The 454,574-nt window shown below is 44.7% G+C and carries 495 protein-coding genes, 25 tRNA genes and 1 riboswitch (2 of these 521 only partly in view); of the genes, 201 read left to right on the top strand and 319 right to left on the bottom strand.

Annotation, left to right across the window (positions count from 1 at the left end; all coding sequences use genetic code 11):
* The 10 genes from dnaE to uvrB form a co-directional block, all read right to left on the bottom strand.
* Positions 1-3,561, bottom strand: the 5' portion of a protein-coding gene (dnaE, locus tag VLA77_02975; GenBank protein ID HSE29522.1) for a DNA polymerase III subunit alpha. Its footprint begins 81 nt before the window's first position; 3,561 of the gene's 3,642 nt are visible here — the first part of the coding sequence; it begins with the start codon at positions 3,559-3,561; its stop codon lies off the left edge, out of view.
* A 16-nt stretch (positions 3,562-3,577) separates the two neighbouring features.
* The gene (locus VLA77_02970; protein ID HSE29521.1) at positions 3,578-3,853 is read right to left on the bottom strand and encodes a DUF5665 domain-containing protein; all 276 of its coding nucleotides are present in this window, start codon (positions 3,851-3,853) and stop codon (positions 3,578-3,580) included.
* A 2-nt stretch (positions 3,854-3,855) separates the two neighbouring features.
* Positions 3,856-4,221: a YtxH domain-containing protein gene (locus tag VLA77_02965; protein HSE29520.1), complete on the bottom strand. Its 366-nt coding sequence runs from the start codon at positions 4,219-4,221 to the stop codon at positions 3,856-3,858.
* A 2-nt stretch (positions 4,222-4,223) separates the two neighbouring features.
* Positions 4,224-4,487: a hypothetical protein gene (locus tag VLA77_02960; protein ID HSE29519.1), complete on the bottom strand. Its 264-nt coding sequence runs from the start codon at positions 4,485-4,487 to the stop codon at positions 4,224-4,226.
* Positions 4,488-4,517: 30 nt separating this feature from the next.
* Positions 4,518-5,408, bottom strand: coding sequence for a UTP--glucose-1-phosphate uridylyltransferase (locus VLA77_02955; protein ID HSE29518.1), 891 nt, complete (start codon positions 5,406-5,408; stop codon positions 4,518-4,520).
* A 54-nt stretch (positions 5,409-5,462) separates the two neighbouring features.
* Positions 5,463-6,920 carry an Asp-tRNA(Asn)/Glu-tRNA(Gln) amidotransferase subunit GatB gene (gene gatB, locus VLA77_02950; GenBank protein ID HSE29517.1) on the bottom strand — a complete coding sequence of 486 codons (1,458 nt, stop codon included), beginning with the start codon at positions 6,918-6,920 and terminating at the stop codon, positions 5,463-5,465.
* The gene (locus VLA77_02945; GenBank protein ID HSE29516.1) at positions 6,917-7,333 is read right to left on the bottom strand and encodes a hypothetical protein; all 417 of its coding nucleotides are present in this window, start codon (positions 7,331-7,333) and stop codon (positions 6,917-6,919) included. The genes gatB and VLA77_02945 overlap by 4 nt, the downstream gene beginning before the upstream one ends.
* Before the next feature lie 5 nt (positions 7,334-7,338).
* Positions 7,339-8,754: an Asp-tRNA(Asn)/Glu-tRNA(Gln) amidotransferase subunit GatA gene (gene gatA, locus VLA77_02940; GenBank protein ID HSE29515.1), complete on the bottom strand. Its 1,416-nt coding sequence runs from the start codon at positions 8,752-8,754 to the stop codon at positions 7,339-7,341.
* Entirely contained in the window at positions 8,751-9,041 is a 291-nt protein-coding gene (gene gatC, locus VLA77_02935; protein ID HSE29514.1) for an Asp-tRNA(Asn)/Glu-tRNA(Gln) amidotransferase subunit GatC, read from the bottom strand. The genes gatA and gatC overlap by 4 nt, the downstream gene beginning before the upstream one ends.
* Positions 9,042-9,744: 703 nt before the next feature.
* The gene (gene uvrB, locus VLA77_02930; protein ID HSE29513.1) at positions 9,745-11,712 is read right to left on the bottom strand and encodes an excinuclease ABC subunit UvrB; all 1,968 of its coding nucleotides are present in this window, start codon (positions 11,710-11,712) and stop codon (positions 9,745-9,747) included.
* A 285-nt stretch (positions 11,713-11,997) separates the two neighbouring features.
* Here uvrB and VLA77_02925 point away from each other — a divergent pair, with 285 nt between their 5' ends.
* The gene (locus VLA77_02925) at positions 11,998-12,153 is read left to right on the top strand and encodes a hypothetical protein (protein HSE29512.1); all 156 of its coding nucleotides are present in this window, start codon (positions 11,998-12,000) and stop codon (positions 12,151-12,153) included.
* Between the two features lie 208 nt (positions 12,154-12,361).
* On the opposite strand, the gene VLA77_02920 is transcribed toward VLA77_02925, so the two are convergent.
* The 8 genes from VLA77_02920 to VLA77_02885 are packed head-to-tail and all read right to left on the bottom strand — an operon-like array spanning position 12,362 to position 19,648.
* The gene (locus VLA77_02920; protein ID HSE29511.1) at positions 12,362-12,967 is read right to left on the bottom strand and encodes a hypothetical protein; all 606 of its coding nucleotides are present in this window, start codon (positions 12,965-12,967) and stop codon (positions 12,362-12,364) included.
* A 39-nt stretch (positions 12,968-13,006) separates the two neighbouring features.
* Positions 13,007-13,984, bottom strand: coding sequence for a linear amide C-N hydrolase (locus VLA77_02915; protein HSE29510.1), 978 nt, complete (start codon positions 13,982-13,984; stop codon positions 13,007-13,009).
* Positions 13,984-15,261 (bottom strand): hypothetical protein, encoded by a 1,278-nt coding sequence (locus VLA77_02910; GenBank protein HSE29509.1) that lies wholly within the window; start codon positions 15,259-15,261, stop codon positions 13,984-13,986. Before VLA77_02910 ends, VLA77_02915 begins: the two co-directional genes overlap by 1 nt.
* On the bottom strand, positions 15,261-16,226 hold the full coding sequence (locus VLA77_02905) for a carbohydrate kinase family protein (GenBank protein ID HSE29508.1): 966 nt from the start codon (positions 16,224-16,226) through the stop codon (positions 15,261-15,263). The genes VLA77_02910 and VLA77_02905 overlap by 1 nt, the downstream gene beginning before the upstream one ends.
* Positions 16,223-17,128 carry a class II fructose-bisphosphate aldolase gene (locus tag VLA77_02900; protein HSE29507.1) on the bottom strand — a complete coding sequence of 302 codons (906 nt, stop codon included), beginning with the start codon at positions 17,126-17,128 and terminating at the stop codon, positions 16,223-16,225. The genes VLA77_02905 and VLA77_02900 overlap by 4 nt, the downstream gene beginning before the upstream one ends.
* Positions 17,125-17,778, bottom strand: a complete 654-nt coding sequence (locus VLA77_02895; protein ID HSE29506.1) for a hypothetical protein — start codon at positions 17,776-17,778, stop codon at positions 17,125-17,127. Before VLA77_02895 ends, VLA77_02900 begins: the two co-directional genes overlap by 4 nt.
* Positions 17,779-17,783: 5 nt before the next feature.
* Complete coding sequence (locus VLA77_02890) at positions 17,784-18,767, bottom strand: transketolase family protein (protein ID HSE29505.1); 984 nt, start codon at positions 18,765-18,767, stop codon at positions 17,784-17,786.
* Positions 18,767-19,648, bottom strand: coding sequence for a transketolase (locus tag VLA77_02885; protein ID HSE29504.1), 882 nt, complete (start codon positions 19,646-19,648; stop codon positions 18,767-18,769). Before VLA77_02885 ends, VLA77_02890 begins: the two co-directional genes overlap by 1 nt.
* Before the next feature lie 109 nt (positions 19,649-19,757).
* Here VLA77_02885 and VLA77_02880 point away from each other — a divergent pair, with 109 nt between their 5' ends.
* A complete protein-coding gene (locus VLA77_02880; protein HSE29503.1) occupies positions 19,758-20,159 on the top strand; it encodes a hypothetical protein in 402 nt (133 codons plus the stop codon).
* 73 nt (positions 20,160-20,232) lie between these two features.
* On the opposite strand, the gene VLA77_02875 is transcribed toward VLA77_02880, so the two are convergent.
* The 4 genes from VLA77_02875 to VLA77_02860 form a co-directional block, all read right to left on the bottom strand.
* Positions 20,233-20,874 (bottom strand): hypothetical protein, encoded by a 642-nt coding sequence (locus VLA77_02875; GenBank protein HSE29502.1) that lies wholly within the window; start codon positions 20,872-20,874, stop codon positions 20,233-20,235.
* On the bottom strand, positions 20,871-21,320 hold the full coding sequence (locus tag VLA77_02870; protein ID HSE29501.1) for an RpiB/LacA/LacB family sugar-phosphate isomerase: 450 nt from the start codon (positions 21,318-21,320) through the stop codon (positions 20,871-20,873). Before VLA77_02870 ends, VLA77_02875 begins: the two co-directional genes overlap by 4 nt.
* Complete coding sequence (gap, locus tag VLA77_02865; protein ID HSE29500.1) at positions 21,320-22,336, bottom strand: type I glyceraldehyde-3-phosphate dehydrogenase; 1,017 nt, start codon at positions 22,334-22,336, stop codon at positions 21,320-21,322. Before gap ends, VLA77_02870 begins: the two co-directional genes overlap by 1 nt.
* 103 nt (positions 22,337-22,439) lie before the next feature.
* Entirely contained in the window at positions 22,440-22,967 is a 528-nt protein-coding gene (locus tag VLA77_02860; GenBank protein ID HSE29499.1) for an inorganic diphosphatase, read from the bottom strand.
* Between the two features lie 110 nt (positions 22,968-23,077).
* Here VLA77_02860 and VLA77_02855 point away from each other — a divergent pair, with 110 nt between their 5' ends.
* Positions 23,078-23,749 carry a glycerophosphodiester phosphodiesterase gene (locus VLA77_02855; protein HSE29498.1) on the top strand — a complete coding sequence of 224 codons (672 nt, stop codon included), beginning with the start codon at positions 23,078-23,080 and terminating at the stop codon, positions 23,747-23,749.
* A 61-nt stretch (positions 23,750-23,810) separates the two neighbouring features.
* Here VLA77_02855 and VLA77_02850 read toward each other — a convergent pair whose 3' ends face one another.
* The 6 genes from VLA77_02850 to VLA77_02825 form a co-directional block, all read right to left on the bottom strand.
* Entirely contained in the window at positions 23,811-24,068 is a 258-nt protein-coding gene (locus VLA77_02850) for a DUF397 domain-containing protein (GenBank protein ID HSE29497.1), read from the bottom strand.
* Between the two features lie 78 nt (positions 24,069-24,146).
* A complete protein-coding gene (locus tag VLA77_02845; protein HSE29496.1) occupies positions 24,147-25,106 on the bottom strand; it encodes an FAD-dependent oxidoreductase in 960 nt (319 codons plus the stop codon).
* Between the two features lies 1 nt (position 25,107).
* On the bottom strand, positions 25,108-25,371 hold the full coding sequence (locus VLA77_02840; GenBank protein HSE29495.1) for a glutaredoxin family protein: 264 nt from the start codon (positions 25,369-25,371) through the stop codon (positions 25,108-25,110).
* 75 nt (positions 25,372-25,446) lie between these two features.
* On the bottom strand, positions 25,447-25,983 hold the full coding sequence (locus VLA77_02835) for an FKBP-type peptidyl-prolyl cis-trans isomerase (GenBank protein HSE29494.1): 537 nt from the start codon (positions 25,981-25,983) through the stop codon (positions 25,447-25,449).
* Positions 25,984-26,018: 35 nt separating this feature from the next.
* Positions 26,019-28,481: a phenylalanine--tRNA ligase subunit beta gene (pheT, locus tag VLA77_02830; GenBank protein ID HSE29493.1), complete on the bottom strand. Its 2,463-nt coding sequence runs from the start codon at positions 28,479-28,481 to the stop codon at positions 26,019-26,021.
* A complete protein-coding gene (locus VLA77_02825; GenBank protein ID HSE29492.1) occupies positions 28,481-29,488 on the bottom strand; it encodes a phenylalanine--tRNA ligase subunit alpha in 1,008 nt (335 codons plus the stop codon). The genes pheT and VLA77_02825 overlap by 1 nt, the downstream gene beginning before the upstream one ends.
* Positions 29,489-29,539: 51 nt before the next feature.
* Between VLA77_02825 and VLA77_02820 the strand changes: the two genes are divergently transcribed.
* Complete coding sequence (locus tag VLA77_02820; GenBank protein ID HSE29491.1) at positions 29,540-29,959, top strand: hypothetical protein; 420 nt, start codon at positions 29,540-29,542, stop codon at positions 29,957-29,959.
* Here VLA77_02820 and VLA77_02815 read toward each other — a convergent pair.
* The 3 genes from VLA77_02815 to VLA77_02805 are packed head-to-tail and all read right to left on the bottom strand — an operon-like array spanning position 29,922 to position 31,227.
* Positions 29,922-30,539: an NAD(P)H-dependent oxidoreductase gene (locus VLA77_02815; GenBank protein HSE29490.1), complete on the bottom strand. Its 618-nt coding sequence runs from the start codon at positions 30,537-30,539 to the stop codon at positions 29,922-29,924. The genes VLA77_02820 and VLA77_02815 overlap by 38 nt on opposite strands.
* 2 nt (positions 30,540-30,541) lie before the next feature.
* Positions 30,542-30,778, bottom strand: a complete 237-nt coding sequence (locus VLA77_02810; GenBank protein ID HSE29489.1) for a hypothetical protein — start codon at positions 30,776-30,778, stop codon at positions 30,542-30,544.
* 17 nt (positions 30,779-30,795) lie between these two features.
* Positions 30,796-31,227 carry a peptide-methionine (S)-S-oxide reductase gene (locus tag VLA77_02805; GenBank protein ID HSE29488.1) on the bottom strand — a complete coding sequence of 144 codons (432 nt, stop codon included), beginning with the start codon at positions 31,225-31,227 and terminating at the stop codon, positions 30,796-30,798.
* Positions 31,228-31,315: 88 nt separating this feature from the next.
* Here VLA77_02805 and VLA77_02800 point away from each other — a divergent pair, with 88 nt between their 5' ends.
* Positions 31,316-32,026 carry an aquaporin gene (locus VLA77_02800; protein HSE29487.1) on the top strand — a complete coding sequence of 237 codons (711 nt, stop codon included), beginning with the start codon at positions 31,316-31,318 and terminating at the stop codon, positions 32,024-32,026.
* Between the two features lie 6 nt (positions 32,027-32,032).
* On the opposite strand, the gene VLA77_02795 is transcribed toward VLA77_02800, so the two are convergent.
* From VLA77_02795 to VLA77_02785, 3 genes are read right to left on the bottom strand one after another with little or no spacing between them, the layout of a single operon-like run.
* Positions 32,033-33,094: a DNA recombination protein RmuC gene (locus VLA77_02795; GenBank protein HSE29486.1), complete on the bottom strand. Its 1,062-nt coding sequence runs from the start codon at positions 33,092-33,094 to the stop codon at positions 32,033-32,035.
* Entirely contained in the window at positions 33,091-33,576 is a 486-nt protein-coding gene (locus VLA77_02790; GenBank protein HSE29485.1) for a hypothetical protein, read from the bottom strand. Before VLA77_02790 ends, VLA77_02795 begins: the two co-directional genes overlap by 4 nt.
* Positions 33,577-33,608: 32 nt before the next feature.
* The gene (locus VLA77_02785; GenBank protein ID HSE29484.1) at positions 33,609-34,091 is read right to left on the bottom strand and encodes a phosphatase PAP2 family protein; all 483 of its coding nucleotides are present in this window, start codon (positions 34,089-34,091) and stop codon (positions 33,609-33,611) included.
* A gap of 28 nt (positions 34,092-34,119) precedes the next feature.
* On the opposite strand from VLA77_02785, the gene VLA77_02780 reads away from it, so the two are divergent.
* Entirely contained in the window at positions 34,120-34,962 is an 843-nt protein-coding gene (locus VLA77_02780; GenBank protein HSE29483.1) for an LssY C-terminal domain-containing protein, read from the top strand.
* A 23-nt stretch (positions 34,963-34,985) separates the two neighbouring features.
* On the opposite strand, the gene VLA77_02775 is transcribed toward VLA77_02780, so the two are convergent.
* Entirely contained in the window at positions 34,986-35,426 is a 441-nt protein-coding gene (locus VLA77_02775) for a MarR family transcriptional regulator (protein ID HSE29482.1), read from the bottom strand.
* Positions 35,427-35,506: 80 nt separating this feature from the next.
* Here VLA77_02775 and VLA77_02770 point away from each other — a divergent pair, with 80 nt between their 5' ends.
* Together VLA77_02770 and VLA77_02765 are read left to right on the top strand one after the other, a co-directional pair.
* A complete protein-coding gene (locus tag VLA77_02770; protein ID HSE29481.1) occupies positions 35,507-35,941 on the top strand; it encodes a YbhB/YbcL family Raf kinase inhibitor-like protein in 435 nt (144 codons plus the stop codon).
* 32 nt (positions 35,942-35,973) lie between these two features.
* The gene (locus VLA77_02765) at positions 35,974-36,321 is read left to right on the top strand and encodes a hypothetical protein (GenBank protein HSE29480.1); all 348 of its coding nucleotides are present in this window, start codon (positions 35,974-35,976) and stop codon (positions 36,319-36,321) included.
* On the opposite strand, the gene VLA77_02760 is transcribed toward VLA77_02765, so the two are convergent.
* The 5 genes from VLA77_02760 to VLA77_02740 all read right to left on the bottom strand — a co-directional run bounded on the left by VLA77_02760 (position 36,318) and on the right by VLA77_02740 (position 40,625).
* Complete coding sequence (locus VLA77_02760; protein HSE29479.1) at positions 36,318-37,214, bottom strand: NAD(P)-binding domain-containing protein; 897 nt, start codon at positions 37,212-37,214, stop codon at positions 36,318-36,320. The two genes, VLA77_02765 and VLA77_02760, sit on opposite strands and share 4 nt — an antisense overlap.
* A 27-nt stretch (positions 37,215-37,241) precedes the next feature.
* Positions 37,242-38,600, bottom strand: coding sequence for a ferric reductase-like transmembrane domain-containing protein (locus VLA77_02755; GenBank protein ID HSE29478.1), 1,359 nt, complete (start codon positions 38,598-38,600; stop codon positions 37,242-37,244).
* A gap of 1 nt (position 38,601) precedes the next feature.
* Positions 38,602-39,048, bottom strand: coding sequence for a plastocyanin/azurin family copper-binding protein (locus VLA77_02750; GenBank protein ID HSE29477.1), 447 nt, complete (start codon positions 39,046-39,048; stop codon positions 38,602-38,604).
* A complete protein-coding gene (locus VLA77_02745; protein HSE29476.1) occupies positions 39,045-40,190 on the bottom strand; it encodes a polymer-forming cytoskeletal protein in 1,146 nt (381 codons plus the stop codon). Before VLA77_02745 ends, VLA77_02750 begins: the two co-directional genes overlap by 4 nt.
* An 87-nt stretch (positions 40,191-40,277) precedes the next feature.
* On the bottom strand, positions 40,278-40,625 hold the full coding sequence (locus tag VLA77_02740; GenBank protein HSE29475.1) for an RNA-binding protein: 348 nt from the start codon (positions 40,623-40,625) through the stop codon (positions 40,278-40,280).
* 169 nt (positions 40,626-40,794) lie between these two features.
* Between VLA77_02740 and VLA77_02735 the strand changes: the two genes are divergently transcribed.
* Complete coding sequence (locus tag VLA77_02735; protein ID HSE29474.1) at positions 40,795-41,184, top strand: metallopeptidase family protein; 390 nt, start codon at positions 40,795-40,797, stop codon at positions 41,182-41,184.
* Here VLA77_02735 and VLA77_02730 read toward each other — a convergent pair.
* Positions 41,181-42,920 (bottom strand): carboxypeptidase-like regulatory domain-containing protein, encoded by a 1,740-nt coding sequence (locus tag VLA77_02730; GenBank protein HSE29473.1) that lies wholly within the window; start codon positions 42,918-42,920, stop codon positions 41,181-41,183. The genes VLA77_02735 and VLA77_02730 overlap by 4 nt on opposite strands.
* A 55-nt stretch (positions 42,921-42,975) precedes the next feature.
* Positions 42,976-43,605 (bottom strand): hypothetical protein, encoded by a 630-nt coding sequence (locus tag VLA77_02725; protein ID HSE29472.1) that lies wholly within the window; start codon positions 43,603-43,605, stop codon positions 42,976-42,978.
* A gap of 74 nt (positions 43,606-43,679) precedes the next feature.
* Here VLA77_02725 and VLA77_02720 point away from each other — a divergent pair, with 74 nt between their 5' ends.
* On the top strand, positions 43,680-45,029 hold the full coding sequence (locus VLA77_02720; protein HSE29471.1) for a hypothetical protein: 1,350 nt from the start codon (positions 43,680-43,682) through the stop codon (positions 45,027-45,029).
* A gap of 104 nt (positions 45,030-45,133) precedes the next feature.
* Here the strand turns inward: VLA77_02720 and VLA77_02715 are convergent, their stop codons facing one another.
* The 24 genes from VLA77_02715 to VLA77_02600 form a co-directional block, all read right to left on the bottom strand.
* A complete protein-coding gene (locus VLA77_02715) occupies positions 45,134-45,430 on the bottom strand; it encodes a hypothetical protein (GenBank protein HSE29470.1) in 297 nt (98 codons plus the stop codon).
* Between the two features lie 545 nt (positions 45,431-45,975).
* Positions 45,976-46,051: transfer RNA gene (locus VLA77_02710), tRNA-Gln, on the bottom strand.
* 75 nt (positions 46,052-46,126) lie between these two features.
* Positions 46,127-46,543 (bottom strand): hypothetical protein, encoded by a 417-nt coding sequence (locus VLA77_02705; GenBank protein HSE29469.1) that lies wholly within the window; start codon positions 46,541-46,543, stop codon positions 46,127-46,129.
* A complete protein-coding gene (locus tag VLA77_02700) occupies positions 46,509-46,811 on the bottom strand; it encodes a S26 family signal peptidase (protein HSE29468.1) in 303 nt (100 codons plus the stop codon). Before VLA77_02700 ends, VLA77_02705 begins: the two co-directional genes overlap by 35 nt.
* A gap of 1 nt (position 46,812) precedes the next feature.
* Positions 46,813-47,220, bottom strand: a complete 408-nt coding sequence (gene sodN, locus VLA77_02695) for a superoxide dismutase, Ni (GenBank protein HSE29467.1) — start codon at positions 47,218-47,220, stop codon at positions 46,813-46,815.
* A 337-nt stretch (positions 47,221-47,557) separates the two neighbouring features.
* The gene (gene trmD / locus VLA77_02690; protein ID HSE29466.1) at positions 47,558-48,217 is read right to left on the bottom strand and encodes a tRNA (guanosine(37)-N1)-methyltransferase TrmD; all 660 of its coding nucleotides are present in this window, start codon (positions 48,215-48,217) and stop codon (positions 47,558-47,560) included.
* A 19-nt stretch (positions 48,218-48,236) separates the two neighbouring features.
* Positions 48,237-48,761, bottom strand: coding sequence for a GrpB family protein (locus tag VLA77_02685; GenBank protein ID HSE29465.1), 525 nt, complete (start codon positions 48,759-48,761; stop codon positions 48,237-48,239).
* 129 nt (positions 48,762-48,890) lie between these two features.
* Positions 48,891-49,325: a KH domain-containing protein gene (locus tag VLA77_02680; protein HSE29464.1), complete on the bottom strand. Its 435-nt coding sequence runs from the start codon at positions 49,323-49,325 to the stop codon at positions 48,891-48,893.
* Between the two features lie 148 nt (positions 49,326-49,473).
* Positions 49,474-49,848 carry a 30S ribosomal protein S16 gene (gene rpsP / locus VLA77_02675; protein ID HSE29463.1) on the bottom strand — a complete coding sequence of 125 codons (375 nt, stop codon included), beginning with the start codon at positions 49,846-49,848 and terminating at the stop codon, positions 49,474-49,476.
* A 46-nt stretch (positions 49,849-49,894) separates the two neighbouring features.
* Entirely contained in the window at positions 49,895-50,071 is a 177-nt protein-coding gene (locus VLA77_02670) for a hypothetical protein (GenBank protein HSE29462.1), read from the bottom strand.
* A 48-nt stretch (positions 50,072-50,119) separates the two neighbouring features.
* Complete coding sequence (gene rnc, locus VLA77_02665) at positions 50,120-50,818, bottom strand: ribonuclease III (protein HSE29461.1); 699 nt, start codon at positions 50,816-50,818, stop codon at positions 50,120-50,122.
* Entirely contained in the window at positions 50,805-51,308 is a 504-nt protein-coding gene (locus VLA77_02660; protein HSE29460.1) for an NUDIX domain-containing protein, read from the bottom strand. The genes rnc and VLA77_02660 overlap by 14 nt, the downstream gene beginning before the upstream one ends.
* On the bottom strand, positions 51,289-51,750 hold the full coding sequence (gene nusB / locus VLA77_02655) for a transcription antitermination factor NusB (GenBank protein ID HSE29459.1): 462 nt from the start codon (positions 51,748-51,750) through the stop codon (positions 51,289-51,291). Before nusB ends, VLA77_02660 begins: the two co-directional genes overlap by 20 nt.
* A 30-nt stretch (positions 51,751-51,780) precedes the next feature.
* A complete protein-coding gene (locus VLA77_02650) occupies positions 51,781-51,939 on the bottom strand; it encodes a hypothetical protein (protein ID HSE29458.1) in 159 nt (52 codons plus the stop codon).
* A gap of 115 nt (positions 51,940-52,054) precedes the next feature.
* Positions 52,055-54,976 carry a class I tRNA ligase family protein gene (locus VLA77_02645; GenBank protein HSE29457.1) on the bottom strand — a complete coding sequence of 974 codons (2,922 nt, stop codon included), beginning with the start codon at positions 54,974-54,976 and terminating at the stop codon, positions 52,055-52,057.
* Positions 54,977-55,142: 166 nt separating this feature from the next.
* Positions 55,143-56,417, bottom strand: coding sequence for a UDP-N-acetylmuramoyl-tripeptide--D-alanyl-D-alanine ligase (gene murF / locus VLA77_02640; protein ID HSE29456.1), 1,275 nt, complete (start codon positions 56,415-56,417; stop codon positions 55,143-55,145).
* A gap of 56 nt (positions 56,418-56,473) precedes the next feature.
* Positions 56,474-56,550, bottom strand: a tRNA-Ala gene (locus VLA77_02635).
* A 229-nt stretch (positions 56,551-56,779) separates the two neighbouring features.
* Positions 56,780-57,484, bottom strand: a complete 705-nt coding sequence (locus tag VLA77_02630; protein ID HSE29455.1) for a hypothetical protein — start codon at positions 57,482-57,484, stop codon at positions 56,780-56,782.
* A gap of 5 nt (positions 57,485-57,489) precedes the next feature.
* Positions 57,490-59,505: an NAD-dependent DNA ligase LigA gene (ligA, locus tag VLA77_02625; protein ID HSE29454.1), complete on the bottom strand. Its 2,016-nt coding sequence runs from the start codon at positions 59,503-59,505 to the stop codon at positions 57,490-57,492.
* On the bottom strand, positions 59,502-60,398 hold the full coding sequence (locus VLA77_02620) for a hypothetical protein (protein ID HSE29453.1): 897 nt from the start codon (positions 60,396-60,398) through the stop codon (positions 59,502-59,504). Before VLA77_02620 ends, ligA begins: the two co-directional genes overlap by 4 nt.
* A gap of 2 nt (positions 60,399-60,400) precedes the next feature.
* Entirely contained in the window at positions 60,401-61,273 is an 873-nt protein-coding gene (locus VLA77_02615) for a M48 family metallopeptidase (protein ID HSE29452.1), read from the bottom strand.
* A 6-nt stretch (positions 61,274-61,279) separates the two neighbouring features.
* Entirely contained in the window at positions 61,280-61,837 is a 558-nt protein-coding gene (locus VLA77_02610; GenBank protein ID HSE29451.1) for a LemA family protein, read from the bottom strand.
* A gap of 54 nt (positions 61,838-61,891) precedes the next feature.
* Positions 61,892-62,380 (bottom strand): DUF2569 family protein, encoded by a 489-nt coding sequence (locus VLA77_02605; protein HSE29450.1) that lies wholly within the window; start codon positions 62,378-62,380, stop codon positions 61,892-61,894.
* Positions 62,381-62,399: 19 nt separating this feature from the next.
* Positions 62,400-62,487 (bottom strand) — tRNA-Leu (locus VLA77_02600).
* Between the two features lie 128 nt (positions 62,488-62,615).
* Here VLA77_02600 and VLA77_02595 point away from each other — a divergent pair.
* Positions 62,616-63,158, top strand: coding sequence for a hypothetical protein (locus VLA77_02595; protein ID HSE29449.1), 543 nt, complete (start codon positions 62,616-62,618; stop codon positions 63,156-63,158).
* Between the two features lie 74 nt (positions 63,159-63,232).
* On the opposite strand, the gene VLA77_02590 is transcribed toward VLA77_02595, so the two are convergent.
* Both VLA77_02590 and VLA77_02585 read right to left on the bottom strand, forming a co-directional pair.
* A tRNA-Cys gene (locus tag VLA77_02590) sits at positions 63,233-63,306 on the bottom strand.
* 41 nt (positions 63,307-63,347) lie between these two features.
* On the bottom strand, positions 63,348-64,145 hold the full coding sequence (locus VLA77_02585; GenBank protein HSE29448.1) for a helix-turn-helix domain-containing protein: 798 nt from the start codon (positions 64,143-64,145) through the stop codon (positions 63,348-63,350).
* 50 nt (positions 64,146-64,195) lie between these two features.
* Between VLA77_02585 and VLA77_02580 the strand changes: the two genes are divergently transcribed.
* The 3 genes from VLA77_02580 to VLA77_02570 all read left to right on the top strand — a co-directional run bounded on the left by VLA77_02580 (position 64,196) and on the right by VLA77_02570 (position 66,549).
* Positions 64,196-64,777: a hypothetical protein gene (locus VLA77_02580; GenBank protein ID HSE29447.1), complete on the top strand. Its 582-nt coding sequence runs from the start codon at positions 64,196-64,198 to the stop codon at positions 64,775-64,777.
* Complete coding sequence (locus tag VLA77_02575) at positions 64,774-65,766, top strand: FAD-dependent oxidoreductase (protein HSE29446.1); 993 nt, start codon at positions 64,774-64,776, stop codon at positions 65,764-65,766. Before VLA77_02580 ends, VLA77_02575 begins: the two co-directional genes overlap by 4 nt.
* A 138-nt stretch (positions 65,767-65,904) precedes the next feature.
* On the top strand, positions 65,905-66,549 hold the full coding sequence (locus VLA77_02570; GenBank protein ID HSE29445.1) for a hypothetical protein: 645 nt from the start codon (positions 65,905-65,907) through the stop codon (positions 66,547-66,549).
* 53 nt (positions 66,550-66,602) lie between these two features.
* Here the strand turns inward: VLA77_02570 and VLA77_02565 are convergent, their stop codons facing one another.
* The 5 genes from VLA77_02565 to VLA77_02545 all read right to left on the bottom strand — a co-directional run bounded on the left by VLA77_02565 (position 66,603) and on the right by VLA77_02545 (position 71,205).
* Positions 66,603-67,421 carry a pentapeptide repeat-containing protein gene (locus tag VLA77_02565; protein ID HSE29444.1) on the bottom strand — a complete coding sequence of 273 codons (819 nt, stop codon included), beginning with the start codon at positions 67,419-67,421 and terminating at the stop codon, positions 66,603-66,605.
* A gap of 9 nt (positions 67,422-67,430) precedes the next feature.
* Positions 67,431-67,760 (bottom strand): PadR family transcriptional regulator, encoded by a 330-nt coding sequence (locus tag VLA77_02560; protein HSE29443.1) that lies wholly within the window; start codon positions 67,758-67,760, stop codon positions 67,431-67,433.
* 100 nt (positions 67,761-67,860) lie between these two features.
* Complete coding sequence (locus VLA77_02555) at positions 67,861-68,607, bottom strand: 3-oxoacyl-ACP reductase family protein (protein ID HSE29442.1); 747 nt, start codon at positions 68,605-68,607, stop codon at positions 67,861-67,863.
* A gap of 21 nt (positions 68,608-68,628) precedes the next feature.
* Positions 68,629-70,761, bottom strand: coding sequence for a heavy metal translocating P-type ATPase (locus tag VLA77_02550; protein HSE29441.1), 2,133 nt, complete (start codon positions 70,759-70,761; stop codon positions 68,629-68,631).
* A gap of 63 nt (positions 70,762-70,824) precedes the next feature.
* Complete coding sequence (locus VLA77_02545; GenBank protein HSE29440.1) at positions 70,825-71,205, bottom strand: DUF1428 domain-containing protein; 381 nt, start codon at positions 71,203-71,205, stop codon at positions 70,825-70,827.
* A gap of 231 nt (positions 71,206-71,436) precedes the next feature.
* Here VLA77_02545 and VLA77_02540 point away from each other — a divergent pair, with 231 nt between their 5' ends.
* Positions 71,437-71,916 carry a cysteine peptidase family C39 domain-containing protein gene (locus VLA77_02540; GenBank protein ID HSE29439.1) on the top strand — a complete coding sequence of 160 codons (480 nt, stop codon included), beginning with the start codon at positions 71,437-71,439 and terminating at the stop codon, positions 71,914-71,916.
* Here the strand turns inward: VLA77_02540 and VLA77_02535 are convergent.
* From VLA77_02535 to VLA77_02505, 7 genes are all read right to left on the bottom strand, one after another.
* A complete protein-coding gene (locus VLA77_02535; protein ID HSE29438.1) occupies positions 71,903-72,382 on the bottom strand; it encodes a hypothetical protein in 480 nt (159 codons plus the stop codon). The genes VLA77_02540 and VLA77_02535 overlap by 14 nt on opposite strands.
* A 615-nt stretch (positions 72,383-72,997) precedes the next feature.
* On the bottom strand, positions 72,998-73,843 hold the full coding sequence (locus tag VLA77_02530) for a hypothetical protein (protein ID HSE29437.1): 846 nt from the start codon (positions 73,841-73,843) through the stop codon (positions 72,998-73,000).
* A gap of 257 nt (positions 73,844-74,100) precedes the next feature.
* A complete protein-coding gene (locus VLA77_02525; GenBank protein ID HSE29436.1) occupies positions 74,101-74,619 on the bottom strand; it encodes a hypothetical protein in 519 nt (172 codons plus the stop codon).
* 16 nt (positions 74,620-74,635) lie between these two features.
* Positions 74,636-75,247 carry a flavin reductase family protein gene (locus VLA77_02520; GenBank protein ID HSE29435.1) on the bottom strand — a complete coding sequence of 204 codons (612 nt, stop codon included), beginning with the start codon at positions 75,245-75,247 and terminating at the stop codon, positions 74,636-74,638.
* A 2-nt stretch (positions 75,248-75,249) separates the two neighbouring features.
* Entirely contained in the window at positions 75,250-75,693 is a 444-nt protein-coding gene (locus VLA77_02515) for a deaminase (GenBank protein HSE29434.1), read from the bottom strand.
* 5 nt (positions 75,694-75,698) lie between these two features.
* Positions 75,699-76,622, bottom strand: coding sequence for an NAD(P)-dependent oxidoreductase (locus VLA77_02510; protein ID HSE29433.1), 924 nt, complete (start codon positions 76,620-76,622; stop codon positions 75,699-75,701).
* A 14-nt stretch (positions 76,623-76,636) separates the two neighbouring features.
* Positions 76,637-77,119 (bottom strand): JAB domain-containing protein, encoded by a 483-nt coding sequence (locus VLA77_02505; GenBank protein ID HSE29432.1) that lies wholly within the window; start codon positions 77,117-77,119, stop codon positions 76,637-76,639.
* 344 nt (positions 77,120-77,463) lie between these two features.
* Here VLA77_02505 and VLA77_02500 point away from each other — a divergent pair, with 344 nt between their 5' ends.
* Positions 77,464-77,688 carry a hypothetical protein gene (locus tag VLA77_02500; protein HSE29431.1) on the top strand — a complete coding sequence of 75 codons (225 nt, stop codon included), beginning with the start codon at positions 77,464-77,466 and terminating at the stop codon, positions 77,686-77,688.
* Positions 77,681-79,234: a recombinase family protein gene (locus VLA77_02495; protein HSE29430.1), complete on the top strand. Its 1,554-nt coding sequence runs from the start codon at positions 77,681-77,683 to the stop codon at positions 79,232-79,234. Before VLA77_02500 ends, VLA77_02495 begins: the two co-directional genes overlap by 8 nt.
* Here VLA77_02495 and VLA77_02490 read toward each other — a convergent pair.
* Positions 79,212-79,287 (bottom strand) — tRNA-Gly (locus VLA77_02490). The genes VLA77_02495 and VLA77_02490 overlap by 23 nt on opposite strands.
* A 160-nt stretch (positions 79,288-79,447) precedes the next feature.
* Here VLA77_02490 and VLA77_02485 point away from each other — a divergent pair.
* Positions 79,448-80,002: a hypothetical protein gene (locus VLA77_02485; protein ID HSE29429.1), complete on the top strand. Its 555-nt coding sequence runs from the start codon at positions 79,448-79,450 to the stop codon at positions 80,000-80,002.
* A gap of 123 nt (positions 80,003-80,125) precedes the next feature.
* On the opposite strand, the gene VLA77_02480 is transcribed toward VLA77_02485, so the two are convergent.
* Together VLA77_02480 and VLA77_02475 are read right to left on the bottom strand one after the other, a co-directional pair.
* The gene (locus VLA77_02480) at positions 80,126-80,779 is read right to left on the bottom strand and encodes a hypothetical protein (protein HSE29428.1); all 654 of its coding nucleotides are present in this window, start codon (positions 80,777-80,779) and stop codon (positions 80,126-80,128) included.
* A gap of 54 nt (positions 80,780-80,833) precedes the next feature.
* Positions 80,834-80,909 (bottom strand) — tRNA-Phe (locus tag VLA77_02475).
* Positions 80,910-80,975: 66 nt separating this feature from the next.
* Here VLA77_02475 and VLA77_02470 point away from each other — a divergent pair.
* A complete protein-coding gene (locus VLA77_02470) occupies positions 80,976-81,527 on the top strand; it encodes a DUF1697 domain-containing protein (GenBank protein HSE29427.1) in 552 nt (183 codons plus the stop codon).
* 3 nt (positions 81,528-81,530) lie between these two features.
* Here the strand turns inward: VLA77_02470 and VLA77_02465 are convergent, their stop codons facing one another.
* Positions 81,531-82,283, bottom strand: a complete 753-nt coding sequence (locus VLA77_02465) for a slipin family protein (GenBank protein HSE29426.1) — start codon at positions 82,281-82,283, stop codon at positions 81,531-81,533.
* A 154-nt stretch (positions 82,284-82,437) separates the two neighbouring features.
* On the opposite strand from VLA77_02465, the gene VLA77_02460 reads away from it, so the two are divergent.
* Positions 82,438-82,884 (top strand): hypothetical protein, encoded by a 447-nt coding sequence (locus VLA77_02460; protein ID HSE29425.1) that lies wholly within the window; start codon positions 82,438-82,440, stop codon positions 82,882-82,884.
* 115 nt (positions 82,885-82,999) lie between these two features.
* Here VLA77_02460 and VLA77_02455 read toward each other — a convergent pair.
* Together VLA77_02455 and VLA77_02450 are read right to left on the bottom strand one after the other, a co-directional pair.
* Positions 83,000-83,076: transfer RNA gene (locus VLA77_02455), tRNA-Val, on the bottom strand.
* A 119-nt stretch (positions 83,077-83,195) separates the two neighbouring features.
* Positions 83,196-83,675, bottom strand: coding sequence for a hypothetical protein (locus tag VLA77_02450; GenBank protein HSE29424.1), 480 nt, complete (start codon positions 83,673-83,675; stop codon positions 83,196-83,198).
* 119 nt (positions 83,676-83,794) lie between these two features.
* On the opposite strand from VLA77_02450, the gene VLA77_02445 reads away from it, so the two are divergent.
* The gene (locus tag VLA77_02445) at positions 83,795-84,463 is read left to right on the top strand and encodes a hypothetical protein (protein HSE29423.1); all 669 of its coding nucleotides are present in this window, start codon (positions 83,795-83,797) and stop codon (positions 84,461-84,463) included.
* Here VLA77_02445 and VLA77_02440 read toward each other — a convergent pair.
* Positions 84,457-84,936, bottom strand: a complete 480-nt coding sequence (locus tag VLA77_02440) for a hypothetical protein (protein ID HSE29422.1) — start codon at positions 84,934-84,936, stop codon at positions 84,457-84,459. The genes VLA77_02445 and VLA77_02440 overlap by 7 nt on opposite strands.
* A 72-nt stretch (positions 84,937-85,008) precedes the next feature.
* On the opposite strand from VLA77_02440, the gene VLA77_02435 reads away from it, so the two are divergent.
* A complete protein-coding gene (locus VLA77_02435) occupies positions 85,009-85,548 on the top strand; it encodes a hypothetical protein (protein ID HSE29421.1) in 540 nt (179 codons plus the stop codon).
* 148 nt (positions 85,549-85,696) lie between these two features.
* Here VLA77_02435 and VLA77_02430 read toward each other — a convergent pair whose 3' ends face one another.
* The 10 genes from VLA77_02430 to VLA77_02385 form a co-directional block, all read right to left on the bottom strand.
* Complete coding sequence (locus VLA77_02430; GenBank protein ID HSE29420.1) at positions 85,697-85,969, bottom strand: hypothetical protein; 273 nt, start codon at positions 85,967-85,969, stop codon at positions 85,697-85,699.
* A gap of 10 nt (positions 85,970-85,979) precedes the next feature.
* Positions 85,980-86,065 (bottom strand) — tRNA-Leu (locus VLA77_02425).
* An 82-nt stretch (positions 86,066-86,147) separates the two neighbouring features.
* Positions 86,148-86,549, bottom strand: a complete 402-nt coding sequence (locus VLA77_02420) for a helix-turn-helix transcriptional regulator (protein ID HSE29419.1) — start codon at positions 86,547-86,549, stop codon at positions 86,148-86,150.
* 54 nt (positions 86,550-86,603) lie between these two features.
* Positions 86,604-88,241 (bottom strand): FAD-binding oxidoreductase, encoded by a 1,638-nt coding sequence (locus VLA77_02415; GenBank protein HSE29418.1) that lies wholly within the window; start codon positions 88,239-88,241, stop codon positions 86,604-86,606.
* Positions 88,242-88,286: 45 nt separating this feature from the next.
* Positions 88,287-88,616, bottom strand: coding sequence for a MazG nucleotide pyrophosphohydrolase domain-containing protein (locus tag VLA77_02410; GenBank protein ID HSE29417.1), 330 nt, complete (start codon positions 88,614-88,616; stop codon positions 88,287-88,289).
* 32 nt (positions 88,617-88,648) lie between these two features.
* The gene (locus tag VLA77_02405) at positions 88,649-90,427 is read right to left on the bottom strand and encodes a peptide ABC transporter substrate-binding protein (GenBank protein HSE29416.1); all 1,779 of its coding nucleotides are present in this window, start codon (positions 90,425-90,427) and stop codon (positions 88,649-88,651) included.
* Positions 90,428-90,434: 7 nt separating this feature from the next.
* A complete protein-coding gene (gene secG, locus VLA77_02400; GenBank protein HSE29415.1) occupies positions 90,435-90,650 on the bottom strand; it encodes a preprotein translocase subunit SecG in 216 nt (71 codons plus the stop codon).
* Positions 90,647-91,039, bottom strand: coding sequence for a phage holin family protein (locus VLA77_02395; GenBank protein ID HSE29414.1), 393 nt, complete (start codon positions 91,037-91,039; stop codon positions 90,647-90,649). Before VLA77_02395 ends, secG begins: the two co-directional genes overlap by 4 nt.
* A gap of 27 nt (positions 91,040-91,066) precedes the next feature.
* The gene (locus VLA77_02390) at positions 91,067-91,618 is read right to left on the bottom strand and encodes a hypothetical protein (protein ID HSE29413.1); all 552 of its coding nucleotides are present in this window, start codon (positions 91,616-91,618) and stop codon (positions 91,067-91,069) included.
* A 29-nt stretch (positions 91,619-91,647) separates the two neighbouring features.
* Positions 91,648-93,150, bottom strand: coding sequence for an excinuclease ABC subunit UvrC (locus tag VLA77_02385; GenBank protein ID HSE29412.1), 1,503 nt, complete (start codon positions 93,148-93,150; stop codon positions 91,648-91,650).
* A gap of 29 nt (positions 93,151-93,179) precedes the next feature.
* Here VLA77_02385 and VLA77_02380 point away from each other — a divergent pair, with 29 nt between their 5' ends.
* Positions 93,180-93,881 carry a TraX family protein gene (locus VLA77_02380; GenBank protein HSE29411.1) on the top strand — a complete coding sequence of 234 codons (702 nt, stop codon included), beginning with the start codon at positions 93,180-93,182 and terminating at the stop codon, positions 93,879-93,881.
* Here the strand turns inward: VLA77_02380 and VLA77_02375 are convergent.
* Entirely contained in the window at positions 93,846-94,754 is a 909-nt protein-coding gene (locus VLA77_02375; protein HSE29410.1) for a rhodanese-related sulfurtransferase, read from the bottom strand. The two genes, VLA77_02380 and VLA77_02375, sit on opposite strands and share 36 nt — an antisense overlap.
* 150 nt (positions 94,755-94,904) lie before the next feature.
* Between VLA77_02375 and VLA77_02370 the strand changes: the two genes are divergently transcribed.
* Both VLA77_02370 and VLA77_02365 read left to right on the top strand, forming a co-directional pair.
* Positions 94,905-96,671, top strand: coding sequence for an ABC transporter ATP-binding protein (locus tag VLA77_02370; GenBank protein ID HSE29409.1), 1,767 nt, complete (start codon positions 94,905-94,907; stop codon positions 96,669-96,671).
* A 102-nt stretch (positions 96,672-96,773) separates the two neighbouring features.
* The gene (locus VLA77_02365; protein HSE29408.1) at positions 96,774-97,211 is read left to right on the top strand and encodes a hypothetical protein; all 438 of its coding nucleotides are present in this window, start codon (positions 96,774-96,776) and stop codon (positions 97,209-97,211) included.
* Positions 97,212-97,363: 152 nt separating this feature from the next.
* Here VLA77_02365 and VLA77_02360 read toward each other — a convergent pair whose 3' ends face one another.
* Entirely contained in the window at positions 97,364-98,044 is a 681-nt protein-coding gene (locus tag VLA77_02360; GenBank protein ID HSE29407.1) for a 50S ribosomal protein L25, read from the bottom strand.
* A 59-nt stretch (positions 98,045-98,103) separates the two neighbouring features.
* Here VLA77_02360 and VLA77_02355 point away from each other — a divergent pair, with 59 nt between their 5' ends.
* Both VLA77_02355 and VLA77_02350 read left to right on the top strand, forming a co-directional pair.
* On the top strand, positions 98,104-98,769 hold the full coding sequence (locus tag VLA77_02355; GenBank protein HSE29406.1) for a DedA family protein: 666 nt from the start codon (positions 98,104-98,106) through the stop codon (positions 98,767-98,769).
* 110 nt (positions 98,770-98,879) lie between these two features.
* The gene (locus tag VLA77_02350; GenBank protein HSE29405.1) at positions 98,880-99,428 is read left to right on the top strand and encodes a hypothetical protein; all 549 of its coding nucleotides are present in this window, start codon (positions 98,880-98,882) and stop codon (positions 99,426-99,428) included.
* Here the strand turns inward: VLA77_02350 and VLA77_02345 are convergent.
* The gene (locus VLA77_02345; protein HSE29404.1) at positions 99,425-99,997 is read right to left on the bottom strand and encodes a hypothetical protein; all 573 of its coding nucleotides are present in this window, start codon (positions 99,995-99,997) and stop codon (positions 99,425-99,427) included. The genes VLA77_02350 and VLA77_02345 overlap by 4 nt on opposite strands.
* Positions 99,998-100,064: 67 nt before the next feature.
* The gene (locus VLA77_02340; GenBank protein ID HSE29403.1) at positions 100,065-100,913 is read right to left on the bottom strand and encodes a hypothetical protein; all 849 of its coding nucleotides are present in this window, start codon (positions 100,911-100,913) and stop codon (positions 100,065-100,067) included.
* 161 nt (positions 100,914-101,074) lie between these two features.
* On the opposite strand from VLA77_02340, the gene VLA77_02335 reads away from it, so the two are divergent.
* Positions 101,075-101,506 (top strand): hypothetical protein, encoded by a 432-nt coding sequence (locus VLA77_02335; protein ID HSE29402.1) that lies wholly within the window; start codon positions 101,075-101,077, stop codon positions 101,504-101,506.
* An 18-nt stretch (positions 101,507-101,524) separates the two neighbouring features.
* Here the strand turns inward: VLA77_02335 and uvrA are convergent, their stop codons facing one another.
* A complete protein-coding gene (gene uvrA, locus VLA77_02330) occupies positions 101,525-104,335 on the bottom strand; it encodes an excinuclease ABC subunit UvrA (protein HSE29401.1) in 2,811 nt (936 codons plus the stop codon).
* 132 nt (positions 104,336-104,467) lie between these two features.
* Here uvrA and VLA77_02325 point away from each other — a divergent pair, with 132 nt between their 5' ends.
* A complete protein-coding gene (locus VLA77_02325; protein HSE29400.1) occupies positions 104,468-104,977 on the top strand; it encodes a hypothetical protein in 510 nt (169 codons plus the stop codon).
* Positions 104,978-105,064: 87 nt separating this feature from the next.
* On the top strand, positions 105,065-105,322 hold the full coding sequence (locus VLA77_02320; GenBank protein ID HSE29399.1) for a PGPGW domain-containing protein: 258 nt from the start codon (positions 105,065-105,067) through the stop codon (positions 105,320-105,322).
* Here VLA77_02320 and sbcB read toward each other — a convergent pair.
* The 7 genes from sbcB to VLA77_02285 all read right to left on the bottom strand — a co-directional run bounded on the left by sbcB (position 105,319) and on the right by VLA77_02285 (position 113,962).
* Positions 105,319-106,725: an exodeoxyribonuclease I gene (gene sbcB, locus VLA77_02315; GenBank protein ID HSE29398.1), complete on the bottom strand. Its 1,407-nt coding sequence runs from the start codon at positions 106,723-106,725 to the stop codon at positions 105,319-105,321. The two genes, VLA77_02320 and sbcB, sit on opposite strands and share 4 nt — an antisense overlap.
* Before the next feature lie 53 nt (positions 106,726-106,778).
* A complete protein-coding gene (obgE, locus tag VLA77_02310; protein HSE29397.1) occupies positions 106,779-108,059 on the bottom strand; it encodes a GTPase ObgE in 1,281 nt (426 codons plus the stop codon).
* 41 nt (positions 108,060-108,100) lie between these two features.
* Complete coding sequence (locus tag VLA77_02305) at positions 108,101-109,186, bottom strand: CHAP domain-containing protein (protein HSE29396.1); 1,086 nt, start codon at positions 109,184-109,186, stop codon at positions 108,101-108,103.
* 275 nt (positions 109,187-109,461) lie between these two features.
* Positions 109,462-110,652: an endolytic transglycosylase MltG gene (gene mltG / locus VLA77_02300; GenBank protein HSE29395.1), complete on the bottom strand. Its 1,191-nt coding sequence runs from the start codon at positions 110,650-110,652 to the stop codon at positions 109,462-109,464.
* A complete protein-coding gene (ruvX, locus tag VLA77_02295) occupies positions 110,649-111,044 on the bottom strand; it encodes a Holliday junction resolvase RuvX (protein ID HSE29394.1) in 396 nt (131 codons plus the stop codon). Before ruvX ends, mltG begins: the two co-directional genes overlap by 4 nt.
* A gap of 1 nt (position 111,045) precedes the next feature.
* Positions 111,046-112,689, bottom strand: coding sequence for a hypothetical protein (locus VLA77_02290; GenBank protein HSE29393.1), 1,644 nt, complete (start codon positions 112,687-112,689; stop codon positions 111,046-111,048).
* Position 112,690: 1 nt separating this feature from the next.
* On the bottom strand, positions 112,691-113,962 hold the full coding sequence (locus tag VLA77_02285) for a cell division FtsA domain-containing protein (GenBank protein ID HSE29392.1): 1,272 nt from the start codon (positions 113,960-113,962) through the stop codon (positions 112,691-112,693).
* A 98-nt stretch (positions 113,963-114,060) separates the two neighbouring features.
* Between VLA77_02285 and VLA77_02280 the strand changes: the two genes are divergently transcribed.
* A complete protein-coding gene (locus tag VLA77_02280) occupies positions 114,061-114,225 on the top strand; it encodes a hypothetical protein (GenBank protein HSE29391.1) in 165 nt (54 codons plus the stop codon).
* Positions 114,226-114,755: 530 nt separating this feature from the next.
* Here VLA77_02280 and VLA77_02275 read toward each other — a convergent pair.
* The 12 genes from VLA77_02275 to VLA77_02220 all read right to left on the bottom strand — a co-directional run bounded on the left by VLA77_02275 (position 114,756) and on the right by VLA77_02220 (position 126,605).
* The gene (locus VLA77_02275; GenBank protein HSE29390.1) at positions 114,756-116,726 is read right to left on the bottom strand and encodes an alanine--tRNA ligase; all 1,971 of its coding nucleotides are present in this window, start codon (positions 116,724-116,726) and stop codon (positions 114,756-114,758) included.
* Between the two features lie 68 nt (positions 116,727-116,794).
* Complete coding sequence (locus VLA77_02270) at positions 116,795-117,034, bottom strand: hypothetical protein (protein HSE29389.1); 240 nt, start codon at positions 117,032-117,034, stop codon at positions 116,795-116,797.
* A 53-nt stretch (positions 117,035-117,087) separates the two neighbouring features.
* A complete protein-coding gene (locus VLA77_02265) occupies positions 117,088-118,317 on the bottom strand; it encodes a PQQ-dependent sugar dehydrogenase (GenBank protein HSE29388.1) in 1,230 nt (409 codons plus the stop codon).
* Positions 118,318-118,349: 32 nt separating this feature from the next.
* On the bottom strand, positions 118,350-119,390 hold the full coding sequence (gene mnmA / locus VLA77_02260; protein HSE29387.1) for a tRNA 2-thiouridine(34) synthase MnmA: 1,041 nt from the start codon (positions 119,388-119,390) through the stop codon (positions 118,350-118,352).
* On the bottom strand, positions 119,387-120,034 hold the full coding sequence (locus VLA77_02255; GenBank protein ID HSE29386.1) for a YdcF family protein: 648 nt from the start codon (positions 120,032-120,034) through the stop codon (positions 119,387-119,389). The genes mnmA and VLA77_02255 overlap by 4 nt, the downstream gene beginning before the upstream one ends.
* Before the next feature lie 83 nt (positions 120,035-120,117).
* Positions 120,118-120,570 carry a hypothetical protein gene (locus VLA77_02250; protein HSE29385.1) on the bottom strand — a complete coding sequence of 151 codons (453 nt, stop codon included), beginning with the start codon at positions 120,568-120,570 and terminating at the stop codon, positions 120,118-120,120.
* 116 nt (positions 120,571-120,686) lie between these two features.
* Entirely contained in the window at positions 120,687-121,826 is a 1,140-nt protein-coding gene (locus tag VLA77_02245; protein ID HSE29384.1) for a cysteine desulfurase family protein, read from the bottom strand.
* A 3-nt stretch (positions 121,827-121,829) separates the two neighbouring features.
* On the bottom strand, positions 121,830-122,252 hold the full coding sequence (locus VLA77_02240; protein ID HSE29383.1) for a hypothetical protein: 423 nt from the start codon (positions 122,250-122,252) through the stop codon (positions 121,830-121,832).
* 2 nt (positions 122,253-122,254) lie between these two features.
* Positions 122,255-122,509 (bottom strand): hypothetical protein, encoded by a 255-nt coding sequence (locus VLA77_02235; protein ID HSE29382.1) that lies wholly within the window; start codon positions 122,507-122,509, stop codon positions 122,255-122,257.
* Positions 122,510-122,546: 37 nt separating this feature from the next.
* Complete coding sequence (locus VLA77_02230; GenBank protein ID HSE29381.1) at positions 122,547-123,326, bottom strand: TatD family hydrolase; 780 nt, start codon at positions 123,324-123,326, stop codon at positions 122,547-122,549.
* The gene (gene metG / locus VLA77_02225) at positions 123,326-124,801 is read right to left on the bottom strand and encodes a methionine--tRNA ligase (GenBank protein HSE29380.1); all 1,476 of its coding nucleotides are present in this window, start codon (positions 124,799-124,801) and stop codon (positions 123,326-123,328) included. Before metG ends, VLA77_02230 begins: the two co-directional genes overlap by 1 nt.
* A gap of 157 nt (positions 124,802-124,958) precedes the next feature.
* A complete protein-coding gene (locus VLA77_02220) occupies positions 124,959-126,605 on the bottom strand; it encodes an ABC-F family ATP-binding cassette domain-containing protein (GenBank protein HSE29379.1) in 1,647 nt (548 codons plus the stop codon).
* A 181-nt stretch (positions 126,606-126,786) separates the two neighbouring features.
* On the opposite strand from VLA77_02220, the gene VLA77_02215 reads away from it, so the two are divergent.
* A complete protein-coding gene (locus VLA77_02215; GenBank protein HSE29378.1) occupies positions 126,787-127,050 on the top strand; it encodes a BldC family transcriptional regulator in 264 nt (87 codons plus the stop codon).
* 50 nt (positions 127,051-127,100) lie between these two features.
* On the opposite strand, the gene rsmA is transcribed toward VLA77_02215, so the two are convergent.
* The 9 genes from rsmA to VLA77_02170 form a co-directional block, all read right to left on the bottom strand.
* A complete protein-coding gene (gene rsmA / locus VLA77_02210; protein ID HSE29377.1) occupies positions 127,101-127,871 on the bottom strand; it encodes a 16S rRNA (adenine(1518)-N(6)/adenine(1519)-N(6))-dimethyltransferase RsmA in 771 nt (256 codons plus the stop codon).
* Entirely contained in the window at positions 127,858-128,451 is a 594-nt protein-coding gene (locus VLA77_02205) for an L-threonylcarbamoyladenylate synthase (GenBank protein ID HSE29376.1), read from the bottom strand. Before VLA77_02205 ends, rsmA begins: the two co-directional genes overlap by 14 nt.
* Positions 128,451-128,876, bottom strand: coding sequence for a PPC domain-containing DNA-binding protein (locus VLA77_02200; GenBank protein ID HSE29375.1), 426 nt, complete (start codon positions 128,874-128,876; stop codon positions 128,451-128,453). Before VLA77_02200 ends, VLA77_02205 begins: the two co-directional genes overlap by 1 nt.
* A gap of 9 nt (positions 128,877-128,885) precedes the next feature.
* Positions 128,886-130,025 (bottom strand): ubiquitin-like domain-containing protein, encoded by a 1,140-nt coding sequence (locus tag VLA77_02195; protein HSE29374.1) that lies wholly within the window; start codon positions 130,023-130,025, stop codon positions 128,886-128,888.
* Between the two features lie 39 nt (positions 130,026-130,064).
* Positions 130,065-130,196: a hypothetical protein gene (locus VLA77_02190; protein HSE29373.1), complete on the bottom strand. Its 132-nt coding sequence runs from the start codon at positions 130,194-130,196 to the stop codon at positions 130,065-130,067.
* A gap of 92 nt (positions 130,197-130,288) precedes the next feature.
* The gene (locus VLA77_02185) at positions 130,289-130,798 is read right to left on the bottom strand and encodes an NUDIX hydrolase (protein ID HSE29372.1); all 510 of its coding nucleotides are present in this window, start codon (positions 130,796-130,798) and stop codon (positions 130,289-130,291) included.
* A gap of 115 nt (positions 130,799-130,913) precedes the next feature.
* Positions 130,914-131,651, bottom strand: coding sequence for a hypothetical protein (locus VLA77_02180; protein ID HSE29371.1), 738 nt, complete (start codon positions 131,649-131,651; stop codon positions 130,914-130,916).
* Positions 131,648-132,271 carry a hypothetical protein gene (locus tag VLA77_02175; GenBank protein HSE29370.1) on the bottom strand — a complete coding sequence of 208 codons (624 nt, stop codon included), beginning with the start codon at positions 132,269-132,271 and terminating at the stop codon, positions 131,648-131,650. Before VLA77_02175 ends, VLA77_02180 begins: the two co-directional genes overlap by 4 nt.
* A gap of 222 nt (positions 132,272-132,493) precedes the next feature.
* On the bottom strand, positions 132,494-132,829 hold the full coding sequence (locus VLA77_02170) for a hypothetical protein (GenBank protein ID HSE29369.1): 336 nt from the start codon (positions 132,827-132,829) through the stop codon (positions 132,494-132,496).
* A gap of 175 nt (positions 132,830-133,004) precedes the next feature.
* Here VLA77_02170 and VLA77_02165 point away from each other — a divergent pair, with 175 nt between their 5' ends.
* Positions 133,005-133,559 (top strand): hypothetical protein, encoded by a 555-nt coding sequence (locus tag VLA77_02165; protein HSE29368.1) that lies wholly within the window; start codon positions 133,005-133,007, stop codon positions 133,557-133,559.
* Between the two features lie 60 nt (positions 133,560-133,619).
* Here the strand turns inward: VLA77_02165 and VLA77_02160 are convergent, their stop codons facing one another.
* The gene (locus VLA77_02160) at positions 133,620-135,776 is read right to left on the bottom strand and encodes a UvrD-helicase domain-containing protein (protein ID HSE29367.1); all 2,157 of its coding nucleotides are present in this window, start codon (positions 135,774-135,776) and stop codon (positions 133,620-133,622) included.
* Positions 135,777-135,892: 116 nt separating this feature from the next.
* Positions 135,893-136,651 (bottom strand): hypothetical protein, encoded by a 759-nt coding sequence (locus tag VLA77_02155; GenBank protein HSE29366.1) that lies wholly within the window; start codon positions 136,649-136,651, stop codon positions 135,893-135,895.
* Between VLA77_02155 and VLA77_02150 the strand changes: the two genes are divergently transcribed.
* The gene (locus VLA77_02150; GenBank protein ID HSE29365.1) at positions 136,545-137,078 is read left to right on the top strand and encodes an ATP-binding protein; all 534 of its coding nucleotides are present in this window, start codon (positions 136,545-136,547) and stop codon (positions 137,076-137,078) included. The two genes, VLA77_02155 and VLA77_02150, sit on opposite strands and share 107 nt — an antisense overlap.
* Positions 137,079-137,144: 66 nt before the next feature.
* On the opposite strand, the gene VLA77_02145 is transcribed toward VLA77_02150, so the two are convergent.
* From VLA77_02145 to VLA77_02130, 4 genes are all read right to left on the bottom strand, one after another.
* Positions 137,145-137,675, bottom strand: a complete 531-nt coding sequence (locus VLA77_02145; protein HSE29364.1) for a hypothetical protein — start codon at positions 137,673-137,675, stop codon at positions 137,145-137,147.
* Between the two features lie 143 nt (positions 137,676-137,818).
* Complete coding sequence (locus VLA77_02140; protein ID HSE29363.1) at positions 137,819-138,868, bottom strand: hypothetical protein; 1,050 nt, start codon at positions 138,866-138,868, stop codon at positions 137,819-137,821.
* An 11-nt stretch (positions 138,869-138,879) separates the two neighbouring features.
* Positions 138,880-139,647 carry a triose-phosphate isomerase gene (gene tpiA, locus VLA77_02135; GenBank protein ID HSE29362.1) on the bottom strand — a complete coding sequence of 256 codons (768 nt, stop codon included), beginning with the start codon at positions 139,645-139,647 and terminating at the stop codon, positions 138,880-138,882.
* 230 nt (positions 139,648-139,877) lie between these two features.
* Positions 139,878-141,101 carry a phosphoglycerate kinase gene (locus VLA77_02130; GenBank protein HSE29361.1) on the bottom strand — a complete coding sequence of 408 codons (1,224 nt, stop codon included), beginning with the start codon at positions 141,099-141,101 and terminating at the stop codon, positions 139,878-139,880.
* Positions 141,102-141,220: 119 nt separating this feature from the next.
* Between VLA77_02130 and VLA77_02125 the strand changes: the two genes are divergently transcribed.
* Positions 141,221-141,724 carry a hypothetical protein gene (locus VLA77_02125; GenBank protein ID HSE29360.1) on the top strand — a complete coding sequence of 168 codons (504 nt, stop codon included), beginning with the start codon at positions 141,221-141,223 and terminating at the stop codon, positions 141,722-141,724.
* Between the two features lie 86 nt (positions 141,725-141,810).
* Entirely contained in the window at positions 141,811-142,344 is a 534-nt protein-coding gene (locus VLA77_02120) for a hypothetical protein (GenBank protein ID HSE29359.1), read from the top strand.
* A gap of 69 nt (positions 142,345-142,413) precedes the next feature.
* On the opposite strand, the gene pyk is transcribed toward VLA77_02120, so the two are convergent.
* Positions 142,414-143,829, bottom strand: a complete 1,416-nt coding sequence (gene pyk / locus VLA77_02115) for a pyruvate kinase (protein HSE29358.1) — start codon at positions 143,827-143,829, stop codon at positions 142,414-142,416.
* A 209-nt stretch (positions 143,830-144,038) separates the two neighbouring features.
* Between pyk and VLA77_02110 the strand changes: the two genes are divergently transcribed.
* The 3 genes from VLA77_02110 to VLA77_02100 all read left to right on the top strand — a co-directional run bounded on the left by VLA77_02110 (position 144,039) and on the right by VLA77_02100 (position 145,937).
* Positions 144,039-145,070, top strand: a complete 1,032-nt coding sequence (locus tag VLA77_02110) for an SPFH domain-containing protein (protein HSE29357.1) — start codon at positions 144,039-144,041, stop codon at positions 145,068-145,070.
* Positions 145,071-145,228: 158 nt separating this feature from the next.
* A tRNA-Glu gene (locus VLA77_02105) sits at positions 145,229-145,303 on the top strand.
* A gap of 310 nt (positions 145,304-145,613) precedes the next feature.
* The gene (locus VLA77_02100) at positions 145,614-145,937 is read left to right on the top strand and encodes a DUF6270 domain-containing protein (protein HSE29356.1); all 324 of its coding nucleotides are present in this window, start codon (positions 145,614-145,616) and stop codon (positions 145,935-145,937) included.
* A 4-nt stretch (positions 145,938-145,941) separates the two neighbouring features.
* Here VLA77_02100 and VLA77_02095 read toward each other — a convergent pair whose 3' ends face one another.
* Positions 145,942-146,562, bottom strand: coding sequence for an NUDIX domain-containing protein (locus VLA77_02095; protein HSE29355.1), 621 nt, complete (start codon positions 146,560-146,562; stop codon positions 145,942-145,944).
* Between the two features lie 458 nt (positions 146,563-147,020).
* Between VLA77_02095 and VLA77_02090 the strand changes: the two genes are divergently transcribed.
* The 3 genes from VLA77_02090 (at position 147,021) to VLA77_02080 (ending at position 149,422) form a co-directional block, all read left to right on the top strand.
* The gene (locus VLA77_02090; protein HSE29354.1) at positions 147,021-147,275 is read left to right on the top strand and encodes a zeta toxin family protein; all 255 of its coding nucleotides are present in this window, start codon (positions 147,021-147,023) and stop codon (positions 147,273-147,275) included.
* Between the two features lie 88 nt (positions 147,276-147,363).
* Positions 147,364-147,579, top strand: a complete 216-nt coding sequence (locus VLA77_02085; GenBank protein HSE29353.1) for a hypothetical protein — start codon at positions 147,364-147,366, stop codon at positions 147,577-147,579.
* A 91-nt stretch (positions 147,580-147,670) separates the two neighbouring features.
* Positions 147,671-149,422 (top strand): translation factor GTPase family protein, encoded by a 1,752-nt coding sequence (locus VLA77_02080; GenBank protein ID HSE29352.1) that lies wholly within the window; start codon positions 147,671-147,673, stop codon positions 149,420-149,422.
* Positions 149,423-149,600: 178 nt separating this feature from the next.
* Here the strand turns inward: VLA77_02080 and VLA77_02075 are convergent, their stop codons facing one another.
* Positions 149,601-150,194, bottom strand: a complete 594-nt coding sequence (locus tag VLA77_02075) for a DUF998 domain-containing protein (GenBank protein HSE29351.1) — start codon at positions 150,192-150,194, stop codon at positions 149,601-149,603.
* Positions 150,195-150,466: 272 nt separating this feature from the next.
* Here VLA77_02075 and VLA77_02070 point away from each other — a divergent pair, with 272 nt between their 5' ends.
* The 3 genes from VLA77_02070 to VLA77_02060 all read left to right on the top strand — a co-directional run bounded on the left by VLA77_02070 (position 150,467) and on the right by VLA77_02060 (position 153,441).
* Positions 150,467-151,030: an alpha/beta hydrolase gene (locus tag VLA77_02070; GenBank protein ID HSE29350.1), complete on the top strand. Its 564-nt coding sequence runs from the start codon at positions 150,467-150,469 to the stop codon at positions 151,028-151,030.
* A gap of 511 nt (positions 151,031-151,541) precedes the next feature.
* Entirely contained in the window at positions 151,542-152,663 is a 1,122-nt protein-coding gene (locus tag VLA77_02065; protein ID HSE29349.1) for a hypothetical protein, read from the top strand.
* 52 nt (positions 152,664-152,715) lie between these two features.
* Positions 152,716-153,441 carry an alanine--tRNA ligase-related protein gene (locus VLA77_02060; protein ID HSE29348.1) on the top strand — a complete coding sequence of 242 codons (726 nt, stop codon included), beginning with the start codon at positions 152,716-152,718 and terminating at the stop codon, positions 153,439-153,441.
* 266 nt (positions 153,442-153,707) lie between these two features.
* Here the strand turns inward: VLA77_02060 and VLA77_02055 are convergent, their stop codons facing one another.
* The 5 genes from VLA77_02055 to VLA77_02035 form a co-directional block, all read right to left on the bottom strand.
* On the bottom strand, positions 153,708-154,754 hold the full coding sequence (locus VLA77_02055; protein ID HSE29347.1) for a metallophosphoesterase: 1,047 nt from the start codon (positions 154,752-154,754) through the stop codon (positions 153,708-153,710).
* Between the two features lie 39 nt (positions 154,755-154,793).
* Positions 154,794-155,639, bottom strand: coding sequence for a hypothetical protein (locus VLA77_02050; GenBank protein HSE29346.1), 846 nt, complete (start codon positions 155,637-155,639; stop codon positions 154,794-154,796).
* Between the two features lie 225 nt (positions 155,640-155,864).
* Positions 155,865-156,281: a lasso peptide biosynthesis B2 protein gene (locus tag VLA77_02045; GenBank protein HSE29345.1), complete on the bottom strand. Its 417-nt coding sequence runs from the start codon at positions 156,279-156,281 to the stop codon at positions 155,865-155,867.
* Positions 156,278-156,547 (bottom strand): hypothetical protein, encoded by a 270-nt coding sequence (locus VLA77_02040; protein HSE29344.1) that lies wholly within the window; start codon positions 156,545-156,547, stop codon positions 156,278-156,280. Before VLA77_02040 ends, VLA77_02045 begins: the two co-directional genes overlap by 4 nt.
* Positions 156,544-158,313: an albusnodin/ikarugamycin family macrolactam cyclase gene (locus VLA77_02035; protein ID HSE29343.1), complete on the bottom strand. Its 1,770-nt coding sequence runs from the start codon at positions 158,311-158,313 to the stop codon at positions 156,544-156,546. Before VLA77_02035 ends, VLA77_02040 begins: the two co-directional genes overlap by 4 nt.
* 343 nt (positions 158,314-158,656) lie before the next feature.
* Between VLA77_02035 and VLA77_02030 the strand changes: the two genes are divergently transcribed.
* Positions 158,657-159,106, top strand: a complete 450-nt coding sequence (locus VLA77_02030) for a peroxiredoxin (protein HSE29342.1) — start codon at positions 158,657-158,659, stop codon at positions 159,104-159,106.
* Between the two features lie 25 nt (positions 159,107-159,131).
* Here the strand turns inward: VLA77_02030 and VLA77_02025 are convergent, their stop codons facing one another.
* Positions 159,132-159,686 carry a dihydrofolate reductase family protein gene (locus tag VLA77_02025; protein HSE29341.1) on the bottom strand — a complete coding sequence of 185 codons (555 nt, stop codon included), beginning with the start codon at positions 159,684-159,686 and terminating at the stop codon, positions 159,132-159,134.
* An 82-nt stretch (positions 159,687-159,768) separates the two neighbouring features.
* Entirely contained in the window at positions 159,769-161,175 is a 1,407-nt protein-coding gene (locus VLA77_02020; protein HSE29340.1) for an Nramp family divalent metal transporter, read from the bottom strand.
* Between the two features lie 90 nt (positions 161,176-161,265).
* Between VLA77_02020 and VLA77_02015 the strand changes: the two genes are divergently transcribed.
* From VLA77_02015 to VLA77_01965, 11 genes are all read left to right on the top strand, one after another.
* Positions 161,266-162,390: a PAS domain-containing sensor histidine kinase gene (locus VLA77_02015; protein HSE29339.1), complete on the top strand. Its 1,125-nt coding sequence runs from the start codon at positions 161,266-161,268 to the stop codon at positions 162,388-162,390.
* The gene (locus tag VLA77_02010) at positions 162,374-162,757 is read left to right on the top strand and encodes a response regulator (protein HSE29338.1); all 384 of its coding nucleotides are present in this window, start codon (positions 162,374-162,376) and stop codon (positions 162,755-162,757) included. Before VLA77_02015 ends, VLA77_02010 begins: the two co-directional genes overlap by 17 nt.
* Positions 162,744-164,411: a GspE/PulE family protein gene (locus tag VLA77_02005; protein ID HSE29337.1), complete on the top strand. Its 1,668-nt coding sequence runs from the start codon at positions 162,744-162,746 to the stop codon at positions 164,409-164,411. Before VLA77_02010 ends, VLA77_02005 begins: the two co-directional genes overlap by 14 nt.
* Positions 164,408-165,469: a type II secretion system F family protein gene (locus VLA77_02000; GenBank protein HSE29336.1), complete on the top strand. Its 1,062-nt coding sequence runs from the start codon at positions 164,408-164,410 to the stop codon at positions 165,467-165,469. The genes VLA77_02005 and VLA77_02000 overlap by 4 nt, the downstream gene beginning before the upstream one ends.
* Positions 165,466-165,885 (top strand): prepilin-type N-terminal cleavage/methylation domain-containing protein, encoded by a 420-nt coding sequence (locus VLA77_01995; protein HSE29335.1) that lies wholly within the window; start codon positions 165,466-165,468, stop codon positions 165,883-165,885. Before VLA77_02000 ends, VLA77_01995 begins: the two co-directional genes overlap by 4 nt.
* Positions 165,885-167,300, top strand: coding sequence for a hypothetical protein (locus VLA77_01990; GenBank protein HSE29334.1), 1,416 nt, complete (start codon positions 165,885-165,887; stop codon positions 167,298-167,300). Before VLA77_01995 ends, VLA77_01990 begins: the two co-directional genes overlap by 1 nt.
* Entirely contained in the window at positions 167,297-167,794 is a 498-nt protein-coding gene (locus VLA77_01985; GenBank protein HSE29333.1) for a hypothetical protein, read from the top strand. Before VLA77_01990 ends, VLA77_01985 begins: the two co-directional genes overlap by 4 nt.
* The gene (locus tag VLA77_01980; protein ID HSE29332.1) at positions 167,794-168,165 is read left to right on the top strand and encodes a hypothetical protein; all 372 of its coding nucleotides are present in this window, start codon (positions 167,794-167,796) and stop codon (positions 168,163-168,165) included. Before VLA77_01985 ends, VLA77_01980 begins: the two co-directional genes overlap by 1 nt.
* A gap of 46 nt (positions 168,166-168,211) precedes the next feature.
* Entirely contained in the window at positions 168,212-168,634 is a 423-nt protein-coding gene (locus VLA77_01975) for a type II secretion system protein (GenBank protein ID HSE29331.1), read from the top strand.
* 78 nt (positions 168,635-168,712) lie between these two features.
* Positions 168,713-169,174, top strand: coding sequence for a pyridoxamine 5'-phosphate oxidase family protein (locus VLA77_01970; GenBank protein ID HSE29330.1), 462 nt, complete (start codon positions 168,713-168,715; stop codon positions 169,172-169,174).
* A complete protein-coding gene (locus VLA77_01965) occupies positions 169,164-169,937 on the top strand; it encodes an SDR family NAD(P)-dependent oxidoreductase (protein HSE29329.1) in 774 nt (257 codons plus the stop codon). The genes VLA77_01970 and VLA77_01965 overlap by 11 nt, the downstream gene beginning before the upstream one ends.
* Before the next feature lie 211 nt (positions 169,938-170,148).
* Here the strand turns inward: VLA77_01965 and VLA77_01960 are convergent, their stop codons facing one another.
* A complete protein-coding gene (locus VLA77_01960; GenBank protein HSE29328.1) occupies positions 170,149-171,324 on the bottom strand; it encodes an MFS transporter in 1,176 nt (391 codons plus the stop codon).
* A gap of 24 nt (positions 171,325-171,348) precedes the next feature.
* Between VLA77_01960 and VLA77_01955 the strand changes: the two genes are divergently transcribed.
* Entirely contained in the window at positions 171,349-171,906 is a 558-nt protein-coding gene (locus VLA77_01955; GenBank protein ID HSE29327.1) for a CGNR zinc finger domain-containing protein, read from the top strand.
* Between the two features lie 61 nt (positions 171,907-171,967).
* Here the strand turns inward: VLA77_01955 and VLA77_01950 are convergent, their stop codons facing one another.
* Entirely contained in the window at positions 171,968-173,311 is a 1,344-nt protein-coding gene (locus VLA77_01950) for an MFS transporter (protein HSE29326.1), read from the bottom strand.
* 144 nt (positions 173,312-173,455) lie between these two features.
* Between VLA77_01950 and VLA77_01945 the strand changes: the two genes are divergently transcribed.
* Both VLA77_01945 and VLA77_01940 read left to right on the top strand, forming a co-directional pair.
* Entirely contained in the window at positions 173,456-173,896 is a 441-nt protein-coding gene (locus VLA77_01945) for a helix-turn-helix domain-containing protein (protein HSE29325.1), read from the top strand.
* 38 nt (positions 173,897-173,934) lie between these two features.
* Positions 173,935-174,246 carry a YdeI/OmpD-associated family protein gene (locus tag VLA77_01940; protein ID HSE29324.1) on the top strand — a complete coding sequence of 104 codons (312 nt, stop codon included), beginning with the start codon at positions 173,935-173,937 and terminating at the stop codon, positions 174,244-174,246.
* 83 nt (positions 174,247-174,329) lie between these two features.
* On the opposite strand, the gene VLA77_01935 is transcribed toward VLA77_01940, so the two are convergent.
* The 5 genes from VLA77_01935 to umuD all read right to left on the bottom strand — a co-directional run bounded on the left by VLA77_01935 (position 174,330) and on the right by umuD (position 177,816).
* The gene (locus VLA77_01935) at positions 174,330-174,881 is read right to left on the bottom strand and encodes a hypothetical protein (GenBank protein HSE29323.1); all 552 of its coding nucleotides are present in this window, start codon (positions 174,879-174,881) and stop codon (positions 174,330-174,332) included.
* A gap of 125 nt (positions 174,882-175,006) precedes the next feature.
* Positions 175,007-175,543 carry a hypothetical protein gene (locus VLA77_01930; protein ID HSE29322.1) on the bottom strand — a complete coding sequence of 179 codons (537 nt, stop codon included), beginning with the start codon at positions 175,541-175,543 and terminating at the stop codon, positions 175,007-175,009.
* Between the two features lie 137 nt (positions 175,544-175,680).
* Positions 175,681-176,964, bottom strand: coding sequence for a Y-family DNA polymerase (locus tag VLA77_01925; GenBank protein ID HSE29321.1), 1,284 nt, complete (start codon positions 176,962-176,964; stop codon positions 175,681-175,683).
* Positions 176,952-177,398, bottom strand: a complete 447-nt coding sequence (locus VLA77_01920) for a pyridoxamine 5'-phosphate oxidase family protein (GenBank protein HSE29320.1) — start codon at positions 177,396-177,398, stop codon at positions 176,952-176,954. The genes VLA77_01925 and VLA77_01920 overlap by 13 nt, the downstream gene beginning before the upstream one ends.
* A gap of 7 nt (positions 177,399-177,405) precedes the next feature.
* A complete protein-coding gene (gene umuD / locus VLA77_01915; protein ID HSE29319.1) occupies positions 177,406-177,816 on the bottom strand; it encodes a translesion error-prone DNA polymerase V autoproteolytic subunit in 411 nt (136 codons plus the stop codon).
* 124 nt (positions 177,817-177,940) lie between these two features.
* Between umuD and VLA77_01910 the strand changes: the two genes are divergently transcribed.
* The 4 genes from VLA77_01910 to VLA77_01895 all read left to right on the top strand — a co-directional run bounded on the left by VLA77_01910 (position 177,941) and on the right by VLA77_01895 (position 180,918).
* Positions 177,941-179,353 carry a PKD domain-containing protein gene (locus tag VLA77_01910; GenBank protein ID HSE29318.1) on the top strand — a complete coding sequence of 471 codons (1,413 nt, stop codon included), beginning with the start codon at positions 177,941-177,943 and terminating at the stop codon, positions 179,351-179,353.
* A gap of 68 nt (positions 179,354-179,421) precedes the next feature.
* A complete protein-coding gene (locus VLA77_01905; protein HSE29317.1) occupies positions 179,422-179,637 on the top strand; it encodes a hypothetical protein in 216 nt (71 codons plus the stop codon).
* A gap of 76 nt (positions 179,638-179,713) precedes the next feature.
* On the top strand, positions 179,714-179,926 hold the full coding sequence (locus VLA77_01900; protein ID HSE29316.1) for a hypothetical protein: 213 nt from the start codon (positions 179,714-179,716) through the stop codon (positions 179,924-179,926).
* A gap of 68 nt (positions 179,927-179,994) precedes the next feature.
* Entirely contained in the window at positions 179,995-180,918 is a 924-nt protein-coding gene (locus tag VLA77_01895) for a hypothetical protein (protein HSE29315.1), read from the top strand.
* On the opposite strand, the gene VLA77_01890 is transcribed toward VLA77_01895, so the two are convergent.
* Genes VLA77_01890 through VLA77_01875 form a run of 4 tightly spaced genes read right to left on the bottom strand, consistent with a single transcriptional unit; the run spans position 180,896 to position 185,710 of the window.
* The gene (locus VLA77_01890) at positions 180,896-183,043 is read right to left on the bottom strand and encodes an ATP-binding protein (GenBank protein ID HSE29314.1); all 2,148 of its coding nucleotides are present in this window, start codon (positions 183,041-183,043) and stop codon (positions 180,896-180,898) included. The genes VLA77_01895 and VLA77_01890 overlap by 23 nt on opposite strands.
* 47 nt (positions 183,044-183,090) lie before the next feature.
* Positions 183,091-184,377, bottom strand: a complete 1,287-nt coding sequence (locus VLA77_01885; GenBank protein ID HSE29313.1) for a hypothetical protein — start codon at positions 184,375-184,377, stop codon at positions 183,091-183,093.
* 2 nt (positions 184,378-184,379) lie between these two features.
* A complete protein-coding gene (locus VLA77_01880) occupies positions 184,380-185,492 on the bottom strand; it encodes a type III PLP-dependent enzyme (GenBank protein ID HSE29312.1) in 1,113 nt (370 codons plus the stop codon).
* Positions 185,492-185,710: a hypothetical protein gene (locus VLA77_01875; protein ID HSE29311.1), complete on the bottom strand. Its 219-nt coding sequence runs from the start codon at positions 185,708-185,710 to the stop codon at positions 185,492-185,494. Before VLA77_01875 ends, VLA77_01880 begins: the two co-directional genes overlap by 1 nt.
* A gap of 136 nt (positions 185,711-185,846) precedes the next feature.
* On the opposite strand from VLA77_01875, the gene VLA77_01870 reads away from it, so the two are divergent.
* A complete protein-coding gene (locus tag VLA77_01870; GenBank protein HSE29310.1) occupies positions 185,847-186,233 on the top strand; it encodes a response regulator in 387 nt (128 codons plus the stop codon).
* Here the strand turns inward: VLA77_01870 and VLA77_01865 are convergent.
* The 3 genes from VLA77_01865 to VLA77_01855 are packed head-to-tail and all read right to left on the bottom strand — an operon-like array spanning position 186,230 to position 188,568.
* A complete protein-coding gene (locus VLA77_01865; GenBank protein ID HSE29309.1) occupies positions 186,230-186,487 on the bottom strand; it encodes a hypothetical protein in 258 nt (85 codons plus the stop codon). The genes VLA77_01870 and VLA77_01865 overlap by 4 nt on opposite strands.
* A 31-nt stretch (positions 186,488-186,518) precedes the next feature.
* Positions 186,519-187,319 (bottom strand): bifunctional 5,10-methylenetetrahydrofolate dehydrogenase/5,10-methenyltetrahydrofolate cyclohydrolase, encoded by an 801-nt coding sequence (locus VLA77_01860; protein ID HSE29308.1) that lies wholly within the window; start codon positions 187,317-187,319, stop codon positions 186,519-186,521.
* 37 nt (positions 187,320-187,356) lie between these two features.
* Positions 187,357-188,568, bottom strand: coding sequence for an L-histidine N(alpha)-methyltransferase (locus tag VLA77_01855; protein ID HSE29307.1), 1,212 nt, complete (start codon positions 188,566-188,568; stop codon positions 187,357-187,359).
* A 151-nt stretch (positions 188,569-188,719) separates the two neighbouring features.
* Between VLA77_01855 and VLA77_01850 the strand changes: the two genes are divergently transcribed.
* Positions 188,720-189,136: a hypothetical protein gene (locus VLA77_01850; protein ID HSE29306.1), complete on the top strand. Its 417-nt coding sequence runs from the start codon at positions 188,720-188,722 to the stop codon at positions 189,134-189,136.
* Here the strand turns inward: VLA77_01850 and VLA77_01845 are convergent.
* The 18 genes from VLA77_01845 to VLA77_01760 form a co-directional block, all read right to left on the bottom strand.
* Positions 189,113-189,385, bottom strand: coding sequence for a DUF2277 domain-containing protein (locus VLA77_01845; GenBank protein ID HSE29305.1), 273 nt, complete (start codon positions 189,383-189,385; stop codon positions 189,113-189,115). The genes VLA77_01850 and VLA77_01845 overlap by 24 nt on opposite strands.
* Before the next feature lie 40 nt (positions 189,386-189,425).
* The gene (locus tag VLA77_01840) at positions 189,426-189,620 is read right to left on the bottom strand and encodes a PspC domain-containing protein (protein ID HSE29304.1); all 195 of its coding nucleotides are present in this window, start codon (positions 189,618-189,620) and stop codon (positions 189,426-189,428) included.
* Positions 189,621-189,623: 3 nt separating this feature from the next.
* Complete coding sequence (locus VLA77_01835) at positions 189,624-190,547, bottom strand: NAD(P)-dependent oxidoreductase (protein ID HSE29303.1); 924 nt, start codon at positions 190,545-190,547, stop codon at positions 189,624-189,626.
* Positions 190,548-190,640: 93 nt separating this feature from the next.
* A tRNA-Lys gene (locus VLA77_01830) sits at positions 190,641-190,717 on the bottom strand.
* A gap of 55 nt (positions 190,718-190,772) precedes the next feature.
* Positions 190,773-191,255, bottom strand: coding sequence for a hypothetical protein (locus VLA77_01825; protein ID HSE29302.1), 483 nt, complete (start codon positions 191,253-191,255; stop codon positions 190,773-190,775).
* A 37-nt stretch (positions 191,256-191,292) separates the two neighbouring features.
* Positions 191,293-192,198 carry a 30S ribosomal protein S6--L-glutamate ligase gene (rimK, locus tag VLA77_01820; GenBank protein ID HSE29301.1) on the bottom strand — a complete coding sequence of 302 codons (906 nt, stop codon included), beginning with the start codon at positions 192,196-192,198 and terminating at the stop codon, positions 191,293-191,295.
* Positions 192,195-192,641 (bottom strand): RimK/LysX family protein, encoded by a 447-nt coding sequence (locus VLA77_01815; GenBank protein HSE29300.1) that lies wholly within the window; start codon positions 192,639-192,641, stop codon positions 192,195-192,197. The genes rimK and VLA77_01815 overlap by 4 nt, the downstream gene beginning before the upstream one ends.
* A complete protein-coding gene (locus VLA77_01810) occupies positions 192,638-193,582 on the bottom strand; it encodes a hypothetical protein (protein HSE29299.1) in 945 nt (314 codons plus the stop codon). Before VLA77_01810 ends, VLA77_01815 begins: the two co-directional genes overlap by 4 nt.
* A 48-nt stretch (positions 193,583-193,630) precedes the next feature.
* A complete protein-coding gene (locus tag VLA77_01805; GenBank protein ID HSE29298.1) occupies positions 193,631-194,830 on the bottom strand; it encodes a glycosyltransferase family 4 protein in 1,200 nt (399 codons plus the stop codon).
* A gap of 117 nt (positions 194,831-194,947) precedes the next feature.
* Positions 194,948-196,477, bottom strand: coding sequence for a hypothetical protein (locus VLA77_01800; GenBank protein ID HSE29297.1), 1,530 nt, complete (start codon positions 196,475-196,477; stop codon positions 194,948-194,950).
* Positions 196,478-196,541: 64 nt separating this feature from the next.
* Positions 196,542-197,645 (bottom strand): molecular chaperone DnaJ, encoded by a 1,104-nt coding sequence (gene dnaJ, locus VLA77_01795; protein ID HSE29296.1) that lies wholly within the window; start codon positions 197,643-197,645, stop codon positions 196,542-196,544.
* A 9-nt stretch (positions 197,646-197,654) separates the two neighbouring features.
* Entirely contained in the window at positions 197,655-197,945 is a 291-nt protein-coding gene (locus VLA77_01790) for a hypothetical protein (GenBank protein HSE29295.1), read from the bottom strand.
* A 14-nt stretch (positions 197,946-197,959) separates the two neighbouring features.
* The gene (locus VLA77_01785; GenBank protein HSE29294.1) at positions 197,960-198,355 is read right to left on the bottom strand and encodes an NUDIX hydrolase; all 396 of its coding nucleotides are present in this window, start codon (positions 198,353-198,355) and stop codon (positions 197,960-197,962) included.
* Complete coding sequence (dnaK, locus tag VLA77_01780) at positions 198,355-200,238, bottom strand: molecular chaperone DnaK (protein ID HSE29293.1); 1,884 nt, start codon at positions 200,236-200,238, stop codon at positions 198,355-198,357. Before dnaK ends, VLA77_01785 begins: the two co-directional genes overlap by 1 nt.
* Positions 200,239-200,428: 190 nt before the next feature.
* The gene (locus VLA77_01775) at positions 200,429-200,824 is read right to left on the bottom strand and encodes a hypothetical protein (protein ID HSE29292.1); all 396 of its coding nucleotides are present in this window, start codon (positions 200,822-200,824) and stop codon (positions 200,429-200,431) included.
* Between the two features lie 915 nt (positions 200,825-201,739).
* The gene (locus VLA77_01770; GenBank protein HSE29291.1) at positions 201,740-202,180 is read right to left on the bottom strand and encodes a nucleotide exchange factor GrpE; all 441 of its coding nucleotides are present in this window, start codon (positions 202,178-202,180) and stop codon (positions 201,740-201,742) included.
* Positions 202,181-202,286: 106 nt separating this feature from the next.
* On the bottom strand, positions 202,287-202,982 hold the full coding sequence (locus tag VLA77_01765) for a transcriptional regulator (protein ID HSE29290.1): 696 nt from the start codon (positions 202,980-202,982) through the stop codon (positions 202,287-202,289).
* A gap of 32 nt (positions 202,983-203,014) precedes the next feature.
* On the bottom strand, positions 203,015-203,662 hold the full coding sequence (locus tag VLA77_01760; GenBank protein HSE29289.1) for a hypothetical protein: 648 nt from the start codon (positions 203,660-203,662) through the stop codon (positions 203,015-203,017).
* Positions 203,663-203,749: 87 nt separating this feature from the next.
* Here VLA77_01760 and VLA77_01755 point away from each other — a divergent pair, with 87 nt between their 5' ends.
* Genes VLA77_01755 through VLA77_01740 form a run of 4 tightly spaced genes read left to right on the top strand, consistent with a single transcriptional unit; the run spans position 203,750 to position 205,844 of the window.
* Positions 203,750-203,926: a hypothetical protein gene (locus VLA77_01755; protein ID HSE29288.1), complete on the top strand. Its 177-nt coding sequence runs from the start codon at positions 203,750-203,752 to the stop codon at positions 203,924-203,926.
* Between the two features lie 57 nt (positions 203,927-203,983).
* Complete coding sequence (tatA, locus tag VLA77_01750) at positions 203,984-204,160, top strand: twin-arginine translocase TatA/TatE family subunit (GenBank protein HSE29287.1); 177 nt, start codon at positions 203,984-203,986, stop codon at positions 204,158-204,160.
* A gap of 26 nt (positions 204,161-204,186) precedes the next feature.
* Positions 204,187-205,152: a twin-arginine translocase subunit TatC gene (tatC, locus tag VLA77_01745; protein HSE29286.1), complete on the top strand. Its 966-nt coding sequence runs from the start codon at positions 204,187-204,189 to the stop codon at positions 205,150-205,152.
* A 59-nt stretch (positions 205,153-205,211) separates the two neighbouring features.
* Positions 205,212-205,844: a nucleoside monophosphate kinase gene (locus VLA77_01740; GenBank protein ID HSE29285.1), complete on the top strand. Its 633-nt coding sequence runs from the start codon at positions 205,212-205,214 to the stop codon at positions 205,842-205,844.
* On the opposite strand, the gene lepA is transcribed toward VLA77_01740, so the two are convergent.
* Positions 205,841-207,619: a translation elongation factor 4 gene (lepA, locus tag VLA77_01735; GenBank protein HSE29284.1), complete on the bottom strand. Its 1,779-nt coding sequence runs from the start codon at positions 207,617-207,619 to the stop codon at positions 205,841-205,843. The two genes, VLA77_01740 and lepA, sit on opposite strands and share 4 nt — an antisense overlap.
* A complete protein-coding gene (gene murJ, locus VLA77_01730) occupies positions 207,616-209,247 on the bottom strand; it encodes a murein biosynthesis integral membrane protein MurJ (GenBank protein ID HSE29283.1) in 1,632 nt (543 codons plus the stop codon). Before murJ ends, lepA begins: the two co-directional genes overlap by 4 nt.
* A 134-nt stretch (positions 209,248-209,381) precedes the next feature.
* Here murJ and VLA77_01725 point away from each other — a divergent pair, with 134 nt between their 5' ends.
* On the top strand, positions 209,382-209,681 hold the full coding sequence (locus VLA77_01725; protein ID HSE29282.1) for a hypothetical protein: 300 nt from the start codon (positions 209,382-209,384) through the stop codon (positions 209,679-209,681).
* 63 nt (positions 209,682-209,744) lie between these two features.
* Here the strand turns inward: VLA77_01725 and ftsH are convergent, their stop codons facing one another.
* Positions 209,745-211,595, bottom strand: a complete 1,851-nt coding sequence (gene ftsH, locus VLA77_01720) for an ATP-dependent zinc metalloprotease FtsH (protein HSE29281.1) — start codon at positions 211,593-211,595, stop codon at positions 209,745-209,747.
* A gap of 40 nt (positions 211,596-211,635) precedes the next feature.
* Entirely contained in the window at positions 211,636-212,526 is an 891-nt protein-coding gene (gene tilS, locus VLA77_01715) for a tRNA lysidine(34) synthetase TilS (GenBank protein ID HSE29280.1), read from the bottom strand.
* A 53-nt stretch (positions 212,527-212,579) separates the two neighbouring features.
* Between tilS and VLA77_01710 the strand changes: the two genes are divergently transcribed.
* Both VLA77_01710 and VLA77_01705 read left to right on the top strand, forming a co-directional pair.
* Positions 212,580-212,655: transfer RNA gene (locus tag VLA77_01710), tRNA-Arg, on the top strand.
* Between the two features lie 53 nt (positions 212,656-212,708).
* Complete coding sequence (locus VLA77_01705; GenBank protein HSE29279.1) at positions 212,709-213,479, top strand: hypothetical protein; 771 nt, start codon at positions 212,709-212,711, stop codon at positions 213,477-213,479.
* Between the two features lie 81 nt (positions 213,480-213,560).
* Here the strand turns inward: VLA77_01705 and VLA77_01700 are convergent, their stop codons facing one another.
* Entirely contained in the window at positions 213,561-214,169 is a 609-nt protein-coding gene (locus tag VLA77_01700) for a lactate utilization protein (GenBank protein HSE29278.1), read from the bottom strand.
* 69 nt (positions 214,170-214,238) lie between these two features.
* Between VLA77_01700 and VLA77_01695 the strand changes: the two genes are divergently transcribed.
* Positions 214,239-214,589, top strand: coding sequence for a helix-turn-helix domain-containing protein (locus VLA77_01695; GenBank protein HSE29277.1), 351 nt, complete (start codon positions 214,239-214,241; stop codon positions 214,587-214,589).
* A 14-nt stretch (positions 214,590-214,603) separates the two neighbouring features.
* Here the strand turns inward: VLA77_01695 and VLA77_01690 are convergent, their stop codons facing one another.
* Positions 214,604-215,719, bottom strand: a complete 1,116-nt coding sequence (locus VLA77_01690; GenBank protein ID HSE29276.1) for a hypothetical protein — start codon at positions 215,717-215,719, stop codon at positions 214,604-214,606.
* Positions 215,720-215,782: 63 nt separating this feature from the next.
* Between VLA77_01690 and VLA77_01685 the strand changes: the two genes are divergently transcribed.
* On the top strand, positions 215,783-216,160 hold the full coding sequence (locus tag VLA77_01685) for an STAS/SEC14 domain-containing protein (protein HSE29275.1): 378 nt from the start codon (positions 215,783-215,785) through the stop codon (positions 216,158-216,160).
* Here the strand turns inward: VLA77_01685 and VLA77_01680 are convergent.
* Positions 216,157-217,218, bottom strand: coding sequence for a polyprenyl synthetase family protein (locus VLA77_01680; GenBank protein HSE29274.1), 1,062 nt, complete (start codon positions 217,216-217,218; stop codon positions 216,157-216,159). The genes VLA77_01685 and VLA77_01680 overlap by 4 nt on opposite strands.
* Before the next feature lie 106 nt (positions 217,219-217,324).
* Between VLA77_01680 and VLA77_01675 the strand changes: the two genes are divergently transcribed.
* Genes VLA77_01675 through VLA77_01665 form a run of 3 tightly spaced genes read left to right on the top strand, consistent with a single transcriptional unit; the run spans position 217,325 to position 219,678 of the window.
* The gene (locus VLA77_01675; GenBank protein ID HSE29273.1) at positions 217,325-218,209 is read left to right on the top strand and encodes a zinc ABC transporter substrate-binding protein; all 885 of its coding nucleotides are present in this window, start codon (positions 217,325-217,327) and stop codon (positions 218,207-218,209) included.
* The gene (locus VLA77_01670) at positions 218,124-218,891 is read left to right on the top strand and encodes a metal ABC transporter ATP-binding protein (GenBank protein HSE29272.1); all 768 of its coding nucleotides are present in this window, start codon (positions 218,124-218,126) and stop codon (positions 218,889-218,891) included. Before VLA77_01675 ends, VLA77_01670 begins: the two co-directional genes overlap by 86 nt.
* Complete coding sequence (locus VLA77_01665) at positions 218,884-219,678, top strand: metal ABC transporter permease (protein ID HSE29271.1); 795 nt, start codon at positions 218,884-218,886, stop codon at positions 219,676-219,678. Before VLA77_01670 ends, VLA77_01665 begins: the two co-directional genes overlap by 8 nt.
* A gap of 539 nt (positions 219,679-220,217) precedes the next feature.
* Here the strand turns inward: VLA77_01665 and VLA77_01660 are convergent.
* Both VLA77_01660 and eno read right to left on the bottom strand, forming a co-directional pair.
* Positions 220,218-220,294: transfer RNA gene (locus tag VLA77_01660), tRNA-Lys, on the bottom strand.
* A 94-nt stretch (positions 220,295-220,388) separates the two neighbouring features.
* Positions 220,389-221,660: a phosphopyruvate hydratase gene (gene eno / locus VLA77_01655; protein HSE29270.1), complete on the bottom strand. Its 1,272-nt coding sequence runs from the start codon at positions 221,658-221,660 to the stop codon at positions 220,389-220,391.
* Between the two features lie 78 nt (positions 221,661-221,738).
* Here eno and VLA77_01650 point away from each other — a divergent pair, with 78 nt between their 5' ends.
* A complete protein-coding gene (locus tag VLA77_01650) occupies positions 221,739-222,395 on the top strand; it encodes a 2,3-bisphosphoglycerate-dependent phosphoglycerate mutase (GenBank protein HSE29269.1) in 657 nt (218 codons plus the stop codon).
* Positions 222,396-222,400: 5 nt separating this feature from the next.
* Here VLA77_01650 and VLA77_01645 read toward each other — a convergent pair whose 3' ends face one another.
* Entirely contained in the window at positions 222,401-222,922 is a 522-nt protein-coding gene (locus VLA77_01645; protein ID HSE29268.1) for a hypothetical protein, read from the bottom strand.
* A 15-nt stretch (positions 222,923-222,937) separates the two neighbouring features.
* Here VLA77_01645 and murB point away from each other — a divergent pair, with 15 nt between their 5' ends.
* Complete coding sequence (gene murB / locus VLA77_01640; GenBank protein HSE29267.1) at positions 222,938-223,957, top strand: UDP-N-acetylmuramate dehydrogenase; 1,020 nt, start codon at positions 222,938-222,940, stop codon at positions 223,955-223,957.
* Here the strand turns inward: murB and VLA77_01635 are convergent.
* From VLA77_01635 to glyA, 3 genes are read right to left on the bottom strand one after another with little or no spacing between them, the layout of a single operon-like run.
* Complete coding sequence (locus VLA77_01635; protein ID HSE29266.1) at positions 223,954-224,301, bottom strand: hypothetical protein; 348 nt, start codon at positions 224,299-224,301, stop codon at positions 223,954-223,956. The genes murB and VLA77_01635 overlap by 4 nt on opposite strands.
* The gene (locus VLA77_01630) at positions 224,302-224,799 is read right to left on the bottom strand and encodes an ImmA/IrrE family metallo-endopeptidase (GenBank protein ID HSE29265.1); all 498 of its coding nucleotides are present in this window, start codon (positions 224,797-224,799) and stop codon (positions 224,302-224,304) included.
* Between the two features lie 25 nt (positions 224,800-224,824).
* A complete protein-coding gene (glyA, locus tag VLA77_01625) occupies positions 224,825-226,102 on the bottom strand; it encodes a serine hydroxymethyltransferase (GenBank protein HSE29264.1) in 1,278 nt (425 codons plus the stop codon).
* Between the two features lie 152 nt (positions 226,103-226,254).
* Here glyA and VLA77_01620 point away from each other — a divergent pair, with 152 nt between their 5' ends.
* Entirely contained in the window at positions 226,255-227,964 is a 1,710-nt protein-coding gene (locus VLA77_01620) for a UDP-N-acetylglucosamine 1-carboxyvinyltransferase (GenBank protein ID HSE29263.1), read from the top strand.
* A gap of 9 nt (positions 227,965-227,973) precedes the next feature.
* On the opposite strand, the gene VLA77_01615 is transcribed toward VLA77_01620, so the two are convergent.
* Together VLA77_01615 and VLA77_01610 are read right to left on the bottom strand one after the other, a co-directional pair.
* Positions 227,974-228,243, bottom strand: a complete 270-nt coding sequence (locus VLA77_01615) for a DUF2164 family protein (protein ID HSE29262.1) — start codon at positions 228,241-228,243, stop codon at positions 227,974-227,976.
* A gap of 20 nt (positions 228,244-228,263) precedes the next feature.
* A tRNA-Arg gene (locus VLA77_01610) sits at positions 228,264-228,340 on the bottom strand.
* Positions 228,341-228,412: 72 nt separating this feature from the next.
* Between VLA77_01610 and VLA77_01605 the strand changes: the two genes are divergently transcribed.
* From VLA77_01605 to VLA77_01590, 4 genes are all read left to right on the top strand, one after another.
* On the top strand, positions 228,413-229,966 hold the full coding sequence (locus tag VLA77_01605) for a hypothetical protein (protein ID HSE29261.1): 1,554 nt from the start codon (positions 228,413-228,415) through the stop codon (positions 229,964-229,966).
* 45 nt (positions 229,967-230,011) lie between these two features.
* Positions 230,012-230,088: transfer RNA gene (locus VLA77_01600), tRNA-His, on the top strand.
* A 97-nt stretch (positions 230,089-230,185) separates the two neighbouring features.
* Positions 230,186-230,773 carry a hypothetical protein gene (locus tag VLA77_01595; protein ID HSE29260.1) on the top strand — a complete coding sequence of 196 codons (588 nt, stop codon included), beginning with the start codon at positions 230,186-230,188 and terminating at the stop codon, positions 230,771-230,773.
* A 118-nt stretch (positions 230,774-230,891) separates the two neighbouring features.
* A complete protein-coding gene (locus VLA77_01590; protein ID HSE29259.1) occupies positions 230,892-232,493 on the top strand; it encodes a hypothetical protein in 1,602 nt (533 codons plus the stop codon).
* Positions 232,494-232,537: 44 nt separating this feature from the next.
* Here the strand turns inward: VLA77_01590 and VLA77_01585 are convergent, their stop codons facing one another.
* The 5 genes from VLA77_01585 to VLA77_01565 all read right to left on the bottom strand — a co-directional run bounded on the left by VLA77_01585 (position 232,538) and on the right by VLA77_01565 (position 236,688).
* The gene (locus VLA77_01585) at positions 232,538-233,131 is read right to left on the bottom strand and encodes a hypothetical protein (GenBank protein HSE29258.1); all 594 of its coding nucleotides are present in this window, start codon (positions 233,129-233,131) and stop codon (positions 232,538-232,540) included.
* A gap of 122 nt (positions 233,132-233,253) precedes the next feature.
* Positions 233,254-233,328 (bottom strand) — tRNA-Gly (locus tag VLA77_01580).
* 95 nt (positions 233,329-233,423) lie between these two features.
* Entirely contained in the window at positions 233,424-233,984 is a 561-nt protein-coding gene (locus VLA77_01575; protein HSE29257.1) for a VIT1/CCC1 transporter family protein, read from the bottom strand.
* A complete protein-coding gene (locus VLA77_01570; protein HSE29256.1) occupies positions 233,981-236,371 on the bottom strand; it encodes an AAA family ATPase in 2,391 nt (796 codons plus the stop codon). The genes VLA77_01575 and VLA77_01570 overlap by 4 nt, the downstream gene beginning before the upstream one ends.
* Positions 236,368-236,688 (bottom strand): hypothetical protein, encoded by a 321-nt coding sequence (locus tag VLA77_01565; protein ID HSE29255.1) that lies wholly within the window; start codon positions 236,686-236,688, stop codon positions 236,368-236,370. The genes VLA77_01570 and VLA77_01565 overlap by 4 nt, the downstream gene beginning before the upstream one ends.
* Before the next feature lie 84 nt (positions 236,689-236,772).
* Between VLA77_01565 and VLA77_01560 the strand changes: the two genes are divergently transcribed.
* From VLA77_01560 to VLA77_01550, 3 genes are read left to right on the top strand one after another with little or no spacing between them, the layout of a single operon-like run.
* A complete protein-coding gene (locus VLA77_01560; GenBank protein HSE29254.1) occupies positions 236,773-238,047 on the top strand; it encodes a MurT ligase domain-containing protein in 1,275 nt (424 codons plus the stop codon).
* Entirely contained in the window at positions 238,044-238,757 is a 714-nt protein-coding gene (locus tag VLA77_01555) for a glutamine amidotransferase (protein ID HSE29253.1), read from the top strand. The genes VLA77_01560 and VLA77_01555 overlap by 4 nt, the downstream gene beginning before the upstream one ends.
* 49 nt (positions 238,758-238,806) lie before the next feature.
* Positions 238,807-240,246 (top strand): L,D-transpeptidase family protein, encoded by a 1,440-nt coding sequence (locus tag VLA77_01550; protein ID HSE29252.1) that lies wholly within the window; start codon positions 238,807-238,809, stop codon positions 240,244-240,246.
* Here the strand turns inward: VLA77_01550 and VLA77_01545 are convergent.
* Genes VLA77_01545 through VLA77_01485 form a run of 13 tightly spaced genes read right to left on the bottom strand, consistent with a single transcriptional unit; the run spans position 240,230 to position 253,805 of the window.
* On the bottom strand, positions 240,230-241,435 hold the full coding sequence (locus VLA77_01545) for a hypothetical protein (protein ID HSE29251.1): 1,206 nt from the start codon (positions 241,433-241,435) through the stop codon (positions 240,230-240,232). The genes VLA77_01550 and VLA77_01545 overlap by 17 nt on opposite strands.
* An 18-nt stretch (positions 241,436-241,453) precedes the next feature.
* Positions 241,454-241,933 carry a type II secretion system protein gene (locus tag VLA77_01540; GenBank protein ID HSE29250.1) on the bottom strand — a complete coding sequence of 160 codons (480 nt, stop codon included), beginning with the start codon at positions 241,931-241,933 and terminating at the stop codon, positions 241,454-241,456.
* Between the two features lie 52 nt (positions 241,934-241,985).
* A complete protein-coding gene (locus VLA77_01535) occupies positions 241,986-242,516 on the bottom strand; it encodes a hypothetical protein (GenBank protein ID HSE29249.1) in 531 nt (176 codons plus the stop codon).
* Positions 242,517-242,900 (bottom strand): hypothetical protein, encoded by a 384-nt coding sequence (locus VLA77_01530; protein ID HSE29248.1) that lies wholly within the window; start codon positions 242,898-242,900, stop codon positions 242,517-242,519.
* Positions 242,897-243,385, bottom strand: coding sequence for a type II secretion system protein (locus VLA77_01525; GenBank protein ID HSE29247.1), 489 nt, complete (start codon positions 243,383-243,385; stop codon positions 242,897-242,899). The genes VLA77_01530 and VLA77_01525 overlap by 4 nt, the downstream gene beginning before the upstream one ends.
* Positions 243,382-245,889 carry a prepilin-type N-terminal cleavage/methylation domain-containing protein gene (locus VLA77_01520; GenBank protein HSE29246.1) on the bottom strand — a complete coding sequence of 836 codons (2,508 nt, stop codon included), beginning with the start codon at positions 245,887-245,889 and terminating at the stop codon, positions 243,382-243,384. The genes VLA77_01525 and VLA77_01520 overlap by 4 nt, the downstream gene beginning before the upstream one ends.
* Positions 245,879-246,349, bottom strand: coding sequence for a type II secretion system protein (locus tag VLA77_01515; protein HSE29245.1), 471 nt, complete (start codon positions 246,347-246,349; stop codon positions 245,879-245,881). The genes VLA77_01520 and VLA77_01515 overlap by 11 nt, the downstream gene beginning before the upstream one ends.
* Positions 246,350-247,396 carry a type II secretion system F family protein gene (locus VLA77_01510; GenBank protein ID HSE29244.1) on the bottom strand — a complete coding sequence of 349 codons (1,047 nt, stop codon included), beginning with the start codon at positions 247,394-247,396 and terminating at the stop codon, positions 246,350-246,352.
* A gap of 1 nt (position 247,397) precedes the next feature.
* Positions 247,398-249,098 carry a GspE/PulE family protein gene (locus tag VLA77_01505; protein ID HSE29243.1) on the bottom strand — a complete coding sequence of 567 codons (1,701 nt, stop codon included), beginning with the start codon at positions 249,096-249,098 and terminating at the stop codon, positions 247,398-247,400.
* Positions 249,099-249,115: 17 nt separating this feature from the next.
* Entirely contained in the window at positions 249,116-249,484 is a 369-nt protein-coding gene (locus VLA77_01500) for a response regulator (protein ID HSE29242.1), read from the bottom strand.
* Entirely contained in the window at positions 249,462-249,899 is a 438-nt protein-coding gene (locus tag VLA77_01495) for a response regulator (protein HSE29241.1), read from the bottom strand. Before VLA77_01495 ends, VLA77_01500 begins: the two co-directional genes overlap by 23 nt.
* Before the next feature lie 46 nt (positions 249,900-249,945).
* On the bottom strand, positions 249,946-252,153 hold the full coding sequence (locus tag VLA77_01490; GenBank protein HSE29240.1) for an ATP-binding protein: 2,208 nt from the start codon (positions 252,151-252,153) through the stop codon (positions 249,946-249,948).
* Positions 252,150-253,805 carry an ATP-binding protein gene (locus tag VLA77_01485; protein ID HSE29239.1) on the bottom strand — a complete coding sequence of 552 codons (1,656 nt, stop codon included), beginning with the start codon at positions 253,803-253,805 and terminating at the stop codon, positions 252,150-252,152. The genes VLA77_01490 and VLA77_01485 overlap by 4 nt, the downstream gene beginning before the upstream one ends.
* Positions 253,806-253,899: 94 nt before the next feature.
* Here VLA77_01485 and VLA77_01480 point away from each other — a divergent pair.
* Positions 253,900-253,975 (top strand) — tRNA-Pro (locus VLA77_01480).
* 184 nt (positions 253,976-254,159) lie between these two features.
* Here VLA77_01480 and VLA77_01475 read toward each other — a convergent pair.
* The 7 genes from VLA77_01475 to VLA77_01445 all read right to left on the bottom strand — a co-directional run bounded on the left by VLA77_01475 (position 254,160) and on the right by VLA77_01445 (position 259,902).
* Positions 254,160-254,960 (bottom strand): TIGR00282 family metallophosphoesterase, encoded by an 801-nt coding sequence (locus tag VLA77_01475; GenBank protein ID HSE29238.1) that lies wholly within the window; start codon positions 254,958-254,960, stop codon positions 254,160-254,162.
* 5 nt (positions 254,961-254,965) lie between these two features.
* Positions 254,966-255,349, bottom strand: a complete 384-nt coding sequence (locus VLA77_01470; GenBank protein HSE29237.1) for a hypothetical protein — start codon at positions 255,347-255,349, stop codon at positions 254,966-254,968.
* Positions 255,350-255,446: 97 nt separating this feature from the next.
* A complete protein-coding gene (gene rny / locus VLA77_01465) occupies positions 255,447-256,964 on the bottom strand; it encodes a ribonuclease Y (GenBank protein ID HSE29236.1) in 1,518 nt (505 codons plus the stop codon).
* Positions 256,965-257,151: 187 nt separating this feature from the next.
* Positions 257,152-257,541, bottom strand: a complete 390-nt coding sequence (tsaB, locus tag VLA77_01460; GenBank protein ID HSE29235.1) for a tRNA (adenosine(37)-N6)-threonylcarbamoyltransferase complex dimerization subunit type 1 TsaB — start codon at positions 257,539-257,541, stop codon at positions 257,152-257,154.
* Complete coding sequence (gene tsaE, locus VLA77_01455) at positions 257,525-258,004, bottom strand: tRNA (adenosine(37)-N6)-threonylcarbamoyltransferase complex ATPase subunit type 1 TsaE (protein HSE29234.1); 480 nt, start codon at positions 258,002-258,004, stop codon at positions 257,525-257,527. The genes tsaB and tsaE overlap by 17 nt, the downstream gene beginning before the upstream one ends.
* Positions 258,005-258,034: 30 nt before the next feature.
* Positions 258,035-258,496: a prepilin-type N-terminal cleavage/methylation domain-containing protein gene (locus VLA77_01450; protein ID HSE29233.1), complete on the bottom strand. Its 462-nt coding sequence runs from the start codon at positions 258,494-258,496 to the stop codon at positions 258,035-258,037.
* 59 nt (positions 258,497-258,555) lie between these two features.
* Positions 258,556-259,902: a GspE/PulE family protein gene (locus tag VLA77_01445; protein HSE29232.1), complete on the bottom strand. Its 1,347-nt coding sequence runs from the start codon at positions 259,900-259,902 to the stop codon at positions 258,556-258,558.
* 76 nt (positions 259,903-259,978) lie between these two features.
* On the opposite strand from VLA77_01445, the gene VLA77_01440 reads away from it, so the two are divergent.
* Positions 259,979-260,551, top strand: coding sequence for a PRC-barrel domain-containing protein (locus VLA77_01440; GenBank protein ID HSE29231.1), 573 nt, complete (start codon positions 259,979-259,981; stop codon positions 260,549-260,551).
* A 1-nt stretch (position 260,552) separates the two neighbouring features.
* On the opposite strand, the gene VLA77_01435 is transcribed toward VLA77_01440, so the two are convergent.
* Both VLA77_01435 and recA read right to left on the bottom strand, forming a co-directional pair.
* Positions 260,553-261,197: a RecX family transcriptional regulator gene (locus VLA77_01435; protein ID HSE29230.1), complete on the bottom strand. Its 645-nt coding sequence runs from the start codon at positions 261,195-261,197 to the stop codon at positions 260,553-260,555.
* 1 nt (position 261,198) lies between these two features.
* Positions 261,199-262,230: a recombinase RecA gene (gene recA / locus VLA77_01430; protein ID HSE29229.1), complete on the bottom strand. Its 1,032-nt coding sequence runs from the start codon at positions 262,228-262,230 to the stop codon at positions 261,199-261,201.
* Between the two features lie 125 nt (positions 262,231-262,355).
* Here recA and VLA77_01425 point away from each other — a divergent pair, with 125 nt between their 5' ends.
* Positions 262,356-262,748 (top strand): prepilin-type N-terminal cleavage/methylation domain-containing protein, encoded by a 393-nt coding sequence (locus VLA77_01425; GenBank protein HSE29228.1) that lies wholly within the window; start codon positions 262,356-262,358, stop codon positions 262,746-262,748.
* Here the strand turns inward: VLA77_01425 and VLA77_01420 are convergent.
* The 5 genes from VLA77_01420 to VLA77_01400 all read right to left on the bottom strand — a co-directional run bounded on the left by VLA77_01420 (position 262,745) and on the right by VLA77_01400 (position 266,391).
* Positions 262,745-263,482, bottom strand: a complete 738-nt coding sequence (locus VLA77_01420; GenBank protein HSE29227.1) for a hypothetical protein — start codon at positions 263,480-263,482, stop codon at positions 262,745-262,747. The genes VLA77_01425 and VLA77_01420 overlap by 4 nt on opposite strands.
* Positions 263,483-263,491: 9 nt before the next feature.
* Positions 263,492-264,514, bottom strand: a complete 1,023-nt coding sequence (ruvB, locus tag VLA77_01415) for a Holliday junction branch migration DNA helicase RuvB (GenBank protein HSE29226.1) — start codon at positions 264,512-264,514, stop codon at positions 263,492-263,494.
* Between the two features lie 87 nt (positions 264,515-264,601).
* The gene (gene ruvA / locus VLA77_01410) at positions 264,602-265,171 is read right to left on the bottom strand and encodes a Holliday junction branch migration protein RuvA (GenBank protein HSE29225.1); all 570 of its coding nucleotides are present in this window, start codon (positions 265,169-265,171) and stop codon (positions 264,602-264,604) included.
* Between the two features lie 39 nt (positions 265,172-265,210).
* Positions 265,211-265,678, bottom strand: coding sequence for a crossover junction endodeoxyribonuclease RuvC (gene ruvC, locus VLA77_01405; protein ID HSE29224.1), 468 nt, complete (start codon positions 265,676-265,678; stop codon positions 265,211-265,213).
* Positions 265,678-266,391 carry a YebC/PmpR family DNA-binding transcriptional regulator gene (locus VLA77_01400; GenBank protein HSE29223.1) on the bottom strand — a complete coding sequence of 238 codons (714 nt, stop codon included), beginning with the start codon at positions 266,389-266,391 and terminating at the stop codon, positions 265,678-265,680. Before VLA77_01400 ends, ruvC begins: the two co-directional genes overlap by 1 nt.
* Before the next feature lie 70 nt (positions 266,392-266,461).
* On the opposite strand from VLA77_01400, the gene VLA77_01395 reads away from it, so the two are divergent.
* From VLA77_01395 to VLA77_01350, 10 genes are all read left to right on the top strand, one after another.
* A complete protein-coding gene (locus VLA77_01395) occupies positions 266,462-267,010 on the top strand; it encodes a histidine phosphatase family protein (protein ID HSE29222.1) in 549 nt (182 codons plus the stop codon).
* A gap of 56 nt (positions 267,011-267,066) precedes the next feature.
* Positions 267,067-267,891, top strand: a complete 825-nt coding sequence (locus VLA77_01390; protein ID HSE29221.1) for a hypothetical protein — start codon at positions 267,067-267,069, stop codon at positions 267,889-267,891.
* Between the two features lie 9 nt (positions 267,892-267,900).
* Complete coding sequence (locus tag VLA77_01385) at positions 267,901-268,500, top strand: hypothetical protein (GenBank protein ID HSE29220.1); 600 nt, start codon at positions 267,901-267,903, stop codon at positions 268,498-268,500.
* Positions 268,497-268,961, top strand: a complete 465-nt coding sequence (locus VLA77_01380; protein ID HSE29219.1) for a F0F1 ATP synthase subunit delta — start codon at positions 268,497-268,499, stop codon at positions 268,959-268,961. Before VLA77_01385 ends, VLA77_01380 begins: the two co-directional genes overlap by 4 nt.
* Positions 268,954-270,378: a sodium-transporting two-sector ATPase gene (locus VLA77_01375; protein ID HSE29218.1), complete on the top strand. Its 1,425-nt coding sequence runs from the start codon at positions 268,954-268,956 to the stop codon at positions 270,376-270,378. The genes VLA77_01380 and VLA77_01375 overlap by 8 nt, the downstream gene beginning before the upstream one ends.
* Positions 270,375-271,220 carry a F0F1 ATP synthase subunit gamma gene (locus VLA77_01370; GenBank protein ID HSE29217.1) on the top strand — a complete coding sequence of 282 codons (846 nt, stop codon included), beginning with the start codon at positions 270,375-270,377 and terminating at the stop codon, positions 271,218-271,220. The genes VLA77_01375 and VLA77_01370 overlap by 4 nt, the downstream gene beginning before the upstream one ends.
* Complete coding sequence (locus VLA77_01365; protein ID HSE29216.1) at positions 271,217-272,518, top strand: F0F1 ATP synthase subunit beta; 1,302 nt, start codon at positions 271,217-271,219, stop codon at positions 272,516-272,518. The genes VLA77_01370 and VLA77_01365 overlap by 4 nt, the downstream gene beginning before the upstream one ends.
* The gene (locus VLA77_01360; GenBank protein ID HSE29215.1) at positions 272,518-272,769 is read left to right on the top strand and encodes a hypothetical protein; all 252 of its coding nucleotides are present in this window, start codon (positions 272,518-272,520) and stop codon (positions 272,767-272,769) included. The genes VLA77_01365 and VLA77_01360 overlap by 1 nt, the downstream gene beginning before the upstream one ends.
* A gap of 86 nt (positions 272,770-272,855) precedes the next feature.
* Positions 272,856-273,305 (top strand): hypothetical protein, encoded by a 450-nt coding sequence (locus VLA77_01355; protein ID HSE29214.1) that lies wholly within the window; start codon positions 272,856-272,858, stop codon positions 273,303-273,305.
* A 64-nt stretch (positions 273,306-273,369) separates the two neighbouring features.
* Positions 273,370-274,869, top strand: coding sequence for a PIF1 family DEAD/DEAH box helicase (locus VLA77_01350; GenBank protein HSE29213.1), 1,500 nt, complete (start codon positions 273,370-273,372; stop codon positions 274,867-274,869).
* Between the two features lie 88 nt (positions 274,870-274,957).
* On the opposite strand, the gene VLA77_01345 is transcribed toward VLA77_01350, so the two are convergent.
* Together VLA77_01345 and VLA77_01340 are read right to left on the bottom strand one after the other, a co-directional pair.
* Entirely contained in the window at positions 274,958-275,521 is a 564-nt protein-coding gene (locus VLA77_01345) for an MFS transporter (GenBank protein HSE29212.1), read from the bottom strand.
* 136 nt (positions 275,522-275,657) lie between these two features.
* A complete protein-coding gene (locus tag VLA77_01340) occupies positions 275,658-276,239 on the bottom strand; it encodes an NUDIX domain-containing protein (GenBank protein ID HSE29211.1) in 582 nt (193 codons plus the stop codon).
* A 117-nt stretch (positions 276,240-276,356) separates the two neighbouring features.
* Here VLA77_01340 and VLA77_01335 point away from each other — a divergent pair, with 117 nt between their 5' ends.
* The gene (locus VLA77_01335; protein ID HSE29210.1) at positions 276,357-276,947 is read left to right on the top strand and encodes a non-canonical purine NTP pyrophosphatase; all 591 of its coding nucleotides are present in this window, start codon (positions 276,357-276,359) and stop codon (positions 276,945-276,947) included.
* On the opposite strand, the gene VLA77_01330 is transcribed toward VLA77_01335, so the two are convergent.
* The gene (locus VLA77_01330; protein HSE29209.1) at positions 276,924-277,301 is read right to left on the bottom strand and encodes a hypothetical protein; all 378 of its coding nucleotides are present in this window, start codon (positions 277,299-277,301) and stop codon (positions 276,924-276,926) included. The two genes, VLA77_01335 and VLA77_01330, sit on opposite strands and share 24 nt — an antisense overlap.
* 276 nt (positions 277,302-277,577) lie before the next feature.
* Here VLA77_01330 and VLA77_01325 point away from each other — a divergent pair, with 276 nt between their 5' ends.
* A complete protein-coding gene (locus VLA77_01325) occupies positions 277,578-278,495 on the top strand; it encodes a hypothetical protein (GenBank protein HSE29208.1) in 918 nt (305 codons plus the stop codon).
* Positions 278,496-278,666: 171 nt separating this feature from the next.
* Here VLA77_01325 and VLA77_01320 read toward each other — a convergent pair whose 3' ends face one another.
* The 3 genes from VLA77_01320 to VLA77_01310 all read right to left on the bottom strand — a co-directional run bounded on the left by VLA77_01320 (position 278,667) and on the right by VLA77_01310 (position 284,130).
* A complete protein-coding gene (locus VLA77_01320) occupies positions 278,667-278,930 on the bottom strand; it encodes a hypothetical protein (protein ID HSE29207.1) in 264 nt (87 codons plus the stop codon).
* A 316-nt stretch (positions 278,931-279,246) separates the two neighbouring features.
* Positions 279,247-283,128 carry an AAA domain-containing protein gene (locus tag VLA77_01315; protein HSE29206.1) on the bottom strand — a complete coding sequence of 1,294 codons (3,882 nt, stop codon included), beginning with the start codon at positions 283,126-283,128 and terminating at the stop codon, positions 279,247-279,249.
* A gap of 126 nt (positions 283,129-283,254) precedes the next feature.
* On the bottom strand, positions 283,255-284,130 hold the full coding sequence (locus VLA77_01310; GenBank protein HSE29205.1) for a hypothetical protein: 876 nt from the start codon (positions 284,128-284,130) through the stop codon (positions 283,255-283,257).
* A gap of 340 nt (positions 284,131-284,470) precedes the next feature.
* Here VLA77_01310 and VLA77_01305 point away from each other — a divergent pair, with 340 nt between their 5' ends.
* Positions 284,471-284,608 (top strand): hypothetical protein, encoded by a 138-nt coding sequence (locus tag VLA77_01305; protein HSE29204.1) that lies wholly within the window; start codon positions 284,471-284,473, stop codon positions 284,606-284,608.
* Entirely contained in the window at positions 284,598-284,801 is a 204-nt protein-coding gene (locus tag VLA77_01300) for a hypothetical protein (GenBank protein ID HSE29203.1), read from the top strand. Before VLA77_01305 ends, VLA77_01300 begins: the two co-directional genes overlap by 11 nt.
* A gap of 1,531 nt (positions 284,802-286,332) precedes the next feature.
* On the opposite strand, the gene VLA77_01295 is transcribed toward VLA77_01300, so the two are convergent.
* Together VLA77_01295 and VLA77_01290 are read right to left on the bottom strand one after the other, a co-directional pair.
* Positions 286,333-286,409: transfer RNA gene (locus VLA77_01295), tRNA-Met, on the bottom strand.
* Between the two features lie 70 nt (positions 286,410-286,479).
* Positions 286,480-287,412, bottom strand: coding sequence for a hypothetical protein (locus VLA77_01290; protein HSE29202.1), 933 nt, complete (start codon positions 287,410-287,412; stop codon positions 286,480-286,482).
* A gap of 62 nt (positions 287,413-287,474) precedes the next feature.
* On the opposite strand from VLA77_01290, the gene VLA77_01285 reads away from it, so the two are divergent.
* Positions 287,475-288,080, top strand: a complete 606-nt coding sequence (locus tag VLA77_01285; protein ID HSE29201.1) for a methyltransferase domain-containing protein — start codon at positions 287,475-287,477, stop codon at positions 288,078-288,080.
* 181 nt (positions 288,081-288,261) lie between these two features.
* Here the strand turns inward: VLA77_01285 and VLA77_01280 are convergent, their stop codons facing one another.
* Positions 288,262-290,979, bottom strand: a complete 2,718-nt coding sequence (locus tag VLA77_01280) for a calcium-translocating P-type ATPase, PMCA-type (protein ID HSE29200.1) — start codon at positions 290,977-290,979, stop codon at positions 288,262-288,264.
* 60 nt (positions 290,980-291,039) lie between these two features.
* Between VLA77_01280 and VLA77_01275 the strand changes: the two genes are divergently transcribed.
* The 7 genes from VLA77_01275 (at position 291,040) to VLA77_01245 (ending at position 295,986) form a co-directional block, all read left to right on the top strand.
* Positions 291,040-291,924: a hypothetical protein gene (locus tag VLA77_01275; GenBank protein ID HSE29199.1), complete on the top strand. Its 885-nt coding sequence runs from the start codon at positions 291,040-291,042 to the stop codon at positions 291,922-291,924.
* Positions 291,925-292,629 carry a hypothetical protein gene (locus tag VLA77_01270; GenBank protein HSE29198.1) on the top strand — a complete coding sequence of 235 codons (705 nt, stop codon included), beginning with the start codon at positions 291,925-291,927 and terminating at the stop codon, positions 292,627-292,629.
* A gap of 2 nt (positions 292,630-292,631) precedes the next feature.
* The gene (locus tag VLA77_01265) at positions 292,632-292,913 is read left to right on the top strand and encodes a hypothetical protein (GenBank protein HSE29197.1); all 282 of its coding nucleotides are present in this window, start codon (positions 292,632-292,634) and stop codon (positions 292,911-292,913) included.
* A gap of 9 nt (positions 292,914-292,922) precedes the next feature.
* Positions 292,923-294,308 carry a dihydrolipoyl dehydrogenase gene (gene lpdA / locus VLA77_01260; GenBank protein ID HSE29196.1) on the top strand — a complete coding sequence of 462 codons (1,386 nt, stop codon included), beginning with the start codon at positions 292,923-292,925 and terminating at the stop codon, positions 294,306-294,308.
* A 62-nt stretch (positions 294,309-294,370) separates the two neighbouring features.
* Positions 294,371-294,637, top strand: coding sequence for a TfoX/Sxy family DNA transformation protein (locus VLA77_01255; protein ID HSE29195.1), 267 nt, complete (start codon positions 294,371-294,373; stop codon positions 294,635-294,637).
* The gene (locus VLA77_01250; protein HSE29194.1) at positions 294,634-295,440 is read left to right on the top strand and encodes an RNA methyltransferase; all 807 of its coding nucleotides are present in this window, start codon (positions 294,634-294,636) and stop codon (positions 295,438-295,440) included. Before VLA77_01255 ends, VLA77_01250 begins: the two co-directional genes overlap by 4 nt.
* Before the next feature lie 150 nt (positions 295,441-295,590).
* Positions 295,591-295,986 carry a hypothetical protein gene (locus VLA77_01245; GenBank protein ID HSE29193.1) on the top strand — a complete coding sequence of 132 codons (396 nt, stop codon included), beginning with the start codon at positions 295,591-295,593 and terminating at the stop codon, positions 295,984-295,986.
* A 111-nt stretch (positions 295,987-296,097) separates the two neighbouring features.
* On the opposite strand, the gene VLA77_01240 is transcribed toward VLA77_01245, so the two are convergent.
* From VLA77_01240 to treF, 3 genes are all read right to left on the bottom strand, one after another.
* A tRNA-Met gene (locus tag VLA77_01240) sits at positions 296,098-296,172 on the bottom strand.
* A 44-nt stretch (positions 296,173-296,216) separates the two neighbouring features.
* Positions 296,217-296,627, bottom strand: a complete 411-nt coding sequence (locus VLA77_01235) for a hypothetical protein (protein ID HSE29192.1) — start codon at positions 296,625-296,627, stop codon at positions 296,217-296,219.
* Complete coding sequence (treF, locus tag VLA77_01230) at positions 296,627-298,183, bottom strand: alpha,alpha-trehalase TreF (GenBank protein ID HSE29191.1); 1,557 nt, start codon at positions 298,181-298,183, stop codon at positions 296,627-296,629. Before treF ends, VLA77_01235 begins: the two co-directional genes overlap by 1 nt.
* Before the next feature lie 104 nt (positions 298,184-298,287).
* Here treF and VLA77_01225 point away from each other — a divergent pair.
* A tRNA-Ile gene (locus VLA77_01225) sits at positions 298,288-298,363 on the top strand.
* Between the two features lie 77 nt (positions 298,364-298,440).
* Positions 298,441-298,830, top strand: coding sequence for a DUF4383 domain-containing protein (locus VLA77_01220; GenBank protein ID HSE29190.1), 390 nt, complete (start codon positions 298,441-298,443; stop codon positions 298,828-298,830).
* A 46-nt stretch (positions 298,831-298,876) separates the two neighbouring features.
* Here VLA77_01220 and VLA77_01215 read toward each other — a convergent pair whose 3' ends face one another.
* Positions 298,877-299,092 carry a hypothetical protein gene (locus tag VLA77_01215; GenBank protein HSE29189.1) on the bottom strand — a complete coding sequence of 72 codons (216 nt, stop codon included), beginning with the start codon at positions 299,090-299,092 and terminating at the stop codon, positions 298,877-298,879.
* A 102-nt stretch (positions 299,093-299,194) separates the two neighbouring features.
* Complete coding sequence (locus VLA77_01210; protein ID HSE29188.1) at positions 299,195-299,815, bottom strand: hypothetical protein; 621 nt, start codon at positions 299,813-299,815, stop codon at positions 299,195-299,197.
* Between the two features lie 52 nt (positions 299,816-299,867).
* Here VLA77_01210 and VLA77_01205 point away from each other — a divergent pair, with 52 nt between their 5' ends.
* Entirely contained in the window at positions 299,868-300,698 is an 831-nt protein-coding gene (locus VLA77_01205; protein ID HSE29187.1) for a mechanosensitive ion channel family protein, read from the top strand.
* Here the strand turns inward: VLA77_01205 and VLA77_01200 are convergent.
* Positions 300,695-301,039 carry a hypothetical protein gene (locus tag VLA77_01200; protein ID HSE29186.1) on the bottom strand — a complete coding sequence of 115 codons (345 nt, stop codon included), beginning with the start codon at positions 301,037-301,039 and terminating at the stop codon, positions 300,695-300,697. The genes VLA77_01205 and VLA77_01200 overlap by 4 nt on opposite strands.
* Positions 301,029-301,565: a hypothetical protein gene (locus VLA77_01195; protein HSE29185.1), complete on the bottom strand. Its 537-nt coding sequence runs from the start codon at positions 301,563-301,565 to the stop codon at positions 301,029-301,031. Before VLA77_01195 ends, VLA77_01200 begins: the two co-directional genes overlap by 11 nt.
* 85 nt (positions 301,566-301,650) lie before the next feature.
* On the opposite strand from VLA77_01195, the gene VLA77_01190 reads away from it, so the two are divergent.
* On the top strand, positions 301,651-302,781 hold the full coding sequence (locus VLA77_01190; protein HSE29184.1) for an NADP-dependent malic enzyme: 1,131 nt from the start codon (positions 301,651-301,653) through the stop codon (positions 302,779-302,781).
* On the opposite strand, the gene VLA77_01185 is transcribed toward VLA77_01190, so the two are convergent.
* From VLA77_01185 to VLA77_01175, 3 genes are all read right to left on the bottom strand, one after another.
* Positions 302,778-303,446 (bottom strand): DUF5668 domain-containing protein, encoded by a 669-nt coding sequence (locus tag VLA77_01185; GenBank protein HSE29183.1) that lies wholly within the window; start codon positions 303,444-303,446, stop codon positions 302,778-302,780. The two genes, VLA77_01190 and VLA77_01185, sit on opposite strands and share 4 nt — an antisense overlap.
* 31 nt (positions 303,447-303,477) lie before the next feature.
* Positions 303,478-304,788 carry an aspartate--tRNA(Asn) ligase gene (gene aspS, locus VLA77_01180; protein ID HSE29182.1) on the bottom strand — a complete coding sequence of 437 codons (1,311 nt, stop codon included), beginning with the start codon at positions 304,786-304,788 and terminating at the stop codon, positions 303,478-303,480.
* 155 nt (positions 304,789-304,943) lie between these two features.
* The gene (locus VLA77_01175; protein ID HSE29181.1) at positions 304,944-305,888 is read right to left on the bottom strand and encodes a CBS domain-containing protein; all 945 of its coding nucleotides are present in this window, start codon (positions 305,886-305,888) and stop codon (positions 304,944-304,946) included.
* A 22-nt stretch (positions 305,889-305,910) separates the two neighbouring features.
* Here VLA77_01175 and VLA77_01170 point away from each other — a divergent pair, with 22 nt between their 5' ends.
* Positions 305,911-306,597 carry a thioredoxin domain-containing protein gene (locus tag VLA77_01170; protein HSE29180.1) on the top strand — a complete coding sequence of 229 codons (687 nt, stop codon included), beginning with the start codon at positions 305,911-305,913 and terminating at the stop codon, positions 306,595-306,597.
* Between the two features lie 382 nt (positions 306,598-306,979).
* Here VLA77_01170 and VLA77_01165 read toward each other — a convergent pair whose 3' ends face one another.
* From VLA77_01165 to VLA77_01155, 3 genes are all read right to left on the bottom strand, one after another.
* Positions 306,980-307,906: a magnesium transporter CorA family protein gene (locus tag VLA77_01165; GenBank protein HSE29179.1), complete on the bottom strand. Its 927-nt coding sequence runs from the start codon at positions 307,904-307,906 to the stop codon at positions 306,980-306,982.
* Between the two features lie 37 nt (positions 307,907-307,943).
* Positions 307,944-309,518, bottom strand: a complete 1,575-nt coding sequence (locus VLA77_01160; GenBank protein HSE29178.1) for a hypothetical protein — start codon at positions 309,516-309,518, stop codon at positions 307,944-307,946.
* A 60-nt stretch (positions 309,519-309,578) separates the two neighbouring features.
* A riboswitch (cobalamin riboswitch) is annotated at positions 309,579-309,683 on the bottom strand.
* Positions 309,684-309,743: 60 nt separating this feature from the next.
* Complete coding sequence (locus VLA77_01155) at positions 309,744-310,142, bottom strand: hypothetical protein (protein ID HSE29177.1); 399 nt, start codon at positions 310,140-310,142, stop codon at positions 309,744-309,746.
* An 81-nt stretch (positions 310,143-310,223) separates the two neighbouring features.
* Between VLA77_01155 and VLA77_01150 the strand changes: the two genes are divergently transcribed.
* Genes VLA77_01150 through VLA77_01135 form a run of 4 tightly spaced genes read left to right on the top strand, consistent with a single transcriptional unit; the run spans position 310,224 to position 312,919 of the window.
* Positions 310,224-310,643: a Fur family transcriptional regulator gene (locus tag VLA77_01150; protein ID HSE29176.1), complete on the top strand. Its 420-nt coding sequence runs from the start codon at positions 310,224-310,226 to the stop codon at positions 310,641-310,643.
* A gap of 57 nt (positions 310,644-310,700) precedes the next feature.
* Positions 310,701-310,946 (top strand): AbrB/MazE/SpoVT family DNA-binding domain-containing protein, encoded by a 246-nt coding sequence (locus VLA77_01145; GenBank protein ID HSE29175.1) that lies wholly within the window; start codon positions 310,701-310,703, stop codon positions 310,944-310,946.
* Positions 310,946-312,583: an MDR family MFS transporter gene (locus VLA77_01140; GenBank protein HSE29174.1), complete on the top strand. Its 1,638-nt coding sequence runs from the start codon at positions 310,946-310,948 to the stop codon at positions 312,581-312,583. Before VLA77_01145 ends, VLA77_01140 begins: the two co-directional genes overlap by 1 nt.
* 12 nt (positions 312,584-312,595) lie before the next feature.
* A complete protein-coding gene (locus tag VLA77_01135; protein ID HSE29173.1) occupies positions 312,596-312,919 on the top strand; it encodes a hypothetical protein in 324 nt (107 codons plus the stop codon).
* Here the strand turns inward: VLA77_01135 and VLA77_01130 are convergent.
* Both VLA77_01130 and VLA77_01125 read right to left on the bottom strand, forming a co-directional pair.
* Complete coding sequence (locus VLA77_01130) at positions 312,916-314,097, bottom strand: hypothetical protein (protein ID HSE29172.1); 1,182 nt, start codon at positions 314,095-314,097, stop codon at positions 312,916-312,918. The two genes, VLA77_01135 and VLA77_01130, sit on opposite strands and share 4 nt — an antisense overlap.
* A gap of 43 nt (positions 314,098-314,140) precedes the next feature.
* On the bottom strand, positions 314,141-314,692 hold the full coding sequence (locus VLA77_01125) for a DUF308 domain-containing protein (protein ID HSE29171.1): 552 nt from the start codon (positions 314,690-314,692) through the stop codon (positions 314,141-314,143).
* Between the two features lie 97 nt (positions 314,693-314,789).
* On the opposite strand from VLA77_01125, the gene VLA77_01120 reads away from it, so the two are divergent.
* Positions 314,790-315,320: a hypothetical protein gene (locus VLA77_01120; protein HSE29170.1), complete on the top strand. Its 531-nt coding sequence runs from the start codon at positions 314,790-314,792 to the stop codon at positions 315,318-315,320.
* Between the two features lie 33 nt (positions 315,321-315,353).
* On the opposite strand, the gene VLA77_01115 is transcribed toward VLA77_01120, so the two are convergent.
* The 4 genes from VLA77_01115 to VLA77_01100 are packed head-to-tail and all read right to left on the bottom strand — an operon-like array spanning position 315,354 to position 318,584.
* Positions 315,354-315,650: a hypothetical protein gene (locus tag VLA77_01115; GenBank protein ID HSE29169.1), complete on the bottom strand. Its 297-nt coding sequence runs from the start codon at positions 315,648-315,650 to the stop codon at positions 315,354-315,356.
* Positions 315,651-316,151: a hypothetical protein gene (locus VLA77_01110; GenBank protein ID HSE29168.1), complete on the bottom strand. Its 501-nt coding sequence runs from the start codon at positions 316,149-316,151 to the stop codon at positions 315,651-315,653.
* A 48-nt stretch (positions 316,152-316,199) separates the two neighbouring features.
* On the bottom strand, positions 316,200-317,858 hold the full coding sequence (locus VLA77_01105) for a lipocalin-like domain-containing protein (protein ID HSE29167.1): 1,659 nt from the start codon (positions 317,856-317,858) through the stop codon (positions 316,200-316,202).
* Positions 317,859-317,912: 54 nt separating this feature from the next.
* Positions 317,913-318,584: a GAP family protein gene (locus VLA77_01100; GenBank protein HSE29166.1), complete on the bottom strand. Its 672-nt coding sequence runs from the start codon at positions 318,582-318,584 to the stop codon at positions 317,913-317,915.
* Positions 318,585-318,711: 127 nt separating this feature from the next.
* Here VLA77_01100 and VLA77_01095 point away from each other — a divergent pair, with 127 nt between their 5' ends.
* From VLA77_01095 to VLA77_01075, 5 genes are read left to right on the top strand one after another with little or no spacing between them, the layout of a single operon-like run.
* Positions 318,712-319,470 carry a Ku protein gene (locus VLA77_01095; GenBank protein HSE29165.1) on the top strand — a complete coding sequence of 253 codons (759 nt, stop codon included), beginning with the start codon at positions 318,712-318,714 and terminating at the stop codon, positions 319,468-319,470.
* 36 nt (positions 319,471-319,506) lie between these two features.
* Positions 319,507-321,024 (top strand): non-homologous end-joining DNA ligase, encoded by a 1,518-nt coding sequence (gene ligD, locus VLA77_01090; protein HSE29164.1) that lies wholly within the window; start codon positions 319,507-319,509, stop codon positions 321,022-321,024.
* A 2-nt stretch (positions 321,025-321,026) separates the two neighbouring features.
* A complete protein-coding gene (ligD, locus tag VLA77_01085; GenBank protein ID HSE29163.1) occupies positions 321,027-321,902 on the top strand; it encodes a non-homologous end-joining DNA ligase in 876 nt (291 codons plus the stop codon).
* 42 nt (positions 321,903-321,944) lie between these two features.
* Complete coding sequence (locus tag VLA77_01080) at positions 321,945-322,565, top strand: hypothetical protein (protein ID HSE29162.1); 621 nt, start codon at positions 321,945-321,947, stop codon at positions 322,563-322,565.
* A 9-nt stretch (positions 322,566-322,574) separates the two neighbouring features.
* A complete protein-coding gene (locus VLA77_01075) occupies positions 322,575-323,210 on the top strand; it encodes a VTT domain-containing protein (protein HSE29161.1) in 636 nt (211 codons plus the stop codon).
* A 26-nt stretch (positions 323,211-323,236) separates the two neighbouring features.
* Here the strand turns inward: VLA77_01075 and VLA77_01070 are convergent, their stop codons facing one another.
* The 4 genes from VLA77_01070 to VLA77_01055 are packed head-to-tail and all read right to left on the bottom strand — an operon-like array spanning position 323,237 to position 324,807.
* Positions 323,237-323,803 (bottom strand): hypothetical protein, encoded by a 567-nt coding sequence (locus tag VLA77_01070; GenBank protein HSE29160.1) that lies wholly within the window; start codon positions 323,801-323,803, stop codon positions 323,237-323,239.
* A 52-nt stretch (positions 323,804-323,855) separates the two neighbouring features.
* The gene (locus tag VLA77_01065; protein ID HSE29159.1) at positions 323,856-324,080 is read right to left on the bottom strand and encodes a DUF167 domain-containing protein; all 225 of its coding nucleotides are present in this window, start codon (positions 324,078-324,080) and stop codon (positions 323,856-323,858) included.
* Positions 324,081-324,115: 35 nt separating this feature from the next.
* Positions 324,116-324,508 (bottom strand): hypothetical protein, encoded by a 393-nt coding sequence (locus tag VLA77_01060; protein ID HSE29158.1) that lies wholly within the window; start codon positions 324,506-324,508, stop codon positions 324,116-324,118.
* The gene (locus VLA77_01055; GenBank protein HSE29157.1) at positions 324,505-324,807 is read right to left on the bottom strand and encodes a Dabb family protein; all 303 of its coding nucleotides are present in this window, start codon (positions 324,805-324,807) and stop codon (positions 324,505-324,507) included. The genes VLA77_01060 and VLA77_01055 overlap by 4 nt, the downstream gene beginning before the upstream one ends.
* A 191-nt stretch (positions 324,808-324,998) precedes the next feature.
* Here VLA77_01055 and VLA77_01050 point away from each other — a divergent pair, with 191 nt between their 5' ends.
* Positions 324,999-325,493, top strand: coding sequence for a leucine-rich repeat domain-containing protein (locus VLA77_01050; GenBank protein ID HSE29156.1), 495 nt, complete (start codon positions 324,999-325,001; stop codon positions 325,491-325,493).
* 84 nt (positions 325,494-325,577) lie between these two features.
* Here the strand turns inward: VLA77_01050 and VLA77_01045 are convergent, their stop codons facing one another.
* From VLA77_01045 to VLA77_01020, 6 genes are all read right to left on the bottom strand, one after another.
* A complete protein-coding gene (locus VLA77_01045; protein ID HSE29155.1) occupies positions 325,578-325,904 on the bottom strand; it encodes a hypothetical protein in 327 nt (108 codons plus the stop codon).
* Between the two features lie 227 nt (positions 325,905-326,131).
* Entirely contained in the window at positions 326,132-326,872 is a 741-nt protein-coding gene (locus tag VLA77_01040; GenBank protein ID HSE29154.1) for a hypothetical protein, read from the bottom strand.
* A gap of 135 nt (positions 326,873-327,007) precedes the next feature.
* Positions 327,008-327,352 (bottom strand): hypothetical protein, encoded by a 345-nt coding sequence (locus tag VLA77_01035; GenBank protein ID HSE29153.1) that lies wholly within the window; start codon positions 327,350-327,352, stop codon positions 327,008-327,010.
* A complete protein-coding gene (locus tag VLA77_01030; protein ID HSE29152.1) occupies positions 327,349-327,837 on the bottom strand; it encodes a hypothetical protein in 489 nt (162 codons plus the stop codon). Before VLA77_01030 ends, VLA77_01035 begins: the two co-directional genes overlap by 4 nt.
* 28 nt (positions 327,838-327,865) lie before the next feature.
* A complete protein-coding gene (locus VLA77_01025) occupies positions 327,866-328,669 on the bottom strand; it encodes a hypothetical protein (protein ID HSE29151.1) in 804 nt (267 codons plus the stop codon).
* Positions 328,670-328,839: 170 nt separating this feature from the next.
* Positions 328,840-328,914 (bottom strand) — tRNA-Asn (locus VLA77_01020).
* Positions 328,915-329,081: 167 nt separating this feature from the next.
* On the opposite strand from VLA77_01020, the gene VLA77_01015 reads away from it, so the two are divergent.
* Complete coding sequence (locus tag VLA77_01015) at positions 329,082-329,525, top strand: NUDIX hydrolase (protein HSE29150.1); 444 nt, start codon at positions 329,082-329,084, stop codon at positions 329,523-329,525.
* On the opposite strand, the gene VLA77_01010 is transcribed toward VLA77_01015, so the two are convergent.
* From VLA77_01010 to VLA77_01000, 3 genes are read right to left on the bottom strand one after another with little or no spacing between them, the layout of a single operon-like run.
* A complete protein-coding gene (locus tag VLA77_01010) occupies positions 329,517-329,972 on the bottom strand; it encodes a hypothetical protein (protein ID HSE29149.1) in 456 nt (151 codons plus the stop codon). The two genes, VLA77_01015 and VLA77_01010, sit on opposite strands and share 9 nt — an antisense overlap.
* Positions 329,969-330,418: a GtrA family protein gene (locus VLA77_01005; GenBank protein ID HSE29148.1), complete on the bottom strand. Its 450-nt coding sequence runs from the start codon at positions 330,416-330,418 to the stop codon at positions 329,969-329,971. The genes VLA77_01010 and VLA77_01005 overlap by 4 nt, the downstream gene beginning before the upstream one ends.
* Positions 330,415-331,728, bottom strand: coding sequence for an O-antigen ligase family protein (locus VLA77_01000; GenBank protein HSE29147.1), 1,314 nt, complete (start codon positions 331,726-331,728; stop codon positions 330,415-330,417). The genes VLA77_01005 and VLA77_01000 overlap by 4 nt, the downstream gene beginning before the upstream one ends.
* A 33-nt stretch (positions 331,729-331,761) precedes the next feature.
* On the opposite strand from VLA77_01000, the gene VLA77_00995 reads away from it, so the two are divergent.
* The gene (locus tag VLA77_00995) at positions 331,762-333,195 is read left to right on the top strand and encodes a sugar transferase (GenBank protein ID HSE29146.1); all 1,434 of its coding nucleotides are present in this window, start codon (positions 331,762-331,764) and stop codon (positions 333,193-333,195) included.
* A complete protein-coding gene (locus VLA77_00990) occupies positions 333,195-334,322 on the top strand; it encodes a glycosyltransferase (GenBank protein HSE29145.1) in 1,128 nt (375 codons plus the stop codon). Before VLA77_00995 ends, VLA77_00990 begins: the two co-directional genes overlap by 1 nt.
* Positions 334,323-334,372: 50 nt before the next feature.
* Here VLA77_00990 and VLA77_00985 read toward each other — a convergent pair whose 3' ends face one another.
* Complete coding sequence (locus VLA77_00985; GenBank protein HSE29144.1) at positions 334,373-336,058, bottom strand: VCBS repeat-containing protein; 1,686 nt, start codon at positions 336,056-336,058, stop codon at positions 334,373-334,375.
* Between the two features lie 153 nt (positions 336,059-336,211).
* Here VLA77_00985 and VLA77_00980 point away from each other — a divergent pair, with 153 nt between their 5' ends.
* Positions 336,212-336,769, top strand: coding sequence for a hypothetical protein (locus VLA77_00980; protein ID HSE29143.1), 558 nt, complete (start codon positions 336,212-336,214; stop codon positions 336,767-336,769).
* 150 nt (positions 336,770-336,919) lie between these two features.
* Here VLA77_00980 and VLA77_00975 read toward each other — a convergent pair whose 3' ends face one another.
* The gene (locus tag VLA77_00975; protein HSE29142.1) at positions 336,920-337,963 is read right to left on the bottom strand and encodes a mannose-1-phosphate guanylyltransferase; all 1,044 of its coding nucleotides are present in this window, start codon (positions 337,961-337,963) and stop codon (positions 336,920-336,922) included.
* Positions 337,964-338,099: 136 nt separating this feature from the next.
* Between VLA77_00975 and VLA77_00970 the strand changes: the two genes are divergently transcribed.
* Both VLA77_00970 and VLA77_00965 read left to right on the top strand, forming a co-directional pair.
* Entirely contained in the window at positions 338,100-338,639 is a 540-nt protein-coding gene (locus VLA77_00970) for a hypothetical protein (protein HSE29141.1), read from the top strand.
* The gene (locus tag VLA77_00965; GenBank protein ID HSE29140.1) at positions 338,626-340,710 is read left to right on the top strand and encodes a hypothetical protein; all 2,085 of its coding nucleotides are present in this window, start codon (positions 338,626-338,628) and stop codon (positions 340,708-340,710) included. Before VLA77_00970 ends, VLA77_00965 begins: the two co-directional genes overlap by 14 nt.
* Here VLA77_00965 and VLA77_00960 read toward each other — a convergent pair.
* Positions 340,697-342,898 (bottom strand): hypothetical protein, encoded by a 2,202-nt coding sequence (locus VLA77_00960; GenBank protein ID HSE29139.1) that lies wholly within the window; start codon positions 342,896-342,898, stop codon positions 340,697-340,699. The two genes, VLA77_00965 and VLA77_00960, sit on opposite strands and share 14 nt — an antisense overlap.
* Complete coding sequence (locus tag VLA77_00955) at positions 342,895-343,911, bottom strand: glycosyltransferase family 2 protein (GenBank protein HSE29138.1); 1,017 nt, start codon at positions 343,909-343,911, stop codon at positions 342,895-342,897. The genes VLA77_00960 and VLA77_00955 overlap by 4 nt, the downstream gene beginning before the upstream one ends.
* A gap of 136 nt (positions 343,912-344,047) precedes the next feature.
* Here VLA77_00955 and gmd point away from each other — a divergent pair, with 136 nt between their 5' ends.
* The 5 genes from gmd (at position 344,048) to VLA77_00930 (ending at position 350,277) form a co-directional block, all read left to right on the top strand.
* The gene (gene gmd / locus VLA77_00950; GenBank protein HSE29137.1) at positions 344,048-345,103 is read left to right on the top strand and encodes a GDP-mannose 4,6-dehydratase; all 1,056 of its coding nucleotides are present in this window, start codon (positions 344,048-344,050) and stop codon (positions 345,101-345,103) included.
* Positions 345,100-346,266 carry a DegT/DnrJ/EryC1/StrS aminotransferase family protein gene (locus VLA77_00945; GenBank protein ID HSE29136.1) on the top strand — a complete coding sequence of 389 codons (1,167 nt, stop codon included), beginning with the start codon at positions 345,100-345,102 and terminating at the stop codon, positions 346,264-346,266. Before gmd ends, VLA77_00945 begins: the two co-directional genes overlap by 4 nt.
* Position 346,267: 1 nt before the next feature.
* On the top strand, positions 346,268-347,197 hold the full coding sequence (locus tag VLA77_00940; protein HSE29135.1) for a GDP-L-fucose synthase: 930 nt from the start codon (positions 346,268-346,270) through the stop codon (positions 347,195-347,197).
* 66 nt (positions 347,198-347,263) lie between these two features.
* A complete protein-coding gene (locus VLA77_00935) occupies positions 347,264-348,160 on the top strand; it encodes an FkbM family methyltransferase (GenBank protein ID HSE29134.1) in 897 nt (298 codons plus the stop codon).
* On the top strand, positions 348,160-350,277 hold the full coding sequence (locus tag VLA77_00930; protein ID HSE29133.1) for a hypothetical protein: 2,118 nt from the start codon (positions 348,160-348,162) through the stop codon (positions 350,275-350,277). Before VLA77_00935 ends, VLA77_00930 begins: the two co-directional genes overlap by 1 nt.
* A gap of 5 nt (positions 350,278-350,282) precedes the next feature.
* Here the strand turns inward: VLA77_00930 and VLA77_00925 are convergent, their stop codons facing one another.
* The 4 genes from VLA77_00925 to VLA77_00910 form a co-directional block, all read right to left on the bottom strand.
* Complete coding sequence (locus tag VLA77_00925; protein ID HSE29132.1) at positions 350,283-351,053, bottom strand: methyltransferase domain-containing protein; 771 nt, start codon at positions 351,051-351,053, stop codon at positions 350,283-350,285.
* A gap of 188 nt (positions 351,054-351,241) precedes the next feature.
* Positions 351,242-351,898: an NUDIX hydrolase gene (locus VLA77_00920; protein ID HSE29131.1), complete on the bottom strand. Its 657-nt coding sequence runs from the start codon at positions 351,896-351,898 to the stop codon at positions 351,242-351,244.
* A 74-nt stretch (positions 351,899-351,972) separates the two neighbouring features.
* Positions 351,973-353,124 (bottom strand): glycosyltransferase, encoded by a 1,152-nt coding sequence (locus VLA77_00915; GenBank protein HSE29130.1) that lies wholly within the window; start codon positions 353,122-353,124, stop codon positions 351,973-351,975.
* Between the two features lies 1 nt (position 353,125).
* The gene (locus VLA77_00910; protein HSE29129.1) at positions 353,126-354,424 is read right to left on the bottom strand and encodes an oligosaccharide flippase family protein; all 1,299 of its coding nucleotides are present in this window, start codon (positions 354,422-354,424) and stop codon (positions 353,126-353,128) included.
* Between the two features lie 78 nt (positions 354,425-354,502).
* On the opposite strand from VLA77_00910, the gene VLA77_00905 reads away from it, so the two are divergent.
* Positions 354,503-355,462, top strand: a complete 960-nt coding sequence (locus VLA77_00905) for a glycosyltransferase family 2 protein (GenBank protein HSE29128.1) — start codon at positions 354,503-354,505, stop codon at positions 355,460-355,462.
* Here the strand turns inward: VLA77_00905 and VLA77_00900 are convergent.
* Together VLA77_00900 and VLA77_00895 are read right to left on the bottom strand one after the other, a co-directional pair.
* Positions 355,459-356,406, bottom strand: a complete 948-nt coding sequence (locus tag VLA77_00900) for a UDP-glucuronic acid decarboxylase family protein (protein ID HSE29127.1) — start codon at positions 356,404-356,406, stop codon at positions 355,459-355,461. The genes VLA77_00905 and VLA77_00900 overlap by 4 nt on opposite strands.
* Positions 356,406-357,707 carry a UDP-glucose/GDP-mannose dehydrogenase family protein gene (locus tag VLA77_00895; GenBank protein ID HSE29126.1) on the bottom strand — a complete coding sequence of 434 codons (1,302 nt, stop codon included), beginning with the start codon at positions 357,705-357,707 and terminating at the stop codon, positions 356,406-356,408. Before VLA77_00895 ends, VLA77_00900 begins: the two co-directional genes overlap by 1 nt.
* 49 nt (positions 357,708-357,756) lie before the next feature.
* On the opposite strand from VLA77_00895, the gene VLA77_00890 reads away from it, so the two are divergent.
* Positions 357,757-358,884 (top strand): UDP-N-acetylglucosamine 2-epimerase, encoded by a 1,128-nt coding sequence (locus tag VLA77_00890; protein HSE29125.1) that lies wholly within the window; start codon positions 357,757-357,759, stop codon positions 358,882-358,884.
* On the opposite strand, the gene VLA77_00885 is transcribed toward VLA77_00890, so the two are convergent.
* The 6 genes from VLA77_00885 to VLA77_00860 form a co-directional block, all read right to left on the bottom strand.
* Positions 358,877-360,127 (bottom strand): glycosyltransferase family 1 protein, encoded by a 1,251-nt coding sequence (locus VLA77_00885; GenBank protein ID HSE29124.1) that lies wholly within the window; start codon positions 360,125-360,127, stop codon positions 358,877-358,879. The two genes, VLA77_00890 and VLA77_00885, sit on opposite strands and share 8 nt — an antisense overlap.
* Positions 360,117-362,465, bottom strand: coding sequence for a glycosyltransferase (locus VLA77_00880; GenBank protein HSE29123.1), 2,349 nt, complete (start codon positions 362,463-362,465; stop codon positions 360,117-360,119). The genes VLA77_00885 and VLA77_00880 overlap by 11 nt, the downstream gene beginning before the upstream one ends.
* Position 362,466: 1 nt before the next feature.
* The gene (locus tag VLA77_00875; protein ID HSE29122.1) at positions 362,467-362,916 is read right to left on the bottom strand and encodes a hypothetical protein; all 450 of its coding nucleotides are present in this window, start codon (positions 362,914-362,916) and stop codon (positions 362,467-362,469) included.
* The gene (locus VLA77_00870; protein ID HSE29121.1) at positions 362,916-364,121 is read right to left on the bottom strand and encodes an ABC transporter ATP-binding protein; all 1,206 of its coding nucleotides are present in this window, start codon (positions 364,119-364,121) and stop codon (positions 362,916-362,918) included. Before VLA77_00870 ends, VLA77_00875 begins: the two co-directional genes overlap by 1 nt.
* Positions 364,121-364,930: an ABC transporter permease gene (locus VLA77_00865; GenBank protein ID HSE29120.1), complete on the bottom strand. Its 810-nt coding sequence runs from the start codon at positions 364,928-364,930 to the stop codon at positions 364,121-364,123. The genes VLA77_00870 and VLA77_00865 overlap by 1 nt, the downstream gene beginning before the upstream one ends.
* A gap of 74 nt (positions 364,931-365,004) precedes the next feature.
* Positions 365,005-366,159 carry a glycosyltransferase family 1 protein gene (locus tag VLA77_00860; GenBank protein HSE29119.1) on the bottom strand — a complete coding sequence of 385 codons (1,155 nt, stop codon included), beginning with the start codon at positions 366,157-366,159 and terminating at the stop codon, positions 365,005-365,007.
* Between the two features lie 23 nt (positions 366,160-366,182).
* Here VLA77_00860 and VLA77_00855 point away from each other — a divergent pair, with 23 nt between their 5' ends.
* Positions 366,183-367,274 (top strand): glycosyltransferase family 1 protein, encoded by a 1,092-nt coding sequence (locus tag VLA77_00855; protein HSE29118.1) that lies wholly within the window; start codon positions 366,183-366,185, stop codon positions 367,272-367,274.
* A 211-nt stretch (positions 367,275-367,485) separates the two neighbouring features.
* Here the strand turns inward: VLA77_00855 and VLA77_00850 are convergent, their stop codons facing one another.
* From VLA77_00850 to rpmH, 4 genes are read right to left on the bottom strand one after another with little or no spacing between them, the layout of a single operon-like run.
* Positions 367,486-367,944 (bottom strand): R3H domain-containing nucleic acid-binding protein, encoded by a 459-nt coding sequence (locus VLA77_00850; protein ID HSE29117.1) that lies wholly within the window; start codon positions 367,942-367,944, stop codon positions 367,486-367,488.
* Complete coding sequence (locus tag VLA77_00845; GenBank protein ID HSE29116.1) at positions 367,944-368,852, bottom strand: YidC/Oxa1 family membrane protein insertase; 909 nt, start codon at positions 368,850-368,852, stop codon at positions 367,944-367,946. The genes VLA77_00850 and VLA77_00845 overlap by 1 nt, the downstream gene beginning before the upstream one ends.
* A 60-nt stretch (positions 368,853-368,912) precedes the next feature.
* Complete coding sequence (gene rnpA / locus VLA77_00840) at positions 368,913-369,263, bottom strand: ribonuclease P protein component (protein ID HSE29115.1); 351 nt, start codon at positions 369,261-369,263, stop codon at positions 368,913-368,915.
* Positions 369,264-369,279: 16 nt separating this feature from the next.
* Positions 369,280-369,426, bottom strand: coding sequence for a 50S ribosomal protein L34 (gene rpmH, locus VLA77_00835; protein ID HSE29114.1), 147 nt, complete (start codon positions 369,424-369,426; stop codon positions 369,280-369,282).
* Positions 369,427-369,659: 233 nt separating this feature from the next.
* On the opposite strand from rpmH, the gene dnaA reads away from it, so the two are divergent.
* The 4 genes from dnaA (at position 369,660) to VLA77_00815 (ending at position 375,066) form a co-directional block, all read left to right on the top strand.
* Positions 369,660-371,030, top strand: a complete 1,371-nt coding sequence (gene dnaA / locus VLA77_00830) for a chromosomal replication initiator protein DnaA (GenBank protein HSE29113.1) — start codon at positions 369,660-369,662, stop codon at positions 371,028-371,030.
* A gap of 257 nt (positions 371,031-371,287) precedes the next feature.
* Complete coding sequence (gene dnaN / locus VLA77_00825) at positions 371,288-372,379, top strand: DNA polymerase III subunit beta (protein HSE29112.1); 1,092 nt, start codon at positions 371,288-371,290, stop codon at positions 372,377-372,379.
* On the top strand, positions 372,379-373,452 hold the full coding sequence (locus tag VLA77_00820; protein ID HSE29111.1) for a DNA replication/repair protein RecF: 1,074 nt from the start codon (positions 372,379-372,381) through the stop codon (positions 373,450-373,452). Before dnaN ends, VLA77_00820 begins: the two co-directional genes overlap by 1 nt.
* A 51-nt stretch (positions 373,453-373,503) precedes the next feature.
* Positions 373,504-375,066, top strand: coding sequence for a hypothetical protein (locus VLA77_00815; protein ID HSE29110.1), 1,563 nt, complete (start codon positions 373,504-373,506; stop codon positions 375,064-375,066).
* 51 nt (positions 375,067-375,117) lie between these two features.
* Here VLA77_00815 and VLA77_00810 read toward each other — a convergent pair whose 3' ends face one another.
* From VLA77_00810 to VLA77_00775, 8 genes are read right to left on the bottom strand one after another with little or no spacing between them, the layout of a single operon-like run.
* Positions 375,118-376,320, bottom strand: coding sequence for a hypothetical protein (locus VLA77_00810; GenBank protein ID HSE29109.1), 1,203 nt, complete (start codon positions 376,318-376,320; stop codon positions 375,118-375,120).
* Positions 376,321-376,323: 3 nt separating this feature from the next.
* Positions 376,324-377,601: a M23 family metallopeptidase gene (locus tag VLA77_00805; protein HSE29108.1), complete on the bottom strand. Its 1,278-nt coding sequence runs from the start codon at positions 377,599-377,601 to the stop codon at positions 376,324-376,326.
* Positions 377,598-380,246: a hypothetical protein gene (locus VLA77_00800; GenBank protein ID HSE29107.1), complete on the bottom strand. Its 2,649-nt coding sequence runs from the start codon at positions 380,244-380,246 to the stop codon at positions 377,598-377,600. Before VLA77_00800 ends, VLA77_00805 begins: the two co-directional genes overlap by 4 nt.
* The gene (locus tag VLA77_00795; GenBank protein HSE29106.1) at positions 380,236-382,131 is read right to left on the bottom strand and encodes a DUF87 domain-containing protein; all 1,896 of its coding nucleotides are present in this window, start codon (positions 382,129-382,131) and stop codon (positions 380,236-380,238) included. Before VLA77_00795 ends, VLA77_00800 begins: the two co-directional genes overlap by 11 nt.
* Position 382,132: 1 nt before the next feature.
* Positions 382,133-383,011: a hypothetical protein gene (locus tag VLA77_00790; protein ID HSE29105.1), complete on the bottom strand. Its 879-nt coding sequence runs from the start codon at positions 383,009-383,011 to the stop codon at positions 382,133-382,135.
* 22 nt (positions 383,012-383,033) lie between these two features.
* Positions 383,034-383,879 (bottom strand): PrgI family protein, encoded by an 846-nt coding sequence (locus VLA77_00785; GenBank protein HSE29104.1) that lies wholly within the window; start codon positions 383,877-383,879, stop codon positions 383,034-383,036.
* Positions 383,880-383,885: 6 nt separating this feature from the next.
* Positions 383,886-385,145: a hypothetical protein gene (locus tag VLA77_00780; protein ID HSE29103.1), complete on the bottom strand. Its 1,260-nt coding sequence runs from the start codon at positions 385,143-385,145 to the stop codon at positions 383,886-383,888.
* Positions 385,145-386,467 (bottom strand): hypothetical protein, encoded by a 1,323-nt coding sequence (locus tag VLA77_00775; protein ID HSE29102.1) that lies wholly within the window; start codon positions 386,465-386,467, stop codon positions 385,145-385,147. Before VLA77_00775 ends, VLA77_00780 begins: the two co-directional genes overlap by 1 nt.
* Positions 386,468-386,536: 69 nt before the next feature.
* Between VLA77_00775 and VLA77_00770 the strand changes: the two genes are divergently transcribed.
* The 6 genes from VLA77_00770 to VLA77_00745 all read left to right on the top strand — a co-directional run bounded on the left by VLA77_00770 (position 386,537) and on the right by VLA77_00745 (position 389,000).
* Positions 386,537-386,962 (top strand): hypothetical protein, encoded by a 426-nt coding sequence (locus VLA77_00770; GenBank protein HSE29101.1) that lies wholly within the window; start codon positions 386,537-386,539, stop codon positions 386,960-386,962.
* Positions 386,959-387,393 (top strand): pilin, encoded by a 435-nt coding sequence (locus VLA77_00765; GenBank protein ID HSE29100.1) that lies wholly within the window; start codon positions 386,959-386,961, stop codon positions 387,391-387,393. Before VLA77_00770 ends, VLA77_00765 begins: the two co-directional genes overlap by 4 nt.
* Complete coding sequence (locus VLA77_00760) at positions 387,390-387,662, top strand: hypothetical protein (protein HSE29099.1); 273 nt, start codon at positions 387,390-387,392, stop codon at positions 387,660-387,662. The genes VLA77_00765 and VLA77_00760 overlap by 4 nt, the downstream gene beginning before the upstream one ends.
* Positions 387,662-388,033, top strand: a complete 372-nt coding sequence (locus VLA77_00755) for a pilin (GenBank protein HSE29098.1) — start codon at positions 387,662-387,664, stop codon at positions 388,031-388,033. Before VLA77_00760 ends, VLA77_00755 begins: the two co-directional genes overlap by 1 nt.
* On the top strand, positions 388,030-388,503 hold the full coding sequence (locus VLA77_00750; GenBank protein HSE29097.1) for a pilin: 474 nt from the start codon (positions 388,030-388,032) through the stop codon (positions 388,501-388,503). The genes VLA77_00755 and VLA77_00750 overlap by 4 nt, the downstream gene beginning before the upstream one ends.
* Positions 388,504-388,568: 65 nt before the next feature.
* Positions 388,569-389,000 carry a hypothetical protein gene (locus VLA77_00745; protein ID HSE29096.1) on the top strand — a complete coding sequence of 144 codons (432 nt, stop codon included), beginning with the start codon at positions 388,569-388,571 and terminating at the stop codon, positions 388,998-389,000.
* Positions 389,001-389,201: 201 nt separating this feature from the next.
* On the opposite strand, the gene VLA77_00740 is transcribed toward VLA77_00745, so the two are convergent.
* Positions 389,202-389,678 (bottom strand): Hsp20/alpha crystallin family protein, encoded by a 477-nt coding sequence (locus VLA77_00740; protein ID HSE29095.1) that lies wholly within the window; start codon positions 389,676-389,678, stop codon positions 389,202-389,204.
* A gap of 118 nt (positions 389,679-389,796) precedes the next feature.
* Between VLA77_00740 and VLA77_00735 the strand changes: the two genes are divergently transcribed.
* Positions 389,797-390,474, top strand: a complete 678-nt coding sequence (locus VLA77_00735; GenBank protein ID HSE29094.1) for a hypothetical protein — start codon at positions 389,797-389,799, stop codon at positions 390,472-390,474.
* Between the two features lie 21 nt (positions 390,475-390,495).
* On the opposite strand, the gene VLA77_00730 is transcribed toward VLA77_00735, so the two are convergent.
* Positions 390,496-390,585: transfer RNA gene (locus VLA77_00730), tRNA-Ser, on the bottom strand.
* A 75-nt stretch (positions 390,586-390,660) separates the two neighbouring features.
* Here VLA77_00730 and VLA77_00725 point away from each other — a divergent pair.
* A complete protein-coding gene (locus VLA77_00725; protein ID HSE29093.1) occupies positions 390,661-391,212 on the top strand; it encodes a hypothetical protein in 552 nt (183 codons plus the stop codon).
* Between the two features lie 112 nt (positions 391,213-391,324).
* Positions 391,325-391,401, top strand: a tRNA-Arg gene (locus tag VLA77_00720).
* Positions 391,402-391,469: 68 nt separating this feature from the next.
* Here the strand turns inward: VLA77_00720 and VLA77_00715 are convergent.
* On the bottom strand, positions 391,470-392,063 hold the full coding sequence (locus VLA77_00715; GenBank protein HSE29092.1) for an NUDIX domain-containing protein: 594 nt from the start codon (positions 392,061-392,063) through the stop codon (positions 391,470-391,472).
* A gap of 240 nt (positions 392,064-392,303) precedes the next feature.
* Here VLA77_00715 and VLA77_00710 point away from each other — a divergent pair, with 240 nt between their 5' ends.
* Positions 392,304-392,894: an NUDIX domain-containing protein gene (locus VLA77_00710; protein ID HSE29091.1), complete on the top strand. Its 591-nt coding sequence runs from the start codon at positions 392,304-392,306 to the stop codon at positions 392,892-392,894.
* A gap of 37 nt (positions 392,895-392,931) precedes the next feature.
* Here the strand turns inward: VLA77_00710 and VLA77_00705 are convergent.
* From VLA77_00705 to VLA77_00690, 4 genes are all read right to left on the bottom strand, one after another.
* A tRNA-Ser gene (locus tag VLA77_00705) sits at positions 392,932-393,024 on the bottom strand.
* A gap of 68 nt (positions 393,025-393,092) precedes the next feature.
* Positions 393,093-393,593 (bottom strand): hypothetical protein, encoded by a 501-nt coding sequence (locus tag VLA77_00700; protein HSE29090.1) that lies wholly within the window; start codon positions 393,591-393,593, stop codon positions 393,093-393,095.
* A gap of 8 nt (positions 393,594-393,601) precedes the next feature.
* Positions 393,602-394,633, bottom strand: coding sequence for a hypothetical protein (locus VLA77_00695; GenBank protein HSE29089.1), 1,032 nt, complete (start codon positions 394,631-394,633; stop codon positions 393,602-393,604).
* Positions 394,634-394,693: 60 nt separating this feature from the next.
* A tRNA-Ser gene (locus VLA77_00690) sits at positions 394,694-394,785 on the bottom strand.
* A 217-nt stretch (positions 394,786-395,002) separates the two neighbouring features.
* Between VLA77_00690 and VLA77_00685 the strand changes: the two genes are divergently transcribed.
* The 3 genes from VLA77_00685 to VLA77_00675 all read left to right on the top strand — a co-directional run bounded on the left by VLA77_00685 (position 395,003) and on the right by VLA77_00675 (position 397,005).
* On the top strand, positions 395,003-396,124 hold the full coding sequence (locus VLA77_00685; protein ID HSE29088.1) for an MFS transporter: 1,122 nt from the start codon (positions 395,003-395,005) through the stop codon (positions 396,122-396,124).
* A 78-nt stretch (positions 396,125-396,202) separates the two neighbouring features.
* Positions 396,203-396,595: an HIT family protein gene (locus tag VLA77_00680; GenBank protein HSE29087.1), complete on the top strand. Its 393-nt coding sequence runs from the start codon at positions 396,203-396,205 to the stop codon at positions 396,593-396,595.
* 89 nt (positions 396,596-396,684) lie between these two features.
* The gene (locus tag VLA77_00675) at positions 396,685-397,005 is read left to right on the top strand and encodes a hypothetical protein (protein HSE29086.1); all 321 of its coding nucleotides are present in this window, start codon (positions 396,685-396,687) and stop codon (positions 397,003-397,005) included.
* Here the strand turns inward: VLA77_00675 and VLA77_00670 are convergent.
* Positions 396,997-399,567 carry a valine--tRNA ligase gene (locus VLA77_00670; protein HSE29085.1) on the bottom strand — a complete coding sequence of 857 codons (2,571 nt, stop codon included), beginning with the start codon at positions 399,565-399,567 and terminating at the stop codon, positions 396,997-396,999. The two genes, VLA77_00675 and VLA77_00670, sit on opposite strands and share 9 nt — an antisense overlap.
* A 162-nt stretch (positions 399,568-399,729) precedes the next feature.
* On the opposite strand from VLA77_00670, the gene VLA77_00665 reads away from it, so the two are divergent.
* Positions 399,730-400,053 carry a hypothetical protein gene (locus VLA77_00665; GenBank protein ID HSE29084.1) on the top strand — a complete coding sequence of 108 codons (324 nt, stop codon included), beginning with the start codon at positions 399,730-399,732 and terminating at the stop codon, positions 400,051-400,053.
* A 5-nt stretch (positions 400,054-400,058) separates the two neighbouring features.
* Here VLA77_00665 and tsaD read toward each other — a convergent pair whose 3' ends face one another.
* Both tsaD and VLA77_00655 read right to left on the bottom strand, forming a co-directional pair.
* Complete coding sequence (gene tsaD, locus VLA77_00660; protein HSE29083.1) at positions 400,059-401,087, bottom strand: tRNA (adenosine(37)-N6)-threonylcarbamoyltransferase complex transferase subunit TsaD; 1,029 nt, start codon at positions 401,085-401,087, stop codon at positions 400,059-400,061.
* A gap of 69 nt (positions 401,088-401,156) precedes the next feature.
* On the bottom strand, positions 401,157-401,708 hold the full coding sequence (locus VLA77_00655) for a hypothetical protein (protein HSE29082.1): 552 nt from the start codon (positions 401,706-401,708) through the stop codon (positions 401,157-401,159).
* A gap of 126 nt (positions 401,709-401,834) precedes the next feature.
* Between VLA77_00655 and VLA77_00650 the strand changes: the two genes are divergently transcribed.
* Together VLA77_00650 and VLA77_00645 are read left to right on the top strand one after the other, a co-directional pair.
* On the top strand, positions 401,835-403,061 hold the full coding sequence (locus VLA77_00650) for a Mur ligase family protein (GenBank protein ID HSE29081.1): 1,227 nt from the start codon (positions 401,835-401,837) through the stop codon (positions 403,059-403,061).
* Positions 403,058-404,353 carry a UDP-N-acetylmuramoyl-L-alanyl-D-glutamate--2,6-diaminopimelate ligase gene (locus VLA77_00645; GenBank protein ID HSE29080.1) on the top strand — a complete coding sequence of 432 codons (1,296 nt, stop codon included), beginning with the start codon at positions 403,058-403,060 and terminating at the stop codon, positions 404,351-404,353. Before VLA77_00650 ends, VLA77_00645 begins: the two co-directional genes overlap by 4 nt.
* 116 nt (positions 404,354-404,469) lie before the next feature.
* Here the strand turns inward: VLA77_00645 and VLA77_00640 are convergent, their stop codons facing one another.
* The 3 genes from VLA77_00640 to VLA77_00630 are packed head-to-tail and all read right to left on the bottom strand — an operon-like array spanning position 404,470 to position 407,390.
* Positions 404,470-405,357 carry a hypothetical protein gene (locus tag VLA77_00640; GenBank protein HSE29079.1) on the bottom strand — a complete coding sequence of 296 codons (888 nt, stop codon included), beginning with the start codon at positions 405,355-405,357 and terminating at the stop codon, positions 404,470-404,472.
* Between the two features lie 24 nt (positions 405,358-405,381).
* The gene (locus tag VLA77_00635) at positions 405,382-406,410 is read right to left on the bottom strand and encodes a peptidoglycan bridge formation glycyltransferase FemA/FemB family protein (GenBank protein ID HSE29078.1); all 1,029 of its coding nucleotides are present in this window, start codon (positions 406,408-406,410) and stop codon (positions 405,382-405,384) included.
* On the bottom strand, positions 406,410-407,390 hold the full coding sequence (locus VLA77_00630; GenBank protein HSE29077.1) for a peptidoglycan bridge formation glycyltransferase FemA/FemB family protein: 981 nt from the start codon (positions 407,388-407,390) through the stop codon (positions 406,410-406,412). The genes VLA77_00635 and VLA77_00630 overlap by 1 nt, the downstream gene beginning before the upstream one ends.
* 146 nt (positions 407,391-407,536) lie before the next feature.
* On the opposite strand from VLA77_00630, the gene VLA77_00625 reads away from it, so the two are divergent.
* The 6 genes from VLA77_00625 (at position 407,537) to VLA77_00600 (ending at position 413,980) form a co-directional block, all read left to right on the top strand.
* Positions 407,537-408,964 carry a phosphomannomutase/phosphoglucomutase gene (locus VLA77_00625; protein ID HSE29076.1) on the top strand — a complete coding sequence of 476 codons (1,428 nt, stop codon included), beginning with the start codon at positions 407,537-407,539 and terminating at the stop codon, positions 408,962-408,964.
* 68 nt (positions 408,965-409,032) lie between these two features.
* The gene (locus VLA77_00620) at positions 409,033-410,379 is read left to right on the top strand and encodes a phosphomannomutase/phosphoglucomutase (protein HSE29075.1); all 1,347 of its coding nucleotides are present in this window, start codon (positions 409,033-409,035) and stop codon (positions 410,377-410,379) included.
* A 77-nt stretch (positions 410,380-410,456) separates the two neighbouring features.
* Positions 410,457-410,726 (top strand): co-chaperone GroES, encoded by a 270-nt coding sequence (locus tag VLA77_00615; GenBank protein ID HSE29074.1) that lies wholly within the window; start codon positions 410,457-410,459, stop codon positions 410,724-410,726.
* Positions 410,727-410,734: 8 nt separating this feature from the next.
* A complete protein-coding gene (gene groL / locus VLA77_00610; protein HSE29073.1) occupies positions 410,735-412,381 on the top strand; it encodes a chaperonin GroEL in 1,647 nt (548 codons plus the stop codon).
* Between the two features lie 122 nt (positions 412,382-412,503).
* Positions 412,504-413,565, top strand: a complete 1,062-nt coding sequence (locus VLA77_00605) for a hypothetical protein (GenBank protein HSE29072.1) — start codon at positions 412,504-412,506, stop codon at positions 413,563-413,565.
* An 85-nt stretch (positions 413,566-413,650) separates the two neighbouring features.
* On the top strand, positions 413,651-413,980 hold the full coding sequence (locus VLA77_00600; protein HSE29071.1) for an ASCH domain-containing protein: 330 nt from the start codon (positions 413,651-413,653) through the stop codon (positions 413,978-413,980).
* A gap of 58 nt (positions 413,981-414,038) precedes the next feature.
* On the opposite strand, the gene VLA77_00595 is transcribed toward VLA77_00600, so the two are convergent.
* A complete protein-coding gene (locus tag VLA77_00595; protein ID HSE29070.1) occupies positions 414,039-414,560 on the bottom strand; it encodes a hypothetical protein in 522 nt (173 codons plus the stop codon).
* Positions 414,561-414,639: 79 nt separating this feature from the next.
* Here VLA77_00595 and VLA77_00590 point away from each other — a divergent pair, with 79 nt between their 5' ends.
* Positions 414,640-415,668: an SIS domain-containing protein gene (locus VLA77_00590; protein ID HSE29069.1), complete on the top strand. Its 1,029-nt coding sequence runs from the start codon at positions 414,640-414,642 to the stop codon at positions 415,666-415,668.
* Here the strand turns inward: VLA77_00590 and VLA77_00585 are convergent.
* A complete protein-coding gene (locus VLA77_00585; GenBank protein HSE29068.1) occupies positions 415,665-416,894 on the bottom strand; it encodes an ABC transporter permease in 1,230 nt (409 codons plus the stop codon). The two genes, VLA77_00590 and VLA77_00585, sit on opposite strands and share 4 nt — an antisense overlap.
* Positions 416,891-417,763: an ABC transporter ATP-binding protein gene (locus VLA77_00580; protein ID HSE29067.1), complete on the bottom strand. Its 873-nt coding sequence runs from the start codon at positions 417,761-417,763 to the stop codon at positions 416,891-416,893. The genes VLA77_00585 and VLA77_00580 overlap by 4 nt, the downstream gene beginning before the upstream one ends.
* 124 nt (positions 417,764-417,887) lie before the next feature.
* Here VLA77_00580 and VLA77_00575 point away from each other — a divergent pair.
* From VLA77_00575 to VLA77_00550, 6 genes are all read left to right on the top strand, one after another.
* Positions 417,888-417,978, top strand: a tRNA-Ser gene (locus VLA77_00575).
* 91 nt (positions 417,979-418,069) lie between these two features.
* Complete coding sequence (locus VLA77_00570) at positions 418,070-418,354, top strand: hypothetical protein (protein HSE29066.1); 285 nt, start codon at positions 418,070-418,072, stop codon at positions 418,352-418,354.
* A gap of 88 nt (positions 418,355-418,442) precedes the next feature.
* Positions 418,443-419,129 (top strand): ABC transporter ATP-binding protein, encoded by a 687-nt coding sequence (locus VLA77_00565; protein HSE29065.1) that lies wholly within the window; start codon positions 418,443-418,445, stop codon positions 419,127-419,129.
* Positions 419,126-420,394 carry an FtsX-like permease family protein gene (locus VLA77_00560; protein ID HSE29064.1) on the top strand — a complete coding sequence of 423 codons (1,269 nt, stop codon included), beginning with the start codon at positions 419,126-419,128 and terminating at the stop codon, positions 420,392-420,394. The genes VLA77_00565 and VLA77_00560 overlap by 4 nt, the downstream gene beginning before the upstream one ends.
* The gene (locus VLA77_00555) at positions 420,394-421,245 is read left to right on the top strand and encodes a hypothetical protein (protein HSE29063.1); all 852 of its coding nucleotides are present in this window, start codon (positions 420,394-420,396) and stop codon (positions 421,243-421,245) included. Before VLA77_00560 ends, VLA77_00555 begins: the two co-directional genes overlap by 1 nt.
* Positions 421,246-421,265: 20 nt before the next feature.
* Entirely contained in the window at positions 421,266-422,858 is a 1,593-nt protein-coding gene (locus tag VLA77_00550) for a CTP synthase (protein ID HSE29062.1), read from the top strand.
* Here VLA77_00550 and VLA77_00545 read toward each other — a convergent pair.
* Complete coding sequence (locus VLA77_00545) at positions 422,848-424,437, bottom strand: hypothetical protein (GenBank protein ID HSE29061.1); 1,590 nt, start codon at positions 424,435-424,437, stop codon at positions 422,848-422,850. The genes VLA77_00550 and VLA77_00545 overlap by 11 nt on opposite strands.
* A gap of 98 nt (positions 424,438-424,535) precedes the next feature.
* Here VLA77_00545 and argS point away from each other — a divergent pair, with 98 nt between their 5' ends.
* On the top strand, positions 424,536-426,221 hold the full coding sequence (argS, locus tag VLA77_00540) for an arginine--tRNA ligase (protein HSE29060.1): 1,686 nt from the start codon (positions 424,536-424,538) through the stop codon (positions 426,219-426,221).
* Here argS and VLA77_00535 read toward each other — a convergent pair.
* A complete protein-coding gene (locus VLA77_00535) occupies positions 426,218-427,255 on the bottom strand; it encodes a hypothetical protein (GenBank protein HSE29059.1) in 1,038 nt (345 codons plus the stop codon). The two genes, argS and VLA77_00535, sit on opposite strands and share 4 nt — an antisense overlap.
* A 34-nt stretch (positions 427,256-427,289) precedes the next feature.
* Between VLA77_00535 and msrB the strand changes: the two genes are divergently transcribed.
* The 5 genes from msrB to VLA77_00510 all read left to right on the top strand — a co-directional run bounded on the left by msrB (position 427,290) and on the right by VLA77_00510 (position 430,848).
* A complete protein-coding gene (msrB, locus tag VLA77_00530; GenBank protein ID HSE29058.1) occupies positions 427,290-427,688 on the top strand; it encodes a peptide-methionine (R)-S-oxide reductase MsrB in 399 nt (132 codons plus the stop codon).
* Between the two features lie 42 nt (positions 427,689-427,730).
* Positions 427,731-429,257, top strand: a complete 1,527-nt coding sequence (locus VLA77_00525) for a hypothetical protein (GenBank protein HSE29057.1) — start codon at positions 427,731-427,733, stop codon at positions 429,255-429,257.
* Between the two features lie 9 nt (positions 429,258-429,266).
* Positions 429,267-429,791 carry an oligoribonuclease gene (gene orn, locus VLA77_00520; protein HSE29056.1) on the top strand — a complete coding sequence of 175 codons (525 nt, stop codon included), beginning with the start codon at positions 429,267-429,269 and terminating at the stop codon, positions 429,789-429,791.
* 80 nt (positions 429,792-429,871) lie between these two features.
* Positions 429,872-430,516, top strand: a complete 645-nt coding sequence (locus VLA77_00515) for an HAD family hydrolase (protein ID HSE29055.1) — start codon at positions 429,872-429,874, stop codon at positions 430,514-430,516.
* The gene (locus tag VLA77_00510) at positions 430,516-430,848 is read left to right on the top strand and encodes an MmcQ/YjbR family DNA-binding protein (protein HSE29054.1); all 333 of its coding nucleotides are present in this window, start codon (positions 430,516-430,518) and stop codon (positions 430,846-430,848) included. The genes VLA77_00515 and VLA77_00510 overlap by 1 nt, the downstream gene beginning before the upstream one ends.
* Here the strand turns inward: VLA77_00510 and VLA77_00505 are convergent.
* Positions 430,845-431,405, bottom strand: coding sequence for a hypothetical protein (locus VLA77_00505; GenBank protein ID HSE29053.1), 561 nt, complete (start codon positions 431,403-431,405; stop codon positions 430,845-430,847). The genes VLA77_00510 and VLA77_00505 overlap by 4 nt on opposite strands.
* 68 nt (positions 431,406-431,473) lie before the next feature.
* Here VLA77_00505 and dnaG point away from each other — a divergent pair, with 68 nt between their 5' ends.
* Together dnaG and rpoD are read left to right on the top strand one after the other, a co-directional pair.
* Positions 431,474-433,201 (top strand): DNA primase, encoded by a 1,728-nt coding sequence (gene dnaG, locus VLA77_00500; protein HSE29052.1) that lies wholly within the window; start codon positions 431,474-431,476, stop codon positions 433,199-433,201.
* A gap of 8 nt (positions 433,202-433,209) precedes the next feature.
* On the top strand, positions 433,210-434,322 hold the full coding sequence (gene rpoD, locus VLA77_00495; protein ID HSE29051.1) for an RNA polymerase sigma factor RpoD: 1,113 nt from the start codon (positions 433,210-433,212) through the stop codon (positions 434,320-434,322).
* A gap of 41 nt (positions 434,323-434,363) precedes the next feature.
* Here the strand turns inward: rpoD and VLA77_00490 are convergent, their stop codons facing one another.
* Together VLA77_00490 and VLA77_00485 are read right to left on the bottom strand one after the other, a co-directional pair.
* A complete protein-coding gene (locus VLA77_00490) occupies positions 434,364-434,966 on the bottom strand; it encodes an AAA family ATPase (GenBank protein HSE29050.1) in 603 nt (200 codons plus the stop codon).
* Positions 434,956-435,672 carry an undecaprenyl diphosphate synthase family protein gene (locus VLA77_00485; protein ID HSE29049.1) on the bottom strand — a complete coding sequence of 239 codons (717 nt, stop codon included), beginning with the start codon at positions 435,670-435,672 and terminating at the stop codon, positions 434,956-434,958. The genes VLA77_00490 and VLA77_00485 overlap by 11 nt, the downstream gene beginning before the upstream one ends.
* Before the next feature lie 90 nt (positions 435,673-435,762).
* On the opposite strand from VLA77_00485, the gene VLA77_00480 reads away from it, so the two are divergent.
* From VLA77_00480 to VLA77_00470, 3 genes are read left to right on the top strand one after another with little or no spacing between them, the layout of a single operon-like run.
* On the top strand, positions 435,763-436,683 hold the full coding sequence (locus VLA77_00480) for a sigma-70 family RNA polymerase sigma factor (protein HSE29048.1): 921 nt from the start codon (positions 435,763-435,765) through the stop codon (positions 436,681-436,683).
* A 27-nt stretch (positions 436,684-436,710) separates the two neighbouring features.
* On the top strand, positions 436,711-439,260 hold the full coding sequence (gene polA / locus VLA77_00475; GenBank protein ID HSE29047.1) for a DNA polymerase I: 2,550 nt from the start codon (positions 436,711-436,713) through the stop codon (positions 439,258-439,260).
* Positions 439,260-439,682: a nucleoside deaminase gene (locus VLA77_00470; protein HSE29046.1), complete on the top strand. Its 423-nt coding sequence runs from the start codon at positions 439,260-439,262 to the stop codon at positions 439,680-439,682. The genes polA and VLA77_00470 overlap by 1 nt, the downstream gene beginning before the upstream one ends.
* On the opposite strand, the gene VLA77_00465 is transcribed toward VLA77_00470, so the two are convergent.
* Complete coding sequence (locus VLA77_00465; protein ID HSE29045.1) at positions 439,648-439,917, bottom strand: hypothetical protein; 270 nt, start codon at positions 439,915-439,917, stop codon at positions 439,648-439,650. The genes VLA77_00470 and VLA77_00465 overlap by 35 nt on opposite strands.
* 177 nt (positions 439,918-440,094) lie before the next feature.
* On the opposite strand from VLA77_00465, the gene VLA77_00460 reads away from it, so the two are divergent.
* From VLA77_00460 to holA, 6 genes are read left to right on the top strand one after another with little or no spacing between them, the layout of a single operon-like run.
* Complete coding sequence (locus tag VLA77_00460; GenBank protein HSE29044.1) at positions 440,095-440,367, top strand: hypothetical protein; 273 nt, start codon at positions 440,095-440,097, stop codon at positions 440,365-440,367.
* A complete protein-coding gene (dut, locus tag VLA77_00455) occupies positions 440,364-440,795 on the top strand; it encodes a dUTP diphosphatase (GenBank protein HSE29043.1) in 432 nt (143 codons plus the stop codon). Before VLA77_00460 ends, dut begins: the two co-directional genes overlap by 4 nt.
* On the top strand, positions 440,792-441,361 hold the full coding sequence (locus VLA77_00450) for an HAD family phosphatase (GenBank protein HSE29042.1): 570 nt from the start codon (positions 440,792-440,794) through the stop codon (positions 441,359-441,361). The genes dut and VLA77_00450 overlap by 4 nt, the downstream gene beginning before the upstream one ends.
* Positions 441,358-441,927: a hypothetical protein gene (locus tag VLA77_00445; GenBank protein ID HSE29041.1), complete on the top strand. Its 570-nt coding sequence runs from the start codon at positions 441,358-441,360 to the stop codon at positions 441,925-441,927. Before VLA77_00450 ends, VLA77_00445 begins: the two co-directional genes overlap by 4 nt.
* On the top strand, positions 441,927-442,802 hold the full coding sequence (gene mutM / locus VLA77_00440; protein HSE29040.1) for a bifunctional DNA-formamidopyrimidine glycosylase/DNA-(apurinic or apyrimidinic site) lyase: 876 nt from the start codon (positions 441,927-441,929) through the stop codon (positions 442,800-442,802). Before VLA77_00445 ends, mutM begins: the two co-directional genes overlap by 1 nt.
* Before the next feature lie 8 nt (positions 442,803-442,810).
* Positions 442,811-443,728 (top strand): DNA polymerase III subunit delta, encoded by a 918-nt coding sequence (gene holA / locus VLA77_00435; GenBank protein ID HSE29039.1) that lies wholly within the window; start codon positions 442,811-442,813, stop codon positions 443,726-443,728.
* Between the two features lie 70 nt (positions 443,729-443,798).
* Here the strand turns inward: holA and VLA77_00430 are convergent, their stop codons facing one another.
* Positions 443,799-444,185: a hypothetical protein gene (locus tag VLA77_00430; GenBank protein ID HSE29038.1), complete on the bottom strand. Its 387-nt coding sequence runs from the start codon at positions 444,183-444,185 to the stop codon at positions 443,799-443,801.
* Between the two features lie 127 nt (positions 444,186-444,312).
* On the bottom strand, positions 444,313-444,630 hold the full coding sequence (gene rpsT, locus VLA77_00425; GenBank protein ID HSE29037.1) for a 30S ribosomal protein S20: 318 nt from the start codon (positions 444,628-444,630) through the stop codon (positions 444,313-444,315).
* Positions 444,631-444,816: 186 nt separating this feature from the next.
* On the opposite strand from rpsT, the gene VLA77_00420 reads away from it, so the two are divergent.
* From VLA77_00420 to pnp, 5 genes are all read left to right on the top strand, one after another.
* A complete protein-coding gene (locus VLA77_00420) occupies positions 444,817-446,787 on the top strand; it encodes a hypothetical protein (GenBank protein ID HSE29036.1) in 1,971 nt (656 codons plus the stop codon).
* A 24-nt stretch (positions 446,788-446,811) separates the two neighbouring features.
* Positions 446,812-447,486, top strand: coding sequence for a tRNA pseudouridine(55) synthase TruB (gene truB, locus VLA77_00415; GenBank protein HSE29035.1), 675 nt, complete (start codon positions 446,812-446,814; stop codon positions 447,484-447,486).
* Positions 447,487-447,549: 63 nt separating this feature from the next.
* Positions 447,550-448,116 (top strand): hypothetical protein, encoded by a 567-nt coding sequence (locus VLA77_00410; GenBank protein ID HSE29034.1) that lies wholly within the window; start codon positions 447,550-447,552, stop codon positions 448,114-448,116.
* 95 nt (positions 448,117-448,211) lie between these two features.
* Positions 448,212-448,478 (top strand): 30S ribosomal protein S15, encoded by a 267-nt coding sequence (gene rpsO, locus VLA77_00405; GenBank protein HSE29033.1) that lies wholly within the window; start codon positions 448,212-448,214, stop codon positions 448,476-448,478.
* Positions 448,479-448,716: 238 nt separating this feature from the next.
* Entirely contained in the window at positions 448,717-450,831 is a 2,115-nt protein-coding gene (gene pnp, locus VLA77_00400) for a polyribonucleotide nucleotidyltransferase (protein ID HSE29032.1), read from the top strand.
* A 59-nt stretch (positions 450,832-450,890) separates the two neighbouring features.
* Here pnp and VLA77_00395 read toward each other — a convergent pair whose 3' ends face one another.
* On the bottom strand, positions 450,891-451,298 hold the full coding sequence (locus VLA77_00395; protein ID HSE29031.1) for a hypothetical protein: 408 nt from the start codon (positions 451,296-451,298) through the stop codon (positions 450,891-450,893).
* Between the two features lie 232 nt (positions 451,299-451,530).
* Here VLA77_00395 and VLA77_00390 point away from each other — a divergent pair, with 232 nt between their 5' ends.
* The 3 genes in view from VLA77_00390 to VLA77_00380 are tightly spaced (at most 3 nt apart) and all read left to right on the top strand, a layout consistent with a single transcriptional unit that may run on beyond the window.
* Entirely contained in the window at positions 451,531-452,106 is a 576-nt protein-coding gene (locus tag VLA77_00390) for a uracil-DNA glycosylase (GenBank protein ID HSE29030.1), read from the top strand.
* Positions 452,107-454,221, top strand: coding sequence for a ribonuclease J (locus VLA77_00385; GenBank protein ID HSE29029.1), 2,115 nt, complete (start codon positions 452,107-452,109; stop codon positions 454,219-454,221).
* Between the two features lie 3 nt (positions 454,222-454,224).
* Positions 454,225-454,574, top strand: the 5' portion of a protein-coding gene (locus VLA77_00380; protein ID HSE29028.1) for a YajQ family cyclic di-GMP-binding protein. 151 nt of this gene lie beyond the right edge of the window; only the first 350 of its 501 coding nucleotides appear in the window; the start codon lies at positions 454,225-454,227; its stop codon lies beyond the right edge, outside the window.

Below are 454,574 nucleotides of genomic sequence, written 5' to 3'. Positions count from 1 at the left end.
CATTTTTATCGCTGATTTTTTATCTTCACCCAAAACCAAAACCACTTCATGCGATCCTGGCCATTCGTTAAAAACTTGCTTAACTTTAACTAGCGCCTCATTATTCGACGGATCTTTTACGTGTACAAACAAGCGCGGCTTTTTCTCTTCGACTGGGACATACGTATAAAGTTCAAGCTTTTTTTTAGATTTCGGCTCAAGATTCAAACGCTTTGTCTGCGGTAATCGCATATTGCGGCCAGTTGATTTGTAGTTATCGAGCTCGTCGTCGGTTACAAAAATTATTTCCTCGGCGATAATTTTTACGTCATCAGTCGGATTGCCATCGCGGTCCTTGGCGTTGATTTTACCTTTCACTTTAACCACAGCGTCCTGGACGAGCTTTTCGGAAATTTCCTCATAAAGCTTAGGGAATACTATGATCTCCATCTCGCCGGCTTTGTCTTCGAGTTTTACGAAAGCCATTTTACTGCCACTTTTTGTGTTAATAACGCGAGAGTCATTAATAACTCCGCCAACCATCGCAGTCTTTCCGTCCATTTCTTTGGCCAAATTCGATATAGGCATAGTCTGCTCGCTGAAGTATGCATCGTACTTATCCAACGGATGTGCGCTTAAGTACAACCCTAGCAGCTCACGTTCCCATAAAAGCATCTCGCGATCACTGGTTCTGGTCGGCGCCGGATCAAGTTTTAATGCTGGAATCATTTCGTCTAGCAAACTCCCGAACAGATCCGCCTGACCACTGGCGGCCTCTTTTTGAATTTTGTGCGCAAAAGCCAAGATCGTATCCATGTTATAAAGCAAATCAGTTCGATCCGCCAAACTATCAAACGCGCCAGCTTTTACTAAACTTTCAAGATTTTTACGATTCACTATCCTAACGTTAACTCGCTTCAAAAAGTCCTCAATCGACTTAAACTTACCCTCTTCACGCGCACGCAAAATTTCTTCGACGGCATTTGTGCCAACATTTTTAACAGCATTCAAACCAAAACGAATCTGATTCGTGCCTGGCACGGTTCCAAATTCGGCAAAAGATTGGTTAATATCTGGAGTTAAAACTTGCAAATCTGCACGCCGACATTCGGCAATTTCAATTGCTAAACGATCAGTGTCATCTTGATCGCTGGTCATTAAGGCCGCCATAAATGGTCCCGGGAAGTGCGCTTTTAAGTAAGCCGTCCAGTAGCTAATTAACCCGTAGCATGCTGAGTGCGACTTATTAAAACAATAGTCGGCAAAGCCTAAAAGATCCTTCCAGAATTTTTCAATCACAGCTTGTGGCACGCCATTTTTAACTGCGCCCTCGATAAACTTGACTTGCATTTTTTCCATCACATCTAGCTTCTTTTTACCAATTGCCTTACGCAAAGTGTCGGCTTCACCACCGGTAAAACCACAAACATCGCGCGAGATCTGCATCACTTGCTCTTGGTAAACTAGCACTCCGAAGGTGTTTTTAAGTGCGCCCTCCATGAGCGGATGCGCGAAACTCACCTTTTCGAGTCCATTTTTGCGCTTAATAAAGCTATCCGTCAGCCCAGCACTAAGCGGACCCGGGCGATACAGTGCGCCCATAGCGATAACGTCGTCAAACTCGTTGGGCTTTAAGTCACGTAAATAGCGCTTCATACCGGCGGATTCAAACTGAAACACTCCCGTTGTGTCACCACGCGCTAACAGCTCGAAAGTTTTTAGATCATCAAGTGGGATTTTACCCAAATCAATATCCACATCCTCGATCTTTTTAATAATTCTCAAAGCGTTTTTAATAACCGTTAAGTTGCTCAGACCCAAAAAGTCCATCTTTAAAAGCCCAAGTTCTTCGATCTGACCCATTGGGAACTGGGTAGCGACGACGCCTTTTTGTGCCATCTCGAGCGGAATATATTGCACGAGCTCGCCCGGCGCAATTACCACACCACATGCGTGGACACCGTGGCTACGAATCGTACCTTCAAGCCGGCTCGCAAGGTCGATCACGCGTTTTGCGGTTTGGTTGTTTTCGTATTCGGCCTTTAAATCTTGGTCCTTTTCGATCGAAACTTTAAGAGGAATATGCCTACCCTGAACAGGTGCGGGGATCATTTTTGCCAGTTTATCGGCCTCGGCGTATGGAACCTGCAAAACACGTGCCACGTCGCGCACTGCCGCACGCGCCGCCATTTTACCGAATGTAACAATATTACTCACGCGGTCTTTGCCGTACTTGTTAGAACAATATTCGATCACTTCGTCACGTCGGTTATCTTGAATGTCAACGTCGATATCGGGCATACTGATACGATCAGGATTCAAGAAGCGCTCAAACAGCAAGCCATATTTTAGAGGATCGAGATCCGTTATACGCAGCGCGTAAGCAATAATCGAACCGGCAGCACTACCACGCCCCGGCCCAAAGATAATCCCTTGGTCCTTACCCCAGTTGATAAAATCCTGCACGATCAGCATATATCCGTTAAAGCCCATGCCGTCGATAACGCCCAGCTCAAAGTCCGTGCGTTCCAACACGTGCGGTGGAATAATTTTTCGTGCTTGTTCAATTGTCATTTTAAACGCGTCTTCGCGGCTCATGTTGGTGTAGCGATCTACTAGGCCACGATGTACTAAATCGTCCAAAAAAGTCTTTTCGGTCTGTCCCTCTGGCACGGGGAACTCTGGGATTAAGATTTTATCAAACTCAAACTTAATCTCGCAGCGATCTGCGATTTCTTTAGAAGTCCTAATACTACTTGCATGATCAGCGCCCCAACGAGCAATTGCGCTTTTTGGATCTTCAACAAACAGATCAAAATCTTTTAAGCTAAACCTATCCTGGTCGCTCAAAAACGCACCAGTTTGCACGCAAAGCAGAATTTCGTGAGCATCCTTGTCGGCGGGGGCAGCATAGTGCGCGTCGCTGGTTAAAACTGTTTTAATTCCAAGATCAGCTGCTAGCTTGAAAAGCTTTTGGTTAAGTTTTACCTGCTCATCCCACTTCATTGGGTGATCGGGATGGCCATGGTCCTGAACCTCAATATAGTAGCGATCACCAAATAAGTTCTTGTACCATTTGGCAATTTCGTAGGCTTTTTCATCTTGATCGGCGCGTAAGTTTTCGCCTAATTCGCTACCGGCACAAGCAGACAAGCAAATTATGCCTTCGTTATATTTTTCGAGTAAATCATGATCAATACGCGGTTTGTAATAATACCCGTCCAAGCTCGCAGTAGTCGCCATGCGCATTAGGTTTTCGTAGCCTTTATTATTCATGGCTAGTAAAATTAGGTGATAGCGAGCTTTATCTTTTACGGGGTCTTTGTCGGTGAGTTTTCGGGCTGCAACATATGTTTCTATACCGATAATCGGTTTAATGCCTCGCGCAGTCGCCTCTTTATAAAATTCAATCGCACCACTTAAGACACCGTGGTCTGTAATCGCTACAGCCTCCATACCTAGGTCCTTAACTCGGTCGAGCATTTCTGGAACTTTTTGCAAACCATCCAGCACGCTGTAGTGCGTGTGGTTATGTAAATGCACAAAATCTTTCGCCTCTAAAACAGGCGTTTGCTCTGACACCTCAAAATCTCCCTAACTATTTGCGTGCGTCTTCAATTGACGTTTGAATATTTTTAATCACGTCCGATATATACGGAACGCTCTCGAATAAAGATAAGAACCAGAACATTCCAGCAATGACCAATGTACCGCCGATGAATGTTCCTAGACCAAAAAATATTCCACGAACAAAGTTTAGTCTATAGATACTCCAGCGACGGCGCTCATAATCCTGAAAGAACTCTTCAAAAACATCATTTACACCAACACTGTGATTACTAGCGGGCTTATCGGTTTTTGTTTTCTTTTCCATGCTTATTTTTTGGCTATTCGCTTTTTAGCTTCATCGATTGCGTCTTTAGTTTTGTCGGCCGCCATGTCTGTCCTGTCTTTAAGGTCATCTGCTACATCGCTAGCTTTCTTTTTTGCATCTTTAGCAAATTCTTCTGCTTGGCCGCGCGCGTCATCAAGTTTATCAGAAGCGTCATCCGCAAAATCTTCGCCCTTACCGCGCATATCTTTAAATTTACTGTGTAGATCATCTTTCACGTCAGTAGCTTTGTTTTTAATATCGTCACGGGTGTCTTTTCCACTTTTTGGAGCGGTCAATAAACCAGCCACCAAACCAGCAATTGCGCCGATCAACAAACCAACTTTAAAATGTCCTTTTTTGTGTGCCACAACTAATCCTCCTTTGATTTTTTAGATTTTTCGGCCATTCTGCCCAGCCATTCGGCTAGAAGCGTGCTAATTAAAGCTGGCACGGTTGTATTTTGAATGTTAGTAACAATTCCTTGTACTTGTCCAACAGTTTCTTCGGCAGAATCAACAATATCGTTGACTTTGCGCGCAACTGCAATCATAAGCGACACAAGGATAATTGATAACACCAAAAATACAGCTAGTGTAATCGACAAAATTATTACTAGTATTTCCTCTGCTGTCATAATTCCCCCTTAGTTACATTTAGTATAGCATTATTGCTTCGGTTCTTGCTTTAATCGCTTAGTTAAATAGCTACGGAATTCCGGCGCTAGTTTTGGATCCACTAAGGCATAATCGACAATTGCCTGCAAATAGCGAGACTTATCACCGGCGTCGTGCCAAATGCCTTCGGTAACGCAACCATAGACATGCGTAGTTTCAGCAAGCTCGCCTACTGCCTCAGTTAAAATTATCTCACCGCCAACACCGGTTTGTTCTTTAGCTAAAATCGGAAAAATATCTGGAGTCAAAATACTGCAACCCGCTACCGCCAAATTAGACGGGCTAGCTTTCGGATCTGGTTTTTCAACCAAGCGCTTTAGGCGGAACGAGTTATCGTCAATATATTCGGCAACTTCGGCGATTCCGTAGCGCTTTACCTCAGCCGGCTCGACTTTTCCAAACGAAACGACCGGCCTTCCGGTTTTTTTAAAAACCTCTAGAAGCTGAACCGGTTCAGGAGTTTTCGATCTAAAAAAGTCATCGGCGTAAACGGCAAAAAACGGTTCATCTGCGCCTATTAAGTGTTTAGCGTTTAAAACGGGTCGGGCCGTACCTTTTGGAGTTCCTTTTTGACGAACATAAACAAAGTTAGCTAGTTCAGCAATTTCTTTAATTTGATCCGCAAAATCGTCTTTACCTTTTGCGCGGAGCTCATGCTCGAGCTCGTCAGAGCGGTCGAAATGATCTTCCACTGCTCGTTTTGTAGATCCAGTAACAATGATTACATCCGTTACGCCCGCTTCTACGAGTTGTTCAACAATTATCTGAATAACCGGTTTGTCTACTATTGGCAGCATCTCTTTTGGCATTGCCTTAGTTTGCGGCAAGAAACGCGTGCCCAGCCCGGCGGCTGCAATTACAGCTTTAGTTGGTAACCTCATAAAAAACTACCCTCCATTTTATAAGTAGTTATCCAAATTATACAGCCATCGCGGCTATTTTAGTAGATCTTGGATCAGGCTTTTAGCAAGCTCGGGGTTTGCTTTGCCTTTACTTGCTTTCATGACCTGGCCAACTAAAAAGCCAATCGCTTTGAGCTCGCCATTTTTAACATCTTCGGCGGCTTTTACATTAGCCTGCAAGACTTCGTTCACAATTTGGCGCATAGCATCTTCGTCGTTTTCCTGAACCAATCCAAGAGCATTCGCCTCTGCTCTGGCGTCAGCCCCAGCGTTACCCCTAAGCGCAAATAACAGCTGGTCGGCAGCATTTGAACTAAGTTCATTGGCGCTAAACATCTGATAAACATCACTAAACTGGCTTACGTCTGCGATCGCCAAGTTTTCTTCTGTTTCCTGACGCTGTTTAATATCACGATTCACCAAAAAGTTTGCCGCAAACTGCGCCGCTTTCGTGCCAGATTTTTCCCCGACCCCCAGTACAGTAAATACATAATTCGCATTTGTCAGTGCGTCCTGCAAAATTAGTGTCTCGGCAATTGATTTTTCGATTCCTTTACTTTCAAGCTCGAATCTAAGTTGCGGCGGCAGTTTTGGCATAGATTCTACAACCTTTTTGATCTGGCCCACGCTCAGTTCAATCGGTGGCAGATCGGGCTCAGGGAAATAGCGATAATCCATAGCTTCTTCTTTGCTGCGTTGACTGATTGTTTTTTGCTTGGCGTCGTCCCAACCACGAGTCTCCTGACGAATTTTTTCGCCTTTTTCGACGAGCTCGACGTGACGTTTGACTTCATATTCAACAGCTCGCTCGACGGCCCTAAACGAATTTAGGTTTTTAATTTCTACGCGCGTGCCCCATTTATCTGCACCTTTTTTTGCAACCGAAATATTGACATCAAAACGCATATTACCATGTTGCAGGTCGCCACGAGTCACTCCCGCATATTTCATAAGCAAATAAAGTTCTTCGGCATATGCTTTAGCCTGAGCTGCACTATGCATGTCTGGCTCACTTACAATCTCGAGCAAAGGAGTTCCCGCCCGGTTTAGGTCAACTAGGCTATAGGCAGCACCGCTCGGGTGAGTCAACTTACCAGCGTCTTCTTCGAGGTGTGCACGGTTAATCCGCACTTCGATTTCGCGCCCGTCGGCTTTAATTTTAATCTTACCCTCACCAACGATCGGGCGATCAAGCTGTGTAATCTGATAGCCTTTTGGTAGATCTGGATAAAAATAATGTTTTCGATCAAAACTGCTAACCGTGGCAATTTTTGCGTTTAGTGCGTGGCCGGCCCTAATGGCAAGTTCCACGGCGCGTTCGTTCAATACCGGCAAAGTACCGGGTAACCCAAAACAAATAGGTGAAACTACGGTGTTCGGAGCTTGACCCCTGTCGTCGTTGCTCGCACCCGAAAATAACTTTGTCGCAGTACTTAGCTGGACATGACATTCGATTCCGATAGTTGGTTCATAATTTTCTAGATTTTTCATAGCGCACCTAAATCTTTTAAGCCGGTTTTAAAACTAGTCATTGCCCCGCGGACTTCACCCTGCGTAAATCTAACTCCTGTCTCATGAGCTAAACGATTTCGCATTTTATGAGCTTGCCAAACGGCGTTGTTATTACTAAATAAGGTTTTAGCACTTTTTAATCGATCACCCATGGTTTGACCGCGCATTCCTTTTTCTTTTAGGGCACGATCTAAGAGCTTATCGGCTTCAAAAACAGCTTGATGTAGTTCTGCCTGACTTCCGTCGAGCTGGCGATTGATAATTGCCCACTGACGTTGGTAGTAGTCGCGGTCAAGTGAACTATGTTTTTTGCCAAACACACCGATGTAAATAAATAGAGCTAGAGCAATAACAAGCGCAACTGCCAAAAAGGTAATTAAAACTTCATCCATAACCATTACTTCGCTCCTTTTAGCTGAGCAGCTAAGCTAAGCAATAACGGATCAGATTTTTGCGCGCCGATTAGCTGCAACCCTATCGGTAAATTATTATCGTCAAATCCAGCCGGAACGCTTATTGCCGGCAAACCTGCCAAGCTCGGACTAACCGTCATGACATCAGTTAAGTACATTTGTAGCGGGTCAGCCGTGTTTTCACCAATTTTAAAAGCCGTAGTTGGAGCGACCGGGCAGATCAATACGTCATAATCGGCAAAAAGCTCGGCAAACTCGTTAATTAATTTTGTACGAACAGTCTGCGCCTTGCGATAATAGGCGTCAATGTAACCACTACTTAACACATAGGTACCAATTAAAATTCGACGTTTGTTCTCGGCGTTAAAACCATGGTCGCGACTCAAACCATAAAGCTCGTCCAGAGTTTTGGCATCTTTGTCGCTGTAACCGTAACGCACTCCGTCGTATCGGCTAAGATTACTACTGACTTCGGCAGGCACCACAATATAATAAACCGCCAGTGCTAGAATGCTCGACGGAACGCTAACCTCCGTTACCTCGTGACCTAGTTTTTGAAGTTGTTTGGCTTGCTCGCGAACAACTTTTAAAACTTCGGGTTGGACGACGTCAGTCATGGCCTCTTTTATGATTCCGACTTTAAGCGATTTCACAGGATTATCTTTTACCAAAAAACTCTTAGGCCTGTCAGGCAAACTAGTAGAGTCCAGCGGATCTTTACCGGCTATAATGTCATAAATCAAGCTGGCATCCTCGGCCGTATTGCAAAGTAGTCCAACAGTGTCAGTGCTACTTGCCATAGCCACAACCCCATAGCGTGAAACCATTCCGTAAGTTGGCTTAATTCCATAAACTCCACAAAAACTCGCAGGCTGACGACTAGAACCCCCAGTGTCAGTGCCTAGCGCAAAAGGCACAATATCCAGAGCTACTGCCGCTGCAGAGCCGCCAGACGAACCGCCAGCTACCCGAGTTTTATCGTGAGGATTTTTTGTTACGCCAAAGTCGCTGTTTTCGGTACTACCGCCGTGACCAAAGGAATCAAGGTTAGCTTTTGCAATTAAAATCGCTCCCTCGGCTTGCAGTTTTTCGATTGCGGTGGATTGATATGGAGCTTTGAAACCTTTTAAAATATTACTGGCCGCAGTTGTGTCGCCGCCAAAAGTCAAAAAGTTATCCTTGGCGATAAAAGGCACGCCAGCCAACCGACCAACTTGTTCGCCGGCAGCGATTTTAGCATCTATAGCATCGGCTTGAGCTAAGGCCATATCGCCACATTCGCTAATTACCAAGTTATATTCAGCGGAATCTCGCAACTTTTTTAGAGCTTGTTCAACGGCAGCACGAGCCGATAGTTTCTTCTTGTTAATAGCATCGGTAATCTGTGGGATTGTAATCATAGAACCTTTGGGACTTCAATATAGTTATCTTTGGTTTGAGGAACATTTTTTAGTAAACCTTGTTGATCTACGCCGTAATTTTGGAGCTCATCTTTTCGATTGACGTTAACCAAGCCCGTAACCTGATATGTTGGTTCCAGTCCTTCGGTGTCAACTGAATCGAGCTGCTCTACATACTTTAGAATAGAAGCCAATTCATCCGTGAATTTCTCGGCTTCTTTGTCGGTAATTGCAATTTTTGCAAGCGCCGCAATTCTACGCACTTCATTGCTAGTAATTTTGCTCATTGGCTTTAGTATAACCACTGTTAGGGTGGCCGTCAACAGATATAAGTTCAGTGATTTTGTAGGCATTTTATATAGCGGCGCCTACAACCGCCTGAGCGCACTAAGCCTTAAGCAAAGCGCAACCCTGACTCGACCCTAGGGCGGATCGCTTAGCGAGTTGGAGCTGTGATCGTGCGACGCAGAATGTAAGCCTCTTGCGAGTCCTCCTCTTTCGGAACGATAAACATACATCCCGTAGTTGCTTCGGCGCAATGTGTCTCGGGCTGACGCCCAAAAATCGGCGGCAAACAAACCCTGCAGCCACAGACACAAACCGCGAAATCCACTCCCGGTTTGCCCTTCAAGTAAACCACGAACTGCTCCCGTCTCGATGTTGCAACTATATTATAAAATAAAATTTCGATTATTAAAAGTTGGTAGGCGTGGTGGCAGCCCCGTGAACATACACGAGACTGCCACCAGACAGATAGAGGATCAGTAGACGCAGCCGTTGGACCTGTTGCGACAGTGCGAGGACTGAACAGTACACTGCCAGCATGCGCAGGTGCAATCGGCCCGGAGCAGCGCACCGAAGCGCGACACAATCTTGGCGATGATCTTCATGAAACACCTCCTCGGTGATCGTAGCCTCTAAAACGCATCTCTTGGTGAGATGGACACATTTTACGACCAGCAGAAGAGTTTACAATATCAACGATCTAAACTACTGTTTTGATTTAAGTTCATTTATCAAATCACGTAATTCGGCAGCCGTTTCAAACTGCAAATTCGCAGCGGCTAAATCCATTTCAGCCGTAAGATCCTTGATGACTCGAGCATATTCCTCTTTGGGAATCTTGTTAATATCACGCTTAACCATTTGGGCTTCTTTAGGAATAACCGCACGCAAACCTTCTTCTATTTCTTTACTAACTCCCGTCGGAGTAATTCCGTGTTTTTTATTGTAGGCATCTTGAATTTTGCGGCGACGAGTGGTTTCGTCTAGGGTTTGCTGAATACTTTTTGTAATGACATCGGCGTACATAATAACCCGACCATCGACGTGTCTAGCGGCACGGCCAACAGTTTGGATAAGTGCTGGCGCCGAACGCAAAAAGCCCTCCTTGTCGGCGTCCATGATTGCAACCAAACTAACCTCTGGCAAATCCAGACCTTCGCGCAACAAGTTAATTCCCACCAAAACATCGTAAACTCCAAGTCGCAAATCTCGCAGAATATCACTACGTTCTAAAGTATCAACATCTGAATGTACGTAGGTGGCTTTGATGTTCAGATCGCTAAGATATTCGGTTAGATCTTCGGCCATACGCTTAGTTAAAGTTGTAACTAAAACACGTTGATTTTTTGCTATAGTGTCTTTAATTTCGCCAATCAAGTCGTCGATCTGGCCATCGATTTTGCGGATTTGTATTGGTGGGTCGAGCAATCCGGTTGGGCGAATAATTTGTTGTGCCGGTTCGCCACTGCGACCTAGTTCGTACTCGGCAGGCGTTGCACTAACGTAAACTACCTGGTTAACGTGGCGCTCAAACTCCGTAAAAGTTAGCGGCCGGTTATCGAGCGCACTAGGCAACCTAAAGCCGTAATCCACTAAAACTTCTTTGCGGGCGCGGTCACCATTGTACATGCCACGAACCTGCGGCAAAGTCATGTGCGATTCATCCACAAACATCAAAAAATCGTCAGGAAAGTAATCCATCAAAGTAGCAGGTTGTTCGCCTGGCGCGCGATTTGTTAAATAACGGCTATAGTTTTCGATGCCTTTTACAAACCCTGTCTCCTCCAGCATTTCAAGGTCGAACTTAGTGCGTTGCTGTAGTCGTTGCGCCTCAAGAAGCTTACCTTGACTTTCAAAAAGTTTAACCCGTTCTTCGGATTCTTTGCGGATTTTTTCGATCGCAACGTTAAGCTTTTCGCGTGGCGTCACATAGTGACTTCCCGGAAAGATTGTAACTTGGTCAACCTGTTTTATAATTTCCCCTGTCAGCGGATCGATATTCGTAATCCTGTCAACTTCGTCACCGAAAAATTCAATTCGATACGCAGTCTCACTGCCAGCCGGAAACACGTCTAAAACATCGCCGCGCACCCTAAAAGTACTGCGATGAAAATCAATATCATTGCGCGTATATTGAATATCGCTTAACCAGCGCAAAAGTTTATCCTGACGACGTTGTTCTCCCTTTTTGACAGTAATAGCCATCTGACCATAATCTTCAACAGATCCAATACCGTAAATACAACTCACGCTCGCAACGATCAAAACATCGCGGCGAGTTAAAAGCGCGCTGGTTGCGGCGTGTCGCAACCGGTCGATTTCTTCGTTTATCTTACTGTCTTTCTCTATATAAACATCGCTCGAAGGCATGTACGCCTCAGGCTGATAGTAATCAAAGTAACTTACAAAATAATGAACTTCGGCCTCGGGAAAGAACTGCTTAAACTCGCTATAGAGCTGCGCAGCTAAAGTTTTGTTATGGCAAAGCACCAAGGTTGGAACTTGGCGCTGCGCCACAATATTGGCCATCGTGAACGTTTTACCACTGCCTGTTACACCAAGCAGAGTTTGCTCTTTTTTGCCGTTTTTTAAACCATCAACAAGCTGAGCGATAGCAGTTGGCTGGTCGCCTGTCGGTTGATATTTAGAAACTAACTTAAATGAGCCAGTCATAAAACAATGTTACCACATCTGTAATACATTAAAAACGCTAACCTGTTAAGGTATGCATGGTGCCGTCCGACAGATGTTTAAAGTTGGTTAAAATTTGATCATATTCAACTATAGACCATGTGACCTAAAAGTGGTATAGTAGCCTAGCTACGAGGAGGTGGCGCAGATGCGGGCCTTCCGCACATTCCGCTCGACCGTCATCACAATGTTGATTTCGGTCGCCCTGACCGAAGGGATCGCCGCCAGCTTAGGTGGATGGATCCACAACCTGATGGGAGCATGACTATGCCCGGTCTCGAGATCGTGCTGTACTACCCGCGTCGGCTGCTGAGCTGGCTCTGGGGCTCGCTCCAGACGTACCCGTTCCAGTGGTGTGGCGTCTGCGGCCTGCTGCTGAGCATCGGCATCATCGCCTGGGGCTACACCTTGGGTGGGTGGTGACGTGGCAAGCAAGGAATCCAGGTCAAAGAAGCTGACCCCACGTGACTGGATCCGAACAGTGCCCCTACTGCTCGTCATGGGTCTGGCAGTCCTGATCGTGGTTGGCGGCCTGCTGATCATCCGCTCCTTCAGCTGATTCGGAAGCTCAGTTCGACCTCTAGCAACACGCGGAGCTCTCATCGAGAGCTCCGCCATACCGCAATTATTATTACCCGCGCAAAGATTTCTTAGGACGATCCTCAAGACTCTTGATTTCGTCTTTAAAGTCGGCATACTCCTTGTCCAACCTAGCTATAATTGTTTTTATTAGGCGGGCTGGATCAGTATCAAAGATAATGTCGTCTTTTTTTGCGTGAATTTGAATTTTATCCAGTAAGGTTGGTATAAAATCCGCCACACCGCCACTACCTAATAGGATGCCGCAGATTTTGTGGCTCTCAATCGCAGTGCTAAATTCATGCAAGCTACCACTTCTGCCGCCAACCGTGATTACAGCATCGCTCGATCTCACCAAGTAAGTGTCGCGACCAACGTAGTCCATGTTGGTAAAATTTATGTAGTCAAATTCTTTTACGGGCAGTCTATAGGATTTTACATGTTCGCGAATCGACCCGGCCGGCGAAAATCCAACCGATAGTCCACCTTGGTCCTTGGCGCCTCGAGCCGCATACTGTGGCAATCCGCTAGTTGCCCCAGTTAAAAGTGTGTGGCCTTGTTCAGCAATAGCTACACCCAAGGCGTAAGCCAACATATGGGAAGATTCCACAGTATCACCAGCAGCCGCCCCTGAAACACAGATTTGATATTTACTCATTGCTTTTTAGTATAAAAGCTTATGGCTAGGTTGAGCAAGTTAAGGAATCGTGGTAAAGCTAGGTTCAGCTGGCTTAAATTCAGCTTTTATATCACCGTGCAGATCAAAATCCGAGCTAACGTCACATACTAACGTTGGGCTACCTGGATTAAACGAAAAATCACTGAGATTTAGCCAAACCAAATATGGACTTTTTGTGTTCTCAAAGTAGTAAGCTAGATTTGTATGATCACAAACTGTACGCCAAATCGTAGGCGAGATGTTGGGCTGAGTTGGATCTGGAACACTATATGGTTGCGCCGCGCTGCGGAGTAGTGAAATTACTCCAGCAATCGTCATTCGTAAACTTTGAGGCTTCTGCAGCTGATTCATGTAATAAGCGGTTCTTACAAATCTGCTGGCCGCCGAAGTGTCGCCTGGAATCTGTTTACGACCGCCAAACCCAACATATTCTGGTAAGCCTTCAAGCTGCTTATCGAATGTTGGGGAGTTTGTAGCAACATAATACTGTTCACCTGTCCAAATATGCAACTGGCCATCAATGTACTCAAAAACTGCCATATCGCCCTCGGCGTCATTAATGATTAAGTGCACAGTAGCGCTAGCTTTTTGACCACCCGGCATCGGCATTGTAACAACATTAAAAGGGTTGTTCTTGGTATATTCAATCGCCTCAGCTACTGTGGCAAAATTGTCCACGTAATACTGGCCCCATAAACTTACGAGCAGGTTAGGCAGCTCGGCTTTAGGTTTACCGTAGTCACTTTCCACCAACCAAAGTACATGCATGCTTAGGCCTTTTTCGTTCATGCCGTCTGCGCTTGCCATGTCATAACAAGTTGTCACTACACTGCCATATTTACTTTTCCAGTCGAGCGATTTTCCGCCCTTAAAACCTTTTCGTTCCTGGCCGGCTGGCAAAATCCATATCTTACTGGCCATGTCTTCTTTCCAGTCCATATTCCGCCCTGTGACGACGGCGATTCCATTATCTTTCCAAGTTGCTACAGTACACATTAGATTGCCTCCGGCGCGATCATTTCGTTATCGAGCTGTTTTAAAATTTGTTCCTTCAAGGTCTTTTGACTCATATAACGGATAAAAACTTCGTTCCACAAACTCTCGCGGAAATGGTAAATTGTTCGCCCTGCGTAGGCAACCTCGTTACAGTAGTTAGCCGCAACGTCGAGCATGTTAAAAGCTAGCGGGCGCCAAGTCCTACGATCGACCTCTGCTTTGTCGCTATCTTTTACATCTGTTGGGAACATCAATCCAACGTAATCAAGATCTCGCCAGAACTCCAACTCTGGTTCAATTTGGTACAAAACTTCTTCGGCAGCTCGCCAATGTAAATCTTCGGGTTGAACATGGGGTTCAAAAATCTCGGGGTGGCTTTCGTTTTCTAGTTTTCCAAAATACCGCTGAATCACTCGCCAGTGGATTTTATTACCAGCCATGACTGGACCCAAATCTGGATCTGCAATCAAAGTTTCCACAAAAATATCACCAAAGTTGCGTGCAACTTGCTTGGTTTTAAAAAACGAACTATACAGCCTAATCTCGTTTGTATAATGTACCAAAAGCGAAAGCGCCCACATTGTAATACCCGGTAGAGTTTTAACTTTGACCGGCAGCATTAAGATCACGCCAAGCTCTTTTAGGTGAGTAATATTATGGCGTTTTTTATGAACAAACGGCTCGGCATCATCTGCCCATCGGTCATAGGGCATAATTACAATCTCGATTTTACGAGTTTCAAAATCGCTAGGCTTTAAATGTTTATAACCTTCATTGAATTTATTAAGCCACTTGCCGTCCTCTGCAAAACGCAGGGCGCCATAAATTTCGGCCAGGTTTTCGCGCTTTAACATGCTATCTACCGACCGGTATCCCAAACGTTTCATAATATTTTTTGGTGGATTTTTACGCAGCATTTCTTTGGCTACACTTTTTTTAAGCACCCAGGCATTTCGTGGCATTTTTACTTTTTCCACTGCGTCACGGATCAATGGCAACAAATCCTGAACTGCCTGATTATAATTTCCGCCAATTTTTTTAGCCAAAAGCTCGTCGTGCGTCTTGATTTTTGCGTTTAGCGCATGGTACAGCTCGGGACCTGTAGTATCGGCCGGATCAAGCCCGAGTGCCTTTATAGAATTGCGAGCTTTTATGTGAATATCGCCAACGAGTTTGGCGTCCACGCCCTGCTTATGCGAGATAGATTCAAGTTGCTCCAGGCTTTTCGTAAATAACGGTTCTTTGGCGTTTAGTAGATCGCTCAAAAACTTTGACATTAAAAATCCTTTTCTTGTATCGGCATTTTGCTAAGTTTTGTGCCAGCATGTAAGATCCCGGCTTTTGCGCCAATTTTTGTAACAACAGACGTCGAATTCGCGCTAGCAAAAACCACAGCGTCGGCCAAACTAGCGCCTTGGGCAAATTTAGCAACAAACCCGCTGCCAAATGCATCGCCCGCGCCTAATCTGTCTACAACTTTTACGTCCTTATACATTCCAGCTTTTACGATTTTTTTACCATCTGTAGCAATTGAGCCTCGCGGACCATCCGAAATCAACACCGTCGGCACAAGTTGTGCTGCATGCCTCAGCAACTCTTCGGCAGTTTTCCCTTCGACCAATTCCTGCATTTCTTCTTTGTTGGTAATCAAAACCGCAACATCGGCCAGCATATCGCGTAACTTCGAAGCTTGCCGAAGCTCCATCGTGCCGGGATTAATGGCGACTTGAACCCCATTTTTGCCCGCAAGACTGATGACTTTTTCGAGCAAACTCATCGACCCTAGCGAAGATAAATATAACCAATCGGCTTTCGCGATCGCGTCCAGATCAATATCTGATCCATCGGCATTTATCACGTTGCCATGATTTCGTAGTATAGTTCGTTCGCCGTTTGGCGCAAGAAGCACAGTACTGTAGCCAGTTTTAAAATCATCTTTCTGTTTCAGATGGCTAGTCCCAACAGATTCCGCGTCAAGATCTCTTAGCACTGCTTCACCTGCCGGATCAGTCCCAATCACCCCCATAAAATTACTGTCCAATCCTTGTCTCGCAAAAGTAACCGAGGCATTGGCCGCGTTTCCGCCAGTAGTAAAAACTACTTCATCAACATCGAGTTTTTCACCCAAAGGGATGTGCGCAAACATTTCGCCGTTCTCGCGCTTACCCTTAAAAATATCGCCACGCAAAAATACATCTTGCGTTGCCGTACCTATGCACAACATCCTCAGTCGCGGGATCATACAACCATTTTACCTTCTGAACCAAAGGTGGTAATTTTTTCTTCTACAACCTTCTGGACCTCTTTGTAAACCTCGGGCATTAGCTTAACTACGGCGTATTCATCCGGATTCTCGGCAAGCACCTTTTCTAAGGTTTTTCTAAAGGCAAAGCGCATGTCTGAATTTATGTTAATTTTGCTTACACCAATTTTTGCAGCCTCAGTAAAGTAGTGACCTGGCGTTCCACTGCCGCCATGCAAACTAATGTTGCAACTAATTGCCTGGCGAATTTTTTGCAGCAACTCTAAATCTAATTCCTTTGGAACAGGATATTTTCCGTGCAAATTACCAATCGCTGCCGCAAACGTATCAATCCCAGTTGCATCTACAAAAGTTTTTGCACCTTCTGGGGTAGAGAATGTTTTCTTAATCTCATCGTAGTCGATTTTTTCGGTGTGCAAATTTGAGCTGCCCGCAAAATAGTGTGGCTCACTTTCTACTAGCGCGCCTGTAAATTTTGCGTAATTTACAACTTCTTTGGTTGCGGCGACGATCTCCTCATCCGTGGCGTCATGCCGTTCTTGGCTCACATCAATGTGAATAAATTCAAAACCAGCATCAATTCCCATCTTGGCTGCTTCAACACTCGGACTGTGATCTAGATTTATATACATTTCTAGACCATACTCAATTTTATAGTTATCAACTAAATCACGAATATTTTCCAGTCCCATCGCGTCAACTTCGCCTTGACTAACCTCCACCAAGACTGGTGATTTTCTGGCCTGAGCAGCTCGACAAACCGCAATTAATGTTTCTTGGTTGTCGATATTAAAGGCTCCAACCGCAAAATGCTGTTGACGCGACCGCATCATTAAATGCCTAGCTCTTACACAGTTGTCGCGAATTTGTTTTATGCTCATGTAGCCCTTTCGGTTTTAACCATAAATTGTTTTATAAACTCTTCTAGTTCAGCCTTTTTTGCATCCAAAACAACCGACTTGCACACATAGCTAACGGAGGCAAGTTGGTAATTAAACTGCTTATAAATATTTACGCCTTCTAGCTTACTTATATCCACACCAGAAGCGCCTACATCCTGGCTAACCGGTTCTGACCCAAACTCATACTCATGCACTGCGTCAATATCCCTTACGTAATATGGCTGACCGGAGTTTTCCTTATTCTGGGTGACCGGCTCAACTTTGGTAGTAACCTTACAACCCGAAGCATCGTCTTGGTAGACGAAAATATCAGAAGTGTCAGTCTTTTGATTTTGAATCACGTAGTTAGCCGGTATCTGTGGGGCGATCCACTCCACCTTGTCGACGGTTGTTGAATTACGCGGGTCAACGACGGCCGGCAGCTCCTCCGGATCGGGCGCAAAAAAGTAAAAATAAGCAAAAAGCCCACCGGCAATTAGCGAAAGCCCGAATAAAATAATCGCCCCCATTAGCACAACGCTGAGTTTAGATTCTGATTTATTGCTCAAATTAAGACCCGGCTTAGTGCTTAGATCCAGTCCGTGTAGTTTTATGGGCGAATTATCATTATTTTGCTCGTTATTTTGCATAAATTTTACCTGTAGAACTGAGGCATTCTTTCGCACCATTGTTTTGCGCTCTTAGCAATATGTTCGCCCAGCAAACCGAAATGATCTAGCAACTCATTTGGTTCGCCAGATTCACCAAAACGATCTTTCATGCCCAATCGTAAAATTGGCATTGGCAAAAACTCACTCAAAAGTTCGGTGACCGCACTACCGAATCCACCAGCAATCTGAGCCTCTTCTACCGTTACGACTCGTCCACATTTTTTCGCAGCCTCAACTACAGCACTTTCGTCTAATGGCTTTATAGTTGGAACATGTAAAACCAAGGCACTAATTCCGCTGTCTTTTAAAACTTTTGCAGCAACTAGAGCTTGATAAGTCATGGTCCCCGTAGCCATTATCGCGATGTCCGCCCCCTCGTGATATATATAAGCCTTGCCTAGCTCAAATGGTGTTTGCTCGGTCGTAAAAACTGGACTATCTGCGCGCGATAATCTCATGTAAACCGCGTTATTAACTTTTGCAATCGCCTTTGTGGCTTTCTCGGCCTCGATGCTATCAGAGGGAGCAACCACAACCATATTAGGCATAGTTCGCATAAGAGCGATATCTTCTAGCATCTGGTGAGTCGCTCCGTCTGGACCAACACTAATTCCAGCGTGTGAGCCAATAAGCTTCACTGGCTGTTCATTCAACGCAATCGTTGTACGAATCTGTTCCCAGCATCGCCCCGGACAAAAAGCTGCGTAGCTACTTGCAAAAGGTATTTTACCCATGGCAGCCATACCACTCGCCACCGTCACAAGGTTCTGCTCGGCAACACCTACGTTAAAATATCTCTCAGGGAAAGCTTCGGCAAAATGTAAAATCTGAGTAGATTCGGTTAGATCGGCACATAGCGCAACAATTTTATTGTCTTGCCTACCTGCCTCGAGCAGCCCACGACCGAAACCTTTGCGATTTGCTTCTTGTTTTATATCTTTATCGCCGATATTTTTGACTAAATGCATTATTGGTGTTCTCCTGTAATTCTGCCGCCCAAAGTACGCAAATCGTTTAATGCAACTCTTGCTTGATCCTTAACTGAAGGTGCGCCAGCCATTTCGGATTTATTTGGTGGTGTTCCGTGCCAATGATAGTCATACTCCATGTACCCAACACCCTTTCCCGGAATCGTATGCGCAATAATTACACTTGGTCGGTTTTCAACGGCGCGCGCCATGCTGCAAGCATCTATAATACTGTCCATATTATGTCCGTCGATTTCTTGCACATGCCAGCCAAATGACTCCCATTTTTCGTGGAGATTTTCTAGAGGCATAATATCTTCGGTGTTACCGTCAATCTGAATATTGTTGCGATCAACTATTACTATTAAATTACTCAGCTTGTATTTTGCAGCGAACATTATGCCTTCCCAGCTGTTACCTTCGTTCAGTTCGCCATCGCTAGCAATACAATAAACCCATCTGTGTCGCTTTGCTTCGGTCTTAAGCGCGAGAGCCATTCCTGCCGCCTGACTGATTCCTGAGCCTAGAGGACCTGAGGTGGTCTCCATTCCCGGCAAACGCACCCGCTCCGGGTGACCCTGCAATCTACTACCGAATTTGCGGAGAGTATCAAGTTCGGATTTAGGAAAATATCCAGAATGCGCCATCGTTACATAACGAACCGGAACACAATGACCATTACTTAAAATTAGCAAATCACGATCTTGCCAGTCAGGATTTTTAGGGTCATGTTTTAGTATATTAAAATACATTGCCGTAAAAATGTCAGCCAAATCCAGTGGTCCCGCAGAATGTCCGCTCCCAGCCTTAACCAACATCTTAATAAGATCCATCCGAATCTCGTTGGCCTTTTTTTCAAGTTGAATAGTAGTAAGACTCATACTGCTTATGATTATACTTGTTTGCCGCATTTTTTGAATAGCACTATGTTTGAATAAACGTAAAAAAAGTTATATAATATATTTCGCTCAGGAGAGGAGTGAGTGGCAAATGGCCGCAATCTTGGAGCTCGAACCTGGCAGCAATGCCAATCGGGTCAAAACGTTCAAGCGAGTCGTTGGGTTATTGGTGAACTATCTCACCGATCCCCGACTTCTCCTGAACCCCGAAGTCATCCGTGCAGCGCTGCTTCAGGGCAGCCTGGACTCGAAAAACTTCGTACTCGAGCTCACATTCGGAGAGGACTGGAAGACGCTGGTCGCCATGACCAACGGATCCATCACCATCCTTCGTGCGCTCAGCGACCGTTACGACGTCGACCTACTCAAGAACAGCTACACCGGACCCGGTGACGCCGAACAGGTTCTCAAGGCCGCTGAGTCCTTGATCGCCCACATCGCGACACTGCTGCTCGGGTACGGTCTGATGACCAACGCTCGAACGATCAGCTGACTGCGCTTTCGCGGGAGGCGGGCGCGAGCGTAATGCTCGCGCCCAACCCGCACTCCTGAGCGTAAATCAATTATCAAACTTGAGGCGCAATAACTTTGCTCGCCTCGACTAAAGCTTTATAAGCACCTGCCGGATCTTCTGATTTTTGAATCGCCCCACCGACATTTATCACATCAACGCCGCCACCACTAAGCTGTGCGACATTTTCGAGGCTGGCTCCGCCGTCCCACGCAACCTCAGCGTTGGGGTTTATAGATTTAATCTGCGAGATCTTACTAAGCAAACTCAGATCTGCGCTGCCGCCGAAATGTCCTAAGTCTCCACTAAAAATCAAAATATGATCACAATCAGCGACCAATTCTTTGGCCTGCTCTGGTAGAGTTTGTTGCAGAAGTGCCACGCCGGTTTTAATGCGCACCGCCCTAAGCTGACGGATCATTCCTAGCAAATCGCCCTGGGATTCAGCATGAATAATAACCAAATTCGGATTCATTCCAATTAAAGTTTCGAGGTGTTCTATAGGATTACGAACCATCAAATGAATATCAGCCGAAGCGCCTTCGGGCCAATAGACTTGAGCTGGATTTACAAGCTTAATAGGAGCAAATTGCCCATCACTTACGTCAATGTGAATCCTTGTAGCGAATGGGGCTATCCGAGCCATTTGCTCACGATATTGAGCTGCATCAACAGCAGTGACGCACGGAGCTATCATCCGTAAAGCTCCTCGATTTCACGCAGCCGTCGCGCATGCCGTGGTGCATTTGAGAATGGGGTTTTAATCCAAGTATCAATCATTTTAAAAGCTTCATCAGTTTGCAAAACACGAGCTGGTACACATAAAACGTTACTGTCGTTGTCATTGCGGGTTTCGCGCGCGCTGGCTTCGTCCCAACAAAGCGCAGCTCTAATCCCACGCACACGGTTTGCCGCAATGCACATACCTTGTCCACTACCGCAAATTAGAATCGCCTTGGCGTCGTCATGCTCGCTGCCTAAAATTTTAGCTGCCGCAGCATAGGCAAACTGAGGATAATCGTCATCTGGATCTAAGTGTTTGTTGCCTACATCTTCCACATCATAGCCAGCTTTTAGTAAATGCGCCTCAACTTTTTCTTTCAACTGAAAACCAGCATGGTCCGACGCTAAGTAAATCTTCATTATTTGTGTAACGTCTTTCCTAAATCAGCGACTAGCTCAACTAAACGGTTACTGTAGCCCCATTCGTTGTCATACCATGCAACGACCTTAACCATATTTCCACCAACGACATTCGTTAGACCTAAATCAACAATAGCCGAGTGGCTATTACCTTTTAGATCACTTGAAACCAGTGGCTCATCCGTGACCGCCAAAATTCCTTGGTAATAAGGCTCCTTGGATGCCTTCTTAAAAATCTCGTTGACTTCCTCTATTGTAGTGTTGCGTTTTGTCAAAAATACAAAGTCACTCAAGCTTACAACAGGGGTTGGAACACGAATCGCCAACCCATCAAAGATTCCTTTAAACGCAGGTAGTGCTTCGGCTACAGCTTTGGCGGCACCAGTTGTCGTAGGAACAATATTTTCGGCAGCAGAACGAGCTCGACGCAAATCTTTGTGCGGTGCATCTAGCAAGCGTTGGTCAGACGTATAACTATGAACGGTTGTCATCATGGCTTTTTCTACGCCCAAATGACTTTCCATCACCGCGGCCACCGGCGTTACGCAGTTTGTAGTACAACTACCGTTACTTACAACTTCTTTAGATTCCGCAATTGCATCCTCGTTAACGCCTAAAACGATCGTGCTCGAACCTTCGCCCTTGGCCGGCGCCGATATAACAACTTTTTTAGCCCCAGCAGGATCGATATGAGCTTTAGCCTTAGATGGATCAACAAAAAGCCCAGTACTTTCGATCACAACATCAACACCATGTGCTCCCCAAGGTAAGTTTGCTGGGTCTTTTTCGGCTAAAACCTTAAAATGGTGACCATTCACAGTTAAGCCACCGTCCGACGCCTTAACGTCATGCTGGTAAACCCCGTATGTGCTGTCGTATTTTAGTAAATGGCCCAAAGTCTTGACATCTGTTAAATCATTGACTGCAACAATCTCTATATCTGAGCGCTCTAATGCAACTTTAAAAGCTGTGCGCCCGATCCGTCCGAATCCGTTGATCGCGACTCTAATTTTCATAACCTACCCCCAAATTAGCGTTACCTCTTTGGATTAATTGTAGCCCAGATTGCAAAAACTTCAAGCAAAGCGTCCTTCTTTCAGCTTAAAAGTCGTTTACTGATTATTTACCGAAGCGTTCGATACACTCGTTGATGATTTTTTTAGCTTCTTCGGCGTCGCCCCAACCCAAAACCTTGGTTGAGCCTGGTTTTTTTAGATCTTTGTAGTGGGTAAAGTGGTGCTCGATCTTTTGCTTCCAGCGCGCGCCAAGGTCATCAAGGCTATTGATCGAATCGCCAGTGTTTCGATCATCTGCAGGTACACATACAACTTTATGGTCAGCTTCGCCGTCGTCTTCGAAATTCAAAATACCAATAATTTTAGCTTCTGTAAAAACGCCAGTCGGGATTGGCTCGTCGCTAACAACCAAAGTGTCGAGCTCATCGCCGTCCTCGTCTAGGGTCTGCGGAATAAAGCCATAATTTACTGGCTTTGCAAAGATCGATGGCTCAACGCGGTCAAGCTGAAATCCAGCGACCTTACGATTCCATTCGATTTTCAAGAACGAACCTTGCGGAATTTCAATCACAGTATTAATCATTCCACTATTAACGTCACCCGGGGTCAGGACTTTATTAAAATCAGGCATTTATTACTCCTTAGTTTTTTAACATTATACCAGATTTTAGCAAGGGTAAAATATGAGGTACCTGCCCGCCAAAGTCCCGCGGACGTGTTTTTACGTAGTATAATAATAGTATGCAAATAATTGGCCACCGAGGTGCAGCCGGCATAGCGCCCGAAAACACAGTCAAGGGCTTTGAGGCTGCACTACAAGCCGGCGTAGATATGATTGAATTTGACGTTCGCGCCACAAAAGACGGCAAAGTTGTAGTAATTCACGATCCAAACACCCTGCGTACCGGTTTTAAATGGAATAGTATTAAAAAAACTCCATATTCAAAATTAATAAACGTTGGCAAAGCTGACCAAAAAATCCCAACACTACAAGAGGCTTTAGATGTAATTTACCCCAAAGCCAAAGCCGATATCGAAATAAAAAGTAGTGGCTGCGAAGAGGCTGTTGTTGAAAATATTGAACGGTTAGTTAAAAAAGACGCAGCGTACGAAGATTTTTTAGTTACTTCATTTAATTTAAAAATCCTCGAGAAAGTACACAAGCTAAACCCGAAGATTAAACTCGGTTTGATTCACGGCGCATTCTCTTACAGCTTTTTAAAAGCAAAGGTTCCCCTAAGTACCGTCGTTTTTAATTATTTAACGATTACAAAGCGCGTTATGGCCAAAGCTAAGGATAAAAATTTAATTGTTTTTGCCTGGACGATCGATTCACCTAGCCGCGCCCAGTCTCTTAAAAAAATAGGTGTCGACGGAATTATTACAAACCGGCCCGACAAAATAAAGGCTTAGGTTTTGCCTGACGGCAGCTGCTCGAATGAGAGCGCGCTGCCGTCAGGGTTGAAGGGCGGATTCAGATGTCGAACTCGCCGTCCTTAGCTCCCTCGACGAAGGCGTCCCACTCGGCCGGGGTGAAGATCAGCGCCGGCCCGGTCGGGTTCTTGCTGTCGCGCAGGGCGATGGCCCCACCGACGAAGGCGACCTCGACACAGTTGTCGCAGTTCGGCCCACTCCGGGTCGACTTGTACCACTGCGCGTGGGTGAGGTCAACACGGAAGCCTTTGACCTCGACCCCGCCTGCCAGCGGATCCTGCACCTGAGTACCCACCATTTTCTCCCTTCACGAAGTCCGAGGGTCGGACTCGCAACCCCATTTTTACATACCAACTAAGTGTGTATCAATAGCAAATTAGACTTTTTCCGACATCGGGGTAACGACTTTTCGTTCCAGCATCTCGAGGTGTTCACGCATTTTTAACGCAGCAGTCGCGCCTTCACCTGCCGCACTAGCTATCTGCATTGTTGCTCCACTTCTTACGTCGCCACTGCAAAATATTCCTGGTACGGCCGTTTGTAAGTCTTTATCAGTAACAACAAAACCAAATTGATCAAGTTCAACGCCACTATTTTTTAAAAATCTGGTGTTCGGGATCAAACCAATAAAAACAAATACACCATCTACGGCAAGATCGGTCGCTTTACCCTCTTTAGTAACTTTGACTTTTATAACCTTGTTATCCTCACCAATAATCTCGTTGGTTGTGGTGTTTGTGTGGATTGTGATTTTACCGGCATCAACCGCTTTTTTAAGATCATCTTTTAGGATCTCGGAGGCTTTAACCTCACTGCGCACTAATAAGTCTATGTGGGTCGCGAATCTCAGCAAAAATAATGCTTCTTGAACCGCTGAGTTGCCGCCGCCAACCACCGCCAGTTTTTTGTCACGGTAAAATGCACCGTCACATGTTGCGCAGTAGTGAACTCCACGACCGTAATACTCTTTTTCGCCTGGAATTCCAAGCTGTTTATAAGAAGATCCAGTCGCAATCAAAACTGCCTTAGCGTTAAAATCGCCTTCGGTTGTTTTTACGGTTTTAATAGGGCCATCAATAATTTGAGTAACTTCGCCATATTCGATCTGAGCTCCAAAACGCTCAGCGTGCGCCTGAAAATTTTGTGCTAGTTCCAAGCCTGAGATTCCTTTTGCAAAGCCTGGATAATTATCCACTAAGTCGGTAACCGCAGCCAGGCCGCCGACTGGCCCTTTTTCGATTAAAACCGTTTTTAAGTCTTCGCGAGTCGTGTAAACGGCTGCCGCCAAAGCCGAAGGACCCGCTCCAATCATAACTACATCGTAAACCTTACTCATACTAAGCCACCGCCGAAGCTAATTTGCCAGGATTCCAGCCCACAGTTATATCCATAACTTCGGTTTCGCCGGTTTCGAGTTCTTTTTCTACTACAATCACAGGCACAGTCATTGCGCCGCTCATTTCAATCACTTTTTGACGAACCTCACTCGGCTCCTCATCCAAGTTGACGACATTAAAATCAACACCTTTGCCGTTTAAAAAACGCTTTACCATTTCGCAGTACGCGCAAGAGTTTGTTGTGTATACTGTTATTTTTTTCATTTTTAAGCCCCTCCAAGACTATTTACCAGTATATAGCGCTTATCTTTGAGCGCAATACCCCACATATTGTAGTTTTTACTGTGCTGGTTTAACTTCTAAAAGTTCGATTTCAAATACTAAATCAGAGTTTGCTGGAATCCCAGGAATAGCAGTCGCTCCGTACGCAAGCTCCGATGGAATGATTAAACGGCGCTTCCCACCGACTTTCATACCCGGCATGCCCTGCTGCCAACCTTCAATAACACCGTCCAAGCTAAATTCGATTGGTTCACCGCGATCATAGCTACTATCGAATTTAACGCCATTACTTGCGAGAGTACCTTTGTAATTAACCTTAACGTAATCACCGGCTTTAACTTCGGTTCCATCACCTACCACTAGGTCTTCAATTTTAAGCTCCGACACATCACCGTCTACGATTAATGCTGTAGGGTCCACTTGCTGCTCCTGTTCTGCTTGACTCGCTAGCGCCTCTTGTAGCTGCGCAGTTTGACTAGCCTGGTTATTATTTTGCAAAATTATAATAAAGTAAAAACCCAAGGTTCCTACAGTTAAAACGACTGCGATTATCCAGATTACCACTCGTTGCCATTTTTTAGTACTAGATTCCATATTCTCCCCTCAAGCTAGCTTTTTAATAATAACATCTAAACTCGCTCTGCCGGAATTTTTGAACGAACAGATTCGATTGCGTTATTTATTAAATCACTAACTTCATCGTTTGTTAAAGTTTTTTCTGGGTGCTGAAGATTTACCCTAAATGTAATCTGTTTATGTGATTTCTCCTGCTCGCGTTGGTAAATGTCCAAAAACTCTACATCTACATGTAACTGCGCATCCACGGTGAGGGCTTGCGTAAATAGATCAAGCAGCTCACCGTAAGTTGTCTTAGATTCAACCTTAAAACAGATGTCTTGTTCAACGGATGGGAATCGAAGTAATTTTTTATAGACACTGGTTTTTTGGTGCTTAAGTAGGCGCTCAACATCAATCTCGAAACCGGCACAATAATCTGGCAATTTTAAATTTTTGCGCGTGGCAATTTTGTACTCGCCAATAAACCCGGCAAATTCATCGTTTACAATAATGAAACCGCTACGCTTAGGCTCGAACGGAGCGAAAACCTGACGGCCGATTTCCCACTGTGGCTGAGTTGCGGCCGGCATAATTTTGTAACTAATGTTTAGGTTTTTTAATAAATAGTCTAGATGTTTTAAAGCAACATAGTACGGTGCGCCTTGGCCAGGTTTTTTAGCGGCGTACGCAAAAGCTAAAGTCTGATACTCGCGTGGTAAGCCGTCACAATCATCATCACCCTTAATATGCACCCGGTTCATTTCGAATAAACCGAACTCATTAAATCCGGCCTTAATATTAGGATGAATTTTATCTAACAATCCAGGGGTAATGCTTAGGCGGTACTTTTGCAGATCTGGACTAATTGCATTGCGGATTGAAAACGCGTGCTCGCTCTGCTGACCTACAGCTTGCATTAATTTTGCAGGCACAAAGCTGTAAGTTTGCAGTTCGTTAGCACCGGCGCCAGCTAAAATGTTACGAATTTTAGACTTTAGTAGATCGATTGCAGCTACATCGGCAGTTGACGTTGCGCGCTGTGGCAAACTTTGCGGTAACTTATCGTAACCGATTAGGCGACCAACTTCTTCTACGATATCTTCTTTTATTTCAATGTCGCGGCGCCAGAATGGAGCAGTAACAACAAGTTCATCGCCACTTTGCTCGACAATTAGCTCGACATTGCGCAAGGTTGTAGCAATTTGATCAGCGGTAAAATCACTGCCCAACCGACTGTTTATAAACTCACTCGAGACAATAATTGGTTTGTTTGTATGTTTCTTAGGATACTCATCAGCAACTTTACTAATCACCTTTGCGCCGGCAAATTTAATAAGAATTTCAACAGCTTTTGCCAAAACAACCAGGCATTGTTCGGGCGATTGACCCTTACTAAAACGCGTCACAGCATCTGTAAATATACCCATTTGCATGCTTGATCGGCGGATTTGATACATGTCAAAAGTCGCGCTTTCTAGAATAATTCGCTTGGTATTATTACTAATATCAGAATTTGCGCCACCCATCATCCCGCCTAACGCAATCGGTTCCACATCGTTACAAATCAACATAGACTTTTCGCTTGGCCGAACTTTTTTTCCATCTAACAGGATCAGCTCTTCATCTTTTTTTGGATGTCTAATAACGATCTTAGCCTTATCTTTACTGCCGCTTACTTTGTTAAAGTCAAACGCATGTAAAGGTTGGGCAGTGCAAATCATTACGTAGTTTGTAATGTCGACCACGTTGTTGATTGGCCGAATACCAAGTCTGCGCAAATAGCTTTGCAGCCAAAGCGGACTCGGCGCAATCTCTACCTCAAGTGCAACCGCGGCATAGCGACTAACTAAATCTGGGATGTTGTTTTCGACTTCGATTTTTACAGTTTCATGCTCGGCTGGGCGAACTTTGGCATCAGCACTGTACCAATCTGGACTTTCAAAAGCTATACCCTGGATACCAGCGATTTCGCGCGCAACACCCAAGTTACCAAAGCAGTCGGGGCGATGAGTGAACATCTTGTTCTCTATGTCAATAATCACATCATCTAAATTATAGGCCTCAGCAAATGCCGTGCCCGGCTCCGCCTTGGTGTCTAGTTTTAAAACCGACGCCGCATCGTCGTTAAAATCAAGTTCTTTGCCCGATCCAAACATTCCATGACTCATATGCCCTCGCAAAGGTCTCACGCTCAAAACAAATGCCTGTTCTGTTCCATAAGTACTAGGGACTGTCGCGCCAGGGGCTAACCAAGCCACTTTGTCGCCAACACTCAAACTGGTATCACCTGAGACGACTTGGATCTTTTGACTGCCGCCCGCCAAAATTTGATAGATGTTTAGTTTATCTGCATCGGGGTGCGGAGTAACCTCTACGATTTGAGCAACTTTAATGCCATCGTATTTTGCACGTAAGTCGATTACTTCTTTAACTTCGCCAAGTTGACTACCGATTTTTACAACCAAGTCCTCTGGCGCCAGCTTCCACTGAGTATCGTCACTCAAAAGCTTCATTAATTGAATAGATGTTTTCATTATTTAAATTGCCTTAAAAATGCTAATTTGCCGCTTTGGAAATGCCTTACGTCTTCGATTGCGTACTTCATCATTACGATTCGATCTAGGCCGAAGCCCCACGCAAAACCACTGTATTCCTCTGGGTCGATACCGCCTTCGCGCAAAACATTAGGGTGAATCATGCCGCAGCCGCCAAGTTCGATCCAACCTTCGTGGCCACATGTAGCGCAGCCCTTTTTGTTGCAAAACGGGCAGCTTAACGTAAATTCAAAGCCAGGTTCAACAAACGGAAAGTAAGACGGCTGAGTGCGAAATTCAAGCTCAGTTTTATAATATGCCTCGAGGAAGGTTTTAAATGTTGCTAGTAAGTGGCCGACGTTTATATTTTTATCAACATAAACGCCCTCAATCTGATTTAGAGTGTGTTCATGTTTTGCGTCAAGATCTTCGTTGCGAAAAACTCGGCCAATAAGCACACTGCGAATTGGAATTTGCTTGCCTTTGTAAATTCGGTTCTGCATTGCGCTGGTGTGAGCCGGCGCAATTAGGCCTTCTTCGGTTACAAATGTGTCGTAATCATCACGCGCTGGATGGCCCTCTGGAAAGTTTAGAGCACCAAACATATGATAATCATCATCAAGCTGACGAGAATCCAAAACTTCGTAACCCATTCGGGCAAAAATGTCAGCAATAACTTCGCGCTCAACGCTTAACGGGTGACGACTTCCGTTTTCTGCACCCAACAAACTCGGGACGGGTGCATTAATGTCGCTTGGAGCAGTTACATCCAGCGGCTCAACGTCAGCGCTTGCGGCCGCGCTTTCGTAACCATCCACCATGGCTTCTAGCTCCAATTTAAGCTCATTAACTTTTTGGCCAAATTCGCGGCGATGTTCTGGAGCCACACTCTTAATTTGAGTATAGAGCTCTTTAAGCTCAGATGCACGTAAAATCGCGCGCTTGTCTTTTAGCTCCGCAAACTGCTTTTTGAGCTTTTTACCAACTTCTGTAATTTTATCCGTCATATCTGGTAATAAGTATACCGCAAACTCACTGAATTATGATATAAAAAAGTCATGTCAGAGATTTTACAATTAACAGCCAGAGCGCCCGAATTACAACTTGAAGCAGAACACTCATACTTCAAACCGCCAAATTACATAATGCCCGAAATTGGCACGCCTATAACAGTGAAGATGTTCGAGATAACAGATGATGCCCGTGAGCCAAAAGAGATGATCGAGCCTTTAATCGGCTTAGCCGCTCGTTGCAAATACGGAAGAACCGAGGCCGAACTTGAGGAAACTCTAGCAATAAGACTAGATGAAGAGAGCGTGAAAAATGCAAACCTGGGAGAAATGCGCGATCGATTCCCAGCTCGCGTGCAGGCAGTTCAACCTGGCATTCACACGGTTTTAGTAGATGGAGCAATTCGCAGATTCGCAATTACTGTTGAGGTCACATCCCATTCGGATATTTCAACAGATCAACTTTAGAGTTTTCGCGTAAACTCTGCATAGCTTTCACGTATTCTAAAAAAATTCGTAAGCTGTGTTCGACCCGTGCCTGTAAATATTCGTCAGCACTGTTGCCAACTTCCGGTGATTCGCTGTTAAAAACTTTTTCGCAGTTACGAATAATTACAATTTCTGGGTTGTAAAAAGAGTGGTTGTTCTTACCTCCATGCACACGCAGCTGCGCCGCAGGATAACTTCCGCCGTCCGTGTTCGATACGGTTATAATTTGCCCCGGCTTGTGCGCAAGTGGCTTAGAACTCACTGAGGCATATTCGAACATGTTCATAAGCGCCGGAGGAGCCATACCATTCCATTCTGGCGAAACTACAACAAACCCAAGGCTATCTTGTAAAATTTCTTGCACAGGGCTCCAGGCTTTTAGTCCGGTTGGCTCGTTCTTTAAATCGAGCAAGTTGATTTCGGTGGGCAGAACATGCTCATGCAGGTCAATCAAGATAGGCTCCGTGTCTAGATCTCTAAGTTTTTCAACCACCCAATTGGCAATTTTTAAACTCTGACTTTTTGGCCGTGAGCTCCCACTTATAACTGCGATTTTCATAGTTACCCTTCGTAAATAAAAATTACAAAAATAACAGCTGCGATAACAATTATCGTAACGACCCCGACCCAAAATAGTGATTTGCTACTAGATTCTTGTGTATCTTCTAGCATTTTGTTTTTGCTGATGTCTTGAGGGTCATCGCCTCCGCCCTGAACCTTAGTCCTTGTTTGCATGTCAGCAGCGATTTTGTTTTGAAGTTGTGATCTTTGATCTGTTTCTTTTAAAAATAGTGCCATAAATCTAGTTTAGCAGATTAAATCACGGGCTCCAGAGACTCACCACGTAATTTTGCTAAATGTTTTTGATGGTAATTTTCGGCAACATGATAACTATTTAGCGGCTCAAAGGTTAGCTCTAGTGACTCCGGGTAGGCGTGACCCATTTCGCGCTGCCAGTTTTTAAAAAGCTCAAACTCTTTGTCATCAATAAAATAAACCGTTGGGTTTTCTAAACCGTAACTAATTGCAAACTCACAGACTAAACTAAGTAACTCTTCTTGGCTAATTACACGCGGGTCAAACTCGAGCTTAACCGCATCGTTATAGTCGCCCTTATTATGATAAATGGGCTTGGACGTTGTTCCACCGCAATATCCGACTTCTGTGTGAGTTACTCCGGGTACTTTTATAAAGAAGTCTTCTGCTTCCCAAAAGTTGCCCAACGAAACTACCATGTTGTTAATCATGTTTATACAAATACTAGTAAAATCATTTTGCGTCAACACGCTGCTCACGTTTGTGCTATACTTTTGTTAAAAATAACCAGGGGGAATAATGGCCGTAAAAGTTGCTAAAACCGACTTTAAAAAAATATTAAATAGCGAAGACATTCGGCTGGGGGCGATGTTCGCCGAGTTAATTGGAACATTTGTTCTAACCTGCACAATTTTGGTCACTTCTACCGATGGAACCGTTAACACTTTAATTGCAGTTCTAGCTTACCTGATTATGTGGTTGGTAATCAGCCAACTTTCAGGATCTCACATGAATCCGGCTGTAACTTTAGGATTACTAAGCGTTAAGCAAATAACACCCGTTAAAGCCATGGGTTACATAATTGCTCAGGTGATTGGTGCAATTTTAGCGCTAATTATCGTCATGCAATTTTTGGCAGCAAATCCGCTTGCAGCAGGTGTGACACCCTTCGAAATCACCGGACTAACAGACCAGTCTTGGCTGCCAGTTCTGTCGCAATTCATGGGTGCACTAGTGTTTGGGTTTGGAATCGGTAGCGTTTTCTTGGGTAAAAAACAAGGCTTTGACGCCGCCTTTACTGCAGGAGGATCTTTCTTAATAGGATTGTTGATTGCCTCAATTGGTTCGGCAGCTATACTAAATCCGGCCGTTGCGATCGGGGTTAACGCATTCACCAACAACTGGTCAACGCTTGTTTACGCAGTCGCTCCGCTCATTGGAATTGCGATCGGAATCTGGGGCTACAAAGCCTTACTTTGGGAAGTAACATCTACAAAAGCTAAAAATTAATTTCAGCTACTCATCTAACTGGGGCCGGTCAACCGTGACCGGCTCTATTATTTGAGCCTTGTTTGTAATTTTAACTATGTCCTTATCTACTTTTTTAAGCTCGTTGTGAGCGGTATTAAAGTGATTGACTGTTGTCTTTAAGCTATTACCGAGCTTGCCCATATACGTGTCGTAGGATTCCAAGTGTTGACGCAATTGCCCAACACGCACCTGTATTTCTTTGGCCTGCTCTTCGATCTGCAAACTACGCAAACCCTGCAAAACTGTTTGCAAATATGCCATAAACGATGTCGGAGATACTATAATTACGCGTTTGTCGCGAAAAGCATATTCAATTAGATCACGCGTATTCGCATTAACCGAGCCGACCTTGTTGATAAGGAGATCATAATAGACTGCTTCGCTCGGTACAAACATAAAAGCAAAATCCATAGTACCTTCGGATTCACGAATATACTTACTGGTTTCATCAATTCTATTTTTAAGATCAGCTCGAACCAGTTTCGCGTATTTTTCGCGACTTTGTTTATCTGCTTCGTCCAGTAATCGGTTATAGTTCTCTAGACTAAATTTAGAATCTATGGGTAGAATTTTATTTTTATCCAAATATATCACGGCATCAACAATTTCACCGTCTGCAAACTTGTGCTGCAAGTTAAATCTATCGGGCGGTAAAACATTGCTTAGAACCGTTTGTAAATAATACTCACCCAAAACTCCTCGCTGCTTAGGGTTTTGTAAAACATTTTGCAAAAGTTTAAGTTCGTCGGCAACATCAATCACACGTTTATTAGTCTCATCTAACTTTGTTAAGCGCTCTGTAACATCGGCGATTATTTTTGTGCTTTCACTAAACTGCTTACTCAACATAGCCTGGTTTTTATCGAGTCTATCAGTTAGATGGCTTTGTAGTCCGTCCTTTAAATTAGAAATCCCCTGGTTTAATGCCAACAGATCCTGCTTAATTAATGTGGCGCCAGTGTCGTTTTTGCGCTGAGTTAACAGGTAGATAATGAATGCTAAAGCGAACAAAACTCCAATAAGCAAAATTACTAAAACTATCGTCATACTAACAAGATCCACCTTACAGCCATTACAGTTACTGCGGCAAAAAACATAGCCAAGCCAAAGCTACGAATTCTCATGAACCAATAAAACGCTACGTAGCAAAGAACGTAAAGTACAACCGAAATGATCAAATACTCCACGAAGCTACCACTCATTAGGGGCGTAAGGAAGCCTTTTAATCCCCACAAGGCAAGCAAGGACCCAAAAACGATTACAAGGGGCTTGTTGACATCAATGTTGATTAGCAGGCTTACTGCAGCAATGTTAATGATCACGGCAGAAATATAGTAACTAATCATTCCGCCGTTAGTACAGATTGAAATATCGTTAGGATTCTGGCAAAATATTGGCGCAATCACCCAAACACTTATAACTTCACTAAGTAAAGGTATCAGCAGGCCGACCGCAGCAGCCAGACTTACGATTTTAATAATTTCAGATTTTTCGGCCTTATAAAACACAGGTAAGTCGTCGCTCGCCATTATGCCCTCCTTGTACTTACGAGTAAATTATATCATTTTTTGGTGCTGAAAAAGCTATTGCCAAAAACAGCCCAAACTGCCAAAAATGCAAAAGTTATTCCGCCGGCAACATCAATAGGAGTGTGAACCAAAGCTAAAATTCGGCCTAACGCAACTAAGCTACTCATGATAAGCAATGCGATGGATAATGGTTTATTCTTGGTGGTCGCCCAGACAATAAAGGTTATAGCAAAAACAAAAAGCGTGTGATCAGACGGGAAACCTGGATTGTTCAAGTACGCAGCTTTCGGCACCTCACCCGCCGACAAAAAAGGCCTCTCACCCTGATAAAACAAGCTACCGATCTTAGCAAACAACAACGCCAAAAGCCCTGCCATCACGCCCTTGCCAATCATCTGATATCGACGATCCGTGGGTTTAATCATTAGTAATGCAATGCCCCCAATTAGAACAACAGGGAAAACTAACCAATCTGCGATAAAAGTAATAAAAATATCCATAATCTTTATAATCATACACCAAAAACGTTATAATATGTACCTAATGATCTTGCTACTTAAGCGGCTTTTAGTTCTTGTACTCGGTATTTTTTTAGCTTGGCTCACGGTTTTTACAGTTTTTCCACTCCTAGACAACTGGATGCCGCTAGCAATCGCGATTTTAATTACATATTGCTTGGTCGCATATTTTGGTTTACCAGCGCTTCACCGGTTTTCACAAATTCTTTATAAACCAACTCACGTCCCTACCAGGACTCATTCTTCTGATGGCTGGGCACTTGATCCCGTGAACCTTGTTGTGCTCGCACAAAACGAAAATGCCTTTGTTTCGGCTATGACTAAAGCTGGCTGGGCACAGGCCGATCCTCTTAATTTACAAAGCTCGCTTAAAATGATCAGAGCAGTTGTTTTTAAAAAATCCTACCCCACTGCACCGTTCTCTAATACTTACGCGTTCGGTCGTAAGCAAAATTTATGCTTTCAAATAGAAATCGACGGCAATCCAAGCAAGCGGCACCATGTTAGGTTTTGGAGGTTGGGTACCACGATCCTAGAGGACGAGCACGAGCACCATGGTTTTTGGCATAGTTTAATAAGCCGTTTTAATGGTAATAAACAGCAAATTTGGATTGGCGCGGCGAGCCTTGAAACAGGCGTGAATATAAATCGTTACAATTTACAAATTGTTCATAAGCAAGAAGGCAACACTGATGTAGAACGTGATTTCTTGGTAGGTACTCTAAAGGATGCGAAGGTACTTGAAGATTCTATTGGAATCAAAGCTAGCAAGCCACTGCATACTCGCTATCAAGGTTTCCGCGAGAAGATAATTGCCGACGGTTACGTGACCTTGTGTCAAATTAAAAGTACAAAAAAACGCCCGTAAAATGAGCGCTTTTTGCAAAGTAGTTAGGCTTTGTTTTCGGCTAGGCGTGTAAGAACCGCGAAATATGTGCCGATTTCAGTTTTGTCGGCTCGGGTATTTAGCCAAGCGTCAAGTTGAGAGTGCATTTGACTCTCGATCTCTTTAACCTTTGGTTTAAAGCTGTCGCTCAAGCGCACAACTTTAGCACGGCTGTCGCGCTCGTGGCTAGTTTTTTGAACTACCGACTTAGCTTCAAGAATATTTACGATAGTAGTAATGAAAGCCATAGAAGTATTTAATTCTTTTGCCAAGTCAGAAATACGCATACCCGTATCACCTGCTTCAAAAACCAAACCAATAATCGACCATTGCATCATTGTAATGCCGTGGGTCTTTAAAAGTTCCGAAACTTTAATTTTAAGTGCACGTTGTGCGCGAGATTGTGCAACAGCAGCACGATATGTAGGGATGTCTGTAAATTTCATACGCAACCTTAACCTAGAGGTCTCCTATTAACTCTTATATTTACCTAGTAGTCAGATACAATACTAAATGGAGGCTAAATATGCAAATAAATAGTTCAAAATTTAACAACACTCAACAAATTCCATCGATTTACACCTGCAAAGGCCAAAATATTAACCCGCCACTTACCTTTTTAAACGTTCCACCACAGGCTAAAAGCTTGGCGCTGATTGTTAACGATCCCGACTCACCAAGTGGCAATTTTATACACTGGGTCATCTGGAACATCCCAACTGATTCTACGATCTTAGAAGGCAGTACTCCTAAGAATGCAACTCAAGGAAGAAATGACTTTGGAAATGTGGGTTATGGTGGACCCTGCCCGCGCAACGGCACCCATCGCTATGTCTTTAATTTGTTCGCGCTTGATTCTAACATTTCCCTTACAAGCGATGCCGGCGAGCCAGAACTAAAGAAGGCTATCGAGAATCATATTTTAGATAGTTCGACGCTGACAGGAATGTTTTCAGCCTAACTAAAGTGTGCTAAGCTAAAAGCATGAGGGGAATGCGGAAACATGTTATAGGTGTACTTATATTATTAAGCGCAACGCTCATTGCGATAATCGCGCTTATTAATGTTACAGGCTTTAATAAGCCTGAACCGCAATCCTCAATCTCTATAAATGGTGAAATTGTCTGTCTGCCGCACAAAAACTCAGGCGGGCCAACTACACTTGAATGTGCCTTCGGTTTATTAGCAGATGACGGTCGTTACTATGGCCTGCGCAACTATGACGCGACCACTTATACAACTAGTGATCAGGTAAGAGTACAGGGTATCCTAAAGCCAGAGACCAGTGAAGTCTATGATATTTCAGGAATCATTGAAGTTGTGCAGATCGACCAAAATTAGTGCAGGATTTCCATAAATTTTTGCGGCTTTGCATAGTGAAAAGCTATTTGATTTAAAGTGTTTACGATTGGGTAATCCGCTAGCTTTATTTTACGACTAAGCTCATGCAGAGCAACAACTCCCTCACTTTTAACGTGCGGATCCACGATCCCCTCGGCCAGACTCTTACCGACTCTGTAGTTAAAAGATTCGCTAGTAACTGTCGCACACACCAAATCTCCTAGCCCAGCCGAACCCTCAGCAGTTGCAGGATTTCCACCCAACTCCGCTATCAGACGTCGCATTTCTGCGATTATGAGGACAATCAGACGACTCTTAGCATTAGAGCCCAGCCGTAGGCCATCCGACATGCCGACCGCCATAGCGTAGATATTCTTAAGAGCTCCACCCACAGCCACACCCCTAAGATCAGCGCTGGCCTCCACATAAATATTTGCCAAAGCAAACATTTCTCGTAAGGCTGAGTAATAAGACATATCCGTTAGGCTGACGATTCCTTCTCCTATTTTGCCCTGAGCAATTTCGGATGCGCTCATCGGTCCAAAAAGCAAACCAGACGCATAGTGATCGGGCAAACGATCGACCAACACTTTATCAACAGTTTCAAATCCAGGCAGTGCCCCCTTTGAACAACTTATTACCAGTCGTTTTTCGTTAGGGATGGCTGCTTTGCTGATAGTTTTGCAAACGTCGCTGATTGACCAAGATGGCACACACAAAATTATAACCTCACAGGCCCTAACGAGGTCTTCTATATTTGTGGTCGTCGTTTTGGCTGGCAAAATATCATAATAAATTACCTGGACATTTGCACGGCTAAGTGCCCCACCAAGCGCTTGCCCTAGTTCGCCTGCGCCTACGATTCCTACTTGTGAAAACTGATGATTCTGCATAATAATTAAGCTTACTCTGATTTTACCTTATTGCTTATGAAGCGAAAAGCGTTCGGCATGAATTAGCTGTTTTGGAACCCGAAGCTGCTCTAGTGCAGGATAGATTTTATCTACCATAACAGGAGGGCCACAAATAAAAACATCACGCGACTTTATATCGGGCACCAGTCTTTCTAAGATTGCCGCATCAACATATCCTTTTTCACCGTTGTAGGTCGGTTCTTCGCTCAAAACATTTATTAATTTAATTTTGGCCTGGCTGCATAAGTGTTCAATTTCAGTCTTAAGGGCAATTTCTTTTAGATTACGACTAGCATAAACCAAAACTGCATCTTGTTTTTGGTTGTTTTTAACGCGCTCTTCAATTAACGAACGAATTGGGGTTATGCCAATTCCACCTGCGATAAACAAAACCTTATCTGTTATTTGTCGATCTTGTGTAAAGGAGCCGAACGGGCCACTAACTACAACTGGAGTGCCCGGCTTTAGGCCAGGAACCTGGTTTGTAAAATCTCCAAGCTGCCTAATAGTAAGCCGTAGACGCTCTCTATCCGGGATCATTGACAGTGAAAATGGATGCTCTTGCAGGCCTAACTCTTTGGTTAAAAACCTAACTAATACAAATTGGCCGCCTTCAGCCTTAAAATTTTGCATATTTTTACCAGAAATATAAACCGACGTAGCAGTTGGAGTTTCGGCGACTACTTGTTGCACTTTAAAATCGTGGTAGAAGAATTTATAAACCGGTTTCAAAAACCTCCAAACAATCAAATTTAACGCAGTAAACACGTAAAGGCCGATCCAGTAATATTTAAACCAAGGATTACCTAATAACGTGGATCCATTTGCAAATTGATGACCAAAAATTAGAAGGATTGCTAAGTAGTTTGCCAAGTGAACAAAGTACCATGTTTCAAACTTTAGATGTTTGCGTGCAATGTAAATCGACGAACAAATTGTTAGCAAAAGTAAAAGCAAGCCAAGTGCCGCAAAAGCAACGAACGGAGTATTAAGCAACGTATACGATATCTGCTGTAGCATTGTAAAACCAGTAATTTGCATGTACCCCAGGCTAATAAGCGGCGGGTGCAATAGGATCAAAATTAAAACTGCAATCCCGTTACGCCTATGGAAAATCGCAAGTCGGTCCATTCCAAATATCGGTTCAAGCCACCCCAACCTGCCCATGGCAACAAATTGCATTAGAACACAAAATGTCGCCAGCAGGCCCGCTAGTCTACCTAAACCTAGTAGCAATTCGCTCCAGCCATTGAATAAGAATTGGCCTGAGCTATAAAACCAAAACCCAAATATTATAGCTAGGTTTGCAAACCACAAACCCCACAAAATCATTTTTTCGATTTTTAGCTCAGTATTGCGTTCCATTTTATTCGACTACAGTAACCTGGCCAGTCATAAACGGATGTAGCGAGCAATGGTAACCAAAAGTTCCGACAGTGTCATAGGTAAAAGTAAATTGTTGGCGACGCCCTAGCAGTGGACCGTCTTTTGGCGGGCCACCAGCAGGCGCATCGATATTGGAAACTACATTATGTTCATTGCTGTCTTCGTTAGTCCAAATAACAGTGGTGCCTTTTTTAACAGTGATGTTAGATGGGGTGTATTTAAAATCTTTTATCGAAACTTCTACTTGTGCTGCTTCGGTCATATTTACACTTGGTGTTTTTGGTGACTCGGTTGTATTTTGAGCGGCATGTTCGGGCTCAGGGCTAGTGTTACTCGCCTGCATATTAGGTCTCAAGACAAACCAGGCCGCAGCGCCACCAACCAAAACTACACCTGCAACAATTGCAAACATTGCTTTTGTGTTCATACATTGCCCTTTACTTTTTTAGATTGCATTTTACTATACTTTAAACTGCCAGCCCCTAGTGCAGTAGCCGTTAAAGCAAATAGCCAGCCTACAAAAGGAATAGCAGTCAAAACCACTATAATTAGCAGACCAAGCGCAAGCGAGGCCATGCGAGTCCATATTTCACCCCATTTTACGTTCGTCTTTGCCATGATCCAGTTGCCAACAAAGTAGGCTGCAATAGGCTGGGATACAATTAAAACAATGAACCACGCGAGCAAAATCAAAAACGCGAGGGGAATGCCGACTATCGTTATAGCCAAGAGCAATGAAATTATTGGAGTAGCAAACAGGAACAAAGCACCCCATCCGATCGCGGCCCCAGGGTTGGCTTTGATAGAATCACTAGCGCTTGGCAAAATGCCCGGCTTAACAATTAAGATTGCCGCACCGATTAGTAACATCGCAACAAACCAGTAAGCCATTCCCGAGATCAACATTAAGACTGGATTGCTGGGCTCGACTTCCGTAGGTGTAACTACAGTTCTTTCTAAAGACGCTACCGTAGCGCCATCGGCGACTTCTGCTTCGCGACTGCTTGTGTAATCGACGTCACCCACTATTGAATCATTTGCGATATTTAAGTTGTTCACATTAGCCTGAACTAACCTAGAGACTACCCCAGAAATATTTAAAGTTCCGGCATTTGCTACTAAATCTCTACTAATCTGCCCGTTTGCGTTTAATGTTTCAGCAAAAACCGTTGCGTCAAACCCAATAAACGAACCCTGATTGAAATTTACAGTTTGACCAAACACAGTCACGCTTTTATCAACTGAAGCGCCAAGCGAAAACATTTGAGCAGCAACTCTAACGTCACCCGTCACAGTTCCGGTTACATTTACTGTTTGGCCAGAACAAATCACATCGCCCTCAACCATTCCACTGATTTCCACCGATTGACCACCACAAAATAGATCGCCCTTTACAGTGCCCGCCACCGTTACCGTATTGCCGGCAATATACAAAGAGCCGTCTACGACTTGATCCTGGCCAATTGTTGGCGCATCTTGGCCCAAAAACGTCGCTGCGTTCGCACTGCCTGCAAATGCGAGCGTCCCACCAAACACCGCTATAAAAAATAAGATCAACTTTTTACCCATGCATCCCCCTTTTGCATGTATTATACTGCTTTTGCTAACAAAATAAAAAACTCGCCAAGGTTTGACGAGTTTTTTATTGTTTTTAGACTACCAACGGTTGCTGTTGTTGTCGCCACGGTTGCGGTCGTAACGATCAGAACGGTTGTTGTTGTAGCCACCGCCACCGTTACCACGTGGACCACGTGGTTCTTGTGGACGAGCTTCGTTAACAGTGATTGTGCGTCCTTCAACTTCTTTGTTGTTGAACATTTCGATAGCTTTTTTAGTTTCTTCTTCGCTTCCCATTTCTACAAAGCCGAAGCCTTTTGAACGATTGCTGTCGCGATCAATGATTACTTTTGCAGATACAACTGTACCTGCTTCAGCAAAAATATCTTGAAGCTGTTGGTCGTTCACACTGTATGGAAGTGAACCAACGAATAACTTAGTTGCCATTATTAACTCCTCTCGTTACTCGTGAGGATTAACTGGCAAACCAGCCGCTGCTCCTCAGGTATACGAATTACTTTTTTAAATTTCTAGGGACAAAAGCAGCGCGTCTACTAGCATTCGCATTTTAGCATACTAATCATGATTAAGCTATTTTTTAATGTAGAATTAGCATATGAATATATCCGATCAAGAATTTGAGCAAATTGTAACAGATGCGTTAGATGAACTTCCAGGCAAATACATAAGTAATTTGAGCAACGTCGCGATAGTTTACGAAGATGAGCCAACAGAAGATCAACGCATTGAACTAAAACTACATTGTAACGAAACTTTGTATGGACTCTACCAAGGAATCCCCTTAACCAAACGTGGCATGGGCTATAATTTGGTTTTACCAGATAAAATTACAATTTTTAAGAATCCGTTAATAGGTAGTAGTCACGACATTGCAGACCTGAAGGCCAAAGCTAAACACACTTTGTGGCACGAAATTGCACACCACTTTGGCCTCGGACACAAGCGAATTCACGAGCTAGAAGACAAAGCTAACGGACGGAATTAAAATCCGCCGTAACCGTAACCATACCCCGTAAACCCGTAGTTCGTTCTATAGTAATCTGTCATTTTTAACGCAGGGAGGTTGTTTGGGTTGCTTTTTGGAATTATGAACAGCTCACTACCGTTCTTAGACGCAATGAGGTACTCATCCGAGAACCATCCGTAAGGAGTTAGTTCACTTAAGCTGGCGACTTCTTTGCTATCCTTAGCGTCCTCGTCGCCTACAAACAAACTATTTTTACCGTCTCGAGGTTCATACCAAAAGGTAGATTTGCCCGACGGTGAAACTAAGAACGTTGGGTAAAAGTCATAGAATTTGTTGTTATCAATGTCTGCAGCTTCCTTAAATTCACCTGTTTGCTGTTCGTACTCGTAAAAATACGGCTTAGGATCATTATCTAAACCAACCCTAAAATACTCTTCTTTGGGTTTGTATAGTTTGGCATCCAAGTTCGCGTATTTAGATGTAAAACTCTTAATTTCCTTTTTATTTGAACCGTCATTTTTAATCGAATAAATATAGTTAGCTAGCGGGTCGTACGAATAGTTTGTCCATCTTTTTATGTAGGTCAAGTTGTCGCCAAAAATATAAACCTTACTAAAGTTCTGGAAGTTTGGATCCAGCTCACCGCCCCTTGCTTCTGACTCATCCAATGTTGCAATGCCACCGTCTTCGGCATTAAAAGACTTGAGCGCAAACTTTTTATTTTCCCAGGTATTTACATTTCCTCTAGTGACGTCGTATATAAAACGATGTTCAGACCAGCCGTGTGGCGTAAAATAAGCGTCACCCTCATCCATCACAGTCATTTTATCGTTTGAGGTGTCAATCAAGTATAGCTTTGGTTTTTCGCTATCGCGTCTTGCCTGCAAGGTTAGATATCTCCAATCTCTTGAAGCAAGCAGCGAGACAGTATCACCATCTTCTTTACCAGTACCCTGTACAACAACTTGTGGGTCAGTTCCATCTAAGTTAGACTTCATCACGTTAATTGTCCCAGTGCGATTGCTCAAGAAATAGATTTTTCCGCTTGGAACTAAACCAAATATATTTTTATCGCTTGGTTCCTCTGTGACCGTTACGGTAACAGCAGCTTGATTGTAGTTGTCGGCGGACACTACACCTTGCACAACCTCTTTATCGGCTGCGACTACTAAGATTGCCTCACCAGCATCGTCTGTCTTAGCCGACGATTCTTCGGCAGTTATAACAGCTTCACTGATAGGATTGCCCGTAATTTTATTGATGACTTTAACGGGCACCTGTCTTCCTGTTGCTTGCATTTTAAGAACAATCTTTGTTTCAGAGAAAACACCAACAACAACATCTTGCTTTACTTCACTATAGTATTTCTTAGTTGCGACTATCTGTAATTTTCCAACTGGGACATTGCTAATCGTCGCATTACCGTCGCTGTCGGTCTTAGATGCTAAATTTCCAGCAGCAACCTCAACTTCACTCACAGGTTTACCCGTTAAAGAATCCGTGACGTTTACAACGACCTGCTTTTTAACAAAGTTTCCTAAAATTGCATAACGCGAAACCGGTATCGCAAAAAGTAAACTAACAACAAGCAATAGCGCGGCTACGCAAACAACCGTGATTCCTTTTTTGGTCTTTAAAAAGTCCACGAATTTATTATGTTTTTTATCGGCTGTAGTTTTTTGTCCCTCGGCTTTTTGCTCGGCAACTTCAACACTATTCTCAGCTTCTAGCTGGTCTTCTTTTGGCTTTGTCATGCTGCTCCTTTTGAGCTTAGCTTACAGCCTTTTGACTGCGTAAACAACGCATTTTTTAGGAAACTTGTAGTAAAATTAACGCCACTAAAAGTGGCATAACTAGGTTATCGGTACCGTTACCCGAGACGTTCTCGGCTATGGTTGCTAAAACCGGCAACCACACAAAAATCAAAAAGCTAGGCGCAATTCCGCTAAAAACTGAGTATCCTACCATTACTAACACCTCTACAACTAAAAATGTAATTGTACCAACAACACTCTTCGTGCGACCAAAAACATTGTATTGAGTTTTAACTCCATATTTTTCGCCAATTACCGCTGCTAAGCCGTCCGATAAGCTTAAGCTCAGCATCGCCGCCATAAAAATAAACTTATCTTGTGCAACCGTCGCCAGCACCCCAACAACAACTGCAAACAATACTTCACCCCAGGCGTTGCGTTTGACTGCGTGGATAGATTTAAAAATATTTAGCTTTATTGAAATTAAAACGACAACCAAAAGTGCCGCACTGAGCAATTGAATCTGAGTCCAAGTTAAAAAGAATGGCCAAAAAGCAACGAATACACCAACTAAAATATGAACTACTTTACGTGTGATTTCAGATCGAATTTGGGTATAACGCGCCAAAAATTCTGCTAATAAAAGCACGGCTAATACAACAAGCACTACAGCTAGGGCTAACATTCTTTAATTAAACGCTCAATTCGCCGCATAAACAACATCTGTACAAAAATTGATTTACATTTTATAATATGGAGTTGGACGCACGACCTTTGGAGGAAGTTGTGTGGAAAAATCCACGACTCTTGACCGACGTTACTGGCGCTCAGATTGGAGCTTTCTTCGCAGAAGATCCTAGCCTGGTTTACTACCAGCCGAGCGACAGAAGCGATCCGGTAATCGACCAGCTTTTAGAAATCGTGGAATCAGTCGCGATTTCGTACGCCGCTGGCAGTCAGAGTGAATTCCTGGACTCGTTCTTCGAGCTCGTTACAACCGAGTCAGCTCGAATCGTCGAGACTAAGTCGTACTACGAGATCGAGGAGCTCAACACTGCAGTTTGGCTCGTGATCGCGCTCTCTTCGAACGACTCGAAAAAGAACCTCGGATTGATCTGCTCTTTGATCGTCAACTGCATCACAGCGATGATCGGCAGCGAAACCAAGATTTTGGTCGGGATCAAGAACAACATCCCGGCATTCCGCGAGCTCGGCCACAAGATGACCGAACCCTACGACATCGCCCTTCTGGTATCAACCTTCCCTCTGATGCTGCCTAGCATTATGCATCACGTTGGGCAGGATGACACCTGGATGGTGCCGACCCCAAGCGAATGGAGCCTGGATTTACCGTATCGGGGCGACGAGTATCTCGAATTCGTAGAAGCCACCCTGGCAGCTGCGCTCGAGAACCAATGCTACACCGTGCACCCGCAAGGCGTGCAAATCAAGCTCTCGGCCGGCAACATCAACGGAATGTGGCTCAAGGTAGTTCCTAAGCCTAAAAGCCCGTACATGTCGATCCTGGCAAGAGTTGACTCGTCAGAACAAGGAAGCTATTTTACCGTAGTCGACGAGGAAGCAATCCTGGGGCCGTCAGAAAACATGCCCCGGACGCCTGCGATCGGAAGTTATGTTGTAGCCATGATCGCCCAGGTCTATCACGACCTCGTAACGGTCAAAGAGACCGCCGGGAGTAGCCGTGGCCCGAAAACCGTGGTCCAGGATGGTATTCCCGTCTTCAAGAGCAGCTCCATCATTAGCAAGACAACAGTTCCGTGGACGGCAATCCCGCGGCGCACCAAGCGAACGCGAGTCACCGAAACGGGAGCGCGGCAGCCCGTATTGGAGCCCAAGATGAAGAACCCGCACTTTGTGTGCGGTCATCCTCGCAAGGGCAACATGACCGAGCGGCAGCGCGAAGAGATCCGCAAGTTCGAAGCGAGTACTGGTTTGCAGATCCTGGCTCGCCTAGCGCCGGATAAGACCTATGTACTCCCACACATGAGCCCCATGCCGGAGTCGGCCGAGCAATTCAACTCGCTGCCTCGCTTCGTCAGGGCCGGGATCCACAAGGCACTAGAAGAGGGCCTTAGAAACACCAAGTAGACGTACGTCCATGCCAGGCAACTGGCTCGCTGACCGAGAACGGTCTTAAAAAACTTATTCATTGTATAGAAAAGGCGGACGCAAAATGCACGTCCGCCAGTTCTTTACTTGCTAATTGACTTAAGGTGACACCACTTGCCGGTGGCTTCGTTGAGGTATTGCAACGCGAAGTTGAATTCCTCAAAACCGTCCGGTGAGTCTTCCTCGAAGTTCAGTCCGTATTCGAACCGAAGATCGTCGTAGCTGAGCGCCTTAGCCTCAGCCATGGTTAGGGAGTCGACTTCCTGCCGTTCACATACCGAGCTGTCGCTTACGACGTTTTGCATCGACCCAGGACCATCTTCCCACTCGAGGTGGCTTACGTAGATGGTCGTTACGAGCCGAACCTTGACTCTAGACATTGACGTCCCTTCCTATCCTTGGTGGACAGAAAAGTCGCCACCCCTTTGCACAAGGCAAACGCGTTTACCCTTGCGCCTACGGGAATCTTCGCACGACCTGGAGAACCAGCTGCTTAAACGAAGCAGACCTTAACGGTAGTCGCGCTACATCAGTAAAGAACGAATATATAATACAATATAAATATCAAATTTGCAAACAAAAAAGTACCCCATTTCTGGAGTACTCTCACACACCCCCACCAACCGGGGCAGAACATGATCCAACTTTATGAGTACTCAAGCGCGAGTCCGGAGCCGACTTCTCGAACGTCTGCGACTTTTGACAGCGCCACCTTCGACTGGAGGTCGGTGCAGTGGCAAGGATGAAGCGTCGTGGCTGGATTCTCCGCAAAATACTGAACTGTGCCTTGCAAAACTTTTTCTGAAGGATTTTGTAAGTGGAATCCGCAAACATTAAGGAGGATGTAATGGAAAATGAAATCCGGGTCGAAATACAAAAAGAGGCTCCAGACAGCCTCAATTTGACAAATACAATAATTATTTCATGGCTGGCGAGGAAGGACTCGAACCTTCGATCTTCGGTGCCAGAAACCGACGCCTTACCAACTTGGCCACTCGCCACTAACAACCTACAAATTATACTGCAATTTTAACAGATTGGAAAGGCCACTTTCGAAGCCTTTGATAGGGTAAAATCTAAAGCTTTTTGGCAATAACCTGCTGGCCGTTCAGTTCTAAAAAGCTGGCTGCCGCCAAAAATAGCATTCCCAGACCAAATAAGTAGTCGGCAAAACCAAAAAAGTTTATCCAGCCAAAGGCAACATAAATCAAAAATAACAGAGGTGTAAGCAAGCATAAGTAAGCGCTTATACACCTTGCGAGCGGACTTAAATTAAGCCTTAAAATAAATGGCAATGTAAAAATCTGCGCAAGCACTAAACTAAAGATCCAAAAAGGCTGACCTGACACTTCGAACGCAATTCCTGCAAAATCAAATCCACCAAAACCTACTAAAGAGAAGAGCGAAAACCCTATTAACAATAACGCATAAACATAAGTTACAAAAATGTATCTACTATTATTCAGCTTCGGCGCTGGTGTCGATTTGACCATTATTCGCTCCTAATACTACCGCTTTAATTCGTTCTACCGGCAGCCAACCATAATGCCGACTATCAGTGCTCTCATCTGGATTATCACCCAATAAGTAGACTAGCCCGTTTTTAAGATCATGTACACGCTTTAAAACCTCAACACTGTGATGCTTAACAACTACGACGTCTCCCACTCTGGGTTTTCGGATTTTAGAAGCTAAAATCAATTTACCGTGTGGTAAATTTGGATGCATGCTAGCGCCGTTGACTCTTCTTAATAAAAACATATTATTTCTTTGAGTCCTCAAATATATGTGCGATTTCGTGCACGATGTCAATCAGTTTTTTAGCTTCGTCTGCACTTAACGTTTGCTTCACCTTACTACACTGCTTGGCCGCTTGCCACATTGTTTCATGTAATTTTGGAAATTTTTGCAAGTGCTCAGGCTTAAAATAATCACTCCACAAAATGTAGATCTGTTCTTTGCAAAGTTCAGCGTGCTTCTCTTTGTTTATAACCATACGCACAAAGTTATTGTGGTCATCTGACTTTTCACCTTGGTTATCAGGCAAATCGTTGATCTTTTCAATCATTCTTAAGCAAGTATCCGCCGAGTGACGCATCGTGTCGGTTTCGTAAATGCCACAAGGTATATCACAGTGAGCATAAACCGGTTTAACAAAAGATAACTTCATCGCTCTATCCCCTTATAACTCTAGTCTATCATTATAAATACAAAAGCATGTTGTAATTTAAACTGCTTGCGCTTTTTGGTCTTAAATTTTAATATATTAGTAAGCGATACGACAAAATAAAAATTTTCCAAAATAAATGCCCGTCGTGGCTCGCTTATTACACCACAACAACTCCAGTTACCTTGGTAAACGTTGCGAGATTCATTTTTTAAATGTTTTGCGTTTACCCGGGTTAACGGTTATAAGCCCAGAGGGGCTTTTTTTATTTTATTGCTCAATCGGCAAGCATCTGCAGAAGCGCGATAACTAGCAATATTAAAGTGCTCAGCCCACAGAGCTAAACGATCTGCCTAGAGTTAGTTTGGCGCCATTTTTCTATTTCGGCGTGATTTCCGTTTAGCAAAACTTCTGGCACGATCATTCCCCTAAATTCTGCAGGCCGAGTGTATTGCGGAAACTCGAGAGTCTGACCGTCGCTAAAACTCTCTATCTCGGCAGATTTTTCTCCACCTAAAACACCTGGGATTAATCGTGTAACGCTATCGGCAATTATCATCGCTGGAATTTCACCACCCGTTAAAACGTAGTCGCCAATAGAGATTTGATGATCGACCACACTCGTGATACGTTCATCATAACCTTCGTAGCGACCACAAATAATAATTAGGCCTTCATCATTATCGGCAAACTTTTGCGCCGTAGCCTGAATCCAACGTTCGCCGCGCGGAGTCATTAACAAAACTTTTGCAGTTGGATCATTTCTTTTAGCAGCTTCAACCGCCGCAAATAATGGCTCAGGTTTAAGCAACATGCCGTCACCACCGCCATAAGGAGTGTCGTCAACCTGCTTGCGTGGACCTAATCCAAATTCACGTAAATTGATGGTTTTAAATTCTACAATTTTACGATCTTGCGCCTTGAACATCATAGAATTGCCAAAAACACCCCCGAACATATCGGGGAATAAAGTTATAACCTGGATTAAGCGTGTGTTCACATCTGTTATTTTAACATGCTTACGTCGCTTTGGCGAGGACGGACTTTATAAAAGTATTTTTAGCTTTTGTGTAGCTATCGCGATTTTTGGAGTATTTTATCGCCAAGTCTTGTTTCAAATTGGCATATTCGTTACGCACATCACCATGACTCGTTAAATAATCACGAAAAGCTAACGGCGCAACCCATTGATCGGGATTGTTAATGATCACGATATTTAAGTGGTGAGTCCGATTATCTCGCTCACCCTTAGGAAAAAACTTTCTATCACCCATCATTCGTTCAGGAATATATTCGTAGCCAAGTTTTTGCAAAAGCTCAACAAAATATGGCAACTCGTCGAAGTTTTTTACACCTGCTACCATATCTATGACGGGCTTCGCGCACAACCCCTCAACCGATGTGCTGCCAATATGTTCTATTTGAATAATTTTATCGCCAAATACCTGCAGTAAGCGCAGTTTCTCTCTTTCGAATTCTTCCATCCAACGAGCATCATAGGGCTCAACCTTTACAGTACCTCTCCGCAATCCAATAGTGCTCATAGACAAAATCTATCACAAATAAAAATACTCCGATAGTCGGAGTATTTTTACCACATAAAGCTCTCATTTATCATGCTCGCATGAGCTTTTTGGTTTTTGTTTTTGTTGCCCTTTTTGGACCTGCTATTACTATATATCGAGATCGTCTAAATCTGCAAGCTCTTTTCTAGTTCTTGAGCTGACCGATTCACGTTCTTCCACAGAATCATCTGTTGAGTTTTGCACAGACTTGTTGTCATCATTAGAAGATGTTGTAGTATTGTCATCTGAATCAGAACCTGTTGGGCCAGCAGCTGGTCGTGGCATGCCTTCTGGACGATCAACGTCAACAATTTTTAGGTTATAACGTGCGTCATTTTTAGTGCCCAAAGCTCGCAAAAGCGTACGAACGCTTTGTGCAGTTGCACCTCGTTTACCAATTACGCGACCCAAGTCCTCTGGGTCCACGCTAAGCTCTAAAAGAACGCCTTTTTCATCGATTCGTCGCTCGATTTTTACGTTTTCCGGCTTACTTACTAGCGACTTAATAATATATTCTACAAACTGTTGGTCGATACTGGTCACCGTAAAATCTCCCTTATTAGTCGGTGCTTTAATTGTAACTCACAAAATTTACGCTGGCAAACTGCTTTTGCTAGTTTTTTATGAAGCATGAGTACCTTTTTTACTGAGGGGTAGAAATAAAAACCCTCGCTTTGTCGCGAGGGGTTTTTTATTCTTCGGTTTTTTCTACTGCTTCTTCGGTCTTAGCTTCTGGAGCGGCTTCTTCTTTTGGCTGGTTTTTACGAAGTTTTTCTGGGTTGCGTAGTTTTGCTGCGCGGTCATTTTTAACAGGAGTAACCCATTTTGGCAAATCAACTTTTTCGCCTGTTAGAACTTTAACAACACGAGGAGTTGGCTGAGCGCCATTTTTTAGATAAAATTCGACTTTTTCTTTGTCAATTTTTACTTCTTTGGTGTGTGGGTTGTAAGAACCTACATAAGCAACCACGCGACCGCTGCTTGGGTGGCGTTGAGCTTCTTGAACAGCAAGGCGGTAAACTGGTAAAGCCTTACGACCAAGACGTTGCATTCGAATAGCTAGCATTATTTATAAAATCCTTTTAGGTTTATCGTTTAAAACTAGTGTTATTTTACAGGGTTGCGCCTCTGTTGTCAATGATTGAACCATGATCGAGTTGACTAACAATGATCTGACTTACCTTAAAACCACTCTGTACGTGAACTGCGACGAGCAATTCGTATGTTTTGTCTGGCACATCAATACAGTTTTTGCGCTGACTATCTAGGTAAATTCTATAGAAATTCATACTTAGAGCGTATCACGCCTAGCACAGTACTCAATAAGCGGCCCTGGACTACTTTTCGTAACTCTTCAGCGCGTTCTTCGCCGCCTCTTGTTGAGCCATCTGCTTAGAAGGTCCGCTGCCCTTACCTCGCAATTTGTTGCCAATATATGCACCTAAAGTAAACATTTTATCGTGATCTGGACCGTCTTCGGCCAAAACTTTATAAACAGGAGTCTCGCCGTCTACACTTTGAGCGACTTCCTGCAAGCGTGACTTAGGATCGCGCCACGAGCCAGTCTGTAAAATATCTTCCAAAGTCGCCAAAATGTGCTTATGAACAAAAGCGCTCGCAGCCTTGTAGCCTTTATCAAGGTAGATTGCACCGATTACAGCCTCGAAAGCATTTGCCATAATCTGCTGTTTTGCGCGATCAGACCCGTGCTTTTCACCGCGACTCAATCGCATTAAATCATAAAGCCCCAGCCGACTTCCGGCTGCACTGATAGATTCCGTGCGCACCAAAGCTGCGCGCCAGTTAGTTAAAATACCTTCTGGTTCATCGTAATTTAAATATAAAAACTCTGTTACAACTAATTCTAGAACTGCATCGCCTAAAAATTCTAGGCGCTCGTTGTGGGCAGTTGCGCTAGATTTGTGCTCATTCATGTAAGAGCGGTGTGTCAAAGCCGTTATCAAATGCTGTGGTTCGTCAAATTTAAAGCCTAAAATATCTTCGGCGAATTTTTGATATTTGCTAATATCCTGCATGTCGGATTCGTTTCATTGCTAATAAAAGTAACTTAGTTATGTCTTCATATTCAATCATATCAAGAGCGTCGTGAACTTTAAACCACCCAATTCCGTTCATCCAATCTTCTTTGGTAAGCGCGTTCGTATCACCTAAGCCACGAATTAAGTAAATCTGCGTAGTCATTAAAATTAAGCTTTGTTGACGGCGATAGCGAAAGTTGATTTTTCCAAGCCAATTCATGACTTCCATTTTTTGCAAGCCGGTTTCTTCACGAACTTCGCGCTCGGCGGTCTCTTTGGCGGTCTCACCTTCTTCGATGTGACCTTTAGGAATAGTCCAACGATCTTTGGCATCTTGAGTCAGCAAAACTTCGATCTCATTAGTCTTTTCGTTGCGTCTAAAAACAACACCGCCGGCAGTCTGTTCTCGCACTACTTCTTGTATTGCTGGTTTTCGGCGTTGAAAATACTTTTTGAACCTTTCGAACCTAGGAACTGGTACTTGCATCGGCTTTTTTACCTTCTACAAGTGTGCGGTAGGCCGTACCCAACACACCGTTAACAAACTTCGACGAGTTTTCCGAGCCAAATGCTTTAGCGAGCTCAACCGCTTCGTTAATTGCAACTTTTGGCGGTACCAAATCCTGCATTTGTGTTAGCTCAAATACGGCCATACGAAGAATCGTGCGATCAATGCGCGATATCTGTTCAATTGGCCATTCAGGTGCAATTGGCTGGATTAAGGCATCTAACTTTGAAACAGCGCCTTGAACGCCTTTTGTAAGCTTTTCGACAAAACTTTTGTCTTCTATAGCTTCGCTGTAACGATCAAGATTCCTCGATAAAACTTCATCGAGTGCTACTGTTTCATCGCCACTATCAACTCTAAACTCATATTCGTATAGAGTTTGTAGTGCAATTATGCGACCTAGGTGACGATTAGATGCCATAATGTCAAAATTTTAATTTACTATTTTAGTTTACTTAACTTCAGCGGCAAGTTTTTTACCGCTTTCACGACGAGTTGTATACGCTTTAACTGGTGATTTTGCGTTAACTGTGCGTGCTAATTTTACTACTAAATGACTGCGACGCAAACCGGTCTTACGTGGTGACGTCTGCTTTTTTGGCTTACCCATAAAAGAGAAAACCTCCTTTGATTACTGATATAACTTGGGCCAATTATACTCTAAAAATGACCGATCGGCAAGCACCAGCACAATGTCTGAGGCCACCCCGCCAACCACGGCGAAATCAAACAACAATATTCAACAGTTTACCCGGCACGTAAATCACGCGCTTTGGCTGTGTGCCTGCCAGATATTTGGCTACCGATTCGTCAATTTTAGCTTGCTCTTCAATCTGTTTTTGGTTAGCGTCGGCAGGCATTTGCAGCTTCGCACGAAGCTTACCATTAACCTGAACTACGATCGTAATTGAGTCTACTTTTATAGCATTTTCATCCCAAATGGGCCAATTATCAATGTGTATGGTGTTTTTCGCACCCAGCTGATACCAAAGTTCTTCCGAAATATGCGGCGCGAACGGCGCAAGTAGCCGCAATAAACTTTGTAAAGTTTGCTTAAACTGATTAGTATTTATTGCATTCTCGGCCTTAAACTTGTATAGAAAATTCACCATTTCCATCATTGCAGCTATCGCGGTATTGAATTTTGTAACCTCGATATCGGCTGTAACTTTTTTAACGGTTTTATTCGTAACCTTGTCTAACTCACTATTTTTATCGTCAGTTAAATCGCCAGCGGCCAAAAATTCTTGCGTGACATCCCAAACTCGACGCAAAAAGCGGTAAGACCCCGGCACGCCTTTGTCGTCCCACGGCGCTTCCATATCGAATGGCGCCAAGAACATTTCGTAGACCCGCAGAGCATCAGCGCCGTAGCCGCTTTCGACCACCTCGAGCGGATCAACCACGTTACCTTTAGATTTACTCATTTTTGTGCCATCACTCGCTAAAACATATGCATTGTAAACAAGTTTTTTAACTGGCTCAGGGTCTGCAACTAGGCCAATTTTATGGAAAAAGTGCATCCAAAAACGAGCATAGAGCAAATGCGAAACCGCGTGATCAGCCCCGTTATAAAAGTCAATTGGCATCCAATGGTTTATAATTTTTGGATCCCATGCCTGCTCGTTGTTATGCGGATCAAGATAGCGCAAAAAATACCAGCTACTACAGGCATAGCCATCCATGGTGTCGGTTTCGCGAGTCGCTGGACCACCACATTTTGGGCAAGTCGTAGTTACCCAATCAGTAACTTTGGCTAGCGGGGACTTGCCAGCTTCAGCCTTGTAATCAGTAATTACCGGTAACTTAACCGGTAACTGATCTTCTGGGATCGCCACTGCACCATCTTTTTCGCAGTGCACAATTGGAATTGGCGCACCCCAATAGCGCTGACGACTAATAAGCCAGTCGCGGATTTTGTAATTAGTACTCCAGTTAGCCTTGTTCTGGGAAATCAAGTGTTCGACAACTTTCTCACGAGCCTCAAAAGTCGCAAGATTGTTAAACTCACCAGAGTTGATAAGAATACCTTCGTTAAGTAGTTTACCGTCGAAAATTCCAGTATTGTTTATTTTGCCAGCCTTGTAGTCACGAACGAAACTTATCGCACGACGCAACATTTCTAGCCAATGCTTTCCACCGTCGAGCTTGTCAATTTCTGCATAAAGCTCATCGCCGCTCATCCATTGGTTTGTAAAGTTTTCGTGGATTTCTTGCTTTGCTTCTCCATTTTTTTCATCCTCGACAATTGCAATAAAGGGCTGGGTTGACGCAAATCTATTTGCTTTTTTTGCAACATGACGATAATGTGCAAAACCTTGACTACCAAGCTTATATAGTTCTGCCACTTTGTAAATTCCAGCCTCTTCGCCTAATTCGCGCAGTGCGCATGCTTCGTGAGTTTCACCTTCGTTTATCCCCCCAGCAACTAAATATGTGCCCCCGGTTGCCTTAAGGCCTAAGAACCTATTAGTACTTTTGCTGTAAACAAAAACTGTAGAACCATCTACAAATTGTTCGTCTTCACGCTTTTCGCCGAATTCTGGAGCCACCACTTCAACGATAGGCAGATCATACTTTTTAGCAAATTCAAAGTCGCGCTCGTCGTGAGCTGGCACGGCCATAATCGCACCCGTACCATAACCGCTTAGTGCGTAGTCGGCAGTCCAAACCGGGATTTTTTCACCGTTTATTGGATTAATAGCATAGCTGCCCGTAAAAACCCCAGTTTTTTCGCGATCCGTTTCTTGACGCTCTACATCGGTTTTTGCTTGGGCTTGCTTAATATATTCTTCTACCGAGCGCTTGTTGTCAGACGTCGCAAGCTTCAACGTAAGCTCATGCTCTGGTGCCAAGACAATAAAAGTTGCGCCATAAAGAGTATCCGGGCGAGTTGTAAAAACTTTTATTTGCTCGTCACTGTCATCGAGTTTAAAGTAGATCTCGGCACCTACGCTTTTGCCGATCCAGTTTTTTTGCATAGTTTTAATCGATTCTGGCCACTCAAGATCATCTGTACTATCTAAAAGTTCATCAACGTAGTCGGTAATTTTAAAGAACCATTGCTTGAGCGCTTTTTTAGTAACTAAAGGGTCGCTAGGTCCGTCGTGACGCCAACACTTACCACCTATAACTTGTTCGTTTGCTAAAACAGTTTTATCAATGTCACACCACCACTGCAAGCTTTCTTTTTGATAAGCTAAGCCGTGCTCGAATAATTTTGTAAAAATCCACTGAGTCCAACGGTAGTATTCCGGATCAGAAGTGTTAATCTCTTTAGTCCAGTCGTAGCTCATGCCGATTCGACTAAGCTGTTCTTTAAAGCGCACAATCGCTTTATCGGTAGTTTCTTTTGGCGAAGTTCCAGTTTTAATCGCGTAATTTTCTGCAGGCAAACCAAAAGCATCCCAGCCAATTGGGTTATAAGCGTTAAAGCCCTGTTGACGTTTGGCTCGAACAGTTACGTCGGCTAAGGTGTAGGTGCGAACGTGCCCAGTGTGCAGGCCAGACCCGCTCGGATAAGGTAGCATCGCAAAGCCAAAATATTTTTGGCGTGAGTCATCTTTTAGATTCACCTTGTAAGTGCCTTGATCAGCCCAGTTTTTTTGCCATTTTGGTTCGATTTCGTTTGGATTGTAGCGTTTCATATAATAAAATTTTAGGTTAGTAATTTTTGAGTCAAATAATATATTTCCCCTAAGGGAGCAAGTTGAGACTGGCTAAAAGGCATGACTTTCGCATATTAGCCACATTATAACAGATTACCTACTGTTTTATAACCGTTTCGCTAGACTAAATCTAGGAGCACTTTGATCATTTTTCACCAAACTGCTGCTGTTTAATCGCCATCCAGTCCGGGTCTTGGCGTACAAGCTGTTCTTCTTCGGTAGTTGAATGAAGCAGCATTTTTACGGCTTCTTCGGCAAACACACCATTTTGCGAGCCTTTTGCTAAAATCACCGCTTTTGGCTGCATTATTTTATGGACAAAATTTCCGGCATCGTATGGACTCGTAAAGTTTTCGACCCTGCAACCTTTTTTTTGCAAAATTGGGGTCATGTAAGTTTTAGCTTCTTGGCCAATTGTCACAACCCAATCCAGAGAGGCCGGATCGCACGCACTCGCAACTTCTTCGTGCGCTTGTTTAGAATAGTCGCCGAGCTCGTTCATTGAACCTAAAATTGCAATGCGTTGCGGCGTTTGGAATTGATACAAAGTTTGCAGCGCAGCAACAGCCGCCAGTGGACTGGAATTATATGTGTCATCGATAATTGTGGTGTTCTCGAGACCTTTTAGCAGGTTCATTCGCCCCATAACAGGTTTGACCTTTTTCATCCCGTCTACAACTTGCTCGGCGCTTAAGCCCAGTTTTATCCCAACCGTTCCGGCCGCAACAACGGTTCGAACATTATGCTCACCAACAACGCCTAAAACAACCTTTAGCTCCTTGAATTCCGGCGAGATAAACTTACCAGTAAAGCCTTTGCCCGGAACAAATTCATCGGTTTCAAATCGATACTCGGCCACGCCACTAGTGCCGTATGTATCCAAATTTGTACCATCCGGGATTAACTTTGCAAAAGAACCATCGATGTCATCGCGATTTATAAGTGTTAATTTTGAATACTCAGTCACCGCCAGCTCTTCTTTAGCTACGGCATCTAGGGTGCCGAAGCCAGCCATATGTTCCGGCGAAACTGCGGTAACCACTGAAACATCCGGATTTAGATAGCGTTTAAAATAAGCTATTTCACCAGGATGGTCGGTCCCGAGTTCTAAAACTAAAACATCGAACGAATAATCACTACTTAAAATCTTCTGCATTTGAGATAAGATTTTAATCCAAGCAAAAGGACTTTTTGCATTTGCAGGCGCCTTTAAATTAAACATACTCAGCGGCACCGAAGCAGGCACGTTGTAACTACCATAGTGCGCCAAAACTTTGTAGCGCTCGCTTAAAACAGTGGCAATATTAAGTTTAGTACTGGTTTTACCAACACTACCGACAACCGCCACAACCTTAGGTTTAAACTTTTTTAAAAGGCGCTTGGCTTGAAGTTCCAATAAGTTAGTTACAAGCTGTTTCATCATTTAATAGTATAGCGCTAGTAGGCTTTTGCGGCGAGTTTTTGATAAATAAATTCTGGTGGAGCATAAGGGATTCGAACCCTTGACCTCTTCCATGCCATGGAAGCGCGCTAGCCAACTGCGCCAATGCCCCAGATACAAATTGAATTCTAACAGATTGCCACACAAAAATAAACTGCCTGCATACACAGACAGTTTCGCTTCGATGCGCGCCCACCCGAGGCTCTTTTTGCTACATTTTTATTTTGCCTATCGCGCCAAGAACCTCTTAGCGCACCAGCTTGTATTTATTTAATCATTATTACGCTTATGGTGCAAGCAAAATGGAGCAAAAGCGAAAAACGCGCCACGCGAAAGCTAAATTAAGCTTTTGCCTGGCTTTTGGGTAAAACCCAAAACACTAAAGCCAGTGCAAGTAAAACGGCAAATCCACACATTATCGACGGTATGCCAGCAACTGTACTAGGATCAATTAAGTTAACTGTGGCCGTGGGTAAAATAAAAGCGGCGTAACCCGCAGCCAATCCGTATAACGCATGTTTGGTTTTAACCTTTTTAGTCTGCTCGATAAGTTTATTGCACAGCCATATTGTGGCAAAAAGCCATCCGTAATAATAAAGTACGTAAAGCCAAACTGCACTTTTTGCCATTTCAAAGATTACGTAATTACCTAAGCAAGCAGCAGTCTCAAGCGATCCGCCCACAAACAAAAAGAAGACGACAAAAGCACCAGCCGTAAGATAAGCTGGCAAAAGAAGCGCGCGCTTTTTGGCGCCAGCAATTTCGTAAGCTAAGTGAATCCCCAGAGGTGGCAGCATAGTAATCGCAACGTGTCCAACGCGTGACCAAGCCAGCGAACCAAAACCCCAAGCTTCGCAAATCATAAATTCTGCCACCTGGAAAATGGCTAAAAACAGAAGTATTAAAACTACAAGCCTGCTGATTGGATTAAGTTTATATTTCCAGATAACCGCTAAAGCCAGGATAATCTCGATAAAAAAAGTTGCAATCATTACTGGAGGCGAAAAGCAAAACATACCACCCATACTAAATTTGCGCTTTTCCATAAGCACTATTGTAGCATTTTTAGCAGCATTTTTTCGTCGATAATTCGCGTTCCCAGCTTTTCGGCTTTAGCGACTTTAGAGGCACCGGGATTTTCACCTAAAACCAAATAGTCTGTGTTTTTTCCAACAGACGACTGAAAAGTTCCGCCAAGCTGTCGAATCTTGTCGCCTGCTTGTTCGCGCTCCATGGTTTCCAGAGTTCCAGAAACCACGAAACCCAATCCCTGAAGTTTACCACCGTTCACGCGTTTTACTTCCATCGGTTCTACGCCAGCGTTTGCAAACTTCGCCAACAACTGCTGGTTCTGGGCGCTTGCAAACCACGTCATAATACTCTCGGCCACAACCTCACCAACACCTTCAACTTGTCTCAGCTCATCAATCGTTGCGCTGCTTAAGCTATCTAGGTTACCAAATTTATTGCTTAAATCTACCGCAGTCTGCGCGCCAACGTGCCTTATTCCTAGAGCATAAATAAAATGGCTCAGGCTCGGATGCTTTTTTACGGCAATCGCGTCAATTAATTTGCTAGCCGAAATCTCTGCAAACCTATCAAGCTTCAGCAACTGATCCTTGGTCAATGTATATAAATCTGCCGGGTCGCGAATCAAATTTGCATCCAGGAGAGCCAAAACGTTCTTTTCGCCCATACCCTCAATATCTAAAGCTGATTTACTGGTGTAATGTTGGATCTGGTTGTGAACTCGAGCTGGACAGGCGTAATTTAGGCAGCGCCACACAGCTTCGGCATCTTCTTTTTTTAGGTCACTACCACATTCCGGACATTTTTTTGGCATTTCAAAAGGTTGTTCCTTACCGGTACGGAGCGTTTTTAAAACCTCTACTACCTCAGGGATGATATCGCCAGCCTTGTGAATAATTACAGTATCTCCAACCCTTACATCCTTGCGTTTAACTTCGCCCTCGTTATGCAAAGTTGCCATTTGCACTGTTGATCCAGCGACGACTACAGGTTCTAAAACTGCCACCGGCGTTGCCGCGCCAGTTCGACCAATGCTCACAAAAATGTCCTTAACCTTTGTGGTTGCCTGCTCGGCTGGATATTTATAAGCGACTGCTCCGCGAGGAGCTTTACCCACTACCCCAAGTTTTTCAAAAACCGCGCGGTCGTTTACTTTTACCACCAAGCCGTCTGTATTAAACGGCAGTCTTAGGCGTTTTTCTTCCCATTTTTTAGCAAACTTCATTACGTCCGTCACGCTGCCTACAAGCTCGGCCTGATCGTTAACCAAAAAACCAAGTTTAGCTAATATTTCGTAGCAAAACTCATTGGTAGGAACCTCACTAGAATCATCGCGTCTTAGATCCCAAGCTCTAAATTTAAGTGGGCGCCCGACAACTAACTTTGGATCGAGTTGACGCACGGTACCCGCGGCCAAGTTTCGTGGATTGGCAAAAAGTGGCAATCCAGCTTTTGCACGCTGTTCGTTAAGAGCCTCAAAGTCAGATTTATACATGACGATTTCGCCCCGAACTTCTGTGTAACCTTGCTCAAAAGTAGTTGTTTGAGCGGATTTATTAAGTTTTAACGGAACGGATTCAAGCGTTCTTAAGTTTGCGGTTACATCCTCGCCGACTCGTCCATTGCCCCTGGTTAGCGCCCTAACTAAAATGCCGTTTTGGTAAACCAGCGAGCACGCTAAACCGTCCATTTTAATATCAGCAAAGTATTCTAATTTTTGACCAGGAACTAATTTTTGGATTCTAGCCTCCCAGGCCGATACCTCCCCTTGATCAAAAACGTCATTCAAACTGAGCATCGGATACTTGTGCTCTGCACTAACAAATTGTGGCAGCGGCTCGCCGGCCACGCGCTGAGTTGGTGAATCAGGCGTTACAAGATCCGGAAATTCACCTTCTAGTTCAGCAAGCTCGTGCTTTAAACCATCTGCGGCTGCCTCGCTCATAATTGAGCGGTTGTTTACGTGATACTCGTATCGATACTCGTTTATGAGATCCCGAAGTTTATGAATTCGATCAGATGCTTGTGTTTTGTTCATATAAGGGAGCGATAAAGTCTATAAATGTAAACTGTTGCAAAAACTAAGCTAAATGCATTAAGCAGTTGTAAGGTTATTGGAACAATTGGCAGCCAGTCGATTTGCAGATTGTAGGCAAGCAAAAGCGCTGCCGGCAAAATCACTGCCCATATAACAATTAGCACCACGATCAAAACAAAGAGGCGTAAAAATATGTTCCATCGGCGACCGTGCACAAGTTCGCGAGCAGCTTTTAGTGCTCCTAGCGGTGAGGTCTGTGGAGCGGCAACTATCATAGAAGCGATGCTTGAGCTGACTAAATAGTATAGTGTTACGGCAAAAAGTAAGATCCCCAGACCATATGTTATCGCGCTTTCAAGAGCATTCTGCGCCCAAATTCCAGCTTGCGATAACAATATTACATACAATCCTACGGCAGCAGGTAAAAATTGGATCCCAATTACTAAAAATACTATGATCGTCTGAATTAGTGGACCTGTTGAGCTATAAAACGAATCACGAATCCTAATTGCAATACCTGCCATGCGCGCACGGGCAGTCCAGATGATAATTAAGAAAAAAACCAAAAAGGCGGCGAAACCGATAAATGTATAAAGTTCGCCGCTACCGTTTTGACCTTCACCCGAAACTGTCGCCAATAGTAGCATTGTTGACACACTCACACCATCTACCTGATTGCTCAGTAAAGAAGTTGCAGCTTGCTTAAATTGCAAAAAGCTTGCTTGTGTAACCCCGCCCGCAAACAAATAGAAGATCAAAGCATAAGATAATGCAATAACTCCAAAGAGCTTTTTTTCTTGCCACAAAAATCCGAAAGTCTGTTTAATATGCTGGCTGATTTTTGGTAGCGGTTTGGAATTGGCTTTTGTAATTTGCTTAGTTTTTTTGACCATATTTATAGCTTATCACTCATTGCCCTTAGACGCGCAATTCGTTCACCGACCGGCGGATGCGTGCTAAAAAATTTAGCAAACATACCTGGCTTTAACGGATTAGCAAAAAAGAAATGCGCTGTAGATGAATTTTGACTCTTTAAAACCGACCCGTGATCGTGAATTTTTTGCAGAGCATCCGCCAAGGCGTCAGGGTAGCGAGTCGTAAGTGCTGCCGTGCTATCGGCCAAAAACTCTCGTCTGCGCGAAACTGCGAGCTGAACCATAAAGGCTACAAACGGTGCGATTACTGCAGCCGCCAGGCCGACAATTAACACAATTGGATGAACATTTCGATCGCGGTCGCCGAACCAAGTAAACCTAATTAACATATCGGCGATAAAACCTATTGCCGCAACCAATGCAAAGACGATCATCATTACTCTAATATCATAATTTTGAACATGACCTAGCTCGTGTGCCATTACAGCCTCAAGCTCTGACTTGTTCATGACCGCAAGCAACCCGCTAGTTACCGCGACCGAAGCGTTTTTAGGATCACGTCCCGTCGCAAAAGCATTAAGCCCAGGATCATCAATAATATAGACCTTGGGCATGGGCATTCCAGTAGAAATACTTAAGTTCTCTACTACCCTAAAAAGTCGTGGATCGTCTGATTTTTTAATCTGCCTCGCGCCGGTCATGGCAAGCGCTAAGCTAGAGCCCGCGAAATACTGGATTGCACTATAAATCACAGCCCCAACTAAACACATGTAAAAAATACTTAAATCACCATAAAGATAACTAAAGATAACGCCCAAAACTGCAATTATAAAAATAAAAAGCAGCATTATAAAAATAGTTTTTCGCTTGTTAGCGGCAATTGCAGAATACATTTTTAACTACAGTTTAACTTCGACAGGCTTTTCCACGTCGGCCATGTTTTCTACTTCAAAAAAGTCGCGCTTTTTAAAACCAAATGCGTTGGCAATCATATTGCTAGGAAAAGTGTCGGTTTTAGTGTTTAGCTCGCGTACTGCACCATTATAAAAGCGTCGCGACGCCATGATTTTGTCTTCGGTGTCAGTTAGCTCATCCTGAAGCTTTTGAAAGTTTTCGGTAGCGCGAAGTTGTGGATAGTTTTCCGCGACTGCAAACAAACTTTTTAAAGTCTGCTCAAATTGATTTTCAGCTTTGGCCGTCTCTTTTACGCCATTAGCACCCAGTACGTCTGCGCGCGCTTTTGTTACGTTTTCAAAAACTTCTTTTTCGTGCTTTGCGTAACCTTTTACAGCATTAACAAGGTTTGGAATTAAATCCATTCGCCTCTTAAGTTGAACTGTAATATCGCTCCAGGCTTCCTCGGTGCGAATCTTAAGCTTAACTAAACCGTTGTATATTGCAATCACAACGATCACTAAAATAACCGCAACTATAATCAAAATCCAAGTCAAAGTCATAAAAAAGTCCTTATTTACAGTAGTATTGTAGCACTAAAAGGCAGCACTTTATAGTTATTTGACCAAAGTCGCTTTTACCCGTTTAGAGGCAGTGAAATACGGAATCCAAATGGCTGCTGTAATCAAACTTCTTACAACGTCACTGCCTGAGCTCTCGATTAGACCTAGATCAAGATTGTTCTGAGAGAAAATCAACGCTACCCAAATATAATCAGCTAGAACGAATATAAATGCGCCCGAAATAAGTGCGATCGCACCAATTTTAGCAACAGACTTTCGCATAATTATTAAAGTTATAACGGCAGCAGCGCTGGCGATTAGAATTATATTTTGAATAACTTCAAACCAAAGTGCCGGAATCATCGCATTAACAAATTCTGGCATTTCACTTTGAATACTTTTAATGTCAGCAAAAGCACCAGAGTATTCGGTTAAAGAAAGGAGATTAACGATAATCCCAATCCCCATCGCCACAATAAATAATGCTAGCCAGCCTTTTACGCCGTTTAAATTTTTAGTTGATTCTTTAGATTTTTCCGACATTTTAGCCTTAATAAGTTCATGGTGGGCGAGGAGGGACTTGAACCCTCAAGGCTTATTCAGCCAACGGATTTTAAGTCCGTCGCGTATACCAATTCCGCCACTCGCCCTTAGCCGCATATTATACCTCCTCGAGGAAAAATTTAAAAGTTGTAATTTTATAAAAATATGTTAGAATTTATATTTGCGTGCGTCCCGCTAAAGTCGCGGGACCTCAATTACGAAACGAGGACACCAAGTGTCTCCGATCAGCAACCGGCTCAAGGCGCTGGTGGTCGCCTTCGCGGCCATCCTCAGCATGGGGGTCGCCGCCTGTGGCGTGCAGCCGACCAACGACACCACCCGCACCTTCCTCTGGTCGACCGACGTCGACCAGAACGGTGTGGACGAGGTTCATGCGTACTGCGCGCACGTTCCCGGCTCGAACGCCTGCGAGGGCTCTGAGTGGGACGGTGAGCCGATCGGCAAGAGCGAGTGGATCCAGGTCGACCTGACCAAGAAGTTCGACGCGTCCAACAAGACGGACAAGACGAACTTCGGGCTCGGGTACCTGCTGAACCAGTTCACGGGCGGCCGGCTCAAGACGAGCTCGGCCGAGGAGGCGATGTTCGAGGACTACTTCGCGACCTACTACCCCGACAAGGATCTGTCGGAAGCGAAGAAGCTCTTCCGCAATGAGTGGCTGACGTTCAGCAACAGCCTGCTCAAGTCGCCGCTCACGCTGCCGTCGGTCTCGACCAGCAGCACGCAGGCCCCAACCGCCAGCCGGAGCCGAAACTGAAAAACGTCCCGCCACTATACGAAACCCGTATAGTGGCGGGACGCCAACGCGAAACCGCAATTAAAATTATCACCTGGAGGCACGTACCGGAGTCGCACCGGTGTACAGGGTTTTGCAGACCCTTGCCTAACTCCTCGGCCAACGTGCCATGCAATACAATTATACAGATCATTACCCGATCTGAACAGATTATTCTTTAGTGATCTCCACCGGCTCAGCCAAACCCCAGAACTGCTCAAAAACCGCCCTCATAGTTTGAGAATAACTATCACTGATTATTTCAACACCAATCTGCACACCTTCACGCCAGTGATAAGTATTAACAACGTTATTGTAAATTACAATCTGATTACTCAACGATACCGTCTCTTTAGGAATTGCCCTACACTCGTACCTCTTTAAATACTCGTCGTTGGCAGTGAAAGATCTAATACTACTCTTAGAATCATAATTTACAATCTCACGAATCTTGTATCCAGCCTCAACTGTCATTTGGCGATGCAACTCCGACCATCGGTGGTCATTAATTAACACTTCTACTTCGGCGTAGCCAAAACATAGAATTTCATTTTTTGCCTTTAGTTCGTGCCAGGCCATTTGCCTAAACCCGGATTCGCCTTCATAAGCCTTGACCGAAAACAATCCTGAATCATTTTTTTGAACCGACAATAACTCTGGGATAAGTTCATTCAGCAACTCTCGTCGCTCTTTTAGCTTCTGCTCTTGCGCGGTCAGTTCAATTTCAAAATTGTTAGGATCGCTAGCCTTAACAAAAGAGCCTGTGTCATCCATAAACTTAACCGCTAGACCACGTTTCTCTAAAAGTTCTACAACGTGATAAACACGACTTCTTGTAATTCCTGTTCTTCGGCTCAACTTTAAATGAGTTGATGGGCCGCTCAAAAGTTCGATGTAAATAACAGCTTCGGCACTGGACAAACCGTACTGCTTCATCATTCTAACTATTTTGTCGTTGTTGTCAGACATCAGAGACAGTTTAACATGGCCTTGCGTTCTATCTATAGTCTATGTATCCCATGTATATTATCGAAGGCAAGGCACATATTCCAAAAGACACAAAATCAAATCCGCTTTTTATTGTTCCGGATGAGGTTATCAAAATCACCGCAAAAAAACTCGGCTTAAATCACGGTGGCTTGCGCGGAATCGATCCGGCCTGCGGCGTTGGGACTATACCGCGCGTTATTACTCAGATCGGTGGGTCATGCGACGGAATAGAGATAGACTCGCATCAATACAATATCGCAGTTCGTGAAGCCAAAAACAGCAACGTAATTTTAGGTGACTTTACTAAAGCCGAATCCGACAAGTACAACTACATCTACACTAGCCTTCCTTTTACTTGGTTTAAAAACGAATATCCATTGACTAAAATTGCGACGGCCCTTAAAAGCATGTTGACAAGCGACGGCAAACTGATCATAGACAGTACCGATATTGCCAACCGCAATGCAGAAAGCTGGCCCCTAGCCAACGTTCAAGCTGAATATTTTAAAAAACACGGTTTTAAACTCGACCAAACGCTAACTTTTACAACAACAAAGCGACAAGATATGACCGACAATATATTTTTAGAGCTTGTGTTTTCATTAAAATGAAAGGTAGAAACTTTGCAATTTTAGGGTCGGGGGTTATTGGACTTACAACCGGCGTACTGTTGCTCGAAAAATTTCCGAAAGCAGACGTAACAATTTATGCCAGTGATTTTACCAACTTAGTCAGTCATGTTGCAGGAGCACAATTTTATCCAATTTGGCTTGGCGACGGTATTGACCACAGCTTTGAAAAAACTCTAAAAAAATGGTTCTTGTATTCACACAAAAGATTTAGCGAAATATCCAACCCGGCTCATGACATTACAAAAATTCAAAACTATGAACTGGCGAGAAGCGGCTTTGTGCCATCATACTTTTTTGACGTATTACCTAACCTTAAAATCACTAAGCGTGCGAACTTACCACTTGGCTATACCCATATGCTCAGTTTCGAAACCATAATGATTAATCCTCTTGCTTACTTGCCGCGACTCGGCAAAAAATTTGTAGCCATGGGTGGCAAACTAAGACAAAAAACATTCGTAAACAAGCGACAGATCTTAAACTTACCCCAAAGTACGGTTTTTAACTGCCTCGGCTGTGGTGCGTCAATCTTTAGCGATGAATCTTTAATGCCTGTAAAAGGTGTGATTCTCCGCCTAAAGCCAACCCAGGGTTTAAATCACGTACTATCATTTGACGATCACATAATTGCGCCGCGCAAAAATGAGACCTACATCGGCGCCTCTTACATAAAGGACAACTTTGATTTAACGATAACTTCCGCCGAGAAAGAATACGTTTTTAACGGAATAGCACAGGCACTAGAGCATGCCGGCCATCCGTTTAGTTTAACAACGGGCACCTTAAAAAAACAAAATATTATTGGAGCTATGTCGGGTTTTAGACCAATACGATCTGGCGGACCGCGAGTTGAATGTGAGCAAATTGACGACAAAAAAATAATCCACAACTACGGCCACGGTGGCAATGGCGTGATTCTTTCGTGGGGCAGTTCACAACAAGCCATTGAGCTAGCCGATGCAAAGTAAAAAATTACAAATTTGTGAACTGCACAGCGTATTTTTTATTTACAAGATAAAGATTATATGTTATAATTTCGCTCCAGTACATCAGTGGACGGCCGGTCGAGTGATCGGCCAATAGTCCCAAGCCTTTAAGGAGGACTGGTGAACGTAGCACCGAAGTGGCCTGCGCTCGGGCTGGCAGTAGCTGCGGTCGTCGTTCTGGCGACCGGCTGCACGCCCAACGTCACGCCGAGCACCGCCAAGCCTACGGCTTCGGCCAGTGTCAACGGCGGCGGAAGTGGGGGCGAGGTTCCGCCCAGTGACATGAAGCTGGGTGGCAACAACGTCTCGGCCGTCGAGGTACTCGAGGTCGCCAAGACCTACCTGGACCTCAAGTTCGAGATCAGGTTTATGAACCTCAACGACACGCAGACCTGCGTGAACGGCACGGTCGTGACCACGATCACCGGTGACATGCCATTCCTCGGTGAGTGCATCACCGAGAATGACAAGACGCTCTACCTGGTGACCACTCGAACCGAACTGGATACCATCAAACTGCCCGGCAGTGTGATCTGGTTCCAGCTGGTCCTGCAAGCCGGGATGATCAAGTGGGAGTTCGCCCCTGCGGCGAACTGTGCCGCGGCCTGGATCACGGTCAAGGAAGCTGCGAAGCTGGCTGAGCTGACCGACGATCTCAAGCGGTACCAAAAGCTGACGCCCGAGTCGATCAAGGCGATCAACCGAGGTGCAGCCATGGCCGCTCACACCACCCGCCCGGTCGGCGACTGCGCGAAACCACAGTAAGTGCGTGCCCGGGACAAGCGATTCGTCGCAGGTCCCGGGCACATCCCCCAAAATTATCTAACAGTTACGTTTTGCAGATCAGCATTAACGCCTTTTAGCAAAGCGTAGGTCACTTTATCCATTGTTGCACCACTAAAGTTTATCTGTTTGACCTTGGTGTGCTTAAAAGAAACATCCTGCAAAATAGCTCTATTGAATGTGGCATTCCTAAGGCCAGCCGAAACAAATTTCGTGCCGTTAAACTTGAGTCCGTCAAAAGGCATGTTTTCTAGGTCAGTCGTTTTAAATTCGGTACCATCTAAAATCGCGTCCTTAAATGACGAGCCTTTTAAATTGCAACTGACAATTTTCGCATTCGTTAAGTTAGCTCCGCTAAAGTCGGTGTCCTGTAAATCGGCAGTATTAAAAGTTGCCCCGCTCAAGTTTGCGCCAATAAAACTTGCACCTTTTAATGCAGCGGCTTTGAATTTGGAATTCCGCAAATCCGCTTTATCAAACTTAGTCTTCATTAACGCGCTGGCGCTAAAATCCGTGCTTGGCAAGCTAGTTTCGGATAGGTCGGTTTCGATTAGAGATGTTGCGTGGAATCTTTGATCGCCGTCACCAAATGCGCTCTTAACAACGTCTACGATCGTCTCGCGAATCGTTTTGCCATCTTTTTCGTGCTCAATTTGCTCCATGATTTCAGCAACGTCACCAAGTGATTCAACCGTTAAATTGTAGGCAACTTCATCGGTCCTACCTTGTGCCTTATAGTCCTTATAACGTTCATTCAAGTTGGCAAGAAGCTCCTGTTCGACGTCTTTGCGCGCCGGAAAATCGCCGTAGGGCTTAAAAGCTTCATTTAAAAAATTCTTTAGTTTGTCTTCCATATAATCTCCTTAAAGCAACTTTTCTAAAATTTCTTTAGAAAAATCCCAGTTTTGTTTATTAGTTTGATAAAGATCGCGGCCTCGATTTGTAATCCGATAATATTTGCGTCGCCCACCTTGTGTTTCGTCACCCCAATAAGAGATTATCTGCCCATCGTTTTCGAGTCGTTTTAAGCTGGAGTACATGGTTGCCTCTTTAAGTTCATAAAGATGATCACTGAGATCGCTGACCAACTTTGTAATCTCGTAGCCGTATTTATCGCCCTGCAAAAGCAGCTTTAGGATAATCGTATCCGTATGGCCGCGAAGCAAGTCCGAAGAAAGTGTTTTATGTATCATGAGATACAGTGTATATCGTTTTACTATGACTGTCAAGGTAATATAATACCACTTGACCTTCTGCAACGATCCCCAGATTGCTGGGCACTTTCGACCGAGTTTAAACGGCTCCTCCATAACCACCGTCGACTACAACAACCGAACCGGTCATAAAGCTGGCATCTTCACTTGCTAAAAATGCAACAACGCTGGCTATTTCGTTGGGATCACCAAACCTTCCCATTGCAATTTTTTCTGACTCTTTTTTTACATAATCCTCGGGCAAATCAGCATTTATATCAGTATCGAACCAGCCCGGCGCAACACAGTTAATTCTAATGTCTGGCGCTAAATCACGGGCCATAGCTTTAGTGAACATTATGACTCCTGCCTTACTAACGTCATAGTCAATCGAATCGGGGTGATATGTGTCGATACCGTTGGTCGACGCGACATTCACAATACTGCCGCCTCGACTGATGTGTGACATGAAATATTTTGTACAATAGTAAACCCCGTTCAGATTAACATCCATTGTACGACGCCACTGATCTGTACTTTTTTGGTCAAATGGCACATCAAAAACTATCCCAGCGTTATTCACCAAAATATCAACAGAACCAACTTGCTCGACAACCTTAGCCGCCATTGCTTTAACACTGTGCTCGTTGCCTACATCTGCCTGAATCAATATAACCTTGCCGCCCAAGGATTTAATTTCATGCGCGACAGCTTCGGCAGCCTCTTTTTGTTCAGTGTAATTGATAACGATATCGGCACCCTCTTGGGCGAACCTTTTGGCTGTTGCAGCACCTAAACCGCGGCTTCCACCAGTGATTAACACTTTTTTATTCTCAAATCGCTTCATTAAAACTCCTTATTCCTGATGCTAGCGTAACCCTCTATTGAGATCTAGGTTTCGTAGTAGTTGGGCATTGCTCGCTACGATAATAGTAGACAGTGACATCAAGACAGCTCCAAGCGCTGGTGATAGTACAAAACCTAGTGTTGCCGCAACGCCCGCAGCCAATGGAATAGCGATTACGTTGTAGCCGGCCGCCCACAATAGGTTCTGAAGCATTTTACGATAAGTAGATTTGGACAATATAAGTATTTTGGCTACGCCACGCGGATCGCTAGATGCCAAAACAATACCCGCAGACTCGATTGCAACATCGGTACCGGCGCCAATTGCGATGCCTATATCTGCCCTGGTCAATGCTGGAGCATCATTCACCCCGTCGCCAACCATTGCCACTAGACTGCCGTCTGCCTGTAGGCGTTTAACCGTTTCAACCTTACTATCTGGCAGAACCTCGGCAAAGTATTCAGTAATACCTAGTTCACTGGCGACCCACGACGCCACACCTTTGGAATCACCAGTTAGCATGGCTACTCGCTTGCCCATACGTTGCAAAGCAGCTACAGCCTCTCGCGATTCGTCGCGGATTACGTCAGCGAGCATTACAACTCCGAGTACGCGCTTATTCTGAATTACGTAAACTACGGTTTTGCCTTGCTGAGATGCTTCTCTTGCAGCTTGGCCTAAAGTATCTGGCAAAACTACGTTTAGTTCTTTTATTAAGCGCGGGCCGCCAACATATGTAGCTTTGCCGTTAACGTTAGCTTTCGCACCGCGGCCTGGCAGAGCCGAAAAGTCGGTTGCTTGGTGGATAGGTATTTTGCGCTCCTTGGCCGAGGCAACAATAGCGCGTGCGATGGAGTGCTCCGAGTCAGCTTCGACTACCGCCGCTAGCATCAACAGTTCCGTCTCTTTTTCGATAGTAACAACATCGACTACACCTTGTTCACCCTTTGTTAATGTTCCTGTTTTATCAAACAAAATCACATCTACATTGCGAGCAGCTTCAAGAGCCTCACGCTGACGAACGAGCAGACCATTGCGCGCTGCCAAGGTAGTCGATATAGCCGTGACTAATGGCACCGCCAAACCCAAGGCGTGCGGACAGGCGATCACAAGAACAGTTACGATACGCTCCAAAATAAACTCGGCAGATTGCCCAGCAATCGTCCACGCCACTCCAGTAACAAGAGCCGCTGCAATGGCAGCAAACGTCAGATAAAATGCCGCTCGGTCGGCTAATATTTGAGTGTGCGACTTACTAGCCTGTGCATCAGCTACTAGCTTCATAATGCCTGCGAGCACTGTGCTATCGCCGACCTTAGTGACTCGCACCGTCAGCGAACCACTGCCGTTGGTCGTACCGCCAATCACTTGTTCTTTAACTGTTTTTTTAACAGGTTTAGATTCGCCAGTTAACATTGCCTCGTTTACATCGGACTCACCCTTGACCACTACACCATCAACCGGAATCTGCGACCCAGGCCGCACCAGTAGCACATCGCCAACGCTTAGTTCACTAATAGGAACTTTTTTGGACTTACCGTCAATAATCAGTTCGGCCTCATCCGGAAGCAATTTAGCGAGCTCTTTAAGTGCCCCTTGCGCACCCATTACCGAAGCCATCTCCAACCAGTGGCCGAGTAGCATGATAGTTACCAGCGTAGCCAATTCCCACCAAAAATCTACCCCCGACACAAGCCCAAGTGTTGATGCTAAACTATAGCCAAAAGCCACGGTGATTGCCATGGAAATAAGCGTCATCATACCAGGTCGCCGAGCAGCCAACTCTACCTTAGCGCCTTTCAGAAATATAAGTCCGCCGTAAAAAAAGATAATCGCGCCGAAGATTGCTGGAATGTAGCCACTACCCCAAAAAGTCCAGCTATAACCAAACCAACTTTGCACCGACGTAGAAAACACTACGGTAGGAATCGTCAAGATCAAACTCAGCAAAAACTTTTGCTTAAACATATTCGGGGAATGACCGGCGTGTTTGTCGACCACATCATGCTTATTAACAACGGTCTTTTTTGCGGGAACCAAATTCATTCCGCACTCAGGACATAAACCTGGATTCTTTTGCTGAATTTCTGGGTGCATTGGGCAAGTGTAAGTCATATCATGCTCCAGTTTTGAAGTAGCGAATTTTGTGGTCATACTTCCAATATATACTTTTGCCTAAAAGCAACCAAGCGTTGTTGGTTCCGCAATACTCCCGAGCTAACCCTCAACCATCACTTCAAAACCTCCGTAAGCCATTTTTGTCATATCGTTAGGCATTTCAAAATCCGCCTGGTCTTTGTAAGTTTCGCCCATTTCGTCCATGACTTTTTTGTTTACTTCGTCACGGTGCTCTTTGGATTTAAAAACAATAAAAGAAAACCAAACATTTTCATCATCATTTGCACCCGCCATCTCTTTAAAAGCTCGAGATTTCTGACCATTCATTTCTTGCTGTTTAAGATCTTCACCTCTGCACTCAAAATACTGAAGCGCCCCATGCTTCATCCAGGAATCACGGCCCATTTTAGCCATTTCTTCATATTCAGCTTGCTTGCCCTTAGGAATTACAAGAACGAACCCATCAACATATTTAGCCATGTATACTCCTATTTTTAAGTTATGCCCACTTCAATTTTAGCACTTAAGTTAAATGAAAAGGACGCCGAAGCGTCCGAATGATCTTTTGGAGTAGAGCTACAGAATTTGCTAACTTACCTGGATACCTATCATAAAAAAGCGCTCATAATATCCCTACTAAGTCTTGTTAATAAATATATAAAAACCTACAATGCTAAACATGGATTATAAACAACAAAGTATCAAGGCTGTTTGGTCGTTGATTTGATGTACCTATTTGATATTGAGCCAACTCGCGAGAAAGAACAGAGCATTCTTAGTGAAGGACTTTTCCGCCTCCGTGAAAATTATACATTTGGATGCCTTTTAGCTTTCCTTGACCGTTATAAAGACAAATCGGCAACAATCTACGTAGATAATAACTTCTACCTTGGGAAATTAAAGAAATGGGTTAACAATCCACGCATTAATATGCTCCACAAAAAGAATGACGATAAACTCCTCAACTCTTTAACCGCACCTTTTATTGTTTATGTTGATAACAACATTACCGATGGCTGGACGCACCTTCCTCATTTTATGATGGTTACAAAAGCTACTGAAAAATTTTATGAGGTCTTCGACCCTTGGGACGGTAAGATTATCAAGATATCCAAGGATAAGCTATTAAGCGGTATCGACCAGCTGCGCGACCACGTTAAGATTTGTCCGTTTGTAATTACTGCGAACTAACTAAATCGTCGTCGATAGAGTTATAATTCATACTTTCTATTAAAGAATCGACTTTATGCGTAATCTCTTGATATATCTCTTCTTCATATAATTTATGGCTGTCGACATTAGTGCGATGACCCTCACCAATATCAATAATATCCCAGTTAAAAAAGTTGTCCGGCAGTTGGACGATTTTTGTCGCTTCATCAACAACCCTTTGATTCATCAAAACAATAATGTCATGGCAGCTATCTATACGTTCTTGGGTTAATTGTTCTGCGTTCGATTTTGCGTATGGTTTAATTCCATGTCCGCCTAGGACGGATAGCGTATTGGCAAAATACTCCCGTTCCTGAGGATCGCTCCAATTAACGTTTGTACCACTAGATATAACTTCGACCCCATCAACACCTAAAGACCTCAAATACGTCTCGGCTATAAGGCTCCTTAGGACATTGCCTCGACATATAAAATGAATGTTCATTAGACTGATTGTAACATAACAAAAAGACGGTTATATCCGTCTATGTTGGTTCATTTATGGTGCAGCAAGTGGAAAAAAGTTTTCACTTTATCAGAGAAGAATACAACCGATGGAGGACGATCTTAGAAGTACCCTACCAGAAGTTTTTACTAATCAAGTGAGTGGTGGTATTCACACTTACGGATAATGCTTATGCTATGATACTTAGTGAAGCTACTCCTAGTGCTTAAAAAGGTCAGTGCTTAGTCGGATCAACTAAGCGAAAAGTCTGGCCTTTTTTTGGTGTTGGCGGCAGGGGTTCACCCCGCGTAACCGTCACCTCTTTCCCAGTCGGGTTGCCGACACGGTTGATCCGCTCGTACTGTCCCGATTTGAGAGCTGTTTGTCCAGGTCTAAACGCTGGCTTTGCCATATGTTTGTTTCCTGATTAAACTGGCCGACATACCAGCTAACTGCTATTTGCAGTCTGCCTGGCCTGTGTTCACAATCTTCGGTATGTCAAAGTCCTAGCGGAGTAGCTCCATGCACATTATACTCTAGCATTAGCACTTCAAGCTAGAGAGTGCCAATATTACAACGAGCGACCAAAAAGGTCTTTGGCCGATAACCCAGACCCTACGTAACGCTTGAATACCAACGCTTCCATTCGTCATCGGCAATGCCAGTTACATATTGCATAGTTACGGCCGTATATTCCCAGATGTTCGCCAGAAGCTCAGTAATACCGTACTGACCGCCCTCAAGATTAACCAGAACCCGTGCCTTAACATGGTAATTGCCCTTAACTGACTGAATTTTTCCCGCCGTCAACTGCCGCATGAGTAATGCCCCGTCTTCAAATTTAGGGTTAATCACTTCGACTTGGGGCGGCAAGCTGATACCTGCGTCCTCTAGGGTTACAAACTCAAGAGCAAACTCGTGATTCATCTCAGAGGTGCTTATCAATGGCTCAACTTGTAAGGCGTGCTTATCGACGTTGCTTAACCGCTGTAACCATACCAAGCCGTCCTCTTCCAGATTTCCGCCCTTGCTGAGTCTTTGAAATGGCTGCCATTGTTCAATACGATCACGGTACTCAACTGGCAAATGCTCTATTGAGACTTTAGCGCTCTTCCATTCTTTAGCCGATGACGCAATCGGAAACTTGATTAGCTTCTCGTTTTTAGCCGCACCAGAGCTAGGTAGTGGCGTAAGCACAGAGAACACGAGATTATCCAATGCACTTCTGAGTTGATTGGTGGCATCACTTAAAATAAGGCTCCAATCATCAAAGGGTGGTGGCTTGGCAACGTCCAATCGTAACGCCCAACCTTTTCTGTCCGAATTTATTATGGGCGTAGTGCTTAAACTTGCTTTAGACCACGCCTGAATACTATTGGCCAAACTGCTTCCTTGTGTGTTGGCATGTTTTAGCCTTGCTAATTGCTTATCTATATCAAAAATATGCAGCACGTCGGACATGCCTATATTTTACAGGTATAGGCTACTCTGTTGAACCCTGTTTCGGCTCATTGATTACTTCAGTAGACTGGCTAACATTCGTGGAGTTAATGGATAGATTGGAATTAGTCAGGTTGTAGGTTGGTCTTTGCTGCATCCTGAACTCTAGCTCCTGTTTTGCTCTATTGTGTATAGACTGCGGAACATACGAGTTCGCAATGCTTGTACGCATAATATCCCGCAGCTCGTCATCCGTCTTCTTGGTTAAGTCGTCCATGCTAACGCACCAATGTCCCCGTTACTAATGCGATTGCCACGTCAACGGTTTTATCTGCAATGTAGCCAAATATCCGTTTCATGGCTGAGGCGTCTTTTTGCTTCACGGCTGCGTCGAACTCTTTAATCTTTTCCTGTATATCAGGCGGCATGTTGCTTGCTGAAATCGTCTGCGTAACATTTGATGAATTGTGGGCAATGTTCGAGCCGTTGATGTTGCTATAAATAGTTGGTACGGGGTGGCTGTTTTGTTGCATGTGGCTTTTGCCTAACTCCGTGATCTGGTAAGCGGTATATTCAAGAGCGTGTCTGTGTATCTGCTCGAACTTATCATTAACGGTACGTATAAGTTTTTGGGCCAATAACTTGTCGATAATTGGTTGGAGGGACTCGTTGGTTTCGCCCAGCTCCGCCGCTATGTCGTCATGTTTCCTGAAGTGGCCGGTTGCATCCGTTCCGAGGTTTGGCTCACTAATCATGCGAAGTACGGTATTTTCGGTAATGTCTAGCTGCGTTTCCATAGCTACATTTTACTACCTAATCGCCGTTATCGTACTTCTTCAAATCTTCGCTTAGACTGACGTGCATACGTTCGCCCGGCACGAAAAAATGCCCGGACGTTGTGTAGTATACGGCTGGCAAATTATTTCGGCGCTCCACCTTGTCATCACGCCATACATCTTCGTCTAACGCAACGCTAACTACATCGAGCAGTACAAGGTCATGGTCGCCAGCGGGTGTTATGCTTTTGAGCTTGCACTCCATGTTAATCCAGCATTGGTCAAGTGAGGGCGGAGTAACCAGCTTAGACGCAAAGGTGGAAATGTTTTCAATTACATCAAGCTCCGATATGTCACGGGGAGTTTTGACCCCACCATCATACGCAACTTGGATATACTCCGGGCGCGGAAAACCAACCACGCAATCGCTACCGTCCTGAATGTTCTTGTGTGTGTCGCACTTGGGCGAGATAGCGATCATTACGCGGGGTGGGCGGTACGAAACAATCATAGTTTGCTCAAAGGTTGCTACATTCACATTACCGGCTGGGCCGATTGTCGTAACCATACCGGGTGCGTGGCCCGGCGAGAGGTAGACTATTTTGTTTTCGTGTAGGTCTTCGGGGCTAAGGTACTTACGCGCTGGCATGTTTACTTATTTTCAATCTTCTTAACCCAAGCCTCGTACAGCCCTAGTGCCTCATCAAGCAAGCCGCTGTCTTGTGTGGCCGTAATCGGTGTGTTGAACTGCTTAATGCGGCCTTGCATGGGTAGATCGTCCTCATAAGCATAGAGTGTGTTGGTCTTTTCCTTAGGGATAACAAAATGCACTTCGGTAATACCAGCCCAATACATTTTCGCCGAACACATCAGGCAAGATTCCATAGAGCCATACATAACTGCACCAGTAAGCGGGTAGCCTTCGGCCCTAATAGCTTTATCTATAACCATGCACTCGCCGTGATAATGCGGCAAAGACGGGTCGCTTTCGTACACATTACCAGCTTCAGTAACAAGTATCGCACCAGCCGGAAACTCACCGGCCTCAAATGATTTACGGGATAGATTTACAGCTTGCCTTAGGTAGTCATTCATAGGTGTTAATTTACCCGCGTTGGATACTCACCCCCAGCCGCAGTAACTATAGCCTCGACCCATTGCTGAGCGTTCTTACTCATGCTCTCGTTCGTACACCAGCCGAGTGCTGGACCGTTCCACACGTTACCAGCATAATGCCCGAAAGCGTTCTTCTCGTCCTCGAACGCATAGCCACCAATCTTACCATCAGCAGCTAGTTGCAAAACAAGTTCGGTGCTGTAGATAGGGTGAGTGATGTCTATCAACAATGCCGTTGGCTTCATGCATCTAACCGCCTCATCGCTCAGCAAGCCTTCTGTCTCATCATTGTGAGCTACGGCCGATACAATAACATCCGAGCTACGCATTAGCTCATCAAGCTCCACCTTATCAAAACGCTCGTCTTCACTGTTTCTCGACCAATACTGCACGTTCATGCCGAGACCCTTTAGATTCTCGGCTACCGCCGTACCGATGCGCCCAAGACCAATCACACCTGCCTTTTTACCACGCAATTCAAAGCCACGATGTTTTTCGTAGTCAAGCTTCCAGCCATCTTTCACTACGACTGGTAAGCGTCGAGCCAAAGCAAGCGTGAGCATCACGACCCACTCAGCGACGGCAATACTAGAAAAGCCCCGCAAATTGACGACAGGTATACCTTTCTTCGCGGCATACTGTATGTCCAACCAGCTAAAGGATGTGGTCTGTAATACGATCGCCTTTAGACTGGGTATTTTATCTATAACCTCGTTCGGAAACTTCCAATCGCTAAAATCTGGGTCAACAGCTACAATACGCGGTTCGTCACCATCATATAACTCTGTAAGTTGATCAAAGGGCTTTATCTCACCAAAGACGGTTACACCACCAACAGCATTAAGGGCGTTACGGTGCTCTTCGGTAAACATTCTTTCGGCGTTGGGGCTGATAATAAATATTTTCATGCTCTAATAATACCTTACCTGTTAGCTTGGTGAATAGCTCTGTCAATCAAACCTTGCTCCCGAAAGCTGAAATACCCTGTCTTTGTAACGATCAGATGCTCAACCAGCGGTATGCCAAGCAATACACCCGCTGCCGCCAACTGCTGGGTTGTCTGAATGTCCTGGCTAGATGGCTCACAGATACCACTACAATGGTTATGAGCAATAATAATCGACGCTGCTCTATCTGTCAGTGGCCCTGCGAATACTTCTCTTGGATGGGCTAAGTTCATATCCAATAGCCCAATAGTGACAATACGGCGCAGAATCAGATTGCCAGCTCCATCCAGACTAAGGCTTACGAGCCATTCTTGATTTTTGTCCCTGAAGAATTCCAAACAAGCTAGGATGTCCTTGGCTGAACGTAATGGCTTTGAGACGGTTGGCTGCTCACAGAAGACACATTTGCCTCCGTTGCTCCCTCCGTAGGAGTGACCGTTGGTGCGACCACTCCCCATTGCGCTAGGCTCCTAAGCCCGTATATTTGTCAGTCAAACCAACCATTGTAACCTTGGGACGATACTTTACCCATCTTTTGTCCTAAAACATCTCCAGCCGATTCTGGAGAGCCTCCAGGGGGGTATAAATAACCGTTCATCTTTTGCTTCTTGGACTTTATGTGCGACATTACGGATTTTTTCTGGCCAGATTTTCGGGATTGCGACGTCATTCGGCGAAACAGCAACGATAGGCGGCGTGAAGTAAACACATTTTTTAGAGGCGAACTGCATTAAACCAATATTAAACCCCTCGTCCGTTCAACGAGGTAAGTATAGTATTGGATTTTTTAATGCTTACTTCTATGAACACGAGTGGCGATTTAGCTATCTCGAAAAAAGAAGCCCAAAATGTCTCAGGGCAAATACAAAAAAATCAAAACGAAACAACAGACACCCCACAATTAACTCCTTTACAGCAGAGGAAAAGAGACGCTATGGAACTAGCAGAACTTATTTATAAAATATATAATGAGAATTGTCCAATACCAGCAAATAAAACGGGTATCGAGGGGAACGAAAATGACTAAAAAAGTATTCGCAATAGCGAACTGTCGTGTATCCAGCATAGAGCAACTGTTAAATAATAGCTTACCTAGACAGGAGAGCTCAGTATATGCAGCAGCCAAAGAGCTAGGGGTAGAAATTATCAAAGTATGGTCGGGGAGCGTTAGTAGTAAAAAAGGCTCAAATGTTGACCGTAAAGACCTAGAAGAAATGCTCAACCTATGCAAGAAAGATAAACGTATAAAGTTTGTAATCATTGACGAACTTGACCGTTTTATGCGTTCAATACTTGAAATCGGATATTTTTTAGTTCTTTTCAAGCAACAAGGCGTAGAGGTTGTTTTTGCTTCACAGCCAAATCTTAAGACGGATACTGCTGCTAATACATTGCTTTTAATGCTGGAAGCATATAAAGCAGAAGGCAGTAACGAAGAACGTATACACAAGTCAATATCAGGCCAAACAACCGCTCTGAAAGATGGCCGTTATCCATTCCACCCGAAGGCTGGTTACATGCGTGGCACTAACAAGGGTGTACCAGATGTCCACCCTGTCAGAGGTATTGCATTACGTGAGGTGTTTGTTCGTATGGCGGAGCACGTTGTAACGCCGACAGAGGGGCTCATCGAATTGAACAAAAGCGACTATACATTAGAGCGTTCACCATTGAAGATGGATAAGTTTCGTAAGATAGCAACTGATCCCTTCTACGCTGGAATTGTTGAGATTAACAAACAGGTTAAGGTTCGCAATGAGAATGGTGAGCACGAGCCACTGATTACGTTTGAGCAACACGAGGAATTGCTAAGAATATTCGATGCGAAAAAGAAGACTCAGACGGGTCCACGCAAAAATGGCAATCCGAAATTTCCTCTTAATCGCATAACTTTGCACGACACCTGCCTGGAATTAAAAAACAAAGGCAAGTTCGTTGGATACGACCATGGCAATGGCAAAAATCCTAACTTAATCTATGAGAAGTACCGTTGTCGTTCGTGTGGATTTTACCTTACTCGTGCCGAGTTGCATCCAAAAGTTGCTCAGCTCTTTAAGGACAACCCCATAAATGAAGATGGGGCCAAAGATTTTATAGAAGCACTTGATGTTGTCTGGAAAAAGAAAGAAGCCCAAGCTAGACAGGACAGCGTTCGTATCGGCCAGAAAATAAAGGCACTGAGTGATGATATAGACAATCGTGCTATAGCAGCCATAGACCCGTCAAACATCAAAATCAAGCCTGAGATACTTGCGAACATAGAGAAAATGAAAACGCAGGTTGAAGAATTAAAAGAAGAATTACATTCCCTAGAGCAAAAGATGGACACAGATAAAGATAAGTTCCTTAAGTTTGCCTTTAACTTCGCCAGTAATATGGGTGACAACTTCATGACCATAACAGAGGAGAACCGTGAAAAGTGTAAACAAATCATATTTCCCGCTGGTTTTTACATGGACGCCGATAAAAATGTTTACACCCCCAAAATAAGCCCCCTCATCACCTTAGCGACAACAAAAAAAGACACCGAAGTGTCTAAAAATGTCCAAATGGTGCGGGTGACGAGACTCTAACTCGTGGCCTCTGCCTTGGCAAGGCAGCGCTCTAACAACTGAGCTACACCCGCGTAACAATTTAATATTTTACCCAAGTTTGGCACTTTTTACAAGGGTGCTAAGTGGCAACTAAATTCGCTGAATAAATTTGTCCAAAATACATATATTTTGAAACTTTTTGCCAAAATCTACGTACAACTAATGTACAATTAACTTAAATCAAGGAATTCTATGCAAAAACAAAACGTGTCTGGCTTTGGGGTAATCGAGATTATTATCGGTATTATAGTCGTTGCGGCGATTATAATGGGAGGAATTTATATTTACAACAGCAATAAACAATCGCCTAGCACGAACCCCCAAGCAGATACTCCGACTCAACAAACGCAAAGTTCGCAAGATCCAAACGAAGGCTACATCGTTGTGAGTGAATGGGGTGTGCGGCTTAAGCCAACTGCAGCCACGGCCGATACACTATACACAGTAAGCGACAACAAACTTTACTTGACTACTGCGGTCTACCTAGAAAAAACTAACGGAGATTGTAAAGCTGACGGCAGCACTGGTCAATTAGTTCGCGGAGTTGCCGGTTACGATTACAATTGGTTTGGATCTAAAATCGAAGAAAACTCGTCTGCAATAAAAATCGGCGACTATTACTACCTCTGGCAACCAACGGACGCACCGTGCACAGAGCCGACTCAAGCCAACATCGAGATCATGAACCAGTACGGGCCAGCCTTAGAAGAGTTAGCTCGATCGGTTGAATCAGTTCCAGCTCAGTAACAACAATCGATAATAAATCCAGCTAGCGACTGGATTTATTATTATCTAATTTTAGCGTTTGAACACGGTTGACTTTAACAGTTTCGCCTTCTTGGTTCGTCAGGGAATTGACGAAGGGATAAATTATCTAAAAAGTTCGTCATGGCTTTTAATTATCACACCCTCAAAATCCGGATGGTTGCCGTTTCGATCATATAAAACTCCAGCTATTTGGCTCTCACCGATTTTTGGCAAGTGCTTAATGCGATCTTCGACAAGAATTCCCAGCCCTTCAACATCGGCCAGATATTCTGGTTTTAGTTTATTAACAACCTCAATCGGGTAGATATCTAAGCCGTTCAAGGCGGCTTTTAGGCGCTGCGTAAAATCGTCACCATAAGTTAGGATTGTCGGAGTGATCCCGATAATTGCTAGGCGCGCCAGCAGTCTCCGTGCATCTGGAAAAAGCGGATTTGGTTGACTTTCGCGAGCCCGTAGCGCCATCGCCATAATATCTTGAGGTGATAGATTGTAAGGAATCTCGACGCCATAAGATGGGTCCGGGTTCGGGCCTAGATGCTCTACGATATCATACGGCGGAACAATCAAAGTTCCCCCACTTTTTGCCGCCTCACGACTGGCTTTGCGCTGATGTTCACGCTCAGCCTCTAGCCTCTCTGATGCACCAATAACTTCGTACAATCTGCTAAACGCGTTCGAAGGCGCCAAAGTGTCATCTTGATCAAGAAAAACTTTAAAATCTTTACCTACGCTATTAAGATTTGGGATCTCCGCCATTTTTTCCTCATAAAAAAGCTCCAGTCTCCTGGAACTTTTATCATAATAATTTCGTGGTGGCTCCTCCCAGACTCGAACTGGGGACACAAGGCTCTTCAGGCCTCTGCTCTACCAACTGAGCTAAAGAGCCACGACTGATGTATTATAACTAAATTCTAGTCTTTTATCAATTGCTTGCTGTTGCTAAAATCCATGTATGGCAACACAAAAATATTTAGCACTTTTACGCGGCATCAATGTTGGCGGGAAAAACATTATAAAAATGGCCGAGCTTAAGTTTTGCTTTGAGCACCACGGCTACGAGAACGTTTCGACTTACATTCAAAGCGGCAATGTAATCTTTGAAGCGCCCAACCAAAGTGCCGACGATTTATCTAAAAAACTAGAAGAAATGCTGTCAACCAACTTTAATTACAACGCCAGCGTTGTGGTCAGATCAGCCGACCAACTTAAAAAAATTGTAGCGAGCGCTCCAAAAAGTTTCGGTACCGATCCAGCCAACTTTAGATACTATGTTTTATTTTTAAAAGGGCCACTAACAACTCAACAAGCCATGAAAGAAATCCCAATCAGACAAGATGTGGACGAAGCATGGCCAGGCGCTGAGGGGGTAGTTTTTCACAGTCGCGTCGAAGCCCGAGCAACGCAAAGCTACCTGGGACGGTTAATAGGTATGCCGATTTACCAAAATATTACAATCCGCAACTGGAACACCACCAAAAAACTCGAAGCCTTATTGGAAAAATAGCGACTATTGTTTTTTAATAAAACTGCTAACCACGCTGCCGAGGTCTGTTGGCAGCACGATCAAAGTCTTTTGCGATGGCTCGCTCGCAATCTTCTCTAGGGTCTGCAGAGTTCGCAAACTTATTCCACCCGGGATTTTGCTGAGCATTTCGGCAGCCTCCGAGACTTCTTGAGCAGCAGACTTTTCAGCGGCCGCGGTAATTATCACAGCACGACGCTCACGTTCAGCTTCGGCTTGCTTTGCCATTGCGCGTTTCATATCTTGAGGTAATTCGATGTTTTGGATCTTAACATTCTCAACGTCGATCCCCCATTTGTTTGTTTCGGAATCTACAATTGCTTTAATTTCTTGGCTGATTTCTTCGCGTTTACTCAAGAGTGCATCTAATTCAACGTTACCGACTACGTCGCGCAGAGCAGCTTGGGCAAACTGCGAAGTTGCATAAATATAGTTGTTAATTTCAAGCACAGCTTTGGCTGCATCTAGAACTTTAAAATAAACCACAGCGTCAACGTTGATGGTTACGTTATCTTTGGTGATTACTTCTTGGCGAGGCACATCAACCGGCAACGAACGCACATCAACGCGGATCATTCGCTGAAAAACTGGAATAACCAACCGTAAGCCAGGTGAACGAATTCCTGTAAACTTACCCAGAGTTAAAACCACGCCGCGTTCGTATTGATTGACAACTTTAATGCCACTAAGTAAAACCGCGCCCAAAACCACTAACCAAAAAACCACAAATGTATCCATACTACTCCTTGATGCGCTAAGTATAGCATCTTGTGCACCACTGCAGCATATTGAATTAATTTAATAATTATTGTATAGTATCTTGGCATCCAAAATTGCTTTGGGTTTGCACCTTCCAGAGTGATTTTGACAAAACACACCACAGGAGGGCATCGTGCCATCAACGCCTGTTGTCAACGGCGGCTGGTTTGGACTGATCATATCGATCATGCTCGTCATCCTCAGCCTCCGCGCCATCCGCGAAGCCGCGTCCGCGTGGCTGAGCCTTGCGCTCGCAATCATCGGAATCGGCGGCAGCGCTGCCGTAATTTCGAGCGTCAGCAGACCCGTCAACTGGGCCGCGACAATCGCGTGCACACTAGTAGCCACAGTCATTACCTGGTGGCTACTCTACCTACGCTCAGCCGAAGACTTCAACGCAAGGACTGGGTCGGTGATGCTGCTATGTATCATAGGTCCGACCACCACGGCGGCTCAGGGCGCCTACCAACTTCGCCTGTCATCAGGTGTACTGGTTGGCATGTTCGAGCTTGCGTGCTTCGCGGCGGCCTTCGTCACCGGCGTCCTGATTCTACACGAACTCAGGGTGCGGAGCAGGTAGACTCTGCAGGCAGGCGCGGTGAGCGCCTGCCTGCATTTGCAAATCACTCTGGTAAAAAAACTCAATAATCGCAACCATAGAAAAAAGTCACCATTTTACCGGTGACTTTTTTCTATGGTGGGTTGTGAGGGATTCGAACCCCCGACCCTCTCGGTGTAAACGAGATGCTCTAGCCAGCTGAGCTAACAACCCTTAAGAACTTATGTAGTATAACACTTTATTGGCTATAAAAAAAGCCCCTTATAGCAAAACACTCCGCCGACCCTTGGGCCAGCGGAATGCTTGCTCACGAAGGGTCAGCGGAGTTTAGATCAGCGGCGGCCGTTGTTGGCGCGCGTGGCCGCGTCGAGCTGGGTGTTGAGGCGGTCGAGGAACTCGGACCAGCTCTCCTGGCGCCACTCACCGTAGAGCAGCGCGGGCATGGACTGCGCCGCGATCTGGCCGCTAGGGCCGAACCGCTCAAGGCGCAGGTCCCAGTAGATGTAGCAGCCCGGGCAGTCGTTGTAGTTGCAGAAGCGGTCGTGCAAGACGGTCTTGTAGGCCCGGGCACAGACCTCCTGGTCGCCGATCCACCAGCGCATGCTGATGTTCTTGCCCTGCTCCTCGGTCCAGGTGACCATGTAGCGTGCGCGCTGCTGGATCACCAGCATGTTCGCGACGACCTGCTCCCAGATCGAGACGTTGTTGGCGCGGGTACCGACGGTACCGATGAACGCGTCGGCGGCCGGAACAGGGAAGGTTCGCGGCGTGCGAGTCACGACAATACCCTTGCGGTGACGCGAGGTACTCATGTCACATCCTTCACGAAAGTGGCTGATTTAAATATTATAAAACCAAAAACAAAAAAAGTAAATAGTTTAGGTTTGTACGATGATGTAAAAGGTGTTATGGTATATTCGACGTCAAGCCCATGGAGGGAAAAATGGGAGAGCGCGCAATCGTCCGCCCCGGCACAGTTCAACTGCGCTACGGACAAGACGACGCCAGAGCAATTGCCGAGATCACCCACTCACTACGAGGCCGCAGCTTCAACGTGACGCTGTACAATGCAGAGGCAACACCCCGACGGCGGCGGATCGTCCGTCGGCTCGTCGAACGTGGAACCGTGGTCGTGACAAGCGGCAACAACGCTCAGTTCACAATCGACGTGAACAACATGATCGAGGCCACGCTCAGCCTGCTGGACATGGACCGATCGGTAAGCACGCCGGATCGAATCACGTTCAGCTACTTCCAGCGTGCCGCGAACCCGGAGGACACGACTTACAACGAGTTCGCGGGTGAGCCCGACAGGGACACGATTGACATCACCCCAACCGGCAGATTCCTGCCCGGCCTGGGCGACTCGTTCAAGATCACGCACGGATTCCTCAACTTCGGGGAATCCGGCCAGCAATATATCCCCGCCACCGTGACGCGCATGATGGCCACCGGCCTGTGTGTGAGCGTCGAGTGGGTGCGACGGCCGAACAAGCCCTCGCACATCAGGGTCGTTCTGACCGCGCAGGCCATGACCGACTACCCGTCCACCTTCATGATGCTCGCCGAGCAGTTCCCACTGCGAACCGGCGTTTACTGACGTCGCTGTCGTCGATCAGCCCCGCAGACCGCGTGGGCTGGTCGACGCAGAGACTTGAATTTATATAATTTCAGGGTGGCTGCTCGATAGTTGAGGAGTTCAGTCAATTCCTTAACGCCCAGTGCCACGCTGGTTACGTAATCCGGCAGGCTAAGTAGGCCGATCGCCGGGTAGCTATAACCCGGCACATCGATCTGCCCATTTCCATCTTGGTCGCCGATTTCTACGACCCTAGCAGTATCGCCGAATGAACTAGTCAATCCTGAGGTAAATCGTTCGTACTCGCCTGAACGGTTAAGAGTTCCGTTGGTTCCTCGCAGGAAAACCACCAGGAAGCCTCCGTTCATGCAGCCGGGAACCTCGGCGGCACTGGTTGGCGGTACTCCTATCCAGCTTGGTAGTACTAATCCTGCTAAAACTGATAGCAGAATCAAATAACGTAGGCGCGGCGCCAATCGATGCGTTGTCTTCACTTGCGTACCTCTTCCTTGAGTGATGAATTCCTAGTCTTGAACTAATGATCGATATGCATTATGTTAATGCATATGCAAACAACCGCTAATCGTTATATTCGTAGAACCTTGATCGTTTTGTTCCTCTCTTTGGGGCTTCTCGGGTTTGGCCTTGTTATGGCTGAGCAAGTGATTCAAAGTAAGTTTTCGGAAGTGCAACATGAAATGGGCCGACTGCAAGATGAAGTTCTAAAACCTGCAGGGGCGATATACACCGGACGAGAAGTAATCCAGGGTGTACATGTTGGGCAACCTCTGTTTTGTATAGATATAACTTGCCCTAGTTATGACCAGGAGTGGTACGTGCCACTTGAGCCAAAAGATGGAGCAGCCTTTCTGCTGAACACCCTTAATACGCTTGGCTATCGGATGGCTCCAGGCGACTCTCCGGAAGACGTTGAGCGTTGTACGGCCAGACGGCTAGGAATCTGTCCAGTCTTTGCCTTTCGTGATGGTTTAATGATGCGACTCGTCCTGGATTATCAAGACATGGCGCAAGATCCTTCTTATCCAGACATCGGCACAAAAGAGTGGGTTTCGCTGGGTGTCAATGTGGCACCGGCGCCAAATTAGCCAACGATTAGCGCTTGGCTGAGATTGGAGATGGTTGAGCCATCGCCGCTGATTACTGCCGAACTGACTCCGCCGGTTCCGGTCGGCAGGAGCTCGAATGTCCCGTTCCGGAGATCAGCGAGGACCGCGAGAAGCTGCTCAACGCCCACTACGCCGGCGCTGTGCCGCTGGACATGCTCAAGACCGAGATGGATCGGCTGACGCGGGAGATGGTCGACGCCGAGAAGAGCGTCGCCGCTGCGGCGACATCGCCGAGGAGCGAGCCGAGCGTGAGGCGGAAGGTGAGATGAACGGTGGTCAGCCGCAGGTTGCGACGGTGTCGCATCCTGCTGTGCCGGGTTCTGGCCAGCAAGAAAAGGTCTTCGCGTATCTGTCGAAAACGCAAAAGCCGGACGAATCGCTCGTCCGGCTTGGTTTGCACAAGAACTGTTTGGTGCGCGAGAGAGGACTTGAACCTCCACAGGATTGCTCCCACTACCACCTCAAGGTAGCGTGTCTACCATTCCACCACTCGCGCGGAACCTAAGTAAGCATACCTTTTTAACAGATGAAAATCAAGTTTACAGATATGCTAAAGCCCCACAACGTGGGGCTAGCACCTAACCGATCTTGGAGGCCGCTTTAAGCTCAGAGCGAAGTTCCTCAAGTTCAATCATTAACTCTGCTGAGGCGCCATACAGCTTGAGCAAGAACTCCAAGTCATTTTTGCTAACTTTTACGGCGCCTTTTTCAATGTTCGCCAGCTTGCTTCGTGACCATGAGGCCTTATCAACCACCTCCTCGGCAGAAAGTTTTGCTTCTTTGCGCAGTCTCACTAGCGCCACTGCCAGTGGGTTCTGCATTACAACACGAGCTCTTAGTTCCACTTCCGCAGGGTCAACTCGCCGGTTAATGACATCCTCGAGCGAGACATCAACCTTAGTCGCCCAACTAGCCGCCTCCTCAGAGCCAAGCCCGTAGACAACCCGAAGAGCGTCTGCCAGAGCGCTCAAATCTTTCACCAAACGACCACCTTAGTTAAGTGCCTAAAAAATATTACACCAAAAATGCATTTTTTACGATCGCGGCAAATGATCCGCCAAATGTTCCATCGAATATTCGTGACGTAAAATTGGTACTAAATCTTTTAAGTTTACGTCAATTTTTACTCCCGGGTTCAGTATGTTATACGGATCGAAAATTCGTTTAACCTGCCGGAACAATTCGTAAACCTCGGCGCCATAAACTTTTGGCAAAAACGGCGCACGTAAACGACCGTCGTTATGTTCTCCACAAGTGCTTCCGCCCATCTTTAAAACCATGTCGTAGTACTCTTCCATAATCTTGAACACCTTTTGACGGTCACCAATTAAACTCAAGTCTAAAAATGGCTGTAAGTGCAGATTTGCATCGCCTGCGTGACCCCATATTGCAACTTGTAGTCCGTATTTTTGGAACAAATCGTAAATATTTTTTACAAACTCACCAAACTTTTCGCGCGGAACCACTCCGTCTTCGATGATTGGCAAAGCCTTTTTATTACCTTCTACATGCCAAATAACCGCTGCAGCGGAATGCCGGATTGACCATAACCGTTGCTGCTCTTCTGCGTCTTGCGTAACCACAAAGCTCATCTGTTGTTGCTGGAGCCATTTTTGGACTTTTTTAGATTTTTTAGCTTGCGCACGGCTATTTACGTCGTCGAACTCAGCGAGCAGAACAAGTGATGGGAAAGGTTTTTCAACCAGACCTTTTAGTCTATTAGGACTCACCTTATCGAGGAACCCTAGTAAATTGCTATCCACTACCTCAAGAGCGCTCGGCTCAAGCCGCATAATACTTTGAACCACCGCCACCGCTTGCTCTAAGTTTTCCAGATTAATTTTAAATAAAGTAGTCTCGGGCGTGTACTGTTCTAGGCGCAAAATCGCCTCCGTAACAATTCCGAGCGTCCCTTGCGAACCAACAAAAAGCGGTGTCAAATCAATGGAACCGTCTTTAAGCTTTACTTGCCCCAGAGCGTAGCCAGCGGAATTTTTACTAACTTTTGGCGAACCCAAGTGTGTCTGGATCAATTCCCAGTTATCAGTAATTAAACCATCTAGCTGACGATAAATCTCACCCTCAAAAGTTGTTAAACCTTTGCGCTTTTCGAGTTCTTTTTTATTAATTCGCCCGGTTTGAATAACTTCTCCGTTAGCCAAAACCACTTCCAAGTTTTCTACGTAATTTCGGATCGATCCATACTTTACGGTTTTTTCACCAGCGGTATTGTTAGCGATTGCGCCACCCAAAGTTGCGTAGTCGATTGAACTCGGATACGGCGGCAAAAACAAAGAATGGCTATGCATTGACTCCTGAAAGGCACGATAGTTCATACCCGGTTGGATCCTGGCAAGTTTTCGCTTATTATCGAGTTCCAGTAGACGGTTCATGTGGGCAGGAAAGACCATAATTACACCTCGACCAATCGCCGCTCCACCTTGGTCGCTACCTCGACCACGAGCTGTAATCGGTAAGTTGTGACCTTTTTCGGCCAATTGCCAACTAAAGCGAGCGACTTTGCGCACATCCTGAACATTCTTAGGATAAACCACCAGCGCAGGCATTACCTCGAAAACACCACCGTCAGTAGAAAAATATTTGCGCACTTCGTTAGCTGCTAAAACTTCACCAACGATATGTTCTTGCAGATAATTTGCAACCTTATTCACTTATACCCTCACAAAACTTATTGTATTTATGTTTATTTTACCACGCTATTTCCAAACGCGCTTTTTATTTTTCTCTTCTTTGTCGCGTAGTGCCTGTTCTACATCGACCCCAAGTTTATTGGCAATGCAATTTAACACAATCAAAATGTCGGCAATTTCGCCTTCGACATCGTGTTCATACTTTTTATTTACATCTTGAGCGATTCCAAAATGTGACTTACGAATCGCTTTCACTAACTCACCCACTTCTTCTACAAGTAACAAACATTTGCCCGAAACATGCTCATCAGCGAATCCGCGTTCGCGTTCCATGTCTAGGGTATATTGTTGAACCTCTTTTAAAGTTGGTGCATCTGAAAATTTAAGCTTACTCATACCCTACCTCATTACGTAAAAATATTATCACGCTATCGGGTTGGATTACCAGGGACTCGGGTTGGCGCCCAATATCGAACATTGTAATAGCGATCTGTTTGGTCAACCATAGGGTGTGGTAAAAAGGTTACAGCGTTTTCGCTTTGCACATATGTTAATGTTGGTCTAAACAACGCAACGGCCGCGGCGTCTGTCGTCCATATGCTTACAAATGACTGATACTTGGCAGCTCGCAACGCCGCATCTAAACGAATCCTTGCTGATTGCAGGGCTTCGTCGGCGCGACCAGACTTATAATCCGACAAGTTAAAGCCGCGTTCGGTCGCCTGACTAGTGTCCCAAAATGCAAAAACATCAGGGTCGCGACCAATTGCAATCTCGTAAATTAGAACATCGTAACTACGAGGGGCAATTACATTTTCTTGAATATCTTCGGAGCGTACAATTTGCGAGTCAAATGTAATTCCAAGCTCTTGCCACTGATTCATTATTGCCTGAGCGATAGCCGGAAAATCACCACTACTCGTCGTAACTATTCGCAAAACTAGTGGTCGACCATCTTTGCTTCTTATCCCATCCGGACCTTTTACCCAGCCGGCTTCATCAAGTAATTGGTTAGCTCGTGCCAAATCGTAGCCCGGCTGACCATAGTCTGCCCTATACCCCAGCTGACCTGGCAAAAGTGGACCACTAAGAGATTGAGGTCGTCCTTGTAGTAAATCAAGAATCTTTTGTTGATCAGTCGCAGCCTGCAGGGCACGCCGTACTCTAATATCAGACAAAATTGTTGAATCATTCTTTAAAAATGCGAAGGTGCCGTGATAAAGCGGTGAGTTTGTCTCAACAAAATCCACACCCTGCAAAGCTTTAATTTGCTCAGCATTTGCATCGCTGATACTTGCAACCTCGTGCGTCCTAAATGCCGTCGTCATAACGTCACGATCCTGGTAAGCATGCAGGTTGAATCCGTCCAAGCTTGGTTTTCCCAAAAAATAATTGGGATTTGCCTTTAAGCGCAAAAGTTCATGTACGCCAGGCTCGATGACGTTTGAGTCCTGAAACACAAACGGACCACTAGCCATTGTTGGTCTAAGATTAAAATCGGCAGTTCTAAGCTCCGACGGTAGTAAATCTTTTAACGCCTGCATCGGCAAGATTCCCACCGTTAATGAATTCTCGAAAGATGCGAGAGGATTGGGCAATATAAATCTAATATTTTTGTCGTCTACCTTCTCTACTACAATGTTTCGCCAGCTACTATAAAGTGGGGAGCGCGTATCGGCGTTTTTTATCAGATTAAAGGTAAATAAAACGTCGTCGGCGGTAATCGGAGTACCGTCCTGCCAAAGCGCATCATCGCGCAACGTGACAATGTAAGTTTTTCCGTCGTCAGTCGAGTGCCAAGTTCGTGCGAGTTCGCCAACCAAGTTACCCTGTTCGTTGTAGGTTACCAATTGTGCGAATAATAAACGTGAGCCTGATCTTTCAGCCGCCGAGCTAGCTAAAATTGGGTTTAAGTTATCGAGGGTACCAAAAACACCTTCGGAGTAAACTCCGCCAGAGCTAGGGATATCGGCTGTATAAGTTTTCGCTGTCACAGTTTGCTGCCAAACCGTAACTCCAATGAACATCAAAATCAAAATAATCCAGGCAGTCGCCTTACGACTTACGTCACGTAGGTTTGCGGCGCGCTGCACAATAAACCGGTGCGCGTGACGCAGGGTAACGCGCTCAACCCGTCTTAAATGACCTTTAATAGTACGCTTGCTTGGCGTCATCTCTTGAAGCTGATTAAGCGGCGCGCGTAACATTTGCCCCCTAAATTATTAATAAACCTACAACCAGTGATCCAACAAAAATAACTGCCAAAACAATTGTCGTGTCAAAAAGACTCTTATCTACTCCTCGGCGAGTCGTAAAAAGTTCCCCCGAACTACCAAAGCCCGCACCTAAACTGGCACCACGTTGTTGCAACAAAATAGCCAATATCATTAAAACGGCCGAAACAATTGTGACGTAATTTATAATATTCATCTTTTGCCTTTTCTTTTTGAGCTTTCCCAATCGTAGTCAACTAAAAGGGTAAACACAAAGTTCAATACGCTTACAATTATACCAGCAATTATCGACTCCCAGAAACTAATTTCGAGTCCAGGAACAATTAGACCAACCAACCAGATCAACACACCATTAACAATAAGCATGAATAAGCCAAGGCTCAAAACAATTGCTGGCAACGATAAGATTAGCAAGATCGGCCGGATCACCGCATTTATAATCGTCAAGACTACTCCTGCTAGCAAGAATGTTAAAAGAACTTCGCCAGGATCATATTCTACACCAGTTAACAAGCTTGCGGCCACCCAAAGGGAGAAGCTGTTTAGCAACCAGCGCAGCAAAAATAATAAGAATTGTTTTTGCATATCGTTAATTTTAAGTATAACACAGCACTAGCTAACTGTAATGTAGCCAGCAGGAACCCCGTAGGCATCAAGGTCAGCCTGTGTCGGGGAGTCTTTACTGGACACGACTACAGTCCAGGCGTTATCAATTTTCTTTAAGGCTAAAGTGTAACCTTGGTCGCCTTCAACTTCTACGTTGACTTTTGCAAAAGTTCCATTGTTTTCGGCAACCGTGTATTTAAAAACTTTGCCATTTGCTGCGATGGGAGCACGCGTATAAGCATCGACGGCCGCCAAAATTTTATCGGTATCGCTTGGAGCGGCAGCAGCTCCGCCTTGGTCAGATTCAACTTGCTGCTCAAGTGTTGAAACCTGTGACTGCAACTGCGTGTTAGAAGCCTGTAAATCGCTGATCTCTTGATTCTTTTTAGAACCTGTGTACCATTGCCAACCAGCAAAACCAACTGCAGCCAACAAAAGTACAGCCAAAATGATCGTCCAAACCATTTTTGAGTTAGATCCGCCGCCAATCTGAGGCGCAGGCGACGGCGTAGGAGTTGGTATTGGTTGTTGAGGTTGAGAGCTATATAAATCTTCCATAGAATCTATCCTTAGTTAATCCAATTTAACTACGTTTTGTTAGCATTAGCAATATCGCCGGCCACATATTTATAAAAAATCTCGGCCTTACTTTTACCTAGAACCGCAACGAGTTTTTGCTTACTGGCTTGTTTGGCTGCACGCAAGCTTCCGAATGATAAAATAAGTTTTTTACGAGTTGCCGGTCCAATCCCCGGAATACTGTCGACTTCACTTTCGGTCTGCTTTGCTCGCTTTAAAACAGTATGGTAACTCACGGCAAACCTATGAGATTCATCGCGCAGGCGCTGCAACAACTTAATAATATGTGAATCTTTGGGCAATAAAACCACATAAAAGTCTTCGAACTCACTTAAAAATGCGTCCGGATAATTTTGCAAATCAAGGGTGACATTCGAACCATTCTTACTTATAACAATCTCCTCTAAGCGTTTGGCAAGACCAATTACCGGGATCTGAATTCCCCGCTCCTGCAAAGCTTGGATCGCACTCGCCAACTGCCCTTTACCTCCGTCAATCAAAATCAAATCAGGCTTTGGCCAATCTAAATGACGCCCGCTAAACCTGCGACTTATTGTTTCGTGCATATGGGCAAAATCGTTGTTGCCAGGAAGCCGCATTTTAAACTTGCGGTACTCGGCCTTATCGGCCAAACCATTAGTCGCCACCACCATGCTGGCTACATTATTTGTTCCACTCATGTGACTGATGTCGTAACCTTCGATTCTATGGGGCGCGCCCTTTAGGCTTAGAATCTGATCCAAACCAGCCAACGCCTGATCTTTACTTATATCCATAAATTCACGATCACTAAACAAGATTTGTTTTTGTAGCTCTTTTAAATTGTAAATTTGGTTACGTCGTGTTGCCGCCAGCTCGAAGTTGTGATGTTTTGCAGCCACATTCATCTCGGATTCCAGCTGATTTACAAGTTTTACGCGCTCACCTTTTAGATACAAGATTAGACTTCGAAGCGTCTTTTTATAATCGGTAGAACTTATTTTTTGCTCTTCTACTCCAGGACACAAGCCTAAATGGTATTGCAAGCAAAGTCGTTTTGGCATAGTTGCGTGAGTTGAATATGGAAACACTTTTCGTAAAAATCGCAATGCTTTTTTAACAGCAAAGCCATTATAGTATGGGCCAAAATATTCAGCGCCGTCATCCATTGGCTGACGAGTAAAACTGATGAATGGGTAGGCGTCACGCATATTAATCCGCACAAACAGCTGCGATTTGTCGTCTTGCAACAAAATGTTGTAGCGCGGCTTATACCGTTTAACCATTTCACTTTCTAAAAACAGCGCATCAATTTCGGACTCAGTCGTAATCCAGTCGGTGTCCGCAATTTCACTTACTAAAACTTTAGTTTTTGCATCTTGATCACGAGTTTTCTGAAAGTACTGACGCACGCGATTTTTAAGTACAGCGGCTTTTCCAACATATATAATCTGACCCTTGGCGTTTTTATGAAAATACACGCCAGCGGATAGCGGCAAAGATTTTAATTTTTGTTGAAGCTTGTCGGTCATAACGATATTATAATGGGGCAAAGGTTTTAATGAAACAGATTAACATATTTGGCAACTCTAAAATTATCGACGCATTCACTTTAAAAGTAATCGCTGTCGTAACGATGCTAGTTGACCATATTGGCTTTTTAATTTTTCCAGACCAACTATGGCTACGCGAAATCGGTCGGCTAGCGTTACCGCTTTTTGCGTTCCTACTTGCTCAAGGACTCCTAAAAACCAGTAGCGTTAAAAATTACCTGCTTAGGCTAATGGTATTTGCGCTAATCTCGCAGATTCCATATAGCCTGGCGAGCTATTTAACTGGCAACAATATCGCCAACTTGAATATTTTCTTTTTACTGGCACTTGGGCTAGGCGCGCTTTATTTGACGCAACGATACAAGAATATACTTGTAAAAATTATAATAATTCTTTTGGCTGGTGCTTTTGCAACTCTGACAAACATAGACTACGGTGCATACGGAATCTGGATGATCGCGTCATGCTTCGTGATTCTATTCAAGCCGATTTTGGGCGGCTTTTTATTTGTTGGAACTTCAATGTTTAATGCACTTATGGTTCCGCTTCAGGTAGGATTGATCCAACTCTACAGTATAATCGCTTTGCCACTTATGTACTGTTACAACGGAAAACAAGGAATAAAAATCTCTAAATGGTGGTTTTACTGGTTCTACCCAGCGCATCTGTTGATCTTATGCGGATTGCACGTTTTGTTGTACGGCGTTTAAACTTTTAGCGCATTCTTGCGAGCAGGTTAAATCTGAAGTTTTACAGTCTTCGCAAATCAAAACTAAGTTGTTACACGGCATATAAGCACAGTTTTCATAGTTACTGGTTTTACCTTGGCAATGTATGCAAACACCAATATCCTTAGCTTTGTCGCTAAACTTTATACCCATACGCTTATCAAAAACGTACATACTACCTTCCCACAGGCCCTCATCCTTGAAAGTCTCGCCGTACTTTGCAATCCCGCCGTCGATTTGATAAACCTCTTTAAACCCACGGTTTTTCATTAGCGAGCTCAAAACCTCACATCGTATACCACCCGTACAGTAGGTTACTACCGGCTTATCTTTGATGTCGTTATATTTGTCGCTTTCCAGATCGTTTAAAAAGTCGCGAGTGGTGCGAGTGTCGGGCACCACTGCGTTTTTAAATTTACCAACTGCAGCTTCATATGCATTGCGACCGTCAAAAAACACTACTTCATCGCCACGTTCTTTAATAAGTTCGTGAACTTGCTCGGGCTTTAAGTGCTTGCCGCCACCCACTACACCTTTCTCGTCGACTTTAAGCTCGTCTGGAGCTCCAAAAGTTACAATTTCGTCGCGAACTTTAACGCTTAAGCGTGGAAAGTCTTCTCTACCGCCGTCGGACCATTTAAACACAGTGCCTTTGAAGCCTGTAAAAGCTTTGGTTTCTTTAATATAGGCTTTTAGATCATCAATTTCGCCGCCGACAGTGCCGTTGATCCCATGTTTAGAAATCAAAATACGACCTTTTAGGTTGAGGCGTTCACATAAAGCCCGCTGCCAAAACATTACTGCCTGCGGATCAGAGAGGGGCGCAAATTTGTAATAAAGTAAAACTTTTTGCATCGACATATATTATACATTATAATTGATGGATTACGACATTTTAGGTGGAATGTCCTCTGGTCGTTAGATCGTCCTTCGAAACGGAAGAACTTAGTCACGCATTTTTAACACAAAAATAAACCAATTTTGGTATTTTTAACGAGGCAAAAAATGGACACAACACAAAGCACTATTAAATATTTTTGGCGCCATGCATGGAAATATCCCAAGTTCGTGATCGCGCTTTTAATTGCAATGCCTGTAACAATTTCGTTGCAGTTTTTCCCTTCATTAATTGCAGCCGGCGCGCTTGATCGTTTAAGCACGGGTCAATTTGACGCTAACAATCTTTGGGGAAGTTTTGGCTCAAGCATAATTTTGTACGCAATTGTGAGTGTATTAGGTGGAGTTGTTGCCTGGCGAGTGGTTATTGCTTTAATTTGGCGCTTAGAAGCTAAGGTTTTGCGCGATATCAACATAGAGGTTTTTAATCACTTAATAAAAATGAGTGCCAACTTTCACGCAAATAATTTTGGTGGTTCGCTTGTAAGCCAGGTTGGAAAACTGGCAGGATCATACGTGCGTTTTACCGACACCACGCTTTTCACCGTCGGCCAGCTGGTGTTGAGTATTGTTTTTACGGCAATATTCTTACTGCCGGTTGTACCAGTTTACGTTTTAGCGCTCTTTGTTTTTTCAGTTATCTTCGTGTATGCCTGTATATTTTTAACAAAAAATGTGCGTAAACTAACCAGCATAGAGGCAAAAAAACAAAATAAGCAAACCGGATTTCTAGCCGATGCAATAACCAACATAATGGCCGTTAAAAGCTTTGCCTCTAGCCAAAAAGAAATCAAACGTTACGCTGCCGCAGCCGAAGACAGCCTGAATTCGACAATGGATGTGATGAGCGCGGTAATTAAGCGTGATGCATTTTTTAGCACAATAACCTCAACACTTAACATTGTGGCCTTTTTAGCGGCAATATTAAGCGTGGCTTTATTTGATGCGCAAATTGCAACCGTATTTTTGGTTTTAAACTTTACTGGTATTGTAATCAGAAACTTGTGGGACTTTTGCCATACCGGCATGCGAAACTACAACCGTGCTTTTGGCGACAGTGAAGCGATGATTAAAATTTTAGACCAAAAACCCGAAGTTGAAGACTTGGAAGCGCCAGAAAAACTAAAAGTAACTAAAGGTAAAATCAGCATAAACAACGTTGATTTTAACCACGAAGGATCAGACAAATTATTCGATGATTTAAACTTACAGATTGAACCAGGCGAAAAAATCGGCTTGGTTGGTCACAGTGGATCTGGTAAAACCAGCTTAACTCGCTTGCTTTTACGTTTTGCAGATGTTAATGGCGGCGAAATTTTAATCGATGGACAAAATATCGCTAAAATCACACAAGATGATCTTAGGTCGCAAATTGCATATGTACCACAGGAGCCTTTGTTGTTCCATCGCTCTATCCGCGAGAACATTGCTTACGGCAGACCTAGCGCATCTAAAGCAGATATCGAAAAGGCTGCCCGCCGAGCTAATGCTCATGAGTTCATAGAAGGACTAAAGGACGGCTACGACACTTTAGTTGGGGAACGCGGAGTTAAATTAAGCGGCGGACAGCGTCAACGAATAGCAATTGCACGCGCAATGTTAAAAGATGCGCCTATTTTAGTTCTAGACGAAGCGACCAGCGCACTGGACAGCGAAAGCGAGGTCTTGATCCAGGATGCACTTTGGAAGTTAATGAATGATCGAACAGCAATTGTGATTGCTCACCGGTTAAGCACTGTACAAAAAATGGATAGGATCATAGTTTTGGACAACGGAAAGATCGTAGAACAAGGCAGCCACAAAAAGCTAATCGAACAAAAAGGCGTTTATGCTAATCTCTGGGCGCATCAATCAGGTGGGTTTATAGAAGAATAAAGTTGACTTATTTAACAGAATAAGTTTAAAATAGTTCGAGCCGCTACCTGCGGCATGCACCACCCATCTGCGCAAATTGCGCCGTCTGAAGGGTTAACCGCTATGAGGACGATGTTCCGACGCTTCGGCGTCCTGATGACCGCGATCGGTCTGATGATCGGTCTGTCGGTCGTCGCTGCTGCGCCGGCCCACGCCGACGTCACCCGCTGCGCGCTGACCAGCTCGATCCGGATCCAGGGCTACACCGTGCCCACCGGCCAGTACTGCATCTCGGTCAGCGGGAGCGGGCTGCAGGTCAACAGCACCAGCGGCAGCTGGCACGGGCTCTTCGTGGAGTACCCGACCGAGCGCACGACGTTCTACGACACCAACGGCACCGCCTACCTGAGCGCGATCACCTACCGCGGCTACGGTCGCACCTGGGGCTACCGCCACTGGTGGTCGTCGATCAGCGGCAAGGCCCGGACCGGCAGCGCGTGCTTCCAGTTCATGTCGTACGGCACGGAGATCGGCAAGATCTGCGTGAACATCAAGCCCTGACGCCCACGCGGCGCCGGCGGCCTGAGCCGTAACAAGAACGAGCAAGACAAGCAAGATGAGAGGTGGTGCGGCGACTGTTCCTCCACAGTCGCCACCCATCCAAATTTATCCAAACAAAAAATCACCCCAGTTTTATGAGGTGATTTCTTTGTTTACTTTTCTTCTTTTTTAGATTCAGCCTCCGGCTCAGCCGAACCGTTCTCGGATTCGACTTCAGCAGGACTTTCGCCCGCGCCGGCAGTTTCTTCGTTTTGAGCAGCAATCGCACTCGGTTCATAAACCGTAGCAATCACAATCTCTGGGTCGGTTAAAACCTTGACACCCTTTGGAACAATTAAATCACTAACTGAAACATGCTGGCCTTCTTCTGCCAAAACTTCACCATTAACATAAATTGCTTCAGGTAAATCATTCGGTAGCGCTTCAATCTCAACTTTCTCGAGTGCAGTCAGGACCACTAAGCCGGCTCGCTCGGCGGGAGTAGTTTCGTTACCTTCATCAAGTTTGATCTTGACAGGAACCTCGGTCTCGACCTTTTCATTTTTATTAACTACGTGAATACCCAAATGGCGAATCCTATGCTTAACAGGATCAATATCAGCAGACTTAATCATCGCCAAGTGCTTTGCACCGTCAACGCTTACTTCAATCGGCTGTCGACGGCCAGCAACTCGCCAAACTTTTTGAACATCAATGTAACTAGCTTCAACGGCTTTAGATTTAAGATGTTCGCCATAAATAACACCAGGCACTAAGCCTTCTTTTCGCAATTTAGAAACTTTCTTACCTACAAGTTTCCGCTGTTTAACTTCAAGAACTACTTTTTCACCCATATTCCGTCCTTCTCCACCAAATTGCTTACCTATAAAGTATAGCATGTTAGAATAAACTCATGTTGCATGATTTAGACATTGAAGAAATTTTACGCACGATCGGCGTTCTTGGAATCGCCGCAATAATTTTTGCCGAGTCCGGACTTTTGATTGGATTTTTCTTGCCAGGCGACACGTTGCTTTTTACAGTTGGATTTTTAGCATCGCAAGGCGTCGTTCAAATAAACTTGGTCGGTTTAATCAGTATTCTGTTTTTTGCGGCAGTAATTGGCGATAGCGTAGGATATTCTATTGGATATCGCTTTGGTCGCAGACTTTTCAAAAAGCCTGATTCGTTATTTTTTAGCCACAAAAACCTAGAGCGAGCCGAAAAATTTTACGAAAAATACGGTCCAATTACGATTATTCTAGCTCGCTTTACACCGCTGGTTAGAACTTTTGCCCCAACCGTTGCCGGCATCGCCCAAATGAAATACTCAACATTTTTAACATATAACGTAATTGGCGGTGCACTTTGGACGACCAGTTTAACCTTGTTCGGTTTTTATGGCGGTGCTTTTTTAGATTCCAAAGGTATTAACGTTGACGCATTAGTCTTGCCAATAATCGCATTAGCTGTCTTAGTTACAGTCGCTTCGCCTATTTATCACATTTTAAAAGACAAAGACAGTCGCGAAATTTTACTAAAAAAATTGAAAATAAAATCAAGTAAAACAGATAACTAAGTTGGTTAAACTTATTTATCCTCAAAAATCAAGACTTTTTTTAGTTCCCCAGCTCGTGGTATAAAAAACTTTGTGCCTGTAAGTATTCCAGTCATAAACGGATTTTTAAAATGGACATAAATACACAATTAGGTGGCCCTTACCGGCCCGAGAATCACGCCCTTTTCGAGGTAAAGAACAAACTGGTGGCGGCCGGAGTTGACGTGCGCCAACCAATGGGCGATAACTTCGTAATCGGCGACGATGGCAAGAGCTATGGGTTTCACCCGCTCGCAGCAACCCTAAAGCAAGTTGAACTAGACTTTTTAAGATCGATAGCAACCTGCGACCTGCACTTTGTTTGCAACGAATTAGGTACGGCAAAAGGTCACATAGGCGAAAATACAGCAAAAGGTATGCTTTATGCGATACGCAAAAACAAACCTATCATGCTACTTAATGAGCCTCGGTACGCAAACACTGTTGCGCCAGACATTAAGCAAATCTTAAGAGAATGCCAAGATAAGTTTATAATTTTTGACCCACGCAAGCATACTACGCCAACCATCTTAAGAACTTTCTTAAAAGCCCGGAGAACCACGCCTGCATACAATTTGAACGCAGCACAAAAGACATTAGTTCGCGTGATTTCGCAAAAGAATATAAGCGATTTGCTTTAGTTTAGGGTTTGTTTTTCGATCTCTTTACTAACTAAATCACGTAGGATTTCGGCCTTGGTTTTACCAGTTTTAAAGGATGCCCAGCGCAAATAGTTGTAAATCGGACGATCGATAAAGAAGTTGAAGCGCATGTCTTTTAACTTGATGTCGTTTTCTTCTAGAAATTCTTTGATTATATTTTTGAGGTTGGCCGCAGATTTAAAAGATTTATAAGAAACCCCCGTATCAATGCCGCTAGCAAACAGCGAATCGTCAATTTCTTCGTGGCGCAAAACCAAAACCGGTTTTTTCATTTGAACCGCAACGGCAACCTGATAGCCAATTCCAAACCCACGAATGGTCGCATCGGCGATAATAACGTCAGCCTTGTTGATTGCTTCCATAGATTCTTTGTAGACCGCGTGCCAGTCAATTTCGTTTTTCCCGCCGCGCTTTACGTTTGCAAAAGTTGGTTCAACCCAATCCCAAGCAAGCGTATGCGCGCCATCATGGATCGCGTCGACTAAAATTCGCAAATGGTTAATGTTTTTATCAACTTGATAACGAGAGCCTATCAGATGAACTATCATTGGAATTCCTTAAAATAACTTTATTAAGTAATACCATCTTAGGTCGATTTTTTCAAGCTCAAGCTCTTTACAACATCAGTACCTTTTTAGAGTGCCTATAAAAATCCTCATAAGCAGGTAGGCAGATTTTTTTAACTTTCAGTATTGTTTCTGGATTCATGGAATAGTTATTTTGGCCAAATGTAAAATTCTCGCGTTCAAAAATCGCCTGAACGTGAACTTTATAAAACGATTCATCACCTGCCTGAAACGGCACTAACTTTTTGCCAATTTCTCTAATGTTAAACTTAAGGTCGATTTCGTCGTCAAGACCAACAGCCCTCAACAAAGCCTTAATTGTTTTTAATTCGTTGCCGCGCAAGAGCTCGTATACAAACGGAACCATTTTTACTCGACCTTGGTATTTTTGATAAATGTCCAAAGTATGATCTTGCGCAGCCTTTAGAATTCGTGGATCTTTATGGTACCAAGAAGCCATACATTGCATGGGATCACGTAATAATGAGATCCACGCTATGTTCGCCTCAGGTACGCCAGCTTTTAGCAGAAGATCAATTGGATCGTAATTTTCAGCGCTATAAAACTGACCAAAAACTTCTTTCATACATACAAAATTATCAGTTTCAAAAAGCTCAAACTTCACATCAGCCTGGCGCATGATTGATTTTTGCGGCTGAAAATACAAGCGGTCAACTTGCGCATGGCCGCCCATCAAAAATAAAAGTGCAGTTGTACCAGACCTGGCTGGTCCCGACCAGCCTAAAATTTTTGGAATTTTTGCGCCCTTCGGTACCTTGGTGTTTTTAATTACGCGCTCAGCGTCATACTTTAGTCGCCCAGCATTCTTGGTGTACGCGGCTTCTTGAACATGGAACGGAGAATCATGCAGATCTTTCGGATGGACTAGCTCGGACATATAAACCCCAATTCTATACTACATCTTATTTGCATACCAATCACGCCTTATAGCAACTTTACAAACATAATATGCGTATGTTATATGTATATACAGTATAACAAAGAAATTCCATGCCCAAATCAAGTCAAGTAATCGGACAAAATAGGGGGGCGACAGTAATGTTATTCAGGCTTAAGGATCGCCTTAAGCTAGTTGGCGTTGATGTAAAATTCCCAATCCAAAACAGACTTAATTTAAAAATAGACAGTACCCTAACTTACGACCCTGCAAAAATCACCGAAGAGCAAATGATCAATGATCTATTTGAATCAATCAAACATAGCTCTTTCCATGTTGTTAGTAACGAGATTGGCGGACTAATCGATCTTAGAATGGCTGAGAGCATCTTACTGGCGTTCGATTACAAAAAACCAATAGTTATCACCAATAAGCCGTATTTTAGCGTTGACGTGCCTCTGGCGTGGCGACAGACGATTGAAAATAACCTTAGCAAGGTTTATGTTACAGGGCTTCTTAAAATGAACAATCTAGACCTACAAAATTTCGTAGATAAGATCGCCAATACGAAAGTTGATTATTTACTTGGCTAGCTTCCAGATAACACGGCTCTAGAGCAACGGTGCAAGGTATTTACCGGTGTAAGATTTCGAGTTTTTAGCAATGTCTTCGGGCGTGCCCTGAGCAACTACAGTTCCACCGCCCTCGCCGCCTTCTGGACCCATGTCGATCACGTTGTCAGCGCTTTTAATGACATCTAGGTTGTGTTCAATAATCACCATACTGTTGCCGGCGTTTACCAATGCCTGCAACACATGAAGTAACTTTTTAACGTCAGCACTATGTAGGCCAGTTGTTGGCTCATCTAAAATATATAAAGTCCGGCCGGTTGCGCGGCGACTCAGCTCACTGGCAAGCTTAATACGCTGTGCCTCACCACCACTTAAAGTTGTTGCCGGTTGACCCAGTTTAATATAACCCAAACCCACTTCGTTTAAGGTTTGCATTTTTTTAGCAATTACAGGCACGTTAACAAAAAATTCTGCCGCCTGTTCTACCGTCATCTCGAGTACGTCGGCAATAGTTTTGCCTTTAAAATGGATTTCTAGTGCCTCGCGGTTATAGCGTTTACCCTTGCAGACCTCGCAGGTTACGTAGACGTCCGGCAAAAAGTGCATTTCAATTTTAATTACACCATCACCTTGGCAATTTTCGCAGCGTCCGCCTTTTACGTTAAAACTAAAGCGGCCCGATTTGTAGCCACGAATATTCGCCTCTGGCGTGCTAGCAAAAAGTTCGCGAATTGGCGTAAATACACCGGTGTAGGTTGCCGGGTTACTGCGCGGCGTGCGACCAATAGCCGACTGGTCAATAGTAATAACTTTATCTAAACTCTCAATTCCGTCGATTGCGTCATGCTTGCCAGCAACTTCGTTGGCCCGGTGCAAGCGATGAGCAAGTTCTTTAGCTAGAATGTCATTAACTAATGTAGATTTACCAGACCCTGAAACGCCTGAAACAACTGTTAAAACACCCAGCGGAATTTTAACATCGATGTTTTTTAAGTTGTGCTCGCGCGCACCTTTAATAGCCAATTCTTTGCCATTGCTAATTCGGCGACGTTTTGGCACTGCGATTTTTTCGCGACCACTTAAATACGCGCCCGTTAAGCTGTTCTTGTCGGCAGCAACCTCGGCCGGCGTACCTTCGGATACGATTTGCCCACCGTGAACACCAGCACCTGGGCCAATGTCGAGTAAATAGTCGGCGGCACGAATTGTGTCTTCGTCATGTTCAACCACAATCACCGAGTTGCCTAAATCGCGCAAATGCTTAAGAGTTGCGATTAATCGATCGTTGTCGCGCTGATGCAAACCAATTGATGGCTCGTCCAAAACGTAAAGCACACCCTGCAGTCCTGATCCAATCTGAGTCGCCAAACGGATTCTCTGCGCTTCACCACCGCTTAAAGTGTTGGCACTGCGGGCAAGTTCAATGTAACCTAGGCCAACGTCATTCAAAAACCCTAACCGGGAACTAACTTCTCGCAAAATTTGCTTAGCAATAAATAGTTCTTGTTCGGTAAACTTTAGGCCCTTATCAAAAAGTTCCAAGCCATCAGCCACACTTAAACCACAAACATCCATTATGTTTAGGTTTTGCACAGTTACGGCTAAAGCCTCGGGTTTTAATCGTGCGCCACCGCAAGCGTGACATTTGCGCTCGCGCATAAAGCGCTCGATGTCGCGACGCATAAATTCACTTTCGGTTTCTTTATGACGACGTTCGAGATTTGGAATAATTCCTTCAAAAGTCGACTCAAAGCTGCGACCACTCGTGAGCGAAATCCTATATTTTTGACTACCTGTTCCGTATAGAATTTTATTTAACTGATCTACGGTTAATTCACGCACAGGAACTTGGATCGAAAAACCGTTCGCTTCGGCCATTGCCGCAACTTGTTTCATATACCAAGTGTCGATCCTGATTCGGTTCCAAGGGCGAATCGCACCTTCGGCAATCGTTAAACTTGGATTTAAGATTAAATCGGGATCAACTTCAAGCCTATTACCCAAGCCAGTGCAAACCGGGCAAGCTCCATGTGGCGAGTTAAAGCTGAATAATCGCGGCGCGAGCTCCGGAATCTCAACCTCTGGGTGGTCAACACAAGCATATCGCTCGCTGTAAGTTCGCTCAGTTTCATCATCTGCATTTAAAACTTTAACCACACCCTCGGCAACTTCGAGTGACTGCTCGACGGACTGAGTAATTCGCCCCTTGTTATCAGCATTATTAACTACTCGATCCACCACGATCTCGATTGTGTGCTTCTTCTTTTTATCTAGCGTCGGAAACTCATCGAGCGCATAAATAATTCCATCCACGCGAACGCGCGCAAAGCCTGCTCGCTGATACTGATCTGGGATGTGAGCAAACTCACCTTTTTTATCCACAATTATCGGAGCTAAAATAATTAATCGCGCACCCTCAACGGTTCCAACAATTTCGTCCACAATTTGCTGCGGACTGCGACGTGTAACCTCTTTGGCGCAAACCGGACAATGCGGGGTGCCTATTCGCGCAAACAATAAACGCAAGTAGTCGTAGATCTCGGTAACAGTTGCAACTGTTGAGCGGGGGTTTCGGCTTGTGGATTTTTGGTCAATGCTGATAGCCGGGCTTAAGCCGTCAATTTGGTCAACATCAGGTTTTTCCATTAGCCCCAAGAATTGTCTGGCATAACTGCTTAAACTTTCGACGTAACGCCGCTGCCCTTCGGCGTAAATCGTGTCAAAAGCAAGGCTAGACTTACCTGATCCAGATAAGCCCGTAATTACAACTAATTTATCGCGCGGAATACTTACACTAACATTTTTTAAGTTATGTTCGCGCGCGCCACGAACCGTTAAACTTCCTGACATAACCCAAAAATTATACATCAAAATTAAGTATTTAGATAGGTTAGGCTTGACTGCATACAGCCATATTGCTCGCATTTTTGACAAAATATAACTTAAGTCTTAAAATATGTTTGCCCAAAGAATGGAGTAGCTGTGACAGAGAACAGCGAACCGCCCAAGGCAGTCAAGATCACAGTAAACTACAGGTACGTTGTGGTGACGTTCCGCGAGAATATCGCCACACTAAGAATGGGAGCATTCGTAGAGTGGCTAATTGAGCAAAATCGGTTTCTGCCCGAGATTTCCGCCGACGGATGTGTAATCCGTGTCGCCAAGGTAGCTCGCGCCAACTTAAATGCTCAAATCGATTCCCTGCGTCACTACTTCGGAACCGAGATGCCGTACACTGGCACGCTCGATTACGTTGAATACGCGGTATCGCGGTATCCCCGCAACTGGTGGCGTACTCTCAGTCTGTACGGCAACGAGTTCACCGCTGAGCAGGTCGAGGCCGTAGCAGTTTCCCTACACGGAAAAATCGTGTGCGATCATATTACCGTTTGCCCTCCCAGCAGCTTCGAAGGATGGAAACTGGTCTTCTCTTTGCCTCGCCCTAACCAGAACTGGGAAGAGCACATCACCGCGGAGGGCATTGCGATCTGACCATTCGGTGGGCGGGCCAGCGTCGAGAGGCGCTGGCCCAATGCCCAGACTCACAAAATTTTGATAATTAAGTTATAATACAATTAAATGAAAAACTTGCTAGAGCAGAACTGGAAAAAAATACCGCAGTCAGTGCGTAAAATTTTCGTGTTTGTGGCCGGCTGGTTAACAGTTGTTGCCGGCGTTGCCATGCTCGCTCTACCTGGTCCGGGTTGGGCGGCAATATTTTTAGGTTTTGCAATTTTAGCAACCGAGTTTACATCTGCAAGGCAGGTTAAAGAGCTGTTTATCCAAAAATTTCAGGTAATCCTAGCCTGGTACAAAAAACACATAAAAAAGCGTTAGTCAGCCGGTGCAATGCTTTCGGCCCAAAGCTGAAGTTCGCTGAGCAAAAAGTGTGAGTTTGTAGTTTGAGCTTGTGAGCCTAGAGTCTGCAGGTTCTGCGCGAACACAGGCAAATCTCGTTGCAGGCGTTCTTTGCGGTAAGATTCCCAGCTTGCTTGCTCGTGTTCGGCCAAGCTTTTAGCAAAATTACGCGCTTTATAGCGTAGAAGCAAGTCACTTAGACGTTCATCGGTAAAATCAGGATTAAAATCGGCTAGTATTTTTTCATCGGCCGCCCGGACCGCAGCCATTTTAATTTTATCTTTATCGCCCACAAAACCATCATATAAACGCGCGTCCACATCTGATGTTTTAGCAAACTCACCGCGAGCAAAGACCTCACGCAGTTTATCGGCCAAGCCACTTCTTTTAAGTTTATTCAGGTTTTGCTGAACCAGTTTCATGTCAATCTTAATACGGTCGCGGGCGGCTTCATCCAGCACTCCGACAGGAGCGACCGCTGGGCACTTTCCGTAATTAAGTTCCTTTGCTGGCAACGGGACAAAACCTTCCATTTGGCGTTTTTCGTAGTTAGCGAATCGTACTTCTTGCAGTTCAGCTACGCTCATTTCATCCCAGTCTGTGGGGTCGTGACGCAAATCATAAACAATCACAGTACCCGGCGTGCCCCCTGGAGCTAACGGATAGGCTATCGTGGTATGGCCGGTACCCTTAGGTAAGCGCCCAGAAGTATAAATAAACGGCTGCGGATCATCTAAGTTAACCAAATTGGCAACTTCTTTTTTACTGCGCATTTTTAATAAATACTCAAAAAGTTTAGGCTGTTTTTGCTTAATTAGTCTTGCCACAGCGATTAATGCAAGGACGTCACTTAGAGCGTCGTGAGCTTTTTCGTGATCTAGCCCATTGTGGCTCGATAATAATTCAAGCTTATTTATTGCTTGGCCGTCTTCGGTGACCGGCCAGTTTATGCCCTCTGGCCGCAGCGCACGAGTCATTCGCACGACGTCTAACATATCCCAACGACTTCGACCATCCTGCCATGCCCACTCGTAAGGGTCATAAAAATTGCGATAAAGTGTATACCGCATAAATTCGTCGTCGAATCTAACACTGTTAAAGCCTAAAATTATAGTATCCGGCAAAAAAACTTGATCATGTAATAATTTCAAAAAATCAGCTTCCGTGTAGCCATCTTGCAAAGTCTGCTGCGGCGTGATCCCAGTGATTAAAACAGCCTGAGGGTCAGGCAAGATTTCGTCTGTCAGCTTAACCAAAACGTTAACCGGCTCGCCAATTGGACTTAGATTTTCGTCAGTCCGCTGCCCAGCAAATTGCATAATACGCTGACTTTTGGGGTCAAAACCGGAGGTCTCTAGATCGTAAAAAAAGAAATTGCTCATTGGAATAAGTGTAACATCAACTGCCTAAAAAAGGTGAACCAGCTAAGCACGTATTAAAACGTCAAACTATAATCAGTTCGGCGACCAATTACAATTTTATCACCGTGTTTCACACCTTGTCGTTCAAGCTCATGCATTATGCCCATTTTTTTCATAATGTCACGTAATCTGCGCAGACCAGGCTCCGTGTCGAAGTTGGTTCTAGCTGCAAACTTTTCAATTTTATTACCCACAACCACAAAGTAGCCTTCTTTTTTAGTAACTTTCCAGGCATTCTCCTTTTGCTGTTCACCAAGGCTAATAGTTGGTAATTCGTCTGTTTTAGCAGGATTTTTAGCCGCTTTAGACTTAACCTTTGTGACTAATTTTTGTGCAGCTCGTAAAAGTTCGGTCACACCAATGTGCGCCTGCGACGAAATCGCAAAAATCTGCGTTCCTTTCGGCACTACTTTTTTAAGTTCGGCGATTTTTTGGTCAATTCCGTCTTGCGGCAAACCTTCAATTTTAGTCAAAGCCACAATCTGCGGACGTTTCGACATCTGTTTATTGTAAGCCACGAGCTCAGCATTTATAGTTTGATATGCTTTTGCAACATCATCTTCGTAAATATCAATTAGATGGATCAGAACTTCGGTTCTCTCGACATGTCGCAAAAAAGCATCACCCAAACCTTTGCCTTGGCTTGCACCTTCGATCAATCCAGGAATATCCGCCACCAACAAACTAGAATTATCGATAACCGCGACACCTAGGTTTGGAGTTAACGTTGTAAAAGCATAATCGCCGATTTCAGGCTTTGCATTGCTAATAACGGATAAAAACGTTGATTTTCCTGCGTTAGGAAAACCAAGTAAACCAACATCGGCTAAAATTTTAAGCTCTAACGTAAGATCTTTTTCCTCACCCTGCTCACCGACTTCCGCAACTTTTGGGGCACGTCGCACCGACGATTTAAAGTGAGCGTTGCCAAAACCGCCATCACCACCCTTAGCAATGACAACTTGCTGACCGTTGGCAACTAAGTCGGCAATAATTTTATCGTCTTGCCAAACTTGTGTTCCGACAGGTACTTTAACAAATAAATCGTCACCATTGCGGCCATGCTGATTGCGATGAGCACCGTTTACACCATTTTGCGCTTTAAGTTCTTGTTTAAACCTAAAAGATACAAGAGTATTTTCGTTAGGATCGGCAACAAAAATAACATCACCACCTCTCCCGCCATCGCCGCCATCTGGGCCGCCGCGATCAATGAATTTTTCTTTGCGCCAACTAACAACGCCGTTTCCGCCATTGCCCGCAATCACCTTAACTAAAACTTTATCAACAAACATTTTGCTAATTATAACATCTTATGAATTAGTTTGCGATAGGACTAGTGGATGTAGTTGTACTGGCCAGCTTCAGCAGCAGAAATTGTTCGACTAGAAATTCGGTTCCAACCACCATAGTTCATCTCACTAGTCACAAAGCTTCCGTCGCCGTTTACACGCTCGACGATACCAACGTGACCAAATCCATACCATCCTGCAGCAGTCTGGAATACAGCTCCTGGTTCAGGAGTTTTGTCAACTCGGAATCCGCCAGCGCGCGCGTAAGTTGCCCAAGTAGCGGCGTTGCCCCAGTTACTACCAATTGGTTGACCCAGTTCCGCACGCCTGTTGTATGCATACCAAGTACAGTACCCATAGGCGTACTTATTTCCTGCGTAAACTGTAGGCTGAACGGCCACGTAAGCTACGTTAACACTTCCGGAAGTGCGCGGAGCAACATAACCGGGACGCTCGTTTTCAGGCAACACACCACCAGGCAAGACAATTTGAGAGCCCACGATCAAACCACTTAGCTCGAGGTCGTTATAAGAGACGATTCGATCTTTGTCACTTTGGTACTTTGATGCTAAGCCGTCGACAGCGTCACCTGCTTTAACAGTGTAAACTACACCCGTTGTGCCAGCAATTTTCAACTCTTTACCAGAGGTCAAGGCGTCGGAAGTTAGGTTGTTAGCCCAACGAACTGTATCTTCTGAGATTCCAAATTTAGCGGCCACCGAATTAACATTGTCGCCATCCACAGTAACGTAAGTAGTGATCGGTGCTCGGCCTGTTTCGGTTTGCACGATCTGAGGTTTAGTTACATAGTCAGACTCGGTTTGCGCAAGCTCGGTTTTACCAGCAAGCGAAATAGACAGGCTTTGAACGTTAGACTCCACAGGCAGTTTAGCTACCTGAGCAACGGCCGTAGCAACGTCCGCTGCCACAATTTGGTCAACTGAAGGAGCAGCGGCTTCGTCTAACACACCGAACGAACGTGCTTGTGAAGAACTGCCCGCTTCGACGGGCGCGCGATAGTTAAGGCCAATTAGACCGATAATACCAAGTACAACTGCTACATGGGAACTGAGCAGAGCAATATTCAATTTTTTATTGCGAGAGCTGTTGCGCGTCTCTGGTGTTACCAAATTACCATCACTATCGACTACGAAAGTCGAATCACGTTTTGGTAATATGTTCGAGAATTTTTCTCGTACACGTTGGGTAATAATATGCTTCTCCGGAATGCCTGTTGCCAGGATTCACTTCCGTGCGGCCGCCTTTAATTACTAATTTGTAATTTACTCGCTTTTGGGGCTACGGAAGAGCCTTAAGGTTTTAGGTATCCCACCCTACCTCAAGTGCATATATCAATTCTAGTCGTTATTGCCTAAAGTGTCAATATATTACGTAATATAGTTAACTACTCAAGCTCGCACAAAACTCGACAGTACAAGTTTACATTTTGCTCATGTTCTTCATTTGTATAAGAAAAGCGCGTAATGCCATCATCGCCGGCGACAAAATATAAATACTCGGTGTTAGCGGGATTGGCTACGGCCTCGAGCGCGCCAATCGTAAAATTACTTATCGGTCCCGGTGGCAAACCTAATACAATACGAGTGTTATAAAGTGAATTAAGTGTTGGAGTTGGCGCTACACCCAAAAGCTTAGCGCCGTAAATAAAAGTTACATCAGATCCTAAAGGCATACCCTCGGACATACGCTTTAAAAATACTTGAGCCACTTTGCGTTGATCTTCTGGACCATTAACTTCTTTGTAGACAATCGAACCCAACGTTATGCCTTGATAAAGATTAAGACCTTGCCGCGCAAGTTGCTCTTTTAAGTTATTTTGCTTAATAAGCGCATCAAATTCAGCAAATGCACTACTTAGCACGTCTTCTACGGAGTCGCCCGATAAAGCAAAATACGTGTCAGGATAAATATAACCCTCGAGATTAGCATCGGCTGGCTTGCCTTCGAAAAGATCGAACTGATAGTTTTTCGCAAAGGCAGCGTCGATATCTTGCTGAGAATAACCGTAAGTTAAGAATAAGGCTTTAATGTCAGCGAGGGTTTTACCCGGTAAAATGGTAATCTCAATCGTGTCAACACGCCCTTCATTTAACCAGTCAACGACTTCGGCAACCGATTGGTTAGGTGACAATAAATAATGCCCGGCTTTTACACTAGTTTTACCAGTAAATGTCATGTAAAGCTGGGTAGCCAGAGAGCTTTTAACAACGCCTGAATTTTGCAAAATTGCTGAACTTTGATCTATCGAAGCGCCTTGTGGTATTTCAACTTCGACCTGAACATAGTCCTGAGTTTTAGGTTTTAATGCTTCTTGATACCAAAAATAACCAAACGCGGCCGCTACCATACTTAGTAATATGCCAAGCAGGATTGTGCCTGCTATCCAATTTATTAATTTGCGCTTTTCGGTAGGTTTAACGGGCTCAACTCTAGGCAAATCAAGATTTCCCAAGATAGATTCAGCCTGTTTTTTAGAACTAGATGATCGTTGACTTTCGGGTGCCTCATATGATCTAGGCGCTGGTAAAATATCAGCCTTTTTTATTTGCTTGGGAGATCGCCTAATATCGTTCAATGCAAGGTCTCCAGGTAATCTTGTAAAATAATTGCGGCAGCTTCAGCGTCGATTTCATGTTTTTGAAAGCTCTTTTTAGATTTAGTCAGACGTTCTTCGGCCAAAACAGACGTTAGTGATTCCTCTTGCCAGTGAATTGGTAGGCCAAGATCGACTAGGTTGTCCTGAACAAATTCTTCAACTTTTTCTGTCTGCCGCGTAGTCTGGCCGGACTGATTTAACGGCCGACCAACCACAATATCACTAACACTGCTGTCGTTCACTAAGTCCTGTAAAACCTGCTTTATATTTTCGGTGACATCAACGGTTTTTAGAGGCCAAGTAACTTTAATTGCCGGATCGGCCAATGCGACACCAATGCGTTTTTCACCTACGTCGAAAGCAATATACACTCTAGTTCTCTACGCTAAATTTAATATCTATTTTTTCAGCTTTAGGCGCCTTAGTAACCCAGAATGGCGATAGATTAATTTCTACATTTTCTACACCTGGAATTAGGTTAACAATCTCCTGTATCTCACCGTAGCGCTTACCCTCTAGCTGTTGCGCCAGCTGGTTTGTGTCAATTCTAGGGCCAATGTAAGCTGTCGTGACCATTCGTGACATTACTGTATGGTCGTCGATGCGTTGGAAAGTTTGAAATACAATCGTGTCTTGACCATAGCTATACGCTTGTTGATCGGACTTACTTTGCAAAACAGCGTCCACAGTTTGTTTTAGAATTGCATCAACATCTGTGCGCTGGACTCCGGTAAGCTTATAAGTGGTTTCCTGGCTAAGTTTGGCTCGAGTTGCCTGTTCACCAACATTTGGAGCAACAACCTCGGGAGCTTTCGATGTTTCAAAACTCTCATTGATCACAATTTGATCAGCAGTAAATAATTGTTTTAATTCAACTTTAGCCGCATTGTCATCTGGCTTTGGCAACTGCTCACGCGCCTTGTCTACATCTTGTTGCGAAACAACTTTCACAGTTTCTTTTGTCCCACCAGTCATGGCCGATCCCACGCCATCAACTTTGTTAGAGTAACCACTAATCGAGTAGGCTTGTGCAGCAATGTTGTAGTCTGGACCAACGGCCGTAGCCTCAACCGAAACGGTCGCCTTACCAGATTCAGATCCTGCCTGTGTACACGAACTAGAAGGCCCTGTGAAGTCCGGCACGGTTACAGATTGGGTGCTCACGAAAACCTGCCCACCCGTGGCGGTGAACTTTGTTCCGGAAGGAATTACCGTGTCATCCGAAAAATCGCAGTTCCGGATTGTTATAGTGCCGCTGGATTTATTGCCAATTTCTTTGGTGCCCGTGGCATCGAATTCAACCGCTACTGTTTTTTTAACAGATTGTTCGGTTGATTTTAGTAATAACGCGTTTGTATCACTTGCCTGAATTGATGGGTCGAGCTTTAAATTTTTATCTATGTTGACAGCAGTAGTTCTCGCAGTAATTGTAACTGTGGCGCGTGGCGCAAACACAAATGCCCACACCATGAACAAAATCAAAACCAAAACACCACCACCTATCAAAAAGAATCTTTTACGAAAGGTGTTAAAGTTTGGAACCGCAGACTTAACCTTGCCCTTTCCCTCTTTAACCGCTTCTACCGCGACTTCACCGATATCCACTTTTTCACTAATTTCATCTGCCGCCGATTTATCTTTTTTAACCGCCGCAGCCAAACCAATCTTACTGGCAAAATCGCCAACTGGGATCGATTCTCCATCAATAACTTCTTCTTCGGTGTCGTTCAAAAGATCAATTTTTGGAATTTCGGGCTTAGATTGCAGATTTTTTGCCACAGGCATACTCAAACCAGCCGCAAGCGCAACCAAACTGTGTTCGTTAGTAATTAACACGATGTGTTTTTGTGAACCTGCCGCCGCTTTTTGCAACAATTTCAAGTTAACGGCACTCTGCAAAACGCCGATTCGTTTTGGCGGAACTAGCGCGACAATCTTATTTTTAGTGGCCTTAACTTTGCCAATTATGGCGGTTACGTCGTCTTCTGTGTCGATGTAAATTACATCTTTTTGCACGTTATACCCTTAAAATTCTGTTAAATGTTTCTTTTACGCCCTCGGGGCCGGCACTGCCTACAATCGTATCATATCCTACTCGGAGCAAACCCATTGCGGTTATGTATGTATGATCGTTTACATTGCCCGTTTCGTCAATAATTCCGGCCACGTCGGTTGGTTTTATGTGATGAATACTGGGCTTACGAGTAAATGGCAACTCTTTATACCAATCACGAGTCTCAAGTGCCGTCACAAGTTTTTTTAGTGATGATCCGCCACCACAAAGTAATATACGATTCGGCAAATGATCAATCGCATCGAACTCACTAAGCGCAAGCTCTACTCCGTTAATCCAAACATCCAAAGTCTTATCAATGGAATCTTCAACCTTGCTCTTAATGTCCGCTTTTAAATTAGGCTCCTCAATGTGAAGTTTCAATTTTTCGGCATCATCGTAAGGCAAATCAAGGTCAGTAGCAATTGTGCGCGTAAAGCTGCGGCCGCCGATTCCAAACATTTTCGTGCCTTCGACGCCACCGTCGTTAACAACGGCAATATCGGTCGTTCCAGCGCCTACGTCGGCTAAAACTGCCGTAAAATTTGTACTTGCATCAGTTCCTAGAACACTGCGACTAACCGCAAAAGGCTCCGCGGCCACTGCAATTAAATCTAAATCTAATTCTTGAGCAGTTCGTTCCAGCGCTCCAATATGAACCATTGGCGCAAAAGCTGTGTAAATTTGAATAGCTACATCTTTACCCTGAAAACCAATTGGGTTAGAAACTTTATACCCATCGATGTGTATGCTCACAATTGCACTGTTAACCAGTTTAATCTCGACATCGTCGTTGCCGGTCTCCCAGGCAATCTGTTTTTGCGCTTTAGCTTGCGCGCGTTCCTGAACCTTTTCGATGATAAATTCCATTTCACGCATGTCCAGCGGCATATTTGGCTGAGGCCGCTTATAGCGAATCGTGCTAGTCATCCCTTTTACAAGTTCGCCGGCAATTCCAATTACCACACGTTTTGCCTGCAAGCCGGCCTGATTTTCGGCGTCGTTTAGAGCTTTTTCGCAATTACGCACAACGGCGCCGATATCTGCGATCGCTCCCGCGTGCATGTCGCTCAAACCTTGCTTCTCGCGACCCATGCCTATGATTCGTAAATCGTCGCCATCAACTTTGGCGATAAGTGCTTTAATAAATCCTGTTCCAATATCTAACGCTACGAGGTGTTGATCCCCTCCGTTACCGCTACCCGGAATGACGTTTTTGAGCTTACTAAAAATCATCTACAGGTAAGTATAGCATAAGCTGATTTGTTAATTGAACAGTTGCCGCAAAAGCTTAGTTGTGATATTAATAGATCACCTCTCGAGAAAGGCTCATCGTGGCCAAGTTTAAAAAGTTCCTGCCGTGGATCTTGCTGATCCTGGGAATTGCCTGGGTTGTCAACAACCCGAGCGGTGCTGCCAACGTGGTCAAGTCGGTGTTCGGAACGCTCATCGACATCGCCGAGGGCTTCGGAGACTTTTTCTCCTCCCTCGCCTCGTGAGTAGCAGGGGTGCGGGCCGGCGTTCTATTTCGCCGCTCGCATCCCTCAATACCTTGAATTTTATAGTGCTTGTGGTATAATATAGAAGTCTAATTGGATCGCAGCCTTGGAGGAAGCTGTGGAGTTTAAGACTTGGCTTTGGTACATCTCGTTGATTGTTTCGATGACGTGTGCGGCCGTAGGATATGGTGGGAGCATGGCCTGCACGCTTACGCAGAACGACGAGAGTGCTCAAAACTTCATGTTCTTCGGCGTGACTTCGACCTTTGTGTTGATCGCCGTTGCGGCTTACGGACTCCTGTCCGGCAGTCCCAGCAAGGGACGCCACCACACCAAGCGATAGTTCTCGTTGTCGACTCCATTCATTCTGCCGAATGGCGAGCTGGATCACATTGATCTTCCCTCGCCCTAAGAAGACGACCATCAGGCTATAAGTGCGATCATGCATCTCACAGCCAAAAGACGCGCCGCCCTGACTATAGCGTCATGGGCGGCGAAAGCCCCAGATACTCTCTGGGGCTGTTTTATAATTATTGCAAAACTGCTTTTATTCGACGCACACCGGCGCTGCTTGCTTCTTCTTTTAAGATCTTAAATCGTTTACCATCTTCGAACAACTGCAAAGTATGATCAACATGCGGACCGCCACAGATCTCAAAGCTAAAAGGTTTTTCGGCGCCATCGGCGATCATTTTGTAGACCTTAACAGTCTCGCCGTAGCGATCGCCAAACTGCCCCAAAGCACCCAAAGGCCCGGTTGCTTCGGTAGTTGGATATTCGGCCCATGATATTTTTAAGTCTTTGCCAATTTGCTCATTAACAATGTCTTCGGCTTGTTTTAGCTGTTCTGGAGTTACCTTTTCTGGGTGACTAAAGTCAAAACGTAACCGTTCTTCAGTAATATTACTGCCCCGCTGGATCACGTGCTTACCTAAAACATCGCGCAAAGCCTGGTAAAGCAAGTGAGTCGCAGTGTGATATTTTTTATGGATTAATTGCTGACCACCCAAACCACCCTTAAACACGCCTTTGCTGGCAGTTTGGCTGCGAGCACGTTGTTCTTGCATATGTTTTTCAAAGTCTTCGCGCCAGTTTTCGGGAACTTCAACTTCTTGCTTAAATGCTTCTTCGACACTAAGCTCAACTGGAAAACCATACGTATCGTACAATAAAAATATATCTTCACCCCTAAGCAACCTTATCTTTACTTTGCCTATCTGAGTATCACCATCAACTCGAGCGTCTAGTCCAATATGCGCAGAGCTCGGAACGACTTCTTTGGTTGTAAGTTTTTCAAAAACTTTTAGTCCGTTCCTCAGGGTCTGACGGAACACTTTTTCTTCGCGCGCCAAAACCTCAACCACGTGATCGCGATTCTTCGCCACTTCAGGGAAATCTTTTTCGTATATTTCGGCGATCACCGGAACAATTTGTTGCATAAAGTTTTGCTCGACGCCAAGTTCAAACGCAAAACGAATCGCACGGCGCATTAAACGACGCATAACGTAGCCTTGTTCTTTATTGCTTGGTGTCACTCCATCTACTGCCAAAAACGCCGCACCACGCAAGTGATCGGCAATTACGCGCATCGCATTGGTGTGATTTTCGTATTTTTTGCCGCTGATTTCCTCAAGTTTTTCTACGATCGGCCACAAAAGGCTTACTTTAAACATGTCTGGGCTGTTAATTGCTGCTTGGGCAATACGTTCCAAGCCACCACCAAAGTCAATATTTTTAGATGGCAATGGCTCAATACCCTTTTCAGTTCGTACATATTCCATTAGTACATTGTTGCCAATCTCTACAAAGCGGCCACAATCGCAGTTAGGATGACACTTTTCGCCGTAGCTTGTGTCATGCTCGATAAAATCGAACTCGTAAAATAGCTCGGTCGACGGACCGCCTGGTTCTCCAACGGTCATATTTTTGATCATGCTACCACGCCACCACCAGTTCTTTTTGTCGTCATAGTAAAAAATTCGCGCACCAGCCGGCATCCCAACTTTAGCGGCGTTAGCCTCGGAGCCAGAATCGACTTCGCCAGCCTCAATTCCTTTGGACTTAAATAAGCTCTTCCAGATTTCGCCCGACTCGGTGTCTTTAGGAACATTAAATTCTTTGTCACCTATAAACGCAGTTACATAAATTTTGTTTGGGTCAAGCCCGACGACATCCACCATAAATTCGAAAATCCACGGTAGTTGTTCTTTTTTAAAATAGTCGCCCAAACTCCAGTTACCGAGCATTTCAAAAAAGGTTGTGTGGCGCGGATCACCAACCTCTTCGATGTCTTGCACACGCAAACAGGTTTGGCTGTCGGCAATTCGCTTGCCTTCGGGGTGTTCTTCGCCCAACAAATACGGCACCATTGGCTGCATGCCGCTACCCGTAAAAAGCGTAGTTGGGTCGTTTTGCGGCACTAAAAGAGCACGCGGAATAATTTTGTGATCACGTTGCTTGTAAAACTCTATGTATTTATTGCGAATTTGTTGTGCGTTCATATTTGATGCCATTATAACAGATATAAAAAGAGGCCGAAAGAACTCGACCCCTTTTTTGGTTCACCGACTTACTGACCGGCTACTGGTGGAGTGCCACCTGCATCTGGGGCTGGAGGAGTCGCCTCACCGCCAGCAGGCGGAGGTGTTGTGCCGCCTGCAGTTGGAGTGCCACCGGCGGGCTGTTCCCAATTACCGCCCTCTGTTGGAGCTGGTGGAGTTGCGCCAGTGTCACCGCTTGGCGGAGTTGGAGCTGTTGTTGGTTGCGTGCCTTCTGTTGGTGTTGCACCAGGATTTTGTTGCGGATCCATAACTTCCCTCGATTATGTTTATGCTTACAAAGTTAGTATATCACATACTTAATTTAATCAGTTGTAAAAACCCTAATGATCTTGTCGTCGTTGCCGTTGCTGGTGCTAATATAAAGCGCGTTATCTGGCCCCAGAGTGGCCGCGCGTAGTCGCCCAAATTCGTTTTTAAATAACTCAAGCTCGCTAACTAGCTTTAAGTCTTTATCAAGCTCAAAAAGGCGCACGTGTTTATCCTTTAGAACCGATACAGCAACGCGTCCCTGCCATAAACCCCAATTTTGCCCTTGCAAGATTGCTGCACCGGAAGGCGCAATTGTAGTCTCGCCGGAACTCCAGATTGCACTTACGGCATCCGTAAACCGACTCTTATCAGTCATTGGCACGCCAAGCTCGTTGTAGCCAGCGCCTGGAGACCAACCAAAGTTACCCGGCAAAAGAGGGTTTAGTTCGTCATCTTGGTAGCTCCCGTGCTCGACACTTATACCTTGGATGCCATTTATTGGCTCGCTAAAAAATGCTAAACCTTGCGAATTGCGATGGCCGTAAGAAAAAATTCTCGCATCAAATTCTCCACCTAAATTGCCAGGCGCAGCATTACCCTCACGATCAACACGTAAAATTTTTCCACCCAGGCTCTCAGGATCTTGAGGGATTGTTCCGTTCATTGCAGCGTCGCCAGTGGCCACCCATAAATATCCGTCAAGTCCAAAGGCAACTCTGCAGCCAGAATGCCGTCCGCTCGGGTTCGCTGGGATTCCAGTAACAACGTCTGTCTTACCTTGCAGACCATTTAGTTGGTCGTTAATTTTAAATTTAACAACTCTAACGTCGCCCGAGGTACTGTCGTAACAGGTGTAAATTAGTCGGTTATTAGCAAAATCAGGGTCGATCGCCAAACCTAACAAGCCGCCTTCGCCACCAACTTTTACATCGTCTACATTAGCAAGTTCCCTAACCTGGCCGTCAACAAAGGCGCTAATTTTACCACCGCGTTCAGTAAAAATCATTTCTTTAGTGGGCAAAAACCCAATATCCCAAATATGTTCACGCCCGCCTAAAACAACCTCGGTAGCAATTTTTGGAACAACCAAGGGCTGATCTTGAACAGCCTGCTCAATCGGAGGTTCAGATTGCACCATTTGCTCCGGTGTTTGCTGTACCGACCACCAAATTGCAAACGCTACAGCAAGCGCTGTTAAAACTAGAATTCCAATATAAATCCAGGGCCTGAGTTTTTTATCGGGCTTATTCACTCCAACCGTGTGATGCTGGCCTGATTGCATAGGCCAATTGTAACACGCTTACGCTAAAGTTTTTAGGCTACGATTCCGCCGCCCAAAACTTTGTCACCACTATAGACTACAACTGATTGACCAGCGGTAATTGCCCTAGCCGTATCCTTAAGTTCAAGCTCGGTGATTTTGTCGCTGATTCTCGTAATCTTCGCCGTTACGAGTGGCGCACGATAACGTGTTCTAACCTGATATTCATGACCAACTTTTGGCTTTTCATCAATCCAGTGCGGTTGATTGAGCTCAACTTTATTTAGCCATAAAGCAGCGTCGTTGATATCTGTGGTAACATAAACCTCGTTTTTGGCAATATCTTTGCTTGTTACATAATATGGCAAGCCGCCGCCGATCCCCAGCCCGTGGCGCTGACCGATTGTGTAAAAAATTGCGCCCTCGTGTTGGCCAATTATTTTGCCGGTTTTTTTATCAATCACATCGCCGGGTTCGGCTGTAACATACTGGCTTAAAAAGTCTTTAATACCAACTTCGCCGACAAAGCAAATACCCTGGCTATCTTTTTTACCAGCGGTGACTAAACCACGCTTTTCGGCTTCTGCGCGTACCTCGGGTTTCGTGAGTTCGCCAACCGGGAAGAATGTTTTAAGTAAGGCGTCTTTGGTAACACGGTATAAAAAGTAAGTCTGGTCTTTAGCACTATCAGCCGCCACCAAAAGTTGGCCGTCTTTTACGCGCGAATAATGCCCGGTTGCAATTGCATCGGCACCATCTTCTAGCGCAGTTTTTAAAAAAATCTTAAACTTAATCTCTTGGTTGCACATAATGTCGGGGTTTGGTGTGCGACCAGCTTTATATTCGGCAATCATGTAATCTACAACTTGCTGGCGATATTCTTTTTGAAAATCAAAAACTTTAAAATCAATTCCAAGCTGAACAGCGACGCGTTTTGCGTCGGCTAAATCATCGGCCCATGGGCATTTCATTCCGGGCAAATCTTGCGTCCAGTTTTTCATGTAAACGCCAGTTACTGTGTGACCCTGTTCTTTTAACAAAGCCGCAGCCAGCGAACTATCAACGCCACCGCTCATTCCTACATAAATATTCATGCTTTTATCATTACAATTAAAGTTTTTGCGCTTTCAGCCATTGCCAGCCACCAACCGGCCATAGTCGTCCACCAATAATCCGGCCATAGTCGGTCATATGGAGTAGGATGGTTAACAACTTGAACATTTTGCCCTAAAAAGCGTTTAAATTCAAGTCCCGCCCGCCGCTGGTGGTAAGGTGAAGTCACAACTATAACACGGTCTGCGCCGCTTAAAATTACGCTTGTATGCAGTGCATTCTCTGTTGTATCAAATGCGTTTTCTTCTAACAGAATTGCACTCGCAGGAACACCAGCTGTCACAGCCTGCTCTTTCATGGCTTCGGCGTTTGATGGGCTCTGGGCATCTAGAGCTGCGCCGGAAAAAACTAATTCATTAGCCCAACCAGCTTTGTAGAGTTTAATGGCCTCGGCGACGCGGGCCGGCGTATCGCCACCGCTGATCGCTACGATCGCATCGGCGGGAGCACACGTAGTATTAGTTGAACTCGGGCCGCTACACTCCTTAAGATCATCTACAGTCAAAAGATTATTCACACCGGTAACCGCCGCCCACAAACCCAATGCAATGATTGCAATCGTAAAAATTAATTTCATTACTTCTATTTTCTCATACTTTTTAGCTTTTCGTCCTTTTGGACTCATCAGCATGAACTACATTCATGTAAGCACGTCCAAGGGCGGGCTCGGCCCGAATGAACATCCAGGCCGAGCCGCGCTTCTTGGGTTCAGCAGCCCTTGGGGACTGCGTTGGGCAGGTGGGTTGCGGTCTCGATGTTGCGGAACCGCGATCCCGGCGTCCAGCGGATACCGCGGTACGTGATCTCGTACACCTTGCCCTTGTCGAGGCGGTAATATAGGTCGGCGGCGTCAGTGCGCCAGGCCACGATCGGGAGGTGCATGTCCTCTACCACGTAGACCTCGCGGGTGACCCCGTCACTGACACTGACCCGGTACTGGTCCTGCTTTGGGTCCTTGTCGCAGACCGTGACGACGGCCGTCCCACTGAAGAACAGTGGGAAGTTCGGTGCGCCACAGCAGCAGGCCACCAGAAAGCCCACGATGACGACAGTGATGAGACATCCCGTGCCGGTCATCTTGGACTTGCGACCTGCAGCTCTACGACCCGCGATCACACCCTCGAGTACGGCCTCGGGGCCGTCGGGGATTCTACCTTCCATTGCACGAAGCCTCTCAGCTCTCTCACCTCAACCTGTTTGAGACGAGGTGTAAACCCACGTCTTACAGCCCATCTCAAACAAATTAGCTTGGTTATTATACAATTAAAATAAGTTTTTTACAATACAGACGCTAGCGCTTTAATCGCACGATTTATATCTGCTTTAGAAGTTCGCCGCCCAACCGAAAAACGCAGACTTCCTTGCACGGTTTGCTCGTCACACCCCAGCGCTTGCAAAACGTGTGAGGCGGTTTGCTTATTTGCCGCACAGGCAGATCCGGTACTAATCATCACCCCAAGCTCATCAAGTTCCATTAAGAGTCGCTCGCCATCAGCGCCAGGCAAGCTTACGTTCAAAATATTTGGCAAGCGCTTTTTTTGATTTCCGTTAATAATTGCATCTGGGCGCAGCTCGACTATTCGGCGCTGCAGTTCATCGCGCAGGGCACCGGCTTTAGCGATAGCCTCTTTTCGTTCAGATTGAGCGAAATCCAAAGCCGCCGCCAAACCGATTGCGCCGGTAACATTCTCTGTGCCAGACCGCACACCCATCTCCTGACCGCCACCGTAAACTTGTGGTTGTAAAGTTACACCAGCTCTTACAAAAAGCACGCCAGTTTGCTTTGGGCCATACATTTTACCTCCGTTAAGAGTGATTAGATCAGCGCCCAAACGACTTGCATGTAAGTCCAAATAGCAAGCAGCCTGGCTGGCATCGGTGTGTAAATAAAGCGGTAATTTGTTGTTCTTAAGTTGCCGTAAGCGGCGAATCTCCTTAATAATCTGCGCAACTTCGCCCAACGGTTGAATTACGCCCAGTTCATTGTTTGCATAGCCAACGCTGATTAAAACAGTTTTATCTGTAATGTTTTGCTTTAAAACGTCAAGATCGATCACGCCGTCTGGCTTGACGGGCGTTAAAATATAGTCGTACTGCCGAGCGGTTGCCAAAACTGCCTCATGCTCGATTGAGCTTGCAATAAGCTGTGCGTCTGCAAATTGACGCATTACACCATTTATAGCCAAATTTATAGATTCAGTTGCGCCCGCAGTAAAAATCACTTCGGCATTTTTTGCGCCAAGCCAGTGCGCAACTCTAGCGCGAGCAGTTTCCAGATCTGACTTAACCTGTTTTGCGGCTATATACGAGCTTGATGGATTATAAAATAAATCTGTAAAATAGGGCTCCATGGCCTTAAAAACTCGTCCGTCAAGCGGGGTCGCCGCTGCGTAATCTAAATAAACTTGCTTGTTCATTAACTATATTTTAGCAGGTTGGTGAGGCAAGGGTTGGCCAGTTGCGGCATCGAATTTGTAAACGTGCCGAGCAACTTGTTCGTAGTAAAGTTGTATTGCGGTCACCAGGTTGCGCAATTCTTCGCCCTTAACAATCTGGTAAGGCTGACCATCTTGCACTTTTAAAATACCGTTATTATGTATTTCGTAGCGAGTAGTTACGCTAACTTTCTTTTTTGTAGCTGGATCTTTCCACTCTTCATACCAAACCCACGCATGTTCGTCCAAGCAAAAAAATTCGCGCCGATGACCTTTGGGGACAGGGCCAAAAAGTTTGGAGCCAATTGCAGACTCCATTCTGATAAGATCACGCATTGTTAAACGAGTATAGCCCGCCGATTGCTGACCGGTTATAAACGTTTTAATGCTTTGTAAAAATTTAGACATGTTTACCTCGATGCAAGCTGGTTGCGTACCTCTGCAAGGTTTCGGCCAACTTGGCCAATGTATAAATGAGCACCGTCAAGTTCACCTGTTTTAGATTCCGGATATTGAGCATGTGCATTGTCTAGCGCATCTTCAATTCCAAGGATTTCTGCAGCTTGCTCGTTGGCCATTTGGCTTAGCTTAAAAGGGTCAGTCTCGGCAAAAACTTCGGGGGTTCTCGGGGTAACTTCGCCAAAATTTATTCGTTGCTCATTCATAAAACATCCTTAAAGTTAGATTTTTATTTTTGGATGTTTATTTTGTTAGACTAAAAAGATTTTGTGCGTTTTTGGTTGTGGAATCGGCAATTTGTTGTATAGATTCGCCGCGAAGTTTCGCTAAAAATTCTGCCACAACCTTAACTTTCGCGGGCTCGTTCACTGTACCACGAAATGGGTTAGGAGTCAAGAACGGCGCATCTGTTTCGAGCAGCATTTTACCCAACGGAATATTTTTATAAACCTGCAGTTGGTTTGGGTCTTTTGCAAACGTTGCGATTCCGTTCACGCCAATAAACAAGCCTCGCTCGATTGCCTTATCTAAGTTCGCTTGATTATCGGTAAAACTGTGCAGAACTCCACGCAGGCCCTTATAGCTGTCAAAAATTGGCCAAAAATCGTCAAAAGCTTCACGAACATGGAATATTATGGGTAGATTGTATTTTTGAGCTAGCTCAATCTGTTGGCGCAGGATTCTTATTTGATCAGCTTTTGGAGAGTTTTCGTAAAAGTAATCCAGGCCACATTCGCCTATAGCGACAATCTTGTTCGGCGCAACATGTTTGGCTATCGCAACAATCTCGCCTAAATCCGAAATCGAATCCTCACTCTTCGCATCATGCGGATGCAAGCCCACGCTCGCCCAGGCGTTAGGCCGGTTTTTTACGAATTCGACCGCCTGCCTACTCGTTATCACATCAGTTCCGACACAAATAAACCGCGTCACCCCGTCTTTTGCAGCGTTTTTTTCAACTTCAGAAGTATCCAGCTTATAACCTGGTTCGTGGATATGACAATGCGTATCGACAAATTGCATTATTTTGCCGGTTGTTGAGCTCGCGGATCAACTGTATGTTTGTAAATCTTAGGAAATAAAACACCTTGATATGGAGTAACCTGCCCGCCTTCGAACACATGCTTAATTGCCTCGGCGGTCGTTGGCAAAAACGGTAGTAACAAATCTGCAATCTGAATCAAACTAGCAGCAGAGTATGCCAAAACTTCTTGAAGATGATCCGCCTGTTCAGGGTTTTTTGCGAGTTGCCAAGGCTTAACTTCCTCTAAGTAGATGTTCAAATTGCGAACCATTACCCAGATTGCGTCTAACGCTCGATCAAATCTGAACTCGTTCACCTCATCATAAAATGCCTTGGTGTCGTGCTTGGACGGCGGTAATGCTCCAATCACACCATTTTGATATCTGTTGATCATACTTGCAACGCGTTGCACCAAGTTACCAAGTTCGTTACCTAGCTCGTTATTGTAGGCGTTTTCAAATTTTTCCCACGTAAAATCGCCATCGTCAACTGTTGGGATATGGCGCAAAAAGAAATACCTAAAAGCGTCAGCCCCGTAAGTATCGATTACCTCGATCGGACTTACTACGTTGCCTAAAGTTTTGCTCATTTTAGTATTACCTGCTAAAACGTGACCGTGTACCAACAAGGTTTTTGGCAATGGTAAATCCAGCCCAATTAGCATTGCAGGCAAAATCGCACCATGGAACCGCAAGATGTCCTTTCCGCCCACCCAAACATCAGCTGGCCAGAACTTCTTAAAGTTGTCAGCATTCGGGTAACCTAAAACCGACAGATAATTCAGTACGGCCTCGAACCATACGTACATTACCTGGGTGTCATCACCCGGCACTGGTATTCCCCAGGCTAGCTGCGTTTTTGGACGACTAATACTAATATCTTGTAGACCTTTTTCGATTAAGTTTAAAATTTCGTGCTTTCTAAAGCTTGGTACAATTTTAACTTCACCGGCAACTATACCTTGGCGAAGTTGCTCGCCAAATGCACTGAGTTTAAAATAATAGTTTTCCTCGCTTAGTCGCTCGTATGGCTTTTGGTGATCTGGGCAAACACCGTTGTTCTCGGCCGCTTGCTGATCTGTTACAAAACTTTCACAGCCAACGCAGTACCAGCCTTCGTACTTACCTCTATAAATATACTTAGCCAGTTGCGTCCAAATTAACTGAGAAGCTTTCTCGTGTTCGGGGCTGGTTGTACGAATAAACCCGGTCGGTGTTATGTTTAATTTTTTATAAAAATCCTGCCAAAGCGGAACGATTTCGTCCACATACTGCTGTGGGGTTTTGCCGAATTCATGCGCTTTTTGAGCAATTTTCGTGCCATGTTCATCCACACCTACTTCAAAAAACACGTCTGCACCAAGCTGACGATGGAATCTGGCTAGAACATCCGCCAAAGTAAAATCAAGTCCATGCCCAATGTGTGGCGCGGCGTTAACATATGGAATTGCGGTTGTAATATAGAATTTATTCACAGTGATAGTCCTTATTTAAGATGATAACAAAATTTGGGGTATAAAAAATCATTCGCGCGCTAGCGCATCATGTACATCATCGAAAATTGAGCAAAACTGTGTGTCATTTACACTCATTATATCATAATTAGGATATAACTAATAGTGAGCATTAGGTTTACCTGCCGATTTTCACAACTTGCCCAGCCAATTTTTTTGTAAAATAACTATCGTGCGAGACATACAAGATCGCGCCACCGAATTTTAACAGGGCGTTTTCTAATTCCTCGATACTCGGTAAATCTAAATGGTTGGTCGGCTCGTCCAAAATTAGCAAATCTGGGTTATTTGCAAACAACCTAATCAGCTGCAGCCGCGCTTTTTGACCGCCCGAGAGTTTAGAAACTTCTTTTTCTTTATCGAGCTGCGGATCGAACAAATAGTTACTCATTAGTCGCATGATCTCTTGATCAGTTATACTCAATCCAAAGTCGCGATAAATCTGTTCGATCGCCTGAACCAAATTTAAATCAAGCAACTTCCCGCTAATTTCTTGTTCATAGCGGCCGATCTTACATTTTTTATCAACTTTTATTTCACCGGCTTTAAGAGTTTCAGGGATATTGCCAGCCGCAAACTCCATAATTGCATTAATAATCGTGGATTTACCGGCACCATTGCGTCCTCTAATCTCTAATCGATCACCAGGCGAAATCGTAAAGTTTACATCCGTAAAAAGCGGTTCGCTGTAACCCAGCGAAAGATCAAGAGCGCTGACCAAATAATTTGCTTTGCTCGCCAAAATTGATTTTGTGTTAAGCGAAATATTTTTAGCTTTATATTTATGGTACCTCTCGCTAACTTTATCCTGCATGCCTGCAAGCGATTCTTGATCAACCCAAAAATTAGGCTTTTGCAAATTAACTTTTAGTTCGTCACGTTCCTTAACCAAACGTCGCTCTAACGGTATGAATGGGTTTGGCGTTTTACTTGTGCTAGCTTTTTTGGCACGAACCGATTGAATTTGCTTGTTTAAATTCTCGATTGTTCTAAGAGCGGTTTCGTAATCGTTAAGCTGGCTAACCGTTGTGGTCGCATTTTGACGCAAATAAGCGTCATAGTTACCTACAAATTTTAACGATAGGCCGTCTGTTAACTCGATGATCTGATCCACAGTTTGCAAAATATCGCGATCGTGCGAAATTACAACCACGGCTTGAGGCGCGTTTTTAAACCATTTTATAAAACGCTCTTTTGCAATGTAGTCCATGTGGTTGGTTGGCTCGTCGATCAATAACAGATCGGCGCGTGCGTGCGTAAGTTTTACCAACTCCACAAAACGGCGCTGACCGCCCGAAAGAGTTTTAAGTGGCATGTCGGCTTTATCGCCAATCTGGTAATCCGCCAAGGTTGTGCGTACTTCATCTTCTACGTGATAAAAACCGAGTTCGCCAAAACGTTCAAGCGCCTCAGTAAATTTAGTGATTTTCGCTTCATTGTCGCCCATGTGCGCCGGATAAGTTTCGATTATATGTTTTAGGCGCGAGTATTCTGGCAATTCCTGCAAAATATATGCCACCGCCGTTAAATCATCCACATCGTGATGCTCTTGGCGAGTCGTGGCAATTTTTATGCCTTTTTTGTAAATTAAATCTCCAACAAAATCGCCATCTTTGCCGTCCATTATATTAAAAAGCGTAGACTTGCCCACTCCGTTGCGGCCAATAATCGCCAGCTTTTCGCCTTTTTGAATACTAAAGTTTAAGTTTTTATAAAGTTGGGTTGCCCCAAAAGATTTTTCGGTTATTTTTACAGATGCAATCATAATTGGTTCTCAAAAAAATTAATAAGATACAAGTTTTGTACGCCTGCTAAAACCGAACCATAATTTGCATCGATAACATGATGAACCAATATTACTTCAAAAACATGATCCTAACAAGAACATATTGCATAACTCATAATTTTATTTTATTATATATTTCACAAACGACGTAAGGAGCCATGTGCCACGCGAACTGATCGATCCAGACGACCAGCTACTCACCTCAGGGGAGGTTGCAGCATTATTCCGGGTTGATCCGAAAACCGTGCCCAGATGGGTAAAGGCAGGAAGACTTAGCTCAAAAAGAACTCCGGGTGGACACCACCGTTTCCGAGTTGGTGATATTCGAGCCCTGATGGCCGGAGTTGCCGATGACGAGGGTGAGACCGATATCTCTGGCAATGATGCCAGGCAGGATGAACAGGGAGAAGATGTAAGCAGCTAAAACGACCACCGTTCGCCGCCCAGGGCTTTCGACTCTGGGCGGCGAACCTACTACAACCCAATGTAGAGTTTATGCCAATCTTCTAGACTAAGTTGCTGTGCTCGCGTCGTTTGCGCAATCCCAGACTTATCTAACAACGTTTCTACTTTGGTTTTATCAAGCTGCAACCCCCCGCTTAAACTGTTGCGGAGCGTTTTTCGTTTTTCGCCAAAACCAGCACGAACGATTCTAAAAAACTTTTTAACATCCAGATCTTTAAACAGTGGTTTTTCGCGTTTATTCAAAATTACCACCTGAGAATCCACTTTTGGCGGTGGATCAAATTTATCGGCCGTGACCAAAACCCCCAAATCAGTTTCAGCATAAAGCTGAGCGCTAATCGCTAAAATACTCATGTCTCCGGGTTTAGCACAGATTCGCTCTGCCACTTCTTTTTGAATTAACATTACAGTAGTTTTTGGCGGATTTTTAGATTCTAATAAATATCGAACTAGACTGCTAGTGATGTAATAAGGCACATTCGCCACAACCTTGTAGTTTTGAGGCAAATTATTTAAATTGAACTTTAAAATATCTTCGTGAATCACTTTTAAGTTAGCAGCCGGCACCCGAGACGGTAACTCGCGAGCTAATTGTTCATCAAATTCCACGGCTATAACGTTTTTTGCACGCTGAGTAAGTTCTATTGTAAGCGGCCCCAGACCCGGGCCAATTTCTAAAATTGTGTCATCTGGAGTAATCTCAGCTGCGTCGCAAATTGCGCCTAGACTCTTACTGTCGAAAAGCCAGTGTTGGCCCAGGGATTTTTTAGGAGTTGGCATTTTTTAAACTTTCTATTTTTTGTTTAGTTACAGCGCCTTCTCGATAAATTTTAACATTTTCACCATCAAATCCAATGATTGTCGACGGCAAAGCGTTACTAATTTCACCGCCATCTACATAAAAATCAACTGCATCACCAAAATAGTCTACTGCTTGTTGCAAATTTTCGGCGGCTGGTTCGCCTGGCGCATTGGCACTTGTAGTGGCTAGAGCACCAGTTTTTTGCAAAAATTCGCTAGTTTTTGTATTGGCGACTACCCTAAACGGTAAATCTGGCAAGCCCTGACTTAAATAAGCCAAGTTTGCACCAGGCTTTAAAACAATACTAATTGGATTGGGCCAAAATTTAGCAGCTTTTATAAGATCAGACTCAAGCAAACCTAGGTCGCGCAACTGATCAACACTAGCTGCAATTGTGGGGCCGGGTTTGTTAACACGATTTTTTACCTTGTAAATTCGCGCAACCGCCAGTTCGTTTGCCGCTAGAGCAACTAGTCCATAGACAGTATCGGTTGGGATAACTCCAATTTTACCGCTTTTTAACAGCTGGGCAGCCTGATCAAGATTAACTACATTCATTACAAGTCCAATAAATCCAAGCCAACCTCAGTATCGTGCTTGCGGCTCAGAGGCATGTCATCGGTTCGATGAACAAAAATTTCCAGAGTCCCGCCCACAATCAAATCTTTAACATGGCCACCAAAGCTATTGAAGTCTTCGCCAGCGAAAGTCCCGTGCATATGAAAAACCGGTTCGCCATCCTCGTCAACTGCTATATTACCCTGTAAGCTAGTGACTTCCATTAAGTCACTAAATGTTCGCCAGTTGTACTGCTTAGTTTTTAAACTGTAAAAGCCTAATGTCGCCTCTTGAGCACCACCAATACCTAAAATCCAAGCGCCATCAACCTCGGTTTTTTGCAAAAACTCCTTAAGAGCTTCACTCAAACGCTCATCTTTATTTAAGCGAATAACGTAATTAAAACCATCGTATTTATAAGTCATGTTTTTATACTAACGATAAATATCTTGTAAACCAAGTTTAGAGGTGCACGATGGCCATGGCTGCCAACCGCGTCTCATATAAGTCTCGTACGCCTTAGCATCCTGAACCTCGGCCGGCGCAAGATCGGGGCGTGCGTAGCCTTGCCAATTAGCCCAAGTAGAGATGTCGTACTGATATGCGCCGTAGTAGCCGTTTCCACTATTACGATCATAGTTACCGCCAGCCTCACAAGAACGAAGTTTTGCAAGGGCTTCCTGGAAAGCGCCAGTGAATCCAAGCTGGACACCAATAACCTCTACCTGTTTTTTAGACTCCTCGGTCACTACGCTTTGAATTTCTTTTCGGCTTAGCTCGACACCGTTACGTAGTTCAACTTCGTATGTGACGAGTTTTTTACCATTTTTGCCCGGCTCTTTAACTTCTTTAAATCCAACTGGCTTGCTTGTGTCGCGGATTGTCTCGGTAGCAAATTTAACCTCTTGTTCTTCGGTTATAGTTTGCACCCCATTACGCCAAACTTCTATTTTAAAGTCGGCCGTAATTAGGGTCTGTAGGCTAGAGCTAGTTCCATCTTCGGCGCCAAGCTTTATGCCTTTTTCTTGCAAGAACGCACCCACAGTTGCCGACTGAGTATATACATCTTTTTGCATGCCATAGAGTACTAAAACAACATGCGTGGCACGATGGATAGTTAATTTTAGACCAACGCCATCACCAACTAAATCGTTGCTTCGGGTAAGCTCGGCTATGTCTTCATCGTGTAATTTAAGTCCGGCTGCCTCAGCGATTTTTTCGGGGCTAGAAAATGGGCTACTAACGTAATGTTTTTGGCCGCCATCTTCTATTAATATAGGCCGAGCACGGTAAATATTTATATTGTAAGCAGGTGCTTCAAACTGCGTGTTTAATGCCGGTTCAACAAAATCGCTAGTTCCAAGTGAAATTCCACTCCGTTTTAGAGCCTCTTCTACGTTTGGAGCATCTGTTACGATCGTTTGTTCTGCGCCGTCATGATAAATAGTAATAACACGCTCGTTTTCGGCATGGGTTTTACCAGAATTCAATGCAAATACGCCTGCCAAAAGCACCATAAAAAGTGCTGCAGCCCACCAAAAACTCTTGAATTTTGTAAACTCAATAATTCGCATAAGTAGTGCTGCGAACTATTATAACAAACTTTGACCGATTTAGCGTTTTTTAAACTCGTTCCAGTCGGTGCTTAACCTTGCATATTTTTTGTCTATTATGGCTAGAGCTGCCCCAAATGCAACTAACGCCAAAACAACTACTATCGGTAGTACGTCGAAACCCTCACTCATTTTTTTGCCTTTTTGTGTTTTTAAAGTAAACTTCCTTAAGCATAATGCTTATGTCAGACAAAAGTCAACGGCAAATTGTAGTAAAATTTTCGCTATTTACTAGCCAAATCAAGAGCTAAGTCTACAGATGGTGCGCGGTTCTTTGGCAATGTATCAAGATCAAACCATGCCACATCCAACATCTCTAGGCGGCGATGGTGCGCGATTTTTGGCGGCCGCTTTGGAATGTCAACTTTAAAACATGCGACGGTATAACCAGCTTGCGGATTTGGATTTTTAAACGTTCCCAAATCTTGCAAATGATCCACTGCTATCCGCAGACCAGTTTCTTCGTAGACCTCGCGCACGCCGGCTTCTACTGGTGATTCTGTAATCTTAATTCCGCCACCTGGTAAGCTCCAATTTTGATGACTAAACCAGCTACGAACCAACAAAACCTCTTTGTGATCGTTGATAATTACAACGCGCACACGAACATGTGTATCGCGCAAATAGAACTTCATGAATGGGGATGCCGCCTTGTGAGCGATGCGGCCAACAGCTTCGAATTTACTGGTTTTTACTTTGTCGACTTTCTTTTTGGAGTCTTTGCTTTTAAACATACTTCAATTATGACACAATTTTTTGATATAAAAAAATGCCCTACTGAGGCAAAGGTGTTGCGGCGGGGCCGCACCTGGGAACTTGTCCAGGTGCGGCCCGCGCTTGGTGGCGGCGTCAGTTCAGGAACTTCTGCAGCCACCGGGGGACGCTGCTGCGCTTCTCGAACATGGGTTGGAACCCACACTCCAGTCGCAACATCAGCGTTTCGGTGCCTGTGCCGTCCGCTCTCGCGATCGGCAGCATAAGCACCAGGGTGTCCGGCTTCCACTGGAGGCTGATTCGCACTTCCAGCTTGCCGGTCTTGCGGGATTCCACCATGTACATGACATAGTAGTCTCCCGCGGGCGCGAGCTTGAGCTCGGCCTGGTCCCACTTCACGCGGTTCACGTTGGCGTCCGTGGTGGCACGCCAGCTGGCCTCGTTGAAGGGGCGGTTGGGGTCGCTGTCGTCCGGCACACTGAAGTGTGCGTTCTGAAGCAGCGGATCCCCGCCTCTCACGCCCTCGCCATCGACTCCGCACCAGCGGATCTTCAGGTCGGTGAGCGTGTCGGGCAGACTGTCGGGGTTCTGCAGGAACTTCTTGGGGTGCTTGCGCTCCCAATCGGTAACCGCAGGGTAGCCGAAGTCGTTGTCTGGTGTGTACTCGCCCAGATACTCGGGCGGAGCCTTAACCAGGCAGTAGTCGTCCGGCGGCACTACGGCCGGGGACGGGACGACAGAGGGACTCGGCGCGATCGCCACCGGAACCGAAGCCGGTCCGGTGACCATCACCACCGAGTTCGAAAGCACGAACGCCAGGCACGCCAGCGGAATCGCCAGCAACCCAACGAGCGCTACACGGCGACGGTTCACAGCGAACCACCGTCCGTGCGGGTGACCTCACGGTACGTCGGAACGGCGTCGGCACTGCGGGCCATTCCGAAGAAGAACCCGAGTCCGGCGACGATGAACGTCGTACCGATGATGATCTCCATCCAGAACAGGAAGCTCTGGGTGTAGAACCAGGTCTTGTTGCCGAGCAGGTGGTAGATGCCCTCGGGGACGCTGAGCGCCCCGATGACCGCCAGAGCGAAGCCGATGATGGCTCCGACCAGGGTCCACCGGGTAACGAACGAGCGACGCTCGCCCACGACCTCGGTGATGCCGGCGATGGGCCGCGCCTCCAGGTCCTCGATCCGCCGGCCGGCCTCGTCGAGGCGACTGGTGAGCGTGGTGATCTGGATGGTGAGCGGCGCCGTGGCGGCGTCGATCATCTGCTGGATGCGGTCGTAGTCCGTCTTGTCGCACTCGCCGTCGATGCAGGTGCAGTTGGCGGCGGTGTGGACGATCCGGACCGGACCGATGCAGCGACCGTGCGTGCAGGTGCAGTCGTGGCTGTGGCCACCGTTCGTCATCGGGATTCTCCCGAAGCCGATGATGGTGGCGAAAGCTGGCTGGCAGCAGCAGTGCTGGCCGCGTCGGAACAGGGACATTGCAAGCCTCCTCAGGCAATGCAGTACGTTTTGTCGTATCAGCTGGTTTGCTGAACAACTGTGTATTTATACCATAAAATTAGTAAAATTTCAAGTAGTTAGCTGTTTCGTCCTAAATATGGACTCATCAGGATACTAGTAAAAATATCGACAGCTAAAGGAGAGGACTGAGGCTTTGGCGCCCTGCTTCCCCAAGTAGGGTGAGCAGGGCGCCGTGCGCCGTCAGTTGTCGAATGTGGCGATCAGGCCCATCACTAGACCGAAGCCCATGGCTACGATCTGGGCGATGATGCCGATCCCGGTGGCCGTGGGGTCGCTGCCGATGCGCGAGATCAGCTCGGTGTCGAGCATGAACGTGCAGTAGGCCGCGACGGGCGCGAAGACGCTGCTGATCACGCCGACGATAGCGGCGTTGTCGCCGTTCTCGTGCAAGATCAGGCAGGCGAGCCCGAGCGCGGCCGCGATGACCGGCAGCAGTACCGCGAAAGCCCACAGGGCTCCATTCGGCATGCCGAGCACGACTTCTCCGCCCCACATGGGGTTGGCGATGCAGCTCATGTCAAATTCCTCTCCTCGTCAACTTTTTGCTAAGCAGATGCTTGCAAATAAGTCTAAAAGAGACTATACCATATTTATATAAAATAGTCAATACATTACCCCTGTTGAATCTTGCTTTTTTCTTACAATAGTGTATAAATTCAACCAGTCAAACGACTAGCTACTGGAGGTAGCTGTGTTCAACGCAATTGCGAGTATCGGGACCGACCCGGTGACGTATGCCTTGTACGACCCGCCAACCGGAAAGTGGATGGCGGCGATTCTCGTCGCCGTCGGCATCTGGAGACTGGCGAGCTGGCTCCCGGTCTCGCCGACCGCAACGAACATCATCGTAACGCTCATGCTCGCTATTCCTATCTGCGGTACGGCCTCCGCGGCCATCGACTTCATCGAGGTCGAGCAGCAGCTGGCAGCGACCGACAGGATGCTGCCCAAAGCCAACAGTCTGAACGGCTGGATGGCGGCATGGCTCATGGTGGCGTTCGGGATGATGCTGTTCAACAGTGGACGGCCCGCAATCGACGACAAGCGCGTCACATGGCCCACCAAGTTCTGGATGGCCTGCGTCACACTCGCCATCGGCGTCCTCATCCAGACGATCTACTACAACGTCTACGATACCCGACTGAAGCTGGCGCTGAGCGCCTGCTGGATCATCTCGATCGGGCTGGCCATCGCAGGGATCTTCGGCTACTTCAGCCACAAGCGCAAAACCAAGGCCTCCAGCTGAGCACACTCTGAGCACTAGCCTCCCGTCGGGAGCGCCGGTGCTCAGAGAGCACCAAAATTATCAAAGTTTCTCTAGTGGCGCGAACTCAACATTTAAACGTTTCATACCGCGACCGGCAAAGCTAACCGCCACATTAGAACCGTCAATCTCGGTTATTATCCCCTGACCAAAAACGCGGTGCTTAACTTTATCACCAACCGCCAAATCTAGATCGTCAGGCACATACCGAGGCTCATTACCATAATCGGTCGGACCATTAAACCCGAAGGCTGTTGCTTGATGCGTTTCAGCCTTGCCGTCAATGTCGGCCAAAAAGCGTGACGGTGGATTATGCTGAGTCGATCCATAGATCATGCGGCTACTTGCGCAGGTCAAAACAAGTTCCTCTCGCGCCCGAGTCATTCCTACATAGCAAAGCCTGCGCTCTTCCTCCAGGTCATCCTGGTCATAAAGCGACCGAGCGCTTGGGAAAATGCTTTCTTCCATGCCCACCATAAACACGCACGGAAATTCCAATCCTTTTGCAGCATGCATAGTCATGAGCAAAACCGCATCCTGGTCGGCCTGAATCACATCAAGGTCACTAATTAAGGCAACTTCTTCTAAAAACCCAGCCAATCCCAAATCTGCATACTCGCGAGCTACCGAGATTAACTCTTTAACGTTTTCTTGGCGATCTTCCGCCTGAGGCGTGCCGTCGTCGAGGTAGTTCATATAGTCGACACGTTGAATAATCTTTTCAATAAAATCAGGCAAGCTCATAGTTTCGGATGCTTCTTTTAATCGGGCCAGCATTTCGCCCAAATCAGCAAACGATTTTTTAGCTTTAGCAGTTATCCCAAGCGCCGTTTCGCAGGCTTCAAGCGCACTGATTATGTTGGTTCTGTCGTCAACAAGTCGGGCAGATTTCCAATCTAAAAATCGTTGAACCGAAATATTGCCTAATCCGCGCGAAGGCACGTTTACAATTCTCAAAAAACTAGCGCGGTCAGCTGGCTGGTAAATTAATCGCATAAACGCGATTATGTCTTTTATTTCTTTGCGGTCATAGAATCGCACACCACCCACAATCCTATATGGGATTCCGTAACGTATAAAACTTTCTTCTATGCTGCGTGATTGCGCATTGGTTCGGTATAAAACTGCAAAATCTTTAAAGCGCCTGGCACGCATAGCAACAGCACTTTTAATCTTACTGACAACAACCTCGCCTTCATAATGCTCGTTGCTTACATACTGAATACTAACAGGGCTGCCCTCGCCTGCCTTTGTCCATAACGCCTTATTTGAGCGTTGAGTATTTTTTGTAATTACGTTATGCGCCGCGTCCAAAATACTTTTGGTGCTGCGATAGTTTTCTTCGAGTTTTACGACTAAACTCTTAGGGTAGTCATGTTCAAAATTTAAAATATTTTTAAAATCAGCGCCGCGCCAGCTATAAATACTTTGCCAGTCATCGCCCACTACACAGAGGTTTTGTTGATCGTTTACTAACATTTTTACCAAGTTGTACTGCGCTGCGTTTGTATCTTGATACTCGTCGATCAAAACATACTTGAATTGTTTTCGCCACTTATCTTTTACCTCTGGCACTGTTTTTAAAAGTTTTACAGTTTCACCTATTAGATCATCAAAGTCCAGTGCAGAGGCTTCTTTTTTCACTCGCTCATAAATCGCGTAAGCGTCAGCGGCAACCTTTTGTAGAGGTAAACGGGCTTGGGCTGCGTAATCGGCCGGATTTAAAAGTTCGTTCTTGGCACTACTGATTAAACCGGCGACCGAATTTGAGCTGTATTGTTTTTCGCTTACCCCAAGCTTTTTAAGTGCTTGCTTTACTGCGCTCTGACGGTCACCCTCATCAAAAATTACGTAATTTTTTGGAATCTGAATATGTTCGCCGTCAAAACGTAAAAGTCGTACACAAATACTGTGAAACGTCCCCATAAATGGCATGAACGCACGATCATTTCCGTTGGCGCCAAGTAAGTGCGCCAATCGTTCGCGCATTTCTTTAGCGGCTTTGTTGGTAAAAGTTACGGCTAAAATCTGGCTTGGCTTAGCCTTACCGCTGGCAATTAAATAAGCGATTCTGTGTGTTAAGGTTTTAGTTTTGCCAGATCCTGCGCCGGCTAAAATAAGTACTGGCCCCTCGGTTGTCTCAGCAGCTTTTCGTTGTTCTGGATTCAGGTCTTTTAAGAGTAGTTCGGCTTCGCTCACTGCTTTATTGTAACAAGTGTTAGCGTTTTGCCGCTAGGTGTTTATGACAACATATGAAAAGCCCGCGAGAAGCACGGCGCGAGGATTGCTCCTTGCGGGCTTTTCGCGGGCAGGTACTACTGGCCGTCCCCGGCCGGCCTTCGCTTATCGAGCTGTAGCTTGGCGAGTACGGCCAGTGTGATCTGGAGCGTCATCCATCGACTGTGTGCCCGAGCCTGGACCCAGATCCAGTCGATGTCAGCCCGGATGTGATCGATGGCGTTCTCCGGCGCACACGCCGACCACTGAGCAACCGTCATCTCGGCCGTTAAGCCAGCCCCGTATAGGGACCGCGCGATCTCATCGCTGACTGTTCGGTAGTCTCGGCCACTACATTGAACCGCCCTGACCAAGTGCGATACGAAGTCAGGGATCGCCAGCCTGTTCATGTAGAGTGCCTGAAGCCCGGCGTTAGCATCGATCGTAGTCACGGCCTTGGTCTCGGGATTGAACTTCATCAGCAAACCTGCATAGGATTCGTCGATGAAGGTCCCGACATACAGCTTGCTGTTCCGGAGCGAACTCAGAACCTTGAACGGTTCGCCGTCGACGAGAACGAACATCGGGCCCTCGCGCAGCTCCTTGTCAAGCTTCCACCTTTGTTGAGTGGGAGTCGTGGCGGTCACAAACACCTCCGTTGTCTCTTGCGTAAGAGTGACCATAATATAAACTTTTTTAACGAAAATTGCAAATTGTCTAAAGTCTATCGAAATTAGATATAATAACCGCATGAACAAACTAATTATTGTCAACGGTGCCCCAGGATCTGGTAAAACGACGTTATCGCGAAACTTGTCTGCACAAACAAAGATTATGCTAATTTCAAAGGATGACATAAAAGAGTTTTTATTTGACAGACTTGGGATTGATGATGTGGAGTGGTCAAAATTGCTTGGTTCTTTGTCGGCTGATTTTTTAATCGAACTTGCCAGAGGGATTTTAAAAAGCGGACGTTCTTTAATTATTGAAAACGCTTTTAACCCAGACTTTGCCGGTAAACAGATTAAAAAAATTGTCGAAGACTTCCCAGATGTAGAAATTATCGAGATTTATTGCAAGGTACCATACGAGCTTTCGAGACAGCGGTTTATTGAGCGAGTCAAGACTGGCGAGCGGCATCCTGGCCACCGAGATTTTGACCGTATCGACGATTACTCACGTTCCGCCCAGCACATCCCGATCGGTTTAGATAAATTGATCACGATCAATACATCTGACGACGCTACTATCAAACTTGATGAACTAGTTAAAAAATTAAAATAAGCTCAATGTACGAAGCCCGCAAGAAGCGGTGCAAAGAGTTTACCTCTTGCGGGCTTCTTGCGGGCGTTACTTCTGCGCGGCGCGGGCAGCTTCGCGCTGCAACCACACGGCGCAGAAGGTGTTGACGACCGCCGCCGAGATGACCTCGTCGAAGTCACCCTGAACACCACACGTTCCGACCGCGACGGCGACGTGCCGGCTCTGGTCACCCGAACCGAACGTCACTGCGCGGAAGACGCCGCCGTTCCAGTCGAGGCCACCCACGGGGAGCGGGTCGCCGGCTTCGCGAGCCTCGCGGGTGTTCTTGCGAAGCACCGCCGAGGTGATCGCCTTGCCGCCGGCGTAGGCCCAGAAGTTGTCGTCGGGCGAGCTGTTGAACTTGCTCTCGTCCCACTGAACCTTGTCGCCGAAGACCTGACTGCCCAGCCAGGTGTAGTTGCCGAGGGCGTCGACCAGCGCGACCGTGATGCACACCGTCTCGCTGTTGAGAAGGTCCCGCCAGAACAGATCGTTGAAGATCGTCTCGCCGGACTCCATCGCCTCCTCCAAGATCTGCTTGTCGCTGATCTCGGCGAAGTCTCGCGTCTGAGCGGTCATTCTTCCCTCCGGAAGCTAGTTACTGCCAACCATATGGCAGCGACTAAGACAAAACCATACTACAAAATTGATTTAGTGTCAAAATTTTAGCTTTATACAGAGTTCAAATTGCGTGGCACAGTATTGTAGTGAACGCTAAAACCTTATTTAAACAAAACCGAAAAATCCAGGCTGCCCGTCATCATGTAAAACGCAAAAATCAGTGCAGCTATCAAAATTAGTGCAAAAACTAAAATTAGTACCCAGCCCATTGCTGAATTACTTCTATGTGCAGCATGTGCCGCTTGGATTGGCGGGTGATAATCTTTTGTATCAAAAACTGGGCGGCTATCACTACTGTGTTCTTTTTGTGTAGTTTTGTACTGCTGTGGAATTGTCGCCTGACGCATTTCATCCAGGTCAGTTTCTTGAGTTTGATCGAGAGAATCAATTGGCGGCGCTTCGGGTTGCTGCTCGGACCTGACATCGGGTTGATTTTGTGGTAAATCACCAAAAGACCAGTTATCTTGTTGTTCGGGCTGGGGAGTTTCTTCTGGTTCAACCTCGATCGGAGCGTCTTCTGACGAATAGGCACCGAGGGGTCGTTTTTCGACTTTGGTATTCAAAAAAGGTGACGTTTGCGCAATTTGGTCAGGTTTTGTTTGAGTGTCCTCGGTCATTGTTGGCGCTGAATCTGTTTTTGGCTCGAGCTCATCTTTAAAGCCGTGCACATCCAATGGATCGGGCCATTCAGTTTCGGCAGGTTTTTGATAGTTTAAAGCTGGCGTTTCAGGTCGCGCGTGCTCAGCTGGAACCGACTCTGGCTTTGGCGTTTCCGGCTCAGCTTTAACAATTTCCTTAGGTGGCTCAGGCTTTACGTCCTGAGTTGGTTGCAAAGTCACACCTTGCCGCTTAATTTTTGTCGGCGGTGGAGTAGCCGGTTTAGGGCTGATCACGTCCATCGCTCTACCCCTAGGACGATTAATAGATAAGTTCGGCAATGGTCGCTTTACCTCTATTTTGTCGGCAATCGGTTCTGGTTCGGACTTCGGCTCAGGCGCAACTGTCGGTGGCGCCGTTTTAACCGTCACGTTCTCGGCTGGGTCGAGCACAGCAGCCGGCTCGGCGGGCTTAGCTGCTCGCTTTTCCTTTGATTGATCCATCAAGGCACTGACTGCCTCATGTAATTCGTCTAAATCTAAGTCGTTAGCCACTCGTTACCACCTTATGCCGTTGCTATTTCGTTTGCTTTACCTATTATTGTAGCAAAAGCATCAGCCTTTAAGCTCGCTCCGCCCACCAGTAAACCGTCTACATCTTCGGCCGCCAAGTACGATCCAGCGTTATCTGTATCTACGCTACCCCCGTATAAAATCTGAATTTCTTCGGCCGCTTTTTTACCAAACAATCCTTCGACTTGTCGCCTGATATATTTTGCCGCGGTCATGGCGTCTTCGGATTTGGCAAAATCACCGGTTCCAATCGCCCAAACTGGTTCATATGCAATTACCACATCTTTGATTTCTTCGGACGTAACGTTTGCCAAACCCGCCGTGACCTGAGCGTGTAAGGTGTGGGCTGTTTCGCCTGCGATTCGCTCGTTTTTAGTTTCGCCAACGCATAAAATCGGCTTTAGGCCGCTACGCAAAACTGCCTGGACTTTTTGTGTAATAAGTTTGTCGGTCTCACAAAAAATATGTCGACGTTCGGAATGACCAATAATTATATAGTTTGCAATCCCGCGTAGCATACTGGCAGAAACTTCACCAGTAAATGCACCCTCGTCCTTGTAGTAGCAATTCTGCGCCCCAAGTTTAAATTTGCGTCGATCTATCTGTAATGAAAGCGATTGCAAAGTTAAAACATTAGGACAAATCACAACTTCGACATTACGGTTAGCCACGACTTTTTCTTGGAGCTTATTCAAAAATAGGCTGGATTCCCCAACTGTAAATTTCATTTTCCAGTTTGCTACTATAAGTTTCTTGCGCATGATGCCCTATGGCTTTTTTAATAGCTTAGCACAAGCACTATGATTTATACAAAAAAGCGCTAATAATTAACTTATGAAACAATACGATGGTCGCGGAGAAAAAGAACTGCCAGTTTGTCCACCAGAGATCTTGGGCGCAAGTGAAAGTCGGTTTTGCAAACTGGAACGCATAGAAGAAAATTACGTCTGTCGCGCTCGTGGTTTTTGTGCCATTGCAGCCGCCATGAAAATTAGCGATCCATTAGAGCGGCCACGCCCGGAAGAGTCTCTCCCGCCATCAGCTCAAGACTAGCGCTTCCCCCAGTGGAAACCAACCCGAAACTGTCGCCCTTTTGACTATCCCAGCCTAAAACAAAGTCCACTGTGTCGCCACCGCCGATTAAGCTAAACGTACTATGTTTTTGAACGGCCAAGGCATGCGCCAATTTTGCCGAAGCATACGCAAAGGCTTCATATTCAGCCACACCTAAGGTCCCGCTCCAAATTACGGTGCCGGCATTTTTTACAATCGCCAACATGGCTTCGGTACTTTTTGAACCCATATCCAAAATGTATTCATCCTCCGTCACGTCATGAACACTTACTGTAGTGCGTCGCTTAGCCGGGCCAATCTCAGTTGCCACCGCAACATCGGTGGGTAGAACTAAAAATTCATCAACTTTGTCGCCGACTTTTTTACGAGCTTGGGTATATAGTTTAGAGATTAACGCATCTTCACCGTCATCGTAAACACTCTGCCCAATCGGCAAACCTTTATACTTTAAAAACGTGTTTGCCATAGCACCGCCAATAATTATGTGGTCGGCGATTTGAATAAACCTTTCAAGAACCTTAATTTTGTCAGCAATTTTTGCTCCACCGACCACAGCAACAACAGGCTGTTTGGGGTTTTGCACAACATGCGTGATCGTGGTCACCTCTTTTTGCAGCAATAAACCCGCGACGCTTGGCAAAAATTGAGTAATCACATCTGTGCTGGCATGAGCTCGATGGACTACTCCAAATCCATCCTGAACAAAATAATCAGCACCGCAACTTGTAGATAGTTTTTTGGCAAACTCCGGATCATTTTGTTCTTCTTGAGGATGGAAGCGTAAGTTTTCGAGTAGTAAAACCCCGCCAGTCCTTAAGTGCTTAACCGCAACTTTGACCTTGTCGCCCACGCATTCGGGCACAAAACCAACAGGTTCTTTTAGAAGTTCACTAAGCCGCTCAGCTACAGGCTCTAGGCTGAATTTTGGGTCGACTTTGCCTTCGGGTCGTCCTAAATGCGAGCAAATAATTATTTTGCAGCCAGCTTTAATCAGGTATTTTAGGGTTGGGAGCGATTCACGTAATCTGTAATCGTCACTAATTTCGCCATTTTTAGTCAGCGGCACATTGTAGTCGGCGCGAACTAGAATAGTCTTTCCGTGCAGCGGCACGTCTTTTATGGTTTTTTTATCAAAAGTCATACTTGTATTTAAGCATAAGCAGGCGGTTAATTCATTTTGACAAGTTTTAATTAAGTTGTATAATTACTGGCCGTAGACTCGTTCCACAAGAGTCAACTCCGAGAATTGGAGGAGGGCAAGTGAAAAATGTCTTTTGGCGAGAGGGCGATCGTATCGCAATCGGCGACCGCCTCAGCGTGATGAAGTGGGTGTTCAACCACCGCTTCGCGCATCTGATGACATGGGGCGTTCTTGTGTTCGGCCTGATCACGAATGGGCTGATCAAGCGCGCAAACGCGGGAGACGCGTACTCGCTCCTTGAGTACTTGGCCGTCTTGGTCGTCGCGATCTTCACCGTGATGTTCATGGGCTTCGGGATGACGGTCGTCGCAGAAGACGTCATCAGCCGTAACCGGGTCGCAGGCATCACGATCATCCGCCGGGATCTACACAAGCTGTGGCTCCAAATGATGCGGGCTCGGGCCACCGAGGTCGGTCCGATCGATGTGCTCACGGCAGAGCGCATTCTGGCGCAGAATGCCGGCTTCTGGTGGTCGGTCAACACGGCCGAAAGCACCAGCGAAGACCGGAACAACGCCCTGCAGAACCTACTCAGCTACGCCTTCCCAGCCAAGAACGTCTGACCAGAACGAGGACTACCCAACTGCCGCCCCGTGCTGGCAGTTGGAAGTCTGAACTTATGTACATTTTAATAAAATTATGATATAGTATGGCAAGTTTTGTTCGTCTACGAGCAGATCGGAAGCACATGAACACGTATGTGGCTATCAGCCGCAAGCCCCGCTCGCTCAAGGCCTGGGCTTACAACAACCACGGCTGGGTGCCGGGCCTCTCGATGCTGATCTTTCAGATCATCATCTTCTGTATCGTGAAGCTGTTCGAGATCACCGGTAACGGGCGCACTGCGTTCTGGGCGATCACGTCAGTCATCGCGCTGGTGCTCGGCGTCATCATCGCTCGCGGAACTGTTCGCGAACTGACCAACGGGGTCATCAACGGCTCGCACAAGAACGTGTACCTGATCAACCGAGTGATGTGGGATGCCTGGTGCGAACAGTTGTTCGCCCGCCGGCTGCCCAACAACTCGCACTCCAATCGGATTCTGATGAACTACCTGACCACACTCACGCAGTCGCAGCGTCAGGAACTTCAGACTCCGACCGTGCCATACACTCGGCCACACACTCGACGGTGGTACGCCGATCAGCTCCGCGTCCCACTCAACACAGTCGGCGGTTGCTGAACGAACGAAACTGGGGGAGCATGGCCTCGCGCCACAGCTCCCTCGTTTCAGAACTTATTAGTAATAAAGCTACTCTAAAACTCTAACTTTTATCGTGTCGGTTCCACCAATTAAACCTGGTTGGCGACCGCTAACTAGAACAACTTTATCGCCTTTGTGTAAAGTACCTTTTTTAACCAAGTCTTGAGCTTGGGTTAATCCGGCAGTTTCGCCATCTGGTCGCAAGAAGCTCTTGTTTGCATACATCAGGCAAAGCTGCTGAGCTACGCGAGCGTCAGAGGTGACCGAAATAATTGGCATACTTGGGCGATGAGCAGCAATACTGAGTGCAGTTGCACCAGATTTTGTTTCGCAAACTATCGCAGTTGCACCAATTTGGTGAGCCAATGTGATCGCAGCGGAGCTGATCGCATCTTGAGTGTTGTGATTGTCTTCACTGTAAAACAATGGTCGTACTGGGGCGTGGTCTTGGGTGTACATAATCACGCGCTTCATTGTGGCCACGGTTTCTACTGGGTATTTTCCATTTGCGGTTTCGTCGCTAAGCATTACGCAATCAGCGCCAGTAATAACCGCGTTGGCAACGTCACTAACTTCGGCGCGGGTTGGTTCTGGGTTATTTTGCATGCTGGCCATCATTTGTGTGGCAACAATGCTGATTTTGCCGTGTTTTTGCGCTAGTTGCAAAATTTGGCGCTGTACAATTGGCACGATCTCTGGGCTGGTTTCTACCGCCAAGTCACCACGCGCGACCATGACTGCGTCGCTAGCCATAACAATAGCTTCTAGGTTTTCTTCGCGGATTGCCGCTTGAGTCTCGACTTTAGAAACAACTTTAGCGCGAGAACCACGCTCAGCGAGCAAGCTCTTAAGTTTCAAGACGTCTTCTGCCGTCTGCACAAAGCTCATTGCCACATAGTCGATATCTTTGTCGGCACCATAATCAATATCGCGCATGTCTTTTTCGGTAATAACATCACCACCAAAATCGGTGTCTGGCAAGTTAATGCCCTTGCGCTGCATTAAAATTCCGTCATTTTCGACTTTTACAGTTACGCGGGATGGGTTTACGGCTGTAATGATTGTTTTAACTTTGCCATCAAAAATGTAAACACGCTCGCCTGGCTTGCATTTTTGGCTTAAGTCGAACTGAACAGGCAGTTCTTTGTCGCTTTTAAGGTCTTGCTTATAAACCAAAGTCCAGATCTCGCCATTTTTAACAGCGATCTCGCCCTCAAAATCGCCTAAACGAATTTTTGGACCTTGTAAATCTTGCAAAATCGCAACCGGCTTACCAACTTCTCGGCTCGCTTTGCGAATAAGTGGGATCTGGATGTCACGTTCCTCGTGAGTTCCATGGCTAAAGTTAAGCCTAAAGCCGTTAACGCCTGCTTTGATCATGTCTAGGATAGTCTCATAACTGTCACTAGCCGGGCCGACCGTAGCTAAAATTTTTGCCCTTTTAAAAGATTTAATCTTGTTCATCGACCTATAGGATAACAGATCGAGCTTAAAAGGAGAAGTGCACAATATACAAAATAGTTGACGTTTAGTAAAAAAAGTTGTATATTTTAGATCGCTGAAGACAAAAATCTCTTCTTAAGACGGCCAGGGCTTTCTGGCTTTTTTATGAGGGGATTTTAATCTTCTCCGGGTGAGCAACCGTATTGCTCATGCACAACTGGGAGTTTGCCATGATCGACTGGCTGAGAGAGCGATCGGGGCCCACGAAGGGCTTCTTCGTCCTCCTCGCGCTGATCGGTAGCGTCGGCTTCGTCGGCGTTCTCGACAGCTACACCAGTACCGAGAGCGGCCAGATCGCGGTCGTCCGCAACGGCGGCCCGTTCGACGACCGTAAGCCCTTCATGACCATCGGATCCGGCTCCAACATCAAGTGGACCGGCTGGTGGTCGAAGGTCCGGTACTACCCCAGTTCCCCGCAGCCCATCGACTTCGTCGGCGCATACAAGACCGACGAGCCCGGCGTGAACTACAACGCCTTCCCCACGCGCGACGGCATCGACGTCGGCATCAAGGGGCAGATGCTGATCACGATCACGGGTGACGCCGAGAAGCTGAAGGAGTTCGACGCGAGCTACGGCTCGCGCAAGTACCGGGGCGCCGACGGGGAGTTCTACTTCCCGTCCGACTCGTACGACGAGCTCAAGGGGTGGCGCGCCTTCCTGGACGCGGTGCTGATCAAGGCCTCGGACGCGGCCATCCGCGACGAGATCGTCAAGTACGACTGCACTGCGCTCAACCCGAAGTGCAAGCTGGTCAAGCCGCAGACCACCACCGAGGTCAAGCCTGGTCAGACTCCCGTGGAGGTGATCAACCCGGATGCGATGACGCCTGAGGCGACGTCGAACCGGGAGAAGATCCAGACGGCCGTGCAGAAGCGGCTCGAGGAAGAGCTGGCCAAGCTCGGCGGCTGGGTCGGCGAGATCAAGGTCGTGTTCAACAGCGTCGAACTGGTCATCAGCGACAAGGTTCAGACGAGCATCGACAAGACGCTGGCCGCCTGGGCCGACGCCAACGCCGCGCAGGCGGCCAAGGCCAAGGCCGTGCTGGACGCCGACGCGAACGAGGCGCGCCAGCGCGGGTACAACACGTGCCCGAGCTGCGCACAGATCGACGCGCTGAACGCCCTGCCGGACGGCCTGCTCTCCCTCGGGGGAGCCGGGCTGGGGATCACCATCCCCGACCCGAAGGCGCCGGCCAAGTAACAAAGCGAGCCTGATGGCTCGCGCCCGCAACATGTAAGTGCTCTGCGGAAGACGCCCCGGAAGTGTGACGAACCTGTCACGCTACCGGGGCGTTCACCGTTTTAGGGCTTTACAATTATCATTATTTTGTTATAATTTACATCTGTTAATACCGTTACGGTCCCATCGTCTAGCGGTTAGGACACCGGGTTTTCATCCCGGCAACAGGGGTTCGATTCCCCTTGGGATCACCAAAATTATCAACAGATACGAAAGAGTTCCATAATTTATTTTGTGGGGCTTTTTTGTTTAACTCTGTTATTTTGAAGACTCACTGGAGCAACCGGGGTACGGATGGACGCAATGGCTCCGACCTGCCAGGTTACGGTTAAATACTTGGAATATTAACCATCGATTACTTCGTCATCAGAATCAAAAATGCCAACCTGTTTGTAGTAGGCCGCTGAAGTTTATTTAAGATAGAAGGTGTTTCGCCTTTATTTCTATGTAATTCGGCGGCTTATAGAACATTTACAATCGAAAACCACTCAAAGAAAGTGTAGCATGAACGCTTCCAGCAAGGACAGTCGCCAGCTGCCCAACGCCGTACTTGTTCTGAACTCCGCTCGGTTTGCGCTCAGCTACTCTGGCTACCAGTCAGGTGGGGACGGAAGCTTTGCGGGGCCGGAGCGACTCAGTGCGAAGAATGAACGCTGGGCTGGCGTCGACGATATGTTCAAGGCTGAGTCCGGCTGTCGACAGATCGTCTACCCTCAGCAGCTCTTCGTAGGGTCGGCTTCTCATCCATGGGGCCTCAACCCGGTGCACTACGAACCGGCCTACTACAAATTCTTCTGGGATGAGTTGGCACGGCTAGTAGAAATCTAGTGATCTAGTTCGCTGCGGGGTGGACTTCGACGTAAGGCTCCGAATTGTCGGCAGCAAGCAGTAGTCGCTGAAAGTTAGCGTAGCTACCTTTGCCGCCAGATCGTTCGGCCACTTTGTTGAAGTTCACCCACTCAGCCTTCTCAATCTCGTCATTCGGAACAGATAAATCGATGTTCTCATCGAAAGCATCTGAAACGAATGCGAAATTGAATCGGTCACGATCAGCCTCGTGGGCGGCAGCTGTGTAGATAACGGTCAAAAGCTGACAATCGTCAGATGGAACCGTTAGCCCAACCTCTTCGAGTGTCTCGCGGATAGCAGCTGCTTTAGGTGATTCGCCTGGGTCAACGATGCCGCTTGGAAATGTCCAGTGGTCTTTGTAGCTCGCCTTCACCATGAGTACTTTGTCCGATGAGCGTAGTGCAATACAGGCACTTGTCATTTTGCCAGGTAGTTTTTGTGCCCATGATTGGTTTTCTTGTTCGGTAAAGATTTTTGTCATATGTCTCCATCCTGCCTTGTAAATCTGATATCCATTGTACGACAATGACCACGGATCTACATGCGCAACGTTGGCGACACGTCTGTCACGACGCAAAAATGGTGCCCAGTGTAGACTGGGCATTTTAATTTAATGAACAACAAAGCTTTTACGTAAGAGAACATCCTGTTTTCTTAAATAGATTCCAACCCGCTTTAGCCTTTCGAAGATTAATAGAAAACCTGGGTAAATAGTGTTCCATCTTTTATCCAGTGAGGTCACCAAGACATCATTCTCATCTTCTTTGGAAACTCTACAGATGACAAAAAACTCCATATTAAATCGTGGAGTTTTTTGTTTAGTAAACTACCTCTGGAGAATGTTTCGATTCCTTTTAGGAGTGCCAGCTTGACTAACATTACATGTTTATGCTTTAATACAATAAAAGGAAAGATTTAATACATGGCAGGAACACAACTTTTAAACTAGTCGCTTAAGCACTGTTTTTTGTTGTGTCTAAACATATTTAATCTATAAAGAAACGAGCGCCGCTTAAGCTACTAGCTTTCGCATAAGGCGCTCGTTTCTTTTTGGAGAAAAATATGCAAGAAATTGTAACTGCTATACAAAAACTAAAACAACACAAAAATTGTCCGATCATCATCGCTATTTCTGGCTACGGCGGCTCGGGTAAGTCAACGCTGGCAGCGAAGCTCAAAGAAAAACTTGGCAATGCCGAAGTAATCGCTGCTGACGACTTTATTATCAGCCGTTGCCGACATCGCACAGAAGATTGGAATAGCTACGATCGCCCGCGCTTGCAAAAACAAGTGCTTGAACCAGCTTTGCAAAATTAGTCACCAAGTCTACGACTGGAAAAACGACCGGCTTGGAGAGTGGCGTGTTGTGCCAAGATCCCAATACCTCATTGTCGAAGGATTAAGCATGTTTCACCCAGATATATTGAGGTTTTACGGCTATAAAATATGGGTAGATTGCCCGCTCGAAGTTGCCACAAAACGTGGCATGTCGCGCGATATTTCAATTGCCAATAATCACGACTGGTTGTGGCTCAATATTTGGATGCCGAACGAACGCGACTTTATGGCAAAGTACCGGCCGGACTTAGCGGCAGATATAAAGTTTAATACAAATAATTAGTTTCAAAATAATCAACAAACAGGAGATTCTATGTTTCAAAAGACCATCTTAACTCACAACTACAAACTCAACACGAAAGCACATTCTTTAAATGAAATATCTAAATCTAGGAATACTGGCTCATGTAGACGCCGGTAAAACAAGTTTAACTGAGCGGCTGCTTTATGCTGCTGGGGTTATTAAAAATGTCGGCAGTGTAGACGCGGGCAATACTCAAACGGATTCGCTCGTACTTGAGCGTCAGCGCGGCATCACGATAAAATCCGCCGTGGCCTCGTTTGACATTGGCGAAACTCGCGTTAACTTAATCGACACACCCGGACACCCGGACTTTATTGCCGAGGTCGAGCGCGTTTTAAGTGTGCTTGACGGCGTAGTGTTGGTCATTTCGGCCGTCGAGGGAGTGCAACCGCAGACGCGCATTTTGACGGTAGCCTTGCAAAAATTAAAAATCCCGACTGTCATTTTTGTGAATAAGATTGACCGTGTGGGTGCTCGATATTCTGATTTGCTCGATGTAATTGCAACCAAATTAGCGCTGAAGATTGTACCAATGGGCATGGTAGAAAATATCGGCCAGCCCAATGCCAGCTTTAAACTCAAGCCACAATGCCAGCCTTCCAACGCAACCCCTGTGTTCTTTGGGTCGGCAATCACAGGCGCTGGAGTCGAGGATTTGATGCGAGCCTTACCTCTAATATTGCCGATCTCACTAACCTATAGTAATACTACCTCCGGTACTATCTTCAAGATTGAGCGCGGGCCGCGGGGTGAGAAAATTGCTTACCTGCGCCTCTTTTCAGGTGCAATCAAGGCGCGCGAAAAGCTGGCATACGGCAAAGTGAGTGCGTTGCAAGTTTTTGGCCGCGCCCAGGCTTCGAGTATAAGAGCCGGCGAGATTGGCAAAGTGTGGGGCTTAGAAAACGCACAAGTTGGCGACACAATAGGCGACGTTCGCAATAGTGGCTTTTCATTCGTGGCCCCAACGCTAGAAGCGGCAGTAGTCGCAAAAAATACCGGCCAACAGCCCAAGCTGCATGCTGCGCTCAAGCAGCTTGCCGAGCAAGATCCGCTCATTAACCTTCGGCAAAGCACCCAAAAGTTATACGTCTCGCTCTATGGCGAAGTGCAAAAGGAGGTAATTGCCGCCACGCTTGCACATGACTTTGGCGTTGCCGCACAATTTGAGCGGACACAGCCAATTTGTATCGAGCGGCCAATAGGCAGTGGCCACGCGGCCGAATTCTTGCAAGAAGAGCGCAATCCTACTTCGGCCACGGTGGGACTAAGCATTGAGCCAGGAATACCAGGTTCGGGGGTTATATTCCGACTTGGCGTAGACCATTACATCCCGCTATATATTTACAAAAACACCGGTAACTTCGTAGCGCACATGACACAATATATTAAAGATACCCTCCAGCAAGGGTTGTATGATCTAGAGGTTACCGACTGTATTGTTACCATGACTGACTGCAGTTACTACACAGGGGACGGAACAGCCAAGCCAATCAGCGACACGCCTAGAACAACGGCGGCTCATTTTCGTAAGCTAACTCCAGTGGTCTTACGTGTGGCTCTGGAGCAAGCGGGCACGGTAATTTGTGAGCCAATTTGTCACTTTAAGCTTGAAATCCCGAGCGAATCGATTGCTGGCGTCTTGTCAGCTCTGGCAAAACTTCGCGCCGTCCCTAAAGATACGAAAGTACAAGGCCAAATGTATGTGATTACAGGGGATATTCCGTCTGCTCAGGTACATGATTTGCAACAAGGACTACCAAATCTTACGAGCGGCGAAGGCTTTTTGGAGTATGGTTTTGATCGATATGAGGCTAAGCGCTAAAAAGCGCTTGTCTCATTATCGCCAATAGTCCACCATGCAGTGGGCGTAACACTTTCTCACTACGCAAAATAGGCATTCGGCAAGTCATCTGTGTTATTTAAGACCAACGGCCTAATAGAGACCAGGAATAAATGAGTTCCATCTTTTATCCAGTGAGGTCGCCATTGCAATTATTACATCACTTCGTTTGTACAGTTCTTGCTTTTGCAAAACTATGAAACGAAATCCATACAATCCAAGCTTGCCCTATAAAAGCGCTGAGTGCCTCTAGTACTAATAGAATCGGACTTTTTGGAAAAGCTAAAAACATTATTAGTATAATTCCGCTCAAAGCCGCGGCTATGTATGACACCCAGCGCACCTGAGCATCGCGGTTATTTTTTCCGACAAGATAAATTCCGGCGAGGAATGTCACAGAGAAAAATAGAGCTAAGATTCTGTGGATTATATCACTAGCAACATTGTTAGGGTCGTATGGCACAAGTGCTAGCAAAGCGTAACCCAACATAGACGCGGCAAAGAGTCGCACCGGAACAGCATAGTGCTTGGGCAAATGAAATCTTGTAAATATCCAAAAACTTACAGCAGCTATGGTCAAACAGACACTAAAAATTGCTCGTGTCTCTGGCAATGAAGCAAAGTAGCTTATGGGGTTTTGGCCATTAAAATCCGCTGGCCTAATTAGAAAAAAGAGTATGACTGCCAACCACTCAAAACAAACTGTGGCCAGGCCGGCATATTTTGCATATATCTCAACATGTTTTTTTATCATCTTGGTTCCAATCTTTAATTATTCTAGCAAAAATGGAAGAGGCTTACTTCAGCTCGAGGCCTAACTTAATAAGCTTTACGTAGAGCATATGGGTGCTGCTCAAAATAGTGTTCCATCTTTTATCCAGCGAGTTCACCATTTTAGACAACAGGTATAAATATGTTCCAGAAAATAAAGCCTGGGACATTTTTGTTTGTACCACCTCTGTAAAATTGAGTTTGATTCCCGTAGGGAGCCACCTGAGCCGCTTTGGCTATTGCTATAATAAATCCATGAATCACGCAATTATTGTACACGGCTGGAAGAGCAAACCCGAGAGCAACTGGAAGCCTTGGCTTAAGAAAGAGCTTGAAGCCACAGGTGCATGGAATGTTGATGTTCCGGCCATGCCAAACCCGGAACATCCGGCTGCTAGTGAATGGACAGAGAAACTCATGCAAACCGTAGGCCGTCCAACTACTAATACTTACCTTATTGGCCACAGTCTTGGTTGCATTACTATTCTTCGATATCTCGAAACTCTTTCCGAAAACGAAAAGGTTGGCGGCGTTATTATGATCGCCGGATTTGGCGAAAAATTTAGCGAATACAAAGGCCAGCATGATACCTTCTTTGATCACGAGCTGGATTGGACGAATATACGAGAACACTGTGACAAATTTGTAGCGATACATTCTGATAACGATCCTTTTATAAAACTTGATCAAATGGATTTGTTTAAAAATAAGTTGCAGGCGAAAGGTATTGTACTGCACGACAAAGGGCACTTTGGCTCTGAAGATGGAATATTCGAAGTACCTTTTGTTTTTGAAGAATTGCAGAAGCTGTTAGTCTAGGTCTATTCCGAGCAGTATTGATTTTTGGTAAAGCAAAATTAAACTTGGGTAGATAGTGTTCCATTTTTTATCCAGTGAGCTCACCAAATTTATCAACAGATACGAAAAGTTCCATAATTTATTTTATTGGAGCTTTTTTGTTGCGTCATATCAGTTATTTTTAGGGTTCGATTCCTTTTGGGTATCAATGCTGCTCCAAGTAAGCTCAAACCTATTTTTATGAGAGACTGCTGTTTGCTCGCTTTGTTAAACGCTAAATCTTTTGGGTGATCTCTTTTCGTTTATGGCCTATAGTTCAAGAGTCAAAGCTTCCAATGCAGGATGAGCTATTTGTATAATGAAATAACGATGATATAATAGACAATGTGATTTACCAAGTCCAAAACCAGGCCGTTTTCTTTACAAGCTCCACCCACGGGGGCTTAGCTAACTTTACCCGCTAGCATTTTACCAACATGAACCAAGCAGCCCCCGAAAGGGGCTTTTTTATTTAACAAAACAAGGAATTACAATGAAAATGTATATAAAACCACTCAGCAAAGAAGCGCTAAAAAGCTATTTAGCAATTCCAGACCTAACACAAGCCGGCGAGCCACACGCGGTCGCCTTGCTATACCAAAAAATCGAAGATAGCGTGCGAGCAGCACATCCAATGAGCGAGACAATTGTCCACCGCGATAATCCGATCGTATTGGCCGCAGACAACTACGATGCCCTGCTTGTCCCTAAAGACAACATAAGCCGCTCATCCACCTACACACACTACGTCGACCAAGAACACCTTTTGCGCACCCACACCACTGCACATGCGCCAGCACTGCTAAAGCAGCTCGCCGCGCGAAACGACTGGCAAGATGTTGTGATTTTACTACCTGGCCTTGCGTACCGCCGTGATGTTACCGACAAAAAGCACTTGGGCGTGCTCCATCAATTAGACATTTGGCGTATTAGCCGAAAACCCACAATTGTTAAAGAAGATCTACTTGAAACGGTCAGGAGAATCGCCGAAATCGCGGCCCCAGACTGGAAACTGCGTATTATCGACAGCCCACACCCCTACACAAAGCAGGGCGTAGAAGTAAACGCCGTGCTAGGCGACCAAGATATCGAGATCTTAGAGTGCGGCTTAATCAACGATCAAATACTCAATGATGCTGGGCTTGATCCGGCCAAACATTCTGGCTGGGCTATGGGTATTGGACTCGACCGCTTGGTTATGACGCTCAAAGATATCCCAGACATTCGCTATCTTCGCTCTACAAACCCTGCGATCGCTGTTCAAATGAAAGACCTTGAAAAATATACCGAAGTATCACACCAACCGGCGATTACGCGTGACATGTCATATAGCATTCCAGCGAAGCATGTAGAAGAAGATATAAACGAGGATATTCGTCAAGCCCTAGGAGACAAAGTAAATATTCTTGAAAGTGTTGAAGTATTAAACGAAACTCTCTACAAGGATCTGCCGCAAATTGCCCGTGAACGACTAGGCTGCAAGCCAGATCAAAAAAATGTACTAGTACGCATTACGCTTAGGCATCTGGAAAGATCGCTAACAAACCAAGAAGCAAACGAAATTTACGATGCTGTATACAGTAAAATTAATCACGGCGCAGCAGGATATCTTTAGGATATAATTATGACTGAATCTGTCAATTCTATTTAAGTTAAAAAGGAATATGATGAATCACACGAAACTACTTTATTTAGAAAATATGCAACAACTTGCTTGTACGGCATACGTTGAAAAGGTTGAAGAAAAGGATGGAAAGACAATCGTCTACCTAGACCAAACGGTTTTTTACCCGCAAGGCGGCGGGCAACCCTACGATACCGGCACAATTTCAAGCCCAGATTCCACATTTACCGTTGAGGAGGTGCGCTTTGCCGAGGGACTCGTACTACACATCGGGCGTTTTGAAGGCTATCCGTTCATGCAAGGCGAAGACGTGGAGTGCGCGGTAGATAAAGATCGCCGTGAACTAAATACTCGAGTTCACTCTGGCGGACACGTTTTAGATATGGCGGTAAACGAACTCGGCTACGACTGGGTTCCGGGCAAAGGCTATCACTTTCCACAGGGTGCGTACGTTGAATACCAAGGTGACTTGGGCAACGAGGCCAAGGAAGATGTAATGGAAAAGTTATCGCAAAAGATTGCCGAAATCCTGAGCCGCGGTATTACCACTGAAATACGTTTCGTCAATAAAGAGGAAATGGCAAAACTTTGCCGACATGTGCCGGAGTATCTACCAAAAGATAAGCCGAGCCGAGTTGTGTTATATGGTGATTTTGGCGTGCCATGTGGCGGGACGCATGTTGCTGCACTAAAAGACATAGGGCGTGAGACAATCAGGAAAATAAAAACTCAGGCTGGCACGGTTCGTATTTCTTACGACGTCCAGTAACTCATTAGCGGAGGTTTTTTGTTCCTCCGTTAAGCAATTTGATGCGAGTGAGGCGTTTTGGAGCGAGCTAAAAACAAGCCGATCCTGAAGTGGATATGTAAGTGGTGGCCTAACTGAGGTAAAGCCGGAAGACTACGACCTGCAAATGCGCTACCTCTGCTCGTAGTCCTGGGGTGTAGTTTAGATCAAGCTTGAAAAGAACTCGGAATGGGCTCCACTTGGACCTCGTTAGATCACGTCAATTCATATGCCGATAAAGTCAATGATCAGCGTTCTATCCTAAATGAGTCCTGAACATTCCCGGCCGTATCTATCAGCTGCGCCGTTATCGCGACGGGAGTCACATAAAAAATCGTTGGACCGTATACTGGGTTGGCGTTTTTAACGTGCACACTGGCAAAATAAGGAGCTAGTGGGCTGTCAAGCTGAGCGTCACGCGGTTCTACTCCTCCTGTTCCGGTGATTACCAGTACTGAACCATCACCTTTGTTGTATAGGTCGTTTGAATCACTCGCTAAACAATTAGGTTTGAATCCCACGGTAGGGCTAGTGCAATCTTCACCCACGCGTAGCTGTTTACTGCGCATATAACCATGTTCGTGACCCTGTAAAATAATATCAACGCGTTTTTGTAATAGCATATTAAATAGGTCTTGGCCTATTTCGCAGTCTTTAACACCAATCGTCAGGCAGTTTTTGTGCATTGAAACAACCACCCAAAGCTGTTGCTTCTGCGCTTCGTCAATACGATCAGACAGCCATTTATACTGCTCTGACCCCTGATCATATTGGTTTGTTTGCCCGTAAAGTGTAATGTCGGGCGTAATTCCGATGATTCGCGCCAAACCTTTATAGTCAAAGTAGTACTTGCTTCCGTAGTCGCCCACCATATCAGGCATGCGGTTAGGCAAGCATGCCGCCATAAGCCCTGCCTTACTACCCGAAACATCGTCATGATTACCAAATACCAACTCAAAAGCATGCGTAGCTCCGAGTGTTTCGTGAACTTTATCGCACCACTCTCGCTCGATAACATTGCCATAACTTAGGTCGCCCAGACCAAGAGTGAAGTTAGCGTCACTCGCTTTTATCTGCTTAAGTACGTCGACAAAAGCAGGCGCGCTATCAAAATCGCCTGCAGCCGCAAAGGTAAACGATTGGTTACTAACCGAAGAATCGGCAACGGGTGATTTTGTCAAATCCTGCGCGTAATACCAAGCCAAGACCGCACTGGCGAGTAGAGCCACACACAATGCTATAAAAAGAATAATATAGAGTGAGTGATATCTACCGCCAGTTTCTTTTGGTGTCATATGTTTATTGTAATACAAACGATATGACAATTACTTAACTTACTGTAGAGGTACTTCTGTATCCAAACAAATTTGTGCGTCGGCTACAGTTGCGCCGGTGCAATAAGCAACTTTCGAAACTTCACCGTTAAATTGATCAGTGTTGTTTGCCTGCGACTTAAGTGGGTATTGATTGGCAACACTTAAATACTGAGTGGAATTAAGTGTTCCAGTTTTGTTAATCGCAAAATTGTTTGTGTAGGTCACATTACCATTTACTGGGTCAATTTTAGTCAAGTTCATTTGCAAACTTGCGCTCCCGCTAGCTGGATCTGGAGATTTTATACACTGCAAAATATAATCGTAGCCATCGATCAGGGATTGAGTTCCCATTACTGGATTGTTCGCGCCACTACTTCCCGCAACACGACACTGGGGAAACACTGCAGTTTGACTCTTGCCACAATTACTTATTTGAAATTTAAACTGCGTAAGACCCGCGCCATATTTGCCAATTTGTGTGATGTTTGGCGAGTCTGCAAAGCACGTTCCGCTTGTTGGTGCCTGGTACTTAAACAAGACACTTCCGCCGAATGCTTGCGAAGCAGGAACGTTAATGGTACTGCCGCTAGCTGGTTTAGCATAGCCTACAGACTGCTTATTAGTTGTGTTGCCCTCGAACTTGACCCCAAAGCTAGTTTGCGACCAATCACCGAGTAAGTTAAGGTTTACGTTGGTGTTAGCTGCGGCATTATTCGTCACTGTCGCTGACGCGCCATCAAGAGTGTAGCTATATAAACTGCCTGGTGCAGCTGCTTGAACGCCGACCGCTGGTAAAACCATTAAAGCCGAAACCAAAAGTCCAATAAAAAATCTGCTTATTTTGCGAACTGAGCTTAAGACCATAGAACCTCCCCTTAGTTATAATTACATCATCTCAGAAAGTTGCAGGATAATCAAATATATTTGTTAACTTAATAAAACAAAGATGTGGCTTTACTTCTCCCAACTGACTAAACAACGCGTGGCGTCACTTTCGTTAGAGTTTTGGTAACTGGCATCCCAGTACTCTGATGCAGTTTAATAATATCGTTAGTGGTCTGCATAGCTGGATGCCATGCAGACCGTACCCTAAAACCTTACCGCGGCTTGGTAGGGCCAATCGGCACTTTCGATCTCCATGACCGGAGTGCCGTCGACCTCAGTCCAAGCATGGAACTCGTTGGGTCGAAAGCGAGCACCAATGCAACTTGTAACCCGCCTGCGGACCATGGCCGCGAGGATTGCGACACCGACAGCTCTTTCTAGGCAGGCAACTCTACCGAAGTAGAAATTACCTGCCCACTGAATAGCGCGGATGTAGTCCTCTGCCTGCCTTGAGCTGGCTGCACGATCAGGCTTCACCTTGATCAAGGTGGTAACCAACGTCGCCAAGGACAGAACTCGAAGTGAAGTGACCGCCAAAAGAAGGCTCAGAAAACCCAGGACTTTGTAGCCAAGGCTCAGCCCACTGCCAGAACTATCTGGCGGCAGCATATTAACTGTCACTCGTTCTCCTCTAGGATTCCGAGGTCGATCATTGCCCGAAGTACGGGCTCCATGTCGATCCTTAAGACATCGACGTCAACCGGCCTCCTGTATCCTGCGGCGACGTTTCGTAGAGCCGTTTCCAGATCTACACCGTCGGCTAGTTGCTTTAACAGCTTTCCGGCCGACGGATTAAAAAAACGCCACTTGCCAGTCCTGAGCAGGAGAACGTACGCCGATCCCGTAAGCTTGTCGAACACAGGGTATGCATCCTGAGAAAGCTTCACAGCATCTCCCACCAAACAGTAGGACGCAGATCGCGGGACCTCAACCACATTTCGATCGTAGTCAGGTGGTGAATCCCGCGCAGCTGAGTGTCAAATCCGTAAATCGCAGATTGAACACTTTGACGTAGCTGATCTCTGTCGATCAACCCCATTTCTACCAGAGCCGAACTTTCGATCATGCGCTTCAGCCAGTGCTGGTTAAACAGAATACCGTGAAGCATCGTGCCGGCAAAGTCGCCCTTAGTGCGACGCTGGCGCAAAAACTCCGGCAACTCTGCCATAAAGCCCAGCGTTGCTAGCGGCTTAAACGTGTCCAGGGGAGCACGCTCATATCCCGGAATCGACAGGCAAGCATCAATCACCTGAGTGTCGAAAAACGGATTGTGGAGCGTGATTCCAATGGAACGCGCAAACTCAACCGCGGTCGTGCGCTCGATCGCCGTAGCCCTAAGACTTTGCCAATCGAGATTCGCGCCAGGATTCTCGGGCGGATCCAACTCGTAGGATATCTCCTCGAGACGACCACACAACATCGAGCGACCTTGTTCGGTTAGCCAGATGGCGGACTCCATCCACTTAAGCCAGCAGACTGAAGACCATGCCGTCTTTTCGGCCACCTCAACTCCGCCTGCCAGCCTTGCGGCTTCATTGGCAAATGATGTTGTAGCCAGTCGACGCGTTGCGAGGATGAATCGCCGACTTGACGTCAAACGACGCCGAGCTTCTTGGCGCGCCCAACGGAGAGCCTGAAGCCGCTGGTGCTTATACAGCTCCGCCACCCATGGGTAGGGAGACAAAAGCATGCAATCACCCGCAGCTCCGGTTAGATGGTGTCGAGAACCCGCCGCCTTCACAGCTTGAAGCTTTGCTCGGTTGTAGCCGAACAAGACCCCATCGGCCGACGGTGTATCCGTAAATGGCGCTTCATCGAGATCGCTGTAGTGAGTGGTTGTTTGGTCGCCTTCGACAAGAATTTGCCTGATTCCGCCGAACCCTGCGACGCGCCGAGCATAATCGGCGTCATCGTTTCTTTGCCACGGATCAACATAGGTCGCTCCGTGAACAACCGTCAAGCGGCTTGCGAGCAGCGCAATAAGGCTTGAGTCGATACCTCCCGACAAATCGCTAGAGATGTCACCTAGGGCTGCTCGCCGACCGACTGAATCAGTGAGAGCGGCGCGGAAATTGTGCTGCCCTTCGGCGAACGACAATACCGTTGGCTTATACCAAGTTTCGACCTTCGGCCCGTCATGTGACAGGCGAAGAACCGAACCCGGCTTAACTACCATCACCTTCTCGTAAGGCGTTTCTCCGCCCCACGCATCTACTCCTGCCACCATCAGAGGCGTAAGAAGTGCTCGAATGTTAACCTTTGACCGCATCAACGCCGCCAAAGGTGTCGCTGCTGTCGACCACCACCATCCAGAGTCGGTTTTTACCCAGAAGACCGGTTTCGCCCCAGCAAGATCAGTAATCACTACTGCTTCATGCGCTCTTTGCACAACGGCAATGTACGAACCTGGCCACTGTGCAAAAATCTCCCAGCGCTCGGAATCGGCGGCTGGGAGTGCGGCGTTGAGTTCGACGTCTGTAGCCAGACATGATCCTACAACCGTGACGGTTGTGGAACCAGAGCTAAATCGACGGAACTCGGTACATTCGTACCCAACATTCCACAGCATATTGTGGGCATGTGAGTTTTTTGGGAAAACCACAGGTTTGTTCATGGCGTCTCGTCGAGGCCAGAACCCTGCAACCCATTGCATATTACTCCTTTGAGTAGATGGGGCCTCGAGGCCAGGCGCAAGCCTGGCCTCGAGGTTCGGACGTCACACCCAGTACTGGGTGTCGTCCTTCTTGTCGTTGCCGGCCGAGCCGAGCGTGATTTCCACCACGCCACCGATCTCCTGCGTGGCCGGGACCTCGTACTCCTCGTCGAAGTTCATTCATTCACCCCCTTTGCGGGATTCGTGGGTACGTGCGATGTGTGTATGTACAACGCACAAATAAAAACTGTAGTTTACCGTCACGCCCATGTCAATACTTTTAGTTTTAGCCTCAATAGCTGGCCGAATTTAAGTTTAACTCACTAAATGATAAAGTATACTTATGAAGCAAGCTCCAAACTTTTCGCTAAAAGATCAAAACGGCAACGTCAAAACGCTGACGGATTTTGCCGGCAAATGGGTAGTTCTGTACTTTTACCCTAAAGACCAAACTCCGGGATGCACTGCCGAGGCATGTTCATTTCGTGACGCTAATGAGTCGCTAATAGCAAAAGATGCCGTTGTGATCGGCATCTCTAAAGATTCGGTCGAAAGTCACGCTAATTTTATTAAAAACTACAAGTTACCATTTACGCTTTTAAGCGACCCCGCCAAAAGCACCATTAAGGCCTACGGCGCGTGGGGCAAAGGTTTTTTAGGACATGTTGGAACGTTGCGAAAAACTTTTATTATCAACCCTGATGGTCAAATCGTGCATGAATTTCCCAAAGTCACACCCGCAACTCACGCGAGTGAAATTTTGTATACTCTAGAAGTTTTACAAGCAAAATAACACGAGCATCGCATTATGTTTTTAGCTACTTTTGCAATGTATAATTATGCAAAACTACGCCAGACTTGAACTGTCGGACTTCGTTAAGATTTAAAGCCGTTCTATGTTTCACTCCTTTAAACAAGGTTTTGCCATCGCCAAGAATAACCGGGTCAATTAGTAAGTTGTATTCATCAATTAAACCTGCATCGGTTAGCTGACGCACAATGTCGCCGCTTCCGTAAATGCAAATATTTGCGCCCTCTTGCTGTTTTAATTTCGTGACTTCTTCGATTAAATCACCCTGGAGTTGTTGCGAATTGTTCCAGCTTAGATCGATCGGCTTGTCAGAAACCGCAATCTTCGCATAGCCATTCATTCGTTTAGCAACTTCTGGATTATACTTATCTCCCTGTGTTGGCCAATAGTTCGCCATACCTTCGTAAGTTGTACGACCAAACAAAAATGTATCAACCGTGTCCAAAACTTCTAGTGAGTGATCGTCAAATTCTTTATCTAATACAAACCAGTCGATCTCGCCATTCGGGCCACAAAAGTAACCGTCAACGCTTAACGATATTGTTGCTATAATTTTTCGCATTTAATTCCTCGTGTTACGGTTATAGATTAGCCTAATCTTCATCAAATAAATAGCCCTATGAATCTGTTCGTAGCTTTAAACACTACATCACTCCAAATAGCGACAACAATACAATGATCGAAAATACCGTATAAGTTAGGGCAGCAATAACCAAAATAAAGTTGCTAAAAAGTTTAGGCCGCAGTGACTGCGCAAGGTGACGATTGTTTAAAACCAAAATTACGGGCACATATATAGCCATCACCATACCGCCAAGCACCGATGTTAGCACCAGATAAGGCAGCGGCTGGCTAAATGGTACAAGCGCCGCCTGAATAATAACCAACAAGACAACCAACAAATAGTAAAGTTTGCTTTGACTTATATTTTTGAACTTACTAAACATGCGCTGGAGCGGGCCCACATGCGAATTAACAAAAATAACATCGCTAATTATGCGTGTAAAAGCGTTTATTATGGTCCACATCACCGAAAATAACATCAAAAAAGCCATAATCAAAAATGCTTTTACGCCCACGTCACCCCAGGTTTCGCCAAATATTGCTGCCTGAGCAATTGCAACATCGGCACCTTCGGGCACAATTCCCCTCGGCGCAAGCACGGCATAGGCGTTAATGCTAAGTAAAAAAAGCGTTATAAGCCCTAGCAACCAAAAAATTATAACTTGCTCACCGCGAACGTAGCTTAGCCATTTTTTCCAATGGGCAAGGTTTTGGCCTTTAGCCTCAAAAGTGTGGCCGCTAACATCTTGTGTTTGTTCCTGCGAGGTTAGGGGATTTTTTATCGGCGAGCTATAAGCTGCCATCCCCACCTGCTTATCGCGATACCACAACGAAACACACAAATTAAGCATTCCGCCAGTTCCAGCAAAAACAATTGCACTAAAAAACAAACTCACATCTATACCGGCTGGAATCCAACCAATACTAAACAAACCTTTAACACCCTGTGCGACGTCGTTTAGGCTAAGATTATTGAAACTAACAAAAAGCAAAAGAATAAAAAAAGCTGGGACAATAATTTTCATAGATACTTCAAGTGTGTGATAGGCTTGCCTGCCAACCAAAGTCATAAGCAGCACCAAGATAAGAGTTGCCCAAGCCCACAGAACAGGATTTCCAAATCCCATCAGAGCATTCAAGATTGTTCCCAGCGCGCTTGCCCACCCTGGCCAGATATACAAAAAAAATGCAGCTACTAGCCAAAAGGGCGCAAACCACTTAAACAAACGTGCCGACGAGGTAAAAAAACTTTCGCCAGTTGCCAGCGTATGACGAGCGACCTCATAATTTATAAATAACTGTAGAGTAAGACCAATAAACGCGCCCCATAAAATATTCGGTCCAAATTTAACTACAAGAGTTGGCCAGAGTATAAGCTCCCCTGTTCCTATCGCCAAGCCCAGTGCCACAACACCAACACCTATAGCTTTAGTCCATCGTGGCGCCTCTGGTAACTCGCGAGTTGTAAGTGCCGGAAACGGTTTCATTATATTAATTGTATCGAAATATCGATTAAAAAATAAAATTTATGTTAGTTTATTTAATGTTACAATATGCTTATACTAACTTATTAAGTTATTGGAACGAAAAATATTAACCCGCAAATATTTAAACTAGCAACCGATAACTCATCAGATCATATTACTATGACTGATGTTGACGGTACGGTTTTTTACGCCAATAAAGCCGTCGAGGAACTAACTGGATTCCCACTTAACGAAGTTGTCGGTAAAAAAGTTGGCTCAAAAGAACTTTGGGGCGGTCTTATGCCAAAGTCGTTTTATAAAAAGCTATGGCAGACTATAAAATTGCAAAAAAAGCCTTTTATAGGTGAGTTCAAAAACAAGCGTAAAGATGGCAGCATTTTTTACAGCCGAGCGATGATTTTTCCGGTATTAGATGACCACAAGGAGGTTGAATTTTTCGTCGAGGTGCACTCCGACATGACAAAGCAAAAAGAGCTTGACGATGCTAAGACCCAATTTATTTCGCTCGCTGGGCACCAACTTCAAACTCCACTAACAGTTATTCGTTGGTACGTCGAGAGTCTTTCACATGACCCAACGCTGAACGACGAGCAGAAAAGCTACTTACTCGAGGCCGAGGTTGCCACACTCAAGGCAATTGAGACAACCGATGAGCTACTCTATGCCTCGCGAATCGAACTCAACACTTTTGCGATCGATCCCGTACCTGGAGATGTGGTCAAAATCATGCACAGCGCCGTAGAGTATTTCAAGAATGAAGCAAACAAAAAAGGAGTTTACATACGTGAGTCACATGATGAAATACCCGTAATTAAAGTTGATCCTAATATCCTTGGAACTGTGTATCGCACATTGGTTTCTAATGCAATTACCTACACCCCGCCTGGTGGATCAGTTAATATATCACACTCGCTCGACCAAGCAAAAAACGTTATTTGCACCGTCGAAGACACAGGATTTGGAATCTCACCACGATATCGAGAACAGATGTTTACTAAATTCTTTAGATCAGAAGAAGCTAGGCTCGCCGACCCGCGTGGCGTTGGTTTAGGTTTGTTTGATGCAAAACGCCTTATAGAAGAAGCGGGCGGAAAAATTTGGTACACATCACCTTCAGAGTCTGGCTCACCTAAACATCCTGGTACAACATTTTATGTATCTATACCTCTAACTGGAATGCGCAAGAAAGGATTGCAAGATGAAAAAACAGTTTAGCGTTTTAATAATTGAAGATGAAGAGGCTCTCGCCAAAGCTTTAAAACAGCGATTTGAAGCCGACGGTTTTCTAGCGACAGTCGCTCTTGACGGCGTTGAAGCTATTCCTCTGATCGAGTCAAATAGCTTCGATCTCATTATTTTAGACATTTTAATGCCGAATTTAGATGGCTGGGACGTGCTAGAAAGTGTTCGTGATAAAAACAAGCTGGTTCTTGTGCTTTCAAATTTGAGTCAACCAGAAGACATTCGGCGAGCCAAAAGTCTGGGCGCAAAAGATTACTTGGTAAAGTCACACGTTTCACTGACAAAAGTCGTTAGTAAGGCTATCTCGCTTTTGAATGGTAAGGACGATGAAGAACATTGATATCGACACATCTCTTTTGGATTTCTTGAGAAAGTCTGGCATTGTGGAGGCTCAGTCGTTACAAGAGTCATATTCACTTGCGAAGCAAAGCGGCCAAACATTAGCAAAAGTCATCTCCGATCAAGGGCTGGTAGACGACGTAATCTTGGGTCAAATTGTCGCCGACCTTTACAAGCTACCATTCGTGCAGCTTTCACAAATATCCTTACCACTTGATGTGCTACAGATAGTACCTGAGGATTTCGCCCAAAAGCATAAACTAATCGCGTTTGCAAAAAACGGGACCAAACTAAAAGTCGCCACATCCTCCCCCTTGCAAGAACCGGCCACGATCGATTGGATCAAGCAAAAGAGTAATTTACCAATTGAACTCTATTATGCCACCGATAATGACATTGTTGATGCGCTGTTGAATTACTTAGGTAATCTTTTAACCGAGCTAGCAACAAGCATAGCGCAGGCCGAGGTAAGACCCTCCGATGCTAGGCCTAATATTATCGAGCTGGTAGACCTACTAATACTCTACGCCTATCGAAGCAAAGCATCGGACATTCATATTGAACCTAGCGAGAATTCAACCTTAATAAGATTCCGCGTCGATGGAATTTTGCATGACGTAACGACCATCTCGGCTAATTTATTCGACCAGGTCATAACACGCATTAAGGTCATATCTAATTTAAAAATAGACGAGCATTTTAGCCCGCAAGATGGTAGCATACCCTTTCTGGCCGATGAAAAACAAATCGACATTCGAGTGTCTATAGTGCCAACAACTCGTGGCGAAAACATTGTGCTACGGCTTTTGTCTGAAAATATTCACGAGCTCTCAATTCACGAACTCGGTATTTCGGCGGCCAATCTACAAAAAATTAAGTCAGCTTACTCAAAATCGCGAGGAATGCTTTTAGCATCCGGTCCGACCGGCTGCGGCAAAACAACCACAATGTATGCAATTTTGAAGCTCATAAACAAGCCGGAGCTCAACATAATGACAATCGAGGATCCAGTGGAATACCAGATCGAAAGAATCCGCCAAATCCAAGTTAATCCGGCAGCAGGTCTAACTTTTGCAAAAGGATTACGCTCAATAATTCGCCAAGACCCTAATGTTATTCTAGTCGGCGAAGTCCGAGATCAAGAAACAGCCGACATCGCAATAAACGCTGCACTTACCGGTCATCTCGTGATGTCCACTTTCCATACAAACGATGCAGCGACAGTTCCCGCGCGCATGTCAGAAATGGGTGTTGAGGCTTATTTGGTAGCGAGCGCGCTGAATTCAATCGTTGCACAAAGATTAGTCCGTAGTCTATGTCGAAATTGTCGAGTAACACACGAGATTACTGCCGATGAAAAAAAGGAAATTGAAAAGTACTTTGGTTCAAGCATCTCCGAGCTTAGCGCATATAAAGGTAAGGGTTGCTCAGTTTGTTTTAATACAGGATACCGCGGTCGGACAGGAATTTTTGAAGTACTCGAAACTAACAAAGAAATTCGTAAAGCTATTACCGACAAAAAAGACACTCAGGTCATTCGCGATCTCGCCATAAAAAATGGGATGCAACCACTTATAGAAGATGGCCTGAATAAAGTTAGACAGGGTATTACTAGTTTGGACGAAATTTTGGGGATCATAAAGGAAGTAATGTGAACGAACTTTTTGGCACGCGGAATCTGTTAAAAGAAAAAATGTTGGTTACAAGACACTTATCTTTAATGCTAAAAAGTGGAATTTCGCCGGTTGATTCTCTAAAAACTCTGCAAGAGCAAACAAAATCAAAACAGCTTAAAATCGCACTCGGCGGCATAGCCGATAGCATCAACAACGGGCAAACACTGACCAAATCAATAAAAAAGTACCCTAAAATCTTCGATGACTTTTACACAAGCGTTGTTGCCTCGGGTGAAGCAACGGGGTCACTTAACGAGAACTTAGCTTTTTTAGCGCAGCAACTCGAGAACGAATATCGGCTAAAAACACGAATCGGAGGGGCTCTGATTTATCCAGCAATCATACTGGTAACTCTTGTCGTCGTTGGAATTATCGTGAGCGTTATTGTTTTTCCGCGATTGATCGAATTCTCGCAGGCGTTCGAATCGGTTCCAACCTCGACCAAATTTTTACTAAATTTCTTAGGCTTTTTGAGCGACTACGGCATTTCTATAATTATCGGTTTAATTGTCCTGGTTTCTCTATTCGTAATTTTAGCTCGCACTATTCTTTCCCCGTGGTGGCAAAGTACACTACTAAACCTGCCGATCATCCGCGACGTTGTTAGATCATCTCAGTTAGAGCGACTTTCACGAAACCTTGGCACACTTCTTAAGAGTGGCCTACCTGTTGCCACATCCATAGAGACAACAGCACCAACCCTAACTAACAAAGAATATCGTGATAGTCTCGAGAAAATCGCTAAACTCCTAAAATCTGGAACCTCGATCAGTAAAAGTATAGCTAAAATTGACAACCATAATCTTTACCCACCACTAGTAACCAGAATGATTGTGGTAGGCGAAAAGAGTGGTAATCTCGACGAAAACCTCATATATCTATCAAGTTTTTACCGCGAAGAAGTCAACGATTCGATAAGAAACATATCCACAACCATTGAGCCTGTACTTATTCTTATTTTGGGGGTCAGCGTGGGGTTGTTCGCGATCGCGCTACTTAGCCCGATTTACAACCTAACTTATAGTTTATCAATATGAAAGGTGTGAGTTTTTTAGAAGTAATTTTGGTTATCGCGCTTATTGCCATACTGGCGACAGCAACCGCGCCATTTGCGGCAAATTCACTCAGACAACAGCAATTTATATCGACAGTTGGGATATTAAAAAGCTACCTCCTTAAAGCTCAGTCATATGCCATGTCAAATAAGGGTAGCGGGCCATGGGGTGTTTGCCAGACTTCCAGTACCATCAGACTTTATAGCAGCAGTTGCTCTTCGCCTGCTTTTAGTGAGGATTTTTCGATTCCGCAAAGCGTGAATGTTACGGGCCTTAGCGACGTAAGCTTCAATAGCCCACGCGGCGAACCATCGCAAACGTTATCATTAACAGTTAGCGGCGATAATCGTTCGATCAACCTAACCTTAAGCCCGGTAGGCACACTAGAGGATAATTGATGCGGCGCATTTTTGGATTTAGTATTATCGAGGTAATCGTCGCTATAGGAATATTTACAGTGGCTTTTGCGGGTGGTACCACCGCAATATTACACAGCTTATCCGTCAACCGACTCGAGCAAGAGCTGGGAGTAGCTAAAGACTTATCACAGGAGGCGATCGAAGCTACAAGATCAATTCGTGCTCAAAATTGGAACAACCTCACCCCGGGCGACCACGGCCTAACCACCACGAACGGCTTTTGGGAATTTGCAGGAACTAGTCAAGCTATTGGCAAGTTCACGCGCCAGGTAAATCTTACTCCTGGTCAGCGCGGGAGCGGCAACGAAATAGTTGACAGCGGCGGAACAGCAGACCCAGACTTATTTAAAGTAACCTCAACCGTCACCTGGAACTTTTCACCAACACGAACTAATTCGGTTTCGTTCATCACGTACTTAACTAACTTCGCAAAGGCAATCACCAGCGGGTGGGCCACGCCTCAGCAAGTTGGGAGTCTTAATTTAAGTGGTAACAATAATGGCCTAAAGGTTCAGGTTAAGGGCAACTATGCTTTCGTTATAGCCAGTAGTGGAACAAACTTTTATGCAGTGGACATTAGCAACCCCGCAAGCCCAAGCGTTGTCGGCAGCTTAACTTTAAGCAACGCACCGACAAACCTTTATGTAATTGGCTCGACTGCGCTAGTAAGCTCTAGCTCTAACTCTCAGGAGCTCCAGATTGTTGACATTTCCAACCCCGCAAGCCCATCTTTAATTGGTAGTTTTAACGCATCCGGAAACGCTAATGGCCTTAGCGTATATGCAGTTGGCAATATCGCCTACCTTGGTAGAGCGGGCAGCTTCTTGACAATCGATATAACTACGCCTTCTTCGCCTACGTTACTGGGCACTTTAAGCCTAGGAACCAATTCAGTCAACGACATCTTCGTAAAACCAGACCAAACCTACGCTTACGCTGCAACCTCTGGTAATAACGCCGAGTTGCAAATTATAAACGTAACAACTCCGACCACTCCCAGCTTAACCAGCTCGTTTGACGCCTCAGGAAACGTCGATGCGCTATCGGTCACAAGCTTTTCTAATACGGCAATTATTGGCCGGGTAGGCGGCCTAGTTCACTACATCGATGTAACAACGCCAGCCTCACCAGTGCAGATCAGCACTTTTAACGCGCAAGCTAGCGTTAACGACTTAGAACTTTTTAACAGTAACAACTACTTGTTTGCTGCAACCGACGAAAACACTATGGAGCTCCAGGTTATCAACCACACAGCTTTAACCACGCCAGTTCTACTCGGCTCACTCAACACTAGCGCCGATATCAATGGCGTAAGTTATTCCGCAGGCCAAGATCGTCTTTACGCCGTTACTGATGATAATTCTGCAGAATTAATCGTAGCGGGGCCACAATGAAAAAATCAGGTTTTACATTTATCGAAGTAATTCTTTACGTGGGGTTAGTCAGCATTTTGGTTCTGTCGGCGGTTATTTTTGGCTGGGATGCTATCTACACTAGCAGTAAAAGCCAAACTCAACAAAAGCTTAGCAATTCTTTGCGGTTTGCAAGCAGTCGAATTGAGCTCGAAATTAGAGCCGCAAGCGCAATAAATTCAGTTACCCCGACCTCGGTCTCTTTGGCTTCGCTCGACGCAGCCCGCAACCCAACAGTAATAGACTTAAGCTCTGGCCGTGTACGAATCGGATGGGGAAGTTCCGCCCCCTGCCCGGCAACCAACCCATGCAATTTAACACCACAGGATGTTAATGCTACCTTGAGCTTTGAAAACTTAAGCCACGGCAACTCAAACAACATCAAGTTCACAATTGGTGGTGAGTTAACCGGCGATCGCAGTGAATTTAAGGCGAGCCAAACACTAACTTCTGCCAGCGAAGTGAGGGCCGAATAATGCAAAAGGGTTACGTTGCAATAATTAGCGTTATAGTTTTAACTGCGATTTTAACAATAATCACAATAACGTTGACTGCTTCGTCTATAAATAGCCTGCAATCATCACGAACCATGGCGGTTTCTTACAAAACCCTAAGTGCCGTCGAAGGTTGCACCGAAGATGTTTTATTGTATCTGCGCGCAAATAATTCACTTCCGGCAAACATCATAACGCCCACAACAACCTGTACGATCACTCTTAACTCACACACTGGCAATATATGGGACTTTAAAGTTGCAGGGAGTTATCAAGATTACACCAAAAACCTACATGTTATAGCCGAACGGAACACTACGGTCAACATCCTAGACTGGCAGGAGGGGCCATGAAAAAATAGCCCAAGCACATTTTGTTTAAAGTAAAAGGAGATTAAAGATGAAAAGTAAAAAAGGTTTTACAATTCTAGAATTATTAATAGTTATAACGGTTATCGGAATTCTAGCTTCTATAGCTCTAGTCTCGTACGATCCAGCCCGACGTTTTGCTGATTCTCGAAACTCTAGGCGATGGAGTGACGTTAATACAGTTTTGACGGCGATTCATGAATACATCGTTGATAATGACGGAACACTACCAACGGGCCTAACGGCTGGTCAAGCAGTAACCGACATAGGGACATGCGGAACCTGCGACAATTTAGCAACACCACTCGCAAATTACATAAAAGATATCCCACTCGATCCTAGCGGCGGCACCACAGACAATACCGGATACACTGTTGCAGTGGACTCTAACGATATCGTAACCGTCGCCGCACCAGACGCTGAAAACGGTGCAACTATTTCAGTCTCGCGGTAATAACCGTCAAAATTAGCCCGCAGTAACATAATGTAATAAACTAATTTTAGACGCCCATTTGCAACAAAGGAGATTGAAATGCCCACCCAGCAGGAAATTGTAAACTACATAAAGGACCACCCTGTAGCCGTTTTGGGCACTACAGGCAAAAGCAGTAGGCCGTTCGGTGCAGCAATTTATATTTACGCTAAATCAATCGACCAGCTTTACTTTATTACAAAAACCGAGACTCAAAAATTCAAGAATATACAAGAAAACCCTATGGTCTCGGTAACTATCGTTGACTCGTCGGACAATAGTAGCTTGCAGCTCAGCGGTGATGTCTCAGTAGTAAATGATGTCAGAATAATCGATCAGGTTATGAGAGAAATGTCTAAGATTTACGCAAACTCAGCAGACTGGTTGCCGCCTCTTGCAAAAATAAGGGCCGGATCTTACCAAGTGATCAGTATTAAACTCCTTACCGCACGGCTAGCGCATTACAAAGGTCACAACGCTGGTGATAAAAATATTTTTAAGGATCTTAAAAATGAAAACTGAGCTTTTAAACTTAAATGGTAAAAGTGCAGTTGTAACAGGCGCAGGCGTAGGCATTGGCTTTGGAATAGCTTACCGTTTAGCCGAGGCTGGCGCCAATGTAATGATTGCCGATGTCAATCAGGCTAACCTAGATGAAGCCAAAAGCAAGCTCGACCCCAAAGGCTGGAAAATAAGCTACACGCTAGCGGACGTCGCCAAAGAACAGGACATAGATAACATGTGTCAGATGACAATCGCAGCTTTTGGTAAGATCGACATTCTCGTTAATAACGCCGGCATTTACCCCATCAAGCCGATGTCGGAGCTCAACACCGAAGAATTTGACCGAATTATGAGCGTCAACCTAAGAAGCGTCTTTATGACAACAAAAATTGTTAGCAAACATATGATCGCTAAGGGATTAGCTGGCAAAATTATCAACATTACTTCAATCGACGCACTTCATCCATCTATGATCGGCCTAGCCCCTTACGACGCATCAAAACATGGAGTCTGGGGATTCACAAAAAACGTAGCATTAGAGCTCGCGCCGCACAACATTAGTGTTAATGCGATTGCACCTGGCGGCATAATCACACCCGGGACAGGCGCTAAAAACGGTAAAGTAGCACCCGGGATGGAGGCTTTTACGGCAAAAATTCCAATGAAGCGATTTGGCGAGCCAGACGAAATCGGAAAGGTAGCCTTGTTCTTAGCCTCAGATATGTCATCTTATATGACTGGGTCACAAGTTGTAGTAGATGGAGGTGTTTTGTTAGCCTAAACTACACAACTTTTTGATGGTACCTGTAATTTGGCTCCTTTAAAACTGTCGTTGGTGATTTAAATCCGATAGGATTACATCCGTATAAAACGCGCATTACTGAGTTTGTGGCGATTTCTTCGAAGCTTATGGTCGAAATCTTAGCTCTTCCCTCATTGCTCGAAGCATGGATATATGTTTCGAAATTCCTAACGATCCCAATTACGTGGCTCTAATGTCTAGCCTTGCGAACCAAAATGTACGAAAGCGCCGCCAACAATTGAACGCCTGCCGCTAGAACCGCAGACACTACAATCGATTGCTCGGCCAAATATCCGGCAACAAGTGCACCTACCGCGGCGGCAGTAATTTTTAAACTGGCGCCCGTTGTGAATACTTGGCTCCTAAACTGCTCCGGCGCCTCACGATGACGTACAGAAAACACCGCGGCTAGCTGAGGACCGTCGGCCAAGCCCGCAACAAACATGGCCGCCAAAACCACAAAAACATTGCCCGCGAAAGCCAATAGCAAAAGAGCAGTAGCCAAAATTATCGTAGTCGTCAGCGCAACAGAATCTGCACTATACTTCGTCGGCCACTTAGCATAAAGAGATGTCGCGATTAGAGCCCCGACCGAAAGCACAGACATCATAATTCCACCAAAGCCAACACTTCCGGTTTGAGTCAAGCCAATTAACGGACAAATTACCCACAACATACCAATACCCATGTAAGAAATTACCGACAAAAGTGTAACCCTAAACAAAGCTCGATTAGTAACAATGATTTTTAAACCAGACAGAACATCTTGTAAAAATGATGTTCGTTTTTCGAATTCGATCTTGTGTTTAGGCAAAATCCAAGCCATGGGCAATGCGGCAACTAGTAGCGCAATGATCACAGCCACAGCCCAACTCGCGCCAAGCCATCCAGCGATAATACCCGCCAAAGCTGGGCCAGCCAGCCCAACTATATTAAAAGTGGCGGCGTCTATGGCACTAACACGCGTCATGTGCTCTTTAGGATTAAAGGACTTTAGTCGCGAAGACCACCCTCCCGAAATCGCAGGCATAAAAATACCAGCCAACAGAGCAAGCGCGAACGATATTGTAGCCGGAACATGACCAATCGACCAAGCGATTAACCCAATTCCGACCGCATACAAGCCTAGCGAAAGAGCCAACGTCCGCCCTGGTCGCTCACTGCGATCAAGAACCGCACCGAGTAAAGGGCCTCCGATTGCAGCCGAAAACGTGAGCCCAGCAAGCAATGTTGAGCCTAGTGCTGCTGAGCCTAACGAAATTCCAAGCAGTAAGATCGCCTGACCGGTCATCTCGTCGCCAAGTCGAGCCGAAATAGCGCCTAGGAGGTAGTGTTTTAATGTGTAACGTATTTGTTGCTTTTTCATGTTACATAATAGTATACTGAGGCGATGGAAAAAGCAAATCAGTTTTCTTTAGGACCCACCGCGCACGCAGCGAAACGCGCCGCTGATATGGTTTATATTTTGCATGTTCAGCCACATTCAACAGAAAGAGATGTTGAGCAAATACTCAAAGTTTACGGCGAGACCAATCCCAAGATCACTAAAACCGATTTAATTGAATTAAAAGCCGCATCGAAACGACTATACGCCATATTTATTACTCAAAAGACCGACTTTGCAGTCAACTTAATAAATGAATTACTCCGAGATTACGCACACCAACCTAGACTAAGCGCTCATTCTGCAACTCCCTGGCACTTGCACATCGACAGTAACGATCACGCGCCATGGGCAGAATGGTTTGCGGCATCGTCGGCATTCGCGCTTGCCATCTTACTCGCCGAAAAGCAGCGTAATGTCTGCGGAATTTGTATTTGCGGCAAACCGTTTATCGACCTAGGGAAAGGTGGTGGCCGAAAATACTGTTCCAGCCGATGCTCAACTAGGGAGCGCGTCGCAAACCACCGAAGAAAGCGCCTACCAGAAATGGCGAAGGATCTTTAGTTAGTAAAATCAAAAAGACTTTCCACTGCAGAAAGTCTTTTTGATTTAGTTATTTTTTAGATTACTTTTTTCTGAACACGACTGCAGCGATCACGATCGCCAAAATCGCAGCACTTGCAATTACCGCAAAACCAGCTCGAAATCCTGCCAGTAAAGCATCTTGCATAACAATCGCAGTTGTAACACCGGCGATAATGACGACGGCGCCAAGCTCACGAGTAGTTTCGGCCAAGCCCGATATCAGGCCGACACGCTTAGGCTCGACACCAGTCAGTGCCCCAACCTGAATGGCTGGGATCGCCATACCACCACCAATTCCCATAAGTAAAAGTGTAGGCACGATATCTAGCATAAACATAGGTTCAGCCGGTGCGCGTAAAATCCAAAGCACACCTACAACCATTGCTGACAAGCTTATAAATAAGAGTTGTTTAATAGAAAGCCGGCCAAGCAATTTAGCTCCAGTAAAAATAGATGCCGCAAACGAGGACACCGACATTACTAACCAAGCTACACCAGTTTGCGTTGGCGAAAAGTGGAGCTGTTGCTGCATATAAAGCGAGGTCATATATATGAACGCAAACAGCGCTCCGAACGTGAACAGCCCGATCAGTAACGAAGCAGACGACGTTCGATTTTTAAGCGCGGCAAACGGTACAAGCGGGTCACTCGAGCGAGATTCACTGCGCCAAAAAACTACAAACAATAAGATGGCTACTGCAAATGCACCCAGAGTCAGCGGCGAAGTCCATCCGGCTTCGACGGCATGGTTTAATCCGTAAATAAAGGCCAGAAGTCCACCTGTAACAGACGCGGCACCGAGTACATCGATGCGTTCGTTTTTAGTACGTGTCTCTTTGGGTAAGTTTTTCAAAGCTAAGGCAATCAACAAAGCACCAAGCGGGATGTTGATAAAAAATATCCACTGCCAACCTGGACCATCGGTTAATAAACCGCTTGCTACAACTCCAACAGATCCGGCTGCGCCACCAACAGCACCAAAAACACCCAAGGCTTTAGCGCGTTCTTTACCTTCGGCAAACGTCGAGGCTAGAATACCTAAAGCTGACGGCGCAATTAATGCCGCACCCAGACCTTGCACAGCACGGGCCGCAATCAAGACAAGGGCAGAGTCCGCAAATCCAGCCACCAAAGACGCTGCTGTAAACAAGGTAAGACCGCTCAAAAGTACTTTGCGGCGACCCAGAACATCGCCTAAGCGACCGCCCATTAATAAAAAGCCACCAAAAAATAGACCGTAAGCAACTACAATCCATTGCAGTGCACTTGAAGTTAACGACATCTGTTGGCCTATTGTCGGTAGAGCAACGTTAACAATGGCAAGGTCTACAATTACAATAAATTGCGCTAAACATGCCAAAAACAAAATTACTTTTTTATTCACAACTTACCTTTCGCATTAAAATTTGCGTCGTGAGCGCGGCACGATCTGTATTTTTTGCCATAAAAATTCCTACTTTTTTAGCTTATGTATTGCAGGTTACATTATAAACTTGCAAAATGCAAGTTAATTTGCTAAAATCACGTTATGTTGCAAAGCCTTCGTTCAGACTGTCCGTTAAATTTTGCTTTGGAAACACTTGGCGACAAGTGGAGCTTACTAATTGTCCGTGACATGGTTTTTTCGGGGAAGTTGACCTACAAAGAAATGCTTGAATCCAACGAAAAAATCGCCACAAACATTTTGGCACAACGATTAAAAATGTTAGAGCATGCAGGAATTATTGAAAAACAGTTTGACGCCGAGCGCAAAAGCAAAACCAAACAAACTTACATCTTAACTGAGCGTGGCATCGACTTGATTCCAACGATGGTTGAGATGATGCTTTGGAGTGATACACATAGCGAATTAAAAAATTCACCTGACATAATTACAGATGCTCGCAAAAACAAGGAGCAAGCTATTGCGCACCTACAAAATACCGTGCGCGCCCGAATCGCTGAGGTGAAATCAAGCGCCACCGCGTAGCTTGTCGAACCGGACCAAATTTGCTGTAAAATAAACTTATGGCCATAAAAATCTCCGGCGGAACTGTTCATAAATTGTCGACAGACTTACGCGCGGCGCTGCTAGCCCGCCCGAAGTCACTTCAAGCCTGGGAAAATATCACCCCCCTTGCCCGCAATGAATGGATTTGTTGGGTTACAACGGTCAAACAAGCCGACACACGCAAAAACCACGTTGAGAGAACAATAAATGAGCTCTCTGAAGGCAAGCGTCGCCCCTGTTGCTGGGTGGGATGTATCCACCGGACCGACAAACCGTTAAGCCCATCAATGAAATGGGTACTCGAAAGACAAGCTAAAAAGAAGCATTAGCGAATTATAATATGAGTTCTTTCCTGGGGGAGTCGCACTGAAGCGACTCCCCCGCCATGGGTACGGCCGGGCTAACCCGACACTTACCGCTTGGACTTGCAGAGGTTAGCGATCCGCTCCTGCGACTCGCCCTGCGGATTGGCGGTGATCACCTCGAGCTGCTTCTTGTAGGTCGCAGCATCCAGGTCCATCACCCTCCACTCAGCAGGCAGGTCCTTGGCCAGGATCTCGCCGTCGACCGGATCCAGTGTGGGCAAGTGTTGAGTCTTCGGCTCCGGCTGAAGTCGAACGATCTTGAAACCCCAGTTCTTGGGCTCCAACTTCGTCTCGGTTGTGGCCGTCGCCTTTCTCACCATCATGAACACCGGCTGGCAAAAGCGGTTGTTGTGACCGACCTCCACCAGATAAGCGAACGAGCCGTCCGCCTGCTCCTCGTGGGCGATCTCGCGACCGTTGGCGTCGAGACCGGAACCGTACCAACCCTTGCCAGACATCAGACTGTCGAGCAGAGCCAGATGTTCCTGCCGGCTGTTCTCAGCCTGAATCTCGGCCGTGGTCTCGTTGACCTCGTCGCGGATAGCACAGCCGCTCAGCGCCAGGCTAAGCACGGCTAGTCCGATGAGGATTTTCCTCATCCAGCACCTCCTTCTATTTGGTGCTGAAATATTTTCTAATAAATGATGTTCTTTGTCAAAATAAGTTCTTCCTAACTCCGGCCCCGCACACTTGCGCAGGACCGGAGTCTGTGGGAAACGCCCGCTCAGAAGAGCAGGCTGAGCGCGGACAGGATCAGGCCGAGCGCGCTCAGCACGCAGATCAGCCCGAACTCGCGGCGCTCCAGTAGCAGCAGGTAGTTCCAGTGATGCTCGCCTTCGACCGCCTCGAGGTATATGTACTCCAGAAGAGCATCATCGCCATTGGCGGCCGCTTGGACTCGCTTGAGCGATGTCCGGCGGGTGTTCTCGTTGCGACTTGCACGCTTCCAGTTCTTGGACTTGGGCGCGAACATCACGTACGAGATCACCACAGCGAGGATCATGAAGACGAGCGAGGTGGCGACCAGCGCCATTGACGCCAGACTGACGTCGGCATTGATTAGGGCGATGATGCCCGCCGCAACCACAGCGATGTTCGCCATGACGGCCGCGTTCTTCTGCGCGTTGTCGAGCCCCGAGGCCTTACGCTGCGCGTACACCGACTTCTGCTCTTCGATCAACGTCACCTTGGTGACCCGATCGGCAATCGCGTTGAAGTTCTCGATGTACTCCGACTTTTCGACGGAACTCAACGGTGGCATAGACCCCGTCAGAACCGCTCGAACAACCCAGTGCATTTCTACCTCCGGTTGACTAGTTTCCCAGAAATATTTTATACAACATTTCTTATAAAAAAGCAAGATAAGTTTATGCAAACGATGGCCGGTCCCAACACAACTTAGCGTTTAATAACTGGTAATTCCGACCAACTTGTTGTATAGGCCGGGCTTTTTAGCTGCTTTCGACTAAACCAGTAAGTTCGCATTGGGTCCTCACTAGCATGGCGAACCAACCGCGCCCCGACCGATCTATTTATTAAATCGACGGTTTGCATGAGTTTTATATGCTTGTCTAATTTTTTGGTATCGGCACCCAACTCAAGCTGGCGTGCGCTTTCAGGCAACAGGTTGGTTAGAGTCACGCCGGCTTTTTTATATCCAAAATCTTGATCATAAACTTTTTGTAGCCCTTGCAGAGCGGAGTTTATAAGTTGGCCAGTGTGATTGGTGGGCGGCATCAATTTAACTTCAAGGGAGCCACCGCTGCGAACTTCGGCGTGTTTCGATCCGTACAAAAAGACTGTAATTGAGCCAGCGATCTCTTTTTTATCACGCAATTTTGCCGCTGCCTGAGCCGTAAAAGTAGCAATCGCTGCTTCGAGCTCAAAATAATTACGTATCGTGTGTCCAAAGCTTCGACTCCGAGTCATGGTCTTTTGCAACTCATCGTTCACATCTAAACTTATGCAGCTTTCGCCACGGAGTTCACGAACTGTTTTGACTCCCCTAATACTCAGCTGATTCTGCGCCCATGTTAGATCGGCCTTGCTTAAATCGTAAGCGGTGCGAATACCTCGTCCTATCAATTTTGGCGCCGTTCGCCAGCCAACACCCCAAACATCACCAACCGGCAGCCATCTTAAAAGCCGTTCGCGCTCGCTATCGTTACCAGCCACACTAAAGGCGCCTTGCACGTCTGGGTTCTTTTTGGCAAAATCAGCCGCCGCTTTGGCCAGCGTTTTGCTCGGCGCGATTCCGACAGATACTGGAATTCCAATATTTTTAAAAACTCTAGCGCTAAGCTGCCGACCCCACTCCGAGTAATCTTTAATCGGCAAACCCGAAATTTCCAAAAAAGATTCATCCACCGAATAAACTTCAATGTTAGGAGATTCTTGCTTTAAAATCTGCACAACACGCTGCGAAAAATCTCCATAAAGCGCAAAGTTCCCCGAAAAAAGCGTAACGTTATTACGAGTCAAAATATCACGCATTTCAAAATACGGCGCGCCCATTTTTACGCCCATAGCTTTAACCTCGTTGCTACGCGCGACTATGCAGCCATCGTTATTACTTAAAACGCAGACCGGCTTATTCCATAAATCTGGTCTAAAAACGCGCTCACAACTTACAAAAAAGTTATTGCAATCAACTAGAGCGTAAATCGGTTTTACAGCCGCCATTCTTGTTTCGGCTCATCTGGAAAATCTTTAGGACTGAACAGCTGTATATGATCTGGCATTAAACGATAGACTTTTTTACCAGACGACCCGTCGATCACGCTGGATACAAACTTTTCATCACGATCATGTTTTTTTGCATAGCTTTTTAAGGCGCGCTCAAGTTCCGCGTCGTCGTCGACCGTCCCAGCCACGCCTTCAAATTGCAAGCCAACAACCGGCCAATCCGTCTTTATGGCCACTGCAGCAGCCGCTTGAGGGTTGTTTGAAATCTCTTGGCTATGTCGGCAATCTGTATCGCTCACCCAATATAGGTTTAAGTTTTCATCAGCGTCAAAAAGAACCGTACAGACCCAAGGCTTGCCATCTTGAATGGTCGCTAACTGCGTAACTTGGCCTTGTAGAACATAACTTTTAATAAGATCTTGTAAATTCATAATTTAATTATACTCGCGTTTTATGAATTACGTAGGTTACAACACCCCATATACTAGCCTCCGCGGCTTCGTGTAGCGAAATTGGTGGGTAGTCTGGATTGGCAGCAATCAACCAGGCTTTGGTTCTGCCTTCGGTTTTAAGGTGTTTTAAAGTAAACTCACCATCTACAGCCGCTATTACAATATCGCCATTTTTTGGATTTAAAGATTTGTCGATAACCACGATATCACCCCCGTTAATTCCGGCGCCTACCATCGAGTCTCCTTCGACCCTTACATAAAAAGTGCTGATTGGATTCTTGACAATCAAATCGTTAAGATCGAGAGCCACGCCACGCGCATCTTCTGCCGGGTTAGGAAACCCAGCCCTAACAGGGGTAGAAATTATCTTAGCAAAGTTCGTCAAGTCTTTTTTCACAATTTTTATTATACCTCATTAACAGATGAAAATCTGTGGAAAAACATGATTTTACTCATTAGCATAGTTGACATTATTAAGGTTTAATGTTACTATAAAACAAATCTTAAACGAGGTGTTCAAGGTGAATTTTATTAAAAAATTGTTTAAACCAAAGATGTTTGCGTTAGGCCTAACTATGGCCGTTGCTGGATTGCTTGGTTACAATACATTAACTCAAAGCGTTGTTCACGCTCTTCCGCAAGACTGTGACGACAACTCTATTATTTGGTGTGGTTTTCAAAACCTTAACGAATTTAAGAGTAAGTACAACACTAACGCCACTAAGGACTTAAAAAACCTTTACGCACATAACTTTAACAGTAGCGTTGCAAATGGCGGTTTAAGCCAAGCCGACTTAGATCGTTATGTTAGCCAAGGCGTTCAAGGCTGGGCATGGCGCGATGGTCGCGTGACTTCAATGGACGGTAACACCGTTTACATGACTAACGCATGGAGCCTTGGTCGCCAAGACCGCCAAGACCCACGTCGTGTCGCAATTAAAGTTGGCACCGAAACTTACTACAAGAGCATATTAGAAGTTGGCTTTGCTCCTACAACTCAAAAAATCCCAGTGTTCATTTTGTTCAACGACGACGGTGAAGTAGAATTCGCTGCAATGAACAGCTGTGGTAACCCAGTTTGGGGTAAAAACGTTAAACCTGAATACAAATGTAAATCTTTGTCTGCCGACAAGATCAATCGCAACACATTCAAGTTTAAAACTGACACCTACGAAAAAAACAATGCTAACATCACAAAAGTTGAGTACGACTTTGGTGACGGTAATAAAAAAGAAGTTACTAACAAGAGCGAGATGTTCGCCTACCAACACAGCTACACCAAGGCTGGTAAATACACTGTAAAAGTTACAGTTACCGTAACTTTGCCAGGCAACAAAACTAAAACCTTTACTAGTGAGTACTGTGTTACCGAAGTAACTGTCGAAGAAGAAAAAGTTCCTGTATACGCCTGCGACACTCTAAGCGCTAAATTAATTAGCGGCAAACGCAAATACTTGTTTGAACTACAAGCTACCGCTAAAGACGGCGCAAAACTAAACAAAGTCGACTTTGACTTTGGTGACGGCCAAGCTGCAAACAACATCAAACCTGCTGTTGAAACTGGCAAAATCTTAGTAAAAGTTGAGCACGAATACGACGCAAAGCTAACTGGTAAAAAAGTTATTAAAGCCAAGCTAGACTTTAGCGTAGCCAACGGTGTGCAAAGCAAACAATGTCAGGTCGAGATCGAGCTTCGTGAGTATACCTGCGAGGATACCCCAAACGCGCCTGAATGTCAGCCTCCTGTAGAGGAATGTAAGCCCGGAATCCCTAAGGGTGATGACGCCTGTAAGGAAATCCTACCAAAAGAGATCGTTAAAACCGGTCCTGCCGAAATCGCAATGAGCGCTCTAGGCCTTGGTAGCGTAGCTGGTGCTGGTATGTACTACCGCGCAAGCCGCAAAAACCTACTAGACAAAATCTTTAAGCGATAATAACTGACCGCTCTAAGCAACTACGGCCGCCCCTGTGAATGGGGCGGTTTTAGTTGTATAATAAACATATGAGTCGTAAAAATAAGAAGCGTGATAGAAAGTATTCCGGTGCAGATGCAGCTGCTTCTAAACCTAACATCACTCGAGTTACTGCCGTAGTGCGGTCGCCGCTGGGTGAATGGTGGCACGAGAACAAAAAGCGCGTAAAACTAATCGCTATGATTGCGGGTGGGATTGTTATTTTTGGGTATTTGATTTACGAGTTTATTCGCATTATTAATTGAAAATTTGGTTGTTACAGTTCATAATATATTGGGCTACAGAAAGTAGTCTTAATTTCGATACCCGAGGGAGAACTCGGTGGCAAAGTCGAAGCAATTCGGCGCCGGACAAAGCCAACCCCACATGGACGGGCGAGGTCAGTCTGGTCAGCCCCGTCGCGGAAGTAGCGGCGGCGGTCGAGGCAACGGCGCTGGTGGTCACGGTGGCGGTACGTTCATCGACCACCTACTGGGCCTTGGCTCCAGCAAGATGAGCCACGGCAAGGGTAAGGCCAAGAAGAAGCGCAGGTAGCTTCATCAGGCCCGATCAGCAAGACAAAGTCCTCACGCCCTTCGAAGAGGGCGTGAGGCAATCACAAAATGAAGACAATATTTTTTACAAAAAACTACAAACCCCACAACTGGGATATAGCTCATTTATATGAGCATATTGTCATTGCAAACCTTGAGGATACTTTAGCTAAAAAAGGGTTCGTACCAGACATTGACTTCTTTATCTTTGCCAACACATTTAGTGGCCACTTAATTAAGCTGTCGTTTGTTTTTTACGACGACAACACAATTAGTGTTTTTAAGGAATCCTTAAAAAACCTACAGCCACCCGAGGACGTCCAAATTACTGCAGCAATAAAAGAGGTTGAAGCAGAGGATGCATGCAGAATTAATTTTGAAATCGACGCCTTGAAGGATGCCTTGAATAAGCTTTACAACAACGACTGGCAAAAAACAAGTAACTTTAAAGACCCTCAGGACGCTGATCATGAAAATTTAGACTACTACAAGTTTATTCCTGCGCTTGAAAACTTTAATGGATTGCGGATTAAAATTAAATTACCTAAGACAGCTTATGGACAAAACGATGAGAATCTTGCAATTTTCACAAGGCTGTCGGTGATTTTAGCAGACACGATCAGTCGAGAGCTTCGTAAGAAAACATACGCCTACTGCAAAATGAGCGACACTCTACAAGAAAAAGAATCGACTACAGTTACTGCAGGGTATTTAATATCTAAAACCTTCAGCAAAAAAGAAGTTTTAAAACTAGCCCGTGAATCTATAACTCAAAAAAAACTACACCCTAAATACAAACAGATAAAAAATCACATTGCCGTATGGGCCAAAAACTACAAGCACGGATTTGATAAAGATAAAATAATTGAATTACTTAACAGTAGAACTTTAGATTTATTACTTAGTAGTATTAAGATTGACGTAAGTTTATCAAAGCCAACCCAAGACGAGATCAAACGGTGGAGGGAAATTAATTCTGATCAGTCTGAATAATTGAACTGGGTTTTTCTTTCAAACTACTCGGCAGCAAAAACCCAAACGTACTCCCCTTGCCTACTTTAGAGTCAAAAATTAAACTACCGCCCAGTGCGTTAACTACTTTTTTAGCCATAAACAGACCGATTCCAGTGCCATCTGGCCGAGCTTTTTTGGCATTATCAGCTCTAAAGAACTTACTAAATAATTTGTGGCGTTCAGCTTCGGGGACACCGATTCCGTTGTCTTTTACTTCTAGTTTATAGCCTTCGGGTAGCGCGGATAACCTGACCTCGACTTTGCCTTGAGGTCGGGTGTAAAAAATAGCGTTGTCTATAAAGTTCATGATTACCTGGTGGATTTTAGTCTCGTCCAAGTAAATCTCAGGGAAGTTTTGTGGCTTGTCGTAAATTAACTCAATGTCGCGGCGCTTCGCGGTTTCGCGCAGCTGTTTGACCTCTTGCTCGACAATATCCGCCAAATTAGATAACTTCCATTCAATTATAAACTTACCAGTTTGCAGGCGTGAAACATTTAAAAAATCACCGATCAAATAAACCATACGCTGAGTACTGCTAAAAGCCTGTTCCAACAACTCACGTTGCTGTGGAGTCACCCTACCCACATCGCCTTCTAAAACCATGCTAATGTACCCCTTGGCGCTCGTGAGCGGCGTTCGAAGCTGGTGCGAGGCCATGCTGATAAACTCATCTTTAATTTCGTCAAGCTTACGCAGCTTTTTATTGGTTTCACGAAGCTGAGCCGTAGCGTCTTCGACTTCTTGTTTAAGTTTTAGGTTAAAGTTTTGGATCTCCTCAAAATGCAACGCATTCTGCAAGGCAATAGCTAACTCCTGCGATACAGTGCTCAGAAGCCTTGTGTCGCGCGTCGTGTATGTTTGACCAGACTCTTTGTGTCCCAAAACAATATAGCCAATTACAGCGCTGGTTGATCTTAAACGCACAACTGCATCAACCTTGTTTTCTTTTATTACTCGCGGCAGCTTAGAATCCGAGTAATCATCGAATAAGATACAGTTCGTTTTAGGAAACGAGAATTCCTGGATAGTGTTAAGCAATTCCTGATCCTCGCCCGAATGTACGTTGTTTAAAATAAATCTAACAAAAGTCGGTTTTAGTGCCCGCGTTAAAATGTTTGAACTCTTTTGAATTATCAGATCAAGATCGATTGTGCGTGCTAATGCGCCGCTCAGGCTGTCAATGACATCTTGCGAGCTATATATATCCCTGAAAAACACACGCTTTGTTACTTTGTCAAAAACGCGTCTAATCAAAAGTAACAAGTAAAGTAGTAAGACCGTGCCAAGTGCCAAAATTATTACTTGACCAAAAGTCAATTTAACATTGGCAACATAACTTAAACCTAACACAATTGGAGTTATCACAAACACTGTCAAGATAAAAACTGTTATCAAATATGATAAAGCACGAATCACAAAAAAATGAATATCAAACAAGCCGCGATAAATCACGTAGAAAAACGAGAACATTGCAGCCAAAACCGCAGCCGGAATTAAATGTTGCGCGATTATACTCGCGGAAAAGTCGGATGTGTAAAAACTCGAAAATGTGACTAAAGCACCGACACTTGCCATCACAGTAATTAGAGTTATATCGCGCCGACGATCATTTTGATTTTTTGCATGCTTTAAATGCAAAATAATTTTAACTACTCCCGATGTTATGCAAAAAGCGCCAAAACCGATCAGCAGTCCATACCACAAGTCAAGCTTAGGAACGCCAATCCCCAAATAATCAATTTCGACATTCTGCACGTTATCGGATAAAAGCGTTATCAAACCGGTTAGAGTTCCGATGCTTACATACAGTAAATACTTGGGTTTTTGACCTGTATAAAGCCTAGCAAAAATCAAAAAGAATGCTGCCATCGGGCCAGCAAAAACAATCGAGGTCTGCAAAAACGCGACAGCAGCCGCATGATTAGCTGAGACAACCTGCGACAAAAACTGCATAGACTGCCAAATTCCCACAAAAAGCGAAAACAAAAAGAACCCAACATAAAGCGAGGTTCTTTTGCGCAATATAACCAAGCCGGCAATTACAAAAAAGCCTATGACCTCAATAAAATACAACAGCAGCAAAGTAAAGACTAAACCGTCCATTGCTGCCCAGTACGACAAAATAAGCTCATGCTTTAATTGTACATCAATTAAGCAGCAAGACACCAGTAATCGAGCTGGGCTGCCTTTTTTACTGGTTGAGTCAACAAAACGTTTTGCGATCGTCGGATCAAGAGCTCAGCGATTCGTGGAATATACATATCGGACAAGTTCGTTGATTCAAAAATCACATGCCAATCTGGATATTCTGTGCGACTTGCAAGCTCCAAGAATAAGTCGATAATACTCGACGAAAGCGCTAAACCCGCTTCACCACCACTTATCAGCTCAAAGAAATGAGCGACTTGCTTGCCGTTTTCTTTTGCACCCTGAATCGACTCCTTCAATACTGTCGAGTCGCAATCCATCCAGTCGTTATATTCCATGTTTGGCGCTAAAAATCCAAAACAAACCGCCTTACCATTAACAAATTTTACAGACGTTAAAACTTCGTCGCTGGTAACGTGCGCTTGAAAAAAGCTTTTTGTAACTTCCATCGAAATTGGGTGGTACGCACCTAAGACTTCGCCGAAACCCACCTCCGAGATCGCCCACAGGTCGTTGAGTAACCTTTGGTTCTCCATAAGTTCACGCGCCGTAAAAAGATAGGTTGCGTTGGAATCTTGTGACGGCTCGTCAGGTAAACTCTTCTCGGCTTTGTAAGCCTTCCAGGCTTCTGTTAGAGCATCAACGGGTTTAAGTCCAGTTTTTTCACCCATATACTCGCGTTCTGACTTAAAACTAAAGTCGTAAACGGCCATCCAGGATGTTTTGTTATCTGGTTTATCGATGCGCGGATCAGTAAATTCATAAACCTGTAGATCGCCAAAAAAGGCGAACTGCCTAGCTAGTTCTTGGCGCTTAAACTCAATATCAGCCTCCGATCCTTCGTGGAGTTGTTCAACCAAAATCCCAAAATCACCGCGCAAACCCTGACCTTCTAAAATTTGTGGCAACGAAAAATTTGCTTCGGCAACAGTATCTATCGGGATCGTTAACAACATCACCTCATGCTTTCCGACCATCTCCTTAGTCCGGATATCGTTATAGCGCGCCTCGTAGTCAAGCGGCACCAAAGCCGGCACTGTACGACCATCGATGTTACAAAGAATTGTGCGTTTGTCGCGAACGGCCCACTCATAAGCTTCTGGGTCTAAAATCCCAATTCGCCTAAAACCGTCGTTGGCCACGTCGCAAAATGCGCGGTAAGTTTCATAGTCTATCGGCGTTCCAATTTCTTTGTTTTCAACGTCGCGCTCTAGCTGGGATAATGGATCTGCAGCTTCATCAACCCGCTTAAATTCTTGATCTGTTGGGTCGTGAGTTACTATTTCCATTTTTACCTTTCCGAATCTATAAATACCCTTTTGGGAACACTAAAACCGTTAAAATCCGAGCCGTATACTACTGTGTACGCACCAGAATTTGGAAAACATATTTTGTCGCCAACCCCAACGTTATCAGGCAGGGTCATCTCTTCTGGAAAAACGTCTTGCGAGTCGCAGGTCGGGCCAGTCAAAACATAGTCTTTGGTCGATTCGCTTGTTTTATCCTGGCAATATGGCGGGTATGGGAAAGGTTTAAAACGTAGAGCACCTGCAAAGGCCTGGAAAATACCGGTATCTAAAAATAGCCAGGTTTTACCGCCGCGCTCTTCTTTACCGATCACACTAGTTATGATCATCGAAGATTCAGCCGCTAGATAACGTCCTGGCTCGGCGATAAATTTAATGTCATCGGCGTCAGCAATTGCAGCATTGACTTGTTCGGCAACCTGCTTAAAAGTCGTATCACCTTTGTGGTACTGCGCCGGAAAGCCACCACCAACATTGATCATATCGGCCTTTACACCGCTCTTTTGTGCATTTCTAATGATTTGAATACCGTTTTTAATTGCGCTTGTCCATTCGTTTAGGCCAGTTTGTTGGGAGCCAACATGAAACGCAATACCTTTAGCAGCCAATCCCAGTCGTTCGGCGTACTGTAAAAGTTCAGTTACATCTTCGGGCGCACAACCAAATTTAGTCGAAAGTGGAACAACACTGTGGCTATCATCCATTTTTACCCGAGCAAAAACTTCAAGCTTTTTGCCACTTTTAGCAAGTTTATCTAGCTCTTGTCTAGACTGAAAGGTAAATTTAACCACGCCTTTTTGTACGGCTTCATCTATGTTTTGTTGCGATTTGACAGGGTTATTAAAGGCGATCCTAGCTGGGTCTACACCAATATTTAAAAGTTTATCAATTTCGCCAATAGATGCGGCGTCAAACCCAGATACTTCTTCACCCACTACGCGCAGTACTTGGTCGTCTGGATAGGCTTTCATTGCATACGAAAGTTCAATTTTTGGCATTAACCGTTTAAAAGTTCGGCAGTGGTTTCGAATCACCCCAAGGTCTGTAAGCATAAATGGCGTTGGGGTCTGCGTATTTAAGTTGCTATTGTAACTCATTATCTAACTCCTTCTTGATCGGCAAAAGATGTAAATTTTACATTTGCAATATTGGCAGTCGATATAGTAAAGTTAGTTAGGTGCTTTTTAAGCGCATTGTAATTGCTGTCGATTTTTTTAAGATCGAATAAAAAATAAGGGGTAATGTATTCTAGACGTTCAATAAACTTGACGTTTAGATACTTGCTTTTTTTGGCATATTTCAGCATAACTGTCATTGATTTGACTGTTTTTAGGTATATCATACCTTCCTAAAAATTGCAATATCTAGAATTTATTATATAAATACACATCCAAAGTGTATGCGCTTATGCTCATGATTTTTTGGGATTTTTAGGTTATAATTAAATAACTATGAAAAACGACAAGCCTCTGAAAATCGCAATTATCGAAGATGACGATGTGATCGCCCAAATGTATCGAATGAAGTTTGCGAGCGAAGGTTTTGACGTTCAAGTTGCGTCTAACGGCAAACTGGGCGTTGACCTTTGCCAAGAAATGCAACCCGACATGATTTTATTAGATTTGAAAATGCCCGAAATGACCGGCGAACAAGCTTTGGCAAAAATTCGCGCAACAGATTGGGGCAGAACCATTCCGGTTATAATTTTGACAAACCTCGGCGAAGAGGAGGCCCCGAAAGAACTAAAAGACTTAAATGTTCATTCTTACATTGTTAAAGCTGATTTAACTCCAAGTCAGGTTACCCAAAAAGTCAAAGAAGCTTTGGGCGTAGCTTAGTTCATTACGCCGTTTTCGGGCTCTAAAAGCGGCTGATTTATGACTGGCTCACCAGGCTCATAACCGTTGGTTTGCCATATGTACGTGTTTTTTAGTAAATCCACCACGTCACCCGCAGCTTCGATTCCTTGACCTGTTACGACTAAAACTACCGCAGTAATCGCTGCCATTCCTAACTTTCGTCGCCTCTGAGCTTTATGTTCGAGGTCTTCTTTTAGCGGCGTTCTTTCGCTGTACCGTCGGTAAATATTCATACCGAACTTATATAACTTTTGCTTAGTTAAGTCAATTCAAGGAGGCTGCGCGGATCACATTATCAAACAAAGCACACACCGTTAACGGCCCAACGCCGCCCTTTTCGGGAGTAATGGTAAGATCATGACGCTCACGTGCAGCCGGATCAATATCACCTACGAGCTTCCCTTTATCTGTAGCCACGCCCGCGTCAACCACAACGGCGTCAATTTTAATCATGTCAGATTTTACAAGCCCTGGCGCACCGGCTGCGCTAATTAAAATATCCGCGTCGCGAATAACTTGTTCATTCCCAGAGGTCTCTTTTGTTACAACCGTAACATCCAAGTTAAGTTCTTTAAGCATTTTCTCAAGAGGAGCCCCAACCAAACGACCACGACCAACAATTACAATCTTTCTACCCCTAAGTTCAATATTATAGCCATCTAGCAACCACATAATCGAAAGTGCGGTAGCAGGTTGCAAAATTGCGTTTTTGCCCAAGCCATCGACATCCTTTTTAGGATCAACCGCGTTTAAAAGCTCTTCTGTCTGAGCGGGATCAGCAAGCGGCAGCTGGATAATTATCGCAGTCACATCGTTCGCCGCATTGAGTTTTTTGATCAGCTCCAAAGCCTCGCCTTGCCGAACAAAATGCTCCTCTACATCAATTAAAATATCGTTACCGTAAGCTTTTTTAAGCCGGACATAAGCCGCGATCCGCGCATCGTCAATAGTGCGAACAATCGCCAACTTAGGAAAGATTTGTTGCGACTGCCGCAACGCCCGCACCTGCCGAGCCTGCCGCTCCTTAATATAACCAGCCAACTCAAGACCGTCTAGAATTTTCATATAGTTATTTTAGCATTTTTACATCTGTTTAGCGAATTCAACGAGCATGCTTCAAGCTAGTGACGACTATCATAAACTCCCTATCCTGCGTCTGACTAGAGTGAATAACATCAAAACCATTATCGCTAAATTGATCAATTACTTCTTCGGCTGATTGATGCTTATAGTACCAAAGCATTATTACATCACCTTTTTTAAAGTCTACAGACTGTGTCAAATTGCAGGCTTCAATTTTAAAGTCAATGGTCAACGACACTCTTAATTCTACGCCAAGATACCTGCGCTGTAGCTTTTCATCAAACCCCATTACTACATTAAATAAGGAGTCGTCATCAATATTCAAGAGGTCGACAACAGTCCTGTAATTAGAGGCTAGTTTTTTCTCACCTCTGCTCCGCTCAAAGCTAAAAATACTCCTATTCCTAATAGTATCCAATTTCTGACTATGTATAAGATAGTCATCTGGACCCATGCTTCCGTACAGTACTCTCAATGCGTCATTCATTGATTGGAAATTACAAAGAGTTCCTCCTAAAAATAAAAGTAAATTTACAGACTTATCATTTTTATCCTTAGCAATTACCTCACTAAATCTTTCGTAAGTCACATCGCGAATATCGCCTTCAAAATTAAATCCAACGCCAAACCATTTTTTCAAATTTTTCTCGGCCAAAACCAGCATTTCTGGACTGGAATCGATTGCAATGTATCGCCCCATCCTGCCCTCTTTTATAAGATCAGCTATAAATTCTCGAACCGGCTCTGCATTTCCAGGTCCAACATCAATAACATTTATTTTATATCCATTCGTGATCGAATCTATGTAACTTTTAGTCATCTTCATGAGAGCGCTTTCAGGAAGCGACCCGTATTCGCTAAGTCTAATCTTAACTTGTCTATCCCAATACGCTGCGCCTTGCCCGTGGTAGTTATAAGACCACGGCAACTCTTTATTAACGCTTAAAGACTTTACGATATCCAAGACTTGCTCAGGAGAAAAACGGGCATAAAACTCAGGTTTTGGCGTTACGATTTTGTGGCTAAGCTTATTAACGTACTTCTTCCTATCCTCCAACAGTTCCTCGATGACTTTCGAGTTCTTATTCGTTGCAGCTATAAATGACTTACCCGAATCCTCAATCATTGATAAATCTAGTTTGCCGTTTTTTGCAGCTTCCACCCACTTGCCAACAGTAGTTTGAGAGACGTTATATCTTTTAGCTAGTTCATGATTTCTGAAGTACTGCATGAGATTCTACAACTTTGTTATTGACATGACTTATTTTATGAATATATCATTTACTTAAGCAACTGGTAAATGCTGTAAATATTATCTACAGATATCAAGAGTAGCACAAACTGTAAAAAATTTCATTCTACTGCTAGACCGAGGAGGGTACGTGAGGCCGCGTTCAGATGTAATTGTTGTTGCTAACAGATCTAAAATGATTGAAGAATTGATATCGCAAATTCTAACATACATACCCCATGGTCAGGTCGCCGTAATTTGTGACCGACCTCACGCCCTATTATCGGTGATGCGCAAAAAATGGAAGCTTCAAGACCGTAAACTCAAAGTTGACCGCGCCAGCACTTTAGATAAAACCAAGATCGAGCTTATTTCTCAGCAAATTTCAATGCGCGAATCCCTGAAATTCAGCGCCGGCTCCTCGGGTCAAGCGGGTGTTCGCTTCATGAAGTCGCATCAAAACGACAATCGAACTAAACAGATTTTTTGTGACGTCCAAGAAGGCGCCGACATCCCAAACGGCGCGACACACATTAAAGTTAAATTACCTACCCCCAAACCTCTTTAAAGCCCGCTCGTGCGCTTTTTTAGCTTCTTCTTCGCGATTATGCGGGTGGGCTTTGGTTTTTAGGTGATCCAGCAAATGCTGCGACGCGTGTGCGACTTCTTTAACTGCATCTTCAAAAGCCTCTCTGTTAACCTCTGACGGCTCGTGGAAACCGGATATTTTACGAACATACTGTAAAGCTGCCGCAAAAACCTCGTCATCGGTTGCCGGCGGATCAAAATTATATAAGGTCTTAATATTCCTGCACATGCTTTAATATTAACAAAAACCCGCACTTGGCGGGTAATCGCTATTTTGCTGGTGCTTGCGGCACCACAGCCACGCCAATTAAATAAGCCAGCACTCCCGGGAATACACCCGTAAAGATTGTAACAATTACCCAAAGTAGTCGAATGATTGTTGAGTCTACGTTTAGGTATTCGGCGATTCCACCGCAAAGGCCGGAAATTTTCTTATCGCGATTAGAAAGATACAGGTGTTTCATAATTTAATAATTTACTACATATTCATCGTCTTGGCTATTTAAAATTTTAATAATCGACCTAGTGACAATGTCGCTCGTCATTTTATTTGCCCTATGAGTGTTAAACGCCGAGCTGGAGTTTGAGCAATAAAAATTGCTAAATGATATTTTTTGAAACTCAGGATTTTTAGGTGTCCAATCTAAGAATCCTCTGATTCTGCCGTTCTTTAGCTCCGCCAAAAGCGCTTCTTCATCTGTCACGGCAATGTTCAACGACGTTACGATTGCACCATTTTTTAACATCTTCAGTTTGTCGGCATTAACGTAATCTTCACCGGCAGCAGCCGAGACACAAAACAACACGATATCGCTAGTTTTTAAGAGTTGGTTAAGATTTTGTTTTTTGAATTTCACATTCTTGACGCTTTTACTCCAATAAACTACGTTTGCGCCAATTGCATCAAAAAGCCGAGCAGCTTCCAAACCAATGTGCCCTAGGCCAATTACTCCCACTTTAAGCTCGCTGATTTCTTTTACGGTATTAAAAGTTTTGTCACCCATTTTGCCTAATCCAAACAGATCGCGGTTCATCGCCAAACCAGTACTTAATAACCATTCCGCAACTGCCTTGGCATTAATATGCGGCGCGTTAGTAATTTTTATGCCCATACTGAGCGCCTCGCGCCACCCAGGCACGAACTGTCGCCAGTCGGTTGCGGCAACCGAAATCACCTTAAGATTGTCAAAGCTTTTAACAACGCCATCGCTCACACGCTCGTCACCGCCCAAAATATAGCCATCTTTGCCCTTTAGAGCCGATATAAGCTCTTGTTCGGTGGCACGCAACTTATCTAAGCGCTCCACAAATATATTAGCGTCATTAAGCTGTTTAACGTGTTCGTCGAAAATAAATAAGCTATCAGTTACCAGGATTTTCTTTTTAGACACGACTGAAGTATAAAATCATATGCTATAAGATAAAAACTGTCTCATTTTCTAGACAACAAAAAACTCCCTGCACAGGAGCTTTTTGATAAATTCTGGAGGGACCACTGGGACTTGAACCCAGGACACCCTGCTTAAAAGGCAGGTGCTCTAACCAGCTGAGCTATGGTCCCGCGTAGTTTTGCACTAACAAAACAGAAGAATTTTACCATTTTTGATCTGTTTTTGTCAATGCCCGTGTTTCTTGGCTGGTTTATTACCTCTTACAAATAAGGTATCAGCAACCGCCAAAATCAAACCTATCACAATTATAATGCTTTGATTTAAACTAAACCACTGATAAGTCTGTAACGATGGACCATCCAGATTCAAAGCCTCACCGAGTGGCTGCAACAAAAACACCAACGCCAAGACCGCAAAAGCTAATGAACCAATTATTCGCATCCACATTGCGCTGTAAGTTGGACCGCTAACCAACAGAATAATCGCTGGCGTGATTACTAAAAGTAACTCCACAAGTGTTGATAGTGGAATAAACTGAACCGAAACACCGTTGGATTCAAGCAGCGTGGTTACGATATTTGCAAAATTTGCGCTAATCAGTGACCCGGCAGCAAGTGCCAAACCAAGGACTCCAAACGAGCGCTTAGTTAAGAATGCTAAGGCAAATAAGGCTACGCCTATCCCGGCTAAAAAAATTGTAGCAGGCATAAGCACATATTAACACCAGCTGAGCAATTTTACGATCTTAGGCGCCAATGCGATCTTTTTTACTGCGTCGTTTGGCGTTTAGCTCAATATATTCAATTATTTTTTCGGCGACATTGCGGCCGGTTGTGCGTTCCACGCCCTCAAGTCCCGGTGATGAATTCACCTCAAGCACTAATGGGCCACGGTCCGATCGCATCATATCTACACCGCAAACTGGTAGCCCGGTTGCGCGCGCCGCTTTAATTGCAGTATGGCGCTCTTCGTCGGTAATTTTAATTGGCTTGCCTACTCCGCCTTGATGAATATTAGAACGAAAATCTTCATCCAAACTTTGACGCATGTAACTCGCCACAACCCTATTTCCAACTACTACAGCCCTAATATCTGTGCCAGCAGATTCTTTTACAAATTCCTGAACCAAAAAGTTCACACCTTCCACATAAAATGCCTGCATTACCGCCTTAGCGGCTTTGTTGGTCTCGGCCAAAACCACACCGTTTCCCTGAGTACCGCGCGTAACCTTAACAATTAACGGCGCGCCGCCTAGCTGTGCAATCACGTCGTCAAAGGCAGAGGTCTCACTGGCGAAAAGCGTTTTTGGGACACCTACCCCAGCTCGCGCCAAAAGCTGCATGGATCGCAGTTTGTCACGGGATCGCGAGATGGCAATCGAGCTTGCAGTTGTAAAAACACCCTGCATCTCGAACTGGCGCACAATTGCCGTACCATACTTGGTATAACTTTGCGCAATGCGCGGGATTATGGCATCATAACCACCTAAATCCTCACCCTCGTACCGCACAATCGGATTACTTTGCTCAACGGTGCCATAACATTCAGTATAATTAATAATATCAACTTCGTGACCACGTTTTTTTGCCTCATTAAAAATTCGCGTTGTTGCAACGCTTTCAGGCTCTCGTGATAGAATTCCGATTTTCATAATCCACGCGTCTCCTCGTCGTCGGTTGGACCTTCGCCGGTTTTTACATCCACTAAAAAGTCTCCTAACGCAATTAATTTTCGCCCAATTAGGGCAGGATATATCATTTTTGATCTGTCGTTAAGACTTATTCTGATTGAATATGTTTTTTCGTGCAAAACAAGATCAGTCACGATCATATAGCGCAGCTGGACACCATTCGCACTTTTGATTTCGGTGTAAAGATACTCATCGCTATAAAATATTTTGCCAGTATAACCAGGGCGATTTGTATTTAAAAGTACGAATTCGATGACTTTTTTGCCATCTTTCTCGATCTCTTTTACGAACTCGCAATCTAACGACGAAGTGTATGCACCGGTATCAACTTTAGCCAAAACATCTGTCAAGCCAAATTCTGGAAAGCTAATCTTTTCGCTCTTACCTAAAATCGGTCGATTCATTTTTTACCTTTGACCCGTTCGCCGATCATCTTTAAAAAATCCGTCAGCTTATCTTGATATTCAATCGCCTGTTCGCCACGACTTACCGCAATCACTCCAGGCATGCCGTTCGCCTCAAACATTCGCCAACCATTTGGCGTCAGTCCAAAGTCTACAGAATACAGCCTAAATTTGCCATACCTTTGTAAAACTTTATCAATATTGGAGCAAATCTGCAGTAAATCATCTGGCAGATCACTTATATTTAATAATCGATTTTCACCCCCGTATCCAAGGTTAGACTTAAAACCACCCTCGGGCGGAGTCCTAAGCGTCGCTGCAATGGGTTGACCGTTGGCCAGCACAACTCTAACATCATGACGTTTGTCGGTGATCCCAGGCACACCAGCGCTGGTCTCTATAAATTCCTGAACAATAAGCGGGAATTTTAGATTAGTATTGTACGCATCGCGCTTTAAGCCCACAAAAACACCATCACCAGAACTACCCTCGATCTCCTTAACTGCCACCATTTCGCTTGGAACAGAGTCAATTGCGTCTCTAAGTTCTTGTGCGCTTTGCACGTTTAAGGTTTTAGGATGAAACTCGCTCAAAACCTCGTAGGTTTTATTTTTGGACCAGCATATTTCATTGAGCTCGCGAGTGTTTACCGTTAGAACCTTCCCGTCATCAATAAAGTGATCTTTATTCCAAACCATATCAACGGTTATTTCACCGCGCTCTTCAAAATCAAAGTTATCGCCATCCTTTACTGGATGCCAGTGTTTACTGAACTTTCCCTGACCTAAATATGTGCTTTGGCCAACCAAAATCGCAGGATAAATCCCCTTTTGTTCAAGTTTTAAGCCAATCTCAATATAGGCCTGTCGATAGTGCGGCGCCTTAAATTCAAAGTAATTATCGCGTTTTTCTCGGAAAATTCCAACAATCGGCTTGTCCATGTGGCATATTGTACGATTAAGTAATTTTTTATCAATAGTATTTTACAATTAACAGACTGGTGGAGGTGGGGTTTTACCCTTATTTAGGGCAATTACCGTTCTATAGCGCTCCACATAACACTTCGCCACCAGCTCAGCCGAGAACTTACGTTTTACGGACTCGCGGCAAGCGACTGGATCAATCTGATCGACCATTTGTGTGTATTTTTTGAACTCTCGATAATTTTTGGCCAAAAATCCATTTACGCCGTGATCGATTATTTCTGGTAGCGCACCGCGATCCATAGAAACTACCGGAGTTCCGCAGGCTAACGCCTCTATCGCGGCCATTCCAAATGGCTCGTCCCACTGTATCGGGAACAAAAGCGCTTTGGCCTTGCTTATAAACCTAAGTTTGTGTTCACCTGCAACTTCGCCAACGTATTCAATATTATCGGCGACGTGTGGAAAAATCCGATCACTGTAATACCGAAAGTCCACAGTTCCTCTAAAATCGCTTAATGGATTCGCTAGCTCCATACTTAGTTTACGTGGGGATGTAATCCCTGCAACAGCACCAGCCATTTTTAACTTGTAATCTAGGTCTTGGCAGACTTTAACGGCGATCGCCTGACCTTTCTCTGGATGGAATCTTGCGAGTGTAATAAAGTAGTCACTCTTTTTTTGCACAAACGGAAACTGTTCAACGTTAATCATGTTGTGCACAACTGGCAGCAAGCGTGGCTTTAACTCTTTTGGAGCAGCGTCGGCCAAGGCTTGCGAAATCGGTACAAAGTGTACATTAGCCGTACCAAATCTTCGCCACATTCGCATGTTGTCTGGGATTCCCATAGCAATACGATCCGGGGTCGTAAAGCATGGGCCATGAATTGTGTGAACGACTGGCGGCAAACTTTTGTCGGCGAAAGCAAAAGCTAACGGACCTAAAAAGTTATTGTGGTCATGGATTACATCAAAACCACCATCCTCACGGATGGTGTTAATAGCTTCCAACATGTGCGCCACGCTAATTGGCAAAGAATCATACTGAGGTTTATGTATATATTCATACTGCCCAGTTTTATAAACCCAATGGTTTTTATCGGTTTTTAGAGTTGTGTCGCCGGTCGCGAACAGCTCAATTTTAACACCCAGCTTCATAAGTTCTGGAATAAGCGCATATAGGACATTCTCAATCCCGCCATAACCTGCAGGCGGAATCGGAAGCCACGGCGGCGCTATCATTGCTACACGTAGTTGTTTTGACATTCTAATTTTCTCCCTCCTCTTACATACGGTGCAAGACAGCACATTGTTTCAAAAATGCCCAAGAACACCTTAAGTAAGATAAGCTACTAAAAGTATACCAGCAACAAGTTTTAAAAATCAAGTTAACTTTTTTGGTAAGCGCTCGATTATACTTTTTACATTTTCCTGTTGTAGAATCTCGTCTTCCAATGCTTTAACTTCGCCTAAAACTGGTTGAATTGGCTGCTCGGAGTGGCGGTAATTTATGATATTAATAATTGCCGAGATCGTCCAAGCTTGTCCCTGCTCAGGTAACTCTGCGGCGGCGAATTCGTGCAAAGTGGGCTCATCAGGATTTTCCTGACGGTAGTGGTATTTTGGTCTACCTAAGCGATCTACGTAATAAAACTCGTAAAATTCACCGGATTTACCTACCGCATGCAAGACGCAGTCGTCTAATAAATTAGCTAGTCTATAAAAACCATGGTTTCGTAATCCTAGGGCAATCGCGTGTGTATGCTTTGGCCAACTCACATAACTACCATGGTAGTCGGCGTAGCTTACAAGATCAGCATACTTGAGCGAGCGTATCCGCGGGCCAACAATTGTCATGAATTCTTCGCTAAACAGCTTTTTTACCAGCGCCTCTATATGAGACCACATTCGATAGTGGGGCGTTAACCTGAGCATGCCACTTCCAAGCAAAAGCGCCGAATTGGAAGAGAGTGCGCTGACAAAACGGGTCTTGCCGTTAGTACTTCGATCCAACCCCATTGCAAAGTACTTTTCATCGTCCATCCACATGCGCTCGAGCGTGTTGTTGCGCACTATACTCGCTAAATGGCGCCAGCTGTTAGCCTCGCCGCCATCGAGTGCCACGAGCTCAGCGGCTGCGCGGAGAGCATCATACGCATGGCCTTGCAACTCTATCGCTGCAACGCCGCTATCGCTATTGGCAATCGTTCCATCTTTGTGCAAATACGACAAGCTCGAATCCGCCCAAGCCTGGTTGTAGAGCCCTTCGGGATTTATACGTCTAAATTCAAATAACTTCCACGACGACGCCGTGATTTTTTCGACAAACCAAGAGGTTGCCTGACGAACGTACTCACGTAAAGTCATCTGATCGTTGCCCATCCTTGAGCTTATTTTGTAGTCTAATATTTCCAGACCATAAAGCTCGCAGTATTTATGAACTAAACTCACGAACCGTGGCGTGGCGTCAAACGAACCATAGTAGAGCATGTCCTTGTCGGTGCCGCCCCAATGTGGTGCTAGTTTTTTAAAGGCTGTCTGAGCGGCTTTAGGCACAAGTTTGCCGCTAAAATATAGAGATCTGTATTCGTGATGGATCTTGCCTTGTTCTTCTTCGCTGACCAAATTAAATTCGCGCCCCTGTAAAAAGGCCAAAAGCAGAATAATCTCTTTGGCAAGCGCCTGATTTACCTCGAGTATGTCTTCGGCGACTACGACAGAATCGCGACCAAAAACCGCATACTGATAATTAGGCCCGATGCTAGCATAAATTCCATAACCTTTTTGAGCTCGGACAATACTTAAAAATTCATGCACAAGCTCTGCGCTGTTGGTTTTATAAAACCGTAAAATCTTGTCCCGGCGCTGAGTATGGGTTAGCCTGTTCCAGTGATTTGCGCCAATTATCGACATACTTTAAGTATACGACGAAAAGCTTGAGCTTAAAAATATACGCCTGCCGACCCCCGCTCTGTAGCTAAGAAAAGAACCCGCGCTTGCTCGCCCCGTTAAATTCCTCAAGCAGCTGTTTTTGCTTTTTACTTAGCTTTGTTGGAGTTTCAACATAAATGGTGACAATGTGATCGCCTCTGTTTCCGCTGCGCAAGTTTGGCGCGCCATGATGTGGCAATTTAAAGTCAGTTCCGCCCTGTGTGCCTGCTGGGATTTTCATGGTTATTTCGCCATCCACGGTGTCAACTTCAACCTCACCCCCTAAGGCAGCAGTTACCATGTCGATCTTTTCGCTGCTAATAATTAAGTTGCCCTCGCGGGTGAACTTTTTGTGCGGCTTAACTTTTACACTTACGTATAAATCGCCTTTTTCGCCACCCTGTACTGCTTGACCACGACCGTTTAGGCGAATTGTTGCGCCGTCATCAATTCCGGCCGGGATTTTAAGCTTAAGCTCTTGATCTTCGCGGGTAATTCCGCGACCGTTACAAGCCGAGCAAGCTTTTTCAGGAATCTTACCGCGCCCATTACAGGTGGTACATTCTGTGGTTTGCTGGATTTGTCCAAAAATCGTATTCATTGCTCGGTTAATTTGTCCGCTACCATGGCAGGTTGTGCAGTTGCGTAAGTTGTACCCGATCTCAGCACCATCACCCTTACAACGCTTACAAACATCTTCGGTGTTTAGCTCGATCTTCTTTTCTACACCGAAAATCGCTTCTTCAAAAGTTAGCGTTATATTTACACTTAAATCTTGTCCGCGCCTGGTGCGTCGTCGATCACCGCCACCCGAGCCACCACCAAAAAACTGACCAAAGATATCACCCAGACCCAAATCATCAAAGTTAATATTTTGATATTGGTACCCACCTGCGCCGCCGAATGGATTTCCTCCTCCGCCTCCGCCAGCGTTCCCGCCAACCCCAGCATGACCAAACTGATCATACCTCTGGCGTTTTTCGGGATTACTTAAAACTTCGTAGGCTTCGTTGGCTTCTTTAAATTTAACTTCGTCACCACCTTTGTCAGGGTGATACTTAACGGCAGCCTTACGAAAAGCTTTTTTAATCTCATCAGCCGAGGCTGACTTTGTAATACCTAAAATTTCGTAATAATCGCGCTTACTCACCAAAAACTCCTAATTGTACAGTAAAATTCCAACAATAATCAGCGTATAGACCGTTAACCACATTACTTGAGCTAAAATGACCGGCCTCAGTTTATAAACAATACCATATGTCAAAAACACAATCGAGTATGCGCAAAAACCGATCCAAGACCAAAGCGCCAAGCCCTCAACCTGATGTGTTGTATGTATAGAAATAACTTGCGGTAAACCAAACAAAGGCCCTACTACAGCCATAACGTTCACTATTTTATTTAAAAAAGTGTGTTTGCCATTTTTTGGAACGTGAGCGTGTGCTGCCATAATTTTATTCTACCTTAACCGGCGTTGCTAATTACAAAATCTTTGTATGAACCAACGTTTACGGCTCCACTTTTAATGTCGGCTATTTTTTGCCACTGAGCGATTTCGAAGCTTGGATCAGGCGCCGACGGTAAATTGAAGTCAGCGTGCGCTATGTATCCTAAAACAACTTTGCCGTTTTCGTGAAGCCAAAAATCTTCGTGTAGCACTTTTAAGTCGTAGTCTACGCCAGTTTCTTCTTTAAATTCGCGCAAAACCGCTTCGTCTGGGTTTTCACCTTGCTCCAAATGCCCACCCGGCAGCCCGTAAGCGTTTGCTCCGAGCTGCGGGTATTTCATCACCAAAACCTTTGAGCCATCTTGCGAATATATCGCAATCTTACAACTAACCGAATGGGTCGCGCTAGTCATTATTTTTTCTCGTCTACAACTTCACCTTCAACTGGTTCATCTTTTTTACCTTCGGATGGCTCCTCGGTTTTCGCTTCTTTTTGCGCATTCTCGTACATTTTAGCACCAATAGGCATGATCTTGTCGTTTAGATCTTTTTGTGCTTTTTCGATCTCATCTTTGTCGGTCGAATTTTCGTGTTTTTTAGCCTCAGTTACAGCTTCTTCAATCGTTTTTTTGTCGTCATCGCTAATTTTATCGGCATTGTCTGCTACCAACTTTTCGGCTTGGTAAATCGTTTGCGCAAGCATGTTTTTAGCGTCTACGGCTTCGCGCTTCTTTTTGTCTTCTTCGGCGTGAGCTTCGGCCTCTTTTTGCGCCTTTTCAATGTCGTCCTTGCTTAAGTTACCGCTGTTTTGGATCGTAATGCTTTGTTCTTTACCAGTGCCTTTGTCTTTCGCCGTAACGTTCAAAATCCCGTTGGCGTCTAGGTTAAAGGTAACTTCAATCTGTGGAACACCACGCGGCGCTGGCGCGATGCCATCTAGTACAAACTTACCAAGCGATTTGTTATCAGCGGCCATCTCGCGCTCACCTTGCAAAACGTGGATTTCTACCTGTGGCTGATTGTCGGCAGCCGTGCTAAACACCTCGGACTTGCTCGTAGGAATTGTGCTGTTGCGCTCGATTAATTTTGTAGTAACGCTGCCCATGGTTTCGATTCCAAGGCTCAACGGAGTTACATCCAAAAGCAACACATCTTTTACATCACCGGCCAAAACTCCACCTTGAATCGCAGCACCAATCGCTACAACTTCATCTGGGTTAACGCCTTTTAGCGGCTCTTTGCCAAAGATCTTTTTAACTTTTTCAACAACTGCCGGCATACGAGTCATACCACCAACAAGAACAATCTCGTTGATGTCACTCGCGCTCAATCCTGCGTCTTTTAGGGCTTTTTCGCAGGGGGCAACTGTTTTTTCGATCAAGTCGGCAACTAGCTCTTCGAGTTTTGCGCGAGTTAATTTGGTTTCAAAGTGCTTTGGACCATCGGCGTCAGCAGTCAAGAACGGCAAGTTAATCTCGGTCTCGTTTGTGCTCGAAAGTTCCTTTTTAGCTTTTTCGGCCTCGTCTTTTAATCGCTGCATGGCTGCGTTGTCGCCCTTAAGGTCAACACCGTGCTCTTTTTTGAACTCTTCCATAAAGTAGTTCATAATGCGGTTGTCAAAGTCTTCACCACCTAAGTGAGTGTCCCCGTTAGTGCTTTTAACTTCAAATACGCCGTCGCCAAGTTCCAAGATAGAGACGTCAAACGTACCACCACCAAGGTCGAATACAGCAATTTTTTCTTCTTTTTTCTTCTCGAGTCCATAAGCCAAGGCTGCAGCAGTTGGTTCGTTAATAATACGTTTAACCTCAAGGCCGGCAATTTTACCAGCGTCTTTTGTAGCTTGGCGCTGGCTATCATCAAAGTAGGCCGGAACTGTAATAACGGCTTCGGTAACTTTTTCGCCCAAAAAGGCTTCGGCATCTGCTTTGAGTTTTGCCAAAATCATGGCGCTAACTTCTTCGGGGCTATATTCTTTGTCGCCCATTTTTACTTTTACGCCGTCGCCAGCTTTTACGATTTCGTAAGGCATTAGGTGCAGGTCTTTTTGAATTTCATCGCTGTCAAACTTGCGGCCGATCAAACGCTTTACACCATAAATTGTATTTTTTGCGTTAGTTACGCGTTGACGTTGAGCAACTTGGCCTACGAGGCGCTCGCCGTTTTTATTGATCGCAACCACACTAGGAGTCGTGCGATTTCCTTCGGCGTTTGTAATAACCTCAGGCTTGCCTGCAACCAAGTAAGCCATCGCGCTGTTAGTTGTACCTAAGTCGATTCCAATAATTTTTCCCATAACTTCTCCTACTTACTTATAAATTCGCGTACCTATCTAGTTCAAGTTTAGCAATCTCTCGCATGGATTGCTAACTATTTTAGTATAAAAAAATTGGCACTCACTAGTCAAGAGTGCCAATTAATAATTTCAATGATCTTGCAAGAAAGACCGTCCGGGGCCCGACCCAAAGATCGGGCCCCGTCAGTTATCACATGCGCGCCAGGCTGTTCGTCAGGAAGATGTGACAGAACATGGCGCCGACAACTGCGGCCAGGCAAGTTCCCAGCGCCTGGACGGCCATGTCCGGCGATCCGCTGGCAACCGCATCGATGACGATCTCGCCGAAGCGACCCCATATCAGGTAGCCGGCGATCATCAGGGCGGTCAGCCCGAGCATGTTGAAGGCGAAGCTACCGGTGGTGGAAACCGGGGCGTTGCCATAGCCGTTACGCATGTTCAGGCCGGCGCAGATCGCGAAGACGCCCCACATGATGAGAGTTAGGCCGAGGCTGCCGGCGAAGGCCACGTCGTAGCCGCGCGAGAAGTCGAAGATCGTCGGGAGCGCTTCCCATATCTGGGAGAGCAGGTCGGAGAACTTGGTCATTGCACACCTCGAAGTTCGGTGATGGATATGAACGTGCTAAGTCTTTCTTGCAACAAAACTATAACATAAATACGCTTTTGTTCAAATAAAATCGAGTATTAAGATCTCCTGCCAACACCCAACTTGGCGCCAGCAGGAGATCCCGCAGCAGTACTAAACTACTGCACTGTCTGGAAGTCAGCAAAGCAACCTATTCCGACAGTTGTTTGACGGTAGAAATGCCACCTACCACCTGTCGGCCTCCATGGCCAACTAGCAGCCGCAGCTTTCTCCGCCAGCGCCGCCGCACTTGCCGCACGGAGCGCTGTCGCCGTTAGGGCCGGTCACCCAGCCACTTCGGCATTGAGGGTTTGAGCATCGCCTCCATCCAGAACCGCCGCATCTGCCGCAATTCTTGTTGGGCATTTTTTCACCCCCTCTCACAAAAGGGACTTAAAAAATATTACGACAAAACCTTAAAAAATAAAATAAGTACTATAAAAACCTGGTGGCGTCGCAAATCACGACACCACCAGGTTAGCGATTAAGGCCCCTTACATCCTCAACCGCCGCCATACCGGCCTTTAGCTCCAATATAGCAGAGCCGCCGATGGCAGATCCGTTAAGGATCGGTGTTTGTCACAGTGGCCTAACATGCATTACTGCAGTAGCTTAAAATCAGCTACTTTTGCCAGCGCAGTAAGGACAGGTCATCCGTGCACTCCCGTTGCACTTCGGACACGGGATATTGGTACCAGGGATAAACCCTGTCCCACTGCACGGTCCTTGACACGGCACAGTGCGCTGACCGCTACAACCACCACAAACACCCACATTAATCACCTCCTTGGTAGGATAATAAAAATATATACCAATTTTATGTGCAAAGTAAATTTAAAGTAGCCCAGCAAGCTTGATCATGTGAGTTCTGATTCATTATTTCTTAACCCGCACCATACTTGGCCGGATTACATTCTCGCCAAGTTTATAACCAGGGCGCAGTTCTTCTGCGATAACTTCGTGATCGCCACCTTCGTCTTCCATGCTGATTGCTTCATGAAGTTCAGGATTAAAATCAACACCAACTTCGGCGTTAATTCGCGTTAGACCTAGCTCATCTAGCGACTTTTCCAGATTTTTATTAAGACCCACAACACCTTGCGCCCATTTGTTATTAGTAAGCTCAGCCGGAATATGCGCCACAGCTCGGTCGATATTGTCGATAACTGGCAACAATTTTAAAACGGTCGCGGCTTTAGCAGCATCGGCATAGGTCAGTTTTTCGATCTCCATGCGTTTGCGGTAGTTTTCAAAATCCGCGCGTACACGTTGTAAATCATTTGTCAGCTCTTGTATTTGACTATCGTTTTTCTTCATTTCTTACCTTTCTTAAGTTGATCAAAAAAGCTCTCGCTGTTTGGCGAAAAAACCATGTAAATGGCAACGCAAGATAACGCAATTAGCGCAGCAATAAAGATCTCCACTAAAGTACCTCCTCTAACATTCGTCCGGCATGACTCACTAAGTTCATAACTCTACCGTAGCTTTGCCTTGTTGGACCGAGCACCCCAATATAGCTGCTATCCGAGTATGGTGAACGGAAACGACTAATAATAAGTGTGCAACCGCTGGCTTTGCCAATTGGGTTCTCTGTTCCGATGTAAACATTCAAAGGCTCGTTTGGCGCGGTCTCTCGCAACCATGGCTCAAGATTATCTAGTAAGGTTGCCACCTGACGAACATGTTGGCCGCTGGCAAACTCCGGCTGACCGAATAAATTACCCATGCCGCTCATATAAAGCTGGTCACCGATTGTGGCTAGGCCCAAATTGTGCGTAAGTTCAACCAAACTATCTACAGCGCTGCGTATGGCTCGATCAGCGTGAGAAGAATAGTTAGAAACCCGCGCCTCTATGGCTTTGACACTGCGATCCGGCTGTTGCTGAGCTCCGCTAATTTGATTAACGTAAAAACGATAACCTTTATCAGTCGGGATTCGGCCTGCGCTTGTATGAGGCTGCGTGATAAATCCAAGCTCCTCGAGTTGAGACATCTCTGAACGCAGCGTCGCCGAACTTACATTAAAAAGCTTTGCAAGAGTAACAGATCCTACTGGAACTGCCACTTCGGCATATTGTTCGATAATTGCGCTTAAAATCCGCGCTTGTCGCTCGGTCATACTTACAGTTTAGTTGTCTTAGCACTCTATAGTCAAGACTGCCAACCAGTAGGCGTGCGGTGTCTCAGTCGGCTAATAATAAGGGTTATCCACCAAATAGATAGCGGAACACCTACCACTACAGCCCAAGTCCAGGGGTTTTCTGCTATATAGCCAAAGATTTGTTCAAAAAAACCTAAATCCTTTTGTATTGGAGTCGGTTTGCTTGTTACGCCGGTAGGAGTCGTGGCAATCTTAACCGTAAAAGTATACGTTGTCGCTTGTCCATCTTGGTCGTAAACAATAACTTTTAGAGTTGTTCCGGGATATTTTACGACATCCCAAAACCAATACGCAGTTCCGTTAGGATCCGGCGCAATACTTGCGGCCAATTTACCATCGACAAAAAATTCCACATATTTAAAGCTGGATCCCTGGCCATTTAGCGGCGTAACGATTACCTGGTAGCCAGTAGCCGGAATCGTTTGGCCGTTAGTTAGATTTATCGAAACCTGTAGCCCGGCCGGAGTTGCAACAGTTGTGGTGCCGCCGCCAGATTCCCCACCGCCAGACGAAGGACAGCCTTCGCCATACAAACAGGCTCCGTAGTCACCCGATCCGTAACTTTGAGCCAAGATCGGACTCGCCAACGTTAAGACGGCAAAAGTAGCAAAAACCAGTAACGCCTTGACTAAATTCATATTAACATTCTACATGATTTTATAACGCTTAAGGTATTGAATTTAAAATTAGTTTAAGTACAATTATGTTAAAGATAAAAAACAAATATGAGAGAACTTTTAAACAAAAAAATAAGTCGAAAACAGTTTTTGCAGTATGCGGGTTTTGCATTTTTAACCGTAACTGGTATTAGTGGCATGCTTAACAATCTCGGCAACATAGAAAAGCGCATTGCAGGTAGGCCGAGCTCTAATAATTTTGGCTCTGGCGCATACGGCGGCTAGTTAGTTTAGTTGGTTGGTTCATGATATACTTAACTCAAACTTATAAGTGAGGGACATATGTTTGGGATAGGAACAACAGAGCTAATCATAATTTTGGTTATCGTGTTGCTTATTTTTGGCGCACGTAAACTTCCGGAGCTTGCAAAAAGCATTGGTCAATCTGCACGCGAAGTTCGCAAGGGATTTAATGGCGACGACGCAAAAACTAGCAGCAAAGAAACTTCAAAAAGTTAAGTCTTAGGGAGCTCGGTGGGAGCTAAATGGAAGAGAAAACCTTACTCAGTCATTTAACCGAACTGCGTACCCGAGTTTTTTGGGTAGTTGTATTTTTGCTGATTGGGGCTGGGATTGGCTATGCCCTTTATGACCATATTTTGCAGGTCTTAATACATCCCCTCAACCAAACTTTATATTACACAAAACCGGGCGGCGGACTTGAGCTTATGCTTAAGATTTGCTTGCTAGTTGGCGCTCTGCTAGCGGTCCCGATGGCACTTTTTCAGGCTTTCAGTTTTTTAAAGCCACTTCTACGCGATCAAGCAAAGTTGTTTATATTCTACCTAACTCTTTGTTCGATCTTTCTTTTAGCCCTTGGTATTACTTTTAGCTATTTTATAGCCCTACCGGCCTCACTAAAATTTTTAATGGAATTTAGCACCAATAATATTCAAGCCTTGATTACGACCGACTCTTACTTGTCGTTTGTACTTGTAAACTTGGCGATTGCGGCGCTTATGTTTCAGCTACCAATAATTTTAATTTTCATTGATCGCATAAAACCGCTAAAGCCAAAAAAGCTTTTGCTCAACCAACATTGGGTGATTTTAGTAAGTTTTGTTTTGGCAGCGATCGTAACACCCACAATCGATCCAATAAACCAGTGTCTAATTGCAGTACCGATAATTATTTTATATGACGTTGCAGTAGCTTCGTTATGGATTTTTGGCTCTAAGCAAAAATCAGCTCCCAAAACACGTATTGCTGAGTTTAAAATAAAAGAACCCGCACCAAAGACCTACGCTAATCCACATCAGACTCTTCCTCGAGTAAGGCCCGCTGCTCCGGTTCACCAAGCTGTTAGACCTAAGTTGGCGCGCTCAATCGACGGCTTCGCCAGGTCAACAGCGCAACAACCTGTAAGGGCCGTTAAAACAGCCCATCGACCGACTCTGTCCCAAGTCCAGCCGCCAATATTCGTGCAACGACGTCGCTTAATTCAACTTTAAGGTTGCGCTTTTATACCAAATAAAGTTATACTTTAGGTCAACTAAAAAGGTTTTTTATTTTGGAAAAAAACGAAACGCTTAGCACAAAAGAAAAACAAAAAGCGATTTTACGCTGGCTGGGAACCGGCTCCATAAATGTTTTTGGCCGACCGTTCGCAGGTAAAGACGTACAATGTTCACTAATTAACGCCTGGATGGGAACAGAAATTATTGGCGGCGGCGACATTATTCGGACCCAAGAAGAAGCCGCGCACTTGCGCGAGTCTCACGACAAGGGGCAACTTGCTCCAACCGACGAGTTTTTAGCGCTCGTAACACGCTACTTTAGCCGCGATGAATTTGACGGTAAACCAATCATCTTGAGTTCAATCGGGCGCTGGGATGGCGAGCAAAAACCAATTTGCGACGCAGCGGCCGAAGCAGGCCATCCAACCAAAGCCGTAATTTATATAGACATAACAGAAGAAACGGTATTGGATCGATTCGAAAAAAGCGGAAATCGCGGCCGTGGCGACGACAACACTGAGGTTTTAGCAACAAGACTTAATGAGTTTCGCGAAAAAACCATGCCCGTAATCCAAGATTACGAGCAGCGAGACATGCTCGTTCGCGTAAAAGGTGATCAACCACCAGAACAAGTTCAACAAGAAATCGTGAACAAGCTTTACGAACTCTCTCAAAAATCACTCTAATCGCGTTTGAGCAAAACTGTAAAAGCGTCCGAAGGGATGTCAACCTTACCGAAGCGTTTCATGCGCTTTTTGCCTTTGGCTTGCTTGGCTAAAACTTTCTTTTTGCGGGACACATCGCCGCCATACAGGCCTGTTGTAACATCTTTACGGAATGCACTAACATCTTCGCGAGCAATAAACTTGCCGCCAATCGCCGCCTGGAGCGCAACAGCAAACTGCTGCCTAGGTATAACTTCTTTGAGTTTTGTAACAATCTCGCGCCCCACGCTTTGCGCTTCACTACGATGAACCATCAAACTCAAGGCATCTACACGCTCGCCAGCAACGTAAAAATCCAATTTCACTAAATCTTCTGCGCGATAATTATCGAGCTCGTAATTAAACGACCCGTAGCCACTTGTAATACTCTTTAGCTGATCATAAAAATCAGTCAGCAAATTCGCAAGCGGCGCTTCAAAACTAACAAGCGCGCGATCTTCAATATAACTCTGATTTTTTTGGATACCGCGCTTACTATTGATTAACTGGATAATCGGACCAACAAACTGAGTTGGTGCCACAATCTCGCCTTTAATCCACGGTTCGCGAATTTCACGGATTTTAGCCGGATCAGGTAAATCTGTCGCACTTTTAATATCGATTTCTTCGCTGTTTAAAAGCGTTATCTGGTAATCGGTGGACGGGTTTGTTACCACAAGCTCCAAGTTGTATTCACGTTCTAGACGTTCCCTAACGATTTCCATGTGCAAAAGACCCAAAAATCCAATTCGCACACCAAAACCTAAAACTGGAGAGTTTTCTGGCTCAAACTGTAGCGCCGAATCACTAAGTGACAATTTTTCAATCGCGTCCTTAAGCTCCTGATAGTGCTCGTTACTTTCGGGAAAGAAACCTGCATAAACAAACGGTTTCACATCTTTATAGCCTGGCAAAGCCTTGACATTGTTAGACCCAACCAACGTCACAGTATCGCCCACTTTAGCTTCTCTAGTACTTTTTAGGTTAGTAACAATATAGCCAATTTCGCCAGTTTGCAAACTACCTAAAGGAGTCATGTTTGGCCTTAGCGATCCAACCTCCAGCGCAATACCAGCCTTTTTGGTAGCTAGCATGCTAATTTGCGAATTTTTTGCAATTTTTCCATCAAAAACTCGTACATACAAGATCACGCCTCGATAATCATCGTAGTAGCTGTCGAAAATTAGTGCACGAGTCGCTTGAGTTGGCTCGCCCTTTGGCGGTGGAACTTGTTCGACAACTTTATCCAAAAGCTCAGGCACTCCCATGCCAGTTTTAGCCGAAATCTGCAAAATATCTTCAAACTTACAACCGAGCAAACTTACAATTTCTGCGCCTACTCGCTCAACATCAGCAGCAGGCAGATCAATTTTGTTTAAAACCGGAATAATTTTAAGGTCAGCCGCAATCGCCAAATAAACATTAGCTAGAGTTTGTGCCTGCATGCCTTGAGTGGCGTCCACGACCAAAATCGCCCCCTCACATGCCTCCAGGCTTCTTGAAACCTCATAACTAAAGTCAACGTGCCCTGGGGTGTCGATCAGATTCAACTGATAGTTCTTGTAGTCCATCCGGACTGGAGCAAGTTTGATTGTGATTCCTTTTTCGCGCTCTAAGTCCATTTTATCTAGGAGCTGCGCTTTCATGTCGCGCTTTTCTACCGTTCCGGTTATCTCGAGCAAGCGATCGGCAAGGGTAGACTTCCCATGATCAATATGGGCAATAATACAAAAATTTCGGATGTTTTGTTGGTTCATTTTTTGCGGGACCAGAATTGGTTATAAAATAATATTTTCTTGGCGTATTCAAGCACTGGCTTGACTTCTTCGATTCGTAAAATTCGGCAAAGTAGTAAATAAATTGCAAAACTTACGGATACGATTAGCGCAAACGGCGGCAAAAGTGCAAAGAAGCTTTGTTCAATTTCGCTTAAATTGAACGCCTTAACCATAGTATAGGTTGCGATAAACATTATACCTGTGGCGCACACCATCCGAAGAACTGCGTTAATTAACCTCTTGTCAAACAATTTAGGTATACGCTGGCTCATTATTATAAACAATATTACAACTTCTACAAAGGCCGTAATTGATTGAGCGGCTGCCAGACCATAAATATTAAGTCCTAAATGCAGCACAAAGGTTATTGAGAGGATTATATTTAAGGCTATCGTGACCAACGAAATGTACAAAGGAGTTTTGGTGTCCTGCTGAGCATAAAAACTGCGCGATGCTAAGTGGTAAACGGACCTAAATAGGATTGCAAGCGCCAAGACACCTAAAACACCGGCGATCTCAGGGTCGCCTCCAACCTTCACAAAAGCCACAATGTAGCCACGAGCCAGGAAAGTGATTGCAGCGACCGGTAGCGCCAGCCAAATAATCACGCGTAGAACTGACTGAAGCTCATTTTTAAATAGTCCTTCTTCGCCACTGGCAATTCGTTGGGTCATTTTAGGAAAGGCAGCAGTTGCGATTGCCACACCAATTAAGTTAATTGGCAGCATGTGCAGGGTTGTTGCTACCTGATAAGCCGTAATTTTACCTGGTCCAAGTCGCGACGCCAAGTTTATCTCGACCAAGTTGTTGATGTAATCTATGCCTTGGTCAATTGAACGCGGTGGCAAAAGCCTTAAAACTCGTTGCAGTCCCAAGTTTCGCCAAAAAATCTTGAAGCTATACTCAAAGTTCATGCCAACCATTCCAATACTACTGACTGCGAGCTGCAGGATAGAGCCGATCACAACTCCAAGAGCCACCCCCATAATTCCGCCTTCAAAAACTTGCAAGCCAAAAATGTTGATCCCGTTAGTTAAAAATACAATTCCAAAAATGATTCCAATGTTGTAAACCGCTGGCGCTAAGGCGTAAAAAAAGAATCGTCCGACGGCCTGCTGCATGCTAGAAAGCACACTAGCAATAGAGAATAAGAATGGATTTATCGCGATAACGCGCATCATCGAGACAGCGAGACCACGAGTACTCTCGTCGAAACCCGGAGCCAAAACATATTGCACTAGCGGCTCGGCAAAAATAATTATCAGAATGCTGGCAAAAAAAGTAATAATAGCTAGTAGGTTAAGTAAACTCGAAGAAAGTTCCCAGGCCGACTTCTTATTACCGTGCGCCAGTCGGGCGTTAAAAACAGGTATAAATGTTACACTCAGGGCACCAGAAACCAAAATGAAAAACATGAAATCTGGAATTGTAAAGGCAACTTTGTATGCGTCGATAGCTTGTGGGTAAGTATCAAAATAGTAGCTTAGCAACAGTTTCTCGCGATAGAGCCCCAGCAAGCTTGCAATTAAAGTTGACCCCGCCAAAAACGAAGCTGCCAAACCAATACTTGTACGGCTATTTACGCGCGATAGAAAGTTTTTAACCATTAAATGACCTGATCATGGAACTAGATTAATTATAACAGAGCAGCAAGATAACAATTATATTGACTACTTAGGATTTACATTTTATGATTAACTTTGCGCATCCAACTTTGCGCTTTTTCGCGACAGGAGATTAGATGGAGAGCAAACCCGCCCCCGTCATTTCGAGCAATCTGATGGTGGTTCGCAGCCGGGGCTGGTCCCGCGAAATGCTCCAGCGTCACCAGGAGTTGATCGTTTTGTCCCAGGGTACCCTGGAGTCGCTTATGCCTGATCAGATGGCTGAGCTGGCAATTCTGACAATCCTGCTAGTGGATGGGGATCTCAGCCACAAACTGGTCGTGGCGACGATGAACCGACTCTACAACTACGACTGGATCACCACCGAACTCGAGCAAGCCATCGAGAACGCTGCCTCCTACCTCAGATCGATCTGAACGCGAAAGCTCCGGTCGCCTTACCACTGGTTTGGCGCACCGGAGCTTTTTTCGTCTTAAGCCTTAGTACAATTTAGCTTCAGGCGGGAGTTTAGCGTCTTTTAACAGTTCCTTAACTTCCTTACCGTCAACAGTTTCTTTTTCGAGCAATTCTTTAGCCAAACGCTCGAGTGGCTTAGGGTTCGCTTTAATTACAATGTCAGCACGTTTTGCAGCTTCGCGCATCAAGGCTTCCACTTCTTGGTCAATCATTCGAGCCGTTGCGTCAGAGTACGGACGTTCGTGTACCATTCGGTCGAACATCATTCCTCCGTTGTCTTCGTGAAAAACCTGATCACGAAGCTCCTTACCCATGCCCTGTTCAATAACCATATCCCGAGCAATTTCAGTCGCTTTGCGTAGGTCACTGCTGGCTCCAGTTGTTACGCGGTCAGCACCGTATTTTACCTTTTCGGCAATACGACCACCAAGTGCACGCGCCAAAATATCTTTAAACTCTACAATCGAAGTATATTTACGATCTTCTGGAGGCAAGAACCAAGTTACGCCACCAGTTCCGCCGCGCGGAATGATAGTAACTTTGTGAACATCATCAGAGTCAGGTAAAACGTGACCAACAAGCGCATGACCGGCCTCATGGTAGGCAGTTAGCTCTTTGTCGGCTTCGTTCATAATGCGGTTCTTGCGCTCAGGACCGATTGCAACTTTCTCGAATGCAGCCGTGATATCGCTGTTGTTAACGGTTTTGCGATTATGGCGAGCAGCCACAATTGCAGCTTCGTTAGCAATATTAGCTAAATCTGCACCAGATGAACCGGCTGTCTTTGCAGCCAAAGCATCAAGGTCGACATCTTTTTCGGTTGGCTTGTTAGCAAAGTGAACTTTCAAAATCGCCAAGCGATCGTTGCGCTCAGGTAAAGTGATTTGTACGCGACGATCAAAACGGCCTGGACGAAGTAGTGCAGGATCCAAAACGTCAGATCGGTTAGTTGCAGCCAAAACAATCACATTTGTATCTTGTTCAAAACCATCCATCTCAACCAAAATTTGGTTTAAGGTTTGTTCACGTTCATCGTGACCACCGCCCATTCCACTACCGCGGCGCCGTCCAACTGCATCGATTTCATCTATAAAAACAATGCACGGAGCGTTCTTTTTAGCTTTGGCAAACAAATCGCGGACACGACTCGCGCCAACACCCACAAACATTTCCACAAATTCTGAACCCGATATACTAAAAAACGGAACGTTAGCCTCACCCGCGACTGCACGGGCAAGCATTGTCTTACCAGTTCCCGGAGGACCAACCAACAAAACGCCTTTTGGAATTTTAGCGCCAACCTCTTTGAACTTTTTAGGATGCTTCAAAAAGTCTACGACTTCAACAAGGTCTTCTTTAGCCTCTTCGTTACCAGCAATTTCTTTAAACAAGATCTTTTCTTTTTCGTTGCCGTATAAGCGGGCTTTTGACCGACCAAATCCTAAAGCCTGGTTACTTTGCCCTTGCGCCTGCCTAAAAATAAAAAACAAGAATCCACCTATTAACAAGATTGGCAAAATAATTCCTGCAAAGTTCCAAAATGTACTACCCACTTCGGATGGCTGCTTGACTGTAACTTCGACTTCGGCATCTTTATTTAAGCCTTGCTCGTAAATACTGCTACCCGCCTCTTTGTAAGACTTTTCAGTCGGTTGTTCTTGGCCATCTGGAGTAACTAGTAAAGTATTGCCCTCAATTACAATCTTAGAAACCTCGCCTTTGTTTGCACGATCTATGACATTACTAAATGCAACTTCATTAAGGCTTTTTTGCGGATTAGCAAACGCAAAAACAATCACCCCTATACCAATTAACAGCACCCAAAAAACTGTTAAACGGATTATTTTCAATTGATTATGTTTCTTTGGCTTCACAGTCACCTCTATATATAGCTTATTATTTTATCTTATCATACTAGATTTGTTGCAGTAGGACTTCTTTTTTGGTCGCAGCTAGTTGCCACTTTTTGCCCAACAGAATTACTTTACCAGCCTTAGCCACTTTGGCAAATAACAATGTTGATTCAGCCAACTTTTGTTGCAGCGAATTACCCGTATACTTTTTGAATGAGAACTGCAAAAGCTCGTACGCAACTTTTTTTGGAAGCATGATTAGCCAGTAACGACTAATCCCGGATTCTATTTTAGATTTCTGCGACAGAATCTCAAGCTCAACATCTATCTGAGTTGATAAATATTGCTGTTTGCGAATTTGTTGCAAAATGATTTTATCCCAAGTCTGAGACTTTTGATTAAGCGCAGGAATTAGACTTAACCTTATATAGTTTCGCAAATAAGCTTCATTACTATTGGTTGAGTCTTCGCGCCATACAACATTGTTTTTACGAGCATATCCAATAATTTGATCCTTTGTAAAATCGAGTAACGGACGTAAAACTCGCGACTCTACAAATGGTGCCAAGCCCCTCCAGCCCGTACCGCGGATTATGTTAATGAGTGCCGTTTCAACTAAATCGTCCTTGTGGTGCGCCACAAGGATCGCATCTGCTTTGAATTTTTTGCTACATTGTTGCAAAAAAGCATAACGTAAATTGCGAGCCACCTCTTCGCTTGAGTTACCTTTTAAGTTAAGCCTTGTGCTCCTAAAAGTTAGTTTAAGATCAGTACAAACTTTACGAACAAGCTCTTCATCATACTGCGAATCTTTGCGAATACCATGATTAACATGCGCTACTAACAGCTCAAGCTCAGGCTGTCTTCGCAAAATATCCAGCAGCACCATCGAGTCCACGCCGCCCGATACCGCCACCACATAGCGGCCAGGTTTTAATTTGACATTAATCATTAAGTATATTTTACTACAAAACCCACCTCATATCTGCTATAATATTTTGGTACGCACCCGTAGCTCAGTGGATAGAGCATCTGTCTTCGGAACAGAGGGTCGGGAGTTCGAATCTCTCCGGGTGTACCAAAATTAAGAAATTATTGTATAATTATCATTCTGATCAATCGAGGAGGGACACGATGAGATTCAGATCGGCAGCCATCGGGCTGATTGCGTCGGCGATAGTATTGGCAGCCTGTGGTGCTAAGCCGGAAACGAATGTTTCCGCGCAAGCCGCAGCTCCGACGACCACCGCGACTCAAGCAGCAAGTAGCGCGCCAACCAGTACATACCCCGACCACACCAACATTATCGCCACGATCTTCTACGGCGGCGAGGTAGAGTCGGAGGACAACAACTGGCAAACGAACGAAGAGACTGCGTACTGCAGCGACTGGAAGCACTGCTTCGGCGGAGTCGATGACCCCGACAGCCGCCAGCACGATGGTGCTTGGCCGTCCGGTTTCAAGCCGCGCGAGAACCCGTTCTACGCGTCCCTGCCCTGCAACGAGTTCAACGAGAACGGCGAAACCTCGGGGTTCATGGCCATCAAGAACCAGATTCCGTGGAGCACTGATCGCCCAGAAGGCTCAGCGCTCAAGAACCGCTGGGTTCAGATCACGCTCAACGACAAAACTGTGTACGCGCAGATCGAGGAAACTGGTCCGTTTGAGACGGGTTCGGAGACTGAGAACGACTGCGAGTACGTATTCAGTACTACTGACCAGCGACCCAAAACTCAGTTCGGACTTAAGGCTGGCCTGGACGTCTCACCTGCAACGGCTTTGGCCCTGGGCCTGAACATCGACGCCGGCTTCGGTGTCGTGGATTGGCGGTTCGTCGACGATAACGATGTACCGATCGGCCCTTGGCGCGAGATCGTCACAACCAGCGCGCCTTACTGGCAGTAGTTCGTTGTGGGCGAGCGCGGGACTTCCCCGAGCTCGCCCACAGAACATTCACGACATTATTCTGCTAAGATGCCCAAATTTTTAATAACCAAGCGACTCGTTAACCAATATGACAGTGACTCGATTTGTTGGATCTTTACGATAAATCAGATTCATCGTAATAGAAGACGGCACCCCGTAGGCCTTTTGCGAGCGTACATCCTCTAGCGGGAAAATGTGTTTTTCCAATCTCTCCATTGCCTGATTCATGTCCTTAACTATCTTATTTATACCAACTACCAAAATTAAATTACTTGCGCCATAAGCATAGTTGGGGATTTGACTACCAGTCGCCGAGGTAATTAGAATCTCACCCTGCTCTGTTATCGCGTTCACACTTCCGACAGTATATTCGGACACAGAACCGATTCGTTTCATATCATGCTTTTTGTCATCTTGACCATAGAGCTCCATAAATTTACCCCTGAGTGATGTGTAATCGGGTCCGTTTAGTTCCTGTGGCAATTCAAGCTGGTCTAAGGTCACCGAAGTTGACGTAAACACCTCTGCGCCTTTTGGAATCATCTGCAAAACAAGCTCTTTTGCCTGTTGCTTATCTTCGGCTATCTTTACTTTAAAACCTTTAGCTTCAAGTGAGCGTTTTGTCCTCGCAACTTCGTCTTGCGACACTGTCTCAGCGTAATTTTTCATCTTCCTCTCCTTGTGGTATGCTTATGAAAGCTTGTTAGTATATTCAATACTATACAAAATATAGCCACTATGCAAATTGAAGCCACCAATTCTAAAATCGAACAGCACCCGGGCTGCGTTGCAGCGGCCACTGCCATAATGGGCAACAAATGGACGCCATTTTTAATTTTGCTTCTTTCGAAAGGCTCACATCGATTTTCAACTTTGCAAAATTTGACAGGTATTAGTCCGCGAACTCTATCTCAGCGCCTGGACGAACTTGAGGAAAACGCAATTCTTACAAAAACCACTTATCCTGAAGTTCCGCCCCGTGTAGAATACGCCCTCACTCAAAAGGGGGCCGATCTAATTCCAATTTTAAAAAGTATGGCGGCTTGGGGGGATAAGTATCAAGCGGCTGGCGCAAAGCTCACGAATTAATCTCGCGACAAAGCTTATTTCTCAGAAAGCTCTATATCGCCAAGTTCGTTAACCTTTCCTATCTCAAGCACACGTTTACATAGTAAAATGTAGTGCTCATTCTTTTTTGCAGTATGCTCAGGCAAATTTTTGATATGCTCTTTGATATGATCAAAAAACACTTTCATTAAAAACGCGCCGTTTTTCTCACGATTCTCTGCAAAATTCAAAAATGCGTCAGTTATCTGTAGAGTTGGCTTAATCTCTGCTAGGGATAAAAATTCATTGATCAGTGCATGGTTGGCCTGATTAAATAAATTTATTACAAAAATGCCCCATTTAGCATCATGCCCACGATCCATCTTCCAGTCACCAAACTCATCTGCCGCGCGAACGACAGCATTACAAATTTGCAACAATGTAGTAATTTGCATGTCCGCATACAACTGCGACAATGGAATTAACCGCGCATTTTCATGTCGATAAATCGCATAGAGCGACGATGAAACACTTGGGAAACCAGCATCAACCACCATAAGCCTTGCGATTTCTTTTGCGTTTGACGTAATAAACTTGTCCTTATTCTGAGCGCGCAAATATCGTAAACTAAGTTCGTGAAGCTTCACCTCATTTGCAAGCACCTGTTCAACAAAACAGCTTAGAACTATTTCAACATCTTCGGATTTGGCAAAAAACGCAATTTGAGCTTCGATCTGCCGTAAAGCCTCTAATCTTGCCTCTACTAAATACCTAATTTCGGCAGGCACATCAACATTTTGACCACCTAAACGTTTCAGCGCGAATGGCATTGACATGTCTCCACGATCCATTGTTTGGTCGCCCCAGTACATTACCCCAATCGCCGTAGCTGCTGCCTGTAGTTTTTTAGTATCGGTAATCTCACCTGCCGTTAAAGCTGGGCAGAAACTTACAGTCTTAGGAACAATTTGCCCAACGATCTCATTCACTTGATCCTGAGTGAGCTCGGGCATACCCATGCCAATTATTTTTGTTAAATCGTTTTTTACCCCGTTAGTTATTTGTTTTATCTGCGCAATAACTGCCTTTTGGTTTACATTGATGAAAGAGTCACCAAACACTGGACTTGACCAAGTTTGATTTAAAAGTTTTACTAAAATATCGGACTGCATAGGACTATTCTATCGTACGCTTGCGGTATATAATAAAAACATTAACAGTATAAACAATTTCATATGGATGTTACTAAAAAGTTTTCGGCAAAAATAGAGGGCGACTTTATCCACTTAAAAACTTGGGGCGAACTCAAGACTGAGGACTTGCATGACCCCGTTGACACGGCAATTGAATTAGCTAAAGAAAAGCAAATTACTAAACTTCTCGACGACATTCGCGATGTTGACAGCGCAAATATAAGTATTCCTGTTCAAGCAAAGGGTTTAGGAATGCTCTGGAAACTCCAACACTTCAAAAAAGTCGCGATTATTTTCCGGGGGGACGAAATGGGCTGGATGTTAACTTCCTCGCTCGAGGCCATGCACATTGAGTTCAGCTCCAAAATTAAGGGCTTTCGCGACGAACAAAGCGCCATAAAATGGCTTGCGGGTAACTAGCGGTCGCGATCTTCGAGATAATACACAAAACCACGCAAAAACTTTTTAAGGTCTGATTTTATGTGCATTTCCTGGACCATGTTCAGACAGGCGTCACGATACTCACGCATCATATCTTGGGACCGGCTAAGAGCCCCGCTGCTTTTAACGATTTCTCGAACCACCTGAGCTTCATCTGAAGTTAAGTTCTTATTGCCAACTAAGTGTTCGAGTGTTCGCTTGTCGCTATCGCCGGAGTTTGCATAGGCAAGCCACATTGGAAGCGTTTTTTTGCCTTGAGATATGTCCCCAAAGTTTGATTTACCTGTATCCTCAACTTTCCCGAACAGCCCCATAATATCGTCCTTCGTCTGATATAAAAGTCCAGCCGAACTAGTGAAGGCCTCAAGCTGCTTAGGTGTATTCTCGCCTGCCAGCGCAAAACCAAATCTCATCGGCAGCTCAATACTGTACTTACCTGTCACCCATATAATCGACTTTTCAATGCGCTCAAATGATAAGTTTGACGAATCAAGTTCCTCGTAATCCATTAAGAACTGATCGTACCAGCCCCAACCGACGTTATCCATGGCGTCTGCCATTAATTTACAAAGTTCGACTTTTTTATCGGCACTGAGCTCAGACGTTAAGATGATCTTATACGTCGCCGATTCCATAAGATCACCGGCCACAATTGCAAGAGAATTACCAAAATGCTCTGCTTCAGTTTTATTAATGCAAATTTGTTGCATTTTTGTATGAACCGTCGGATTGCCATAGCGCATTTCGTCGCGATCGATAATGTCATCGTGGGTCAGAATATACTTATGGAACGTTTCCAGCGCGAGGCTCGGCCAGACATCGTTAAATCCATAAGAACCTGCGATCGTCTGCGCTAGCGCTGGACGCAACCTCTTGCCACCCTGGACAATAAATCGCTGCGACTCTAGCCGCATTGGATCGTTGGCAGCAAAAGTTGGGGCCACTAGGTCGTTAACTAGGTTTAGCTTTTTGTCAATTTTATCAAGTGTTTTCTTGTAAGTCTGTTTAAAGTAAGCGATTTCTTGAGCTTTTTCCACAAATCCCCCTATTACAGTCATTTTAACATTAAAGCGTTATGTAGCAATTTTACAAACATTTTGCGACAGATTTGCAAAAAACAAATTAGCACCGTAGCATTCAGATATGAAAATCATTTACAAATTGCTGCTTTTAGCTACGTTAATCGTTGTTGTTGCGCTAGTTATTTTTAGTATTAGCCGCCAAACAAACGCTCAAATCACCGCGACCTTCTACCCAGTGTACGAGTTCGCTAAACAGATCGCTGGAGGTAAAGCCACTGTTCAAAATATAACCCCAGCAGGAGCCGAACCTCATGACTTTGAGCCGTCACCGCAGAGTTTAGCGAGTACTCAAAATTCCAAAGTTTTCATTTTTAACGGGGTAAATTTCGAGCCTTGGCTTGGTGGTTTTTTACCAGATTACAAAGGTATTGCAGTAAGGTCTAGTCTCAATGTCCCACTTCTACAAACAGATTCCGGACAAGACGATCCGCATTTTTGGCTTGATCCGATCTTAGCCAAGCAAATGGTCGATGACATTTTAGCCGGAATTATCGCTTTTGACCCTGTCAACCAAGATTACTACCTAACAAACGCCACTAGTTATAAAGCTGAACTCGACAAACTCGACCAAGATTTTACCCAAGGCTTAGCCACTTGCCAAACCCGAACAGTTGTAACCTCGCACGAGTCATTTAACTACTTGGCAAAACGCTACAACCTAAACATCGTTTCGATCGCCGGTATCAGCCCCGACGAAGAACCAAGTCCCGCAAAATTAGCCCAAATCAGCGACGTGGTTAAGCAGCAAGATGTGAGTTATATATTTTTAGAAAATTTAATCAGCTCGCGCTTGGCTGATACAATAGCAAGAGAAACCGGCGCTAAAACAGCAGTTTTAGATCCGATCGAAGGATTAACCGATGAAGATCAACGAAACGGCAAAAACTACCTCAGTATCCAGCGGCAAAACCTCGCCAATCTTAGACAAGCCCTTGCATGCCAGTAAACAATTAGTTGATGTAGACAACCTCTCGGTGGTTATGGCTAGCGAAAAGGTTATAAACGACGTCTCTTTTTGCTTACACGCTGGCGAGTTCGTAGGGTTAATCGGACCAAACGGCGCAGGAAAAACCACGCTACTAAAAGCGATCTTGGGTTTAATAAAACCAAATTACGGAAAGGTCACGCTTAAAAAAGGGTCAATAAGCTACATCCCTCAGCGTGGCTCAGCACAAAGTCAACAGATCCCAATCAGCGTCGCAGAAGTCGTAGGTTTGGGCGGAAAAAACTGGCAGCAAGCCTTAATTACCGTCGGTTTGCAAGAATTGCACAAAAAGAATTTTGCCGAGCTTTCGGGTGGTCAACAGCAACGAATTTTAATTGCGAAGGCCTTGGCGAGTAATCCCGAATTACTAATTTTAGACGAGCCCACGACTGGAATCGATGAGGAATCACAGGCCAATTTTTATAAACTTTTACAAGATTTGCACAAAAGTGGAATAGGAATCGTTATGGTTTCGCACGATATTGATGCGGTTTTACGGCAAGTTAGTCGCGTAATTTGCTTGAACCGGACAATTTTATACGACGGCGCCCCTGAAAAGTTTGAGGCCGAACGATACATGAGTAAACTTTACGCCGAAAAACATAAGTTACTTCATCATAAGCACGGAGTTTCGCATGCTTGAAATTTTTGATTATAGCTTTATGATACGCGCGCTTTTAGCTGGACTACTGATCGCCGTAAGCATTCCTGTTTTAGGTAGCTTTTTAGTCGCTCGTCGCTACTCATTAATCGCCGACAGCCTAGCGCACGTTAGCTTGGCCGGAATTGGAGCAGGCTTGTTGCTCGGTGGCACCCCAGTTTTGGTAGCCATACCCGTAACTGTAGCCGGCGCTCTTCTGCTAGAATACATGCGCCAAAACAAACGCATAAGTGGCGAGACCAGCTTAGCCATACTAATGAGTGGTGGTTTGGCAATAGCGGTAGTCTTAGCTGGCCTCGCTCAGGGCGCTCGTGTTGACTTTAACGCCTACTTATTTGGCAGTATTGCAACAACCAGCCCTAACGATCTAATACTGTTAGCAATCGCTGTTATAACTTTACTTTCGATAGTAGCGTTCAACTATCGCGGGCTTCTGCATATCGCATTCGATGAAGACAGTGCCAAAATTGCCGGCTTTAAAGTTGCGACATTAAACTATGTTCTAGCGGCTATTACAGCCGTAATGGTAGTTTTAAGCTTACGGATCGTAGGTGGATTATTAATTAGCGCGCTAATCGTTATACCGGTTATAACAGCTAGTAGGTTTGCTAGGAGCTTTGTTCAGACAATTTTTATCGCAATTATTGTCGCGGTGATCGCAGTTGTAGTTGGATTGTTGGTCGCTTTTTATGCCGGCATAGCTGCAGGTGGCGCAATTGTTTTGGCGGCTTTGGCAATGTTCGTCGTTTCGCTGATTTTTAAACCATAATAAATTCGATTAACCGGTCAGGTCCGCCCACAAATCGGAGCAGAACCTGACCGGGTACCGACCACTGGCGCATGCCGTCAGCGGGCATCGGGAGTGGAAGGTCTGTCCGCTGCAACGGACTCGTTCGGAGTTGTAACAGCTCTCTTCTTAGGCTTCACTCGGTTCGGCTCGTTGATGTCGCAGGTAAGCGACAATAAGGACAGGAGTCCCACGGCCACACAAGTCACGAAACCGTACACGGAAAGACGAAAGAAGAACTCGCTCACGCGCTCAGTCATGTTGATGTATCCCACCACCACACTGAGCACCATACCGACGACCGCCATCGAGCAGAGGGCCTTCGGCACCAACTTCCTAGTTCGGGTGATCTTTCGGACCCCCCAGCGAAGCTTTTTCAAGGTCACGCGACTTGCAACTCCTCTACGATACGATGACCGCCTAACTCTTTGAGTCGGCGGATCTAGCACGACACGCATATACTAGAATAAAATATAATTTTTTGCAAATAAAAACTCCTTGTATCGGAGCTTGATAAAATCTGGAGGGTCCACTGGGACTTGAACCCAGGACACTCTGCTTAAGAGGCAGATGCTCTAACCAACTGAGCTATGGACCCGCATATAACGGATGTATTATAGTTTATAAAATGACTTTTGTAAAACGCCATGTGGCGCCAGAAGATACTAGCGCCACATATATCCAAAATCAAATTATTTTTGACTAAACGGCTGAGCCAATACCGGATTTTCTAGTAGTTCGCTGATACGAATTAACTCGTTATATTTGGCAACCCTATCGGATCGGCTAAATGAACCAGTTTTAATTTGACCAGTGTTAAGACCGACCGCCAAATGCGCGATTGTCGCGTCCTCGGTTTCGCCCGATCGATGAGACATTACCGTGTTCCAGCCAGCGGCTTTTGCCATTTGAACTGCCTCGATTGTCTCGCTCAAAGTTCCAATCTGGTTCGGCTTGATCAAAATCGCGTTCGCAGCTTTTTCGTCAATCGCTTTTTTAAGCAATTTTGTGTTGGTAACCAAAAGATCGTCACCTACGAGCTGTAGCTTGTCGCCAAGTTTTTCTGTAATGAGCTTCCATCCGTCCCAATCAGCTTCGCCCAATCCATCTTCGATCGAAACTAGTGGATATTTTTGGGCCAACGCTTCGTATTTTGCGATCAACTCTTCGGTTGTGTATTTAATGCCTTCGCGCTCAAAGTTATATTCACCGTCGTCAACCAACTCGCTTGCCGCCACGTCTAGGGCTAAAACTACGTCTTTACCTAATTTATAGCCCGCTTTTGCGACAGCAGCTTCGATCAATTCTAGAGCTTCGTTAGTACCGCCATTAACAGATGGAGCATAGCCGCCTTCGTCGCCTACAGTTGTTGCAAAACCTTTCTCATGGAGCAATTTACCAAGCGCGTGGTAAACCTCACTAGAAATTTGCATAGCTTTTACAAAGCTGTCGGCTCCAACCGGCATAACCATAAACTCTTGGATGTCGGTCGAACCTTCGGCGTGTTTGCCACCGTTCAAAATATTTAGCATCGGCATAGGCAAAGTAAAAGTCGTGTTTCCGACCAAGTCGCCAATGTGTTGGTAAAGTGGCATTTTTTTGCTGGCCGCAGCCGCTTTTGCAACCGCCAAACTTACAGCCAATGTTGCGTTTGCACCTAACTTACTTTTGTTTTCGGTGCCGTCAAGTTCTAGCAATTTAGCATCGACAGCTTTTTGGTCGTTAGCGTCCATTCCAGCAAGTGCATTTGCGATCACAGTGTTTACATTATTGATCGCTTTGTCTACGCCCTTGCCGCTAAAGGCGCTCTCGCCGTCGCGCAGCTCTAAAGCTTCACCGGCACCAGTCGATGCACCAGACGGAACAATTGCTCGGCCCATGCTGCCGTCGCGCAAAATAACATCACTTTCAACGGTAGGATTACCTCGAGAGTCAAAAACTTGACGGGCAATAATCGTTTTAATCTGCATATTACTATTCCTCTTTTTAGGTATCGCATCTATAATAGCTCTCGCCAGGTTTAAATCAAAGGTTTAAGAATTATGTCGCAGACAAATACAACTTCAGGTAAATTAATTTTAGTTCGCCACGCCGAATCCGAATGGAACGCTTTAGGCCTATGGACCGGCCAAACTGATGTTAATATTACCGAAAAAGGTCAAAAAGACGCCGCAAAACTTGGCGGACTGATCAAAGACTTAGATCCAGATTTTATCTACACAAGCGAACAAGTTCGTACACAGCAAACACTAAAGCACTTGCTAACTGGGGCCGAAAAACCAAACGCGCCAGCACACAAGCCAACCGCACAGCTTAACGAACGTCACTACGGCGAATACACCGGCAAAAACAAATGGGAAGTTCAAAAACTCGTAGGCGACGAGATGTTCACCGGAATCCGTCGTGGCTGGGAACACCCGATTCCTGGCGGCGAAACAATGAAAATGGTTTATGAACGAGCCGTTCCGTTTTACAAAGACGCAATAGTACCGCAGCTTTTAGCTGGAAATACTGTTCTAGTGGTTTCGCACGGCAACACAATCCGCTCACTCATTAAGTACCTTGAGAATATCAGCGACGAAGGTATCGCTGACGTTGAAATGACTTTTGACCAGATTTTGATTTACGAGGTCGACCAAGATGGCCGCAATCTTAGTAAAGAAGTTCGCAAGATTGAGATTGAGCCGAGTAAAGCTTAGATAATTTATGCGTCAGAGCCTGGTCTGAACCCATTGACCCCACGAGCTCCATTACGACTTTTAAGTACCCTCACAATGGCATAAGTACCGTACGCCAAAAACCCACCGATTGTGTTTGCCAGAAGATCCCACCATTCATCACCGCCGATTACGTCAAAAATACCCGTGCGATCTATAAAAAATTCAAAAAGCTCGTTTAAAACCCCTAAACCACTTACAAAAAAATACATGCAAAGCCAAGCTTGCCACCAATATTTAAACTGGATTTCGTAAACCTTGCACACGTAAACAAATAAAATTGCCGCCACAACACCGCCCATGGTGTGCATTGTAAATGTATCAGTCTCTGGTGAAATTGGAATATTTGGCAGCCACTGCGACAAAAACCAGGCCGCACTCGCCGTCCACAAAAAACCTGCGTGTTTTAAGTAAGGTAAACTTTTAGTTTTATCAGTAGTAAAAATAAACCTTACCACCAACCAAGGTACAAAAATCAGCGCAATCGGTATAAAAAGCGTATAAATCATTATGTAATTAGTATAATGGTTTACATGCAGATGCAAAATCAAATCCCAATGGCAACTCTGACAACCATGCAGCTTGGTGGGCCGGCTAAAAATGTGGTTTCCGTGCAAAATAAAAATGAACTTGTGGAGGCTATCAATTTCGCTAAACAAACAAACCTGCCAATTTTGGTTTTAGGTGATGGCAGCAACATGATTGTGCGCGACGAAGGTTTTGCCGGTTTGGTAATTTTAAATCGAATTACTGGATTCGAGGTTTTACCAGATGGCGTAAGTGTAAAAATTGGCGCGGGCGAAAACTGGGACGAAGTCGTAGGTAAAAGCGTTGAACTTGGTTTAAGCGGCATCGAAGCCCTTAGCGCAATTCCAGGTCGAGCAGGTGCGACTCCTGTTCAAAATGTTGGTGCCTATGGACAGGAGATTTCACAAACTTTTGTCGAATTACAGGCATACGATACGAAAACCGATGATTTTGTCGTTTTGAGTAAAAAAGATTGCCAGTTTAGCTATCGCAACAGTATTTTTAAACCGCTAGCCGGCCGTCGCTACATCATAATTGATATCACATTAAAATTGAGCAAGTCCCAACTAAAACCGCCATTTTACCCACGCCTGCAAAAATATTTTGACGACAATAAGATTACGGACTATTCTCCTGCGCAGATTCGTAAAGCGATCACCGAAATCCGCTCGGCCATTTTGCCAGATCCTAAAAAAATTGCAAACACCGGAAGTTTTTTTAAGAATCCAATTGTAACCGAAGAAGACGCCGAAAACTTGCTAAAAATCGCGCCTAACGCACCTCATTGGCCAATGCCTGACTCGCAAGTTAAGTTTGCAGCGGGGTGGCTTGTAGATCAAGCCGGGCTCAAAGGCTACTCGGCACACGGGATGAAAACCTACGAAAAAAACGCGCTGGTTTTCGTCAACGAATCAGCAAAAAGTTACAAGGATCTTAAGGCATTTCAAGACGAAATTGTTAAGAAAGTCTATAACAAATTTGGAATTACACTTGAGCAAGAACCCGAACTGCTTTAGGATTTTTTGTCGTCACTAAAATAGAACTTCATGGCAATTTTTGTCAAAGCCCAGGTTTGAACAAAGTTTGCCGTAATTATAGATGGCACCGCAAGATCGCCGTTAAATTGCATTCTTCCAAGTCCAATCAAGATCACCACCGCCAAGCTAACAATATTAATCGCGATTACGATTCCAATTAGCGAAAAACTCCAGTAACCTCTATGCTTAATTAACTCGGCATGCTCGCGTGAAATCAAAAAGGCTCGCTGTTCTTTGTCGCTCAAAGTCGTCCAGTTATCGAGTCTCCACTGCTCTCTGGGGATCGGCTGGCTTTCTTTAATAAGTTGTCGTTTATCGGCCATTTAAGTAATTCGTAAAAAGTTAAGTCGGTTCTTCATAGCTCGCTCGGAAACTCCAAACATCTGAGACAAAAGCAAACTATCCTCAGCTTTAAGTTTAAACTTGCGCATTAAACTTCGGAGCATTTGTTCGGGCACGAGTAAACAAGCAGCAAAGTAGTCGGCTTCTTGCTCAAATTCGTTTTTATCGGACTGGTTTCGCCAAGCAATTCCCCATTCGTCTGGCTTATGCTGTAAATAATAGTGGCCTAGTTCGTGGGCGATCGTCCAGTTTTGTCGGGTAACGGATTCATCGGCATTAACATACATGACCGGTTTTTCACCGTTGCTGTCTAAGAAGCCGCTAAATTCATGGTCTTCTCCAGGAATAACCGGATTAATATTTATACCTTCGGCATCGGCGATAGAGTAAACGTCAATTAAAGGCTCCTTGATATTAAACTTGTTTAATATCTCATGAGCTTTGTTTTCAACTCTTTTCCAGTCGGCAACACCATTCATCGCCTTAATTGTAAAGGGTTTTGCGTTAATTGTCACTCGGTAACTTAAACTGCAAGGCGAATTCTTTTGTCTGGCTCTTAAGCTCGGCCAATTTTTTATCGTCACCTCGATGTTTAATTGCCAATCTCATCCACTCTGCAACTTGCTCCATGTGATGCTCAGTTAGTCCACGCGTCGTCATTGCCGGTGTTCCAAGGCGAATTCCGCTTGGCTTAAACGGCGGTAGCGTGTCGTGCGGAATTGTATTTTTGTTAAGCGTCAAACCAATTTTATCAAGCGCTTCCTCGGCTTCTTTACCATCGATTTTAAACGAGGTCATCACATCGACCAAAATCATGTGGTTGTCTGTACCATTTGTCACAAGTTTAAAACCGCGCTTCATAAGCTCGTTAGCCAAGCGGCTAGCGTTTTTTAGAACCTGCTTGGCGTAAACTTGGAACTCTGGCTGCAGAGCTTCGTTAAAACTTACGGCTTTTGCAGCAATACTATGCATGTGCGGGCCGCCTTGGAATCCAGGAAACACCTCGCGATCAATTAAGGTTGGTAGATTTTGCAGAGTTTGTTCGGGCGCTTTAAGCGGATTGCCGACCGTTCCATTACTTAAAATCATTCCTCCACGCGGCCCACGCAAGGTTTTGTGGGTTGTCGTTGTAACAACGTTAAAACCAAAGTCAAAAGGATTAGGTAACGCTTTGCCAGCAATAAGCCCGGCAATATGTGCCATATCTGCCATTAGCATTGCACCAACCTCGCGGCCAATTTCTGCAAATTTTTGGTAATCCAGACTGCGTGGATAGCCGCTAAAACCCGCAAGCAAGATCTTTGGGCGATGCTTTTTTGCTAAATCTCGCATTGCGTTATAGTCAATTTCGCCAGTTTCGACATCTTTAATTCCGTAGCGCACAAAATTATAAAGTTTGGCGCTACTGGTAATTGGATGGCCATGGGTTAGGTGGCCACCGTGACTGAGCTCCATAGCCATTACCGCATCGCCAGGCTGTAACCAGGCTTGGTAAACCGCAATGTTTGCCGGCGCGCCAGAATGCGGCTGCACGTTGGCATGGTCACAACCAAAAAGCTGTTTAGCGCGATCGATCGCCAATTGCTCGATTTGATCGGTAAATTCTTGGCCGCCGTAATATCGTTTGCCAGGATAGCCCTCGGAATATTTATTTGTTAAAACGCTTCCAAGCGCATTAAGCACTTCGCGGCTAACGTAGTTCTCGCTCGGGATAAGCTCCAAACCCTCGCGCTGGCGTTGTTCCTCTTGTTGTATAAGTTTTGCAATTAAAGTATCGTTCATAATTTTACCCGTTTAGTTTGCGATTTTTTGAACGACTTTTAGATCATGGTTTTTATTGTAGCTGCACCATACTAGCCTTTACAAGATTTTTTGACTAATATGATTTTTATTGTATATTTATATAGCTCATACCACACTCCACAGGAGGAATCGTGGAAGTAAGGAAGAAAGCGGTCGCCGACACCTCAAGCGCTGAAGTCATTAGCGTCCGGGGCTACGTCGATCTGAAGTCGCTGAGCGAGGCAGACGGTCAGATGCTAAAAGTGTCCGCCCGTCTAACTAGAAGTCTGAATTTATTTTGCTTTTGTATTTACATCACATATGATATTATAGATGGTATGAACGAAGTAGATTACAAGCAAAAAATTGGTAAACTAATTCAAAGAATTCGCTCTGATCGCAACATGACTCAGATCGAACTAGCTCGAGCGCTAGGCACTAGCCAAAGTGCCGTAAATCGCATCGAGAACGGTGGCCAAAACCTAAGTATGGAAATGCTGGCCCGAATCTCGGATGCTCTGCAAAGCGAGATCGTCTCCTTGAGTACTGGCAGCCTAAATTTTAGAGTTGAAGGCGGCCACAAACTAAGCGGCGAGGTCACAATTAACACCAGTAAAAATGCAGCTGTTTCCTTACTTTGCGCATCGCTCTTAAACAAAGGTACTACTACTTTGCGGCGGATGCCACGGATCGAAGAAGTCAATCGACTACTAGAAGTCATGGTTAGTATTGGCGTAAAAGTGCGCTGGTTAAACGACTTTGACCTCGAGATAAAACCACCAAAAACTTTGCAACTCGACAAAATGAACGAAGAAGCCGGACGCCGCACTCGCAGCGTTGTGATGTTTATGGGTCCGCTTATGCATCTCGTTGACGAATTCATGTTACCCTACGCCGGCGGCTGTAAACTGGGCGAACGCACAATTCAACCTCACCTTTTTGCACTCGAAGAATTCGGCCTAAATGTCCTAACAACACAGGGCTGGTACCGCTGCACAGTTGAACATAAAAAACCAAGTAAAGTCGTGATGTACGAAGAGGGCGACACTCCTACCGAGAACGCTTTAATGGCCGCAGCTCGCACGCCTGGTGTAACCGAAATTCGCCGCGCCTCCAGCAACTATATGGTTCAGGACACTTGTTTTTTCTTAGAAAAACTAGGTGTTAAAATCGAAGGAATCGGAACTAGTACTCTGCGTGTTCATGGTATAAAAAATATCAACCTTGACGTTGAATATTGGCCAAGCGAAGACCCAATCGAAGCGATGACCTTTTTGAGCGTCGCCGCAACCACAAATTCGCCAATCGCAATCAAGCGCGCGCCAATCGACTTTTTGGATCTTGAGCTGCTTAAACTCGAAAAAATGGGTTTTAAATTCGAATTAGGTGAAACGTACAAAGCTAAAAACGGCCAGACTAATCTGATCGATATATTCTGCAAAGAAAGTGGCGAACTAGTATCGCTCGAAGATAAAATCGAAGCCCACCCATTCCCAGGAATTAACATAGACAACCTACCTTTCTTTGTACCAATCGCAGCAACTGCTAGGGGTAAAACTTTGATCCACGACTGGGTCTACGAAAACCGTGCCATATACTACACAGAGCTAAGCAAACTAAACGCCGACGTCTCTTTAGCCGACGTTCACCGAGCGTACGTTAACGGCCCGACTCGCTGGAAACCAGCCGAAGTAATTTGCCCACCGGCTTTGCGTCCGGCAGTGGTATTGTTAATCGGCATGTTAGCCGCGCCGGGCGTATCGGTTTTACGCAACATTTACTCGATCAACCGCGGCTACGAAGACTTAGCCGAGCGACTAAAATCCTTAGGCGCAAAGATTGAGATAATTCGAGAAATCTAGTGGGATTCACTAACTCTGCTTAAGTGAATCCAGGTCAACCTCAATATCTAAAAGCTTCTCTTGAATAGACTTTTTAGCGTCAGCCACTCCCTTGTTGTAGATTTCTGGCGCTAAATTTTCTAGCACAATATCAATTACATCTTGCGCCGCAACTACACCAACTGAGTCTTCAATCTCGTCGATCCGCGCTATAATTTCGTTCACGCATTTCTTATTAAGCTCGGCGTTTTCGGAATCCCATTTGCGTTTCATAATCTCTTCTAACTGGAAAATTTTCATTCCTAGTTTTATATAATCTCTGGTACCCCGGGTTGGGCTCGAACCAACGACCTGAAGCTTAGAAGTCTCCTGCTCTGTCCAGCTGAGCTACCGGGGCATGTAATTATTATAACAGAATCACCCCATATTTGGCAGGTTTGTCTATGGGGTGGTAAACTAATATTTGCACATGGATTCTCAAGAGCTTTCACCTATAGCTCGGCGCTTGGATATACTTTTGGCGCAGGCGCAACAAAAATCTAATCTGTCCACGGCCGCTGGCGAAAATTTGCATGTTTCGGGATTAGCAGGCGATGTTTATTTTGCCTACGAAAAGCTGCGAAACGCCGCAGATTATTCCCAGCAACATCTTATTTTGCGCTCAGCAATTGAGCGATTTTTGCGCCGAAACCTTAACTTAAAAACTGGCGCACATCCTAAAAAGATTGCAAAAGACTTGGTTATCGAGCTTACAAACGCTCGCTATTTTAGCAACGATTCGATTGCAATTAAAACTTTGACCGAAATCAATAGGTTTGTAGCCGAATACACTCATTTTTACAATTCAGCTCAAAACTTAGTTGGTCATCAGTCGGCTTCGCGCTGGACTTATCAGATTTTGTCGGTGGCGCTCGAGCGGCTTTTGGATCCGCAGTATATAACAGACCCGTTTATCGACTTTGCTTACAATCATTACTTACAGGCGATTGACGCTAGAGTTTTTGACGGCTTAACTCCCGAACAGGTTAGAATTGCTGTTTATTGCGCCACTATGCGCGCGCTATTTAACTCTGATCAAGCTACAACTTTGAGCGTTTGGCTAAGCATTGGTGCCGACAAAAATAAAAGGATCGACGATTTTATTGCTGCATGTCAACAGATCGATGAATGGTTCGATACTCCGCAAACTAACAAAATTGGTCGATTAATTAATCGCTACGGCGCACCACAGCGCAGCATAAAAGAAACTTTGCAAAATAACCTTAGCCTAGATTTGCATAACCGGCCCAAATTTTTAAGCGCTCTCGAAGAAACAATCTTGGGCCTATACAACTCCACCCAGCAAAAATTGCAAAAAAGCATAAAGCGCGCGGTGATTTTTATTTTTATAACAAAACTTTTGGTGGGTATAGCGATCGAGATACCGTATGATCTGTTGGTTATGGGGCACATCGCCTACATTCCGTTGGCGATTACGTTGATCGTGCCAATCATTTACATGGTCAGCGCAATTTACAGCATAAAAAAACCTGATGGTCGCAACACTATGGGGATCATTAATTACGCTCAGAGAATTATTTATAATACCGACAATCCGGTGACTTATCGATTGCGCGCACGAGTCGGCCGCAAAAAACGCACATGGTTTAACGCAATTTATGCAGTTATTGCCGTAGCATCGCTGACATTGGTTGGCTGGCTGTTAGCAAAAGTTGGCTTTCATATTGTTCATGCAGTTATCTTTTTTATGTTTATGTCGGGCACGAGTTTGCTCCGATTTAGGATTATTCAGTCAGCGCGCGAGCTCGAGATTGTTGATCGCCCGCAGACGGTTTTTGCTGCACTAGCTGACTTTTTATATCTACCCTTTATTCAACTGGGCCAGTTTTTGAGTGACAAATATCGTCAGGTAAATTTAGTTGCATTTTTGCTAGATCTGGCAATTGAGCTTCCACTTAAGACTATTCTGGCGACGTTACGAAGTTGGGTAGATTTTTTGCGAGATAAGCGCGAAGAGATTTGATCTATTGGTTATATCTGTTATTCGTGTTAGAATAGCAATGTCTTGGCGGATGTAGCTCAGTTGGTTAGAGCGCTGGATTGTGGCTCCGGAGGCCGTGGGTTCAACCCCCATCATTCGCCCCAAGAACTTATCTGTTAGATTGACTACGAAGAATTAATATTTTAGTATTAGTTTACTTGTTTGTGGATACCCTGCAGACACCGAAATTAGGGAGTTATCGTGGAGTACATCCTGGGCGCAAACCCGTGGTACGACCAGATCTCCGACACCGAGCTCGGCGAGCAGATCGCGCGAGCCATCCAGTTCGGCGGGCAATACGCGTCGGCTCATCTAGCCCTGGGAAGTTTCGACTTCACCATGGCTATACTGAACCCCACTGATCCGTGGCACAGCAATACACCACTGGATCAGCGCATTATGACGACCATCGTCTTCGGCGACAAGGCCCAAGAACAAATGGAGTTCGTGCTCGCCAAGCTCGCGGCGCACCTGAAGTTCGGGGTGTCCACCAGCGACATCCTGAGCCGGCAGCGTCACTTGCTCACGCGACACGACTGCGGAGTGCCCGGCAGTATTGTGTACGACGATGTCATCGCCGCTGGACACGGCCTGAGCGCGCAACAAAGCACTGTACTGACGAAGAAGATTACACAGAGCTTCGTCAACGGGATCCGTGGCCTGCTGCTCACCAAGTTCCCGGACTGCGACTGGCTCAACACCACCAACAGCCGACCGCCGCACCTTCAGGCGATGGCTGGTCGCATCCTGAGCGCGCCAACCATTCCTGTGATAACGGCCATGGTCTAACCACAAACAAGAGCTCTCGAGCCACTTTCGGTGGCCGGGGGCTTTTGTTTGCCACCACATGTCAGACTATTTTTAGTAACATGATTAAGTTACTATATTATTTGAAGGGTGTGATTGGGTGGAAAAGAAACTATCTAACGTTTACCGCGTTATATCGCTTGTTGTTATTTTAGTATTGGCACTGTCTTGGCTCTCGCTCGATGCATTCTCGCGAATGAACCAAGCTAGATTTGAATCTGAGTTTGTAACGCAAGAAGGCATAACAGCCAATATTTCATCGCGATCATTGCCGAACTTTACGAACATAACAGTTCAAGGCGGCGACGGAGGCGATACAACAAATATTAGGCTCGGTAATAACAGTGTTAATTCTAATAACCTGAGTACCGAGGCTGTAGATTATATCGGCGAACAAACAGCAAACAACCCCACTGTTGTGTCGAACTTAACTCGGCAGGTTTTGGATTTAATGAATAGCCTTGGAATCTCACTTCCGGTTGACGTATCTGGTCTTTTAATCGGCACAACTAATATCTTAGATCAAGCGGTTACATCTGCTAAAATTTTGAACGGTACAATAAGCACAGTCGATATTGCTGTAGCTTCGATCACAAATAGTTTGCTCGCTAATGGATCAGTTGACGCCGATAAAATCCTAGATGGCACCGTTGGGACTTTGGAAATTGCTTTAGGCTCAATAACAAACTCTCTATTAGCCAATAACTCCGTTGGTACTTCAAATATTATCAATGGATCGATTTTGGGCACAGATGTCGCCAACAACACAATCGATACGGCCAACATTGCGACCGACGCAATAGTAAGCTCTCTTATAGATGACGGTGCCGTTCAGTTTATGGATCTTTCGAGCGATAGCGTAAACGCCAGTAAAATTGTTGATGGTGCCGTAGGAACATTGGAGCTCGCAGCTGGATCGGTGGATTCTAGCAAAATCCTAGACGGGACCATAGATAGTCTAGATATTGCTACCGGCACCATAACTAGTAGTAATATTTTAAACGGTACAATTTTAGGTACTGACATTGCTAATGGGGCGATCGACACTTTACAGATCTTAGACGGTGCAATTACAACCTTAAAAATCGCTCCGGGATCGATAACTAATACTCTACTTGCAAATAATGCCGTTAATAGTGCCAATATAATAGATGGCAGCATTAGTGCAGTAGACATTGCGCTCGGGGCTATCACTGGCAGCTTAATCGCGCCAAATACAATCACCGGCGGGCTGATTGCTAGCAATACAATTGCGAGCGGAAATATTGTAGATGGGGCGATTGGAACTCTGCAAATTGGAAATTCAGCAGTGACTACAGGTAAACTCTCTACGGCTAGCAACACCAAGACTGTAGCTGTGCAAATGGGTAATATTACGTCAGTTCTTAGTGATATTGAACGTCCTGTGTTCATTGCGCCAACTGCAGGGACAATTACAAAAGTTACATTTACGAACGGGGCAAACTTAGGGGTTGGTGGCGGGACGATTTCTATCGAGCGCAAAACCGCTACAGCCGCAACCGTTGCCAGCACTAACCTAGGACTAGTATCTCTGGGCGCATTTACTCCACAAAGCCCTACCCTGCTGGCCGGAACAACATTTAGCGCCGGTGATGTTTATACATTTTTATATGATGTTAACGTTGCGAGCTTGGGCTTGAGCGGATTCTTGGTAACGATCGAGTATATTCCGTCGGAATAAAAATACAGCTCCATTTTATCGGAACTGTATTCGTTTAATTAACTTTAAAGACCGATTCTAACTATATCAATCACCGAATTGTTTAAGTAAAGAACCTGAACCTCGCCGCCAGCCGAGTTACGGAAGGTACAAAGCTCGGTCGTGCCTACAACCGGAAGATCGCTGACCACTGCACATGAAGTTGGCGAAACACCCAATTTAGACTCTACGGTTGCGCGGCTGTCACCTGCGTTCAAACCAAGAGATAATGTTCCCAAGTCAACTTCAGGTACTACAACGCCACCATTCGACCCATCACCACCATTACTTCCGTTCGCTCCTGGTTTTCCTGCTGCGCCGGTTGCACCTGTAGCGCCGGGTACCGCGACAATAGTAGTTGTAGAGCCACCGCCACTACCAGTTGTTCCGATAGTTCCAAGCTCGCCAGCTGTATCCGTTAAACCAGTTTGAAGGGCGGCAGTATCAAGTGGTGTTGCCGAGCGCTGTGAGCGCCATAACATCCAACCCGCCCACGCTAACAAAAGCGCTAACAGGATCAAAAATATTGCGTATATCAACCCGTTATTATCTTTTTTTTGAGAGCCGTTAGGACTCGTATTCGAAGCTGGGCTAGACTTTTTAACCTTGTTTTTTGCCATTATTTGCCTTTTTATTTTAATTATCTTAATGATATTAATTATTAACGTCATTGATTATATTTGGCAAGGGGGTGTGGAAAACCACTTAAAATAAAAAATCAGCCTCGATGACTGATTTTTTATGGTGCGGGTGGAGAGAATCGAACTCTCGTCGCCAGTTTGGAAAACTGGAATAATAGCCGTTATACCACACCCGCGGTACAGATCAGATTATAGCACCACATTGCTAAAAACAAAATAAGTTATGTTGCTATTTAATCTAACCTCTGCTTGTTTTAGCGAGCGAACTTACCTATTTGGCGCCAAGAGCTCCACCTAAAACATCACCCAAAACATAAGACATTACTGCAGCAATAGCACCCAAGCCAAAAGTTTCGAGTGCCGCGCGCCACGGTTTAGTTTTGGTCACTACAGCCTTAAGCAATCCGATCACAATAAAAGTGATTCCGGTTAGAATTGCACTCCAAATAAATAGCAGATTAGCGTTTATCCCCAAATTAAAGATACTGTCAATTAAGTACAGTATGAATGGCAGTAGGCCAACGACGATAAAAGCACCGGAAGTTACCAGCCCATCTTGCAGTGGAGTTTCATTGTGTTTATGGTCTTCGACACGTCCGCCTTGCTCAATATGTTTTTTGATCTTTAGGTCGCGCTCGGATTTTGCCGAGAGATAAGCGCTTGCACCCATAGAAAACCCATCTGCGACCAAGTTCGCAAACCCCAAGATTACTATCACCTTAGAGCTTAATCCGGCTCCTGCCGCACCCGCCACAACGGCAAAGGTAGTAACTGTGCCGTCAATCGCCCCATAAACAAACTCACCTAAATACTGTTCAAATTTTTGCTTCATGCTTTTAATGCCTCTTCGATATCTACTAACGATAATACCACAGTTGACCCTGGTGTCAGCTCGTTACTGAGCACACGCTTGGCAATAATGTTCTCGACAGTTCGCTGGACAACGCGCCGCAGTGGCCTGGCTCCCAATCTAGGATCGTAGCCAATCTCAACCAACTTTTTCTTTGCTGCCTCATCCACCTTAACCTCAATACCTTCTTGCGAAATCGTTTTACTAACATCCTGTAAAATTAAATCGACCACCTGCAATAGCTCGTCAACGGTTAGCGGCCTAAACACAGTTATCTCATCAAATCGGTTTAAAAATTCCGGTTTAAACTGGCCTGAATCAATTAACTGATTAATAAAGCTTTCCTCAAATTGATCTAGCTGCTTACCTTCAGAAATATACTTACGGATCAAATCCGCCCCAGCATTGCTAGTTGCAATCACGATTGAGTCCCTAAAACTTATCTGACGGTTGTTTTCATCCTGCAAAATACCTTCATCTAAAAGTTGTAGTAAGGTATTTAAGACATTAGGATGCGCCTTTTCTATCTCATCAAGCAAAACAACACTAAAGGGCTGCTTGGAAATTTGCGCCGTTAGGCTCATAGGATCGTCGCTAGCATCAGCGATCAATCGTGACACGTCAGTTGGCTGACTGTATTCATTTAAGTCCAAGCGGACCATTCGATCTTCGCCACCAAAATAGACCGCCGCTAAAGCTTTAGCTAACTCGGTTTTACCAACCCCTGTCGGACCCAAAAATAAAAACGTTCCAATTGGGCGCTTTTGATTACGAACACCACTACGAGCACGACGCAGTGCATTAGCCACAACCCCAACCGCGCGAGTTTGATTAATCATTCTCTGATGAATAAGCTGTTCCAGGTTTAAAAGAGTTTGCTTGTCTTCGGTGTTAGTTGCAGTTTGAATTTTAACGCCAAAAGTTTGCTCAATTGTTTTTTCAATGCTAGCTTCATTAACTAAGCCTCTGTCATTAAATTGAGCCGCCGACTCCAAAACCGTCAGCGCTTGGCCAGGCATAGCACGGTCAGAAACGTAACGCCCGCCCAATCTATATGCCGCCTTGAGAGCTTGATACATATAAACAACCTTTTGTCGTGCTTCAAACTCAATAACCTTATCTTCACAAACCAAGTATGTGTCAGATTCACTCATTGCTGGCACGGATATGCGGTTCAATTGCTGCGACAAGTTAGGATTAGATCTGCTGATTTGCAGAAAGTGCTGCTCATCCATACTTAAGATAATTTTAAGATTACCCGCCTCCAGAATCGGAAGCAGAATGTTTTGCAGATCCACGGCGCCTGTTTGGTTTGTGAAAAATAGCTCGGCGTTGTCTAAGTATAAAATTACATTTTTAGCCAAGTAGGCCTCGGACATTAGTTGACTCACCAGCGCCTCAACCTCACCTCGCCCAGGAGCCTTGGAAATAATCGCAGCCGGATCCAGTGCCATGACCTGCAAAAAGCGCAGTTCTTTAGGTACCATCGGCCCATCCAGCATAATTCTCTCTGCCAGAGCTCTAACAATACTAGTTTTACCTACACCGGCTGGGCCAATCAGAATTGCATTCTGCTTTCCACCGTTGGCTAGTTGCTTTAAGAGCTGCTGCAAAATGTCTTGATGCCCTTCAAGCTCACGCGACACGTTCGCCTGCTGAACCTCTTGGCTAACATTTTGTGTAAATTGACTCAACAAATTTGTGTAGCCAAAACTTAAGTCGCGACCGATGCCGCCACCCATTTTACGGCCGTCAAATTTATCTATAAGATCCTTCAGGTGATGATGCCAGCGAACACCACTTAAAATGTCATCGAAGTTAATTTGCAACTGACCCAGTAGTCGATCACGATTTGGCAAAACTCTGATCAGCGCCGCCACAACCAAACTACTAGAAACATCACGTAAATTTAGATCGCGCTGGAGCTGTATGCAAGTTTCCCAAAGTTCTTCGCTATCAGTACTGTTTTGGCTACTAAGATCTTTTAAAAAATTTGGACCAATACCAAATCTGATTGTAAAAAACAGGCCTCCGGGTTCCTTCATTACGATTTGTGCAACTAAAGATGGCGACGCATTAACAGGGAGCTTGCCAAGTAGCCCAGGCTCCAAAAGATCATCGACACTTTTAGAAGTTTTATTTACCGGCAGAACCTTAAGCCACCATTCATACCAAAGCACAGGCAAGAACGGCCACACTCCTAAAGTCATAATCAGCCAACCACTACTTTGACCCTGATAAACAAAAAATAGCCCTACAAAAATAAAACCAAATGCAAATACCAAAAGTAGACCTCTTAGGAGTTTGTTGCTTAAAAAAACATATGCTTGTGCCTGCTTTGATCGTAAACTTTTTAAATTTGGCGTCATTTAGTAATTCCACTTTGCATTAAGAAAATCCCGATCAACGGCGCTACTGGTAAAAAAGGCCAGATAACTATCAGTAGCACCCCAAAAACTCCAACTATAGTCGCTAAAATTAACCCAATTGTGATTATTATTAGTCTAACAATTGCACCAATTATGCGCGAAAATTGCCGATCAGCCCAAGCAATGAGCCTAGTTTTAATGTTGCCTCGAACTTGACCTGCCGAAATCTGTCTAAAAGGTGCGAACAGGCTAGTAATTAATATCCCGACCGAAAAAAACTTCAGCACCCCAAGTACACGATCAAGAACATCGTGCATTAGCCTTGTCCACCCCAAGGTGTACCACCAAATTAAAAACGACCCACCTAGCATATCTTTATCGTATCACGTTATAATACCTCTATGCATCGTTTTTTTGGCACAAATTTAGGCAAGCTAGTTCGTGGGTTTACTAAGGTTCGCGGTTCAGGCGGCCAAGCTCTGCCTGGGCTTGTCGTAGAGCGCATTTTGCCAAACTATCTGCAAAATATGCTTCAACAATTACCAGATGGCGTAGTGGTAATTACTGGCACTAATGGCAAAACTACAACCACAAAAATGGTTGTAGAGCTTTTGCAAGCAAACGGCAAAAGAGTCTTAACTAACCCCACTGGCAGTAACTTTACGCGTGGGATCATATCTAGCTTAACCCAACAAGCTAAATTCACAGGTGACCTACCTTTTGATATTGGAGTTTTCGAACTCGACGAGGCTTACGCCCGCCAATTTGTTACTCAAGTTAAGCCAAATTGGGTTTTAGCGCTAAATGTTATGCGCGATCAGTTGGATCGTTTTGGTGAGCTCGACACGGCCGCTAAAATGATTGGCGCAACTATGCACGAGGCTAAAATTGGGATTGTTGTAAACGATGATGATTCGCGCTTGGTCGACCTTGCAAAAACCATCACAGGTAAGCACGGCCAAAAGCTCCACTTTTTTGGAGTTAAGCCAAAACTTCGCCGGTTCTTCCCTATCGACGACGAGCTCGTGGCAGTTGAAAAACTTACCCCGAAAACAAAAACTCACCATCGTGACGTCGAACTTGCCGGTTTTGATGGCCAAAAAGTAACCTATGCTTTTAGCAAAAAAGAATTTAGTGCCCAGTTGCAATTAAGCGGCCAGCACAATTACCAAAACGCTGCGGCCGCATTAACGCTTGTGAATGCTTTAGTAAAAGCCTCGCCCGAAGCTTTGGTTGCACAATTAGCCACGGTCAAACCAGCATTTGGTCGCGGCGAAGAATTTGTATTAAAGGATGGGTCAAAAATCCAACTAGTTTTAGTAAAAAACCCTGCCGGTTTTAGACAAGCTCTGGCGTCTTACCCAGCTACAACTAGCCCGGTAATGTTTGCCGTAAACGATAATTATGCTGACGGACGCGATGTAAGCTGGCTTTGGGATGTTGATTTTATGAGCTTGGCTGGCAAAAAAGTTTTACTAACAAGCGGAACTCGCGCCGCCGACATGGCGTTGCGATTGCAGTATGATGACGTTAAGGTTGAGCGAATTGAGCCAAGAATCGAAGATGCGCTCAAGCAATTTAGCCGACAAAAGGGCGATAAGCTAATTTTTACTACTTACAGCGCCATGTTGCAGTTTTACAAGATCCTCAAAAAACAAGCGGGTAAAACCTTATGAAAAAAATTAATATTCTACACCTCTACCCTAATGAAATGAACATATACGGGGATCGCGGCAACTTACTCACGTTGATGCGCCGCATAGAGTGGCACGGTTTTGAACCAGTTGTGCATTTTCATCATGCAAAAAACACTTTACCAAAAAATATCGATATCGTTTTGGGTGGTGGCGGGCAAGATTCGGCGCAGTCTGATATACAAGATGACATTTTAATGATCGGCGATGAGCTCCACAAGCTGGCCGACGCCGGAGTACCAATGCTCATGATATGCGGCATGTACCAGCTCTTTTGTCATAAATTTATCACTAACACAGGCGAAGAAATTAAAGGAATTGGTATTTTTGATGCCGAAACTCGCGCCAGCAGCCAACGTATGGTCGGAAATCTAAAAGTTAATAGTGAATTTGGAATTTTATACGGTTTCGAAAATCACAGCGGTCGCACATTTTTAAACCAAGGTCAGAATGCCCTTGGTAAGGTTTTACGCGGCAATGGTAATAACGGTCAAGATGGAACCGAAGGCGCACAGACTAACAACGTTTTTGGTGCATATTTGCACGGACCAATGCTGCCAAATAATCCAAGGTTTACTGATGGCTTAATCGCTACCGCAGCCTCGAACTTATTTGGCGAATTTAAGCTAAAGCCGATCAGTGATCACTACGCTTACGCCGCCCGTGAAACTGCAAAAAAGCGTAAATATTAAGACAATTATGATATACTCACTTTAAATGGCGGTGGGCAACTAGTATTTTATGTCGGACGATCAAAACAATATAAAGCATGGCGATGTTAGCTATGATGAGCGTGTAAAAAAACAGACAATTGGCTTGGCTATTGTTGGTGCTGTTCTGGTACTAATTATGGCTTCTGTTTGTGGCACGCTTTGGTATTTCAAAGACCGCGCACTACCAAACACTATGCTTGGTAGTGTTAACGTGGGAGGCAAAACTCGCCAGGAAATCACTAAAATTGCCGAGGAACAGATTGCTAAAGTTAGTCTAATCTTCGAGCAAGGCGAAAAGCGTGTCGAAGCTAAACCTCAAGATCTGGGTGTGCATTACGACGTAAGCCAAACTGTAGAAGATGCCATAAATTCTGGCCGAACTTTTGCCGAATTGTCAAAACCGTGGGAAAATCGTGAACTCGGGCTATATTACACTAGTGATTTTGGCGCAGCTATAAACTTTGCCAAGCAAAACTTCCCAGAGACGGTCACGGACGCCAAAGACGCTGAGCTTATTTACAATGCCGAAGAGCGAAAGTTTACAATTAAAGACGGCGTGCCAGGACAAGGATTTGATTTAACAGAGTACTCGAATTCGCTTCAGCAGGTCGCAAAAACACCTGAGCCCGTTGCTCTTACCGTGAGCACAACAGTTGTTGAGCCAGCGATTAAACCAGATGGCCTACAGGGCGTTCAAGATGAAATTAACAAACGATTAAGCCTATCGCTGAAGTTTTTGTACCAAGGTCGGTTAATGTATTTTGCCGAACCTCAGGATATAGCCGAGATAACGACAATTACTCAAGATGTTGACAATAAAACTGTTAAGTTTAGTTATGACGCCGCTAAAATTGAGCAGTTTTTGCGTCAGAAGGTGAGTCCGAGCGTAGCCTCGCCACCACTTGATGCAAAAGTTCTACGTAATCCAGAAACTGGTACGGAGACTGTTATTCAGGCTGGTCGCGAAGGCAAGCAACTAGCAAACCTTGAAGCGCTTGCGGGTGAGATCTTAGGCGCGTTAGAAAGCAATCAATCAGTCGAGAAAGAAGTTGCCGTTGTCACTGCTCCGTTTAAAACCGTTACCTTATCGGGCGGAGGACAGAACTGGGTAGAAGTTGACTTGAGCGAACAAAGAACTACCTTATGGAGTGGTGATACGCAAGTCGCAAGTTTTATAATTTCTTCGGGTGTAGCACCTTTTTACACCCCAACCGGTGAATATGCTATTTGGTATAAAACCCCAAACCAGGTAATGACCGGTGGTTCGCGCGCATCCGGCGACTACTATTATCTTCCGAATGTAACCTGGGTTAGCTATTTTTACAAAGACTACGGCTTTCACACCGCATACTGGCATAACAACTTTGGAACACCAATGAGCCATGGCTGTATTAATATGCGTGAAGCTGATGCAAAAGCTTTATACGACTTTGCACCAATTGGCACAAAAGTTATCGTACATAACTAGCTAACATCTGGCGGGGATGAGTTAAGCGCCACCAAAGATTTGGCTCGTTAATCTTATTGCTGAGTTCAAGCTGCTGTGTTTGGCTGGCAACGCTAATTTCGCCGGTTAATTTCTGCTTGTCGAGCATGACTTCTAGGTTCAAAGGACTACCCTTCCACAAGACAAAATTAATCGCATCATTACTTATGATTTGCGCTTTCTCGCCCCATTCAGTCGTGACATCAGCAATTACTTGTCGTTCAGCAACCGGGTTAACCTGAATTATATTTGGCCAGCTACTTTCTACAATTTTAGGAGCGTATGCCAAGGCAACATCTCTAGTTTCAGCACCCAAAATTGCACCAATAACTGTTGTAGGTTTTCCAAACACATCTTTAGTAGAAGAAAACAATAGACAGCCGCCAGCTGCAAACGTAAAGCCGGTCTTGATACCGTTTATCCCCGCAACACCAAGGCTCGTGTTTACATTGTTTACCTCACGGCCTAAAATCTGAGCAGACTTTTGATTTACAATCTGTGCTAAGACTGGTTCTTTAAGAACGGCATTTCCTAAAATTACAAGGTCTTCTGTGGTACTAGTAGTTTGTTCAGAAAAGCCACTAGCATCAGCTATGTTAGTATTTTTCATACCCAGATCTTTGGCTAATTGGTTGGCATAATCAATATATGCCTGATCACTTCCAAACGCCCATCTAGTTAGAGTAACGGCCATATTGTTAGCCGACGGCAGCAAAAGCGCCTGCATAGCTTGGTATTGAGTAAGCTGTTGCCCTGCAGAAACAGCAAACACCGACCCACCGTCTGCCACATACTGCCTGTAGATCGCCACGTCTTGATCGCTGATTGTAATAAATTGCCCTTGCTCACCGGCCGCCAAGGGCGACTTTCTCATTAAAGCAAGTCCCGTCATTGCTTTTGCTACACTGGCAGTTGGTTGCGGTTTTTGCTCGCCGAACGTTTTGACTACATTAAGATCAGGAACAAAAACAGCCGCTTGGTCAGAGTCGGGCCACGTTATTTGATCGCTGACCCCAGTATCAACCTCATGAGAAAATATCCGCTGATTAACTGTGACTTGCGGAAGTTGCAAGTTAGCCAAAATGGCAATATAGCTTGTCGGCAACACTACCAGAATCGCAACGACAAGCCATGGCCAACGTTTTTTATGTTCTTCTCTAAAGCTTAGCACTAAGCTTATTTTACTCTATTAGCGAGTAATACTTATAGTTTCGCCGCCCTGGGCATCAGGCGCACTAACTGTGACGCGATTACCTGCACTCGTCTGAACAGTATAGCCGGTATCGTAAGCAGTTGTAGCAGTGGCACATGGAGTGTCGCCGCCAGTTACTGTGCCGGTAGTAGGATCCATAGGGAGATCTGCTATGTAAGTTGGGACGAGCGCCGAGCATAAGTCTACAATATCGGCTGCTGTGGGCTTACCTAATGTCTTTGCAGTCGCGGCAATTCCTGCTGGAAGATCGCCGTTGTTTTGTGCTGCGTAGGAACTAATCGCGTTTAAAATTGCGCTAACATCCGAGCTTCGCTGAGTATTGTTAGCTTGCTGGAACTGCTGCTGCGGGTTAATAGCAATCAAAACGATCGCAAGTAGTATTGAAAGAATTCCGATGACAACCAGAATTTCGATTAACGTAAAGCCTTTTTGAAATTTATTAAGTTTATTGCCCATATTATTACCTTTTCTACCAAAATTATACTACAAACATAAGCATTTTTGGTAACTATATTTGTAAAAAATTAGCCTTTTCTGCATTTTTTGCGTTTGCCAAAATTGTTTCGGCTGAATCTTGGGTTATCACGCCTTTACCAAAAAGCCCTGCGGGAGATACTGAGTTAATCCTAGATCCATAATCTGAGAATGCTGCCACAATTGGCATGAAAAAATTCTTGTTTGCCGCAATCAGTATCAGCTGCTCGCGCGCCAACAAGCCTACAACCACTACGCCAGACGGGTCGAAAGGCGTACGCTGAGCATAATCATCCTGCAAAGCTTTTATATTAGAGTTGGCACTTACGGGCATAACCTTTTGAAAAACCACACTATCGTCCAAGAGTAAAATCCCTGATTCTTTTACAATTTGCTGACTCGTCAAAAACTGCAGCGTTTGATCATGGAGCAAGTGACTATCTTCAACCTCAAGATTTTGAACCAATCCATCCGGGAATACAAACTTGGCAGCCGACTTACCAAAAACGTCAAGGCTATCACGCCTCAGGTACACTACTATTTGTGGTTTTTTAGAGAAAAACATTTACGGGACTTCGCTCCAGCTAGTTACGCTAACCGCATTATTCGACTGATTGACTACAACCTGAATTTTTCGGCGGTAATCCCCAACCACACCTTCGGAGATGATTGTTTTTGTGGGTGCCGAACCGGTTACGCTTATTATAGCAACTCCTTCTGGCAAAGTGAGCGTTTCGCCGCTATAACTTGCATCCCGAATAAGTCTCATAATGGCATTGTCAGCTCCAGATTCCGCCAAACTTAATGCATTTTGTCCAGCCGAATACACAGATGTGGCCCTTATGCTTGCAACGGTGACTACAACGGCTGCCGAGGTTAAAGTTATAGCCATCGTCATAAATGCCAGTAAAACTATCAGCGTTTGACCAGATTCTCTGTTTTGGGTCATGGCTTTGCCACCGTTGTTGAAAATGTTTGCGAAATGGGCGCTTGGTTGACCGCCTGTCCGGTTACAGTAAATGTTACCCTAACTGTTTGTGTACCTGAGTTGCCAAGTTTTTGAAAAGTAATTCCCGAAATTGCGGTTCGGTTGCTATTTAAATTGCTAGTTGTTGATGAATTGTTTAATGTTAGATTTTCACCGGAGAGTGCATAAGTATGGCTTGTGCCTCCTATATTTAAAACCAGCGTCGATCCGCTGCTACCCAATATTAAAGGTGTGGTGATTGTTGTTGATCTCTCTACATCGTAGGTTAGGCGAGCTAAAATAAATCTTCCATCTTCAACGACCGCCGCAGTCGCCTCCGATTCTAGCTTAGCGGCTGTCAAACTTACGAAAATATCAGTTAGTACTACCACAAAAATCGACGTAATTCCCATAACGATTATGAGTTCTACTAAGGTAAAGCCGGCTTTATCAAATATATTTTTCATGGTGAATAGTTTATCGATACATCACTTATCGTTGGCGTACTTGATCCGGGTCCGGTTAACGTTGCCTTATACCTAATATACCTGCCGCTCGTGCCAAAAAGAATCGGTGAATTTGCGCTATAGTACGTACCCGAGGTTCCATCTGGACCAACAAAATTCCAAGTACTATTGTTAGTGTTTGTTGCAACCTGAAATCTAACATCGGTACTTGCCGGCTCGTTTATGGTAAATATTATATTGTTGAATGCCACAGTTGATCCTGCATCAAAACTAGCAGATTCAAATGTTCCCGCAGATTGATAACCGCCCCCGCCACCAGTCGGTGTTCGCGAAATTACTCCTCTAGCTATGGCAAGTTCGGCCGTGTCAGAGGTCGAAGCCATATAGGCATAGTTTCCATTTACAAAAACGTCGTTAATTGTAGCATTCATGTTCAAACTGCTATAAACGGTCGGCGATGACGGTGTCGAAATATTAAGTACCCTTAAATGCGCGCTCGCAATTGCCCCAGCAATAAACGCTCGGTTTCCACTTACAAAAACACTCTGAAGAGTTGCACCCGCTTCATACGAACCCACGACCGAAATGCTTGCCGGGTTGGTGGCGTTAAAAATATAAAATTCCGGCCCACCACTAGCCTGGTCTTTAACAAAATACACAGTGGTGCCGATTGCAAAAACACCACGCCCAGCACCCGAACCTGCGGCGTCATACATTCCAGCAACTGTAGGAGAAGCTGAGTTCGTGACATTTATAGCTGTTAAGTCGCCGACTAAGTTTGCTGTAGCGAGGTAAGCAAAGTTACCCGAAACAAACAAATCGTTCGTGTTACCTGTCAGGTTAACCGACCCGGCCACCGAAGGAGAATCTGGCGTAGGAACATTTACTATAAAAAATTCATCCTGCCCTGCGGTTGCATTTTCAACCCTAGCTACATAGGCTTTGTTGTCGGCGACAAAGACCGAGCGACCATCGTGGGTCCCAGCCAGATCCACCGAAGCAACCGCTACCGGAAATACCGGATCAGTAAGCCTGACCATTATAAGCTCAGCCGAATTGGCCGTCGTGGCTAAGTATGCATATTTGTCTTTAACAAAAACATCGTTAATAATACCTGGTGCGGTGTACGTGCCTAATGAAATTGGCGACGAAGGATTAGTGACGCTAAAAGTTCTTAGAGTAGAACCATATACCAAGTAAGCTCTATCTTGATCTACAAAAACTCTAGTCGCATCTGTAATACTTGATGGAACATCGTACGTACTAACTTGCGTTAACGGCGTCCAGTTAGCTGTACTGGTATAGCTCGGCCTAAATACCGCCATCGCCGCAGCGTATCTATGCGTGGTTCCAAATGTCTGAGTTGAACTCACCGAAGCCGCCGTAGCCTGGTTTTTATCCTGAACGGCAAGATCCTTGTTATTAGAGTAGTTACGTTGAGTAAAGCCCGTACCCGGATTTATAGTAGTCTGACCCTCTGTGTCCATAACCGCACCAAAGACAAGTTCGTTAGCCATCGTGGTTGTAGCTGCGGTTGAGCTCACAGCATCGGTAGCAGTGCTTGCCGCGCCAGTTGCGCTCGCCACTACGTCAAGAGCATCGGTCGAAGCAACTCCACTGTACTCAGTTATTACCATTCTCCTAAATCCAGCCGGCGTACTAAAGTTAGCCGAAATAGTAGTGGCGCCGCCCGTAACATTTAATGCGTAGCATATCCCAATTGATTGTTGCATGGTTGTATCTTCGATCATAACTGCAGTTCCATAGGTGTTACTACGGTCGTCCGAACACGATGCAATCGGGCCATTCGCCGGATCCCAAGAGAAAGCCACTATGATCGCGTTGCCCGCTGTTACATTAGTACTAAAACTTTTACTTAGTAAATAGTCAAAATTATCCTCTGGGGTGGCGACCGCGCTCTGTACGAAATTTATAGATGATCCCCCCGTAGACAACGACACCTGTCCTCCACCAGTCGCATCGACAGTAGTTGAGCTTTTCGTTCCAGTATTAAACTCCACCTCGGTAGTCTGAGTCCAGGAAGCATTCCCCTCATATCGTTGAAAATAGGCAGTACTAGAGAGCGTACTTGCAATCGGTGTATTCCAAGAAACTGTGTATGTGACTTTTTTAGTAGAGGGATCAACGGTTCCACCAGCTTCAACGATCGCCCCGTTTGTGTCACGCTGAGCGTCAGAAATCTGGACACTTCTAGTAAATCCGTCAACGACTTCTGCATTAGCACTCAACCCCCAGGTTGTTCCGCTAACCACAGGATGGTACGTCCCATTTACGGCAAACTGCTGCCAACCAGCGTCGCGAACGACCTGAACCGCAGATTGCGATTCATTTAAAAATGATGCTGCTTGCAAACGCGCAGACTCCTGAACCCTACCCTCACGAGACGCGACCATAGCCGTAGCGAGCGCTGGCAGCATGATAGCCATAATTCCAATCACCACCAAAAGCTCAACAAGCGTTTGTCCGCGCTGCTTAAAGTTCATTTGCAACTCCGTACAGGTTTACCTCAACAACAGTTTGATCACCAACCGAATTCGTGAAAGTTATTGTGTCTTGACTGGCGTTGTATCCCGAAACCTCGCCCGAAGCTTTTGCAAAAATTAAAGTATTCGACGGAAATGTCGAACTTAGGCTAAGACCCTCAACTTGAACCTGAAAATTAGTGGGATTGCTGGGCGAGTAAGATGATCCAGAAAAAAGCGTATAGCTGTTTGCTTCGAACAAAACACCGTAGGACTGTGCAGTCGATCCACCGTCGTCATCGCCCATCATTGATTTAATTTGCTGCGATCTTAGGTCGGCGATCAACATATTTACCGCCGAATCCGAAACAATTTGCCGCTGACTACCGATAATATTAACTGCGGCTAAGCCGACTAAAATAGCCAGTAGCGCCATAACTACTACAACCTCAACCATCGTGAATCCAGCACGACCCGCCATTTAACGTCCGCCAAGTTGGCTGATTAATCCGTAAATCGGCGCGATAATCGAAAGCATCATTCCGCCAATCAATAAGCCGATTACTACTATCAGGACGGGCTCAATTAGCTCACTGACATTTTTTAGAGTTCGAGTAACCTGCTCATCAAAATAGTCGGCCAAATCTTGCATAGTTTTCTCTAGCGTTCCACTTTTTTCGGCAGTTTGTAAAATTCTAATCATCACCGAAGGCACAACTTTTTTATAATGTTTTAGGCCTTCGGAAATTGGCTCACCGTTATCAACTGCACGCTTCATACTTATAATCGCCGATTCAATCTCTTTTTTTGAAACCACACCACGACTGAGCTCCAACGCCTCTGACAGCGGCAATCCAGCCTTTAGCTGCAGTTTGAGTGTCCTCGTAAATCTAGCTAGATCAATTTGACGACCTAAGTTGTCTAAAAAAGGCAACGACAAAAGCACATTTACAACTTGGCGACGCTTAAACCTAATGAGCATAAAGATTCCCACGCCAATAAGCGCGATCGCGATAAAAATAAAGATGTAATTAGCCAAGACAAATTCCGACAAACCAATTAACGCCTTGGTGGTTGGCGGCAAAGTTATGCGCAAGCCGTCAAAAACTTTAGAAACACGCGGAATCACAAAAGTTAAAATTAGAATCAAAACACCCAAAAACACCCCGATTACAAATACTGGGTAAATCAAACTAGCTTTCAGCCGATCAGTGAAATCGATATCTTTTTTAATTGTCGCCTGTAGATCCGTAAGGGCCTGATCAAGCGTCCCAGCCTCTTCGCTGGCTCGAACGATGTTAACTGTTACCGGGTCAAACGCCAACGGCGCCGCTTTCATAGATTCGGAAATTGGCTTACCCTGTTCCAGGCCCTTACGGATCAAGGTTAGAACCTCTTTGCTCGAACCTTTACTTTCGACCAACAGCGTATCTACCGCTTCCAAAATCGGAATCCCAGCCGACAACATTGTAGCCAGATTTGTAATTAAGTTTAGGCGATCACGCGCCCTTAGCCTTGGGTTTGTCATTTTAATCCCTCGTTACCCTCAAAACTTCTTCAATTGTTGTGAGCCCACTTTGGACTTTACTTAGTCCATCTTCCATCATAGTTTCCATTCCTTCAGCCACTGCCTGCTGGAAAATTACTTCTGAGTTAGATTTTTTACTTATTAGCTCCTGAATCTTAGGGGTAACAACTAAAACTTCAAAAATTCCTACGCGACCAATAAAACCAGTGTTATTACAAACCTGACAGCCCTTTCCCCTATAAACACGGATATTGCCTGTACCAAAATATTTATTAACTAATCGTGGATTAAGCGTAACAATCTGAGCGGCAAGCTTAGTGTCGCCTTTTAAGCCAGTTGGTGTTCGGACTATTTCTTGACTGACTTTACAGGTATTGCAAATTTTTCGCACCAAGCGCTGACCAACTATAACGTTAACTGTGGAAGCCACCAAAAAAGGCTCAACTTTCATATCGATTAAGCGCGGCAGAGCAGTTACGGCATCGTTGGTGTGTAAAGTCGAAAGCACTAAGTGGCCCGTCATCGCCGAGTTTATTGCAATACTAGCCGTGTCTTCATCGCGAATCTCACCTACGAACATCACATCTGGGTCTTGACGCAATATGGACCTAAGTCCGTTAGCAAACGTAAGCCCAGTTTTGGCATTAACCTGAATTTGGTTGAGGCCGGCGATTTCGTACTCAACCGGATCTTCAATAGTTGCAATGTTTTTATCGCGAGTATTTAAAATCTTTAAAATGGCGTACATTGTAGTAGTCTTACCCGAGCCAGTTGGGCCGGTTGAAAGCACCATTCCATATGGCCTTAAAAATCCGTTTTGGATCTTTTTTAGATTCGACTCACTCATACCCAAGTCAGCCAAACCAAACTGTCGATTGTGCGACGACAACAAACGTAAAACTACCTTTTCGCCACTAGTAATTGGCACAATCGATACACGTACATCTACATCCTCATCTGTTTTGCCCTGGATCAAAACCCGCATTCGACCGTCTTGAGCGCTCAAATGCTCGTCTGTCCTAAGACGCGCCATGACTTTTATTCTGGTAACCAGCTGGTCGTGAAGCATTTTTGGAAGTCGCACAACATCATGCAAGATTCCATCAATTCTAAAACGGATCTGACTGTATCCTCTGGTTGGTTCGATATGAACGTCCGAGGCTTTGTTGAAGTTTGCATACTCAATAATTGTGTCTACAATTTTAGCAACCGGGACTTCGCTGAGCGCAGCACCTTTTGGCAGTAGGCCTTCGAAAACTCGCGTTAAATCTTTTTTATAAAGTCGCAGAGCTGACTCGATATCACGCTCGGTCGCAAAAAATACTCGGTAACTTTTTTGACCAGCCTTTTTAGCCAACATAGGGAACAAATCTGGCTGCAAATGGTTGGATGTGGCAATTTTTAAGCCCTTATCATCTATACCAAAAGTGATGACCTTAAACTTACTGGCAACTTGTTCGGGGGTGATTTTTAAAACATCCTCAGGGATTGTAGATTGCGACAAAGTCACGAACGGCAATTTTAGCGAGTAAGCAATTAGTTTACCTAGATTCTCATCCGAGACCAAATCGCGATCTAAAAGCACGTCATATAAGCTCTTAGCCTCGGTCTTAGCTAAATCACGAGCCTTGTTTAAATCATCGACAGAAAGGTAGTCGAGCTCAGCAAGCAGTTTGTATAACTGTTCGTCATCTATTCCCATGCCACCCTCAGGTCAAGTTATGCCTTAATCGTTTCGTTGATTTTGCCGATCAACGCATCCATCGACAAATCACTCTTAATAATGTAATCTTGTGCACCAAGCGACATCGCTCTGTCTAAGTCTTCTTTTTGACCAAGGTTAGACGCTACAATTACTGGAATATTTTTAAGAGCTTCTTGTTGTTTAATTTCGGCCAGGGTTGCAAATCCATCTTTTCGCGGCATGACAAGGTCAAGTAGAATTATATCGGGTACAAAGGTTTTCAGAATCTCGAGCGCTTCTTCGCCATCGGACGCAATCTGGACGTCAAAACCGCTTCTAACCAGCTTGGCTTTGTAGGCGCTTGTCAAAAATCGATCATCTTCAACTACTAGAACTTTGGCCATGTTGCCACTCCGAAGGGTTATCGTTTTTACCATTAACAATCAATTCTTTTAGCATATCAATTATCTCATCGAGCCTATACTCGGCCTTTAGAACATACTTTTTAACGCCAAGGCCGAGCATGTTGTGGACTTTGTCTGGACTAGCCGAATTACTCACGACAACCACAGGGATATGATTCCATTTTGGGTTGTTTTTTAATTCTTCCATGAACGCCAACCCATTCATGTCCTTAAGGTAATAGTCCAACCAAACGGCGTCTGGCAGCTCGTCCATACTCTCAAGATAATCCATTGCTTGCTTGCCAGTCGAACAAGATACAACCTCTAAACCAGATAACTTAATCTTTTTAGTAATAGCCTGTAGTAAAAGTGCTTCGTCCTCTACTACCATTATTGTTGGATGTTGCTTTGACATACTTATACTTTACCATAAACTTTTTTAACTATCATCTAAGCTACGTTTATGCGTCAAGCGAGACTTCGCCAGCACGAGCCTTCATTCCTGTGATTGGAAGACTAAACCAGAAGCTAGTGCCCTTGCCCTCTTCACTCCTGAACCATACTTTACCGCCCGAAGATTCCACTATGGCCTTAACGAGATAAAGTCCAAGCCCGGTGCCCTCAGTTTCAACTTTAACAATGTTTTCAGCCCTAAAGAACTTATTAAATACACGATTTTGCTGAGCCTTTGGAATTCCGTAGCCGTTATCAGCAACTTGCGATACCACTTCATCGCCCTTGCGTGAAATAAACACCGATATCTCGCCGCCTTTGGGCGTGTATTTGATTGCGTTAGTCAGGAAGTTTAAGTACACCTGACTAATCAAGCGAGGGTCTAGATTAATCTTACCTAAATCTTCGTGAACGCTAATTATTAAGGTTTGCTGCTTTTGCTCCAGCTTCTCTTTAAGGTCCTGAACGATTCCATTTACCAACTCTTTAAGATCAGTTGGCTTAGGATCAACTATAATTCTGCCCGATTCAATCCTAGAAATGTTAAGAAGCGAGTTTACAAGCTCAATCATACGTTCGGTTGAAGCATAAATATTTTTTGCAAACTCTGTTTGATCTTCGGTAAGTTTGCCTGCATCGCCACTAATCAACATTTCACTAAACCACTTAATCGCCGAAAGCGGTGTTCGCAGCTGATGTGACGCCAGCGAAATAAATTCTGTTTTCATTCGATCAATTTCGCGCTCTTTTGTAACGTCATGGAAAATCATAATGGCGCCGATAATCTTACGGTCCTGAAAAATTGGGTTCGCAACAATTGCAATCTGCCGCTTGCCTTGCTCGTCTTGCATCCCAAAAACACCGTCTGACATTTTGCCAGTTTGAAGTGCAAGTGCAACTGGAGATTCTTTGTCTATTACTGGTAGGCCAACCCCGGTCAAAAGTTTCATAACCTGTAAAACAGGTTTACCGATTACCTGATTTTCATCAAGCATCAACATTTGTGTAGCTACACGATTAACTATCGCGACAGTTCCGTCCGCATTCACCGCGATCATACCTTCACCAATGCTCGAAAGAATCGCCTCATCTTTAGCTCTCTCACGCTCTACTTCATCAACTTTTTGGGCTAACTGGTTAGTTCGCTCCTGAACTTTGCTCTCCAGGTTTTTGTAGATTAACTGCAACCGATCAGCCATGTTATTAAAGGCCTTTCCAAGTTGACCAAATTCATCACTAGACCTAATCTGTACTCGCTGAGTTAGGTCACCGAGGGCAATCTTGTTAGCCGTAGTAGTCATATTATTTATCGGGCGCAGCAAGCGTGCAATAAACAAAGTGAGCAAGATCATCACTCCCAGCGTTGAAAGACTGAACGAAACAATCAGAGCGCGAGGCAAACGTTCGGCAACAGTATAGACCTCGGCGGCCGGCCGGGAAATTGTCATGATCCAATTGTTCCCAGCGTAGTTTTTATATCCAGTTTCCGAAGTATAAGAAACTATGAATTGTTCATTATCTAAAGTTTCCACCTCGATACCCTCTTTGGATTGACCAGCGGTCGTTACTGCCGTAGGTACAACGATTTCTTCGGGGTCGCTCGACCCGATCATCTTACCCTCGCTATTAAATAATCCAATTAAATTACCGGGCAGGCTCGCTAAAACATCGCTAATTGCCCGCCATTTTATAAACCCAATAACCGCAGTTCCATTTTGAACCGGTGAAGCAAAAATCATAGTTTGGTCTCCCGAGGGATCAACAAACTCATTACTATAAGTAGTATCACCACCGAGCGCCTTAGTGACAACCGCTTGATTCTGTTTAAGTGTCTGCTCTATTTCGGAGTTGTCGGCTGAACTCGATGCCAAGATCTGGTCATTCCCCGAAACCATCACAACCGAGTCCCAGTAACCTGTACCTTCAACGAAACTTGACAGGGTTTTTGTAGCCGCCTGTAGATCTGGCGTCGAACTGGGATTGTTGGCCAAATTTAAAGCAATTTGCGAATCAGCTAAAATCGCAATGCTAACCTGACGCTCCTCTAAAAATCTATCTACTGTATTTAAATTATTTTTAGTGAGTGTCAGCTGATCGTTTTTTGATGGATTTATAATTTCGTTGCGAAGTAAATTATAGACAAAAGAGAAGGCAATGATTGCAGCCGGTACAGCCACCAATGCAATTATTATTGCTACCCTGGTTACAAGTTTCATTTTTTACCACTCATAGTTTTGGTATAGGGCAAATGCACTACAAAAATCGTACCCTGGTTTTCTTCGGATGTGAACGATATATCACCTCCGATGTAGTCTAGCAGCGATTTTACAATAAAAAGACCTAGCCCAGTTCCGTCGGTATCTTTATCGCGAATGTTTTCAGCCCTAAAGAATCGGGTAAAAATTTTGGCTTGCTGCGCTTTTGGAATTCCGTAACCGCTATCGCTCACTATAATCGTCAGTTTGCTGTCAGGTTCATTACCACTGCCAATCACTTCGATCGACACATCACCTCCTTTGGGGGTGTACTTTACGGCATTTCCAACTAGGTTATGTAAGATTATTTTTACAATCTCAGGATCAACATAAATGTCTGATATGTTTTGATCAAAATGCTCTTTTATCTTCGGCAGTCGACCTTCTGGTATACCCTCCAGCTGCTCCCTCACAACTTTACGCAACATCACCGGCAGGTTAATTGCTTGCGGCACAACCGGAAGATTATTTAATTCCAGTCTCGCTACAATTAACATATCCCCAACCAAACGCGCCATTCGCTGCGTGCTCTGATGAATCTGCGTAACATCTTGTTCTTGCTCATCGTTTAGTTTTCCAGCGTCGCCATTAAGCAACATTTCACTAAACCACGATATCGCCGAGATCGGCGTCCTTAACTGGTGCGACGCCACGGTCATAAACTCGCTTTTTGCGCGTTCAATCGCACGCTCCTCTGCTACGTCACGCAAGCTAGCAACGTAGCCCACACACTCGCCTTCACGCATGATAGGCGAGCCGTTTGCTAAAAGTAATGACTTTGTTCCGTCTTTTTTTATGTAATTTAAAACTGTAGATTTTTTATCTTTTTTGTTTGCACCAAGTGGCCATTCGTCCATCTTAACTTCTTTGCCGTTCTCGTTTTGCGTTTTGACAACGTTCACAAACTTTTTACCTTGCAAGTCATGCTGCCACCAACCTAACATATCTTCGGCGGCGCGATTCATAAAATTAACACGACCATCAACGTCCAAAGAAACTACACCCTCGGCTATGTTCTCTACAACAGCATCGACTCTTACTCGTTCAGTCTGAAGATCCTCTTTATTGCGTTTAGAAGCAGATGTTGCCGTTTCGCGAACCTGCTGATAAACATAAATAGCGAACGACACAATAAACAAAATTATCAGCATTTGCACTACTTGCATCGCGCTAAACGGAATACTTAAAACTTTAGCCGCATCCAAACCCAAAACTACAAGAGTAAACAAATATAAAATTGCAACCCAGATTATTCCACGTGGTTTGCCCGAAACAAAAAATGCCGTTACCGGAAAAATATAAAACCAATAAAGACCAGTACCCTGAAGGCCACCAGTCGTAAGCATCATCATTAAAATTGCTAGCAATACACTCAGCAATACATTGCGCGCAACATTAACGTTTTTGGTAATTTTTAAGGTAATAAAGTTTAGCCCCATTATAAGTCCGGCTATAAATTCAAAATACCCTACCCTGTAGTCGCCTTCAAACGCAATGCTTTGAGCACCAAACAAAACCAGCACAATCAAACCAAGTAGCGAAAATATTTTTACAAAGCTAGTAAGTTCCTGCTGAGTATCGGGTTCGTCAGTCTGCGCATGTGAAATAACCATAAGCTAAATTGTAGGGTAATCTGCCACAAAGTTAAAGATGTTATTAGTCTTGAGGCAATTGCAAACTTAAGGTATAATAACGTTTGTCACATCTCGGGGTGTGGCGCAGTTGGTAGCGCGCGCGGTTTGGGACCGTGAGGTCGAAGGTTCGAGTCCTTTCACCCCGACCAGGTACGAAATCATCGTTTATAAGAACTCTTTATGGAGTTCTTTTTTCACAGATCGGTCCGTTTCCATCGAGATAACCATAACTTGCAATCGGAACAGCGAGCGTGACCGCACATAAACCCTCTTACCAATTTAGAAATGGTTTGTTGACAACAGCAGCTAAGTTCCGAAAAACAGAAATACTTCTTATAATTCTTTTTTAACCAAATTAACTTGCTCTATCCTCTTGGCCAACCCGCTCTTACCAACCTCAACCAAAACCGCATTCAACTGAAAAGGTCCGTGCTCGGCAATGTCGTTTTTATTTTTTGCGCCATCGCGCCAACGTTTTACAATTATCTCGGTACTTACGCCTAGGCTTGTTAATAAAGTTCCGCACATTCCAACATCTGTTATATGAGCCGTACCTTTTGGCAGGACCATGGCGTCAGCTGTTGGTATATGCCAGTGATCGCCAATTACGGCGCTAACGCGACCATCTAAATAATAGCCTACTACTTTTTTCTCGCTCGAAAAATCACCATGAAAATTCACAATTCGAGCGGCGAATTTTTGATCTTTAGTATTTTGCAAAACTTCATCTATCGCTTTTAGCGGATTCCCGATCGGTTCTTTCAGGTTAGGAAAGGTAGTTCCGAGCAAGCTTATAACCTGAACCGCCCCGAGTTTAGTTTGTACATTTTTTACGCCCCACTCCGGCTTTACGCCAGGCTGATTAATAGGTGCAAGCACGGGTTGATTGGGGTCTTCAAACATGGTGATCGAGGCCGGGCGTTCGGGCGAGTGGTTTCCGCCAGTAAAAACATCTACGCCCTGCTCTTTAAGCTCGAGCATGTGGCCAAATGTCATGCCTTTACCGTGGCTCACATTTTCAGCCTGAGCAATCACCAAATCAACGTTAAATTTGCGACGCAAACCTGGTAAAAGCTTTTTAACAACATCGCGCCCAGGGCGGCCCATAATATCACCTAAGTAAAGAATATTCATCTGTTTTATTGTACACGCTGATCACTTGAATCAAGCAGCCTGCCCATCTGTTTATGGATTTCTTGCAAGTAACGATTTACGTCCATTGCATACTTTTCTATGTTTACAACTCGCTGATGAAAACGCTGTGCATCAAACTGATTACGCCATTGTTCTTGAGTATAGTTTTGTTGATACATCTGCTGCATCAACGTTTCCATTCTCTGAACAATTGGGCTAAGCTCATTTAAAGATCGTTCGACGTTTTGAATTCTAATCTGTACATCACTAGTCCTAGAATCGTTACGCCAGTTATGAACGTTGTCGCGGACTTCGTTAAGACTCGACTGCAAGTTACTCACAGCCTCTTGTGCAGCTCTACGGACAGTATCGTAAGAGAAGTCTGCCATATACAGATTATGGCACAATATTCCATGAATGTATAGTTATTTTAACTAAGTTCAAGATATTCAATCGTGTCCTAGGCACTCCTTTGCCTAGCTGGGCCTACTTAGCATATTCTATTGCGCGAGTCTCGCGGATAACTGTAACTTTTATCGTTCCAGGGTACTGCATAGTACTTTCGATTTTTGTGGCAATATCACGACCAAGTTTAATCGCGCCCAAATCATCGATTCTTTGCGGCCTTACAATCACGCGGACTTCACGACCAGCACTAATTGCATACGCTTTTTCAATTCCGTCAAAGCTTTTTGCAACGTTTTCAAGTTCGCGCATTCGTTCGGCAAAGTTCTCGGCACTAATGTTTCGCGCACCAGGGCGAGCAGCGCTGAGCGCGTCAACCACACGAACAACCAAAGCTTCGGGTGTAGTCGCCTCTATGTCGTCGTGATGAGCTTCAATTGCATGGACTATATCATCTGGCATTCCATATTTGCGCGCCATTTCGGCGCTAATATGATGGTGCTTACCCTCAATTTTGTGAGTTAACGCCTTACCCACATCATGCAACAAAGCTGCGACTTTAACATTCCGCACATTCGCACCAATTTCCTGGGCAATCAGTCCGCCAATGTGTGCCATTTCGGTAGAATGCTTAAGCACGTTCTGCCCATAACTTGTACGGAATTTTAGTTCACCAAGCAAATGGACCATCTCTTTTGGAACAAGCCCAACCACTCCAACTTCACGAACTGCATCCTCACCAGCCTGAAGAATCTCTTTGTCGATCTGTTTTTGAGCTTTCGCCACAACTTCTTCAATTCGCGCAGGGTGAATTCGGCCATCTTTCATCAGCATTTCGAGTGCAATTCGCGCAACTTGACGACGAATCGGATCGAAACTACTAAGCACAATCATGCCGGGCGTATCGTCCACCAAAATATCTACGCCAGTTTCACGCTGCAAAGCTTGAATATTACGACCTTCTTTACCGATAATCCGGCCTTTCATCTCTTCATCTTCAAGTCTGATCGCAGTAACAGTTTTTTCGCTCGTAACTTCGCTCGCCATTCGCTCCATAGCGCTAACCAAAATTGTCTGGGCTTGCTCTTCGGCGTCTTTTACGGCGTCATTTTGCAACTTGCTAACCAATCCAACGAGATCTTTTTGGATATCTTTTTCGGTCATTTGCATAAGTTTGTCGGCGGCATCGCTTTTAGTCAGACCGGCGACTTTCTCTAGCTTTTCTAGTTGTTTTTTGCGAATTTCACGAATTTCATTCTTCAAATCATCAACTTCGCCCTCTTCTTTACGAAGCTTTTCGCTGCGCTTGTCGAGTTCTTCTAGCTTTTTATCAAGCGAGGTTTCACGCTCGGCCATGCGCGACTCTACGGCAGTTAAGTCCTTGCGACGCTTTTGTTCTTCTTTGGTGGCCTCGTTGGTAATCTCTAAAGCTTTGTCTTTAGCTTCGAGTTCGATCTTTTTTGCGGCGCTTTTAGCCTCTGCTAGAATTTTATCAGCCCTTGCCGCGCCAGCAGCGCCTTGCTTTTGGTTAACAACAAACAAACCGCCCGCACCGGCCGCAGCGCCGATTACAGCGGCTAAGATTATTCCTAGCTCCATAATGTTATCCTTTCTCAGCCACCGTTTGACAAAGCTTGCACGCATGGCACAACATGCCAAGCGGTTCTGGAATTCTGAAAATATAAAAAGTTATTGAAATCGGTCAGTTGGTTCACAAATTAAAACCTGTTTTTATTGTACGCTTGTTGGATAATTTACGTCAAATTTGTCCAAATAACCGTCGATTCTATTTTTTAGGCGCAGTAATATTTGCTTCAGCCCCGTAATAAGGCATTGAAACTTTATCGTTTTGCCCAGATGCAATCTTTTGCAAACCATCCTGCAGCCAGTCGTCGCCAGTTGAACCAACTATTGGAATGTTCTGACCATAGGCGATCGTGTTCGCAACGGTAAGTCCGATTCGTAAACCAGTAAACGACCCTGGACCACTGTAAACCACAAGTCCTGTTAAATCATTAAAGTCTGCGTTATTTTTACGTAAAAGTTCTTGGATTTTTTTAAGCAGATCACGTGCAAGTTCGCGATTGGCTTCCCAGATATATTCATCTGTTCTTTTGCCATTGCTAAAAATAGTAAGTTCAGCTGTAGGACTGTCTGTTTTAATTGTGAGAATCATTGTTAAACTTTTTTACCGCATTAGTTATGTAATCAAAATTTTCTGGGATTTCAAACTCGATATCACGACTCTCGTCATTTTGAACACGCAAAGTCACACTGATCAAATCGCCTGGCAAAATTTTATGAACAATATCACCCCACTCGATCACAACAACAGTATTAGGTTGGTTCAAAGATTCTTTGAGCTCTTCGTTCATTATGCCAGCGTCTTGCAATCGGTAAAAGTCAAAGTGATGAAGCTCTAAATCGCGCGCCGCTTTATGGATAAAGCTAATCGTAAAAGTCGGGCTCTGAACTACATCTGCCACACCCATGCCGACAGCCAAGCCTTTAGTAAAAGTCGTCTTGCCACCACCAAGATCACTTTTAAGCTCAAATACCTCACCTCCACGCAAAACCCGCCCAATAGCCGCGCCGAGCTTTTTGGTTTGTTCAACATCTTTGCAATTAATCTTAATCATTTGCAAATATTATAACAGATGTGGGCAAAATTAATTTAGGCTATTTTTAAGAATCGGATTCGTTTCACCCGAAGACGGGCTAACTTTTGTAAAGCTCAAGACAAAACTTGTACAGGGGTTCTCGGCAGTTCCGTTACAATTGGCCGGGTTGGTTACGTATCCGTACTGATTTTTATTTGTACTTGCGTTTCCTTGCAGACTATAACCTTGGCCAGGCGCATTCAAGTTATCTGGGTTTAAATCAGGCAAAAGCACTACAGCTTTTTCTGTAGAATCTATCTGGCTAAAAGCAGGATACGTATTATTGGCTCGATAGTAAACTTCAAGCTGAGTCGCAAGCGCCGTTATGTCAGTCTGTCGCTGGGAATCATCGGAACGATTTTGAACCGTAGAAAAAGCATTAAACACTAAGAATGCTAGCACCCCAACAACTACAACAACAATCAGAAGCTCGACTATTGTAAAACCTTTTTGTAACGCTTTTTGAAGCATGAGGCCCCCTAATTAATAAGAATGTATAATTAAATTATCAATCATAAGCGTATTCGTTGTCAATTTAATACGCGCGCTAGCTTCAACAATTCATCTACGCTGGTCTCGCCTCGTAAGGCCTTTACAAATGCATCCATTTTAAGAGTTACCATGCCTTCTTTTTTGGCTTCAGCCCGGATTTCATTCGTTGGCGCCTTGCACATTACAAGATGTTGGATTGATTCAGAGTTTACTAAGACCTCGTTAACAGTGGTTCGTCCTTTGTACCCAGAATGTCCACATGCATCGCAACCTTTTGCGCGCCACATTTTAGTTATTACGCCATTCGTAAAAGAGGCAGTTTTACCAGAATCAGCGCCCACACCTTGGTCGATCGCCATGGATTCTAATTGCTCAATCTGAGTCGATTCTAAATTGGCATCTATGCACAGAGCCGCCATAACCGCTTGATACTCGGCTTTGTTCGGTTTATAAGATTTTTTGCAATCTGGACAAAGTTTTCGAATTAAGTGCTGGTTTACAACTGTTCTTGTGACGCTCGCCGTCAAGTAAGGTTCTACTCCCATAGCAGACATTCGCGCAAAGTAGTCGCTGGCTTTTACCGAGTTGATTGCCGCAAAAACCAAACGACCAGTTAATGCTGCATGAGTAGTTAAATCAGCCGTTTCATAGTCACGAATATCTCCCACCATCACAATATTTGCATCTTGCCTAAGAAGAGCGCACAACCCATCGGCCATAGTTACATCCGCTTTTAAATTAACTTGGCTCTGATTGATGCTACTAATCTTGTATTCCACGGGGTCTTCGATAGTGGAAATGCACACGTCAGGGTTATTCAGAGAATTCAAAATTTGGTACAAAGTTGCAGTCTTTCCGGAATCGGTTGGACCTGAAATGATTACTAGTCCGCGTGATTGTTTAATCGCAGCATTAAGCGATTTTAGACTATGACCCCAAAAACCAAGCTGCTGCAGACTAAGGTCCTTTTTGGATTCGTCCAAAACTTTTACAACAAGCTTCTCGCCATCTTGGATTGGCAGGGTTGAAACCTTAAGCGTGTACACTTTGCCCGCTGCCACAAACCTAAACATGCCATTTTGCGGAACTCGGTTTTCTGTAGTTTTTAGGTTGCAAAGATTTTTGATATGAAGCGCAATTGGCGCAGACAAGTTTTTTGGCAGTTTATCGTCTGACTGCAAAATACCATCAACGCGAAATCGAACCACCAAAGCATCTTCGCGCGGTTCAAGATGAATATCGGATGCGCGAGCTTTTATTCCATACTCTAAAATTAAATTCGCAGCGTCAGCGATAGGCGAATCTTCGGCAGCAGTTTCATATTCGCTACCAATTTTGTGCGACTTTTTTATAATCAAATCTAATTTGGAATCCAAAACACCCATGATTACTTATATTGTATAAAAAATAACCACATAACGCTAATGGCTTTAACAGGGTGGATTAAAGTATAATCAAATTATGTTATTGCTAAATGATAAAATCCTAACGATGCCAGTCGTAAGTCTCCAGACCGGTCGTAAACTGGCTACACTTGCCAAAGCGATTGTCGACCCTCGTCAACTTCATGTTATCGCCTACTACTGCGAAGGACCCAATCTAGATATCGACCCTGCCGTCCTGCACACGGATGATATCCGCGAAGTCAGCAGCATGGGCATGATTGTTGACAGCGCCGAAGATATTATGTCGCCTGAAGACCTTGTCAGGCTCCAGCAAATTATTGATTTTGACTTTAACCTTGTTGGCATGAAGGTGATTGACGATTCTGGTAAGAAAATTGGCAAAGTATCTAGCTACTCTATCGAGACTAATACATTTTTTATTATTAAGATTCATGTCCAGCCTGGATTTTTTCAGGCATTACACACAACAGAACATATAATTGACCGTTCGCAAATTATAGAAATTAACGACAACGCCATAGTTGTTAAATCTGCATCAGTAAAGGAAGGTGCACTTGGCGCCCGTCACATAATTGACTCGTCTTTTAGGGGTCGTCCGCAGCCCGACGTAGCACACAATCAGGAGTAAACTAGTCCTGAAACATAGCTTGTTTTATTTCATCAAACCCGAACCCTTGGCGGGCTAAATATTGCATTAACTTTTGCGGATCAGCCGCAAACTTTACATTTTTTCGTTTTTTTGCAATTAAGTTTTTCAGGGCATCGTCTTCACTAAAGTTACTAGTGCTTAACGCCTCGTTAATTAAGGATTCGCTCAAGCCTTTTTGCTTTAGCTCCATTTTTAGCTTGCGAGCGCTGGTTTTTTTACCTAAGTTTCGGTTTTCAATCCATGATCGGGCAAAGTTTTCATCACTCAAGTATCGCTTAGCCTTAAGCTTATCGATTATTAATTCTGCGTCGTTATGATCAACCTTTTTGCGCTTAAAGTAATCGCGAACTTCTTTAGTAGATCGTGGTCGAATCATTACATAAATCAACGCACGCTCATAATTTTTACCGAAGTCACTGGCTCGTTTAAAATTCTCAATTTCCTGGTCGGTAACCTCCAGCCCGACTCGTAATTTTAAATCCAAAAGCTGGTTCTGGTTAAGCGAAAAACTATACTTGCCATCAACAAATACCGAGACCCGCTCAAGATTTTTGACCTGTACTTTTAGACCCGTTATTTTTTTAGTAACAGGCTCGTCCCGGCCAGCAGAATGAGCCTGAACCAAGCTAAACTTCCTCGGTTGCTACTTTTGCGCGAACGGTTTTATCTATCTCGGCCAAAACCTTAGGATTTTCTTTTAAGTAAGCTTTTGCAGCCTCGCGGCCTTGGCCAATTTTGCCATCTTTATAGGCAAACCAGGCGCCAGCTTTATCTACTACGCCATGTTGAACAGCTAAATCAAGAACGTCGCCTGTTGTACTAATTCCGCCACCGTACATAATGTCGAACTCAGCATTACGGAAAGGTGGAGCAACCTTGTTTTTGACAACTTTAACCTTTGTGCGGTTACCAATTACATCCTCACCAGTTTTGATTTGACCGGTTCTTCGAATGTCTAAGCGAACCGATGCATAGAACTTAAGAGCGTTACCGCCGGTTGTAGTTTCTGGGTTACCAAACATTACCCCAATCTTCATGCGGATCTGGTTCAAAAATATAACCGTGGCTTTGCTTTTGTTTATAATTCCAGTTAATTTGCGTAACGCCTGACTCATTAATCGTGCCTGCAAGCCCATATGACTATCGCCCATGTCGCCTTCAATTTCGGCTTGTGGGGTTAGCGCTGCAACGGAATCCACCACAATTAGGTCTACCGCGTTACTGTGAACCAGAGTATCAACGATCTCCAGCGCCTGCTCACCGTTATCCGGCTGGCTGATTAATAGGTTATCGGTGTCTACTCCTAATTTTCGTGCGTAACTTGGGTCAAGCGCATGCTCGGCATCGATAAAAGCTGCTGTTCCACCAGCCTTTTGAACCTCGGCGATCGCATGTAGCGTTAAAGTAGTTTTACCCGAGCTCTCTGGACCAAAGATCTCAATAATACGACCCTTTGGATAACCGCCACCTAAGGCCAAATCCAAACTGAGCGCGCCAGATTGAATAAATTCAACATCAGCTAACTGATGTTCTCCCAAACGCATAATTGCACCAGTGCCAAATTGTTTTTCAATCTGCTCCATTGCAAGGCCAAGCGCCTTAATTTTACCTTCATCAGTTTTTTTATTGGAGTCAGTTTTCTTAGTCGAATCTGCCATTTTACCCTCTCTCTTTCATTGCTGCATTATAAACACAGCTGGCCCTAAAAACAAAATCTTTTTAAATCTGTTATCTACATTTTTGCGTTTGACCCTACATGCATTAGAATTAAATAGGAGCAAATATGAAAAATCAAAATGGTTTTACCGCACTAGAAATTATAATCGCAATCGTTGTTATTGTTGCAGCAGGCGCTTTTTTCTACTTTCAAAAGCGAGATCTAGTAACCGCCAATCTCGATACTCAGCGCAAAACTACTGCCAATACCCTGTATCACAACCTAGAAGCTATTTACTACCCAACCTACGGCTTCTACCCAGAAGTAATAACCCTAGAACAGTTCAAAGGACTAACTCCGAGTCTTTTAACCGATCCCGCTGGCATTCCGATAACCGAAGCAACCAGTACATTACGCTATGAACCGTATGGCTGCAATGTCGAGGGAAAATGTAGGGGATATACGTTAGTCGCCCTACTAGACAACGAAGCCAACTTTGTAAAGATCAGCCGCAATTAACGCTCGTTAACAGGTATACCTTCAAGTCGCATAACGGCTCTTTCTGCCGCTTCGTTAACAACTCCCACAACTCGTTTAGGGTTGGCTACGTAATAAAAGTGATAGGTTGTTTCTTCGCCTTGAGTAGAGAGCCGCAGGGTTCCGTAGTTTAAGACCTGTTGCAAAATACCTTTTTGATCATTGCTGGCATCTTCGACATTTATGAGGTTAACTACCTGCATTCGAGTGGAGAATAGGCTGCTTTGCACATGCTGGAAAATACTTTCGTTTGTAAGATAAAAACGGTTGCCGTTATAGACGATAGTAGAAATCACTCCACCCAAAACAAAGAAGGCATCTAACAATAGTACCCCTGGGAACAGCGACATAGCAGTTGGAAGCTGACCGTACATTGCAAAAGACTCCGAAAGAGTCGGGCGGCTAAATTCATAAAGCACCAAGCCGAACAATGCAATTAAAACCAAAAATATAACCAAAGCCCAGATCGAAACCAAGCCGATTGGGTGACGACGAATCGACTCAATCACATACTCGTTGCGCGAAAGCGAGAGTTCTGGATAGCGTTTTTTTGACTCCTCGTGCTTAGCTTGAATCTCCGACGCAAGCGAATCCTCAGGCTTGTCGGCCTGACCCGTTCCGCTTAAAGGTGGGGCCGGCTTATAACTCCCATGCGGATGAACAGAGGAGTGCCCTGTTGCTAGGTCGCGAGTGTGATGCTGTGTTTGATTCTTCATTTACTTACATTATACCAGTTCTATTTGGTTACTTACAGGGGTCTTCCCCAGATGAGTATATGCCCTAAGCGTCACTTTGCGGCCACGTGGTGTACGCTCAAGAAGTCCGATCTGCATTAGGTAGGGTTCGTAAAAATCCTCTATCGTACTGCGCTCATCGCCCGTTATAGCTGCTAGGGTTTCTACACCAACCGGACCACCAGCAAAATTTTCAATAATCTTTTCTAGCAGCAATCTGTCAGCTGGATCAAGCCCAAGCTCGTCAACCTCTAAAAGCTTCAGGGCTTTGGTTGCAATATCGTCATCTATTATTCCATCACCATTTACGTCTGCAAAATCACGCACTCGTTTTAGCAAGCGATTAGCAATTCGCGGAGTTAAACGTGACCTTTTGGCTAGTTCATCGGCGGCGTTTTTGCCGATTTTTACATTTAGGATCTCAGCTGAACGAGTAATAATCTGTGCAACTTCGTTAGGTTTATAAAATTCAAGCCTATGGATCAATCCAAAGCGATCACGCAAGGGTGCCGCCAAATTACCAGTTCGGGTGGTTGCCCCAATAACCGTAAACTTGGGCAAATCCAAGCGTAAACTGCGCGCACTCGGACCCTTGCCAAGCATAATATCTAGCTTAAAATCTTCCATCGCGCTATACAGAACTTCTTCCACGACACGATTCAATCTGTGGATTTCATCAATAAATAAAATATCACCGTCTTGCAAATTAGTTAACAAACTTGCCAGGTCACCAGCACGTTCCACGGCAGGACCGCTAGTAACTCTGATGTTGCTGCCCATTTCGTTGGCGATTACAGCAGCCATTGTGGTTTTGCCTAAACCTGGTGGACCATATAAAAGTACATGATCAATAGGTTCGCCACGTTTTTTTGCGGCGTCTATCGCTAATTTTAAGTTAGTTTTTAGGCGCTCTTGGCCGATGTAACTTTTAAAATCTTTTGGTCGCAGGCTGTTTTCAAAAATCTGCTCTTCGGGAGTTTCTTCGGCTGAGGTATCTACAATTCGGTCGATCATCATGATCATTATTGCACTTTTTGGGGTTAAACGCGAAACCGGCTCTTTAATATACCCTAAACTAAGAGTTTAACTCCGCGCTCTAGCTCAGATAGTAATAGCCTTCAGTGCAATTTTAATCCTTGACTGAACGTCTAGCGAAGAATCAACTCCCTGCAAAGCCTCACTTGACTCCTGTAAGCCATAGCCTAAAGCTAAAAGCGCATCTAGGGCATCGTCGCCAGCCGAAGCTGTAAGCGTAGCCGAAGCCATGCTGGGTGCGCCAACTTTATCGCGCAAATCAACCGTTATACGCTCAGCCAAACGCTTACCCACGCCACTTGCGCGCTGGACAAATGAGCTGTCTGCGTTAGCAATCGCACTTCGCGTAGCCTCGATATCGCCCAAACTCAAAATGGCAAGCGCCATTTTTGGACCAACCCCCGAAACTGAAATTAACATTTCGAAAAGTCGCTTAGCCGCCAGTTGCGAAAATCCGAACAGCTCATGCGCATTTTCGCGCAGATGGTCGTGCGTATAGAACTTGACGCGATCACCATTTTTAACAGACTCAAAATCTGTACTAGCAACCTGAATCTCGTAGCCAATTCCGCCTACATCGATAATTAATGAATTATTTGTTTTTTCTACAATCTCCCCAGAAACATGTGCAATCATGGGGTTAGTATATCGCAGACTGGTCGCACGACAAATGTATTAACGCGACGCCGACATATGCGTTAGTGCAGCCGCCAAAGCATCTGCGGCGTCATCTGGCTTTGGCACAACTTTTAAGTTGAGTAGCAAGCGAACCATCTCTTGAACTTGTTTTTTATCAGCTTTACCGTAACCAGTTAACGAAAGTTTAATTTGCATCGGGGTATATTCAAAAACCGGCAGTTTTTGCTTTTGCGCTACAAGCAAAACCACTCCCCTCGCCTGTGCGACTGTCATGGCGGTAGTTACATTGCGCGCAAAAAACAGTTTTTCCACCGAAACCACATCAGGCTTTGTAAGCTCCACAATCTCGTTTAACGAATCAAAAATAATCTCGAGCCGCTCTGGCTCTGGCTGATGAACTGCCGTACGAATTACGCCCGCATCAATCATTTTATGTTTGAGCTTGCCCTCGACAACCCCAAAGCCCATTATTCCAGTTCCCGGGTCTACCCCCAAAATTCGCATTATTCTAGTTCAAAGTTAACGTGAGTTGCGGTAACATCTTCTAGGTCTTCTAATGCATCAAGCAGTTTCATGACCTTATTCGCGGTTTCCTCTTGCTCAATTTTTACCGTATTGATCGGCTTAAATGTAAGCTCGGCTTCCACCACCCGAACTCCCGCGCCAATTAGCGCGTCTCGCACTTTGCCCAGCTCTTTGGGGTCGGTGTAAATGATAGACTCGTCGCCTTCTTCGACAATGTCTTCGGCGCCGGCTTCAATTGCTTGCATCGTCAGATCATCGCCACTGCCTTTTACCGTAATCATACCTTTGCGTTCAAACTGAAAAGCTACAGCGCCTTTTTCGGCCATGTTCCCGCCATTTTTACTAAACGCCAACTTAACTTCGGGCAAAGTTCGGTTTAAGTTGTCGCTGGCACATTCAACAATTATCGCGGTGCCTCCTGGGCCATAACCTTCGTAGATAACTTCTTGAATGGCTGCGCCGCCAAGTTTGCCCGACCCACGATCAATCGATCGCTGAATATTGGCCGCCGGCATGTTAGCCGCACGAGCTTTATCTATAGCAAGCCGCAACGTAAAGTTCATATCAGGATCAGCACCACCACGCGCCGCAACGGCAATTGTGTTGCCTAGTTTTGTAAAAGCCGCACCGCGCTTGTTGTCGGTTATTGCTTTTTGTCGTTTAATTTGTGCCCATTTTGAGTGGCCAGCCATAAATAACCTCTTAGTTTTTACTTATTATACCATTTAAACGCATTATCAGTAACAGGTGTACAATTGATTCATGACTATTTATTATATGCGCCACGGCCAAAGTCAAAGCAATGCTAATAAAGTTGTAACTGGCAAGCAGGAGTCGAAACTAACTTCAGTAGGCCAACACCAGTCTGAACATGCCAGTAATCTGATTAAAGATTTAAACATTGGCCTTATTGTTTGCTCACCGCTTGAGCGCGCCAAGGACACAGCAAAAATTATTGCCAACCAAATTGGTTACCCAGATTCGGCGATTATTATTGATCCAGATTTAACAGAGCGCGCCTTAGGCGAACTCGAGAACAAAAGCTACGCCAAAAATCCACGAATGAACGGAAACTTCCCCGAGACCGAAACTGTAAAAGGTATAGAATCATTAGAACATTTGCATGCTCGGCTTAATCATTTTTTAAAAGATATTTTACCGCAAGCAAAACACAAAAACATTCTCATCGTGTGCCACATGAATGTTGGCAGAATGTTGCAAATTATTGCAAATGGTCAAAAACCGACAGAATTTTACGATACCCCACGCTTAGAGAATGCTAGGGTTCATAAGTTAATTGACGTAAATTAATCAACTGTATTTTATTTTTTAAAAAGATATAATCATTAGCAGTAAGGGTTAATGGTTTGGTAATTTTTAAAAGATATGTTTTACCCCTGTTAGGCGTAGCTTTAATTGCTTTGTCTCTGTTTTCTAATTTGTTACATGCGCAATCCAATACGGCAATAGCCCGCGGATTCCAAACCAGCGACACGAACCTAGCACCTGGCGCCTTGATGAGCTTGACCAATACTGCCGATACCGTAACCTTGGCCGACCCAACAAACACACAAAAGTTGGTTGGCGTTTTAGATGATCGCCCTTTACTTGAGCTCGATAGCGACAACAAACAGGTGCAGGTGCAGGTGGTGACTAGTGGCGTAACTTACGCTTTGGTTAGCGATATGAGCGGAACAATTCAGACAGGAGATAAAATCACAACATCGCCAATCCGCGGCGTTGGCATGAAAACGCTTGAGAGCAACATTATTTTAGGAACTGCGCAATCCAACTTTTCGACGGACGGAGCGGTCGAACAAACAATCACCCAAAAAGACGGTAGCCGTAAAAAGGTTATGATAAATAAAATTCCCGTCCAGGTGAGCGTGAATTTTTACCAAACCCCGACCGAGCAGACCAACTTGCCGCCAATTTTAAACGATCTTGCAAGCACAGTTGCCGGCCGTCAAGTCTCGCCGGTTAGAATTATTGTAGCGCTTTTAATCCTGCTCGTGGCACTTATTACTATGGCAATTTTGCTTTATTCATCAGTTAAATCGAGCGTTATCTCAATTGGTCGTAACCCACTTTCGGAGCACGCCGTTTACAAAAGCTTGTGGCAAATTGGTTTAATTGTTTTGGGTATTTTACTGTTAACGGTTATTGCAATATACTTTATATTAACGACATAAGGGGATTGGGTGGACTCACTTTTAATTACAATAATTGTTGCGCTAGTTGTAGTAGCCCTTATTGCAGTTGCTTTTATTTTGCGAGCCACCTTTGGCAAGCCTGCAAACACAACCAGAGTTTACCATGTAGAAGTTAACGCCGATAAAGTTCTACCCGAAATCGACACAGCCGAAATTGAAAAACAAACAATCGAGCAACTGCAAAAATCCACTCAGCAAGGCGCCGAAAAAATCCAGGGAGCAATCAACGGGGCAATCAGTAGGATCGCTGAACACGTAGAAGAAATGACCAATACAACTTTGAACGCAGAGTTTCAAAAGTATCAGCTAAGCTTACAGGCGTTACGTGAACAAAGTATTACTGAATTTGGCAAACTGCAAAAAGATTTGGACACGCAGCGCGAACAAATGGTGGAGCAGCTTCAAAAACAGGTAATAGCCGAGCACGAAAGGCGCGTTGATCTGTTAAATGCGCGAATAAATGATGTGATTTCGAGCTACATAGTCGAATCGCTTGGCAGCAATGTTGATTTAAATGCTCAAATTGGTGTAATTTTGCAAAAGCTCGAAGAACACAAGCAAGATATTAAGAAAGATATTTTAGCGTGAACACTCAAGCTCCGATTCCGACCGAACTATATTCGCCCGATCTTATAAACCTAGCTATTTTTGAGCTGGACCGCTATATAAGCAGTGTTCGCGACAGCAAAGCGCGCAGTACACCAACACCATTGCCGCCAACCGGGTTAGCTCAAGTTTTTAGCGCCATGGGTGTAAAAACCAGCAGCACCGACGAACTAGAGAGCTTAAAAGAGCAATTAAAAGCTTTTTTGGTAAAATCTCCAACGGTCAATATAATACTTTCGGCACCTCCGACAAACGGAGTGAAACAGCAAATTACCAGCTGGTTCCGGCAGCAAGTTAGTCCTAATATTTTGCTTAATTTTTCAGCGAGGGCCGATATTGGTGGTGGCATTATATTGCAGGTTGGCTCGCGAATTTATGATTTTTCGTTTAAAAAAAGTCTGCTCGACAACAAGTCCAGAATTGCGGAGCTGATCAATGTTTGATAATGCTTTCTTTCAAAAACTAGTCGACAAGGGCAATACAACTGGTCAGGTAATTGGCAGTGACAGATTTTTAGTAAAGGTCAAAGGCTTAAACGGCATCGGTATTAATTCGCAGGTAGTTTTTGAATCCGGCCAGTTAGGTATGGTCAAAAGCATTCACGAAGAATACGTTTTGGTTCTAAACCTAGAAAGCGAAGATACACCGCTTGGAAGTTTTGTTGCTTTAAATAGTGCGCAAATCTCGGTTAACGTAGGTGATGGCTTGATTGGAAGAGTTATTAATCCGCTTGGTAAACCGCTCGATGGTAAGGGTTCGATTGCGACAAAATCTACTTGGCCACTTTTTAGGCAAGCGCCAGGGATTATTGAGCGCGAGCTTTTAAAAGATCAGCTTTTTTCAGGGGTAATCGCTGTTGATTCCTTGTTCCCCATTGTTATGGGCCAGCGCATTGCAATTTTAGGCGACACGAAAACCGGCAAAAGCAGTTTTTTGCTTCAGGTTAGCAATAATCAAAAAGGAACAAACAATATCGTTGTTCATGTTTTGATAGGCAAACGCCAAGTTGAGATCGACCACCTACTGCGAAACTTAAATGAAACCGGGGCGATCAACCATAGTATCGTAATTATCGCCAATATTTTTGACTCGCTTGCGCAAACCTACATTGCACCTTACGTAGGCTGTGCCATAGCCGAATTTTTATGGAACAACGGTCGCGACGTGATAATTATTTATGACGACATTAGTTCGCATGCCAAAGTTTATCGTGAAATAGGACTTTTGTGCGGCGATAACCCGGGCCGTGAAAGTTACCCGGGGGACATGTTTTTTGCTCACTCCACGCTGCTCGAGCGCGCCGGCAAGCTTGCGAGCAATAGCAAAACCCTAACTGCCCTACCGGTTGTAGTTACGCCGAACGACGACATTACAGCGCTCTTGCCTACCAACATTATGTCAATCACCGACGGTCAGATCATTTTTGACCTTGAAACTTTTAAGCAAAACGTAAAACCGGCTATAAACTCAGGACTTTCGGTTTCGCGCGTAGGTGGTCGGGCACAAAATGAGCGTCAAAAATTGCTTTCTGCCGCACTATTTAAGCGCTTAGCTGAGTATCGGCAGGCGTACGAATTTGCGCACTTTGGATCTGAACTCACGCCCGAAGTTAAACAATCACTCCAACTTGGTTCGTTGATTCAAGAAGCTCTGCGTCAGCCCATCAGCGAGCTCTATAGTTCACTCGAACAGCAACTTGTAATGCAAACTATTTTAATGAGTGCGGGGCTACTAAAACTTAATGTCGGATTACTTAAACTGCAAGCTCGCCAAGCTGCGCCGAACGTAAAAACTGATGCCGATTTTGAACCAATCTGCAAACAACTACTTGGTCAATCGACAATGGAGACAAACGTATGAGGCGATCTATAAACATTAAGCAAGATCTTGAGACCGTTCGCACAATTGAGGACCTAACAGAGGTATTCGAAAGTATCGCCAGTTTACACATCTCTAAAATTCGCGACCGCGTAGTTGCCAGCAAGGACTTTTTTGCGGAACTTTGGCAAACATACAGCGCACTTCGAATTGACCCAAAAAAACGGCTAGCTCGCGCTCACACCAAGAAAGATAGCGTGTTCGTGGCCGTGGCGTCACAAAGTAAATTAAGCGGCCAAATCAACGAGCAAGTTATAAACGAGCTTACAAACAACCTATATAAAAGGCCAAATACAGATGTGATTTTAATTGGTATGCAACCAAACCAAGCACTGCATAACGCAAAAGCGAATGTGGTCGGTGCTTTTGCGTTGCCGAAGGGTGATTTTAATTTTAACATTAATGACATTTTGGAAACGCTCAATAATTACGATAAAATATCGGTTTTTTACCAAACTTACGAATCTTTGCGCGTGCAAAAAATCTCTCACATCGATCTCGTTTCAACTGTACGGCTTTTGGGCGAGGACGTAACTGAGGGCAATGAAACTCTGAGCAGCGAGGAGTATATTTTTGAGCCAAATGTTAAAGAAATTGCCGATTACATGGAGTCAATTATGCTTGGCGTGGCGTTAATTCAGATCATAATGGAATCCAAACTTTCGCAGTACGCCGCTCGTTTTAACAGCATGAGCGCCGCAAAAAAACGTGCTGGCGAGTTAACAAAACAATATAAATCAGAATTTTACAGATCTAAACGCGGCGAAAGTGATGAGCGTCTAAAAGAAATGTTAAAAGTTGCTAAAAGGGCCAATGCATTATGAAATCGACAGTTGGTCAAATAACTTCAATCAAGGGCTTAGTGTGTGAAGTTCGACTGGTTGGCGATAAACCTGCGCCAAAAGAACTTTTAGTTTTGTCAGACAACCCTGAGGTAGTCTTAGAAATCTCCACTTACCCTACCCCACACACAGCGCGCTGCATTAACCTGACCGGCAGCAACAAAGTCACTCGCGGCGCCACAGTAGTTGCGGCGAACGGCACGGTTACAATTCCGGCCACAAAAGCTTTACTTGGACGAATGCTAAACGCTTTCGGTCAACCGCTAGATGGTGGAGCTCCGATTGAATCTGATCAGGCTATAAACATTTATGCCAACCAGTCATCCGCATCACTCACCACTGGCAAATCCGAGTTGCTTGAAACCGGCATTAAGGTCATAGACTTTTTTGCCCCATTCGTAAAAGGTCGCAAGATTGGAATTATCGGTGGAGCCGGTGTAGGTAAAACCGTTTTAACAATGGAGCTAATCCATAACGTCGCTAATAGCGATAAGCTAGCAATGTTCGTAGGAATCGGTGAGCGCGTACGCGAGGGCCATGAGCTTTACCTGACCTTAAAAGAACGCAAAATTTTAGATAAAACAGTTATGATGCTTGGGCAAATGCATGAATCATCGGCAATGCGCGCGCTGGTTGGATATTCGGCCGCTGCTGTTGCAGAATATCTGCGCGACAGCGAAAAGCGTGACGTTTTAGTATTTATTGACAATATTTATCGTTACGTTCAAGCGGCCGGTGAACTTTCTACGTCTCTCGGTGCAATGCCGAGCGAAGGCGGCTACCAGGCTACTCTATTCTCGGATTTACGCCGTTTGCAAGATCGCCTAAGCTCCAACGAAAACGGATCAATTACAGCCGTTGAGGCGATCTATATTCCTGCTGACGACCTCAGCGACCCCGCAGTTCAAGAAATATCTCAGCAGTTAGATTCCACAATTGTTTTATCTCGCAGCGTTGCAGAAACTGGTGTGCGCCCTGCAGTTGACTTAGTCCGCACAAGTTCATCCTTACTTTCGCCAGACATCGTTGGCGATCGCCACTACGTACTCGCCACTCAAGTTCAAGCAGTGATGCAAAAATTTGAATCACTCAAAAACATCGTGGCGATTATTGGCCAGAGCGAGCTAAGTCAAGATGAACGTCGTGACTATATGCGAGCGCAAAAAATAATCGACTTTTTTAGCCAATCGTTTTTTGTAACCGAAGAACTAACCGGCAATAAAGGTGAATTTTTTACACGCGAGCAAACTCTAAAAGGCATCGAAGAGATTTTAGTTTAATGAAATCAGAACTTGCCGTAAAAGTTTTATCGCCTACTCAAACTTTATATGATGGGCCAGCAATTTCGGTTTCGGCACACAATCGGCTCGGTCCATTTGATATTTTGCCAGAACACGCCAACTTCTTTTCACTTCTGACCGAAGGCGACATTAACATAAATACCGGTGTTAAAGTTTTTAATTTTAAAGCACTGCACGGTATTATAAAAGTTTCAAAAAACCAGGCAACACTCTTTATTTACACCGCCTAAATTATTAACGTTGTATAGCTAAACCTTGAATATAATATGTAAATTAAGCTACAATAACCTTAAGCATTTTGGATAAGGGGGCTTTTATGGATTTTTCGAACACGCATCAAACTAATAGTTTAAAATCACAGAGAGGTAAGAACGCTGGCGTTGTTATCGCTCTTTCTGCGGTAGTTTTAATAGTTCTGCTTGCATTAGTTGGATTTGGAGTCTGGAAGTACATGGGCGCAGACGCTGCAGTTGCCAAAGATAAATATCAGGCGCTATTTTTAACAAACGGTCAGGTTTATTTTGGAAAACTTAAAAACGTTAACGACAAATACGTTGAACTTACCGATATTTACTATTTGCAAGTCCAACAACCTATTCAGCCAAGCGATACAAAAAACGATCAACCTCAAGTAAGCTTAGCTAAACTCGGCAGCGAGTTACACGGCCCCGAAGACAGAATGAACGTAAACCGCGAACAAGTTTTGTTCTGGGAAAACCTAAAAGATGACAGCAAAGTCGTAAGCGCCATAAAGAGTAACAAGTAAAGCAAAGGGGCGGCGATCACCGCTCCTTTTATTTTTAGCACCTTTTCATGGTATATTGCTGATTATGCGACAAAATATCGCTCTGGGGATTATGCTAGCAGGACACAACATTTTGCTAACCGGCCAAGCTGGTTCTGGCAAGACTTTTGTGTTGAATGAATTTATCAAACGTGCTAGAGCCAACGGAAAATCCGTCGCTGTCACTGCTACAACGGGCTTGGCTGCAACTCACCTGAGCGGCAGCACAATTCACGCCTGGAGTGGAGTAGGAATTCACGACGAGCTCCCAAAGTCGTTTTTTGACCATTTACCAAAAACGCGTGCTGACACAATCAAAAAGGCTGACATTTTAATAATCGATGAAATATCGATGCTTCACGATTTCAGATTAGATTTAATAAACCAGATCGTGCAGAAAGTTCGTAAAAATTTAGAGCCATTTGGCGGCTTACAAGTAATTCTATGTGGTGATTTTTTTCAACTACCGCCAGTTAATCGTGGCGGCGCGCGCGGTGGTTTTGTTGTAAATTCCCAGGCATGGCAAGACCTTAACCCAACAATCTGCTATTTAAGCGAGCAGCATCGCCAGACCGACAACGAACTCTTAGATATTTTAAGTGCTATGCGCGCCGGCGATTTAAGGCAAAAACACGGCAGAAATCTACTTGGCAGGATCGACGCGCCAATTGGCACCGAAGTCACCGAACTTCACACCACCAACGAAGACGTTGATGCCATTAACCATGCGGCACTTTTAATGTTGCCGGCAGAGGAGCGTACATTCCCAATGCTGATCACTGGCAAAGCAAACTACGTAGACACCTTAAAAAAATCCTGCCTTGCACAGGAAAACTTGATTTTAAAAGTCGGCGCGCTAGTAATGTTTATTAAAAACAGTCCAGATAAACGCTACGTCAACGGAAGTATCGGTGTTGTTGAGAGCTTTGAGGATCTAACCGGATACCCAATAGTCAAGCTGCAAAACGGTAAAACTGTTGTCGCTAGTCCAGATACGTGGGAGCTTCGCGATGGCGACAAAAAGCGTGCTAGCATTACACAATTACCACTGCGCTTAGCTTGGGCTATAACAGTCCATAAAAGCCAGGGTATGACGCTTGATGCTGCTCGAATTGATCTGCGACGCGCATTTGTTGAAGGCATGGGCTACGTCGCCTTGAGCCGCGTACGCAGCTTAGAAACCCTAAGTTTAGCAGGTATTAACCGGATGGCCTTAAAAGTTAGCCCCGAGGCGCTAAAAATCGATAAGATGCTGCTACAAAAATCGGCCGATGCCGCCGAATATCACGCCAATCTGGCAGTAGATTTAAGTGCTCCGGTAGAGCAAACTACAAAAAGCAAAGTCAGCTGGGGCGAAAAAGTTGCCAAAATGCGCGAAACTTACGAGAATGCCTTTAAACCATGGACCAAAGCCGATGACGAAAAGCTACTTAAAATGTTCGAGCAGCAAAAAAGTGTGGCAAGCATTTCTGAAAAACTTGGCCGACAACCAGGGTCAATACGCGCACGACTTAAAAAGCATTTGGGTGAGGATGTAGAAGTTTAGCAGCGTTAACTGCCTAGTCAAGCGATCCGCACAAGCCGCAGGCGCGGAGGACCCGCGCTTGAGGGCTAGGTAGTTTAACGATAAAACTTCAATTTAAACTGCGTTTTTTAAAAACCAAAATTAATGCACTTATAAAACAAAGTGCTGCCATACCAACAAACAACCAATTAAACCCAAACCAAGTTACAATAAGTGCACCCAAAAACGCACCGCCAGCTATGGAAAAATAATTTCCCGCTTCCCATAGACCCCATTTAGAGCTCGCTTGCTCTGCATTGCCTAAATATTTTGTGTACATCCCATCAAATGCCGGCTCATACCCCGCCTGTACCAGCCCGATAAACGCCTGAAGAGTAAAGAGTTGCCAAATATTTTGCACAAAAATATAACCCAAAAACCCTACACCAGTTAAAAAATAACAAATTGCCACCAAAATTTGTTTGTGTCGAATCTTGTCACTATACTTACCAGCAAGCAGTGAAGTTAACCCGGCCGCCAAAGCAAAAAGCGCCGCCGCAATTCCAACATCTAAAATGTCACCGCCGACCTTTTCCACATAAACCGCATAAATCGGCGCGAGCATACCGGCCGCAACAAGCACTAAGACGTTTGTAATTAAAACCAGTCCCAGCCGCTTGCCTATTTTGCTCATGCAACCAAAACGTTAATCACGGATTCTGAGCTTACACAAACTACAGATATTTCTTTTTTCATACCACCCTCCATTTTTGTTTTGCTCCGCTTTTTGGCGGTCGTTAAGTTAAGCTTATTCTTTTTAAAATCGCAAGTCAAGCCAAATGTTTTATAAGCTTTTGCGTAAATCTATGCATATTTGGGTCAAAAATTATCAAGTCCGATTTTAAGATCTCATCAAAGCTAAACCATTCGATATCGTTAAATTCACGTTTGTCGAAATTTAAAAAATCGTGCACACTCCCTTTTAACAAATACCACAAACTCACGTCTACGTGGCCGGCCGTTAAACCAACAGTTTTAGTAGCGGTTATAAAAAATGGCCGATCATAGTTTTTTAAAAACACAGCCTTTATACCGAGCTCTTCTTTAACCTCACGCTCAACAGTGACCTTTGGATGCTCGTTAAGTTCGACATGACCACCGCTAGGTAGCCAAAGCTGGGCCTTAATATGATCAACAAGTAACAAACTTTTATGCTCATGGTCAACTAAAACAAAGTAAGAAACCAGATGTTTAGGCGGAATGTCTGGTTTCTTAATACGAAAAATGTTTTCACCAGAATTAATCCAGGCTAGGCTCTCGGATTTTTGCAAAGCTTCGATCTCGTCGTGCGGCTCAATCGCCAATACAACATCATGAATTTCTTTGATTAGGTTTTCGTTAAGTTCTTGCATTGTTTTTAAGTGTAGGCACGGAAACATGTAAGAGCAAGGTCATTATTTACAACATATGGTGCGGCCGATCTTACGACATATGTGATAATTTAGGAGACAGCCCTAAAGGATACTACTATGACGAACAAAATCTACCTCCTTTCCAGTAATCAAGGCAAAATTGATGCCGCAAACTTGGTTTTTAAAAAATACGGCATCGAGGTTTTGCCTCTTGAACTCGATGTCGCCGAGATTCAAGCGGCAACTAGCCAAGAAATAGCCCGCGCGATGGCAGTAGAAGCGCACAAACTCACTGGTAAACCAGTAATTCGCGAAGATCACAGCTTTTACATTGACGAACTTGGGTTTCCTGGGCCGTTTATGGCCTACACAGACAAAACAATCTCAGTGGAGCAATTACTTAAAATTGTGGATACGCTTAAATGCCGTGACGCACACTTTGAGCTTGCCGCAACTTACGTTGACGAATCTGGCAAGGCTCATGACTTTTCTTACACAGTTCCGGTTGTGATTGGCAAAGAAATTAAGGGCACTGACAAACTTCGCTGGGAGCGTTTGATGATGTTTAAGGGCGATTCCAAAACCTTTGCAGAGCTCGACAAAAACGAGCATGCTGAAGTTTGGACAAATAATTACAAAGATATTGCAAAACTTATAAGAAACAATTCGCTATTATTAGATGGATCAGCGATCGGCTTTCCCTGCTAAAATCCCGAGGATGATCTGCGCCACCAGTGAAATGGAACTCACGGCAATAAGAAAGCCATTTGCATTTTGTGTAGCCGCAACTATAGATCCTACAACACCCAAAACAATAAACCCTATCAACCACCAAGTAGCTTTTTTAGCCAAAAGAGCTTTTCTACGAATCCACAGATTAGCCAAGTAATACACCCATGCGCCTAAAATACATAAAATGCCAACACTATCAGCCAAGGTTGGGCCGTGCTCGTTACTTAGTCTAAAGACAATCTGGTTACCCAATAAGTCATCGGGCAGCAAAACCACCAACAAAACACCAACCAATGATACGCTGAGCCATGCGACTATAACTTTGATCATATGCATATAATAACAAGATTCACCCAATACTGCTTGACCTACTCTGTGTATACAAACAGTGTCAGAAGTCAATAAATATAAGTTCTGGTAGAGACGCTATTGACGACTTGGAACCAGATAAAACGCGAACTGATTGTGGCGTCTGAAATATACCAGAGCATGCGAATCACTTACCTCATAGAGTCTTAAGTAGCAAGAATTGAACAGTGCCATAATGCGTCAAACAGCTTACGCTGTACATTATCTCGGAAAATATTGATAATAAGCCATAACATTATGAAAGAGTCGTTTGTTATCCGCTATGAGTACAGGCCTGAAGACGGCTTGAATCTCACGCTACTTGGCGAGTCGTTTGCGGGGTTTGACTCACTACTTAAGGACATTCTTGAAACGGCCAATCTTGGCGAAGAAGTCGAGATTAAGACTACTCGCGTTCAGCAGGGCTCGATTGAAGTATTTAATGCGCTGGTAACGCTTCACCCGATACCATTTACTGACGTGCAGGCATTTCTTGAGTTTTTGCGCATTGCGGCACCCGAGCTTCTCAATGACGCTAACACCTTTTTTTCGAACATTCATGGAATACACAGAACAGTAAACGACTATTTTGCGAGGAATCCAGTCGACATGGCGGTCGCCGGTCTCATCATCGGCTACATAACAGGAGCAATACGCACGAGCGCAAAGTTAAAGAATGGCAACAAACTACCAAACGATTCCAAAGTATCACCGCGGCAAATCAGTAGACTCAAAAGGATTGTTGAGAGTGGCCGGTACCGACGTGCTCTAGCTCCAATAACCGAGGGCGTCATATCAACAATCGAAATAAAACCGACGATTAACACCAGCGAGGGCGTGAAAATTACAGAACGCAACGTCGGCGAGTACTTACCAGAAGACGATAAGATTTTGCCAGACCTACATAATGGCGACAGAATCAAACTAAGTGGCGAGCTATTATCGCTTCAGAGTACACGTGGTGATGTCCTGAAAATAAAGGTAGATGATTTAGACCCAAGGTTTTCACTACTCACATGCACCGTTGCGGATGGCGCCTCCATTGAAAGCTACAAACACTTGTTCAAGGAACGGGTTGTATTCGAAGCTGAAGTGGTTCGAGCCTCGTACTACAAACGTCCGGAGCTTGTCGTTTATGCGATGTCGCAGCAGCAAGAAGAATTAGGTATCGAATAGCTAGGTGTGGGGTACGGTGGGGCATCCACAAAAGTGTCGTGTAAGTCCTGTCTGCTAGGGTACTACTTTATAGCGTAAGCATGCCATAAGCAGAAAACGAAAAATCCATACCTTAACATCTGTAAATCGACGGATTTCTAGCAGCTTTTGGTTATACCGTAATATACCGTACTAGGACTTCTTATTAGTCTTGAACGTCTTAACTAGTAGATATACAGCTATCGATAATACAAGGATTCCACCCAATATTAAGCCGCCAATGACTAGTTGTTGGTTTGTGTTCTGTTGTTGCTGCTGCAAGTTAAGTTGCTGTTGTTGTAGTTCAAGTTTCTGCTGTTCTAGATTACGGTCTTTATCTTGCTGCGCTTCGTTTGATAAACGTTCTTGATTCTTCTGGATTCCATTAGTTACCGAGTTCAATTCTTCTTGTGTCATAGCAGTATCTCCTTAAATAAAAACGACAACCCCTCGCTAGGGTTGTCTAGACTCAACAATCAGGTTTGAACCTAACTGCTTTCGCAAGGAGTTGCCGTATTTACGGTTCAAACGAAAGGCTTGTTGACCTTAATACTCTAATTGTTGAATCTAGACTTTTTCATTATATAACAAAGATGCTGCAAATCACCTCTGGAGATGATTCGAATCTTACGCTGTAAATCAAAATATGAACTTAGACTTTACTCAACAATAAAAATGCCTAATTTGATTTAGGCTCAGGGGTGATTTAAGGAAACTTGACCTTTAAATCTTGTTATCTGAACTCTATTACTCGGTCACGACGATATTTAATCGGGTAAGGTGCGTTATCCTGCTTGGAATACATGTACGTGCCATCGTAACCATCAAGACGTATTGTTCTCCAATATTTCGCCGACCCAGCACGCATAGATTGGTATCGTATCTCAATATAACTCTGCTGACGGCTGCTAAGATATCTTTCAAAATCCTCCTGATTAACCTCACGGTCTCCTATTGAGAATGTTGGTTTAGCGGGTGTAGTCTTGGCGGTGTCAGTACGCTTCACATTACTAGTCACATGAGCAGCTTGAACGGGACTAACATTATCCACGTGCTCATCTGAAAAGTCAGTTACATACATATCCTTAGGAGCTTCTTCTGGAGCAACCGTTTCTTTTTCAAGCTCTTTCAATACAGTCGTTTTGCTCGAGGTGCTCTTATCTGCAAAGTACTGTTGTATGTATTCGCTAAGTGCTTTTTGCTCAACTTCTTGGTCTTTCGTCCAATCAAAGTATGAGATACGGTAAAAGTTCCATCCAGCTGTTTCAAGAGCACCCTGCCTGTCCCAGTCATCCTTTACATATACCTGGCCATCTCCACCTTCAAAGTGGGAAGGGCCATCCATCTCAATAGCTAGCTTCTTGCCGTTACGACAAACTACTAAATCAATCTTAAATCCGAGAGACTCAACTTGAGTTTCTAGGGTGTACTCACTAGCATCCAGCTCTTTCGCCAAATAGCTAAATATCTTTTCTTCAAAGTTAGAGTCAAACTGTTGCTCTGACTTACTATGACGACGGTTAACTATACCGCTAGTTTCGACATACTCCAGATACCGCTTAATCCAAATACCCTCTGGCCATAGTTCAGGGGCTAATGATGTAACAGTATGAACCTGTAACCTGGCTCGGCTAAACGCAACGTTAACACGACCAGCAGCAATGTCTTTGCGAATCTCGCCGCCTTCACCAGTTAGAGCGATATAACGCTTTTTATCGCTAGGGTCTTTAATAACAAATGAATAAATTACGATATCACGCTCGTCACCTTGAATGCCGTCAATAATAGACACTTTGATATCGTCGTCTTTTATAGCGTTTCGAATCAGCTCGGCCTGCTCGTTAAAGAAGGTCAAGATAGCGATGGACTTATCTTTTAGAACGGGGTCATTCTTAATCTCGTCTACCAGTTCTTGAATCTTGCGTATCTCGGCGAAGTTAGTTTTATCAGATGTTTCTTCGCCGTCATCTGGCTTCACAATGTGAGTAAGGAGGACACGTCCAGTATCTTTATACGGAACTATATTGTCGTTCACTGCCTCTAACTTCCTACCGATTGGCTCGTAGAAGGACTCGTTCGAGAACCCTATAAGTTCTTTTGGTGAACGGTAATGGTACTTGAGCGTTGTGGTCATAAAGCCGTTTAGATGAGCAATATCCATTACAGATTTTACGGTGTCTTCCTCGGCCTTAATTTGATAAACCTCGGGTATCTTATGCTTCTTAGCAATGGCATTGAGTTGGTCGTTCGACTTAAACATAATGTTGTCGTCACGCATCTGCAAAGTATCGCCAAAGAAAATTGTATGTTCGGCACGGAACATGGCTGGAAACGCATAGGCAAAATTACACTGTGACGCTTCGTCGATAATTACATAATCAAAGGCATTCTTCTCTAGAGGCACTATACGACTAACATCGTCTAGACTCATCATCCAGATTGGCAAGACCTTAGACATGGCGCTGAAGTTGTCTTCATTGTGCTTCAATCTATCGAATGTTTTATTAGCTTTCTTGCTCTTTGTAAGACTTCTAGCTACCTGAGCTAAAGTAGCTCGTACATCTTTGCTATTATTCGCTTCACCAATTCTAGTCAGGATACGATTGCGCACATAGTTTGTGATATTGGTTCTGTAAAACTTGCGAATATCTTTGATTTCTCGATTAAGTTCATTCGCTGAATACAAAGACATTTCTTCTATCTGTTCGGTAATTTCGTTATACCTAGTTAGGTCGTTAAATACCTTTTCCTTGCTATTCTCAGAGATTACCTTTTTGAGAGCGGTATATGTGGTCGGTGATATTTCTTTACTCGATAGTAATTCGTTAAGCGAAGAGCGACTTTCTGATATTGCTTGTAACTCGCTACCATAAACAAAGTAATCCGACAGACTATCAAGTAACTGCAATCGAGCAGACTTCGTATTATCAGAGAATAGTATCTTTTCGACTTCTACGTAAATCTCTTGCAAAAGGGTACGGCCATGTTCTTTCAGGGCATTACGCAATTTCATTTCATTAACTTTGCCACCTATCCAACCAGCCCGCTCAGGCATATTTTCCTTAAAGTATGAGTAGATGTTTTCAATTGAGTCTATAGTCGCCTGATAATCCAATTCTAGATTTTCAAACTTTTTGTTTGCTGCCCTTAAAAACTTCTCGTGAGTCTTTTCGTATTTGTTAACACTAGCTTCCAGCCCGCTAATGGTATCTTCCAATAAACCACATTGGCTATACCACCCGCTGTCAATTTCGTACGGATGAAAAGAGTCAAGGTAGCTCAAGCTTCTACGTTCTTCTAATAGGGCGTAGATAGAACGTTCATTATTCAGGTTCTCTACAAAAATATTCGAACGGTTAGCAAGCAACGCTAGAGGCTCTTTTAAGTCGCCAACTTTTCCTTTCTGGAACTCTCTATTAAGAGCTAGGAGTGTATTTGCCGCACTGTCTTTTTCATCATCTTCTGTGTATAGCTTGGATGTTTTGTCTGGAATATAGCCATATAAAAACGGCACGTCCAATGTCTTTAGCTTATCTTTGACTCCACGTATTGCTTGGTCTTTTTGACTCGCAAATAATACCCGCTTGCCCGTGGCTGCAAGATGCACGAGTAGGTTTGAGATTGTTTGTGATTTTCCAGTTCCTGGAGGACCTTCTACAATAACTGCTTTATTTGCAGTGATACCTAAAACTTTTAGCTGATACTTGTCATAATCAAACGGAAAGAATATCTCTGTACTGCCATCATCAGAAACCGCCTGTTCAATCGCCATATCTTCATCAGACACCCAACCACCTAACGACGTTTCTAGCAACTCTTCATCTTCTAGTGCAGCGATAGCCTTTAGGTCTTCGGCAAGAAAGTGGTTTGTCTTATTGGTAATGGCGACAATGCTAGTTGCAAAACTAGGGGCTTCAGATATCGACTTAGCATCTAATCCATCTAACTGAACTCTGATTACTGACCACAACTCTTGAATAAAATCATCGGCAAGAGGAAGCATGGTTTTCTCTTCCGCTTCTGAATCCGCTATAAACTTGAACACTTTATCAAAATACTGCTGAGGCAAGAAGTTCTTTAGTGGGCCGTTTAGAATCTCTACATAGTTATCGGGTAGGTCGATAATTACTGTTACGCCCTCAGGGGTATATTTGAAGTTTATAGCCGCTACTGGAACCTGAAACAACGGAGCATCGTATATCTCATACTCTTCATTAAAATCAGACTCAAGGTAACGTTTTGCCTCAAATGAGATAAAGCCAGTTTGTAAAACTACTCGTTTCGTATACTCATCGGTTCTAATCTTTGTGTCTATTTCTTGAATCTTATTTAAGATACCCCTGTCCCGTTCAACACGCCATTCAGCTTGTCGTTGCTCATCGCTCTTTTCCTCGTTCGGTATACTCGGGTCAAACTGTTTATCCAGAGCCGTGACTAAATCAATCGTTATGGAGTCAACTTCACTTTTAAAAATCAAGTCTGGAATAGAAAGTAAATCAGCATCCATCTGCTCAGTCTTAACGGGTCGGCTTCTGGAGGCACTACTTGAAATCAGGCTTACGTAATCAAGTCCGTATTTTGCTAATTGGCTAATAGATACTGGTATTTTTGTCATAGGAAATTACGCAAGTATTTCTAGAGTAAATTATACAATAAATCTGTTTGATTGAGGTGTAACTCATCCGAGAAATAAAAACACCTAATTTGAATCAGGCTCAGAGGCGATTCTGGTAAAGTCGGGCTATAAGAATGATGGTTGCTTTGGGTCAAAGGTTTTTATGAGCTTTAGGGCTTGAGCCTTGGTGGTGTCAGTGGTTAAGTTGATTGCCAAATGACGTATCATTTCGCCTGTAACATACACGCTCAGGCCGCAGCGCCTGATAGCTGCTAGTTTGATAGCCCGCTTGCTTTTACGGTTCAGTTTCATGGGGTAGTTAATTCGATTGAATACCAATTCATACTTGCTATACAACGCTATGAAGTACACGGAAGGTACGAAGGTTAATGAAAGGATAATAGGCAGCAAAAACAGCTCTAGATTCTGCAGGGTAAATAATGTTGCAGGACTTTTCGCAAAGCCTATAAATGCGAATAGCAGTATAAGCAGGCCAATAAATACTTGCGTACCATTTAGCACTTTGCGCGTTAACTCTATACCGTCCGTTTTCATGTACTTTGCCACTGTCGCTAACAGCACTACCAAAGTTACGAACGGCACCAGTAGCAGCTCAACCCACAAAGGAAATACATAAAGCCAAATAATGAACTCCAGCAAGACCACTAATGCTAGGGTTTCTTTTGCGGTTTGCCTGTATAGTGACTTCAAATCTTTAACGCTATTGAACTTACCAAACATAATGATGCCTGTACCGATAACGCAATAGATTGTTTCTTTGAGTACAGACAAGTCCCAAAGATTTAAATATGCCAATAGCCATACGACCAATACGCTTGGCGTGAATGACAGTAATAACGGTATGATTATTTTAGGCGTGAAGAATGCTTTAAGAACGTCCTTAAATGATGAACGTACTTCCTTTTTACTAGCAGCAAAGACTATCAGTACCATCAGCCATAGCCCTACCGCAATCTCTCTGTTATTGAATAAATCAGTCACTCTGTAAATCATTATATTGCATGGTAGTCTGCATGTATCTTGTCATAAATTACAACACATTTTTACCAGAGGTCATAAGTGTTACTGTAGCTATTGACTTTTTGCTTATGGTTTGGTATAATACTCACATAGTAAACGAAGCAACTTCGTAGACCAACTCGGTCAAGTCTATACTCACAATTAGCCCTTCAGGTAACAAGCCTCGAATCGGGCATTTTTTATTTTCAGCGAGTTCTAGCGTCTCGTTTGTGGGGTTTGCTATTCCGAAATATTTAATATCAACCATGCAGCACGCCTCAATATGCAGGTGTCAGTTTGGTGCGGTCTAAAGGAGTTAAGAATGACCAACCAACAACCAGAAGATGAGCGTATAACACTCGCAGAACTGTTAGAAGCTATCTTCAAAACCATGCGGGAATATGAGGGTACAACTGGTATCTTTCACAAGCGGGATAAGGAGCAAAGTAATGGAGTTTAGTCTTGATTCCGTAAGCGAACTTACGCCTATATCAGTAGATGAAGCCAAGAAAGTAATCGGTAAAACATCGCAGTATAGCTCCGGCGAATCGCTGGCAGTGGCGGTTCTAGATTTTACGGCCATTGCAAGAGCTTTCCTCAGGAATGTGTCACAATTTGAGGTTCTAAAAGTTACGCAAACGAGGTATAATTAGATGAGTAAAAGTTCTAAAAATACCGAAGAAATTATGAAGGCAGTTGCATACGTACGAGTATCGAGTGATGACCAAGTAAAAGGTACCAGTTTGGATAGTCAAACCGATGCCTGTATGCGTTACGCTAAATCAAATGGCATTGAATTGCCTAATGAGAATGTATTTCGTGAAGAAGGTGTATCTGCGAAACTCATAGACCGTCCAAAACTAGCAGCGATGCTTGATTACTGTGCTAAAAACAAAGGCAAAATATCTCACTGCATTATCTGGAAGGTGGACAGGTTAGCTCGTAAGAGTGAATATCACCATATCATCAAAGCACAACTGAAAAAGCTAGGAATCAAAGTAGTATCGGTAACCGAGCCTATCAGTGATGACCCTATGGGCAACTTGATGGAAAGTATGCTTGCAGCATTTGCGGAGTTTGATAATGAGATTCGATTAGCTCGTACGACGGGCGGTATGATAGCTCGTCTCGAGCAAGGGGCTTGGCCTCATGCTGCACCCGTTGGCTACAGGCGTATTAGGACAGCAACAGGTATTGTGACTATCGAACCTAATGACGATGCCCCAAAGATGAAGCAGCTGCTAGAAGAGTTTTCTACGGGTGCTTATACGGTACAGAATGCTCGTGATTTCGCGTACAAGATTGGTATTCGTAGTCGAAAGAATGGCATGCGAACATGGCAGATGGTAAAGGACATGTTAGGTAACCCACTTTATGCTGGATTCGTAACTTCCGACTATATAGGCGGCAGGCTAATTCAGGGTATACACCAGCCCATCATTAGTGAGACCACTTACTACCGTAATCAGGCAATCTTGAATGGTAGCTTGCGTAACTTTAGCCGCTCTGCTGAAGAGGAATGGCCATTACGTAGCGGATTCCTGCAGCATACCTGCGGTAAACCTATGACTGGAAGTTCTCCTCGTGGTCGCAGTGGCCCGAGTCCTCGCTATTCTTGCATGTTTTGTAGGGCTAAAGAAATTGGTGCGCCTGTGAGCAAGATGCGTGGCTTAGTGCATCAGGACTTCATGGACTTAATGGAGCGTGTACGACCAACAGAAGACGCGCAGAAGCTGTTTAAACATATCGTGCTACGTGAATGGAATAACGAAACACGAGACGCACACAACCTTTCGCGTACATTAGACAGTGAGCTAAACGCCCTACAGGACAAACGTATTCGTACACTAGATTTGTATATAGATAACAAAATTAGTGAAGCAGATAAAGACCGTAAACTAGCAGAAGTTGATAACGACATTACCAAAATAGAATTACGCCGCTCTGAGATTACTGACGATATCAAGGATAAGGAGCAAGTAATAGACAATGCTCTGTTGTTCATGAGCAATCCAGCATCATTTTGGAACCTCGCACCAATAGAGGTCAAAAGGCGTATTCAAGATGCAATCTTCCCAGAAGGTCTTGTATACGATTGTGAGACGGGATTTAGAACCGCTAAATTGGCAGAATCTTATCTGTTAATAAAGAAAATAGCGTCCGAAGACGCTAAAAATCCTATTTTGGTAGCACCGACTGGGATCGAACCAGTGACCTTAGGCTTATGAGTCCTACGCTCTAACCATCTGAGCTACGGTGCCAAGTGCCGTGATCGTGCAAAACTGCCACGCATCAGGCAAACACTATTTTAACATGATGATCTGTTATTGACTAGCCCAGGAGTTCCAAGATCTTTTCTTCGGGAACTACCCCGCTGTACTTAGGATAATTACTTAAGTGATGCTGTGGGATTTTGCCCACAAACAACCTAGCAAGTTCCTGTTTGCTTAGCTCGCTCAATAGTCTTTCGTGGTAAAAATACATACCTGATTTCATTAGACTGCCGGGTTTAGAAGTATCTTTTACGCCGAATTTTTGCCTAATACCGCGCAGCCAAGCGCTTTCTTCGTCGGCGCCCATCGAAACCAAAAAATCAAATACCTCTTTAAAACTTGCTTTCGAACTTAAATCAGCGGCCAAAAACTCTAACGCGTGCTGAAACGACGATGCCGATGGCTCTTTCAGTAATTCATCTTGGATCAAACAAGATAAGCCTTCCTCTGTTGGCAAGTAGTCATGTTGTATAGCAATTCCATTATGATCACCGTTTACGGCTCGAATCACATGAACAAGTTCGTGGCTGGCGACGCCTTCGGTTGACAAAAACTGCAAATGTAAATATTTGCTAATCTCAACTTTTTTAGCAGGATGATTAGGTCGACATTGAAAACCATGTTTATCAACGACCTCAACCTTGTAGTCAATATTTAAAGCATCCAGTTTAGACTGAAAAATTTTAGCAAGCTCATCGGCCGTCCCATTCGACGCTTCAGGAATGCGCCTTATAAGATTAGCCGCAAATTCTAAGTCTTGTGGTCTAAAATCTACATCAAAGTATTCTCGACTGTAAATATGTATCTGCGGCACATCTTGCGCCACCATCGCATCTACTAAATCAGAGAATAATGGCGAAACTCGCTTATATCCTTCGATAGATTTTTCGTCCCAATTATATTCTAATTGCGGCTGATAATTACTATTATTAAAAAATTTGTGCTTTTCTTCGCTTATGTTGATCGGGGTAATTGCGTTTAAGTAGGTCATCGAGCTCCTTAGCTAAAGTGCATTTTATCATCTAACTAGTCTGATCTGCTACAATCTTCAACATGACAAATTCGAATTCCAAAACTATTCAATCATACGAAGATCATGTCCAAGATTATATCGATGGAACACCACAAGAAATCAGTGGTCAAATAAAAATATGGATAGACGAATCTTTATCTAATTTAAATAAAGATGCAAAAATTATAGAATTTGGAAGCGCTAACGGACGCGATGCAAACTATATAAAGAGTCTAGGCTATGAAATTCAATGCACAGATGCAACTCAAGCATTTGTAGACCTACTTAAAACGAAGGGTTTTAACGCTACAAGCTTAAACATAATCACCGATGATCTTGACGGACCTTACGATCTTATATTCGCTCAAGCTGTGCTTTTGCATTTCACTCGCGAAGAAGTAAAACTGGTTTTAGAAAAAGTATTTAAATCGCTAAAACCCGGCGGACGTTTTGCTTTTACCCTAAAACAAGGAGAGGGCGAAGAGTGGACTAATAAAAAATTAGGCGCCCCACGATTCTTTTGCTACTGGAACCAAGAACAAATCGAAGGCTACCTTAACGAGGTTGGTTTTGAAAATATAAAAATTACTTCTGACGTATCTACTAAAAACGCGACCTGGATTCAGATTATTTCCTACAAAAAATAGGGTTATAAGTTAGCAAAAAGCGCATTCCCCGCTGTCGGCTTTTTCTTTCATTTTTTTAGCAATTTCGGCAGCGTCGTTTTTAGCACTTGATTTCTTTTTTACTGGTTTTTTTGCTGTAGCCATTTTAGCTCCTTTTTATTTTATTCTTTAGCCCTACATTACCTAAGTTTGGGGATTTCTGTCAAACTTGTTTTATAGGCTTGTTCTCGGGGCCGATTAAATCAAAAATAGGATTAAGCAACTTCATAATTACAAATAAAATTACACTGCCACCAACGATTAGTAACCAGTCAAAACCAGTTATTGGCTGAACTGTAAAAATTTGTGCCAACGCCGGAATATACAGAATTGCTAGCTGAATAGCCAAAGAAACTAACATACTCACTGTAAGTAATGGGTTAGAAAACCACTTTATTGGATAGTCAGTTCTAATATCCACAAGGCGCACGAATTCATAAACCACCATCCCCATAAACACCGCCGAAGTCGCAAGCAGAGCTCCACCGGCCTGAAGTGCAAAGTTGTATTGCAACAAAATTACTATGCTCATTAAAATTCCAAAAACTATAATTTCGGCCCATATTCGCCTAGTCACAATTGCACCCTGATAGCGGCTCGGCTTGAATTTCATCACGTTTTGAGCCGACGGATCAGAGCCCAGTGCAACTGCAGGTAATCCGTCGGTTACGATATTTATAAATAAAAGTTGTGCTGCAGTTAGCAAAAGATTTCCATGAACTAAAATGCCCAGCAAAATTGTTACCACTTCAGCTATGTTGCATGAAAGTAAAAAGTTAACAAATTTGCGAACGTTGTCGTAAATCCCCCGACCCTCTTCGACGGCATTAATAATTGTTAAAAACTGATCGTCTAACAAAATCATGTCGCTAGCCTCTTTGGCGGCGTCTGTGCCGGTAATGCCCATGGCGATTCCAATATCGGCAGCTTTAATTGCAGGGGCGTCATTTACACCGTCACCCGTCATCGCAACCTGATGACCGTGGTGCTTTAGCGCCTCAACAATCCTAATCTTATGTTCTGGGTTAACGCGAGCATAAATCCCAATTTTTTCTACGACGTTCTTAAAATCGGTTTCAGTAAGCTTATCCAACTCCAGCCCAGTTATTGCGTCGCCAGTAATTCCAATTTCTGCGGCAACTGCGCACGCCGTGTCAACATTGTCGCCAGTGATCATGATCACACGCACACCGGCTTCACGTTGGACGCGTTCAATAACTTCTTTAACTTCCGCTCGCGGTGGGTCCATCATGCCCTGGAGTCCTGCGAAGACTAAGTTTCGCTCCATCTGATACTCACCTGGTTTTTCGCTAAATTCGCGGTAAGCGAACCCTAAAACCCGCAACGATTGGGCGGCCATGGTTTTAATAGTTTCCGTTACTAACTTTTTGTCTACAGCCGAAATCGCAACGACTTTGCCGTTTTTTAAAATATGAGTGCATTTCTTAATCAAGACATCGGGTGCGCCCTTAACGGCGGCAAGATAACCTTTTTTAGTCTCGTGTAGAGTGCTCATCATTTTGCGATCACTACTAAACGGCACTTCGCCAACTCGTGGCATGCCTGCCAAAACTTTTTCCTCGTTTAATCCAACTTTTGCGGCAGAAATCAACAAGCAACCCTCCGTTGGATCGCCAATCATATCACCTTGCCTAATCTTGGAATTATTGCAGAGCAAACCGATCTCACAAAGTCGCAAAACATCGGAATTTGGCGCAATTTTTTTATTATTTTTTTGCAAGTTGCCGTTAACTTCATAACCAGATCCGCTCATTTCAAAAAGCTCTACGCCAGCCAAAAGTTGACGCACGGTCATCTCGCCTTTTGTTAGTGTGCCGGTTTTATCGGAGCAAACCACATCTGTGGAGCCAAGCGATTCAACCGCCGAAAGCCGCCGAACCAATGCTTTTTTAGTCGCCATCCTGCGCGCTCCAAGCGCCAGACTAATTCGTACCACAAACGCCAGGCCTTCCGGGATTGCAGCGACTGCCAAAGCTACCGCAGCAGTAAACGCCAACAAAGCCCGCTGCAAAAAATCGGCATTTTGCAAATCTTTGTTAAAAAACAATACAACAAAAAATACAATAACGCAGATCCCGATCACTACAAATCCGAGCTTCCTGCCTAGATCATCGAGTTTTTTCTGCATGGGCGTTTCGTCACTCTGGATTTCGCTTACGAGCTTGGCAATTCTACCAATTTGTGTGCTGGCTCCGGTTTGAACCACCACTGCAGTAGCTGTACCGGTTGTGATTAAAGTACCAGAAAACACCATATTTAGCTGATCAGCAAGCGGCAGGTCTTTATTTAGAACTTCGCTGTGTTTACTTACCGTAACCGACTCACCGGTCAAATTGGCTTCGTTGGTCTTTAGGTGATTAACTTCTAGCAAGCGAGCATCTGCGGCAATTTTATTCCCCTCTTCTAAAAGAAGAATGTCGCCCGGCACAAGTTCACTAACCTCAATCTCAAAGATCTCACCGTCTCTCCGGACCCTGCAGGTCTGCGACACTAACTTTTTAAGTGCTTCGACGGTTTTTTCAGCTTTATACTCGTTCAAAAAACCGACAATCGCAATAGATAAAACTATAAAGTAAATCAAAAGTGCTTCCGTTGGACTACCGTGACCCCCGAAAAAACTAATAGCTAGCGAAACCGTTGCAGCAAAAATTAAAATAATTATCAATACATCTTTGAACTGCGAAAAAAATAAACCAATAGCAGAAAACTTTTTACCCTCGGGTAAAATATTCTTGCCATATTTTTGCTGCCGATTTTTAATGTCAGTTTCGCGCAAGCCGTTTTTGGGCTCAACGTTAAAGTCCTTTAAAGCCTGCTCGGACGAAAGCTGATAGTAATTTTTTTGCGTATTTTTTGACATTGACATCTAAACCATGCTATACACTATAGTAAGCGTAAGCGAGTAAAAACCAAAATAAAAATGCTAGAATCTGTTACAAACGCTACCGACCTCGAAGGTGCGGTTAGTCATCTCTCGACTAACTCCGTTTTAATTGCATGTATTTTATTATTATTGCTAGTTATTGCATCTGTAATTGTCGTTAAACGCAAAAAAAAGAAACTATTTTTACCAGTTTTTTCTGCCATTGCAGTAATTGTGATTAGCACCACTGCTATTATTAGCGGTTCCACAATTTACCTAAATGTAAAATCAGCAACAGGTGGACCAGTTCACTGGCACGCCGATATCGAATTTTGGGCTTGCGGTAACGAGCTCGAGTTACGCGATCCAACCGGATTCCTGAGCAACAAAATTGGTACGCCGACCTTGCATGAACATAACGACAAACGAATCCATCTAGAGGGCGTCCCTGTTGAATTACCCGACGACGCCTCGTTAGGCAAATTTATGCAAGTTGTTGGCGGTGAAGTCAGTAATAACTCTTTGATCGTACCGATTAACGACACAGGCTACTTTGAGGCCGAGGCCGACGGCGACGGTAGTCCATCCGATCAGCCTCAGCTAGTAGAAAAATTTATCAAAACCTCGCCAGATGGCAAAGTTGCGAGCTTTGTAAACGGTCAAACTTGCGGCAACCAACCAGCCGAAGTTCAGGTTTTTGTTTACAACTACAATAAAAATGATAAGACCTATAAGCAAACCAAAGTCGCACACCCTGCAGACTACGCAATCACGGGCGAGAGTCAAGTGCCTCCGGGCGACTGCGCGATATTTGAGTTCGACATTAAAAAGGATCGCACCGACAAACTTTGCGAGCAATTTGGAATCCGCGACGCAGACAAATGCGCTACATTCGGTATCGTGGGTAAACGCGAAATTTGTGAGATCAGGGAGATATTTTAGATGTTAGACCTACCTACACTCGGGCTTGTTGTTGTCAGCGCAGCAATTGATTCCATAAACCCTTGCGCAATCGGCGTGTTAATTTTAATGATCTCGGTGATTTTAGGCTCGGGAAAATCCGTTAAACGCATGCTCCTGCTTGGCGCAGCGTACACGTTTGCAATCTTTTTTACATACCTAGTTGCCGGCCTGGGATTGGTCTACTTCTTTACTGCAATTCCCATTGTTATTGCCGAATACCTCTCGATTGGGGTTGGAATCTTGGTAATTCTGGCTGGTATGTTGGAAATTAAAGACTACTTTTGGTATGGCAAAGGATTCAGTCTGCAAATTCCACACTTTTTTGCCAAAAAAATCCAGGATTGGTCGGGCAGCAGCACGACCGTGATTGGGGTGATGCTGCTTGGTGCATTCGTAGCAGCGGTCGAGCTTCCCTGCACCGGCGCACCCTATTTGGCGATAATTACAGTTTTGCGTATTGACTTTGACTGGGTTGCATTCGGCCTGATGGTTCTATATAACTTAATTTTTGTTGCACCACTATTAATAATCTTGGGCTTGGTTGCTAGCGGCGCAAAACTAAGTTCGGTGCAAAAATGGAAAGAAGAAGGCAAAGGTGGCATGCGCCTAACGCTCGGTCTACTATTAGTTGCACTAGGCTGGATCTTGATCCTAATCGCCAACGGCGTAATAAATTTTGGTTAACCATGAGCGCAGCCCCAACTATAATTAAGCGATTGCCCGGCGTTAACGAACCCTACGACGAGCGCAAGCTTTACGCAAGCATATACTCATCTTGTTTGACGGTTAGCTCGCATTCGGGTGAAGCAGAAGTAACAGCCGATCGTGTTTGCCGCGATATTGAACCTTGGTTAGCCCCCAAGCACGAAATCACCAGCAAAGATATTCGCCACGAGGCCGCAAAATATTTAAAGCTTTATAATCCGGATGCAGCTTACATTTACTTGCATCATCGTATAATAGGATAAAGGATAGTTATGAAACTCAAACTAAGCAGGCGACCAAAATACGACTACGACCTTGTTGTAATTGGCAGCGGGGGTGGCGGAAGCGTTGCAGCACACATTAGTAAACATCTAGGCAAAAGAGTGGCCGTAGTAGAGGCCGCCGAGATGGGTGGTGAATGCCCTAACTGGGGCTGCGTGCCAACAAAATCTTTACTGCACGCTGCAGAAATCTACGATGCAGCCCGAAACGGCCAGCAATTTGGCATTCGTGGCGGGACTCTAACTTACAACTACCCGTCAATCAAAGCGTGGAAAGACCTTGCAGTGTATCGTACTGGGACATGGCAAGGTAAAAAGGTCTATGAGTCCGAGGGAATAACCGTTATAAACGGTACGGCGCGTTTTATTTCTAGCCACGAGATTACAGTTAATCGCAAACATATTTCAGCCGAGAATTTCTTGATCGCTACTGGCACTAGTAATTTTATTCCACCCATCGAAGGATTAGAAAAGGCTGGTTTTATAACTTTTCGCGAAGCCGTAAACCTTACAAGACCGCCGAAATCGTTGTTTATAATTGGAGGCGGTGCAATTGGCTGCGAATTTGCCGAACTTTTTAGCATCTTTGGCACAAAAATTTACATCTCAGATATTACTTCGCGACTACTTATGAAAGAAGACCAAGAAGTCGGTGACCTTGTAAGAAGTCATTTTGAACAAGATCGTGGAATCAGCGTTCTCACAAACACTAAAGTTATATCGGTTACAAAAGAGGGACTGGCAAAACGCGTGACTTATCAGCAGGGCCGTGAAACCAAAACTGTTAAAGTCGATGAGGTTTTGCTAGCAACGGGCAAGATCGCCAACGTGGATATAGGCCTAGAAAACGCTGGGGTTGAGTATACTCCAAAAGCAATAGCAGTTAACGAATTTATGCAGACTACCGCTAAAAACATTTACGCAGCAGGTGACGTCGTTGGACCGTTTCAGTTTACCCACATGGCAATTTACCAAAGCCGCTTAGCTGCGAATAACATGTGGAAAAAGCAAAAAGTCGCCGCCGACTACCGTGCTGTGCCCCGCTGTATATTCTTATCGCCCGAAGTTGCATCTGTTGGGATGAGCGAAGACGAATGCATAAAGCGCGATTTAAAGATTAAAAAATCAATCGCCCCGATCAGCATTATTGGTCGTGCAAACACCAGCAACGTAGAAGAAGGTTTTGTAAAAGTTATAACCGACAAAGACGGCACACTTTTAGGGGCTAGCATTGTCAGTCCACGCGCAGGCGAGATGATCCACGAGTTAACTTTGGCGATTCAGATGGGCTTAACCGCCGAAGAAGTCGCCAGCACGATCCACGCCTTTCCAACCTGGAGCGAAGCTGTACGTGTTGCGTGTGCAAAAATTAAGTAATATGTTATAGTTTAGCTCAGAACAATATTTGCAAGTTTTGCGCTTAAGTTTACAATATAAGTATGAGATCAGGCGATTCAATTGGCTTACGAAACATTGGCCCAGAAACCGAAGTTTGGTTCCATCGGATTGGCGTAAGTTCACGCGAACAGTTCGAGAAACTGGGTGCCGAGAAAGTTTATATTTTATTGCTCGAGGCGGGACACGAACCTGATGAAGGTCTGCGTTTTATGCTAAAAGGCGCTGAAGAAGACGTAGATTGGCACATTCTGGCGCAGCGCGAAAAATCGATTGAAAACTCCTACACTGCCGACATTGACGAATCATGAATAGCCTAAAAATTACCAGCAAACAAAACCCCAAAGTTAAAGGGCTAATCAGCCTACGCAAACGCCGTGACCGCGACGAGCAAGGCGTATTTTTGATTGAGGGTTACCGCGAAGTTAGTCGCGCACTCAAACAAGGAATTATTCCAACCGAATTCTACTACAGCCCAGACTGGTTTTTGGGCGAAAACGAGCCCGAGCTAATTAAACAAGCTCAGGCAAAAGGCGCACGGCTATACGAAGTGAGCAAAGATGTTTTCGAAAAGTGCTCTTACCGCGATCGCCCCGATGGTTTATTGGCCGTCGCACCACAATGGAAAACAGGTCTCGATGACTTGAAGCTGAGTGAAAAGCCTTTTTTGCTTGTTGTTGAATCAATCGAAAAACCAGGCAACCTGGGCACGATTTTACGAAGTGCCGACGGCGCTGGCGTTGATGCCGTAATTGTTTGTGACGCAGTGACTGACATTTTTAACCCAAATGTCGTTAGATCATCGACTGGCGTTTTGTTTTCGGTACCTGTGGTTGTTAGTGACAGTAAGACTGTTTACGATTGGTTACGCAAAAATAAAATTCAGATTGTTTGCACCACACCCGATACCGATAATATTTACACAAAAACTGATCTGCGCGGCGCAGTAGCGATCGCCATGGGCAGCGAACAGTACGGACTAACTGATTTTTGGCTTAAAAATAGCGATATAAATGTGCGCATTCCAATGCAGGGCCTCGCAGATTCGCTGAATGTTGCTATGGCAACAGGGTTACTTGTTTACGAAACTCTACGTCAACGACAACAGGGCTAGAGTCAGATATAAAGATTCGCTGCGATATTGACTTTTTTTAAATAAAATGATATAGTATTTGGGCAATCGTTGATCAGGTTTAAAACCTAGATCCGAGCGCAAGCCCTTTCTACAAGTTGTACCATCTATCGCGAAATGCGAGGAACAGCAATGACCACTCCCGGACCCGGAACCGCCGGTGCCACCGCCCCTGTCAGCCCTGCTGCCCCTACCAGCGGCGTCCCGGCCCCCAAGCCGTCGTCGCTCGACCCCAACGCCCCTGCGTGGCTCCTGGCCCTCAAGCCGGACAACAAGTGGTGGATGATCGCCTCGGTGATCATCGTCATCCCGTGCGTCGGCCTGCTCACCTGTGGCCTCGGCTACCTGGCCGGGGTCATGATCGGCGTGATCACGGGCTACGGCAACGTCGGCCCCAAGCGTGTCATCTCGATCATCCTGATCGCGCTGCACCTGCTCTCGATCTGCTGCATCTGCGGCGTGATACTGATGGAACCCCTCGGGGACCTCCTCAGCTTCACCGAGGACCAGCAGTACAACTGGAGATAGGGTTTGCCCCGGTGCGAGCGACATCAGTCGCAACCACCGGGGCCAGCCCACGAACTTATCATTTTTAACAAATTTTAACAAAAAAACGCCCAAAAATTGAGCGTCTTTTCTTGGTAGCGGGGGCAGGATTCGAACCTACGACCTCGTGGTTATGAGCCACGCGAGCTGCCACTGCTCCACCCCGCGGCGAAACATATCTTAGTTATTTTACCAGTTTTTAACTAATTATGTCAACTCTTGTTGCCAAACAAAAAATACAGCCACTGATCAAAGTTACTCCGGCTGGTAATCGGTGTCTGAGTTGTAACGGGTTCTTGCGATGTTTGTTTAGCCGTATTAGGCGGCAAGATTAAAAGTTTTTCATCTTTTGCAGCTTTATTTAAGCGCTCGCGCGCACTCAATTCTAAATATTCATCGCTCTGATAATACTTATTTTGAAAATCAATTGTTTTATTTTGAAGCTCAAAAACTGCGATCTCTTGTTTTAAACTATCTACTTGCTGTTGTAGTTCAAAATTCCGCTGAATCGCCTCAATTGTATTCCAGACCCAGCCCGCCGCCACCAACATAGCCAAAACCACTACGCCGTTGTTTAACGTAAATAATTGTTTTATCTTTGCTAGTTTTGGGCGAAAGTTCATTACTTCCAGTTTAACGCGTCATCGTGCTTAAGCGCTAGATACACACCGTTTGTCCAGCCAAAACCATCTTGCAAAACATACTCCCCGCCTCCGGCGGTCATTGTTGGATCGATAACGTTATATTTTTCAACTAACTTAAGTTCGCGTTTGTACGATCCCTCGACTGTGTCTAGCCACCGCTTTTTAATCTCGGTGGCAAGCTTGTTTTGGTCATAATTCTTAAGCGCTTGAACTACAGTCCATTGGTGCGGTGGCCAGCCATTTGGCGAATCCCACTGCTGACCTGTTGTTTGTAGAGTTGTAACCACTCCGCCAGGCTTTAAAAAATCTGTTTTTACAACTTTAGCGACTTGGTTCGCTTGCTCTTTACTTGCAATCTGAGCGAATAACGGATAAATTCCGGCGATCGTTTGGCTTTTACTCTGCTTTTTTAACACAAAATTATAATCAAAATAAAAACCAAGATTACTGTTCCAGCAATATTTGTTTAGCGCCTCTGCCCTAGCTCTGGCCTTATTGCGATAAGATTCCGCCAAGCCAGTTTGTTTTAGAATTTCATAGGCCTCAGCGATCGTAGACTCCAATATACAAAGGAGGCTATTCAAATCCACAGGGACAATATTTGTCGTGATTGTAGTTTGTAAATTAACGCCATCGCTCATCCAGCGCGAACTAAAATCCCAACCAGATTCTGCTGCAGCCCGCAGATCCAAATAAACCTGGCTTGGCACACGGTCCCCGGCAAGCGCCGCTGTGTCTACGTCTTCTTTATAAGATTCAGGCCGAGGCGTGGACCGATCATCGTAATAACGGTTTAAGATTTCTCCATCAGGCATTTTTACCACTCGCCGATAAGCTTTTTGACTCTTTAATTTACGCGAGCCTTTCATCCAAAAATTATGCTCGGCAATTAACGCCGGCAAGTACTTTAACAGTACCGTTTTACCTTTTTTATTGGCTAAAAGTTTAACCATCAAAGCTAGGTACGGTGGTTGGGTTCGGCTGAGATAATATGTTCGATTGCCGGTTGGAATAATATTAAAGCGGCGCTGCATATACGTTATGTTTTTTAAGATATCTTCGATCTGATTCCACTTTTGAGCCGTCGCTAGCCCAATCATAATAAAATAGCTGTCCCAGTAAAATTGGGTTTTAAAACGACTGCCAGGCACAATGTACGGTTTGGGCAGGGCCAAAATAGACCCCTCCGTCTTATAAGTCGTTTGGGTCAAAGCCGACCAGAGCTCATTAATATGCTGTTCAATTGTATGATTTGCATTAACTTTATAGTCGTTAGGACTTTCAAAGTACTCCTTAAAATACGTTTTTACAAAGGCATGTAAGTCAAAATCCGGATCATGACGCTGTTTTTTGTAAATTGCCAGAATCCGGCCCATCTGCTTAGATGGCACGGCATCTACAAAGGTAATGCTGTCGGGGAAAATTCGTCGCAGCTGAACATCCTGGAACAGTTCACCCAAGAGTTCGTCTGGTGACTTTTTTGATAAAAGTAACCTGCTACGGACCTTAGCCAAGTTTTCTTGAAGTTTTCGCATGATATACAAATTTAAGCATAATTAGTATACACACACAATGTTCATGCATGGATAAAACTACAATTTTTTTGTATAATCATTCCTGTTGCTCAGATGTAATGCTTGGGGGCGTAGCTCATCGGTTAGAGCAGGCGGCTCATAACCGCTTGGTGGTTGGTTCAACTCCAACCGCCCCCACCAAAAGATCACCTTAGGGTGATTTTTTATTTACTTGCAACTTCCAAGCATTAGCTTAATAATGTTAAATAGGAGGATCGATGCTTAGGCTCAGCGTTGTTATTATAGGTCTGATTTTTGTAGCAAAAGGTGCATTAGGATTTAACAGTGATTACATAACGGTAGTTAATGGCGTGGCTCTGTTGTTTGAAACCTTTGCCGTAAACGACATTATTAATTGGATTCATCTATTAACAGGTTTTGCGGCGCTCCTTGCAGCGGCGTCCGACAAAACTGCCAAGCTTTTTTGCCAAGTGTTCGGCGTAATTTATATGATAATGGCGATCATTGGATTTTTCCAAGGCACGTCTATACTAGGATTATTCCAAACGAACATTCAAACCAGCCTAGCTAATTTTATTTTGGGCGCCATGATGGTCACGCTTGGATTTGGCATTAAGCTTAGCCCGAAGGCAACTGTGACCAACTAAAAAAGCCCCTTAATTTGGGGCTTTTTTAGTAAAATACTATTTAAGCTTATTCGGCTTTAGCAGCTTTTTTAAGAATTACAAAACCATTACGTGGGTTTTCTACAACTTCGTAGCCTGCTGGCAGCTCAGGTAGAGCATCCTCTGGGCGTTCTTCTTTAGCGAAGTAGAAAATCGGTTGCACCTTACCGCCACGTAGTGTCACATTTTTAGTGTGTAAGTAGTAGGTAACCCCTTTAGAATTAGTGTGTTTATACGCTGCCATCTTAGAAAATTCCTCCTTTTTACGGCTATCGTGATTTTACGATACGCTGTGCGACAACCCTTTGTCAACAGATTAAGCCAAAAACATAACAACTTTGTTAATTTACTTATGTCGACGAACTATAATCTTAAGGACTGCATAGGTGGTCACTCGAAGTAAAATTAGTAATCCAACGAACAAAGTAATAAGAACAACAATTCCAGCTAAATCAAAGCTAATGCGCGGCGAAACATAGTTGTATCTGAACAACTCGGCGGGTGGTACCTTTACACTTTGCAGTGGATCTGTACCCGGCGCTAAGCTCGAAACTCGTTGTTGAATGCACTGTAAATAAAGCTGGAAGGATACGTTCCCGTACTGCGCCCTACATTCGTCCTCGGCCTGAATATACGTGGCGCTATTCGGGTTTACGCTGCTAGCAGCCTCTTTTAGAGCTGCATCATATGCCCGCTGGTAGCTGTGCTCCAAAAATAAACCCTCACCCAAGTTAGTGTTCATATGGTTGGTTACATATTTTTGCAAATCTAAAAGTGACTGCTCGATCCCTTGTCCACTTTCATCGGCCATTTTTACCAAATTACGATATTCCACCATTTGTAAGTTATTTTGCCGCAGTAAATAGGCCGACAGCCCAAGAAGCAAAACAAAAATCAGTGCAAGCTGCCACACCTTAATGCCGCCCAAAACAACCAAGTAATGATGAAGTTTACGTTTATTGTCCACCTAAATCCTTTTAAAATTATTATATCAGCACCCGGTGTTTTATACTTAAGCCATGTGGAGTGAAATTCAAGCGTGGCTAGCTCAAAACCTACTTTCGATAATTTTCATTATCGTTGGTGCATTTTTGTTTAATAAATTTGTACCAGCATTAGTTGCAGCGGTTTTTAGACGCTTACGTTACCGCGCTCATGGCGACACGAGCGACGAGGATGTATTTAAGCGACAAAATACGCTCATAAGCATGTTTACTGCTGTTTTAAAGGTACTTGTTTGGGTTATAGCTATTTCTACCATCTTAGGCTACTTCAACATTGATCTGGCGCCGCTAATTGCCAGCGCGGGTATAATCGGTGTTGCTATTGGATTTGGTGCTCAATCGCTTATAAAAGACTTTATTTCGGGCATTTTTATAATTCTCGAAAACCAGTATCGAGTTGGTGACAACGTAGAGCTTGACGGTGCTAGCGGAACAGTTGAGCAAATTTCGGTCAGGACAACTGTTTTGCGTGACACAAGCGGCAATGTACACTACATTCCAAATGGCATTGTCACTCACAGCATCAACAAATCTAAGGATTACTCTAAAGTTAATTTGTTAGTTTCGGTCAGTCCAGAAGCTGACGTAGACAAGCTTATAGAGGTTGTAGATAGAGTTGGTGAAAAGTTAGCCAAAGACGAAAAATGGTCGAAAAAAATTATCGAGCCGCCACATTTTTACGCCGTTAACTCATTTAGCAACACTGCACTCGAGATTAAAATAATCGGCAAAACTCGACCAGCAGCGCAATGGAGTGTATCGGGCGAACTGCGCAAGCGAATTTTAGCTGAATTTAAAAAGCAAAAGTTCGGCATTAGCGCTTTTGTAAACCAAGATAAGAGCTAGCGACCAAGCAGAATATTTTCGTCGCTTAGAGCGTCATTATTGAAGTCTCCGTAAGAATCGAGACTCGTGTTGCGTTCGTCAAACTCCTTTAAGATATCGTCAATCGCACCGGCGCTTAGCGAACTTGTTGAATCGTAAGTTTGGGTACCTTCACTATTAAAAACATCTTCACGCTCAATCTCATAGCCCGGACGACTTAGGTCAAGTTTATAAAATCCAGCAAAATAGTAGATGGCTACGCTAATAATTGTCATACTGACAGCAATCAATGACGCCAGCCCAAGCGCAATCGGTAATTTTGATTTTTGTTTTGGTTCGCCAACAGGAGAATTAGTTTCCATCTCGTGACCCCACTATCGACTCTTCGACTTGTTGAAGCTCTAACCTCAAGTTAACAATTAGGTCACGTTGCAGACTCAAAATATCTTTAATTAAGAGACTTTTTTGCCCAACATCGGATCGCAAAGCTCGAACGGCCAATAGTTGTCCAAAAAAATTAGCTGGCTCTTTTTTGCAGTCTATGGCGGTTAGCGTACTCAATCCATCGTCGTAGGCGGTGTAACTTTTTCTAAAATTATCAAATGCGACTTTTAGCTCACTGAGCCGCTGCTCGAACTTTACGTAGTCTAGACCATTATTTCGTACACGATCGGTTAATGCCTGCTGTTGATCGATTAGATTTTGGTAGTCACGACCGCGATTTATGCGCGAGACAAGATCGCGTCGTCGTTGCTTATCTAACGACTGTTTAATGATATCGCAACGCTCAATAATTAAACCCTCTTGTAGCTCTGTTTGTGCTCTAACCTGGGCAGACGGCACTAAAACTAAGGCGCACAGGCTAACAATTAAAAATATTCGTTTCATTATCTTAAGGCTAGATGCTTATTGCCAGGATGTCAAATATAACACGATGCTTTATATAAAGAGTTGTTTGGATTAAAATTTAAGCATGACCAAAAACACAGAAGCACTACAGATTCACAAAAAATTTGCCGGCAAAATTACCACAGCACTACGGGACAAACCAACGCCAGAAACCTTAAAACTTTACTACACCCCCGGCGTAGCAGAGGTTTCGCAAGCAATTGCTCAAGATCCGGGCAAATTACCCGAATACACCTGGACAAACAACTTAGTCGCTGTGATTTCTGATGGTTCAGCAGTTTTAGGACTTGGCAATATTGGACCAAAGGCAGCAATGCCTGTCATGGAAGGTAAATCACTACTTTTTAAACATTTTGCGAATATCGATTCAGTACCGATTACTTTGGATGTGCATTCGGCAGATGAAATCGTAAGTGTAGTTAAAGCGATCGCTCCAAGCTTTGGCGGAATAAACCTCGAGGACATCGCCGCTCCAATCTGTTTTGAAGTTGAAGATAGACTTAAAGCCGAACTCGATATCCCCGTTATGCACGACGACCAGCATGGCACGGCAGTTGTAGTTTTAGCTGGCCTAATAAACGCTACGAAAGTTACCAAAAAATCATTAAAAGATTGCAAAATAGTTGTAGTCGGTGCAGGCGCAGCGGGAACGGCGATCATTAATTTACTACATTTATATGCCAAGCCCGACATCTTAGCAATCGATAGTAAAGGTATTGTGAGCAAAAACCGAACCGACCTTAACGACGAAAAAAAGAAACTTCTCACCAATACTAACCCTCGCAATATTGATGGTTCTCTTGACGACGCTCTTAAGGGTGCTGACATTTTTATAGGAGTGTCAAAGCCAGGGCTACTCACCTCTAAGATGGTTGAATCTATGGCAACCGATCCGATAATCTTTGCGATGTCTAACCCAACCCCCGAAATCATGCCTGACGAAGCCAAAAAGGCTGGTGCAGCGGTTGTTGCAACTGGTCGGAGTGATTTTCCTAATCAGGTCAACAACGCTCTCGCCTTTCCGGGGATTTTTAGAGGTGCTCTAGATAACCGGGTAAAAACAATTACCGATCAGCATAAAATTGCTGCAGCCAAAGCTATCGCAGGCTTAGTGCAAAAGCCGACAGCCGATCAAATTATCCCATCGGTTTTTAACGACCAACTTGTTTCAGCAGTAGCAAATGTGATTCGTTAGTTTTTAATGCTCACGCCGCCAAAAAGGCACGTACCCTGAATAATTAGCGTAGGGGCATTCTTTTCTTTAGGTTCGTCAGTTTTGTTTTCCCAGCCTCCCAAAATTGGCGTACCACTAACTTCAACGCGCCAGCCTTCGGGGACACGAATATCGATTCCACCAAAAGCTGCAAAAACTTCTAGACTAGCTTTGTCCTTGATCTTAGCGTGACGTAAATCAAGTTCAATTCCACCAAAGATTGCTGTAGCTTTACCGCCCTTGAAATCGTCGCTACTACTCTTTGCCTCGTGGCCCGAAAAGCCCGCAAATAAATCAAGATCTTTCTCTTTACGGTCTTGTTTTTTGCTACCTGCACCACTTTTAAACAAAATTGACGCTCCAAAGATAATAATTATCACTGGCCAGATCAAACCCCAAGGGTTGAACGTCAGCAATCCAAGCTCGCGAATTTGCAATAGAATACCCGCAGCTATAATGACCAAAGGCCACACAAAGGTGCGTGGATTACTAATCAAGCTCACCACTCCTGCTAGAATCACAAATAACGGCCACCACGTGCTTGCCGCCATACTAAAATTCACGATGTTTAGAGCATCTAGAGCAAAGCCAACGCCTATAAAAATTACTGCTAGTCCAAAGACTATTTGTCCTAATGATTTTTTCATATTTCTCCTTTGTTAATACTAAGTAGCATAGCTAAGGCGCTAGGCGGTTGATGTCGCGTGGGAATAACGTGGCTTCTTTGACGTTTTGCAGTCCAATCATTTTTTGAGTTAAGCGCTCCAAGCCCATGCCAAAGCCACCAAGTGACGGCATGCCGTATTTGAAGGCGGCCACGAAGTTTTTAAAGCCTTCTGACTCTGGGTCACCTCCGGCCATTTCTTTTAGCTGTCGCACTAAGACATCGTAGCGGTTTTCACGCATACTGCCAGTCACCATTTCAAGACCACGGAACAGCAAGTCTATTCGGTCGGCGAATTCTGGTTTACCGTCTTGAGTTTTGTGGTAAAAGCGCATTTCGCTGGCAGGCCAGTCGGTTACGAATACAGCCTCAGACCCCATGTTCTCTTTTGTGTAATCGCATATCCAGCGCTCTTCATCCGGGCGTAGGTCTTTTTCGCCAACTGTATTTTCGCCCGTTGCAGCGCTGTAAAGTTCGTGAATTTGCGCCATGCTCAGACTCGGGATTTCTTTTGGCAGAATCGGTTTAACCGATCCCCACATGTTCAACTCTGCTTCACATTCTTTCCACAGGTGGTCAGAGACTTCGTGCATGATGCCGCTTAGCAACTTTTTAATGTCTTCGATTGTAACAAAGCCCATTTCGGCATCAACGCTCGTATATTCGGTCATGTGGCGGGTTGTTGCGCTTGGTTCGGCACGGTAAGCCGCACCAATTTCGTAAACGCGCTCAAAAACACCAACCATGATTTCTTTGTAAAATTGCGGGCTTTGGGCTAGTGTCGCTTCTTTACCAAAGTAGTCGAGTTTAAAAACTTCGGCTCCACCTTCGGTCGCGCCAGGCAAAAGTTTTGGCGATTTAAATTCGGTAAAATCTTGTTCGTGCAAATATTTGCGGATTGCGCGCTGAATTTCGGACTGAATTTTAAAAATCGCCTGTTCGCGCGTGTTGCGCAAACCAACCACTCGATAATCTAAAAGTGTGTCAAGGTTACTAGATTCATGACTTAATGGTTTATCAATCTCGATCGGTGATTCAAATTCCACCGGCACTTCTACGTGCAAAACAACCTCGTGAAGCTCAACACCACCAGGCGCACGGTCATCGGCCGCTACTAAACCTTCTACTTTTAAAATTGTACCCAATTGTAAGCCACGTAGCTTCTCTACTTCATCTTTATCTTTTACTAAAACCTGCACCAAACCGCTGCGGTCGCGCACCACAATAAACGTTAAGCCACCAAGCAAGCGTTTTTTATGCAACCACCCCTGGACGGTAACTTTTTCACCAACAAACTTCTTTAATTCTTTACTCAGAGTTCTCATTTTAATCCTTAAATTATTTGGCGAGCTATTCTCGGGCCGTTAGCAAACCACCGCTCTTTAAGCAGTTTGCCGGGCCCGAATATTTAAGTCACGCTTGCCAGTCATCTGAGCTTACTATAACAGATGTAAGCATGATTGCAATTCTTAAGCTAAAACTATATCTTGTTTACTTTAACTTCTTTAGCAATTTTTTGTCCGGTCATCTTTGCTAGAACATCTGACAGCGTAATTAATCCTATGATTTTTTCACCTTTACTTACAAAAAACAGTTGGCGCCCTGTTTTTATACTCGCCGCCAAAACGTCGCTCAGACTAGCATCCTGCTGTAGGCTATAAACGTTTGGTCGCACAACCTCCCTAACTTCTTTAAGCTCGGGGTCAAGCGGCACAAGATCACTCATATAAAGCAAGCCCTTAACATGATCCAAACTTTTATCTACAACCGGGAATATATTGTGGCCGGCTTTATGAAGTTTATCTAAAAGCAACGGCCCAACGGTTTCTTTAATTCCAACCACTACAATTTGGTCGCGCTTTACCATGACTTCTTCTACTTTTAGGTTTTCGAACTGCATTACCGCTAGTAACTGCGTCTTTTCATGTTCTGACAAAACATTTTGATCAAGCGTAATTAATTGCTCTAGCTCTTCGACTGAATTTAGCGAAAAACTTGCAGAAGCAACCGGTGTCACAAAAATTCCAATATATTTTTTTAAAAACAACAGATACTTTCTCAGTTGCGGTTCGTACTTTTTTTGCAAGTTAGCGGCAGGCTTTAAAAACCACCCGCGCGCGGCGGCAATTTGCGCGAATAAGGCAAACACCAAGCTTGCCAAAAATCCCCATGGCGTCGGCAAAGCCACAGCCACAACAGATACCAAAATTACTAATAAAACCATTATTTTTATATTTTTTGCAGCCTCAAAGGTTGGAGCCAACGCCCGCCAGCTCAGCTCACGCGCAGCAGACTTGTCGCCAGAATTGCGCCGGCGTTCAAGTTCAAAACTACTAATCGAGCTAACCCCCAAATTAAAACTTTTTGTAAGTGCAATTAAAATTGCCAAAATAAAACCCACAATTAAAACAATTACTTCTACCATGCATCTATTGTATGATGTATGCATGGATAAAACGAAATGGATTATTTTTTCAGTAATTGTACTTGCCGTTTTTGGAGGCTTAATTTGGTTCAACCGGAGCGAAACTCCCGATTTTACAGGTGATGCTAGTAAAATTATTTACGATGGGCCGATCGCCGATCACTTTGCAGGTACCGAAGATCAGAAAGTAGTTTTAATTGAGTACGGAGACTACCAGTGCCCCGCCTGTGCTCGTATGTATCCTACTATAAAAGAACTTGAGGCAACCTACCCAGATAAATTAACTTTTATTTTTAGAAACCGACCATTAACAACAATTCACCCTAATGCTCTAGCTGCGGCTACCGCTGCCGAAGCGGCTGGCTTGCAAGGACAATACTTTGCGATGTTTGACCTACTTTATAGTAGTCAGGATAGTTGGGTAAAAGCCAATACAGCTCAACGCACGGCATTTTTTGAAAACCTAGCAGCACAACTTGGCTTAGATATAAATAAATTTAACGCAGATCTAAAAAGCGCAGACATAAGCGCCAAGATTGCCCGCGACCGAAGTACAGCCGAGCTTTACGGCGCAAACTCTACCCCAACATTCGTTTTGAATGGCGTAAAAGTCAGCGAGAGCGACTCGACCGACCCTGAAGCCCTAACAAAGCTCATAAGCGATGCTGTAAACGCAGCTTACCCAGCAGAGCAGCAGCCTCAACAATAAAATTAAAAACCCCGAAATCTCGGGGTTTTTAATTGCTAGTGCAACAAGTAATCTTGCCAGCTAGCTGGTACAATCTCCACCGCAACTTTGCGGGCCCGTGTAGGGACCATGCGGATGTCAATTGGCATGTTCTGCTCCTCCACACAAGTTGCTGAATTTTGCCGGGTGACTTTTGGGCCAAACTGCAAAGCAAACTTATGTGCTTGTTATTTGTGTGTTTCGCATATGCGCCGACGCGCACACGCTAGTTTTTTGGACAATAACCATTAGAAGGCCGCCTAATAAAACGCACAACCACTAAGGTATAGTATGTTGGGTTGCGGGTCAAGCATAAGTGCTTAAATAACGGGAGCTGAAAGCCCAGAGGTGACACCTAAAATATTTAGTATAAGCGCTTGCGAATAATATTTAGCGCGCCAAACAATATAACAATACTCACCACAATAATTGCCGCAAAAATCCACGGTTCGTGCTGAAAAGGCAGTGGCACGTTCATGCCATACATTCCAAAAATTACATTCGGCAAAGTAATTAAAACAGTGGCCGCCGTTAAAAGCTTCATTGTTTGGTTAAGGTTATTAGAGCTAATAGTTGTGTAAGCCTCGCGAATGTTAACGATCGACTTAACGTGCACGCGACACCCTTCTATAGACTGCTCGTTACTAAGTAGTAAATCCTCTACCAAATCTTGGTCTTGCTCATAAAGTTGAATGTGCCGGCCTAACAAAAGTCGACGCAAAATTGCAGTAGTAGGCTGAAGTGCCGCCAAGAATTCGTTCAACTCGTCTTCGATCATCACAAAATCAATAAAGTCACGGTTACCGATAGTTTTACCCTTCAGGCGTGAACGCACAACACCGATTTGTCTGCCGATTTTATTAATTAAAATATCGTATTGATCGACAATTTGATCTAGGATCAACAGAACTAAGCGCGTACGTTGAGTCGTGGCAAAATCCAATTTACCCTCTATATACTTTGCCAGGCGTGGAATTGGCCCCGTGCTAATAGTAATTAGCAGATCAGATCCAACAATAAAAAGTAGCGGTGCCGTTGTAAGTTCGCGCGATTCGTTTGCATAGGCGTAGCGAACAAAAATATATGTAAGACTGCCCTCTTTCTCGAGCCGCGGCATCTCATCAGGATCAAGTGCATCCTCAATATGACCTTTATCGAGCTTAAAACGCTTCACTAAATCATCAATTTCGTCTTCTGTGGGCGATTCAACATAAACCCAGCTACCCGGATGATAACTGTCTTGCTCTCGCACTTGGCCAGCTCGCAAATTTTTGTAGTAGTAGCGAATCATCACCCCTAGTATAACGCGCTAACGCTTTAACTACCAGCTAAAGTTTTGCGCCAATCAAAACTTTTCTGCCAATTTTGCGCTTTTGTCGTGCAGACTTCTCGCGATTCTGCCGAGCTTTGCGCTGCTCGGCAGCCTTTTTACGTCGCAACTCAGCTTGGCGAAGAGTGACTTTAGCACTAAGATCACCAGGCCGTCTACGATCTTCGGCATCGCACTTATTACAAGCTGAACACGGACCAACCAAATCTTCTTCGCCACAACCAATACATTCACCAAATTGCAAATCTTTCCAGCCATATTTTTCCCAAAGGGGCGCATCTGGGTCCACTCCGTCTTCGCCTAAACTCGACGCCTCACCGCAAGCCTCGGCGCCGCGACCTTGCTCAATCGCCTCTGTTCCAGAATTTATCGCATCTACCGAATCCGAAAAACCAAGTTCCTCAGACAACATCCAGTTCATTGCTTTTTTATCGCCAGCTAGATATTTACGGTAACTTTCTTCGGCAGCACTACTGTGGATGTAAATTAGGTTTTCTATCGCCGACAAATGCCCCTCGTCGTCCACGCTTACAAAACTCGCGGCCAAAAGCCGAGTCATATTATGCCGATCTTGCATGTTAAGTAACGGCTTGCCGTTGGATTTAAATTTTTGCATAGCCTGCTGAGCCAAGTGCCTAAGCCCCAGCCCCAAAGGTTTGCGCTGAGAAATATGCTCGCTAATTGTCTTATCCATTTTAATTTTGCGATTCAACAGTAGTCGACCAGCATCTGTATTTAGTAAATCGTTTAGACTTAGCTGCAAATTGCGCGAATCATTAGCCGTAACGCCTTGTTTAGTTTCAATACCATATTGCTCTAAAACCATCTCATCATGATTATCAACGATCATCTTCACAAAAGCGTCCATCTGTTCTTGGTTTTCAAAATGAAGATCTTTGACAAAAGAGATGAAATCCTGAGCCTTGGCGCCTTCAGGTACCTCCATCTCTTGATCTTTCAGGTGGGTTCCTACAATATCCAGGTTGGCTCGATCCAACGAGACGCAGCGCAGCGCCATTCTGTTGGCGGATTTCTTCCACGAAATTTGCATAATCGCCATCTCTCGGCCTGGAAACATCCCCAGCGACTGGGATAATCTAACATTTTCCATTTCGGCCGGCGAAATGAGAAACTTAGCCGAACCAATTGGATCATGATACATCATTTGATTTTCGGCAATTTTATTGTAATTCTCGGCCAAAGTGCGATCAGCATAAAATGCCATTTCGGGGTTAGCATTTTTAAGCGCAAACGCGGCCAGAACAGAGCGCCTCCGTGTAATACTCTCACGCTCGCCAAAACTGATCAGATCATTGCCATCAAACTCAATTTCTACCTGACTATCAAAAGCTCCTAGCGATTCAATTGTTTGCGTGGCAGTTTGAGTGAGTAAAAAATCAAGAAGCTCGTCATCAATCTCGCCACCGTGCTCGGCGATTAATCTGGCGGCATCTAACTTGTCAGCGTGAACATAATCTGCGCGATCAGCCTTTGGCGCAATCTCAGGATCAGCCTCTAACTGGGCTAAATACTCCCGATAATTACGCTGCCGAATATCCTCTACACTGATCACAAAAAATCCTGCCACCCGGGCAGGTATTTAAAGTAATTCAAAAATACTTTTGGTTCCTGCTCGGGATATATAGCTTTTTGTTTGTATCGGGCTTGGCTTGACCTTACCGTTGCGGCACAGCGTACGAATTTCACGTACTTCCAAACAAAAGCATTTAGTTTTTAATTAATTCCTAGTTAATTCTAACACTATATATAGTGCTGGCATATTGTAAAAAACACTAGTTTATTCAATAGGAGTCGTGGTTTCGGACATAGAGATTGGGCCAACATTAATCAGCTTTTTTGTTTCTTGTCGGTATAGTAATGCTAACTTTCTATCCGAATAAATCAAAATAAAATCCCCATTTTGGGCACCATCAAAAAATTGCTGCTGCCTGAGTTTGTCTTTGTCCTGAATTTTAGCCACCGTGGGCTCTTCGTTTGTCGGTAATTCAAAAATATTACTAACTTCCCTAATAATTTGCTGCGACGTATTTTCGTTAGTTTGCTCGGGGTTATTTTTAAGTTGTAGCCATTTCCAAAAAAAGAAACCGGCTGCCAGAGCCAAAAGCAAGAACAATATCGCAACAGTGACCATAACAATCTTGTGTTTTGATTTTACCCCAGTTGGTTCGTGCGTCATACATAAAATTATACAGGACTGATTAGCAATATGAAGTTTTGATTTTGCAATAAAGTCGCAAAATGCATACAATAAATTAATATGGATAACGGAATAGCCAAGCTAAAACAAACACTAAAGGCCGCAGGATCGAGTGCTACAAAAAAACGAATTGCCGTTTTTGTAGGACTACTTAATAACTCACCGATTAGTGTTGGTAAACTTGCCCGCAAACTACAGGACGATGTCGATCGTGCAACAATTTATCGCACCATAGAGCTTTACGAAAAACTTGGAGTCGTTAACCGGATTTGGCACGGTTTTAAAAATCAGATTGAGCTTAGTGAGATCTTTACGCCACACCACCATCATGCCGTCTGTCAAAATTGCGGACGCACGATCGATATTACAAGCAGCGAACTCGAATCAGCACTTGCAACGCTCGGCAAAAAGCATAATTTTTTAACTGTTAGCCACTCGGTGGAACTGTCTGGTTATTGCGAAAACTGCCAAAGACACTAGACGTGCGCTTACTAGAATGCTAGTATTACTAGTTATACAAGTACTACTAGGTAAGCTATGACAAATGAATGCTCATTTTATGGTTCAGCAACAGTTGGAACAAAAGGCCAAATCGTGATTCCACAAGAAGCACGCGAAGCACTAAACATCCAAACTGGCGACAAGCTGATTATAATTGGTTTAAAAGACCGAGGTATGTTAGGTGTGTGCCCCGTTAGCAGCTTTGAGACATTCATAAATCAAGCAACGACCAGATTAGAAACAATTAAAACAGCAGTTGAGCAAAGCAAAAAGGAAAACTAATGTTACAACATCTTGAACAAAAGCAAAAGATAATTATTATGGCCGCAGTAATGACCGGCATGTTTTTGGCGGCGCTTGACCAAACAATTGTTGGCACCGCCCTACCAAAGATTTTAAGCGAATTTAACGCCCTCAAAGAGCTTAGCTGGGTTGTCACTGCTTATTTATTAGCTTCTACGATCGCCGTGCCAATCGCCGGAAAACTATCAGACTTATACGGTCGTCGCAAGCTCTTACTAAGTGGCGTAATTATCTTTGTAGTTGCAAGTTTACTTTGTGGGATTTCACAAAACATTGAACAGCTAATCGCTCTCCGAGCTCTGCAAGGTATCGGTGGTGGTATTTTATTTGCTAATGCATTCACCGTGATCGGCGACTTATTTAACATGCGCGAACGCGGCAAGTGGCAGGGAATTATCGGGGCCGTATTCGGTTTATCGTCTTTAGTTGGTCCGCTTTTGGGTGGATACCTAACAGATGGCAATCCATTTTTGTGGTTTACAACCGACTGGCGATGGGCTTTCTTTATCAACGTTCCACTTGGCGCGATCGCTTTTGCCTTGATCGCAAGATACCTGCCAACTTTTGTGAACAAAGCTAAAAAAGTTGTAATTGATTACTTAGGTGCAGTTTTACTTAGCCTTTCGCTTGGCTGTTTAGTACTCGCTTGTTCACTGGGCGGAACAGAAGGCTGGGCTTGGAATTCCTTGCAAACAATCGGCTTATTCGTAGGAGCAGCGGTAACTGGTGGCCTGTTTATTTGGGCAGAAAAAAAGGCCAAGGAGCCGATTATCCCGTTGCACCTTTTTGCTAACAAAACTTTTGCCCTAGTTTGTGTTTTGATGCTGTTATTTGGAATGGCATTCTTTGGTGCAATCATTTACATTCCAACCTTCGCGCAGCAAATCTTGAATTTTAGCGCTACAAATTCCGGAATAATTTTACTCCCAATGATCGTGTCTTTGACTGCCGGCAGCATTGTCGTAGGTCAAATTGTTAACAAAACTGGTAAGTATAAGGTGTTTGTTATTGGTGGGTTGGCACTCGCAACTATCGGCGTTTGGACTTTATCTACCCTAACGGCTGCTAGTGGTTATTGGGATCTGTTATGGCGAATGACTTTGACTGGTGTTGGCCTTGGTATGTCGATGCCCCTCTTCAACTTAATCGCACAAAATTCCGCCGAACAAAAAGATTTAGGCGTGGCTAGTAGTGCCGTTCAGCTATTCCGCAATATAGGTAGCACTGTAGGTTTAGCAATTTTAGGTGGAGTTATGAACAACGCGCTAACTCAAAAACTTAGCAATATTCAAAATGAGCCGTTCGTAGCCATTGCCAACCAAAGTGGATTCGGCGAGATGTTCAAGAACTTTGATATAAACGCCGTTCAGGGCGTACTAAATTCACAGGCGATTATTACTGGCAACTTTGCCGAACTACCAGAGCCGATTCGTCAAGCCGCCGCAAGCGCCTTCTCGAGCTTCGTAACTACCTTGCAAACTGCGCTTGCCGGATCAATCACTCAGATCTTTGTGATTTCGGCAGTAGTGATGGCGGTCGCAGCCATAATCAGCTTGTTTATTAAAGAGTCCCCTTTTAAAAACCACGACGAACTACCTCCCATTGAACCGGCGTAGTACAATTAGTACATGACAAATCTTGCGCACGATTCTGGAGTTCCTCATGAAGAAGTTGAACAAATCCAAGAGTCCAGCGAGATGGTAAATTCAACCGCTAATTATTTGAGTGACGTAGCGGTGAACATCTTACCTTTTGCAGTTTTACTTATATTACTGATTCTAATGACTTTCGTGCTTAAAAACAGAGTTAGTACAAGGGTTAACGTTACACTGATATACCTTTTGATCGTCGGGCTAACGTCCTACGCCGTAGCGCCTATTGCCAGCATAATTTCGCTGATTATCGGTTTTGGTTTGGCACTTTTTGTAGTTTTAGGTCGCGTCAACAACTAATCTGGCCGCTTAACGTAAATCGCTAGTAAGATACAAAAACTGATCCAAGCGAGAAGCGTTTGTATTACTGTAACCCAAGTAATTTGTTGCACTATAAGTAAAACTGCAATTGCAACAGCTGCTGCGCCAACGCAGGCTACGAGTATATACTTCTTAACAAATGTCCTTGATTTTTCGAATGTTTCACCAAATCTTGTATGCCCGATTTTTTCTAGGTACATAAGCTTGCGCAGTTTGCCGGCGAATTCGTATGGACCAAACAAAATTGCTAAGAGCATTGTTGCAAACAAAATCACCGCCGAGACCACAAACATTCGAACTAAGCCTTCTGTAATCACATCCCACGACACTGCCAGCGCCGACTGATAAGTTGCGTCCTGAAGTCGCATGACAAATTCAGACTTTGCAGCTTTGAGCGCGACCATTACAAGCCCTACTACAAGTAACCCTGCGATACTCATAGCTAAAATTGCGCGACTCATATGATGACTTAGCCAAATCGCAGCTAGTGCCAAGGTTAACGCCACCAACGGTAAAATTGCGTACAGGTAATTTACTGCCGCTACAGCTTGCCTGATTAGATCAATTTGAGATCTTAAGTTAATAGTTACCTCGGTTGCATTACCGATTGTTTGATCGGCCGCCATTCCAATGTCTTCGCGACCAAGTTGACCAGCAACATTACGAATAACATCCCCTAGCTGCAATCCAACATTACTAATCTGATCATTAGTCACTTCTAACGGAGGTGCTGTTACGACTTTTATAAACTCGGCGTGGGCATTACCGACGATAAACAGCCATGCCGTTTCAAACTGCTCGCTACTTATGATATTTGTGGCTAAGCTTGTAGCTGTAGTTTGTAACTGGGTTGCAAGCGGTGCGGCTAAAAACTTAGCCTTATCGGGTAAAGAATCAGCAATCAATGCTTGAGCGTTAATAGCTTCGAAAAGTTTTTGTGTGCTAAATTTGCTTAAAGCAGCGACAACCTCAGGTTTTTTAGGAAGTTGGCTGGCAATATTTGTAAATTTTTCGGTGTTTAATAAATAATTATGAGTCCAGCGAGTTAATAAATAACCGAGCAAGCTAATTATCGCCAAGGTTGCAAAAAGCGTTGAACCAAAAATGCGCCAACCGTCAAGCGCCGAATGGGGGTGAGTCTTAGTCTTTTGTGTCATAAGTTTAAAAAGACCGCCCAGTTTTGCCGAGCGGTCAGATTTGTTATTTGCTTAATTTTGCCAAATCGAACGAAGCAGCGATTAGTATTGGCCCTGCGACAAGCGCGTATAAACCTAGAATCCAAACGAAAGCCAAACCGCTAGCAGCCGGCCAGAACAGAACGATCAAACCAACAACTACTCCTAGAACTCCGAGAATTCCGTGAAGCATGCGAGTCGAATAAGCGTTTTCTTTGTGCACAAACGCACCGACAAAACTGAATAATCCGCGCAAAATAAGCGAGAATCCAAGCACTAAAACAAGGGTAGCGAATGTAATCAGCGGATTATTAATTAAGAATAAACCGATTCCAAGTTCCAGAAGACCAAGCAACAGTAAAAGCAGCGCCTTGCCAAACTTACTCATGCTAATCAAGCCAAGGATCATTACTACGATTCCATCAATAACCAAGAAGGCCGAGAACAAGTAGATTAATGTTATTGCAGTCATGCCAGGCCAAAATACAGCAAAAAGACCAAACAAGATCGCCAAAATACCCTGAACAACCAGGGCTGTGCGCTCCGTTTTTACTACTGATGAGCTTGCAGTTGCCATTTAAATCCTTCCATTAGTTATTAACTGGGTTAATTCTATAATGCTCGTGCTTTGTTTTTTTGTCAACGTTTTAAGTTAAGTGTTATAGAATGTTTTGGTGGTTAAATGTTTAGTACTGGGCTTAGCGGGCTCCGGCAAAAGCAGTCTCGTAAATGAACTCTGCAACCGAGGTAGGTCGGCCTTTGACCTAGATCAAATGGCCAATCTCTCTGGATGGATTAATAAGCAGGGAATTGCTTGCGAATACAGTAATAGTCCCGAGTGGAGAGCCAATCACGACTTCGTCTGGAATATCAAAGCGATTACAGAGTTTTTAAATGTCTGTCCAAAAAACCAAATCATTTACATGGCTGGGATTGCAGCGAATTCACTAGAGCTGGTTCAACTTGGGATCTTCGATGCCGTGGCGTTTTTAGACGTATCGCCCAAAACGATTTTCACTAGATTGAAGTCTCCCAGCCGTCACACACCCTTCCCGTTCGATTGCACACCCGAACATGAAAGCTGGATCAATGGTCTTGTGCCGCAATTCCGTCGTGACATGGTCAATTTTGGCGCCGTCAGATTAAATGCCGAGCAGGATATTAAACAAATCGTGGACGACCTAATAAGTTGCTGCGAAAATTAGCGCCACAGGGTGTAGCGCACGCTACACCCAAAATCACGAATACATCAAAATCCCCGCTACAATCACAGCCTCAACAATAAAATACAATCCGTAAGTTACCATAATTGGTACAAGCCTATTTTTATAACCATACATAAACCAAACAACGCTGGCCGCCCAAAAAAAGCTCCAAGTAAGTAGCGATACACTTGCGGCATCCTTACTACTATAAATTGCGATCGCCTGCGGAATTTCGAACAATGGAGTGGCGATCATAAAAAAGTAAACGAGTAGATCGAGCGGCCCACGTTTTTGTTTTTTAACAGAATAATGGTGCGGGTGAATAACCATCTAATAATACCCAGCTGGCAGACCGTATTTCTGTGCCATTTCTTCGGTCGGAACGTCCTGACCGCCAAACAACACCGTCCACTGATCGCCTACCTTTTTAAGTACCAGGTAATAGCCGCCACCTTCACTAAGCTTAACGTTGACTTTGGCAAAATCGCCAGTTTTATCAGCGATTGTGTATTCAAACTTCTCAGATTCGGCCGCGACTGGAGCACGAACGTAAGCATCGGTAACACTCAGAATCTGCGCCGTGTCGTTGTTCGTACTTACTGGTGCGTCAGGATTATCCGGCTCAATCACCCCGTTGAGTTCAGTCAAAGGCAGATCAGTTTCGGCTGTGTCCAGCGCAGTTTGTTTTTGCGCTAATTGATTTTGCAAACTTTGTATCTGACTATATTGCCACCATGCAAGGACAGCGCTGGCCACTACAACCACTCCAACCACCAGCCAAGAAAGCCAACCTAGATCATTTTTATTGGTTGGTTTAATTTCGGTTTCCATACTTGCCCCTAGTTAAGTTTTAATAAGTTTTTTTGCGTTCATGTTACTTCAAGTTCGGCGAACAGGCGCCGGCCCTGGGCCCATAAATTCTAGCCCTGCAGCGTGAGTTAGCTCATGTTTTAGTTCGGATTGATGACCAATTACAAAACATAAACTGGCTAAGCGACCAAGAAGCGATGCCGTTTGATTTTGCAGCGTGCGCGTAAGCCTGGCGTTTTGCTCAAATCCTAGTAATCTGTAAGCATTCTCAGAGGTATTCGCATACGACACTGCTTCCGCAAAACCGCGACCGATATCCTCGCCCTGAACATTTTTAATATAAACCGCACCTTCATTATACTGCGCAGTATTAGCAAAATAATTGGTCTGAGCAACCGGAACAATCTGTTCCATGCTAAAGTGCCGAATGTCTTCGGGAACAGGATCGTTAAATTCAAATATCCAGTGATTAGGGTGCCAAACATTGGTAACTGGGTACAACGCCGGATTGGGACTGGTTTTCGCCTGCGCCCAACCGTCGATGGTTAACTCACCCCAGACAATATGTAGGTCGCCAGCTTCGTCCATATACTTGCCAGCCACCGAAACTTGCATTGTCCCTGGCGGCGTAGGTCCAGACTGAAAATAAAATTGCTTTAATTTATTGCTGTGCGTTGCAAATACGGTGATTTGCCTGTTTCCGTCAAACTGCATCATGTACCAGTCCCACCCAGATGCAGGCGCGCCTCCCATGTTACTCGCCGCACGCAGCACTGCCGAATTTGGATTACCACCCATAAAACCCCATTGGTGGTCGTACCAAAGCAGTCCGCGTTTTAATTTAACTTGTTTACCGCCATACGTTAAACTACTGCCGGGCGATATTTCAAGTGCCGGAATAGAATAATAAAGCGTACCAATTCCAGCCAACGAAGGCATCGCGCCGTCGTCGCCTTGATACAAGACCGGTCGATCTGAGTTTACGTTAAGATCAAGGCCAATCTCAAACGAATCGCCCGCCTTAGCGCGATCCCATCCCTTTGCAGTTAAATTAAGCGGGAACAAAGCACCTTTTTTACTTGAGCGTAAATGATTTTTGCCCAGACTTATGCTAAATGGATCAGTCGAGCACTCAAGCAAACCCGAAGTACCGGCAACCACCACCGGATCAGCTTGATGATGTACCTCGCCAGCCTTTGAAATTGCCAGCTGAACTTCCATGATTTGATTTTCTAGGTCAGACAACCCAGCGTCGGCGGCAAGCTGCGGAGGTAAAATTGCTGTCCCAAAAAACATAAGTTCAACACCATACTCCTGACCATCCTCGCCCCACACACTGCCCACAAAAAAATGCCAGCCAACTTGGCTGCGCAGCATTAGCTTATTATCATGTGGCAGCTTAATGTTTGCCTTGTCAGGAATCTTTTCGAACCCTTGAGACGCATTTTTTCCTAGTGTATTGCTGCGTAAAATATAAGCCTGATGCGGCGTTAATGATTGTACCGCTCGACTCAGTTGCTTGTACCGCTGATTGTAATTTGGGTTGTAGCTCTGGGGGTGATCATACAGCCAATTAATATAGTCGCGCATGCGCTCACCATAGGCTGCGGCAGAGTGCTTTTGAGAAGTAATTTTAGTTTTAATTTCTTGTGGAACTTTCGAAAGATCAAAGTTTTTTTGCCATAAGGCGTCAGCTATATATTGTTCATCTGGAATGTTCTGTTTCATAAATTTAGTATATATTAACGCCAGATTTTATTTAACCTAATTCACTTTTAATAATCAGGCGTACAGCTTCACGATAGCTTTGATAGTTAACTTTAGCCCAACCAAAAGTAAAACTACCGCCATTACCACAGAGTTGTATCGCACCAACCAAACTTTTAGCTTTGATAGTAGTTTTTTGGCGCTTTGACCAGCAAAAATTATGTACAACAACGGAACTGCCAGCGACAAGCTAGCAATTACAACAAAAATCGTCAAGGCTACGTAACCGTCGGTTGCGCTTAGATTGGCTTCGACAATCGAACCAACACCCCCCAAGATCAACGCCAGGTTTTTAGGGTTTACGCCACCAAGCAGAATTGCAAGTCCAAATGCCGAGAACCAGCGCATTTTACTTAAACTCGACATCCAGCCCGGAGTTTTTGGTTCTCCGGTACCTTTTGGTCGCGACACCCAGTTTTTTCCGGCTAAAAATAGTAATAAAATTCCGGCAATTAACTGAACAATCAGCGCAACTTTATTGTGATCAGTTGTGTCCTGGTTTGAACCAATTAAGTTCAGGCCGGTAAAACCTACTGCAAAAACCACCAAAATCCAACCCGCCACAAAAGCCGTACCATTAGACTTAGCTCTGTCGCTCATTAAGATCAAAATCATGGCCGCAATCGGCAACGGACTTATTACTACGCCAAGTGCACTCGGCAGCATATCTATAATTACTTCAATCATCTACCACGCCTCCTGTTAATTACACGCAAAATCCTGGTGATAGTTTATGGATTTGACCATTCTCTACATAATATACCTAAGTACTTATGTTTTAAAAGTATGTTAACATTAGCAATATGGAGGATCTATGCGACCAATCTGGACAGGCTCAATAAGCTTTGGCTTAGTAAATATACCCGTGAACTTATATAGCGGCACGAATCCGCGAAAAGGGCTCGATTTAGACATGCTTCACAAGGCCGACCACTCGCCTATTCGTTATGCACGCATTTGCCGAAAAGAAGGTACAGAGGTGCCTTGGGAAGAAATTGTTAAAGGTTACGAGTATAAAGACGGGGATTACATTGTACTTTCGCCAAAAGATCTGCAGAGCGCTGATGCTAAAAAATCCAAAACTGTGGACATTCAAAGCTTTATAGAAGAACAAGAAATCGACGTTCGTTATTTTGAAAAACCCTACTATTTAGAGCCTGTAAAAGGTGGTGAAAAAGCCTATGCACTTTTGCGCGAAGCCTTGCAGAGTTCTAAGAAAATTGCATTAGTTTTATGGGTTTTCCACGATCGTGAACATTTGGGCGTTATAAAGCCGGTTGGCAATGCTCTAGTACTGGATCAAATGCGCTTTCCAACAGATTTAAGGACTGGTAGTGGCCTAAAACTACCCGATGAAAAAGTCAGCGAGAAAGAGCTAGAAGTAGCTTTAACATTAATCAAGCAGCAAACCAAGCATTTTGCACCCGAAGACTATCACGATACTTACGTGGAAGAGCTTGAGGAGATGATTGAGAAAAAGCTAAAAGGCAAGAAAGTTAGCTCGCCAAAACCAAGCAAAAACACAGAGGCTAAAGATTTAATGGCAGCCCTGAAAGCAAGTTTGAAGAAGTAATTGAATTATGTCTGATACGATCTGTTGGGAGTAAGAATGGGCCTGCAAAAATATCACGCAAAACGCAATTTTGATAAAACCCCAGAACCTAAAGGTGCAGAGCGCAAAAGTAGCAAAGAACTAGAATTTGTTGTGCAAGAACACCAGGCTAGCCAACATCATTACGATTTTAGGTTGGAGGTTGACGGGGTTTTAAAAAGCTGGGCCATACCAAAAGGACCGAGCATGAACCCGAGAGATCATCATTTAGCCGTCATAACTGAGGATCATCCGTTTGAATATCGTAAATTTGAAGGCGTGATACCCGAAGGTAACTATGGCGCAGGCGAAGTTATTATTTGGGATTCCGGAACATACCAGCCTTTAAACAACGGTGGTGAAAAGGAAATGTTGGAAGGCCTAAAAAAAGGCCATATAACTTTTTATTTATTTGGTCAAAAACTGCAAGGTGAATTTGCACTAATAAAACTTCAAAATTCCAAGGACAATGACGCATGGCTAATGGTTAAAAAAGGCGACACCCAGGCAACAACCAAAGATATTTTGAAGAAAAACGAATCTGTAGTTAGCGGCAAAACCGTAAAGCAACTTGCGCGGGATCAGGCTAAAAATGCACCCAAAAAATCTATGCCAAAAAACGTAAAACCAATGCTTTGCACGCTAGTTGATGATCCCTTCGACGGGGATGACTGGATCTTTGAAATAAAGTGGGATGGCTATCGAGCAATCGCAACAAAAAACAAAACACATATTGAACTTTATTCACGAAACGGCAACGACTTTTCGCAAAAATACACTCGCATAACAGAGGCGATTCTTAGCCTAAAAGACGACGTTGTCTTAGATGGTGAAATCGTTGTAGTTGACAAAACTGGTCACGCTCACTTCGAATGGATGCAAAACTGGAGCTCGAAAAGCGAAGGCACGCTTTATTACTATGCTTTTGATATTTTGTGGCTAAACGGCAAAGATTTAACTAGTTTACCCTTAATTGAGCGTAAACAAATTCTGCAAAAAACTATAAAAGCCAGTGCAGTGCTTCGCTATAGTGATCATATTGAAAAACAAGGTAAACAACTATTTAAGCAGGCCCAAAAATCACACCTTGAAGGCATTGTAGCTAAAAAAATCAACAGTAAATATCAGCAAAATGTCCGCGGGGGTAACTGGTTAAAAATTAAAACACACTTACGACAAGAAGCTGTTATCGGCGGCTACACTGAACCTATGGGCAGCCGTGAATATTTTGGCGCCCTACTTTTAGGTGTTTATGAAAAAGGTAAATTCGTTCATATTGGTAGTTCGGGCGGCGGGTTTGAACAATCGGTTTTAAAAAAGCTTTACGAACAACTCAAAAAGCTTGAGATTAAACACTCGCCATTCACCACGGAGCCCGTTGCGAAATCTAAAATCCACTGGGTCGAGCCAAGACTAGTTTGCGAGGTTAGTTTTGCAGAGTGGACCTCCGGAGGAACAATGCGACACCCGTCATTCGAAGGTATGCGTGATGATAAAAAACCAAATCAAGTCCACCGCGAAAAACCAAAGGGGTAAAAATGGACAAACTAGAACTTACCAATTTAGATAAAATTTTTTGGCCAGAGTTAAATTTCACCAAAGGCGATTTAGTAGAATACTACCAAGCTGTTGCGCCAACAATTTTGAAATACTTAAAAGATCGTCCAGAATCACTACTGCGCCAACCAAACGGAATTCATGGTGAGGGATTTTTTCAGAAAAATTTCACTCACCCATTGCCGGACTTTACAAAAAACTTTGTAGTCCATAGCGAAAGCACTAATGAAAATGTAAACTACCTTGTTTGTAACAACGAGCAGACTTTAATTTACATGGTGCAGCTTGGCTGCATCGAAATTAATCCATGGAATTCACGCATTCAATCAGACGACAAACCTGACTGGGCCGTAATGGATCTCGATCCAGACGGCAATGACTTTAAAGAGGTAGTAAAAGTTGCGAAGGCTGTGCAAAAAGTTTGCACCGACTGGAAAGTAAAGGCCTTTCCTAAAACTAGTGGTAAATCTGGAATCCACATTTACGTACCTTTGGGCGCAAAATACACATATGCACAAGGACGCCAGTTGATCCATTTAATCGGGATCGAGGTCAATAAACAGCTTCCAAAACTTACAAGTTTGGTCCGCTCACCGTCAGACCGCAAGGGTAAGATCTATTTGGATTACTTACAGAATAGCCGCGGTCAAACTTTAGCCGCACCGTATAGTGCGCGACCAACTAAAGATGCTAGCGTAAGCGCCCCCCTAGACTGGAGTGAGGTTACGCCTAGATTAAGACCAAGTCAGTTCACGATCAAAAACATGCCTACCCGGATCAAAAAAGTTGGTGACCTGTGGCAAGGAGTTTTAAAAGACAGGAACGATATAGCCAAAATCTTAAAAAGTCTAGAATAAACTTAACTTAGGTTATAATAGATTTAAAACATAGGGGGTAATATGGACGATATACAACCGTCACAATCACAACAAATGCAGGGTAAAAAATCCAGCCAAAAAACTTTAATCGGCGTTTTGATTGGTCTGCTGGTAGTGGCCTTGCTTGCAATTGGTTGGCTAGTTTGGCAGTGGACGTCACTTAACCAACAGATAACGAACTTAAAAAATCAGAACAGCGAACTTCAAGCGAGAATACTTGACTTACAGCAAAAACAAGTAACCGCCACTCCATCAACACCAAGCGACGCCTGCGACCCGACCGTAACTAACGATCTTCAAGCAAATATTGCCGACGCCATCAATAGCGGCAACACCGCGGCGCTCGAAGGATACATGGCCGACACCGTTACCGTAATAATTGCCGCTTCCGAGGGTATCGGCGATCGCACCCCGGCACAGGCTGTAGCAGACCTAGACTACCTTAACAGCGCCACGGATCCTTGGGAGTTTGAACCAGATGCAGCCACAATTGCAATGTGGGATGCGGGTTTTTACACCGATTACTTTGATGACAACACCTATGTCGGTCGTTCGGCCGACGGCAAGGTTGTAGTTTTTGACTTTGATTGCGGCAAAATAAGCGAAATATTTATGGTAGCCAACGAGGATCTACTACTGTAAAATTAAGATATCGACAATCTACAAAGTATCTTCGAAATTCTAAAAACCGTCCCGGTTGAGTTATTCGTACTCGCCGGGACTTTTTTAGAAGAAGTTTTTTCGCCAATCCCATCGTTTTTAGTTCTGGTCCCTGCTGGAGCAGTAGTACAGTTTAGGGGTCAAGAATGGTGGTACTTACTTGTGTTAGTTTTATTTTCGGCAATAGGGCGCGCCGCTGGAGCAACGATTTTATACTTTTTATCCGACAAACTAGCCCAGTTAACTCTAAAAAATGGTCGCCGGGTTTTTGGCGTTACCCACAAGGATTTGCAAGATTTTGGTAAACGACTGAGTGGAAATCCGGTTAACGATTGGATAGCGCTGTTCACAATGAACGCACTCCCGTTTTTCCCAGGTGCGTTTATTTCGATAATAGGCGGCATTGTTAAAGTTAATTTTAAACTTTTTATAACATCTACATTTTTTGGCACAATGATCAATTCGATATTTTATCTTTCAATCGGTTACGCCGGCCTAAACGCATTAACACACTTTGGTGGAGTTGAACTGGGATTGCAAATTTTTGGGCTCTTATTGGCAGCATTCTTTACTATCTGGTTTATTAGGCAATATCAAAAAAATCGATCAGGCAAAACACGGACCTAGATCTTTAATTTTGGTCAAAAGAAAAGTTATCTATAGTAGTTTCTCAAATAATGTGCATAACCAGCGTCAACTGCAGCCTGCTCGTCGCAAAATTTATATTCGTTAAATATGTTTACCCCGTAATCGGCATCTCCAGGAATTTTATAATATTTTTCGGTTCTAGTTTCGTAAGTTTCTACCGGAAGTTTGCGACACTCAATAGTCTCTAGCATGAATGGCCACAAATTGCCAGCCGAACCCAACCATAGTACACAGCTAGCTGTAATAATCGCCAAAGTGGTATTACGCAGAGTAAGTTTGTTAACCTTACTTGCATAACTTCTGGTCCATTTTATAGCTATAAATGGCTTATTTTTTCTTTTGTCGTATAAAACTGATTTCAAAATCATTAAGGTGGCGGCCAGAATGATGACTCCCATTATGTAAGGGAACAAACCAATAGAAGCGTAGCATGCGTTAAAAATGGTGAACTCGCCCAATGCCGGGCGACACACAAGCGGCTCCAACGCCCGCGAGACAAAACCCGCGATCAGTGGACTTAGCAGAAGCAAACAAGCTCCGCTTACAACCAGAATCTTATCTTTAGTTGACATTTCTAAAGTATAGCGAACCTACATCGAAATCTCGAGTACTATGCCGGTTTATCTATAACAAAATCTCAACAATTTTCGTAGTAGAAGTCTTGCCCTTTAAAATTACAACTCGCGACTTAGAAACATTATAATACTCAGCCAAAATCTTAACTAAAGAAACGTTCGCCTTGCCCTCAAGAGCGGGTTCCTTAATGTAAACTAACAAATCTCCAGCTAAACCCGGCTGAACGAGCGGCCCTTTTTTGCTGCCTGGTTTAACTTTAACTGTGATTTTCATTTCTCGCTAACGCCTCGTAGCGCTCTTACCTAGAGCTACTTTTTTATCATTTCTATCGCGCTGGTTGGAATTTTACGCACCTTAACTACTTTATCACCCGCAACGCTCTGCTTCATCAATCTGTGCAGGCCATCTAAGATCATCCAGCGATCTTTATAAAACATAATATCTATAGGGTATTTAGTGTCGGCTTTCATTGTTCTCGAATATTCATCGGCGAATTTTATGGGATCATTAATGACATCGCTAGGTTTTACATCATAAAATCCATCTGGCTTAGACCACAAAAACGGGAATTCGAAGTGCCACACGAGCTCACGGATTGGCATTTCTTGTACTGGATATTTTAGCTTCCAAACGAGTTTTTCATCCCACGCAAAATCAAAACCAACAGTCTTTATAATTTCGGGAGGTTCACGCTTTGTCATTCAGCGTAATCGGCGACCGTCCAGTCGGCGATTTTACTCATAACTTCAACGGCAACTTTGTGATTTTGCGAAGCCCTAAACTGCTGAAATTTATTATTATCCTCGAATAAACTATTCTCGGCAATCACATAACCTTTGCGCGTATCCAAAGATTCTTCAATTCTCCACTCTAAAACACCCGGCTCGGATCCAAGTTTTTTTAATGTTTCTATCGCTTTCTGGCGGTCCTCGTTACTCGTGTTTTCATAAACTTTAAAAAGTACAATATGTCTAATTGGTCGACTTTTAGAATAATCCATTTTAATAGTTTAACATCCCTAAACAAAAACCCAGCGTTTCGAACCCGCGACCAATTGATTAACAGTCAACTGCGCTACCCGGAATACTTTGAATAGCCTGGTTTAACTCCGTTGCTTAACTGTCACACGCCACCAACCCCTCAGGACTACTAGTATGCAATAATTATCGAGCTAACTGGTATAATACCAAGATGAAGAACGCTATTATAGTTGTGCTTGTGGTAGTTATAGGAGCCCTGGGTGCTTTACTATTTACACAGAACTTGGGTAAAAACTCAGAACCTTCCACGCCAGTTAACGAAAATTCTAATAGTGCCCTAGATCTTTCTGGCAAAGGGTTGGTTGAGGTTCCAAAAAATATACTCGACGATAATTCAGCTATTAGCTTAGATGTAAGCAACAATAACTTGACCGGCGCCTTGCCGGCAGAAATCCGAAAGTTAACTAACCTTGAAACTCTTAACGCCGCAAATAACAAAATGACAGGCATTCCCGCCGAAATTGGCCAGTTAAGCAAACTACGAATTGCTAACTTCGCAAACAACAACATCTCGGGCTTGCCGCTAGAAATAGGTAATTTAAAAAACCTTGAAACCTTAGATCTGCGTGGCAACCCAAACGTATCAAAGTTCGATATTAGCCAAATTCAGCCAAAAATACCAAACACCAAGATCTTAATTGACTGACACTCTTGCTACTGATGCCAAGAGAACGAAATGGTCTATTTAATAGATTCATGCTCACAACAATAGAGCATGTCATAACTACGATTAAGTGCGGCTTCGTTCTCTAAGCAGAGTAAAATACCCTGAAATATTCGGAAACCACTTATTATCGATCGTAACTTTTACCGCCGCACTTTCACCATCTGGAACTAGAACTACATCATGGCTTAAGTCATCGTTCAAATAAGAGCCGTTCGGGTAGTCTTCGGCCAGCAGTACGTACTCGGTGCCATTAGTATCTTCAAAGTAGTGTGCCCAGCTATCTGGACCAACTTGCCCATGATCTTTCCAGACAGCAACTTTAATAGCGTCATCTTTATACAGTGGAAGGATTACTTTTTCATAGTACTGCTCAAGAAATGCGGTATCCATGTATGTAATTATACGACAAACATCAGGTCTTGCGCCGTCTTCAGGCGGTCAAGCTCGGCATCTTTGGCCAGGAGCGATTTACAGATAAAAAGCCATGCTTTTGGGCATGGCTCTCTATCTTGGCTCACCACGATAGAGGAAGTTATAACCGTGATCAAGGGCGATTATTCATCCTCTGTGTTTGCATATGAGACGTGATACGACCAGGGTTATGGCAAGAGGCTAAGTTATCTGGCTTGTTGAACGGGTGTTCCGATGAATGCCAGGAAGCGCACCCCTTTTTCCGTAGCTTTCAGTATGTCACTTTCTTCGTGAATTAGGCCAGCATCAAATAGTGCATTGAGTATCGCTTGTCGTTCTGTAACTGGGTCTGTAAGTTGTGGAGGCACTTGATATACTTGCAAAAACGCACTCTTTCTAACCTCACTCTGTGTCATCACTCTCAAGGCGTTTTTTGTATTTTGCACCAGATGTAGGTTAAGGAATCTGAAGTCCATGGTTTCAAGAAGAGTAACGAGATTATCTACCTGCCGCTTCGTGAGCGTTACACTACCGTCATCAACCTTACTTTCCAAGTCTTCAACAGTCTTTTGCTCCTTACTGTCGGTGGGCGTAGGCGGTGTCACGGATTGCTGTTGACTTAATTCAACCCCTACAGCCTTTAATCGGTCTATTTTGCTCAGAAAGACACGGATTGCCTCACTAAACCTATACATGAAAACTAAACCCAGCACTAAGATCGCAGTCGGCCACGTGATTATTACCGCGAGGTAGTCCTTTATTAACACCCAGTCCACGCCATCGAGCCAATGGGCAAGTGTAACACGGTTAGCAACCACAAGAATAACGAAGGCACAGATCGTAGCCCACAATAGATAGCGCCACTTTAGACTAAACCGAAAACCCTGTGAGACCGTACTAAGCACCCTCCGTAGCCTATCGCCTCTTTTTTTCTTTCTCTTGGCCATGCCACTAGCATAACTGCACAAGACGTGCGTTGCAAATTGTAGTAGATATGTTATCGATACTTATGGCTATTTATCGAGCATCCGACGTCTGTCGATGTTCGCGGTTGGTTTGTTCATATATTAACTGACTGATAGTTACTTCTTCGCAAACAATAGTTTGTCTTTAATGAACTTCCTGTCTCGCTCAAGTAGCTCAAGCTCATGCTTTAGTGGGGCCTGAGCTGTGACGATCATCCTATCGAGGATTGGCTGCGCGATACCATGTTGTTGAGCTTTGGCGAGCTGCCGGTCTGGAACGGCATCAATCTCAGCTTGCTTGGCCTCGATAGCCTTCTGGTTGTCGCCAAGCTGCCGATATAGGCGAAACTGCCATATGGCTATACCGATTGCCAGAAGACCGCCTGCAATAGTTACCAGATCGGCGAGAGTCGATATAAGTGATGCGCTAGCAGCTGATGAGGGAAGCGGTAATTGTCTCATGAGTTATTAGCCTCTATTGTACTCGCAAGCTGAATTAGGCGAGGTTCATTAGGCAAGTCTTTGGAAGTTTCATAGTGATGGTTCCATTCTCTATTGCCATCATGATAAAACTTGCCGTTGCTGCCGTAATCCTTGAAGAACTTACTAATTGGCTGAACGTAGGGTTGGTACTGCTTGTCGGCCGTGTATACGACATACTCTTTGCCGAGTGTTCCAACGTTCACGATGAAGTCCTGTTTGAAGTTACAGACTCTCTTGTGAAAGCCGCAGCGGACTTTAGCCTTATCGTAGTACCAGATGCCAATTATTTCGTCTGCCGACTTCACATGATTCTGAGGCAGAAACGAGGTAAAAATGAGTGGTATGGTCACGAACCGATTGGGGCTACTAAGCTTTAGTGCGGCCTCTGACTTCGGGTAGTTTTCCATGAATGTGTATAGGTCTTCCGAGAATGGATATTTATCAGGCGGGTAGCGTTTCCGCATGCTTATGCCTAACAGGTTTCGAAAGACCTTACGCAGTAGCCTCATTAAACCGTCCTTCAATTTCCTCTTTGGTTCTGAAGTCGCACGGTACCGGCGTGTTCTGCTCAAACTTGGGCATCCGAAGACCTATATTTGTCTTGTCGTTATAACCAAACTCATTGAGCATGGAGGTTATCTCAGCCCCCCACATGCCGTGCTTGTCACGTTGCGGGTTAAATTCGAGTACGAACCCGAAAGGTGGTGCCGACATCTCGCTAGCACGAAAGCTTGTGCCCAATGCAAAGTCACCCCATATCGCAATACCCGTGTTTCTACCGAGACCTTCGAGCATGTAGTACATGTACAGGGCGAACTTGTTTTCATCAATTCCACGAGCCTCTTTATCTAACACCAGCTTCCGTAGTTCTGGATAAGCGTCAAAGAAACTGTCGTGGTTTGTAGATGCAAACATAGCTAGCACCTGCTTGGCAAACCGTAGGGAGTAAACAGCGTCTAGCGCTATTTCTATGCCGACACCATCATGTATATATTGACTATGCTTACCGTCAGTAGCGAGCTGTACCATATGCACATACTCTTTGGCGTATGCGTGTCCTGTGAAGTTGTTGCACGACTCGCACAGCGTATAGCCGCCACGACCGCGCTGCTGCTCGATAGCTTTGATGCCATCCATATCCCACGACAGCTTGTCGTTTCTGCCTAGTATTTCCGTAGCCTTAAAGACCCGAGTCTTTGTGTTGTTGAAAGCACTAGCGGGCGGGACATGCTCGTATGAGAGCGTTCCAACCTCGCCGCAGATATGACACTTACCAGACTTTTTTAGCTTGGGCATAAATTAAGTAATCCTTTGCCCGTCAGGCCTTCTCAGACTCTGCTTTGGGCAACTGCTTTAATGCACCATAACCAGCCTTCGCGAGCTTAAACTTCTTGCTGTTGTAGCGGCCATAGTCTACCAACGATTTACAGATAAAAAGCCCTGCTTTTCAGCATGGCTCTCTATCTTGGCTCCGGGGGCGGGATTCGAACCCGCGACCAATTGATTAACAGTCAACTGCGCTACCGCTGCGCTACCCCGGAATACTTTGAATATTATATCAGCTTATAAACAGAGGTCAACGACTTGGACTGTTTTTTGTTTTTTTTGTTAAAATCAATATCACTAAGATCCACTAGGATCCTCTATGCGCAAATGTTCGGACGAACCGAACCAATAACGCCTTTATTAACCTTAAAGGAGTTTTAAAATGCAACAACGCAGAATTAACGTGCGAGGAATAATTTTTAAAAACGGTAAAATCTACGCGCAAAAACTTAAGAGCCCAGATGGCGAACATGATTACTGGTGCACCCCTGGAGGCGGACTTGAATTTGGCGAATCAATAACCGAGGGCTTGCACCGCGAAATGATTGAGGAAACAGGCATTACACCCCAAATTGGCCACTTAATCATGATCCAACAATATAAAGATGAACAAAAGGAATTTTTAGAATTCTTCTTTTATATTAAAAATGCCGACGATTACGAATTAGTAGACCTGGACAACACCAGTCATGGAAACATCGAAATCAGCCAAGCGAGTTTTATTGATCCTAAAACTGAGTTTGTTTTACCTGAAAAGCTGGCCACGCTAGACTTTGCTAAGCTTATTGCAGAGCCACACCAAATTCATGTTTCTAACTTACTCTGAGCTAGCTTTAACCTTTTGGGCTAGCTCAACCAATCGTGGCTTAAAACTGCGCGCAGCGTCACCCAAGCCAATCACTTGTAAGGCCCCGACTAAAACGTATAAGTCATCGATCAAAGCCTGGCTCAGCTCTTTTTCGACCACTGAGAACTTCTTTTTAACAAGTTCTATTAACCACTTTTCCTGAGCGTAGGTTACGTCTGTTTTTTGTTTAAATTCTTTTGTGCCTTGGACGACCTCTAGCGACCGGGCTGATTTATCGCGCTTACGTAAATGACCTTTGGTTATCAGATTGTCTATATGGGTAGCTACTGTCGAAACCGATTTGTAGTTTAGTGCATTCATAACCTCGCGGTAGCTCGGGCCGTAGCCATGCTGAGTTATAAAAGCCTCAATATAACTTAAAAGTTCGCGTTGTTTTTTGCTTGGTCGATTTTGTGCTTCGTTCATATTTGAATTGGTCCTGTTTTTTCGCCTCTAAATACCCAGTACGTATTACCTAAGTATATCCAAAAAAACATAAACACGTTAACAACTATTTTTCCGATGTAGGGCGTTATACTCCAAAAGTCTTCCATTAACCACAACATTACATAAGTGATAGTTAAATTAACCACTAAAAACGTTGCGTAACGCCACAGACTTGCACCTTCACTTTGTTTACTTGCGCCTTTTTTAAAAACCCAGTAACGATTTTGGACGTAACTTACGATTAGCCCAACACAGTATGCCAAAACTGTCGCAATCAGTAGTCCGGAGTCCAAAACAGTAAAAAATAGCCAAAAAGTTGCGTAATCTGACAGGGTGGTAATTAAACCGGAGAGCGGATAGGAAACTAGCTGGGCTTTATCGACTCGAGTATAAAACGGACCTTGGTAGTATGGGTGCAAAGTCACGATTTTTTACCACCTATTACTGGCCAGGCAAAAAGTCCAGCAAAGGCCCACCACACCATGGCCGTTGGATCGTCCGCCCAACCATGCAAAAAGATATTGACCACTGTTAATCCAACTAAACTAGCAAGTAGGACTTTGTGCCATAATTGAGCGCGACCAATTAGCAATCGGCGGAACATTAGCAAGTAAATGGCTATAAATAGCCCTATTCCAACCACCCCTGTCTCTTGCGCAATTTGCACAAAGTAATTTTCGGCTAATTTGACTTTGTCGCTATAGAACGACGCCGGGCCAGCCGAGCCCACGCCAGTTCCAACTGGATTAGCAATCACGTCTTTTATGCCGTTTGTAGTAGCATGCCAATGATCTTCGGTCGAACCTTCTACTAACGTTGGGTCGCCTGGACTAGAGTGGAACACCGCAAGTCGCAGCGCTGGCACAGTTGTAGCTAGCCAAATGAATCCAGCAATGAGCAAGAAACCCGGCAAAGCTCCCCATTTTATGACTTTAAGCAATTTTTGTTTTGGCAGCTCTAGAAGCAGTAAGCAAATTAAGGCGGCCGCAAACCCCAGCCAGGCACTGCGGGCACCAGTTAGTAAGAGTGCGATTCCGCCTAACGCTAGAGTTATAGCCGCTAACCAGCGCTGTTTTTTAGCAACAAATAACGCCAAGGCTAGAATTAGCGGCAAAACCAAAAAAGCTGCCAGCGTATTTGGCCCACGAAGAGTTGAAAAAGCACGTACTGCCTCTGGGTTATCATCGACCAAAATGAAGGGTGCAATCGAAGAATCTTTGTCGTAACCAAAAGACACCAAAAAATCATGCGGCAAAACCGTAACTTGCAAAATAGCAAACAACGAAATTATAACCGTAACCCACAATAGTACCGGCGCAGCAAAGAGCTTAACTTTTTCTATCCAGCTGTTCTTACTCTCTAGTAAAACTTGCGCCAATAAGAACATTGCAAAAAAGCGCAAATTAAAGGCTAGCCCAGCGACAATCGCCGTCATCGACGCGCTTGAGAACAGAGCCCAAATAACGGTAATAATCGCGTAAATTATTACAAATTTATTGATGGCTCGACGCCATAATCGATCGGCTAGGTCGCGATTCATAAATAAATAAATTGCGACCGGTATTAATAAGATTATGAGCAAGATCTCTTTCCAACTTTTCCAAACTAAAAGCGGGCCTACTACCGTCCCTCCCCAAGTCGATAAAAATGCATGAAACGGTAATAGGACCAAAATCAACGCAAAAAACAGGGTTAAAAACTTAGCTAAAATATCAGACAAAACCCTGTGGCTCATATAATAATGTTACAATAATTATCAGGTATTACTATGCCACCACGATTTGCTCGTTTTTACAGTTTAGCTTTAGTCCTGGGTGACTTTTTTGTGTTGCTCGCTGCTTTTACTACAGCCTACGTCTTGAGGGTTCAATTTGACCCCCGCCCACTAGTCTCTCACGTTCCAGCAGTGGACTTTTTAGCAACTTCACTCTTACTTATTCCTATTTGGCTAATTATTTTTGCTTTTTTTGGGCTTTACACAAGTAAAATTTATACAAAACGACTAACCGAGTGGGGCAGACTTTTTGTTGGAAGTTTTGTGGGAATTTTAGTAGTTTTAGGCTACAGCTTTGTGGTAGATGAACCGGTGTTTCCTGCCCGATTAGTTGCAGTTTACGCCTTTATTTCATCATTTTTACTTTTAGTGATCGGTCGCGAAGTTCTGCGATTACTACGAACAATTTTATTTAGGTTTGGCAAGGGCGTCAGCCGAGTTCTAATTATCGGCAATTCCATCGCCACAAAGGATATTGCTGATCAACTTAGTGATACGCCAACGTCTGGTTACAAAATTGTTGCAATTGCCGGCCCAAAAAGTGTGATTCCCGCCGACTTTAAAGGTAAACACTACTCAGTCGCCGAGCGGGCTTTGACGAACCTTGAATCCGACCTTATTAGCACCATAATTCAGACTGATCTATACGACTCGAGCGAACGTAACCAAAAGATCTTGGGCGCGGCGCAATCTAACCACATTAGCTACAGGTTTATCCCCGGAGAGCCAGAGTTTTACTCCGGCAAAAACACTGTTGATGTATTTTTGAGCTACCCAGTTATTTCGGTTTACCAAACACCTCTAGTAGGTTGGGGTGTTGTCGTAAAACGCATTTTTGATTTTATAGCCACAGCCTTGATCGTTTTAATCTTGTCACCGATTTTTTTGATAATAATTGTATTGCAAAAAATCCTGAACCCCGGGCCAATTTTTTACGTTAGCAAACGTCTTTCACGCTATTCTAAGCCTTTTGATCTGTTAAAATTCCGGAGCATGTCACCTAAATACGGTAAACAAGATGCCGCCGAAGAATTTAGACAAATGGGCCGCGAAGATCTAGCCAAAGAGTACGACGAAACTCGAAAAGTTGTAAACGATCCGCGAATCACCCCTTTTGGTAGGTTCTTGCGCGCTTCTTCGTTGGACGAAATTCCGCAATTTTTTAACGTTTTAAAGGGTGACTTGAGTTTAGTTGGGCCGCGACCAATTTTGCCGCAAGAACTTAAACTATACAAAGGCAAAAACGCCTTACTCCATAGCGTAAAATCTGGAGTCACAGGTTTGTGGCAAGTATCGGGCAGAAGTGATCTACCTTTTGAAAAGCGAGTTGAACTAGAACTTTACTACGCTCAAAACTGGAGTTTTTGGTTGGACCTTAGGATTTTGCTCAAAACAATCCCTGCATTATTTAAAAAAGGTGCACGCTAATGAAGGTAGCAATAGTTTGCGACTGGCTAACAAACATGGGTGGAGCCGAAAAAACCGTGCTAGCCCTACACGATGCTTTTCCAGACGCCCCCATTTACACATCTGTTTTTGATAAAAAAGCGTGCCCAGAGTTTGTCGGACTTGACGTACGCACAACTTATTTACAAAACTTACCGGCTAAGGTTCGCGCCAAACACCAATTGTTTCCAACCTTTAGAACCAATGCTTTTAGGTCGCTGGATCTATCAGAGTTCGATGTTGTAATTAGTAGTGCCAGTGCCGAAGCAAAGGCAGTAAAAGTTAGGCCCGACGCAATTCATATTTGTTATTGCCACACGCCAACCCGCTATTACTGGAGTCACTACAACGAGTATCTGGCCGAACCTGGTCTAGGTCCTCTAAACCCGGCTGTTCGTGTTGCAATGCCAGCCCTGGTACATTTTATGCGTCAGGCCGATCTTAGAGCTGTGAACGGTGTGGACTACTTTATTGCCAATTCAAACGAAGTTAAAAAACGAATCAAACAGTATTATAACCGGGACTCCACCGTTATTCATCCGCCTGTAGATCTGCACCGCTTTAGTAAGGTTAAAACAAATAATGCACGGACCGGATTTGTAGTCGTCGGTCGTCAAGTTCCTTATAAGCGAACAGATCTCGCGATTCAAGCATGCAACAAACTTAAGCTGCCCCTAACTATTTATGGTGACGGCCCAGAACACGAACGCTTGGTTAAACTAGCTGGACCAACCATAAAATTCGTAGTTGGCGCAAGCGACAAAGCCGTAGTAGAGGCGCTTGCCAAAGCGAAAGCCTTTATCATGCCACAAGTAGAAGATTTTGGAATTGTGCAAATTGAGGCAATGGCCGCTGGAACTCCGGTCATCGCCTTTGGTCAAGGTGGGTCACTTGACACCGTTAGCGACAAAACCGGAGTTCTTTTTAGCAAACAAACCGTCGATAGTCTCGCGAAAGCCATCGAACAGTTTCAGGCTAAAAAATTTGACCACGCAGCTATTCAGAGCTCTGCGTCGGGCTTTAGTTCCGAGCGATTTGTCCAAGAAATCCGCGATTTTGTTAGATCTCACCGCTCTAAATCAGCATCGAGAAACCCTGACTCAGTGTGAGTTTGTGGGGTTAACAGGGGTGATGATCCCGAATTAACCCCACGCTTAAGCTACCACTGTAGCCGCTCCCAAATCCAGGAAGCAGGGTTAAGTGGCGCTTGTGCGACCGGTTCTGCTAGGCCGCCGTTAGCCATTAGGAGGTAAGTTGAAACCGGATTGCCAGAGCCGCCACTCGCCGCGAACAAGTCGTCTTTCCCGTCCGCATTCACGTCGGTCACTGCCCACCTGAGGTTAGTGACCTTCCATGCGACCGGATTTAGACTGCGGGCAAGTGTTGGAGTGGCAAAGGTTTGCCCCATGGACCGGAACCAGTTAATATCTGGCCCATCCGAGAAGTTCCGCGAAATCGCCACAATGTCGCTTTTTGCGTCGCCGTCGAGATCACTGGCCAGCCACTGAAGCCGCTCAAACTGCCAGGCCGTAGCTGGCAGAGCGAACTGCATAACAGGAGCATTGAACTCGACGCCGTTGGATGCAAAGGTGTAGAGATTGACTCCACCGCTTCCTGCACCCGAAGCGATCATCATGTCGTCGCGGTTGTCGCCGTTAAAGTCACCAAAGGCGAACTTCATTTGCGACACCTTCCAGGCAGCTGGATGTAACGACGCAACGGGGACGGAATCCGCCAGACTAGGCGTACTCGAACCACTAGTAGATTTAAACCAGTGAATACCCGAGCCATCGTCATCACCACGAGAAACCGCAATTACGTCATCGCGCGAATCGCCATCCAAATCCGCCGCGAAAAATTCCAATCGCGACCACCGCCAATAAGCGGGGTTAGGCTGCTTGACCAAAACCGGCTGAGAAAACTCACTCCCGGTAGAAAGCAGCACATACAGATTCGGAGGATCGATCTCACTGCCCGAAGCCACGAACAAATCTGACCTGCCATCTCCGTTAAAATCACCCGCGACAAACTTGAGCGTCGCAGTGTTCCACGCAGGAGCGGGCAAATCCAATTTGGACTGTGGCGAATCCAAACCCAACCCGTTTGACCGAAGCCAACTGATAGTTGGATGGCCGTCCAAGCCGCGTGAAACCGCCACCACATCTCCCCGACCATCGCCATCAAAGTCACCCGAAACCTGAGTAAGGTTGTTCGGACAACCATGATTGCTAGCCGACCCCGAAACCAGAGGACACCAGTCGTCAGCATCAATCGTGCCGTCACTGTCGGTGTCTGGTGGGGGCGGAGGAGGGGGAGGCTGGGTCGAAGCAACTTCTCCAAAGCGCCACGCCCGAGCCGACCATCCCTCATGGAGCGAAGGGGCCCAGTTATCTACTCGCGTGACCTTTCCTGATCCGTCCGGAACGTTCGATTGGACGATATCAAACTGGCCATTACCGTGGTTCTGGATGACGACTACGGTGTGAACGTAAGTCCAATCACCATTGTCGGTCGCGTAATCTCCTGAGGCTCTAGTATACTGAACTACATCACCTTTAACGACGTTACTCAGTGACACTTCCGTAGCTCCAGAATTTACGTACCCGGAGATAACACCGCCTCCGCCGAAGCTTCCTCCGGCATTTGCTACCCATCGCTGAACAGACTTTATGCATTCGCCAGGCTGATTCCATCCGACCGGTCGTACTGTACCAATCTCTGCGATTCCCATGTCAGCAACTAGCGCGTTGTCGAACGTTTGCGCAGCACTGGGTGACGCCGAAACCACCAAAGCGATCCCAGCAAGGACGCATACGACAACCACTCTAGCCAATTTGGCTAGCATCTGATCACCTCCTAATTGTCTAGGTGCACGGCTACATGTTCATGTAGCTTGACAAGAGACTAACACTGGCTGGCCATTTTTGTAAAGCTTATTTTTTACTATTGATTTATTACCCCAAACCAGGATAATATGTGCCAAAATAAGGACATTGTAATGACAAACAAAAGCAAGGGTTTCAGCGTAATCGCATTAGTATCAACCATCGTTGCACTATTAGTCTTAGGCTTTATTACCTTTAGATTTTGGAGCAGCCAAAAAAGCGAAACGCAACAATCCCCAAGCATAACTGAAGCTTTGCAGGAGAATAATCAATCCCCTGCTACTCCGATACCTGTCGAGGAATGGATTGTACTTAGCGATTTTGGGGTAAAGATTAGTAAGCCTACCGAGGAAATATCCTACGGTTCTCTAAAAGATCCAGCCTACGGTTCCGATCTCGGAAGTATTGATCTTTATATTCCCAAACACAACAATGACTACATATGCGTGTCGGATGGCACTACCGACAAAGCTTTATTCGCCACAATTGCCCAATTCAACATCGAAACAGAAACAACGGGACCATATCCTCCGAGCAAAGTTATAGAGGTGGGTGATAAAAAGTACGCCATTTTTAGAGTCGCTTCGAACTGCTACGCCGCTGAGGTTAATAAAAAAATAGAAAGTTTTTATGCAAGCTTTATTGCTAGTCTCAAGATGACTAGTGAATGATAAATTTTTAGCAGCTCAGATCAGTCGCCGCTGTAACAATGGCTTACCGATTTGAGGCTAATATTACCTATATAGACAATGACACAAACAAACCTGCGCCAATTCTATAATTTAGATTAGCGACATATTAATGTGTCGCCACATCATCTCCTACTTCTTCTCATCCTGAAATTTCTTTGCAATTTCCTTAACATTTTGAGCTAAATCTTTGCGGGCCACTAAGATTCCGTTAGGGCTATTAATAACTACTACATTATCTAAACCAATTACACCCACTGGTTTATTCGGCTCATCGTTACGGATGTACGAGTTCTCAACCATATCAGTTTCCACTTTGCCGTGAACGTAATTGCCCTTTTCGTCAGTCTCAACCGCGCCGTGGACATCGTTAAACGAACCAACATCCATCCAGTCAAAATTGGCTGGCACAACTTGAAGCTCGTCATCCAACTCTAAAAGCGCGTAATCGATTGCATCATTTTTAAATGACAAGTAAGTTTTTTTGTATTGCTCCTCTGTATTGGCGGCTAAGAGTTTTTCGTAATAGCCATACCATTCCGGAGAGAACTTTTTAAGGGCCCGGGCAAATGTGTTAACAGATCCAACAAAATAACCGCAGTTCCATAAATAACGACCGCTACGAATATATGACTGAGCTGTTTTAAAATCTGGCTTTTCCTTAAATCCTGCAACTTCGTAGGCTAATCCGTCCTTGTGGAGCGATTCGCCTTTTTGGATATAGCCAAAAGCAGTAGAAGCATATGCGGGCTCAATCCCGATTAATGTCACTTGATCTCGCTCCTTTGAAACTTCGCCCGCCACCTTGAACGAGTACGCGAAACCTTCTACGTCGTGAATCACGTGATCTGCGTGCAAAAAGGCAATCGGCTCGTCGTTGTCGTGCCGAGTTTTAACGTATTGAAGACCCGCGATTAAACAACCCGCCGTTCCTCGTCGCCCTGCTTCAATAATAAAGTTTTCGTCGGTTAATTCCGGCAACTGTTCTTTTACATGATGAGCATGACTACCCTCGGTAACAATATATACGTGTTTAGCAATTTTTTTTGCGCGCCTGTAGGCATCTTGTAGCAATGAATCGCTACCTGTAAGTTTAAGCAAATGCTTTGGGTACTCCGGCGTTGAAAGCGGCCACAACCTTGTACCTGATCCACCCGCATTAATAACAGCAATCATCAAAGCCTCCGTTTCGTTTGAAAGTGCTGATAAGTATTATACAGTAGGTTTTATTGCCTTACCAAAGTTGTTATTACTACAATTGCTCTTATGGTTAAGATGTGGTTATATAAAGTCGTAGACTAAAAAAATAAACATGAAAATAAACGACAATACCAAAAAATCCCGAAAAAAATGGATAATTATTATCCCCTTATTGCTTGTTTTATTAGGTGGCGCCGCTTTTGCTGCCTATACTTTTTTGTACAAACCAAAAGATACGTCATCGGATATTCGCCCAGTAAATACGGTCGACTACAGCCCACCAACCAAAACTGAGAAAGATGAGGCTGCAACGATTAAAGAAAATTCAATTAAAAATTCTGAGACACCCCCAACTGCAGATTCTAAAAACGTAGATATTCTTATTTCTCGCGCAGGCCAGAGTGCTCCTGGCCTGCCGGTCGTTGTGCGAACTTTGATCGAAGGCGCAACTTCGGGCAGCTGCGAAATGACTTTTACAAAAGGCTCAGCTACATTTACAAAAAATTTCGAAATAAAACAAGACGCCACTACGTACACGTGCAATGGAGATATTGAAATTAATAATTTTAATGATAGCGGTGATTGGTCGCTAAAAATATCCGTAGGCGCATCCAGCACCCAAATGGAGGGAACATTGCATGTTCAAAAATAAACTACATTTAGCTATTTTTTTGGCAATTGGCTCACTTTGTGTGGTTATACCTGGTCAGGCTAAGGCAGTCAGTGGCGCTGATTGGCAGGCCGGCCGTATCATTGACGATGCAATCTTTTACAATAAATCGGCAATGAATGTACAGCAGATTCAGGACTTTTTAAACGCGAAAGTCCCAACCTGTGACACTTACGGTACTAAAACATCCGAATATGGCGGTGGGACCCGAGCACAGTACGGTGCTGCTCACGGAGCCCCAGCCCCATACACGTGTCTAAAAGACTACTTTGAGAATACTGCTACGAAAGAAAATAACCTAGAAGGCCGTGGGATCCCGGCCGGCGCTAAGAGTGCCGCGCAAATTATTTGGGATGCAGCCCAACAATACGAGATTAATCCCCAAGTTTTAATAGTTTTACTTCAAAAAGAACAAGCCATCGTAACAGATGAGTGGCCATTTCCCGTACAATATCGCTCAGCCACAGGTTACGGCTGCCCAGATACCGCCGCCTGTGACACATCTTATTATGGTTTTTACAACCAAGTTCAAAACGCTGCCCGTCAGTTTAGGCTTTACGCAAACAACCCCAATGGCTACAACCACGTAGCCAACCAAAATAACAACATTCGCTGGAGCCCAAATGCATCCTGTGGATCAAGTAGTGTTTTTATTCAAAACCAAGGAACGGCTTCTTTATACAACTACACGCCATACCAACCAAACCAAGCCGCTCTAAACAACCTTTACGGAACTGGCGACAGCTGTAGTGCCTACGGAAATCGGAACTTTTGGCGATACTTTGTAGATTGGTTTGGATCAACAACCGCCGCCCCATATGTGTGGCAGCCAGTTGGTCAAACTGTTTTTACCGACAACACAAAAACTCAGCCATTAGGCTGGAATGCCACTCTCCTGCAAGGTCAACGGGCCTATGTTGTTGTAACAGTTAAAAACAATGGTAGTCAGACTTGGGTTAAAAATGGTGCCGTATCAGTTAAGCTGGCGACCTGGGGACCTCAAGATCGTCGCAGCGCAATGTGTGACCAAACTTGGGCGGCTAACTGTAGTCGAGTAGTTACGCACAACGAAGATTCTGTAGCGCCCGGCCAATACGCTACGTTTGAGTTTTGGGTGCAATCGCCGCAGCAAGCTGCTAATTACGCCGAAGTATTCAACCTTGTTGCCGAAGGCTACACCTGGATGCCGAACGCCGGTTTGATGGTAGGCTTCGATGTTAAACCTCCGACTTACACGGCCGCTGCAGTTCACCAAACTGTATACACTGACAGTACAAAATGGTTACCGCTTGGCTGGGATGCAACTGTTTATCCAGGTCAACGAGTTTACGCGTCTATAACTGTTAAAAATACCGGAAATGTACCTTGGGTTCGCGACGGATCAAACCCTGTTAAACTTGCAACCTGGGATCCATTCGATAGGCAGAGTGAGTTTTGCAGCGGATGGCTAAGTGGTTGTACCCGTGTCGCTCTACCAAACGAAGCCACAGTCAATCCTGGTCAGTTCGCAACATTCGACTTTTGGATGCAAACTCCAGATCGCGAAGGCAATTTTAGAGAACAATTCAACCTTGTAGCAGAAAACCACTCTTGGATGAATTTGGGAGGACTCTCTATCGGTATAAACTCCACAAAAGGCAACTTCACTTGGCAACCACTACACCAAACGGTTTACACGGACAGTACCAAAACTACTGCCTTAGGCTGGAATGCTACTCTTGCCCCCAACCAAACTGCCTATGTTGTTTTGACCGTAAAAAACACTGGTAACGTACCTTGGGTTAAAAATGCCAGCTATAATCCCCCAAAGGTTCGGGTGGGAACCTGGGGACCGCAAGACCGCATTAGTCCATTTAGCTATCAGTGGTACAACCATAGTCGACCAACAGAGGTAATAATCCCCGACATGGTTCTGCCGGGCACTATAACGACCATGGAATTCCCAATCAAAGCACCTTCACAACCCGGTGTCTACAATGAAGTTTACAACTTAGTGGCCGACGGACGAACTTGGATGAACCCCGGCGCACTCGTTCAGTTTACAGTTCAGTAATTGAAATATCTTGTAAGCTTAGTTGACCAACCTCTGGACTTTGGCCGTCAGCACCCATAAATCTAAGTTGGATCGGCTTACTGGCGTCAATTTGAGCTTCGATCGCAACTGGCTCACTATTTACAATGTCGCCTGCTATAATCTGTTTTTCGTCTTGTAAAAGCTGCCATGTGCCGGTGAACTCAGGTTTTAGTGGAGTTCCTACTAAGGTGGTTTTAAAAATAGCATTGGTTGGAACAGTTATAAACTTGTCATCTGAACCCATTGCCCAAACCTCCGCGTAATTGCCGTATAGGGTGTTATAAAAATCCCCGTCTTTTGTAACGTGCGGTACATCCAAAAAGCCTGCTTTTAGGTTAGCGAATAAATCATCACTACTCACCGACTTTAAGTAATACATGCAAATTAGAGTGTAACCTTTATCTTTACTTCCGTCGTAAGCAAGCTCTAGCCAGGTGTATTTTTTAGTGCAAGGTTCACCAACCGTCACACCAATAGTGGCGCCTCGCCTGACTGCAAAGTCAATTGCCTCAGGGTTGTCTATTCCCACAAATGCATTCCGCTGACCCGGAGTTTGCTTAGAAAGATGCAAGTTTAGTAATTTTTTACCGTGCACGATTTGCGCGGTCACTGCGTTCACAGCAGTATCCCATGGACGACCCACAAACGGGAACTCAACCACTGCATTAACATCATTTTGTTGCTTTAACCAAGTATAGGCAGGGGGAATACTACTAAAACTGAATGGCGGGCGATTGGTTAAGGTCGCGTATTCTAGAGCCATTAGGCCCATAAGTGTGGCACAAACCGCAAGCTGAATAAGTTGCCTGGTATCTGGTTCTTGCTTTACATAACTCCTGTAGGTTGTGAGTAAAACCCACAATGAAAACGCAGCAAAAACCGACAAAATTACGTGAAGCGGCAAAAAGAATCTAGCAAGCACTCGCCAAAACGAAATATCGAATAGGATCAATAACTGACCAGGTAGAGGAATTTTTAACCCTGCAATTCCAATTTGTGGCGACAACGAAAATGCAAACAAAACTGGCACAGCAATAAAAGTTAAACTCGCTACCAACAAAAACATTTTGCGACTGTTGTCACTCAGCATATTTAGCGACTGATTCTTGCGCACAATAAAATAGGCGGCAATTAAGCAAAAACCAATTGTAGCTAGTAAGATAACTATCCAGCCTAAATACAGAGTGCTCTCAGACGGATTTGATCGTACGTTTTTGAACTGCTGGATCTGTTCGAACTGCGGGTTCTTTTCGAGCAGTGGATGGCGCATTGCCGGAATCACATAGTCATAAGGCTTTGCAGCATAAAAATAAAGCTCGTGCCCAATGTCGCCACGCGCTTGAGCAAGATTACTGCCAACTTCGCCTCCATATTTAATTTGCACAAACGCAATAGGTAAAACCAGCAAAACAACCGCGCCCGTCGCCAATAAAAAGTATTTTACGCGCTGCCAGATTCGTTTCCAAAATGCGCCACTTTTACTAATTAGTTCGTAGACAATTCCACCACCTATTAGGGTTGCAACAAAAACGCTAGACAACAAAATGTAATACCCGTCAGTATAGAATGCCAAGGCAATTGTTGCGGCAAATATAATCGCTCGCCAAAAAGTAGGGCGGCGCCACAAACCAATAAATCCTGCAAGTATTAATACAAACACTAAGCTAAAAATGTAAGCTAAGTGCGAGCTCGATTTAACTATATGATACGGCACAAAAGCTACTGCAAAACCAGCGAATAGCGACACCCAGACACTCGAGGTTAACCTTTTTAGCAACCAGTACGTCGCCATTGCGGCAGCAAAGAACCCCCACATAGTAACGAGGTTTAGCGCCGCTACAGGATTGAATAATCTAGAGAGCAGCCATAGGGGCAGCCAAATTGCCGCGTAAGTAATTATTACGGGATTACCAAGCTGAACACCGTCAGGATAATTAACGAGATCTGTAAAACCTGGAATTGGATTAAGATCGGTATCCGCCCAAGCAAGCCACAAAAAACCAGAGGTTCCGTCGCCGGCAGCCTCAATAAAAAGAGAGCCCGAGATATTCAACACAACCCAGGCAGTAAACATAAAAGTCAAAACTATAAAAAAAACGCTGACGAGCAAATATTCTAAAACCGTCCCATTTAAGAATGAACGCTGTTTTAAAAAAAAGTTTTTCATGCCCAGACTCCCCACTTACGCAAAGCCGCTCTCCAAATTCCAGCACCGTAAACTACCGCAAAAAACGGCGATAAAGCGGCAAGTGTTAGCGAATCTCGCCAATCTAATTTAAATATTAAGCCGCCAAAAAATAACCCAACGATCATTAAAATTACACCAGCCAAAAGCAATTTAACCATTACAAATGGCCAAATAATTATGCTAAAAACAAGACCAACGCATAAAAGTAAAAAAGCGATTAACGGGTAAAAAAATCGATTGCCTGGCTTTAAAAAACCGTCTACAAAAACTTGCCCGCGATGATAAGCGTGTTTTAAGAACTTTTTAAAAGTAGCGCGCGCGTTGTAAGTACAGCTGAATTGTGGCGCAATATGAATAGGGGTTTTGCCGGCAATATAACGGATCAAAACTGTGTCGTCGTTAGAAAACTTTTCAGCTTTGTTATGCTTTTCAAAATCAGCCAGCGCCTCCTTAAAAAGTTTGGTTGGAACAAAAAAGCAGGTCGTTCCCTTAGGGAAGTAGTCGAACTCAGCAAGCCCGTAACTGGTTTCGCGCGGATTGGCAAAATATCGACGCCAAGCCACTAAAACAATTGCATCCCAAAAACGCGCAAACACGTTACCCTTTTTTGCGACATTGACATGAGCATTCCATACCTGAAAATCACCATTTTTTTGCAATCGACTTTGCAAAAATTTTAGAGCTTTTTTGTTAATAAATACACGAGAATCAATAAATAAAATTGACTCAAATTTAGCCTCTTCAACTCCAGTTTTGCGTGCTAAATATCTGCCTTTATTTTTTTGTCTAATAACGCGGATTTTTAGACGGTCGGTGCTTGTTTTAAAGCCCTCAGCAATGCTGGCAGACTCGTCGTTTGAACCGTCATCAACAACAATGCATTCGGTTTTAAAGTCCGATTCCGCAACGGCTTCATCGAGATATTTAAGTGACCTGCCAATCCAATCCTGTTCATTAAATACGGGTAGAATAATAGAAATTCCGCGACTCAAAGCTGACTCCTCAAAAACACCTTAAACTTATATAATATTATCACTAAGCACAGATCTTGCCCATATTTGGTTGCGAGAGTCGGCCAGATGTCGTAAGATCTAAAAACAGGGACGATAGTAATAATGCGAGGGAAATATGAAAAGAAAAGTTGCCATAATTACCGGAATCACTGGGCAGGATGGATCTTATTTAGCTGAACTACTACTTGAAAAGGGCTATGATGTACACGGAATTATTCGCCGCGCTTCGACTTTTAACACCAGCAGAATTGATCACGTTTTTCAGGATCCACACGAAAGTCACAAACGCTTAACTTTGCATTATGGTGACATCTCTGATGGCAGCAACCTCTCTCGCTTAATTGAACGCTTAAAACCAGATGAAATCTACAACCTCGCAGCTCAGAGTCACGTGCGCGTGAGCTTTGATATTCCAGAATACACTGGCGACGTGACAGGTTTAGGCGCTCTGCGCTTACTTGACGCAATCCGCGAAGCTGGCGTTAAAACTAAGTTCTACCAAGCATCTTCTTCTGAGATGTTTGGTTTGGTTCAAGAAGTTCCACAAAAAGAAACCACTCCTTTTTACCCGCGCTCGCCTTACGGTGTGGCGAAAGTTTACGGCCACTGGATTACAGTAAACTACCGTGAAAGCTACGACTTATTTGCATGTAGCGGAATTTTATTTAACCATGAGTCACCTCGCCGCGGCGAAACCTTTGTGACTCGCAAAATTACACGTGGGCTAGCGCGAATTAAGCTTGGACTAGACGAAACTCTTTATCTTGGAAATCTTGAAGCTAAACGCGACTGGGGCCACGCCAAAGACTACGTCGAGGCCATGTGGATGATGCTTCAGCAAGACAAGCCTGACGATTACGTTGTGTCGACCGGTGAAACACACACCGTACGCGAATTTGTAGAAATCGCCGCACGCCTACTCGACTTTAAACTCGAATGGCGCGGTAAGGGTATCGACGAAGTTGGAATCGACGTGCGATCAGGTAAAGAAATCATTAAAATTGATCCGATTTACTTTAGACCTGCAGAAGTTGATTTACTGATTGGCGACTCCAGTAAGGCCCGCAAAAAACTTGGCTGGACACCAAAAATATCATTCGAACAATTGGTCGAAGAGATGGTTATTGCCGACCACGAAAAAGAATCGCTAAAAAAGGAGATTGCACAATGATCAAGCTGATTAAATCCGGTTTTTACAACGAGGCCGAAACAAAAAAAGCATTGGCGGATTTTATTTTAAATACCGAAATGCTCAGCATGAACGTTCAATGTAAGACTTTTGAAGAATCTTTTGCTAAAAAACAAGGTCGTAAATACGCGGTTTACGTTAGCAACGGAAGTGTAGCTAACTTGCTTTTGATCCAGAGCATGCTTAACCTTGGACACTTTAAAAAAGGTGACAAAATTGGTTTTTCGGCGCTCACATGGCCAACTAACCCAATGCCATTAATTCAGCTAGGTCTAGTTCCCGTCGCTATAGACTGCAACCTCGAGACCCTTAACGTTTCCCCAGAAAACTTAAAACAATATATCGGCGATTTACGCGGCCTATTTTTGACCAACGTGCTTGGTTTCTGCGACAACCTACCAGCGATTAAGCAACTCTGTGACGAGAATGACGTAATTTTACTTGAGGACAACTGCGAATCTTTAGGATCAAAAACTGGCGGAACTTTGTTGGGCAACTTTGGCTTAGCCTCTACTTTCTCATTTTTTGTCGGTCACCACATGTCGACGATCGAAGGCGGCATGGTCTGCACCGACGATAAAGATCTGTACGAAATGCTAGTTATGGGTCGCGCGCACGGCTGGGATCGCAATCTTGCACCAGAAACCCAAGAAAAGCTTCGTGCAAGCAGTGGCGCTGACGAATTTTACGCCAAATACACCTTTTACGATTTAGCTTCTAACTTTAGGCCAACTGAAATTAACGGATTTATTGGAAATCAACAGATTGGTTTTTGGGACGAAATTGTAGGCAAGCGCGTAGCGAACTTTAAAAAATTTGTTGAAGCTATAAACGCCAACGACGATTTTTACACATATAAGCTGGACCACATGGAAATTCCGTCAAACTTCGCAATGCCAGTTATCTGTAAAAATCCTGAACTTGCAGCTAAATATAAGCAGAAGTTCAGCGATGCCCAGGTTGAAATCCGCCCAGTAATTGCCGGCAATATGACCAAGCAACCTTTTTACCAAAAGTACGTGCAGGACCTGGCACCGCGGCCAAACAGTGACCTGATTCACGCAAACGGATTTTACTTTGGTAACAATCCAGAGATGACAGACGAAGAAATTGACACACTATGTAACCTTCTTGCAAAGGACTAAGATGGACAAATCAGCAAAAATTTTTGTAGCTGGGCATCGCGGAATGGTTGGGTCGGCGATTGTGCGGGAGCTTAAAAATAAGGGTTACACCAACATAATTACTAAAACTCGCGACGAGCTAAACCTGCTTGATCAAAAGGTGGTAAATGACTTTTTTGCCAGCGAAAAACCAGAATATGTAGTGGACTCAGCCGCTAAAGTCGGCGGGATCAAAGCCAACATGACTTATCCTGCGGAATTTTTGTACGAAAACTTGGTTATTCAAAATAACTTGATCTGGGCCGCTAAAGAAGCTGGGGTCAAAAAGTTTTTGTTTTTAGGAAGCTCATGCATTTACCCGCGTCAATCACCGCAGCCAATGAAAGAAGAATACTTTTTAGACGGCAAACCTGAGCCAACTAACGAGGGATACGCGATTGCTAAAATCGCTGGCATGAAACTCTGTGAGTACATTTACACTGAGTTTAACCAAAAATTCATATCTTGCATGCCTACCAATATATATGGAGAAAATGATAATTTTGATCCTGAAACTTCGCACGTTGTGCCCTCTCTTTTGCGCCGAATTCACGAAGCAAAAGTTAGTAACACGCCCGAGGTCGTTATCTGGGGTACAGGCGTTAGCCGCCGCGAATTCTTGCACGTCGATGATCTTGCCGAAGCTTGCGTTTGGATGCTAGAGAGTTACAATGACAAGCAGTTCTTAAACGTTGGTACAGGTGAAGACATTTCAATTAAAGAACTTGCTGAGACCATTCAGAAGCTTGTTGGCTACCAAGGCAAACTAGTGTTCGATGCGACAAAGCCAGACGGCATGCCAAAAAAATTACTCGACGTCAGCAAGCTCAAAGACGCGGGTTGGACTTATAAAATTAAGTTCGAAGACGGTCTAAAGCGAACCTACGACTGGTACTTAAAAAATATCGCCTAAATTCTCGGAGCCGATTTGTTTGTAGAAGTTCTAAACAAGTTTAAAAATCTAAAGAGCACAGCAGGAATGCGCATTATTAAGGGCGCACGTAAGATTCTTGTAAATACGCCGGTCAACGACTGGATTATTGCAGGCGTTGTGCGAGAGTGGATTTACAAATTTACGAACAAGGGTGGGATTGTTGAGGTTGAATATCTCACAATAAAGTTACGACTACCTGGTCACGATTTTGGCTTGGCGCCTGGGCTTTTGGGCGGCTATTACGAAAAGCTTCAGCTCACCATTTATGCCGAACTAGCAAAAAAAGCTGATGTAATTATTGATGTCGGAGCAAATATTGGACTTTACAGTTCAATTGGGGCAAAAAACCTAAAAAAAAGTTCGAAACTAATAGCCTTCGAACCAATTCCAGATAACATCGATCTATTAAAATCCAACTTACAACTTAATGGATTACAAGACAAGGTCACGATTGTACCGAAAGCTTTGGGCGAAGACGACCGCAAGTTAGAGCTTTATCTTTCTAGCAAAAGTATCGGCAATCACTCGGCTGGCGGATCGGGCGCACGGGGATATGGAGATGTCCTTGAGGTCGATCAAACAACTATAGATGCATATACAAATAAAGCCAAACTTAAAACCGTCGATTTGATAAAAATTGATGTCGAGGGCTACGACGGCTACGTTCTTAAAGGCGGACTTAAAACCATCGCGAAATATCATCCAGCTCTAATGATCGAGTGTATTCCAGAGCTCTTAGACCGCTGCAATTTTGATTACCGAACTTTTGGCGAAATGCTATTTAAGAACTACAAGCATCGTTACGTAATTGATGAAGCAAATTCTAAAATCGAAAAAATAACCGCCAAAACCGTAGATGACTTTTTGGAAAAAATAAAAAATACCAATTTACTTCTGGTTCAGCATGAACATCATAAAAAAATTATCGACAACTTGCTGTAATGAATAGCGCTCATTCTACGCTGCAAAAACACAAAAATCTAATTGGCACCTTAGTTGCGACGGCAATTTTAGTTATAGGCATATGCTTTTTTTATTTAGGTAAGAGCACGTTCAGTTGCAATGACACTCTGGCGTCTGGCCCCGGCGACCAGACCGGCTTAGTTTGGTTGGGGAGCGTGGGCACCGGACCTTTTTGGGGTTCTACAACAATTAGCAACGCTCCGTTCGGCGAAGTTCTAAATTCTCCGGTTCACATTACAAGCGCAATTGTATACACCTTATTCTGGCTAGTTTCATTAATCGTCGGGCCAGTTTGCAGCTACAACTTACTTACTGCCGGAGGTCTTTTGTTATCCGGTTTAACTGTGTTTTGGTTCGTACGATGGTTATGCAAACGCAACGATGTCGCAATTTTTGCCAGCTTTGCAGCAACTCTCACACCCTACTTACAGATTAAAACCGGCGTTCATCCTTCATACGCATTTTTTGGTGTTCTGGTTTTAATAATTTGGTTAATGCTAAGCCTATACAAACAGCCTACAATCAAAAAAGGCATTGGGCTTGGTTTAGTTATGACTTCTTTGTTCTATATTGATCCGTATTTTATTTTGCTTGGCGGACTTATTTTTACATGTGCAATACTGGTTTTCGTCGGCGCTATCGCGTACAAGCTTTGTAAAAAAGATGGCTTTAAAACCTACGTGCCTTTTCTGAGGAATGTTCTAATATCGGGATTAATCACGTTAACGTTTGGACTAGCACCGCTTGCAATTGTCCAAAAAGTCAACAGTACACAAATAAATAACGAGGTTAGCAGTGCGCGAGGGGACATTAAAGCTGAGGTCAAAATATATAGTGCTCGACCGTCCGAATATCTACCCCCGAATTACCTCCACCCATACCTCAGTTCGCAAAATCTGCCACTGCCAGGCACGTTAGTCCGTAAGGACCACGGCTCCAACAAATCCGAAGACGTCTTATCGATTAGTATCGTGGTTCTATTTGTTTCGGTAGCCACAGTAGCTTTGGCTGTATTTTATAGCTTTAAATACAAAGAGTTCAAAGACAACTTTGTGTTACCCGTTTTACTCCTGAGTTTTATCGGCTTAATAGCGCTTTTAACAAGCTTTCCGCCCAACTTATCCGGAATGATTATGCCGTCCGAAATAATAACCAACTACACAGCAGTTTGGCGCGTTTTTGCGCGCCTTGGGCTTGTTGTAATAATCTGTCTCGTAATAATTGCTGCCGTAGGTATTGCCAGTGCAACTCAGCACATCAAAAAAACTTGGCGCATACTGGCTATCGGCTTTCTTATTCTAGTAGTTGGCTTCGAATATCTGACGTTTATTCCATTCAACGACACTCGATCATGGTCATATTCCGAAGTTAATAAGTTTTATTATTGGCTCAAGCAACAAAACGATGTTGATACAATTGCCGAGTATCCTCTCAACGAATCAGGGAGTGCGAATGATTCTGTTGCGTATTTTCGTGATCAGTTTGTTCATGGAAAAAAACTTATAAACTCTTTTAGGGCAGGTAACGCACATGCTGTTTTACGAAATGGTTTACGTGATTTATCTGATCCCCAAACTGCACCAGCACTTGCAGCCTTAGGCGTGGATATTGTTGTGGTTCACACACAAAATAAGGTAGATATGCCCGCCCTACCTGGTCTAGAAAAGATTATCTGGGACGATAGTCATGGTGAGCAAAACGGCCAGCTTTTCGCTTACAAAGTTGTTGCGCACCAAGATGCAGATAATTTGCTAGCTGTGCCTGGGGTAGGTTTTGAGAAGTCGGTACTTTTTAATCAAAATTACACCGAAGCTGCCTATGTTCTTAAAAAATCTGCCGAGATTGCAATCTTTGACCTCAAAAGTGGTAAAGTTGCGTCAGCCACAGGCAACAAGCTTTTGAGTTTTAGGCTAGCGGCAAGCGCTGACGGTGCGGATTTTAGTTTGGCTCAAGAAAATCAAATTATCTGGCAAGGATTAGCCCAAACGAGCCCAACCCAGGTTGAAGTTTTGGTAGATATAAACAAACCTATTTCGCTAAATTATCTGGGCAAGGAACAGCCTAGTATTATTATTGACAATATAGATTTAAAATAGCCAAGCTATGCTTTTTCTAGAACAATATGAAAACGTGTGGCAAAACGACGATCTGGATTTAGATCGATTAAGTACCCCAAAACATTATTAAGCACAAATGCAAATGGGCTAGCTAGCAAATAAACAGGCCTTAGAAAAATAGGCGATTCAAGAACTTTTCGCACAAACCATTGGTTGGCTAGAGACGCTTGAGTTGTGCCAAAACCAGTATTGTGATAAAAGTTTTTTATTTCTAGGCCATTCTTTTTTGCAATGTACTTAAAGTAGTCTGGTGTATACCTATGAAAGTCCATCTTGTGCTCGCGGTACAAAAAAGGCACAGTTAAAATAATTTTGCCTTTTGGTTTAACCACTCGGGCGGCTTCTTTAAAAAATGCTTCGGGATCGTCGATGTGCTCAAGAACCTCAAAGCTAATGTGGTTGTCAAAACTATTATTCTTAAATGGCAAGTCTGTTGCGCTGCAAGTTTTATCTAGTTTGTGTCTGTGGCTGCGACCCATAAAAATCGCACCTGCGTTACCGAACTTGTTTGGAATATCACTAAATCCCTCAAACTCATCGTCCCAGCTTGAATAATCCGTGGCTATATATTCACTAACATTGGGATACTCGGCGATAATATGCTGCTTCCTAGATCCATCGCCAGCGCCAACTTCGAGCACACGACCGCTAATATCTTTAAGGATCACAGCATTACCCTGTTTCAATTTTTTATGCTCAAGCCAGTGTGGGTAAATTGGCAAATTAACTACGAGTTTTACAAAAAAATCAGTCATAAGAACTTTTATTATATCTTACAAAACTTTAATAAGCTACGCCACCGTCAAGCAAAATCACAGAAGGACATCATGATTTATGCTTTTATCGGTATTGCGGAGGTGCCGTGACTTTCTTTGCAGAATTGAAAACGCCCCGAGCGATGAGCTCGAGGCGTTTTCGGCATTACTTGTTGTGCTCTTTCCCGTCAGCCGGCGATGACGCCAGCCAGTCGGTTGCGGATGCGCGTGATGCGTGACGGGAAGATCTCGTTGTAGACCTGCCAGATGACGGGATGGAGCCGACCGGCATCGAGGAGCTCGCTGAGATCACTGCGAGTGTAGGCCAACAGGCCCGCACCCTTGATGTACTCGTTGGCGTCCAGTCCGCTCCAGGCGGACATTGCCTCGAGCGGACTGATTTGCGCCTTGAACATGAAGCAGAGGTTGTCGCTGCCGGCTCTCCGCGGCTCCTGCTGGCGCTCGCTCCAGTGGTATCGTGGCATCCAGTTCAGCGACGCGAGCCGCCAGCTGTCGAGCCGAAGCCCGGTTTCGCGCTGAACGATCCGCTGGATTGCCCCGAGAGACGTCTCGCCGGCATGAACCCGGCCGCCAATCCACCACAGCCCACGCATGGGCAGGTTACGGCGTGTCGCGAGGTAGATCGTCTTGACCAAAGGGTCGTAGAACACGACGTCGGCGCAGACAATCACCGTCTTGTCGAGCAGCTCGGCGTAGGCACCATCGCTGATGTAACCACCGGCCATCTCATGACCAGGCTCCTGTTCGAACAGGACGCTCGGACCGAAGATCTCCTCCTCCACGACGCGCGTGCGTCGCAGATCCGAGTAATCGAAAACTTCCATTCTTCGCCACCTTCTGAGCCTAGGCTCATAGAAGTAGTATTGCCGAATTTAAATACTATACCACAAGATTAAAACTATTCAACGATTCCAATGTTTTCCATTGCTTTTTTGAGCGTCACATTCCAGTCAAATTCTTTCGCCACCTTCATAGCTGACTGCTGCGCTGCCCACCATTTCTTCTCGTCGTTAAGCAGAGTTTTTAAAGGTTTTGCAAAAGCTTTTGGATCTTCGTCTACCACAAAAGCCGCGCCAGCCTTTTGTAGTTCTTGTGCATTATTTGGCACATCAGTTAAAACAATTGGCAAACCCGCACCCAAGTAAGCTTTTAACTTGCCGGCATCAGCAAATTGAACAAAGTTCTCTTCGTGCTTATAAGGAGCGGCGGCCAACATCCCCGAAGCTAGAATAGATTCAACGTCTTTATGATCTTTAACAAAACCATGAAAAGTTACATTCTTTTCGATGCCTAAATCTTTGGCCTGCTTTTTAAGATCTTCGAGCAACGGACCAGCCCCAATAATCTCGGCTTTTACTTTTTCGCCATCATCCACCAAAATCTTAATTGCATCGATTAGAGTAGCGACTCCTTGGCGCTCTACCAAATGGCCCAGGTAAACGACCTTCTTATCTTTAAAAGCAGATTTTTGCACTTTTGGAGTTCGATCCAACCACGCGCCCATCGGCACAACCTGAGTTGGCGCGATTGCGTCTGCAGACAAGCCCAAATACTCATTACGCCCCGTAACACCAACCGGCGAAAGCTCTACGCGCGCGTTGGATTTTTTGACCGCCATTTTGTCGGCTGCATTATAAGCTTTAGTTGCAAGCGAATCCTTACCAAAACGATCAGCAAAAAAATCCACTGCCCAGTAAACAACTTTGTCAGTGCGCCCCCATTTTCGTTGCTCTAAACCGCGCAGAACTGCCAAGTTATTAAAGCCAAACCAAACTGTGGTTTTTTTGGGAATAGCCGGAACTACAAGATCAAACGGATACGTAAAAGGCGGCTTGTGGGGTAGTCGATAAGATTTTTCAGTCTTTTTGCCGTTAGCATATTCGGTAATGATATGTAAGTTGTCGCCCTCTGGTACAAGCGGGTGAGCGATTGTAGTAACACGTTTTGCTTTGTGTTTTATTAAGTAATCACGTAGAGCCTGGGCAGGTCCATCAGCGTATCCGTTAGAAACTATAGTAAAAGTTGATTCATTGATTTTTCGGGATTTCATATTACTCCTTGGTTTCCAGATTAATTTTGCTCGTAAGCACTCGGCTCACGCGCGGCCATACACTCAATGTCACAACAAGCAGCGTCACCGTAACTATACTCGAGCCGATCATGTTTATGACAATTTGCTCGCTAGTAGAGTGGTTGAATGTCGAAAGACCAAAAAAAGTCACCACTCCAATAACCGATATGAACAAACTCGCAATACTGCGAATCGAAAGCATGTAATAAAATAGTATGTTAGCGATCGACATAAGTAAAATAGCAAGCGAAAGTTCAGGTAAGAGATAGGCGTAATCAATGTAGCGCGATCCAACCATTAGGCTTACGATTTGTGGTGCAAACGCCCAAAAGACCACCGCAACGAACGCGCCAAGCCCAATAACTAAAGTAAACGATCGCTTTAAGGTTTTTTCGCGTTGTTTCCATTCGCTATGAACGGCAGGCAAAAGTACAGTTGCAAATGGCAGAGTCAAAAAGAAGATAATTCGAGCGATGGAGGCAATTCCAGCATATGCTCCAGCTTCTTCGGGACTTTGATAGTGCTTAACCAGCAAAATATCACCGGAATAAAGTAAGGTTATACTTAAGCTCACTACAATTACCATAGCGGTATATCTGAGTTCCACTTTTAAGACTTTCCAGTTTGGTAGGCGCTCCTTAAACAGCTCCGTTAACCGTGGCACATCGTACCGCATTCGGGCAAAAGTTAACGCCGCAAACTGGCCTAAAAGCACTGCCAAGGCCGCACCAATCGCCCCCCAACCAAGGAAAACCAAAAAAACAGCTAAGATCAATTTACCTGCCGCACCAACCAAGCCAAATGCGTTCATGGCGGTAAAATTTTGCCTTGCCTGCAAATATGAATTCCAAAAAACCACCGGCACTCCAGCTATAAAGGCCGCAAGCGTAATTAAGAGCGGCCAAACTGACGGGAAGTGAAAGAAATTTGTGACCCACATAGAACAAATTGCCACAGTCAGACTAACCCCAATCGCAATATAAAGCGTAAGTTTTTGCAGCTCAAAAATAAAACGCTCGCCGTGCTTGTTGCGTTTACTACTTGCGATCAAGACGACTGACACAATATTGATGGCGCCGAAAATTAACGAAGCCTGAGTAAGAAGCGAGACAAGAGTTTGAATCTCGCCAAATTCTTCGATCGAGAGCATGCGCGCCATGATCGGATAATAGAAGTAGCTAAAGGCTGAGGTTAAAATGGAACCAAAAAAAACAATAATATTGTTGCGCAAAAAGGTATTTTTTTTCCAATGGCCGCGAAGGTTTTGCGATAAATTCATATTTTATATCTTAGCACAGAAGTTAAAGCTCGCAGGTTTGCAAAGTTGCTGTTATTATGTAAAAAGTAGGAGTTTAAAGTGAAAAGCGAACAATCTAAACTTATTAGCGTTATCATCCCAGTAAAAGATGAGCAAGATGGCCTAGTTTGGCTACACGAAACTTTAATCAAATCTTTAAAATCTCTTAAACCTCACAGTTTTGAGGTAATTTACGTTAATGACGGCAGCGTTGATAAGTCTCAAGAAGTTCTACAGAGCCTTAAGCCGCAAGAAAAAATCAGCGTCCAGATAATCGAATTTTCGCGCAACTTCGGCAAAGAGGCAGCCCTTAGTGCCGGTCTGGCAATTTGTAAAGGCGACGGAGCAATTTTTGTCGATGCCGATGGTCAATACCCAGTTGAACTAATTGGCAAATTTATAGAAAAATGGCAAAGGGGCGCCGATGTAGTAATTGGTGTGCGCGACAAAAACCAAAAAGAAGGATTTGTAAAACGCTACGGATCAAAGGCTTATTACTCAATTACCCGCCAAATATCAGAAAGAGAAGTCGTACCAAAATCAACCGACTTCAGACTGGTTGACCGCAAGGTCATAGACGAATTTAATAAGTTTAAAGAAAACGACCGCATTGCACGTGGCTTAATCGACTGGCTAGGCTATCGCCGTGATTACGTTTATTTTGACGCCAACGAACGCAAGTTCGGCAAAGCCAGCTACAATTTTAAAAAACTTACTAAAACGGCAATTAACTCCTTCGTGTCGCTAAGTGCCGTACCGCTTTACATTTCGGGGTACGTGGGGCTTTTGTTTATCTTTTTGGGCACTGGTGCCGGACTTTTTTGGCTAATCGAACAGGTAATTTTAGGTGATCCTATGCGGCTGCACATTACCGGAACCGCAGTTCTTGGTTTTGTAATTCTGTTTTTAGTTGGCATGGTTTTGGCCGCACAAGGCCTCATCGGCGTTTATATCGCGCGCGTCTTAAACGAGAGCCAGGGTCGTCCGCTTTACGTTGTTCGTCAAATTACTAAAAACTAGACCCCAAGCTCACCTTTAAAATAGACTATGGTCGGTTTTAAGCCTTGTTGTAGATTAACTTTTGGTTGCCAATTAAGCAGCTTTTTTGCCAGCTCAATATTAGGTTGTCTGCGTGTCGGATCGTCGGGCGGCAAGGGCATATGAACCATTTTAGATTTACTGCCAGTCTGCTTTAAAACTTCGTCAGCCAACTCTTTGACTGTAAACTCATCTGGATTTCCAACATTTACAGGACCTTCGACATCGCTCTCCATCAACGCAATTATCCCTGCTACCTGATCGTCTACGTAGCAAAAACTGCGAGTCTGTTGGCCTTCGCCATAAAGTGTTATTGGATCTCCTTTTAGCGCCTGGATTATAAAGTTAGAAACAACCCTGCCATCTTGTGGATCCATATGTGGTCCATAGGTGTTAAAAATTCGTACAATTCCGGTATTTAGGTTTTTTTGGTTTCTATAAACCCAAATTAATGCCTCGCTAAAGCGTTTGGATTCATCGTACATTGATCTATTGCCGTACGAATTAACATTACCCCAGTAGCTTTCAGGTTGCGGGTGCACTAGCGGATCACCATAAACTTCGCTAGTCGAAGTGTGAACATAGCGCGCTTTATTGCTTAGGGCCAGATCAAGCAAAGCTTTAGTTCCGACCGACCCGACCATCAAAGTCTCTATGGCGAGCTCAACATATTTTGGTGGACTCGCCGGGCTAGCCAAATTTAAAATGTATTCGTATTTTTGCGACGTTATCGCAGGTGGTAATGCCTTTGTAATATCACAATTTAAAAATTCAAAATTCTTGTTGGTTTTTAAATCTTTAATATTTTTTTCGCGCCCGGTACAAAGATTGTCGGCGCAAACAACTTTGTAATTTTTATCGAGCAATGCCGCACATAGATTAGTGCCTAAAAATCCAGCCCCTCCCGCCACTAAAACAGTTTTCATTACATCACCTTTCTTCCAACACTGACGTATTTTATGCCTGCGTTTTTAACGTCTTGGGAGTTATACGCGTTGCGCCCATCTACTATTAGTTTGTTTTTTAAACTTAACGCTACCTGTTTAAGGTCGGCAGTTACAAATTCGTCCCATTCAGTCAGCAATAATAAAGCATCGGCATTTTTTGTGGCTTCAATCGCAGTTTTTGCGTAAATTATTTTATCGCCTAAAATTTTCTTAACATTCTCAGCCGCCTCAGGATCATAAGCTACGATATTCGCACCCAACCCAAGTAGGCGAGAAATAATTCCGAGCGGTGGAGATTCACGAATATCATCGGTGTTGGGTTTGAAAGACAACCCCCAAACCGCAAGTTTTTTACCTTTTAAGTCTCCTATGTACTTCGCAACTTTGTCGCAAAATATATCGCGTTGTCGCTCGTTCACCTGCATGACTGCTTCAAGAATTTTAAAGTCATAATCATGCAGTTGCGAACTTGTATGCAACGCCAAAACATCTTTAGGAAAACAGCTTCCACCATAGCCAATGCCAGCCCGCAAAAAACTGCCGCCTATTCGCGGATCAATGCCAATTCCTCGGCGCACATCTTCTACGTTTGCTCCAGTTAACTCACAAATATTGGCGATCTCGTTCATAAAACTGATCTTGGTAGCCAAAAACGAGTTCGCGGCATATTTTGTCATTTCCGATGACGCTTCATCCATAACAATAATTGGCACACCTTGTTGTGCGAACGGAGCATAAAGCCGTTGCATAACCTTTACTGCCTTTGGCGATGAGCTTCCAATTACGATTCGATCTGACTTCATAAAATCTTCTACCGCAAAGCCCTCTTTTAAAAACTCCGGATTAGATACGACATCGAACGGAGTTTTAGTTAAACTCCCCGCAAGCTCTGTGACTTTTGCAGCCGTTCCCACCGGCACCGTACTTTTATTGACCAAGACAGTATATTTCTTGAGTTGCGGCGCAATATGAGTAATTGCACCCAAAAGATAGCTTAAGTCAGCTTCGCCATCACCATTTGGTGGAGTAGGCAGAGCAAAAATGATCGCCTCAGGATCTTTGACTCCTGGGCTTTGGTTTGTAAATTTTAGGCTACCCGACTCAAAGTTTTTTAAAACTAGTTCAGATAAACCAGGCTCGTAGATTGGGATGATCCCTTTTTTTAGATTTGATATTTTTGTTTCATCTATATCAACGCAAGTAACGTCGTGACCGACCTCAGCCAAGCAAGTTCCGGTAACTAAACCAACATAGCCCGTTCCAATTACGCTAATTTTCATGTTTTAAGTATATCATGCAATATATTGCAAAAATTGGTAAACTATATACATGATAGTCATCTTTTATGGAACAAGTGCTGAACTTATTAAAATGTTGGGGATTATAAAAGGCGTACCGCGCGACCAGCAATTACTTATTTGCACTTCGCAACAGAGAAAGCAAATAAGCTACTTCCATGAAATGTCTGGCATTGAGCCTGATATTTACTTATCTCAGGGCTGGAAGGGTGGCGATGTAGTTACCATGACACAAATGCTTCTGACTATGCTCGCAATTCATGGCAACTTCGCAAAACAATTTGGCAAAATTAAAAGTATTATCAAAAAAACAGATAAAAAATATAAAACTAAAAGCATTGTTTTGGTTCATGGCGACACACTCACAACTGTAGTGGGGGCTTACCTCGGTCGAGCATTGGGGTTGCCGGTGGGCCACGTCGAGGCTGGGCTTCGCAGCGGTAGAATCATGCACCCATTCCCAGAAGAAATTGACCGCAGAATAGTTGCCAAAATTGCACGGGTACACTACTCACCAACCAAACGTGCGGTTGATGATCTTAAAAAAGAGAGCACAAAGGGCGAGATTATTAACACGCAGCTAAATACATCTAAGGACGCGTTGGATCAATCTGAAGACTACGTAACCAATGATTTTAAAAAACTTAAGCTACCTACAAAATACGGCTTAGTATCGATACATCGCACCGAACTTTTAGAGCGCAAAGCTGAGCTTAAGCAAATTTTAGAAGCCATATACAGTTACAGTTTAAAATCTGCCTTGCCGCTAGTTTTCGTAGACCATTCTACTACCGAAGAAAAGATTAAAACACTCGGGTTTAATAAATACCTGCAAGGCAAAAATATCGTGCGAATCCCAAAACAACCGTACTTTGACTTCATGCAGATTGTAAAAAATGCCGAGTTCATCGTTACCGACAGTGGTGGCTTACAAGAAGATGCATTTTTTGTTGGTGTGCCGACGATGATCCACCGGCTCGCAACCGAACGCCAAGAAGGCCTTGGCTATAACGTACAACTTTCTGGATTGGACATTAAAAAGGTGATCGACTTTTTGAACAATCCACCTAAAAAAGATCAGTTTAAAGCCGTAGACCAAAAACTATCACCGTCACAAATCGTGATTAGTCATCTACGTAAAAGTAAATTTATTAGCTAATTTTTTCGTATATCTGTTGAGCGCTTTGCTGCCAAGAAACAGGTTTATATTTTTTGGCAATTTTTTCTTCGCGCTTTTTAACTTCACTAGGGTGCGATGCGAAATATGCGATTTTTTCCATACACTCCCGTGAATCAAAAGGAGAGAAATATTCTGTGAAATCTTGCCCCACCTCCGGCAAAGAGCTAGCATCTGAACTTAAGCAAAGTTTGCCATAGTGCAACGATTCATCAACTGGCAAGCCCCAACCTTCGTAAAAACTTGGCTGCACCGTAAACATGCAGTTTTTAAAAACCCATGCCAGACCCTTGTCGTCGATACTGTCAAAGTGTAAAATTAGATCTTTCACCTCCGGATCTTTGCTAATGATGTGTTGGATGTCGTTAACCAACCATCCGGTGCGACCAACCAAAACAATCGGCGGCAGCTTTATGCCCTCGCGCACAGCCTGTTTGTAGGCATAATAAAGAATTGTGTAATTTTTGCGGACTTCGAACGTACCTACGCAAAGAAGAAAATCTTTTATTTTACCGAGCTCAGCCGGTCGAACAGGATTTTTTACGATGTTAAAATCACCGCCTTCGTGAATAACTTCAATCGATGGCGGAACAATGCGACGCGATTCGCAAAATTCCAAAAGATCATTTTTAGTAGACTTAGAAACCGCCAGAATTTTATCGGCAGCAGGCATCAATCGAGAATAGTATGTACTGAAATGATCAGTATCCCATTGCTTGACATAGTTTGGTCGAACAATTGGAATTATGTCATGAACCAAGTAAGTCAGCTTAACGCCAGCGTTCTTTTTGAGCTCGATTAAGTTATCCAAAAAACCGACGTCGCTAAAGGTAGCAGCTACAAAAACTGTATCGCCAGCAATAAACGGATGAGGTACAACTAGTCGACTTGCCGCATCGTTAATCATTAAGTTCTTCTTAATAAAAGTCCTGACCTTACGTGGCGCAATTTTTTTAGCCATTGGTAGTATTTTATTGAGTAGCGAAACGTTCCTGGGCGCACTAGATTTTTTTATTCCACCATAGCCGTCGGCAAAAATATGCAAGGTTTCCGCTGGTAGTTCATTAAAAGCGCGCGCTGACTGATTATACGAGAAAAATTTTACCCTTGGTAATTTAGCTAGATGTTTTGCGACATTATATTCAAGTCGCTCAATTCCGGTAAAACGCCCCTCCCAGTTAAGAAGGTGAGTTAGGTCAACCCAAATTGTACTTTTATTGCTCATAGCTCAGTAACTTCTCTAGTTTTTCACCTTTTTTAATTCCGCCGGCTAGCTTACTGCGCGACAATGTATCATTAGTGTTAGTTTTTTCTATCAAGTGCTGAAGTTTTTCAACATAATACTCATGTAAAATCTTGTCGTCGATAAACTTCTTGCCGGTCAGGCCGATCTGCTCACGCAGTTTATCGTCTTTTACAATTTTCGCCAAAGCTTCGGCAACCTGATTTTGAGATTCAACTTTAATAACGCAATCGTCCGGTAGCTCGGAATACCAACCGATATTTCGCACGATCGAAGGAATTCCAAAGCGCATAGCCTCTAGTGTCACAGAGGAGCTTTCGCCTCGATATTCGTTACGGAAATTTATAATAACATCAACATGCTGCATCCGAGTCTGATATTCCTGATCGGTTAAGTTCGTTGTCAGGCGAATATTATCCACCGACTCTAACCGTTCTAACAGACCAGCCTCAGCAAAGTTAAAGCCAAAAACATCAAAAATGCAGTTTTTAAATCGTTGATCGTTAGCTAAATCCTCGATCATAGTCAAACCTTTTACTCCAGCTAACATTCCGGCAACGCCAATATGAATCTGGTTAACTTTGCGCTCATGCACGTTAAAGCCAGGGTTTTGGTAGGGGAGATCGGCGCGCACAAGCTCAACTTTGCCTTCAAGCAAATCATTAACTGCGTTCTTAGCGTAATCCGAATGCACTATTAATCCTAGCTGCGAGTTAGCAATAGACGTAACATAGCTACTTAATTCATTTTTTACCAAAGCGTTTAATTTTTCTTCTAGCTCAACTCGCCTCTTATCCATAACGCCTTCTTCGCGCAAAAAGCGGTAAACATTGAACATGTGTGTGTCATGAATTATAGCAATTCCTGGCAGCGCCAAAGCGTGCTGGGTAATTATTAAGTGATTTTCGCTATTTCCCATGTGGTAAACGACCGCGTCATATTCACGATAACGCTTGGCGTTAAAGAACTTAACAGGGTAACAGTCCGCCACGTATTTTAAATAGTTAGGACGAATATCTCGATCATCTACAATACTAGCTTCCAAATAGTAATCAATATCAAAGGCGCGGCTCAACGCTGGGTGCATTTGTCCTAACATTTTACCCGGACCGGAGTATCCAGAAGGCGTTGGTCCTAAAATTGCAATTTTTGGCTTAACGATTCCGCGAGCTGGTTTTAAGTTGGCAATCGCGGCATCAAAACGCTGAGCGACATTGTTCCAAGTAAAGTCCGCTTTTATTCGCTGATATTCCTTTTTCATTTCAGCGCTTAGTCCAATCGTTTGAGCTTTTTCAATCGCCACTGTGATACTCTCTGTACTATAAGGGTCGGCGTAATAAAAACCATCATGGGAAATCTCTTTAAAAACTGGGATATCAGAGCAAACTACAGGCTTGCCATGCATAACCGCCTCAAGCATCGGCAGGCCCAAACCTTCGCTTTCAGATGCGAACAATACGCTTTGGCAGTTTTCAAATAGCCAAACTAACTCGGGGTCCTGGACATTACCGGTGAATTTAATACTACCAACGATGCGACGTAGCTCTTGTTGTTCAAAATCGGTATAAAAAGAGGTAGTAACAAGATCAACATCTTGCCCAGTTTTTTCTAGATATTTTGCAAACGCGGCGGCAGAGCGCTGATTATTCTTGCGTAAATCATTCCCCGTCGGCATTAAAACAAACGGTTTTTTAAACTGTTTGCCATAGCTTTTGCTTGGCTCAACATCTATAACAGCGGCGCCGTTAATTGCACTAACACGCGAGCCCTCAATCCCCAAATGCGTAAGCATATCATCGCGCACCGATTCGGATACTGTAAAAATATGGTCAGCCTGCATGATCATCTTGAATTGAGCCAAGTAGTCTTCGACACGCATGCTAGAAAAATATTTATCAGAATAAAGTAGCGGAATAATATCATGCATTAAAATTGTGTTTATAGTTCCGCTAGGGAAGACCGAACAAGCCGGCCACAAAAATAAAGCTGGAATATAAAAGATTGTGTTTTCGGGGTCAAACTGATTTTTTAACACAAATTCATCAAGTAACTGCTTATTAGGCTCTTGAAGTAGATGCACTTTTTTGACATCGCTCGGAATCAGCAGCGCAATATCATGCTGCACGAAATTCGGCATTTCTTTTACAATTAGCTTACGCATAACCGGATTTTTAGGAAGGTTAGTGTTAAAAATTAAATGAATCTCACCCTTGTAAAACTTATGCAAAGCATTTAAAAGTTTAAAAGTAGATTTGCCCATTCCTCTATCCCAGGCGCTACTTTGCAAAACTTGAGCATCAACTAAAATCGTTTTTTTCATATTACTTCACCACTTTTTTAACTGATTTTTTAGCCTTTGACCAACCTCGCCACAAAACCCTACCACCAAGTAAGAAACTATTAAAAGCAGTTTTGTAGGCGATCATTGGAATCCGATAAGCTAAGTTTGCTTTTGGAATTACGTAGTACGCTTTTAGATCTACACTTTGGGCAATTTTAAGCAAATCGGCTCTTGAATGTGACTTTTCAACTAAGTTCAGCTCGTCGTCTGCAACAAGACCAACGCTCGGCTTATTAAGTTTTTTTAGGTTGTTGGTTATTTTGCTGTCAACTTTGTGGATAATCTCGTGCATTAAAAGCTTAACGCCGCGACCCCGCAAAAATCCAATCTCTGCATGCAGTCTTGCATTGTCGCGGTTAAGCCTAGAGATTTCAAATTCTAATTTTAAATTTCTCGACTCTAAACGTTTAATCTTTTCATCTTCTGACATTACTTGTCTCCGGTAATTTTTACAGAAATTGACGGGGTAATATGATAGGCCGTTTTCTCGGGATTGAAGCTGTTAAACTGAGCCGCCTCAACCCACCAATCACAAACTGTAATTTTATCAGCTTCCTCGATTGTGGCATCAACATAGTGCCTGCCGTCAGCTAAAATATTTGGAGCTTGCCAAGTGATTTTAAACGATTCACCCTGCTTAAGAAGCCCGAGTTTTTTACCCTTAATAAAGGTGTTGGTTCCAAACAAACGGTTATCAGCGCTGTCTTTGATCGAAAAACCGACCACGGGGTTTTCTATATCTTGGTTAGCCGTAACTTGCATCTCTACTATAATTGTCTTTTGCTCGGGAGTTAATTTTTTGTCGGCAACTTTTACCCAATCTACAATTGCTTTTTTATTGCCCCAGCGAGTCGCAGACTTGTCCTCGCTAATTGCAGCCTCGGCCTCTTCGTTGAACAGGCGAGTATAAGATTCAGCAATGTCGCTTGGTTTACCCTTTTTAACTAATTTGCTTTGGTCAATCAAGATCGCACGGTCGCAATATTCGCGTACAGCACCCATATCGTGCGTAACAAAAATAACAGTTTTTTTGTTCTTTTTAAGTAAATGAAAATATTCAAAACATTTACGCTGAAAAGACGCGTCACCCACAGCCAACACTTCGTCAACCAGCAAAATATCAGCGTCAGCAATAATTGCAACCGAAAAGGCCAATCGGACTTGCATACCGGACGAGTAGTTTTTAAGCTTTTGGTCCATGAACTTCTCGAGCTCAGCGAAATCAACAATGCGATCATATCTCTGATCAATTTCAGACTTAGAGAATCCAAGAAGAGCCCCATTTAAATAAACATTCTCGCGACCAGTGAGTTCTGGGTTAAAACCAACTCCGAGCTCAATAAATGGCACCAGTTTGCCGCGCACGCTAACCTGGCCCTTGGTTGGTTGGTAAATTCCGGCCAGCATTTTAAGCATTGTGCTTTTACCGCTGCCGTTGCGACCAACAATTCCAAAAAATTCGCCCTTTTTTACATCAAAGCTAATGTCGCGAAGTGCGTGCTGGATCTCTTTTTTGCTGTTTAGCCTGCTTCTAAACAAACTAGTAAACGTCGATTTTATGGATTTATGCTTTTCGTGAGGCAGTAAAAAGTTTTTATAGACACTTTTTACTTCAATGGCTAGATCATCATTCATTAAATATCCTCCGCAAAATATGGCGAGCGTTTTTTAAAGTATGCGGCCGAGACCAGGGCCACAGTCGCCACGATTGCAAGTGGAATCAAACGTGCCCACTCACTACCGCAAACAGCTGCAATTGTTTGGGTTTGATCTGTAATTAATATAAATCGCAAATCCTGAATAATTTGCGCAATCGGGTTCATCAAAACAATTGATTGCAACGTAGCAGGAACATAAGGTGTAAGGGGATACAGAATCGGTGTAGCGTAAAATGCACCTTGCATTATTACTTCCCAAATATAATTAACATCGCGGAATCGCACAAACATCGAGCTTAATAAAAATGCTGCCGATAAGGCGAATATGAACAGCTCACCGATTAACAAGGGCACAAAAATCAACAAGCCTACCTGTGTGTCGGCTCCGTTAAGCGCCATAAAAACACCAACCACAATCAGGTTGATCGCCAAGTTAATTAGCGCCGAGAGCGATCCAGATAAAACAACTACATATTTGGGAAAATTAATTTTGCGCAATACATCGCCGCGATCGACCACAGCCTTAACGCCATTGTTGGTCACTTCGGCAAAGTAGTTCCAAATTACAATCCCCAAAAGCAAGTAAACCGGAAAATGTGGTACATCTGCGCCAACTTTTAAGAATCTGACAAACACCACATACAAAATTAAGAAAATTGCCAACGGTCTAAGGAGCGACCACAAATACCCCAAAAAAGAGCCTTGGTATCGCAGTTTGAAATCTGTTATTACAAGTTGGCGCAGCAAAATTGCTGAATAGCGGTATTTTTGTAAAATCTTATTCACGTCAGATTATATTATACCCCGAGTTAAGGTTATTGGAAATTATTACAAGCGAATATATTTTGGCGGCACTTTATTTACAATTTAACTTGATTAAATAGGGAAGCGAGCACTGCTGCACTTTTGTCCCAAGAAAATTTACTGGCTTGTTTTTTTGCTTTTTGTGAGTAATTTGTGCGTTCTGTATCGTTCATATCTAAAACTTTTTGCAACGCTGTCGCAATTGAATCAATATTTTTGTAATCGCAGTAAAATCCGACTTCCCCCGCGACCTCTTTAAATTGTGGGATATTACTGACCACAGTTGGCTTGCCCATAGTTAAAGACTCTAGCGCAGGCATTCCGAAGCCTTCGTAAATTGACGGCATGGTTAATCCAAGCGAGCCCTGCAATAGTTTTGCGGCATCCTCATCATCTACATACGTTTTAGGCTTTATCACCTTGCGACCTTTTTTATTTTGCTCATCAATCATTTTAAAGACTTTTTCGTTGAGCCAGCCATCGCCGCCGACCAAAAATAAGCCAACATCTTTAGGTAGCTTTTCAATCGCCCCAATTAATCTCTCGATATTTTTGCGAGGCTCGATATTACTAATAAATAGAAAATACTTGTCCCCAAAAACGCCGTACTTTTGCTGGGTTTGCTTAACCTCTTCGACAGAATAGGTCTTAGAATAAGCACTGGTATCAGCTGCGTTATAAACAACCTTTACTTTGCTTTCTGGAACATTAAATTCACTAATTATTTCGCGACGTGAAGTCTCGGATACCGCGATGACATAATCGGTTTGGCGAATATAGCGGGGGACATTTTTTGCTAGCATTTTTTGATTATCAGGTTGAACAAGCTCGGGGTGGGTCGCAAAACAAATATCATGGATATAAGTAAAAGATTTTGAAGATTTTGTAAGTGGCCAGTTGAAAAAGTTACCAAAAAAATAAATACCTCTACCAAGTAGTAAATCCATCGGTGGCAACAAGCCGCGTCTACCTAAACCGTTCATTATTCGAAACTTCATAGGTATAGCTTTGCGAGAGCAATTCTGCAGACCAGGCCAGCGATCCAAAAGGTGAAGACGATTTTTTGGCGCAACTAAAATCAGTTCATAATTTTTCATGATTTCTTTGTTAGCAGCCATCGCGGCAACAATACCGGCAAGCGCGTGGGGAACTCCGCTCATTTGCTTATCAACAAGAGGAACCGCCTCTATAAAGATTTTTGTCTTGCTCATGGATTAATTGTATACTATAAAAAGTGAAAATTGCCATTGACGCACGAATTATAAATTCAACCACCGGTCGATACGTTGAGCGGCTTATAAATTATCTCGAAGACTTAAAGCCTCATCACGAATTCTTGATCTTGGTTCGCGAAAGAGACAAGGACTACTACAAACCAAAGACCAAAAATTTTAAAATCGTAATCGCTGATTTTGAGGACTACAGTTTTGGTGAGCAAATAGGTTTTGCGAAACTGTTGCAAAAATTAAAACCCGATCTTGTCCATTTCTGTATGCCACAACAGCCGCTTTTGTTCACCCGTCCTGCTGTCACTACAGTTCATGATTTAAACTTGTTACGCATTACCAAAAACGATATGAATCCGGTCGAACTAGCCACTAAAAAGCTTATATTTCGTGGACTTTTATTGGCAGTTGCCAAACGCTCCAAACAGATACTTACTCCGACCAAATTCACCAAGAATGACCTTGTAAATTTTAGTCATATAAACCCAGACAAGGTAACGGTAACATATGAAGGCTCTTTAGAAGTTATTTCCGAACAGCAAGAGGTTCAAGAACTTAAAGGGAAAAAGTTTATAATGTACTTGGGCAGAGCGGAGCCGTACAAGAATAATCGCCGTTTAATTAAAGCTCATCAAAAACTTCTGCAAGAACACCCCGATTTACATTTGGCTATTGCCGGCAAGATAGACGAGCTGCGTCAAGCAGACAAAGACTGGGTTGAACAAAACCAGTACAAAAACGTGCATTTTTTAGGTTTCGTAAGTGACTCGGCTGCCGCCTGGCTATATAGCAATTGCAGGGCTTACGTTTTTGCGTCCTTTATGGAAGGCTTCGGGTTACCAGCTCTAGATGCTATGGCATACGGAGCGCCAGTGGCTAGTAGTAGCGCCAGCTGTTTGCCTGAGGTTTACCAAGATGCGGCTCATTACTTTAACCCACATAGTACAGATGATATTGCTCGGGCCGTTAATGATATTCTGACGAATAAAAAACTTCGAGACACGCTAAGTAAAAAGGGTATACTGCAGCAAAAAAAATATTCCTGGAAAAAAATGGCAACCGAAACTCTGCAGGTTTATAATAAAGTCCTTGAAAAATAAATTAACAGATGTCAATCTGTTAGCCCAAAATAGAGAAGTGGCAGTAGGGAGCTACAACAAGTCTGATGTATATTTTTACAACACATAGTTTTCCACAATAAAAGTGCGTCTGAGAATTTGGTTCAGACGCACTTTTATTTTCACGCCCCACTACCCTTACTTGTTTCGTATATAATTTGCTTTTTTGTAAAAAAATTCTAAAATATATTTTTTAAGCAAGGCTAATTACTAAATGACGGTCTCTCCCCTCCCCTTGGGATTCGCTCTGAAGATTTGAGAACTCTGCAACTACTCGATGGGCAGTCCGACGATCCGCTGGGCTCATAGGGCGCAAATGCATATCTTCTCCACTATCCATGACTTGCCTACACCAATCCTTAACCTGGTCAGCCACGCGCTCAGCTCGATGTTTCTTGTAGTTGGCAACATCAATATTCACGCGGTTCAGCTCAGCATTTTCATTTTTTAGGCTTTGTGAAAGCAAAAATTGTAAACTGCGCAAAGTCTCTCCGCGCTGTCCAATTAAAAAACCGTTAAGGTGCGTCGATGGAACGCTAAGCTCAATCACATCTTCCTCAAGATGAACAGATACAACCGTGTTTAGCCCAAAAAACGAAAGTAAATCTTCTAGATATTTCTTTGCAAATTCAACTGAAGCATTAGCGTCCATTACTTTCTCCTTTTCTTTTTGCTTTTCTTCCCTTCCACAATCTCGGCCGTTTGAGCGTTTTCGGCACGTGCTTTAGTTTTATTGCTAATCTTATCTAGTTCTGTTTCGTCTTTCTTAAGAACAAGGTACTGCTGTAGCACGGCAACAAGGCTGGTAATCATCAGATAAAGAACTAGGGCTCCAGCCAAGTAAATTGCAACCATAAAAGTTAAGACTGGGAACAACCACGACATCTTGTTAGTCACAAGCGCGCTCATCTCTGCTTGATCAACTTGCTTGCCAGCAGCTTGTTCTTTTAGTAAATCGCGAAGTTTTTTCTTTTCTTTAGGAGCCGGTAAAAGCTGTTTTGATTGGAAATACTGCAGTATTGCCGCAATAATTGCCATAATTAGCAGAGGCCAGTAAATTACACCGCTTCCTGGCTCAATTGCGTGCTTAGTTAGATCTATCAATCCAAGCAACGACGCTTGAAAACCGTCAGAAATTGCAGACTGTACGGCTGGTAACTGATCAAGAATATGGTAAGTATACTTATCGATGTTATCAGGGTTTTCTGTGATTAAACGAACAACTGCAAATAAGGAAATAAAGATGGGCAGCTGAACAAGCAACAGGCCGATTGATCCAAATGGATTGACGCCCTTTTCCTTGTACAGTTCCAACATAAGTTGGTTTTCTAGTTGCTTGTTTCCCTTGGTTTTTGCCTTAATTTTTGCAAGCTCTGGCTGCAATGCACGCATAACCTTTGTCTGATTAAGCTGCTTTTTGACAAGTGGCCACATTAACAAGCGAACTAAAATCGTGAAAATAATAAGGCTTACACCAAAATCGTGACCTGGCAAAACCCCGTAAATAAACACTAGGATGTTAAAAATTGGTTGAACTAAAATTATGTCGAATATACTCATACTGAAATCTATAATATCAGATAACAAATGGATTACTAGTTTTACAAAATGATAACTAGTTTAGTCCACCCAAACTTGGGCGGTAATTAAGACCCTTTTGATCTCGGCAGCAATTACGCTGTGATCCGCGTCAAAAAAAGCTGGGTCATAAACGCTAATCAAAATATCGTGCGCAGGTTTAATATGTTGCCACTCGGTTCGCAAAACTTCGTAAACTCGCCTGCGTACTCGGTTGCGTTTTGGCGAAGCCTTGATGACTTTTTTACTGATAACTACAGCTACTCGACTATTTTGGCGACGAGTATTTAGCGTAACACGAACAGACAGACTTTTTGATCTGTAAGTTTTACCATGACTAAACAAAAATTTCAGCGATCCATAACCATGGAACCTGTACTTGCTTGCTAGCATATATTTAGTTTAACAATTACTTGTTAGAAACGGCGATTTTTGCGCGACCTTTAATGCGACGACGCTTAAGAACGGCTTGGCCGTCTTTAGTAGCCATGCGAGCGCGAAAACCGTGAACTTTAACGCGACGAGCTTTTTTTGGCTGGTGAGTTCGTTTTGGCATGTTTTAATATCCTTTTCTGTGCTTGGGTAAACAAACTTTTACAAATACTACCCACAATATTGCCAGATTTTTCCACAATTATCAATAGGTTATCCACATATTCACAGATGTGACGCTCGCCTGTGCATAACTCGCCAATCTTGACACCGTGCAAACTTTCATTGCTTATGGTTGTGGAAAACAGGCTTATGGGGTTATAGTTTTAATAACGCTTTAAAACAAAGTGGAGGGGAATGAAAAACGCACTGTGGCAAACCGTTTTAGGTGAAATTGAGTTAAGCGTGTCGCGCGCCAACTTTATTACTTGGTTCAAAACATCAGAGATGCTTTCTAACGAGGGTGGCGAGATTGTCATTGGGGTTGTGAACATCTTTGCAAAAGAACAAATGGAGGCTAGATTTAACAGCCTAATTTTGGACGTTTTGCAAAAAAATGGAGTCGAAGTAAATAAAGTTAGCTACACCATAATCTCTGAGACAAAACGGAAAAAAGCCGTAGCTCAAACCGAGAAACCACTACTCATGCAGGCTCCAGTTGTAGCCGAAACTCGCGCAGAGTCCACCACTTTTACTAGTAGCCAAAACGGGAGTTCGGGTCTTAACCCTAAATACAACTTTGAAAATTTTATCGTTGGATCAAGCAACGAACTCGCCTACACTGCTTGTCAAGCGGTAGCGGCCACTCCAGGCACAAAATACAACCCTCTATTTTTATACGGGGGTGTGGGACTAGGCAAAACCCACTTAATACAAGCTGTTGGCAATGAAATCTGCCGCAAAAACCCTGGTACACGCGTACTTTACATTTCGAGTGAGACTTTCGTTAATGAATTTTTGGACAGCATTAGGTTCAAAAAGAAGGGTTTCTCTAACCGATATCGCAATGTTGACCTATTGATAATCGACGATATTCAGTTTATAGCCGGCAAAGAGCGTACACAGGAAGAGTTTTTTCACACCTTTAACGCATTGCACCAGGCAAACAAACAGATTATCATCAGTTCCGACAAGCCGCCTAAAGCAATCCCTACATTAGAAGATCGCTTACGCTCGCGCTTTGAATGGGGTATGGCGATCGACATCCAATCGCCGGATTTCGAAACACGTTGCGCAATTTTACAAACCAAAGCTAGCCAAAGTAATGTTAGTCTACCCCGCGATACCGTGGAGTATTTGGCCGCCAACATTCAAAACAACGTCCGCGAGCTGGAGGGCGCCCTAAACCAGCTGATCGCACACTGCGAGCTTCAACGCTTAGAGCCGAATGTAGATACTGCCAAAGCTTTATTTAGCAGCGCGCGCACGACTCGCCCACACCACGTAACCGCCAGGCAAATCATAGAAAAAACTGCAAAGCACTTCCAGATCGAATCTGCGGACATAACTAGCCCTAAACGTGACAAACACATTGTTGTGCCACGGCAGATCGCCATGTATCTTTTACGCAGTGAGCTGCACTTGAGTTTCCCTAAAATCGCATCGGAACTAGGTCGCAAAGATCACACTACTGCGATTCATTCGGTCGAAAAAATCCAAAAAGCTTCAAAGCTTGATTATGTAATTCGGCAACAAATCACCGAGATTAGGGACAAATTGTATGCGTAGTGTGCAAAACCTGTTCAAAAACTATGGAAACTTGGTGGGGTGTTCATCCACAAGTTCCACAACCCACCACAACCCTACTAGCACCAAACACATAAACACCCACATAATTCACACACAACTTACACACGTTTGCACACAATTTTTACACAGCCTTGGGCGAACTTTAACAGATAAAGTTCAGGGTTTTTACCCACTTTGCACACGCCCTATTACTACTATTACTACTTATATATAAATATAATAAGAAAGAAGAAAGAATGAAGCTTACAGTCACACAAGAAAACCTAAGCAAAGCTTTGCAAACTGTCGGCAGAGTTGCTTCGGGTAAAACACCCCTACCTATTTTGAACAATATTTTGCTTCGAACTCAAAATAATCGTCTACTACTTGCGGCGACGAATCTGGAATTAGCCATAACACAACGTGTAGGAAGTAAAATTGAAACCGAGGGCAGCGTTACAGTTCCTGCAAAACTCACAACTGAATTTGTAATGAACTTGCCTAAAGGTAATGTTGAACTCGAGGCGGACGGTGCAAAACTTCACATTAAGTGCGGCGCCTATAAATCTACGATCAACGGCATGACTCCTGATGAATTTCCAGAATTACCCACAATTGAGGAAAAGAACGTTTTAAGTGTTCCGGCTGGGGATTTAAAACGTGCAATTCAGCAAACAGTGGTTGTAGCATCGGCCGACGACACCCGCCCAGTATTAACTGGTGTTTACTGTCACAGCTTTGAGGGAAGTATTTATTTTGCAGCAACAGATGGCTACAGATTGGCTGAGCGAAAGTTAATCAGTTCTCCACTAGAGATTAGCGCGATTATTCCAGTTGTAGCTATGAATGATGTAATTAGAATTATGAGTGACGATGGCGCAGATGTTAAGTTCGTGTTCGGAGAAAACCAGGTAAGAATTTTACTAGATGATGTGGAGATAACTTCACGTTTAATAGACGGTACGTTCCCCGACTATCGCGCGCTTATTCCAAGCGAAAGCGAGAGTAAAGTAACCTTACCCAAGGATGAGTTCACGCGAATTACTAAAGTCGCAAGCTTATTTGCGCGAGAATCTGGCGGCAGTGTAACCTTGAAAGCTGAATCTGATAAATTAAGTATTCATTCGATCGCCTCACAACTAGGTGAGAATACGAGTGAGGCTGAGGCAAAAGTCAGTGCCGAAGGTAGCGTAACACTTAACTCACGCTATCTGCTCGAAGCGCTGGGGTGTGTAGACGCTAAGACCGTGGAGTTTCGCTTTAGCGGAAAATTGGCGCCCTGCATAGTAACCGCCGCAGACAACCCCGACGCGGGCTATAAACACGTTATAATGCCGCTTAAAAGCTAATGTTTGGTTCGGTTTCGCTGCACAATTTTAGATCATACACAAACTACGACGTCGAGTTTTCGCCGGGCGTAACTGTTATTGTTGGACCAAATGGTAGTGGAAAAACCAATCTACTAGAGGCGCTTTATGTGCTTTCGGCTGGAAGTTCCTTTAGGGGTGTGGATCGAGATATGATTAGGCATGGAGAGCCTTGGTTGAAAATCGAAGGAGTATATAACGATCAAAAACGCACAATTGTTTACAAAGTTCAGCCTGAAAAACTCGAAAAACAGTTTGATATTGATGGATCTAAAAAAGCTCGACTAACCCACCAGTACAAATTACCCGTAGTTTTGTTTGAGCCAGATCATTTGCGGCTTTTGCGCTCCTCGCCTACTGGGCGCCGTGATTTTTTAGACAACCTGCTTGCGCGAATTCACCCTGATTTTACCTGGACAAAACATCAATACGAACGGGTTTTACAACAGCGCAACTCGTTGCTTAAAAATAAATTCGGCTTGAGCCAGGTCGAAGATCAACTTTTTGCATGGGATGTTCGCCTAGCTGATTTGGGAGCTGTGATTGTAGAGCGACGCGTATCGCTGATTAACGATTTAAATAAAGTCTTTGGAGAAGTTTATTCTTCGATCGCGGGCGTAAAAACTGATTTACAAATTGAATACAAAAGTTCACTACCTGCCGAAAATTATCAAGCAAACCTGCTGAATGCGTTGTCGCGCAATGCGGCAAGCGACTTACATCGCGGTTTTACGTCGTTTGGACCCCACCGTGACGATTTTGCGGTAAAAATCAATAACAAGCCCGCTGCGGCTGCTGCGTCGCGTGGTGAGGTTCGTAGCATGCTTTTAGCGCTTAAAATAATTGAACTCAAGCTTTTAGCCAAGCAAAACGAAAATCCGCCAATACTATTGCTCGACGACGTGTTTTCGGAGCTCGATAGCACTCGCCGTAGAGCTTTGACGGATATTACCAAGACTTACCAAACGTTTATAACTACCACGGATGCTGATGTCGTTGAGAAAAGTTTTTTGGCAGAACATAAAATAATTAGCACCGAAAAGTTGCAAGCTTAACCAAAGTATGTTAAAAGTATGGTGTCCGTAAAAATCCTAAGCCCGTAAGGAGTGGTTAAGATTAAGCGCACAATTGCGCTCGCCTGTTCGATGCTGATGCTGGCTGCTGGTGCGGCCTGCACTCGTAGTGACGAGCCGGCGAAGCACACCGTTAAGATCGATAAGAGTGGCACGTACACTCTCGGCGAACTTACCGTACATGTGCCGGATGGCGCGGTTAAGGTTGGCACACGCCTGACCATGATCGAGCCTAAGAGCTACAAGCCGGCTTCGAGCCTGTTCAAGGCTTCGAGCACGTTCGACCTCAGTTTTGAGGGCGGAGCACAACCGCTTAAACCGCTTACGATCGAGCTGAAGCTGCAGGGCAAGTTTTTGCCCGCTGGCGTTCGGCCAGATCAAGCGCTGCTCTACACTCCCGCGCCCAATGGCGATGGCTGGCGGCTTTTGCCGGCAATCGTCGAGGGTGACGTGCTCAAGGCGCAAGTTCCGCATCTGTCGCCCAAGACAGTGTCATACTTGCTCGACGAGCCACTGCGCGGAATCGTCAGCCCGTCTCTGCTAGGTACGCCGCAAGATGGTGACTGTAAAACCGAGGTCAAGACCAACGAGCTCGGCAAGGTCAAAATCAGCGGTATGACAGGCTGGTCGACGACCAAACCCGACAGTCCGATTCGAGCCTGCCTGAACGCCGCCGGCAAAACAGCGATGCTCAGCGTTAGTAATCGCGTCGAGTACATTTTGTCGGTTGCAGCCACGAAGGGTGTTAAGTTCGATGTTGGCGGCGAGACCACCGACGACGAGCGCTACACCATTGAGCTGGCAAAGCAGCTGTTCAACAACAAGGCAACTCAGGCATTTTTGCCGCGACGAGCCGTGCTTGATGCGCAGTTAACGGCCAGTAATCTGCCGGCAACTGTGGAGTTGCGAGCTGAGCCTAACGTGTTTTTGGCCGAAGCTATTTGGGGATCGCTGAAGTTCTTGGCTAGTATTGCCACCGGCGAGGACCTAACAACTTCGGTCAAGCGAGCCAGGGCGCTGCTCGACATCCAAGATGTCGTGAGTTGCCTGGGTAACGCTGCCAAGCTCGGCAAAGACATCGCCAAAATGAGCTTCTACGATTTTTACGAAATCGTGGCAAGCAAATGCGGCGAAACCGTGTTGAGGGTAATGGGCGGCTTCGCCGATCCAATGACCTTCACCGAAAAGTTCTTTGGCCGCTTTTTTGCCGTCGTCGAGGGTGTAAAACTCGGATGGACAACGGTGATGAGCGCGCTGGAGGGGGTGCGGATGCAGATCGTCGGGACTTTGCAAATCAAAGTAACTCGAATTGTACCATGTTTGACTGCAAAAGAGGTTAAGGCGATTGCTCAACTTCCAGGTAATGCTGAAGTTTTTCGGGTTTGGTGCAGCGACAACTGGATAGTTGCCGACGCCAACTCTTACCTCGAGGATTATGGTACTTGGGGAGACGGATATTCCATTGCTCTTGAATGGAAGGATGGTAGATGGGTCTACTATATGGGGGGGTCGAGTGGATTAACGGGCGATAGTTACGTTTGTCGTAATATCAGTCCTGACCTCCGAAGAAAAATTTGTACTATGCTTCCAGCATAGGGATAAGGGGTACGTGGCCAAAGCCACCTCTGCCCCTTCTATTCTTAGAAATTATAAATCGATCTGGTATACTGCATCATTACTGGATTGTAGTTCATCTGATGAGTAATAGATCTCCTTTTTTGAGGGAGATAGTGAAAGCGGCGCACTCCAACCCAAGCTGCCCTCCACTTTCGCCAACAGATTCCATGTTGGCGTTTCGTTTAGCGTAATTTTCCATATTCCTTGGTCTAGAAAATATATCAATGTTTGTTCGTCGAGCCACTTTATACTTTGTGGATGAGTTGTATAACTTAGGTAGAGTTGTCTAATCGAAGATGTATTTATATCCATTATATAAATACCATCGCCTGCACTAAAGGCGAGTTTCTGGCCATCGGGCGACCAAGTCGCCCCGTCGATTACGTAGTTTTTCAACGCATCACTTTGCTTTTGAAGCCTTTCGTTTCCGGAATAAATTTCGGGAGTTGCGTTACTCAATTCGGATTGCGCCTGCCCTTCTTCGCCTTCAGTCTCATCCACAAACACGCCTGTTTCAAAGACGACAAATTGATTATTTGGACCAAGTGATAATTGCGGTTGAAGGAATCTAACAGGAACTTCGACCACAGGAGCCGCTGTGATTGTAGGCCTTATGTAGACGACCTTTTGTTCTATGTAAGCCAGTGAATCACCTAAAAACGAGATCGTACCTGGGTTAGTGATTTTATAGCCTAGAGGAGAAATTGTCCCAAAGTCGTAATAGTGGCTTTTATTAGCTGTATCAGTTAATATGGCTTGATCGGCGTTTGCCCAATATGCTTGAGAGTATGATCCCTGAGACAACTCTTTAAGGTACTTCTCGCCAAAAGTTAATCTATCTAATTGATTAACGTCCTTGCGTATAAAATTCAAAAAGTTTTCATCTGCAAAAATGTATTTTGAGGAATAGGGTGCTATTTTTTTTGGAGACTTTACATCAACTAAATCGAGTGTTAGGTCTACAGGGGTACCTTGTTTTAACGTAAAAATCGATCGCGTCTCTTTTTGGTTATCGGTAACAACTACCGAGTATATACCTGGCTTAAGTCGGGTGCTGTATGGCGCGTTTTTAGAGTCAACAACCTGGTTTTGCAATGTGTAGATAGATACCTTGGCGTTTTGGCTATTGCTTTTTATGTTCACTTGTTCTGTGGTGAAAAAGTTATATGCGAAAAAACCGATTGCTACAAGGACCACTGCTACGATGACGAAAATTATTATTTTTCTTCTCATTTTTTACTCCGGTAATGTTTGGTAAGAAGCTTTTAATGCCGGCTGAGGATCGAGTAAAGGGCCGTGTGTTCCACCGCTATTTCTCGGGAATCCCGTTTGGATCGGACTGACGTCTATGTGCAAGTGTGGTGGGAAGCAACCGTGCGGGTCGCCAATTTCGCCAATAATATCGCCCGCATTCACAATTGTGTCTTCGGTAGGCCTGCCTTGCTGCCCCATATGGGTTGTGTAGTATGTGTTACCGTCGCCGCCAAGAGCTGGGTCGCTAAATATTGTTACACTTGGGCTAAAGCAGCTAATCTCTGAGTTCGCCCTAATAACTCTGCCGGGTCGTACGGCAACAACTTTAGTTCCAACTGGATCAAGAATGTCTGCTGCTAAGTAATCGTGGTGACAGAGGCCTTGTATTCTCACGACTGTTCCTAGCGCACCCATAGATGAAACTTTGTTAACACAATTAGGGTTCCAGCCACCTTTTTTGAGTTCTGTTTTTGTTGTGATTAGTGGGAATACGAAACCGTCTGGGCTTACACCTAAACCTGTTGGAGCACAAATTGCCGTACTGTCCGAGTTTTGAACCGATAAGTCCGTAGGTCCGGGCTCAGCGTTTTGGTCTGGTGCCCAGGAATAAAGCAGCTCATCACCATTAGTTTGACCACCCGTTCGTTGCTGAGCGAGCAAAGCTTCGACCGCCACTGGCGGGAACCCGGAAACGCGACCGCCATACTCTGCAGGTGTTCCTAATTGTGGCTGTTGCCAGCCTTGCTTAGGATCGTTATTTCGCTCAGTGTCTACGCCCGTCCATGGCGCTGGGCCAGATTCCATAACAACGGCAATAATACTTCTGTTTGATCTTGGATTGGTTACTAGAACTTTTCGTGGGGCTTCATTTAGCCAAGCAATTTGAGCCTGATCGGCCACTCTGGCGCTGCCGTCCCAGAACCATTCATGTGTAGTCCACCGCATTGTGATGTAGAAGTCACGGTAATTTTGGCCAAGTTTTGCAAACTTACCGTAAGCCATGCCCTCTCCGGTGGTTGTAAGATTGCCGTTTTCGTCTACTGGATCTTCATTGCCCATATAACCTTTGGTTGCCGGTAGCTTGAAGCCTTCAAGTTCCGATGTTTGCGGCGTGGCGCTGCACGAACCTTCCTCAAAAGCCGGCCCTCCCCTCTCTACAGTTTGAGGAGTGTTATAAGCACTGACTTCGCTGGCACCGTTCGCGATAAGTAGTGTTGCCGCCAGTAAAATTAGGATAAATCGTTTAGCTAAGTTGTTCATAAGTATTTGTAAGTTACGTATTTAGTAAGCAGTCCGTCGATTGTGGCATTATCGGCCCAGCAAACATCCTCTACGCCTTCTTGTTTTTCGGGGCAGGTTCCGTCGTTTTGTAGCATTTGCGGCGAAAGTTGGGTGTTTTGCAATGTGCCCAGAGGAATGCCCTGATTGTTATTTATGCCGCTAATACTGTTTGGATCGTTGGCCGCAGCCAGTGCTTTGCCTGCAAAAATTGTCGCTAGGTTGTCTGGAATTCTGGCTACTGCTCGGGCAATTCCCTTGGCAAAAGAGGCCATGTTTTGTGTTGAATCTATAGGCATTGGTGATCGCAAAACTGCTACACTCGCCAATGAACCTGGGGTATTTAAACTGAACATTCTTTCTTGCCATGGCAATGCGGCTAAGTTTTCTTTATCGGCCTGGGCGCGGTAGGCGTAGAGTTCTTGCAGTTCCTGCTCGCTTAAGTTGCCACAACCAAAGTTTTGTTCGCAGGTGGTTACGTATAGGTCTTGTGCGCCCGATACCATGCAGTTTAAGAAGTTGAATGACCTTAAAGACATATCACATTCGTTAATTAACATATCCGAAGACAATCCGAAGCTCGTGCCAATAACTTCGCTTAAAGGGCGTTCGGTTAAGAATGTTAGTAAATCTTGAACGGGTTGCGGACCGAAGTTTTTTAGTAAAAGTACTAAAGGAGAGTTGGCAATTATCTCCCCACCGATGTTGATTAGCGGGTTGTTTACCATTGTCGTAACCAACTGTTCAATTATCGAACCGAAGATCGGCAAGTCTCGGATTGCATTCCAGGCGGCAAAAATTCCAAAAGTATTTTGTAGTTCGGAGTTTTCGGTAAACCACGAATCCTTGAAGGTCTGCATTGGATTTTCGGCGGCGCTGTTAACTTTTTGGTAAGTTTCGAGCGGCTTACCCCTGCTGGTGTCGTCGTAGGATATATAGTTGTACGCTTGCGAGTCTTCCATATCAACAAAGTTTTTTGCCATGATGCCGGCCGATTTGTAGTTAACTTCCTCGGCTGTGCTCTGGCTGGTCCCTATCCACGACATCAAGAAAAGGCTTCCGGCTTGTTGGCGACGCATATTCACAGGGAGATCCTTGTAAGCAGGGTCTGTGCTGCCGTAATCTGTTACTGTTCCTACATCCAGCCAACCAAAAAGTGGCAAACTAGCTTGTGTTAGCTGGGTTGTTAGGTTGCTCCTTGATTTGTCGCGTAAAGTTGGAGCTTCGTAGTTGGTTTCGGGGCTTATTGTTTCAAGATTATCATTGAAGGCTTTTTGAGTTGCGGTTACTAGTGAACTCGATTCGTTCTCTTGTAAGGTTGAGTTTGCGGTTATGTCGGGCTGAACGTTCTCTTGGTTGCAAACTCCTGTGCCGAGCATACAGCCCATTGCGCTGCCAACGTTTGTGACCGTCGGTTGAGTTGTGGTCGAAACGCGATATTTGGCAACTTCGCTTAGCTGTTCGCCGCTTTGAGCTTCGTCGGCACCAGGAATGTTTAATCGTGGGTTTTGATAAAGAGCCTTGGCTGGTTGTGCAATTTTGCTATGCTGCGCCCAATCCCAAGAGTGCATTTCGTTTTGAATAACACCTCTCACCCCAGTGCTTTTGTTTAAAAGTGCCAATGCCTCAAGGTTTGTGTTTGCGTCGCCCAGGCCAATTCCACGGCTTACAACGCGTACGGTTCCGGCTTCGTTGCCTCTTTCAAATGCGAGCAAATACTTATCTTTTATAACTTCTTCGAAACCTAAATCGCGCATGGCGGTGTATAGCTGACCGGCTTTACCGCCAGCTTGCGGCAACCCGACCTCAATGCTAGCTTTAGATCCGCCGATTACATAGCCGGCTAAGATTGTGCGAGTTCTTAGCTCTACAATTGTTTTTATGGGTGAAAAGGCTTTGTCTGCCACAGATTTTGTTGCGATATCGCCTTTAAACGGCGACGCCAAGAACACTACTCCGAAAATAAGTAATAGTGGCGATAAAACGGCTACGGCTATAATTATGACTTTATGGCTTTTTATTGTCTCTAAAAGTGATCTTTTTGAGCCAGTGGCTGCTTTTATAACTCCACTCGGCGAAACATCTACCCCAGTTGCAGCTTTAACGGCTACTGGGGTAGCTGCGGCTGCAGCGGTAGTGGCCATTGCTCCACCAGCAACAACTAAACCAGCTCCCATTGTCTCGGGTGCTGATGCGGCGCCCGCCGCTGCTATCCCCGCTTCCGCCGCAGCCAACGTTCCTGCTGCTCCCGCTGTTCCCGCAGTGCCCGCGGCACCTGCAGCACCGGCGGCACCAGCAGCTCCTAATGCGCCCGCGGTTTCGGCTGTTCCGGCTGTAGCCCCGCTAGCAATTGCCGATCCGGCCGTGTTAGCCAGGGCCTCGCCACCAGCTTGTGCAGCGGTCCTAGCACCTTGTTCAGCGCCTTTTTTAAAGCCTTTTTCGATACCTTTTCTAGCAAGATCGCCTGCTCGTGAGCTTACTTCGTCACCGATGCGTTCACCAGCACGCGAAAGCCGGCCCTGCTCTTGGACCTCAGGTATTTGTGGCTGGCCCTCAAAGTTATTTAATCTTGAACGCCAATCCGGTTCGTAGTCTGGTTCGTTTCCCGTTGGAACGTTATAGGGCACCTTCTACTCCTTGACCTGGTATTGGTTGCTGTGGGTTAGGTTGCTGTGCATAAAGCTGTTGTAACTGTTGAAGCTGCTGAGGATTGGTTGTAATCAAGCCGGTCTCAGTTGGGCTAGCAATAATCTGTAAGTGCACATGATTTGGTCCGGCAAAGAACAACCCCTGCCCTACCGGGAATTGAGCCAAACGCTTTTTTTCTTCTTCGGTTAGCTTAAACACATCCGCCAAAACGTCAACTGCCGAAGTGGACTGTTTAAGTAGAATTTGCATACTGGCATTCGCCACAATTGCACGACCCATTTTACTGGTCATAAAGTCTTCAACGTCCTGAGTTATGGTGGTCATACCCAAAAAGTATTTTCTTGCGCGCTTAGCGAGGCTGAATAAGAAGTTTGCCGAGTCTTCATATTTCATTAGCTGCCAAGCCTCATCAACTACTAATAAACGCTTGCGTCGCTCGGCGCGTGTTTTATTCCAGATGTAGCTCAAAACGATATACATTGCAACCGGGCGAAGCTCGTCTTCTAGGTCTCGGATGCTAAAAACAACCATTTTATTGTTGATGTCCACATTTGATTGCTGACTAAAGATACCGGCAAATGTTCCAGTTGTATATTTTCGCAACCGTTGTGCAAGTTGCGGACCACTCCCGCCCATATGTAATAGCGTCTCGTAAAGATCGTTGATTGTTGGCGGCTGCCCGGTATGAGTTAATGGGTCGCTCGTGATTCCTGCTCGGGCATAGGTATCGATCAGAGCTTGATCAAGATCAGCTTCTTCTACTGGGCTGAGCGCTGGCAAAGTTACGCCACCAGGTAACATTTGTGCGCCACCCATCATAAGTCGCAAAAGCCCGTGTAAGTTAATTAGATTGGCACGTAGAGCGTCCTCGGCCTCTTCGCTTTCAACTACTTTTGGTAGATCAAATGGATTTATTCGAGTGGTCGAGTTTAAACTTAGATTAACATAACTTCCGCCTACCGCATCGCAAAGTCGCTGATATTCGTTTTCTGGGTCTACGATAATTACTTCGGTACCCATCATTAAGCTACGCAAAGCCTCTAGCTTGACCGCAAAAGATTTACCGGCACCAGATTTTGCAAACACCACCATGTTGGCGTTCTCTAAACTGAATCGATCAAAAATCACAAGGCCGTTATTATGCATGTTGATTCCATAAAGCACACCTTTTTCTTGGGTGAGGTCGGCACTTGTAAACGGAAAACTTGTGCTAAGTGCGCCCGTATTCATGTTGTGGCGAATCTGTAGCTGGTCGGTCATTTGCGGAATCGTACTGTTCATTCCTTGCTCCATTTGACTGCTAGCAACCTTACTGAACACTAATTGCTGACCTAGAATTGTTTCGATCTTATGTTGCACAAACTGCAGCTCATCTAAACTGTCACCGTAAACTGTAATATACAAGCCAAACCTAAAAAAGCGTTCAGCACCAACTTGCAGTTGGTCACGCAGTTCCTCGGCGTCTTGGATAGCAGCCTGTAGGCCCGGATCGCGCACCTTACCGCGCTCAGCGTTAATGCTAATACTGGCTTCTAGCTGGCCTACTTTTTTGCGCAAATTGTTTAAAACTACCTGGCTTTCAACTGGATAAACAAACATGCTTACATCTATAACTTCGTCGATATTGATGATCGGACTTAGCCAGCCAGTAAAGATTTGACGCGGGTAGCCATAAACGTAAAGTGTGCGAGCGTATTTTGTGCCAAGCCTAAAGTAGCCACTCTGGATTTCGAGTGAGCTTGGCGCGATGATGTCGCGCAGAGTTGTTATACCGCGCAAAAATTCTTGCTCGATTTCTTGTTGCTCGCGGTAGCGTTGAGCTTGGGCTAAGTCAATTGGATCAGGTTTTTTACCGAATGCCATATTACATCGCCTCCTTATCTAAGTGTGGTTGCGGAGCTTTGCCTTCGCCCTTGGTAACGACTGCAGCACTAGTTAGGTTTTCGAACTTACCTAGTGGTTCGCGCACAGCTGTGTCTGGGTTGTAGACATTGTAGTATAGTTCGCCTAGCTCTTTTGTGTTTAATCGGACGGCACGGATTCCAATTTGAAGCAGTCCGTTTATGACCGTATCGGTGCGATTGCGAAGCTCATCGACAGCTTTTGCATAAGTTTTTTCGTCGATTCTGATTCGCTGCTGGGTCTGCGGTGAAAACAAGTTTGCTAAAAAGTTCTTACTAGTATTGACTGCGCTTCCAACATCGCCGCCCGGGTAGTAAGGCACTATTATAAAGAAGCTCTTTTCCATAATGTTGGTTTCTTGCGCAAGAATACCAATAAAGTCGACATAATCGTCCATTAAAACACCAAGGAGCATGTTGTCTTGTTCGCGGCGAATTTTACCCAAGCGTTCAAGATACGGGCCGATGTCGACTTTTTGGGATCGAACAAATATTTGCATTGGAAAGTAAAGTGAGTTTAAGAACTGCTGATAAGAAAATTCAACTGCTTCGCGTTCGCGTGAGCTCATAAGATCAAAGTTAATCGAACGGCAAGCAATTACAGCGCGCATAGTGCCATCGTTTAATATGGCCATTCCATCGCGAAGTTCAGAGATGAGCAAGCTGTTTTGCGCGCTATTCGGATTTTTTTGTTTGTTACCCGTACTTGCTACCTGGGGTGAGCCACCTGCCACGATGTTGCCCGCCGGAGTTGGCGGAAGAGCCGCTAAAGGTGAAGCACCCTGTGGGAGGGTTGCATTAACCGGTTGTTGATTAGCTGTCTGTTGATTGTTGGGTGGCATTTAACCAGCCCTCCCTGTATTTTTAATGAAGTTTAATATCTACTACTGCACCCTTATTAAGTTCAAGCTTCTGGATTTCGTGTGCAATTGTACTCACCTTCAGATTGCTGTTCGCGAGTCTAATTATATCAGGTGATACTGGCGGTGTCATCGCAGGTTTTTGCGCAACAGGTGCGGGCTTTTGTTGTCCGGCAGGCAGAATAACTTTTTGATGCATTGAAGTTGGGTAAGGGTTGTAGTTTATATTCACCGGAGTTGCCAGAGCGGGTTCGGTTTGCGCTTTTTTCATCATTTCAATCGCCGCCTGCCTTTGCTCTTCTGCTTTTTGGTCCATAAGCTCCTTAAAGGTTCGCGACAACGCCTGGTCTTCGTCTAGGACATCAACTGTCGATCTAGCTTCGGCCGCTACTGTTGCAGTTACGCTTGGATTTGTGGTTGTTTCCACACCTTTATGAGCCCAACCACGACTGTCCATAACGCGCGCAAGATAGTCTAAGCGTTCTTGAGCCGAATCCGCGCCGTATTCTTTTGTAAGCTGTTTCTCCATTAACTTTGGCGCGATTATTTCTACATAACTAATTACACCCTCTGGATCCCACTTACGAAGCTTTGGTTTTAGATTAAATCTCACAATGGCCAATAAGTATGTTTCCATTGGCTGATCTTTTCGTAGTGGCAAAGCCAAAGCGCCAAAGAAAATGGTTATAGGTAGCGGGATTAAAAACAAAAGCGGAAAAACCCTGAACAAAAAGAAAGCGATTACTGCTGCCCCAAGAGCAATTGCTAAATAGACAAACTGTCTAAAGCTAAAAGGTCCAAGTAGCTTATCTTCGGCTTCAACATCTTGAGGTACTTTATAAGTGGCCATGGATTCCTACATGTGAGGTTCGCGCTCAGTAACCATTTGATCAAGCTGTGCTTTAAATGCCGGATTAGCGTTAAGCAGGCTATTAAGTTTTTCGCGGGCACCTTGATCTTTGTAGGCTGCGCTTGTGCCGTTAACTTCACCCTGGACATAAGCTGTGGCAAGCTCATGTAGCCCGTCGTCAACGAAACGAGTGAGTGGGAAGCTTTCTGTTGCCCCAGTTGTGGGGTTGTATTTTTTCATGGTCACGGTCTTTACTGGGAATGTAACTGCGCCAGGAACAAAGCCAGGTGTGCCTGGTGTGGCTTTCGGAGCCTGAGTCATTACGGCGCGTGCAGTAGACTCCACACCATCGCCACTCATACCCTTGTAGCTTTCGGCAGTAACCTTCTTTAGGGTGTCGCCAACGTTCGACTTGTAGCTCGCAGTGTATGTGCCAAGAGGTCCCATAGAAATATCGACGGTGTTTTTTAGCATAGATGGGTTGCCGTTTGCACCCGCAGCACGCTGGGCGGCCTGAACTTGACCAGACCAGTAGGACAATCTTGCTTGCTCGAGTTTAGGGGTGCCTTGCTTATCATTGTCTGAGTATGAGTCGGTTAAGTAAGACATGATGTCTTCGTTTAGATCACCTGTTTGTGCTAAGTGATTCATAACTGCAAGCGACGAAGCTGCAGCTCCGTGACCTCTGAATGTTATGCCGGCTGCGTTCAACTCACTGTCCATGCCAGTTCCAGCGCCACCTCTAGCAATACTGGATAAGTGAGCTTTAAGATTTGACGGGTTCATGTGGCCAATTGTTGATCCAAGCTCTGTCGAGCGGTCACGCATGTCGCGAACCATACCTTGTTGCGCGAAAGCCAAGTTCTTATCACCAGCACCAAAGGTGTAGGCGCGCAATGCTCGACCCAGTAGAGAGTCGCTCGAAGATGCGGCTGCGTAATCTCTCTGTGCACGACCTTTCCTTGCGAAGGCTTTTTCGCGTTTGGCTTCTTGCCAAGCTTGCATTGGGCGAGAGTTACGAACGGCTTCTTTGGCACCAAATTTAGCAGCACCAGCCCCGATTTTGCCAACTCTTTTTACTCCACTCATCCCTGCCTGGTACATGGCTTTGGTGGCTTTGTCCGCGGCTCCAAAAGAAAATGCAAACCCACCAATTCCAGCAGCCGTAACTATAAAACCTGCCGCAGCGAACATCGAGCTTTGTGCAACCTCAGATATAACGTTGCCTGTCGCAAAATGATTCAGTATGTCAAACATAAAATCCATTAGAACTGTGCTCCTATGTTAGTTATGATATGACCAGCTATTCTGGCAGCCGAAAGAATCAACATACAAATTGGGTACATTAAGACTAGTCGAATCAACATATTGAACCATTGGTTTAGCAAATTGGCGGTGTTCGGCAAAACCCCCGCGGCAAAAGCCACCGGCGAAATTAGAACTAAGAATATAAGCACAATTTGTCGGAAAATAAGTACAAGCACACCAATTATGATCATAACCGCAGAGAAAATAATCATAATAAAGAGTGCAACAAGTATAGGCACCGATGCCCCAAATAACGGCGCAATGATTCCGCTAAGGTCAAGGACAGGCTGGTCGCCGATAATGGCAGCTGTTAGTAATGAAGCAATTCCAATGCCTAGAACGTTAGAAATATCGATCATTATTTGACAAATAAAGAACGACAAGTTTGCTGCGATTGCCATAAGAATAAGCCGCGGAAGAATTTTTTTAACACCATAAACACTACCAATTGCCTGCCAAAAGATCATTACAAAGAAAACCAAAATGAACAAAATATTGGTTGCATTTCTGACGTTGTCCCAGATCTGATAGAGCTCGGTTTGAACCGTCTGCCCTTGATCGTTAACAGTGGTGACTGTGAGCGGATTAATGCTCAAAAAAGGCACTAAAATGTAGGTAATTGCTAAGTCTATTGCTCTAAATGTGAATTCGATCGCCGGACAAATAACCCAGTCAACAAATAAGTTGCTTTCGCCCGCACAGACAATTACGGGCAAGCCAGTTTCGGGATCAACCCTGATGGCATGTGCCAACACCCTGTTATCTGTGTTATTGTCTCCCATTAAAAACGTGGTCTGGCCGTCCTCTACTCTTACGTTAGAAAAAACTCTGCTTGCGCGGTAAACGCCGTCATTGTCACATAGACGGGCGCTCAGAACCGTATCTACTGGGTTAAAGCCGCCAGTGATAACGTCGATAATTCGTGAAATTGGAATGATATCCCCAATAATACTAGTCACTGAGCTGCAGAGCTCTTTTGTGAGCTCAAATTGGACAGTTACTGTGTAGGTACCGCGTGGCACGTTTGTGATATCGATTTTGCCGTTATCTATAGTTTGACTGCTGCCGGCTGCGGCTGGATCGAGTGTAACTTCTATCAAGTCATCCTCGATTACGGCGCAGGCTTTTTCACCGTCGCCTAATGTTACTTCTACGCAAAAATTACCACCGCTAATCGTGCCTTCTGCGTGCGCAGAGGTGGCTTGGAGTGTGAAGTTCGCCGCGAGAGTTATTGCGACAAAGAACAAAAACCGCCCTACTAATTTAATTGTCCGACTCATTGTTTATATAATACGCCATTATTGTATTTGCGTATAGATTATCGCACGATTTTGGCATACAATGTGGATATGAGTTTTAAGCGGCCAATTCTGTTTGCGATAGTTTCTTTATTCAGCTGTTTTTTAATGTCTAATGCAGCACTTGCTAATCCGATTCCTCAGAATTTGCGGTGCACAACGAGCTCAGGCGAGCAAGGAATTAAGACCTCAATCGCCCTGGTCGGCGAACGTTGTATCGAGAATGGATCAACATTTCAAACCAATCCAATTGTTCAAGTTTTAGTAGCTGTTTTGGCGCTTTTTGCTGGTGGAGTTGGCCTTGTGGTTGTAGGCGGAATTGTTTGGGGAGGTTTTTTATATATGACAGCCCGCGGCAACAGTTCGCAAACGCAACAAGCGATCACAGTGATCATTAACGCCTGCGTTGGACTGCTGCTATTCATATTTATGTTCGCGATTTTGAACTTTATTATCCCCGGAGGAATTTTAGGATGATCAGTTTTTTCGTAGAAGGCATTCTGAGTTTAGGAATGATTTTTTCTTTCACCTCCGCTCCTTTAACTAATTTCGCGGCTTGCGAAGGCACACCTCTCGAATTCCTAGGTTTAGAATCTTGGGATCACTGTCTGACAAGAGTTGAGACCTGCAACAATCAGGGTGATTGCGAACAAACAGTTGTTATTAATTCGATTCGCGATATCTGGAAGATAATAATTCCCCTATTTAACGATGTCTTAAAACTCGCTGGCTACATTGCGATCGGTTTTGTGATATGGGGCGGAATTCAATATACTAAAAGCCAAGGTGAACCAAGTAACCTGTCGGCCGCGAAAGACACTATTAAAAACGCAATCATTGGTCTTATAATTGTTCTTTCGTCGATCGCAATCACTCAGTTTATATATAGGGGCTTTGTCTCATCATGAAGAATTTTGCTCAAACAGTAGTAATCCCCGGAATCCCCAAAGTTGCTTTAGACAATACGGTTATTGGAACAGCGATGTCGCTTACATTTACGGCAATTGGTGGGATTTGTGTACTTTTTATTTTGATTGGCGCGATTCGCTATGCAACTAGTAATGGCGAGCAAAAAGAGATCGGTCAGGCAAAAAATACAATTTTGTATGCAGTGATCGGCTTGATTGTTTCATCGAGTGCAGTAGCTTTAATTCAATTTGTTTTAGGGAGAATATAATGAAATTAAAAAGTATTTTAGTAGCACTTAGCATTATTGCAACTCTTGTTGCTGTGCCCGCTAGTGCGGCGGTGATCGATCCATGCCTTGATCCAGATTTAGTAAACACCGAGCTTTGTGCAGCGGCAAGTGGAGATGACAGCCTATTCGGTGCTAATAGTATTTGGAACAATATCTTAAATGCCCTAACTTTTGTAGTCGGTGCTATTGCCGTGCTGATGATAATCATCGGCTCAATTAGATATGCGGTTAGCGGCGGCGATCAGGCTCAAGTTACATCTGCTAAGAACACAATTATATACGCCGTGGTTGCGCTAATAGTTGCAGTAATGGCCAATGCAATAGTAAACTTTGTATTAACAAATATATGAGATATTTAGCTAAATTTTCTGGAATTGTAAAAATAACTTTTGTTTCGGCGTTTTTATCGCTGTTTGTGATTGCTCCGGTTGCGGCGAACCCTTCGCTCGAGGCAGCTTGTGTTAGAGGTGGTGGAACCTGGGATGGCACGACTTGTATTCCTGCAGCCACTTCGTCTTCAACGGCGAAAGAATCTGCCTGTTTAGGGTCTGGTGGAACCTGGGATGGCACGACTTGCACTAGTCCAGACGGCCGAACCGTGACTGGAACTTTGCAGCAAGTTGCGAATATCCTAATCTTTATCGTCGGAGCGATTTCGGTAATTATGGTAATTATCGGTGCTATTCGCTACACTGTCGCGCAGGGCGACCAAAATGCAATTAGCGCCGCCAAAAATACAATTTTGTACGCCATTGTTGGTGTAGTTTTATCTGTCGCAGCCTTCGGAATAGTCGGGTTTGTGACCGGGCAATTCAGCTAAAGTTAAACTATCTAGAATTTTGTGTAATAAATGTTACAATGAAAGCATAATCGGAGAAAAATTAAGTGAAATCTTTTTTGCAAAAAGCAGCACAAACTTTAATGATCGCGCCATTGTTGGTTTTAGGTCTTTCGTTCGTTGTCCCAGTTGCAGTTAACGCAGGTCCAACACCAACTACTACAACAACATGTAACGCTGCAAACCCAGATATTTCTCAGGGTCCTGCTGGTGGCGCAGAATGTGTTCGCCCTAGTGCCGACACGCAACTGTTCGGCTCAACTGGTATCTTTGTAATTGTCACCAACATTTTGATATTCATCATCGGTTCTATCGCCGTAATCATGTTGATCATCGGTGGTATTCGCTACACTGTTTCACAGGGTGACCAAAATGCAATCACAAGTGCCAAAAATACAATTCTATACGCAATCATTGGTATAGTTGTTGCAGTTCTAGCCTTTGGTGCAGTTCAGTTTGTTACAAACGAGCTTACCTAAAGATCGGTTCAAAAAAACAAAGACCGCCTTTTTGGGCGGTTTTTTGTTTGGCAAATTTAGGCTGAGTAGCCCAGCACAGATTAGAGGCTGTGCTGTAGGCAAACTTAAGTAGACTAAGTTAGTCCATCCGAAACATTCTGACTGTCAACGAATATAAAAATAGCCCGCATTGACGGGCATATTTTTTATTAATTCAGTAGCTTATTGGATCTGAATTTTACGAGCTTGTTCTTGCTTAATTTTCGCAAAGCTAATTGTAAGAACGCCATCTTTTAGCATAGCTTCAACTTCTTCTTCTTTGACTTGAACCGGCAAAGCTAAAGTACGAGAGAATTCTCCCCAATAGCATTCTTGCAAATGCCATTGTTCAACTTCTTCTTCGCCGCTTGTAAGAGTTCCGCTAATGGTCAAGATGCCATCAGAAATACTGACGTCTAGGTCTTGTTTGTTTACGCCTGCTGTACGAGCCTTAACAACTAATTTATCTTTTGTTTCAAATACGTCAACAGCAAGCTGACCAGGAACAGCGTCATCCTCTTCCCAGGTCGCTTCTTGCTGAGCGACAGCTCGATCATCGTTCTGTGGCGTCGAAACGTCGACGTCGTCGTCACCTAAAAATGCTGCTGCTAACTCATCTTCAATCAGCAAATCATCATTTTGCTTTTGTCCTCGTGCCATGTGTGTTCACCTCCTCCACTTCAAATTAGGTCTGCACTTGAGGTTACTGTACGCCAATTATAGCGGAAAATTGCAAGTTATGGCAATATTATAAGCAAAAGAAGTAAAAAAGACATCAATGATCGAGAGAATTATTGAGCTGATAGCTCCGCACCAGTGCCTAGCCTGTGGACATAATAACAACATATTTTGCGCTAACTGCTTGGCTGAAAAATTTTGCGAAATTGCAACAGTCTGCGCAATGTGTTCTGGCATCACGGAATTGTATAAGGTTTGCGCGAACTGCCAAGAATCAAAGTTAAATCGAGTTTACATAGCCGCAGAGTACAAGTATGATGTGGCAAAACTTATAAAAGACTTCAAGTTTCATAGAGCAAAAGCTGCGTATAAACCGCTTGCATCAGCAATTGATGCTACTGTTTCATATTTGCCGCGAAATACAGTCGTCGTTCCCGTGCCCACGTCACTAACCCACATTAGGCAACGTGGTTACGACCATGCTTACTTGGTTGCAAAGGAATTCGCTCGGCTTCGTGGTTTAAAAATGATAACCCCGTTGTATAGGAGTTCGGATCAACGACAAGTTGGTGCTAGTAAAAAAGAACGTTTTTTGCAGGCAAAAAGCAGTATTTGCATAAAACCTGGTCAGATTCTAGAATCCAACGTAATTTTAATAGACGACGTCTGTACCACAGGAGCTAGCTTGTATGTGGCGGCTAACCTTTTGCGAGTAGCTGGCGCAGGCCAAATAGACGCCGCTGTAGTTGCTTGGCAGGCTCCAACAAAAAAAGACTAGCAATCGCTAGTCTACTTTGTTTGGCGGAGAGGCAGGGATTCGAACCCTGGGTACTATTGCTAGCACGGCGGTTTTCAAGACCGCTACCTTCAACCACTCGGTCACCTCTCCATTAGTTATGTATTTTACCACATCTGTTAATAAAATCGAGTACTACGCGTTTATGTTTAGTGATATACTTTATTTATGCAGTCAGATCAACATAGGGAGAATAGTCTTTACACGCCGCAACAACAGGGGTACGATGCGCCGGAGCGTGAATTTGACGTTGACGCACCTAGACCTGATTTTATCGACTGGAAAGCCTCCGAATATGTTCAGCACGACAAGGGCTTCGGCTGGTTGATCGCTGTAATTGCCGTATCACTTGCTTTGATCGGTGTAACTGTTTACTTTAAGCAATGGACTTTCGCAGTTCTTATTACAGTTATGGCTGTTGCATTTTGTTATTTTGGATTCAAAAAGCCGCGAATCGTGAGTTACCACCTTACTCAAGAAAACTTAGTTATTGATGGCCGAGAGTACTCTTTTAAAGACTTTCGTGCCTTTAGCGTTCATGAAGACGGAGCTTTTTATTCCATCGTATTGGTTCCCGTCAAGCGCCTGTCGCCGGCTGTAAATATTTATTTTGGTAACGACCAGGCAGAGGCCGTACTTAATATAATTAGTGATCATTTACCTCTTGAAAAAACTACCCCCGACCCCTTTGATGTAATAATGCGCAGATTACACTTTTAAATCTTGCCAAACCTTGATATAATCACATCTGTTCTGCATCGAAATGTGGGAAGTACCTTCTAGTTCAAGGTGCAGCCATGTAGACGTTTATACGCCTTCAAGGCTGCAATATGCACCCGTAGCTCAGCTGGATAGAGCGTTGGCTTGCGGAGCCAAAGGTCATAGGTTCAAATCCTGTCGGGTGTACCAGAAATTATTAAAAATAACTCCTTATGCGGGAGTTATTTTGTTTTATGACAACCTAAAGTTGCTTTGATCTAAATAGTGGCTTCAATTTCCTTAAAAAAACCACTTTCGTTTTTAAGAAGATTGCTTATCTCTCTAAATCCTGGCATCGTGCCACCTTTGATCTCAGACTCCTCCACCCAAAACGCCTCACCTTTCTTTGGGTTGTCGGACTCAAGTTTTGGCTGCCCGGTAAGCTCGCCATAAAAAACGTGACTAAGTAACTTACTAATAACTTCGCCGTCTTTTTTTGCTGTAATATAGACTGTTCCTCGTAGGACTAAATCGACGTTTTCTAGGCCAGTTTTTTCAAACAATTCACGTCGAGCCGATTCTTGTACTGTTTCGTTGAAATGAGTTCGCCCTTGCACAAAGCCCTTAAGCCCAATATACGGCTGAAATTTGTGTTCAAAAAGCAAAATTTTATTGCCACTCATAACGCAAATTGTAGTTACAATATGCGGCTGTTTACGGAGATCGATATTTTTATGACTTGATCGATCAGCCAGCATTAGTCCGGTCCCGGTTAGACTGTAATCTCGCCCGTTTTTTTGGATGATCTTTGATTTTAATAATTGTTCAAGGTGATATGCAAACTGATTGCTCTCTACGCCTTTTGGTCGCATTTGAGCGTATTTTAGGCTTTCCGAGTACATTAATAGGCTGACAATGCTTTTTTGTATATGGTGCACGGAAGTATTCTACGCTTTTACCTCTGTTATGTCAAAACGATTTGACATAAATTTGTTTGTCACAAAGTTGGCTGACACATATTTAATTGCGTCAAAACAAACAATCTATATCTGTTTAGGAGCTTGTTGTATTGTTAATTTTAGGAAGCTTCCTCGTAAAAAATTAGGAGAAGTATGGAAAGATTTACCGGCCCTCACCAAGAGGAGCTACTTGATATTGTTGATGAATTTGGGCGACCAACCGGCAAAACTGCCACAAAGGCGCAGATTCACGCGCAAGGTTTGTTGCACCGCGATACTCACATCTGGGTTTTTAACGACGAAGGTTTTTTGCAGCAACACCGAGCCGCTAATAAAAAAATAATGCCTAACACTTGGGATATCTCTGTCGCTGGGCACGTGGATGTCGGCGAAGATTACTTAGATGCTGCAGTGCGCGAAACCGAGGAGGAGCTCAGTTTGCGCTATCCGCGTGAGCGTTTTTTGCCAATTGGGCGCTTGGGAACGGAGATGTTTTTTAAGGACTGGTCACACCCTCACAGGGTTGTAAGCAAAGATTTTGTGGTATATGACCCCGTGTTAGACTTAAGTAAGGTTAATATTCAGGACGATGAAGTTCAGGGTGTGAGGTTGTATCGGTTTGATGACTTTGATCGAGACTTGATGACGGAAGGGGGTCGCAAAAAGCATGCGCCGCAGCCTCTGGTGGTCTACAGAATGGGTTTAGCGGCAATGTTGGCTGTTCGTGACGCCCAAACCCGCTAAAACGAAAATAGAGCTGGCAAAAGCAGCTCTATTTTCTTGGCGGAGGAGGAGAGATTCGAACTCTCGCAGCAGATTGCTCCACTCTAACGATTTAGCAAACCGTCCCCTTCAGCCACTTGGGTACTCCTCCGTGAGTTCTGGTCTGGGCGGTTAACCAACATATTGTAACATTAATTGATCTGTTGTGCGAGCCCTTTTTTACAATTTTGCACGGTACGTTCGCCAGATTTCTTGTAGGGTCGGGGCAAAATTTGGCTCGTCAATCTTAGTATCTAGCCCATGACTTGTTAAACAGATGGGATTTTTAACTTTAAGCTTTTCGACCGACCTAAGATTTACAACGAAAATGCTCGCAAACTTAAAAATTCCATCTTGCAATTGAAGCATTCCTTCGCCTATTAATTCTGGCTTTTGTGCTATGTCGAGCTCTTCTTTAAACCCTCTTATAGCTGCTTGCTCTGCAGCTTCTTGGTAGCGTTTTATTGTTGCCATGGGGGCTCCATAAAGCCCGTTGTACAGACTGGTTCCAAATCGGGAGTCATCTATTAAACCTAGGACAAACATATTTTCACCAACTTTTAAAAGTCCAAAAACAGTATGACAAATATCGACTTGCTTATTTATTTCGCGTCGCGGTTTTTTGCCAATTAACCTACCTTGTTTGTCTAAAATATCAACTAAGTAGTCGCCGTGCTTCACAAAGTTTATTATATAGCAGCGGGACCGATTGGCGGCAAATCTTTCGGCGGGCCAGCATGTGCGGCTTTTAGTTTTTTCTCTAGATTTTTGATTGTCAAAAATGCACCAAGCCAGATCAAACCACCGGTTGCAAAAACAATTCCGCTAAAAATGAATAACCACATTCCAACATCTGCAGCAATTTGTCGTGCTAACGGATCAACTATGCTGGTGATAATTGCTTGATCGCCGAATGCACTTAGAGTTAGCTTGTTCGAGAAATACCAAAGAACTCCACCGCCAATGACTAAAATTAAAGTACCAAAAAAAGCACGTCGACCCACAGCTTGAATGCCGCGAAGTTTATCTTTACTCAACAAAACATAACCCGTTGCGCTTAGAACCGCCAGGACAGCTAGTCCGGAGATTATGATCTGTAAATTGCTTGCCAAAAATCGTAAAACGTTAACAGCTGGGAGCGTTGGCAGCTGAATATTTTGCTGGGTTAGGGGCTGCACTAAAAAGTCAGAACTATCCACCGCTCGGCTCGCAAGATCGGCGGCATAAGTTTGGGCATTGGAGTTTTTAGGAATACATTGGACTTGCTGACTAGTTACACCGCTAAAATTTGAGCTACAGGTTGGAAGGCTCGAAATTTTGGGTTCGATTTGCTTGGCTAAATTTTGCTTTAAAAGATCGCGTTTTTCGCTTAATGGAATCGAAAACGTGATTGTTTCGCTCTTGCCTTCTAACCAATCGTAAGTACTATTAATAATTTTTTCGGTTGAAGTTCTTAAGAAAGCTGGATCTAGAGTTTGATTAATTGCATCGCGAATGGTAGTTTCGCCCAAAAACTGCTGACTCTCTGGTGCTGAATCAGGTTGGAGCTGCACTGCTATGTTAACGATGTTTTGATAAATTCCACTATTCTCCATCCAACGCAAAACTGTCGAGCGGTTTAAAATCGTTGCCTGCATTGTCGCCACGCTGATTAGTGTGGCTAAGCTGGCCGAAGTTATAACAACAAACAATGCGCGAAGAGTGGCGCGTAAAAAATCCATATAGCTATTGTACGGTTTTGTGGGCAAAATAAATAGCCAGCTTTTACACTGACTACCTATTGGCGGAGAAGGAGGGATTCGAACCCTCGGTAACCATTGCTGGCTACACCGCTTTTCGAGAGCGGCACCTTCAACCACTCGGACACCTCTCCGCGCCGAACACATTATAACAGATAAGCGATGAATTGAAGAAAACAATTAATTATGTTATAGTTTGACAGTTTGCGGAGTGATAAGAGTGCATTTTCTTGCTTTATTATGGCCTCGTGAACTCGAGGCTGCACGTTACTACGGGAGGTAGGGTTGTACCCAAAGCTCAAGAGCAACATCTATCGGTTGTTGTTGTTTTACGGACTCCGTGGATCATTCATGTATGTCCCAATCCTTACTCCATTCTTGACGACACAAGGGATGGGCGCAACGGCGACCCTAGTCGTTATTGGGGTTGGTACCGCGGTGTCGGCAATTTTCGAGATCCCGACGGGCCGCTGGGCTGACTCGTACGGTCGTCGAAAGAGTCTGATCGCAGGCACGCTTCTGTCTGCGCTGGCGATGATCACATACGCAACCGGAGATTCACTGACCCAGTTCTGTGTAGCGGCCGCCATTCTGGGTTTTGGCACTAGCCTGATGGTTGGTGCCGATGCTGCACTTCTGTTTGAGACCTTCGCAAGGCTTAGAATTAGCCACCTGGCTAAGAAGGCTGATGCGAGGGCTCGTGGGATCGCTGGAGTCTTCGAAGCGTCTTGTTCGTTGGTGGGCGCATGGCTAGTTGTGGAACTGGGTGTCGAAATCTCGACTCTCCTATGGGTTCAGGCCGGCCTATATGCAGTCGCTGCGGCGATCGCGTTCGTTCTTTATGACCCTCTTTCTCATGACGAGATTCCTAGCGTAGGGTTGGTGAGAAAGGCTGTGACGAATAACAAGAACTTGCTGTGGGCGCTGCTTTTTGCAGCTACAGCTGGGAACTTGTCGTTCGTTCTGGTTTGGTGGACGCCAGTCTACTACTCCGAGTTTTCCGGACTTAAGATTGGCGAGGGCGCAGGCGGATGGATCTATAGTGTGTACTGGGCACTGTTACTAGGCTCGGTGTTTGTATGGCAGACGTTCATTAAACGGCTGTCTAAAATGCAGTGGACCAGCTTCAGTTTTATGATCACGGCTACCGCCTTATGCTATGGTCTCCTGGTAGTTAAGCCGGGACTCGTGGCTGTCGGCGCGATTGCAATCACTTATTTTGTTCGCGCCAACATCATCCCCATGAGCAACCAGATGCTCAATGAGCAAATCGGCGACGATCGCATGCGAGCAACTATTCACTCAATCTCGCGAACGATTCTATGGGGGTCGTCTGCCTTGATCTGGTGGATCTCGAGCAAAGTTGGGGAAATTAGCGGCTCACTTCTGTACGGTATTGCATTCGCCGGCGTGCTTGTGGTGAGTAGCGCAGCGCTTGCAATGTTTCAGGCCAGGACCGCGATCAGAGCATGAAAGGCCAACAAGCTATGACCGCTGCGTAACGTGCACGGGCCCTCCGGGGCCCGTTTGCATTTGAGGTATAATTGCCTTATGCAAACCTCTATTTTTACCAAAATTATCCACGGCGAGCTGCCAAGCCATAAAGTTTTCGAAGATGATAAGACCTTCGCGTTTCTAGATATTCATCCTATACAGCCTGGCCAAACTCTAGTTGTGCCTAAAATGCAGGTCGATCGAATAGAAGACTTATCCGAAGAAGATTATCATGCGTTAATGAGCTCAGTTAAAAAAGTAATGAAGCGAATAGTCGAGGTCTTTGGCAAAGAGTATCGTGCATGTGTGCGGGTCGAAGGCTTCATCGTCCCGCACGTTCATGTGGTTATTATCCCCTGTAGAGTGGCCGAGGATTTCATGAAACCTCCGTCTAATGACGAACCTGACCATGAGGCGCTCGCTGAAATGGCTAAAAAGCTAGCTTTTTAAAGCTTAACTAATCTAACCAATCTTGAACCCTAATTGACAGTACTGCAACATTGTGCTAATGTTTAAATTGTTAGTATATAAAAACAAACATGAAAAATTTCTTTGCAACATTAGCGCTAACCTTAGTCTTTGCACTAGTTTTGAGCGGTGCACACGCCAAAGATCTAGCTGCGTTACCTAACGCTCAAGATACTGCCAAGGCCGTTCAGCACGATGACACTACGGTAAAGTCTTATAGCGAGCTTCATAATCATGTCGATAAGCAAACTGGTAAAAACTTAGCCGGCGATAATCCGTTAGCGGATAATCGTTCTCTTAGGGTTCGCGAAAAGCATAGTCAAGATATCAAAAAAATGATCAGTAAGCTGATTAAAAACTGGCAACATAACTTATTTATGAGCCTAGCCTAAAAGCTCGAGCTCTTTTTGTAGACGCTCAACCAGAGTTTTGCTTTCTTCAAGTTGACTGCGAGTTTCTTGAACGACTTTTTCTGGCGCGTTGTCGACGTAACCCTTATTACTAAGGCGTTGCTCTAGATGCTTAACTTGAGTCATGGACTGTTCGAGTCGACCCTGAAGTTTATCGGTGTGCTTTTTTAAGGTCTCTGCAGTTACATCTAGCCAAATCTCATGGTTAGCTACGGCTAAACGCAGTCCACTCCCCTTCTCCACTTTTTGAACAATTTCTAGGTTAGCAAGTCGGCGAATTAAATCGCTATTTTGTTCAATCAACGGGTCATTTGTAAAAATCAATTTTTGCTTGCCACTCGCAAGACTTGCGCTTACAAAGCGAGCTTCTATCACGATTTGTTGTATGCTCGCAAAAGCTTCCGCTTTATGGTGGTCGATTTTTACTTCGTTAGGCCAGCTACTTGTGATTAAAAGTTCTTTTTGCCATGCAAGAGTCTGCCAAATTGTTTCGGTGGCAAACGGCGCGAAAGGGTGTGCGATCTTAAGACAGGTTTCAAGCACATAAACCATGACGCTTTTATTGTTGCCATTTTTACTACACTCCACATACCAATCCGCTACCTCGTCCCAAATGGTGTGGTACATCAGTTCGTAAGCTTCCGCAAATCTGTACTGGTCAAGCAAAGAACCGATTTTCTTGCTTGCTTGATTCAAAGTGTCAATAATCCAATGCTCGTCGTTTGTCTGAGGCAATGGTTTTTCGTGCGTATATTCATCACCGACTTTGTCTTCTATGAATCTCGCGATGTTCCAAAGTTTGTTGCAAAAGTTGCGGCCAGCTACGACATTTCCAGTCGAAAAAGCTTGATTTATCCCTGGGCTGCGGCTAGCTAGGAGTCCCATTCTAAGCGCATCGGAGCCGTATTCTTTAACAACGTCCTGCGGGTTAATAACGTTACCTTTGCTTTTGCTCATTTTTTGACCGTGTTCATCTAAAACTAAACCATGTAAGTAGACGTGTTTAAATGGAACTTCGTCAGTCGCATAAATGCCCAGCATAATCATGCGTGATATCCATGGGAAAAGAATGTCGTGCCCAGTTTCCATGACACTTAGCGGATAGTATGGGCTTAGATCGCCACCGTCTAAATAGTCGGTGGTAATAAATGGCCATTGTCCTGAGCTGAACCACGTGTCAAATGTGTCATCTTCGCGCTTGTACTCAATACCATCTACTGTAATATGCTGCTCATTAACGCGATCATCAAAAATCCATTTTGTAGGATCTTCGGTGCTTTGGAACGCTGGAATTGGTATTCCCCATGGAATTTGCCTGCTCAGGTTCCAATCACGCAAGTTTTTTAAATAGTTTAGCAAAACCTTACCCTTGTTTTCGGGGGTGAAGCTGATTTTTCCGGATTCAATGGCGTGAATTGCTTTTTGAGCAAGCGGTTGCACCTTAATGAACCACTGATCTTTTATTAGTGGCTGAATGGTCGTGCCGCATTTGTAACAATGCCCCACCGAATGGCTATAAGTTTTAGCCTCTCGCAACAAGCCTTTATCCGTTAGATACTCAAGCACCAATTTGCGGGCCTCTAGAACGTCAAGTCCAACGTATTCTGGCGGACATTTGTCGGTCATTTTGCCGTCGAAGCCGATTACTTGGATCTGAGGGATGTTATGTCTCTCCCCTATTTCGAAGTCGGTAGGGTCGTGAGCAACAGTTACCTTAACGGCGCCCGTGCCAAAATCAGTTTCAACAGCTTCATCTGTAATGACGGGGATATGCCTACCTGAAACCGGCTCAATTACCATTTTGCCTACAAAATCCGTATAACGAGTATCACCCGGATAAACAGCGACCGCGCCATCACCTAATATCGTCTCAGGTCTAGTTGTAGCAATTACTATCTCCCCTTCTCCATCGACGCGTTTATAGGCAACGCTCCATAGTTTAGATTTTTCAATCTTGTGATCTACTTCAATATCGGCAAAAGAGGTTTGATGTTTTGTGCAGTAGTTAACGATCCGCTCTCCCCTATAGATCAGTTTGTCATCCCACAATTTTTTGAAAGTTTTGTATGTGCGATCGATAACTTTTTTATCTAGAGTGAAAACAAGGTTTTTCCAATCTAAGCTTGCGCCCAGTTCGCGCAGCTGGACTTCCATATTGCCTCGCTGCTCCTGAACGAAATCCCACGTCATCTGGTACAAATCATCACGTGAAAAGTCAAATCGCGACTTGCCTTGCTTTTCTAGATTTCGTTCAAAAACCACCCAAGTCTCGAAGCCTGCATGATCTGCGCCAGGAATAAATAGGGTAGAGTTACCCTTGAGCCGGTTGTAGCGAATTAACGCGTCCTCGACTGCAATTGTAAGTGCATGGCCTACATGTAGATTTCCATTGGCATTAGGCGGAGGAAGGACGATGCTAAAATAACCCTTTTTGGGGTCGCCAATAGGGGAGAAGGAATCGGACTCTTCCCAGAGCTGATAAATTCTTGGCTCGTAGGCTTGGGGTTCGTAGGTTTTAGCTAATTTCATAATAAAAAAATTCACATGAAACTATACCAGATAGTTTCACCTCCAGGTTAGAACAAAAATAGAACTTCCTCACCTTTTTGTTTTACGCTTGTAAGTATATCACAGCTTCGAGCAGGCACGTAAAATGTTAAAACAAAAGCAAAAGCATGATATATTAAAATCAAAAGGGAGTGGTATATGGCTAATAAAGTTACAAAAAAACCAGCCGGCAGCGGAAAATGGCAAATGTCATGGAAGAACTTAATGATTTCCGCATCGGTAGTTCTTAACATTGCGTTTATTGTATTGTTCTTTACGATGTTCTTTACGAACGCACTTGATGCAGTTCAGATCGAAAATGGCGTAGCAAAATACTGCAGCGACGGCAGTAATTATTTATACGAGAACTCTGAAGAAAGTATTCAGGCATTGCGAGACTTTACCTGCGCAAGAGGTGATGCGAAGCCGTACTTTGACAGTGCATTTAAGATTTATCAGATTGCACGTGGCATCAGCCAGTAGTAGCTTTACATACTTAAACTTGGTACAACCTGCAGCTCTAATGGATCTGCAGGTTTTTGCTTTTGCGCTTGATAAAAAGCGAGCGTTGCAATCATTGCTGCATTGTCGGTACAAAGGTTTGGTGCTGGGTAGTTAATCTCGATCGGTAGGCGGTCGGAGAGTTCTTTTCGCAGGGCAGCACTAGAGGCAACGCCACCTGCAATCACAACCGAGGCAGGGGAGTAATCTTTAAAAGCTAGAAGAGTCTTATCGACTAATGTCTCGACTGCAGCACGCTGAAAGCTAGCGGCAATATCGTTACGCTGAGAATCGTTTAAAAGGCCTGCAAGTTGGCTTGAAGGGAAATTGTGATCAACACCACACATTTGCTGTACAAGTCTCAGCGTAGCTGTTTTAAGGCCGCTAAAACTAAAATCATATTTGCCACTTAAGCGGGCCTTGGGTAGTTTATAGGCAAGTGCATTGCCAAGTTCGGCTGCTTTTGCAATTGATGGACCGCCAGGGTAGGGGAGGCCTATAATTTTAGCGACTTTATCAAAAGCTTCGCCGACGGCGTCGTCTTGTGTTTGGCCAAGCAGTTTGTAGTCTTTATGGTCGTTAAATAAAACAAGTTGGCTATGACCGCCACTAACGATAAGGGCTAATGTGGGTAGTTTAGGCTGTGGATTAACCAAGAAGTTTGCGTAAACATGAGCCTCAACGTGATGAATTGCGTAAAGCGGCTTGTTTTTAAGTAGGGCTAATGTGCGGGCCGCGAGGGATCCAATTAAAAGGGACCCAATCAAGCCTGGAGCGTAGGTTACAGCGATTGCATCGATGTCGTCCCAGGTAGTTTTAGCAGCCGACAAGGCCTGATCGATCACCGGCAGAATAACTTCAATATGGCTGCGTGCTGCAACCTCTGGCACAACGCCACCGTACATTTTATGGATATCGATCTGACTTTGTACAATATTACTAAGCAAAATAGAACCGTCTTTAACAACGGCGGCTGCCGTCTCGTCGCAGCTGGATTCGATACCTAAAATAGTCATGCACTAAGATTAGCCTAAACGGGGGTGGAAGTGCAAGATTAAAAACTCCGGATTGCTCCGGAGTTTGCTTTATTTTTCGCTGTCGTCTGGTGTTTTAATGTCGACGCCCTCTTGTTCGGCTTGCTTTAGCGCGTGTTCATGTAATTTATCCATAACTTCTTGCTTGCCAACTTGAGAGTGACCAGTGCTGTATGGGCTATCCATCTGGTTTTCCACTTCTTTAATAGCCTGGTTTTGATGTTCGCGCATGGTTTTAGTGTAATCCACGGCTTTGTTGATGTCTCCTTCGTAAGTGGCATCAACAGCCAGTTTTTTGTATTCATTAGCGCTATCAATACCCCTGTTGTACCAGCTTCTTGGATTTTGATAAGTTTCTGTGACTCTTTTGGCTGTCCCTTCCGCGTGCAAGTCTCTTACTTCTGCATCTTTCGCGTCCTTCGCTCGTTCTGCATCAGTTTTTAAATGCTCAGGAGTTGGACCATATAATTCTTCGTCGGTAGGCTGTGGACCTTCATTGGTTCTTGGCCCGCCGAACATTCCCATGAAACGCGCGCCTAAGCCCTTTCTTTTAGGTTGTTTTTGTGAATTTGGGTTATACCCTGGTTTTTCGAGTGTTGACATATTTGTTTGCCTTTTACTGTTCTTATTTTAACCACATAAAATTGCAGAAGTCAATATACTTATGCTTTAATTTCATATACGTTAGTTGAATTTGCTATTATAGATGTATGTAAACGGGGTCTCGGGGTGTCGCCAAATAAGCTTACTTCTAAAATCAGTGCTCATGCTGCGGCTTTACGTCATGGGATGCCTGGGAAAAAACTACACGTCATTGGTGTGTATGGGGTAGATGGAGCCGACGTTACCATCGCGGCTTTGACCGAAATTTTAAAAACTTCCGGTGAACGAGTTGGTGTGATTAGCGCTGACTACGTTGAGATCGCAAACGAACGAGCGAGCGGCAGTGACCAGGCCCAGCCAATTGAAGATGCATTTAGGCTGCAGGAACTTTTAGCTCAAATTAAACGCGCAAAATGTAATTTTGCAATTTTGCAGCTGCCGCAATTTTTACCAGATCATGGTTTTACGTCCTTACCGATTTCAACCTTGGTTGTTAGGAGAATCACCGATGAGCATCTTGACCAAGTTGCGCTCGCAGCAAATATTGAGCAGCTGCGACAATTAGCTGGAAAGGTCAGTGGCAACATAATTTTGCCAAGTGACGACAGCGGTTACAACGAGATCGCTAAGCATGTTGGGTCAGAAAAAGTATTAAGTTACGGGACAAGTGATCGAGCAGAGGCTCGAATCGAAGGCGTTAAAATGCACCCTAAAGGTTGCGAGATTAATTTGAGCTTTGATACACAGACCCGAATTTCATTAACATGCAAACTTACGACTAAGCAGGCAATCTACAGCTTAACGGCGGCTGCAGCCGCAGCATATATGATTCATGCTCCGCTGGAAACAATTGAAGAGGGCGTCTTTAAGCTTGCGGTTCAGCCTGGCGCGGCGGAATATGTTGTAACAGAACGACCTTACCAGATAGTCCTCGATAGTTCAGTTTCTCCAAGCGGGGTCAACGAAGTTTTAGAAAGTATTAAGCACTTTGCCAAAAATCGAATAATCACAGTTTTAAGCGCGTCCTTGGGGCAACCAACATCTTGGCGTGGTGCAGTTGGCGAAGTGGCGGCGAGTCACTCTGGTCGCGTAATTGTTACTGACGGTGATTATTTGTCAACGGAGGCCCCGGAATCTGTCAGGGCGCAATTACTCGAGGGAGCAAGCCGATCTGCTGGCGATGCTAGTATTGAAGAAGTCCCAGATCGAGCAGAGGCGCTAGAAAAAGCGATCAACATTGCACGTCGTGGCGACATTATTGTTGTTTGTGGTTACAGTGCACGCCAATACCGTCAACACGGCGAAAAGCGCAAAAAGTGGAGTGATAAAAAAGTTTTTGAGGATTTATTATGAACCCATTTGGACCGGTAAAAAGGTGGGCGCGAGCGCACGTAGAAGAAAATTTATATAACAGAGTTATGATTCCTCGACATCATGCGGAAGCAATGGCAGCAAATGTTCGTCACGGATTTCCATCATGGGGGATGAATGTAATCGCTGTAACTGGGACTAACGGTAAAACTACAACTTGCAATATGATTGCTGCGCTTTTAACTGCTACCGGTTATAAAGTTGGCTTGCTGAGCACAGCTACAACCAGTTTGGGTGGTGAGATCAATGAAAATGACACTCATTTAACGACTGCCGGCGGTATGAAGCTGCAAAGTTTAATTGGCCAGATCAAAGCTGCGGGCTGTGACACTCTAGTTTTAGAGGTCAGCAGTCACGCACTAACTCAGGGCCGGGTATGGGGAATCCCCGTAGATGTCGCTGTGATGACCAACTTGACTCAAGACCATCTAGACTATCATGGCACAATGGAAAACTACGCTGCCGCAAAAGCTATGCTATTTAAACGCGCAAAAAAACTGAGCGTTCTAAACATCGACGACGCATATTTTCATACTTTTGAAAGCGCCAGTCGCGCGCGCGTTTTGACCTACGGCAAAGCAGATTTAGCCGACACTAAATTGACTGCCGTTAAGTTGGATCCGAAAGGTGCTGAATTTGTTTTAGAAACAGACGAAAAGAAATCGAAGTTCAAAATGCATTTAACTGGGCTTTTTAATGTTTATAACGCGATGGCGGCTATCACGGTTGCGAGGTTTTATGATGCGGATGATCAGGCGATCCAGACGGGTTTTAATGCATTGATAAATGTTCCTGGCCGCATGCAATTTATCGACGAAGGTCAGGGCTTTAGTGTATTAATTGATCACGCACATACAACCGACGCGCTTAAAAAACTCTTTGGTGAGGTTAAAAGGTTAGGTGGTAAGCGATTGATTACCGTGATTGGTTGCGATGGTGATCGTGACGCAAGCAAACGTGAACCAATTGGCAAGTTATGTGCCGAAAATTCTGACGTAGTGATTCTAACGGAACTCGAAAATTACACCGAGGATTCCGAAAAGATCCGGTCAATGATAAGACGCGGAATAGAAAGCTCTAATAAGAAAATCGACTTTAAAGAGGTTATTGAGCGACGTGAAGCTATTGCGACAGCGCTAAAAATGGCCAAAACGGGTGACATTGTGCTGATTCCGGGGTTAGGAAATCAAGATTACCGTGGAATGGGTGAAGGCAAAATCGACTGGGATGACCGCAGGGTTGTGAAGGAAGAGTTAGCTAAGCTTGGGCGGTGATTTTCGCCTGAGTTTGTTAAAAATGCGCCGTGCTAATTCGCGCGCTCTAGTGTCACGCTTTTTTTGACCTGGAGTTTTATCGTGGGCTTCGGCTTGATCGCTGTTGGCTTCAATACTTAAAAAGCAATCACAATTAAGGCCTGATTCAGCGCTTGGGCCCAGCGTTCTGCAAATTGCTGTTTTGGTGCAAAATTTTTGTGACCGCTTAGCGGATCGGTAAACATAACTTCATCTTGGGCAACGCCAGTTAAAATTACCTGATGTTTAGCTAAGCTGGAGTTTGTTGATTTTAGAGGCAATATACAAAACAACTTAGCGGCGTGTTTGTTTGCGATCTGTGCTAAGTTAGCGATGGTGCTAAAGTCTGATCCTAAAATATCAACAGTAGCGACGCGCTTTTTGTAAAACTTTTTAAAAGCGGTGCTGTGAAAAAAGTTTAAGTACTGATGATTTTCAATCACGGGATCGCCAAAAACCTGTGTAGCACCGTAGGCAACGCTGCGGGCTGCGGGCATCGTGCCAGTTACTCCCGCAAAAACCATCCTAAAGCATGCGTTGGCACACGAACGAATCCCAACAATTCCATCGTACAGCATATTTAAGCCGCGCATTGTGGCAAATGGCGGTTCGGCTAGGAGGTGCGAATCAATATGTTGATTTTGTAAATCAGGCCAAATTGCCTCGTTAAAAACATGCGCTAAACTCGTGTCTTTGTGTCCGGCGAGGTCAGATGTTTGTGCGCGCTTATGTAGCGCCAAAGTGTCGCTTAAGGCGCGCATGTCCGGTGTAAAATAATCCTGACTTGTAAGAAATCCAGGATCGAGCCGATCGTCAATTTGAGTGAGCTCTTCTTGAATTTTATTCAAAACAGACCTAATAACTTCGGTGTGTGGGCCGCTGGCATTTTTACCTAGGTGTGGTTGTTGGGCAATTTCGGTAAAACCGGTGGCAAAGAAATCGATTCCAGTAAAAACTTCCTGGTTTTCGGAACGCTCGGGACTCATGGTGAAGGTTATTCTAACAGTAAATTAGTAAAAAGTTCTATTTTTAAATCTGTATTCTAGGCTTTGACTGGCTCGCTCCCCAAGCTTGCACCAGGCTTTGTAGGCATTTTGATTGATTGGCTGATCGAGGGTTCCGACAAATTCGGTCAAACTATTGCTAAAGGATGTTTTAAAAAGTCCTAATCCATAAAACTTGTGCTGGGTGTTTTCTAGCTGATCGGCCGGGGGAGTGCCGTGGAGGTCGTACTTAGTTACGCCCCTTGATTTTAACCACTGCATAACTCGCCACTGTAATAAATGAGCAGCGCCACTTTTTAGTGCGTCGCGATCCGATGCCCCGTCTTTGTAGAGTCCTTTTTTGCCAATTAAAGCTATAAAAACGCCGGCAATAACTTGTTTATTGTGGTATGCAAAAAATAGTTGACCTTGATGGGCGTCGATCCATTTTTGCCATAACGATCTGTGATAGTTGAAGTCACGTACGTGGAACCCAGCTCGTTCGCCGGTGCCTTTGTAAAGTTTGTACATTTGTTCAAAGTTTTCTTGCGTTGGGGTGACTGGTTCGGCCGTTACGCCTGCGGCTTCGGCTTGCCTAATTGCGCGACGCGCACGTTGCCTGAATGTAGCCAAAATAGCAGCTTCGTTAGGTGATAAATCGATAATTACGGTGCTGGCGTTAGGTTGAATATTATGGACTTTGTGTAAATCTTTTGGATAACCATCTGTCTGCAAAATCTCGGGCTCCATTTTAAAAGCAAAAATTTTTTTGTCTTGAGCAAATTCCTGGTTCTCTTTTAAAATTTGCTCAAAGTCTGTGACATTTGTTGCGCCAGGGCCTTTGGGTGAATACCAAAGTTCACCAATTAAGGGAACCTTACGACTTAAGTAAAGGCAAGCAATGTTTTTAACGTCATAAATGACATATTGTGGCATCCAACCTTGCGACTGTTTGATTTGTGCGAACGCTTTTGTTTGAAACACATCACCGCCGTTAGGAGATTCTATAATTAGTTCATCCCAGTGTTCTAACTCGTGAACTTGAGCAAAACGCATTATTTTAACAAACCTTTAGCTTTATGCGCTAGGCGATATGCTACGTAGTGTAGCGGTTTAGTCGGAAGTTCCCAGGTTCCCAAAAATTCCCGCATATGTCCACCGAAAGATTGTTTAAAATGCGTGAAGCCTGACCATTTGTGGTTTTTTTCGTTGGGTGGAGCGATTCCAAAAAAGTCAAAATTGGCCTGGCCGTTTTGTTTTGCGTCGAAAATCATGGTACTGAGTAGCGGGCTACCGGGGTGTAGCTTGCGTGCTTCGCGGTAGCTGGCGGCATGAGCGTAATAACGCGTGGTCGGGCTGTCGTAGACTAAAGCGCTGGCAACTGGCTCATTTTTGTGTGTGGCGATGTAAATCTTAGCTGCACCGCGCTGCAACAGAGTGCTTGCAATCGCCTGAAATACTTTGTCGCTGTGCGGGGTGATCCCAGTTAATTTTGCCACCTCGTGAATCATATCTAAAAATATTGGCAAGTCGCCAGCCGAGCTGCTTTGCTTAAATTTTAGACCTTTTTTTGCGGCCGTGTTGTACAAGTTACGGTTGGTGCTGGTCATTTCACTTAGTAGCTCGTCAGTTGATCTGGTTAAATCTTTAACCCAGGTGTAGTGAGGCTGTATATCTTTAGGCGCTCGCTTTAATCCCCGGACCTGTAATTGTTTAGTTGTGAGATTTCCAACGGGCTCTACACGAAAATAGCTAACTTCTTCTTGTTTAGATAAGTGTTTAAGGGCACTAAGCGCTAAGTCAAAACCTGAGCGGGAGGAAACCTGAGGGCCATAAGGGCAGTAAATCCGGTTGCCAAGCTGACCTTGTTCTAAAATCGCTAAGCATTGCCATCCGGCACCTTTTGCATAAAAAGTTTTTTTGCCGAGCGCAGCCTGCACAGCCGCCCAATGGCTGCTTTGCGTAAAGGCGCCACCGCTTTTAAATAATTGATCATCCCATTTTTGATCCGGAATACCAGGTTGCCAGTTAGTCATTACATTTAGTATATGCGCGCTGGGGGGCGATAAACAAGTCCGGTTCATGTTATAATGAGGGCTCGTACTAATGTTGGAGGGACGTATAAGACAACGCCTTTTTGCGCAACCAGCGCTTTGTTTGAATACATAATCAAGGAGTTAAAATGAAAATTAATCCACATATGTTTCGTGGGTATGACCTTAGAGGTTTAGTGGGCGAAGATTTAAATCCAGAAATTGCCGAGCATATTGGTCGCGCGTTTGGAACCTACCTAAAAAGACAAGGGATTACCGAAGCTGTAGTTGGTCGCGATTGTCGTCAAACCAGCCCGGAATATGCCGCCAGCTTGATCGAGGGTCTTAATGCAACAGGTGTTGATGTGATCGATATTGGTATGCATATGATCGGCACGTTTTATTGGTCGCAATATTATTTGAATCGCAAGGGTGGCGTTTACGTGAGCGCGAGCCACAATCCGCCGGAATTTAACGGTTTTAAGTTTGCCAATGATTTTTCGGAAACTTTAGTGAGCGATGGTATGCGCGAACTTTGCCGAATGGTGCAAGAAGAAGATTACGACATGGCAGAAAAACCAGGCAAGGTTGAACAGCGTGATATTCGCCAAGCTTACTTTGACGATATTTTAAAACGATTACCAATTAAAAAAGGGTTGCGTGTGGTGGTCGATCCGAGCTGCACAACTGCTGGTGGAATTGCGCCAGATCTTTTGCGCCAAGCCGGTTGTGAGGTGATTGAATACAATACAAAAGTGGATCCTACTTTTCCGCTTGGTGTAGCTGATCCAACCGAAAAGCACGTGCTCGATCGTCTAAGTAAAGAGGTGTTAGAGGCAAAGGCAGACGTTGGCTTTACATACGACGCCGACGGTGATCGTATTGGAATTGTTGACGAAAAGGGTGGAATAATCTGGAATGACATGCTTGTGGCAATTTTTGCCGAAGCGGTTCTGATGGATCATCTCGGTGCAAAAATTATGTTCAACACATTTTGCTCAAAGGCAGTGCCCGAAACGATTACCGCAAAAGGTGGCGAACCATTTATGTGGCGCACCGGCCACTCGTTCTTAAAAAAGAAGAACCAAGAGGTTAAGGCTGCGTTTATTGGAGAGCTTTCTGGCCACTTCTTTTTCTCGGCTGATTTTTATAATCACGACGATGGGTTGTTCTCGACTTTGCGCCTGATCCGTTACCTAAGTGAGACAGGTAAAAAACTTAGCGAAATAGTGGCGGCTATGCCTCAATATGTTTCGAGCCCAGAAATCAAGCTAGCCTGTGCTGATGACAAAAAGGTTAAGTTGGTTGAAAAATTAGTGCCAATACTCAAAAAAGATTTCCCAAGCGCCGAGATCATTGACGACGAGCGCGCAGGTGATGGCGTACGGCTTGAAACGGATGACAGTATGTTTGTGGTGCGCTACTCGCAGAATGGCCCGTACCTAGGTATTAAGCTTGAGTCGAAAACCCAGCCGGGCTACGACAAGCTCAAAAAATATCTGTCAGATCTGTTGCATAGTTTTCCAGAAGTAGAATGGGAAAACAAAATTGCCGCAAACGTAGATGCTTTAAACTAAGTTTGCTCTTTGCGCCCTGGATTTTATTGCCAGGGCGCCTATAATGAACTTAGTTAAGGGGGCGCGGCGTGAATTTAGACATTTTTAAAGCATACGATGTCCGCGGCAAAGTTGGCGAGGATTTAACCCCCGAAGTTGCCGAGCGGCTGGGTCGCGCGCTAGCGACATGGCTGCCAACCGCAGGAGCGGTTGTTGTAGGGCGCGATATTCGCACGGACTCAGCTCAACTTGCCGAGGCTTTTATAAACGGGGTACGTCAACAGGGAAGGGATGTTTGGGATTTGGGCCAGATCACCTCTGACATGATGTACTTTTGCGTGGGGAAATTTGGGCTGGCCGGCGGAGCAATGATTACATCTGGGCATATTCACTCAGAATACAATGGTCTAAGGTTCTGCCACGAACAAGCGCGACCAATTGGAGTGGGCGAGGGTTTGATGAATATTCGTGATCTCGTGGTAAGTAATCAGTTTGTATCGCCTCCTCAGACTGGGCAAGTTATTAAAAAAGATATAGCCGATGATTGGATTGAGCACGTTTTAAGCTTTGCCGATCTTACAAAATGGCCAAAATATAGGGTGGCGATAGATACTGGTAATGGGGCAGCCGGCCCAATTTTACAAAAAATTGCCACTAAATTGCCTCTGCAAATTTTTCCAATGTATTTTGATCCGGATCCTAGTTTTCCAAATCATCCGGCAGATCCGTTGAATGGCGACAATCTAACTCAAATAAAAGCTAAAATTAGCATCGAAGCTTGCGATTTTGGATTCGCATTCGATGCTGACGGCGATCACGCTTTAATGCTCGATGAGCAAGGCGAGGTGGTAACGGGCAAGGTGATAACCGCAATTTTGGCAACATATTTGCTTGGCAAAAATCCGGGGGCAACAATTTTGTATAACTTAATTTGCGGTCAAACGGCCAGGGATGCAATTGTTGCGGCCGGCGGTAAGCCGTTTAGAACGCGCGTGGGCTTTGGCTACATTAAGGCCGATATGCGTACACAAAAGGCGCTTTTTGCAGGTGAACACACTGCGCATCTTTACTTTAAGGATAATTTTTACACCGACTCTGGTTTAATTGGCATGATTTTATCTATCCAGGCCTTAGCCGAGAGTGGCGAAAAGCTCAGCGATTTGGCGAATAAGTATCGTAATAAATATGTGTCGTCTCCCGAGATAAACTTTGAGGTCGAAAACAAACCGCAAGTTATTGAAAGAGTACGGGCAACTTTTACCGATGGCGCACAAGATCTGCTTGATGGAATTACAGTAGCTTACGAGGATCAAGGTAAATGGTTTAATGTTCGGCCAAGTAACACTGAGCCGGTTTTACGTTTAAACGCCGAGGCAAAAAGCCAACAGGATTTGGACGAACTGATTAATAAAGTTACTAAAATTATCGAAGAATAAATACTCGCTAGCACTCTTGCCTTGACAGTGCTAGTCAGACTATAGTAAATATGTAGTTACAAAAACTGGAGGTTATCATGAGTCAAGCACTTAAACCGCTTGCAGACCGAGTTGTCGCTGTCCGCGAACAAGCCCAAAATAAAACTGCATCGGGCTTATTTTTACCAGACGAAGCCAAAGAAAAGTCAGTAGTGGCTAAGGTTGTAGCTGTCGGTAAAGAAGTTAAAGAGGTCAAAAAAGACGACCTTATTGTGTATAAAGAATACTCCGTAACCGAATTAAAAACCGGCGGAGTCGAATATTTAATTGTTAAAGAAGAAGATGTTTTAGCTGTTTTGGCTAAATAAGGAGTTTTATGGCTAAAAAAGTTTTTTATGATGATGATGCGCGTCGCCGTGTTCTGGGTGGAGCGAAAGCCCTGTATGATGCCGTGAAAGTTACCATGGGTCCTAAAGGCCGCAACGTAGTTATAAGCAAAGGCTACGGTGGCCCAACTGTTACGCACGACGGTGTGAGTGTAGCGAAAGCGATCGAACTTCCCGAAGAAGACAACGAGGAATTGGGCTTTAAAGTTGGAGCTGATCTAATTAAGCAAGCCGCCAACAAAATGAACGACGTAGCCGGTGACGGAACTACGACTGTTACTGTGTTAACTTACAACATTTTGGCTGAGGCCAATCGCTTGATTGCTGCTGGCCACAATCCAATGGAGCTTCGCAAAGGAGTTGAGGCGGCTGGAGCTGAAATCATTGCCAAACTTAGTGGCATGGCCGAGCAAATCGGTAGTAAAAAAGAGCGAATCGCCGAAGTCGCAACAATCAGCGCTGGCGACAAAGAAATAGGCACCTTAATTGCTGATGTAATCAGTAAAATCGGCAAAGACGGCGTGGTAACCGTTGAAGAGGGCCAAGGCCTGAAGCTAGAGAGCGAAGTGGTCGAAGGCTTCACTATGGACCGCGGCTTTGTAAGCAGCTACATGGTGACCGACACTGCACGCATGGAAGCTAGCTACGACAAGCCGGCAATCGTGATTACTGACGAAAAAATTACTAGCGTACAACAATTTTTACCAATGCTCGAGAAGTTAGCTCAAGCTGGCAAAAAAGACTTAGTATTAATTGCCGAAGATGTCGAGGGTGAAGTACTCGCAACTTTGGTTTTGAACAAATTAAAGGGTGTGTTTAACACGGTTGCGGTTAAGGCTCCGGCATTTGGCGACCGCCGCAAAGAGATTTTGCAGGATCTAGCTGTGCTTACAGGTGCGACCGTAATCACCAAAGAGCAAGGTCACAGCTTTGAAAATGCAGAACTGAGCATGGTTGGCTCAGCTCGCAAAGTGATTGTAGGTAAAGATGAAACTACAATTATCGAAGGCGCCGGAGCAACCAAAGAAGTAAACGCGCGAATTGCCGAAATTACAGCTCAAGCGAGCGCTGCAACCAGCGAGTACGACAAAGAAAACTACGAAAAGCGTGCAGCAGCTTTGGGTGGCAAAGTTGCCGTAATTAAAGTTGGTGGCGTTACCGAAACTGAGATCGAAGAGAAGAAGTTTAGAGTAGACGACGCCGTAGCTGCGACTAAAGCTGCGTTGGCCGAAGGTGTGGTTGCCGGTGGTGGCGTTACGCTGGTTGACTTAAGTAAAACAATCGATGTTGCTGGCAACGATAGTGTTGCAGCCGGGCACCAGCTTTTGAAGAACGCACTTGTTCAGCCGTTTAAACAACTGATGTTAAACGCTGGCTTAAATGCCGACGAAAAGCTTCCACAAGTTATGGCAAGTAAAAAAACCGGTCAAGGTTTTGATGTAAACAGCCCTGAAAAACTAGTTGATTTAAAGGGTAAAGGTGTAGTCGATCCAGCCCGCGTAACTAAAGAAGCGATCCAAAACGCCGTGTCGATTGCAGCAACGGCAATGACAATGGGTGCTTTGGTGGTCGATATTCCAAAGGATGAGCCAGCTGCAGCTGCTGGCGGTGGCATGCCTGGTATGGGCATGATGTAGCTAACCTTGTTTAGCGCCTACATGAGCGCTAGGTGATTAAGGGCCGCTTACTCGCGGTCCTCTCACTAGAACTTATTTAATTTTATGTTATAATATTTTCTTCGGTATCACGAGGAGGAAAAGTGGCCGAAAACCCGAAGTCGACGGATGCAGATCGCATCGTCGGATTCTTGCTGCAGCACCACGGGCGTATCTCTGGTCGCATGATCGGTGGTAAGTTCGAGGAGCCGACCGTGGCAATCGCTCTGGCGTTTGGGATTCCGCTTGCGGAAATCAATGCGCTGGTCGCCACCATGTGCCGTGAGCGGAGGACATGGGTCAAGAAAGAGGGGGACGTGATCGTCGAGATGGGGTTGAAGAAGCTCCCTCGAGGCGCCCATAACTCTCCCGTTACCACGACGAAGATCGACAAGAAGCCGGAAGATGGTGAGGCGGAAGTGAGAGAGTCAGCCGACAAGCCGACCGAATTGCTAAGTGTGGAGCGTCGTGCCGAAGAGGCTACGAAGCTCCTGACGTACTTGCAAGGAGACGATGTCTCTATCGAGTGTGAGGGTGGTGACATGTGTTACGAACACAACACCCGCGGCAAACACAATTTCATTCCCGACCACAACAGTATCCTCAGCCTGGCGGCTGAAGTTCTGACCGGGATCACCAGGCGGCAGGCGTCGAGCATCGCGAGCTTACTGAACGCGATGGGTCTGCGCTGGACCGATAACGTCGGCGGTGGACTCCGCCGACACTTCGTCGATACTTCCATCACGCGAGTCACGACGGAGATGGTGAAACAGGCAGAAAAGGCTAAGGCCACCGAGACTTCGGTCAAGGCGGGCGCGCCCGACGAGCCTGAGGTTCCTGTCGCCGAGGAGCAGCCGGCTACAGAGGTTAACTCCAACCCTCTGACGAACCTGCTTCAGGCGGCTGCGGTGATTCGTGATCTTCGCATCAAGGTCGCTTCGCTCGAAGGTCGACTGTCCAAGAAGACGGATGACCTGAGTGCGGCGCGTTCAGCCAACCGCACGCAGGCCAGCGAGATCGCATCGCTCAAGCGAGAGATCGAGCGGCTGACAGCTGAGGTGGCCGCACTGGCTCACCTTAAGCCACTGGCTGATGCGGCTGCGGCGCTCGGTAAGGAGATCGGGCTGGCTACACAGCTGAAGCCCGGGGCGTCAAAGAGGAGCTGACCTCCTCAGCTCCCGACGCCAAGGGGCCCACATCGCAGAAATGTCGCGATGTGGGCCCCGCAGAAATTCCTGCTACACTTAAAGAATGATCTTTAGAAGTGAAGTAGACGAACCAACATTCGAACTTATTTTAAGCAAGAAACGTATAATCGAACCACGATTATACGATGAAATCCACGCCAAAATAAAAGCTGGCGACATGATTGTTTTTATCAATCGCGAAACTAAAAAAGAAATCGTAGCAAAAGTCGTAGGAATTTTGCGTTTCGGAAGCTTTAAAGAGTTGTTTAATTCTTATCCAACTGAGCGTTTCGGTAAAACAGAGCGAGAACTTTTAGCTGATATGCGCCAATTTTACGGCGAAAAGGAGCTAGCTCTTGGGGTGGCGGGCTTTAAGATACATAACTTAAACTAGTATAAATCTAATAACCTTAGTAAGAATAACCTTCGAACCACCCCCGGGTACTTAGATGCTATTTTTTACCGCTAAAATAGCTAACTTCGCGCATTACATCGAGCAATGCTTTGGCACGCTTGGCTTCGTCGGGAATTTCTTTCGCGGCGTTAAATGTAGCTTGTAGTAAACTTTGGTCGTCAGTAGAACGGATTACTAAAAGCATTGTGTCAAATTTTTCCTCAGGCGGAAGGTCTAGCTTGCCTAAAAGAGGTTTAATTGCATTAACAACATCATCCTTAATTTTGTCTAAGCTGTCGTCGCTGGTTGAGCTGTGGCTTGTAACTGCAGGAGTTTCGGGCTCATCTTTAGTGTCGTTTGAATCAGCGCCAGGGCTCCAGCTACTTGGAGCAGGAGTTTCGACTTCTTCATCTTTTTCCGGTTCGCTAACTTGTGGAGCGGGCGGCTGGCTGGCGGAATCATCTGTAATCATGCTTGGCATAGGGGTTTCCTCGAACTTCATGCCGCTCTGGTCGCTTAATGCTTTTGCCAAATCATCGTCACCGCTGACTGGAGTTTGTAAGTGTTGATCTTCGTTCATGCCCACCCCTTTTAATGCTATAATCTTTAACTACAGTATAGCGTATTTTGGCAAATAGCAAATACCTAAAAGGAGGGACATGCTTGACGACATCAACGTAATCAAACAACGAGATCCGCAGGGTGCGCTCGCCATTGCAGCCAGTTCGCCTGATCAGTTAAAACACGAATTTACGGTAGATTTTACGCCAACAAAACCCGTTTTGAACGTGGTTTTAACAGGTATGGGCGGTAGTGCGTTTCCGGCTGGTTTTGTTAGCACCTGGCCTAAACTTACTGTGCCATTTTTAATTAGTCGCGATTACGTTTTGCCGGATTTTGTTGGCACTGAAACCTTGGTGATTGTAAGTAGCTTTTCGGGTAACACCGAAGAAACTCTAAGCTCTCTCGAAGACGCTCGCAAAAAGGGTACACAAATTGTTATTCAGGCAAACGGCGGCAAGCTAAAAGCTAAGGCTGCCCAGTACAATTTACCGTTTGTTCAGATTCCAGATTGTGCGCAACCACGAATGGCGAGTTTTTATTTTTACAAAGCAATTGTAGCAATTTTAGGTGCAGCCGGCTTAACAGATAAAAATATTGGTCAGCAGCTTACCGATCTATCTTCAAAAATGGCTGAAACAGTAAAAACCTGGGCCGCAAATGTACCCGAAAAAGATAACTTGGCTAAACAAATTGCTCAGCATATGGTTGGCAAAACGCCAATTATTTATAGTGGACCACTAATGTATCCAGCGGCGGTCAAATGGAAGATTTGTGTGAACGAAAACGCCAAAAATACAGCTTGGTGTAACATTGTGCCCGAGATGTGTCATAACGAGTTTATTGGCTGGTCCGGTTTGCCAGTCGAAAAACCGTTCGCTGTTTTTGATATTGTAAGCAGCTTTGAGCACGAGCGAACTAAACTTCGCTTTGAAGTGGTCGATAAACTGCTATCGGGTAAACGACCTAAAGCGTTTAGGATTGAGGCAAAAGGCGATACGCAGCTTGAGCAAATGGTTTACGCAATCATGCTGGGTGAACACGCATCCGTTTACTTAGCGATTTTGAATAATATAAATCCAACGCCGGTAGATTTGGTAGAGAAATTGAAGATTGCATTAGGCTAATTAAACGAGCGCAAGGCTTCTATAGGATCCTTGCGCGCCGCTTTAATTGCAGGCCATGCGCCAAAAACTACACCAACAGCTAACGAGATTGTCAGGCTTGCTGCAATAATTTGCCAGGTGAACCCAGGCATAAATCCTATGAAAGTGCCGGCGGCATAGGCAAGCCCAAAACCCACGACGATTCCCAAAAATCCGCCAGCTAGGCTCATAACCAGGGCCTCGATCATAAACTGGCTTAACACTTGGCTGTTTGTTGCGCCAATGGCTTTGCGGATGCCGATTTCGCGAGTGCGCTCGGTTACACTAACAAGCATGATGTTCATTATGCCAACTCCACCCACGATGATTGAGATCGCGGCGACAGCACTTATTACGTTGCTAAAGGTTCCCAAGATACTGTCGGCGATTTGGATTGTTTCGGCAGGCAATAAGACAGCAACGTCGTCTTCGTTGTGGTGGTTGCTGATAAGTTTTTGGTGGATCGTTTCGGCTTCGGTTTTGGCGTCTACGCCGGGCTGTAGGCGCAGGTTGAGTTGCTGAATTTGCGCCACACCTTGGTTAAAAGATTTGGCCGCCGGCAGAGAAATAAATGCTGCATTGTTAAGATCAAAAACCGTGCTAACAGTAGTGCTCGATGGGAAGTAGCCCAAAACTCCAACCACGGTGTATTCGTGTCCACGAATTAGAACTTTTTGACCCGTAGTTACTTCGCTCCCAAACATTTCGAGCGCAAGATTACGCCCCAAAACAACTTTATCCGTGCCGCTTGTAGAGCTTATAAACTCTCCGGCGTTAACTGATAAACCCAAAGCTTCATCGCCATCGGCTGTTGTACCGACAATAACGCCACTGCTAAGTTTTTTGTCCATATCAGATACACTTCCGGTAACTAGCATGAGGGGTGCGATCTGTGAAACGTTTGAATTGTGTTTAATCGATTCCAGGTCACTCTCGGTAATTGTTGACGTGCCGAATGCCGCTAAGTAGTTGTAGTCTTTTAAAAAACCGTCTTCGTCGCGATGTGCTTTGCCAGGGCGAATAGTCAAAATGTCGTCGCCGAGTTCACTGACTTGGCCGCGGATGTTATTTTTTGCGCCTTCACTTAGCGATAAAATTGCCGTAACCGAGGTTATGCCAATTATAATACCTACGATTGTTAATGTTGTACGAACGCGAGTAGAGCGCAAGTTTTGAATAGCGAGTTTAAAGTTGGCGAAGAATCTCATTTGCGGCGACCTTTTTTAACGGCTTTGCGGCGCGTTTTTTTACTTTTTCGGGTGGGCTTTTGTGGTAAGGCTTCTTCGGTCATGGCCTCAGTTGCGTTCGCAAAATCCTCATTGGCTTTTACGGCCGCTTCCATAGCCTTGCGGAAGGTGCTTAATGGGCGTTTGTCTTTTTCTACTTCGTCGATTGGGTGCTTGCTGTCGCTGGCGATCCTACCGTCAACCATTTGGATTATCCGATCGGCGTAAATCGCGACGTCCGGGTTGTGTGTGACCATAATTATTGTGTTTCCGCGGCGATGGATGTCGGCCAGTTCTTCCATGATAATTTCGCTGGACTTTGTATCTAGATTGCCGGTGGGCTCGTCGGCTAAAATTAGCGACGGTTTAGTTACAAGTGCTCTCGCAATCGCTACTCTCTGTAGTTGACCCCCGCTTAACTGATACGGCATATAATATTCGCGCTCGTTTAAGCCAAAGCTTTTTAAAATTTTGCTGGCGGCGTTTAGGCGTGCGGTTGGTAAAATGCCTTTGTATGTTAAAGGTAGGGCTACGTTTTCAATTACGTTAATGCGGCTGAGTAAATTAAAGTTCTGAAAAACCATTCCGATATGATCGCGTCGCATTTTGGCGCGACGGCGTTGGCCGAGCTCGGCTACAGACTTTCCCTCGAGGTAGTATTCGCCGTGAGTTGGGGTGTCGAGTAGGCCGATAATGTTCATTAAAGTGGTTTTGCCGCTGCCGCTTGGGCCCATGATTGCCACAAATTCACCTTTATCGATTGTTAAAGTGATACTATCAAGAGCGGTTGTGGTGGCGTCGCCAATGCCAAAAAGTTTACTAAGCCCAAAGATTTCGATTACTGGTTGCATTAACCTTATTATAGAAGCCCAGGTTTACAGATAACAGACTTTTTTTCACAACATATTTACAAAGCCTGCATACACACTTACTTCCTGACGATGAATAGCCTTATCTGTTATAATGTAATCCGTTGGAGAGATCGCATAGTTGGTCTAGTGCGCACGCTTGGAAAGCGTGTATGGTCGCAAGGTCATCGAGGGTTCGAATCCCTCTCTCTCCGCCACGAACTTATTTTGGTAAAATTTTAAAATTATTCTATAATTCACAGGTCTTAACGACGGAGCCTATAAGCTCCCCGCTTGAAAGAGGACCTTATGCCGATTCCAGATTATGGCCCCGAGCGCAATGCTCTGGAGGCTACCTGGCGCGAGTTTTGGCTGGCGTATATAGCGCTGACATCTGCTCGGCTCAACATGGAGCTGGGTGGAACTGCTGAAAGCTCTGAATTCGACAAAGCAGAACAGCGTTTCGCGAATGCCGTCTTGGAACTACAAGAATTGTGCGACGATGTTCAATTCTTGAGGAACATGCTCCATCATGACTTTGCCTTTAGGGCAGCAAGACAAGAACTCGCCGAAGTTCTCGGTCTCAAAACATGATACCTTCAAGCGGACGCCTGCTGGCTTAGCCGGTCGGGCATCCCGAATTTATATGAAAAGCGTAAACATTAGTGTTAAACTGTGGGTAATGATTTTTAATGTAGACTCCATAACTAAAATTTATGGCAAGGGTGACAACGCTTTTGTCGCGCTGGATAAAGTTAGCTTAAATATTAAAAGGGGCGAGTCGATTGCGATCCTGGGTAAGTCGGGGTCCGGTAAATCGACCTTGATGCATGTTTTGGCGGCACTTGATCGAGTGAACTCTGGTGAAATTAACTTCGACAAGATTGCATATCAGGACATGAGCGCCAAGAAACTCGATAAATTGCGAAGCGGAAAGTTTGGGTTTATTTTTCAGCAATTCTTTTTAAACGGTCGTGAGACTGTGCTCGAAAACGTTATGCTGCCGCTTAAAATCGCTGGAACTTCTCGAGGAGATCGTAAAGCTCGAGCAACTCAAGCGCTTGAAGAAGTTGATCTTTTAGACAAAATTAACAATAAGGCAATTAATTTAAGTGGTGGCCAAAAACAACGCGTGGCAATTGCGCGGGCCATTGTTAACGAGCCCGAGGTTATTTTTGCTGACGAGCCAACGGGTAACCTAGATAGTGAGAATGGCTACCGAATTGTTGAACTACTTTTTAGACTCAACAAACAAAAAGATATTACTCTTATTATCGTTACGCACGATGCCGAACTCGCAAATATGTGTCAGCGTCAATTTGTAATGAAAGACGGCAAATTAACAGAGACGAGTAAGGGTAAAAAATGAAGTTCTTAGATCTAGTAAATACAGCAAACCGCAACTTGACCCGGTCTAAACTACGAACCTTGCTAACGATTTTGGCAATCTTTGTTGGCGGCTTTACTTTGACTCTAACAAGCGCGCTTAACACTGGAGTTAATGATTATTTAAATCGCCAATTAGGGAGTGTGAACTTACCGGGGGCGTTCGAAGTGGTTCCAAAAACGGAATTTAATCCGTTTAGTACTGATATTAGTGAGTATAATCCGGACAAAAAAGTTAATAGCATTCAGCAAAGCTTAACTGCTAGTATGGATTTGACAGATGTAGCCAAGTTCGAAGACGTTGCTGATGTTGAAGATGTTGTGCCTTACTATGCAATTAGCGCCGAGTATATCCAGAATGGCGAAGGTAAAAAATACCAAGTCGTGCAGATAAACCAAGATTACGGCTTACAGGTTGATCTGGAAGCTGGTCAACTAATGGGTGCAAACGACAAAAACGGCGTAATTCTACCTTCTAAATACCTTGCACCGCTAGGGCTCGGAACTGCAAACGAGGCCATTGGCCAGCAAATAACTTTAGCCTACAAGGGCGCTGACGGCAAAATTGAAGAGAAAAAGCTTACAGTTGACGGCGTTTCGCGCGAGTCACTTGTAACTGGTGTGATTTTGTTTGTCGATGGTGACACGGCTAAGCAGATGGCAGCTGCTCAGGGGGTGGATAAAAAATTTAGCCGAGTTATTGTAAAGTTCCCAGCCTCAATAAGCGATAGTGTTCCGGACAGCGAACTGCAGTCACGAATTGAGGCTACAGGTAATTACACTGCAGCATCGTTCGAAGAACAAGTTAGTTCAACTATGTCGGTAGTCGGCGCGATTACTGCGGGACTAAACGTAGTCGGTATAATTGCTCTTGTGGCGGCTAGTTTTGGTATAATCAACACCTTGCTCATGAGCGTTTACGAAAGAACTCAAGAAATTGGTTTAATGAAGGCGCTTGGAATGAGTCGCGGTAAAGTATTTAGCTTATTCGCGATCGAAGCAGTTTTAGTAGGTTTTTGGGGGTCGGTCGTGGCGGTATCGGTTGCAACCGGAATAAGTATTTTACTCAACAATTTTGCTGGCCAAACTTTTTTAAAAGACTTTGATGGCTTTACACTACTGGTTATTACCCCCGGTGGTGCAGCGTTTGTGATCGTGCTAATTATGTTGATTGCCTTTTTGGCGGGAACCTTACCGGCTATAAAAGCTTCGCGGCTTGATCCGATCGAAGCACTGAGGAGTGAATGATGACGCCATCTTGGGGTACCCCCGAGCCAGAGGAAGTTAGAGGCCTAAGGACTGAGAATAGTTTTCTTAGGGGTGAGAACGAGCGATTATCAGAAGAAAACGAAAGACTCAGGCTTGGCCATGAGCTAATGATGCGAATTTTAAATGAGGTCGCGCTTGATAAAAACACCGATCTTATGATTGCGAGCGCCTTTGGAGTTAGTTTTGACCTCTTAAAGGAGGCCGGGCAACTCGATCGAATGCGTAGCATGGACTACAGAATGCGCCTGGTGTTCTTAGATTTAGATAAAATGAAAGTACACAATGCGATTGGTGATCATGACGGCGGTGATGCTGCGTTGGCTATTGTGGGATCTGTGCTCAACGGGCTGTATCGGCGGGCCGGAGATCGGCTCATGCCAACACCCGAACTTAATGATACTGTCGAAGATATAATTGATGCTCAAGGAACGGTGAGTCTGGTGGCGCGTTACCAAAAAGGCGACGAGTTTTTAGCGGCAATGCTTCAACCGCCTACAGATGAGTATTCGTCGCGAATAGGCACGGTGGAAGACCAAAAAACTTACCTAGAAGAGGGCTTTAAGGGTTTGTACGCCAAGTATCCATCTACAAATCCAGATTACCCAGACGGCGAATATGAACTGGACGGTGTTAAGTTTAAGGTAGAAAATGGCATTGCCATTGTTCCGCTTAGCTTAACCTTCGGGTTAGTTGAGGCTCCGGTGCCTCGTGATCGTGATGAGCTTCGCAAAAACGTTGGTGTGGCCGATGCTATGATGATGGACCTTAAACGTAAAAGAACTTCGGTAGCAACTTCGGGATCCGCAATTAGCCTTTTACCAAAAGCGTAATCTGTGTATAATCGCCCTACATGAGAGCCCAAAAAACACACTACGTATTCGTCACCGGAGGCGTTATTTCCGGACTCGGCAAAGGCATTACAGCGGCGTCATTAGGCGCCGTTTTTCGTGCCCAAGATATTAAAGTTAGTATGCAAAAGTTAGACGTATATCTAAACTTTGATGCTGGCACACTAAACCCAGCGGAGCATGGCGAGTGTTTTGTAACCAAAGACGGCGCTGAAACTGACCTAGATCTAGGTCACTACGAGCGATTTTTAGACGAAGAAATGACACAGGCGAGCTCAACCATGAGCGGCAGGCTTTTTTCGCGTTTGATCGACGACGAGCGCGCAGGGAAGTACCTGGGCAAAACCGTGCAAATGGTGCCGCATTTTACAAAAATTATTCAAGACGACATTATCGCTTCGGGGAAGGGTAGTGATATTCATATTGTAGAAATTGGCGGGACGGTTGGCGATATCGAATCAACTGCCTTTATGGAGGCTATTCGTGAGATGAATATTGCTTTCCCGGGCCGGTGCGCTTATGCGCATGTTGTTTATGCGCCGTTTTTAGGGACGAGCAAGGAATTCAAAACCAAGCCAGTGCAAAATGCGTTGCGAGATTTACGCAATGCAGGAATTGTGCCCGACTTAACTTTGGTTCGCGCCGAGAATCAGCCGCCTCAAAGTGTTGCCGATAAAATTGCAATGTTTGGTGGTGTCGCGCGTAATTCTGTGATTATGCTACCGAATGCCAGAACAGTTTATCAGGTTCCTCTAACGCTAGAGGAACACGGCGCGGCTGGGACAATTTTAAATAAGTTTGGTCTAAAAATGAGCAAACCGAACATGAGCCGCTGGGACAACTTAGTTAAGTTGGCGACGACTAAATACGATAAAAATGTCCGAATTGGGATTGTAGCTAAATATTTAGACAACGAAGACACTTATTTTTGCGTAATGGAAGCTTTGCGTTCGGCGGCTTGGGCTAACAAGGTTAATTTGCAATACAGCTGGATTGACGCTGAAAAGCTAGAAAAAGGCGAGACAGAAGCACTTAAAAAAGTAGATGGAATTTTAGTGCCCGGTGGGTTTGGCTCTCGTGGCCTAGAAGGCAAAATTGCTGCAGCGACGTACGCAATGGAAAATAATGTTCCGTATTTAGGAATCTGCCTGGGGTTGCAAATGGCGGTTGTGGCGGCGGCGCGTAAAGGTGGTTTAAAAAATGCCCAAACGAGCGAGGTTGACCCAAAAACCGAAAACCCTGTGATTTATATAATGGATGATCAGCAAGGCAAAGAGGCTACTGGTGGCACGATGCGCTTAGGTAACTACACTTGCAAATTAGCAAAAGGTAGTTTGGCTGAGAAAATTTATGGATCTAACGAAATTGTCGAACGGCATCGTCACCGTTACGAAGTAAATCAAAAGTATAAAGAGTTTTACGAAAAAGCCGGGCTTGTCGTAAGTGGTTTATCACCAAATGGAAAACTTGTGGAGATGGTTGAAATCCCTGGTCACAAATACTTTATCGCTACACAAGCGCACCCGGAGTTTAGGAGTAGGCCAGATAGGGTGCATCCGTTGTTTGATGGGTTTATTAAAGCTGCTATGGTTTAGCACCAATTTTTTCGTTTGAAAATTCGCGAAAGAATGCAATTTCCGCTGCGCTTTGTGATGCTTTACGGCTATTTAACAGCAAAATATTAACAGCTACTTCGTTATCGTTGTAAAGTTTGAGCCGTTGGTTAAAGTAAGCAAATCTTTCTGGGGGGAATTCGCTTGCGAGCTTGATCGGATCTTGCATGTAAAGAGCAAAAGCAGTTGCAAATGTTTCAAATCCGTAACGCGTGCGCATACCATCCGAACCCGAAGAGAGCCATTCCTGCCTGACTTCATCCATGTAGGCATCCATAGGCTCTGGGTCCTCACCTAAAATAGTCTCCCATTCTATTAGGTCGTCTAGACCCATTATTTTACTATGAACGTGGTGCCCAATCTCGTGATCTAAGGTAGCCTGAACCTCTTTTTTCACATAAGACCTGAGCGTTTGTTGGCTATATTTGCCGTTATATTTTAAAAACGTTGCTTTTCGTGTGTCAATGTAAAGCTTATTTTCGGTTTTTTTGTGCTCACCGACTACATTTGATTCGTTGTTATCATCATGAATATCATTTTCAACGAACTCAATAAAACCAATACTTTCAACGAACCTAGAGGGATAGCGATCTAGCCGTTCATTTATCCAAGCGTAGGGGTCGTCAATTCCGGTAGTTTCGGTCAGCGCTTCGGCGTTTGTAATAAAAAGTGAGTTTGCGCTTCGTTCGGAGAGCTGCTTAAACTGTTCATCCGAACGTTGTTTTAGGTTTAGCATAAGATCTGCGGCGCGGTTCTCAAAAGCGTTCATTATTGTCGTCGGCACTTCTGTTTCTGGCTGGATTCGGAATTTTTTCATGAGCATTCTAAGTTGGTACCCTTGCCATTCAAACTCATGACCGTTTATTGCAAGCCATGTTCGCCTGTTGGGTGCAAGGTAGTGTCCGACTCGTTTTAAGGCTGATTCCCAATTTTGCACAGTCCCCTCAAGGTCACCCTGCGTTAGCCACCCATCTTCAGCAATAGATTCTGTTTCTTCGCGGTCAAAGCCGTATTGAGAATATAGAATCTGCAGCTTATCGATGATTTTAATACTGTCGCCAGCATTCCGAATCGAGCCTAGAAAAGGGCTAACTACTGTAGTTGTCAAAAAACAAAGTTCAGTTTTTTCTTCTGACGAAAGTTTTGAATCGTCTTTTAGTAACTCTGTAGTTAAGGCGTCCCAGTCAGTAGTCTTTATTACGTCGGATCTTCGTTGCAACAAAAGTTGTTCGGCCTGCGAGTACCAGTTTTTTTCTAAGGCCTCCTCAGACTGAATTAAGTGAGTGATTTTGCTAATGTATGCTATAATTTCATCTTTTTTGTCGAAGTCTGATTCCAGTACTTTCTCTTTAACTAGGTCAAACATAAGATTAATACCTAAACCCTGGACATCCTCTTCGTCAATTTGCGCCATAAGGTCAAAAAAAGGGTTATTCTGTCCAAAATTATTCTCAAACTCCAAGGTAGTTGTTCTGTGCTCGTCGTCTATTTCTTCAGCGACTCGAAAGGCATCCTGGACGGATTTGGCTTCGTATTTACTTTCAAACTCGGTATGTTCCATTTTTTGTTTTACTTTTAGTTTAATTATAACGGTTAACGTGTAAAAATAAAACTAATGAAAACACAGTCTTTATCTGTTAATATGTAGGGGTGAATTATGTGATTGATCAAATTAAAAACAAAATTGCAAAACTTGTGGCAGATTCAGTTAAAGCCGAATCTGTTGAAGTTCAACCCGCTAATCCAAAATTTGGTGCAGATTTTGCTATACCATGTTTCAAAATCGCAGCCGAACAAAAAACCAATCCGGTTGAGTTGGCCAAAAAGCTGGCCGAACAACTAAAAATGCCCGAGCTTGCAAAAGTCGAAGCTGCTGGTGGATTTGTAAATTTATGGTTGAGCGATGATGTTTTATTGGGTGCATTAAAGCAGGTTGACGCAAATTTTGGTTCGCATAAAACTTTTAAAGATAAAGAAATTCTAATCGAACACACTGCGGTTAATCCGTTTAAAGAGTTTCATATTGGGCATGCATATGCTAACACAATAGGCGAGGCACTGGCTCGGTTGCACGAGGCAGCTGGTGCTAAAGTACATCAGATTTCGTATCACGGTGATGTTGGGCCACAAATCGCAATGCCGGTTTGGGGTGCTGCAAAAATGCTAGCTGCAAATGAAGGCGATTGGTACGATAACGGTGATCCTGCCGGTAGAACTATGAGCGATGTTGCGGTTGATAAGCGGATCGCGTTTTTGGGGGCTGCATATGCCAAGGGTGCAGCGGCTTTTAAAGAAGACGAAGAATCCGCGGCAGAAATAAAAGCCATAAACAAGCATATTTACTTACGTGACGACGAAGGTGTTGATGAGATCTACAGCACGGGTAGTCGTTGGAGTTTTGATTATTTTGACGATGTTTGCGACCAGCTTAAATCTGGTAACTTTGAGAAACACTATTTAGAAAGCGAAATGGGCCCAATTGGAGCCGAAATTGTTAAAAGTAATCTGGGTGATGTTTTTGAAGAAAGTAACGGAGCAATTGTTTACAACGGCGAGCAAAAAGCAGGCCTGCATACCCGTGTATTTATAAATGGCCAAGGTCTACCAACCTACGAAGCTAAAGAGCTGGGTTTAACCTTTACAAAACAAAACGATTATCCGCAAATGACTCAAACTATTGTGGTGACTGGCAATGAGATCGACGAGTATTTTAAAGTTTTAATTGCCGCAGTAAGCGAGCTGGATCCTAGCTTGGGCGCTAAAATGAAACACATTTCGCACGGAATGGTAAAACTGAGCTCTGGTAAAATGAGCAGCAGAACTGGAAAGGTTTTAAGCGCAGTCGATGTTTTAAACCAGGTTAAGCAGGCGATTTCAGATAACTATCAAACTGAGGCTATCGACGACGTAAAATTGGCTGCTATAAAATATGCATTTTTAAAACAGCGAATTTCGGGCGACGTAATTTTCGATATTAATGAGTCTGTCAGTTTAGAAGGCAATTCAGGGCCATATATTCAGTATGCGCATGCCCGCGGGCAGAGTATTTTGGCGAAATCGCAAGTGCGCGGAGAAATTACAGATCTTAACGCAGGCGAGAGAATATTAGCTACTAAAATTTTAGAATATCCAGCTGCCACAGCCAAAGCGATTAATGAGCTTGCGCCACATAACGTGTGTACCTACCTATACGAATTAACCCAAACATTTAATCGTTTTTACGAAAAAAACCGTGTTATCGATGATCCGCGCGAAGCCACGAGGATAGCTTTGGTTGCGGCATATTGTCAGGTTTTAAAAAACGGACTTAGCATTTTAAATATTGCGGCGCCCGAGAAACTTTAGTAGCGACTAACTTTGTTAAACGTGTAGCCAGCCCAAAGTATTGTGAGGCCCATTAAAAACACCATAGAGAAAAGTACGTAGGCGACTATTCCTTGCATGTAAGGGCCAGCTATAATTCGCACAACAAATTGATACAAAACAACTGCAATTATAGGGAACATCGAAAGGTAAAGTGTGCGAATAGGTGAACGATAAAGGTCAGGTAACCTTTTTTCGGACATCTTTAAAATGATAGCTGAGACTATGGGGAATGTAAGCATGAAACCCCAGATGACTGCAGCGAAATCGTGGACCGCCTCGGATTCGGTGGTGGTCAGGTGTGGCGAAAAAACCGCAGCGAGTGACAATATTGATCCGCCAATTAAAATCGGCCAAACTGAAGTCCAAAAATTGTTAATGCCAATCGTTTGAACATATTTTTTGATCCCGATGTAAAACAGCATTGCGGCTAGTAAAATTGGTAGCGCATACAAAATGCTCACAATCGGGTATTGTCGGAGTTCAAAAAACTCCATAAAGGGCTGCTCAAGCAAGCTTAAGCCCAAAAGAGTAACACCCGCGCAAATCACCAAAAAAGCGTTACGCAGTTGTGATTTAAAAGAGGCTAATGCATTTAAAAACATAATTGCCGCACCGACCGTAATTAAACTGAAGGCCGTGGCGCCTGCCAGTTGAATTCTTTGCTCGAAAGTTGCTGAGTTGGGAAGCAGGGTCGATAATAGTGCAGCTAAAACAGATAGCGAAACTATCACTAAAAGTAGATTCTTGCTTTTTTGCGATGTGTCACCGGCCATGTGCTGTTCGATTTGCAGGTTAAGTGATTCACGCGTGAATGAACGCATGGTTTCTTTGGTGGTTAGATAGTCTTCTAAAAAATCCTGGATCGAAGATATTGTCTGAATATCTTGTCCAGTAAGTTGGCGTCCTCTTGCTGTGATTTCGCTAAGTGTATCGACTTTATCGTAAATATCTTGACGATTCGAAACCAGGGAGGCTGTATAGGTTACTTTTTCGACTAATTTTTGATTATCCATTTTTTGTAAATAAGCTTAAGGTTATAATACATCTATGAACCTAAATAAACAAACAACCGAGCGAGAGTGGCGTAAAATTTTAACGCCTGAACAGTATAAAGTATTGCGCGAAAAGGGAACCGAACTGCCATTTACTGGTAAATATGAAACCGAGAACGGCGTAGGTAGGTATGTCTGCGCTGCCTGCGGCGCTGATCTTTTTAAATCGGACTGGAAGTTTGATGCCAACTGTGGATGGCCAAGTTTTTACGACGCAAAGCCCGGCGCAGTGGACTTCACTGAAGATGAATCGCACGGAATGAGTCGCACGGAAGTAACTTGCGCCAATTGCGGGAGTCATTTGGGACATATCTTTAATGACGCTCCTGATCAGCCTACCGGTCAGCGCTATTGTATAAATTCAGTTTCGCTAGATTTTAAGCCTAGTAAATAGCTTCTGCTTGCAGCACGGTTAATTGTTTGGCATCATTCTTTAATGAGAGAAGGTGAATTTTTAGAGCGCGGTTTTTTACCAAAAAAGCAGCAAGATTTAATAACGAAAGGTCTAACTTATCGAGCAGGTGAAGCTGATAAGGTCTTAGAGCGACTAGATAGACCGGACGTAGTTGTTTGTGCCTTGGTGGCTCGGCAGCGTCAGAGTGCTGTTGGTTTGCCTGGGAGCCCAATTGATCGCCCGAGGGTCCGAAAGAGCTTAGAGACATATTGGGATGTCATTGTAAGGGATCTTAGAACTGGCAGACCAAGCTCAACACATTTAGAATTTGCTTTTAACATTATCCACGGCGACGTTCATGGGATAGTACCAGAGGCGGGCGCCAAGGCTCTAGAGGCGGTGAACATCTTCAATATTGCCGCCTTAACCGACATGGCTGATTCAAAGCGGCCCTTGAGAACGAGGCTTAAAAGCGCGCTTGCAAAATCAGTTCATGTGAGCCATGGTGTTTACTTTAACCCCGAATCGCCACATTTGAGGGCAGTCGTTTTAGCGAGGATTTTGCAGTCCAACGGGAGCCTACAGGATTTGGATATCGAGGATCCCGACGCCCTAATGGCCGTTCGTTTGGACGACCTTTCACATTATGTTGATTTGTCGGTAGGTTCGGGCGAGAGCGCTGGGTTTGAGCGGGGTTTGCCTCAAGATGTTTGGAACGTGAAGCAAGGTTTAACCAGCTTTTGGGGTGATGTGGCAGCCGCGCGCAATGGAAACCGAGCCGTAGGGCGGCAGGCGGGTCGCAGGTGGAAGTTGTTGTTTAATGAAGGGGGCGAAAAAAGATACCAACAGTACCTGCGCGAGCGAGTTAATTTGCGTGATGAGTCCAATCTTGGATTGATGCGGTCTTTGCAACTATCGCCAGAGAACCTTGCCCAAGAAATGCATGAAACGATTGCCGACTTGGCTGACGAAGGTGATACGTACATTCAAAATATGCGCCTGAACGAAAGACTCGGGGTGTTGTGGGCGGCTGCAAGTTTAAGGCGGGCGAATCCTCACTTTGCACAAATTCTGACCAATTACCAAGATGTAGTTAGAGAGAACTTGGAACCTTACGCCCAAGATGGACTGCCGCTGATCGCCGAGCGCCAGGATCCGTATTGGCTTAGGTATGTGATGTGGCAAAGTTTAATGGATAAAACTGGCACTGGTCCCACGACGATTTTTACAGATGAATATAGCCCAATTGTGGACGATAGACGCGACGCGGGCGATGCCTTAAGCAAATCTTTAAAAATCAAACTTGGTCAGGCAGACTTCAATGATTTTGGTAACCAGGGTGCAAAAACTAATAGCAGTGGTTATGGCGAGCTGAATCCAGCTGTTTGCGTGGTAACGGCTTACGATTTGATCGCGCATGCCGAGCGCTCGGCGCTTGAGCCAGCCGCCTTTTCGGTCTTTGAGGATCTTGAAAAGTACATTCGTTCGCTTAGTCCATCGGCTTTTAGAGCAATGCTAGTGGGACTGCCAAACAGTATTAGGCTTGAGGTTAAACAGATTCGCGGATAGAATTGAGGTATGAGTAAAATTCTTTGGATTGATCTAGAAATGACCGGGCTGAATCCGAATGTCGATCGGATTGTTGAAGTTGGCGCACTTATAACAGATTGGGACTTTAACGTTCTGGCGACATACGAGAGCGGCGTTAAACACGACAAAGAACTGTTGCAGCGTTTATTTAAAGTTAATCCGTGGGCGGCCGATCACGCCGAAAGCACTAGTCAGCTTTTAAGGCTTTCAGCCAAAAGCCCAAGCTCAGACAAAGTTCAAGGCGAGCTTATTGCTTTTGTGAACGATCATTTTAACAATGAACCAGTCTTGCTGGCGGGAAATTCCATCCACCAGGATCGGCGATTTATTCGCAAGTACTGGCCTGAACTTGAGGCTCGTCTACATTACAGAATGCTCGATGTTAGCGCTTTTAAGGTGGTGATGATGGGCAAGTACAATATTAAATTCGAAAAGACAGAAACACACCGCGCGCTCGATGACATAAAAGAAAGTATAGAAGAACTCAGATCTTACCTTAAGAAATTTAATTAATATCTTGGCGTATAAGCCCAGTCTGCCTACCTGTTTAATTTGTAAAATTGTGCAAAAAAGCCTATAATTAGTTTTTGCCTGTGAGAAACGTTAAAGCAGTAATCTTTGATCTTGATGGAACTCTGTTCGACGTACGTGAGCTTGTTTATAAGCAGCTTAAAATAATTACGCACGAGTTTAATGGTCAAGAGGCTACGCGCGATCAGATCGCGTCGGTTTTATATGGGTCGATTGCTGTGCAAATCGAGAACCTAATTCATGATAAAAAACACCACAAGGCGGCTTACGAACGTGGACTTGAGTTAGTTTTAGCGGATCGTGGCAAGGCATTGCCGTATGATAAGGTTGCCGATACTCTAAATCTGATAAAAAGCTTTCAGCGACAAATGGGCGTGCTGACTGCGCGCGAACCAAGCCAGCTAAACGATAAACATTTTATTGGAATCCATCATTTTTTTGAAACCGTAGTACATGCCAAGCGGGTGGAAAACCACAAACCACACCCCGAAGGACTTTTTTTGGCCATGCAAGAACTTGGCGTAAACCCCGAGAACACTGTAATGGTGGGCGACACAACCGCCGACATTTGCGCCGGTAGGGCTGCGGGTGTTATGACGATTGGCGTTACTCATGGCTTTGGAAAAATGGCTGACCTGCAAGATGCGGGCGCTGATCATATAATTCACGATATACCATCACTCATAGGTGTGTTAAATTTAAAGTAATGCAAAAACTTACGCATAAACAAATCGAAGAGTATATTTTATCGATGCCGAACTCGCGGCTAGATTACCCTTTTGGCGAAGGCACTGCTGTTTATAAAGTAGGCGACAAAATGTTTGCGCTAATCGATGAGGGCTCTGAGCCGCTGCGCGTAAGCTTAAAATGTGATCCGCTGTTGGCCGAGCACCTGCGCGAAAAATACGAAACCGTATTGCCGGGCTACCACTTGAATAAAAAACATTGGAACACGGTAATTTGCAGCGGTCAGTTAGATGAACAAGAGGTTCGTGATCTAATTCTGCTTTCTTACAATCTGGTTACTGGTAAAGCCTAAAGCTGTTCTTGTAAGGCCTGTAAATTGCTAATTGTGCGTTCAAGTGTGGCGCTCAACTGAGGGTTGGAGGTTTTTTGTTGAGCCGACAACGCCAATTGTAGCTGCGCTGCGATTTTCGTTTGTAAAGTCGTTTGGTATTCGTCGTTAAAACGGCCAGCTTGGCGAGCGGTTTCGAGTTTTGTTGCGTTGGTATCGGCTTCGAGTGCAATGGCTTCTTCTGACAGCTCCTCGAGACCCAAATCGCCCATAAGCGAAACCCAGTCACTAGTTACTAAAGTTGTGGTTTCGCTGTTGATTTTTGTTAACGCCGAATCAGTTATGGATGCCTGGTAAGTGGTCGTAAAGGCGATTAAAGATTGTTCGCGCGCAGCAAGTTGCTCCAACTCGCGGCGAGGCCCACTACTGATGCTATTTATAACCGCGAAAGCTACCGAGATTAAAATAATTAGTAGAATCAAGCCGCCAGCTAGAAGCAAAATACGCCTAAATATTCCAGATCCGCCTGGTTTGTTGTAATCGGCTGCGGCACCATAATATCGAGCATTTGCATCTGCCATGCCTAGATTATAGCGCTATTTACAGCATAAGCAAAAAACAGAGGTCGTAAGGTGATAGAATAAAAGCAATGGAAGCCAAAGAAGAGATTAGGTCGCGATTAAACATAGAAGACGTAGTGGGTGAGTATGTTCAGCTTAAGCGTGCCGGCCGAAACTTTAAGGGGCTATCCCCCTTTAGCCAAGAAAAGTCGGCAAGTTTTATGGTAAGCCCCGAAAAGCACATTTGGCACGACTTTAGTAGTGGTAAAGGCGGTGATATTTTTAGCTTTGTAATGGAAGTTGAGGGACTTGATTTTAAGGGTGCAATAGAGCTTTTAGCGCGCAAAGCCGGAGTTGATTTGAGCCAATATCGCAGCACGCAGGGGGCAAATTTGAGCCGCAAAAAGGATCGTCTTTATCAAGCGCTTGAGATAGCATCTAAATATTATCAGCACTGCTTAATTAACAGCGAATTCGCTCGAGATTACGTGGTAAAAAAACGCAAATTGAACAAAGCGGTTGTTCAGGATTTTATGATTGGCTATTCCCCCGATCATGATAAGGATTTATTTTTAGCGCTAAAAAAGCGTGGGTTTACCGAGGCTGAACTGCGTGATGCGGGTTTGGCAGTTACTCGGCGTTACGGAATTGGCGATATGTTTCGCGCGAGGATGATGGTTTCGCTGATGGACCCGCAAGGCAGAGTGGTTGGTTTTACTGCCAGAATTTTAAAAGACGAGCCAAACGCTCCAAAATACATAAACACGCCACAAACCTTGCTTTACGATAAAAGCCGCCACGTTTTTGGATTACATTTAGCAAAAGAGGCGATTCGTCAATCGGATTTTGTAGTGATTGTAGAGGGAAACCTGGATGTTATTTCGAGTCATCAGGTAAATGTTAAAAACGTCGTGGCTACGGCCGGAACAGCCTTAACAGATAGCCATTTGCGAACTTTAAGTCGCTTTACTCAAGATGTGAGATTGGCTTTTGATGCAGATAAAGCTGGCGTAGCGGCGACCGAGCGCGCGATATCGATTGCGTGCAACTTAGGGATCAACCTGAGCATCATCACTTTACAAGGCGATGCTAAGGACCCTGACGAACTTATCAAACAGGATGTAACTTTGTGGCAGCAGGCGATCGATCAGCCTAAAGATGCAGTTGAGTGGTTATTAGATATATATGCAACGCGTTTTGATTTAAATTCGGCCGAAGGAAAACGCCGCGTAACTGATCAAGCGCTGAGTGTCGTGCGAGCAATTGATGATCCAGTCCTGCGTGAGCACTATGTGCAAAAAATTAGCGAGCGGGTAAAGGCTTCGGTTAACGCATTGCAAGCGAAGTTGGAAAAAGTTGAAAAACCAAAAAAACCAGAATTAAAAACCCCAGTTAAGCCACCACAAAAAGTTAAGCCGGGCCAGTTCGTTTACCAAGATCATTTACTGGCACTAGCGACAGTGCACGACGAGGTTCGCGACATTTTAAGAAAACTTGAACCGACCAACTTTGAAGGCGAAGAGCGTCAACGGATCGCGGAGTATCTTATTAACCCTGGTCAAAGCTTGCAATCTGACGAAATTAGTGTAAAAATACAGGAGTTAGAACTCATCGCTGAGGCTAAGTACCCGCAGTTTAGCGAAGAAATTTATTTTATAGCCAGCGACATTGCCAAAAAAGTCAAAAAAGAACACAAAATTCAGATGCGAGCACAATTTAAACAAGCCTTTACTCAAGCACAATCCCAAGAAGAACAACTTAAGTTCAGTGACTTGATTAAGAAACTCGACAAAGAAATAGAAGCTTTAAATCGTTAGGAGCAATTATGCCAAAAAAACCAGCAATCGAACCAGTCGCAGACGACGAAGAGTTGGTCGTAAAGGATGATTTTCAGATGTCAGATGACTCGATAGAGCCAATGGCGGATGATTTAGAAGAGAGCGAAGAGTGGCAGGAAGATGATTCTGCGCCAGCTTATCTAGATGACATCTCGGACGATTCGGTTCGCCTATACTTGCGTGAGATTGGCAAGATCCCACTTTTAAACCCAGAAGAAGAACTGGGCTTGGCTAAGCAAGTTGTCGAAAACCGAGCCGAGTTAGAAGAAGTTCAGGATAAGATTGCCGATATTGAAGAAAAAACCAAAAAAGGTGAGGCTTCCGCAAGAATGACGGAAGAGCTTGAGAAGCTTTCGGCACGCGCTAAAAAACTTAGTCTACCTAAAGATCAAATGGCTGAAGCTAACATGCGTTTGGTGGTGAGTATCGCTAAGCGTTATAGTGGTCGTGGGCTAGATTTCTTGGATTTGATTCAAGAAGGTAACACAGGTTTGTTGCGCGCGGTTGAAAAATTCGACCCAGACAAAGGCTTTAAATTTAGCACTTACGCAACTTGGTGGATTCGCCAGGCAATCACCCGTGCGATTGCCGATCAAGCGCGTACAATTCGCATACCAGTGCACATGGTCGAGACAATCAACAAACTTTTACGCACTCAGCGCCGTATGACCCAGGAGCTTAACCGTGAGCCGACTATCGAAGAACTTGCGGTTGAAATGGAAATGGAACCTGAGAAAATCGAATACGTTATGAAAATCAAGCAAGATATTACATCTCTTGATGCAAACGTGCGTGACGACGACGATGATAGTGTTTTAGGTGATTTTATTGAGGATGAAGATGCCCAGAGTCCAGAAGAATCTGCGGCAATGCAGCTGTTAAAAGAGCAAGTTCGCGATATGCTTGGTGTTTTGACCGAGCGCGAGCAAAAAATCTTAAAAATGCGATTTGGTTTAGATGACGGCAAAAGTCACACGCTAGAAGAAGTTGGCCAGGAATTTAGCGTCACTCGTGAGCGTATTCGCCAGATCGAAGCTAAGGCGTTGAGTAAATTACGCAAACATAAAGATTCTAAGCGTTTGCACGACTACATCCAATAACATTGAAGTGGAGTCCTAGCGACTCCACTTCACTAAGTATTCTAAAGATGCAAAGTATCTTTAATCGTTCGAGTCAACTCGTTGAGTGAATCGCTATTATTCAAAAGCGTAAGATCAGCTTTTTGTTTTACGGCCGACATATTTAATCCGTTATCGTCATTACTGGTCGCTCTCATTTCGGCGGCTTCGTCGGCTAAAAAATGTTCAAAGCTGGCAGACTCGTCGCCACGATTACCCCGTAGAGCAACGTTTTTAACAGTTCTCGAATAACGAACTTCAGGATCGGCATCTACCCAAATTACAACGCCGCCTAGCTCGTGAACCTTATCGGCCTCGAAAGGGTTGCGAAGCGAAGCCATAACTACGCCTTTATATTTTTGGTCACCGCCTGCTTGCTGATATTTTTGCAAAGCACGCTCCACTAAAACTGCCAAGCCAAATTCGCGCCGCCAATCAGTGCTTACTATGCTTGTGTACTTGCGCTCGGCTGTCCATCCACGTCGCACAGCCTCTTCCCGCAAAGCGTCTGTTACACTGATAAAAAAATAGCCGAACTGGTCGGCTAAAATGGTCCCAATCGCGTCTTTGCCGGAACCGTTAGTGCCCGAGAGGCCGATAATTTTTAAGCGTTGTTTATTTACCATAGCGCCTTTCGCGACTTAAGTAATCATCGCAAATTTCGCTTACCATTTCTTTGGTTAAATCTGGCCATAGAACTGGAGGGAAGGAGTATTGTGAATCGGTTGTTAAAAATCCTAAAAAGCCAGCGCTGTTGTGTGGATCTTGCCAGGCGCCAGTGCGAATGATTAGGTCTACATTTGGCAAATGGCCTGTCCAGCTGTTTGAGCGTAAAAGTTGTTCGGCTTGCAATATGTCAGATGGAGTGGGGGAGTTTTGTTGGAGTAATTTTTGTACTGCTGCGCCGCGTTCGCGAACACCATCGTAGCCGACCAAAATTACCAGAGTTCTTTTTGCAAAATTTTTAGTCGCCTCAATTGCGCGATCGGCGGCCGCCACACAACTTTCACTCAAAAGTTCGCGCCACTCACCAATGATCTCAATTTTTACCTGTTGTTCTCGGATTGTTTCGCTGTCGGCTAGCTCGTTAAATTTAGCTTCGTAGGCATGGTCAAGGGCTTTGAGCAGAATTTTTGATCTGTTAACTAAGTTAGAGTAAGATCCAACCCACAAACTAATGCATTGAGCGCCGCTTTTGTAAATTGCCTCAACAACGGGGGCGATTGCTAAACCGCCATGTTTATAAACCGATGAATCGCCAGATAAGCCATGCTCCTTGGCCCAACGTCGGTTGCCATCTAAAATAATTGCTACGTGATTAAGATCGGACATGTAAAACCTGCACCTACTCTACGTCTGTTAGGGCTTTAAGTCAAATTTACGAGTCTTGATTAAATTGAGATCTTTAGCTATTAATTTTCTATGCCTGAATCCAAAAACACTCCTGACCTACAAAATTTTTACATGTCCCAGATTCGCGGGATCGAAGAAGCTCTGTTAAAGCCACAAGATGAAGTTGATCTAGCAAAGCAAATAGAAGCCGGATTATATGCCGAGCATTTATTAGAATTGTCCGAATATGACGAGGATCCAGACTTACTCGAGGCAATTGCCAAAGACGGTCAGCTAGCGAAGCGCCGTTTTGAGAAGGCTAATATGCGACTAATCATTAGTACAACTGGTAAATATTTTCGAGGTAGAGTTTTGCTTGGCATGGATCAAACCGATCTTTATCAAGAAGGCTACTTTGGCCTAGTTCGCGCGATCGAGAAGTTTGATTACACAAAAGGATATAAATTTAGCACTTACGCAACTTGGTGGATCCGCAGCTATATTTCTAGGGCAATTGCAAATCAAAATCAGTCGAAACGGCTACCGGTGCATGTTTCTGAGCGGGTGAATAAGATGTTTAAAATCAAAAATCAGCTCGAGAAAGAATATGGTCGGGAACCCACTAATGACGAGTTGGCCGCAGAAATGGACATGACCTTAGACGAACTCGAGAAGCTTATCCTCGACAGCCAAGATGCGATTTCTCTAAACATGCAAATGGGCGAAGACGGTGATGGTGAAATTGGTGACTTAATTGGCGCGAACGAAGATTTTACAGACGAAGTTGAGCGAGTGTTTTTGGCGGATCTACTTGATGACGCTCTGTGTAATTTGCCACCAAGCCAAGAGCGTGTGATTAGGATGATTCACGGAATTGGTTGTGAACCGGTTAAAATCAAGGCTATCGCCAAATTATTAAGAATGGCAGACGCCCGAGTGAGGCAGAGCGAGGCCGAAGGCTTTGCAAATATTCGCAAAACCTACCCTGAACTTGCTTTGTATTTACCTTAAACCTCTGTAATCAGGTATAATTAGAGCATGAGCAAGCGCCTAGTTATTATTGATGGTAAGTCGGTTTTTTATCGCGGGTATTACGCAATGCCAAGTTTAAGCACCAAAGACGGTACGCCTACAGGTGGAGTTTATGGTTTTGCTACAATGGCGCTCGAAATTATTAAAAAATTGCAGCCGAATTACGTTTGCGTGGCATGGGACAAGCCAAAAACCAATATCCGCTCGCGGTTAGAGCTTTATCCGCAGTACAAGGCCGGCCGCAAGCCTGCGCCGCCAGATTTTTATGTTCAGGTACCGATACTACACGACTTGCTTAACAGTTTGGGCTGGCCGCTTTACGAAGCCGACGACTATGAAGCCGATGATCTTATGGGGGCCTTTGCTAAGCAGGCTGGCGAAAAAGATATTGAGAGTTATTTGGTAACCAGCGACCTCGATGTTTTGCAATTGGTAAATCCCCATACTCATATTTACACCTTAAAAAAAGGTTTTACACAGATTGAGCTTTTCAACGAAGAAAGCTTTAAAGCGAAATACAGTGTAGAGCCGACCCAGTGGATCGATGTTAAAGCGCTAAAAGGCGATTCTAGCGATAACATTCCTGGAGTAGCAGGCGTGGGCGAAAAAACCGCAATCGAACTAATTAAACAATACGGAAATCTTGAAGCTGTTTACGACAACATTGAATTGATTAAACCAACCGTTAAAAAGAAGTTGGAAGCCAGCAAAGACATGGCGTTTTTAAGTAAAAAACTAGTCACTTTAATGGTCGACGCGCCGGTAAAACTTGATTTCGAAAAGGCAAAGCTTAGCGACAACGTTACGCCAGAATTCGTGGCAATGCTGAGAAAGCTAGAGTTTAGAACGCTTTTGCGCCAAGCCGAAGCGCAGCTCAGCAAAACTGATAAAGTTCAAGCTGAAGAGCCGGCAAACGTTCTCGAGCCAGCTAAGCGGGTAGATTTAAGCGAGCTTAACTTGGCAAACCAACAGCCACGCGTGGTGGCGCTGAGCCCCGCCGGAGATGAATTGTGGGTGAGTGGTAATTCTAAAACTTACGCAGTTATAAGCTTGGCAAATGGTGTTGAAGACGACGCTGTTGAAGTTATGCAACACGGTGAAATTATTGGTCACGACCTGAAAGATCTACTAAGCAAATTACTAGCTAAGAATTATTCCTGGGTTGGCAAAGTTGGTCATGATACAAAAATTGGCGCATTTTTACTAAACAGCCTTGAGCGCCTGCGTGAACTGAGTGATTTAGTTGAACAGCCTGTCGACGTCGAAGACGCGAGCAAAGTTATTGCTGCGATTTGGCGCGCTTATGACGATCAAAAGCTACAGTTTGAGCAATTGCCGCAAATCACAAAGTTAGCGCACGAGGTCGAGTTCCCGACGATCGATTTGTTGGCTAAAATCGAACACCGCGGTATAAGGCTCGACAGTGACTTTTTAAAACAGATGAGCAAAAAGTTCGCCGTACGAATTAATGAGTTCGAGGAGAAGATTTTTGAACTCGCTGGTCAAACTTTTAACATTGCGTCGCCAACTCAGCTGGCAAATATTTTGTTCGAAGTTATGGGCCTGCCAACTATGGGTATAAAAAAAGGTAAAACTGGTTATTCAACCGGCGCTAAGGAGCTCGATAAACTGCGTGGTTTAAACCCGATCGTCGACTTAATTACCCAGTATCGCGAATACACTAAGCTCAAAAGTACATACATTGACGCGTTGCCAAAACTGGTCGATGAACAGGGTAAGTTGCATACAGATTTTCGCCTAGATGTTGCGGCAACGGGGCGGCTGAGCTCGGCTAACCCGAACTTGCAGAATATTCCTACTCGCACCGAGATTGGTCAGGCGATTCGCAGCGCCTTTGTACCGGCCGAAGGTAATGTTTTTGTAAGTGCTGACTACAGTCAGTTTGAACTGCGCCTTGCTGCGGTTTTGGCCGATGACAAAAAGATGATCGAAGAATTTAACAAAGACGCAGACATTCATACTGCAACTGCCGCCGAATTTTATGGGGTGAGCATGAGTGACGTTACCAAAGACCAGCGCCGCAATGCCAAAACTATTAACTTCGGTGTTCTTTACGGCATGAGCCCGCACGGTTTGAGTGTTGGCACGGGAATGAGCATGATCGAAGCCCGCGATTTTATTAAACGCTATTTTGAACTGCGTGCGCCGATCCGAATTTACATGGACGACATCGTGCAGCAAGCCGCCCGCGATGGTTTTGTGCAAACTATGTTTGGCCGCCGTCGCCCAACGCCAGACCTAAAAAGTAGTAACTTTGCCGTGCGCGAAGCAGCTAAGCGTGCTGCAATTAACATGCCAATCCAGGGGACAGAAGCTGACCTTATGAAGATTGCCATGCTTCGTGTCGAAGAGGAATTAGGCGATCTAGGTCAGCAAATCCTGCAAATTCACGACAGTATTTTAGTAGAGTGTCCGGCTGTAAACGCGCCAAAAGTTGAGAAGATCTTGCAAAAAGTAATGGAAGAAGTCTGTCCAGAGCTGCCAGTTAAATTAAAGGTGGATGTAAAAACAGGGGCTAATTGGGGAGAGCTTTAATGAGCGACGAACAACTTTTAAAAAAAGCCATCGAAGTGGGGGATGAAGTTGAAGCTCCCTTTAATTTTGGCGCAGTGGTTGCTGACGCTAACGGCAAAATAATCTCGGCTGATCACGGCTATGTGTTTGAGAATCACGATCCATCTGCGCACGCTGAAGTAACTGCTATAAAAAATGCTGGCAAAGCCTTGAACACTCAAGATCTCAAAGGTTGCATTTTATACGCAAGTCACGAACCTTGCAGTATGTGTGTATCGTGCGCGGTTTGGGCAGGGATCGACAGAATAGTCTTTAATAAGCTTGCCAGCGAGCAAGATCCTGGAATGTATCGAATTAATAATTACAGCGCCTCTGATTACGCCAAAAACTTCTTGGTTCCAATTAAGGTTACCCGACTCGATTTGCGGTTGGGCGACCAATAGTCTCGTCGCCGTCATCTGTGCCGCTCGCGTCTTCTAAGCCATCGTTATATTCTTCGGTTTCGTCAATGTCACTTTTGTAGTCAGTGTGCGGATCTTGCGGATTTACGGCTGGGCTTGTTGGATCGTCGTAAGGTGTGAAGGGCGTGTCACCGTCACCTGGCAGATGCGGTTCATCTTTTTTAACATCGAAAAAATCTTTATTTTGCAAAAAGTCGTCGGATGATTGTTTAGACATTTTAAAACCTCTTATGATTTAATTTTAGCACGTTAATTATCGGCAGCTTTTATTCTTGTCTCTCAGTCGAAGGTCCTCCGCGCTACGCTTGTGCGGATCGCCTGCGATAGATGAGTAATCAGAGCGCTGTACAGTCATAAACTTGCCGTCCCACCCAATTACAGCTAAAATAAAACCATGGTAGATCTGTTAAGTATTCATATTTTTACAGCAGCTTTATTGATTAGCGTAATTATTTACAGGTTTGCGCGGCAAATGTTTTTTGCCAAAAGAACACAAAAAGCTAGGGTATTAACCTTTGTTTTAACAGGGCTGCAGATCATAACGGGGATTGGACTAATGTTTGGCGGTGCCAGCTTGGGCCGAGTTTGCGTGCCTGGCTTAGCTTTGGTTTTTGTGGTGATTGCGTCAGACTTTGCGCTTAAACGGCTACAAGGAGCCAGAACATGATCGTAAAAGCTGTTAATAAATCTAAGCACGAATTACCGCAATACCAAACCGAACATTCGGCAGGCTTTGACCTAACTGCCAACCTAGACCAACCTGTCACGCTTAAGCCATTAGAGCGTGCGTTGATCCCAACTGGTCTCCATATTGAACTCCCAGCCGGCTACGAAGCACAGATTAGGCCGCGCAGCGGATTAGCGCTAAAACACGGGCTGAGCATTGTTAATTCGCCGGCCACCATTGATGCTGACTACAGGGGAGAGATTGGAGTTATTTTAATAAATTTATCTAATCAGGATTTTACGGTTAACGATGGCGAGAGGATCGCACAAATGGTTGTGACGAAGTATGAAAAAATTGAGTGGGATCAGGCGTTAGAATTAACACAAACAGCAAGGGGTGAGCGCGGTTTTGGACACACCGGCAAATGATTAAAGCAGTAATTTTAGATTGTTTTGGTGTTCTGTATGTGCCGGTGGGGGAGGACTTTTACAGATCTCATCTTAAAAATTACGATGAGGTGAAAGATCAGTTGCGCGAACTGGAATACAGATCCGATCTTGGGCAGATTACTCAGGAACAATTGAACGAGCGAGTTGCAGAAATAGGCGGTATAGATGTCGATGAGGTTCGTAAAAGTATAGTCGGCCAATACGTTCGCAATAAGGCGTTATTGAATTTTGCGCAAAGTTTGCGTCCAAAAATTAAGGTTGCGCTGCTTAGCAATATTAATGCCGAGAGTATTGATCAATTTTTTAGTTCGGATGAGCGCAATAAGTTTTTCGATGCCAGTGTGATTTCGGGTGAAGTTGGAGTTGCTAAGCCTAATCCTTTAATTTTTGAAATGGTGGCTCAAAAACTTGGCGTTTTACCGAGCGAGTGCGTTATGGTTGATGATAGTGGGGCTCATTGTGACGGGGCTCAAGAGGCTGGCATGAAATCTGTGTTATTTGAATCAACTGACGGGGCAATTAGCCAAATTAATGCGTTACTATGAGCGAGGTCCCGAAAATTCATGAATCTCTGCGCGATACTCCTGGCAGTATATTGGCGCTAAAAAGTGGCGAGGGTGTTCATAAAAAAGGATTTCTTGTGAACCGACCAGGTACGGCAATTGATTTGTCGTCTAGAAACTCCGGCTTGCACGCCAGGATAGACAACGGTCGTACGTTAATCACAACATCTCAAAACGGCGAACGCAGCCGCTTGCTTTTAGTGAGGGCTCATTTTTTGCATGTTGAACAGAGCATCGCGAGAGGTGAGCTGATTGTTACAGAAATAAGTAAAGGGCTTCAGTCTCAATGTATGATGGTTGTAGGGCAACCGCGCAATTTTGGTGGAATTATTTTGCCGCCGATTGAATCGATTTTGATTGGCTATGAAGAGCTGGTTCACCATGAATTCAGGCAGGATTTGGCAGTGATTGACGATCCATTTGCTGAAGTCGAGGAGCTGCTAATGCCCTTAGCAGAAAAAATTCAAACCCAACACGAACGCACTAAATTATCACCACGTGCGGGTAGATTAATGGGGCGCACGGCTGTGCAAGGAGAGTATCTATAATGCCAGAGTTACCAGAGGTAGAAACAATCAAAGCCGGGCTGGCCAAATTTTTGCCCGGCCGTCAAATTATTGCCGAAAAGCACGATTGGCCTAGAGGGTTTCCAAACTCCCCGGCAGATGTTGATCAGTTTTTGATTGGTGCAAAAATTAAAACCGTGCGTCGTCGCGCCAAAGTTTTGGTGATTGACTTGCAGAATAACTACAGCATTGTTGTCCACTTAAAAATGACCGGACAATTAGTTTTTAAGAGCGATGATTTTAGATTCGGCGCCGGCCACCCCAGCGATAGTTTAATCGGCAAATTGCCTGATAAATCTACTCGAGTAGAAATAACTTTTAAAGATGGCTCCAAATTATTTTTTAATGATCAGCGTAAATTTGGTTGGATGCGGTTACTGCCTACCTTAGAAGTGGAGAACTTGGATTTCTTTAAAAAAGTCGGACCCGAACCGTTGAGCAAAAATTTTACACCTAGCGAATTTGCTCAGCGATTTAAACGTCGCGCAAACAGCAATATAAAAGCGGCCTTGCTCGATCAAACCGTTGTGGCTGGCGTCGGCAATATTTATGCCGATGAATCGCTTTGGAGCGCAAAAATTCACCCCGAAACAAAAGTCAAAAACATAACCGATGAGCAATTTAAACTTTTATATACTGAACTTCGAAAAATCTTAAACCTCAGCATTTCTATGGGTGGATCGACGGATCGAAATTATGTGGGAGCTGACGGCCAAAAAGGCAGTTATCTACAGTTTGCCAATGTTTTTAGGCGCGAGGGACAAGCGTGCAATCGATGCGGCACGATAATTATTAAAACCAGGGTGGCCGGGCGAGGGACTCATATTTGCCCGGTCTGTCAGCCAAAACCGGTATAATTAAACCAATGACAATTACCTTAACGGGCGAGAATGACTTTGCGATTAGTAAAGCTGAACAGCAGCTGATTTTAAGCTTTGTGCAAAAACACGGTCGTCACGGACTCGAGAAAGTCGACGGTGAGACTTTTGACCATCGTGAATTTAGCGGACTGCTGCAGGGAGTTTCTCTTTTTGCGCCAGCTAAATTGGTGATAATTAAAGATTTGGCCAAAAATAAGGCCGCGTGGGAGGCTTTGCCGGAATGGTTGGACGTAGTTCCCGAAGAAACCACTCTCGTGATAATTGAACCTGCGCCTGATAAGCGCACTAAAACGTACAAGCAGTTAAAGTCTAAAAGCGATTTTAAAGAGTTTAATTTTGTTGAGGGTAGTTCATTGATCGCTTGGTCGCAGGATTTTGCGAAAAATATTGGCGGTGATTTAGGCCGTCTTGAGGCGCAGAATTTGATTAACCGTGCTGGCCTGGATCAGTGGCGCTTAAGTTCTGAGATCGAAAAATTAGTCAACTATAACCCAAAGATCGATCTTAAAAATATTGAACTTTTGGTTGAACCTAGCGCCGACGGTAACGCATTCGAGCTATTAGACGCAGCAATGTCGTCGAATAAAATTAAAGTTCAGTCGATGATCAATCAGCTAAAAACAGAAGAAGATCCGTACCGGTTTTTCGGGCTGTTAGCGAGTCAAGTTCATGCGCTTGCCGTGGTCTCGATATCTGGCGGCAAAAGTGCGGATTTAATCGCAAAAGAAGCTGGACTTCATCCCTTCGTAGTAAGAAAATCACAAAGCTTGGCGCTTAAATTGGGAGCGGATAAAATTAAGAATGTTGCCGCCCAAGTAGCACAATGCGACAGACGACTCAAAAGCACAGGCGCAGACCCCTGGGATTTGCTTAGTTTGACTCTGCAAAAAATCGCAGCTTGATAAGTTTTTATTGCGACAAGCACATCTTTGAACCGCACTTTGCGGCCAAGACGTACTTGTCGCAAAAGGGTTACTCCTTGGTGAGGAAGCGCAGTGTGAAGCTGTTCTCGGCGCGCACCACGAGGCTGCGCGGGATCATGGTGTCGTAGCCCGTCTCGAGGAAGGTGCTGAGTATCCGTGATCTGAACTGGTCGAGGTGCCGGACGATGAACGGACAGGTCACGGTTAGCTCGACCAGCTTGACGTAGCCGACCTCGATGATTTCGATGCTGGCTTCGATCTTCAAGTCCTCGGGGCTGGTCTCGCGCTTTTCGATGATCGGTAAGCGGGGGACGCTTCCCGACTCGATGGCTGCGAACAGACCGTTGATCACGGCTTCGCCCACGACGAAGTAGGGCAGGCCGTTCAGCAGAGGATGACTCTGCGGTAGCCGCGTGGTTCTTTGGCTGGAAGTCAAGTTTGCTCCTCAGAGTGGCTTGTCGCGCTGCACGCGAACAAGCGCTTGCAGATTAATATATTATAACATAAAAATAACTTTATGTCATGCTACGCACTAAAAACGCCGCTCAGTTGGCGGCGTTTTGTTATTTGGCTGCTTTTTTTGCTGCAGGTTTTTTGGTTGCGGTCTTTTTAGTGGCCGGCTTTTTTGCTGGAGCTTCGCTGGCAGCTGCTTTTGCGGCTTTGGCCAGGCTAGCTTTGCGTCGAGAAGCAGTGTTTTTTTCTAGAATATTCTTTTTAACAGCTTTGTCGATTTCTGACTGGGCTTTTTTAAAAGTTTCAGGAGTAAGTTTAGCCTGAAAAGCCTTAATTGCGGCTTTTAGGTTGCGCTTAAACTGAGCGTTACGGGTGCGACGCACTTCGTCTTGACGCATCTTTTTGATAGCAGATTTGATGATTGGCATTTTTCAATGTCTCGCTTAAAGTAGTTGAAAGTTCAGTTAACAACTATACATTAAGATGGCTGATCTGTAAAGACTAATATGGTCAAGTTCTGCAGCCGGTCCAACACTGCCTCAAGTTTTTATATTTGACGTAAAAAACAAGCTTATGCTAAAGTGAGCTAAAAGGCTAAAATAAAAAGATAAACTATGCAACCAGGTGCAGCTCAGCAACAGATCGTAGATAAAATTCAAAAGTCTACTAATATTTTAGTAGCCGTTAACGCAAATCCGTCCGTGGATTCGCTAGCAGCAGCGTTGGGTTTAGCACTTTTGCTGAACAAGTTAGATAAACATGCCACGGCAGTATTTAGTGGAGCGATTCCGCCGGCAATCAACTTTTTGGAGCCAAACAAAACCTTTGAAAGCAACGTTAATGGTTTGCGCGACTTTATAATATCGCTTGATAAAGATAAAGCCGATCGTTTGCGCTACAAAGTAGAGGAAGACGTTGTCCGCATCTTTATTACTCCATATCGCACGACAATCACCCAAGATGACTTTAAATTTAGTCAAGGCGATTTTAACGTTGAGCTTATTATTGCACTCGGTGTAGAAAAACGAGAAGATCTCGACGCTGCAATTGTTGCACATGGCCGAATACTACACGACGCTACGGTTGTAACTATTAACGCCAATAATCAGCAGAGCGGCTTAGGCACGGTAGACTGGCATGATCCAAATGCTAGCTCACTTTGCGAAATGATAATTGGTTTGTCGGACAAAATGCAAAAACCAGGTTTGGTTGACGCTCAGATTTCTACGGCGCTACTTACGGGTCTTGTTGCAGCTACCGAAAGATTTAGCAATCAGCATACGACTCCTGCAGTTATGACCATGGCCGCTCAAATGATGGCAGCCGGCGCCAACCAGCAATTGGTAGCTACTAATTTGCAGCCACAAAGGCCACTCCCAGAAGTAAGCCAGCCGGCCGAAGTTGCTGCAGCTGGTAATGGCGAGCTTTCGATTGCGCATGCGGAGCAAAAGCCGGCCAAACGAACCCAGGATTTGGCAGTTGCCGAAAAAGAATTGGAGGCAGCATTACCGAAAACCGCAGCGCCGTCTGAGCCAAACTTAGACGAGTTAAAGCAGGCGATCAAAGAAGAAACCAAGCAGGCAGCCGGTCCAACTCACGAGTTTTTGACAGAAGCCCCCGAGGACGAAGCCGAATCTCAAACATTGGGCGAAAAGTCCTGGCGCGATCGGCGCTTAGAACCGCCAACAATGGGCTCGCCATTTAGTGCTACGACCGCGCAAGCTTTAACTGATAAAAATTTTGCCGAAGAAGAAGAGCGTAAATTTAGGGACAAAGTTAGTACACTCAAGCATGGTGAGGTGCCAACAGAGGCTAAAGACGAAGAGGTAACTCCCCCTGCCGAGGAGATTGCTGCACCAGCCATAGTAGAATCAGCCGCCGCAGCCGAACCTGTCGCTGTAGAGGCCACTGTGAACGAGCCGGCGGTAGAACATGCACCTATGATTGGGTCAGAAGAAGTCATTGAAGAAGCGCCACAACCGCAAGTGCCGCAAGAAACTACTCCCGCACAAGAGCCTGCAGAGCAAGCGCCGCCTGAGCCAGTAGCTGCTCCGGCGCCAACCTTGGCCGAGCTTGAGCAAAATGCTCGTAAAGACCTAGAACAAGCCTATGCAGCTCAGCCCTTTAATCCTGCCGGACAGCCTCGCGAGGATGTAGGTGCTCAAGAATCATTGCAGGTTCAACCTTTTGAGCAGCAAGCGCCACAAACTGCAGTCGCCGAAGAGCCTGTTGTTCAGCCCGCACCCGCAGTTGCACCGATAGAGCAGCCGGCTGCCGAGCCGTTCGCAGTTGCACCCACAGAGCCAGCGCCAGTAACTCCACCGCAGCCAGTAACAACCGATCTAACGCCTAACCAACCATCTGGATTCGGTGCATTACCGCCGATACCGCCGATGCCACAACTTCCTATTAGCGAGCCTGGGCAACCAGGGGCTCCTGCTATGCCACCGATGCCACCAGCCTTGCCTGAGTTGCCATCAAATCCACAAATGCCACCAACCCCACCTAGTGCTTTTGATGCTAATGCGTCAAACTTACCTCCGGCGCCAGTCGATCCAGGTCAGTTTAAGATCCCTGGCCAATAGTTTTTAATCTGTTAAAGTAATTGTATGCAAAACCCTTCGGGCATTATTTTGATTGATAAGCCATCTGGTATGACCAGTTTTGGCGTAGTTGCGCGCGTTCGACGACGTTTAAGCGAAGTGGCTGGTAAAAAAGTGAAAGTCGGTCATACAGGTACGCTTGATCCGTTTGCAACCGGACTTATGATTATTGTTGCCGGTAAATACACAAAGCGCGCAGGCGACTTTAGTAAGCTTGATAAAACCTATGACGCGACAATTATTTTAGGCAAAACAAGTACCACCGGTGATCCAGAGGGTGAGATTAGTGAAATCTCTAATAAGGAGCCAAGTTTACAGGAGGTTAAAACCGTTCTTGCTAAATTTACAGGTGAAATCGAGCAAACCCCACCAATCTACAGTGCCATCAAAATCAATGGTCAGCGGGCATACAATTTGGCGCGAAAAGGCGTGCAGGTTGATATGCCTGTGCGAAAAGTTAAGGTTTATAACCTGGATTTAGTAGAGTATAACTACCCTGAAATGAAAATTCGTACTCACGTGAGCAGTGGAACGTACATTAGGACTTTGACGCAAGATATCGGAGGCGTTTTACAAACTGGTGCATACACGAGCGAGTTGCGCAGAACAGTGGTAGGGAAGTTTAAAATCGAACAAGCGCAAACCATTGCTGACGAGTACAGGTTGATTGAATTATCATAGAATTTATTGTATAATTTACTAGCCAAATTAGTTGGTCTCACTTCAAGTGAACAGGGGAAAACAGTGATCGCAGTCGATCCCTCTCAGAGTAATGTCGCTGGCGTTGCCGCCGTACTGCTGGGAGCACTCGTTCTGCTTGGGCTGGCCGCCGTGCTCAGTAAGAGCGCTCGGTGGATCAAGTGGGTCATGGTCGCTTCGGCGCTCGCATCGGTGATCGGCCTGGCCGGCGCTGGTGCCGGTCTCAGCAAGGCTGACATGCGGGCCGAGAATGTTCCGAACCGTACGCACTGGACCTCGTCCGTCGTGCTCGGGCAGATGTCCGAAATGATCGGCGGCAACGAGATCTCGACCGTCGTCACCTACGCCGGCCACACCGTCGTTCTGAACGCGGGCACCAAGGTCAATACGGGCGACACGATCCAGTACGTCTGCGGGTTCGAGAACCCGGAGCCGTACCGCTCGGTCTGCTACGAGAACGATGCCGTGGTCCGCGTGTACGTGGACGAGCGGCCGATCGGCTGGCTGATCTTCGCCTCGTCGGGGTACCTTCTGGTGTGCTTCGTGATGTGGGTGAAGCTGCGCAGGCTCAACCGGCTGGCGCAGATCGCAGGATCCACCCAACCTGCCTGAAGTGAGGGGGCCGGGTCCGACCAGGACCCGAGCCCTCGCACCGAACTTATCAAAACTTATTGCAAAACAGATCGTGATCTGATAAAATCCTAGGGATGATTACTAAAGACAAGAAAACTACAGTAATTGAGTCTGTTCGTACACACAAAGACGACGTTGGCTCTCCTCAAGTTCAGGTTGCAGTTTTAACCGAACGCATTAAAGAGGTTACTGAGCATCTTAAAGAGCACAAGCACGACTTTCATGGTCGTCGCGGCTTGCTACAGATGGTTGGTAAGCGCAAACGCCTCCTTAAATACTTACAGGGCAAAAATTACGAGGCCTACACGGCTCTCATTGCAAAACTAGGGCTTCGCAAATAGCGGGCCCTTGTTCTTTTATAAGATATAATTAAGTTGTACCTGAAATAATGCGTGTGCTGGATTTTTCGGTATAAAACCGGGATTCACAGCGATTTGGAGATAACTTTTTTGTGGCACACCGGAAGTGAAAAATGTGTTATACATTTTTGACCCGCAACAGAAAATTATCCCAAAGTAGCGACCCGAGAATTTATACTATAAAACCCGTTACACCAGGTCAGGTACAGAAAGAGGATAAATGGGCACAATCAACCCTTACGGCAAAGATATTATTAAAGTAGAGACTGATTTTTGCGGTCGAAAACTCAGCTTAGAGGTCAACCGAGTTGGCTTTAGAACTAGCGCCAGTGTGATCGTTCGCTACGGCGATACAGTTGTTTTGGGAACTGCAATGGTTGCACCAAAACCGGTGGTTGGCTTTGACTATTTTCCGCTCAGTGTGGACTACGAGGAAAAATTTTACGCTGCTGGCAAAATCAGCGGCAGTCGTTTTATTAAGCGCGAAGGCCGCCCGAGCGACGAAGCTATTTTAATCGGTCGCTTGATCGACCGCCCAATCCGCCCACTTTGGCCAAAAGGTTATCGGCACGAAGTTCAAGTTGTCGCTAGCGTTTTGAGTATGGACCCAAGTTTTAGGCCTGATATGGTCGCGATGATCGCAGCAAGCGCCGCCTTAATGCTTACGGGCGCGCCTTTTGAGGGCCCGGTCGCGGGTTTACGCGTTGGCATAAAAGATGGCAAGCCAGCTGCATTTTTGCCACTAGCTGAAATGGATAAAAACGAGCTTGATCTTGTAGTTGCCGGGACTGAATCTGGCATTATGATGGTAGAGGCTGGTGCAAATCAGGTTACCGAAGAACAGGTTGTCGAAGCTTTGGCTTGGGCGCAAGAGGCGATCCAGCCAGCGATTAAGCTGCAGCAAGAACTCGTACAAAAAGTTGGCGTAGTCAAACAAGAGTACGAACTAACTCTGCCGAACGAAGATATCGTGAGCAAAGTTGACGGTTGGGTAGAGGGTAAGTTGGGCGAGGCAATGCGCGCACCATATCCTGAACGCAACGAATTAATGGGCAATCTGCGTAACCAAATGCACGAAGCGTTTGAGCAAGAGATTGAAGAATACGCTAACGCCAAAGGCGAATATGACGAAGCTTTCTCAATGGCAGTACACAAGGACGTTCGTAAAGGAATTATCGGCGACGGTGTTCGTCCGGATGGTCGTAAACCAAGCGAAATTCGCCCGTTAAGCTCCGAAGTGGGATTCTTGCCACGCGCTCACGGCAGCAGCTTGTTTACGCGCGGCATGACTCAAGGTATGAACATTGTAACCTTGGCCCCTCTCAGCTACGCGCAAATCGTAGATACAATGGAACGCGATCAAGAGCGCCGTTATATGCATCACTACAACGCACCTGGCTACACGGTTGGTGAAATCCGCCGATTAGGCAGCCCGGGTCGCCGCGAAATCGGCCACGGCTATCTTGCCGAACGCGCACTAACTGCAGTTTTGCCAAGCGAAGAAGAATTCCCGTACGCAATTCGTACAGTAACCGAGATTATGAGCCAAAACGGATCAACCAGCATGGCCGCAACTTGTAGCAGTACCTTGGCTTTAATGGATGCTGGCGTGCCGCTAAAAGCTCCTGTAAGCGGAATCGCTATGGGTCTAATGAAGGACGGCGACAAGATCGTAATTTTGAGCGATATTGCAGACGCCGAAGATTTTGCTGGCGACATGGACTTTAAGGTTACAGGAACGAGCAAGGGAATCACGGCGCTTCAAATGGATATGAAAGTCCATGGTCTTGATGTCGACGTACTAAGACAAGCGCTGCAACAAGGCAGGGAGGGTCGTGCGTTTATTTTAAACCATATGCTTGAGACAATCGCTGAGCCACGCAAAACACTTAGTCCATATGCGCCGCGGATAGAAAAACTGATGATCAAGCCAGAAAAAATCCGCGAAGTCATCGGTAAAGGCGGCGAAGTAATTAACAAGATTATTGCTGAGACTGGTGCTGAGATCGACATTAAAGATGATGGTTTAGTGACTGTTGCTGCAGTAGACGGCAAAGCAATCGAAGCTGCGCTTAAGATGATCAGCGACATTGTGGCTGAACCGGAGGTTGGTAAAATCTACGAAGGAACAGTTGTTAAACTGATGGAATTTGGCGCATTTGTAAATATTATGCCTGGTCGTGACGGTTTGGTGCACGTTAGTCAAATTAGCGACAAGCGCGTAGAAAATGTCAGTGACGTACTTAAAGAAGGTCAGAAGGTAACGGTTAAGTTAACTGCAATCGATGATCAAGGTCGCTTGAACTTGAGTATGAAAGAAGCTAAGCAGGTATAAATTTGACTTGCGAGGGGGCCGCCCGGATGTGGGCAGCCCCCTCTTGACGATTTGTCCTGCTACCAGGTTGGCCACGCCGCTTCGTAGGTGAGGCGACAGTTCGGGTTGCGCCTGCGATGCTCGTCAACCACGAGCTTGACCACTTCTTCGGTGTGCATGATGCCACGATCCGAGAAGTAGAAGAGCTGATTCAGGTTGTACACCCAGAATGTGCTTGATCGGTGGCCATCTGCACAGTGAGCGTGGTTCTCGTGCGATAGTAGCCCGAGTTCGAGGTTAATGAACCAGAGTGCGAAGTCCATATACGCGAGTTTCATACTGTCTTCGAGGGACCGCTGAAGCCCCGTGGCTTCGTTTCTCACGGCCTCTAGCCACGCTTCCTCTTGGGCTGTTCCGCTGCCAAGCTCGGGCAGCACCCAGCTGATGTCTGCGCTGTTCTTTGCGGCCAGAAGCTCTTCGCGGGTCATCACGACTCGCGGACGAGTGCGTGACCATGCCATGGACTCAGACAGAACTGCGCGCCGTAGCGCCCTGGCTTGTGGACTTGCCGTGTCGATCATGTCTCTCCCTAGGGCATTTGACAAATCCAGTTAATAGTACATTTATTACTTAGTCTTGTAAATATCTCTGGTCAAAATATAAGATGTGTGTTATATTTAATTTAACGTCATCGGTTTGGCCGATGTTGCCTCTTGGGATATGAATAGCGATAAACAAACACGTCTCGACCGAATAAAAGCAGATATTGAATCCAACAATATCTGTGAGCATTTGGCCAAGACAGCCAAGAACCTGGTTATGGGTGAGGGCAATTTAGATGCTGAGATCGTTTTTATTGGCGAGGCGCCAGGTAAAAACGAAGACGAGCAGGGTAGACCATTTGTTGGGGCGGCCGGGAAGTTTTTGAACGAGATGCTACAAGAAGCCGGCTTGCAACGCGAAGACGTTTATATTACTAATATTGTTAAGTACAGACCGCCGAATAATCGCGATCCGTTACCCGAAGAAAAGCATGCTTTTTGGCCGTACTTGCTAGGTCAACTTAAGGTCATAAACCCAAAACTGGTTGTAACTTTAGGTAGGCATAGCATGGAATATTTTTTGCCAAGTCAAAAAATTAGCCAGGTGCACGGGTATGCCAAGCGCAACGGCGATTTGGTAGTAATGCCACTTTTCCATCCTGCGGCCGCGCTCTACAACGGTGGAATGCGCCAAACATTAATAGATGATTTTAAAAAAATACCGAGTGTCCTAGAACAGCTCGAAAGGAAATAGATGAACAAATTCGACAGTAAAAGCGTACAAGAACGACTGCAACAAAATCGTGAGCGAATGAACAATCAGCAGCAGCGACCGCAACAAAATCAAAACCAACAACGTCAGCAAAGCAACAATACAGTGCTTGCAAAAACGCAAACTCGGCGCGGCGAAGTGCAGCGGGCGGCGCGGCGCGTTAGCGAAAATGTTAACTTACAGGCCAGTCAGCACGTAATCGATGTGCCGGTTAATAAATCCACATTTAACGGATATGGTGGACGACAGTTCACTCTAAACATGCAAAAAACTATTCCGCGTCGAGACGGCCCAACGCTTAAAATTATGCCAATCGGTGGTTTAGGTGAAATGGGTATTGGTAAAAACATGATGGCGCTGGAATACGGCGATGACATTATTGTGATCGACATGGGCTTTTTGTTCCCTGGCAACGACTATCCAGGTATCAATTATATTGTGCCTGACATTAGCTATCTTGAGGAGCGCAAACACAAAATCCGTGGCGTAATTTTTACCCACGGACACCTTGACCACATTGGTGCGGTTCGCCACTTGCTACACAAAATTCCTGTGCCGGTTTACGGAAGTAAATTTACGCTTGGAATGGTAGAGAAGTTGATGGAAGAATCCGACACAGATTATCGTCCAATCTACAACGTAATGAATCCTGATATCCATGATCGCATTCAGCTTGGCGGTAGTTTTGGAATTGAGTTGGTCCGTGTTAACCACTCAATCCCAGACTCTACGGCGGTGGTTGTTCGAACTCCTGCTGGCGTTTTGCTTCACACTGGAGACTGGCGCTTTGAGCAAAACCCAGTTGATGGCAAGCAGTTTGATCTTGAGCGCCTAGAACAAATCAGCCGCGAAGAGGGCTTTTTGATGATGTTCAACGAAAGTACGAACTGTGAATCAGATGGTACTCATAAACATGGTGAGTTCGAAATTGGTCAGTCTTTTGCCGACATTATGCAACAAAACTCTGGCAGTCGCGTGATTGTTTCGACTTTCAGCTCGCAGATCCACCGTATTCAGATGATCCTAGAAGCCGCGCAACGACATGGACGCAAAGTTGCTTTCGCTGGTTACAGCATGATCCAGAATATGGAAGTCGCTCTGCGCGCTCAGAGTATTAAAGTTCCAAAAGATGTAATTGTGCGTATGGATGATCTTGTAAAACTACCCGACAGCAAAGTTGTGGTGGTGTGCACCGGCAGTCAAGGAGAGTTCAACGCGGTGCTCAACCGAATGGTTAGCGGCGCGCACAAGCATATTAAGGTTAAAGGCAGCGACATTATTGTTTTAAGCTCCAACCCAATTCCAGGTAACGAAAAATATGTTGTGCGAACTGTTGACGGCCTAATGCGCGAAGGTGCCGATGTTCTGCAAAACGCACATGGCCACTTGCACGGATACGGTCCACTACACCTTTCTGGGCACGGTTACTACGCTGACCATGTTAGGCTTATTAACGCCGTTAAGCCTAAATATTACATGCCGGTTCACGGTGAGTTCCACATGCTAGCGCACAATGCGCGCTTGGCCGAAAAAGAGTGCGGCATTAAGCACCAAAACATTTTTGTTTGTGACTCGGGTGATGTAGTTGAGATCGACCAAAATGGAACCGCGCGAAAAGCCGGCCGAATCCCTGTGGGTGGCGTAATGTACGACGACGCCGGCGAAGAGGTGAGCGAGATTGTTTTGAAGGATCGAATTCACATGGCCGCCGAGGGAATGTTTGTGGTTGTTCTAACGATTAGCCGTCAGACTGGTCGCTTACTTACAAGCCCAGATATCATTAGTCGCGGATTTATTTACCTGCGCGACAGTGAGGAGCTAATGAACTTGATTCGAACCTACCTAAAGCAAAAAGTCGCACGTTTGGGTAGCCGAAAACTAGATGTTGATATTCTTAAAAAAGAGCTTAAAGACGAAATTACTCATATTTTGTATGACAAAACTCGTCGCACGCCGATTGTAATTCCCGTGGTTAACGAAATCGGTAGTGGCAACGCTGCGCCAGATCAGCAACAACGTGCGCCACGACCACAACGTCCAATGCCGCCACGTTTGCCGCAGCCACTAGAAAACCCAACTAAATCGGACGTATTCTAAGGTATGGCTTCGACATTTTCTTTTGATATTGTTAGCGACTTTGACTTAGCCGAGGTTATAAATTCCGTCGATCAATCTAAGCGCGAAATGGGTAATCGCTACGACTTAAAAGGTACAAGCGCTAGCCTAGAATTTTTAGATGGTGACAAAACTGGCTTAAAAGTTGTGGGCGACAGTCAGTATCATATTGATGCAATTTTAGAGATCCTGCGTAAAAAACTAGCCAGTCGAAATGTTAGCCAAAAGATTTTAGACACAAGTAAAACCCCAGTTGTTAGTAACTTAAAGACTACACTCGAAGTCTCGTTTAAAAAGGGTCTAGATCAAGAAAAAGCTAAAAAAATTACCAATTT

The organism is Candidatus Saccharimonadales bacterium, assembly GCA_035457485.1.
Classification (GTDB): Bacteria; Patescibacteriota; Saccharimonadia; order Saccharimonadales; family EFPC-124; genus DATIBO01.
This window is presented reverse-complemented; position numbering and strand designations above follow the sequence as displayed.

Coding starts and splice junctions, on each gene's coding strand:
- VLA77_02970 (HSE29521.1), bottom strand. CDS start 3,853: ATGGAAAAGAAAACAAAAACCGATAAGCCCGCTAGTAATCACAGTGTT.
- VLA77_02960 (HSE29519.1), bottom strand. CDS start 4,487: ATGACAGCAGAGGAAATACTAGTAATAATTTTGTCGATTACACTAGCT.
- VLA77_02955 (HSE29518.1), bottom strand. CDS start 5,408: ATGAGGTTACCAACTAAAGCTGTAATTGCAGCCGCCGGGCTGGGCACG.
- gatB (HSE29517.1), bottom strand. CDS start 6,920: ATGAAAAATCTAGAAAATTATGAACCAACTATCGGAATCGAATGTCAT.
- VLA77_02945 (HSE29516.1), bottom strand. CDS start 7,333: ATGGATGAAGTTTTAATTACCTTTTTGGCAGTTGCGCTTGTTATTGCT.
- gatA (HSE29515.1), bottom strand. CDS start 8,754: ATGATTACAATCCCACAGATTACCGATGCTATTAACAAGAAGAAACTA.
- gatC (HSE29514.1), bottom strand. CDS start 9,041: ATGAGCAAAATTACTAGCAATGAAGTGCGTAGAATTGCGGCGCTTGCA.
- uvrB (HSE29513.1), bottom strand. CDS start 11,712: ATGACTGGCTCATTTAAGTTAGTTTCTAAATATCAACCGACAGGCGAC.
- VLA77_02925 (HSE29512.1), top strand. CDS start 11,998: ATGCCCGGTCTCGAGATCGTGCTGTACTACCCGCGTCGGCTGCTGAGC.
- VLA77_02920 (HSE29511.1), bottom strand. CDS start 12,967: ATGAGTAAATATCAAATCTGTGTTTCAGGGGCGGCTGCTGGTGATACT.
- VLA77_02915 (HSE29510.1), bottom strand. CDS start 13,984: ATGTGTACTGTAGCAACTTGGAAAGATAATGGAATCGCCGTCGTCACA.
- VLA77_02910 (HSE29509.1), bottom strand. CDS start 15,261: ATGTCAAAGTTTTTGAGCGATCTACTAAACGCCAAAGAACCGTTATTT.
- VLA77_02905 (HSE29508.1), bottom strand. CDS start 16,226: ATGATCCCGCGACTGAGGATGTTGTGCATAGGTACGGCAACGCAAGAT.
- VLA77_02900 (HSE29507.1), bottom strand. CDS start 17,128: ATGAGCATAAAACAAATTCGCGACAACTGTGTAAGAGCTAGGCATTTA.
- VLA77_02895 (HSE29506.1), bottom strand. CDS start 17,778: ATGCAAAATAACGAGCAAAATAATGATAATTCGCCCATAAAACTACAC.
- VLA77_02890 (HSE29505.1), bottom strand. CDS start 18,767: ATGCATTTAGTCAAAAATATCGGCGATAAAGATATAAAACAAGAAGCA.
- VLA77_02885 (HSE29504.1), bottom strand. CDS start 19,648: ATGAGTCTTACTACTATTCAACTTGAAAAAAAGGCCAACGAGATTCGG.
- VLA77_02880 (HSE29503.1), top strand. CDS start 19,758: ATGGCCGCAATCTTGGAGCTCGAACCTGGCAGCAATGCCAATCGGGTC.
- VLA77_02875 (HSE29502.1), bottom strand. CDS start 20,874: ATGATAGCTCCGTGCGTCACTGCTGTTGATGCAGCTCAATATCGTGAG.
- VLA77_02870 (HSE29501.1), bottom strand. CDS start 21,320: ATGAAGATTTACTTAGCGTCGGACCATGCTGGTTTTCAGTTGAAAGAA.
- gap (HSE29500.1), bottom strand. CDS start 22,336: ATGAAAATTAGAGTCGCGATCAACGGATTCGGACGGATCGGGCGCACA.
- VLA77_02860 (HSE29499.1), bottom strand. CDS start 22,967: ATGCCTGATTTTAATAAAGTCCTGACCCCGGGTGACGTTAATAGTGGA.
- VLA77_02855 (HSE29498.1), top strand. CDS start 23,078: ATGCAAATAATTGGCCACCGAGGTGCAGCCGGCATAGCGCCCGAAAAC.
- VLA77_02850 (HSE29497.1), bottom strand. CDS start 24,068: ATGGTGGGTACTCAGGTGCAGGATCCGCTGGCAGGCGGGGTCGAGGTC.
- VLA77_02845 (HSE29496.1), bottom strand. CDS start 25,106: ATGAGTAAGGTTTACGATGTAGTTATGATTGGAGCGGGTCCTTCGGCT.
- VLA77_02840 (HSE29495.1), bottom strand. CDS start 25,371: ATGAAAAAAATAACAGTATACACAACAAACTCTTGCGCGTACTGCGAA.
- VLA77_02835 (HSE29494.1), bottom strand. CDS start 25,983: ATGGAATCTAGTACTAAAAAATGGCAACGAGTGGTAATCTGGATAATC.
- pheT (HSE29493.1), bottom strand. CDS start 28,481: ATGAAAACATCTATTCAATTAATGAAGCTTTTGAGTGACGATACTCAG.
- VLA77_02825 (HSE29492.1), bottom strand. CDS start 29,488: ATGACGGATAAAATTACAGAAGTTGGTAAAAAGCTCAAAAAGCAGTTT.
- VLA77_02820 (HSE29491.1), top strand. CDS start 29,540: ATGTCAGAGATTTTACAATTAACAGCCAGAGCGCCCGAATTACAACTT.
- VLA77_02815 (HSE29490.1), bottom strand. CDS start 30,539: ATGAAAATCGCAGTTATAAGTGGGAGCTCACGGCCAAAAAGTCAGAGT.
- VLA77_02810 (HSE29489.1), bottom strand. CDS start 30,778: ATGGCACTATTTTTAAAAGAAACAGATCAAAGATCACAACTTCAAAAC.
- VLA77_02805 (HSE29488.1), bottom strand. CDS start 31,227: ATGATTAACAACATGGTAGTTTCGTTGGGCAACTTTTGGGAAGCAGAA.
- VLA77_02800 (HSE29487.1), top strand. CDS start 31,316: ATGGCCGTAAAAGTTGCTAAAACCGACTTTAAAAAAATATTAAATAGC.
- VLA77_02795 (HSE29486.1), bottom strand. CDS start 33,094: ATGACGATAGTTTTAGTAATTTTGCTTATTGGAGTTTTGTTCGCTTTA.
- VLA77_02790 (HSE29485.1), bottom strand. CDS start 33,576: ATGGCGAGCGACGACTTACCTGTGTTTTATAAGGCCGAAAAATCTGAA.
- VLA77_02785 (HSE29484.1), bottom strand. CDS start 34,091: ATGATTATAAAGATTATGGATATTTTTATTACTTTTATCGCAGATTGG.
- VLA77_02780 (HSE29483.1), top strand. CDS start 34,120: ATGATCTTGCTACTTAAGCGGCTTTTAGTTCTTGTACTCGGTATTTTT.
- VLA77_02775 (HSE29482.1), bottom strand. CDS start 35,426: ATGAAATTTACAGACATCCCTACATATCGTGCTGCTGTTGCACAATCT.
- VLA77_02770 (HSE29481.1), top strand. CDS start 35,507: ATGCAAATAAATAGTTCAAAATTTAACAACACTCAACAAATTCCATCG.
- VLA77_02765 (HSE29480.1), top strand. CDS start 35,974: ATGCGGAAACATGTTATAGGTGTACTTATATTATTAAGCGCAACGCTC.
- VLA77_02760 (HSE29479.1), bottom strand. CDS start 37,214: ATGCAGAATCATCAGTTTTCACAAGTAGGAATCGTAGGCGCAGGCGAA.
- VLA77_02755 (HSE29478.1), bottom strand. CDS start 38,600: ATGGAACGCAATACTGAGCTAAAAATCGAAAAAATGATTTTGTGGGGT.
- VLA77_02750 (HSE29477.1), bottom strand. CDS start 39,048: ATGAACACAAAAGCAATGTTTGCAATTGTTGCAGGTGTAGTTTTGGTT.
- VLA77_02745 (HSE29476.1), bottom strand. CDS start 40,190: ATGGGTAAAAAGTTGATCTTATTTTTTATAGCGGTGTTTGGTGGGACG.
- VLA77_02740 (HSE29475.1), bottom strand. CDS start 40,625: ATGGCAACTAAGTTATTCGTTGGTTCACTTCCATACAGTGTGAACGAC.
- VLA77_02735 (HSE29474.1), top strand. CDS start 40,795: ATGAATATATCCGATCAAGAATTTGAGCAAATTGTAACAGATGCGTTA.
- VLA77_02730 (HSE29473.1), bottom strand. CDS start 42,920: ATGACAAAGCCAAAAGAAGACCAGCTAGAAGCTGAGAATAGTGTTGAA.
- VLA77_02725 (HSE29472.1), bottom strand. CDS start 43,605: ATGTTAGCCCTAGCTGTAGTGCTTGTTGTATTAGCCGTGCTTTTATTA.
- VLA77_02715 (HSE29470.1), bottom strand. CDS start 45,430: ATGTCTAGAGTCAAGGTTCGGCTCGTAACGACCATCTACGTAAGCCAC.
- VLA77_02705 (HSE29469.1), bottom strand. CDS start 46,543: ATGGTCAAATCGACACCAGCGCCGAAGCTGAATAATAGTAGATACATT.
- VLA77_02700 (HSE29468.1), bottom strand. CDS start 46,811: ATGTTTTTATTAAGAAGAGTCAACGGCGCTAGCATGCATCCAAATTTA.
- sodN (HSE29467.1), bottom strand. CDS start 47,220: ATGAAGTTATCTTTTGTTAAACCGGTTTATGCTCACTGTGATATACCT.
- VLA77_02685 (HSE29465.1), bottom strand. CDS start 48,761: ATGAGCACTATTGGATTGCGGAGAGGTACTGTAAAGGTTGAGCCCTAT.
- rpsP (HSE29463.1), bottom strand. CDS start 49,848: ATGCTAGCTATTCGAATGCAACGTCTTGGTCGTAAGGCTTTACCAGTT.
- VLA77_02670 (HSE29462.1), bottom strand. CDS start 50,071: ATGAATTTCTATAGAATTTACCTAGATAGTCAGCGCAAAAACTGTATT.
- rnc (HSE29461.1), bottom strand. CDS start 50,818: ATGCAGGATATTAGCAAATATCAAAAATTCGCCGAAGATATTTTAGGC.
- VLA77_02660 (HSE29460.1), bottom strand. CDS start 51,308: ATGCAAGTACCAGTTCCTAGGTTCGAAAGGTTCAAAAAGTATTTTCAA.
- nusB (HSE29459.1), bottom strand. CDS start 51,750: ATGGCATCTAATCGTCACCTAGGTCGCATAATTGCACTACAAACTCTA.
- VLA77_02650 (HSE29458.1), bottom strand. CDS start 51,939: ATGGGTAAGCCAAAAAAGCAGACGTCACCACGTAAGACCGGTTTGCGT.
- VLA77_02645 (HSE29457.1), bottom strand. CDS start 54,976: ATGAAACGCTACAATCCAAACGAAATCGAACCAAAATGGCAAAAAAAC.
- murF (HSE29456.1), bottom strand. CDS start 56,417: ATGAAACAGCTTGTAACTAACTTATTGGAACTTCAAGCCAAGCGCCTT.
- VLA77_02630 (HSE29455.1), bottom strand. CDS start 57,484: ATGGAAAAGCGCAAATTTAGTATGGGTGGTATGTTTTGCTTTTCGCCT.
- ligA (HSE29454.1), bottom strand. CDS start 59,505: ATGAACAAAACACAAGCATCTGATCGAATTCATAAACTTCGGGATCTC.
- VLA77_02620 (HSE29453.1), bottom strand. CDS start 60,398: ATGGTCAAAAAAACTAAGCAAATTACAAAAGCCAATTCCAAACCGCTA.
- VLA77_02615 (HSE29452.1), bottom strand. CDS start 61,273: ATGTATTCTGCAATTGCCGCTAACAAGCGAAAAACTATTTTTATAATG.
- VLA77_02610 (HSE29451.1), bottom strand. CDS start 61,837: ATGACTTTGACTTGGATTTTGATTATAGTTGCGGTTATTTTAGTGATC.
- VLA77_02605 (HSE29450.1), bottom strand. CDS start 62,380: ATGTCGGAAAAATCTAAAGAATCAACTAAAAATTTAAACGGCGTAAAA.
- VLA77_02585 (HSE29448.1), bottom strand. CDS start 64,145: ATGTCTGACAACAACGACAAAATAGTTAGAATGATGAAGCAGTACGGT.
- VLA77_02580 (HSE29447.1), top strand. CDS start 64,196: ATGTATATTATCGAAGGCAAGGCACATATTCCAAAAGACACAAAATCA.
- VLA77_02575 (HSE29446.1), top strand. CDS start 64,774: ATGAAAGGTAGAAACTTTGCAATTTTAGGGTCGGGGGTTATTGGACTT.
- VLA77_02565 (HSE29444.1), bottom strand. CDS start 67,421: ATGGAAGACAAACTAAAGAATTTTTTAAATGAAGCTTTTAAGCCCTAC.
- VLA77_02560 (HSE29443.1), bottom strand. CDS start 67,760: ATGATACATAAAACACTTTCTTCGGACTTGCTTCGCGGCCATACGGAT.
- VLA77_02555 (HSE29442.1), bottom strand. CDS start 68,607: ATGAAGCGATTTGAGAATAAAAAAGTGTTAATCACTGGTGGAAGCCGC.
- VLA77_02550 (HSE29441.1), bottom strand. CDS start 70,761: ATGACCACAAAATTCGCTACTTCAAAACTGGAGCATGATATGACTTAC.
- VLA77_02545 (HSE29440.1), bottom strand. CDS start 71,205: ATGGCTAAATATGTTGATGGGTTCGTTCTTGTAATTCCTAAGGGCAAG.
- VLA77_02535 (HSE29438.1), bottom strand. CDS start 72,382: ATGAACATTCATTTTATATGTCGAGGCAATGTCCTAAGGAGCCTTATA.
- VLA77_02530 (HSE29437.1), bottom strand. CDS start 73,843: ATGTCCGACGTGCTGCATATTTTTGATATAGATAAGCAATTAGCAAGG.
- VLA77_02525 (HSE29436.1), bottom strand. CDS start 74,619: ATGGAAACGCAGCTAGACATTACCGAAAATACCGTACTTCGCATGATT.
- VLA77_02520 (HSE29435.1), bottom strand. CDS start 75,247: ATGCCAGCGCGTAAGTACCTTAGCCCCGAAGACCTACACGAAAACAAA.
- VLA77_02515 (HSE29434.1), bottom strand. CDS start 75,693: ATGAATGACTACCTAAGGCAAGCTGTAAATCTATCCCGTAAATCATTT.
- VLA77_02510 (HSE29433.1), bottom strand. CDS start 76,622: ATGAAAATATTTATTATCAGCCCCAACGCCGAAAGAATGTTTACCGAA.
- VLA77_02505 (HSE29432.1), bottom strand. CDS start 77,119: ATGGGGAGTGGTCGCACCAACGGTCACTCCTACGGAGGGAGCAACGGA.
- VLA77_02500 (HSE29431.1), top strand. CDS start 77,464: ATGAACACGAGTGGCGATTTAGCTATCTCGAAAAAAGAAGCCCAAAAT.
- VLA77_02495 (HSE29430.1), top strand. CDS start 77,681: ATGACTAAAAAAGTATTCGCAATAGCGAACTGTCGTGTATCCAGCATA.
- VLA77_02485 (HSE29429.1), top strand. CDS start 79,448: ATGCAAAAACAAAACGTGTCTGGCTTTGGGGTAATCGAGATTATTATC.
- VLA77_02480 (HSE29428.1), bottom strand. CDS start 80,779: ATGGCGGAGATCCCAAATCTTAATAGCGTAGGTAAAGATTTTAAAGTT.
- VLA77_02470 (HSE29427.1), top strand. CDS start 80,976: ATGGCAACACAAAAATATTTAGCACTTTTACGCGGCATCAATGTTGGC.
- VLA77_02465 (HSE29426.1), bottom strand. CDS start 82,283: ATGGATACATTTGTGGTTTTTTGGTTAGTGGTTTTGGGCGCGGTTTTA.
- VLA77_02450 (HSE29424.1), bottom strand. CDS start 83,675: ATGAGTACCTCGCGTCACCGCAAGGGTATTGTCGTGACTCGCACGCCG.
- VLA77_02445 (HSE29423.1), top strand. CDS start 83,795: ATGGAGGGAAAAATGGGAGAGCGCGCAATCGTCCGCCCCGGCACAGTT.
- VLA77_02435 (HSE29421.1), top strand. CDS start 85,009: ATGCAAACAACCGCTAATCGTTATATTCGTAGAACCTTGATCGTTTTG.
- VLA77_02410 (HSE29417.1), bottom strand. CDS start 88,616: ATGAGTAAGCTTAAATTTTCAGATGCACCAACTTTAAAAGAGGTTCAA.
- VLA77_02405 (HSE29416.1), bottom strand. CDS start 90,427: ATGTTACGCGCGCCGCTTAATCAGCTTCAAGAGATGACGCCAAGCAAG.
- secG (HSE29415.1), bottom strand. CDS start 90,650: ATGAATATTATAAATTACGTCACAATTGTTTCGGCCGTTTTAATGATA.
- VLA77_02395 (HSE29414.1), bottom strand. CDS start 91,039: ATGCAAAAACAATTCTTATTATTTTTGCTGCGCTGGTTGCTAAACAGC.
- VLA77_02390 (HSE29413.1), bottom strand. CDS start 91,618: ATGGAAGATTTATATAGCTCTCAACCTCAACAACCAATACCAACTCCT.
- VLA77_02385 (HSE29412.1), bottom strand. CDS start 93,150: ATGACCGACAAGCTTCAACAAAAATTAAAATCTTTGCCGCTATCCGCT.
- VLA77_02380 (HSE29411.1), top strand. CDS start 93,180: ATGAAACAGATTAACATATTTGGCAACTCTAAAATTATCGACGCATTC.
- VLA77_02375 (HSE29410.1), bottom strand. CDS start 94,754: ATGCAAAAAGTTTTACTTTATTACAAATTTGCGCCCCTCTCTGATCCG.
- VLA77_02370 (HSE29409.1), top strand. CDS start 94,905: ATGGACACAACACAAAGCACTATTAAATATTTTTGGCGCCATGCATGG.
- VLA77_02365 (HSE29408.1), top strand. CDS start 96,774: ATGAGGACGATGTTCCGACGCTTCGGCGTCCTGATGACCGCGATCGGT.
- VLA77_02360 (HSE29407.1), bottom strand. CDS start 98,044: ATGGGTGAAAAAGTAGTTCTTGAAGTTAAACAGCGGAAACTTGTAGGT.
- VLA77_02355 (HSE29406.1), top strand. CDS start 98,104: ATGTTGCATGATTTAGACATTGAAGAAATTTTACGCACGATCGGCGTT.
- VLA77_02350 (HSE29405.1), top strand. CDS start 98,880: ATGGACATAAATACACAATTAGGTGGCCCTTACCGGCCCGAGAATCAC.
- VLA77_02345 (HSE29404.1), bottom strand. CDS start 99,997: ATGATAGTTCATCTGATAGGCTCTCGTTATCAAGTTGATAAAAACATT.
- VLA77_02340 (HSE29403.1), bottom strand. CDS start 100,913: ATGTCCGAGCTAGTCCATCCGAAAGATCTGCATGATTCTCCGTTCCAT.
- VLA77_02335 (HSE29402.1), top strand. CDS start 101,075: ATGTTATTCAGGCTTAAGGATCGCCTTAAGCTAGTTGGCGTTGATGTA.
- uvrA (HSE29401.1), bottom strand. CDS start 104,335: ATGTCAGGAAGTTTAACGGTTCGTGGCGCGCGCGAACATAACTTAAAA.
- VLA77_02320 (HSE29399.1), top strand. CDS start 105,065: ATGAAAAACTTGCTAGAGCAGAACTGGAAAAAAATACCGCAGTCAGTG.
- sbcB (HSE29398.1), bottom strand. CDS start 106,725: ATGAGCAATTTCTTTTTTTACGATCTAGAGACCTCCGGTTTTGACCCC.
- obgE (HSE29397.1), bottom strand. CDS start 108,059: ATGTTTGTTGATAAAGTTTTAGTTAAGGTGATTGCGGGCAATGGCGGA.
- VLA77_02285 (HSE29392.1), bottom strand. CDS start 113,962: ATGATTTTTAGTAAGCTCAAAAACGTCATTCCGGGTAGCGGTAACGGA.
- VLA77_02275 (HSE29390.1), bottom strand. CDS start 116,726: ATGAACGCACAACAAATTCGCAATAAATACATAGAGTTTTACAAGCAA.
- VLA77_02270 (HSE29389.1), bottom strand. CDS start 117,034: ATGGATCCGCAACAAAATCCTGGTGCAACACCAACAGAAGGCACGCAA.
- VLA77_02265 (HSE29388.1), bottom strand. CDS start 118,317: ATGCAATCAGGCCAGCATCACACGGTTGGAGTGAATAAGCCCGATAAA.
- mnmA (HSE29387.1), bottom strand. CDS start 119,390: ATGAATATTTATGTAGGAATGAGCGGTGGCGTTGATAGTTCGCTGGCT.
- VLA77_02255 (HSE29386.1), bottom strand. CDS start 120,034: ATGAGTCCAAAAGGACGAAAAGCTAAAAAGTATGAGAAAATAGAAGTA.
- VLA77_02250 (HSE29385.1), bottom strand. CDS start 120,570: ATGGAAGGTAGAATCCCCGACGGCCCCGAGGCCGTACTCGAGGGTGTG.
- VLA77_02245 (HSE29384.1), bottom strand. CDS start 121,826: ATGAACAAGCAAGTTTATTTAGATTACGCAGCGGCGACCCCGCTTGAC.
- VLA77_02240 (HSE29383.1), bottom strand. CDS start 122,252: ATGTCTAAATTTTTACAAAGCATTAAAACGTTTATAACCGGTCAGCAA.
- VLA77_02235 (HSE29382.1), bottom strand. CDS start 122,509: ATGAATGAGCAACGAATAAATTTTGGCGAAGTTACCCCGAGAACCCCC.
- VLA77_02230 (HSE29381.1), bottom strand. CDS start 123,326: ATGCAATTTGTCGATACGCATTGTCATATCCACGAACCAGGTTATAAG.
- VLA77_02220 (HSE29379.1), bottom strand. CDS start 126,605: ATGATTGCATCTGTAAAAATAACCGAAAAATCTTTTGGGGCAACCCAA.
- rsmA (HSE29377.1), bottom strand. CDS start 127,871: ATGCCAACTCCTAAAAAATCCCTGGGCCAACACTGGCTTTTCGACAGT.
- VLA77_02205 (HSE29376.1), bottom strand. CDS start 128,451: ATGAATGTAGTTAATCTTGATCAGGCTGCCCAGCTGTTAAAAAGCGGT.
- VLA77_02200 (HSE29375.1), bottom strand. CDS start 128,876: ATGACTTATAAATACGATGGTTTTAATTACGTTATTCGCTTAAATAAA.
- VLA77_02195 (HSE29374.1), bottom strand. CDS start 130,025: ATGCGAATTATTGAGTTTACAAAATTCAAGAGTTTTTGGTGGGCTGCA.
- VLA77_02190 (HSE29373.1), bottom strand. CDS start 130,196: ATGAGTGAGGGTTTCGACGTACTACCGATAGTAGTTGTTTTGGCGTTA.
- VLA77_02185 (HSE29372.1), bottom strand. CDS start 130,798: ATGTTTAAAAGCAAAGACTCCAAAAAGAAAGTCGACAAAGTAAAAACC.
- VLA77_02175 (HSE29370.1), bottom strand. CDS start 132,271: ATGTCCCTGTTCCGACGCGGCCAGCACTGCTGCTGCCAGCCAGCTTTC.
- VLA77_02170 (HSE29369.1), bottom strand. CDS start 132,829: ATGAGCTGCATCGCCAACCCCATGTGGGGCGGAGAAGTCGTGCTCGGC.
- VLA77_02150 (HSE29365.1), top strand. CDS start 136,545: ATGAACAAACTAATTATTGTCAACGGTGCCCCAGGATCTGGTAAAACG.
- VLA77_02155 (HSE29366.1), bottom strand. CDS start 136,651: ATGTCATCCTTTGAAATTAGCATAATCTTTGTTTGTGCAGACAAGTTT.
- VLA77_02145 (HSE29364.1), bottom strand. CDS start 137,675: ATGACCGCTCAGACGCGAGACTTCGCCGAGATCAGCGACAAGCAGATC.
- tpiA (HSE29362.1), bottom strand. CDS start 139,647: ATGCGCAAGAAACTTATAGTAGCAAACTGGAAAATGAAATTTACAGTT.
- VLA77_02130 (HSE29361.1), bottom strand. CDS start 141,101: ATGACTTTTGATAAAAAAACCATAAAAGACGTGCCGCTGCACGGAAAG.
- VLA77_02120 (HSE29359.1), top strand. CDS start 141,811: ATGGCAAGTTTTGTTCGTCTACGAGCAGATCGGAAGCACATGAACACG.
- pyk (HSE29358.1), bottom strand. CDS start 143,829: ATGAACAAGATTAAATCTTTTAAAAGGGCAAAAATTTTAGCTACGGTC.
- VLA77_02110 (HSE29357.1), top strand. CDS start 144,039: ATGATCGACTGGCTGAGAGAGCGATCGGGGCCCACGAAGGGCTTCTTC.
- VLA77_02100 (HSE29356.1), top strand. CDS start 145,614: ATGAACGCTTCCAGCAAGGACAGTCGCCAGCTGCCCAACGCCGTACTT.
- VLA77_02095 (HSE29355.1), bottom strand. CDS start 146,562: ATGCCCAGTCTACACTGGGCACCATTTTTGCGTCGTGACAGACGTGTC.
- VLA77_02090 (HSE29354.1), top strand. CDS start 147,021: ATGCAAGAAATTGTAACTGCTATACAAAAACTAAAACAACACAAAAAT.
- VLA77_02085 (HSE29353.1), top strand. CDS start 147,364: ATGTTTCACCCAGATATATTGAGGTTTTACGGCTATAAAATATGGGTA.
- VLA77_02080 (HSE29352.1), top strand. CDS start 147,671: ATGAAATATCTAAATCTAGGAATACTGGCTCATGTAGACGCCGGTAAA.
- VLA77_02075 (HSE29351.1), bottom strand. CDS start 150,194: ATGATAAAAAAACATGTTGAGATATATGCAAAATATGCCGGCCTGGCC.
- VLA77_02070 (HSE29350.1), top strand. CDS start 150,467: ATGAATCACGCAATTATTGTACACGGCTGGAAGAGCAAACCCGAGAGC.
- VLA77_02065 (HSE29349.1), top strand. CDS start 151,542: ATGAAAATGTATATAAAACCACTCAGCAAAGAAGCGCTAAAAAGCTAT.
- VLA77_02060 (HSE29348.1), top strand. CDS start 152,716: ATGAATCACACGAAACTACTTTATTTAGAAAATATGCAACAACTTGCT.
- VLA77_02055 (HSE29347.1), bottom strand. CDS start 154,754: ATGACACCAAAAGAAACTGGCGGTAGATATCACTCACTCTATATTATT.
- VLA77_02050 (HSE29346.1), bottom strand. CDS start 155,639: ATGGTCTTAAGCTCAGTTCGCAAAATAAGCAGATTTTTTATTGGACTT.
- VLA77_02035 (HSE29343.1), bottom strand. CDS start 158,313: ATGCAATGGGTTGCAGGGTTCTGGCCTCGACGAGACGCCATGAACAAA.
- VLA77_02030 (HSE29342.1), top strand. CDS start 158,657: ATGAAGCAAGCTCCAAACTTTTCGCTAAAAGATCAAAACGGCAACGTC.
- VLA77_02025 (HSE29341.1), bottom strand. CDS start 159,686: ATGCGAAAAATTATAGCAACAATATCGTTAAGCGTTGACGGTTACTTT.
- VLA77_02020 (HSE29340.1), bottom strand. CDS start 161,175: ATGAAACCGTTTCCGGCACTTACAACTCGCGAGTTACCAGAGGCGCCA.
- VLA77_02010 (HSE29338.1), top strand. CDS start 162,374: ATGAAAAAACAGTTTAGCGTTTTAATAATTGAAGATGAAGAGGCTCTC.
- VLA77_02005 (HSE29337.1), top strand. CDS start 162,744: ATGAAGAACATTGATATCGACACATCTCTTTTGGATTTCTTGAGAAAG.
- VLA77_01995 (HSE29335.1), top strand. CDS start 165,466: ATGAAAGGTGTGAGTTTTTTAGAAGTAATTTTGGTTATCGCGCTTATT.
- VLA77_01990 (HSE29334.1), top strand. CDS start 165,885: ATGCGGCGCATTTTTGGATTTAGTATTATCGAGGTAATCGTCGCTATA.
- VLA77_01985 (HSE29333.1), top strand. CDS start 167,297: ATGAAAAAATCAGGTTTTACATTTATCGAAGTAATTCTTTACGTGGGG.
- VLA77_01980 (HSE29332.1), top strand. CDS start 167,794: ATGCAAAAGGGTTACGTTGCAATAATTAGCGTTATAGTTTTAACTGCG.
- VLA77_01975 (HSE29331.1), top strand. CDS start 168,212: ATGAAAAGTAAAAAAGGTTTTACAATTCTAGAATTATTAATAGTTATA.
- VLA77_01970 (HSE29330.1), top strand. CDS start 168,713: ATGCCCACCCAGCAGGAAATTGTAAACTACATAAAGGACCACCCTGTA.
- VLA77_01965 (HSE29329.1), top strand. CDS start 169,164: ATGAAAACTGAGCTTTTAAACTTAAATGGTAAAAGTGCAGTTGTAACA.
- VLA77_01960 (HSE29328.1), bottom strand. CDS start 171,324: ATGAAAAAGCAACAAATACGTTACACATTAAAACACTACCTCCTAGGC.
- VLA77_01955 (HSE29327.1), top strand. CDS start 171,349: ATGGAAAAAGCAAATCAGTTTTCTTTAGGACCCACCGCGCACGCAGCG.
- VLA77_01945 (HSE29325.1), top strand. CDS start 173,456: ATGTTGCAAAGCCTTCGTTCAGACTGTCCGTTAAATTTTGCTTTGGAA.
- VLA77_01940 (HSE29324.1), top strand. CDS start 173,935: ATGGCCATAAAAATCTCCGGCGGAACTGTTCATAAATTGTCGACAGAC.
- VLA77_01935 (HSE29323.1), bottom strand. CDS start 174,881: ATGAGGAAAATCCTCATCGGACTAGCCGTGCTTAGCCTGGCGCTGAGC.
- VLA77_01930 (HSE29322.1), bottom strand. CDS start 175,543: ATGCCACCGTTGAGTTCCGTCGAAAAGTCGGAGTACATCGAGAACTTC.
- VLA77_01925 (HSE29321.1), bottom strand. CDS start 176,964: ATGGCGGCTGTAAAACCGATTTACGCTCTAGTTGATTGCAATAACTTT.
- VLA77_01920 (HSE29320.1), bottom strand. CDS start 177,398: ATGAATTTACAAGATCTTATTAAAAGTTATGTTCTACAAGGCCAAGTT.
- VLA77_01905 (HSE29317.1), top strand. CDS start 179,422: ATGAGTCGTAAAAATAAGAAGCGTGATAGAAAGTATTCCGGTGCAGAT.
- VLA77_01895 (HSE29315.1), top strand. CDS start 179,995: ATGAAGACAATATTTTTTACAAAAAACTACAAACCCCACAACTGGGAT.
- VLA77_01890 (HSE29314.1), bottom strand. CDS start 183,043: ATGGACGGTTTAGTCTTTACTTTGCTGCTGTTGTATTTTATTGAGGTC.
- VLA77_01885 (HSE29313.1), bottom strand. CDS start 184,377: ATGGAAATAGTAACTCACGACCCAACAGATCAAGAATTTAAGCGGGTT.
- VLA77_01880 (HSE29312.1), bottom strand. CDS start 185,492: ATGAGTTACAATAGCAACTTAAATACGCAGACCCCAACGCCATTTATG.
- VLA77_01875 (HSE29311.1), bottom strand. CDS start 185,710: ATGACAGTTATGCTGAAATATGCCAAAAAAAGCAAGTATCTAAACGTC.
- VLA77_01870 (HSE29310.1), top strand. CDS start 185,847: ATGAAAAACGACAAGCCTCTGAAAATCGCAATTATCGAAGATGACGAT.
- VLA77_01865 (HSE29309.1), bottom strand. CDS start 186,487: ATGAATATTTACCGACGGTACAGCGAAAGAACGCCGCTAAAAGAAGAC.
- VLA77_01860 (HSE29308.1), bottom strand. CDS start 187,319: ATGAAAATTCTAGACGGTCTTGAGTTGGCTGGTTATATTAAGGAGCGG.
- VLA77_01855 (HSE29307.1), bottom strand. CDS start 188,568: ATGCAGTACTTCAGAAATCATGAACTAGCTAAAAGATATAACGTCTCT.
- VLA77_01845 (HSE29305.1), bottom strand. CDS start 189,385: ATGTGCAGGAATATTAAGACCTTATATAATTTTGATCCGCCGGCAACC.
- VLA77_01840 (HSE29304.1), bottom strand. CDS start 189,620: ATGAAACACCTGTATCTTTCTAATCGCGATAAGAAAATTTCCGGCCTT.
- VLA77_01825 (HSE29302.1), bottom strand. CDS start 191,255: ATGCCTGCTACAATTTTTTTAGCCGGGATAGGCGTAGCCTTATTTGCC.
- rimK (HSE29301.1), bottom strand. CDS start 192,198: ATGAAAATCGGAATTCTATCACGAGAGCCTGAAAGCGTTGCAACAACG.
- VLA77_01815 (HSE29300.1), bottom strand. CDS start 192,641: ATGAATCGACCGATTTTAGGTAAGAGCGAAAAGATTAGCTTTCCAGAA.
- VLA77_01810 (HSE29299.1), bottom strand. CDS start 193,582: ATGGACAAGCCGATTGTTGGAATTTTCCGAGAAAAACGCGATAATTAC.
- VLA77_01805 (HSE29298.1), bottom strand. CDS start 194,830: ATGTCAAAACAACTACGTGTAGCAATGATAGCGCCGCCGTGGCTTCCG.
- VLA77_01800 (HSE29297.1), bottom strand. CDS start 196,477: ATGTCGATAATTGGCGCAAATCACTGGAACAGGCTAACCCATACTCAG.
- VLA77_01790 (HSE29295.1), bottom strand. CDS start 197,945: ATGGCAGCACACGCTCACGTTCCAAAAAATGGCAAACACACTTTTTTA.
- VLA77_01785 (HSE29294.1), bottom strand. CDS start 198,355: ATGACTAGCGCGACCCATTCGGTTAGTTGTAAGATTGCGATATATTCG.
- dnaK (HSE29293.1), bottom strand. CDS start 200,238: ATGGGAAAAATTATTGGAATCGACTTAGGTACAACTAACAGCGCGATG.
- VLA77_01775 (HSE29292.1), bottom strand. CDS start 200,824: ATGACCAAGTTCTCCGACCTGCTCTCCCAGATATGGGAAGCGCTCCCG.
- VLA77_01770 (HSE29291.1), bottom strand. CDS start 202,180: ATGAAGAAAAACGATAGTCAAATACAAGAGCTGACAAATGATTTACAA.
- VLA77_01765 (HSE29290.1), bottom strand. CDS start 202,982: ATGACCGAGCGACAAGCGCGGATTTTAAGCGCAATTATCGAACAATAT.
- VLA77_01760 (HSE29289.1), bottom strand. CDS start 203,662: ATGAATTTAGTCAAGGCGTTACTGGTTTTTGCTACTTTTGCCGTCTTA.
- VLA77_01755 (HSE29288.1), top strand. CDS start 203,750: ATGAGAGAACTTTTAAACAAAAAAATAAGTCGAAAACAGTTTTTGCAG.
- tatA (HSE29287.1), top strand. CDS start 203,984: ATGTTTGGGATAGGAACAACAGAGCTAATCATAATTTTGGTTATCGTG.
- tatC (HSE29286.1), top strand. CDS start 204,187: ATGGAAGAGAAAACCTTACTCAGTCATTTAACCGAACTGCGTACCCGA.
- lepA (HSE29284.1), bottom strand. CDS start 207,619: ATGAACCAACAAAACATCCGAAATTTTTGTATTATTGCCCATATTGAT.
- murJ (HSE29283.1), bottom strand. CDS start 209,247: ATGGTTAAAAACTTTCTATCGCGCGTAAATAGCCGTACAAGTATTGGT.
- VLA77_01725 (HSE29282.1), top strand. CDS start 209,382: ATGGAGAGCAAACCCGCCCCCGTCATTTCGAGCAATCTGATGGTGGTT.
- tilS (HSE29280.1), bottom strand. CDS start 212,526: ATGATTAATGTCAAATTAAAACCTGGCCGCTATGTGGTGGCGGTATCG.
- VLA77_01705 (HSE29279.1), top strand. CDS start 212,709: ATGAGATTCAGATCGGCAGCCATCGGGCTGATTGCGTCGGCGATAGTA.
- VLA77_01700 (HSE29278.1), bottom strand. CDS start 214,169: ATGAAAAATTACGCTGAGACAGTGTCGCAAGACGAAGTTGCGAGGACA.
- VLA77_01695 (HSE29277.1), top strand. CDS start 214,239: ATGCAAATTGAAGCCACCAATTCTAAAATCGAACAGCACCCGGGCTGC.
- VLA77_01690 (HSE29276.1), bottom strand. CDS start 215,719: ATGCAGTCCGATATTTTAGTAAAACTTTTAAATCAAACTTGGTCAAGT.
- VLA77_01685 (HSE29275.1), top strand. CDS start 215,783: ATGGATGTTACTAAAAAGTTTTCGGCAAAAATAGAGGGCGACTTTATC.
- VLA77_01675 (HSE29273.1), top strand. CDS start 217,325: ATGAAAATCATTTACAAATTGCTGCTTTTAGCTACGTTAATCGTTGTT.
- VLA77_01670 (HSE29272.1), top strand. CDS start 218,124: ATGAAGATCAACGAAACGGCAAAAACTACCTCAGTATCCAGCGGCAAA.
- VLA77_01665 (HSE29271.1), top strand. CDS start 218,884: ATGCTTGAAATTTTTGATTATAGCTTTATGATACGCGCGCTTTTAGCT.
- VLA77_01650 (HSE29269.1), top strand. CDS start 221,739: ATGTCGCAGACAAATACAACTTCAGGTAAATTAATTTTAGTTCGCCAC.
- VLA77_01645 (HSE29268.1), bottom strand. CDS start 222,922: ATGATTTATACGCTTTTTATACCGATTGCGCTGATTTTTGTACCTTGG.
- murB (HSE29267.1), top strand. CDS start 222,938: ATGGTTTACATGCAGATGCAAAATCAAATCCCAATGGCAACTCTGACA.
- VLA77_01635 (HSE29266.1), bottom strand. CDS start 224,301: ATGGCCGATAAACGACAACTTATTAAAGAAAGCCAGCCGATCCCCAGA.
- VLA77_01630 (HSE29265.1), bottom strand. CDS start 224,799: ATGAATGGTGTTGCCGACTGGAAAAGAGTTGAAAACAAAGCTCATGAG.
- glyA (HSE29264.1), bottom strand. CDS start 226,102: ATGAACGATACTTTAATTGCAAAACTTATACAACAAGAGGAACAACGC.
- VLA77_01615 (HSE29262.1), bottom strand. CDS start 228,243: ATGAAAATTTTCCAGTTAGAAGAGATTATGAAACGCAAATGGGATTCC.
- VLA77_01605 (HSE29261.1), top strand. CDS start 228,413: ATGGATTCTCAAGAGCTTTCACCTATAGCTCGGCGCTTGGATATACTT.
- VLA77_01585 (HSE29258.1), bottom strand. CDS start 233,131: ATGGCAAAAAACAAGGTTAAAAAGTCTAGCCCAGCTTCGAATACGAGT.
- VLA77_01575 (HSE29257.1), bottom strand. CDS start 233,984: ATGAAGCAAAAATTTGAACAGTATTTAGGTGAGTTTGTTTATGGGGCG.
- VLA77_01570 (HSE29256.1), bottom strand. CDS start 236,371: ATGACGCCAAATTTAAAAAGTTTACGATCAAAGCAGGCACAAGCATAT.
- VLA77_01565 (HSE29255.1), bottom strand. CDS start 236,688: ATGCACGATGTTCTTGATCGTGTACTTGGGGTGCTGAAGTTTTTTTCG.
- VLA77_01560 (HSE29254.1), top strand. CDS start 236,773: ATGCATCGTTTTTTTGGCACAAATTTAGGCAAGCTAGTTCGTGGGTTT.
- VLA77_01555 (HSE29253.1), top strand. CDS start 238,044: ATGAAAAAAATTAATATTCTACACCTCTACCCTAATGAAATGAACATA.
- VLA77_01550 (HSE29252.1), top strand. CDS start 238,807: ATGTCGGACGATCAAAACAATATAAAGCATGGCGATGTTAGCTATGAT.
- VLA77_01540 (HSE29250.1), bottom strand. CDS start 241,933: ATGGGCAATAAACTTAATAAATTTCAAAAAGGCTTTACGTTAATCGAA.
- VLA77_01535 (HSE29249.1), bottom strand. CDS start 242,516: ATGTTTTTCTCTAAAAAACCACAAATAGTAGTGTACCTGAGGCGTGAT.
- VLA77_01530 (HSE29248.1), bottom strand. CDS start 242,900: ATGACCCAAAACAGAGAATCTGGTCAAACGCTGATAGTTTTACTGGCA.
- VLA77_01525 (HSE29247.1), bottom strand. CDS start 243,385: ATGAAAAATATATTTGATAAAGCCGGCTTTACCTTAGTAGAACTCATA.
- VLA77_01520 (HSE29246.1), bottom strand. CDS start 245,889: ATGAACTTTAAGCAGCGCGGACAAACGCTTGTTGAGCTTTTGGTGGTG.
- VLA77_01515 (HSE29245.1), bottom strand. CDS start 246,349: ATGGCGGGTCGTGCTGGATTCACGATGGTTGAGGTTGTAGTAGTTATG.
- VLA77_01510 (HSE29244.1), bottom strand. CDS start 247,396: ATGACAAACCCAAGGCTAAGGGCGCGTGATCGCCTAAACTTAATTACA.
- VLA77_01505 (HSE29243.1), bottom strand. CDS start 249,098: ATGGGAATAGATGACGAACAGTTATACAAACTGCTTGCTGAGCTCGAC.
- VLA77_01500 (HSE29242.1), bottom strand. CDS start 249,484: ATGGCCAAAGTTCTAGTAGTTGAAGATGATCGATTTTTGACAAGCGCC.
- VLA77_01495 (HSE29241.1), bottom strand. CDS start 249,899: ATGTCAAAGCAACATCCAACAATAATGGTAGTAGAGGACGAAGCACTT.
- VLA77_01490 (HSE29240.1), bottom strand. CDS start 252,153: ATGAAACTTGTAACCAGGGTAGCAATAATAATTGCATTGGTGGCTGTA.
- VLA77_01485 (HSE29239.1), bottom strand. CDS start 253,805: ATGGTTATTTCACATGCGCAGACTGACGAACCCGATACTCAGCAGGAA.
- VLA77_01475 (HSE29238.1), bottom strand. CDS start 254,960: ATGAATATTCTTTACTTAGGTGATATTATGGGCCGCCCTGGGCGCGAT.
- VLA77_01470 (HSE29237.1), bottom strand. CDS start 255,349: ATGGCAGACTTCTCTTACGATACTGTCCGTAGAGCTGCACAAGAGGCT.
- rny (HSE29236.1), bottom strand. CDS start 256,964: ATGGAGCTAGGAATAATCTTAGCCGCTGTAATCGGCGCTGCGGCCGGT.
- tsaB (HSE29235.1), bottom strand. CDS start 257,541: ATGATTCTCACAATTAAAACAGACAGTCCTACAGCTGAACTTACTATT.
- tsaE (HSE29234.1), bottom strand. CDS start 258,004: ATGATTAAGATTAATTGCAAAGATGTTGAACAAACCAAAAAGCTCGGC.
- VLA77_01450 (HSE29233.1), bottom strand. CDS start 258,496: ATGCTTCAAAAAGCGTTACAAAAAGGTTTTACAATAGTCGAGCTTCTG.
- VLA77_01445 (HSE29232.1), bottom strand. CDS start 259,902: ATGGGTGTTTTGGATTCCAAATTAGATTTGATTATAAAAAAGTCGCAC.
- VLA77_01440 (HSE29231.1), top strand. CDS start 259,979: ATGTTATTGCTAAATGATAAAATCCTAACGATGCCAGTCGTAAGTCTC.
- recA (HSE29229.1), bottom strand. CDS start 262,230: ATGGCAGATTCGACTAAGAAAACTGACTCCAATAAAAAAACTGATGAA.
- VLA77_01425 (HSE29228.1), top strand. CDS start 262,356: ATGAAAAATCAAAATGGTTTTACCGCACTAGAAATTATAATCGCAATC.
- VLA77_01420 (HSE29227.1), bottom strand. CDS start 263,482: ATGAAGAATCAAACACAGCATCACACTCGCGACCTAGCAACAGGGCAC.
- ruvB (HSE29226.1), bottom strand. CDS start 264,514: ATGATCGACCGAATTGTAGATACCTCAGCCGAAGAAACTCCCGAAGAG.
- ruvA (HSE29225.1), bottom strand. CDS start 265,171: ATGATTGCACATGTTTCTGGGGAGATTGTAGAAAAAACAAATAATTCA.
- ruvC (HSE29224.1), bottom strand. CDS start 265,678: ATGCGAATTTTGGGGGTAGACCCGGGAACTGGAATAATGGGCTTTGGG.
- VLA77_01400 (HSE29223.1), bottom strand. CDS start 266,391: ATGGCTGGCCACTCAAAATGGGCACAAATTAAACGACAAAAAGCAATA.
- VLA77_01395 (HSE29222.1), top strand. CDS start 266,462: ATGACTATTTATTATATGCGCCACGGCCAAAGTCAAAGCAATGCTAAT.
- VLA77_01375 (HSE29218.1), top strand. CDS start 268,954: ATGTTTGATAATGCTTTCTTTCAAAAACTAGTCGACAAGGGCAATACA.
- VLA77_01370 (HSE29217.1), top strand. CDS start 270,375: ATGAGGCGATCTATAAACATTAAGCAAGATCTTGAGACCGTTCGCACA.
- VLA77_01365 (HSE29216.1), top strand. CDS start 271,217: ATGAAATCGACAGTTGGTCAAATAACTTCAATCAAGGGCTTAGTGTGT.
- VLA77_01360 (HSE29215.1), top strand. CDS start 272,518: ATGAAATCAGAACTTGCCGTAAAAGTTTTATCGCCTACTCAAACTTTA.
- VLA77_01355 (HSE29214.1), top strand. CDS start 272,856: ATGGATTTTTCGAACACGCATCAAACTAATAGTTTAAAATCACAGAGA.
- VLA77_01350 (HSE29213.1), top strand. CDS start 273,370: ATGCGACAAAATATCGCTCTGGGGATTATGCTAGCAGGACACAACATT.
- VLA77_01345 (HSE29212.1), bottom strand. CDS start 275,521: ATGAGCAAAATAGGCAAGCGGCTGGGACTGGTTTTAATTACAAACGTC.
- VLA77_01340 (HSE29211.1), bottom strand. CDS start 276,239: ATGCAAGAACTTAACGAAAACCTAATCAAAGAAATTCATGATGTTGTA.
- VLA77_01335 (HSE29210.1), top strand. CDS start 276,357: ATGACGAACAAAATCTACCTCCTTTCCAGTAATCAAGGCAAAATTGAT.
- VLA77_01330 (HSE29209.1), bottom strand. CDS start 277,301: ATGATCAAAGTTATAGTCGCATGGCTCAGCGTATCATTGGTTGGTGTT.
- VLA77_01325 (HSE29208.1), top strand. CDS start 277,578: ATGAAAGAGTCGTTTGTTATCCGCTATGAGTACAGGCCTGAAGACGGC.
- VLA77_01320 (HSE29207.1), bottom strand. CDS start 278,930: ATGACACAAGAAGAATTGAACTCGGTAACTAATGGAATCCAGAAGAAT.
- VLA77_01315 (HSE29206.1), bottom strand. CDS start 283,128: ATGACAAAAATACCAGTATCTATTAGCCAATTAGCAAAATACGGACTT.
- VLA77_01305 (HSE29204.1), top strand. CDS start 284,471: ATGACCAACCAACAACCAGAAGATGAGCGTATAACACTCGCAGAACTG.
- VLA77_01300 (HSE29203.1), top strand. CDS start 284,598: ATGGAGTTTAGTCTTGATTCCGTAAGCGAACTTACGCCTATATCAGTA.
- VLA77_01290 (HSE29202.1), bottom strand. CDS start 287,412: ATGACCTACTTAAACGCAATTACCCCGATCAACATAAGCGAAGAAAAG.
- VLA77_01285 (HSE29201.1), top strand. CDS start 287,475: ATGACAAATTCGAATTCCAAAACTATTCAATCATACGAAGATCATGTC.
- VLA77_01280 (HSE29200.1), bottom strand. CDS start 290,979: ATGTCAAAAAATACGCAAAAAAATTACTATCAGCTTTCGTCCGAGCAG.
- VLA77_01275 (HSE29199.1), top strand. CDS start 291,040: ATGCTAGAATCTGTTACAAACGCTACCGACCTCGAAGGTGCGGTTAGT.
- VLA77_01270 (HSE29198.1), top strand. CDS start 291,925: ATGTTAGACCTACCTACACTCGGGCTTGTTGTTGTCAGCGCAGCAATT.
- VLA77_01265 (HSE29197.1), top strand. CDS start 292,632: ATGAGCGCAGCCCCAACTATAATTAAGCGATTGCCCGGCGTTAACGAA.
- lpdA (HSE29196.1), top strand. CDS start 292,923: ATGAAACTCAAACTAAGCAGGCGACCAAAATACGACTACGACCTTGTT.
- VLA77_01255 (HSE29195.1), top strand. CDS start 294,371: ATGAGATCAGGCGATTCAATTGGCTTACGAAACATTGGCCCAGAAACC.
- VLA77_01250 (HSE29194.1), top strand. CDS start 294,634: ATGAATAGCCTAAAAATTACCAGCAAACAAAACCCCAAAGTTAAAGGG.
- VLA77_01245 (HSE29193.1), top strand. CDS start 295,591: ATGACCACTCCCGGACCCGGAACCGCCGGTGCCACCGCCCCTGTCAGC.
- VLA77_01235 (HSE29192.1), bottom strand. CDS start 296,627: ATGAACTTTCGCCCAAAACTAGCAAAGATAAAACAATTATTTACGTTA.
- treF (HSE29191.1), bottom strand. CDS start 298,183: ATGCGAAAACTTCAAGAAAACTTGGCTAAGGTCCGTAGCAGGTTACTT.
- VLA77_01220 (HSE29190.1), top strand. CDS start 298,441: ATGCTTAGGCTCAGCGTTGTTATTATAGGTCTGATTTTTGTAGCAAAA.
- VLA77_01215 (HSE29189.1), bottom strand. CDS start 299,092: ATGGCAGCGTATAAACACACTAATTCTAAAGGGGTTACCTACTACTTA.
- VLA77_01205 (HSE29187.1), top strand. CDS start 299,868: ATGTGGAGTGAAATTCAAGCGTGGCTAGCTCAAAACCTACTTTCGATA.
- VLA77_01200 (HSE29186.1), bottom strand. CDS start 301,039: ATGGAAACTAATTCTCCTGTTGGCGAACCAAAACAAAAATCAAAATTA.
- VLA77_01195 (HSE29185.1), bottom strand. CDS start 301,565: ATGAAACGAATATTTTTAATTGTTAGCCTGTGCGCCTTAGTTTTAGTG.
- VLA77_01190 (HSE29184.1), top strand. CDS start 301,651: ATGACCAAAAACACAGAAGCACTACAGATTCACAAAAAATTTGCCGGC.
- VLA77_01185 (HSE29183.1), bottom strand. CDS start 303,446: ATGAAAAAATCATTAGGACAAATAGTCTTTGGACTAGCAGTAATTTTT.
- aspS (HSE29182.1), bottom strand. CDS start 304,788: ATGAGAACTCTGAGTAAAGAATTAAAGAAGTTTGTTGGTGAAAAAGTT.
- VLA77_01175 (HSE29181.1), bottom strand. CDS start 305,888: ATGGTAGAAGTAATTGTTTTAATTGTGGGTTTTATTTTGGCAATTTTA.
- VLA77_01170 (HSE29180.1), top strand. CDS start 305,911: ATGGATAAAACGAAATGGATTATTTTTTCAGTAATTGTACTTGCCGTT.
- VLA77_01165 (HSE29179.1), bottom strand. CDS start 307,906: ATGATTCGCTACTACTACAAAAATTTGCGAGCTGGCCAAGTGCGAGAG.
- VLA77_01155 (HSE29177.1), bottom strand. CDS start 310,142: ATGACGCACGAACCAACTGGGGTAAAATCAAAACACAAGATTGTTATG.
- VLA77_01150 (HSE29176.1), top strand. CDS start 310,224: ATGGATAACGGAATAGCCAAGCTAAAACAAACACTAAAGGCCGCAGGA.
- VLA77_01145 (HSE29175.1), top strand. CDS start 310,701: ATGACAAATGAATGCTCATTTTATGGTTCAGCAACAGTTGGAACAAAA.
- VLA77_01140 (HSE29174.1), top strand. CDS start 310,946: ATGTTACAACATCTTGAACAAAAGCAAAAGATAATTATTATGGCCGCA.
- VLA77_01135 (HSE29173.1), top strand. CDS start 312,596: ATGACAAATCTTGCGCACGATTCTGGAGTTCCTCATGAAGAAGTTGAA.
- VLA77_01130 (HSE29172.1), bottom strand. CDS start 314,097: ATGACACAAAAGACTAAGACTCACCCCCATTCGGCGCTTGACGGTTGG.
- VLA77_01125 (HSE29171.1), bottom strand. CDS start 314,692: ATGGCAACTGCAAGCTCATCAGTAGTAAAAACGGAGCGCACAGCCCTG.
- VLA77_01115 (HSE29169.1), bottom strand. CDS start 315,650: ATGGTTATTCACCCGCACCATTATTCTGTTAAAAAACAAAAACGTGGG.
- VLA77_01110 (HSE29168.1), bottom strand. CDS start 316,151: ATGGAAACCGAAATTAAACCAACCAATAAAAATGATCTAGGTTGGCTT.
- VLA77_01105 (HSE29167.1), bottom strand. CDS start 317,858: ATGAAACAGAACATTCCAGATGAACAATATATAGCTGACGCCTTATGG.
- VLA77_01100 (HSE29166.1), bottom strand. CDS start 318,584: ATGATTGAAGTAATTATAGATATGCTGCCGAGTGCACTTGGCGTAGTA.
- VLA77_01095 (HSE29165.1), top strand. CDS start 318,712: ATGCGACCAATCTGGACAGGCTCAATAAGCTTTGGCTTAGTAAATATA.
- ligD (HSE29164.1), top strand. CDS start 319,507: ATGGGCCTGCAAAAATATCACGCAAAACGCAATTTTGATAAAACCCCA.
- ligD (HSE29163.1), top strand. CDS start 321,027: ATGGACAAACTAGAACTTACCAATTTAGATAAAATTTTTTGGCCAGAG.
- VLA77_01080 (HSE29162.1), top strand. CDS start 321,945: ATGGACGATATACAACCGTCACAATCACAACAAATGCAGGGTAAAAAA.
- VLA77_01070 (HSE29160.1), bottom strand. CDS start 323,803: ATGTCAACTAAAGATAAGATTCTGGTTGTAAGCGGAGCTTGTTTGCTT.
- VLA77_01065 (HSE29159.1), bottom strand. CDS start 324,080: ATGAAAATCACAGTTAAAGTTAAACCAGGCAGCAAAAAAGGGCCGCTC.
- VLA77_01060 (HSE29158.1), bottom strand. CDS start 324,508: ATGACAAAGCGTGAACCTCCCGAAATTATAAAGACTGTTGGTTTTGAT.
- VLA77_01055 (HSE29157.1), bottom strand. CDS start 324,807: ATGGATTATTCTAAAAGTCGACCAATTAGACATATTGTACTTTTTAAA.
- VLA77_01050 (HSE29156.1), top strand. CDS start 324,999: ATGAAGAACGCTATTATAGTTGTGCTTGTGGTAGTTATAGGAGCCCTG.
- VLA77_01045 (HSE29155.1), bottom strand. CDS start 325,904: ATGGATACCGCATTTCTTGAGCAGTACTATGAAAAAGTAATCCTTCCA.
- VLA77_01040 (HSE29154.1), bottom strand. CDS start 326,872: ATGGCCAAGAGAAAGAAAAAAAGAGGCGATAGGCTACGGAGGGTGCTT.
- VLA77_01035 (HSE29153.1), bottom strand. CDS start 327,352: ATGAGACAATTACCGCTTCCCTCATCAGCTGCTAGCGCATCACTTATA.
- VLA77_01030 (HSE29152.1), bottom strand. CDS start 327,837: ATGCGGAAACGCTACCCGCCTGATAAATATCCATTCTCGGAAGACCTA.
- VLA77_01025 (HSE29151.1), bottom strand. CDS start 328,669: ATGCCCAAGCTAAAAAAGTCTGGTAAGTGTCATATCTGCGGCGAGGTT.
- VLA77_01015 (HSE29150.1), top strand. CDS start 329,082: ATGCAACAACGCAGAATTAACGTGCGAGGAATAATTTTTAAAAACGGT.
- VLA77_01010 (HSE29149.1), bottom strand. CDS start 329,972: ATGAACGAAGCACAAAATCGACCAAGCAAAAAACAACGCGAACTTTTA.
- VLA77_01000 (HSE29147.1), bottom strand. CDS start 331,728: ATGAGCCACAGGGTTTTGTCTGATATTTTAGCTAAGTTTTTAACCCTG.
- VLA77_00995 (HSE29146.1), top strand. CDS start 331,762: ATGCCACCACGATTTGCTCGTTTTTACAGTTTAGCTTTAGTCCTGGGT.
- VLA77_00990 (HSE29145.1), top strand. CDS start 333,195: ATGAAGGTAGCAATAGTTTGCGACTGGCTAACAAACATGGGTGGAGCC.
- VLA77_00985 (HSE29144.1), bottom strand. CDS start 336,058: ATGCTAGCCAAATTGGCTAGAGTGGTTGTCGTATGCGTCCTTGCTGGG.
- VLA77_00980 (HSE29143.1), top strand. CDS start 336,212: ATGACAAACAAAAGCAAGGGTTTCAGCGTAATCGCATTAGTATCAACC.
- VLA77_00975 (HSE29142.1), bottom strand. CDS start 337,963: ATGATTGCTGTTATTAATGCGGGTGGATCAGGTACAAGGTTGTGGCCG.
- VLA77_00970 (HSE29141.1), top strand. CDS start 338,100: ATGAAAATAAACGACAATACCAAAAAATCCCGAAAAAAATGGATAATT.
- VLA77_00965 (HSE29140.1), top strand. CDS start 338,626: ATGTTCAAAAATAAACTACATTTAGCTATTTTTTTGGCAATTGGCTCA.
- VLA77_00960 (HSE29139.1), bottom strand. CDS start 342,898: ATGAAAAACTTTTTTTTAAAACAGCGTTCATTCTTAAATGGGACGGTT.
- gmd (HSE29137.1), top strand. CDS start 344,048: ATGAAAAGAAAAGTTGCCATAATTACCGGAATCACTGGGCAGGATGGA.
- VLA77_00945 (HSE29136.1), top strand. CDS start 345,100: ATGATCAAGCTGATTAAATCCGGTTTTTACAACGAGGCCGAAACAAAA.
- VLA77_00940 (HSE29135.1), top strand. CDS start 346,268: ATGGACAAATCAGCAAAAATTTTTGTAGCTGGGCATCGCGGAATGGTT.
- VLA77_00935 (HSE29134.1), top strand. CDS start 347,264: ATGCGCATTATTAAGGGCGCACGTAAGATTCTTGTAAATACGCCGGTC.
- VLA77_00930 (HSE29133.1), top strand. CDS start 348,160: ATGAATAGCGCTCATTCTACGCTGCAAAAACACAAAAATCTAATTGGC.
- VLA77_00925 (HSE29132.1), bottom strand. CDS start 351,053: ATGACTGATTTTTTTGTAAAACTCGTAGTTAATTTGCCAATTTACCCA.
- VLA77_00920 (HSE29131.1), bottom strand. CDS start 351,898: ATGGAAGTTTTCGATTACTCGGATCTGCGACGCACGCGCGTCGTGGAG.
- VLA77_00915 (HSE29130.1), bottom strand. CDS start 353,124: ATGAAATCCCGAAAAATCAATGAATCAACTTTTACTATAGTTTCTAAC.
- VLA77_00910 (HSE29129.1), bottom strand. CDS start 354,424: ATGAATTTATCGCAAAACCTTCGCGGCCATTGGAAAAAAAATACCTTT.
- VLA77_00900 (HSE29127.1), bottom strand. CDS start 356,406: ATGAAAACTGTTTTAGTGGCGGGAGGGGCTGGATTTTTAGGCACTAAT.
- VLA77_00895 (HSE29126.1), bottom strand. CDS start 357,707: ATGAAAATTAGCGTAATTGGAACGGGCTATGTTGGTTTAGTTACCGGA.
- VLA77_00890 (HSE29125.1), top strand. CDS start 357,757: ATGATAGTCATCTTTTATGGAACAAGTGCTGAACTTATTAAAATGTTG.
- VLA77_00885 (HSE29124.1), bottom strand. CDS start 360,127: ATGAGCAATAAAAGTACAATTTGGGTTGACCTAACTCACCTTCTTAAC.
- VLA77_00880 (HSE29123.1), bottom strand. CDS start 362,465: ATGAAAAAAACGATTTTAGTTGATGCTCAAGTTTTGCAAAGTAGCGCC.
- VLA77_00875 (HSE29122.1), bottom strand. CDS start 362,916: ATGTCAGAAGATGAAAAGATTAAACGTTTAGAGTCGAGAAATTTAAAA.
- VLA77_00870 (HSE29121.1), bottom strand. CDS start 364,121: ATGAATGATGATCTAGCCATTGAAGTAAAAAGTGTCTATAAAAACTTT.
- VLA77_00860 (HSE29119.1), bottom strand. CDS start 366,159: ATGAGCAAGACAAAAATCTTTATAGAGGCGGTTCCTCTTGTTGATAAG.
- VLA77_00850 (HSE29117.1), bottom strand. CDS start 367,944: ATGGACGCTAATGCTTCAGTTGAATTTGCAAAGAAATATCTAGAAGAT.
- VLA77_00845 (HSE29116.1), bottom strand. CDS start 368,852: ATGAGTATATTCGACATAATTTTAGTTCAACCAATTTTTAACATCCTA.
- rnpA (HSE29115.1), bottom strand. CDS start 369,263: ATGCTAGCAAGCAAGTACAGGTTCCATGGTTATGGATCGCTGAAATTT.
- rpmH (HSE29114.1), bottom strand. CDS start 369,426: ATGCCAAAACGAACTCACCAGCCAAAAAAAGCTCGTCGCGTTAAAGTT.
- dnaA (HSE29113.1), top strand. CDS start 369,660: ATGAAAAACGCACTGTGGCAAACCGTTTTAGGTGAAATTGAGTTAAGC.
- dnaN (HSE29112.1), top strand. CDS start 371,288: ATGAAGCTTACAGTCACACAAGAAAACCTAAGCAAAGCTTTGCAAACT.
- VLA77_00820 (HSE29111.1), top strand. CDS start 372,379: ATGTTTGGTTCGGTTTCGCTGCACAATTTTAGATCATACACAAACTAC.
- VLA77_00810 (HSE29109.1), bottom strand. CDS start 376,320: ATGAGAAGAAAAATAATAATTTTCGTCATCGTAGCAGTGGTCCTTGTA.
- VLA77_00805 (HSE29108.1), bottom strand. CDS start 377,601: ATGAACAACTTAGCTAAACGATTTATCCTAATTTTACTGGCGGCAACA.
- VLA77_00795 (HSE29106.1), bottom strand. CDS start 382,131: ATGGCATTCGGTAAAAAACCTGATCCAATTGACTTAGCCCAAGCTCAA.
- VLA77_00790 (HSE29105.1), bottom strand. CDS start 383,011: ATGCCACCCAACAATCAACAGACAGCTAATCAACAACCGGTTAATGCA.
- VLA77_00785 (HSE29104.1), bottom strand. CDS start 383,879: ATGGCCACTTATAAAGTACCTCAAGATGTTGAAGCCGAAGATAAGCTA.
- VLA77_00780 (HSE29103.1), bottom strand. CDS start 385,145: ATGGATTTTATGTTTGACATACTGAATCATTTTGCGACAGGCAACGTT.
- VLA77_00775 (HSE29102.1), bottom strand. CDS start 386,467: ATGAGTCGGACAATTAAATTAGTAGGGCGGTTTTTGTTCTTTGTCGCA.
- VLA77_00770 (HSE29101.1), top strand. CDS start 386,537: ATGAGTTTTAAGCGGCCAATTCTGTTTGCGATAGTTTCTTTATTCAGC.
- VLA77_00765 (HSE29100.1), top strand. CDS start 386,959: ATGATCAGTTTTTTCGTAGAAGGCATTCTGAGTTTAGGAATGATTTTT.
- VLA77_00760 (HSE29099.1), top strand. CDS start 387,390: ATGAAGAATTTTGCTCAAACAGTAGTAATCCCCGGAATCCCCAAAGTT.
- VLA77_00755 (HSE29098.1), top strand. CDS start 387,662: ATGAAATTAAAAAGTATTTTAGTAGCACTTAGCATTATTGCAACTCTT.
- VLA77_00750 (HSE29097.1), top strand. CDS start 388,030: ATGAGATATTTAGCTAAATTTTCTGGAATTGTAAAAATAACTTTTGTT.
- VLA77_00740 (HSE29095.1), bottom strand. CDS start 389,678: ATGGCACGAGGACAAAAGCAAAATGATGATTTGCTGATTGAAGATGAG.
- VLA77_00735 (HSE29094.1), top strand. CDS start 389,797: ATGATCGAGAGAATTATTGAGCTGATAGCTCCGCACCAGTGCCTAGCC.
- VLA77_00725 (HSE29093.1), top strand. CDS start 390,661: ATGCAGTCAGATCAACATAGGGAGAATAGTCTTTACACGCCGCAACAA.
- VLA77_00715 (HSE29092.1), bottom strand. CDS start 392,063: ATGCGACCAAAAGGCGTAGAGAGCAATCAGTTTGCATATCACCTTGAA.
- VLA77_00710 (HSE29091.1), top strand. CDS start 392,304: ATGGAAAGATTTACCGGCCCTCACCAAGAGGAGCTACTTGATATTGTT.
- VLA77_00695 (HSE29089.1), bottom strand. CDS start 394,633: ATGGATTTTTTACGCGCCACTCTTCGCGCATTGTTTGTTGTTATAACT.
- VLA77_00685 (HSE29088.1), top strand. CDS start 395,003: ATGTATGTCCCAATCCTTACTCCATTCTTGACGACACAAGGGATGGGC.
- VLA77_00680 (HSE29087.1), top strand. CDS start 396,203: ATGCAAACCTCTATTTTTACCAAAATTATCCACGGCGAGCTGCCAAGC.
- VLA77_00675 (HSE29086.1), top strand. CDS start 396,685: ATGAAAAATTTCTTTGCAACATTAGCGCTAACCTTAGTCTTTGCACTA.
- VLA77_00665 (HSE29084.1), top strand. CDS start 399,730: ATGGCTAATAAAGTTACAAAAAAACCAGCCGGCAGCGGAAAATGGCAA.
- tsaD (HSE29083.1), bottom strand. CDS start 401,087: ATGACTATTTTAGGTATCGAATCCAGCTGCGACGAGACGGCAGCCGCC.
- VLA77_00655 (HSE29082.1), bottom strand. CDS start 401,708: ATGTCAACACTCGAAAAACCAGGGTATAACCCAAATTCACAAAAACAA.
- VLA77_00645 (HSE29080.1), top strand. CDS start 403,058: ATGAACCCATTTGGACCGGTAAAAAGGTGGGCGCGAGCGCACGTAGAA.
- VLA77_00640 (HSE29079.1), bottom strand. CDS start 405,357: ATGAGTCCCGAGCGTTCCGAAAACCAGGAAGTTTTTACTGGAATCGAT.
- VLA77_00635 (HSE29078.1), bottom strand. CDS start 406,410: ATGCGTTTTGCTCAAGTTCACGAGTTAGAACACTGGGATGAACTAATT.
- VLA77_00630 (HSE29077.1), bottom strand. CDS start 407,390: ATGACTAACTGGCAACCTGGTATTCCGGATCAAAAATGGGATGATCAA.
- VLA77_00625 (HSE29076.1), top strand. CDS start 407,537: ATGAAAATTAATCCACATATGTTTCGTGGGTATGACCTTAGAGGTTTA.
- VLA77_00615 (HSE29074.1), top strand. CDS start 410,457: ATGAGTCAAGCACTTAAACCGCTTGCAGACCGAGTTGTCGCTGTCCGC.
- groL (HSE29073.1), top strand. CDS start 410,735: ATGGCTAAAAAAGTTTTTTATGATGATGATGCGCGTCGCCGTGTTCTG.
- VLA77_00600 (HSE29071.1), top strand. CDS start 413,651: ATGATCTTTAGAAGTGAAGTAGACGAACCAACATTCGAACTTATTTTA.
- VLA77_00595 (HSE29070.1), bottom strand. CDS start 414,560: ATGAACGAAGATCAACACTTACAAACTCCAGTCAGCGGTGACGATGAT.
- VLA77_00590 (HSE29069.1), top strand. CDS start 414,640: ATGCTTGACGACATCAACGTAATCAAACAACGAGATCCGCAGGGTGCG.
- VLA77_00585 (HSE29068.1), bottom strand. CDS start 416,894: ATGAGATTCTTCGCCAACTTTAAACTCGCTATTCAAAACTTGCGCTCT.
- VLA77_00580 (HSE29067.1), bottom strand. CDS start 417,763: ATGCAACCAGTAATCGAAATCTTTGGGCTTAGTAAACTTTTTGGCATT.
- VLA77_00570 (HSE29066.1), top strand. CDS start 418,070: ATGCCGATTCCAGATTATGGCCCCGAGCGCAATGCTCTGGAGGCTACC.
- VLA77_00565 (HSE29065.1), top strand. CDS start 418,443: ATGATTTTTAATGTAGACTCCATAACTAAAATTTATGGCAAGGGTGAC.
- VLA77_00560 (HSE29064.1), top strand. CDS start 419,126: ATGAAGTTCTTAGATCTAGTAAATACAGCAAACCGCAACTTGACCCGG.
- VLA77_00555 (HSE29063.1), top strand. CDS start 420,394: ATGACGCCATCTTGGGGTACCCCCGAGCCAGAGGAAGTTAGAGGCCTA.
- VLA77_00550 (HSE29062.1), top strand. CDS start 421,266: ATGAGAGCCCAAAAAACACACTACGTATTCGTCACCGGAGGCGTTATT.
- VLA77_00545 (HSE29061.1), bottom strand. CDS start 424,437: ATGGAACATACCGAGTTTGAAAGTAAATACGAAGCCAAATCCGTCCAG.
- VLA77_00535 (HSE29059.1), bottom strand. CDS start 427,255: ATGGATAATCAAAAATTAGTCGAAAAAGTAACCTATACAGCCTCCCTG.
- msrB (HSE29058.1), top strand. CDS start 427,290: ATGAACCTAAATAAACAAACAACCGAGCGAGAGTGGCGTAAAATTTTA.
- VLA77_00525 (HSE29057.1), top strand. CDS start 427,731: ATGAGAGAAGGTGAATTTTTAGAGCGCGGTTTTTTACCAAAAAAGCAG.
- orn (HSE29056.1), top strand. CDS start 429,267: ATGAGTAAAATTCTTTGGATTGATCTAGAAATGACCGGGCTGAATCCG.
- VLA77_00510 (HSE29054.1), top strand. CDS start 430,516: ATGCAAAAACTTACGCATAAACAAATCGAAGAGTATATTTTATCGATG.
- VLA77_00505 (HSE29053.1), bottom strand. CDS start 431,405: ATGGCAGATGCAAATGCTCGATATTATGGTGCCGCAGCCGATTACAAC.
- dnaG (HSE29052.1), top strand. CDS start 431,474: ATGGAAGCCAAAGAAGAGATTAGGTCGCGATTAAACATAGAAGACGTA.
- rpoD (HSE29051.1), top strand. CDS start 433,210: ATGCCAAAAAAACCAGCAATCGAACCAGTCGCAGACGACGAAGAGTTG.
- VLA77_00490 (HSE29050.1), bottom strand. CDS start 434,966: ATGGTAAATAAACAACGCTTAAAAATTATCGGCCTCTCGGGCACTAAC.
- VLA77_00485 (HSE29049.1), bottom strand. CDS start 435,672: ATGTCCGATCTTAATCACGTAGCAATTATTTTAGATGGCAACCGACGT.
- VLA77_00480 (HSE29048.1), top strand. CDS start 435,763: ATGCCTGAATCCAAAAACACTCCTGACCTACAAAATTTTTACATGTCC.
- polA (HSE29047.1), top strand. CDS start 436,711: ATGAGCAAGCGCCTAGTTATTATTGATGGTAAGTCGGTTTTTTATCGC.
- VLA77_00470 (HSE29046.1), top strand. CDS start 439,260: ATGAGCGACGAACAACTTTTAAAAAAAGCCATCGAAGTGGGGGATGAA.
- VLA77_00465 (HSE29045.1), bottom strand. CDS start 439,917: ATGTCTAAACAATCATCCGACGACTTTTTGCAAAATAAAGATTTTTTC.
- VLA77_00460 (HSE29044.1), top strand. CDS start 440,095: ATGGTAGATCTGTTAAGTATTCATATTTTTACAGCAGCTTTATTGATT.
- dut (HSE29043.1), top strand. CDS start 440,364: ATGATCGTAAAAGCTGTTAATAAATCTAAGCACGAATTACCGCAATAC.
- VLA77_00450 (HSE29042.1), top strand. CDS start 440,792: ATGATTAAAGCAGTAATTTTAGATTGTTTTGGTGTTCTGTATGTGCCG.
- VLA77_00445 (HSE29041.1), top strand. CDS start 441,358: ATGAGCGAGGTCCCGAAAATTCATGAATCTCTGCGCGATACTCCTGGC.
- mutM (HSE29040.1), top strand. CDS start 441,927: ATGCCAGAGTTACCAGAGGTAGAAACAATCAAAGCCGGGCTGGCCAAA.
- holA (HSE29039.1), top strand. CDS start 442,811: ATGACAATTACCTTAACGGGCGAGAATGACTTTGCGATTAGTAAAGCT.
- rpsT (HSE29037.1), bottom strand. CDS start 444,630: ATGCCAATCATCAAATCTGCTATCAAAAAGATGCGTCAAGACGAAGTG.
- VLA77_00420 (HSE29036.1), top strand. CDS start 444,817: ATGCAACCAGGTGCAGCTCAGCAACAGATCGTAGATAAAATTCAAAAG.
- truB (HSE29035.1), top strand. CDS start 446,812: ATGCAAAACCCTTCGGGCATTATTTTGATTGATAAGCCATCTGGTATG.
- rpsO (HSE29033.1), top strand. CDS start 448,212: ATGATTACTAAAGACAAGAAAACTACAGTAATTGAGTCTGTTCGTACA.
- pnp (HSE29032.1), top strand. CDS start 448,717: ATGGGCACAATCAACCCTTACGGCAAAGATATTATTAAAGTAGAGACT.
- VLA77_00395 (HSE29031.1), bottom strand. CDS start 451,298: ATGACCCGCGAAGAGCTTCTGGCCGCAAAGAACAGCGCAGACATCAGC.
- VLA77_00390 (HSE29030.1), top strand. CDS start 451,531: ATGAATAGCGATAAACAAACACGTCTCGACCGAATAAAAGCAGATATT.
- VLA77_00385 (HSE29029.1), top strand. CDS start 452,107: ATGAACAAATTCGACAGTAAAAGCGTACAAGAACGACTGCAACAAAAT.